379 protein-coding genes and 3 pseudogenes (1 of these 382 cut by a window edge) are annotated in these 461,373 nt (G+C 42.5%); 203 read left to right on the top strand and 179 right to left on the bottom strand.

Going from position 1 to position 461,373, the window contains the following annotated elements; translation table 11 throughout:
- Positions 1-32: 32 nt before the first annotated feature.
- From EXT47_RS19220 to EXT47_RS19235, 4 genes are read right to left on the bottom strand one after another with little or no spacing between them, the layout of a single operon-like run.
- Entirely contained in the window at positions 33-1,016 is a 984-nt protein-coding gene (locus EXT47_RS19220) for a hypothetical protein (protein ID WP_240701634.1), read from the bottom strand.
- A 25-nt stretch (positions 1,017-1,041) separates the two neighbouring features.
- On the bottom strand, positions 1,042-1,614 hold the full coding sequence (locus EXT47_RS19225; RefSeq protein ID WP_010377775.1) for a hypothetical protein: 573 nt from the start codon (positions 1,612-1,614) through the stop codon (positions 1,042-1,044).
- 1 nt (position 1,615) lies between these two features.
- On the bottom strand, positions 1,616-2,944 hold the full coding sequence (locus EXT47_RS19230; protein ID WP_130127339.1) for a hypothetical protein: 1,329 nt from the start codon (positions 2,942-2,944) through the stop codon (positions 1,616-1,618).
- A complete protein-coding gene (locus EXT47_RS19235; RefSeq protein ID WP_130127340.1) occupies positions 2,934-6,896 on the bottom strand; it encodes a TOMM system kinase/cyclase fusion protein in 3,963 nt (1,320 codons plus the stop codon). The genes EXT47_RS19230 and EXT47_RS19235 overlap by 11 nt, the downstream gene beginning before the upstream one ends.
- Positions 6,897-7,152: 256 nt before the next feature.
- On the opposite strand from EXT47_RS19235, the gene EXT47_RS19240 reads away from it, so the two are divergent.
- The 10 genes from EXT47_RS19240 (at position 7,153) to EXT47_RS19285 (ending at position 26,060) form a co-directional block, all read left to right on the top strand.
- Complete coding sequence (locus EXT47_RS19240; protein WP_130127341.1) at positions 7,153-7,884, top strand: hypothetical protein; 732 nt, start codon at positions 7,153-7,155, stop codon at positions 7,882-7,884.
- Positions 7,885-7,981: 97 nt separating this feature from the next.
- Positions 7,982-8,599, top strand: a complete 618-nt coding sequence (locus EXT47_RS19245; RefSeq protein ID WP_130127342.1) for an aspartyl/asparaginyl beta-hydroxylase domain-containing protein — start codon at positions 7,982-7,984, stop codon at positions 8,597-8,599.
- Between the two features lie 58 nt (positions 8,600-8,657).
- The gene (locus EXT47_RS19250) at positions 8,658-9,965 is read left to right on the top strand and encodes a class I SAM-dependent methyltransferase (RefSeq protein ID WP_130127343.1); all 1,308 of its coding nucleotides are present in this window, start codon (positions 8,658-8,660) and stop codon (positions 9,963-9,965) included.
- A gap of 18 nt (positions 9,966-9,983) precedes the next feature.
- Entirely contained in the window at positions 9,984-10,493 is a 510-nt protein-coding gene (locus EXT47_RS19255) for a GNAT family N-acetyltransferase (protein ID WP_039494928.1), read from the top strand.
- Positions 10,494-10,612: 119 nt separating this feature from the next.
- Positions 10,613-10,906, top strand: coding sequence for a hypothetical protein (locus EXT47_RS19260; protein ID WP_223192109.1), 294 nt, complete (start codon positions 10,613-10,615; stop codon positions 10,904-10,906).
- A 12-nt stretch (positions 10,907-10,918) separates the two neighbouring features.
- Positions 10,919-11,440: a phage tail protein gene (locus tag EXT47_RS19265; protein ID WP_039494929.1), complete on the top strand. Its 522-nt coding sequence runs from the start codon at positions 10,919-10,921 to the stop codon at positions 11,438-11,440.
- Positions 11,441-11,450: 10 nt separating this feature from the next.
- Complete coding sequence (locus tag EXT47_RS19270) at positions 11,451-11,975, top strand: phage tail protein (RefSeq protein WP_039494930.1); 525 nt, start codon at positions 11,451-11,453, stop codon at positions 11,973-11,975.
- Between the two features lie 11 nt (positions 11,976-11,986).
- The gene (locus EXT47_RS19275; RefSeq protein WP_039494931.1) at positions 11,987-12,520 is read left to right on the top strand and encodes a phage tail protein; all 534 of its coding nucleotides are present in this window, start codon (positions 11,987-11,989) and stop codon (positions 12,518-12,520) included.
- A gap of 139 nt (positions 12,521-12,659) precedes the next feature.
- Positions 12,660-13,991 carry a S8 family serine peptidase gene (locus tag EXT47_RS19280; RefSeq protein ID WP_039494932.1) on the top strand — a complete coding sequence of 444 codons (1,332 nt, stop codon included), beginning with the start codon at positions 12,660-12,662 and terminating at the stop codon, positions 13,989-13,991.
- 93 nt (positions 13,992-14,084) lie between these two features.
- Positions 14,085-26,060, top strand: coding sequence for an Ig-like domain-containing protein (locus EXT47_RS19285; RefSeq protein ID WP_130127344.1), 11,976 nt, complete (start codon positions 14,085-14,087; stop codon positions 26,058-26,060).
- A 300-nt stretch (positions 26,061-26,360) separates the two neighbouring features.
- On the opposite strand, the gene EXT47_RS19290 is transcribed toward EXT47_RS19285, so the two are convergent.
- The 7 genes from EXT47_RS19290 to EXT47_RS19320 form a co-directional block, all read right to left on the bottom strand.
- Positions 26,361-27,116, bottom strand: coding sequence for a hypothetical protein (locus EXT47_RS19290; RefSeq protein ID WP_130127345.1), 756 nt, complete (start codon positions 27,114-27,116; stop codon positions 26,361-26,363).
- Positions 27,117-27,314: 198 nt separating this feature from the next.
- Positions 27,315-28,394 (bottom strand): alkaline phosphatase D family protein, encoded by a 1,080-nt coding sequence (locus EXT47_RS19295; RefSeq protein WP_130127346.1) that lies wholly within the window; start codon positions 28,392-28,394, stop codon positions 27,315-27,317.
- Positions 28,391-29,518: an alkaline phosphatase family protein gene (locus EXT47_RS19300; protein ID WP_130127347.1), complete on the bottom strand. Its 1,128-nt coding sequence runs from the start codon at positions 29,516-29,518 to the stop codon at positions 28,391-28,393. The genes EXT47_RS19295 and EXT47_RS19300 overlap by 4 nt, the downstream gene beginning before the upstream one ends.
- A gap of 76 nt (positions 29,519-29,594) precedes the next feature.
- Entirely contained in the window at positions 29,595-31,931 is a 2,337-nt protein-coding gene (locus EXT47_RS19305) for a TonB-dependent receptor (RefSeq protein WP_130127348.1), read from the bottom strand.
- A 245-nt stretch (positions 31,932-32,176) separates the two neighbouring features.
- Positions 32,177-32,527, bottom strand: coding sequence for a gamma-glutamylcyclotransferase family protein (locus tag EXT47_RS19310; protein ID WP_188249525.1), 351 nt, complete (start codon positions 32,525-32,527; stop codon positions 32,177-32,179).
- 62 nt (positions 32,528-32,589) lie between these two features.
- On the bottom strand, positions 32,590-34,740 hold the full coding sequence (locus EXT47_RS19315) for a DUF6351 family protein (RefSeq protein WP_130127349.1): 2,151 nt from the start codon (positions 34,738-34,740) through the stop codon (positions 32,590-32,592).
- 115 nt (positions 34,741-34,855) lie between these two features.
- Positions 34,856-35,605 carry an ABC transporter substrate-binding protein gene (locus EXT47_RS19320; protein ID WP_130127350.1) on the bottom strand — a complete coding sequence of 250 codons (750 nt, stop codon included), beginning with the start codon at positions 35,603-35,605 and terminating at the stop codon, positions 34,856-34,858.
- A 524-nt stretch (positions 35,606-36,129) separates the two neighbouring features.
- Here EXT47_RS19320 and EXT47_RS19325 point away from each other — a divergent pair.
- From EXT47_RS19325 to EXT47_RS19340, 4 genes are all read left to right on the top strand, one after another.
- Positions 36,130-36,381: a hypothetical protein gene (locus EXT47_RS19325; protein ID WP_232288027.1), complete on the top strand. Its 252-nt coding sequence runs from the start codon at positions 36,130-36,132 to the stop codon at positions 36,379-36,381.
- Positions 36,378-36,698, top strand: coding sequence for a hypothetical protein (locus tag EXT47_RS19330; RefSeq protein WP_010377819.1), 321 nt, complete (start codon positions 36,378-36,380; stop codon positions 36,696-36,698). The genes EXT47_RS19325 and EXT47_RS19330 overlap by 4 nt, the downstream gene beginning before the upstream one ends.
- Entirely contained in the window at positions 36,695-38,308 is a 1,614-nt protein-coding gene (locus EXT47_RS19335; protein WP_130127351.1) for a PepSY domain-containing protein, read from the top strand. Before EXT47_RS19330 ends, EXT47_RS19335 begins: the two co-directional genes overlap by 4 nt.
- Before the next feature lie 104 nt (positions 38,309-38,412).
- Positions 38,413-39,033 carry a LysE family translocator gene (locus EXT47_RS19340; protein WP_130127352.1) on the top strand — a complete coding sequence of 207 codons (621 nt, stop codon included), beginning with the start codon at positions 38,413-38,415 and terminating at the stop codon, positions 39,031-39,033.
- A 58-nt stretch (positions 39,034-39,091) separates the two neighbouring features.
- On the opposite strand, the gene EXT47_RS19345 is transcribed toward EXT47_RS19340, so the two are convergent.
- On the bottom strand, positions 39,092-39,700 hold the full coding sequence (locus EXT47_RS19345) for a hypothetical protein (RefSeq protein WP_130127353.1): 609 nt from the start codon (positions 39,698-39,700) through the stop codon (positions 39,092-39,094).
- A gap of 331 nt (positions 39,701-40,031) precedes the next feature.
- Between EXT47_RS19345 and EXT47_RS19350 the strand changes: the two genes are divergently transcribed.
- Positions 40,032-40,730, top strand: coding sequence for a hypothetical protein (locus EXT47_RS19350; protein WP_130127354.1), 699 nt, complete (start codon positions 40,032-40,034; stop codon positions 40,728-40,730).
- Between the two features lie 204 nt (positions 40,731-40,934).
- Here the strand turns inward: EXT47_RS19350 and EXT47_RS19355 are convergent, their stop codons facing one another.
- Entirely contained in the window at positions 40,935-41,906 is a 972-nt protein-coding gene (locus EXT47_RS19355) for an integron integrase (RefSeq protein WP_130127355.1), read from the bottom strand.
- Positions 41,907-42,147: 241 nt separating this feature from the next.
- On the opposite strand from EXT47_RS19355, the gene EXT47_RS19360 reads away from it, so the two are divergent.
- Positions 42,148-42,492, top strand: coding sequence for a hypothetical protein (locus EXT47_RS19360; RefSeq protein ID WP_130127356.1), 345 nt, complete (start codon positions 42,148-42,150; stop codon positions 42,490-42,492).
- 192 nt (positions 42,493-42,684) lie between these two features.
- On the top strand, positions 42,685-44,598 hold the full coding sequence (locus tag EXT47_RS19365) for an ATP-dependent endonuclease (protein WP_165383830.1): 1,914 nt from the start codon (positions 42,685-42,687) through the stop codon (positions 44,596-44,598).
- 508 nt (positions 44,599-45,106) lie between these two features.
- Here the strand turns inward: EXT47_RS19365 and EXT47_RS24080 are convergent.
- Together EXT47_RS24080 and EXT47_RS19385 are read right to left on the bottom strand one after the other, a co-directional pair.
- Positions 45,107-45,208, bottom strand: a pseudogene (locus EXT47_RS24080) (transposase); the annotation flags it as partial.
- A 353-nt stretch (positions 45,209-45,561) separates the two neighbouring features.
- Entirely contained in the window at positions 45,562-46,533 is a 972-nt protein-coding gene (locus EXT47_RS19385) for a transposase (RefSeq protein ID WP_130127358.1), read from the bottom strand.
- 94 nt (positions 46,534-46,627) lie between these two features.
- Between EXT47_RS19385 and EXT47_RS19390 the strand changes: the two genes are divergently transcribed.
- Positions 46,628-47,359, top strand: coding sequence for an alpha/beta hydrolase (locus EXT47_RS19390; RefSeq protein WP_276319746.1), 732 nt, complete (start codon positions 46,628-46,630; stop codon positions 47,357-47,359).
- Between the two features lie 139 nt (positions 47,360-47,498).
- Positions 47,499-47,888 carry a hypothetical protein gene (locus EXT47_RS19395; protein ID WP_130127360.1) on the top strand — a complete coding sequence of 130 codons (390 nt, stop codon included), beginning with the start codon at positions 47,499-47,501 and terminating at the stop codon, positions 47,886-47,888.
- 401 nt (positions 47,889-48,289) lie between these two features.
- Here the strand turns inward: EXT47_RS19395 and EXT47_RS24085 are convergent.
- A pseudogene (locus tag EXT47_RS24085) lies at positions 48,290-48,406 on the bottom strand (transposase); the annotation flags it as partial.
- 116 nt (positions 48,407-48,522) lie between these two features.
- On the opposite strand from EXT47_RS24085, the gene EXT47_RS19410 reads away from it, so the two are divergent.
- From EXT47_RS19410 to EXT47_RS19435, 6 genes are read left to right on the top strand one after another with little or no spacing between them, the layout of a single operon-like run.
- Entirely contained in the window at positions 48,523-49,557 is a 1,035-nt protein-coding gene (locus tag EXT47_RS19410) for an ATP-binding protein (protein ID WP_130127361.1), read from the top strand.
- A complete protein-coding gene (locus EXT47_RS19415) occupies positions 49,557-50,258 on the top strand; it encodes a response regulator (RefSeq protein ID WP_010373790.1) in 702 nt (233 codons plus the stop codon). The genes EXT47_RS19410 and EXT47_RS19415 overlap by 1 nt, the downstream gene beginning before the upstream one ends.
- A gap of 20 nt (positions 50,259-50,278) precedes the next feature.
- Complete coding sequence (locus tag EXT47_RS19420; protein WP_039494977.1) at positions 50,279-50,935, top strand: TrkA family potassium uptake protein; 657 nt, start codon at positions 50,279-50,281, stop codon at positions 50,933-50,935.
- Complete coding sequence (locus tag EXT47_RS19425; RefSeq protein WP_205991271.1) at positions 50,935-52,305, top strand: TrkH family potassium uptake protein; 1,371 nt, start codon at positions 50,935-50,937, stop codon at positions 52,303-52,305. The genes EXT47_RS19420 and EXT47_RS19425 overlap by 1 nt, the downstream gene beginning before the upstream one ends.
- 20 nt (positions 52,306-52,325) lie before the next feature.
- Entirely contained in the window at positions 52,326-53,357 is a 1,032-nt protein-coding gene (locus EXT47_RS19430; protein ID WP_240701635.1) for a S66 peptidase family protein, read from the top strand.
- Positions 53,354-53,797 (top strand): GNAT family N-acetyltransferase, encoded by a 444-nt coding sequence (locus EXT47_RS19435; RefSeq protein WP_130127362.1) that lies wholly within the window; start codon positions 53,354-53,356, stop codon positions 53,795-53,797. The genes EXT47_RS19430 and EXT47_RS19435 overlap by 4 nt, the downstream gene beginning before the upstream one ends.
- Positions 53,798-53,806: 9 nt before the next feature.
- Here EXT47_RS19435 and EXT47_RS19440 read toward each other — a convergent pair whose 3' ends face one another.
- Positions 53,807-54,751: a bile acid:sodium symporter family protein gene (locus EXT47_RS19440; protein WP_130127363.1), complete on the bottom strand. Its 945-nt coding sequence runs from the start codon at positions 54,749-54,751 to the stop codon at positions 53,807-53,809.
- Between the two features lie 258 nt (positions 54,752-55,009).
- On the opposite strand from EXT47_RS19440, the gene EXT47_RS19445 reads away from it, so the two are divergent.
- Positions 55,010-55,372 (top strand): DUF6176 family protein, encoded by a 363-nt coding sequence (locus tag EXT47_RS19445; protein WP_130127364.1) that lies wholly within the window; start codon positions 55,010-55,012, stop codon positions 55,370-55,372.
- A gap of 11 nt (positions 55,373-55,383) precedes the next feature.
- Here EXT47_RS19445 and EXT47_RS19450 read toward each other — a convergent pair whose 3' ends face one another.
- Positions 55,384-56,229: an EamA family transporter gene (locus EXT47_RS19450; protein ID WP_130127365.1), complete on the bottom strand. Its 846-nt coding sequence runs from the start codon at positions 56,227-56,229 to the stop codon at positions 55,384-55,386.
- Positions 56,230-56,638: 409 nt separating this feature from the next.
- Here EXT47_RS19450 and EXT47_RS19455 point away from each other — a divergent pair, with 409 nt between their 5' ends.
- Both EXT47_RS19455 and EXT47_RS19460 read left to right on the top strand, forming a co-directional pair.
- The gene (locus EXT47_RS19455; protein ID WP_099028569.1) at positions 56,639-57,007 is read left to right on the top strand and encodes a hypothetical protein; all 369 of its coding nucleotides are present in this window, start codon (positions 56,639-56,641) and stop codon (positions 57,005-57,007) included.
- A gap of 37 nt (positions 57,008-57,044) precedes the next feature.
- Positions 57,045-57,416, top strand: coding sequence for a hypothetical protein (locus EXT47_RS19460; protein ID WP_039494990.1), 372 nt, complete (start codon positions 57,045-57,047; stop codon positions 57,414-57,416).
- Between the two features lie 51 nt (positions 57,417-57,467).
- Here EXT47_RS19460 and EXT47_RS19465 read toward each other — a convergent pair whose 3' ends face one another.
- From EXT47_RS19465 to EXT47_RS19475, 3 genes are all read right to left on the bottom strand, one after another.
- Positions 57,468-58,439, bottom strand: a complete 972-nt coding sequence (locus EXT47_RS19465; RefSeq protein WP_130127366.1) for a carbohydrate kinase — start codon at positions 58,437-58,439, stop codon at positions 57,468-57,470.
- A gap of 15 nt (positions 58,440-58,454) precedes the next feature.
- Positions 58,455-60,845: a TonB-dependent receptor gene (locus tag EXT47_RS19470; protein WP_130127524.1), complete on the bottom strand. Its 2,391-nt coding sequence runs from the start codon at positions 60,843-60,845 to the stop codon at positions 58,455-58,457.
- Positions 60,846-61,028: 183 nt separating this feature from the next.
- Entirely contained in the window at positions 61,029-62,255 is a 1,227-nt protein-coding gene (locus EXT47_RS19475; RefSeq protein ID WP_130127367.1) for a sugar MFS transporter, read from the bottom strand.
- Between the two features lie 186 nt (positions 62,256-62,441).
- On the opposite strand from EXT47_RS19475, the gene gtfA reads away from it, so the two are divergent.
- The 4 genes from gtfA to arsJ all read left to right on the top strand — a co-directional run bounded on the left by gtfA (position 62,442) and on the right by arsJ (position 67,098).
- Positions 62,442-63,911, top strand: coding sequence for a sucrose phosphorylase (gene gtfA, locus EXT47_RS19480; protein ID WP_130127368.1), 1,470 nt, complete (start codon positions 62,442-62,444; stop codon positions 63,909-63,911).
- Positions 63,912-64,093: 182 nt separating this feature from the next.
- The gene (locus EXT47_RS19485; protein ID WP_226899309.1) at positions 64,094-64,855 is read left to right on the top strand and encodes a metalloregulator ArsR/SmtB family transcription factor; all 762 of its coding nucleotides are present in this window, start codon (positions 64,094-64,096) and stop codon (positions 64,853-64,855) included.
- A 20-nt stretch (positions 64,856-64,875) separates the two neighbouring features.
- Positions 64,876-65,886, top strand: a complete 1,011-nt coding sequence (locus EXT47_RS19490; RefSeq protein WP_130127369.1) for an ArsJ-associated glyceraldehyde-3-phosphate dehydrogenase — start codon at positions 64,876-64,878, stop codon at positions 65,884-65,886.
- Between the two features lie 6 nt (positions 65,887-65,892).
- Positions 65,893-67,098: an organoarsenical effux MFS transporter ArsJ gene (gene arsJ, locus EXT47_RS19495; RefSeq protein WP_130127370.1), complete on the top strand. Its 1,206-nt coding sequence runs from the start codon at positions 65,893-65,895 to the stop codon at positions 67,096-67,098.
- Positions 67,099-67,112: 14 nt separating this feature from the next.
- Here arsJ and EXT47_RS19500 read toward each other — a convergent pair whose 3' ends face one another.
- Positions 67,113-68,144, bottom strand: a complete 1,032-nt coding sequence (locus tag EXT47_RS19500) for a LacI family DNA-binding transcriptional regulator (protein ID WP_039495005.1) — start codon at positions 68,142-68,144, stop codon at positions 67,113-67,115.
- A 170-nt stretch (positions 68,145-68,314) separates the two neighbouring features.
- Here EXT47_RS19500 and EXT47_RS19505 point away from each other — a divergent pair, with 170 nt between their 5' ends.
- The 7 genes from EXT47_RS19505 to EXT47_RS19535 all read left to right on the top strand — a co-directional run bounded on the left by EXT47_RS19505 (position 68,315) and on the right by EXT47_RS19535 (position 75,782).
- Entirely contained in the window at positions 68,315-68,542 is a 228-nt protein-coding gene (locus EXT47_RS19505) for a FeoA family protein (protein WP_039495007.1), read from the top strand.
- A gap of 18 nt (positions 68,543-68,560) precedes the next feature.
- Positions 68,561-70,645: a ferrous iron transport protein B gene (gene feoB, locus EXT47_RS19510; protein WP_039495009.1), complete on the top strand. Its 2,085-nt coding sequence runs from the start codon at positions 68,561-68,563 to the stop codon at positions 70,643-70,645.
- Positions 70,646-70,912: 267 nt separating this feature from the next.
- Positions 70,913-71,341, top strand: coding sequence for a GNAT family N-acetyltransferase (locus EXT47_RS19515; protein WP_039495011.1), 429 nt, complete (start codon positions 70,913-70,915; stop codon positions 71,339-71,341).
- A 105-nt stretch (positions 71,342-71,446) separates the two neighbouring features.
- Positions 71,447-73,300: a monovalent cation:proton antiporter-2 (CPA2) family protein gene (locus EXT47_RS19520; RefSeq protein WP_039495014.1), complete on the top strand. Its 1,854-nt coding sequence runs from the start codon at positions 71,447-71,449 to the stop codon at positions 73,298-73,300.
- Positions 73,301-73,325: 25 nt separating this feature from the next.
- Positions 73,326-74,225, top strand: a complete 900-nt coding sequence (locus EXT47_RS19525; protein ID WP_039495016.1) for a LysR family transcriptional regulator — start codon at positions 73,326-73,328, stop codon at positions 74,223-74,225.
- Positions 74,226-74,308: 83 nt separating this feature from the next.
- Positions 74,309-74,998, top strand: a complete 690-nt coding sequence (locus EXT47_RS19530) for a pirin-like bicupin family protein (protein WP_039495017.1) — start codon at positions 74,309-74,311, stop codon at positions 74,996-74,998.
- Between the two features lie 46 nt (positions 74,999-75,044).
- The gene (locus tag EXT47_RS19535; protein WP_039495019.1) at positions 75,045-75,782 is read left to right on the top strand and encodes a sulfite exporter TauE/SafE family protein; all 738 of its coding nucleotides are present in this window, start codon (positions 75,045-75,047) and stop codon (positions 75,780-75,782) included.
- A 62-nt stretch (positions 75,783-75,844) separates the two neighbouring features.
- On the opposite strand, the gene EXT47_RS19540 is transcribed toward EXT47_RS19535, so the two are convergent.
- Both EXT47_RS19540 and EXT47_RS19545 read right to left on the bottom strand, forming a co-directional pair.
- Complete coding sequence (locus EXT47_RS19540) at positions 75,845-76,279, bottom strand: hemerythrin domain-containing protein (RefSeq protein WP_039495021.1); 435 nt, start codon at positions 76,277-76,279, stop codon at positions 75,845-75,847.
- Between the two features lie 16 nt (positions 76,280-76,295).
- On the bottom strand, positions 76,296-76,823 hold the full coding sequence (locus EXT47_RS19545) for a hypothetical protein (protein ID WP_039495024.1): 528 nt from the start codon (positions 76,821-76,823) through the stop codon (positions 76,296-76,298).
- A 537-nt stretch (positions 76,824-77,360) separates the two neighbouring features.
- On the opposite strand from EXT47_RS19545, the gene EXT47_RS19550 reads away from it, so the two are divergent.
- The 8 genes from EXT47_RS19550 (at position 77,361) to EXT47_RS19585 (ending at position 89,428) form a co-directional block, all read left to right on the top strand.
- A complete protein-coding gene (locus tag EXT47_RS19550) occupies positions 77,361-79,544 on the top strand; it encodes a M4 family metallopeptidase (RefSeq protein WP_130127371.1) in 2,184 nt (727 codons plus the stop codon).
- Between the two features lie 140 nt (positions 79,545-79,684).
- Positions 79,685-81,514, top strand: coding sequence for a M28 family metallopeptidase (locus EXT47_RS19555; protein ID WP_130127372.1), 1,830 nt, complete (start codon positions 79,685-79,687; stop codon positions 81,512-81,514).
- Between the two features lie 140 nt (positions 81,515-81,654).
- Complete coding sequence (locus EXT47_RS19560) at positions 81,655-83,376, top strand: ATP-binding protein (RefSeq protein WP_130127373.1); 1,722 nt, start codon at positions 81,655-81,657, stop codon at positions 83,374-83,376.
- Positions 83,369-84,727, top strand: a complete 1,359-nt coding sequence (locus EXT47_RS19565; protein WP_039495030.1) for a sigma-54 dependent transcriptional regulator — start codon at positions 83,369-83,371, stop codon at positions 84,725-84,727. The genes EXT47_RS19560 and EXT47_RS19565 overlap by 8 nt, the downstream gene beginning before the upstream one ends.
- Before the next feature lie 161 nt (positions 84,728-84,888).
- Positions 84,889-85,839: a porin gene (locus EXT47_RS19570; RefSeq protein ID WP_039495032.1), complete on the top strand. Its 951-nt coding sequence runs from the start codon at positions 84,889-84,891 to the stop codon at positions 85,837-85,839.
- Positions 85,840-85,851: 12 nt separating this feature from the next.
- Complete coding sequence (locus EXT47_RS19575) at positions 85,852-87,300, top strand: SLC13 family permease (RefSeq protein WP_039495034.1); 1,449 nt, start codon at positions 85,852-85,854, stop codon at positions 87,298-87,300.
- Positions 87,301-87,444: 144 nt separating this feature from the next.
- Positions 87,445-88,848, top strand: a complete 1,404-nt coding sequence (locus EXT47_RS19580; RefSeq protein ID WP_130127374.1) for a coniferyl aldehyde dehydrogenase — start codon at positions 87,445-87,447, stop codon at positions 88,846-88,848.
- Positions 88,849-89,053: 205 nt separating this feature from the next.
- On the top strand, positions 89,054-89,428 hold the full coding sequence (locus EXT47_RS19585) for a glyoxalase/bleomycin resistance/dioxygenase family protein (RefSeq protein WP_039495037.1): 375 nt from the start codon (positions 89,054-89,056) through the stop codon (positions 89,426-89,428).
- 178 nt (positions 89,429-89,606) lie between these two features.
- Here EXT47_RS19585 and EXT47_RS19590 read toward each other — a convergent pair whose 3' ends face one another.
- Together EXT47_RS19590 and EXT47_RS19595 are read right to left on the bottom strand one after the other, a co-directional pair.
- Positions 89,607-89,774, bottom strand: a complete 168-nt coding sequence (locus EXT47_RS19590; RefSeq protein ID WP_084204271.1) for a DUF2986 domain-containing protein — start codon at positions 89,772-89,774, stop codon at positions 89,607-89,609.
- Between the two features lie 199 nt (positions 89,775-89,973).
- Positions 89,974-90,699: a tetratricopeptide repeat protein gene (locus EXT47_RS19595; protein ID WP_039495039.1), complete on the bottom strand. Its 726-nt coding sequence runs from the start codon at positions 90,697-90,699 to the stop codon at positions 89,974-89,976.
- A gap of 140 nt (positions 90,700-90,839) precedes the next feature.
- On the opposite strand from EXT47_RS19595, the gene EXT47_RS19600 reads away from it, so the two are divergent.
- The gene (locus tag EXT47_RS19600) at positions 90,840-91,625 is read left to right on the top strand and encodes a DUF6279 family lipoprotein (RefSeq protein WP_130127375.1); all 786 of its coding nucleotides are present in this window, start codon (positions 90,840-90,842) and stop codon (positions 91,623-91,625) included.
- Positions 91,626-91,631: 6 nt separating this feature from the next.
- On the opposite strand, the gene EXT47_RS19605 is transcribed toward EXT47_RS19600, so the two are convergent.
- From EXT47_RS19605 to EXT47_RS19615, 3 genes are read right to left on the bottom strand one after another with little or no spacing between them, the layout of a single operon-like run.
- Entirely contained in the window at positions 91,632-92,273 is a 642-nt protein-coding gene (locus EXT47_RS19605) for a flavin reductase family protein (RefSeq protein ID WP_130127376.1), read from the bottom strand.
- 7 nt (positions 92,274-92,280) lie between these two features.
- Complete coding sequence (locus tag EXT47_RS19610) at positions 92,281-93,006, bottom strand: SDR family NAD(P)-dependent oxidoreductase (RefSeq protein ID WP_130127377.1); 726 nt, start codon at positions 93,004-93,006, stop codon at positions 92,281-92,283.
- Positions 92,999-93,388 carry a thiol-disulfide oxidoreductase DCC family protein gene (locus EXT47_RS19615; RefSeq protein ID WP_083229841.1) on the bottom strand — a complete coding sequence of 130 codons (390 nt, stop codon included), beginning with the start codon at positions 93,386-93,388 and terminating at the stop codon, positions 92,999-93,001. Before EXT47_RS19615 ends, EXT47_RS19610 begins: the two co-directional genes overlap by 8 nt.
- Positions 93,389-93,513: 125 nt before the next feature.
- Here EXT47_RS19615 and ppc point away from each other — a divergent pair, with 125 nt between their 5' ends.
- The 3 genes from ppc to cdd all read left to right on the top strand — a co-directional run bounded on the left by ppc (position 93,514) and on the right by cdd (position 97,641).
- On the top strand, positions 93,514-96,147 hold the full coding sequence (ppc, locus tag EXT47_RS19620) for a phosphoenolpyruvate carboxylase (RefSeq protein WP_039495047.1): 2,634 nt from the start codon (positions 93,514-93,516) through the stop codon (positions 96,145-96,147).
- 266 nt (positions 96,148-96,413) lie between these two features.
- A complete protein-coding gene (locus tag EXT47_RS19625; RefSeq protein WP_240701636.1) occupies positions 96,414-96,731 on the top strand; it encodes a hypothetical protein in 318 nt (105 codons plus the stop codon).
- A gap of 43 nt (positions 96,732-96,774) precedes the next feature.
- The gene (gene cdd, locus EXT47_RS19630) at positions 96,775-97,641 is read left to right on the top strand and encodes a cytidine deaminase (protein ID WP_039495049.1); all 867 of its coding nucleotides are present in this window, start codon (positions 96,775-96,777) and stop codon (positions 97,639-97,641) included.
- 26 nt (positions 97,642-97,667) lie between these two features.
- Here the strand turns inward: cdd and udp are convergent, their stop codons facing one another.
- Complete coding sequence (udp, locus tag EXT47_RS19635; RefSeq protein WP_130127379.1) at positions 97,668-98,426, bottom strand: uridine phosphorylase; 759 nt, start codon at positions 98,424-98,426, stop codon at positions 97,668-97,670.
- A 390-nt stretch (positions 98,427-98,816) separates the two neighbouring features.
- Between udp and EXT47_RS19640 the strand changes: the two genes are divergently transcribed.
- The 3 genes from EXT47_RS19640 (at position 98,817) to EXT47_RS19650 (ending at position 101,882) form a co-directional block, all read left to right on the top strand.
- Positions 98,817-99,596: a DUF2189 domain-containing protein gene (locus EXT47_RS19640; protein WP_039495051.1), complete on the top strand. Its 780-nt coding sequence runs from the start codon at positions 98,817-98,819 to the stop codon at positions 99,594-99,596.
- 296 nt (positions 99,597-99,892) lie between these two features.
- Complete coding sequence (locus tag EXT47_RS19645) at positions 99,893-101,005, top strand: arginase family protein (RefSeq protein WP_039495053.1); 1,113 nt, start codon at positions 99,893-99,895, stop codon at positions 101,003-101,005.
- Between the two features lie 166 nt (positions 101,006-101,171).
- A complete protein-coding gene (locus EXT47_RS19650; protein ID WP_039495054.1) occupies positions 101,172-101,882 on the top strand; it encodes a transporter substrate-binding domain-containing protein in 711 nt (236 codons plus the stop codon).
- A gap of 16 nt (positions 101,883-101,898) precedes the next feature.
- On the opposite strand, the gene EXT47_RS19655 is transcribed toward EXT47_RS19650, so the two are convergent.
- Positions 101,899-102,141, bottom strand: coding sequence for a VF530 family DNA-binding protein (locus EXT47_RS19655; protein WP_017216709.1), 243 nt, complete (start codon positions 102,139-102,141; stop codon positions 101,899-101,901).
- 32 nt (positions 102,142-102,173) lie between these two features.
- Complete coding sequence (locus tag EXT47_RS19660) at positions 102,174-102,455, bottom strand: DUF1496 domain-containing protein (RefSeq protein WP_010605335.1); 282 nt, start codon at positions 102,453-102,455, stop codon at positions 102,174-102,176.
- A gap of 60 nt (positions 102,456-102,515) precedes the next feature.
- Here EXT47_RS19660 and EXT47_RS19665 point away from each other — a divergent pair, with 60 nt between their 5' ends.
- On the top strand, positions 102,516-102,746 hold the full coding sequence (locus EXT47_RS19665; RefSeq protein ID WP_010373121.1) for a TIGR02647 family protein: 231 nt from the start codon (positions 102,516-102,518) through the stop codon (positions 102,744-102,746).
- Positions 102,747-102,820: 74 nt separating this feature from the next.
- On the opposite strand, the gene maiA is transcribed toward EXT47_RS19665, so the two are convergent.
- Positions 102,821-103,447 (bottom strand): maleylacetoacetate isomerase, encoded by a 627-nt coding sequence (gene maiA / locus EXT47_RS19670; RefSeq protein ID WP_188249453.1) that lies wholly within the window; start codon positions 103,445-103,447, stop codon positions 102,821-102,823.
- 8 nt (positions 103,448-103,455) lie between these two features.
- Positions 103,456-104,751: a homogentisate 1,2-dioxygenase gene (gene hmgA / locus EXT47_RS19675; protein WP_039495056.1), complete on the bottom strand. Its 1,296-nt coding sequence runs from the start codon at positions 104,749-104,751 to the stop codon at positions 103,456-103,458.
- A gap of 112 nt (positions 104,752-104,863) precedes the next feature.
- Here hmgA and EXT47_RS19680 point away from each other — a divergent pair, with 112 nt between their 5' ends.
- Positions 104,864-105,310, top strand: a complete 447-nt coding sequence (locus tag EXT47_RS19680; protein ID WP_130127380.1) for a MarR family winged helix-turn-helix transcriptional regulator — start codon at positions 104,864-104,866, stop codon at positions 105,308-105,310.
- A gap of 148 nt (positions 105,311-105,458) precedes the next feature.
- Here EXT47_RS19680 and EXT47_RS19685 read toward each other — a convergent pair whose 3' ends face one another.
- From EXT47_RS19685 to EXT47_RS19700, 4 genes are read right to left on the bottom strand one after another with little or no spacing between them, the layout of a single operon-like run.
- Positions 105,459-106,019 carry a hypothetical protein gene (locus EXT47_RS19685; RefSeq protein WP_130127381.1) on the bottom strand — a complete coding sequence of 187 codons (561 nt, stop codon included), beginning with the start codon at positions 106,017-106,019 and terminating at the stop codon, positions 105,459-105,461.
- Positions 106,020-106,061: 42 nt separating this feature from the next.
- A complete protein-coding gene (locus EXT47_RS19690; protein WP_130127382.1) occupies positions 106,062-106,310 on the bottom strand; it encodes a hypothetical protein in 249 nt (82 codons plus the stop codon).
- Positions 106,311-106,368: 58 nt separating this feature from the next.
- Positions 106,369-109,545: a TonB-dependent receptor gene (locus tag EXT47_RS19695; protein WP_130127383.1), complete on the bottom strand. Its 3,177-nt coding sequence runs from the start codon at positions 109,543-109,545 to the stop codon at positions 106,369-106,371.
- 34 nt (positions 109,546-109,579) lie between these two features.
- Entirely contained in the window at positions 109,580-110,440 is an 861-nt protein-coding gene (locus EXT47_RS19700) for a S1/P1 nuclease (RefSeq protein ID WP_130127384.1), read from the bottom strand.
- Between the two features lie 378 nt (positions 110,441-110,818).
- Between EXT47_RS19700 and EXT47_RS19705 the strand changes: the two genes are divergently transcribed.
- On the top strand, positions 110,819-111,556 hold the full coding sequence (locus tag EXT47_RS19705; RefSeq protein WP_240701637.1) for a PhnD/SsuA/transferrin family substrate-binding protein: 738 nt from the start codon (positions 110,819-110,821) through the stop codon (positions 111,554-111,556).
- On the top strand, positions 111,546-112,472 hold the full coding sequence (locus tag EXT47_RS19710) for a hypothetical protein (RefSeq protein WP_130127385.1): 927 nt from the start codon (positions 111,546-111,548) through the stop codon (positions 112,470-112,472). Before EXT47_RS19705 ends, EXT47_RS19710 begins: the two co-directional genes overlap by 11 nt.
- 50 nt (positions 112,473-112,522) lie before the next feature.
- Here EXT47_RS19710 and ushA read toward each other — a convergent pair whose 3' ends face one another.
- From ushA to EXT47_RS19725, 3 genes are all read right to left on the bottom strand, one after another.
- Positions 112,523-114,112, bottom strand: coding sequence for a bifunctional UDP-sugar hydrolase/5'-nucleotidase UshA (gene ushA / locus EXT47_RS19715; RefSeq protein WP_130127386.1), 1,590 nt, complete (start codon positions 114,110-114,112; stop codon positions 112,523-112,525).
- A gap of 63 nt (positions 114,113-114,175) precedes the next feature.
- Positions 114,176-114,367: a hypothetical protein gene (locus tag EXT47_RS19720; protein WP_010605345.1), complete on the bottom strand. Its 192-nt coding sequence runs from the start codon at positions 114,365-114,367 to the stop codon at positions 114,176-114,178.
- 102 nt (positions 114,368-114,469) lie between these two features.
- Entirely contained in the window at positions 114,470-114,892 is a 423-nt protein-coding gene (locus EXT47_RS19725; RefSeq protein ID WP_130127387.1) for an MAPEG family protein, read from the bottom strand.
- Between the two features lie 117 nt (positions 114,893-115,009).
- Here EXT47_RS19725 and EXT47_RS19730 point away from each other — a divergent pair, with 117 nt between their 5' ends.
- Together EXT47_RS19730 and EXT47_RS19735 are read left to right on the top strand one after the other, a co-directional pair.
- Positions 115,010-117,895, top strand: a complete 2,886-nt coding sequence (locus EXT47_RS19730; RefSeq protein ID WP_130127388.1) for an insulinase family protein — start codon at positions 115,010-115,012, stop codon at positions 117,893-117,895.
- 118 nt (positions 117,896-118,013) lie between these two features.
- Positions 118,014-118,523 carry a GNAT family N-acetyltransferase gene (locus tag EXT47_RS19735; protein WP_039495068.1) on the top strand — a complete coding sequence of 170 codons (510 nt, stop codon included), beginning with the start codon at positions 118,014-118,016 and terminating at the stop codon, positions 118,521-118,523.
- On the opposite strand, the gene EXT47_RS19740 is transcribed toward EXT47_RS19735, so the two are convergent.
- The 4 genes from EXT47_RS19740 to EXT47_RS19755 are packed head-to-tail and all read right to left on the bottom strand — an operon-like array spanning position 118,518 to position 122,797.
- Positions 118,518-119,096, bottom strand: coding sequence for a membrane integrity-associated transporter subunit PqiC (locus EXT47_RS19740; protein WP_039495070.1), 579 nt, complete (start codon positions 119,094-119,096; stop codon positions 118,518-118,520). The genes EXT47_RS19735 and EXT47_RS19740 overlap by 6 nt on opposite strands.
- The gene (gene pqiB / locus EXT47_RS19745; RefSeq protein ID WP_039495072.1) at positions 119,097-120,752 is read right to left on the bottom strand and encodes an intermembrane transport protein PqiB; all 1,656 of its coding nucleotides are present in this window, start codon (positions 120,750-120,752) and stop codon (positions 119,097-119,099) included. It abuts the gene before it with no gap.
- The gene (locus EXT47_RS19750) at positions 120,749-121,942 is read right to left on the bottom strand and encodes a PqiA/YebS family transporter subunit (protein ID WP_039495075.1); all 1,194 of its coding nucleotides are present in this window, start codon (positions 121,940-121,942) and stop codon (positions 120,749-120,751) included. Before EXT47_RS19750 ends, pqiB begins: the two co-directional genes overlap by 4 nt.
- 60 nt (positions 121,943-122,002) lie before the next feature.
- Positions 122,003-122,797 carry an acyl-CoA thioesterase II gene (locus tag EXT47_RS19755; RefSeq protein WP_039495076.1) on the bottom strand — a complete coding sequence of 265 codons (795 nt, stop codon included), beginning with the start codon at positions 122,795-122,797 and terminating at the stop codon, positions 122,003-122,005.
- Positions 122,798-123,059: 262 nt separating this feature from the next.
- Between EXT47_RS19755 and dnaK the strand changes: the two genes are divergently transcribed.
- The 6 genes from dnaK to EXT47_RS19785 all read left to right on the top strand — a co-directional run bounded on the left by dnaK (position 123,060) and on the right by EXT47_RS19785 (position 131,613).
- Positions 123,060-124,982: a molecular chaperone DnaK gene (gene dnaK / locus EXT47_RS19760; RefSeq protein WP_039495078.1), complete on the top strand. Its 1,923-nt coding sequence runs from the start codon at positions 123,060-123,062 to the stop codon at positions 124,980-124,982.
- A 153-nt stretch (positions 124,983-125,135) separates the two neighbouring features.
- On the top strand, positions 125,136-126,272 hold the full coding sequence (dnaJ, locus tag EXT47_RS19765) for a molecular chaperone DnaJ (protein WP_017216728.1): 1,137 nt from the start codon (positions 125,136-125,138) through the stop codon (positions 126,270-126,272).
- 138 nt (positions 126,273-126,410) lie between these two features.
- Complete coding sequence (gene ybaK, locus EXT47_RS19770; RefSeq protein ID WP_039495081.1) at positions 126,411-126,869, top strand: Cys-tRNA(Pro) deacylase; 459 nt, start codon at positions 126,411-126,413, stop codon at positions 126,867-126,869.
- A gap of 278 nt (positions 126,870-127,147) precedes the next feature.
- Positions 127,148-129,403, top strand: coding sequence for an acyl-CoA dehydrogenase (locus tag EXT47_RS19775; RefSeq protein ID WP_039495083.1), 2,256 nt, complete (start codon positions 127,148-127,150; stop codon positions 129,401-129,403).
- A 437-nt stretch (positions 129,404-129,840) separates the two neighbouring features.
- Complete coding sequence (locus tag EXT47_RS19780; RefSeq protein WP_130127389.1) at positions 129,841-130,779, top strand: phosphotransferase; 939 nt, start codon at positions 129,841-129,843, stop codon at positions 130,777-130,779.
- A 3-nt stretch (positions 130,780-130,782) separates the two neighbouring features.
- Positions 130,783-131,613, top strand: a complete 831-nt coding sequence (locus tag EXT47_RS19785) for an EamA family transporter (protein ID WP_039495087.1) — start codon at positions 130,783-130,785, stop codon at positions 131,611-131,613.
- A 26-nt stretch (positions 131,614-131,639) separates the two neighbouring features.
- On the opposite strand, the gene EXT47_RS19790 is transcribed toward EXT47_RS19785, so the two are convergent.
- Both EXT47_RS19790 and EXT47_RS19795 read right to left on the bottom strand, forming a co-directional pair.
- A complete protein-coding gene (locus EXT47_RS19790) occupies positions 131,640-133,283 on the bottom strand; it encodes a S8 family serine peptidase (protein WP_039495088.1) in 1,644 nt (547 codons plus the stop codon).
- 142 nt (positions 133,284-133,425) lie between these two features.
- Positions 133,426-134,487, bottom strand: coding sequence for an ABC transporter substrate-binding protein (locus EXT47_RS19795; RefSeq protein ID WP_130127390.1), 1,062 nt, complete (start codon positions 134,485-134,487; stop codon positions 133,426-133,428).
- A gap of 190 nt (positions 134,488-134,677) precedes the next feature.
- On the opposite strand from EXT47_RS19795, the gene EXT47_RS19800 reads away from it, so the two are divergent.
- The 4 genes from EXT47_RS19800 to EXT47_RS19815 all read left to right on the top strand — a co-directional run bounded on the left by EXT47_RS19800 (position 134,678) and on the right by EXT47_RS19815 (position 141,911).
- Positions 134,678-135,070 (top strand): cytochrome b562, encoded by a 393-nt coding sequence (locus EXT47_RS19800; RefSeq protein ID WP_039495091.1) that lies wholly within the window; start codon positions 134,678-134,680, stop codon positions 135,068-135,070.
- Between the two features lie 285 nt (positions 135,071-135,355).
- Complete coding sequence (locus EXT47_RS19805) at positions 135,356-136,804, top strand: basic secretory protein-like protein (RefSeq protein ID WP_039495092.1); 1,449 nt, start codon at positions 135,356-135,358, stop codon at positions 136,802-136,804.
- Positions 136,805-137,001: 197 nt separating this feature from the next.
- On the top strand, positions 137,002-139,818 hold the full coding sequence (locus EXT47_RS19810; protein ID WP_130127391.1) for a TonB-dependent receptor: 2,817 nt from the start codon (positions 137,002-137,004) through the stop codon (positions 139,816-139,818).
- A gap of 17 nt (positions 139,819-139,835) precedes the next feature.
- On the top strand, positions 139,836-141,911 hold the full coding sequence (locus EXT47_RS19815) for a basic secretory protein-like protein (protein WP_130127392.1): 2,076 nt from the start codon (positions 139,836-139,838) through the stop codon (positions 141,909-141,911).
- A gap of 302 nt (positions 141,912-142,213) precedes the next feature.
- Here EXT47_RS19815 and ykgO read toward each other — a convergent pair whose 3' ends face one another.
- Positions 142,214-142,354, bottom strand: a complete 141-nt coding sequence (ykgO, locus tag EXT47_RS19820) for a type B 50S ribosomal protein L36 (RefSeq protein ID WP_010373066.1) — start codon at positions 142,352-142,354, stop codon at positions 142,214-142,216.
- A 5-nt stretch (positions 142,355-142,359) separates the two neighbouring features.
- Positions 142,360-142,617: a type B 50S ribosomal protein L31 gene (locus tag EXT47_RS19825; protein WP_130127393.1), complete on the bottom strand. Its 258-nt coding sequence runs from the start codon at positions 142,615-142,617 to the stop codon at positions 142,360-142,362.
- Between the two features lie 457 nt (positions 142,618-143,074).
- Here EXT47_RS19825 and EXT47_RS19830 point away from each other — a divergent pair, with 457 nt between their 5' ends.
- A complete protein-coding gene (locus EXT47_RS19830) occupies positions 143,075-143,329 on the top strand; it encodes a hypothetical protein (protein WP_010373062.1) in 255 nt (84 codons plus the stop codon).
- A 46-nt stretch (positions 143,330-143,375) separates the two neighbouring features.
- Here EXT47_RS19830 and EXT47_RS19835 read toward each other — a convergent pair whose 3' ends face one another.
- Entirely contained in the window at positions 143,376-144,029 is a 654-nt protein-coding gene (locus EXT47_RS19835) for a DUF6058 family natural product biosynthesis protein (RefSeq protein ID WP_130127394.1), read from the bottom strand.
- Positions 144,030-144,203: 174 nt separating this feature from the next.
- On the opposite strand from EXT47_RS19835, the gene EXT47_RS19840 reads away from it, so the two are divergent.
- From EXT47_RS19840 to EXT47_RS19860, 5 genes are all read left to right on the top strand, one after another.
- On the top strand, positions 144,204-145,118 hold the full coding sequence (locus EXT47_RS19840; protein WP_039495100.1) for a dihydrodipicolinate synthase family protein: 915 nt from the start codon (positions 144,204-144,206) through the stop codon (positions 145,116-145,118).
- 55 nt (positions 145,119-145,173) lie between these two features.
- Positions 145,174-146,457: a DEAD/DEAH box helicase gene (locus tag EXT47_RS19845; protein WP_017216738.1), complete on the top strand. Its 1,284-nt coding sequence runs from the start codon at positions 145,174-145,176 to the stop codon at positions 146,455-146,457.
- A 244-nt stretch (positions 146,458-146,701) separates the two neighbouring features.
- Positions 146,702-147,598 carry an AraC family transcriptional regulator gene (locus tag EXT47_RS19850; protein ID WP_130127395.1) on the top strand — a complete coding sequence of 299 codons (897 nt, stop codon included), beginning with the start codon at positions 146,702-146,704 and terminating at the stop codon, positions 147,596-147,598.
- A gap of 131 nt (positions 147,599-147,729) precedes the next feature.
- Positions 147,730-149,517, top strand: coding sequence for a hypothetical protein (locus tag EXT47_RS19855; RefSeq protein ID WP_223193525.1), 1,788 nt, complete (start codon positions 147,730-147,732; stop codon positions 149,515-149,517).
- 251 nt (positions 149,518-149,768) lie between these two features.
- Complete coding sequence (locus EXT47_RS19860; RefSeq protein ID WP_039495105.1) at positions 149,769-150,965, top strand: alpha/beta hydrolase-fold protein; 1,197 nt, start codon at positions 149,769-149,771, stop codon at positions 150,963-150,965.
- A 68-nt stretch (positions 150,966-151,033) separates the two neighbouring features.
- Here the strand turns inward: EXT47_RS19860 and EXT47_RS24090 are convergent, their stop codons facing one another.
- Positions 151,034-151,372, bottom strand: coding sequence for a hypothetical protein (locus EXT47_RS24090; RefSeq protein ID WP_223193526.1), 339 nt, complete (start codon positions 151,370-151,372; stop codon positions 151,034-151,036).
- Between the two features lie 612 nt (positions 151,373-151,984).
- Between EXT47_RS24090 and EXT47_RS19870 the strand changes: the two genes are divergently transcribed.
- Positions 151,985-152,854, top strand: a complete 870-nt coding sequence (locus tag EXT47_RS19870; RefSeq protein ID WP_039495108.1) for a toll/interleukin-1 receptor domain-containing protein — start codon at positions 151,985-151,987, stop codon at positions 152,852-152,854.
- Positions 152,855-152,985: 131 nt separating this feature from the next.
- Here the strand turns inward: EXT47_RS19870 and zapE are convergent, their stop codons facing one another.
- Positions 152,986-154,074, bottom strand: a complete 1,089-nt coding sequence (gene zapE, locus EXT47_RS19875; RefSeq protein ID WP_039495110.1) for a cell division protein ZapE — start codon at positions 154,072-154,074, stop codon at positions 152,986-152,988.
- Positions 154,075-154,127: 53 nt separating this feature from the next.
- On the opposite strand from zapE, the gene EXT47_RS19880 reads away from it, so the two are divergent.
- From EXT47_RS19880 to EXT47_RS19890, 3 genes are read left to right on the top strand one after another with little or no spacing between them, the layout of a single operon-like run.
- Positions 154,128-154,727 carry a Crp/Fnr family transcriptional regulator gene (locus tag EXT47_RS19880; protein WP_039495113.1) on the top strand — a complete coding sequence of 200 codons (600 nt, stop codon included), beginning with the start codon at positions 154,128-154,130 and terminating at the stop codon, positions 154,725-154,727.
- A 60-nt stretch (positions 154,728-154,787) separates the two neighbouring features.
- Positions 154,788-155,423, top strand: coding sequence for a nitroreductase family protein (locus EXT47_RS19885; RefSeq protein WP_039495115.1), 636 nt, complete (start codon positions 154,788-154,790; stop codon positions 155,421-155,423).
- 2 nt (positions 155,424-155,425) lie between these two features.
- Entirely contained in the window at positions 155,426-155,875 is a 450-nt protein-coding gene (locus EXT47_RS19890) for a DMT family transporter (protein ID WP_017216748.1), read from the top strand.
- Here the strand turns inward: EXT47_RS19890 and EXT47_RS19895 are convergent.
- The 6 genes from EXT47_RS19895 to EXT47_RS19920 form a co-directional block, all read right to left on the bottom strand.
- Positions 155,872-156,489, bottom strand: a complete 618-nt coding sequence (locus tag EXT47_RS19895) for a glutathione S-transferase family protein (RefSeq protein ID WP_130127396.1) — start codon at positions 156,487-156,489, stop codon at positions 155,872-155,874. The genes EXT47_RS19890 and EXT47_RS19895 overlap by 4 nt on opposite strands.
- 222 nt (positions 156,490-156,711) lie before the next feature.
- Entirely contained in the window at positions 156,712-158,316 is a 1,605-nt protein-coding gene (locus EXT47_RS19900; protein ID WP_175401246.1) for an AbgT family transporter, read from the bottom strand.
- Positions 158,317-158,440: 124 nt separating this feature from the next.
- Entirely contained in the window at positions 158,441-159,919 is a 1,479-nt protein-coding gene (locus tag EXT47_RS19905; protein ID WP_039495120.1) for a deoxyribodipyrimidine photo-lyase, read from the bottom strand.
- Positions 159,912-160,241: a hypothetical protein gene (locus tag EXT47_RS19910; protein ID WP_039495121.1), complete on the bottom strand. Its 330-nt coding sequence runs from the start codon at positions 160,239-160,241 to the stop codon at positions 159,912-159,914. Before EXT47_RS19910 ends, EXT47_RS19905 begins: the two co-directional genes overlap by 8 nt.
- Positions 160,234-160,497 carry a DUF3081 domain-containing protein gene (locus EXT47_RS19915; RefSeq protein WP_039495123.1) on the bottom strand — a complete coding sequence of 88 codons (264 nt, stop codon included), beginning with the start codon at positions 160,495-160,497 and terminating at the stop codon, positions 160,234-160,236. The genes EXT47_RS19910 and EXT47_RS19915 overlap by 8 nt, the downstream gene beginning before the upstream one ends.
- A 44-nt stretch (positions 160,498-160,541) precedes the next feature.
- Entirely contained in the window at positions 160,542-161,081 is a 540-nt protein-coding gene (locus EXT47_RS19920) for an isochorismatase family protein (protein ID WP_226899315.1), read from the bottom strand.
- 103 nt (positions 161,082-161,184) lie between these two features.
- Here EXT47_RS19920 and EXT47_RS19925 point away from each other — a divergent pair, with 103 nt between their 5' ends.
- Positions 161,185-162,138 (top strand): ribonuclease Z, encoded by a 954-nt coding sequence (locus tag EXT47_RS19925; protein WP_193522269.1) that lies wholly within the window; start codon positions 161,185-161,187, stop codon positions 162,136-162,138.
- Here the strand turns inward: EXT47_RS19925 and EXT47_RS19930 are convergent.
- Entirely contained in the window at positions 162,135-163,448 is a 1,314-nt protein-coding gene (locus tag EXT47_RS19930; protein WP_130127397.1) for a DUF2252 family protein, read from the bottom strand. The genes EXT47_RS19925 and EXT47_RS19930 overlap by 4 nt on opposite strands.
- A 3-nt stretch (positions 163,449-163,451) precedes the next feature.
- A complete protein-coding gene (locus tag EXT47_RS19935) occupies positions 163,452-164,282 on the bottom strand; it encodes a polyphosphate kinase 2 family protein (RefSeq protein WP_045989312.1) in 831 nt (276 codons plus the stop codon).
- A gap of 370 nt (positions 164,283-164,652) precedes the next feature.
- On the opposite strand from EXT47_RS19935, the gene EXT47_RS19940 reads away from it, so the two are divergent.
- Positions 164,653-167,556, top strand: coding sequence for a hypothetical protein (locus EXT47_RS19940; protein WP_130127398.1), 2,904 nt, complete (start codon positions 164,653-164,655; stop codon positions 167,554-167,556).
- 24 nt (positions 167,557-167,580) lie between these two features.
- On the opposite strand, the gene EXT47_RS19945 is transcribed toward EXT47_RS19940, so the two are convergent.
- Together EXT47_RS19945 and EXT47_RS19950 are read right to left on the bottom strand one after the other, a co-directional pair.
- A complete protein-coding gene (locus tag EXT47_RS19945; RefSeq protein ID WP_130127399.1) occupies positions 167,581-168,522 on the bottom strand; it encodes an SUMF1/EgtB/PvdO family nonheme iron enzyme in 942 nt (313 codons plus the stop codon).
- A 145-nt stretch (positions 168,523-168,667) separates the two neighbouring features.
- On the bottom strand, positions 168,668-169,555 hold the full coding sequence (locus EXT47_RS19950) for an SUMF1/EgtB/PvdO family nonheme iron enzyme (protein WP_130127400.1): 888 nt from the start codon (positions 169,553-169,555) through the stop codon (positions 168,668-168,670).
- 228 nt (positions 169,556-169,783) lie between these two features.
- Here EXT47_RS19950 and EXT47_RS19955 point away from each other — a divergent pair, with 228 nt between their 5' ends.
- Entirely contained in the window at positions 169,784-170,326 is a 543-nt protein-coding gene (locus tag EXT47_RS19955) for a cysteine hydrolase family protein (RefSeq protein ID WP_130127401.1), read from the top strand.
- A gap of 161 nt (positions 170,327-170,487) precedes the next feature.
- Here the strand turns inward: EXT47_RS19955 and EXT47_RS19960 are convergent, their stop codons facing one another.
- Positions 170,488-170,847, bottom strand: a complete 360-nt coding sequence (locus EXT47_RS19960; RefSeq protein WP_045989307.1) for a hypothetical protein — start codon at positions 170,845-170,847, stop codon at positions 170,488-170,490.
- Between the two features lie 226 nt (positions 170,848-171,073).
- Here EXT47_RS19960 and EXT47_RS19965 point away from each other — a divergent pair, with 226 nt between their 5' ends.
- Positions 171,074-171,964 (top strand): hypothetical protein, encoded by an 891-nt coding sequence (locus EXT47_RS19965; protein ID WP_130127402.1) that lies wholly within the window; start codon positions 171,074-171,076, stop codon positions 171,962-171,964.
- 79 nt (positions 171,965-172,043) lie between these two features.
- On the opposite strand, the gene EXT47_RS19970 is transcribed toward EXT47_RS19965, so the two are convergent.
- The 3 genes from EXT47_RS19970 to EXT47_RS19980 all read right to left on the bottom strand — a co-directional run bounded on the left by EXT47_RS19970 (position 172,044) and on the right by EXT47_RS19980 (position 175,185).
- The gene (locus EXT47_RS19970; protein WP_130127403.1) at positions 172,044-172,847 is read right to left on the bottom strand and encodes a DUF1338 domain-containing protein; all 804 of its coding nucleotides are present in this window, start codon (positions 172,845-172,847) and stop codon (positions 172,044-172,046) included.
- Positions 172,848-172,923: 76 nt separating this feature from the next.
- Positions 172,924-173,949 carry an arginine N-succinyltransferase gene (gene astA, locus EXT47_RS19975; protein WP_039495145.1) on the bottom strand — a complete coding sequence of 342 codons (1,026 nt, stop codon included), beginning with the start codon at positions 173,947-173,949 and terminating at the stop codon, positions 172,924-172,926.
- Positions 173,950-173,979: 30 nt separating this feature from the next.
- Positions 173,980-175,185, bottom strand: a complete 1,206-nt coding sequence (locus EXT47_RS19980; RefSeq protein ID WP_039495146.1) for an aspartate aminotransferase family protein — start codon at positions 175,183-175,185, stop codon at positions 173,980-173,982.
- 184 nt (positions 175,186-175,369) lie between these two features.
- Here EXT47_RS19980 and EXT47_RS19985 point away from each other — a divergent pair, with 184 nt between their 5' ends.
- Complete coding sequence (locus EXT47_RS19985) at positions 175,370-175,798, top strand: Lrp/AsnC family transcriptional regulator (protein WP_099641158.1); 429 nt, start codon at positions 175,370-175,372, stop codon at positions 175,796-175,798.
- A gap of 135 nt (positions 175,799-175,933) precedes the next feature.
- Here the strand turns inward: EXT47_RS19985 and EXT47_RS19990 are convergent, their stop codons facing one another.
- Positions 175,934-177,835, bottom strand: a complete 1,902-nt coding sequence (locus EXT47_RS19990; protein WP_130127404.1) for a bifunctional diguanylate cyclase/phosphodiesterase — start codon at positions 177,833-177,835, stop codon at positions 175,934-175,936.
- A gap of 580 nt (positions 177,836-178,415) precedes the next feature.
- Between EXT47_RS19990 and EXT47_RS19995 the strand changes: the two genes are divergently transcribed.
- From EXT47_RS19995 to rluF, 11 genes are all read left to right on the top strand, one after another.
- A complete protein-coding gene (locus tag EXT47_RS19995) occupies positions 178,416-178,715 on the top strand; it encodes an isoamylase early set domain-containing protein (RefSeq protein WP_010372991.1) in 300 nt (99 codons plus the stop codon).
- An 8-nt stretch (positions 178,716-178,723) separates the two neighbouring features.
- Positions 178,724-180,703: a 4-alpha-glucanotransferase gene (gene malQ, locus EXT47_RS20000; RefSeq protein WP_130127405.1), complete on the top strand. Its 1,980-nt coding sequence runs from the start codon at positions 178,724-178,726 to the stop codon at positions 180,701-180,703.
- Complete coding sequence (gene glgB / locus EXT47_RS20005; RefSeq protein WP_130127406.1) at positions 180,704-182,944, top strand: 1,4-alpha-glucan branching protein GlgB; 2,241 nt, start codon at positions 180,704-180,706, stop codon at positions 182,942-182,944.
- Positions 182,938-184,989 carry a glycogen debranching protein GlgX gene (gene glgX, locus EXT47_RS20010; RefSeq protein ID WP_130127407.1) on the top strand — a complete coding sequence of 684 codons (2,052 nt, stop codon included), beginning with the start codon at positions 182,938-182,940 and terminating at the stop codon, positions 184,987-184,989. The genes glgB and glgX overlap by 7 nt, the downstream gene beginning before the upstream one ends.
- On the top strand, positions 184,982-187,465 hold the full coding sequence (locus tag EXT47_RS20015; protein WP_039495153.1) for a glycogen/starch/alpha-glucan phosphorylase: 2,484 nt from the start codon (positions 184,982-184,984) through the stop codon (positions 187,463-187,465). The genes glgX and EXT47_RS20015 overlap by 8 nt, the downstream gene beginning before the upstream one ends.
- Before the next feature lie 31 nt (positions 187,466-187,496).
- Positions 187,497-188,771 carry a glucose-1-phosphate adenylyltransferase gene (gene glgC, locus EXT47_RS20020; RefSeq protein WP_010372983.1) on the top strand — a complete coding sequence of 425 codons (1,275 nt, stop codon included), beginning with the start codon at positions 187,497-187,499 and terminating at the stop codon, positions 188,769-188,771.
- A gap of 16 nt (positions 188,772-188,787) precedes the next feature.
- Complete coding sequence (locus EXT47_RS20025; RefSeq protein WP_039495157.1) at positions 188,788-190,323, top strand: glycogen synthase; 1,536 nt, start codon at positions 188,788-188,790, stop codon at positions 190,321-190,323.
- Between the two features lie 258 nt (positions 190,324-190,581).
- Positions 190,582-191,799, top strand: a complete 1,218-nt coding sequence (locus EXT47_RS20030; protein WP_010605397.1) for an EAL and HDOD domain-containing protein — start codon at positions 190,582-190,584, stop codon at positions 191,797-191,799.
- Positions 191,799-192,896 (top strand): DUF418 domain-containing protein, encoded by a 1,098-nt coding sequence (locus tag EXT47_RS20035; protein ID WP_240701638.1) that lies wholly within the window; start codon positions 191,799-191,801, stop codon positions 192,894-192,896. Before EXT47_RS20030 ends, EXT47_RS20035 begins: the two co-directional genes overlap by 1 nt.
- Positions 192,889-193,962 (top strand): ABC transporter substrate-binding protein, encoded by a 1,074-nt coding sequence (locus EXT47_RS20040; RefSeq protein WP_130127408.1) that lies wholly within the window; start codon positions 192,889-192,891, stop codon positions 193,960-193,962. The genes EXT47_RS20035 and EXT47_RS20040 overlap by 8 nt, the downstream gene beginning before the upstream one ends.
- 65 nt (positions 193,963-194,027) lie before the next feature.
- Positions 194,028-195,014 carry a 23S rRNA pseudouridine(2604) synthase RluF gene (gene rluF / locus EXT47_RS20045; RefSeq protein WP_130127409.1) on the top strand — a complete coding sequence of 329 codons (987 nt, stop codon included), beginning with the start codon at positions 194,028-194,030 and terminating at the stop codon, positions 195,012-195,014.
- A 125-nt stretch (positions 195,015-195,139) separates the two neighbouring features.
- Here rluF and minE read toward each other — a convergent pair whose 3' ends face one another.
- From minE to minC, 3 genes are read right to left on the bottom strand one after another with little or no spacing between them, the layout of a single operon-like run.
- Entirely contained in the window at positions 195,140-195,400 is a 261-nt protein-coding gene (minE, locus tag EXT47_RS20050; RefSeq protein WP_010372964.1) for a cell division topological specificity factor MinE, read from the bottom strand.
- A 1-nt stretch (position 195,401) separates the two neighbouring features.
- Positions 195,402-196,211, bottom strand: coding sequence for a septum site-determining protein MinD (gene minD / locus EXT47_RS20055; RefSeq protein ID WP_010372960.1), 810 nt, complete (start codon positions 196,209-196,211; stop codon positions 195,402-195,404).
- A gap of 5 nt (positions 196,212-196,216) precedes the next feature.
- Positions 196,217-196,921 (bottom strand): septum site-determining protein MinC, encoded by a 705-nt coding sequence (gene minC / locus EXT47_RS20060; RefSeq protein WP_130127410.1) that lies wholly within the window; start codon positions 196,919-196,921, stop codon positions 196,217-196,219.
- Positions 196,922-197,056: 135 nt separating this feature from the next.
- Here minC and EXT47_RS20065 point away from each other — a divergent pair, with 135 nt between their 5' ends.
- Entirely contained in the window at positions 197,057-197,338 is a 282-nt protein-coding gene (locus tag EXT47_RS20065) for a YcgL domain-containing protein (protein ID WP_010372955.1), read from the top strand.
- The gene (locus tag EXT47_RS20070) at positions 197,335-198,351 is read left to right on the top strand and encodes a lytic transglycosylase domain-containing protein (protein ID WP_039495165.1); all 1,017 of its coding nucleotides are present in this window, start codon (positions 197,335-197,337) and stop codon (positions 198,349-198,351) included. The genes EXT47_RS20065 and EXT47_RS20070 overlap by 4 nt, the downstream gene beginning before the upstream one ends.
- Positions 198,352-198,546: 195 nt before the next feature.
- On the opposite strand, the gene EXT47_RS20075 is transcribed toward EXT47_RS20070, so the two are convergent.
- The 3 genes from EXT47_RS20075 to EXT47_RS20085 are packed head-to-tail and all read right to left on the bottom strand — an operon-like array spanning position 198,547 to position 201,445.
- Positions 198,547-199,545, bottom strand: coding sequence for a cytochrome d ubiquinol oxidase subunit II (locus EXT47_RS20075; RefSeq protein ID WP_010372949.1), 999 nt, complete (start codon positions 199,543-199,545; stop codon positions 198,547-198,549).
- On the bottom strand, positions 199,538-200,884 hold the full coding sequence (locus EXT47_RS20080) for a cytochrome ubiquinol oxidase subunit I (protein WP_039495168.1): 1,347 nt from the start codon (positions 200,882-200,884) through the stop codon (positions 199,538-199,540). Before EXT47_RS20080 ends, EXT47_RS20075 begins: the two co-directional genes overlap by 8 nt.
- A 15-nt stretch (positions 200,885-200,899) precedes the next feature.
- Positions 200,900-201,445, bottom strand: a complete 546-nt coding sequence (locus EXT47_RS20085) for a GbsR/MarR family transcriptional regulator (protein ID WP_010605404.1) — start codon at positions 201,443-201,445, stop codon at positions 200,900-200,902.
- A gap of 249 nt (positions 201,446-201,694) precedes the next feature.
- On the opposite strand from EXT47_RS20085, the gene EXT47_RS20090 reads away from it, so the two are divergent.
- From EXT47_RS20090 to EXT47_RS20110, 4 genes are all read left to right on the top strand, one after another.
- The gene (locus EXT47_RS20090) at positions 201,695-202,879 is read left to right on the top strand and encodes an ectonucleotide pyrophosphatase/phosphodiesterase (protein ID WP_130127411.1); all 1,185 of its coding nucleotides are present in this window, start codon (positions 201,695-201,697) and stop codon (positions 202,877-202,879) included.
- Between the two features lie 475 nt (positions 202,880-203,354).
- Complete coding sequence (locus EXT47_RS20100; RefSeq protein ID WP_039495172.1) at positions 203,355-204,944, top strand: sensor domain-containing diguanylate cyclase; 1,590 nt, start codon at positions 203,355-203,357, stop codon at positions 204,942-204,944.
- Positions 204,945-205,038: 94 nt separating this feature from the next.
- The gene (locus EXT47_RS20105) at positions 205,039-206,442 is read left to right on the top strand and encodes a YfcC family protein (RefSeq protein ID WP_039495174.1); all 1,404 of its coding nucleotides are present in this window, start codon (positions 205,039-205,041) and stop codon (positions 206,440-206,442) included.
- Positions 206,443-206,616: 174 nt separating this feature from the next.
- Positions 206,617-209,169 (top strand): bifunctional diguanylate cyclase/phosphodiesterase, encoded by a 2,553-nt coding sequence (locus tag EXT47_RS20110; protein WP_039495175.1) that lies wholly within the window; start codon positions 206,617-206,619, stop codon positions 209,167-209,169.
- 56 nt (positions 209,170-209,225) lie between these two features.
- On the opposite strand, the gene hemH is transcribed toward EXT47_RS20110, so the two are convergent.
- Positions 209,226-210,245: a ferrochelatase gene (hemH, locus tag EXT47_RS20115; protein ID WP_039495176.1), complete on the bottom strand. Its 1,020-nt coding sequence runs from the start codon at positions 210,243-210,245 to the stop codon at positions 209,226-209,228.
- 236 nt (positions 210,246-210,481) lie between these two features.
- Between hemH and EXT47_RS20120 the strand changes: the two genes are divergently transcribed.
- Positions 210,482-212,035: a PAS domain-containing methyl-accepting chemotaxis protein gene (locus EXT47_RS20120; protein WP_039495177.1), complete on the top strand. Its 1,554-nt coding sequence runs from the start codon at positions 210,482-210,484 to the stop codon at positions 212,033-212,035.
- Between the two features lie 100 nt (positions 212,036-212,135).
- Here the strand turns inward: EXT47_RS20120 and EXT47_RS20125 are convergent, their stop codons facing one another.
- The 4 genes from EXT47_RS20125 to EXT47_RS20140 all read right to left on the bottom strand — a co-directional run bounded on the left by EXT47_RS20125 (position 212,136) and on the right by EXT47_RS20140 (position 216,893).
- On the bottom strand, positions 212,136-213,602 hold the full coding sequence (locus EXT47_RS20125; protein WP_084204275.1) for a S41 family peptidase: 1,467 nt from the start codon (positions 213,600-213,602) through the stop codon (positions 212,136-212,138).
- 85 nt (positions 213,603-213,687) lie between these two features.
- Positions 213,688-214,947 carry a cell wall metabolism sensor histidine kinase WalK gene (locus EXT47_RS20130; protein ID WP_039495178.1) on the bottom strand — a complete coding sequence of 420 codons (1,260 nt, stop codon included), beginning with the start codon at positions 214,945-214,947 and terminating at the stop codon, positions 213,688-213,690.
- A complete protein-coding gene (locus EXT47_RS20135) occupies positions 214,944-215,648 on the bottom strand; it encodes a response regulator transcription factor (RefSeq protein WP_039495179.1) in 705 nt (234 codons plus the stop codon). The genes EXT47_RS20130 and EXT47_RS20135 overlap by 4 nt, the downstream gene beginning before the upstream one ends.
- Before the next feature lie 36 nt (positions 215,649-215,684).
- On the bottom strand, positions 215,685-216,893 hold the full coding sequence (locus EXT47_RS20140) for a site-specific integrase (protein WP_039495180.1): 1,209 nt from the start codon (positions 216,891-216,893) through the stop codon (positions 215,685-215,687).
- Between the two features lie 614 nt (positions 216,894-217,507).
- Between EXT47_RS20140 and EXT47_RS20145 the strand changes: the two genes are divergently transcribed.
- Together EXT47_RS20145 and EXT47_RS20150 are read left to right on the top strand one after the other, a co-directional pair.
- Complete coding sequence (locus EXT47_RS20145; protein ID WP_039495181.1) at positions 217,508-218,035, top strand: hypothetical protein; 528 nt, start codon at positions 217,508-217,510, stop codon at positions 218,033-218,035.
- Positions 218,036-218,086: 51 nt separating this feature from the next.
- Positions 218,087-220,783 (top strand): ATP-binding protein, encoded by a 2,697-nt coding sequence (locus EXT47_RS20150; protein WP_130127412.1) that lies wholly within the window; start codon positions 218,087-218,089, stop codon positions 220,781-220,783.
- Between the two features lie 166 nt (positions 220,784-220,949).
- Here the strand turns inward: EXT47_RS20150 and EXT47_RS20155 are convergent, their stop codons facing one another.
- From EXT47_RS20155 to EXT47_RS20165, 3 genes are all read right to left on the bottom strand, one after another.
- Complete coding sequence (locus tag EXT47_RS20155; RefSeq protein WP_130127413.1) at positions 220,950-222,182, bottom strand: DUF642 domain-containing protein; 1,233 nt, start codon at positions 222,180-222,182, stop codon at positions 220,950-220,952.
- 253 nt (positions 222,183-222,435) lie between these two features.
- On the bottom strand, positions 222,436-223,392 hold the full coding sequence (locus EXT47_RS20160; protein WP_240701639.1) for a substrate-binding domain-containing protein: 957 nt from the start codon (positions 223,390-223,392) through the stop codon (positions 222,436-222,438).
- Positions 223,393-223,548: 156 nt separating this feature from the next.
- Complete coding sequence (locus EXT47_RS20165) at positions 223,549-224,436, bottom strand: LysR family transcriptional regulator (protein WP_039495187.1); 888 nt, start codon at positions 224,434-224,436, stop codon at positions 223,549-223,551.
- 760 nt (positions 224,437-225,196) lie between these two features.
- Here EXT47_RS20165 and EXT47_RS20170 point away from each other — a divergent pair.
- Together EXT47_RS20170 and EXT47_RS20175 are read left to right on the top strand one after the other, a co-directional pair.
- The gene (locus EXT47_RS20170; RefSeq protein ID WP_039495188.1) at positions 225,197-226,420 is read left to right on the top strand and encodes an alpha-xenorhabdolysin family binary toxin subunit A; all 1,224 of its coding nucleotides are present in this window, start codon (positions 225,197-225,199) and stop codon (positions 226,418-226,420) included.
- A 108-nt stretch (positions 226,421-226,528) separates the two neighbouring features.
- On the top strand, positions 226,529-228,877 hold the full coding sequence (locus EXT47_RS20175) for a hypothetical protein (RefSeq protein ID WP_130127414.1): 2,349 nt from the start codon (positions 226,529-226,531) through the stop codon (positions 228,875-228,877).
- Between the two features lie 386 nt (positions 228,878-229,263).
- Here the strand turns inward: EXT47_RS20175 and EXT47_RS20180 are convergent, their stop codons facing one another.
- The gene (locus EXT47_RS20180) at positions 229,264-230,448 is read right to left on the bottom strand and encodes an MFS transporter (RefSeq protein WP_130127415.1); all 1,185 of its coding nucleotides are present in this window, start codon (positions 230,446-230,448) and stop codon (positions 229,264-229,266) included.
- Positions 230,449-230,562: 114 nt separating this feature from the next.
- Between EXT47_RS20180 and EXT47_RS20185 the strand changes: the two genes are divergently transcribed.
- The 4 genes from EXT47_RS20185 (at position 230,563) to EXT47_RS20200 (ending at position 235,823) form a co-directional block, all read left to right on the top strand.
- Positions 230,563-231,450 (top strand): LysR substrate-binding domain-containing protein, encoded by an 888-nt coding sequence (locus tag EXT47_RS20185; RefSeq protein ID WP_130127416.1) that lies wholly within the window; start codon positions 230,563-230,565, stop codon positions 231,448-231,450.
- 100 nt (positions 231,451-231,550) lie between these two features.
- Positions 231,551-232,657 (top strand): alkene reductase, encoded by a 1,107-nt coding sequence (locus EXT47_RS20190; RefSeq protein ID WP_130127417.1) that lies wholly within the window; start codon positions 231,551-231,553, stop codon positions 232,655-232,657.
- A 321-nt stretch (positions 232,658-232,978) separates the two neighbouring features.
- Complete coding sequence (locus EXT47_RS20195; RefSeq protein ID WP_240701640.1) at positions 232,979-234,781, top strand: S9 family peptidase; 1,803 nt, start codon at positions 232,979-232,981, stop codon at positions 234,779-234,781.
- A 97-nt stretch (positions 234,782-234,878) separates the two neighbouring features.
- Positions 234,879-235,823 carry a hypothetical protein gene (locus EXT47_RS20200; RefSeq protein ID WP_130127419.1) on the top strand — a complete coding sequence of 315 codons (945 nt, stop codon included), beginning with the start codon at positions 234,879-234,881 and terminating at the stop codon, positions 235,821-235,823.
- A 62-nt stretch (positions 235,824-235,885) separates the two neighbouring features.
- Here EXT47_RS20200 and EXT47_RS20205 read toward each other — a convergent pair whose 3' ends face one another.
- Positions 235,886-237,592 carry an alkaline phosphatase gene (locus EXT47_RS20205; protein WP_130127420.1) on the bottom strand — a complete coding sequence of 569 codons (1,707 nt, stop codon included), beginning with the start codon at positions 237,590-237,592 and terminating at the stop codon, positions 235,886-235,888.
- A gap of 106 nt (positions 237,593-237,698) precedes the next feature.
- On the bottom strand, positions 237,699-238,622 hold the full coding sequence (locus tag EXT47_RS20210) for a sensor domain-containing diguanylate cyclase (RefSeq protein ID WP_130127421.1): 924 nt from the start codon (positions 238,620-238,622) through the stop codon (positions 237,699-237,701).
- 203 nt (positions 238,623-238,825) lie between these two features.
- Between EXT47_RS20210 and EXT47_RS20215 the strand changes: the two genes are divergently transcribed.
- The 3 genes from EXT47_RS20215 (at position 238,826) to EXT47_RS20225 (ending at position 243,694) form a co-directional block, all read left to right on the top strand.
- Positions 238,826-240,001 (top strand): efflux RND transporter periplasmic adaptor subunit, encoded by a 1,176-nt coding sequence (locus EXT47_RS20215; protein WP_039495201.1) that lies wholly within the window; start codon positions 238,826-238,828, stop codon positions 239,999-240,001.
- A 2-nt stretch (positions 240,002-240,003) separates the two neighbouring features.
- Positions 240,004-243,186, top strand: coding sequence for an efflux RND transporter permease subunit (locus EXT47_RS20220; protein WP_039495202.1), 3,183 nt, complete (start codon positions 240,004-240,006; stop codon positions 243,184-243,186).
- Positions 243,187-243,325: 139 nt separating this feature from the next.
- Positions 243,326-243,694, top strand: a complete 369-nt coding sequence (locus EXT47_RS20225) for an MliC family protein (protein WP_039495203.1) — start codon at positions 243,326-243,328, stop codon at positions 243,692-243,694.
- A gap of 52 nt (positions 243,695-243,746) precedes the next feature.
- On the opposite strand, the gene EXT47_RS20230 is transcribed toward EXT47_RS20225, so the two are convergent.
- The 18 genes from EXT47_RS20230 to EXT47_RS20315 form a co-directional block, all read right to left on the bottom strand.
- Positions 243,747-244,175: a hypothetical protein gene (locus EXT47_RS20230; RefSeq protein ID WP_039495205.1), complete on the bottom strand. Its 429-nt coding sequence runs from the start codon at positions 244,173-244,175 to the stop codon at positions 243,747-243,749.
- Between the two features lie 101 nt (positions 244,176-244,276).
- Entirely contained in the window at positions 244,277-245,188 is a 912-nt protein-coding gene (gene secF, locus EXT47_RS20235) for a protein translocase subunit SecF (RefSeq protein WP_130127422.1), read from the bottom strand.
- Between the two features lies 1 nt (position 245,189).
- On the bottom strand, positions 245,190-247,022 hold the full coding sequence (gene secD, locus EXT47_RS20240) for a protein translocase subunit SecD (RefSeq protein WP_130127423.1): 1,833 nt from the start codon (positions 247,020-247,022) through the stop codon (positions 245,190-245,192).
- Positions 247,023-247,139: 117 nt separating this feature from the next.
- Positions 247,140-247,616 carry a hypothetical protein gene (locus EXT47_RS20245; RefSeq protein ID WP_130127424.1) on the bottom strand — a complete coding sequence of 159 codons (477 nt, stop codon included), beginning with the start codon at positions 247,614-247,616 and terminating at the stop codon, positions 247,140-247,142.
- A gap of 144 nt (positions 247,617-247,760) precedes the next feature.
- Entirely contained in the window at positions 247,761-248,036 is a 276-nt protein-coding gene (locus EXT47_RS20250) for an HU family DNA-binding protein (RefSeq protein WP_010377204.1), read from the bottom strand.
- A 154-nt stretch (positions 248,037-248,190) separates the two neighbouring features.
- Positions 248,191-248,715, bottom strand: coding sequence for a DUF2878 domain-containing protein (locus tag EXT47_RS20255; RefSeq protein ID WP_130127425.1), 525 nt, complete (start codon positions 248,713-248,715; stop codon positions 248,191-248,193).
- On the bottom strand, positions 248,687-249,949 hold the full coding sequence (locus tag EXT47_RS20260; protein ID WP_130127426.1) for a cyclopropane-fatty-acyl-phospholipid synthase family protein: 1,263 nt from the start codon (positions 249,947-249,949) through the stop codon (positions 248,687-248,689). Before EXT47_RS20260 ends, EXT47_RS20255 begins: the two co-directional genes overlap by 29 nt.
- 1 nt (position 249,950) lies before the next feature.
- The gene (locus tag EXT47_RS20265) at positions 249,951-250,682 is read right to left on the bottom strand and encodes a DUF1365 domain-containing protein (protein ID WP_084204276.1); all 732 of its coding nucleotides are present in this window, start codon (positions 250,680-250,682) and stop codon (positions 249,951-249,953) included.
- On the bottom strand, positions 250,679-251,932 hold the full coding sequence (locus tag EXT47_RS20270; protein ID WP_039495222.1) for an NAD(P)/FAD-dependent oxidoreductase: 1,254 nt from the start codon (positions 251,930-251,932) through the stop codon (positions 250,679-250,681). Before EXT47_RS20270 ends, EXT47_RS20265 begins: the two co-directional genes overlap by 4 nt.
- The gene (locus EXT47_RS20275; RefSeq protein ID WP_130127427.1) at positions 251,925-252,641 is read right to left on the bottom strand and encodes an SDR family NAD(P)-dependent oxidoreductase; all 717 of its coding nucleotides are present in this window, start codon (positions 252,639-252,641) and stop codon (positions 251,925-251,927) included. The genes EXT47_RS20270 and EXT47_RS20275 overlap by 8 nt, the downstream gene beginning before the upstream one ends.
- Positions 252,638-253,063, bottom strand: a complete 426-nt coding sequence (locus EXT47_RS20280) for a nuclear transport factor 2 family protein (protein ID WP_039495225.1) — start codon at positions 253,061-253,063, stop codon at positions 252,638-252,640. Before EXT47_RS20280 ends, EXT47_RS20275 begins: the two co-directional genes overlap by 4 nt.
- Positions 253,064-253,069: 6 nt before the next feature.
- Positions 253,070-254,449: a deoxyribodipyrimidine photo-lyase gene (gene phrB, locus EXT47_RS20285; RefSeq protein WP_130127428.1), complete on the bottom strand. Its 1,380-nt coding sequence runs from the start codon at positions 254,447-254,449 to the stop codon at positions 253,070-253,072.
- Positions 254,450-254,451: 2 nt separating this feature from the next.
- On the bottom strand, positions 254,452-255,411 hold the full coding sequence (locus EXT47_RS20290; protein ID WP_130127429.1) for a DUF523 and DUF1722 domain-containing protein: 960 nt from the start codon (positions 255,409-255,411) through the stop codon (positions 254,452-254,454).
- A gap of 15 nt (positions 255,412-255,426) precedes the next feature.
- On the bottom strand, positions 255,427-256,077 hold the full coding sequence (locus EXT47_RS20295) for a ChrR family anti-sigma-E factor (RefSeq protein WP_039495231.1): 651 nt from the start codon (positions 256,075-256,077) through the stop codon (positions 255,427-255,429).
- Positions 256,074-256,694, bottom strand: coding sequence for a sigma-70 family RNA polymerase sigma factor (locus tag EXT47_RS20300; protein WP_039495233.1), 621 nt, complete (start codon positions 256,692-256,694; stop codon positions 256,074-256,076). The genes EXT47_RS20295 and EXT47_RS20300 overlap by 4 nt, the downstream gene beginning before the upstream one ends.
- Before the next feature lie 60 nt (positions 256,695-256,754).
- On the bottom strand, positions 256,755-257,327 hold the full coding sequence (locus EXT47_RS20305; RefSeq protein ID WP_039495235.1) for an LON peptidase substrate-binding domain-containing protein: 573 nt from the start codon (positions 257,325-257,327) through the stop codon (positions 256,755-256,757).
- Positions 257,328-257,407: 80 nt separating this feature from the next.
- On the bottom strand, positions 257,408-257,728 hold the full coding sequence (locus tag EXT47_RS20310; RefSeq protein WP_039495238.1) for an MGMT family protein: 321 nt from the start codon (positions 257,726-257,728) through the stop codon (positions 257,408-257,410).
- A complete protein-coding gene (locus tag EXT47_RS20315) occupies positions 257,694-258,608 on the bottom strand; it encodes a LysR family transcriptional regulator (protein WP_010605459.1) in 915 nt (304 codons plus the stop codon). Before EXT47_RS20315 ends, EXT47_RS20310 begins: the two co-directional genes overlap by 35 nt.
- 100 nt (positions 258,609-258,708) lie before the next feature.
- Here EXT47_RS20315 and EXT47_RS20320 point away from each other — a divergent pair, with 100 nt between their 5' ends.
- Both EXT47_RS20320 and EXT47_RS20325 read left to right on the top strand, forming a co-directional pair.
- Positions 258,709-259,788: an efflux RND transporter periplasmic adaptor subunit gene (locus EXT47_RS20320; RefSeq protein WP_039495241.1), complete on the top strand. Its 1,080-nt coding sequence runs from the start codon at positions 258,709-258,711 to the stop codon at positions 259,786-259,788.
- Between the two features lies 1 nt (position 259,789).
- Positions 259,790-262,855 carry an efflux RND transporter permease subunit gene (locus tag EXT47_RS20325; RefSeq protein WP_039495242.1) on the top strand — a complete coding sequence of 1,022 codons (3,066 nt, stop codon included), beginning with the start codon at positions 259,790-259,792 and terminating at the stop codon, positions 262,853-262,855.
- Positions 262,856-262,938: 83 nt separating this feature from the next.
- Here EXT47_RS20325 and rnd read toward each other — a convergent pair whose 3' ends face one another.
- The 3 genes from rnd to EXT47_RS20340 form a co-directional block, all read right to left on the bottom strand.
- Positions 262,939-264,069 carry a ribonuclease D gene (rnd, locus tag EXT47_RS20330; RefSeq protein ID WP_039495244.1) on the bottom strand — a complete coding sequence of 377 codons (1,131 nt, stop codon included), beginning with the start codon at positions 264,067-264,069 and terminating at the stop codon, positions 262,939-262,941.
- A gap of 77 nt (positions 264,070-264,146) precedes the next feature.
- The gene (fadD, locus tag EXT47_RS20335) at positions 264,147-265,799 is read right to left on the bottom strand and encodes a long-chain-fatty-acid--CoA ligase FadD (RefSeq protein ID WP_039495246.1); all 1,653 of its coding nucleotides are present in this window, start codon (positions 265,797-265,799) and stop codon (positions 264,147-264,149) included.
- A 192-nt stretch (positions 265,800-265,991) separates the two neighbouring features.
- Positions 265,992-266,864: an alpha/beta fold hydrolase gene (locus EXT47_RS20340; RefSeq protein WP_039495248.1), complete on the bottom strand. Its 873-nt coding sequence runs from the start codon at positions 266,862-266,864 to the stop codon at positions 265,992-265,994.
- Between the two features lie 188 nt (positions 266,865-267,052).
- Here EXT47_RS20340 and EXT47_RS20345 point away from each other — a divergent pair, with 188 nt between their 5' ends.
- Positions 267,053-268,345: an alkaline phosphatase gene (locus EXT47_RS20345; RefSeq protein WP_039495251.1), complete on the top strand. Its 1,293-nt coding sequence runs from the start codon at positions 267,053-267,055 to the stop codon at positions 268,343-268,345.
- 287 nt (positions 268,346-268,632) lie between these two features.
- Here the strand turns inward: EXT47_RS20345 and EXT47_RS20350 are convergent, their stop codons facing one another.
- The 4 genes from EXT47_RS20350 to EXT47_RS20365 form a co-directional block, all read right to left on the bottom strand.
- A complete protein-coding gene (locus EXT47_RS20350) occupies positions 268,633-268,929 on the bottom strand; it encodes a hypothetical protein (RefSeq protein WP_039495253.1) in 297 nt (98 codons plus the stop codon).
- 44 nt (positions 268,930-268,973) lie between these two features.
- On the bottom strand, positions 268,974-269,660 hold the full coding sequence (tsaB, locus tag EXT47_RS20355; RefSeq protein WP_130127430.1) for a tRNA (adenosine(37)-N6)-threonylcarbamoyltransferase complex dimerization subunit type 1 TsaB: 687 nt from the start codon (positions 269,658-269,660) through the stop codon (positions 268,974-268,976).
- Positions 269,650-271,488, bottom strand: a complete 1,839-nt coding sequence (locus tag EXT47_RS20360) for an ATP-dependent DNA helicase (RefSeq protein ID WP_039495257.1) — start codon at positions 271,486-271,488, stop codon at positions 269,650-269,652. Before EXT47_RS20360 ends, tsaB begins: the two co-directional genes overlap by 11 nt.
- A 334-nt stretch (positions 271,489-271,822) precedes the next feature.
- Positions 271,823-272,167, bottom strand: coding sequence for a hypothetical protein (locus EXT47_RS20365; protein WP_039495260.1), 345 nt, complete (start codon positions 272,165-272,167; stop codon positions 271,823-271,825).
- Positions 272,168-272,445: 278 nt separating this feature from the next.
- Here EXT47_RS20365 and EXT47_RS20370 point away from each other — a divergent pair, with 278 nt between their 5' ends.
- Complete coding sequence (locus EXT47_RS20370) at positions 272,446-273,450, top strand: lipopolysaccharide assembly protein LapB (RefSeq protein WP_130127431.1); 1,005 nt, start codon at positions 272,446-272,448, stop codon at positions 273,448-273,450.
- Positions 273,451-273,542: 92 nt separating this feature from the next.
- Here the strand turns inward: EXT47_RS20370 and EXT47_RS20375 are convergent, their stop codons facing one another.
- The gene (locus EXT47_RS20375; RefSeq protein ID WP_010605471.1) at positions 273,543-273,788 is read right to left on the bottom strand and encodes a hypothetical protein; all 246 of its coding nucleotides are present in this window, start codon (positions 273,786-273,788) and stop codon (positions 273,543-273,545) included.
- A gap of 336 nt (positions 273,789-274,124) precedes the next feature.
- Between EXT47_RS20375 and hisG the strand changes: the two genes are divergently transcribed.
- The 12 genes from hisG to EXT47_RS20435 all read left to right on the top strand — a co-directional run bounded on the left by hisG (position 274,125) and on the right by EXT47_RS20435 (position 284,660).
- The gene (gene hisG, locus EXT47_RS20380) at positions 274,125-275,024 is read left to right on the top strand and encodes an ATP phosphoribosyltransferase (protein ID WP_039495263.1); all 900 of its coding nucleotides are present in this window, start codon (positions 274,125-274,127) and stop codon (positions 275,022-275,024) included.
- 4 nt (positions 275,025-275,028) lie between these two features.
- Complete coding sequence (gene hisD, locus EXT47_RS20385; RefSeq protein ID WP_039495265.1) at positions 275,029-276,324, top strand: histidinol dehydrogenase; 1,296 nt, start codon at positions 275,029-275,031, stop codon at positions 276,322-276,324.
- Entirely contained in the window at positions 276,317-277,384 is a 1,068-nt protein-coding gene (gene hisC, locus EXT47_RS20390) for a histidinol-phosphate transaminase (protein ID WP_130127432.1), read from the top strand. The genes hisD and hisC overlap by 8 nt, the downstream gene beginning before the upstream one ends.
- Positions 277,381-278,442 (top strand): bifunctional histidinol-phosphatase/imidazoleglycerol-phosphate dehydratase HisB, encoded by a 1,062-nt coding sequence (gene hisB, locus EXT47_RS20395; RefSeq protein ID WP_130127433.1) that lies wholly within the window; start codon positions 277,381-277,383, stop codon positions 278,440-278,442. Before hisC ends, hisB begins: the two co-directional genes overlap by 4 nt.
- The gene (gene hisH / locus EXT47_RS20400; RefSeq protein ID WP_039495270.1) at positions 278,439-279,029 is read left to right on the top strand and encodes an imidazole glycerol phosphate synthase subunit HisH; all 591 of its coding nucleotides are present in this window, start codon (positions 278,439-278,441) and stop codon (positions 279,027-279,029) included. The genes hisB and hisH overlap by 4 nt, the downstream gene beginning before the upstream one ends.
- Before the next feature lie 11 nt (positions 279,030-279,040).
- On the top strand, positions 279,041-279,775 hold the full coding sequence (locus tag EXT47_RS20405) for a 1-(5-phosphoribosyl)-5-[(5-phosphoribosylamino)methylideneamino] imidazole-4-carboxamide isomerase (protein WP_039495271.1): 735 nt from the start codon (positions 279,041-279,043) through the stop codon (positions 279,773-279,775).
- Positions 279,757-280,530: an imidazole glycerol phosphate synthase subunit HisF gene (hisF, locus tag EXT47_RS20410; protein WP_010377140.1), complete on the top strand. Its 774-nt coding sequence runs from the start codon at positions 279,757-279,759 to the stop codon at positions 280,528-280,530. The genes EXT47_RS20405 and hisF overlap by 19 nt, the downstream gene beginning before the upstream one ends.
- Positions 280,527-281,138 (top strand): bifunctional phosphoribosyl-AMP cyclohydrolase/phosphoribosyl-ATP diphosphatase HisIE, encoded by a 612-nt coding sequence (gene hisIE / locus EXT47_RS20415; protein WP_039495273.1) that lies wholly within the window; start codon positions 280,527-280,529, stop codon positions 281,136-281,138. Before hisF ends, hisIE begins: the two co-directional genes overlap by 4 nt.
- A gap of 219 nt (positions 281,139-281,357) precedes the next feature.
- Positions 281,358-281,858 (top strand): hypothetical protein, encoded by a 501-nt coding sequence (locus EXT47_RS20420; RefSeq protein ID WP_039495275.1) that lies wholly within the window; start codon positions 281,358-281,360, stop codon positions 281,856-281,858.
- A gap of 391 nt (positions 281,859-282,249) precedes the next feature.
- Entirely contained in the window at positions 282,250-283,041 is a 792-nt protein-coding gene (locus EXT47_RS20425) for a dermatopontin-like protein (RefSeq protein ID WP_039495277.1), read from the top strand.
- 115 nt (positions 283,042-283,156) lie between these two features.
- The gene (locus tag EXT47_RS20430) at positions 283,157-283,918 is read left to right on the top strand and encodes a glycosyltransferase family 25 protein (protein ID WP_130127434.1); all 762 of its coding nucleotides are present in this window, start codon (positions 283,157-283,159) and stop codon (positions 283,916-283,918) included.
- Positions 283,919-284,111: 193 nt separating this feature from the next.
- Positions 284,112-284,660, top strand: coding sequence for a YkvA family protein (locus EXT47_RS20435; RefSeq protein ID WP_130127435.1), 549 nt, complete (start codon positions 284,112-284,114; stop codon positions 284,658-284,660).
- A 91-nt stretch (positions 284,661-284,751) separates the two neighbouring features.
- On the opposite strand, the gene EXT47_RS20440 is transcribed toward EXT47_RS20435, so the two are convergent.
- Entirely contained in the window at positions 284,752-286,530 is a 1,779-nt protein-coding gene (locus EXT47_RS20440; RefSeq protein WP_130127436.1) for a M61 family metallopeptidase, read from the bottom strand.
- A gap of 178 nt (positions 286,531-286,708) precedes the next feature.
- On the opposite strand from EXT47_RS20440, the gene EXT47_RS20445 reads away from it, so the two are divergent.
- The 6 genes from EXT47_RS20445 to EXT47_RS20470 all read left to right on the top strand — a co-directional run bounded on the left by EXT47_RS20445 (position 286,709) and on the right by EXT47_RS20470 (position 294,050).
- Complete coding sequence (locus EXT47_RS20445) at positions 286,709-288,241, top strand: GGDEF domain-containing protein (protein WP_130127437.1); 1,533 nt, start codon at positions 286,709-286,711, stop codon at positions 288,239-288,241.
- 103 nt (positions 288,242-288,344) lie between these two features.
- Positions 288,345-289,688, top strand: coding sequence for a nucleotide 5'-monophosphate nucleosidase PpnN (ppnN, locus tag EXT47_RS20450; RefSeq protein WP_130127438.1), 1,344 nt, complete (start codon positions 288,345-288,347; stop codon positions 289,686-289,688).
- 5 nt (positions 289,689-289,693) lie between these two features.
- Positions 289,694-290,464, top strand: coding sequence for a flap endonuclease Xni (gene xni / locus EXT47_RS20455; RefSeq protein WP_039495286.1), 771 nt, complete (start codon positions 289,694-289,696; stop codon positions 290,462-290,464).
- A 139-nt stretch (positions 290,465-290,603) separates the two neighbouring features.
- Positions 290,604-290,987, top strand: a complete 384-nt coding sequence (locus EXT47_RS20460) for a DUF3192 domain-containing protein (RefSeq protein WP_010377120.1) — start codon at positions 290,604-290,606, stop codon at positions 290,985-290,987.
- A 167-nt stretch (positions 290,988-291,154) separates the two neighbouring features.
- Positions 291,155-292,846 (top strand): hypothetical protein, encoded by a 1,692-nt coding sequence (locus EXT47_RS20465; RefSeq protein ID WP_130127439.1) that lies wholly within the window; start codon positions 291,155-291,157, stop codon positions 292,844-292,846.
- 196 nt (positions 292,847-293,042) lie between these two features.
- The gene (locus EXT47_RS20470; RefSeq protein WP_010377116.1) at positions 293,043-294,050 is read left to right on the top strand and encodes an isocitrate dehydrogenase; all 1,008 of its coding nucleotides are present in this window, start codon (positions 293,043-293,045) and stop codon (positions 294,048-294,050) included.
- Between the two features lie 34 nt (positions 294,051-294,084).
- On the opposite strand, the gene EXT47_RS20475 is transcribed toward EXT47_RS20470, so the two are convergent.
- A complete protein-coding gene (locus EXT47_RS20475; protein WP_130127440.1) occupies positions 294,085-297,057 on the bottom strand; it encodes an immune inhibitor A domain-containing protein in 2,973 nt (990 codons plus the stop codon).
- A gap of 366 nt (positions 297,058-297,423) precedes the next feature.
- Between EXT47_RS20475 and EXT47_RS20480 the strand changes: the two genes are divergently transcribed.
- From EXT47_RS20480 to EXT47_RS20495, 4 genes are all read left to right on the top strand, one after another.
- Positions 297,424-299,145 (top strand): acetolactate synthase 3 large subunit, encoded by a 1,722-nt coding sequence (locus EXT47_RS20480; RefSeq protein WP_130127441.1) that lies wholly within the window; start codon positions 297,424-297,426, stop codon positions 299,143-299,145.
- Entirely contained in the window at positions 299,145-299,642 is a 498-nt protein-coding gene (gene ilvN, locus EXT47_RS20485) for an acetolactate synthase small subunit (protein ID WP_010377111.1), read from the top strand. The genes EXT47_RS20480 and ilvN overlap by 1 nt, the downstream gene beginning before the upstream one ends.
- Before the next feature lie 154 nt (positions 299,643-299,796).
- Positions 299,797-300,297, top strand: coding sequence for a DUF4240 domain-containing protein (locus EXT47_RS20490; RefSeq protein WP_039495293.1), 501 nt, complete (start codon positions 299,797-299,799; stop codon positions 300,295-300,297).
- A gap of 204 nt (positions 300,298-300,501) precedes the next feature.
- Positions 300,502-301,734, top strand: a complete 1,233-nt coding sequence (locus EXT47_RS20495) for an FG-GAP repeat protein (RefSeq protein ID WP_240701641.1) — start codon at positions 300,502-300,504, stop codon at positions 301,732-301,734.
- Between the two features lie 394 nt (positions 301,735-302,128).
- On the opposite strand, the gene EXT47_RS20500 is transcribed toward EXT47_RS20495, so the two are convergent.
- Entirely contained in the window at positions 302,129-302,578 is a 450-nt protein-coding gene (locus tag EXT47_RS20500; RefSeq protein ID WP_130127442.1) for a GNAT family N-acetyltransferase, read from the bottom strand.
- A gap of 6 nt (positions 302,579-302,584) precedes the next feature.
- Positions 302,585-304,579 (bottom strand): methyl-accepting chemotaxis protein, encoded by a 1,995-nt coding sequence (locus EXT47_RS20505; RefSeq protein ID WP_130127443.1) that lies wholly within the window; start codon positions 304,577-304,579, stop codon positions 302,585-302,587.
- 233 nt (positions 304,580-304,812) lie between these two features.
- Here EXT47_RS20505 and EXT47_RS20510 point away from each other — a divergent pair, with 233 nt between their 5' ends.
- Positions 304,813-305,157: a hypothetical protein gene (locus EXT47_RS20510; protein WP_017216849.1), complete on the top strand. Its 345-nt coding sequence runs from the start codon at positions 304,813-304,815 to the stop codon at positions 305,155-305,157.
- A 33-nt stretch (positions 305,158-305,190) separates the two neighbouring features.
- Here the strand turns inward: EXT47_RS20510 and asd are convergent, their stop codons facing one another.
- The 13 genes from asd to EXT47_RS20575 all read right to left on the bottom strand — a co-directional run bounded on the left by asd (position 305,191) and on the right by EXT47_RS20575 (position 323,292).
- Positions 305,191-306,306, bottom strand: coding sequence for an aspartate-semialdehyde dehydrogenase (gene asd / locus EXT47_RS20515; RefSeq protein WP_039495302.1), 1,116 nt, complete (start codon positions 306,304-306,306; stop codon positions 305,191-305,193).
- Positions 306,307-306,748: 442 nt separating this feature from the next.
- Positions 306,749-309,433: a TonB-dependent receptor gene (locus tag EXT47_RS20520; protein ID WP_130127444.1), complete on the bottom strand. Its 2,685-nt coding sequence runs from the start codon at positions 309,431-309,433 to the stop codon at positions 306,749-306,751.
- A gap of 77 nt (positions 309,434-309,510) precedes the next feature.
- Positions 309,511-311,181: a hypothetical protein gene (locus EXT47_RS20525; protein ID WP_039495305.1), complete on the bottom strand. Its 1,671-nt coding sequence runs from the start codon at positions 311,179-311,181 to the stop codon at positions 309,511-309,513.
- Between the two features lie 191 nt (positions 311,182-311,372).
- On the bottom strand, positions 311,373-312,683 hold the full coding sequence (locus EXT47_RS20530; RefSeq protein WP_069019192.1) for a lipopolysaccharide assembly protein LapB: 1,311 nt from the start codon (positions 312,681-312,683) through the stop codon (positions 311,373-311,375).
- Positions 312,684-312,704: 21 nt separating this feature from the next.
- Positions 312,705-313,310 carry an energy transducer TonB gene (locus tag EXT47_RS20535; RefSeq protein ID WP_010378710.1) on the bottom strand — a complete coding sequence of 202 codons (606 nt, stop codon included), beginning with the start codon at positions 313,308-313,310 and terminating at the stop codon, positions 312,705-312,707.
- A 9-nt stretch (positions 313,311-313,319) separates the two neighbouring features.
- Complete coding sequence (locus EXT47_RS20540) at positions 313,320-313,730, bottom strand: biopolymer transporter ExbD (protein ID WP_010378708.1); 411 nt, start codon at positions 313,728-313,730, stop codon at positions 313,320-313,322.
- Between the two features lie 22 nt (positions 313,731-313,752).
- Complete coding sequence (locus EXT47_RS20545) at positions 313,753-314,280, bottom strand: MotA/TolQ/ExbB proton channel family protein (protein ID WP_010378705.1); 528 nt, start codon at positions 314,278-314,280, stop codon at positions 313,753-313,755.
- 2 nt (positions 314,281-314,282) lie between these two features.
- Complete coding sequence (locus tag EXT47_RS20550; RefSeq protein WP_130127445.1) at positions 314,283-315,650, bottom strand: MotA/TolQ/ExbB proton channel family protein; 1,368 nt, start codon at positions 315,648-315,650, stop codon at positions 314,283-314,285.
- 14 nt (positions 315,651-315,664) lie between these two features.
- Positions 315,665-316,414, bottom strand: coding sequence for a DUF3450 domain-containing protein (locus tag EXT47_RS20555; protein WP_130127446.1), 750 nt, complete (start codon positions 316,412-316,414; stop codon positions 315,665-315,667).
- Positions 316,415-316,663: 249 nt separating this feature from the next.
- Entirely contained in the window at positions 316,664-318,553 is a 1,890-nt protein-coding gene (locus EXT47_RS20560) for a methyl-accepting chemotaxis protein (protein ID WP_130127531.1), read from the bottom strand.
- Positions 318,554-318,750: 197 nt separating this feature from the next.
- Complete coding sequence (locus EXT47_RS20565) at positions 318,751-319,518, bottom strand: basic secretory protein-like protein (RefSeq protein WP_130127447.1); 768 nt, start codon at positions 319,516-319,518, stop codon at positions 318,751-318,753.
- Positions 319,518-321,872 (bottom strand): GH92 family glycosyl hydrolase, encoded by a 2,355-nt coding sequence (locus EXT47_RS20570; RefSeq protein ID WP_130127448.1) that lies wholly within the window; start codon positions 321,870-321,872, stop codon positions 319,518-319,520. The genes EXT47_RS20565 and EXT47_RS20570 overlap by 1 nt, the downstream gene beginning before the upstream one ends.
- A 145-nt stretch (positions 321,873-322,017) precedes the next feature.
- Positions 322,018-323,292 (bottom strand): sugar MFS transporter, encoded by a 1,275-nt coding sequence (locus EXT47_RS20575; RefSeq protein ID WP_130127449.1) that lies wholly within the window; start codon positions 323,290-323,292, stop codon positions 322,018-322,020.
- A 131-nt stretch (positions 323,293-323,423) separates the two neighbouring features.
- On the opposite strand from EXT47_RS20575, the gene EXT47_RS20580 reads away from it, so the two are divergent.
- Together EXT47_RS20580 and EXT47_RS20585 are read left to right on the top strand one after the other, a co-directional pair.
- Positions 323,424-324,605, top strand: a complete 1,182-nt coding sequence (locus EXT47_RS20580) for an AGE family epimerase/isomerase (RefSeq protein WP_130127450.1) — start codon at positions 323,424-323,426, stop codon at positions 324,603-324,605.
- A 1-nt stretch (position 324,606) separates the two neighbouring features.
- A complete protein-coding gene (locus EXT47_RS20585) occupies positions 324,607-325,560 on the top strand; it encodes a carbohydrate kinase (RefSeq protein ID WP_039495317.1) in 954 nt (317 codons plus the stop codon).
- A 63-nt stretch (positions 325,561-325,623) separates the two neighbouring features.
- Here the strand turns inward: EXT47_RS20585 and EXT47_RS20590 are convergent, their stop codons facing one another.
- On the bottom strand, positions 325,624-326,118 hold the full coding sequence (locus EXT47_RS20590; RefSeq protein ID WP_130127451.1) for a YcgN family cysteine cluster protein: 495 nt from the start codon (positions 326,116-326,118) through the stop codon (positions 325,624-325,626).
- A gap of 299 nt (positions 326,119-326,417) precedes the next feature.
- Between EXT47_RS20590 and EXT47_RS20595 the strand changes: the two genes are divergently transcribed.
- Positions 326,418-328,097 (top strand): diguanylate cyclase, encoded by a 1,680-nt coding sequence (locus EXT47_RS20595; RefSeq protein ID WP_240701642.1) that lies wholly within the window; start codon positions 326,418-326,420, stop codon positions 328,095-328,097.
- A 247-nt stretch (positions 328,098-328,344) separates the two neighbouring features.
- Here the strand turns inward: EXT47_RS20595 and EXT47_RS20600 are convergent, their stop codons facing one another.
- A complete protein-coding gene (locus tag EXT47_RS20600; RefSeq protein ID WP_240701643.1) occupies positions 328,345-330,267 on the bottom strand; it encodes a sensor histidine kinase in 1,923 nt (640 codons plus the stop codon).
- 316 nt (positions 330,268-330,583) lie between these two features.
- On the opposite strand from EXT47_RS20600, the gene EXT47_RS20605 reads away from it, so the two are divergent.
- Positions 330,584-331,723 (top strand): Na/Pi symporter, encoded by a 1,140-nt coding sequence (locus EXT47_RS20605; RefSeq protein ID WP_130127453.1) that lies wholly within the window; start codon positions 330,584-330,586, stop codon positions 331,721-331,723.
- A gap of 136 nt (positions 331,724-331,859) precedes the next feature.
- Positions 331,860-332,339 carry a hypothetical protein gene (locus EXT47_RS20610; RefSeq protein WP_130127454.1) on the top strand — a complete coding sequence of 160 codons (480 nt, stop codon included), beginning with the start codon at positions 331,860-331,862 and terminating at the stop codon, positions 332,337-332,339.
- Between the two features lie 3 nt (positions 332,340-332,342).
- On the opposite strand, the gene EXT47_RS20615 is transcribed toward EXT47_RS20610, so the two are convergent.
- From EXT47_RS20615 to EXT47_RS20640, 6 genes are all read right to left on the bottom strand, one after another.
- A complete protein-coding gene (locus EXT47_RS20615; protein ID WP_130127455.1) occupies positions 332,343-333,506 on the bottom strand; it encodes an anhydro-N-acetylmuramic acid kinase in 1,164 nt (387 codons plus the stop codon).
- Complete coding sequence (locus EXT47_RS20620) at positions 333,507-335,441, bottom strand: ATP-dependent DNA helicase RecQ (RefSeq protein WP_130127456.1); 1,935 nt, start codon at positions 335,439-335,441, stop codon at positions 333,507-333,509. It abuts the gene before it with no gap.
- Positions 335,438-336,199, bottom strand: a complete 762-nt coding sequence (locus tag EXT47_RS20625) for an ABC transporter substrate-binding protein (RefSeq protein ID WP_039495328.1) — start codon at positions 336,197-336,199, stop codon at positions 335,438-335,440. The genes EXT47_RS20620 and EXT47_RS20625 overlap by 4 nt, the downstream gene beginning before the upstream one ends.
- Positions 336,200-336,365: 166 nt before the next feature.
- Positions 336,366-338,834 (bottom strand): glycosyl hydrolase family 18 protein, encoded by a 2,469-nt coding sequence (locus EXT47_RS20630; protein WP_130127457.1) that lies wholly within the window; start codon positions 338,832-338,834, stop codon positions 336,366-336,368.
- Positions 338,835-338,886: 52 nt separating this feature from the next.
- Positions 338,887-340,314, bottom strand: coding sequence for a lytic polysaccharide monooxygenase (locus EXT47_RS20635; protein ID WP_130127458.1), 1,428 nt, complete (start codon positions 340,312-340,314; stop codon positions 338,887-338,889).
- Positions 340,315-340,360: 46 nt separating this feature from the next.
- A complete protein-coding gene (locus EXT47_RS20640; protein WP_130127459.1) occupies positions 340,361-343,474 on the bottom strand; it encodes a glycosyl hydrolase family 18 protein in 3,114 nt (1,037 codons plus the stop codon).
- A gap of 405 nt (positions 343,475-343,879) precedes the next feature.
- Here EXT47_RS20640 and EXT47_RS20645 point away from each other — a divergent pair, with 405 nt between their 5' ends.
- Positions 343,880-345,202 carry an HD domain-containing phosphohydrolase gene (locus EXT47_RS20645; protein WP_130127460.1) on the top strand — a complete coding sequence of 441 codons (1,323 nt, stop codon included), beginning with the start codon at positions 343,880-343,882 and terminating at the stop codon, positions 345,200-345,202.
- A gap of 265 nt (positions 345,203-345,467) precedes the next feature.
- Here the strand turns inward: EXT47_RS20645 and EXT47_RS20650 are convergent, their stop codons facing one another.
- Positions 345,468-348,506 carry an FAD-binding and (Fe-S)-binding domain-containing protein gene (locus EXT47_RS20650; RefSeq protein WP_130127461.1) on the bottom strand — a complete coding sequence of 1,013 codons (3,039 nt, stop codon included), beginning with the start codon at positions 348,504-348,506 and terminating at the stop codon, positions 345,468-345,470.
- A 139-nt stretch (positions 348,507-348,645) separates the two neighbouring features.
- Here EXT47_RS20650 and EXT47_RS20655 point away from each other — a divergent pair, with 139 nt between their 5' ends.
- A complete protein-coding gene (locus EXT47_RS20655; protein WP_130127462.1) occupies positions 348,646-348,852 on the top strand; it encodes a PGPGW domain-containing protein in 207 nt (68 codons plus the stop codon).
- Between the two features lie 34 nt (positions 348,853-348,886).
- On the opposite strand, the gene ppsA is transcribed toward EXT47_RS20655, so the two are convergent.
- Positions 348,887-351,262 carry a phosphoenolpyruvate synthase gene (ppsA, locus tag EXT47_RS20660; protein WP_069019173.1) on the bottom strand — a complete coding sequence of 792 codons (2,376 nt, stop codon included), beginning with the start codon at positions 351,260-351,262 and terminating at the stop codon, positions 348,887-348,889.
- Positions 351,263-351,405: 143 nt separating this feature from the next.
- Between ppsA and EXT47_RS20665 the strand changes: the two genes are divergently transcribed.
- Positions 351,406-352,215 carry a pyruvate, water dikinase regulatory protein gene (locus EXT47_RS20665; RefSeq protein WP_039495336.1) on the top strand — a complete coding sequence of 270 codons (810 nt, stop codon included), beginning with the start codon at positions 351,406-351,408 and terminating at the stop codon, positions 352,213-352,215.
- Positions 352,216-352,246: 31 nt separating this feature from the next.
- Here EXT47_RS20665 and EXT47_RS20670 read toward each other — a convergent pair whose 3' ends face one another.
- Positions 352,247-353,602 (bottom strand): class II 3-deoxy-7-phosphoheptulonate synthase, encoded by a 1,356-nt coding sequence (locus EXT47_RS20670; protein WP_069019171.1) that lies wholly within the window; start codon positions 353,600-353,602, stop codon positions 352,247-352,249.
- Positions 353,603-356,125: 2,523 nt separating this feature from the next.
- Between EXT47_RS20670 and EXT47_RS20675 the strand changes: the two genes are divergently transcribed.
- Positions 356,126-356,992 (top strand): DNA replication terminus site-binding protein, encoded by an 867-nt coding sequence (locus EXT47_RS20675; RefSeq protein ID WP_130127463.1) that lies wholly within the window; start codon positions 356,126-356,128, stop codon positions 356,990-356,992.
- 593 nt (positions 356,993-357,585) lie between these two features.
- Here EXT47_RS20675 and EXT47_RS20680 read toward each other — a convergent pair.
- Positions 357,586-358,800, bottom strand: a complete 1,215-nt coding sequence (locus tag EXT47_RS20680) for a hypothetical protein (RefSeq protein ID WP_039495338.1) — start codon at positions 358,798-358,800, stop codon at positions 357,586-357,588.
- A gap of 702 nt (positions 358,801-359,502) precedes the next feature.
- Between EXT47_RS20680 and EXT47_RS20685 the strand changes: the two genes are divergently transcribed.
- From EXT47_RS20685 to rmuC, 6 genes are all read left to right on the top strand, one after another.
- On the top strand, positions 359,503-360,735 hold the full coding sequence (locus EXT47_RS20685) for an AAA family ATPase (protein WP_017216876.1): 1,233 nt from the start codon (positions 359,503-359,505) through the stop codon (positions 360,733-360,735).
- Positions 360,736-360,748: 13 nt separating this feature from the next.
- Positions 360,749-361,711, top strand: coding sequence for a ParB N-terminal domain-containing protein (locus EXT47_RS20690; protein ID WP_039495339.1), 963 nt, complete (start codon positions 360,749-360,751; stop codon positions 361,709-361,711).
- A 170-nt stretch (positions 361,712-361,881) separates the two neighbouring features.
- The gene (locus EXT47_RS20695) at positions 361,882-364,974 is read left to right on the top strand and encodes a DEAD/DEAH box helicase (RefSeq protein WP_039495340.1); all 3,093 of its coding nucleotides are present in this window, start codon (positions 361,882-361,884) and stop codon (positions 364,972-364,974) included.
- Positions 364,975-365,213: 239 nt separating this feature from the next.
- Complete coding sequence (locus EXT47_RS20700; RefSeq protein WP_010376203.1) at positions 365,214-365,417, top strand: hypothetical protein; 204 nt, start codon at positions 365,214-365,216, stop codon at positions 365,415-365,417.
- Between the two features lie 5 nt (positions 365,418-365,422).
- Positions 365,423-366,109, top strand: coding sequence for a response regulator (locus tag EXT47_RS20705; protein WP_039495341.1), 687 nt, complete (start codon positions 365,423-365,425; stop codon positions 366,107-366,109).
- Between the two features lie 62 nt (positions 366,110-366,171).
- A complete protein-coding gene (gene rmuC, locus EXT47_RS20710; RefSeq protein ID WP_010376201.1) occupies positions 366,172-367,653 on the top strand; it encodes a DNA recombination protein RmuC in 1,482 nt (493 codons plus the stop codon).
- Between the two features lie 73 nt (positions 367,654-367,726).
- On the opposite strand, the gene EXT47_RS20715 is transcribed toward rmuC, so the two are convergent.
- A complete protein-coding gene (locus EXT47_RS20715) occupies positions 367,727-368,212 on the bottom strand; it encodes a hypothetical protein (protein WP_039495343.1) in 486 nt (161 codons plus the stop codon).
- Positions 368,213-368,570: 358 nt separating this feature from the next.
- Between EXT47_RS20715 and EXT47_RS20720 the strand changes: the two genes are divergently transcribed.
- Positions 368,571-371,114 carry a TonB-dependent siderophore receptor gene (locus EXT47_RS20720; RefSeq protein WP_130127464.1) on the top strand — a complete coding sequence of 848 codons (2,544 nt, stop codon included), beginning with the start codon at positions 368,571-368,573 and terminating at the stop codon, positions 371,112-371,114.
- Between the two features lie 88 nt (positions 371,115-371,202).
- On the opposite strand, the gene EXT47_RS20725 is transcribed toward EXT47_RS20720, so the two are convergent.
- Both EXT47_RS20725 and EXT47_RS20730 read right to left on the bottom strand, forming a co-directional pair.
- On the bottom strand, positions 371,203-373,251 hold the full coding sequence (locus EXT47_RS20725; RefSeq protein ID WP_130127465.1) for an ATP-binding protein: 2,049 nt from the start codon (positions 373,249-373,251) through the stop codon (positions 371,203-371,205).
- A 488-nt stretch (positions 373,252-373,739) separates the two neighbouring features.
- Positions 373,740-375,344 (bottom strand): isocitrate lyase, encoded by a 1,605-nt coding sequence (locus EXT47_RS20730; RefSeq protein WP_039495346.1) that lies wholly within the window; start codon positions 375,342-375,344, stop codon positions 373,740-373,742.
- A 247-nt stretch (positions 375,345-375,591) separates the two neighbouring features.
- Here EXT47_RS20730 and EXT47_RS20735 point away from each other — a divergent pair, with 247 nt between their 5' ends.
- The gene (locus EXT47_RS20735) at positions 375,592-377,760 is read left to right on the top strand and encodes a malate synthase G (protein WP_039495347.1); all 2,169 of its coding nucleotides are present in this window, start codon (positions 375,592-375,594) and stop codon (positions 377,758-377,760) included.
- Between the two features lie 139 nt (positions 377,761-377,899).
- Here EXT47_RS20735 and EXT47_RS20740 read toward each other — a convergent pair whose 3' ends face one another.
- Positions 377,900-378,415 carry a cysteine hydrolase family protein gene (locus EXT47_RS20740; RefSeq protein ID WP_130127466.1) on the bottom strand — a complete coding sequence of 172 codons (516 nt, stop codon included), beginning with the start codon at positions 378,413-378,415 and terminating at the stop codon, positions 377,900-377,902.
- A 102-nt stretch (positions 378,416-378,517) separates the two neighbouring features.
- On the opposite strand from EXT47_RS20740, the gene EXT47_RS20745 reads away from it, so the two are divergent.
- The 11 genes from EXT47_RS20745 (at position 378,518) to EXT47_RS20795 (ending at position 388,510) form a co-directional block, all read left to right on the top strand.
- The gene (locus EXT47_RS20745; RefSeq protein WP_039495349.1) at positions 378,518-379,429 is read left to right on the top strand and encodes a GlxA family transcriptional regulator; all 912 of its coding nucleotides are present in this window, start codon (positions 378,518-378,520) and stop codon (positions 379,427-379,429) included.
- A 103-nt stretch (positions 379,430-379,532) separates the two neighbouring features.
- Positions 379,533-380,033 carry a hypothetical protein gene (locus EXT47_RS20750; RefSeq protein WP_039495350.1) on the top strand — a complete coding sequence of 167 codons (501 nt, stop codon included), beginning with the start codon at positions 379,533-379,535 and terminating at the stop codon, positions 380,031-380,033.
- Complete coding sequence (locus EXT47_RS20755) at positions 380,026-380,238, top strand: helix-turn-helix transcriptional regulator (protein WP_039495351.1); 213 nt, start codon at positions 380,026-380,028, stop codon at positions 380,236-380,238. The genes EXT47_RS20750 and EXT47_RS20755 overlap by 8 nt, the downstream gene beginning before the upstream one ends.
- Positions 380,239-380,452: 214 nt before the next feature.
- Positions 380,453-381,304 carry an ABC transporter substrate-binding protein gene (locus tag EXT47_RS20760; RefSeq protein ID WP_039495352.1) on the top strand — a complete coding sequence of 284 codons (852 nt, stop codon included), beginning with the start codon at positions 380,453-380,455 and terminating at the stop codon, positions 381,302-381,304.
- Positions 381,305-381,603: 299 nt separating this feature from the next.
- Complete coding sequence (gene betI, locus EXT47_RS20765; RefSeq protein ID WP_039495355.1) at positions 381,604-382,194, top strand: transcriptional regulator BetI; 591 nt, start codon at positions 381,604-381,606, stop codon at positions 382,192-382,194.
- 1 nt (position 382,195) lies between these two features.
- On the top strand, positions 382,196-383,659 hold the full coding sequence (betB, locus tag EXT47_RS20770) for a betaine-aldehyde dehydrogenase (RefSeq protein ID WP_039495358.1): 1,464 nt from the start codon (positions 382,196-382,198) through the stop codon (positions 383,657-383,659).
- Between the two features lie 9 nt (positions 383,660-383,668).
- Positions 383,669-385,336: a choline dehydrogenase gene (gene betA, locus EXT47_RS20775; RefSeq protein ID WP_193522017.1), complete on the top strand. Its 1,668-nt coding sequence runs from the start codon at positions 383,669-383,671 to the stop codon at positions 385,334-385,336.
- Positions 385,337-385,487: 151 nt separating this feature from the next.
- Entirely contained in the window at positions 385,488-386,705 is a 1,218-nt protein-coding gene (locus EXT47_RS20780; RefSeq protein WP_039495361.1) for a choline transporter, read from the top strand.
- Positions 386,706-386,717: 12 nt separating this feature from the next.
- Positions 386,718-387,419: a TorF family putative porin gene (locus tag EXT47_RS20785; RefSeq protein WP_039495363.1), complete on the top strand. Its 702-nt coding sequence runs from the start codon at positions 386,718-386,720 to the stop codon at positions 387,417-387,419.
- A gap of 101 nt (positions 387,420-387,520) precedes the next feature.
- Positions 387,521-387,904, top strand: a complete 384-nt coding sequence (locus tag EXT47_RS20790) for a VOC family protein (RefSeq protein ID WP_130127468.1) — start codon at positions 387,521-387,523, stop codon at positions 387,902-387,904.
- A gap of 297 nt (positions 387,905-388,201) precedes the next feature.
- Positions 388,202-388,510 carry a cupin domain-containing protein gene (locus EXT47_RS20795; RefSeq protein WP_039495367.1) on the top strand — a complete coding sequence of 103 codons (309 nt, stop codon included), beginning with the start codon at positions 388,202-388,204 and terminating at the stop codon, positions 388,508-388,510.
- 266 nt (positions 388,511-388,776) lie between these two features.
- Here EXT47_RS20795 and EXT47_RS20800 read toward each other — a convergent pair whose 3' ends face one another.
- Entirely contained in the window at positions 388,777-389,712 is a 936-nt protein-coding gene (locus EXT47_RS20800; protein WP_039495368.1) for a LysR family transcriptional regulator, read from the bottom strand.
- 122 nt (positions 389,713-389,834) lie between these two features.
- Here EXT47_RS20800 and EXT47_RS20805 point away from each other — a divergent pair, with 122 nt between their 5' ends.
- Genes EXT47_RS20805 through EXT47_RS20815 form a run of 3 tightly spaced genes read left to right on the top strand, consistent with a single transcriptional unit; the run spans position 389,835 to position 393,750 of the window.
- Positions 389,835-391,829 carry a ligand-gated channel protein gene (locus EXT47_RS20805; protein ID WP_130127469.1) on the top strand — a complete coding sequence of 665 codons (1,995 nt, stop codon included), beginning with the start codon at positions 389,835-389,837 and terminating at the stop codon, positions 391,827-391,829.
- The gene (locus tag EXT47_RS20810; RefSeq protein ID WP_039495370.1) at positions 391,829-392,920 is read left to right on the top strand and encodes a PepSY-associated TM helix domain-containing protein; all 1,092 of its coding nucleotides are present in this window, start codon (positions 391,829-391,831) and stop codon (positions 392,918-392,920) included. The genes EXT47_RS20805 and EXT47_RS20810 overlap by 1 nt, the downstream gene beginning before the upstream one ends.
- 2 nt (positions 392,921-392,922) lie before the next feature.
- Positions 392,923-393,750, top strand: coding sequence for a DUF4198 domain-containing protein (locus EXT47_RS20815; protein WP_039495372.1), 828 nt, complete (start codon positions 392,923-392,925; stop codon positions 393,748-393,750).
- A gap of 132 nt (positions 393,751-393,882) precedes the next feature.
- Here the strand turns inward: EXT47_RS20815 and EXT47_RS20820 are convergent, their stop codons facing one another.
- The 5 genes from EXT47_RS20820 to EXT47_RS20840 all read right to left on the bottom strand — a co-directional run bounded on the left by EXT47_RS20820 (position 393,883) and on the right by EXT47_RS20840 (position 399,072).
- A complete protein-coding gene (locus tag EXT47_RS20820; protein ID WP_130127470.1) occupies positions 393,883-395,412 on the bottom strand; it encodes an ATP-binding cassette domain-containing protein in 1,530 nt (509 codons plus the stop codon).
- A 301-nt stretch (positions 395,413-395,713) separates the two neighbouring features.
- A complete protein-coding gene (locus tag EXT47_RS20825) occupies positions 395,714-396,469 on the bottom strand; it encodes a DUF3307 domain-containing protein (RefSeq protein WP_039495376.1) in 756 nt (251 codons plus the stop codon).
- 38 nt (positions 396,470-396,507) lie between these two features.
- Complete coding sequence (locus tag EXT47_RS20830; protein WP_039495378.1) at positions 396,508-397,116, bottom strand: hypothetical protein; 609 nt, start codon at positions 397,114-397,116, stop codon at positions 396,508-396,510.
- A gap of 229 nt (positions 397,117-397,345) precedes the next feature.
- Positions 397,346-398,239, bottom strand: a complete 894-nt coding sequence (locus EXT47_RS20835) for a PD40 domain-containing protein (protein WP_130127471.1) — start codon at positions 398,237-398,239, stop codon at positions 397,346-397,348.
- The gene (locus EXT47_RS20840; protein WP_130127472.1) at positions 398,236-399,072 is read right to left on the bottom strand and encodes an alpha/beta hydrolase; all 837 of its coding nucleotides are present in this window, start codon (positions 399,070-399,072) and stop codon (positions 398,236-398,238) included. The genes EXT47_RS20835 and EXT47_RS20840 overlap by 4 nt, the downstream gene beginning before the upstream one ends.
- A gap of 246 nt (positions 399,073-399,318) precedes the next feature.
- Between EXT47_RS20840 and EXT47_RS20845 the strand changes: the two genes are divergently transcribed.
- Both EXT47_RS20845 and EXT47_RS20850 read left to right on the top strand, forming a co-directional pair.
- Positions 399,319-401,454 carry a winged helix-turn-helix domain-containing protein gene (locus EXT47_RS20845; protein WP_130127473.1) on the top strand — a complete coding sequence of 712 codons (2,136 nt, stop codon included), beginning with the start codon at positions 399,319-399,321 and terminating at the stop codon, positions 401,452-401,454.
- 12 nt (positions 401,455-401,466) lie between these two features.
- The gene (locus EXT47_RS20850) at positions 401,467-401,694 is read left to right on the top strand and encodes a hypothetical protein (RefSeq protein WP_010376146.1); all 228 of its coding nucleotides are present in this window, start codon (positions 401,467-401,469) and stop codon (positions 401,692-401,694) included.
- 117 nt (positions 401,695-401,811) lie between these two features.
- On the opposite strand, the gene EXT47_RS20855 is transcribed toward EXT47_RS20850, so the two are convergent.
- Positions 401,812-403,644 carry a S41 family peptidase gene (locus EXT47_RS20855; protein ID WP_039495386.1) on the bottom strand — a complete coding sequence of 611 codons (1,833 nt, stop codon included), beginning with the start codon at positions 403,642-403,644 and terminating at the stop codon, positions 401,812-401,814.
- Positions 403,645-403,938: 294 nt separating this feature from the next.
- Between EXT47_RS20855 and EXT47_RS20860 the strand changes: the two genes are divergently transcribed.
- From EXT47_RS20860 to EXT47_RS20865, 3 genes are read left to right on the top strand one after another with little or no spacing between them, the layout of a single operon-like run.
- Positions 403,939-404,499, top strand: a complete 561-nt coding sequence (locus EXT47_RS20860) for a hypothetical protein (RefSeq protein ID WP_039495388.1) — start codon at positions 403,939-403,941, stop codon at positions 404,497-404,499.
- An 11-nt stretch (positions 404,500-404,510) separates the two neighbouring features.
- Entirely contained in the window at positions 404,511-404,633 is a 123-nt protein-coding gene (locus EXT47_RS24210) for a hypothetical protein (RefSeq protein ID WP_017216907.1), read from the top strand.
- Between the two features lie 46 nt (positions 404,634-404,679).
- Entirely contained in the window at positions 404,680-405,039 is a 360-nt protein-coding gene (locus tag EXT47_RS20865) for a nuclear transport factor 2 family protein (RefSeq protein ID WP_039495390.1), read from the top strand.
- Positions 405,040-405,134: 95 nt separating this feature from the next.
- On the opposite strand, the gene EXT47_RS20870 is transcribed toward EXT47_RS20865, so the two are convergent.
- The 3 genes from EXT47_RS20870 to EXT47_RS20880 form a co-directional block, all read right to left on the bottom strand.
- The gene (locus EXT47_RS20870) at positions 405,135-405,509 is read right to left on the bottom strand and encodes a PH domain-containing protein (RefSeq protein WP_039495392.1); all 375 of its coding nucleotides are present in this window, start codon (positions 405,507-405,509) and stop codon (positions 405,135-405,137) included.
- 147 nt (positions 405,510-405,656) lie between these two features.
- Positions 405,657-406,025, bottom strand: a complete 369-nt coding sequence (locus EXT47_RS20875; RefSeq protein WP_010605566.1) for a nuclear transport factor 2 family protein — start codon at positions 406,023-406,025, stop codon at positions 405,657-405,659.
- A 25-nt stretch (positions 406,026-406,050) separates the two neighbouring features.
- Complete coding sequence (locus EXT47_RS20880; protein WP_130127474.1) at positions 406,051-406,686, bottom strand: glutathione S-transferase family protein; 636 nt, start codon at positions 406,684-406,686, stop codon at positions 406,051-406,053.
- A gap of 113 nt (positions 406,687-406,799) precedes the next feature.
- Here EXT47_RS20880 and EXT47_RS20885 point away from each other — a divergent pair, with 113 nt between their 5' ends.
- The 4 genes from EXT47_RS20885 to EXT47_RS20900 all read left to right on the top strand — a co-directional run bounded on the left by EXT47_RS20885 (position 406,800) and on the right by EXT47_RS20900 (position 412,223).
- Entirely contained in the window at positions 406,800-407,159 is a 360-nt protein-coding gene (locus tag EXT47_RS20885; protein ID WP_130127475.1) for a MerR family transcriptional regulator, read from the top strand.
- Between the two features lie 280 nt (positions 407,160-407,439).
- Positions 407,440-408,012 carry an NAD(P)H-dependent oxidoreductase gene (locus EXT47_RS20890; protein ID WP_130127476.1) on the top strand — a complete coding sequence of 191 codons (573 nt, stop codon included), beginning with the start codon at positions 407,440-407,442 and terminating at the stop codon, positions 408,010-408,012.
- 102 nt (positions 408,013-408,114) lie between these two features.
- Entirely contained in the window at positions 408,115-409,065 is a 951-nt protein-coding gene (locus EXT47_RS20895; RefSeq protein WP_130127477.1) for a cytochrome-c peroxidase, read from the top strand.
- Positions 409,062-412,223 carry an EAL domain-containing protein gene (locus EXT47_RS20900; RefSeq protein ID WP_130127478.1) on the top strand — a complete coding sequence of 1,054 codons (3,162 nt, stop codon included), beginning with the start codon at positions 409,062-409,064 and terminating at the stop codon, positions 412,221-412,223. Before EXT47_RS20895 ends, EXT47_RS20900 begins: the two co-directional genes overlap by 4 nt.
- A 136-nt stretch (positions 412,224-412,359) precedes the next feature.
- Here EXT47_RS20900 and EXT47_RS20905 read toward each other — a convergent pair whose 3' ends face one another.
- Both EXT47_RS20905 and EXT47_RS20910 read right to left on the bottom strand, forming a co-directional pair.
- On the bottom strand, positions 412,360-412,647 hold the full coding sequence (locus EXT47_RS20905) for a hypothetical protein (RefSeq protein WP_019647463.1): 288 nt from the start codon (positions 412,645-412,647) through the stop codon (positions 412,360-412,362).
- 27 nt (positions 412,648-412,674) lie between these two features.
- Positions 412,675-413,292, bottom strand: coding sequence for an HAD-IA family hydrolase (locus tag EXT47_RS20910; RefSeq protein ID WP_223193534.1), 618 nt, complete (start codon positions 413,290-413,292; stop codon positions 412,675-412,677).
- Positions 413,293-413,436: 144 nt separating this feature from the next.
- Between EXT47_RS20910 and EXT47_RS20915 the strand changes: the two genes are divergently transcribed.
- Complete coding sequence (locus tag EXT47_RS20915) at positions 413,437-414,192, top strand: DeoR/GlpR family DNA-binding transcription regulator (RefSeq protein ID WP_039495499.1); 756 nt, start codon at positions 413,437-413,439, stop codon at positions 414,190-414,192.
- Between the two features lie 84 nt (positions 414,193-414,276).
- Here the strand turns inward: EXT47_RS20915 and EXT47_RS20920 are convergent, their stop codons facing one another.
- Positions 414,277-414,768 (bottom strand): GNAT family N-acetyltransferase, encoded by a 492-nt coding sequence (locus tag EXT47_RS20920; protein ID WP_039495500.1) that lies wholly within the window; start codon positions 414,766-414,768, stop codon positions 414,277-414,279.
- 511 nt (positions 414,769-415,279) lie between these two features.
- On the opposite strand from EXT47_RS20920, the gene EXT47_RS20925 reads away from it, so the two are divergent.
- On the top strand, positions 415,280-415,699 hold the full coding sequence (locus EXT47_RS20925) for a nuclear transport factor 2 family protein (RefSeq protein WP_045988622.1): 420 nt from the start codon (positions 415,280-415,282) through the stop codon (positions 415,697-415,699).
- Positions 415,700-415,736: 37 nt separating this feature from the next.
- Complete coding sequence (locus EXT47_RS20930; protein ID WP_039495403.1) at positions 415,737-415,973, top strand: helix-hairpin-helix domain-containing protein; 237 nt, start codon at positions 415,737-415,739, stop codon at positions 415,971-415,973.
- A 243-nt stretch (positions 415,974-416,216) separates the two neighbouring features.
- Here the strand turns inward: EXT47_RS20930 and EXT47_RS20935 are convergent, their stop codons facing one another.
- The 3 genes from EXT47_RS20935 to EXT47_RS20945 all read right to left on the bottom strand — a co-directional run bounded on the left by EXT47_RS20935 (position 416,217) and on the right by EXT47_RS20945 (position 418,223).
- A complete protein-coding gene (locus EXT47_RS20935; protein WP_045988624.1) occupies positions 416,217-416,570 on the bottom strand; it encodes a VOC family protein in 354 nt (117 codons plus the stop codon).
- A 54-nt stretch (positions 416,571-416,624) separates the two neighbouring features.
- A complete protein-coding gene (locus EXT47_RS20940) occupies positions 416,625-417,137 on the bottom strand; it encodes a hypothetical protein (RefSeq protein ID WP_130127479.1) in 513 nt (170 codons plus the stop codon).
- Positions 417,138-417,350: 213 nt separating this feature from the next.
- On the bottom strand, positions 417,351-418,223 hold the full coding sequence (locus EXT47_RS20945; protein WP_130127480.1) for a LysR family transcriptional regulator: 873 nt from the start codon (positions 418,221-418,223) through the stop codon (positions 417,351-417,353).
- 94 nt (positions 418,224-418,317) lie between these two features.
- Here EXT47_RS20945 and EXT47_RS20950 point away from each other — a divergent pair, with 94 nt between their 5' ends.
- Positions 418,318-419,691 carry an MATE family efflux transporter gene (locus EXT47_RS20950; protein WP_130127481.1) on the top strand — a complete coding sequence of 458 codons (1,374 nt, stop codon included), beginning with the start codon at positions 418,318-418,320 and terminating at the stop codon, positions 419,689-419,691.
- Between the two features lie 40 nt (positions 419,692-419,731).
- On the opposite strand, the gene EXT47_RS20955 is transcribed toward EXT47_RS20950, so the two are convergent.
- Positions 419,732-420,265, bottom strand: coding sequence for a dihydrofolate reductase family protein (locus EXT47_RS20955; protein WP_130127482.1), 534 nt, complete (start codon positions 420,263-420,265; stop codon positions 419,732-419,734).
- A gap of 86 nt (positions 420,266-420,351) precedes the next feature.
- On the opposite strand from EXT47_RS20955, the gene EXT47_RS20960 reads away from it, so the two are divergent.
- On the top strand, positions 420,352-420,909 hold the full coding sequence (locus tag EXT47_RS20960) for a TetR/AcrR family transcriptional regulator (protein WP_130127483.1): 558 nt from the start codon (positions 420,352-420,354) through the stop codon (positions 420,907-420,909).
- A 59-nt stretch (positions 420,910-420,968) separates the two neighbouring features.
- Here EXT47_RS20960 and EXT47_RS20965 read toward each other — a convergent pair whose 3' ends face one another.
- Positions 420,969-421,763, bottom strand: coding sequence for an AraC family transcriptional regulator (locus EXT47_RS20965; RefSeq protein ID WP_240701644.1), 795 nt, complete (start codon positions 421,761-421,763; stop codon positions 420,969-420,971).
- Positions 421,764-421,907: 144 nt separating this feature from the next.
- On the opposite strand from EXT47_RS20965, the gene EXT47_RS20970 reads away from it, so the two are divergent.
- Positions 421,908-422,288: a DUF3224 domain-containing protein gene (locus tag EXT47_RS20970; RefSeq protein ID WP_130127485.1), complete on the top strand. Its 381-nt coding sequence runs from the start codon at positions 421,908-421,910 to the stop codon at positions 422,286-422,288.
- Positions 422,289-422,307: 19 nt separating this feature from the next.
- Here the strand turns inward: EXT47_RS20970 and EXT47_RS20975 are convergent, their stop codons facing one another.
- The 3 genes from EXT47_RS20975 to EXT47_RS20985 all read right to left on the bottom strand — a co-directional run bounded on the left by EXT47_RS20975 (position 422,308) and on the right by EXT47_RS20985 (position 426,289).
- Entirely contained in the window at positions 422,308-422,925 is a 618-nt protein-coding gene (locus EXT47_RS20975) for an HAD family hydrolase (RefSeq protein WP_069021016.1), read from the bottom strand.
- A gap of 159 nt (positions 422,926-423,084) precedes the next feature.
- A complete protein-coding gene (locus EXT47_RS20980; RefSeq protein WP_130127486.1) occupies positions 423,085-425,586 on the bottom strand; it encodes an ABC transporter permease in 2,502 nt (833 codons plus the stop codon).
- Positions 425,576-426,289, bottom strand: a complete 714-nt coding sequence (locus tag EXT47_RS20985; protein ID WP_130127487.1) for an ABC transporter ATP-binding protein — start codon at positions 426,287-426,289, stop codon at positions 425,576-425,578. Before EXT47_RS20985 ends, EXT47_RS20980 begins: the two co-directional genes overlap by 11 nt.
- On the opposite strand from EXT47_RS20985, the gene EXT47_RS20990 reads away from it, so the two are divergent.
- Positions 426,288-426,908, top strand: a complete 621-nt coding sequence (locus EXT47_RS20990) for an arylesterase (protein WP_130127488.1) — start codon at positions 426,288-426,290, stop codon at positions 426,906-426,908. The genes EXT47_RS20985 and EXT47_RS20990 overlap by 2 nt on opposite strands.
- Before the next feature lie 68 nt (positions 426,909-426,976).
- Here EXT47_RS20990 and EXT47_RS20995 read toward each other — a convergent pair whose 3' ends face one another.
- From EXT47_RS20995 to EXT47_RS21020, 6 genes are all read right to left on the bottom strand, one after another.
- Positions 426,977-427,717: a reprolysin-like metallopeptidase gene (locus EXT47_RS20995; RefSeq protein WP_039495419.1), complete on the bottom strand. Its 741-nt coding sequence runs from the start codon at positions 427,715-427,717 to the stop codon at positions 426,977-426,979.
- Between the two features lie 15 nt (positions 427,718-427,732).
- Positions 427,733-428,434, bottom strand: coding sequence for a hypothetical protein (locus EXT47_RS21000; RefSeq protein WP_130127489.1), 702 nt, complete (start codon positions 428,432-428,434; stop codon positions 427,733-427,735).
- 334 nt (positions 428,435-428,768) lie between these two features.
- Positions 428,769-429,362 carry a 1-acyl-sn-glycerol-3-phosphate acyltransferase gene (locus EXT47_RS21005; RefSeq protein ID WP_039495423.1) on the bottom strand — a complete coding sequence of 198 codons (594 nt, stop codon included), beginning with the start codon at positions 429,360-429,362 and terminating at the stop codon, positions 428,769-428,771.
- Positions 429,363-429,652: 290 nt separating this feature from the next.
- Positions 429,653-430,540 (bottom strand): hypothetical protein, encoded by an 888-nt coding sequence (locus EXT47_RS21010; protein ID WP_039495424.1) that lies wholly within the window; start codon positions 430,538-430,540, stop codon positions 429,653-429,655.
- Between the two features lie 195 nt (positions 430,541-430,735).
- Complete coding sequence (locus EXT47_RS21015) at positions 430,736-431,224, bottom strand: DUF6702 family protein (RefSeq protein ID WP_039495427.1); 489 nt, start codon at positions 431,222-431,224, stop codon at positions 430,736-430,738.
- Positions 431,224-433,647 carry a M1 family metallopeptidase gene (locus EXT47_RS21020; protein WP_069021009.1) on the bottom strand — a complete coding sequence of 808 codons (2,424 nt, stop codon included), beginning with the start codon at positions 433,645-433,647 and terminating at the stop codon, positions 431,224-431,226. Before EXT47_RS21020 ends, EXT47_RS21015 begins: the two co-directional genes overlap by 1 nt.
- Positions 433,648-434,107: 460 nt before the next feature.
- On the opposite strand from EXT47_RS21020, the gene EXT47_RS21025 reads away from it, so the two are divergent.
- The 4 genes from EXT47_RS21025 (at position 434,108) to EXT47_RS21040 (ending at position 439,968) form a co-directional block, all read left to right on the top strand.
- A complete protein-coding gene (locus tag EXT47_RS21025; protein WP_010376069.1) occupies positions 434,108-434,347 on the top strand; it encodes a hypothetical protein in 240 nt (79 codons plus the stop codon).
- Positions 434,348-434,428: 81 nt separating this feature from the next.
- Positions 434,429-435,628 carry an exonuclease SbcCD subunit D gene (locus EXT47_RS21030; protein WP_130127490.1) on the top strand — a complete coding sequence of 400 codons (1,200 nt, stop codon included), beginning with the start codon at positions 434,429-434,431 and terminating at the stop codon, positions 435,626-435,628.
- A gap of 4 nt (positions 435,629-435,632) precedes the next feature.
- The gene (locus EXT47_RS21035) at positions 435,633-439,292 is read left to right on the top strand and encodes an AAA family ATPase (RefSeq protein WP_130127491.1); all 3,660 of its coding nucleotides are present in this window, start codon (positions 435,633-435,635) and stop codon (positions 439,290-439,292) included.
- Between the two features lie 10 nt (positions 439,293-439,302).
- Positions 439,303-439,968 carry a class I SAM-dependent methyltransferase gene (locus EXT47_RS21040; RefSeq protein ID WP_039495434.1) on the top strand — a complete coding sequence of 222 codons (666 nt, stop codon included), beginning with the start codon at positions 439,303-439,305 and terminating at the stop codon, positions 439,966-439,968.
- A 301-nt stretch (positions 439,969-440,269) separates the two neighbouring features.
- Here EXT47_RS21040 and EXT47_RS21045 read toward each other — a convergent pair whose 3' ends face one another.
- On the bottom strand, positions 440,270-440,812 hold the full coding sequence (locus EXT47_RS21045; RefSeq protein WP_130127533.1) for a hypothetical protein: 543 nt from the start codon (positions 440,810-440,812) through the stop codon (positions 440,270-440,272).
- Positions 440,813-440,985: 173 nt separating this feature from the next.
- Here EXT47_RS21045 and EXT47_RS21050 point away from each other — a divergent pair, with 173 nt between their 5' ends.
- From EXT47_RS21050 to EXT47_RS21065, 4 genes are all read left to right on the top strand, one after another.
- Entirely contained in the window at positions 440,986-441,522 is a 537-nt protein-coding gene (locus EXT47_RS21050; protein ID WP_130127492.1) for a lipocalin family protein, read from the top strand.
- A gap of 196 nt (positions 441,523-441,718) precedes the next feature.
- The gene (locus tag EXT47_RS21055; protein ID WP_039495438.1) at positions 441,719-443,638 is read left to right on the top strand and encodes an alkaline phosphatase PhoX; all 1,920 of its coding nucleotides are present in this window, start codon (positions 441,719-441,721) and stop codon (positions 443,636-443,638) included.
- Positions 443,639-443,704: 66 nt separating this feature from the next.
- The gene (locus EXT47_RS21060; RefSeq protein ID WP_130127493.1) at positions 443,705-445,360 is read left to right on the top strand and encodes a hypothetical protein; all 1,656 of its coding nucleotides are present in this window, start codon (positions 443,705-443,707) and stop codon (positions 445,358-445,360) included.
- Positions 445,361-445,589: 229 nt separating this feature from the next.
- Entirely contained in the window at positions 445,590-446,408 is an 819-nt protein-coding gene (locus EXT47_RS21065) for a hypothetical protein (protein ID WP_130127494.1), read from the top strand.
- A 348-nt stretch (positions 446,409-446,756) separates the two neighbouring features.
- On the opposite strand, the gene EXT47_RS21070 is transcribed toward EXT47_RS21065, so the two are convergent.
- From EXT47_RS21070 to EXT47_RS21080, 3 genes are read right to left on the bottom strand one after another with little or no spacing between them, the layout of a single operon-like run.
- Positions 446,757-447,089: a DUF3325 domain-containing protein gene (locus EXT47_RS21070; protein WP_045990636.1), complete on the bottom strand. Its 333-nt coding sequence runs from the start codon at positions 447,087-447,089 to the stop codon at positions 446,757-446,759.
- On the bottom strand, positions 447,089-448,672 hold the full coding sequence (locus tag EXT47_RS21075) for a PepSY domain-containing protein (RefSeq protein ID WP_130127495.1): 1,584 nt from the start codon (positions 448,670-448,672) through the stop codon (positions 447,089-447,091). The genes EXT47_RS21070 and EXT47_RS21075 overlap by 1 nt, the downstream gene beginning before the upstream one ends.
- Positions 448,669-448,923 (bottom strand): hypothetical protein, encoded by a 255-nt coding sequence (locus EXT47_RS21080; protein ID WP_240701645.1) that lies wholly within the window; start codon positions 448,921-448,923, stop codon positions 448,669-448,671. The genes EXT47_RS21075 and EXT47_RS21080 overlap by 4 nt, the downstream gene beginning before the upstream one ends.
- Positions 448,924-449,166: 243 nt before the next feature.
- Between EXT47_RS21080 and EXT47_RS21085 the strand changes: the two genes are divergently transcribed.
- Both EXT47_RS21085 and EXT47_RS21090 read left to right on the top strand, forming a co-directional pair.
- Positions 449,167-449,733, top strand: a complete 567-nt coding sequence (locus EXT47_RS21085) for a uracil-DNA glycosylase family protein (protein ID WP_130127496.1) — start codon at positions 449,167-449,169, stop codon at positions 449,731-449,733.
- Positions 449,734-449,932: 199 nt separating this feature from the next.
- A complete protein-coding gene (locus tag EXT47_RS21090) occupies positions 449,933-450,289 on the top strand; it encodes a hypothetical protein (RefSeq protein WP_010605604.1) in 357 nt (118 codons plus the stop codon).
- A gap of 51 nt (positions 450,290-450,340) precedes the next feature.
- Here the strand turns inward: EXT47_RS21090 and EXT47_RS21095 are convergent.
- Positions 450,341-451,186, bottom strand: a pseudogene (locus EXT47_RS21095) (SDR family oxidoreductase).
- Positions 451,187-451,289: 103 nt separating this feature from the next.
- Between EXT47_RS21095 and EXT47_RS21100 the strand changes: the two are divergent.
- The gene (locus EXT47_RS21100) at positions 451,290-452,186 is read left to right on the top strand and encodes a LysR family transcriptional regulator (protein ID WP_130127497.1); all 897 of its coding nucleotides are present in this window, start codon (positions 451,290-451,292) and stop codon (positions 452,184-452,186) included.
- Positions 452,187-452,321: 135 nt separating this feature from the next.
- On the top strand, positions 452,322-452,741 hold the full coding sequence (locus EXT47_RS21105) for a DoxX family protein (RefSeq protein WP_084204279.1): 420 nt from the start codon (positions 452,322-452,324) through the stop codon (positions 452,739-452,741).
- Between the two features lie 251 nt (positions 452,742-452,992).
- On the opposite strand, the gene EXT47_RS21110 is transcribed toward EXT47_RS21105, so the two are convergent.
- The 3 genes from EXT47_RS21110 to EXT47_RS21120 form a co-directional block, all read right to left on the bottom strand.
- Positions 452,993-453,718 carry an ABC transporter permease gene (locus EXT47_RS21110; protein ID WP_039495447.1) on the bottom strand — a complete coding sequence of 242 codons (726 nt, stop codon included), beginning with the start codon at positions 453,716-453,718 and terminating at the stop codon, positions 452,993-452,995.
- Between the two features lie 2 nt (positions 453,719-453,720).
- Positions 453,721-454,608 carry an ABC transporter ATP-binding protein gene (locus EXT47_RS21115; protein ID WP_130127498.1) on the bottom strand — a complete coding sequence of 296 codons (888 nt, stop codon included), beginning with the start codon at positions 454,606-454,608 and terminating at the stop codon, positions 453,721-453,723.
- 147 nt (positions 454,609-454,755) lie between these two features.
- Entirely contained in the window at positions 454,756-455,265 is a 510-nt protein-coding gene (locus tag EXT47_RS21120) for a DUF2141 domain-containing protein (RefSeq protein ID WP_010376030.1), read from the bottom strand.
- Positions 455,266-455,535: 270 nt separating this feature from the next.
- On the opposite strand from EXT47_RS21120, the gene EXT47_RS21125 reads away from it, so the two are divergent.
- The 3 genes from EXT47_RS21125 (at position 455,536) to EXT47_RS21135 (ending at position 460,909) form a co-directional block, all read left to right on the top strand.
- Positions 455,536-456,363 carry a pirin family protein gene (locus EXT47_RS21125; RefSeq protein ID WP_039495503.1) on the top strand — a complete coding sequence of 276 codons (828 nt, stop codon included), beginning with the start codon at positions 455,536-455,538 and terminating at the stop codon, positions 456,361-456,363.
- A 9-nt stretch (positions 456,364-456,372) separates the two neighbouring features.
- On the top strand, positions 456,373-457,356 hold the full coding sequence (locus EXT47_RS21130) for a glutathione S-transferase family protein (protein ID WP_039495449.1): 984 nt from the start codon (positions 456,373-456,375) through the stop codon (positions 457,354-457,356).
- 154 nt (positions 457,357-457,510) lie between these two features.
- Positions 457,511-460,909: an ATP-binding protein gene (locus EXT47_RS21135; protein WP_130127499.1), complete on the top strand. Its 3,399-nt coding sequence runs from the start codon at positions 457,511-457,513 to the stop codon at positions 460,907-460,909.
- Positions 460,910-460,955: 46 nt separating this feature from the next.
- Here the strand turns inward: EXT47_RS21135 and EXT47_RS21140 are convergent, their stop codons facing one another.
- A protein-coding gene (locus tag EXT47_RS21140) for a DJ-1/PfpI family protein (RefSeq protein ID WP_017216953.1) crosses the window boundary here: on the bottom strand, positions 460,956-461,373 show its 3' portion. Its footprint extends 158 nt past the window's final position; only the last 418 of its 576 coding nucleotides appear in the window; its start codon lies beyond the right edge, outside the window; the stop codon is at positions 460,956-460,958.

The raw sequence follows: 461,373 nt of genomic DNA on the forward strand, positions 1-461,373 counted from the left end.
TGAATGTTGTAGATTAGGGCGCATAGCGCGCTCTAATTTACACATGATTGCAGGCCTAAGTAAGCTTTTGAATAAACAGCTCTATTCGGTTCTTTAACCAGCTTAAAATCTACCCAAGTCCAAGCTAATTCAAATTTTGACGATGACCATTGTTGTATCAGTGACGACTTCTGTTGAGTAATTAGTCCCGATGAAGCGAGTTTCTTACATAGTTTATTTGATAATTCGGCCTTATTCTCTAGGAATGAAAACTTGTTGTTGAGCTCATCAAAATATACGGGGGAGCTGACCAATGCGAAATGGTCAAACAGTGTATCTCCAACAGCTAAGTCAAAAAATAAGTAAGGGCTATCATTTATATCACGCCAAAACAGTAGCATCTTCTCGACTTCCTTTACATCTCCGGGAAAATGCACTTTTTCCAAGTATTTTATAACCTCATCCTGATGCATAGAAATATATAGTTTTGTTGTGGCGGGCTTACGTTGCTGCATAAATGAGATATGTATGATGTGACCCGAAAGCGGTAAGTGTTTGAATAGTCTAGATAGCGTTAAACTCGCTTCTGAGTGATATTGTTGGCACAGACCCATAGAAAAAACATATGGTTTATAGTGGCTAAGCTGTGCCTTTTTCTCTGCGAGTTGTTCCGGATAACCAGGCTCTAGACAGTAATGCACACCGGGAGCTGCGATGGTTTCTGGTTTGTTTACCAAAATATTATCAAATTCAAGCCATAAAAACGGAGTAAATTCGTCAAGGGATTTCAATTTAGCGTAGGTGCTTCGTAAATTTTCTATTAAAGGAAGCCAACGATTATCGATAAAGTTTGTACGTTTTCTAGGGGATTGGTGATCGATAGCGCAGAGTAAATCCAATCGACTTAATTCATGGCTAGCTAGATCTCTTATTTCTAAATAGTAGGATGAAAACAGCTGAGGAAAAAGGCTTGCAATTTCTTGCAAGCCTTCAGTTGTTTTTTTACCTAACAATTCGTGGAGAGATTCATCTAACACTCTGTTAAGTATAGTATTCACCGTATTACCAAATAATATTTGCGTTATCAGCTAAATTTTGCGAGATAATTTTAAGAGAGAATAATTCACGTACAAATTTCTCCTCATTACCTTTTATATCTCCAAACTGAGAGACCAACGAAAGTAGTTCATCTTTTACGTCTGCAGAAAGCTCCGCTTTGGTGTTGTTATACTCTACGCTAAAGTTTGATATATAGTCACTTGGAGATTGAATAAATTCACTGTGAGACGTTTCTTCATATGCTATCGAACGTAAGAAATTAAGTAATGCTACGACTTCAACTCCCTCGGTGATAGAAGCTTTACTGCTTGTTTTCTCACCCTCGAAGTGAGAAAGGTAGTCACTGATAAAATCTTCGTTGTTTAGTGCAGCAGAAAAGTTGCTTTTGATAAGTTGATTTTCTTCAGGTTGTTTGCAAAGTTTACTATTACCACCAATAGTTAAGCACTCTTCGGTGATATCTTTGTTGTCTACATAACCATTCAATGATTTTATTGGGTTGTCCTGACTATTTAATCTGAAGTCTAAATCAATATTTAATCTGTTTAGATAGTCTATGAATGCATTGTTAGCCATTTTACTTTTCCTTAGGGTTTAATGTTATTTCTTTCATTGGTATACCAGGTATTCCACTGTTTATTAAAGTGAAATCTTTGAATCTTTCTGTCCATTTTATTTTATTTTCATTGTAATAATAATTTAGATTGTTATGGCAGCTCGCGCAATCAGACCCTTTATTTCTGATACTTTCAGAGACGGTCCACTGTGACTTAGGAATTTCACATTTGCTATTCACCTGAGCTAGAAAAGGCTCAAAAACCACACTTCTAACATTTTTGTCAAAGCGCTGGTATGACCCCGCGTTATCAATATGTGGAAATTGTGAGCCAATCAGCTGGTAATGTTGTAATACTGAGTTTTGTTTTTTGAGCTTAGAGCGATACTGATCATTATATGTTGCAGCTAGAGTGGGGATCGGCTCATCTCGAATAAGAGGTGTCGGTCTATTGGCTGTATATATATTGGAACAGCTATATTCATCCTGAGCAATGAAGCTATATTGAATTGTTTTTGGGGTTTCACTTTCAAGCGTATCAACCTGCTCAAATGTCAACCAAGTCCAAGTCGGTTTATCACCTACTAATAGGTTTGAACTGGTACCGACCCCAACGTGCATGGCAACGAGACCGAGTGTTTGTTTTACTGCAAAACCATGTAACTTAATGTTTTCCATGGTGATGTATCTCAGTTTATCATCTTTGTTTGTGAGTATGCGCCAACCCAGTTTTAACGCAATCTGAGGTTGTTTAGCGGATGTGTTACCTTGCCCACAACTGCCCCACCTAAATGCGAAACCCGCAAGGTCTTTGAGAGAAGGATTGTTATCAATTTCGTTCAGGTTTTCTTTGGTATCCCATAGCGCTTCCATCCATTTATCATTTACACGCTTTTCAAAAAATACAGGGTTGTTATTTTTATCTCTCAGGCCTAGCATTTTGATTTCGTCGCCATCTAGCTTTAACGACATATCTAAGTCTAAACAACCAGAGTCACATTGCCAGCTATCTGCTGTGGTAATATTTTTTCGAGTATCTTTGCCTTCAACAGAAACGGGCGTGTTGAACTCCTTTAAATAGCCATTTGTGTAGTTGACTTCAGCAAGTGTTGCGGTATTAATCCAGTCAGCCCAAGCGGGTAGTGAAAGCTTGCCGAATTGTTTTTGTTGGTTAATCGCAATAAAAGTTTGCCATGAGTATTCGTATAAATGCTCAGGTGTAAGCGTAAAATTGGCAATCGCATTGTTCGTGGCCAAATCACATGAAACGTCCGCAGGAAGCAAAGTTGTTGATGCACTCGCAGCCCCTGAACAACCCAATGCTAACAGTAAGCATGTTCTAGTTATCATTCTTAATTTCCTCTTTTAAATACTTGTTGATATATCCAAGTGCCCCTTGCAATTCAGCGACTTCTTTAGCACTTTTTAATTGTTCTTTACGAGCGGATTCTGTAGTACACAGCATACTTTTAAGTCGATAAGCTTCTGGTAAGTAAAACGTATCAAGTTTTTCATTTGCAATATTGATAGCAATATCTAACTGTTCTAAAGCCTCTTGGGTATCTTCTGCAAGCAGTAAGCATTCACCATACATTGTTCGTAGCCAAGCAACATGACCGATAGAGTCCGTTAACAGGTATGCATCTAAACCAGAACGAACGAGAGGAAGACCTTCAGATACATTGTGATCAAGACACATCAGCCAGCCTTTTATTACGTTGCCAATGGATAACCAAAGCGCGAATCCATGCTTCTCAGAAAGTGAAAGGACCTTTTCAGCGTAATACTCGGCTAGGTCGCGTCTTCTGGATATTACTCCAATGTAGGCATGACGGGCGTAAACGTGAACTTGATATGCGGGAATATCATCTAATTCTGTCAGTCTATCAGCTTTAATTCGCTGTTGATCAGAACGTTCGTAATCACCCATGAGCCAAGAAACACCGGCATGAATTGGCAGTGAGGATATTGCACAGTCAAATGGAAATGGGTAGCTTTTGAAGTATTCGTGGTGCTCATCATAGTTATAAAGTGCCAATGCCTGAGTAAAGGTCTTGTCAGCCAATAGCAGATCACCTTTAGCCCATTCGATCCCGCCTTTTAAATGAAGAGCTGCTATTTCCAATGCTGCAGAATTTTGCTGCTTAGCCATTTCAAGTAGTTGCTGTATCGTGTTCAATCCTTCGATATGCTCGGCTTTAACGACTTGAATTAATGCAATACTCCAAAAAGCAGAATACAGCTCAGGGGGGTTGTTGAGCTCGCTACACAGTGCTCGGGAACGGTCAATATGTGGTGTGATACTGCTGTTTGCATATCCCAATGTGGTAGCCAAGTGCAGTGCTAGTGCATTTCTTATTAGAATTTCTGTGAGCTTGTTTTCGTAACTGCCTGTACATTGCGTGAGAGTATTAAGTGCGCAGGTATAATGTTGTATTGCAGAATTTATATCTGCCAACTGTGTACTTTTTTCTGCAGCTAGTTTCCAAAGCACTGTTGCATCAGTGTATTCAAGCGCTTTTTCATGATGAGTTGCTCTTAATGTGTAATCCTCACTTTTGTATGAGTTTAGTGTTTGAGCAACCACTGAATGTAACAAACGTATGCTGGTTTGATTAACACTTTCATAAGCCGCGTCCCTCACTAGCGCATGCTTAAAGATATAGCTATCGTTATCAACGCGGCGCTGGTGCACGATAAGGTCGTTTGCTATCAGCTCATTTAAGTCGTTTTGGATCTGGTTTTCGCTTAAAGAAGATGCCGCAACGAGTAAATCATATTCAAACTCTCGGCCTATCGTTGCCGCAAGTTGCGCTGTTTCTTTGGCGTGACTAAGGCTATCTAGTTTTTGTTGTAATGACTCTCTTAAACTCGTAGGTACTTGGTCAAGTTTATCTGGTGCGAGGAAGTCAATCTCTCCGCCTTTATCTCCAACTAATGCCTTTTGCTTAAGCATGTTGACGAGTTCTTCAATAAATAGTGGGATCCCATCTGTGCGACTGGTAAGTAATTTGAGAACTCGCTCTGACACTCGGCGGCCATCAAACAAGTTAATGATAAAATCTTCGGTGGCCTTCTCGGTTAGTTTTCTCAGGCAAACATCCACTAAGGTAAGGTCTTTTAACTGAGTTGGCACCGCTTGTCTTGAAGTGCTTAGTAAAACATCGCCTGAAGCTAGCGCACCGACAAAGTGATGTAAAAACTCTAAGGTGGTGCTATCTGCCCAATGAATGTCTTCAATAATGTAAAGTTTAAACTTACTGAGCCCGTGACGGTTTGACAGTAACAATGCGCAAAGCCCTTTAAACAACACTTGCTTCTGCTCATCGGGAGAAAGTGTAGAAGGCGTAATTTCATCATCAAGTGAGATATTGAGCCAAACTAGCAACACAGGGATAGCTTGCACTAAATCGAGCTTACTATCCACGTTTGATAATACATAACTAAACACGGTATTGGCTGAATGAGCGTCAAGCTGTTCGGTGTTAAAGAGGTATTTGACCAACGTTAAAATTGGATACAAAGCATTATTTTGGTGCTCTGGTAAACACTGGGCGACTAAATGCTGATATTGCGGTGCATTAGCACGAATTTCTTGCAGCAGCCGAGATTTACCTATGCCAGCTTCACCATGAATGTGGGCGATGCGTGTTGCACCTTCGACTTCGTTATTAATGAGTGAAAGTGTCTGTTCAAGCTCAAGGTGACGACCTACAAGTTCATGATGGTTCTTTGTACCACGCATAAAGCCAAATGCTTCGATGCGACGTTCTCCTTGCAAGTTATAAACCGGCGTTAGTTCAAATAACGGGCCTATTTGAACTTGACCGTACAGATTGAATTCTGAAAAAGCATCAAGGAGTGAACGTGACTCTGCACTACATAAGACTTGGCGCTCGCCGGCTTCACGGGAGAGTGCTGCTGCAATATTTGCGTGATGACCTTCAGGTACGGCATTGGCGTAGGTAATAAATACACCAGTATGAATACCAATGTGAGCATTAAGGGCGACTCTGTGGGCTTCTTGCATTAGTGCGTTACGTTTGCCAAGTTCGCTTATCATTTCAAGTGCGGTACGGGCAGATAACCGCGCATCGTTATCGCTGCTAACAGGGTAGCCAAAATAAAACAAGCTGGTATCGGCGAGGTTACCCACGTGATAAGCGCCGTAACGAGTCGCGATATCAATAAAGTGATTGCGTTGAGATTTATAAACGGTGTCGATGACATCGAAGTCTTTATCTTGATTGTCGAGTGCTTTAACACTTAACCTTACCGCAAGAACGGTGAGCTGTTTGCGCTCAGTAAGCGCCGTATATTCTTGAATGGCACGATGGTTAGGATCGTCATCACGGATCATTACTGTGGTTTCGTCGTAACCATGTTGAGCTTTAACATCATTTAGCACACCAACAAGGTTCGATACGTTCATTCGTGCCAGTTCAGAGAATGCCTCGGTTGCGGTGATCACGCGCTCCAACGCGCTTTTATTGAGTACGCGTCTGAGAAGCCCTGCAAGAGGGTGGCCAAGTAGTGCGCTTGGAATTGGAATATGTACATCGCTTAATTGCTTGTGATAAATCGATGCGACGCTAGTACCCGTGACCGCAGGCACGCCAGCTAAACATTCTAAAAATACCAAACCCCAGACATAGAGATCCGATTTGGCCGAGGCTGGCTCACCACGTAATTGTTCTGGTGCGCTGTAAGAAGGTGTGCCTAATGTTTCTTGCGTTAGTGTGATTGTTTCAAAGTCATGCTGGCGGGTTTCTTGTGCCAGTGTACCAATACCAAAATCAAGTATTTTGGCATAAGTTTTTGCACCAGACTGGCTAAGCATGATATTGGTTGGCTTTATGTCTCTGTGGATAATGCCCTGTTGATGAGCGTGAATGAGCGCGTCTAACACCTGCAACATGATGTCGGTTGCATACACTGAATCAATTGCACCATTTTGACTTAGATAGTCCCGTAGTGTTTGCCCTTCCACATACTCGAATACCCCGAACATTAAATTTTCATTTAATTGTCCTTTATCTAATAATCGTACGATATTTGGGTGATTTAATTGACTACAAAGTAAGGTTTCGCGATTGAAACGTTCCGCATATCTGTGTTTTTTCGTCGCTTCCAGTTGTGGTTCTAACGCCAAAAATTTTAGTGCAACGATTTGCCCAGTGTTTATTTGGCGTGCTTTGAAAACTTTACCGAATCCACCTTCTCCAATTTTTTCAAGTAGTTGGTATTTGTCAGACTGGAAAACATCGACAATATGGCTATCCGAAAACTGTGTCAGAGACATATGATTACTAATTCTTATTTTTTGTTAATGGTATAGGGTAATTGGAATGTAAATACTTGTCTAGCATGAGAATTTTAATTGTTTTTTAAAATTGGATAATTAACAGGCGGGGTTGACAGTGTGTTTTTGTAAGTAGTTGAAAATATTTTGTTTTTGTTTGAGTGTGTTTTTTGGAATATTGCTTGTAATGGAGTGTAATTCCTTCTGCTCGAAAAAGTTGGCATACTTTACTTATAAGAATAAAAAGGAAAAATGAATGAAACGCCGAACATTTATGTTTGCTGGTGCAGCACTCACGGTTGCATCAGTCTTACCTCCTGTTAGCTTTGCTAGACAAAGCTTCACTGCTTCTGGAGTATCAAAAGATACAACGGAAAGGCTTCCTGAAAACCTATTAAATGAACTCGGTATTCAAGTACCTATCAGGGATGCTCTGAGCCCCTCAGGGGAACGAGTTTCTTTCCAAAAAAGGGCAAATATAATTAGGCGTTACGGAGATTCTCTCTACGTTTACTTCGAACATGAAAGAGTGATCAGGGTTTTTGATACCCAGGGTAACCCTGCTTCCAATGAATTGCCTTTACCTAAATACATTAGTGATCTTAAAGATTTTGCTGTAGACCCGACACTACAACAGCTTTATTTATTGCAACCTGGAAAGCATCACATAGTGTTAGCTGATTTCGGCGGTGAAATAGTGAGCACTTTTGGTGAGTTCGGGATTGAGCAAGACTATCAACTTAATGGTCCCAAGAGCATCACCATAGGTAAGTCTAATCAGTTATTTGTTTTAAATTCTGGTAGTTCTAGTATCAAAGTTTTTGACAGCAACGGAGTATTTTTAAAAAACTATACACTGAGTCAAAAGCAAAAACGCACAGTTACAAGTATCGATGGCTCTAATCAGATTATTATCAATGGTGGGAAGTTTTCAGATCGCCAATGGAAATTAGATCAAAATATTCGCAATTTTATCGAGGTGGACTAAGCTGAGTAAGGGCTTGATCGGATTTTACTTTTTGCCACTTAAGCAGTTTGGAGCTTGAGTTACGTTAGGTTAGTTATCTGTGAACTTAAGGATGGTTATGCCATATAGTAAGGAACGGTTAGCTTATTTTAAGCTTCCAATTTTTCTTGAACATCAACAAGTACTCGACGAGCTAGGGACACTGAATGAGCTAGCTTGGACTGACCATGTAAATAAAGCAAATTACGAAGGCGGCTGGGACGTAGTTGCGTTGCGTTGTTTGTCAGAGCATTTATCTGCTCACCCGATCTTACAAAACTTTGCGATTGAGTCAGGCACTCACTGGCAAAACTTACCTATATTAGAAGAAAAGCCGCTACTTAAATCATTTGTTGATAATTTCCCTTGTGAAGTTCTCTCCGTAAGAATCATGCGATTGAAAGCCGGTGCTTTTATAAAACCTCACAGAGATGGCGGCCTTTGTATCGAAAATGGTGAAGCAAGACTTCATATACCTTTGGTCATTGACACTGCTCTTGAGTTTGTTGTTGATGGTATGCAAGTACCAATGAAAGAGGGAGAGGTGTGGTACATAAATGCGGACAAAATACACAGTGTAGCTAACCGAGGAAACCTTGATAGAGTCAATATCGTTATTGATTGTAAAGTAAATGATTGGTTAATAGATTGCCAGTCAGGCTCAATGGACGTCCCTTGTGAAAATTATACAAGTTAAAAAATGCAGTGTGTTTCGTTGGTAAGTGATTTAAAAATAATAGGTTGAAGGATCTGTAATGACGTCTGGTAGCATGTACCAAGTAAAAAAATTGCTAGAGCACTCTCAAGCTTTGCTCCTAAATGAGGTTGATGCTGGGCTAAATAGACCTCACGCAGTATCTATGTCTGAGGCTCTAGCTGAACTAACAGGCGTATCCACTGACTTCGATATGAATGATTGGTCTGATATAAACACCGACAAAGGGGTCGCGATTTCACCTGTTCAGGCAGCGAAATGTTTACTAGAAACGCTACGTAGTCAGATATTTATGCAGGGCGTTGCGAGCGCGATACGAGACAGAATCAATCAGCAAGATAATATAAACATCCTGTATGCAGGGACCGGGCCATATGGTGTATTACTATTACCTTTTCTCGCGCTTCACAAAACGAGTCCAGTCTCCGTGACACTTTTAGATATTCATCCTGAAAATACGCAAGCAATACATGAGCTGGTAACTAAACTAGATATCGTTCATATGGTGAAACGTATAGTACACGCAGACGCAACAACTTGGCTACCTGAAGAACCAATAGAATTTGATCTCATTATTTCCGAGACCATGAATACCTTATTACGCAGAGAGCCTCAAGTATGGATTTTTAGTCACCTTCAACAGTTTTTAAAGCCAGATGGAGAGCTCATACCTCAAGAAATTGAGCTTACTGCTTGGCTATGCAATCCAAGTTCTCTGACGAAAAGTGAGCAAAGAGTCAACCCAGCTGAGCTTGGTTCGTTTTTCCGTCTCGATAAAAACACAGCCAGCGCACTCAATGAGAATAACCTAGATGTTTTATCTGGTTCGTTTGAGGTACCGGATTGCGGGAAAGTTTATCATACACTGGAATTGAAAACGGAAATCAAAGTCTATAGGGAGCATAGACTCACCGAAAATCAATGCAGCTTGAATTTACCAATTAAGTACCAAGATAAAAATCTAAAGGCCGGTGATCGGATCACGTTTGAGTATATTAACGATCCAATACCTGAGTTCATCTTTAGCTTCCCTGATGAAAGTTTACCAAATCTTCCCGCTTATCATGAGGTGGGTGAGTCTGGAATTTTCCAAATTAAACGTATCTTCGTTAAATGCCAATTAAATAAAGTAAATAAGCTTGATATTAACAACCATGAATGTGAGTGGTCTTTGGATACGCAAATATGGGGTGAACTTGAGTTAAGTTTAGAATTGGTTTTAGAAGCCTTGTATCGGTTTAGGTTGTTTGAGGAATTTGAGTTTTGGCTGCTTGATAAAATTGGTAATCGACTTGATGATAAATTAGTTGGTGCTATTAATCGAAAAGTAGTCGGTTTTTATAGTTAAAATATAAAGGTAAGAGTGATGAAGTTTACGCCTCCAGATGGTTTATATGTTAGACCGTCAAAACCAGAAGATAAAGGCTTTCTGGAAAGCTTACACCATAGCACTCGGCAAGATTTGCAGTTGATTGATGGAGATAAGGATTTTATAGAGTCAATTATTGAAATGCAGTTTAAAGCGCAAAGTAATGGCTATGGAGATCAATTTCCAAACGCTATGTATTTCATTATTGAAAAACACCATGAGCGAATAGGCAAGGCGACAATTGACTTTGGTAATAATGAAGTGAGATTAATAGAAATTGCTTTAATACCTCAAGCTCGTGGATTAGGGCTTGGTGCAGCAGTTGTTCAATCTTTCCAGCAAGCTGCTGCTCAATCCGGCGTGCCGATGACTCTGTCGGTATTGCAAAATAATTACGATGCAAAGCGTTTATATCAGAAGCTAGGCTTTAAAATTGAATCAATTAAGGCTCCTTATGAGTTACTAATTTGGTATCCGCCAGCGTTGAGGAATATAGTTTTAGGTTAATTTAAAAAGAGGGGTAATAAACGAAAGGTAATAAAGCGCCTCGCTTGATCATTGGTATTAATAACTGTTTTTTAGTTAACAAGAGCGAGTCTAACTTAATGAGCAAAGGAGCAAGTGTTGTGAAACTAACTAGTAGTTTATTTGAAGACTTAATCGGTCAGGATGTTGAAGTTTTTACGGCCGATGGCAAGCATAAGCTAAACGAGTTGCAAGTTGATGCTATTGATGAGTGCAAGCTAAACAGTAATGAATTTGAAGGATTTTCTGTAACGTTAACCGCCAAATCAAATTTTCCGCTTACTGATGATACGTATACATTAAAGCATCAAAAGCTGGGTGAAATGCCACTGTTTTTATCTGCATACGAAAAAGACAAGTATCAAATAATTATCAGTATAAAAAAAGAAGCATAAAGGAGTTTAATAATGTCAGAACCCTATATTGGACAGGTTACCCTCTATGGCTACAATTGGGCACCTAAAAATTGGTCTTTATGTAATGGTCAGCTAATTCAAATTAGCCAAAATCCAGCGCTTTATTCTCTTACCGGCACCGCGTATGGTGGTGATGGTAGAACAACCTTTGGTCTACCAGACTTTCGTGGCAGAGTGCCGGTGGGGCTTGGTAACTTAGGAAACGCTAGTTACGATAGAGGCAATGCTGGTGGCGCTGAAAACGTAACGTTAACCTTAGCAAATATTGCACACACCCACACCATGCAAGCAAGTACGAAAACGGCTGACTTTCCATATGCAAATTTTCCCACATCAAACCAAATGGCGACGCAGACGGCAGTGCCTATATATGCCGCAGCATCGAATTTGGTAAATACCTCTGACTCCACGGTATCAAGCATTGGCGGCGGTCAGAGCCACAATAATATGCAACCCAGCTTATCTCTTAACTTTGCCATCGCACTAACTGGCATTTATCCAAGCCGAAACTAAGGAGGTCGTAATGGAAGGGTTTATTGGACAGATAACGATGTTTGCCGGCAATTACTCGCCATTTAAATGGGCGTTTTGTTATGGGCAGATCACTGCAATTACAGGGAATGAAGCGTTATTCTCTTTGCTTGGAAATACTTATGGTGGTGATGGAAGAAGTAGTTTTGGGTTTCCTGATATGCGAGGTCGATTACCTATGGGATTTGGCAATGGTACCGGATTAACGCCAACACTGATAGGAACAATGAAAGGAGTAGAAACGGTCACCTTAGATATCAGTCAAATACCATCGCATAGCCATAATTTTCAGGTAAGTAACAACACCGCAACGGGTACAAGCCCTGGTGGGCAAGTGTTGGGTAAAGCTGATATGTACTGTGAACCAGCAACGGCCCAGTATAATGATGGTCCTTCAGCTATGTATGACGGCATCATTGCCTCTAAGGGAAGCAATAATGCTCATGAAAACAAAATGCCTAGCCTCGGGGTTAATTTTATCATATGCCTAAATGGCATATATCCACCTAGAAATTAAGGAGAAGAATAATGGCTGATTGTTTTTTAGGTGAAGTTCGAATGTTTGTTTGCAATTTTACACCAGAGTGGTGGACCAGTTGTGGAGGACAGCTACTACCTATATCGCAAAATTCAGCACTTTTTGCGGTAATAGGCTGTAACTTTGGTGGTGATTGTCGCACCACCATGGGGGTGCCAAATTTACAATGTAGAGTACCGATGGGGACGGGGACAGGCCCAGGCCTGACACCAAATATGTTAACTGAAAAGCAAGGCGAAAATGAAGTTGTGCTATATGAGTCGAACTTACCTGCTCATACCCATACTTTTTATGGAACGACTTCATTAGGCGGAACGGTTGATTCGGGGCAGGGGAATCTACTCGCACAATCTCCAGGCGGTAACGTTTATGATAAAACTCCTAATGCGCAAGAGCAGATAGAGATGGATTATGCTGCGCTTGGTACTAATGGCATGGCAAATGCTGGGCATGAAAACCGCCAACCATTTTTGGCGATTCAGTTTGCATTGGCACTAGATGGTACATTTCCACCAAGGAACTAGCTTATTAAAGCGCAAAGTATTGGTAAGAGATTGGCTTGGTGCTGGTCCTTACTAATACTTATATTTTACGGCGGTAATTGAGTGTTATTATCGGCTTTAAATTAGTAACTTACTGTGGTGTTTGTAAGAGTGGTAACCAATGTGTAAAAAAGAGGTATGTCAGCTTTTTTATCTAACAAGATTAAAGCTGGTGCTGTGCTTTATATTTGTTGTTTTATCTATTGGTACGACGAATGCACAGGGAATTGAGTTTGTTAATTTTGGCAACAAGATAAAGCTTGAACAGAGCAACGCTGAACCTAAGAGTGTGTATAAGTTTGCTAATTCAGAACATTTGGTAGAGCTGAGTAACAGAATAATCATAAAAATAAAGGCTGGGATGGGCGGTGGCGTTACAAACGCCTTAAAACAAAAAATAGAGGTGGGCCAGCTAGCCATCTTTGGGCCCTTTGCAGAGCACGAGTTTATGGTGGTATCGCTAAAAGACGCGTCCGCAAAGCGCTTGACTGGTGCACTAGCGATTGCCAGTGGTTTGGAGGGGGTAATATATGCCCAACCAGATATTTTACAAATAAAAAGTAAGCTCGAAGTTGAAAATCATAACGCTGCGCAATGGTTAACAAAAACCTTGTCGCAATCAGGTTCTATGAAAAGCTTACCCTTTCGTTTATTTCAGTTAGAGAAATGGCAAAAACAACTACAACAATTGACTCAAGGTGAGGGAGTAAAAATAGTTGTTATCGATGATGGCTTTGATTTAAAACATGAGGCCTTAAGTAAAACTAAGGTATTACTCACCTACGATATTGAAAGAAGAGTCAAGGACGTACAGCCGCAAAGCCGCTTTGATAAACATGGTACTAAGGTAGTCGGAGTGATCTTTGCCAGAGCAAATGACGCTTTGCCAGCTGAAATGGCGGGCCTTGCAATCGACGCAGGGCTTATTGCAATAAGGCAAACAAAAAGCTGGACAAGCCATACATTGGAGTCGTTACATATTGCGCAACTGGCGCAAGCCGATGTTGTTAACATGAGTTGGCGAACACAGTTACTACTGGAACCAATAAAAGATGCCATTGATGGCCTAGCACAAACCGGCCGAGGCGGTAAAGGAAGCTTAATGGTATTAGCCGCTGGAAACAGCGGGAAGATGATTAAAGCAAACAGCACAGAGGCGAGTATTGCATCTGCGGTGGTGGTGGGCGCAATGAATAGCAGCGGTATGCCGGCAAGTTTTAGCAACTTTGGTAAATCGGTTAGTGCTTGGATGCCAGGTTATAGTGCTAGGGGTATTGCAAGAAATAATGCATACAGTGGTTTTGGTGGTACTTCTTACGCAGCGGCATATTGCACGGGCATGATTGCACTGCTGTTGGCCGCTGAACCCGGACTAACGGCAAGTAAAGTCAAACAAAAGCTGGCTCAAGTGTCTGGTTTAGCGTTGGACAACCAGAGTAAGCAAAGTAATTAAACGGCTGTGTTAGCTACTGATAACACAACAAGTTGGATAAAGGTCGTTCCTACCTTGGAAGTGAGCTTCTGGGTATAAAATGTGGATAAAACTATGGATACAGAATATAACAGCGCAATGGTATTTACGCACGGTAAACTACAAACCCATATTAAGGCCGCATTGCTATGCAGTGCTGCTATTCAGTTGCCTGTGGCAGTGGCTTCATCAACGCTAGCAAATGCAGAGGCGCTACAAGGCGTAGCGGCTGATACAACGGTCAATCAGCAAGCGCTAGATTACGTGCAGTCAAGGTTGACTAGCAAAGCCATTACAGTCACGCGTGATCCAAATTGGGGGCGGCTTGAGTTTTTACAGTGTACAGGGGCTCCTGAATGTAGTGCTTTAGATAACCAGAGCGATTGCGAAGCGCTAACTCCACTTTGTAGTTGGGATCCAGGAACGCCTAGTAATAATTCTCCATCTTTTAACAGCAGTGCATCGGCTAACTTTGCAGAAAATGGCACGGGCACAGTTCTGGATGTTAATGCTGACAATGGTGATGGCGGTAGCAATGACTCAGGGATCACTTACTCCTTATCTGGTACAGACGCTTCGCTGTTCAATATTAACTCAAGCTCTGGTGTCATCACGTTTAAGACTGCACCGGATTATGAATCGCCGGGAGACAACGGCGGCGACAATATTTACAATATTACGGTTACTGCCAATGACGGTGGAAGTAGCAACAATACAGCGACACAAAATATTACCATTACGGTTACAGATATCGATGAGGTTGCACCTACGTTCGATGGTGGAAACTCAACACCGAATGACAATGGGACAGGGGTATCGGGAAGTAGTAATATTACTATTGACTTCAACGAAAATATAGCCCTTGGAACTGGTAACATTACTATTCGTGACGTCAGTGGTAGCAGTGATTTTGAAGTGTTTGATGTCGCGACAGAAAGCGACGGTACGACGACTAGCCCAAGTGCAGGTCGTATTGGCATTACAAATGATAAAATTTATATAAACCCTACTAATGACCTAACAGGTAATCGCGACTACGCTATTCGTATTGATGCAACTGCTGTTGATGACTCTGCGGGAAACAGTTTTGCGGGGATCAGTGACGATACTACCTTTAATTTCTCGACGGCCAACACCGCACCTGCAGTTGATTTAGATTCAACGAGTGGCAGCGATGATAGTAGTGCTTCATTTTCTGAAGGTGGTGGTGCGGTCAATATCGCCGCGAATGCTGCTGTGACGGAAGCTGATGGCGACACAATTACCACCATAACAGTAAGTCTTACTAACGATCAAGACGGTGCATCTGAAGGCCTGAATGTCAGTGCATCCGCTCAAGATGCATTGACGGGAATTTCGGGTTCTTCTGATATTTCGCTACAAGATACAATTTCTATCACTGGTGCAACTGCTTCAGCGTCAGAAGTGCAAACGTTCCTACAGGCGATCACTTACAACAATACCTCCGGTACTCCCAACGAAACCGCAAGAACTGTAACTGTTGTTATAAATGATGGCACAGATAATAGCACTTCTCGTACAGCTACTATTTCCGTAAGTAATGTTACTGCTGCGAGCAGTGTCGCAGCCGGTTTTAATACAACAAACGGCGCAAACTTATCTCCAGCAATCACCTTTACTGGTGACGATGAAACACTGACTATTGCTGATACTAGCCACATTGCTGGTTCAACTGCGGATGGGGGCGGAGGTACCGATACACTATTTGTAGTAACTGGCTCTAATCTAGCTAACTTTACGTCGCTAGCTAATTTTGAAACATTAACCCCAGACAATGACGGTTCTTTAACGCTGACCGAAGCGCAGCATGATGCGTTTACTACCATCAACGGTTCAGGTACAAACCAATTTACAATATCTAGCGCTGATGGAGATCAAACCCTAACCGGTGATAGCGATATTGAAACCTATGTGTTAGGCGCTGCAATGAACTTTACCTTGGGGGGCGCGGCACAAAAAGTAACGGGTAGCAGCGGGGATGACACGGTTAATGTAACCGGGTTTACGCCGTCAGGTATACTCGCAGCTGGCGCAGGCACAGATACTCTACAAGCAGATAATGGTGCAAATATCAGTGGTGCTACGCTCAGCGGTTTCGAATCACTGACCTTAAGTGATAATGCGTCAGTCACTATGACGGAAGCTCAGCATGACAGCTTCTCAACAATCACAGCAGCGGCAACCGAGACGATTACAATCAGTGATGTGAGTGATGGTTTAACGGGTAACAGTGCAATTGAAACTTACATACTTTCAGCGGCTAATACCTTTACGCTTGGCGCTGCTGGGCAAAGTGTTACAGGCAGCAGTGGTGACGACACCGTAAATGTTGGTACATTCACAGCTACTGGCACGCTAGCAGGAGGCAGTGGTACAGATACGCTTTCAATTAGTGATGGCGGAAGTATCGCAGGCGCGTCAGTAAGCGGTTTTGAGAACCTTTCTGTAGCAACTGGTGGCTCTGCAACAGTTTCAGTATCTCAGTTGTCATCGTTTACTGGTACGGTTTCAGGCGATGGCACTAATTCTCTAACTGTTTCTGGCAATGGCGATATTACAACGGTTTCTGCGCTTGAAAATTATACCTTATCCGATGATTCAACCAACTCAAGAACGGTGACCGTGAGCAGTGCGGGTCATTCTGTTACTGGTACTTCAACTTCAGATGCAATTACCTTCGATTTAGGTTCGCTTACCTATACTGGAACAATTACAGGCGAAAATACCACTGCCGATACTTTGTCGTTAAGTTCTGGTGCTGATATTACGGCAGCAAGTATAAACGCGGTCAGTAATTTAACGATAGCCTCTGGTGCGTCTGTTTCCATGACAGTAGCTCAACATGAAAGTTTTACTGGTAATATTTCAGCTGCTGGATCAGAAACTATCAATATTTCTGGTGATGGGGATATCACCACTTTCTCTTCAGTTGAAGTGTATAGTGTTGGTGACGATTCTAGCAATACTAGGACTATTACCATCAGTAACGGTACCACTGATGTTTCAGCAACGTCGAACGATGATGCTGTAACGTTTAATATCGGTGGTAGCTCCTACACTGGCGATTTAACTGGCGACACGAACGTAGCAGATCTTGTTTTAGCGTCAGATGGTGCGGATGTAACTGGAGGTGGATTCTTCAATATAGGAAACCTTAGTCTATCAAGTGGTGCAACTGTTGCGATTGATACGGCCAATCTGAGTGATTTTGCAACAGCGATTTCAGGGGCGGCGGGCAGTGAGACATTAAAACTCATGGATGGTGGAGCATTCGACTTCTCGACCACCTCGGTTTCCGCTGTTGAAGGCATTTCAATTGGCACAAATAGCGCTACAACGATCACACTTACAGACAACTTTAATGCTGACGGTCAAACGGTGTCGGTTGCAAATGCCAGCGGCAGTGCAATCACGTCTGACCTAGTCATAGATGCTTCTGCCTTTTCTAGTGATGTGCTAGAAATAACGGCAACAGATTTGGATGGTTCTGATACGATCACAGGTGGTAGTGGTGCAGACACTATACGTCCTGGCGGCGGTACAGATACCATGACAGGTAACGATGGTAATGATAATTTTGTCGGAGCGCAAAGTGACTTAAATGGTGACACAATAGCCGATCTTAGCATCGGAGATAAGATAACAATTACAGGCGTAACAGGATTATCAACCAACAATATTCGCTTTAATGGTACTAGTACGCTGGAAGTGGACACCAACGCTACTACTTTTGTTAACCCAGAAATAAGTATTTCGCTCACGAATGCCGCAGGGAACGATCTTGCGTTTACGGTCGCTGACTCTGGCAGTGATACAGTGATCACCTTTGAAGTTGCAAATAATGAGCCTATCTTTAGTAATTTAAATGGTGGTAATACCTTTACTGAAAATGGAACTTCGATTGCGATAGACAGTGATGTAACCATTGCAGATACTGAGCTTGACGCACTGAGTGGCGGAAATGGTAACTATGATGGTGCGTCGCTAACAATCTCACGCTCAGGTGGCGCTAACAGTCAAGATGTATTTAGTAACACAGGGTTGCTTGGTACGCTGACTCAGGGAGGCACGTTAAGTTACGATAGCACTGAGATCGGTACAGTAACAACTAACTCTGCAGGCACACTGGTACTCACTTTCAACAGCAGTGCTACTTCGGCGCTAGTGGATAATGTATTGCAATCAATTGGCTATGGTAACAGCTCTGAGGATCCAAGCTCATCTGTAACACTAAACTATACCTTTAATGATGGTACGGCAGACAGTACTGGTACAAATCAGGCCGCAGTGACTATTACTCCTGTAAATGATGCCCCTACCGATATTACATTGACAGCAACAAGCATAGACCAATCGAATACCGGAACTGCTGCGACCGTGGCGACAGCCAGCACCACAGATGTGGAAAGTGGTGACAGTCATACCTATAGCTTGGTTACGGCTGGCAGTAGCGATGGTGGTACATGTAGCGCAAATACGGGTAACGGCAGTTTCCAATTTTCAGGAGCTACGTTACAAACGCAAGCATCAACATCTCCGGGTGACTATGTTATTTGTATTCAAACGAGTGATGGAACCGCAAGTTATCAAGAGTCATTCACGATAACAGTCAACGATGACGTGGCCCCAAATGCGCCATCGACACCAGACTTGGATGCGGCTTCAGACTCTGGGGCTTCAAGCTCAGACAACATTACCAATGACACCACACCAACCTTCAGTGGTACTGCTGAGAGCGGGGCGACGGTTAAATTATATAGTGATCAGGTAGGCGGAGGTACCACGGTCATTGGTACTGGCACAGCAACGGGTGGTAATTGGCAAATTACAACGGATCCGTTGACTGCTGGGTTATCACATGCGATTTTTGCGACCGCCACGGATGCGAGCACGAACGTAAGTAGCAGCTCTAGTTCTTTAAGCGTAACGATCGATAATACAGCCCCTACCGCGCCAAGCACGCCAGATCTGACCGCTGGGAGTGATACCGGCTCCTCAAATGCAGATAACATTACTAATGATACAACGCCCACATTCACAGGAAGTGCATCTACGGGCGACACAGTGACACTAATTTCTGATCTTGATGGCGTTGTTGGTTCAGCCACAGCTGCGGGAGGTGCATGGACTATTACTCCTAGTTCGGCGATGACCAGTGGTACGCACGTAATCACAGCGCGATCAACGGACACCGCCGGTAATATTACCAATAGTAATAGCTTATCAATGGTCATTGATACGAGTGTTTCAGTGCCTAGTATTACGACTCCAATTGAGGGAGATGGTCAAATTAATGCCGCTGAAGACAATGATGTCTTGATTGCTGGCTCTGGTGCCGATGCTAACGTGACTGTTAGCGTGAGTATTACTGACGGTTCAGCAACGCTGAATCAAAATGTAACTTCCGATGGTAGCGGAAACTGGACTATCAGTGGCAGTGAGTTCAATGTTAGTGGATTTAGTAATGGCGAATTAACTGTATCGGCGACGCAAACAGATTCAGCAGGGAATATCTCTGGTGCAGCAAGTACGACTGTTACACTCGATAATACAGCACCTTTTGCACCGACAATTACGACACCAATTGAAGGTGATGGCCGAGTCAATGCGGCGGAAGATAATGATGTGTTGATTGTAGGAACGGGCGCTGAAGCGGGTAATAGTGTAACCGTTACTATTCATGACGGTGCAAATAGTTTTAATCGAACGGTCACTGCGGACGGCTCAGGGGCCTGGAATATAAGTGGCTCGGAATTTGATGTCAGTACGTTTAACAATGGCACATTGACGGTCTCAGCTACTCAAAGTGACGCAGCAGGTAATACCTCAAGTGCAGCTAGCACCACGATCACTTTGGATAACTCAGCACCTTCAGCACCTGCGATCACAACGCCTATAGAAGGCGATGGTTTAATAAATGCATCAGAAGATGATGATGTTTTGATAGTAGGAACGGGAGCGGAAGCTGGAAATAGCGTAGTTGTCACTATCAATGATGGTGCGAATAGTTTGGATCGTACTGTCACTGCTGATAGTTCCGGCGAATGGACAATAAGTGGCTCAGAATTTGATGTTAGCACGTTTAACAATGGCACATTGACGGTAACAGCATCGCAAAGTGATGCTGCTGGCAATACCTCAAGCGCAGCGAGCACGACAGTCACGCTAGATAACTCAGCACCAAGTGGGATTTCAGCTGCGATTGACCAAGATTTGATCAATGCAGGTAATGAAACTGCATTTAGCTTCACATTAACGGGTTTGGAATCAGCGGGTAGTTTTACCTATGAAATCTCAGACGGCAGCAGTTCTGTAACGAGCTCAAGTGCAATATCTATAACGGGTACCACCCACCAAGAGACCGGAATTAATGTCACTTCATTAAACGAAGGAACGTTGACATTATCTGTTACTGTAACTGATAACGCTGGGAATGAATCGAGTGCGGTAACTGACACTGTCACCAAAAAGTATAACGTTGCGCCGGTGCTTTCTGGCACACCGGCAACGAGCGTCAATGAAGACAGTGAATACGATTTTACGCCGACCTTGACTGATTCTGACACAGCCGATACTCATACCTTTAGCATTACGAATAAGCCAAGTTGGGCAACGTTTGATACGCAAACTGGTAAACTTTCAGGCACGCCAAATGACTCTCATGTTGGCACGACTTCTAATATTGAAATTTCGGTGAGCGATGGTACGGATAGCGATACACTCACCGCATTTAATATTGAAGTAGTTAATACCAATGATGCGCCAACGGGGCAAAGCACTAGCTTCACTATAGATGAAGGCGCAACATTAACGCGGGACTTCAACAATGGCTTACTGTCGCTTGCGAGTGACGATGATCTTGACTCCAACGACAGTCTAACGATAGTGAAAGACACAGATCCGCAATACGGTACGTTAACCCTCAACACCGACGGTAGCTTTAGCTATGTTCATGGGGGGAGTGAGAATCATACCGATAGCTTTACCTATCATGTTGAAGACAGCGCTAATGCCAGCTCGCCGGTGTACACCGTAACAATCAATATGAATGCAATTGAAGATGCACCAACGGCTGTGAACGATACGCTGACTACGCTTGAAGATGCTTCTAACTCGGTGAATGTGCTGACCAATGATAGTGACCCTGAAAACAATATGGTTGCTTCATCGGTTACGATTAAAACTCAGCCGACTAAGGGGCAGTTAAGCGTTAATAATGGAGTAGTAACCTTTACACCTACTGCCAATGCCAATGGTTCGGATTCATTTACCTATACGGTTAAAGATTCGACTCAGGCTGAATCAAATGAGGCAACGGTTAGTATTACTATAACGCCGGTAAATGACCTACCAGTCGCGGCTAACTTTACACCGAATATCGATGAAGACACGCCAACTTCAGCATTAGCGATTAGAGCAAGTGCAACGGATGTCGAAGATACCAACCCAACTGGTACTATTGCGCTTGAGTCGCAGCCAAGTAAAGGCCAAGCGGCAATAGACTTGAATAATGGCACCATTACTTATACGCCAAATGCTAATGAGACGGGGAGTGATAGCTTTACTTACTCGATTCTTGACAGTGAAGGTGGTAAGTCAAATATTGCCACGATTTCCGTTAATATTGGTGCTGTAAACGACCGACCTGTGGCAGGAAATGACACGGTAACAACAAACGAAGATACTGCAACAACATTGGCAATTCTTGCAAATGACTCTGATGTTGAAGATCAAGGTTTTGATGGTTCGGATGTGGCGCTTGAAGATAAAGGCGATGGTGCAGGAAACTACGACCTTGCTACTGTTACGGTTGGTTCGGATGGGGTGCTCGCGATCACACCGAAACAAGACCAAAATGGTACATTGACTTTCACTTACACCATCGAAGATAGTGAAGGGCTGCGCTCTGATCCTGCAACAGTTACAGTCAATATCACAGCCGTTAATGATGCGCCAGTTGCTGTTAACAACACCGCTCAATTACTTGAGGATGGCAACATTGAAATCAACGTATTGGGTAATGACACGGACGTAGATAGTCAGCTCAATGCCGCAAGTGTTGCAATTGTTAGTCAGCCTCAAGGCGGTTCACTGCAAATACTAACGACAGGTAATATTGTTTATACGCCGAATGCTAATTTCTTCGGAAATGACAGCTTTACTTATACGGTACAAGATGCCGAAGGTTTAGTGTCGAATGCAGCAACAGTCAATATTACAGTGACATCAGTAAATGATGCGCCGTTTATTTCTGGAGTTCCAGCGACGTCTGTCAATGAAGATGTTGCATACAGCTTTACACCGACGGCATTGGATACAGATGGTGATAGTTTAACATTCAGTGTGGCGAACCTGCCAGGTTGGGCGAATTTCAACGATTTAACAGGCGCGATTACTGGCACGCCAAGTGAAGGGCAAGACGGTACTTATAGCGGCATTGTGATTACGGTGTCGGATGGTCAAGCTGACGCATCCTTGCCTGCGTTTAGCATAGTGGTGAATGCTGTGAATGACGCACCAGTTATCTCAGGTACACCATCAACAACTGTGAAACAAGACGAAGCATACAGCTTTACGCCAACAGCATCCGATGTGGACTCTCAAACATTGACGTTCTCTGTAACCAATTTACCAGCTTGGGCAAGCTTCGATACGGCCTCAGGTAATTTGGCGGGGACACCGACTAGAGATGATGTGGGCACTTACAGTAATATCATCGTGAGTGTTAGTGATGGAGCATTACAAGCAAGCTTACCGGCATTTGAAATCAATGTTGAGCCGGTTAATGCTGCGCCGGTAGCAAACAACATGCAAAGAACGGTGCTTGAAGATGGTACTACGAGCTTCTCGGCAGAGGTTAGTGATGCCGACGGTGATGCATTAACAATGGAATTAGTGTCGCAGCCACAAAATGGTGTAGTTCAAATTCAAGGTACTGTGTTTAGCTATACACCATTACCGAACTTTAATGGTTCTGATGTATTTACTTACACAGTGTCAGACGGTGAGTTTAAGTCAAATACGGCTTCAGTCGCGATGACAGTAACTTCCGTAAATGATGCACCTATTGCCGTTGATGACAGCTTCACCTTCGATGCTGTGGCTTCCAATCAGTATGTGCTTCCTGTCTTAAATAATGATACTGACCCAGATGGCGGAACGCTCAGAATTATCGGCGCTAAAGCCTCAATTGGTTCTGCGTTCATAGCCAATAACATCTTGACTTACCAAGCTGTGCAAAACTCACAAGTACCAATAGTCGTTACTTATTTGATTGAAGATGATAGTAAAGCGAGGGCAAAGGCAAATGCTAGTATCACGATTAATGGTACGGGCACGGGCAATGCGCCATCAATTACTGCTCCGAGTGACTTAACCGTGAACGCAACAGGTTTATTCACCAAAGTGGATCTTGGTACTGCGGTCGCATCAGATAGCTCAGGGAATCCGCTACCGGTATCTTTAGTCAGAGGAATTCCTATCTTTGCGCCTGGTAAACACATTGTTTATTGGCAGGCAACGGATAATCAAGGACAACAAGCCACTGCGAGCCAGAATCTTAACGTCAACCCTCTGGTGTCACTGCAAAAAGATAGTAGAGTTGCAGAAGATCGTAGTCACTCGATTAAGGTGTATCTAAATGGCCCTGCACCAAGTTACCCTGTAACCGTACCTTATACCGTTTCGGGTTCAGCGGATAGCAGTGATCATGACTTACAGTCGGGTGAAGTGGTAATAAGCTCAGGCACTAGTGCTAGCATCAGCTTTAATATATTTGCTGATGGTATAAGTGAAGATAACGAAACCATTGTGATCTCCCTGAGTGACTCAGTAAACAGAGGGGCTAAATCTACTTCAACAGTAACAATTGTTGAGCAGAATGTGGCACCAAGTTTATCGGCAGTTGTGCAGCAAAATGGCGAAGAGCGTAGCCTAATTACCGCCTCTAATGAAGTGGTTACCATAGAAGCTATAGTCGCTGATCCTAACCCGAATGATCTAGTGAGTGTCAGCTGGCAGCCGGATGCGGCGTTAGTCAATACATCGAATGATCCATTTATCTTTGAGTTTAACCCAGCCAATGTCGCTGCGGGTATTTATAAAGTAAGGGTTACGGCTGAAGATAATGCGACGCCAAGTCTGTCAACATCTCGCAATGTCTTTGTAGAAATTGTTGATTCTCTAGCACCGTTGACCGGAGAGGATAGTGACGGTGATTTAATTCCGGATGATCAAGAAGGCTATGCCGATGAGGACGAAGACGGTATTCCTGATTTCATGGATGCGATCACTGATTGTAATGTGGTGCAAGAACAAGCGTTAGAATCTAGCCAGTTCTTGGTTGAAGGTGACCCAGGTGTATGTTTACGTAAAGGCGCTACTGTGCCACAAAATAATACGGGTGGTCTACAGTTGTTGGAGTCAGAGCTGCCTGCAGATCCCAATGCCAATAATGCAGGTGGTTTGTTCGACTTTATTGCGACGGGGTTACCACAACCCGGTGATGTATATAGTATCGTTTTACCACAACGCAAACCTATCCCACTTAATGCGGTTTATCGCAAATTAATTGGCGGTGAGTGGCAAGACTTTGTGATTGGAGAAGGTAACGAGTTACTCTCAACTCAAGGTGAGCCAGGTTTCTGTCCTCCTCCAGGAAGCAACGAATGGACCGCAGGCCTTAGCGATGGTGATTGGTGTGTGCAACTACGTATTGTTGATGGGGGTCCAAATGATGATGATGGTATTGCCAATGGCAGTATTGTCGACCCAGGTGGCATTGCAGTACCAATCTCAAATAACGCACAACCTGTCGCTAATGCTGATAGTGTGACAATTGTCTCTGGTCAAACAATTATAATTGATGTGCTCGAAAACGATACGGATGGTGACAATGATACACTTTCCATAACGGGTGCGAGTGTCGATTTCGGTGTTGTTAGTATCGAAAATAATCAATTGAACTATACGCCACCAGCGGCATTTATAGGCAATGCGACTATTCAATATAGTGTGACTGATGGACAGGGCGGGTCGAGTAATAGTACTGCGACTGTTTCTATTATTGCTAATCAACCACCGCAAGTTGCGAATGACACCGCAACCTCAAATGGGGCGCAAATCGTTATCGATGTACTTGCAAATGATAGTGACCCTGAAGGTGGAATGTTAAGCATTGTTTCTGCAACTGCAAGCCAAGGTACAGTGGCCATTAATATTGACGGTACGCTCAGTTACACACCAAAAGCAGGGTTTGAAGGTGTTGATACAATTAACTATGTTGTTAAAGATGAGTTTGGCGCAACGGCTGAGGGCCAAGTAAGCGTTACGGTATCAGTCAAACAAGTTACATCCATAACTAATAAGTCCTCAGGGACTATGGGAGGCATGTTGTTACTATTAATCAGCGCGCTGGTACTGCGCCGTAAAAAATCACTTTTACCCGCTTTTGCATTGGTGAGTACGAGTTGTTTATTAAGCACACAAGTACAGGCGAGCAATTGGCAAGTGGAGGCAACGTTCGGACAATCTACAGCAGATAGTGAAATTAACGCTTCAGACTTAAATATCGTCAACTTAGATGAAGAGAGCAGTAGTTGGTCAATAGGGGCGTTTTATGAATTAGTCCCTAATTGGCAGGTAGGACTTCGCTATATTGACCTTGGTCAAGGAAGCGTGGAATTTACTGGCTTGAGTGCGGATCCTGAGCAAAGCCAAATGGCTTTGGCGCGAGTTGCCCCGGTTTTGCCTGAAGGTCTTGCTTTACAATTCAACTACTCAAAATCATTTGCAGATAAGTTTGTTGGTAAAATGTTCTTGGGTGCGTTTAATTGGGATTACAAGATTAACAGCGTTCGGGATGGTCGATTTTCCACTCGTTACGAAGACAGCGGTACCAGCGGTTACATAGGCGGTGGTGTTCATTATCAACTCAGTGAAGCTTTGACATTAGGAGTAGATTTTAGCCACTATTTCATTTCTGCAAATGATGTAAACGACTTAGCACTGAATTTGAGCTATCGTTTTTAAGTTTAACTACAAGTTTTAGCATTAAAAAGGCCTCAACTACATGTTGAGGCCTTTTTATATTGGACGCCACCCAGTGCCAGTGTGTTTCATGATGGAGACATTTTGATGCGAGGCAAGCTTCTTCAATAACTTATTGGAAATCTTCATCTGCTTTTAATCGGAAAGTACAATTGGAAAGTACATATGAGGGATGGATAAACATTAAAGAAAAAGCTCTCTTGCGAGAGCTTTGGGCTATGTTTACTCTTAATTAGTTTTTTAAAATAACTTTTAGAAGAGGGGGAAAGTTATTGAAATTAACTAGTTAAGAGTAATTTGGAACTTTTCAGATTGTTTTTCCTGAATGGCATTTATTCGACTGCCGGATTTAAATTTGGAATCGATAGCGCCTTTTCGGGTACGGAACAATGTTACAGTCGTGTCGCATGGCTTTGTTTTATCCAGTGTGTCATCATCAAAGCCTGTTAATTCACTCAATAAAATTTTATATTGCCCACCAGACTCTAGTATTTCAGATTCGAAGCTTATAAGGCTTGAGTCGCCAGTCGTCTTTGTACAAAACGATTTAAATTCGAGAAAAAGCTTGGTATTGATGTCGCTTTCCTCTCTCCACTCGACCAAAATGTCATCATTACGGTTAAATTGCTCAGAAACTGGAGCGTAAAGTTTTATTGGTGCAGGAAGTTTCACTCTAGAGGTTAATTTTTCATTCTCTTTATCACGAATGAACTCAAGTGTTAGCTCAGAATTTTTTGCAGTTGCTGTAAAGTAACCTTGATAATCGACATCGAATAGGTCGTGATCTTTTACCAATATCTTCCTTTCATTACCGAGTGTTGCTCTAACACTATCACCATCAGAAAGAATGACGTTCGCACCAGAACTACTGTTTAAATTGAACTCAGTAACAACTCGGGAGCCTTCATCATTTGAAGTAACACGAATATCCGCCCAGATTCCTTCTGTTTTTACGACATCTGATTGTGTTGATTCAGTTGAACAACCAATTAGTAATGCTAAAGCAATGCAGCTCGATAAAACGCTGGCTCGTTTCACGAATATTTCCTTTTCTTCAATATGTGCAAAAAGAGTGTAGCGCTATTTTAATGTTTCTAGAATAGGGTTTAACAATTTATAACAATTTGTGGTGATGCAAAGTAGAAAGGGAACCTCCATGTTCCTAGATAAAAACGCTGTCATATTATTGCGTAAATATGAAGAAACAATGGAGGTATCTGATTTAACTGGCGGTGTTTATTGAATATCGGATAGCTTAAGGATATTTGACATCACTTCTTTACCTTCCACATCTTTTAAGCCGATTGTGATTGTGGGATCTGATTGAGACCAATCAATGTCGATGAACCCATAGTTCACATCATGAGTAAACCCAGATACTCGGTGTTGATTTGGGCTGACTTGTTTCCACTCTTCTGTAAGCCCCGAGCTGGTGACTTCCCAAAAAGGGTAGCCTTGATGTACTACCTTCGAAATTTCACCCCAGTGTGTATCACCGCTAATCATGATAACACCACCAAGTTTTTCGCGCGTGATGAAGTTCATAAGGCGTGCTCTATCAGCTGGGTAGTTGGCCCAAGCTTCCCAGCCCGTAAACTCGGGTAATAATTGCAAACTAGAGGCGATAATTCGAATGGCGGCAGGTTTTTTTAACTCAGACTGAAGCCATTGCCACTGCTGCTCACCGAGCATACTCGCGTTTAGAACTCGGCTATATGGTCCTCTATTTTCTGGCTTACGTTTGTTGTCGTACTCTGATTTTGATACTGACGTTAACGCCGGACGGTTCCATCTCAAGTCGGGCATAATGACACGAATGAGCTGATTTCCTTGGCCATATTCATACGAAGTATAAATTCCTGAGTCTCTAGTGCGTCGCAAAGAGTTTGCAGGCTCATGCCAAAAGTCTAACATGATCTTTCGTGAGGCTTCTTTTTGAGAATATTCCAAACCTGCGTCATTTTCACCGTAGTCATGGTCATCCCAAATGGCGATAACTTGAGATTGTTGCCGTAATTCCTGTATACCCGCGTTTGCGTCAAGCTTTTCATATTTCTTCTTAAGCACATCCATATCCGTGGTGTCACCATAGATGTTGTCTCCGAGAAAGATAAATAGCTCAGGGTTCTCTTTATTAATTGCCGCTAATATGGGCATAGGTTTATCTTGATGAGAACATGAACCAAAGCGAATAGTTGACAAAGAAGATTGCTCATTGGCATACACGTTCATTGCAACAAACGCCATTAAAGGAAATAGTATTAGGCGAGTGAAACGCTTGCGCTCAGAGAGTTTAGGTCGTTTTAGTTTGATCATTGCGCTATGCCTTCAAGCGGTGGTGCTATCTTGGGGTTAAAGGTAGAAGGGTTTTGTCCGAGTAATTGAAGCGCAGTCGCGGTAACTTGCGACAAGGTTTGCTCTTGCTTTGGGATCACTAATCCTTTAGCTTTTATTTTGGGTCCGATTGCTGCAAACCAAACTTGCTCAGAACCTACGATCCCCTCAGGCTGCTTCTCAAGCATGCTTGGGTAGTTCTTTTCAATCGCTGCTTTTGATGAGTGGTGTCTCCAATCCTCACGATCCATACCTCGGCCGTGATCGGTAGTAATGAGCAGGTAGGTGTTGTTTTTGTATTGCGGAATTGCTTGTAAGGTTTGCCATAAGTCGGCCAATATTTTATCAGCACGGTGAATACCTTTGATGTACTCGTCGTAGTTTCCACCATGCGCATAATCATCTGGCTCGCCAAGTGCTAGCATCATCACTCTTGGTTTTTGGGTTTGAAGATAGGCTTTTGCATATTGATACGTAAAGGCATCTAACCGCACTGAGGACCAGGGGCTCGGAACTTGCTCTTGTAATTCATTTAAAAATTGTAGCTTGGGATTAGTTGTGTGTTTTGCAATTTCAAATCCAGCGTTTATGTGCAATTTGCTCCTTTCACGATTAAAAATCGCAGGGAACACGTCCCAGCTACCAAACACGGCAAGGTTTGGCTCGAAACTAGGTTGAGATTGCAGCCATTCTAGAAACGATATATTTGGGTTCGGGTTTTTGTCATTAGAGTCAATATTGGGATCGGCAATACCAGTAATTACTTCGTTGTAACCCGGGTATGAAAAATACCATGGATTGGAAACTCGCATTGTTGAGTTTTGTTTTCTATCGCCGAGAATGACGCCGTTTTCGACCACGTATTGCCATAAGAATGGCATTAGCTTTTCACGGCTTTGTTGAGCGTTGTGCCCTTGAAAAAGTGCATTTAGCGCTTTTGGATCGCTTGTTGATTCTTTATCGGTAACTAACTGATTATCCAATCCGTAGAACACTTCTTGCCATCTAACACCATCTATTGTGACCAGAATAAGGTTCGGATCACTTTGCTTTGCTTGAGTAAATACACTAAAAGTGAGTATGAATAACCACATTGCACGCTTCATTTTATCTCCCAATCCACATTAGGGCGTATCGGTGTAAAAAGGGCACCGAAGTGCCCTTATTTACTTGGTTTTACTATTAAAAAGTGAGCTTAAAGTTCACAGCAGCGGTGCGTGGAGCACCTATCCATGCAGATTGACCAGCAATACCACCCAAATAACTTTCATCGGTTAGGTTATTGATAGTTAATCTTAGCTCCATATTTTCAACACCAGATAGCGGTGAATCAATCGCAACACCGGCATAAAAATCTGAAGTCATATAGCTATCGACTCTTTGAGTATTCTTCGCATCCATGTAACGTTCGCCCACCCATTTCGTTGAAAGACCTGCGAAATATGGTCCCTCAGCCCAATCAATAGAAATAACGGCTAAATCTTCTGCGGAGCCAAATACTGTGTTACCCGCCGGGAAGTCATTCAAACCACCCGTGTAGGTGGAGTCGTTATATGTATATGATGCATAAATCCCCCAGCTGTTGGTTACATACCAAGTTACAGAAGATTCAAAACCGCTCGACTCGATACCGCCAACATTCACATATGAACCATTAGTGCCAATCAGATAATCAATACCATCTGGTGAATCTGGAGCAATAAAACTAATTCGGTTATCAAACGTTACATCATAGTAGGTCAGGCTGGCATTAAATTCGGTAGATGAATACCTAAAACCTAAATCAATGTTTTCAGCAGTTTCAGGCTCGATTTGTTCAAGTGCAGAGGCTTCGCGTTCTAGTACGTTGTCTTTTATAGCTGCAAAGTTTTCGGCATAACCTGCAAATAGTTCTAGGCCTTCGATTGGCATTGGGGCGACGATCCCTGCGCTTAGTAATGCGTCAGAGTCTGAGTCTAGTGCCACTTTTTGACCGCTAAACTTGTCGACACCTTCTAACTCGACCAAGAATTTCTTGGCACCAACACGCAATCGAGCCAGGCCAAAGTCTAATTCATCCTCAATGTAGAGCATGGTTGTATCGACATTAAACTCACGGCTATATTGGATCCAATATGGCGTATGATCAAAATTAGCAGAGACTCGAGCATCAATACGCTTGTGCCAATCTCGCCATTCTTCACGTTGGTAGTCTTCATACCAAAACCCTGCGCGAATGGTGTTATCCATATCGGCAATTTTACCGTAGAAAGTAAAATCAGCATTGATCCCGAGACGGTCTTTACCGTAGTGCGTATGTCGATAAGAGCCTACCGGAATCGCGCCTGCACTATAACATGCCGGATCATACTCTTCGTCAGCACCACCGTATGGGAAAGTCAGGCTTGAGGTACATTTTGCATTTGGTTTTAGTGCTTTACCTTCGCTATCAACGAAGTAAATGCGTCCGATAGGACTACCGCCAGTATAAGGCGCAGTACCTGTTACTTCTGAATGAGGCTGATTTAATCCGTCGTTGTTGATATCAACTAAATAGGGAGGAACCCAATCACCACGACCTTCATTGGTGTGATAATAGACATTACTCGTTAGTGCCCAATTAGTTTGTTCATAGGTCGCTTCTATGTAGCCGAAAATGTTTTCGCGGTGCGTACGCCAACCATTGCGGTATACTTGGTCTATATGTGGAATGCCGGTGATAGTATCCGTTAGTCTATCCCATGCTGGATCTGCTTCAAATTGTTCTTGGCTGACACGTAGGTAGTTTGCTTCAACCACATCGTCATAAGATGCATAAGCTTTTACCGTTAGCGGGCCTTTTTGGTGTTTTATTTTAGCGGCTAAATGGTCGCGTTCATTATTCGCGACTTGTTGGATCCAGTCTGAGTTACTTGAGCTAGAAACGCTGATCCAAGCATAGGTATTCTCAATTATTTCACCGGTTTCATAACGAGCGAAGTACTTTTGCGCTTCAAAGTCACCACTGGTGATAGAGAGCGTTAAGCCTTGTTTTTCAGTGGGGTCGATGGTTGTGAAGTTAAGTGTACCACCCAATGCCTCATTGGAGCGTGAGGCAATATCAGCGGTACCTTGAGATACTTGCACTGCACCCAAGTTTTCAGTATCAATGTAACGGTTTGCTTTCGCACCACCACCATAGTTTGAATTACCATTGGCAATGCCATCAACCGTAATACCGATTTGCTGCTCGTCTAAACTCAGCTGAAAGCCACGAATAGAAACGGTGGTTGACCAGTCGTCAGAACCAAATGTATCCCCTTCGTTGATGAGTACACCAGGTAAATTATCGATAACAGCCAAAGCTGATGTCATAGCAGACTGCTGCTTGCTCATTTCGTCACTTGTTGCGTTATTTGCAAAGGAAACACTTTGTCCAACAACCGTAACTTCTTCAATGACTTTATCGTCTTTAGTCTTGTCATCGTTAGCGTAGGCGTTAATTGCTAGGGTGGATAATAGTGCGGTAGTGATCAGGTTTAGCTTGCGTTGCGTTTTCATAATTGTTCCAACTTCTAGGTTAATTGTGATCGCTGAAAGAGTCGGCGCAAGTATGGGGAGCTTTTATGACAATTCAGGCCATTTTTATTGAACGTTCAATTAATAAAAGTTTAAAGAATTAAGACACAGGGCATACTTGTATTTTATTCGTGAGACGTAAGATCTACATTTGAGAGTGACTCTGAATAGCAATCAAAGAAAAAGCGGAGTTATTCACAACGAATAACTCGAGGATTAGTTGGGCACTAAATTAATTGGGCATTGGGAGCTGCCGAGTAAATCCAGCAGATTTTTCCCGAGCTTAGTGTTGCTGAAATACGTTGATAGTCATCCACTTCGTACTCATCTGCATGAGCTAATTCAGCTTCAGTGATTAAAAATACAGTGCCCTCGACTTCATCCTCTACATTACCTGTTGCGATTAGAATGGGATGAATATCCTTTTGACTACTGATGATAACAGCAGGATCCGTTATTTTAACTTGGCCTACTTTAAATCTACAAAGTACCGCTTTCTCGCCTTCTAAGCGTCTGCCGAACGTATCTAGTTGCACTTGCTCCTGTTGCAATGTGCCGTATGAAAATAATGCTTGCATCACTTAATTCTAATCCGTTGCTCTCCCGTTAGGTCTAAGTCTAAGCTGCGACATTTTCATGGTCAATCAAGATCTTGCGGTCTACCCATATCGGACTGGCTATAATCGCATACGCCTTGTGGATAAATTTGTTTAAGTGTGGTGAGTTGTGTTGAGATATCTACATCCCCGTAAACCCCTTTGGCAAGCGCCTGTTCAATCGATATTTTATGACACTTAAATATATCACCAGCCCAGTTTGCACCGGCTTGAATTCTGCTGGTAGAAAACATCGGATATCTGGCGGTACAGGTTCCTTGTGGATGATTATTCCAGATACCATTAAACACCGCTTTGCCGCTGTCGATGACTTGACCTTGTTCGTCGAAACACGTATCAGCAAGTGTCTTCGGTTTTGCGTCTGTAACGGATAAATTTGGCTGTGCTTTGAGGTTGAGTAACCATTCATCCATTTTTTCAAATGCGAGTTGAGTTGGATTAAACGCTTGATGTGCGACCCAAATCACTTGATTCTCTGGGTTTGAATCTGCGGCGGACATTCTCAATCGAGTATAAAATGAAGCAGACATATGGTGCATATCTAGCTCATTCTCAAGATAATGTCTGGCGTCAATGATGGGAATATCAACTTTGCCAATAAATACCTGTCCAGAGCGATACGCTTTTTCGATCGCCGCAAGGCTGCCGCTGTGCCTTGGTGCTATACCATTATCATCTGGCGTGGTGATATTATGATTACCCCAAAGAGTGAGCCAAATAGGTACTTTGTGGCCAAACGGTAATACAATTTCTTCTTGTTGCATTTGGTTTTGGGGCTTCCATCCGCCTATTTTTTTGTTGAGATCAATAAATTCAGCCATCGTGATCTGCTGAGCTTTTAATGCTTCGAGCCCGTATTGAACGCCTTCGTTATCCCAAGTGCTTAATCCTAAGCCTGATTGGTCTGTGCCAAATACGTTGGCCATGTCCTGCCAGTAACTCCAGTTTGTTCTCTCTACTACCTCATCCTCAAAAAAGGCTCTTAAAAACCCTTGCCTCGGGTTATTAATAAAAGTAGATAATCCAAAGTAGCCATTAATACATTCACTATTGCCATCAGGAAAGGAGGGCACAAATCCTGACATTAATTGGTTGAGTGGTTGCAAAAAACCAGCCCTTTGCGGAAAGTCGTTAATTGCATTCATGCCTTCAATATGACGGCGGCGGGTCCAATCACGCCATGCTTTTCTGTCATTAGCTCTAAAAGTAAAGTAGTTATTTAGTAAATCACAATCTAACGCGTAAGTGGTTTGGGTGATCATATCAGGGTAACTATAAAGTGGAATAAGGCCATCTAAGATCCCTTGGCTATTTTGTGCAATCAAATATTGTGCGAGTCCACCGCCAGAGCCGCCAATTCCGACCGTATAGAGCGGCTCTCCGTACAAACTCGTGAATTGCTTTTTCACCCGTCTTGCGGTGTCTTCGGCCAGTAACATGTTGTAGGTGTAGCTGGTTTTATTGCCACTAGAGCTTATAACTGCGTAGCCAAGCTTTAACTGCTCAAGCTGTCTATCTATCACACGCTCCGGTTTTTGCCTGCCTTGTCTAAAGCCAATCCCAGAACCACCATTAAATTGGTAGATAAGTCGGTTATTCCATTGAGACTTTGCCTGTCTATCACCCATTTCGTCAACTGTGATTGGCATTACTATGGTGTAAATAAAGCGATTTATGGTGCCTTGCTCAACGCGCAACAGTAAGTTTGTGTCTATCGCTTTATTTCTTTCGTCTAGCGGCTTGATTTGATTGTCAGAGGTTATTTCAAAGTAGCGTAACCGCGTTTTTGCCATACAATCTTTACTAAAACCAAGTACTTGGTTTGATTGCTCATCCATCACCGGCACACCGAGTCCCGCGTGGTTATCTATCTCTGGTTGACCAAGGCCAGAGTCCAGAGTCATACAGTAAAAAGGATATTGGTTAGGGCCAGAGTATAGGTTGGTATCAGGACCAATACTTCCTATCGCAATTGGAAATACGAAGGTATCGACGGGCCTTGTAACTTTTGAAATATGCGGATAAAACTCAAGAATAAGGTTACCTTCGCTGTTTGCTATTTTTTCTACGCTGTATATTTCTTCTTGCTCACTCGTTAGCCAAAACCAATAACCACAAGCGCCAAGAACAATCAAGGATAATAATGCGATGAGCCAAGAAAATAAGGATTTCATATGAGCTCCTTCGAGTGCTAGGCAAATGGATAAACGGATATTATAAGTGTAGGACTAGATCATCCTAGTGTGGTTATTTGTTTGTTATTTGAACATGAAATTATTGCGTTAGGAATTAAAAATCATCGCCTAAGTATTTAATCTCAATAGCTTTAATTCTTTTTTCCGGAATTTTTTCTAAGAGCGCCTCGATACGCTTCGCCATCGCTTGGTTAGCGATGTTGTACCCCATAAATTGCTGCTCAGCATGAAATGGACGTGGTAGAAAAGTGACTTCAAGTTGATGGCGGCGGATCATCTCTAAAGCCCACACTTTATCGACTAAAATTGCATCAACTCTGTTGTTATTGAGTACGCTAAAAAACTTTTTGCCGTCATCATGATTTTGCTCATAAAAGGAACGTCTTACAATGGCTGCGTTGATTTTTTTCAGCCCTTGTACTGCCGCTTCCGGGTAGCTGTAATCCTCTGAGATCATGACTCTTGGGGCGGCAAGTTGATAAAAGTCATCAGGGCTGCTGAAGCGACCTTGTTTTACCGCAAGAGAAAGCAGCCAGGTGGTGAATGACACATCAATAATTGGAAAACCATCGGCCTCATCTACATGTAAGGTAAAATCAAATGTACCATCGGCAACGCCTGCTAAACAGCGACGATAAGGAAGTTCATGAAATGTCACTCGATAGGGAGTGCCAATAAGTGCTGATTTAATTATATCAACCTCTATGCCTCGAACTTGTTTTTGCTCGTTAACAAAGCTATAAGGCCACCACCGTTCAAAGCAAATATGTACCGCACGACTATCCGTTTTTGCCAGCGCGTTGGTACCAAGTAGGGCGAGTAGCAATAAGAGAACAATGTGCATCGGTGCGTTTATCCTAAATTACCTTCTCTAAGCGTAATGATAGATTGGAAAAAGCGCAACAAAAGAACATATTATGGGCGTTTCTAAGATAATTAGGCGCTTAATTTAGTGAGCTATTTTGAGGCGAGAAAATCTTGTCGATTACACCGCTACCACATGCTCACGCCAAGGTATCGACGTCCATGTCGGTAAGGCGAAGAATTTTTCTATTTAGTTGTTATAAAAGAAATTTCTAATGCCGCTAGTGTCAGATTTGTACTTTCAAAATTGAGCTGGTATTAAGACAAATTGTTATTAATACTTGTATATTTTTATGTAACCGTAACTCCGAAGTTAAGAAGCATCAATGATTGGCTTGCCAGATCATTGTCATTACCTAAGAAAGCAATTCAAATAATCTTTCTAATAGAAATGATTATCATATGAGTTATTTTTTGTGTTGCTGAAATTTCAACGTTCGTTATAATCTTAACCAGCCCTTAATTTTATATTTTTATGTGAAACGGAGTTTTACTTTGCTAAGTGTGTCTTTTGTTGTTCTTTTAAGTGTTGCAATTATTCTGATTTATAGCACCAATAAAAATCAGCGCTTGCTGAAGCAACGTTTGCCGAATAGTGCCAGAATCGGCGGATATGTTTTATTAGCGAGCGGCGTGATTTTAGCATTGCAGCTTTTTTCAGGTGCAGCGGTCGTATTTAGTTGGCTTATCGGTGTCATGGTGCTTACCGCGCTTATTCCCTTCACCATTTTAATACTTTTTAGGAAATCACAATGAGTCGGTTGTCACAAGCCGAAAAGGTTCAACCCGATTGGTTAGGTAAAACGCTAGCAGGCATTATTTTAGGCCTAGCGTTGAGTTTTGGTCTAGTTGGCCTTTTCGCTTGGCTTGGTAGCGACGGCCTAACTCAAACTATAAGTGTCGAGAAGCACAGTTGGCGCACCCAGTTCAATATGTGGATGGTTTCACCTATTTGGTTGTTAATTTTAAGCTTTGTATTTATGTTTAAAAATTATAAACAAGCAGTACTTTGGTTGGGTGGGGCGAATATCGTTGTGTATGTATTATTGTATTTTGTAAGAGGGATGGCATGAAGATCCGCGCTGATATTTTAAGGATTTACCAGAGCGTTCATACTTGGACGGGGATCACCACAGGATTGCTGCTGTTTATCGGATTCTTTGCCGGTGCTATTACGATGTTTGCGAGCAGTATCGATAAATGGGCGACTCCCCCATCTCATCAATTGTCGCAAGTAGAAACTACCCAGTACGATGAGTTGCTCCGACGTGCTTTTGTGCAATATCCAGAGTCACAAAATGGGATTAGAGTCAGTTTTGAGGAAGGACAATCTCCCATTACGTGGTACCAGCAAGGTAATGCGAGAGGGTTAAGCTTAGATAAGCAGCTATGGCATGGCACCTTGAATGAGTCCGGTGAGCTTGAAGCCCATACCAGCTATATCAATGAGCTGTCGTCATTGGTTGATTACCTTCACCGCAGCGCAGGTATTGTAGGTGAAATCGGTCACGACCAAGCTGGAGTTTATGTACTTGGAATAGCTGCAATCTTGTATTTCGTAGCATTGGTATCAGGGGTGATCTTCTTATTGCCAACCCTAGTGAAGAGCTTCTTTGCATTAAGAGACAAAAAAGGGGCTAGCCGTTTTTGGTTAGACACGCATAACTTAATTGGGATCACCAGCCTACCGTTTCATATTATTATCGCGATTACAGTGATCGTATTCGCATTTCATGATTTCTTATACGATGGTCTAGGCAAACTTTACGGTGATAAACCACTATTTGGGCGTGAAGCGCCGTCAGCGGTTGAGTTTAAAGTTGATAACTTACCCAGCATTGAAGAAATCATGGAAAAGGCACGTGCTTATGCACCTGAACATCAAATTAAAGAAATTACCCTCAGTCGCTTAAATAGCAAAGGACCTTCAGCTTCTATACAACTCGTAAGCGATGAGCACTTAATGCGCGGACCTAAAACTGACTTCTTGTTTATGAATCCTTATACGTTTGAGATTTCTACAAGCAGTGTCATGAATGGCGATCAAGGTATCTGGGGTGCGGTAGTGACTACATTATTCGGTCTTCACTTTGGGAGTTACGGCGGTGAGTTTGGTCGTTGGGCTTATTTTATTATGGGTATTTTAGGCGCTGTGTTGTTTTATACGGGTAACTTATTGTGGCTTGAGAAGCGCCGTAAGCAAAAACAACCAGAGCAATCAAAATCAAGCCGAGTGATGGGTAAATTGACTATTGGCGTGGCAATGGGCTCATTATTGGGGGTAGCCGCGGCGTTTGCCCTAACAAAATGGACTGCGTTGACCACAATGAACATCAATGTTGTGTATATGTGGGTCTATTATCTGTGTTTTGGATTTACCTTGATTGCGGCATTCGTTATCGGCATGAGTAAAACTGCAATTTGGTCACAAAGGGCGATTGCCATTTTGTGCTTCTCGTTGCCACTGACTTCAATCATTGCGTTTGCAATCCCAAGTCTTGGCATTTGGCCAGCGACAGCTTGGTCTTCTATTGGTTTGGAGTTAACCGCCATGATCTTAGGTGTTATTTTTTGGCGAATGGCAGATAAGACAAAGTATAGGGCTTACAATGGCGAAGCCAATAGCATTTGGTTTATTGGTCAGCATAAAACAGAATGTGAATTACAAACGCAGTCTGTATAAAAAACACGTAGAAAGGGGCTGGTAGCTCCTTTTTACTTACAAAGTGTCATCTATTTTTTCAAATCTGTTATCCTACTCGTTTTGCAATTCTCTACGGAAAAATTATGGAGCTTACAGCCTGGTTAAGTCTTGCTGCTATTTGTGCTTTTGGTGCGATGTCGCCAGGCCCAAGTTTAGCGGTTGTCTTGCGTTATAGCCTATTTCATAGTGCCAAACACGGTATTGTCGCAAGCCTTGCGCATGGTTTGGGAGTTGGAATTTATGCCAGCCTAGCAATCTTAGGGTTGTCAGGGCTTATTCATCAATTTCCGATTGTATACCAATTTTTGGTTTACGGTGGTGCTGCTTACTTGGCATGGATGGGGATAAAAATCTTAATGAGTAAGAGCCAAGGGTTAGCGGTATCACAGTCTCAAGTGGCAACGTCGTATGTCAAAGCAGCGCAGGATGGTTTTGCAATTGCATTTTTGAATCCGAAGTTAGCTATTTTCTTCGTTGCGCTCTTTTCGCAGTTTATCGACCCAGAAAAGATGACTTTAACGGTAGGTTTTATCATGTGTATCACCGTGCTAACGATAGATGCGTTGTGGTATTTTATTGTCTCAATTTTGAGTGCTTCAGCAAGAGATAAATTCGATTTAACGGCTAAGCGAGCTGTGATTGATAAAATACTGGGCTGCGCCTTTTTACTGCTCGCCATGCGAGTGATTTACCAATCCTTGTAGCCATTGTAAGCACTTCTTGGTCGGCGCTCTATCTTTGCGCCCATCAAGCTGAACTAATCTAGCCTAACCCCTTGCGCTGTATGTAGTTATGAAGAATAAATGCTTTGAGTTTTTCGTTATCGGTTTTATTCATTGCAAAGGATACGGCGAGCTCCAGCGGGCTTGCCACTTTTATCGAATGGACGTTTGCGAACAGTGGAATAGGGTCGGCAAGATATAATTTAGCGATCCGACTGATCACATTAATTTGGATTGCATTTGCTTGGTAGGGAAAAGTATTAATCAGTCCACCTGATTGGGATATGGAGACCATGTTAAACGGCATCATTTGAGGGGACAATCTAAATCTGACCGGCGTTGATGGGCAGGTACGCCAGCTTCGCGGTGCACTAGAGTTAGCGGCTTCCACGATATTAGGTGCTTCTAAGTTGTTGTCTAAAATCTCCATCAATGCTGATAGGTCGCTAAGTGGAAATTCGACCTGCTCGTTGGCATTTTTGGCAACGAGACTAAACTGAGAACTATTTGAAATACTCGCAAGTAACTTTTTAATCTCACTGTGAGTTTGCTGTTTTTGATCCCTAGCTTCCGGCAATAGCGAGCCTGTAACGCGATTACCGGCTAGGGTTCGGTTAATGAATTGTAATTCTTCCTTCGTCAATTTCATGATTAAGTACATCCATTGAGTGGTTGATATTTATACAGCAAGGTTTATACCAAATTCCGCTTTTGTTGCTATTGCGGCGTTTCTTTTTTAAGTACGGGCTTGGCAATTTGTTCAGCAGTAGACTTGTTGCCATTTAGCCTTCAAATAGGGCAACCTAACGTACCTAAGCGGCAATGAATTGCCCATGAAGCTGTATGAGTTATTTAAGAAAATGAAATATTTCCGTGTTCAGTGGCTATTGATATAAATTCATCGGCTGATTGTTGAAAATATTTATTTGGAATAATGCTTGCAAAGGTCTAGCACCGAGATTGTTTTTTAGACTTGCCCAATGCCAACGTTTTTAACTGGACATCAAGTATCGCTGATTGAGCCTACTTCGCTGAACTTTTCACCTGTAGAGCGAGAGAAATTAGTGATCCCGAGCGCTCATAATCAGCTTACAGCAAATGATAATCACCTTGCTGCTGGCGGCGGTCGTGCTCACACCTTTAAACAAAACTTTATGAATGCCATGAGTAGTGGCTCGGCTAGCGAAACGTCGCAACATGACAAAAGTGAAGCGTTACTGCAGTTCCAATTTGTGGATCATGAAGTACTATTCGACCTTACAAGCATCGCGTCTCAAGATGAAGCAGCTTACGAAAAGCTCCGAGCGTTGCTGGCTGATATGATGACAAGGCCTGTAAAGGTTGATATCAGTAGTAAAGACCAAGCGCAGCAATTACTGTTTAAAAATCTAGAGTTAGATTTTTTAGCGTACAAGGAGCTCTCGGAGCGGCTGGAAATGTTAGCAAAGCTTGACCATGAAACTGAAAGTCAAAAAGCATTGGCGCAGCAAGATAGAAATCGCATTCGTGCGGTAATTGCAAGTTTACATGCACGCCTCGAGAAGGGCCAAGAGGCGTTACTTGGTGGAACAACATTAAAAGCGTTGGATGTAAATCGCAAAGATTTTGAGCTTGAATTAGATAGCCTATTTACCAGTGTTGGCTTTGATTCGGATATGCCAGTAACTGGCGCGACTTGATTGCCGTGATCATTATTGTTTGCTGGGATTTGCACTTTTTACCAAGTATAAAATGTAGTAGCCCATACCCGAACCTCACCGTTTAAAAAGAACGGGGTTAGACTGTTCCTGAAAAGCGTTTTGAGCGAACAAAAGACGGTCGTCAACGTTACTTTTGTTCTACAAAACGCACGTTCCACTAACTCATGTATGCCCCAAAACAAGCTAGAAAATTTTGCTCAAAGGGCTAACAACACCGTTTGCGCCTTGCTGTAAAACATGGGTATATATTTGCGTTGTCTTCACATCGGAATGACCAAGTTGAGCTTGCACGGTTCTAATATCTGCACCACTTTGTAACAGGTGTGTAGCAAAAGAGTGGCGAAAAGTGTGGGGCGTTAAAAGCTTAGTAATATTTGTCTGCTTAAGCGCATTTTTCACCGCCTTTCTAACACAAGTATGATGAAAATGATGGCGCCGGATCTCGCCAGTCTCAGGGTCGGCGCTTAATTTATAAGACGGGAATAAATATTGCCAAGCCAGTGACTTGTTAGCCGATGGATATTTACGAGCCAACGCGTTTGGCATCCAAACACCTGCATATCGCTCATTCTGTAAATCTAACTTTAGATACTCTTCCACCTGAAGTATTTGGTTCCTAAGTAATGGGAGCAACTCAGTAGCCAATGTAACAATTCGATGCTTGTTGCCTTTTCCATTCCATACTTGAATACATTTATAGTCAAAATCAATGTCCTTTGTCCTAAGTTGCACAGCTTCCATAACCCGCAAACCACTACCGTACATTAACCCTGCAAATAGGTAATACCGTTTGGACAGGTGACTCATCAGTTGTTTTACTTCATCTGGCGTCATCACCACGGGTAATTTGGGTTGTTTTTTAGAGCGAACGAAATTCAAGTTTAGAGAAAGCTCATTCTTAATGATGTGTTTGTATAGAAAGACTAATGCATTTAATGCAGTTGCTTGAGTTCGAGACGCTACATTACCTTTGAGCACGATATGATCCAAGTAAGTTGTTACCTCATTATCTCCCATTGAAGCTGGGTGACGCTTATCATGAAAATGAATATAAGAACTTATCCATTTTAAATAAGTTTCAATGGTCCTAAGTGAGTAATGGCGGCTTAACATGTAATCAGCAATTGAGTTCAAAAATGGCGAACGTGTTTTCATAAAGACTCTCTTTGAGTGCTGTTTTTATATACAGTTATAGTGAAATTTCCCCCATATTCAAGAAAATGAGCAATTTGCGCATTTTTTGCCTTAGATCAGTTTATTAACCAGCAAATATTTTTATAGCTAGCAAAAGGTTAGTAAGTTTGATACAAACGTAATAGTCAGAAAAGTGAGCCATTGCGTGGTAGGAAAATGCGCGATTTTCGCACTATTAAATTGTTATGTACAAGGAAAGATTATGAGTATTATCCGAGGCTATCCAGATGTTAGCTGGACTTTTTACTGGAAAGAATACGCACTTTTAACATTGTCGATCGGTATATCCATTGCCACATATTTTATCTTTGGCCTTGGGCCTAGGTTTTCTCAATTTGGAAGCCTTTCGCTATTCTTCTGTGCAGTTTCTGAATTTTTAATACTGGCCAAAGCAAACCAAAAGCACCTAAATAATGCGGCTAGAGCTGTTGAGGAAGGTGTAATATGTATTTTTTCAAAGCAAGACAAATACATCAGTATTGCAGCCCTAATTATTGGTTTAATCTCAACTATTATTTGGGGCTTCGGTGCGCCAATAAGTACATAACAAAGTGCTTCAGCTGAACACCTACACTCCGCTCGCCTTGTGATGTACGATACGCTATCACAAGGCGGCTCCATTCCGGCGTCGGCTGAGCACGGCGTTAGCACCCAAATATAAGAGTATTTAAAGTTGACTGATAACAAGATTTCTTTCAATAGTGTTCATAAATCGATAACTGGACTAGCGGAAACCACTTTGCCGAAATTAGTCGTTCTAACAGGGCGTAACGGCTCGGGTAAGACGCATTTATTGGAGGCTATAAATGAAGGAAATGTTCGGTCTACTTTAGCGCCAAATTTTCAGTCAGATGTATTGCTGTTCGATTGGAATAGTATTATTCCCAAAGATACTGGAGTGTTCCATCCGTCTCAGCATCAAACGCAGCGCTCTAATTGGTTTCAACAAATTAGAATGCAACAAGAGAACAGCCTTAAGCAAATCCAGCAACAAGCGATTTCATGGGGGATTCCTGCGGAGCACTGTACAACCCTCACTAAGATAAAGTCGCTTGATGAGCAAAAGTTACAGAGTTTACTATCTGATTCACAGCAAGCCCCTTCTGTATATAAAAATTTAAAGAATTTGCTTAATCAAAATGCTCAAAATATCTACTCTCAAACCCAGCGTAATATTGGTGATGAGCAATGGAAAAAAGCAGCCCCAAAGATTTTCCAAGAAACCCCTGATATTTTTTTGGAAACCTCAGAATCAATATTCTTTAGTAACAGGAAGCTTTTGTGGGGTGAGGTCGATGCATTTCAACAAGCTTTTGGCCGACTATTTTCAACATACAGAGACCTAATTCATCTGAATGATAGACTCGAAAAATACCCTCCCAAAAATGACGAAGATCTAAAGCATTTAAATCAAGAGCAGTTTGTTGAAAAACACGGAGAGCCACCATGGGACTTTGTAAATAGAATACTGGAAGTTTGCAACCTTGATTTCCGTGTAGAGCCGCCACCTCTACATGAAGTTTCATCATATGAGCCAAAACTGAATAAGCTTTCAAAAGATGTGGAAATGAGGTTTCAAGACTTATCTTCGGGTGAAAAGGTATTAATGTCTTTCGCATTGTGCCTTTACAATGCTAGCGATGAACGTCAAGAAAAGCATTTCCCTAAATTACTACTGCTGGATGAAGTTGATGCGCCACTTCATCCGTCTATGGTGCTTTCTTTACTAAAAACTATCCAAGATGTACTGGTTGACGGTAAAGGGGTGTCCGTAATACTAACCACTCATAGCCCTTCTACTGTCGCTCTTGCTCCAGAAGAAACGTTATATGAGATGAATCCTTCCGGACCTTTAGTAGAGAAAATTTCTCGATCTAGAGCATTGTCTATTTTAACTTCCGGCGTTCCAACACTTTCCGTATCATTCGATGGTCGCAGACAGGTATTTGTTGAAAGTAAAACAGATGCATTTATCTATGAAAAGCTCTATCAAGCTTATAAACAAAGGTTAAATACAGAACGGTCTCTTACGTTTATTGAAGTTGGAAGAACTGATTCAACAGGAGTTGAGAAGAACTCTGGTTGCGCTCAAGTAGAACGTATTGTTAACGCTTTAGTTGAAAATGGTAATTCTAGTGTTTTTGGTCTGGTAGATTGGGATGGTGAGAGAGAATCAAGCGATAGGATTCATGTTTTATCTCCCAGAATTAGGGATGGTGTCGAAACGCTGGTTCTTGACCCTGTGTTGCTTGCAGCTACCGTTATAAAAGAAAACCACCAGTTTTGCGTCGATAAGGAAATAATTAACGCAGACGACCGTTATACTCATATGGGGAATTGGGATCAGTCTAAATGGCAATCCATTATTAACAACATTCAGAAGATAATTCTTGAACGTGAGCAACCAGCCGATTCCGAGAATATTTCGTACCTTAGCGGTATGAGTTTGAATGTTAATAAAGAATATCTACACATGGATGACCATGCACTGGAAGAACGCGTGATATCAAAATTTGGTTTTCTACAACCTAAAAATAATCATGCAGGAGGATTAATGAAGCATATAGTGACGTCTGTATTAGGGGATTATCCTGATTTATTACCTCGAGACCTAATTACGACATTTTCTACCATCTTAGATGCAGATGTTTAAAGTGCTAACAAGGCGCTGCTGTCGGATAAATTTTCCGCCTTGCTCCAAGTTTACCGGTGAGCACGGCGTTATGCAACATGGAGGAAGCTTAAGATGAGTAATACATATAAAGGTTCTTGTTTGTGCGGAGGCATTCGGTTTTCTGTGAGTGGTTTTAGTGAAAAAGCCGCAAACCGTGGAACAATACAGACACCCAAAGTTATCTATTCGCCATAGTTACGGCAGTTTCGACTTGGAATTACAAACAAGTGTTCATCACTCATATCAAAAGTGTTTCTAAAATAAGCTAGTTATTGGCGTTTACGTATTTCTCGACGTCAAAATCAGCTTATCGCGCACTGCATGGGGGAGGCTACGGTTAGCGCAGCTTGAGGAGTTATTGCTAAAGCCTTTATTTGGTCCAGCCAACAAACGTTCACAATTTACTAGGTTTGTGCGCCGTCGTTTTTTGAGTGTTTTACAATAAGTGGTCAGTACTCGCTCTCGGCCATTCTTCAATGAATTTCTAAGTTACCCAGTTGCTTTTAAACAGCTTGTGCCAGCGTATCACAATGGCTTTATCAGATATGCGCTTAGCTTTTTTATCATCAACATGCAAAAACAAACTTGATAAATAAACAGGCTCTTGTGCTAAATAGCCTAAAGTTAAGTAAATTTTACGCAAATTATACGGCAACGGAATTTCGACAAGGATAGAATAAAGACATAGCGCAAGTTGGAGTCACAAATCATTGATGACACCCAACACAAATCATTGATGACACCCAACGTTATTTGTATCTAAGCTGACAAAGTGAGATTAAAACGTGCGGAAACACTTAAAGAATATGGACAAAAAGCGTTCTTAGATAGGGTGACCTTTGGCGGATAAGCGTATCGCTACACTAAAATTGGATTATCGCGCACGGCAAAGCGCTGCAAATACAGCAGTAAGAAATTCTAGCGTTGAGAATGTGAGTTTTGCTAAGCCAACAAGCGCTCGCAGTTTGTTAGGTTTGTCCGTCGTCGTTTTTGAAGTGTTTCGCAGTAAGCGGTTATTGTTCGCTCTCGACCAACAGCACCGTGGAATACCCGAGAAAATTGCGTAGTGAGTTTTATCCAGTTCTCCGGTTCAATATTTAATCGAGTAAGAATGGGTTGAGACTCAAAGATATAGCCACGTTTGTCGACTCGAATACATTGGCCGGTGAGTTCAACTAATTCAATATAGGATTTGAGTTCAAAAGGCAGTCCTTTTGGCATATGTTTTCGTGGGCTGCCAGCAAAGCGTAGTAGGCTTTTTGGTTGCTTGCCCAGCTTTGCATGGTCGATGCGTTTTTTGATGCTGGTGTAGTCTGAGGTTTCAGGCGTTGCGGCAATTTTGGCTCTAATTGGGTTTAGGTCTACGTAAGCTAGACAAGCAGCCAGTGCTGCCTCGTCCAGTAATGCTTGGGATTTGAATCGTCCTTCCCAAAACCGACCTGTGCAATTATCTTCTTTATTTGCTCGGCGGGCGATATCTTCGTTAAGTACCCGCATAAACCAGCTAATATCTGCGAGCCTTTCTCTGTATTTGGCGACATGCTCATTGAGTATCAACTGCTCCGACTCATTGAGTGGCTCACCTTCAGTAAACTTTTGGCTTATCCAATTGCCCTTAAACAACTTGTGCCATCGTATTACAATCGCTTTATCCGACAGGCGCTTAGCTTTTTTATCATCAACATATAAAACAATGTGAGTGTGATTACTCATCACCGCATAAGCACAGATATCAATACAAAACACAGACCCCAACATCAATAGCTTTTCTTCAACCCAATCACGACGGTGTTCGTATGATTTTCCGGTAAATTTATCTTCACCACACAGAAACGCGCGCCTTACGCAACGGGAGATACAGTGGTAGTATTTGGTGTCGGTTAAACTGATTTGCTTTTTACGGGCTGTAGCCATAGTTTGTTTTCCTCAATCCTTTGAGTGCAGAATTAAAGCGTAGGCGGTATATTAGGAAGGTGCAAATTAGTGGTGGGTGTCAGCGATTTAATATATTGAAGAAGAAAGGCCTTATATGGTCTATCTCCCTCCGTCTTACAACACTAATTCAAAATCATATCCTGTCATTTATCTATTGGACGGAGATGTACATCGATTTAAAGGTTTCGTTGGTGTATTGGAATCATTAAGCACTGAGACTTTAGGGAACCAGGTACAAGAAGCCATTGTTATTGCTATTCCAAATACAAATAGATCGAGAGATTTAACTCCGTCGAGGCTTAACGAATGGACATTCAAAGGACGTGTTTTAGATTCATTTTCACAAACTGGAAACGCATCACAATTTCAAGATTTTCTGGAAAAAGAACTTATCCCACAAATCGACCAAACTTACAGGGCTACTAGCAAACGATTATTGGTAGGTGAATCTTTTGGCGGCTTGTTCGCAGCAAACGCACTTCTTAGTTCTTCCTCGTTGTTTACAGATTATCTAATCATCGATCCTACGGCACTCTGGGACAATGACTATCTAAATCGCACCTATAGTAATAATAAGCCTCAGAAGTATGGTTTTAATGTGTATTTTGCTTTTGCGAATAATTCGCACCTTGGAGAAATTGGACTCACAAACTATAAGTGGGGAACGTCCTTTGCCTCTTCTGTTATCAACAATATTCAGGAAAAAATAGGTAAACAACAATATTTTGAAAACGAAACTCATGGAACAGTTGCATTCTTAGCATGGTATGAAGGTTTAAAGATCCTCTTACCAACCACCGAGTAGTGATGTGTATAACAAGGCGCGTAACACGTTCTTTTCGGTCACTGGGATAAAAGCACAATGCCATGCTTCGCATAGTGTGGCATCATGTTTTTTGCCCGTTAGCTTAAAGTTAGCTACCCAGTATAGAATGGAGTATTAAATGACTAGATTTGAAGAACTAACATTAACATTTTCGGCAATAACTATAGCGATTACTGTGGCTGCATCGGTTTACTTTATTGGTAGTTTAAATGAACGAGTCAATATTTTAGTAAAAGAAAAAGAAGATTTCGATCAACAAAAAATTGAGTTGATTTCTCAAATTAATAACTTGATTAATGAGAAATTAGGCGTTGTTTCAGAATATGAAACTCGTATTGCTTTGTTGGAAAATGTAGCTAATGAAGAACTTCCTGAAGTTAGAAAGGATTTGGTCTTTTTAGTTCAACAGACTCGCGGTACTAATGGCCACAAGACTATGGTGTGTATGGAAGAAAAGTATTTTGTGCCAAAAGTTAATTATAAGAAAAGTTGTCGTGTTGGTAGCTAACAAGGCAATTATAAATGGGACGTCTAAAGCTTGGCTGGCGCTCATTCTTCGCTAATTTTAGCCAAGCTTAATACGCTCCATGAAGAAACAATACAGACACCCACTGTTATCTATTCACCATAGTTACGGCAGTTTCGACTTAGAATTACAAAAAAGTGTTCATCACTCATATCAAAAGTGTTTCTAAAATAAACTAGTTATTGGCGTTTATGTATTTCTCGACGTCAAAATCAGCTTATCGCGCACGGCATGGGGGGAGGCTACGGTTAGCGCTGTTTGAGGCGTTATTGCTAAAGCCTTTATTTGGTCCAGCCAGCAAACGTTCACAATTTGCTAGGTTTGTGCGCCGTCGTTTTTTGAGTGTTTTACAATAAGTGGTCAGTACTCGCTCTCGGCCATTCTTCAATGAATTTCTGAGTTACCCAGTTGCTTTTAAACAGCTTGTGCCAGCGTATCACAATGGCTTTATCAGATATGCGCTTAGCCTTTTTATCATCAACATGCAAAAACAAACTTGATAGATAAACAGGCTCTTGTGCTAAATAGCCTAAAGTTAAGTAAATTTTACGCAAATTATACGGCAACGAAATTTCGACAAGGATAGAATAAAGACATAGCGCAAGTTGGAGTCACTATGTTTTCCGAGAATGGATTTATTGCCAAGAACGAGTATCTCGTTAGTTTTCTGGTTTTGCTGTTAACCAGTGCCTTTGCCGTTGCCTTAGACTCGCTGTTCCATTCGGCGATCAGTGTATTGTTGGTATTGCAGTTGGGGGTTGTTGTTGTTTCGCTCATCGCAAAACGTTGGATGGCACTGGGCGTGGCGATTGTTAGCAGTCTAGTGTTCAACTTTTTTATCACAGAGCCCAGATACACGCTTCATATGAATAATACCGAAGATGTGGTCAATTTAGTGGTATTTATCGCGGTGGCATTAGCTACTAGCTATTTATCGAGCTATATCAAAGAGCAAAAGCAGCAGCTTTTAGTTGCGAACGTGCGCTCTAATATCTTATTGTCGGTTTCTCATGATCTACGCACACCGCTCGCTGCGGTGATGGGCGCGCTCGAAACGCTAGAAACCTATCGTGATAAGTTAGACCAAGACGAGCAAAATGAGCTGTTGGGGTCGGCACGATCAGAAAGCCACCGTTTGTTTCGCTATATCGAAAATATCTTGCAAGCCACCAAGTTACAGCATCAAGGGGATGAGCTTTCGCTGTTGAAGCAACCTACGTCTATTGATGTCTTGATCGATAACGTGATTTTGCGGCTAGGCGCGCCATGCGTCTCGAGAATGCCACAGAATATGAGTCCAATTCTCACGATACAAGCTGCACTCATTGAACAAGCCCTGTTTAACTTAATTGAAAATGCAGTCACCTTTAGTCCCGATGGAGAGCGGGTTGAGATTTCCTTAGGAGAAACGCAGCAAGCGTTGTTGATATTTATTCAGGATAACGGCCCTGGGATCCCCGTTGCTCGGCAAAAGGAAGTCTTTACCGCCTTTAGCTCGTTTCGACAAAGCGCCAGCAAAGACGGTGGCAGTGGCTTAGGGCTGAGTGTGGCGAGAGGTATCATTCGTGCGCACGGCGGAGATATTCGCATTTTACCGACGACGCAAGGCTGCACAATGGAAGTTAGTTTGCCAAAAGAGGAGGCGCATTGATGACTCACACCATTTTATTGATTGACGATGAAGAAGAGATCCGTCGTTTTATCCGCTTAGCATTAAAAGCTGAAGGGCTGAATTATGTGGAAGCCAGTACCGGAAAGGAAGCCATGTCGGTGCTAAAAGGTGAGCTGCCAGACTTGGTGATCTTAGATCTTGGGCTGCCAGATTTTGATGGATATAGCATTTTGAAGAAGATCCGAGAAACCAGCAAGCTACCTGTATTGATCTTAACTGCACGAGATCAAGAGGCTGAGAAGATTAAACTTCTGGAGGGCGGCGCAAACGACTACCTGACGAAGCCTTTTAGCATCAAAGAGCTGGTGGTACGCGTCAAAGTGCTATTAAGAGATTTAGTACCGAACAAACGCTTGCTCGCCATTGACTACGGCAAGTTGATGATAGATTTACAAAAGCATCAAGTCATTATGGATAACGCACCATTAGCACTATCGAAAAAGGAATTTGCACTACTTAGTATGCTTGCACAAAGAGCACAAGAATTAGTCAGTCAGCAAACCTTATTAAAGCAAATTTGGGGCGAAAGCCATGTGGAAGATAGTCACTATTTACGGATTGTGGTCAGCCAGTTACGTAAGAAACTCAGTGATGATGCTGCTACACCAAAAATCATAGAAACTGAGCCCGGGGTTGGTTATCGGTTTTTACTTTTACCGCTCAATAAGCATTTCTCATAACGGAGTATATAGAGGTTGTTATGGCACAATTTGTAGTAATTGGTTTAGGTCGATTTGGTTTTGCGGCTTGTTTGGAATTAAAGCGGCTTGGAAACAAAGTGATAGGGGTAGATAGTCGCGAACGTGTGGTGAACCAAGTTGTTGAGCATATTGATTATGCCACCTCTTTGGATGCGACCGATGAAACGGCATTACGCCAACTAGATATTACGAGAAGCAAAGCGGTACTGGTCGCCATTGGTGAAAACTTAGAAGCGAGCATTTTATGTGTACTGTCGCTAAAAAACTTAGGCGTTGAGCAAATTTGGGTTAAGGCCAGCTCAGAAGCGCATCATACAATTTTATCTCGTTTAGGCGTAACACGTGTGATCCACCCTGAAGAAGAAATGGGGATCAAGGTTGCACAAACACTGAATTACCCTATGGTCAATCAATATATGCAGTTGGGGCATGGCTTTTACATGGTGGAAGTCATCGTGAATAAATTAAGCTGCGGACAGTCTTTGGCGACGCTATTAAAGCGTGCAAAGGGCGAAATCAAGGCTGTGTTAGTGCAGCGCGGCAAAGCGTGTTATACCAATCCGGCTGAGTCATTTTTGATAAACGAAGATGATAAAGTTATCCTCAACGGTCAGTTAAAAGCGTTAAATTCTATCGCGTTAAAACTGGGGGCGTAATGAAAACATGGAGTCCCCACTATTACCCCTATCCAAATAGCAAGCCCAAAGCCCACAAAAAGCCGCTGAGGTTAAGCCCCCCTGCAGTTCTGTTTATTGGGTTTTGCGGGCTGATAGCTTTAGGTACTATTTTGTTGTTGCTACCGATAGCACACACCCAAGACATCAAAGTGATGCAAGCGTTATTTACTGCAACTTCCGCGGTAACGGTGACAGGACTTGCGGTATTGAGTACGCCAAATGATTTTACGACCTTTGGCCATCTCGTTATTGCCAGTCTTATTCAAATCGGTGGACTGGGGTTTATGACCATTACGGTTGTGGTGCTGCGGGGGATGGGGCAGCAAATGGACATTAGCAAACAACTGATCGCAAAAGAAAGCTTTGGCATAGCTCGATTTGATCAGTTGGTTGATACAGCCAAATGCGTGTTAGTTTATGCACTGATCATCGAATCGATAGGGTTTACCATTTTGCTTGCCCATTGGTATCAAACGCTACCACTTGGTGATGCGATAATGCAAAGCTTCTTCTACACCATTTCGGCTTTTAACAATGCGGGATTTGCATTGCATGATGACAGCCTCACCAGTTTTCGTGGCGATTGGGTCGTTAATCTTGTGATATCAGGGTTATTTGTGATTGGCGGACTTGGATTTGTGGTGTTGATGGATATAGTAAAACGACGCCGTTGGAGCCGGTTTGGATCTGCCACTAAGCTAGTCTTGATAGCAACAGCGGTGTTGAATGTGCTGGCATTTAGCTTATTTTGGCTTTTTGAAGCAAATAACCCAGAGACCCTTGGAAATTTGTCGTTGTCTGAGCAAGTGATCACCGCCTGGATGCAAGCGGTAACGCCACGGACAGCGGGCTTTAACAGTATCGACTTTGCGCTGGTGAATGACGAAAGTACCGTGCTGACCATTTGGTTAATGATAATAGGGGGCGGCTCTATGAGTACCGCCAGTGGTCTTAAAATAACCACAGTGGTGGTGCTATTAATGGCAACTTACGCTTATCTGAGACGCAGAGATCAAGTCGCTATCGGACACAGACAGATCTCGCCTGAAACGGTATTTAAGGCGCTTAGTCTCACCGTGGTGTACTTTTTTACCGTGATGCTCGCAACCCTTATTTTAACGATTACCGAGCAGGCAAATTTAACGGATATCACGTTTGAAGCTGTGTCGGCATTAGGCACGGTTGGCTTATCTCGAGGGATCACTGGCTCATTGTCTGAACCCGGTGAAGCGGTAATCATATTTTTAATGCTGATTGGACGCTTGGGGCCGTTAACCTTTCTATACTTGATCGCTCGCCCGAAACGGGAGAATTTAAAGTATGCAAAAGCGGAAATTCAGGTAGGATAAGCAAAAAAATAACGGAAATCATGATGAAGTATCCCAAACCGTTGAAAGCGGGCAGTAAAATTGCGATCACGGCATTCTCAGCGGGCGTACCTGCTGCTATGCACGCGAGATTAGACAACGCTTTGGATTATCTCGCGCAACAAGGTTTTGAACTCGTGGTTGGTGAATGCCTGCGAGATAACCACAACTACGTTAGCGCAGATGTCAAAACCCGTGCTAATGAACTTATGGGATACTTACTCGATGACACAATAGACGCGATTATGCCGCCATGGGGCGGTGCAATTGCAATGGATTTACTGACATTACTTGATTGGGAAAAGTTGGCGCATGCTCCGCCAAAATGGCTCATTGGTTTCTCTGATGTCAGCACTTTGCTGAGCGCAGTGACTTGCAAACTAGGCTGGGCAAGCGTGCATGCAACTAACCTTATGCAATTAAATGTCCATCAACAAGACGCATTAACGGTTGGACTTTTTAACCATTTGAGGCGCGCGCCTAATGACTCTTTTACGCAGTTTCCCTCGACACATTTTGAAGCTGAGCCACTCAATTTTGTTGACTTTCCCGATGCTGGATTTAACTTATCCGCGAGCACTCAATGGCGTATTTTGGCCAATGGCAATCATCGTCAGCAGTTTGCTGGTCGATTATTAGGCGGCTGTTTGGATATTCATATGTTATTGGCTGGTACGGAATATTTTGATCTGGACGCTTTTTCACAGTCGCACCCTGATGAGTTGATTATCTTATATTTTGAAAATGGCGAAATGCCGCCAGCGGCATACTATCGTGCGCTGCAAAGTATTGAATTACGAGGTTGGTTTTCGAAAGTCGCTGGAGTTTTAATTGGTCGAAATCCAGAGCCGCTGGCAAAAGATAGTGACTGGACGCACCTAGATGCATTGCAAAAAGTCTTTACTGGTTGCGATTTCCCCGTGCTATACGATGTGGATATAGGCCATCAAGCGCCGAATTTAACGCTGATTAACGGCGCATATGCCGAAGTGACTGTTGGCGATACCTTTTCAATTACACAGACATTAATATGAATCTAGAATATAAAGTCGGCTCGATAGATGACCTCCTTACAATAGAAAACCAAATTCCGGAGTTTGCCACGCCAAGAAAGGGTGAGGAAGTTGTAGACAAACTGCGAGATAGACAACATTTATTGCTGGTGGCGTACGCGCAAGGCCAGCCTGTAGGATATAAACTGGGCCACGAACTGCCGAATAACGAGTTTTATAGCTGGTTAGGCGCGGTCATCCCCGAATATCGCGGTAAGGGTATTGCCAAGCAGTTGTTGGTGATGCAAGAAACTTGGTGCAAAGCGCAAGGCTATAGCGCTATCAGAGTAAAGTCGAGAAACCTATTCAAAAACATGCTATTGATGTTAATAAGCCGCGATTACCAGATTGTAAAATGTGAACAAATCAACGGTTCATCGGATTGCAAAATTCACTTTTATAAGCAATTACAAAAAGCCTAACCTTTGATATTAGGCTTTATTGTTATCAGATGAGCTGGTGGCGCTTCGTCGCCATATTCCTGCTAATATTGAGCCGCTGACATTATGCCAAATAGAAAATAGGGTACCTGCTACGGCCGCTGTAGGAGTAAAAAACTTCATGGCAAGCGCAACAGCAAGCCCCGAGTTTTGCATACCCACCTCAAAGGCCATGGTGCGACATACCTTCTCGTCAAAACCGAGCCGTTTCGGAATGAAATAGCCCAAAAGTAGCCCTGTAGTATTGTGCAGGATCACGGCAACCAGCATAACGAGCCCGATGCTTTGAAGTTTAGGTTGATTAAGAGCAACGATCACTGCAATGATAAAAACGATTGAGAGCATTGAAAGTAACGGCAGTATCGGAGTTGTTTTGATAACAGAATGCGCCAGTGGTTTGGCAAACAAGGTATTGAAAGCAACGCCCACAGCCACCGGAAGTAGCACAATTTTTAGCAGGCTCGTCAACATATCAGAAAACTGAATATCAACCACCTGGCCTATCATCAATGTGGTTAGTAGTGGCGTTAAGAATACGCCGAGTAAAGTACTAATCGCGGTCATAGAAATCGATAACGCGACATCTCCTTTGGCGAGATAACACAAAACGTTACTTGCCGTGCCGCCAGCAACCGTGCCAACTAAAATCATACCAATTAGTAGGTCGGTTTCTAGGTTCATGGTGGTTGCAATTAAGTAGGCAACACTCGGCATCACAGTAAATTGAAGCAGCACGCTAACGCAAATGGCTTTTTGGTTGTCGAGCACGCGTAAAAAGTCTTTTGTAGTGAGGGTTAAGCCCATTGTCAGCATGATCAACATTAATAACGGAATAATACTGCCTTTAAACGCGCTAAATAGAGTCGGAAAAAGATAAGCGGTTACTGAGCAAATAATGGCCCAAAGAGGGAATAGTTGTACGATTCTTGTCATCATATTTTTACTTTATTTTTCTTTAGATGTTAACGAAATTTTCGTCAAACACCTAACTCCAGAGATCTGGCTCATGGGCGTTAATGGTTATCTTAGGCAAAACAGCTTGTTACATTTTACTAATTTTATAGTTGGGCCCGTTTGAGGGAATTAGGTATAGTCGTTACTACGAAAATGATAAGTGGGAAATAGGAATAAAAAATGAAGGAAGGTATGCTCAGTACCAAAATGGTTAAAGGTTGGAGGAGTTAATCTTATTTCATGGAAACAAAACTGCTAAAGATAAAATTAAACTTGAATGCTCGTCCTCAAGCGGATGAATTACTTGCTTATATGCAGGATAATATCGCGTTTCCGAGAGAAGAGATGCGACAGAAAGGCTACTTTTGGGATTCCGTATTTTTTGCTGAAGAAGGCGGAAGAGAGTATCCCTATATTGTAATAAAGTCTGAAGACTTTAGCTGTATTATGATGGATGAATCTGAGCTAATTTGTACACCTTTTCGTGAAGTGTATGAGCGTTTTAGAAAAGCATGTTGGTCAACAGAGCCATATCAAGATATCGAAGCGTTGGCGTGTTTCAATTCACAAATGGAGTTTGACTCTGTCGAACTCGGTAAATAAGTTAAAAAGGGTTATACTTTTGCACCGCTTTTACTATAGAGCAACGCCACAAAAATAATGACACTGCCAATACCAAGGCGAACGAGGTCAGCTTCTCGGTTCCAAATCAGCAAATTGACAATGATCCCAGCTGGGATCAACACATTGTTCATTACCGCGAGTTCACCCACCGAGACGCGGGTCAGTCCTAAGTTCCAGACGTAATATCCTACGCCTGAAGCAATCAAGCCTAAATAAATCAGTATTCCCCATTGCAGATTAGTACTTGGGAGTTGCTGGGGATTGCCGAATAACATAAATCCGATGGCGAGCACGAGGGACGCACCAATAAAGAAAAAACCGAAACTTTGGTGGTGTACCAGCTGGTAATGGTTACTTAAGCGTTTGTAACTTACTTGGCCTATTGCAAAGCAAAGGTTTGCCCCTTGCACTAGTAGCAAGCCAAAAAGGTAGTCGCTAGTAAGCTCAGTAAATCTAATGGTGATTGCACCAATGATAGCTATGAGCGCAGACAGCAAAAAAGTGGCATTGAATGAGCGGTTTAGTAAGTCATTGAGTGCAGTAATATAGATGGGTGTCATCACTGTGAATAGCAACACTTCAGGTACGCTTAGGTATAAAAAAGAATGATAGTAAAAGCCATACATCAGGCCAATCTGTACTGCACCGATTGCCATCAACTTGATTATCAACTCCTTATTCACTGAACTCAATTTCAAAAATGGAATAAACACAATTGCTGCTAGCAAGGTTCTAGATAAAGCGCTAAACCAAGCATCGACTTGGCCTGCCAAATAGACACCAATCAAAGAGAACGAGAACGCCCAAAGTAAAGTAACAATCCAAAGTAATGGCATAGTTAATTAGTTGTAATTTTTAATCCAGCAATTGTATCACGAGTACCGCAGAAAATTGACTATTCGAAAAAAGCGATGATATCAATCTTTATAATGTGATTTTAATTTATGATAGTTCACATACAATGGTCGCGTATTCACACTACATCCCTACATTGTTTTACCCATGATGTGTTTGGCCGCCGCTGCGGCCTTTTTTTATTTAGTCTATTATTTCGATACTCTCTATAGCTTGTCTCTTCACCGTTTATACCAATTTCCATGAACTTGCTCGATTTAATGTCACCTGAATTTTTGTGAAATTTATGTTTTATTGGTTAAAGTAATTGAATTTTTTATTTTTATTGTGTAGTTTTATTTTTAACCAAGGTTTCTTGGTTGTTAATATAATAAATATAAGGATAGCAAGGTGAAACAAAAAATAACTAAGATACTTGCAGCTATTGCATTAGTTGGTACCTGCAGCGCTGGCGCAACTGAGTTGAATTGCGACCTACAAGTGAAAAGAGGTGGTAACGTCATCGGTAACGGACAAACCTGCTTTGGTATGGACTTCTCATTTGGCAATTCAACAACAGGTAAGTTTTACTTAACGAATATCAGCAAACCGATTAATAAAGTGATTTGGAATGGTGATGCTAGCTGTTCTGGTGGTGTTGAATGTGCACTCACGGTTTATGCGTATCAAACACATACAGCAACGGCGACTATCTTATACAAAGATGGCACATACGAAGAAACGAATGTATCACGTATCTCGTATGAAACTGGTCACTAAAAATTACTTAACTCATTCTTAATTAAAGGAAATAATAATGAAATCAACATTAATTGCTTCAGTATTGGTTGTACTAGGTGGTCTGTCTTTTAGTTCGCAAGCGGCAGATTTAAAATGCTCTTTGAACGTGAAATCAGGCGGTAATGTGTGGGGTAACAATACTAGCTTTTGTTCAGGAATTGATTTTTCTTTCGGTAATTCAACTTCTGGTAAATTCTATATCGCAAATGCCACTAAAGCGATTAGTAAAGTAATTTGGAATGGTGATGCGAGCTGCAGCGGTGGTACTACGTGTAACATGACCATTCGTGCTTATCGTCAGTACAATGCGACTGCAACTATTCTTTATACTGATGGTACATACGAGACGACAAACTCTGCTCATATTGACTATGAAACAGGGTTTTAAGCCTCGACTTTTATAATAAAATAGCGGGAAAGCCTTTTCCCGCTTTAGGTATTAACCTAACAAAGCCTCAGGGTTGAAGGAAGAAAACCGTTCAGACACATCTATACGCGTTGGCATAAAGGGCATGACACCTTTGTGTTCACAAGTAAACGCACCGCATTTCACAGCAAAGCTAAGTGCCTTTTTTACGGTTGGGAAGTTTTGCACTAGTGTATCTTTTGAGATCCCGTGTTGGCTGAGTTGAAATAGAAACCCTGCCATTAAGCTATCCCCAGCGCCGGTTGTATCAACCGCATCAATAGTAGGAGAGGCGACGGAATAAAAGTCTTTAGCTGTTAATACACTGCAAGGATTTGGCCCATCGCTTGAGATCACCGCTTGTACGCCGACACTAAGTAACCAATCTAAATAGCTAGCTTCTCTCATGTTCTTTTCTTCAGCGAGATATCTCAGCTCATCTTTACTCATTTTTAATATGTCGACATAGGGGTAGCAAGCCTCTATACGTTCGGATAAGCAAGATAAGTCCAGCCATAGATTCAAGCGCAGGTTAACATCAAATGAAATTAATTGATTATGAGCCGCAGCAGACTTTAATAACGCCATGGTGGTACTTGTAACTTCTGCATCGGTAAGCGTGTTTGAGCAAAAATGAAATATCCCGTGATCTGGCCATTGCAAATGCTCTAAGTCTTTTGGGCGGATTGCGATATCAGCGGTATTGTCGCGGTAAAACGAAAAGCTTCGTTCTCCTTGAGCGTCTAGGTGGACGATGGCCAAGGCGGTTTGCGCTCCACTTATGGATACACAATATTCTGTTCCAACAGCATATAACGCCAAGGTTGATTTTAATTGCAGCGAAAAGGGATCTTCAGCGAAGCCTCCCACAAACCGAGCACTGCCACCAAGTTTAGCAAAGCCTACCGCCACATTCGCTGGAGCACCGCCAGCAATAGGGTTAAGGCTACCGTCGCCGGTAGGTAACAAATCGATAAGCATCTCGCCAAAACATGTTAATTGCATAACTACTACCCCCAATTAGAAACGGTATTTTAAAGTGACAGACGTAGTTCTGCCGTTAATACTGCGAGCGCGAATAATATTGTTAGTTGGAATTACGCCTTCCTCGGCTTCTGTTAATCCAGTGGTATCAAAGAGATTGTTTACGTTTAACGCGATATTGAAGCGTTCAGTCAGATCATAGCTTGCAAACGCGTTGACCTGAGTGTAACCGTCAAATTTTAACTCGTTGTTGTCTTGTGCGTACGCGTCAGTGGTGCCGATTAGGCTTAAACCTATAGCACCTTGATCGAAGTTATATTTACCCAATAAGGAATAAACAAAGTCAGCTTGCCGTCTTGGCGTGTTACCCTCGACTTCGGGAGTGAGTGCATCTTTTGCGATTTCAGCATCGGTCCAAGTTAAGCTACCTCGTAAGTCGAAGGAGCCAATAAAATAGACACCTTCAAGTTCAATACCTTGTGCTTCGTATTGCCTGTCAAAGAACTTTTGGCTGGTTGCCTCAAAGTTTTGCTCTTCTGTTTCGGCGTAAAATAAAGTTGCAAATAGACGACCTTGTTCAAACTTTTGTTTGATACCAAATTCATATTGTGTCACTTTATCCACAGCATCTTCATCAGCAACACTGCCATCAATATTCACTTTACCGAACAATAGTCTGTCTGCATTTGCACGACCGCCCTCACTGAATCTGCCGAATATGGCGCTGCTTGAGGTCATTTGGTAGTTTGCGCCGACAGAGTAACTTGTGTAGCTCCAATCGTAATTAACTACATTGGGGTTAGCGAGATCGATGGCTGCAACTTGCTCCTCTGGCTTTGATATAGTGCCATCACGGTTGATATCTACACGAGATGTTACAGCACCTGCAAATGTACCTGTCGCTTTACCTGAATCATGACGCACACTCGCATCAACTGAAATATCGCCGAGCTTTGTTGAAAAGGCGATATATGGGGCACGAGTATCGTATTCAGTATCGTAGTTGCGCTGGCAGCAATTTCCCCAATAGGGCGTACCGTAGGCATATAATCCGTTTTCAGAATATGCTGTGCCATCCGCAGCTGCCACGTTGACAAGCGCTGCGTTATCTCCTTTAACCTCGAGCAAGTATGAATTCCATAACCAAGACATATTGATATTTTGCGATGACATGAAGTAGCCGAAGGTGAGTGACGTGTCAGTACCAAATGACTTGCTGAGCTTTAGGTCATTTATGATGTTGTCGAAATCATTCATTTCCACTTCGAAGGTATGAACGCGCATTAGTAGTGCTTGATTGAACGCTTGATCTGCTTTTGGTCCGTTGGCAAAGGTGAGTGTCGCACCTGTACCGGCTATGCTCTCGGCAATTGCTTGGCTATTAGCGACCTCGGCAGGGAAAGGCGACATAAATGTGCCTGAGATACTCGACTTTCTGGACCTGTTTTCGATTTGCCAGTCATTACCTAGTTTGAAATTTGCTTCAAAGCCGATACTATCAACAACAGGGTGCATTCCGTCTCGCATATCCCCTCGACGAATTTGATTGTTACCACCTAAGCCTTGCGTGGCGGTGAAATAAACAGAGTGGGGTGTATCTGACAGTACATCAAAGCCGCTGATGGAGTCGCCATTAGAATACATAGGCATAGGAAGGTAGCCTGCTGTTTTATCATCAAGGTGTTTTACATACAAACGAACGTAGCCACTTTCAAATTCCTTGGTGATATTGGCTTTGAGTTGGCCGCCTTTATTTGCGGTATAGCCGGTGTCACGTGGGCCTTCACCTTGGCGCACAAAGCCACCAATATGAAATTTTATGTCGTCAGTTAAATAACTCCCATACTCAAAATCAGTTCTAAACTCGTCATAATCTAAACCAAACGTGGTGGCAACACTGCCTGACTCATTTTCACCCGTTTTTGAAATCAAGTTAATAATGCCTCCGGGAGCGTCGCTGGCGGCAGTCGAAGCCGAGCCACCACGAATAGACTCAATTGACTCCACGGTATTATCAAGGCGCATGAAAATATCGGCGTTACCAAAAGCAATGTCACCAAACTGCAAAATAGGCAAGCCATCTTCTTGTAGCTGCAAAAATTTGGCGCCACCGGATGCGACAGGAAGACCACGTACAGCGATATTTGCATTACCTTCACCACCGGTTGATTCTGACCTTACACCAGGAATTAGTTTGAATGCTTCAGCGGTAGTTCTGGGGGTTGCAACAGAGATTTGCTCCAGCCCTATGCTGCTAACAGAAACACTCGATTCCATAATGGTTGTTCGCTTTGGAACACCCGTTACGACTATTTTCTCGAAGCCTTCGGCAGGTTTTGTGTGTGCTTTTCCTTCAGCGGCCGCCGAGTGAGAGATTGCAAGCGTGAGTGCGCTGAGTGTAAATAGGGTGGTTTTGATTGTTGTCATCATTTGCCTCTTGTTATCGTTGTCAAACTCGTGCGGTCTATTAAAAATAAACTTAATCGATTAAGTTTGTTTTTAGCACAATTTAATTTGGTTGCAATTAAAAATTAATCAATAATTCAAACAAAATTTTAATGCTTTGGTTTTTATGAATTTTAACCCGTGAAAAATTTGTGGTTGGAGGGGTTACACTCGCTGCAACTTAGCGTTTTTGCTCAATGGTAAGCGGGCAGGGTCCTTTAACCAGTTGTACAACATGGCCGCAAAGAGTAAAAATGCAAACCCAGTCGCAAGTACAAAGCCATAGCTAACATGGCCAAAGTAATCGCTCACCATGCCCATCAGAAGTGGTGCTAGCGCAGCAGAAAGCGCGGTGAAGAACAACATCACACCAGCAACAGAGCCATGCTGAGCCTTGTCAAAACAAGAGATCCCTTTTGAGTTTAATGTTGGGTAAATCATAGACATAAATAAACCACTTAGCGGGAGCGTATAGATAGCGGCATTAACACCATAAAGATAAGTTAAAAAATAGCATACAAATATAGCAAAGCTCAGCGTTAGCATTACGCTTTGCCAACGATACTTAGCGAGTAACCATACAGCCATAAAGCGACCTATTGCACGTAAAATAAAAAAGATGGTGAGCGCATAAGTTGCAAGCCAAGTTAAATCACCTTGGTAATCCTGTAATAAAGTGGGCATCCAGACATAAATTGCGACTTCAGTTGCAACGTAGAGTGCTATGGCGAGGGAAAAGCCAAGTGCATATTTGTTCTTGAGCATGGCTGCTGTATGAGATAGGCCTGCATTGTTTTGTGCATGAGCGGTATTAAACTTGGGAAAGTCAGTGCTTAAAGTCACGATACTGAGTATTAAGCATAGCCCACCAGCAAGCACATAAAGATAGGTCCAACTCACCCCCTGTATCAATAGATAACTGACAATTGCAGGGCCAATTATCGCGCCGATGGCAAAGAAGCCTTCGACTTTATTCATGGTTTGAGTATGTTCTGGTGCGCCGTCAGAAATGTCGCCTAGAAGGGCGAGAGCCCCTGTTTTAAATAGGCCAATGGCTAATCCAATGACACATAAAAGCATTAAAAACATGGTGAAAGTTTCACCCAGTGCGAACAGAAAACATGCGGATGAAAATAGTATGAGGCCAATTAACACCGTGAGCTTACGGCCTATTTTATCTGCCAGAAATCCTAAACATAAGCCGCTAAAGGCAATTAAAATCATTGGCGCATAGTGAAAGGCGCTGGCCTGGGTCATGCTAAGTTGATATTCGCTGATCAGTGTTGGAATGATCACGCCAACGGCGTCTGATGTCATCGCAAACATCAAAAACATCATATAAGTTAACCAGCGCAACGTGTTGAGCTGAGTGTGATTTGACTTGCTGCTCATTGTTCACCTCTTGAAGGGCTTTGTTATGTAGCTGGTCTACTTCTTTACATAAGACTGAGTGTAATACTAATCTGCATTAAGCGAATTATTTTTAGTAGAACGCTACGATAAAACTTGATTATTGTTTGTTCATGATTAAAGATATAGCTTAATCGATTAAGTCTCAACTTTTTTAATGAGTAAATTATGAAAAACCAAGTTCAGTTGATCGCGTATGCTGATCGCCTGTCTGGCGGCGGCCTTGCACAATTAAATACGTTACTAACGGGCCCGTTAGCTGGACTATTTGGTGGTGTCCACATTTTGCCTTTTTACTATCCAATTGATGGTAGTGACGCAGGTTTCGACCCGATTGACCATGCCAAAGTCGACGAACGATTGGGCGATTGGCAACATATTAAGTTGATTGCCGAGCACTGTGAGGTAATGGCAGATCTTATCGTTAACCATGTATCAGGAGAGTCAGCAGAATTTGCAGATGTGCTGGCTCATGGCCAAGAGTCACAGTTTTGGTCGATGTTTTTAAAAGAAGAAGATGTCTTTCCTAATGGCATTACGCAAGCACAAGCGCAAGCAATTTATCGTCCAAGGCCTGGAAGTTGCTTTTCTAAAAAGGCGTTAGCGAGTGGCGAAGTTGTGGATTTTTGGACCACTTTTACTGATAACCAAATTGATATTAATGTTGAGTCAGAAGCGGGACGCGCTTATTTAGAAAAAGTTTTAACATTGTTTGCAGACAGTGGAGTGAAAATTATTCGACTAGATGCCGCAGGATATGCAATCAAACGCGCAAATACCAGCTGTTTTATGACTGATGAGGCCTTTGCTTTTATTAATCAATTATCTAAGCGCGCCAATGAGCTTGGCATGGAAACCATTGCCGAAATTCACAGTTATTACAAAACTCAAGTAGAGGTTGCCAGCAAAGTCGACCGTGTTTATGACTTTGCGCTCCCTCCGCTTATTTTACACAGTTTATTCAATAAAGATTTCTCGGCTTTAGCCAAGTGGTTGGACATTGCGCCACGTAATTGTCTAACCGTGCTGGATACTCATGACGGAATCGGCATTATTGACGCGGGGCCTGAAGGGGATAAACCAGGGTTACTCGATGCCAATCAAATTGATGCTTTGGTTGAGCAGATCCATAGCAACAGTAAAGGCCAAAGTCGCAAGGCAACCGGCGCTGCAGCGAGCAATGTCGACTTGTATCAAGTCAATTGCAGTTATTATGAAGCCTTAGGGAAGCATGATTTTTATTATTTGGTAGCAAGAGCAGTTCAGTTCTTTTGCCCTGGAGTACCACAAGTTTATTACGGTGGTCTATTGGCGATGGAAAATGACATGGTGCTCCTAGAAAAAAGTAATGTTGGACGCGATATCAACCGCCCTTATTTGGATGTAGCGATGGTGGAAGCCGCACTCGATAAACCTGTCGTGAAGGGTCTGAAAACACTAATTAAACTGCGTAATACTTGTTGCGCATTTGATGGCAATTTTGCATTAACATGCCAAGGCTCAGATCTGGTTATAACTTGGGAGGGCTATAATGCCAAAGCGGAGTTGCGAGTTGATCTCGCAAAAGATGAAGCCATGATTAAAACTTCTGAAAACGCCACGGAGCAGAGCTATAACATTCAATCGCTGCTTTCCTAACCATAGCTAGGAGCCAAAGTTGCGCGTAGAAAGCGCGCTTTAAGTACCTCAACATCGATTATCCTTGGTAGCGGCTCGCAATCTTAGGCGAGCTGCTATGTATAGATAAATATCAACAAAGCGTAATTGACATAGTGGATTATCTATATAACAATAAAGTTATATAATTAATTTGTTATGCGATGATGAAGCTACTTTTTCTTTGTTCTGGAAACTCAACGCGGTCAATTTTAGCACAGGCGCTAGCTAACTTTCATGGCGGTTCGGATGTTCATGCCTATAGTGCAGGCACTAAGCCAAGCACGGTGAATGCGACTACGCTTTCAATGCTACGCCGTTTAGGGATTAATACGGACAATCTGTACAGTAAACACCTCAATGAGTATAAGGACGAACACTTTGATGTGGTGGTAACTTTATGCTCTGAAGTGCAATCTGAATGCGAAGGTAAACTGCAAGGAGAACATGTCCTTGCGTGGGATATTGCGAGTCCAGCTGAGCGAAGTTGCAATAACGCTTATGAGCAAACCTTGTTTGACATCAATGAACAAGTTATTTCCCTACTACGCGAAGGTAAGTCACAACATACGCTACTTACACCCTTGCAATTTTATAAATCCCTAGCGGATGAGATCCGCTTAAAAACGCTTGCCATGTTGACGGTGGAAGGTGAGCTATGTGTTTGCGAGCTAATGGCTGCGCTTGAACAAGATAGCCAACCCAAGGTGTCACGGCATTTAGCGCAGCTGAAGAAGGCTGGAATTCTATGTGATCGCAAGCAAAAACAATGGGTATTTTATTCTATAAACCCAACGCTACCGCTATGGATGAAGGCGGTGATAAACGCCACGGTTATGCATCAACCAGATTATATAAAAGCTGAGTTAGTGAGGCTAAATGCGATGGGCGAACGGCCAACACGCATGGCAACTTGCTGTAACTAATAATTAGATTTGGAGTTCTTATGACGATTAAAGTAGGGATCAATGGTTTTGGTCGAATGGGGCGTTTGGCGCTTCGCGCTAGCTTTGACTGGCCTGAAATCGAGTTTGTACAAATTAACGATCCTGCGGGCAATGCAGAAACCCTAGCACACTTGCTAGAGTTTGATTCTGTCCATGGTAAATGGCATCACAGTGTGTCTTTTCAAGGTGAACAGATCCAAGTAGGTGAAACTGTGTTGTCGGTGACTCAAAACAAAGAGATTGCGCAAACTGACTGGTCTCAATGTGACGTCGTGATCGAAGCATCCGGCAAAATGAAAACCAAAGCTTTACTGCAACAGTATTTAGATCAAGGCGTTAAGCGCGTTGTTGTTACGGCACCGGTAAAAGAAGAAGGGGTATTAAATATTGTGATGGGAGTGAATGACCATCTATACGACGACATTCCCCACCAAATCGTTACGGCCGCTTCTTGTACCACAAATTGCTTAGCGCCAGTCGTAAAAGTATTGCAACAAAACATTGGCATAAAGCACGGTTCGATGACGACTATTCATGACATCACCAACACGCAAACCATTTTGGATGCGCCACATAAGGATTTACGCCGCGCGCGGGCCTGTGGCATGAGTTTAATTCCGACAACAACAGGTTCAGCGACTGCTATTACCCATATCTTTCCAGAATTAAAAGGTAAGCTAAATGGTCACGCTGTTCGTGTTCCGTTGGCGAATGCTTCATTAACAGACTGCGTGTTCGAGGTCGAGCGGCCAACTACAGTGGAAGAGATTAACCACTGGATGGCGCAAGCTGCTGCTACTGAGCTTAACGGAATTTTAGGTTATGAATCAAGACCACTAGTTTCTATTGACTATAAAACGGATCCTCGCTCTAGTATCGTCGATGCGTTATCTACAATGGTAGTTAATGGTACTCAGGTTAAGTTGTACGTGTGGTATGACAACGAGTGGGGCTATGCAAATCGTACCGCGGAATTAGTACGTAAAGTGGGATTGTCGTTAGGCGAATAAGATATCATGCAGCTGCGTAATATACCTCAAGATATCAAGCAGTACCTCATTGTGACAGGCAACTATTGGGCGTTTACCTTAACGGATGGTGCGCTCAGAATGTTGGTGGTGCTTTACTTTCATCAATTGGGTTATAACCCGCTTGAAATTGCCATGCTATTTCTCTTCTATGAAATTTTTGGTGTTGTCACCAATTTAATTGGAGGATGGCTTGGCGCACGCATTGGCTTAAACCGCACCATGAATATTGGCTTAGGCATACAAATAGTGGCATTATTGATGTTGGTTGTACCAGCGCACTTGCTCACCGTGCCTTATGTTATGGCAGCACAGGCGCTCTCAGGTATTGCCAAAGATCTCAATAAAATGAGTGCCAAAAGTGCGATAAAGGCCATCGTAAAATCGGGTGAAGAAGGGACCTTGTTTAAGTGGGTGGCAATACTTACCGGCTCAAAGAATGCGCTAAAAGGCGTCGGATTTTTTCTTGGCGGGTTGTTGCTTACCTTACTTGGCTTTACTGGTGCGATGTGGTTGATGGCAATCATGTTGCTATTAGTGTGGTTGTTTAGCCTTATTAGCTTAAAAAGCGATTTAGGCAAGGCTAAAAGCAAACCCAAATTTAGCGATGTATTTTCAAAAAGCCGAGCAATTAATATGCTGTCAGCCGCGCGATTGTTTTTATTTGCCGCACGGGATGTTTGGTTTGTGGTTGCGCTTCCTGTCTTTTTATCGCAGCAGTTCGGTTGGGATCATTGGTGGGTTGGTGGTTTTATGGCTACTTGGGTTATCGGTTATGGCATCGTGCAATCAAGAACACCTAGATTTATTCGTCGTGATACGTTTGCATCAACACCAAGTAAAGTCAGCGGATGGGCGTTGTATTTAGCGGTTATTCCGCTGTTGATTGCTATCTCACTTCAAGCGCAGCTCTGGACAAGCTTAGCCGTAGTAGGTGGACTTTTGCTCTTTGGTATTGTGTTTGCTATCAATTCATCTCTTCACAGCTATCTTATTGTGAGTTTGGCCGATAGTGATGGAGTGTCACTTGATGTGGGCTTCTATTATATGGCGAACGCTATCGGGCGATTACTCGGTACTGTGCTATCAGGTTGGATCTTTTTGGAGTATGGTTTGGTGGCTTGTTTAGTGGTATCAAGTGTGATGTTGTTGTTGGCAGGGATCATTTCCTGCCGATTACCCAGGCGAGTCTAATTGATAGGGGGCAATTAACAGCTCTGCCCCATTTTTAAGGTATAGCCAAGCATAACTTTATCATCGCTTTTATCTAAGAAGAGTTTGGCTGCTTCTCGGCCTTTTTCTTCACTATTTTGATGAATGGTAGTTAGGCTAGGGCTAAAGCGTAGCGCTTCATCAACGCCATCAAAACCAACGACTTTAAGCTCCTGTGGTATCTTTACACCAAGTTTTTTGGCTTCTCTTAACAGCGGTAGTGCAATTAAATCACTCATACACAGTACGGTATTAGGCCTTGGTGAGAGGTTAAGTAGTTCTTTTGCGGCGATATTTGCAAACCTTTCGCTGCTTTCAGGAATATTCCACACTCTGTCTTCACCAAGTGTTAATCCACGCTCTCCAATAGCTTTGAGATATCCGCTATAACGCTGATGTGCAATAGAGGTCTGTATGTCTGTTAGGTTTTGCTCGTATACACGGCATAGCAAATCAGTGTCTAATAATCTCAAACCAAAAATAGCAACATCACTATCGTCGTTCAGTGCTTTACTCGCTACATCAAAGGCGGCTTGTTGGTTGTCGATATTAATACTGGCATGCGCGGGCAAATCAAAGTCAACCGTCACAACCTGTTTGCTAACATTCGCAAGATGCTCAATTAACTTGGGATTACGCGGGCGGCCATAACAAATTAAGCCGTCGACGAAATCGACAATGTCTCCGACATTATCTGCGGTGCCTGAGAACAAGAGTAGGTTAATATGCTGAGCTTCTAAAACGCTTGCTACTCCTCGCATAAAGCTACTCGCAACGGGATCTGATACCATATATTCAACGCTATCGGGTAGTACCAGCGCGACAATGTTAAACGAGCCCTTACGCAGCGATTGGGCTGCCTTGTTAGGCCCAAAATAACCCAATTCTTTACAGGCTTTTAAAATTTCTTCTCGTTTGGATTTAGAGAGTTGATCTGGTCTGTTAAAAGCATTCGATACAGTTGCATTTGACACGCCTAATTCCGCCGCAATGCTTTTGAGCGTCCATTTTTTTTTGTCGTTACTCATTGGCAGGACCCCTTAATACAGTCAGGCATATGGCAATGGTTTAGTTCATCTTAACTAGTAAACACCTTAAATAACAAGCAATAATAGATTATTGTCGCAATCTAGTTTAAAGAAAATAGTCAATGAGGTATGATGCGCCATACTTTTATTGCAAATTGTTCTCATAATCAATGACATTAGATAAACTTTCCAAAAATAACGCAGCGACCATCACTTCTCTTACCCATCCAGATACTGCGTTACTGAGTCGAATAATGGCACTTGGAATTATTCCTGGTGAGCAAATAGAAGTCATTAACGTCGCCCCACTTGGATGCCCGATGCAAGTGAAAATTGGTGACACCTTTGTGAGTGTGCGTAAGGCCGACGCACAGTTCGTTGAAATTGAAGTTTTATAAGTTATTAAGGGCTCACGTATGAAAATTGCGTTAGTGGGCAACCCGAACTGCGGGAAAACCACATTATTTAACCGCCTGACCGGCTCTAAACAAAAAGTAGGGAATTGGCCAGGGGTAACTGTCGAGAAAAAATTCGGCTATTTTGCTTTAGAAAACACAAACGTAGAATTGGTAGATTTGCCCGGGCTCTATAGCATGGAACAAATTGAGCCAAGCCAAGATGAGCAAATCGCGTGTGACTTCCTAAAGCAAAATGAAGCCGATGTCATCATTAACATCGTGGATGCCGCTAACTTACAGCGAAACCTCGTATTAACTTCCCAGCTGAAAGAATTAGGTAAGCCTATTCTTGTTGTTGCAAATATGGTTGATGTCGCAACACAGCGTGGGAGAACGTTAGATTTAAAAAGACTCTCTGAACAGTTAGGGTTACCTGTAGTGCCATTCCACGGTGCTAAAGGTACAGGGCAAGAAGCGTTGTTGGAACAACTCGCACAGATCACTCGTTTTCCAAAAGCACCTGTGACGGCAAACACCGAAAGTGCCGGCAGCGATCCCCTCGAAAAAGCGGTTGCTCGTCACCAAGCAGTGAAAAAATTGGCTGATGGCGTAAGTATCATTACGCCAAAACGTGCAGATACAACAGAAACGCTTGATAAAATCGTGCTCAACCGCTGGCTTGGCGTGCCTATTTTCTTAGCCATGATGTATTTAATGTTTACCATTGCGGTGAATGTTGGTGCTGTATTTATCGACTTTTTTGACATCGCCGTGGGCGCCTTACTCATCGATGGTGTAAAAATCTTGCTAGCAGATATTGGCGCACCTCAATGGCTGGGTGTGTTATTGGCTGATGGTTTTGGTGCGGGTATTCAATTAGTGGCGACCTTCATCCCTGTTATTGCGGTGCTGTATCTGTGCTTATCCATTTTGGAAGATAGTGGTTATCTTTCTCGGGCCGCGTTTGTTATTGACCGTTTGATGTCATCCATTGGTCTACCGGGCAATGCTTTTGTACCTTTGATCGTTGGATTCGGCTGTAATGTGCCTGCGGTTATGGCGTCAAGAACGATGGGTCGAGAGTCCGATAGATTACTGACGATTATTATGGCGCCATTTATGTCCTGCGGTGCACGTTTGACGGTATATGCGTTATTTGCAGCGGCTTTCTTTCCAACGAACGGAGCCAATGTTGTTTTTGGTCTGTATTTGCTTGGCATATTGGTTGCGGTAGGTTCTGGCTTTTTATTTAGAAAGCAAGTATTCAAAACGCAAAAATTACCCTCATTTACCGAGATGCCAGCGTATCATATGCCAATTTGGCGCAATATACTCATTACCACTTGGCAGCGTCTGAGCGGCTTTATCAAACGTGCTGGCAAAACAATTGTTATGGTAGTTATTTTACTCAGTGCATTAAACTCGATTGGTACCGACGGTTCGTTTGGCAATGAGAATACAGATAAGTCACTTTTGGCGAAGGCTGCACAAGTGGTCACGCCAATCTTTGAGCCAATAGGGTTAAAAGAGGAAAACTGGCCTGCTACGGTTGGTGTTGTGACTGGTATGTTTGCCAAAGAAGCCATCGTCGGTACTTTAGATGCGCTTTATACCGGTGCCGAAGAAGAAGGTGGAGAGTTTTCATTGTTGGCTTCGTTAAAAGAAGCGTTGATGACCATAGTAGACAATAGTAAAGATCTTATCGCAAACCTTGGTGATCCATTAGGACTTAATGAATTAGAGTCAGGCGCTGAAAGTGGCACTGTGCTACTTACTGCAATGGCCGCGAAATTTAATGGTCAAATCGGTGCATTTAGTTATCTTGTCTTTATCTTACTTTACACACCTTGTGTAGCGGTATTAGGTGCAATTAAACGTGAATCTGGCGGTAAGTGGATGTGGCTTGTTATTGGCTGGACGACCTCAATTGCTTATATCATGGCGACTTTAGTTTACCAAGCTAGTCAGTTAAGCACCTCGCCAACGAGTGCTTCGCTTTGGATTATAGCGATGTTGTTGTTTGGATTTGCATGGTGGAAAGGATTATCCAGACTGGGTAATAAACTTAACCAACCACCAACCTATCAGATAAATTTAGGTTAGTTATTCAAAAGCTTGGTTAATTGAGCGGCGCTTAGAGCGCCGTTTTTTATGTTTTGGTATCAAGCAAAAAAAAGCAGTGTTAACTGAGTCAACACTGCCAACAACTCTAAATCAATCAAGGGGAGTCTTCGTAAAGGAGGTTACACCGCTTTATTGACGGAAGGGTGACGCAATAATGAAAGATTTATGACTGTGAAAATTTCACTTTGCTTCTTGCTAAAAATCGCTTAATTTTTAGCTCTATTCTTGCCGTTAACTGGGACAATAATGATAACCACTGATACTCCTCTAATTTTACGCCACCTTGATACTATCCATGCGCTGATCTCTAATTCTTATTGGGCAAAACAAATGCCTAAAGTATTGCTGGAAAAGGCCATTCAAAATAGCCTGAGCTTCATGTATTTGGACGATGAAGGTGAGTTTCAGGGTTTTTGTCGCGTGATAACTGACTATGCCACCTTTGCCTATCTTGCCGACGTGATAGTTGAGGAAAGTGCCAGAGGTAAAGGGGTAGGCAAAGCGATTGTTCAAGCCGTGGTTGAACATCCAGAGCTACAAGGCTTAAGGCGCTTTATGCTGGCAACTTTTGATGCGCATACTCTATATGAAAAATTCGGCTTTGCAGCGGTGCCAGATCCAAGTATTTTGATGCAGATCTGCCATCCTACAATATATTCGGATTTACAAGATTAATTGCTGGATTTTAGTCACTTATATTTTGTTTTTTAGAACGAAGACTGGATAAATGCACTTACCCTGAACATAATAAAGACGATAACAACAACAGGTGTCTTTATTATGTTACTGCTTGCGACTATCTATTTGGCTGCTGCGATATTGGCGGTGCCAATCGCTAAACGGCTAGGGCTTGGCTCTGTGCTTGGATATTTATTGGCAGGGATCCTAATTGGTCCTCATCTTCTTCATCTTGTGGGGGAGCAAACTGACGTCATGCACTTTGCCGAGTTTGGTGTGGTGATGATGCTATTCTTAGTCGGGCTTGAGTTACAACCCAAAAGGCTCTGGACGATGCGCCGCTCTATAGTTGGTCTCGGTGGCTTACAAGTGGTTATAACAACGGCTGTACTCTATTTCGCGATTGATTTAGCGCTTGGCTTTTTGTGGCAGCAATCATTAGCCATCGCGTTAATGTTGGCACTGTCTTCTACCGCCATTGCACTGCAAACCTTAAATGAAAAAGGCTTGATTAAACAATCTGGCGGTCAAAATGCGTTTTCGGTGTTGTTATTTCAAGATATAGCCGTGATCCCCATTCTCGCGATTATGCCGTTGTTAGCATTTAGTGATTTGGCTGTGAGTGATGGTCACAGCAACTTGTTACACGCTTTTCCGACTTATCTCCAAGTGGCTATTTCTGTTTTTGTGATTTTGGCTATTATCGCTGCTGGGCATTATGTTGCCGCGCCGTTATTTAGGTATATTGCCAGCACTCGAATGCGCGAACTATTTACCGTAGTGGCGCTATTTATCGTTATCGCAACCGCGTTATTGATGCAAAGCATTGGTTTATCCCCAGCGCTTGGAACATTTCTCGCGGGTGTTGTTCTCGCGGAAAGTGAATTTCGCCATGAATTAGAAGCCGATATTGAACCGTTTAAAGGGTTACTTCTTGGCCTCTTTTTCATGACAGTCGGCGCATCAATCGACTTTTCCTTATTGGCACAAAAATGGTTATTTATTTTAGCGTCAGTGGTGCTATTAATGGGGTTAAAGGCGGTTATTTTATATTTGTTGGCAACGGCGTTTTCACTGCATAAGCGAGCGATATGGTTATTTACCGCAGCCCTGTGTCAAGGCGGAGAGTTCGCGTTTGTACTACTTTCTGTTACTGGCAGTTTAGCAATCTTAACTCCAGATCAAGTCGCGTTAGTCACACTGGTTGTTGCGGTATCTATGCTCGGATCGCCCCTTATTTTTATTCTTTACGAAAAAATAGTTGAACGTCAGGCCAATACTACTCAAGAACAAGATAGCTTAGAGACGATGGAAGCGACACAAAACGTTATTGTGGTCGGCTACGGGCGTTTTGGCCAAGTGATAGGGCGCTTGCTCCATGCTCAGGGTTATCATTTATCGATCTTGGATCACAGCCCAAGCCAAATTGAATTACTCCGTCGCTTTGGCAATCAAGTATTTTATGGCGATGGTGCACGATTAGATTTGCTCGAAGCCGCAGGGGCTCACGAAGCGCAAATGCTGGTCGTAGCGATTGATGAACCAGATAAAACCCTCGAAATCGTCAGGTTAGCGCAGCAACACTTTCCGGATCTAAAACTTGTAGTTCGTGCGACCGACCGTCGCCATGCCTACCAACTGATAAAATTGGGTGTCACTGCGTTTGAGCGAGAAACTTTTGTCTCTGCTGTGAAGCTAGGTGAGCAGGCGCTTAAGTTATTGGGCCATAGTGAAGAAGATGTTGCACGAGCGGGCTACCTCTTTACTAAACACGATGTTGAATCTATGCACATGCTTGCTGATGTGTGGGGAGACGATGAAAGCTATGGTATTGCGATTCGTCAGCGTATGGCTGACCTCAAACAGGTACTTCAGGCGGACGAAAAAGCGCAAGAAGATCTTAATACCTGCCATGGTGAAAATTGTGAAGATAAACCACCAGCCATTGAACAATAACGTATAAATATTAGGTTAAATTAGTATGTTGAGAGTAACACTAGAGCAGTGGCGAATGTTTAGAGCCGTTGTTGAATATGGTGGTTTTAATCAAGCTGCTAAAGAAGTACATAAAAGCCAGTCAAGTATCCACACTGCGGTCCATAAAATTGAGGAAGGCCTTGGTGTTAAGCTTTTTAGAGTCGAAGGGCGAAGAACCCTGTTAACCGAAGCGGGTGAAATGATGCTGCGCCGTGCCAATTATCTCTTGGAAGAAGCGGCGAAAGTGGAAGCGGTAGGGCAGACGCTGGGCGAGGGAGTTGAGAGTCAACTGCGCATAGCGGTCGATGAAATTTTCCCACAGCAGGTACTCTATAAGGTGCTAGAAAATACATCTGCGCAATACCCTTTATTGCGTGTCGAGTTGGTTGAGTCAGTATTAACAGGCGCATCTGAACTTTTGCAAAATACCGACGTAGATATCGCTATTTCTCCGGTTACTTTACAAGACGGGTTCAGTGAAGAGTTGTGCCAAATCGAGTTTGTTGCAGTGGCAAATCCCAATCACGCATTACATCAATTTGGTCGCGCGCTTACATTCGAAGACTTAAAATCCCATCGTCAAATCGTAGTGAGAGACTCTGCAATCTCGCGTAAAAAAGATGAAGGTTGGTTGGGGGCGCATCAACGTTGGACGGTGAGCCATATGACAACCTCGATAGATATGATAGCGCAAGGCTTAGGATTTGCTTGGTTACCTATTCCGGCTATCAAAACACAACTAGACTCTGGCGTCTTGAAACCACTACCACTAGCGCAACATAGTCAACGTAAAGCACAGCTTCATCTTATTTTTAAAGATGGTGACAGGCTTGGGCCCGCCGCGCGCGCTTTTATTGGTGAGTTAAGATATCAGTGCATGCAGCTAGAAGATTCTGTTGAGTAGAATGGTTGATGTTAAATTATCAAATTTTATTCGTTTCAAACAGGCAATAGACTAAGGTCATCAACATGCGTTTGGAGCGAAACATGCGATATATTCGAAAAGCACAAGATAGAGGTAAAGCAGATTTTGGCTGGTTGCAAAGCCAACATAGTTTCTCATTTGGTCGATATTATGATCCCGCCCACATGGGATTTGGTAATCTTAGGGTGATCAATGATGACTCCGTACTTGGTGGTCATGGCTTTGATACTCATGGTCACCGAGATATGGAAATTATTTCCTATGTCATTGACGGTGAATTAGCACATCAAGATAGTATGGGTAATCAGTTTACTGTGGCGGCAGGTGAAGTTCAGAGAATGAGCGCCGGTAGTGGCATTCTTCATTCAGAATATAATGCTTCAAAGACAGCGCCTGCCCATTTTTTACAAATTTGGATAGAGCCAAAGCTTAAAGGCATAACGCCGAGTTATGAACAAATTCAAATTAAACAAAGTAGTGCACTTACGCCGATTGTTACGCCTACAGGCGTGGGGGGCACTCTGAGTATCAATGCAGAAGCTGAAATACACCGCTTGCAGCTTCATCAAGGTCAACAGATTGAGCTTAATGCGCACGCGCAAAAAGCCTATTTGCACATTGTTGGCGGCGAAGCGACGCTTGATGGTGAGGCATTTCAGCAAGGAGATGGCATCGGTCTGATTGCTGGTGACAACATGCAGGTTACGGCAGTAACAGATGTTGAAGCGCTGTGGTTTTTATTACTTAACTAAGCAAATTGGTATTAAATTCAGCGCCTAAAATTAAAGGAATTGACGAATGACAGAACCAATACAACTTGCAGTAATTGCCCTTGTCGTTCTGCTAAGTGGTATTTCAAAGTCTGGCTTTGCAGGCGCGTTAGGGGCGTTTTCTGTTCCAATTTTGATGATGGTGTTGAACCCAAGGGACGCCATTGCGTTGATGCTTCCGCTACTTATCGTCGCGGACGTTTTTAGCCTGAAGAGCTATTGGCGCTTATGGAATTTGCCAGAATTAAAGCGGTTATTGCCAGGTACACTAGTCGGGATAGCCTTAGCAACGCTTTTTCTTCAAGGCGTCAGTGAGTTTTGGCTGACGGTTGTGATTGCAGCGATGAGCATAATATTTGCGCTTAAAAGCTTACTGATCAAAAATACACCTGAAAGTGTTGGGCACTTAAGGTTACTGGCCGCGAGCACCTCTACCGCAGCTGGTATCTCCACGACCTTAATTCATGCAGGCGGCCCACCACTCATGGTGTATTTTAATGCTCGAAAATTAGAGCCAACGGCTTATATCGCGACAGTTGCGGTACTATTTGCACTGATGAATGTGATTAAGTTGGCGACCTTCTCTGCAACTGGGTTGTTACAGTGGCAACATGTGCTGCTTGCTATCTGTTTTACTCCTTTAGCGTTGCTTGGTAATAGACTCGGTGTGCACCTTGCAAAACGCTTACCTAAAAAGCAATTTTTGCTGGTGATGAATGGACTTCTGCTCATGCTTGGACTGGTATTAATTGGTAAATTGTTGTGATGGTATCGGGTTACCAACATCCAGCAAAGTAAATGCCCACAACATGGTGTGGGCATAGAAAACTATAACTGCTCTTCCATCTCTTTTTGATACTCATCTGCAAGTTGCGACTTTTCACTTTTATCAAGTACCTTACCCGCACGCTGGAAAAACGCTTGCTCTTCGTCGGCCAAGTGATGCTCAACTTTGTCTTTGAGTTTTTTCAATTTAGTTAGCCAACTAGGGTCGGAAAACTCCGTATTATCCAGTACCTCAATTAGCTCATCAATCTCATGATGCTCCGCGATACCGTGGCGAGAGTCTTCGATTGTCATATCGCTTTCCATTAATGGGGCGTAAAAGTACCTTTCTTCTGCGATGGCATGCGCTTCTAGCGCGTCCTTCAACTCTTTATAGTACTTTTCGCGGACCTTTGAATCACCAGACGTTTCTGCCAACATATTCAATAGGGCGCGTTGATGATCATGATCTTGCTTTATTGCATTAAAAATTTCCATGTAGATTACCTCTTATCTAGCTTAAAACGTCTGCTTTGCTGTTGTTTTTAAAAAACGACATGAGTTTGCCACGATGCGCCTCATTATTCGTTTTAATGATAAGCAGCCACTTGCCCTCTGCGATTTTATTCATCACCGCCTGATTAAACGCATCTTTGTCTGGACGCAAAGAAATAAGGCCTGAAGCAAATAGCCCTAAAAATAAGCCGGGGCTTAATAAAGCGATAAACGTTAAGTAAGGATTAGCTTGTGTGAAAGCCGGTCCATAACTTACCAATAGCCCTGCGATGAGAAAGCCTAATATCACCCCCATGCTGCCAAGGTATAAATGCCAATTAAGCATGTTTCTGGCAAGACGATTTTCGCTTTTAGGTTCAAGTCTTTTGTCGGCATCTTTGTCATACGGATTAACCAGTTGTAGATGCTCATGTTGAACAAGGTGGCTATTTAACAATTCATTTTGCAATTCTTCTGCGGCTGCTTTCCCTGTTAGAACGGCCCCAACTCTATGATCTGCGTAGGATAATATTTCAAAAGTATCCATTACTCCTCCTAATTTCGTTGCAGCTTGTAATTATTCAAACTGCAAGTGTTATACCGAGAGTGTAAGATTTCTAATATATTGAATTTTATTAATAATTTTAGACTCTAGGTGTTGTGGGGTTGAACAAATGAAGCACAAACAAGAAAGAATTACCGAGTAGTTACTACATGTTTTGATACAACATAATGATTGTAAAGTTAGTTTAGGGAAGAAATTGGCATATTTACTCATATCGTATCAAAAAATTTACAAAGATGTGTTTTGTTACTTAATTCAAGATATTAAGTCTGGGTCTATTTTTTAAACAAATGCATGAAAGCATTGCATAAATATTTAAGGTAAATTAAATATTATTAAAATGTTAACTTTGGGGTTTATTTATTTGATTTGCTGCCTAGTCTAATAAGGCGTGGCAAGTGCTAATAGGCTTGCCATGTCTTCTGCAGTTGAAGGAGAAAACAGTCACATTTCATCCAATGCTTCTTGTGAGGCAATGATGAAAAGGACAATAAAACAACAATACTAGGAGTGTAATTCGTGAAATTATCTACAGTAACTATGGCTACGGCGTGTGCGATTGCGTTTACTTCGCTCAGTGCTCAAGCTGCAACAAAACAATACCTAAACCAGCAAGCCGACATTAATACTATGCTTAAATCAGCTTCTCAAACTGTGTTGAGTACACAGCCAGAAGTGCTGATTGGCTTAGAAAATGCGAGCCAACTAAAGGAGCTTAAAAGCTTCAATAGTAAAAAAGGTGAAGTAACTAAGCGTTTTCAACAAATGTACCAAGGATTACCAGTGATTGGGGATTCGGTCATTTTAACGTTTGACGATGCCGGTGCGCTTAAAAAAGCTCACGGTGCGGCGGTTTATAACATCGCGGCTGACATCGGTTCGGTAAAACCCAAGCTCAATGCCAAAATGGCATTGAGTCAGTTTGAAAAGCAGTCGCTTAGTGCAGACAAAAAGCTTAAAAAACATAACGAGAAATCTCGTCTTGCGATCTGGCTTGATGGCAATTCAACGGCACGTTTAGTGTATGAAGTCACTTTTGTTACTTATGGTGATGAGCCTAAGCGTCCATATTTGATCATTGATGCAAACACAGGCGAAGTGTTAGAAAGCTTCAATAACTTGCAGCATGCAGATGCGATAGGCCCTGGTGGTAACCAAAAGACTGGTCGTTACCAATATGGTACTGATTATGGTCATCTAGACGTAGCGCAGTCGGGCAATACTTGTACCATGACGAATGCGAACGTTAAGACAATTAACTTAAATCACGGTAGTAGCGGTTCGACTGCACATAGCTTTACATGCCCAGAAAATACCGTTAAAGAAATTAACGGTGCATACTCACCGCTGAACGACGCCCATTATTTTGGCAATGTAGTATTTAATATGTACAACGATTGGCTCGGCACAGCGCCGTTGTCGTTCCAGCTTAAAATGCGTGTGCACTATAGTAGCAACTACGAAAACGCGTTTTGGGATGGCAGTGCGATGACATTTGGTGATGGTGCAAATACATTCTATCCGTTGGTAAGTCTTGATGTATCTGCTCACGAAGTAAGCCATGGTTTCACTGAGCAAAACTCAGGTTTGGTATACCGTTATAAATCAGGTGGCTTGAACGAAGCGTTTTCTGATATGGCAGGTGAAGCTGCTGAATTTTATATGAAAGGCAGCAATGACTGGTTAGTTGGACAAGACATTTTCAAAGGGAGTGGTGCATTGCGTTATATGAATGATCCAACGCAAGACGGTCGCTCAATCGATCATCAGTCTAACTATACGTCTAGCATGGATGTTCATCACACTTCAGGGGTGTTCAACAAAGCCTTCTACAATCTGGCAACTACGGCAGGTTGGGATACGAAAAAAGCCTTTATCGTAATGGCAAAAGCTAACCAAATGTATTGGACCGCTAATACTGACTGGGACTTAGCTGGTAATGGCGTGATGGATGCGGCATGTGACCTAGGTTATGAACCTGGTGATGTACAAGCTGCGTTAGCAGCGGTTGGCGTTAACTCTAACTTAAGCACAGGTAGTAGCTGTGACACCAACCCACCACCTCCTCCTGGTGGCGATGAAGAGTTAACGAACGGTCAGCCTCGTACTGGGATCAGTGGCGCGGCAAAAGAGCAAATGTTTTTTACCCTTGATGTGCCAGCTGATGCGACTAGCCTAAACTTCACCACTTCTGGTGGTAGCGGTGATGCGGACCTTTATGTCAAGTATGGCTCTCGTCCGACACTAAACACTTATGACTGCAATAGCACAACGTCTACAAGCAACGAAAGCTGCGATATTAGTAACATTCAAGCTGGTAAGTACTACGTGATGGTCGAAGCGTGGAATCAGATTTCGGGCGTAACTTTGACTGGTACATACAGCTCAACAGGTGGAACTCAACCAATTGACCGCACTGAGTCAAATATCAGTGTTGCATCTGGCAGCTGGACACGTTTCACGCAAGATCTAAATGCTAGCTACAGCAGCCTTGAAGTAAGCATTTCAGGTGGTTCAGGTGATGCGGACCTATATGTAAACTTTGGTTCTCAATCAACAACGTCGAGCTATCAGTGTCGTCCTTATAAAAACGGTAACAACGAGACTTGTACGATTGCAAACCCACAACAAGGTACTTGGTATATTGATTTACGTGGCTATAGCGCAGCTAGCGGTGTAACACTGAATATTAAAGCGAACTAAGTAACAGTTTATAGGGAGCGCAAGCTCCCTTTCTTTATTAGGGCCTGAATAAGGTCATAAATTTACCTCATTTGAATAATCCTTTTATTTTGCTCAGCGCTTAAATCATGTTGTTATTCAAATGAGTTGAGGATACAACAATGAAATTAACTACACCTATGCTACTGAGCATTGCCTGTTTGAGTAGCTTTTCTGAAGCGTCTGAAGAGGTTTGGGTGACGATGGATGCGAAGTCTAGTCAGCATTTCCAAGTTCATAATTCTATTCGCGGTACTCACTTCGAACAGCTTTCTTTACCAAACAGCGAAGTTAAAGCGTTAAAAGTACCTGCAAACTTACATTCACACCTGAGTGCATTTATGCACGACGAATATCACCGCTGTGGTGGTTTTGTCGCCCACGACTCCTTAGAGCAGGCGCAAAGCTATCTTGCACAGTTAGAAAGCGTAAACCCAAGTGCGACGCTGGTTAACTACAGCATTGATAACCCCACACGGGTTAACAGCTTAATCTCAAAAGTCAGTACAGTGAACTTGGACAGCAGCGTCAACTCGCTAACCAGTTTTTATAACCGCTATTATACCTCGCAAACAGGCATTGATGCTGCTGCATGGGTCAAGCAAACATGGAGTGATATTGCAGCAAGTCGCTCAGATATTAGTGTTGAATATTTTAGCCATTCTTGGGCTCAATCTTCAGTAATTGTCACCATTCCTGGTAGTGAACTGAGTGATGAAATCGTTATTATCGGCGGGCACCTTGATTCAATTAACCAATCTAACTCGAGTGGACTTGCGCCGGGTGCGGATGATAATGCCTCTGGGATAGCTGTGCTTACCGAAGCGCTAAGCGCTATTGTTGAAGATGGTTATCAGCCTCAGCGGACAATCCAAATCATGGGCTTTGCGGCAGAAGAAGTTGGGCTTCGAGGTTCTAAAGCTATCGCGCAGTCGTACAGCTCTCAGGGAAAAAACGTAGTCGGTATGACACAATTTGATATGACTGGCCGCAATGGCAGTAGTGCGGATATTGTGATGATGACAGACTATACAAACAGCGCACAGAATCAGTTCTTAGGCCAATTAATTGAAACTTATTTGCCAAACCTAAGCTATGCCTATGACCAATGCGGTTATGGTTGCTCCGATCATGCATCTTGGTATCAACAAGGGTTCCCAGCTTCTATGCCATTTGAATCAAGAATGTCAGAGATCAACAGAAAAATTCATACCACCAACGATACTGAATTTGATTCAACACATGCACAAAAATTTGCAAAACTCGCGCTGGCATTTGTTGCTGAGCTTGGTAAAAATGCGGGTGATACACCTCCGCCACCGCCAAACAATGAGCTTGAAAATGGCGTGGCTAAAACGGGCATTTCTGGCGCTTCTAAAAGCCAACAGTTTTTCACCATGGAAGTACCACAAGGTGCGACTAACTTAAGTTTTACCACTTCAGGTGGCACTGGTGACGCCGATCTCTACGTTCGCTATGGCTCCAAACCTACTTTGGATACTCATGACTGCAAGAGCACTAACTCGTCTAGTAACGAGCAATGCAATATTTCCGCTGTGCAAACTGGCACGTATTACGTGATGGTAGAGGCATGGAACGCGATTTCGGGGGTCAGTTTGGTAGGACAATACGATACCTCAAGTGGCAATACGCCTATTGACGAAACTATCAATAATATTTCAGTCGCCAGCGGACAGTGGCAGTATTTTAGTCAAGCACTAACCGCGGGATATCAAACCCTGACAATTACGACGTCGGGAGGCACGGGAGATGCGGATCTTTATGTTAATTTTGGCACGCAACCAAATACCAGTACCTACCAATGTCGGCCGTACAAAAATGGCAATAATGAGGTATGTACAATCTCCAATCCTCAAGCAGGCACTTGGCATATTGGCCTACAAGGCTACCAAGCAGCGAGCAATGTAACGCTAAATATTAGCGCGAATTAATACGCATTTAAAATTAAGACCGGAGATAAAACCTTGTTTATCTCTGGTCTTAGCGCTTAGTGATACATTGATTTAAAGAGATTTGATTTAATTGATATTCTGCTTCTGATAGACTCAATGAGTTCAATTAGGAGTTGCGTGTGTCACATAAGTTCTCAGTTAAGATATTAATTTATCTTTTATTATTATTTTGTGGGCTGTGGGCAAGCTATTTGTTCAATGTGGCACAGGATGAGGAAAGCGTCCTTGTTCAGACTAAAACCAATCTAGAAAAGCTCAATAGTTATATCCAGACTGAATTTACTCGTTATCAAGCTATCCAAATGCAATTGAGCTTAAGCAATTTGGTGCAATCAGGCTTACAGCAAGCAACCGCTAAAAACTCCAATGAACTGGACAGATATCTACAGGACATTCAAATATCCAGTGGTGCGTCAGACGTTTACCTGCTAGACCTCAGTGGAACTGTGATTGCAAGTAGCAACTGGTATTTGCCGCATAGCTATAAAGGCAGCAATTTTGCCTTTCGCCCCTATTTTTACGAAACAATCGAGGGCAATGAGCATGTCTCTTTTGCGCTCGGTTTACGTTCCAAAACCCGTGGCTTCTATTTTGCTAAATCTGTCTACAAAGATGGATCGCTCGTGGGCGTGGTGGTGATGAAGGTTAACGCCAGTAAATTTGAATCAGACAAAGCCCAGCTTGATACGGGAACTGATAGCCATTTCTTAATTGTGGACGATAATCATATTGTGCTGGCATCTGATGTTGAGCAGTGGCGGTTAGCCTCGTTAGGGCAATTATCCCCCACAAAGCGTAAAGAAATTGAATCCTCAAGGCAGTTTGAAAACGAATCTTTGTTTCCGATTGATTGGCGCGTGCTTTCACCAACCAGAGTGAAAACTTCATCACATGGCAGCGATGCGCTGATGCAAAAGAGGCCGCTTAACAAGCAATACACACTTTATTTGCTACATGAAGTTGCACCTATCAAAGCGGCACAGTGGCCGCGGCTTGGGGTAACCGCACTGGTATTGATTTTACTCTTTGTTGTTGTTGAGTACACGTTGAGTAAACTGACAGGATACAGACAACTGCTTTTCAGCCAACGGAGTCTCGAGGCTGAGGTTGCCAGCCGCAAGCAAGCGCTCGAGCAGGCGCAAGATGCACTTATTCGCGCTGCCAAGTTGGCAACCATAGGGCAGCTCAGCGCCAGCATTAACCATGAAATCAATCAACCACTTAGTGCCATGAGTGCGTATGTTGCCAGCGCCAAACGATTGGCTCAAAAGGGAGAAGTGAGCAAAGTAGTCGAAAACATGGTCCTGATCCAATCTTTGATCACTAGAGTGCATAAAATTGTGGCGCAGCTAAAGTCATTTAGTCAGCATCATGATAATAAGATGCTGGTGGCCAACCTTAAACACTCAGTAGATAACGCCTTAGTTATAGTTGGGCCTGAACTCAAACGCTACGGTGTAGCAATTCAAAGTGAGGGGCTTGTGTGCAATATCTGGGTCGATCCATTTAAGTTTGAGCAAGTACTGGTGAATATTATTAGCAATGCGTGCCAAGCCATTGTTGAGCAAGATAATAAATGTATTTATATTCGCGCCGTGGAGCATGAAGGCAAGATCCAGCTGTCGATTATTGACTCGGGCGAAGGGATAAAACAGCACGCTTTATCTAACATATTTGAACCGTTTTACACCACTAAGTCAGGTAATGGCTTGGGCTTAGGGTTATCCATTTCAAAGCAGATCATTGAATCGTTTCATGGCAAACTCAGTGCCCATAATCATCCGCAAGGTGGTGCCGAGTTTTTAATTAGTTTACACACAAAGAATCCGCAACATGACTGAAGAGAAAACCCTGTTAATCATCGATGATGAACAAAGTATACGAGATGCACTAAAGCAACTATTTGAAATAGAAGGGTACTCTGTGCAGTGTTTTTCCAGTGCGACGCCTGCATTAAAAAAGCTTTCTCGTCAGTTTAGCGGAGTTGTGCTTTGTGATATCAATATGCCCGAGGTTAATGGTATTCAATTTTTAGATCAGGTAATGCAGTTTGATTCTGAGTTACCTGTGGTATTTCTAACCGGCTTTGCGGATGTTGAAGTGGCGGTAAAAGCTATCCAAAAAGGGGCTTACGACTTTTTTGAAAAGCCTGTGTCAGAGCCGCTACTTGACTGCATAGAAAGGGCGCTTGATAAACGCCGGTTGGTGATGGAAAACCGAGAGCTAAAAGCGCAAGTTAAGAAAAAGTCTGCGCCGGGCGTGCGGATCTTAGGTGAGACAAAACAAATGCAGCAAATGCTGCATTTGCTTGATGCTGTGATTGATACCCCTGCTGACGTATTGATTGAAGGTGAAACCGGTACAGGAAAGGAATTGGTGGCTCGATACTTACATGACCATAGCGAGCGTTCAAACCATAACTTTGTTGCTATCAATTGCGGCGCAATTCCAGAAGAGCTGATTGAAAGTGAATTATTTGGTGCCAAAAGTGGTGCGTTTACGGGTGCTAAAGAGTCTCGCGAGGGAAAATTTTCTTTTGCGCAAGGTGGTACGGTTTTTTTGGATGAAATCGAAGCCATGTCTGCGGCTTTACAAGTGAAGCTGCTGCGCGTTTTAGAAGAAAGAAGTGTGACGCCTGTTGGCAGCAACACTGCGATAGCACTGGACATTAGAGTGGTTGCAGCGACCAAAGTGGATTTACAAACCTTAGTCGCACAAGGTAAATTCCGTTCGGATTTATTTTATCGACTTAACCTCGTCAAAGTGATGATCCCATCACTTCGTTCCAGAAAAGCTGATATTCCGCTGCTATATAAACACTTTAGCTCCATTGCAGCTACTCGCTTTCATAAACCTATGCAGCCAATTAGTCCTGAATTAGAGGCGCAGCTGCTAGCGCAAGACTGGCCTGGGAACGTGCGAGAGCTGAGAAACCACGCCGAGCGCCATATTTTACTCGGTGGTGCGATGACTGCGAGTAACAACATGCAAAGCAATTTGTCTGATGAAACGTTGAGTTTGGCTGAGAAGGTGAGCTACTACGAACAATCGTTAATTGAAGAAGCACTGGCACAAAGCCAAGGTAGTATAAAAGATGCGATGAATTTATTAAAAGTGCCGAGAAAAACCTTGTACGACAAGATGAGCAAGTATGGTTTAAATCGCACTATGTTCACCAATGATGATGGGTGAATTTAGTGACACAGTATAGATTTAAGTGTGTGGAAATCCGCACATTTTAGCTGCCATTAGCCTTTTATTTTGATTTATCCATCTGATTTATATTAAAAAATAAACTCTGGTCTCAGAATTGCGTTGTCTTAAGCGACAATAATCAAAAAATGAGACAAGTTATGACAGCAAGTAAATCTTTAGCGGCGTTGGCAGTTGCCAGTGCAACGTTATCAGCCTCTGCGTTAGCCGCAGACTACAGCATTTATGGTAAAGCAGAAGTTCAAATTGCCAACACAGACAAAGGTGTGATGCGTTATACCAAAGAGGGCACACAAATTGACGCACCATTTTCAAGAATTGGTGTAAAAGGCACTCACGGCTTATCAAGCGATCTAAAACTCGTCTACAAATATGAAGTACAAGTTAAAGGTTTTGAACACGACGATACCACCGAGCCATTTTCAGCAAGAAACACCTATGTTGGCCTTGAAGGTAAATTTGGTACGGTTTTAGTGGGCAGAAACGACACGCGTTTTAAATTCAGTGAAGGTAAAATCGATCAATTTAACGAAACCCAAAGTGATATTGCCCAAGTGCTAGCAGGCCAAGACAGAGTTGGTGATTCAATTACCTATTCTTCACCTAAATGGAACGACTTTTCTTTTTCTCTGACCTACACACCTAAAGACGACGCGAGCAACGACGAAACTGGGTTTGCAGCTACCGCAATTTATGGTGACCGAGCATTAAAAAATAAAGATTACTATGTTGCTCTGAGTCATACCGACAGTATTGGTAATTTGGTTGCTACGCGTATCGCGTTGGCTTACAAGTGGCAAAAGCTACAACTTGGTGCCATCATCCAAGACAGTGAAAATCTAGCGAAAGACAAATCAGGTAATGGCTATGTGCTAAGCGCAAGTTACCAACTCGATGATAATTGGCGTCCGAAGTTACAGTTTGCCAAAGACTCAAGCGGATTACGCCACAGTGAAGGTGCGACTCAGTGGACGCTAGGTACAGACTATATTTTTGATAAACAAACTAACTTGTATGTGATGGCAACGCAGCTCGACCTTGAAACACAAGACGATACTAGCATCGCTGTTGGCTTAAAATATAAGTTTTAAAGGTTCAAGATAATGACAGAAGAGAATAAAAAAACGATAAAAACGCAGCTGTTTCTGTGGCTTGGTCCCTTGGTAATGTTACTGATCTGTTTGGTTGAACCTCCATCGGGCATGTCGGTTGAGGCTTGGAGAACCGCAGGCTTAGCGTTTTGGCTAGCTTCTTGGTGGATAACCGAAGCTGTGCCTATTCCGGCGGCTTCGTTATTACCCTTGGTTATTTCGCCTCTAGTCGGGATTGCATCTATTAAAGCCGTCGCTGCACCGTTTGCGCATCCTTTGATTTATCTATTTCTGGGTGGATTTTTGCTCTCAATCGCCATGGAAAGGTGGGGGCTGCATAAACGCATCGCGCTGAATACCATGTTGTTCGCAGGCACTAAACCGAGTATACAGATCTTAGCGATGATGGGCGTGACAGCATTTTTATCTATGTGGATGTCAAACACGGCAACGGCGGTCATGATGTTACCGATTGCACTTTCGGTTATTCACTTGGTAAAAGAGCAAGGTGGAGATAGCCAAAGCTTTGCTAAAGCGCTATTACTTTCTATCGCTTATGGAGCCAGCATTGGAGGTATTGCAACTTTAATTGGTACGCCACCAAATGCGTTAATGGCTGCATACTTATCCGACAGTTATCAAATTGAGATTGGTTTTGCCACTTGGATGATGATTGGTGTGCCTTTGTCTTTGGTAATGCTGACATTTGCTTGGTTCTGGTTGACCAAAGTGACTTACAAGGTCGATAAAGAAGAAATTAATGTTGATACTAAGTCGTTATTTACTTCCCAATTAAAAGCACTCGGTGAAATGTCTCGTGCGGAGAAAGGGGTTTTTGCGGTATTTATTTTAGCGGCAGTATGCTGGATCTTTAGACCGCTAATTGGCGATGTTACGGGTCTTAAATTGTCAGATACTGGCATTGCAATTGCCGCTGCACTGTTACTATTTGTTCTTCCAGCCAAGTCGGGAAGTGACGAACGTATTTTAGATTGGGAAAGCGCAGCTAAGGTGCCTTGGGGTATTTTGCTATTATTTGGCGGTGGTTTATCACTAGCGGCACAGATCAAATCTTCAGGACTTGCCGATTACATCGCTAACTTACTTGCAGGGGCGGATGCCATGGGTTTAGTGCTTGGAGTACTAGTTGTTGCTGCGCTTATTACGTTCTTAACGGAAATTACCAGCAATACCGCAACGGCTGCAGGCTTTTTACCTTTACTTGGTCCTGTTGCTGAATCAATCACGGGTTCTCCTTTAGCTTGGGTTATTCCTGCTGCAATCGCGGCCAGTTGCGCCTTTATGATGCCTGTTGCAACACCACCAAATGCCATCGTATTTGGCTCGGGTGAGATCAAAATTAAAGACATGATCCGAGCAGGATTTGTTTTGAACATAGTCGCGATAGGGTTAATTACAATTGTTACCTTGACTTTGGCAAGGAGCATACTAGGGTTTTAAAGTTGCCATTCTCCACAGGCTGTGTCCATCGAAAGGCAACTCGGTCATACGCAGCCTGCCTCCATAGTAATACCTAGTTTTTTGAAGATAGACCCGTTGTTTTTTCCTTGCTATATTCAAATTAGACATTAGCAGGACCTGATAATGATTGAAGATAATACCAGTACCCTAATAGCCACATTTACTCAGTTAAAAAGTCGCTTTAACCAAGATCCTTACCCCGCGCTTGAAAAGCGTTTACGTCTATTAACTGAAATAAAATCACGTATGTTGCAGCGGCAAGATCAATTAGTTGAGGCGGCAAATCAGGATTTTGGTACTCGGAGTCGATTCGATACCGTGATTGCAGACATCATGCCTTGCATCAATTCAATTGATTATATCGCGAAGCACCTGCGCAAATGGAGCAAAGTGCAGCATCGTTCACCCGGTGCGCAGTGGCTACCGTCTAAAGCAAAAATTGAGATTGTGCCAAAAGGAGTCGTGGGCGTGATAGCCCCGTGGAATTATCCAATTCAGCTGGCGATTGTTCCCGTGATTACAGCCCTCGCTGCTGGAAACAAAGTTATGCTCAAGCTGAGTGAGTTCACTCCCAAGGTGAATGCGGTGATAAGAGCCATTTTTAAAGGATTGGACAATGAAGTGTGCGTCATTGAAGGTGGACCTGATATTGCCGCGACTTTTACTGAACAGCCATTTGATCACTTGCTATTTACAGGTTCAACAGCAGTTGGCAAAAAGGTGATGGCGGCTGCGGCTAAAAATCTCACACCGGTCACCTTAGAGTTAGGGGGGAAATCACCTGTTATAGTGCTTGATGACGCTGATATCAGCGCCGCTGCGATGAGTGTGTTAATGGGTAAGCTCTCTAATTCAGGTCAAATCTGTGTTGCACCAGATTATGTGTTAGTGCACGAAGAAAAATACGACGCATTTATTGCTGAGCTGAAACAGCACTACGAAAAAACATATAAAACAAAAGTAGGTGTAAAAAACCAAACTTCAATTATTAACGACAGACAATTTCAGCGCTTAAACGACATTATTATTGATGCCAAAAGTAAAGGCGCGAATGTGTGGCAAGCTGAGCCAGCACGCGACAATCGTCAGCTTCCTCTGCATATCATCACCCAGGTCAACAAAAGCATGAGGGTGATGCAAGAGGAGTTATTCGGAACGATTTTGCCTATCCTAAAAATTTCCAACTTAAATGATGCGATTAGCTATATTAGGGAGGACACCACACCGCTTGCGAGTTATTTGTTTACACAGTCTCAAGTTTCCATGAATAAAGTGTCAAAGGAGCTCGCAACGGGGACTTTAGCGATCAATGAAACCATAGTGCACGTGGTTGTTGAGTCTTTACCCTTTGGTGGCCTAGGTCACTCTGGTATGGGTCAATATCATGGCGAAGAGGGCTTTTATACCTTTAGCCATAAAAAGCCCATTCTCCAATCCAATAATACTAAATGGCGTAATAAGATGCTGCTTAGCCATTCGAAGCTGCTTACAAAGCCTTTAGAGTGGCTCTTTTTGAGGAAAAAGTAGCGTTAATGTGTTGAGCAAAGCGCTATTACATATAGAGATCCAATATACTTAAAGATAAGACTTAGCTTGAAATATCAGTGGTTATTTTTATGGGACTTCACTATATCAACAGATAAAAAAGCTGATGCTAGAGAGTGTGCTGGCTCAGCCCAATATTCAGGCTAACACGATACAGGATTACAGTTTCAGTCAGGAAGGAGTTCACATGAATACTAAGGTTAAGTTCACAGCTGGTCGTAATATCGCCATGAAGCTGCCGCCTCATCAGTACGACGCAACACTTCAGTTCTACAGAGATGTCATCGGCCTCAAAGAAATAACAGAGCATGCTCCATCAGTTGGTTTTGAGTTTGGCTCCAATAATCTCTGGCTCGACAGCGTACCTGGTATCAGCCAAGCCGAAACATGGCTCGAGATTGTTACCAATGATATTGCGGCAGCGTCAGAGCACCTCAAAACTGCTGGCGTCGTACGCTGCGATGAAATCGAACCGTTACCTGAAGGATTTCAGGCATTCTGGGTGTCAAGCCCTGCATCGATTATCCACCTTGTTTGCAAAGACTCAGAGTCATGGGAGTAGTAACACCGAACACGTGTGAATTTTCACTGTTCAAACCAGCAAATCAATTTTAATTTGAGAGCAGAAATCCTCATCTAACGTTGGAAGATTGATTGAAGTCGGCAGCAATGCAGAATCATAGTTAAAATGTGATTGAAATTAAAGCGGTTAATGACGAGCAGACACAAAACTCGGGCAATTAATGTTCATTGTTTTCGCTATTTAACTCCTCACTGTCTTGCTGGGCTGCGATTTTTTCACGCTCTGCTTTTGAGATGTAGCGCGGTTTGTTGCTTTTGTGGAGTTTAGCATTAGCACGCTTGTCTTTTTTCTTTAAGGTTTCGTAAATTTTCTTTTTGCGGTTCATTTTCACAGCTCATTATGGATGAAGTGCTAGTTTACCTTAGTGTTAGCGAGTTCAACAATGTAAAAAGATTGCCGCAGTTAACAATGAGCATGACTGTTACCTAGGTGTGATGATACTGACCCAATCTTAATAAGGAAAAATAATAAAGGCCTCGCAGGAGACCTCTATTGTTTAACACTTTTCTTAATCTAAGCTTAGATTATTTAGTACGTGTTTCTGCTACGTATTTACCGGCTTGAATTCGCTCGTAAATACTATTAGCGAGTTCTTTTGCTTGTTCGATTTGTGAAGGAGAAAGCTGTTTCTCGTCGAGCACTCGGCTCTTTGTGGCTTCAGCATAACCATTAAACTCCGCTAACGTATTCCATACGTACGAGCGTTCAATACTTTTCTCGACTCCTAAGCCCTGAAAATACATGAGTGCTAAATTAAACATGGCTAAGGTGTAGTTGTTTGCGGCGGCTTTTTCATACCAGTTAAGTGCGTGGCGGTAACTTTGCGGTACACCGTCACCGTTTGCATACATCAGCGCTACGTTAAATTGCGCAGCTGGCATGTTTTTGTTTGCCGCTCTGGTCATTAGCTCAACGTATTTAAAGCGATCTTTTTTAACGCCGCGACCTTCGTCATACATGACTGCTAGCGCAAACATTGCGTCGGCTTCACCAAGTTTAACGGCTTGTTGAAATAACTCTGCCGCTTTACGTGGATTTTTGACGACACCGTAGCCGCCTTCATACATTACACCGAGTTGATAAATGCCCGGGGCGTAGTTCATTTCAGCTAAATAATTGAATTCTTGTAGTGCTTCTTCGAACCTGCCAGCATTGAGTGCATCTATGCCTTCTTCCAATCCCGCTGTTGCCAAAGGTGCTTGGCTTAATAGTGCAATGGCGATACATGCTTTTGAAATTCTGCCTAACATCATAGACCTCCTTAAGGTAGCTATGCTAACTATGTTGTTAGTTATTCTAATGCCAGAAACACAGATTTACAAAATACAAATCTAAAATGGCAGATACTGCGTTAATATATGACGATAACAACAAAAATTGAGGCAATGGGATGAATAAACTAATAGCACTGGCATTATGTTTACTGTGTTTGGCTGGATGTAGTCAAAGGCTAGCCTACAACAACCTAGGATGGTTAGCGAGTTACTATATTTCCGATTATGTTGAGTTGACGGATGAGCAAGAGGAAAAGCTGGAGTCTGATGTAGAATCTTTGGTTGCGTGGCATCGACAGTCAGAGCTACCAAAATACAAATCTCACATCCAATCACTGTTGAAGCACTGGCAAACCATGACAGAGCGTGACATGGTGCATATGGTGTATACCACACGAAACTATTGGTATTCCGTCGTTGAAGCCGTATATCCTAAGTTAGAAACACACCTAAATTCGCTTAACCGTGAACAGCGAGAAATGCTGATAGCCAACATAGAAAAAGAAATGTTGGACGATGATTGGGAGGAGGGAGACCAATTTAACCGCTATGAGCGTTGGCTTGGTGATTTGAGTGATAAACAAAAGGAGCTTGTTAACGAATATTATGAGCAAGGCGAGTTTTCGCGTCAGGTTTGGCGTGCACATGAACAAAGACGATTTAGCCAGTTTAAACAAGCTATGTTACTGAGCGGCACTGAGCAAGTTTCACCTGAGCTGTTGCAGCAAGCGATAGTGACTACGCCCACAGCGCTGCCTGAGCGCATCCTAGATATTCAAGCAAGGCGAATAAAAGAGTATGCAAGTCTCGCAGTTAAACTTAAAGACACCATGAGCGACAAACAAAAGAAGCACTTTAAAGAAGAGCTCGAAGAATTACTTGAGCTCTTGGAATCCTTGTAAAGGGGCTCAGGCAAGTAGCTTAATTCTGGTTGGTTGGTTTGGTTTAGCATACTCCAAACGATTAATACGTTTGGTGCTGTGGTAACCATCTAAACTGGAAATTGCAATACTATCGAGTGCCTCGATATCAATATAGCCGTCTTCGAGCAAAGCACTTTCTTCAACGTGAAGCGTCTCAATTTCGCCTATTACCAGCTCGGTATCGTTGAGCTTGATGGTTTGGTGATCTTTGAGTGTAAGTCCGTATTTTAGTCTGCTTTCCTTGACGAAAGGAGCTGGAAAAGCATGTAAATATTCGGCGGTTAACCCTGTTTCCTCAAATTCTGATTGGTGCTTTTCATATCTGGCTGAGGTTTGATGGGCTGCCATATAAATTTGAACATTGACTTGATTAATGGTGTATTTTTCAGTCGCTAAGATGTTTTCCAGTGTGTGTCTAGGTACGCTATGAGGCCTAAAAATCACACCTACGAGTGCCGGGTTGGCACCGAGGTGGAAAACGGAGCTGACGATAGACAAGTTTTCTTGACCTGTTTCATCAACTGTTCCAATTAAGTTAGCGCTTTTGAAACCCGACAGTGAATTTATCATCAATGCGCGATAACGCTCGTCTAAGGTTTTAATATCGTCACTTGAGAAGTATTTCATGATGTGTTCACCATTCTATTAATTTATTTTGCCAGTCAACATAGCTCACCGTGCCATCTGGGTGGCTATTTGCGATGATGCCGCTAAGTTGATGTGCCACAAATTCCGGCGTAAAGAGTTTTTCATCCGGGACATTGGCTTGAAAGGGTTTTGAAAGTGGCGTGTCAGTCGTGCCTGGATGGAACAAAATGAGCTTAATATTTTTTGCCCGACGCGCAAGCTCGACAGCCGCGGATTTAAACATCATATTAAGTGCAGTCTTTGAACTGCGATAGCTGTACCAGCCGCCCATCCGGTTGTCACTGATACTTCCAATCCGAGCAGAGAGAGCCGTAACTACGCATGGCTGCTTACTTTTTAAGGCTGGCAGTAAAGCTTGTAACCAAAGCATGGGGATCATGGTATTGATATTAAACAGCGCCATGCTGTATTCAAGATCAATGTCCTCAAGCTTTTTCTCTGGGAATGCATCAAACTCGTCATGGAGTATGCCATTAAAAATGGTGACGCTTTTAATCGTTAACTCTTGCCCGAGAATACGGCTCGCAACTTGTTGAATTTGTTTTTTAGAATAATCACACTGAAAATGCAGGTTATTGGCATGTAGAGCCGTTTTAGCTTGCCTAGACACCGTGATGATTTTTACGTCGGGGTTTTGTTCGGTTTGCGCTTTTATAAAGGCATCAGCGATCGCTGAACTTGCACCAATCACTATGATGGCGACGTTAGTCACGATTGCAATCTCCACTATTTTGTATACTGCACTGATTTGGGGCCAGAAGTTTAGAAATTTTCATTCTGTGCCTTGCAAAAAACAAGTAAACGCCGTCTGCAATTGTTCGGATGATGGGTAATCTCAGTAATTTTATCCAGCGATGTTTGCCAACTTGACCCCAAGCCGCTGCGGTAACATCTAGTCCTACAATGAGCTTGCCTTGGCTATCATAACCGTGGAGTTTAGCCATAGCCGCTTTATGCTCTATCTCAGGAAACTCGGTAGAGAAGCGATTATCGTGAATGTTCACTAAATCAATTTTATTGTGTTGATCGAAACGTTTAAGTTCATTCATTTCCCCTACACACAGCGGACAGTTACCATCGTAAAATACAATCATTCGCTCACTCGAATAATACTTATCTTTGTCATGTTATTACGTTAACGTCTTGAAAATAGATCGTTCGCAAATCAATTTATTCTCGGTATAGTGGAGTTCGAGTATCTTTTCATCAAGGAGATTGTATGACTGAGCAATACGCAAGCCTACGTAGTAATGTGAGCCTTTTGGGGCAAATGTTGGGGCAAATTATTCAACAAGCGCAGGGTCAAGAGACGCTAGACAAAGTTGAAGAAATTAGACACCTAGCAAAATCCTCGCGGAGCGGTAATGATTCAGATAGGCAAGCGCTGATTGACACATTACGTAGCCTAAGTGATGAAGCGCTACTTCCCGTTGCTCGCTCATTTAATCATTTCTTAAACCTTGCGAATGTCGCAGAACAATTCCACACCATTTCAAAGTCAGGCTCTCCAGACGGCGTGATGATCGAAGTCGATAAGGCGCTAGATGAATTGCAAAGTAAAGTTGATGCTGGCGCGCTGACACTCAACGAAGTAGCAGATGTAATAAGCAAACTAAAAATCGATTTGGTGCTAACCGCTCACCCAACGGAAGTAACACGCAGAACCATCATCAATAAACACGTCGAGCTGAGCGAATGTTTGAAAGTGCTTGAGGTGACCTCAGGTGAGGACCCAGTCTACGATGAGGTCATTGACCGTATCGAGCAGTTGATCTCACAAGCGTGGCACACAAGCGATATTAGAGAAAAGCGACCTACGCCTCTGGATGAAGCAAAGTGGGGGTTCGCGGTTATCGAAAATAGTCTTTGGGAAGCCGTGCCTAAATTTGTTCGGTATTTCAACGCCCAAGTGAAAACGCGATTAAACTTACAACTACCCGCCAATTTTAGTCCTATCCAGCTCACTTCTTGGATGGGTGGCGATAGAGACGGCAACCCGTTTGTTACTTCTCATGTGACGCAATCTGTGCTTGATCACGGCCGCTGGATGGCGCTTGACTTATATCGTCGTGATCTAGAAATCTTGGGGGCAGAACTTTCTATGAGTAATGCATCCGCAAGCTTTATAGCGCGAGCGGACGGCAGCAATGAACCTTATCGTCATGTGCTAAAGCAAGTACGCGCTGAGGTAGAAGAAACCATTGCAGCATTGGAATATAAAATCAAAGGCACGCCTTCTCATTATCAGGACAAGATTAAACAGGTCTCACAGATAAGAGAGCCACTAGAGGCGTGTTATCGCTCGTTGGTTGATTGTCGCATGGCTAATATTGCCGATGGTTTATTGTTGGATGTATTAAGACGAATTGACTGCTTTGGCGTGTCTTTATGTAAGTTAGATATTCGTCAAGATTCCGCCAGACATACCGAAGTGTTTTCTGAATTAACACGCTATTTGGGTCTTGGCGATTATGCCCAGTGGCAAGAAGCAGACAAGCAAGCTTTCTTATTAACCGAACTAAGCTCGAGACGACCGTTACTGCCGCGTCATTGGCAACCTTCTTCCAATGTTCAAGAGGTGCTAGAGACATTTACAACGATTGCGGATCAAGACCAAAATGCACTTGGCATTTACATTATCTCAATGGCGCAAAGTGCCTCAGATATTCTCGCCGTACATTTATTACTCCAAGAAAGTGGATGTAAATTCAACTTACCGGTAGCCCCGCTATTTGAAACGCTGGATGATTTAAATAACGCACAATCAGTGATCAGCGGGTTATTTGAGAACACTTGGTATAAAGGCACGATTGGTGCCAAGCAATATGTCATGATCGGCTATTCCGACTCTGCAAAAGACGCAGGAATGATGGCGGCAGGATGGGCGCAGTATGATGCAATGGAAAAGCTGGTTAACCTTGCTGATGCGAAGGGCATCGAGCTGGTGCTTTTCCATGGCCGCGGAGGCACGATTGGTCGTGGAGGTGCGCCTGCAGCACAAGCGCTGAGATCTCAGCCTCCTGGGTCGCTAAAAAGTGGCTTGCGAGTAACCGAGCAAGGCGAAATGATCCGCTTTAAATTTGGTTTACCTAAAGTCGCGATGCAAAGTCTATCTATTTATACCAGTGCGATTTTACAAAGTAATTTGTTGCCGCCCCCTAGACCCGAACCGAAATGGGTAGAGGTAATGGAGGCGATTAGTGAAGCTTCCTGTAAAAAGTATCGCAGTATTGTTCGAGAGAATCCTGAGTTTGTTCCTTACTTTAGAATGGCAACGCCAGAACAAGAGCTGTCTAAATTACCGCTAGGCTCGAGGCCTTCTAAACGTAATCCAAACGGCGGAGTAGAGAGTTTGAGGGCTATTCCATGGATTTTCGCATGGAGTCAAAATCGCTTGATGTTGCCTGCTTGGCTGGGGGCAAAAGAAGGTCTTGAAGCTGCCGTAGAAACGTTTGGTAAAGACATGCTGCAAGAAATGAGCGCAAAGTGGCCATTTTTTAGAACCCGTTTAGAAATGCTCGAAATGGTATTCTGTAAAGCCGACCTTTGGCTCAGCGAGATGTATGATGCAAGTTTAGTTAGTGACGAGTATATAGGCCTAGGGGATGAGTTAAGAGACAACTTGCAACAGGCCATCGAGCTTATTCGCGGCCTTGCGCCAGAGTCATCGTTGTTGTCACAGCAACCTTGGATCAAAGAATCAATTGGGCTGAGAAACCCGTATACCGATCCTCTAAACTTGTTACAAATAGAACTGTTAAAGCGTGTGCGTGAAGAAACCAATCACGATTTGGAACTGGCACTTATGATCACGATGACAGGGATCGCGGCGGGAATGCGCAACACGGGTTAGTGCAACAATTTGAATAATCTATTTTTGTAAAATTTTACATTTATAAGCATAACAGCTACAAAACCAATCCCAATGGATTGGTTTTTTTATTTTGATTGGTTTTTTATTAGTATATTTATTGACAGTAATTCTCATTGATTTAAAATGCGCGGCTGGTTTAACCAGTCGTTTTATTTGTTTTATTCAAGAATTGTCGGTTGATGGGTCTACGATACATGCACAAAATTTCTACTAGCGTCACATTTGATGAGTGTAATGATCTGATTATGATGAAGATCAGAGGCATTGCGAATGCAAACGATGTGGTCTCGACATACGAGAAAGCCAATCTATATGCAATAAAGCATAATAGTAGCAAAGTATTAGTGGATGTGAGTGAACTTGAACACCGCTTTGCGGCGATTGATATTGTGAACATAATGCCAAAAGTTGCGCATAATATTGGCAATCTACACATCGCGCGCGTCGTTGGTTTTGAAGGTTATATGCATGACCTTTTTCTACAAAAAATTAAGCGTTTTAATATCAGCGCTGAAAACTTTGAGTGTTTTAAATCTGCAAGAGAATGGTTGAGTCGGCTGTAACTCTTGCGTAAACTATCCTGCCATAGATAAACATGACAACAATATGGCAAAGATAGAACCATCAATAAAAAGTGCGTTAACGCAATACGCCATTGCCCATCGTGGAATATTTAGTTATTCCCAGCTAGTACAATATCAAAACCGCTTTCACTTATCTCGATCTGAGCTTGAGGCTGCTTTACTTGAAGTTGCGGCTGAGTTTGCAACGCCTCCGATTTCACAATTTTATGTTGGTGCCATTGCTTGGGATGATAAATCTCAACAAGCGTTTTTAGGCGCTAATTTAGAATTTTCGCATCAAGCGCTTTCTTTGGTTGTTCATGCCGAGCAAGCGGCAATTAACAATGCGTGGTTAAATGGTGCCACGGAAATATCTAAAATGACGATCAATGCCGCGCCTTGCGGATTTTGTCGCCAATTTATGAATGAGCTAAGCACCGCTAAGGAGCTTGAAATTTTATTGCCGACAGGCAAAACCTCGTTGTGTGATTTGCTGCCGACTTCGTTTGGTCCGGACGATCTGGGCAACAGTGAAAAACTCTTTTCTCAAGTGCAACATCTTGCTGCGAATGAAACATCGCCAGCATCAATCAGTGCGGCGCTTTATCAGCATTATCTGCACGCTTATTGCCCCTACACACACAATCAAAGTGCGGTGGAAATTAAACTAGACACTGGCGAGTGCTTTTATGGGCGTTATGCTGAAAATGCGGCTTATAACCCAAGCTTATCGCCATTACAAAGTGCACTAAGTCAATTAGCGATGTCGGGTAAAGTATTATCTGAGGTAAATGTAGTAGGGATCACTTTGCTAGAAAAGCAGGGCTGTGCTAACCAGTTGCAAGTAAGCTTAGCAGTATTAAAGGCATACAATGCCGAGCATTTGCTTACACATATAGAGATTGAGTAGTCACTCAATCTCTACGCTTAGCGCTATTATTTCGAAAGTAACAGTTCAGCTGCTTTTAATACTGCAGTGACGGCTTTCTTTTCAACAGCTTGATGGTCGACATTTGGGATTTCTTGGCGTGTTCTATTCACCAAAACGCCCGCAAGACAAGCTGCTTTCAATCCAAGTGCTGCACACATGGTAAACAACGTCGCAGACTCCATCTCATAGTTCATCACATTAAGCTTTTGCCATTCTGCACACGAACCTTGATACGCTTTTCTTACGTAGCCTGAATATGTGTCGTAGCGTTCTTGCCCTGGGTAGAAAGTATCGCTAGACGCAGTGACCCCAACGTGATGAGTAATGCCCAACGATTCACAAGCTTGTACCATTGCCGAAGTGGTGTGGAAATCAGAAACCGCAGGAAACTCGATAGGCGCAAAGTGCTGGCTAGCGCCATCTAAACGCACTGATGCCGTGCTCACCAAAATATCACCTTCATTGATATGTGGTTGGATAGCGCCAGTTGTACCTATGCGTAAAAAGGTAGTGATACCAAGCTGTGCTAGTTCTTCAACTGCGATTGACGTTGATGGGCCGCCTATACCTGTTGAACAAATTACCACAGGACTTTCATTTAAAAAGCCAAGGTAAATATGAAATTCGCGAGTTTGTGCTAAGCAGACAGGAGAATCGAGATATTCGGAGATGCGTTTTGAGCGCTCGGGATCACCCGGAACAATTGCCAGTGAAGCGCCTTGTAGGTCGGCTTTCGTAAGACCTAAGTGAAATACCTTTTCCATAGTAAACCTTAGTTATAATTAAAGCGTAATGTTTATAGTTAATGCCTATCAAGTACAGGACAGATGTCCTATTTAAGCGTGACGTGTTTAAATTATAGCAACCGAAGTAAGTAAATTATTTTTAAGTGGGGAAGTTGCATTTGTAGTACCGCTCTTGCGTGCTGCTACCGCTAATCAATCACAACATAAGGTACCTAAATCCATATAGGCAAGGCAAAAATTTTGCTATTTAGTTGTTCTTAATGAGAAATTTTTAACGAAGCTTATATGATATTTTGCCCTTCAAATTGGTTAGAGAATTAATGTAGTTGCTATTATAGCTCGGGATAGCTTGCAGGATTGTCGATGTTCCACTAAACCTTAACATGAGAGCAACAATGAGGAATGGTTATGCCTGCTACACATTCTATAAATAAAGATAACGAATTTGCGCGTTGCTTTGAGTGCAACAAAGTTCCAACCATGGCGCCGTTTCACTGGCTCGCATTAGCGTTTAAAGATATTGCGAATGCGCCATTACTTAGCCTAGTGTATGGACTTATTTTTACCCTTATACCTGCTTTTATCATGTGGTTAGTGTACCAATCAGGTACTCACTTGGTAATTCTGCCTGCCGCTGTCGCCTTTGCGCTTATTGGGCCTGCTTTCGCTGCAGGCTTGTATGATGTCGCGTGGGAGTTGGAAAAGGGCCATAAACCAACATTATCACACAGCCTTAAGTCAATGTTCCGTAATCCGGCCGGCGAGTGGGGGTTTGCGGTGTTACTGATGGTCATTATGATTGTTTGGATGCGCCTAGCTGCGCTTATCCATGCATTATATCCAAATGTTCCGAATCCAACGTTTGAACAACTTTCGGCATTTTTAGCACTCGGCTCTATAGTGGGGGGCATTTTATTGGTGTGTGTATTTGCGATCTCAGCGTTTACCCCGCAAATAATGATGGAGCGCCGAGTGGATATTATGACTGCTGTAATAAGCTCAATGCATGCGGTGAAGGAAAATGTCGGCGCTATGGTGGTGTGGTGTGGGATCTTAGTGTTCATGGTGATGCTTGGGTTTGCAACTGGAACGGCTGGGTTTATCGTTATTATGCCGCTGCTAGCGTACGCAAGTTGGCATGGCTATATCGCTGTAATTAAAACAAAAGTGCCACGCCACTACGAATAACTAAACACCCTCTATGAATAAACAACCGCAGCCTCAACGCGCATTGTTGGTACTGCGGTTGACTTCCTATTTGAACCTGTTATATGTGCTGCAACAACGACCTAGTGAGCAGTCAATGTCTTCCGAAAGCGAACTTAGAAATTAATAACCCCTTTTGATTTATAAGGTTTTTTATTTTTAATTTATCGTTTTTACTCATTTCAAGCCAATCGTATTTTGTGTGTGAAGCAAAATATAAAGCGCAATAGGGAAGATTTTTCTGGGTCGCATGATTATGCATATAAGAGGGGATAGCGATGTCTGAGAGCAAAAAACAATTCCATAAAAAACTTGAGCACTGTTTATGCCCACCGGGTGATGGTGTGTTTACAGTAAACACAGCGAAAGAAAGAAAAGACGCGCTAAGACAAAAGCTATATGGACAAACAGAAGGTGTTGATACTTTATGGAAAGCGTCACTGGAAAAATTGGGCGAAAGTGAACATAAAGCGGCAATTCTTGGGATCAGTTCGGATTGTGGCGGTGGTATTTTACGCGGCGCTAACTGGGGTCCACTATTTTTGCGTTCGACATTAATTGAGCAACAGCCGCAAACGAGCGCGTTTGACCTTGGCGATGTGCGTGTTATTCCACATTTACTACACGACAAATATTTAAACGAGAGCACGATCAGTAATTGTCAAAAGGCACTTTATGCTGACCCTGAAAGTGAGTATTACGTCTCACCATTATCTATTACAGAAGATGTGTGTGATGGCTTTTACGAAAATTACCCAGATAAAGGCGTGTTTGGCATTGGTGGGGATCACTCAATCAGCTACCCGTTAACAAAAGCGTATCTTAAAGCAAAGCGTGCTCGTGGTGTAAAAACAGCGATTATCCATTTTGATGCTCACACGGATTTACTTGTTGAGCGCTTAGGTATCGATTTATGCTTCGGCTCTTGGTGTACGCATATTCTAGAGTTTTTACCTGGACCCCATCACTTAGTGCAATTTGGGATCCGCTCGAGTGGCAAACCTAAGTCTCATTGGGAGTCTACATTCGGTGTTAAGCAGCATTGGGCTCATGAGATCAGAGAGCGTGGTGCACAAGCGATTGTAGATGAAGTTATTGCACAGCTAAAGGCTGACGGTGTTGAAGAGCTTTATGTTAGCTTTGACATTGACGCACTTGATGAAGAGTTTGCTTCTGCAACGGGTACTCCAGAGGCAGGCGGTATGACTCCAGACGAAGCGATGTTAATTCTACAAGCGCTGCGTGGTGAGTTTAAAATCACAGGTGCAGACATGATGGAAATTGCCCCATTTACCGATAGCTCTCTTGTTGGACAAACGAGCTCAGAAACCACGCTTAAAGAAGGTGCTAAGCTGAGTGCATTTTTGATTGATGCTATCAACAATAGCTAAAGTAATTATGTAGCTCTGTGATAGGCAGGGGCATCCTTGCCTATCACTCATTCACTTCGATAAGTTACCCATAACTCCCATCTACAAGAAGCCATTCTATCTCTTTAAAAATTGCTCAACCTTTAAGTTAAGACTATATTATTCAAGTAGCTATGGGGAGAGTTTCATGAAGGGTGCACGCTCTTTTGGTCTTTGTATTTTGCTGATGAGTTTCAGTGCGCTTGCCTACACGCTAAATATAGTCACTGAGAACTTTCCTGACTTCCAATACCTTAATGAAAAAGGAGAACTAATTGGGCGTTCAGCGGATAAAGTCAGGGCGGTGCTTGATGACTCTGGCATTGATTACACCATCAACGTACTTTCATGGCCTGCAGCCTATAATGCTGCATTAAGAAAAGAAGATACCTGTGTGTTTTCAACAGCCAGAAATACCATCCGCGAAAATGAGTTTACTTGGGTATTTCCCATTGACACTTTTACCACCTCTTTTTATGCGCTACGTGAAAGCAAAATCAAGCTGAATAAACTAGAAGATGCGCAAGCTTATCGAACAGCGGTGATCCGAGACAATTTTAGCCACCAATTTTTAATGGAACATGGTTTTCAAGAAGGGAAGCAGCTGATCCTGATTAATTCTTTTGATAAGGTTTTTGAGCTACTCAAGACGCGCAAAGACTTTGTTGATTTGGTGATATTAAGCGATGCCCAGTTTAGGTTTCGAAGTGCAAAAGAGCAAACGGCTCAATTACTTGAGCCGGTATATACATTAGATCAGTTTAATACGTCTCTTTATCTAGCCTGTAATAAAAATGTTCCCAAGCACATTCTTGATAAGCTTCAGGAAACTTACAACGTGCTTTATGTAGCCAAATAAACTTAGAGAAAACAGGTTATTTTTTTATATCTGGCCACTGAAAACCGTGGAAGGTATCTAGATACAGTTGCTCCACTTTGGTTCTTGCCCAAGGTGTGCGGCGCAAAAACTTGAGACTAGATTTAACGCTTGGATTATCTTTGAAGCAGTTGATATCTACGGCGGCTGCCATTTCTTTCCAGCCTAGCTGCTGTTCAAGTTTTACAATAATTTCTTCTAACTTGATACCGTGAAGGGGGTTATTTGCTTGGGTTGTCATCTTCTACTTCTATATAACTTTAGATATTACGCCTAGTTTACCCTAATTTTATCCGAAATTTCAGGTCTAATTGGTGCACCAGACGCATCAGCCTTTACCCACACAAGTTTGCCATTGTCTTCGTTGTATTTTTTCGTTGCACAGACAAACAGCATGTCAAACTGTAGCAATAGTGCGCCTTCGCTATATGACTTTCCTTCATACCAACAGACTTGCTTTGGTATTTCTCCATATAACCTCAAATCAGCGGGCGTTGTCGCCAAAACAGGCAGTGAGATCAAATTAACAGTGATTAAACAAATTAAAAACTTCATCAAATTTGGTTTTTTGAACTAGAGTGTTAGATGACTATAGAAGAATAAGGAAAAATGACAATGGCATTAGACCAAAAATTGTTGGATGAGTTGACCTTACTAGCTAGATTTCCAAGACATAGTTTGCATCAGGGGATAAAAATTCATAGCAGCGCGCCTGAAGGTATACAAGGTGCCGCGATGCGGCTATTTGAAAAAGGGGTCATTGACAGCCCCGATGGAGGTTATTTGACTGATCTTGGTCACGACCTTATTGGCCATTTTGATCATGTCTATAGCGCGTTGAAATAGCAAACGTTCGTTTGATTGAAAGAGTGATATGCTTAACATGTCACTCTTTTTAATTGGCTTATCGTTTACTAGCCTTATTGTGCGTCTAATTGATTTTCAGGCGCCGCATCAGAAAACGCACTAAGCATATTACAATATTCGTACACTCGACTGATCTTAGGAAACTCAGTCATATCTACTTTAAAGCGCAGGGCATTAAACACTTGTGGTACTAAACAAACATCCGCAAGTGTGGGCTCCGTGCCAAAGCAAAATTGACCGTCGCCTATCATAGGTTCTAGCTTTTTAAAGCCTTCGATAACCCAGTGGCGATACCACTCATTTTTTTGCTCATCAGATGCACCTAGCTGACTTGAGAGATATTTAAGCACACGCAGGTTATCAATAGGGTGGATATCACAGGCTATGGCGTAGCAAAAGTTTCTTACCTGCGCTTTTTGCCAAGGATCTTGTGGTAGCAATGCTTGGCCTGTTTGGGTTTCTTCTAGCCACTCCAATATTGCTAAAGATTGTGCAAGAACGCCATGCTCAGTTTCAAGAGCCGGTAGTAACCCTTGACCGTTTTTACTTAAATATGCCTCGCCGCTTTGCTCCGATTTAAGCAGGTTTACTGGGACTAACTCGTGGTCTAATCCTTTAAGATTTAAAGCAATACGCACACGATAGGCTGCAGATGAGCGAAAATAAGTATAGAGTTTCAACATAATCTTTATGCTCCTTTAAAGTACTTTTTAATGCCTTTCCAGCAATCAGCATAGTTAGGCTGACGCGCTTTGCCTTCTAAAGCATACTTAGTTGGAGAGATAATGTAACGTGACTCAAACATAAACGCGAGTGTGTTTTCATAGCGCTGTGGTGCAAGCTCTGCATTACTCGCCTTTTCAAATACATCCGCTTCTGGTCCATGTGGAGACATACAGTTGTGTAGACTCATGCCACCGGGCACAAAACCATGTTCTTTGGCGTCGTATACCCCTTCAATTAAGCCCATAAACTCACTCATGATATTACGGTGATAATAAGGCGGACGGAATGTATTTTCTGCCACCATCCAGCGCGGTGGGAAGATCACAAAGTCTACGTTTGCAACACCTGGTGTGCCTGATGGAGAAGTCAGTACAGTAAAGATTGACGGATCTGGATGATCAAAGCTTACGGTGTTCATTACGTTAAATCGTGCTAAATCATATTTGTATGGGGCGCTATTACCTGTCCATGCAACCACATCAAGCGGTGAGTGGCCAATCTCACAGCGGAACAAATTACCATTAAACTTTGCAACGAGTTCAAAATCGCCTTCTTTGTCTTCAAAGGCGGCAACGGGGTATTGAAAGTCACGTTCGTTGGTATAGCCATTCGCACCAACGGGGCCTCGTTCAGGCAATATGTAAGGGTGTCCGTAGTTTTCACAAATATAACCACGCACCGTATCGCTTAAAAGCTCTACACTGAATTTGATACCACGAGGGATAACGGCAATCTCACCTGGTTTAATTGCGAGTTTTCCACACTCAGTGTGTAAAATGAGTTCACCTTGCTGCGGGACGAACAACAACTCGCCATCCGCATTATAGAAATAACGACCTTCCATTGATGCGTTAGCAACGTAAACATGAATACCAATCCCGCTTTGGCCATTGGCACTGCCGTTAGCTGCCATCGTCACTAAGCCATCGATAAAATCTGTTTTTTCTTGTGGTATATCGATAGGGTTCCAGCGCAACATGGAAGGGGGAGTAACGGCTTCAGTTATTGGTGCCGTGCGCAATAGGCCATTATCCTTCGCTTCATATTCACCTTGTAAAACAGAAGGGCGAATACGGTAGAACCAATTTCGACGATTATCAGCACGAGGCGCTGTAAAAGCGGTGGTGTTATATTGCTCTGCATAAAGATCGTATTTTACTTTTTGCGGTGAAAATTGACCAATAGGTAAAGCGCCCGGCAGTGCTTCACTTTCAAATTGATTACCAAATCCAGTTAAATATTGAAGTTCTTGGCTCATGTGTCTCGACTCCTTTGTGTTTTATAGTAAGATACTCTCATGTGAGAGTATTTTCAATATTTGTCATCTAGTCGCTCTGTAAAGTTATAGTGACAGTTGGGAGTGTAAAATAATGTCTAAAAATAATGAAAAGCTGCTGAATATAAATGAATTTTTGCCGTATCAGCTCGTTTCACTGTCAACAAAAGTGAGCAATGACTTTGCACACGTCTATGAACAAAAGGGAGAGTTAACGCAGCCACAATGGCGGGTGTTATCACACGCAATACAGAAGGAGGGGATCACCGCTAAGCACATTTGCGAACTGGCAAGCATGGATAAATCAACCGTTTCAAGAGCAATTAAGCAGTTACAAGACCGAGAGTTGATTGAGATGTTAGTGAGTCCAAGTGATAAACGTGCAAAAACTATTGCAGTGACAGAACAAGGAAGAGTGCTTTATCAAATGTTAACGCCGCTTGCATTGGCATGGGAAACTGAGCTACTTAGTTGTTTTAGCGATGAGCAGAAAGAGAATTTTATTGGGCTGTTAATGACGCTTCAAAGTAAGGTTGAATGAAACGTTAGTTTTCTGGCTTTATAGTTTGCTTTCTGCATATTCCTGTTGCTGTGTGCAGCTATAGCTTTACTGTAAAAAAGGTCAACTAGTGTTGACCAATGAGATATTAACTAATTAAGTGCAAATATTTGATGCTTTAAAAGTAAAACTAATTATTTTCTACTCTATCTAACGTGGCAAGTACACTTCGCGCTTCGCCCACAATATTTGAGATATAATACTCTCTCTTGTTATCGATTCTATCATATAATTCTTCTAAGCCTTCTCGGCTAGGTGGAACAGAAATATAATCTGGTTGCGAACTTTCAAATAGGTCATAAATGACAGCTCGTGATTCAAAACCATCATCTGGGACTAAATTTCCATAAACTTTAGAATGGACATGAGAAGTCGCTTCATTAACTAAAACTTGTAATTTTTTCTTATACTGGCCTGCATAGCTCTTTAAGGTACTTTGACTGATCCGACCTTTGAGGTATAGCTCCGTTTTTATTGCCATCGCGAGAGTTATAACGGTTGCGTAACTTCCTGTTAATAAGAAGAAGTCTTCGTTGCCAGCCTGTTTGAAAATATATTCATTTATCAAGTCTCTTGCCTCGTTATCTAGGCCTGTCAAGTAATAGAAGTCTTCGCTACCACTTGTAAGTAGAGAGTTGTAAAAAGTTATACCATCATCAAGAGAATCAAGATCCGCAAGAGCACGTTTCACATCGGCTTCTAAAATTGAGCTATTTACTATATTCTCAATCTGTTACAGTGACTCTTGAGATAAGGTGGCATAATTTGGACCTGAGCTACCAAAGATTGCATTCAGCAAGAGGGATGCTATTTTCTTTTTTGCACCTTTTTCAATTTTGTCTAGTATATTGTCCATGAATTGCGCTTGATTAGTCGATTGAATATTAATCGTTTTTTCTCCGACATATTCAGTTTCGTATCCAGCTGCGTTTGCTAATGAAGAAGTTGCTAGAATTGCAAGGGAGATTAACTTAAGTTTCATTTCAAATTTTCCTTTTATAAAAAGAGGGGAAGAACCATTCTTCCCCTCGTGTCAAAACTTAGAAGTTGTAGCGTACGCCGATCTTGATGCGGTAAGTTGAGTCTTCTGCCTCAAATTTACTCTTATCAAGAGAAGTTTCACCTATAATGTACTTACCTGTAGCTTGGTCAATATCCATTTCAATAACACGGTTAGTACCAAAATCTTGAACATGTACCTTACCTGCTGAAGAGTCAATCAGATTAAGTAAATTATTAACTACAAAGTAGACTTCACCTTTATGATCTTTTGTAAAGCCCGGAAGCTCCTGAGAAACATACAGATCCATCGTCGTAGTCCAAGGTGATTTTCCTGCACTGCGGTCAACAAAGCCGCCAGCGTAACCCGATAAGCCAAGTTCTTTGTAGTGAGCTAGTACTTCTGCTTCGGTAACACCTTCATAACGAAGTACATTAGGATCGTTAGCTGTTGGAACATAAGCTAGGTAATTCCCGCCTCGCGCTGCACCATATCCTGTAGGCTGAATAAGGTCTTCATTGAAATATCTCTCATCTGTCAGACTTGTCCATCTCGCAATGTGGCTATACGGCGAACCTGAACGACGTTCAAAGAATAGATTGAAATTCGTTTTATAGTTTTCAATGAACTCTGTTGAGTAGCCAAGATTTAGTACAAAGCGGTGTTCAGTTTCATATGTCGAAGTACCAATTTGTGTTTCTTGATGATCTAAAAAGTGACCATAACGGTAGTTACTACGTGCTGTAGAAGAACCACCAGGGTTACCTTCGGTGATATCTTGATGAGTATAAGACATGTCAAACTTAATGCCATTGTCCCACTCTTTAGAAAGACCTGTACTTAATATAATTGAACGGCCATTCTCGTCTGCATTAGTGAGCATAATATCCAGTTCTTTTGTGTTATAGAACGGAAGCTCCCCATCAATTGTAGAGTTCACTTCAGCATCTAGACGATTTGCACCATTAAGAAGTCGAGCATTCACCCACTCTGCAGTATTTTCTTTATCAGTGAAGATTGCTGTCGTTGTCCAAGCGAATCCGTCACCAAGACCTGGGATATCAAGTGTTACATCTGCATTTAGCATATATGTCCACTGTGATGGAATATCGAAGTTAGGATCGATAAAGTTTGAAACTGAACCGTTATTAGCTTGGTTTATACCATCAACTGCTTCAGGCAAAATATTGTTTAGGATGTTACTCGGTGCTACAAAATCCTTTTTACCGAAGTCTTGTCGGCTTATACCGTCATTCGAATATGAGTTAGATATCCAAACGTTAGGGTTACCACCAGCATAACGACCTACGCTACCACGGATAGTGACGTCTTCGTTCATGTAATAAGTGAAACCTGCACGAGGCAACCAAATGTCAGCGCCGTCTAGGTTATAAGTGTTGTCATAACCTGTACTTTCAAATAACTCCTCGTTGAAAGCAGGTTTGTCGTCAGAGCCTAAACGCTCGTAACGAAGACCAAAGCTAAATGCTAGTTCATCGCTGAAATCCCAACGGTCGTTAATGTATAAAGCTAGGTCTTTACGTTTGAACGCAGCTGCGACTCTACTTGGATCATTACCTACACCATTCGAGTATGAATAATCTTTTACTTGGCGTCCTGCAAAGTCTTCAAGACTGTCAAACTCGACAACACCTTTAGAACCATCTAAATAAAGATTTTCAACGTCTAGAATGTCATACTTAATACCGAACTCTAGTGTATGTTCGTCAAGCAGGTAAGTACCGTCAAACTTGAATGTTGTTAGGTCGTTTTCTAGTGAATTTGAATGACGGCTTTCATCTGAACCAAAGCTAATATCACCTTTTGTTCCATCTCCGTCCACATCTATATTAGATATTTTAATATCACCTAGACCTAAAGCGCTATCAAGTGAAACCTGGCCAGTTTCAACAGACTTGCTTGTGAGACTGATTTGTGTTGAGAAATCATCCGTCCAGTCCGAGTATAGTGTTGAGCTGAAGTTATTTAGTTTCTCTGATTTATTGTACCAATGAGTACTCAAGCGTAGCTCGTTTGAGCTTTGAGTCATGTTGTTTGTGCGGTTACCTTCATTGAACATATATACGAAGTTTGCACGGTGATAGTCGTTGATGTTCCAATCTAGTTTGATGATGTATTTTTCATCTTCCAGTTGTGGTTGTGTGTCTGCACCACCGATGGTATCAACACCATATACTTCAGAAGCAATTTTGCGTACAGCTGCTAAATCGTTTTGTGTGATGTTAGTTTCGTTAGCGCCGATACCTGAACCTGCTGGACCCCACTCAATTGACTGAGGAGATTCATACTTTTCGTAAGCACCGAAGAAGAACAGTTTGTTTTCAATAAGAGGCGCACCGACTGAGAAGCCGTAGTTCTCTTCTTCAAACTCTAATGGAACTTCTTTACCTTCGTTTTTAGGCGTACCAGCCCAGCTGTCAGTCATTTTCTCATAGAAAACGCTACCAGTAATTTCGTTAGTACCAGACTTAAATACCGCGTCAACGTTACCACCAGTAAAGCCACTTGATTTAGCATTTGTTGGTGCTACTTGAACTGTTACTTGGTCAAGCGCGTCTAGAGGGAAGGGGTTACGCTGTGTAGGGTAACCACCAGAGTTAAGACCGAAGTCATCGTTTAGCGGAATACCATCAACAGTAATAGAGTTTGTACGCGGGTTTGAGCCTGCGATTGTCATCGCACTGTCATTACCAGGTTGGATAACAACTAGCGGGTTATTTCTTACTACATCTTTAATATCACGGTTGATACTTGGCGTGCTCTTAATTGCATCTGCACCGTAATAAGTGTCGTTTGCAGATGAGTTAAATAGTACTGGAGTACCAGTAACTACGATAGACTCCATTTGCAATTCGCTTAGCTGCTGGTCAATCTTTTGTGCTTCACCTAGTGATAGGTAAACGTTACGCAGCTCAGCGTCACGGAATTTGTTTGAGTCGATAGTGATGGTATATGGACCACCAACGCGAAGACCTGATGCGTTGTACGTACCAGTGTCATTCGTTGTAACAACGCGGCGTGTACCTGTCGGTTCGTGAACGATGATAATCTTAGTGTCTGCAGCTGGATTACCTTGAGGTCCTACAATCTGTCCTTTAATAGACGAAGATGTATCTGCCGCAACCGCCATGCCACTCATGCCTAAACTTGCAGCGATAGCAAGCGTAAGTGCATTTTTGCGAAGTTGGATTTTCATTATGTTGTTTCCCGTGTTAGTAGGTTATTTTAAACTAATGGTTAACTGTTATTTTATTTGCTGACTTCAATGATGAAACCAGCGGTTTAGAATTAGGATCATAAATTTGGTTTAATAGGCCAGCTAATCTAATGCCACCTTGTTGCAGCCTAAATTTAACTGTTGGCATATATTTATAAATGTAACCGTAACTTATTTCAGTTTCATTGCTGTTATAAACTTTTTCAGCAATATTATTTGACTCAAGCAACCAATCCGCTGGCGAGCTGTCTAAGTATTCAGCAATTATTTCATTATTTGTGGTTTGAATAAAACGTGTGAATTCTGTAAATGAAAGGTTTTCATTTTCGATTAATTTGGTGTCCCAAGTGCTGTGTAAGTTTGAATCACTGCCAAAAAACTTTACTTTAATCATGTTACCACCACGGTCTTTACCGCGACCTGCGTGAAATGGTTGGTGGCTGTCACCTACAAGATGAACTAGGAAACGGAATGCAAAACGCTTTTCATCGATTGACTTAGATTTTGATTTTAGTGTATTGATGGAGTAGTAGATACCGTCTAGGATGTGTTTTACTTTTTCTTTGTCATTCAAATCGGCATGAACATGCTCGTGCATTGCCTTTGGGTTGTCGATATTGATGTAATGCCACTTTGAAGATTGTTTACGCCAAAATGTGCTTGGATCCGAACGCATCTCATCTGCCCACGTTGAAATCTCAGCCAGAGAGTCACCTTCTAATAAAGGTTGAATCGCAACGCGAGTCTGCTCGGTTAAATGTGCCTCAGCCAATTCGCCAATGATCCTATGACCATTTTGACCCCAGGCGTGTGCACTTGACGTCGTTATAGTCATCCCTACAGCGAAAAGTAATGACAAGCTTTTACGTAACATTTGTATCTCTTGTAGAAAAGGGAACGATCTTCCCAACCGAAAAGTGAGGCCAATTGTCCGTATTTTTCAACAAAATAAAAGGACTCAATAAGATTCATAATTTCTTGTCAATAAAGTAATAAATTCATATATTTACGAGTTATTGGTAAAATTACCTATTGCAATGAGTAAAGAAAATTGATCTAATAGCGGTCAAGAAAGGATAGGTTATTCTAATTAGTGATATATAGTAACATTTTGACTGGTAAATCAACAATTGTATCTTTGTTGTTTATAAGCGCATTATTGTGCTGGATTTTAGGGGCTCGGTTAATATCGGCAAAGCCTCTAGCTCTTGATCCCGTCGTCCAGTATTCAAATACCTGCAAAACACGTTCAGTGTCTAATATCAACACGTTAAAAATACATGTTCCGATTAAAAGTCTCGCGTTAGACGTATTAGTTAGAGCGTGTGAAGATGAAGTGGTCACTAGGCAATATGGGCAGGTGAAAGTGTATTGGGGAGGAAGTCTCGCTGAGCAAATAGAGTTCCTTGCTAAGGGGATCGCCGATCTTATTTTAACGAAAGACAATATCATGTCGGCTTTGATGGCTGAATCAACGCATAGTTATAAGCCTGTTATCGGTTATCCGGCTTATTCCGCCTTTTTTATCTCAAACACAGAAAAACCTAAATTATCTAAATCGTATTTCTTAGATAAAAAAATAGGTTTGCTTGACTATCCAACAAGCCGCTCTGGCCACATATTACCAAAAAGTGCATTTAAAGAGTTAGATATCGATATCAATGCACTCGATATTACCTATTTAAGCTCGCATCAAGCGCTCCGGGATCGGTTAGCTGCTGGCGAAGTTGATATTATAGCTTCTTATTGGTCCGAAGAAGATGAGCAGCGGTTTTCAAAGAATTACATTACGCCAATTGCAAATAATGTTAGTGGCAGTAAATGGTATTTAAAAATGAACAACAATAACACTGATTTGGCTTGTGCAATGCAGGGAATTATTAACCAGGTGGCTCAATTAAGAACATCTAGTTACTTTGATAAGGTAGATAGATACTGGCAATGTGAAGCCTTACCTTATGGCTTTATCGGAGAAGAAGATGGAAATTAGCCAGCGCAATATATCCGTTTTTATTGCTTTGGCGTTATTGTTTAGCGGTATTTTCTACATTTCTCAAAGTATTGAAACTAAACGGGTTTTGAAGCAACAAAAAGAAGCGGTTGCGCTTCGTGTTGCTATTGATATGAATCGTTTACCTGTCGCAGATCCTTTTTTACATTACGCAGGTAATGAAACTGAGTTAAGAGAATATATAAACTCACTCAATACTGTGTTAGACGCTCAAGATGCCCGTTTAACTGTTCTTGATATTAATACGTCTGGAGCAGGACAGGGTGAAAAAAGTGAAGTGCTAACATTGTCTGCGCCGCACAGAAACTTCTATATTGCGGTCTCATTAGATGATACCAAACCAAAATCAGCCTATATTTTTCCACTGATTATGGCGTTTATCGGCGTTGCAGTGTTCAACTGGGTGAGAAGAAAAGGTATTGAGGCAAAGGTAAGTTCAAATCAAACACTAGAGAAGTTGCCGGAATTTAAGCTTGTTATTGATTTGTACTCAAAAACAGTAACAACGAATAGAAACAAATTAGTCAGTGTTCAATTAGCCAATAAACCATTATGCTTTTATTTGGCACTTGTTGAGTTTTGCGAGGTAAACCCTGACACTATTCTCAACCAAAACAAAGAGATGCCAAAAGAGTTATTGGATCTCGCGGATAAATACTTTTATCGTTTAGTTGAGCTTGGTCATACTATAAGAAAACGGCCAAACTTCACCAATAGTTTAGAAAAAACACTAAGTGAAATTAGAGCTGCACTAGACGAAGTATTAGACGCATTCCCAGAAAAAAAGGTGTTGTTTTATCCGCCAAAAGCACACGGAGAAGGGTCTCGTTCCAAATTACATAGTTATGGACTGAGCGGAGTGAAAAAGTCTGATGTTGATATTATTGGTAAATAGAGCAGGTGTCAGTAAAGCGGCGAGTCACACCGCTTTACTGGATTGTCTTTCTATAAATCGATAGCTTTTATTGGACTATTCTTTTGGAAGTAATCTTTTAGAACCTGTGCATCAGTTAGATCTGTAGCAGTATATTCAGGAAGATGATTAATCTTTGGATAGCCATCACCACCAGATGCATTATAGCTATTCACACTCATACGATAGGTCTTATCGTTGGTTAATGGCTCGCCCGCAATGCTAATATTGGTTACCTTATCATTCTTGATATCAAACTTAATATGGTGGAACTGTAAGTAAGCACCAGAGTCAGGCGGGAATTTAGCAACAATGTTTAAGTAATTAATAAGATCTCTGGCCTTCCAGTCTATGTAAGTAATACGATTTTTAAAAGGGTGAACTTTCAGTACATCTTTGTAGCTGACATCACCTTGTTCTATGCTATCTCGGATCCCGCCGCCGCTGATAATGCCAAAGTCAGCTTCGACAGCTGCCATTTGCGCATTAATGATAAGATCTGCGAGGTTGCTTTGCTTAAATCTCACTGTACTGCGACGACCATCTAAAAAACTATCAACGTATCCTACTGCACCAGCAATTTGAGCTTGTCCTTTTTCTTGAAAAGGCTTCAAAAAAGCAAGCATTTGCGGATCTTCTTGAATCGTTTCACCAATCACAGAGCCAGCTTTATCTTTTAAGTTTACAGGGATTAAGTTATAGCTAATCAAGGTTTTTGTATCACCATCAATTCTAAATACGGCTTTACCCACATACTTACCCCACTCATGTGCTTGCATAATCCAAACACCATTTTGATTATCTGGTTTACATGTTTTGCCAGGAGCGAATGACGTATCCTCGTTACCATTGTCGTCGACACAGACAGGTTCTTGAGAATGTCCACCGACTATCAAATCAAGCATACCTTTAGGAAGTCGGCGCGCAAGTGTTACATCACCGGGCGCATTGATACCATGATTAGCACCGTGATAGTGGCCCATATGTGTGACAGCAATCATCACATCTGGGTGGTATTTGGCTTTGATCTTAGGAACCCAGTTTTCTGTGGCTGCTAAAGGCTCAATAAAAGTAAGGCCATGAACATGTTTTGGATTGGCAATTTTAACAGTATCAATTGTCGTAAGTCCAAGGACAGCAATGGTCAATCCTGCACGTTCAATAATTGTGTAAGGCTCGTACGCTGGCATTTGATTTGTATTATCAAGAATATTTGCTGACAGTACTGGGAAGCTTGCCCACTCAATTTGTTTGGCTAGTACATCTCGAGTGTTATCAAATTCATGGTTACCAATTGCCATGGCATCGTAACCGAGTTTACTCATTCCCTTAAAATCAGGTTCGGCAAACTGTAAATCAGATTCTGGTACACCCGTGTTTATATCGCCTCCAGAAAGCAATATAACGGCATGTCCAGCTTTCTCTGCATCACTCTTTAATTGGTCAATTAAGGTTTTTCTGGCTGCCATACCATATTCACCTTTTTCATTTTGCCAAAAACGACCATGATTATCGTTGGTGTGTAATACGGTTAGGTATTCTGCTTGTTGCGACTGCTTAGGAGAGGAAAAATGGCATGCTGATAATAGCAAAGCCGTTGAAAGAATAAGTAAGTTGCGCATAATTTAGAAGCTATTTGATAAATTATGCGCGTATTCTAGATCATTATAATTATTTTAATAGTGCTAACACTCAAAATTGCTATATTTTCTGGCGTTTTGTGCCACCGCAGATACTCTTCTGTCCAGTTCAAACTTTGCTAACTCGCATTTTGCATGGTCTGTTTCTATCATCCAGTTTAAAAAGCTAGCTGGCAGCGTGGAATATGGTTCTCCAGCATGAAGTCCAAAATCGCAGATATCATTATCCTGTTTCATCTATGTGCCCCTGTTGTTCTTTTTGCCATCGCCATGCTAACAAATTGGCTCAGAGATTAAAGAACAATTAGCTAAAACGGATGGCATTTTTATTATTTTTAGTTATATAAGTGTTAAAAGTAATGTGATCCACTGCAACACAATGAAGGCACACCCTGCAAGGTAGAGGCGAAAACGTGTTCGAATATGATTACTACCGATATGAACATAGGCATGTGCAATACGACTAATTACAAACAGTAGGGCGAAGATGCTGAAGCACAACGTAACAAGTTTCATTGCGAGTGCGGCAAGAGAAACCACAAAAAACAACACGGGAATTTCGAACTGATTAGTAAAGTTTCTAGATGCCAGAATGACTTCCTCAGGCGCGTTGTCGAGCGCCATGGTTTTGAACTGATCAAACTGGATCTGTTTCTCTCGTGCAGCTTTAAATCGACGTTTCCCCATAATGACCATAATGAATAAGGTCAGTAGAGTTTGTAAAAATAGCGCGGCGAGCAGTAAATAAATGGATGTCGGCATAGGTTCCTCAGTTTACGAAGTGTTACAAAACAAAAAATTTCTATATTGCAAAAGCTTAGTCGAATGACGATGATAGTCTGGTTCCAAAAAGTAATTATCACAATAATGGATTGTTTTATGAAAAAGCTATTCGCAATTAGCACACTTACCTTAGCAGTTTTGACTGGATGTGGTACAACTTCTTCACTCAATCATTCAGACACGACTGAGAATCTTCTTTCAGAGCAACTGGTTGTAAGTCCTAATGATGATAGACAATATCAAACGTTAACCTTGGAAAATGGCATTGAAGTCATTTTGGTATCAGATCCTTCTGTATCGAAGTCAGCGGCAGCGCTGAGTGTTGGCGTTGGTCTACTACACGATCCTATGTCTCAGCAAGGGATGGCGCACTATCTTGAACATATGCTATTCCTTGGTACAGAAAAATATCCGGATAGCAAAGGTTATTCTGAGTTCATGACCAAAAACGGTGGGGCACACAATGCTTACACTTGGCTGGATATTACTAATTATATGTTCAAAGTGAACAACGATGCCTATGATGAGGCGTTAGACAGATTCTCCGACTTCTTTAAATCTCCAAAGCTTTACCCTGAGTACACAGAAAAAGAAAAGAATGCAGTAAACGCAGAATGGTCTATGCGTCGTGAAATGGACTTTTTTGGCCAATTTAAACTAGCACGAAACATGATGGGAGAGCATCCCGCTAATCGCTTTCTTATTGGTAACCTAGAAACGTTAGGTGATAAAGAAGGTAGCAAACTACATCAAGAGACCGTTGCTTTCTATGATAAGTACTACTCTGCGAATATCATGAAGTTAGCCATGATTTCTAACGAGCCGATTGAGCAGATGGTGGCCAAAGCGAAAAAGCACTTCACGACAATTAAGAATAAAAACATCGAGAAGCCAGAGGTTAAGCAATCGCTTAACTTCGATAACGTTGGGCAGAAGTTGGTCCACTACAAACCAAATGAAGACGTAAAGACGCTACAGCTTGATTTCACTATCAAAAACAACGCAAGCGCGTTTGCGGTTAAACCGAACTATTTCATTACATACCTTCTAAGTAATGAAATGGCGGGTAGCCCAGCTCAAGTACTAAAAGATAAAGGCTTAATCTCATCGTTAAGTGCATTCGCGACACCAAATAGTTATGGCAACTATGGAACATTGCAGATTGATATTCAGTTAACCGATGAGGGCTTAAAGCAACGCGAGTTAATTACAGGTACGGTACTTGATTATATCGATATGATCCGTGAAAAAGGAGTCGATAGCCGTTACTTCAAGGAAATCCAAACGTCGCTAAATAATCAATTTAGGTTTTTAGAAAAAGGCGATGAGTTTGGTTACGTCAGTAACCTTGCGGATAGCATGCAGCATTACCCAATGAACCACGCTATCAATGCGAGCTACTACTATGCGCAGTTTGATGCTGATGCTGTTAATGCCGTCTTGAAGCAATTAACGCCTGAGCAAATGCGGGTATGGTATATCAGTAAAGATGAACCTACTGATGCAAAACTACACTTCTATGATGGTGAATATCAGATTGTAGACTTAAAGCGTAGCGATTTTGATAAATGGAAAGAAGAGGCAAATTTCGATTTAGCACTTCCTAGTGTAAATACCTTGCTACCTGAAAACTTCGCACTGAAAACATCTGCGGATGATGCGAAAAAGGGCGTTCAGAAGGTTATTGATGCTGATGGGGTAACGGTTTGGCATGCTGCGAGTGAGCGTTTCTACCAACAGCCTAAAGGGAGTCTGAAAATCTACGTCAATAACCCAAGTGCATTAAAAGACATCAAAACTGAGGTTGCACTGTCGATTTGGGCTGATTTATACCGCTTGGATAAAGCAAAGTTAATGACTGAAGCGAGCATAGCGGGTATGCATCTTGGTCTGACTCCTGCAAATGGGATAATGCTGGATATTTCAGGTTTTACAGATAAGCAAGCTTTGTTAATAAAGGATGCGCTCTCTGGTGTTCGTGTAGAAACGAATAAACGCGCATTTGACCAAGCCATTGATCGTTACGTACGTGGCATTAAAAATCAAGAGAAAGAATTCCCATTCAGACAAGCTTTCGGTGTTTATCAAAAACTTATCCGTTCAGGAAGTTATGATGATTCTGCATTGATATCAGCAGCTAAATCTTTGACTCTGGCCGACTTAGATAAAGTGCAAAATCAAATTCTGACGAATAACCAAGTTCGTGTTTTTGCCTATGGCAACTACGATAAAGCCGATTTGCAAACAGTAAAAGAGACGCTTGATAATGCGCTGCCTAAACGCCAAAAAGTGACCAAGTACGCACGTGCTAAATATTGGCAACCAGAGCAAAAGCAGACACTGGTATGGCAGCAAGACATTGATGTTGCTGATGTTGCTGTAATCGATTTTGCAGTGCACCCAATCAAAGGCTATGCGCAAAAGGCGGCGGCGATGGTGCTTCAAGGGCACTTAAGGACGGCGGCGTTTGAACGTCTGAGAACCGAAGAGCAGCTAGCGTATGCGGTTGGCGCAACGAGTGTCGCTATTGACGAATATTCAGCGCTAGGCTTCTATATTCAAACACCGGTAAAAGATGCTAAAAGCATGCAAGCTCGCTTTGACGCGTATAAAGATGAATACGCTAAAGACTTAGCCACGTTAGATGGGGCAACGTTTGAGCAGTTAAAAAATGCAGTGTTAGTCTCATTAACCGAAGAGCCAAAAAACCTTTCTGAAGAACTACAACCATTAATAGGCGATTGGTTCAAAGAAAATATGGCGTTTGATTCCGAAGCTAAGTTAATCGCTGCAGTTAAAGCGGTCACATTAGAAGATATTAAAGCGTACTATCAGCAAACTGTAATGAACACCGATGCTGCTAGATTAAATATTCAATTACGCGGTGCTAAGTTCCAAGCTGAGCCGTTTGCAGATTTACCGAAGCAAACTAAACTAGACTCAGTTGAGCAAATGTATAAAAACGTGAAATTCCAACAGTAACCAGTCGGTATTTCAGTAGTAATGAAAAGCTGGGCAAATTCGTTTCCCAGCTTTTTTATTCGCTTATGTAAATGCTAAAGTTCCCATGGAAGTTAATTATGATATTTTTGGAGGCAGAATGACGATAGCGACGGGAGAACGGATCTTTTTAAGGAAAGCAACTTTAAATGATGCCGGCTTCTTACTCAGGCTTTTGAATCAAAAAAGCTTTATCGATAACATCCGCGATAAAGGCATAAAAACGCAACAACAAGCTGAGGAGCATATCGAGCAAGCTTACCTTATTCCCTATCAAATTGGTAAGCCAGCAGCTTACATTGTTGTAGAAGCAAGCAGCAATACTAGTATTGGGTTGTGTGGCTTATATCAAAGGCCTTTTTTTAATATTCCAGACTTAGGTTATGCGCTTTTAGATGAGTTTACCGGAAAAGGCTATGCGGCTGAGGCTGTTAGGTTACTTATGGAATATGCTAAATTAGAACAAAGCCACACCAAGTTAGGTGCTATTACATTAGAAAGTAACCGTAACAGCATTAACCTACTTAGCAAAGTGGGATTTAGTCGTATTGGTAAAATAATAATTGATAATGACTTAACACCTGTAGTGGTGTTTGAGTGCCAACTATAAATGCAGACTTATTTGTGCAGTTAGTTGGTTAAAGTTTTTTTGATGTGCAGATACAAGAGCACTAAAGCCATCCTGCTCAAGCGTTGTTTCAAATTGGAATGGTTGCACTTGAGTTAGTTGATAGCTCCCTTCTTTGTATTGGTAAAGATACCAAGTCCCACTCATCACAGCGCCTTTTTCAAAGTGCCCTGCAAACTCGTTAATTTCTACAACGAGGCGTTGATGTTCTTGCGTGTTGCGATAAAACTTATCGCTTTTAATTGCAGTGGTTTTATTGGTTGCATTTAACGCGTTTACTAAATTCCAAGTCAGCATATCGGAAGGTGGCTGAGCCCAAAAATGAAAATTAGCGATATTTACTTTGTTCTCTGGTTGATATTGCACTAAAGCTTGCTGATCAAACAATTCAATCAACTGCACTTTATCAACCAAGAGAACGTGATTGAGCTCAACTTGCTTTTCGTCAGCGACACTCTTTGCTTCTAACTGATAATAACTAACCGGCTGCGATGGATTCGTTATACAGCCCGTTAAACAAAATAAAAACAAAAATGTCGCTAAGCCAGTCTTCATCTATTTTTTCCTTGGGAGTGGATCTGTACCGCTCTCTTTATTGAAAATAAGCATATTCGGTTGCTCATTCAACCCTTTAGAAATAGGCTTTAAGCGATTTGACAAACTTTCAAGTTCTTCAAGGGTATTGCTAAGTTGATCCATAACACCTGAACCTTTTTGGTACTGAGTCATGGTTTGCTCAAATTGCTTCAAGCTTGATGTGAGCTGGCTTAACGTATCTTTTAAGCTCGTTAAATTACCGCCAACCTTGTCTGTTATATTGTTATTATTGATAGACTCTACGAGTTGATTCATTTCCATTGCTAGTAACCTGTGTTGCTGAAGGGCACCTTCTAGTTCCTTAACAGTTGTTTCAAGAGGTAACCCATTTAACTTGTTCAGTAAGCTTGTGACTTGTTCAGAAAGTGCTGTAATACCGCTCGGAACGCTAGGTAATACTGGATAAATAGTCGTTTTGTTTGAACTAACGACTTCTGCACTTGGATAAAAGTCTAACTCTATATATACCGCACCTGTTAACAAATTGCCACTTTTTAGTGACGCTCTAAGGCCGCTGCTAATCCATTTGTCTATATTTTCTGACCAATATGTTTGTGCAAGCTGTGCATCTTCGTAAATTCGGCCGTACTCAATTTTAACCAATACAGGCACAGAAGTGTTATTTTGTTGAAAGTATAAAGGTCTATCGTCGCTAACACCAGTCGCAGGAACTTGCTCTATCGTACCAATTCGCATACCTCTATATTCAATTGGTGCGCCAGCTCGAAGTCCTCGAATTGATTGCTCAAACTCAATGAGATAGTAATCAAAGTGATCAAAACGTTGCTCTAAAGCCATTGCAAAGTTTTTGTGTAAGGCGTAGGTTTTGTTTTCGAGCGCCGCAGTGCCGCTTGGCATAGTTGGTGGATAGTCAACAGAAATCCCGCCCTTGATCATCTTTGCTAGCGATCCTGTCGACACTTCAACGCCTTCCGTTGATAGTTTAAAATCAATGCCGGAACTAATCCAGAAAATAGCGTTGTCTGTGATAAGGGTATCGTATGGCGAATAGATGAAAATACCATATTCCATTTTTAAGCTTTCGACACTAAAGTGCGCAGACTCAACCTGACCCACTTTATAATTGCGGAAAAAAATACTGGAGCCAACGTCTAATACTTCAGCATCTGAAGCCACGAGTTGGTAGCGCTTTCCTTGCACCTCTGAGCCAATTAATGCAGGTTCATCCATTAAGGTGAATATGCTCGAACGTGTTTTTGCATCACCAGGGGAGAGCTCTATATATACTCCAGAGAGTAGCGTATTCATGCCTGAGATGCCGGATTCATCAATTCTAGGTTTTACTACCCAAAAAGAAGAGTCTTCAGCCAATAAATCACGGTAGGGCTGTAAAATCCTAACTTTTGCAATCACTGCATTTTGCGCTAACTCAAGCTTTAATGACTCGACTAACCCGACCTTAACGCTTTTTACTCTCACTTCAGTTTTGCCGGCAATAATGCCATCTGCGTCAGTCATTTTTATAAAAATAGTGTGGCCTTTATTTGCCTGATGTTGATATAACATCCAGCCTGTGATGAGCAACGCGATAATTGGAATAATCCATATCACTGAAAACTTTGGTTTGTCTTCTATATCAGCTTGAGTAGTCATTGATTATTTTTATCCCACAATAATCTTGGATCAAAACTATTAACGGCTGCGATTTGGCAAAGCACCATCAAAGTAAAAAACACGATACCAATTTCCGGTTCGACATTTAGCACCGTACCGAGCTGCACCAGAGACACTAAGATGATCACGACAAACACATCAATCATGGACCAACGGCCAATGAATTCGAGCAAGCGGTACACTTTTGTTGCTGTGATTGGGTCTTTGGGTTTTTTAACTCGTACAAGTAAGTAACTCAATAGTAACGCTTTTGCGATAGGAATACATATACTTGCGAGAAAAATAAGTGTTGCTACGGGATAAGAACCGGCTTCCCAAAGCACTTGAACGCCTGAAAAAATCGTCGCAGGCGTATGGAGCCCGAGACTAATGGTATCCATGATGGGTAGAAAATTAGCAGGTACAAGTAGCACGACGCTGGTGAGCATCCAAGCTAAGCTTTTTTGCGTTGATTGAGACTTTCGGTATTTTAGTTTGGCGTAGCAACGCTGACACTTTTCACCTTCACCCAAAAAGCCACAAACCTTGCAACGTTTTAGCGTGGAAGATAAATTCTGTGGCTCCATTAGGTGACGATTACATTGAGTCTGATTACGCCACATGTACTCGTGATCGAAAAGTGAGAGCGCTTCAATAAAACACAAAACGAACAGAATATAGGCCCAAAACCCAAGGCCCATCTCCAATTCAGCGAAAGACATTAATTTAAAAGCGCTCACGAGCACGGCGACTAAAAATATATCTGTGAGATTAAGCGGTTTTAGTGCTGAAAGTAATTTGGCTAAATGCCGGGCATTGTGCGCATTGATGATTTGCCAATACTCGGTGTGTGCAAGTAGTAGCAACGAGCATACGGCAACAGGCATAACTAAAATAGTGAAGGCAAATAACCCAGCTAGAAAATAGCTGTAATGTTCAGCTAACAATATGAGCGCTTGCCAGAGGCTTACAACTTGAGTGATACCGTGTTGCGTGTAGGAGATAAAATCTGGAAATAAGCTTGCGAATAAAAATAGTAACGCAGAAAAGCTGAAGGCTTGTACTAATTGGTTTTGGTGTCCTTGTACATGACACAACACGCATCGACAGTTTGGGCACACCGCACGCTTTTGGGACTCGATAGCGTCTATTTCAACAAGCGTATCGCATTCAGGGCAAGCTGTAATCACACAAAAATCCGTTGATTTCCTTTTATGCTAGTTTGCTTGATGCGCCCAAATTTATCAATGTTAATCAAATACTGCGACGGTTTGGCGGCTTAGGGCGAGCAGCTTGCCATCTTGTGACCAAATTTTAGCATCTTCAATACCATAACCATTTTGGCTATGGTGGGTCACGGCTTCAAAGCCCAGCCAAGAGTCTGAGTTGAGTGAAATATCACACAAAAATTCTATGTACCAAGACATACTGCTGGCGGGGCTTGGCGCTTTACACATCTGGAGTAAGGTTGGCGGCCATGAATCAGCAAGGGCTAGTGTATGTAGTTCATTTACCGATGTAGTTTGTGCTTTAAATCGCATCCAACCACCTAGATTTGAAGATGGTGCACCTGTAAATGGTAAAGCCCCTTGCTGGGCATTGAGCGCGACATGCTGGAAAAATGCAGGCATCACACCTTCTTGGTATGGAAGCACTGCCTTTGGATTAACATCTGAAAGAGTGGGGCTATCGACATTTGTAACTTGGATAGCGGATGCTCTATCCTTACCAAAGCACCCGATAGCAATAAGACAAACCTCGCCTGATTGGATCAGTTGAGTTTGCATTTGGGTTGCATTTTTTCCGCTACGCAAAATCGTTGTTGCAACGGTAAATGGTGCGCCTTCTAGCAGTGGTCCGACAAAATTTACGCTCACAGAGAGCAGTCGACGAGGCTCTGTCAGTTGATGCTTCATGCTTTGCACTGCTATTGCTGCAGACAATCCGCCAAACGCAGTGCGGCCTTGACACCAACTTGCAGGAAACGTCATTTGTGTTTGCGCTCGCTGTAAATGCTCCGACTGAATAATTTCATCAAATGTCATGTTGTCATTTCTCATTATTTATTATGTTGCATTTAGCATAACTGGTCTAACCAGGTAATCAAGCGTCAAATACATCGTATTTTCTTCTTCACTTGTTTCAAAATAAGCAATTAAGGGTGTTTTTTTGACCGAAACGTTCGAAAAGCAAAAAAATTTCAATTTTTTTCATTTTTTTTTAGTTGTGACGCTTGAATTACAAATTGGTGACCTTATTTATCAAATCAACTAACTGAACAACGAATTTTGAAGTCGGAGATGATTCATGGGTAAAATTATTGGAATCGATTTAGGTACTACTAACTCTTGCGTAGCGGTACTTGATGGTGACAAGCCGCGCGTTATTGAAAATGCTGAGGGCGACCGCACAACTCCTTCTGTTATTGCATTTACAGATGATGGTGAAACACTAGTAGGTCAGCCAGCAAAACGCCAGGCAGTGACTAACCCTAAAAATACACTTTACGCGATCAAGCGTCTAATTGGTCGTCGTTTTGAAGATGAAGAAGTACAGCGTGACCTTAGCATCATGCCTTTCAACATCGTAAAAGCGGACAACGGCGACGCTTGGGTTGAAGTACGTGGTGAGAAAAGAGCTGCACCTCAGATCTCAGCTGAAGTTCTTAAGAAAATGAAGAAAACAGCTGAAGACTTTCTTGGTGAGCCAGTAACAGAAGCTGTTATCACAGTTCCTGCATATTTCAACGATTCACAGCGTCAAGCAACTAAAGATGCTGGTCGTATCGCAGGTCTTGAAGTTAAGCGTATTATCAATGAGCCAACAGCAGCAGCACTTGCTTACGGCATGGATAAGAAGCAAGGCGACAACGTTGTTGCAGTATACGACTTAGGTGGTGGTACATTCGATATTTCAATCATCGAGATTGATGAAGTTGAAGGCGAGCACACGTTTGAAGTACTAGCAACTAACGGTGATACTCACCTAGGTGGTGAAGACTTTGATAACCGCGTTATCAACTACCTAGTTGCTGAATTTAAGAAAGACCAAGGCATCGACCTGAAAACTGACCCGCTAGCGATGCAGCGTGTTAAAGAAGCGGCTGAGAAAGCGAAGATTGAACTGTCTTCAGCACAGCAAACTGAGGTAAATCTACCTTACGTTACTGCTGATGCAACAGGTCCTAAGCACATGAACGTTAAGCTAACTCGTGCAAAACTTGAGTCACTAGTTGAAGACTTAGTTGCGCAATCAATCGAGCCGCTAAAACGTGCACTAGCTGATGCAGACCTTTCTGTAAGCGACGTAAATGACATCATCCTAGTTGGTGGTCAAACACGTATGCCACTGGTACAGAAAACAGTAGCTGAATTCTTTGGCAAAGAGCCTCGTAAAGACGTAAACCCTGATGAAGCGGTAGCAGTTGGTGCTGCGGTTCAAGGTGGTGTACTTGCGGGTGACGTGAAAGACGTACTACTACTTGACGTTTGTCCTCTGTCTCTAGGTATTGAGACTATGGGTCAAGTAATGACTGCGTTAATCGAGAAAAACACGACTATCCCTACTAAGAAGTCGCAAACTTTCTCAACAGCAGAAGACAATCAGTCTGCAGTAACAATTCACGTACTACAGGGTGAGCGTAAGCGTTCAAGTGATAACAAGTCTCTAGGTCAATTCAACCTAGAAGGTATTCGCCCAGCGCAGCGCGGTGTGCCACAAATCGAAGTTACTTTTGATGTGGATGCTGATGGTATCTTACACGTGTCTGCGAAAGACAAAGATACAGGTAAAGAGCAGAAGATCACAATCCAGGCTTCTTCAGGTCTAAGTGACGATGAAGTAGAAAAAATGGTACGTGATGCGGAAGCAAACGCAGAAGAAGATAAAAAGTTTGAAGAGCTAGTTGGCGCTCGTAACCAAGCTGATGCACTTGTTCATGCTACACGCAAGCAAGTTGAAGAAGCGGGTGACGACCTTCCAGCTGACGACAAGACAGCAATTGAAGCTGCGCTTGGCGAGCTAGAAACAGCAATCAAGGGCGATAGCAAAGACGAAATCGATGCTAAGACTCAAGCACTAGCAGAGAAATCGCAAAAGCTAATGGAAATCGCTCAAGCAAAAGCGCAAGCTCAACAAGCTGGCGGAGATGCAGGTGCCCAACAAGGTTCAGCGAAAAAAGACGACGACGTAGTTGACGCTGAATTTGAAGAAGTTAAAGACGACAAGTAATTGTAGGTCTTGAATGAGGGCGCGCTGGCTGTATGGCTTGTCGCGCCCTACGTGTTTATAAATTAGACTGTTGTCTGGCATTAATTTGCGAGCGACAGGGCTCGGCAGAGTTTGCAACGATGTAAGTTGCCAAGAAAGAGTAGTGTGATAAAAATGTCTAAACCTGACTATTATGAAGTATTAGGTGTTGCGAGAGACGCCAGTGAACGTGACATTAAAAAGGCGTATAAACGCCTTGCAATGAAATATCACCCAGATCGTACTGCAGGTAACACCGAACTCGAAGCGAAATTCAAAGAAGTAAAAGAAGCTTACGAGATATTGACTGATAGTCAAAAACGTCAGATGTATGATCAATACGGCCATGCAGCTTTCGAACAAGGTGGTGGTGCTGGTCATGGTGGATTTGGCGGCGCTGGCGACTTCGGTGATATTTTTGGGGACGTATTCGGTGATATCTTTGGTGGCGGTGGTGGCCGTCGTCAATCAAGACAACAGCGTGGCGCGGATTTAAGATATAACTTAGAGTTAAGTCTTGAAGAAGCGGTACGTGGTAAGCAGGTTGATATCCAAGTACCAACTTGGGTGAGCTGTAAACCATGTGATGGTAGTGGTGCGAAAGCAGGTTCTAAGCCTAAAACTTGTACAACCTGTCATGGTGCAGGTCAAGTACAAATGCGCCAAGGCTTCTTTGCGGTACAGCAAACTTGTCCAACTTGTCAGGGCACAGGTCAGATCATTTCAGACCCGTGTAATAGCTGTCACGGACAAGGCCGTGTGGAGAAAACGAAGACACTTAACGTTAAGATCCCAGCAGGGGTTGATACGGGTGATAGAGTACGTTTGTCTGGCGAAGGTGAAGCGGGGGCACATGGTGCTCCAGCCGGCGACTTGTACGTACAAGTGAGTGTAAAAGAGCACCCAATCTTCGTACGTGACGGCAACAATTTGTACTGTGAAGTGCCAATTAGCTTCACAACGGCAGCACTCGGTGGTGAGATTGAAGTGCCGACCCTAGATGGCCGCGCAAAACTGAAGATCCCATCGGAAAGTCAAACAGGCAAAATGTTCCGTATGCGTGGTAAAGGCGTGAAATCTGTGCGTAGCGGTGCGGTAGGCGACTTAATTTGTAAAGTTGTCCTTGAGACGCCAGTAAACTTAAACGAGCGCCAAAAAGAGCTTCTGCAAGAGTTTGAAGAGTCTATGGGTGAAAACAACGGTAAGAACCGTCCTAAGGCACAAGGCTTTTTTGACGGCGTTAAGAAGTTCTTTGATGACTTAACTAAGTAACTTAAGCTTGTTGAAAATGCCCGCTGCGATAGCGGGCATTTTTGTTTTGACGGATGATGGGTCTCATCGTAAGGCGATAGCATAAGCGTTTGTTTCTTGGTATAACAGAAATCAACATCTGCTTAAAAGGAGTTTTTAATGACACCGGCAATTAACCTACTTAAAAAGGCGAAAGTGGCGTTCCAAGTGCTGCAATTTGAGCATGATCCTAACGATCACGACTTTGCTAATGAAGCAGCGAAAAAGCTCAACCTAGACCGAGAAAAAGTATTTAAAACCCTGCTGATTGACGTTGATGGTAAACTGTATGTAGCTGTTTCTCCCGCCACGCAACAAGTGGATTTAAAAGCCTTTGCTAAAGCTTGTAAGGGGAAAAAAGCACAGCTTGCAGATCAACAAAACGCGCAAAAGGTAACTGGTTATTTAATTGGCGGTATAAGCCCGTTTGCGCAGAAAAAGCAGCTGCCCACGTTACTTCACGAGAGTGCTTTAGCATTTGAGCAAATTTATGTTAGTGCGGGCAAGCGGGGAGTTGAAGTCGTTGTTTCACCTGCTACTATAAAGCAGTTATGCAAAGCAAAAATCGCACTGTTTTAATGGCAGTGCTCAGCGTAAAAAACCATCTTGATTACAGATAAAATGCCAGTCTAGAACTGCTCAGGCTGTCAAAGCTTCTCGTTCACTCCTATTTTTCCCCTAAGAACAGTAATTTACTTTTCTCAACTTACAGCTGTAAGCCATTAATTTAGCAGTCATTTATATTAATCACTCGATAACTCAGTAAAAAAGCCGTTAAAAAATTAAGTAGAGTAATTGATCTAAACGAATTTTTATGCCGTAATGTAGGTATATCTATCTGGTCGGATGAGTTAATTATGAGCCTAAGAACGAATTTAAGAAAGATCCTCCCAAGCATTTCAATCACAGAACAAGAAGCATTAGATGCCGGTGATGTTTGGTTAGAAGGGTCAATTTATCAAGGTAAGCCTGACTTTTCGGCGCTTCGTGCTGTACCTGAAGCTAAGCTAAGTGTAGAAGAGCAAGCGTTTTTAGAAGGTCCAGTTAAAGAATTAATGGGTATGATCGATGACTCGGAAATTCAAAATGGCAAACACTTGCCAGAGCATGTGCTTGAATTTTTGAAAAAAGAGAGATTTTTCTCTTTGATCATTCCAAAAGAATACGGTGGTCTAGAGTTTAGCCCTTACGCAAACTCAACGATTGTAGGTACGATTGCGACTAAATCCTCTGCGGTAGCGGTAACGGTGATGGTTCCTAATTCACTAGGTCCGGGTGAGTTATTGCTTCATTATGGTACTAAAGAGCAGCAAGCGCACTACCTTCCTCGCTTAGCAAACGGTCGTGATATTCCGTGTTTCGCGCTGACAAGCCCTGAAGCTGGTTCCGATGCCGGTGGCATTCCGGACCAAGGTATTGTTAAAAAGGGCATGCATAACGGTGAAGAAGTACTCGGTCTTGAAGTAACATGGGACAAACGCTATATCACACTTGCGCCAATTGCGACGGTACTCGGTTTAGCCTTTAAAGTATTGGATCCTGAGGGATTACTAGGCGGTAAGAAAGAACTAGGGATCACTTGCGCGTTAATTCCACATGACCATCCAGGTGTGCAACTTGGTAACCGTCATGACCCGATGGGGATACGCTTCTATAACGGTACGACACGTGGTGAAAAAGTATTTATTCCAATGGACTTTATTATCGGTGGCCAGAAGAATATCGGTCGCGGTTGGCAGATGTTGGTAAGCTGCTTAGGTGCTGGACGTGGTATTTCTTTACCAGCGCTAGGTGTTTCAACTAGCCAAGTCGCATTGAAATCAGCATCAGAATACGCTGCGGTACGTGAGCAGTTTGGTCTTTCGATCGGCCAGTTTGAAGGTATTCAAGAAAAGCTTGCTGATATTGCAGGCAAAGCATACATGCAAGAGGCAATGCGGGTATTAACAACAGAAGGTTTAGGTATGGGTCTTAAGCCATCTGTAGTAACAGCAATTGCAAAATACCACATGACTGAAACTGGTCGTGACGTATTGGACTCTGCAATGGATATTCTTGCAGGTAAGGCTATTCAAAACGGTCCTCAGAATACTCTTGCAAGCGGTTATGTTGCCCAGCCAATAGCGATTACCGTAGAAGGTGCAAACATTCTAACGCGTAACTTGATGATCTTTGGTCAAGGTGTGATGCGCTGTCACCCCTATTTGCAGTCAATGGTTGAATCTATTCACAGCGAAGAGAAAGACGCCGACAGTAAATTCCGTGGTATTTTGACAAAAACAGTTAGCTATAGTGTTGCCAACAGCTTACGTGCTTTCAAATATGGTCTTATGCCGTTCACTGCTGATGCAAAGTCACCATTACCTGAAGTGCGTGCGTATGAAAAAGCCGCGCATAGATTAGCAGCTAAGCTTGCGGTATACGCAGACTTTTCATTGCTCGTATTAGGTGGAAAACTGAAACAAGCAGAAATGCTGTCAGCACGCCTTGGTGATGTAATGAGTCACTTGTATGCAGCGATGGCTTCAATCAAATACTATGAGCAAAAAGTAGCGGTAGCAGAGCGTGAGCAAGCAGCACCTTATTTCCATTATGCGACAAGGCATGCACTTATCAGTGCAGAAGAAGCGCTACATAAATTCTTAGATAACTTCCCGGCAAGTGGTACTCGTAAATTTATGCGTGTGATCACGATGCAGTTTAGTGGTAAACAAATGCCTAAAATTAATGATGATATGATCAGAGAGTTGGCCGCCGCGGCGCAAATGGATACGCCAATCAAAGCGCAGCTTACTCATCTTGTGAAGCCTACCGCAGGTGATGGTCATGATATCAATGAGCAAGCATATAAAGCTAAGATGGGTTGCCTTGACCTGCTTGCCAAAGTTAAAAAGGCAGTTCGCAAGCGCGAGATCCAACCAGGTGTTCGTTTCGAGCAAACATTAGATAATGCACTCGTTGGTAACCTTATCAATGAAGAAGAGTACGCAAAACTGGTTGATTACAATCGCAAGCGTGAAAAAGCAATCCGAGTGGATGAGTTTGACTTCGATTTAAACTTGTTAGATGAACAAAGTGCGAAAGAAACAGTCAAGCAAGCCGTGAATGAGTAAGTTAAACAAATAACTTTTTTGTAAAAGTAAAAGCCCTTAACCAATTGGTTAAGGGCTTTTTCATGTTGGGTAAAGATAATAACACCAGCTATAATTATCAAGCACTGTAAAACGGTTTGCTTATTTATACCAATTTGTCTTAATACTAGCTCAATTTGAAGGAACATATCTGACGTTAACAGCGTTAAAAATTTTTTATTTAGAATAACTAGATAACAAAATTTTTGACTTGTCTATATGGATGTAGGTACCTTGGCGGTAGCGGAGTTATCGACAAGATTATCTCGCCTCAAAATAGGTAGCTTAATTAAGAGAATTGGCATTCGTAATAGTAAGTAAAGGGTTGTACTGTGTTTAAGTAACCTGAGTTATACAATAAAGAAGTTTGGCTGTTTATTGAACGACTCTCAGGTTAAATAACAAAAAGGTGTAACACAGTGAAAATAAGTATTCCAAGCGATGTAATTTCTGCGCCTATGTCAACACAGCAAGAGCAACAATTATGGAGCGGTTGTGGTGATATGTTATTTATCAATCATGATGCTGGGAAGCTTGCAATTAAACGCACTAAAGTGCCTAGTGACATTGCACATCGGCGAATTGAACAATCTTCAGTAGCGCTTGCGCGTAAAGCTAAGTCTTATCAAGTAGAACGTCACTTTTACAAGCATCATGCATGCGAGTTACTCTCACCCTGCAATACGCCTAGTTATTTAGGTGAAGGGGTAAGTGAAGGGATGGACTACATCGTCTTTCGAGACTTCTCAACTCAAGGTTTTTCGCAAACTGCTAATCCATCCGAGTCACAAATATTAGCAGTGATAGGGTGGTTAGCTAAATTCCATGCTCACTTTTTACAAAGCCCAGCAGAGCATGTGTGGGAACAAGGAAACTATTGGCACCTAGATACACGACCGGATGAGCTTGAGCGAATGCAGCACAGTAGCATTAAACAAGCGGCGCCACGATTACGAGATCGTATCAAAAATAGCCATTGGCATACTTGGATCCATGGCGACGCCAAGCTTGCTAACTTTGCCTTTAATGGCGACCAAGCGCTAGGATTCGATTTTCAGTATGTCGGAAAGGGTATTGGTGTGTCAGACTTAATGCTGTTTATTACGTCGGTATTAGACGAAAAGGAACAGCTCCTGCATGCTGATGAGTATCTCAAGTTGTATTTAGATATGTTGAGAATAGAATTATTAGGCAAAGCAGCCTCTATTGATATCGCTCAGATCCTTTCTGAGTGGGAGTCGTTGTGGCCTGTGGTGTGGGCTGACTTTTATCGCTTTCTATTGGGTTGGAAACCGGACCATGTAAAAATCAATGATTACATGAAATTTCAAACGGAAATTGCATTACAACAGGGATAATAAATGGTCATAGCCTTATTCAGTGCGTTAAATTGGGCTGTATTTGATTTTTTACGAAAAAGGCTAGCGAGCCATTATTCAGCCGCGCAAATGTCGGTGATATTTAGCCTGCTAGTCTTACCTGCATACATTGGCTATTGGTTGGTTGTTGACAAGCAGCTCCCAAGCTCTGCTTATATAGCGCCTGCGATAGCTAGCGGAATTTTGGCGGCAATTGGTAGCGTAAACTTTATTCAGGCGCTTTCGCTTGGGCGAATGGCGGTTATCCTGCCTCTGTTATCCATCACTCCAGCACTTGCAGGTGTATTTGCTTGGTTGCTACTAGGAGAACCTTTAACCACACTGCAGTCAATACTAATCGCTGCGATTGTTCTTGCTTCGTTTTTATTGCAAGGAGGCAGATTCTCTTTTCAAGAGCCAGGTGCAAAACAAGTTGCAATCACCTCTTTTTGCTGGGGGCTTTGCATCGTGTTCGATAAACAGGCTTTGCAATACAGCTCGCTCTCTTTTCATGCTGGGTTTCTAACCTTTATGGTATTTTTTGTTAATCTAATCTTGTTACGACCACAGTTTAAAAATCAAAATTTCCGCGCACATTGGTTGCTCTGGACTATTTCTTCGGTGGTATTCGCTGTCGCTGTTATTTTTCAAATGCAGGCGTTAACCGAAATTCAGCCGGGGCTTGTTGAAGGATTGAAAAGAGCCATTGGCATAGTCAGCGCGAGTATGCTTGGAATGTGGTTTTTTAAAGAGGCAATATCAACAAAAGAATGGCTTATGATCTCTGTTATTCTGTGTTGTAGTGCAATGTTAGCATTAAACAGTGGCGCTTAAGCGCCACTTAAAATTACTAATTGGTATTACTTACACTGCGCGACTTTAGTCCAAACGTTTGAGTAGATCTCTGGGCTTGCGCCTTGTGACCAGTACGTAGCACGGTATTCAAAGCCTTTGAATGAAACCCGGTCGCCCGTATTGTAGAACTTAGTTGCATTCCATTCTTGGATACCATTACACCCAGCTGGTGCATCACTAACGGTAACTGCCAGTGTTTTAGAAGCAGTTCTGTTATTTGAAGCTGTCACAGTGAGTGTCACTTGATATGTACCTGCACTCGCGTAGGTGTGTGATGGGTTAGTTTGTGAGCTTGTTGCGCCGTCACCAAATTCCCACTGATAACTACCTGCTGTTGATTGGTTGTTAAATGTCGCAGTGAGGCCGGACACGCTGAAGTTAAAGTTTGCATTGACTGCACCTGAAGTATCACAACCATTATTTGTTAGATAATCAACCGCAGCTTTTGCTTGCACAATACCATAGCCGTAAGAAGTATCACGACCTGCTTGGCCTTTGTCTTTTGCAGTTGTATTAAGCACTTGGCGAATTTGCTGAGCGGTACATTGCGGGAAGTGGCTCCACACTAATGCTGCGACACCAGAAACATGCGGTGTTGCCATTGAAGTCCCACTAATACTGCGATACGCGCCATTATTCCATGTTGAGTTTACACCAACCCCCGGGCCTGCAATTTCTACTTGGCTGTTGTATTGAGAGAAAGAGGCTTTTGACTCAGAGCTATCGACCGCTGCCACAGATACAACTGCATTATACGATGCTGGGTAGCTCAGCGAGCTATTACCCGCGTTGCCAGCGGCTGCGATATGTAGCATGCCACGCTGATAACTCTGCTCAAATGCGCTTCGTTCTGCCGTAGAGCTGCCGCTGCCACCTAAACTCATGCTAGTTACGTTGGCGCCAGCCTGCTCACACTGCTCAATTGCTTTAATGAGGTCGGAACCGTATGCCCAGTTACCTTGGTCGTTAAACACTTTAACAATATGAAGACCTAGTTGCCCTGATGGATTCACCCCGACCACACCTGTGCCATTACCACCTAAAGCGGCGATTGTGCCGGCTACGTGTGTTCCGTGGCCGTTACCATCGTTACTCCACACACCTGTGTCGTAGTTACCGTAGCCGTCATTACCTGTAATGCCTGTGCTAGGTAAATCTTGGTGACCTAGCGTATAACCAGTATCCATAATACAGACTTTACGGTTGCCGCTGTAGCCGTCAGATACTTGGTTAGCCTGCACCATATTAATGCCGTAAGGTGTTGTTTCAGCGAGTAAATCAATTGCTGAAGTTTTTACACTTGGCAAATAGCGTTTAGGGTCAACTTCTACGTGTGCAATATTACCGCTTGCTTGTAGTTGTTGCATTTGCGCTGAAGAAACTTCGGCAACATATGCATTAATGCTTGGCAATGTGTTGACTGCAGCAGTACCCAAGGTGGAGTAGGCAGCTTCAGACAAAGCCTGCGCTTTAAACTGCGCCGTTTCTGCTTGACTTAAGCGCACAGGCAGAACATTTGGTGTTGCGCTGTCTTTTAACGTGACAATAACGCGCTGTGTATCTGCGTGAGCAACTGAAAGGCTTGCACAAACGCAGGCACTAAGGGTCGAAAGCTTAAGAAGTTTTACTACTGTATTACTGTTTTTCATATTTCACCTGTTTTACATGTTGTTTACGTTTGTTACTAAAACAGGTGTTGACATCGCTGTCAATGCGTAAATATTAGACAGGTTTAAATTGCATTATCTTTCTGGATTTTGTTTAATGCATTAATTAATCGTTCTTAAATTCTCAATTCTTCACATTATTATTGTGGTTATTTTTATTAAGTGAGTGAGTTAGTTCTGTAATGGTAAATTGCGCTGGATCGTTAATGTAACGTAAAAAGTCCAGGTGTTCAGGAAAGTTTCCATGTATGGCATGATACAAAGGTACATGAGCGTCATCCAGCGATTCGAAAATAGATAAGGTTACGCTGTCTATCGGTGTGAAGTCTCTATGATATTGTGCTAGTCGAGCTAAGGTATAGGCCCCAAGCAACACATGCCCTCCAATCGAAACATCTAACTTAGGCGCAATATCTTCATCCCAATTAATCCCACCTATGACGATCTTACGGTTTAACTCTTTAGCAGCGAGTAATGCGCCATAAGCAATAGGATCATTGGCAGCCCAAACGGTTGTAATTGCGGAGTCTCGCTGTAACCACGCTTTAGTGAGGCGATAAGCTTCATTCTGAGACCATTGACAATTTGCCTCTGCGATTAATTCTAGCTCCGTATGGTGCTCAATATATGCGCGCATGCCTTTTTGTCGGTCTAATGCCGCAGTCGTCGCCACGTCACCTAGTAAAGCTAATACATGTTGCGATGGATTTGAGGACCTAAGCGCTTTTCGCGCAAGTTGATGCATTAATTTAAAACCGGCTTGGAAATTGTCTGGCTCAATGGTGCCAATAATTTGGTGTCCTGCCTTTAACAAAGCCACTTCCTCTGTTTTGGTCGGTCCGTTGAGCAAGAAAATAATCTTAATGTTGGTGGCTTTAGTGTTTAACAAATAGGGAACGACACTCGACTTTTCGTTTACCAGCACAAGGTAATCAGCATCACTTTTCAAGGCTTGCTCTACGAGCGATTTCATCAAAATATGGTTGCGCTTCGCATAACTAATTTTGAGGGAAATATTCATGTTAGTAGCGGCCGCAGTCATCACGTTGCTGACGTTATACCAAAAATCCCCTGTAGGATTTTTTGTTGCAAAGCCAGGGTTTACAAATTGAACGTTGAATCGTTGTGCAGATAGCACGGCCATCGGCGATAAGAGTAAAAAGATGAACAACAATTTTCGGATCATAAGTCTCTACATTTTTGATATTCAAAAAGTGTGCTGCTAAATACGCTACAAGTATAGCTTACGCTAGAATCGTTGCGCTATCTGCCTGTTTTTTTGAATGCTATTCGGAACCCGCATATTTTTCATAGCATTGAATTTAGCTCATACGTTAATTGCTTTATACTAGCGCGCAAAGAGTAAGGGGACTTTGATGAGAAAAATCGTATTTATATTCGTGTTGTTATTTTCGATGTCAGGGGTTGCGCATGAGTCAAGCGAACTGAATAAAACCATGAAGGAAATGGGTCATATTTATAAGCAGGCTATGAAAGCGCAATCTGCTCAAGAAATGCAGGCGCACTTAGCCGAGCTGACTACACTCGTTAATGAAAGTAAGCAATTTCAGTTTAAGCAAGAGGTGTCTGCCGAGTCAGTTGCGGGCTTGAATAAAGTACTCGAAACTATTACTAAAGCGAGCCAAGAAATAGACTCGGGAAGAATTGAGAAAGCCCGTGAAATGCTTTTAAAAATTGATGAGCTGAGAAAGCAATACCACAAACTACACGAGCCACCGAGCTTTTGGGAATTACTGTTTGGTAGTTAAGCTGAGATTCGAATAGTTAACTTATCTAATCGCTGTGGTTATTTCTTGTTCTATCGCAGCGGCTTTGCTCATCTGTCTTAGCTTTAGTTTAGGATGACAAAATACTAGCGAGTGGTAGTTTGATTTTTCAGGCTCGCTCGTTAGTTCTCTATAAAATCCAAAAAGCGGTGAAATAGCGTTATCCTTTTCTGCACTTATTAAAAATTACGTAAAAATCTACTCAAAATAAGTTGCATTATTAATTGGAACGATCCAGTATGTTTGTTTTTAATCTGGGAAATTTCAATGAAAACCTCCTCATTAGCCAGTCTAATTTTACTTTCATTTTGTGGCTCCTCATTAGCAAGTGCCAATGCGCTCTACGACATCACCGAACGCGATGCATTCTCTGTAACGAGTGACGTAAAGGAGCAAATCCAAGGTGAGGGGATAGAGCAATTAGTTGATAGGTCGCTAAAAAGCAAATTCTTATCTAAGCAATCCAGCGCTGAGATTGTATTTGATCTGAAAGACGTAAAAGCGCTCAGACAATATAGTCTCACCTCAGCCCAAGATGCTCCCGCCCGAGACCCAAAGCATTGGACTGTAGCCGTATCTACAGATGGCAAGGCTTGGCAAGAGGCTGATAAACGCAACAATATGGTATTTTCAAGGCGAGGTGAAACACTCGCTTTTGACCTACCCAAAACAACGGATGCGAGGTACGTGCGCTTTACTGTAGCACAAGAAGGTAAAACGCAGTGGGGCGACCGCTTTTTGCAAATCGCTGATCTGGCACTCTATGCAGAAACAAACTTACCACTGGCGAACTTTACTGCAGACAAAACCGTTGCCAAGCTTAATGAGCCAATTTCTCTGCAGTCGATATCTGCAAACTCACCAACAGAGCTGAGTTGGAAGGCTGAGGGCAAAACGAAGCTGCCAACCACAAAAAGTGTTGAAGTAGTTTATGACAAGCCTGGTAACTACGATGTTACTCTAATGACTAAAAATGCGCATGGCTCCGACCTTAAAACCCGTGCGAACTATTTAAAAATATACGATCCAAATCAACCATGGAAAGGCTTTGAGCCGCCAAAGGTCAAAGTGGTTATCGAAGATACTGAGTCGGCAGGGTCGAAACGCCTGCAAGCGCTATTTCCTGATATAGCCAGTACGGTAGATGACGTAACTCGCCAACTGGCCCCTAGGTTGTACAAACACTTTGCAGAGCTGCCAGAGTTTGAGCAAGTTACATTTAGGCTAAAGTGGATGGACACAATAGCGTATCGCTCTGGAGACGAAACAAACATGGAAATCGTGTTTAGTTCAAAGTACATCACCGAAAAACTCGCTGGGCAGCCAGATGAGCAAGTGGAATACGAACTCCTTGGTGTGCTCTGGCACGAACTTACCCATGGATATCAGCTATTTCCAAAAGAGAGAAGTTATTCTGAGCCCGATGTACATGCATTTATTGAAGGAATGGCGGATCTCATTCGCATTCAAGCGGGATACCATAAAACCCGTTCGCCTAAGCCGTCAGATTCTTGGGTTGGTGGATACACAAACACTGGGTTCTTTCTCGCATGGCTCGCTGAGTCTCATCCTGATTTTGCCTATCGTTTTAATCAAACTGCGGTAGAAATAGAAAATTGGTCATTTGAAGATGCAATAAAATCAGTTACTGGAGAGTCCCTTGATAAGCTTTGGTCTCGTTATCAAAGTGGGCTAAATACCAAGAAATTGCAATGAACTAGCAAGAACTAGGTGATTACAATTTGTCGGTGTTGTGCTGTAAATGTACATAATTTGTTGACAGGTTTGTTTTATTGCTCATAATTGGAACGTTCCCTTTTTTGATTTCTGCCTGATGCTTTGTTGGTTTTGCTAATGGTGAAATAAAATTTTTATAATAAATTGGAACGTTCCTTTTGAATTGTGGGGGTCTTATGACAACAATAATGTATAAACATAGCCTGATCGCCGCTGCTGTTCTTGCAGCGGTAGCAACTAACTCAGTAACAGCCGCAACAGAAGAAATAGAACGTGTTGAGGTGACAGGATCTCGTATTAAACGTATCGCCATTGAGGGTGTGACCAATGTCCAAAGTCTCTCTTCCGCTGATATGGTCAGAAGTGGTTTTAACACAGTTTATGACGCACTGAGTAGTATTTCCGCTGCTAGTGGTGCCGTTCTCGGTGAAGTAGAAACTGGCTCCTATACGCCTGGCGCCAAGGAGTTAAACCTGTTAGGTGTTGGACCTGAGTACACACTTATTCTAGTTAATGGCAAGCGCTTGGCTTATTACCCAATGCCTTACGGTGGCCAAACCAATTTTGTTAATCTCGATATGTTGCCTACGGCGATGGTTGAGCGCATCGATATTCAATCCGGCGGTGGCTCTGCAATCTACGGTTCAGACGCAATGGCTGGGGTAGTCAATATTATCACCAAAAAAGGTATGGACGAGCACGTCGTCGAAGCATTCTACGGCCAGGATACCTATGGTACGGGTGATAAAAAAGGCTTGTCGTTTGTTGGTGGTTTTGAGCAAGACGATTTTACGTTTGACTACTCACTGGAGTACAAGACGGAAGAGGCGCTAACTGGTGCCGACAGACCTTTTCATGACAGTGTTTGGGATAATCCAGATCCAACAAACAAGCGAGAGCTCAATCGTTCAATTACCGTATGGGCTGAGAATACCGAGTTCAAAAATCAATACTCAGCGCAGTACTGCAACACAGATGACAATCCACACCCGACTGCGGTTCAGCACTTTATAAGCCGCAATGATTACGGCCTAAGCTGTGGGTGGGATGAAACCGGCAACAATTTGCTCCGTAACCAAGTTGAAACCATGAGTTTGTATATCAACTCGGTGTACAGCATCAACGACGAACACAGTTTTTTTGTTAACGGATTTTATATCGATCAAGAAAAGAAAGGGGCACGAAATCCATTCTTCTTTGCTCATGCAGAGTCAATTCACGGATCCATGTTTTGGGATCCTGATATCAAAAATAAAGCTGGTGGCTATGGCGCTCCAGTTAAGTATATGTGGCGGATAGTGAATGATTCAGAATATACAAATGATGGCTTAGGTCGAGTATACGATGATAAATCTTATTCATTTAGTTTTGGTCTTGAAGGGGAGATAGCAGATTACTATTACTCCGTTGGCTTCAGCCGTTCACAATACGATTTCTCTGATAGGTACTTGCACCACACGGTTGAAGGAAATAACTGGCTAAAAGGACCAAAGTTGGGTGAGGTTGATGGCATGCCAATCTACCGTCCAAATTACCAAGCTTTTTTTGCGCCTCTGACCCAAGACAATATGTATAACATGGCTGATTGGGCAACCTACGATGGCTTGTCGTTTAATGAAACTCTAACAGCAGATCTGTCCGGGGATTTATTTGAATTGCCAGCAGGATTTGTGTCTTTTGCCGCATATATTGAGCTGATGAAAGAAGGGACGAGAGCGACGCCCGATAGCAGAATACTAAATAAAGAGTTTGTTGGTCTGACTGGTGTTATCACCGATGGTGAACGTAACCGTTATGCTGCGGCGACAGAATTTATGATCCCTATTACTGAACAGATCTCTAGTGAAATAGCACTGCGTTATGACCACTATGATGATATTTCTGATGTTGGTGGGGCATTCACTTATCAAGTCGGTTTTAAGTATTCTCCTACTGACGCGCTGATGCTAAGAAGTGCGTATGGCACAACGTTCCGTGGTCCTAGCATGAGCTCAGTATATCAAGGGTTTGCTGGTAACTTTGGACGAGGCTCGGACAGAGTGATTGCAGATGCATGTCTACGTTTTCAAACCACAGGGGATCCCGCTCAATATAATGCTGATGCCTTAACTATCAGCTGCGCAGACTTAGACACAACAAATAGCAATGAGCCAAAGCTAGATGCCGACTTTGAGACAATCTCGGCAGGCGATCCAACTTTAAAAGAAGAGTCTGGTCATTCATTAACCTTTGGTCTTGTGTATGAGTACTCCCCTGAGCTGTCATTCAATGTTGATGTTTATGACATTGTCTTAAAAGACAAAATTACTCGACTTGGGTCTGGCGAAATTCTTGATAATGTCTGGAAGTGTGAAAACGGCTTAATTGACTCGTCCTCTGCTAAATGCGCCAATATGCAAGGCAGAGTACAGCGTTTTGACCAAGACGGTCTGGCAACCGACTGGTTAGGGAACACGAAAAAAGGATTACCGTACACCGCAGCAATTATCAGAGAAGGTTATATAAACGCCGCAGAAAGGCAGCATGGCGGCGTCAATTTTGGTGTGAAAGGCACGTTTGAGTCAGAGCTTGGCGAGTTTATTTATAAGCTTGATTACAGCCATGTTTTAAAGAAAAAAGAAAAGCTTCGTCCTGAAGATCCGCTTGAAGATGTGTTAGACAGTCAAGATAACTATAACTTCAAAGATATGGCATCGTTTAACCTGACTTGGCAGTTGGAAAAGACCGCAATTTCATGGCAGGTAAATTATAAAGGAAAAAATTGGAACGGTGCTGATTTTGGTCAAAGAGAAAAGTTACCTGCATGGATAAAGCATAATCTAACCATTGGTCATTATATCAATGACAATACGCGAGTGATGTTTACGGTTCAAAACTTATTAAATGCGATGCCGCCTCAAGACGACTCGTTTAGAAGTTACCCATTCTATAAAGCGGGTAATTACGACACGAACGGGCGCGAGTTCTTACTAAAAGTTAACTACCAATTTTAATAATAAAGGGTAACGAAATGAGAAAATTAATGCTATCAGCGGTGGCAATGGCCGTTGCTGCAACACTAATAGGCTGTAATGATGGGTCTGAATTTGTTGAACGTGATAAGCCTGAACAAACTCAATCATCCGGGCAGCCAGACTCTGGCGCATTGCGTAATATCACCTCAGATACTGGAGTTGAGATTGAGGCTGTTTTAGCGGATGGTGTACAAGCCTCGCCCGCAGGTGAAAGTGTCGACAAACTTATCGACGCTAACACGAGTACAAAATTCCTCGCTTTTGCGCCAAACGTCACTGTAGTGTTTAAAGCCGCGACAGAGATTGAACTTAGGGAATATAGCTTTACGTCAGCAAACGATGAAGCGAATCGAGATCCAAAACAGTGGGTCGTATATGGCTCAAATGATAAATCAGATTGGATTGAACTGGACTCAAGAGCGGGAGAAGTATTCTCTGCTCGAGGACTGACTCGCAATTTTGAATTGGCCGAAAGCGGCGAAAAGTATCGCTACTTCAAATTTGATTTAGTACATGGTGGCACGGATAGCTATGGTGCTGATATTACGCAACTAGCGGAACTTGAAATCAAAACGGTATCGGATATTCCTATCGTCGCATTTAATGCGACAAACACGACTCCAGAAGTCTCTGAGTATATTGTTTTTAGAGATGAGTCGTTAGTTAATCCGACTCACTGGCAGTGGACGTTTGAAGGTGGTATTCCTGCGACAAGTACAGAGCAAAGCCCATTGGTTAAGTTTGAAGCTTTAGGGGCAAAAACCATTACACTAGTTGCGAGTAATGACAAAGGGGAAGCGACATTAGTTCAGCAAGACTTTATCCGTGTGTGGGATCCAGTCTCGCCATGGGCAGGGTTTCCAGAGCCTGCAATTGAAGTGAAAAAGGAACTACCAGAGCACCCAGGACAGCTGGCGCTTGAACGTGCGGTACCAGATCTAAATGCCCTTATTCATGAGATCTCTTTGAATATTGCCAAGCGCTTATTTAATAATGTAACCGAAATAAACGTTTTTGAGCACGTTACTTTTATCACTGGAGACTTTGACGCGCCTGCTTCAAAGGCTGGTGAAGGCAAATTTATGGAGCTTAGGTTTGATGTTAAGCACATCGCCAATCTAGAGGGTCTTGGAGATGAGGCTATCCGTAACGAAGTCATTGGCGTGCTGTGGCATGAGCTGACTCATGGCTACAATAATGTTCCGGCTGAAGGTGAATATCGTCCGGGCACGGATTATCATACCTACTTAGAAGCGCTGGCTAACTTTATTCGAATAGATGCTGGTTACTTAGAGCATAGACGCGGTGGAGTTCGCTGGATGGAACACTACAATGTTGATGCCTACGATCAAACAGCATTCTTCTTTGAGTGGGTAGAAAACAGTCACCGTAACACCGATTTTATCCGCAAGTTTAATGCGGCAGCAAAAACGCTTGATACGTGGAGTTTAGACACCGCTTTTAAATCTATATTTGGTGAACAACGTGGGATTGATGCGGTATTTGAAGAGTATCAAGTCTACCTTGCAAGCGTCGGTAAGTTACCACCAGTACCACTTGGCTATCAGAACTTTGCACCCACTAGCACTCAGGTAACAACAAACGGTACTGCACTTGTGCCTTTTAATGAGGGAGCAGATAAGCTAAATGATAGAAATATTACCTCTAAATTTAATGTGGTGTTGGAAGCCCCTGCTTGGCTTGCACAATATGCGCCTGACTTGTTGCCGATAAAACAGGTTGATAAGGCCCAAGTTAACTATGTGTTTGACAGCGCTAAAACAGCAAAATATTACTCATTAGCGACAGCAGGAGACAACCCTCATCGCTTCCCTAATGCGTGGCAGCTACAGGGCTCAAATGACGGTACGAATTGGATTACGCTAGATACTCAACAGTTCAACGAACTACCTAATACGATGGAATACTACAGCTTTGCTATCGAGAGTCCAAATGCGTATACCCAGTATCGTTTGGAACTTGAGCATACCCGCGAGGGCGATGGAATTGGCGGTGCTAGCGGACGCCTAATTCAACTAGGCGAATTCTCATTGTGGGAAGCAAAAGACTAGCTTTTTAGTTAAAAGGTGGGCAATGCCCACCTTTAAAACGTACTTAACCTGAGGTTTGGATAAGGAATGTTCCAACTCATTGTTGCTAAAGCACAACTTAGTTTTCTCCTTGTCTAGCCAGAGAGTTTTAGGGAAAACACCGCTTCCGCGTCCTGCTCTCGCTAAGGTACCTACATCCTGTAGACAAGGCGAATGTACGCACCAATAGCTGGCTATTGGAAGTGAATTCAACGCAGTTAGTGCTAAAACTGGCTGCTGGAAAGTCATTAATTATCAGTAGTTTAGGTTTCTTATTTTGACCTTTAACGTTTCTTCTTCTTTTTACCTTGAACCGCTTTAAATCGCGGATTAGATTTACAAATTACGTAAACCCGACCGCGTCTTTTTACGACTTGGCACCCCGGTCTATTTTTAGCGCTTTTGAGTGAGCTCAGTACTTTCATTTGGTTTATCCTTTTTTAGTCGCAAGGTTTTTAAAGCGACGGTTAAATTGTGCAACTCGACCATCACTTGCCAGCAACTTCTGTTTACCTGTGTAGAAAGGGTGAGACGCACTAGAGACGTCAATTGGGAAGTAAGGGTAAGTCTTACCATCTAGTTCAACGGTTCTGTCTGATTTAATGGTTGAACCGACAATAAAGTACTTATCAACCGATGTATCATGGAAGGCAACAAGTTGATAATCAGGGTGGATATTGGGTTTCACGACAACGACTCCTAAATAATGTGTTGTTATATTGTATCAATATAAATCAAATAAAAACTATTCTCAACAACTAATTTGTTATTGCCGCTATTTAGTGCGATACGCTTAATTTGTCGACGCATGCGGAACTAAACTGAATGCATCTTGAGCAGTTGATTAAAAGGGGCTTACTTTCCTTAAAATTGCCTGATATAACTAGTTCTAGATAGTTTCTCAAGTAGTCATATTGGTGTTGACACCTAACCGGAATAGTAGCGAATAGACTTTTTTGGAATATAGCTATCGATGTAAGCCTGTTGGTTTGATAGATATGAGATAAAAGAGTGAGATCCAATTGAGGCTGGCTTAACGGTTAACAACCTTCACTAAATGAGAGAGGCCTAGCAAATAATTAAAACCTAGTACGTTCGCGAAGGTACTTTGTTCGCCAACGCAATACAGATATAGAGCATTTATTATGGATAAACATGCTGAGTTAGATAACTCAATTTTAGCTAAGCTTCACAGCAGCGATGACAGCGCGTTACAGCAAGAATTAGATACACTTTCTTGCACACATAGTGACATAGTGACACTACTGGCACAGTATCAAACGCTCAGTGAGCAAGATGATGAACTGTTCGATGCTTGGTACGACAGTTTATGTAAAGATCAGTTAAAGGTCTTAAAAGCATTTGAGATAATTCGTGCGCACATAGAACAGCAAATATAAATACGCATAGATTGTCTGGCGAAACGGTTGTGCGCCAGACGGCAGATTATTTGATTGATAAGTCGTACTTACTAATCAATTGGTCAATGTATCGAGAGCGTAGCGACTCTGTTTGCTCCGCTTGAGTATTGGCCGCTAGTGCTTTGTTCAGTAGCTTCATGGCGCTGTGTACTTGACTACGTTGCTCTGGGGCAATGCTGCTGGCGGTTCTTGCTTCTGTGATGTCGTCGATAATCGCGCGGCCTAGGTCAATATAAAGCGCTTCCTCTACGAGACCATTTTGGCTGATCACTCCATACTTGCCACATAAAAACTGTTGCCAAACTTGTTGTACATGCTCTGTAAGGTCATCACTAAAGCTTGGATCTTCGGTGTAAAAGCCTTTTTCAATACATTTCGCAAGTGCTTCACAGTAACGCTGTTGAAATAACTCAAATGCACTACTTGATTGATCTACTTTATGTTTAAGTAAAAGTTGCCCCCAATTGAGTAGGCCTCGGGCATAAAAATCAGTATATTCTTCACATTCGTACAGGCCAAAGTACGAACTGCACTTAATTTGATTTTGAATACTATAACTCGGATTTGGGAATAGGCTCATTTGTTGCCATTCTAAGAGCTGTTCTTCAGGTATCTTTAAGCTGCTGCTCAGCTCCAAAGTGGTATAAAAGTGCGTATTTAGAAAATGTGTCAGTCCCATAAAATTAAACTGGATAAATATACAGTGTTTTTGATTTTGCTGGATCTTTACGCAAATAACAAGCACTAAAGTTAAATTTCATTAGATTTAACCGATTTACTCAGGTTTATGGGTCGGATCTCAGTCAGATTTATGGTAAAAATGGCTGTCAACTGGAAGAGTAATAGAAAGACCATGCATCAGATCCAATCAATAAAAAAAGCAAGCTTAATTACCGCTATTAAAACCCCTTACACAATGGCGGGTGAAATTGACTTAGATACTTACGACAAGCTAGTCGAAGCGCAAATTGCAGGCGGTGTCGATGGTATTGTTGTCGGTGGCACTACAGGTGAAGGCCAACTGATGAATTGGGAAGAGCACTTAATGCTCATTGCCCATTCTGCGAATAAGTTTGGCGATAAATTGCTCATTGTTGGTAATACCGGCAGCAATAACACCAGAGAAGCAAAAAAAGCGACTGAATATGGGTTTGCATCAGGTATGCACTGTGCACTACAAATAAACCCGTATTATGGTAAAACCTCAATTGCGGGTGTGAAGGCTCACCTGAAAGAAGTATTAGAAATCGGCCCTGGTTTTATTTACAACGTGCCTGGCAGAACGGGACAAGATATTACGCCTGATATTATAGAGCCGCTGGCCAGCCACAAGCATTTTGTTGGTATGAAAGAATGTGCGGGTGATGAGCGTATCGCACACTATGAAGCGAAAGGCATTGCGTGTTGGTCGGGTAACGATGATCAAGCCCACGATAGCCGTCATAACAGCCAATCTCACGGCGTTATTTCTGTTGCTTCAAATATCATTCCGGGCTTATTCAGACAATTGATGGACACGCCTAACCAAGCGCTTAATCAGTCATTGCAACCGTTAATGAACTGGCTCTTCTGTGAACCAAATCCAATTGCTATCAATTCGGCTTTGATTATGACTGGCGCAGTCAAACCGGTATTTAGATTACCTTATGTGCCACTGTCGCAAACACAGCAAAAAGAGGGGATTGAACTCCTTTCTCAGTTAAAAGAAAGTGACTTTGTTGGCTCGACACCAAAATTAATTGACGAAACCTTGCTTAAGTTTTGTTAAAAGTCGGTTTGTCATTTATAATCTGCGACCGTTTTTGACTCGGTCGTAGGTTATTATGGCAACGTTTTCTTCATTTAGTTTCGCACAGCCTCTTTTAGATGCGCTGCAAGACATCAATTTTCATACATTAACGCCAATTCAACAGGCGGCTATCCCAGCTGTCCGTCAAGGTAGTGATGTGCTCGCAACAGCGCAAACTGGAACAGGGAAAACCGCAGCTTTTGCATTGCCTATCATCCAAAAATTGCTTGAGGCTGAAGCGCAGTCGACGCCAAGAGCGTTGATTTTGGCGCCAACGCGTGAGCTTGCCGAGCAGATCGCTAATAACTGTGCGACATTTGCAAAGTACACAGACTTAAAAGTGCAGGCACTGTTTGGCGGGGTTAACGCCAATGGCCAAGCTGAGCGCTTAAAGCAGGGCGTGGATATTTTAGTGGCAACCCCTGGACGCTTGTTAGATCATATCCGCCTAGGTAATGTCACGTTAAGTAACGTTAAACACTTAGTGTTAGATGAAGCTGACCGCATGTTAGACATGGGCTTTATCACCGACATGCAAAAAATCATTGAGCTGGTGGATAAGCAAAAGCAGCTATTGTTGTTTTCTGCAACTTTCCCGTCGGCAATGAAGCAGTTCGCGAAACAAGTGTTGGATCACCCTAAGTTAATCCAAGCGACGCCAGAAAATAGTACAGCCGACACGGTTCGCCACGTTGTTTATCCAGTTAAAGAAGAACGTAAGCGCGAGTTACTATCTGAACTGATCGGGACCAAAAATTGGCAACAAGTGCTAGTGTTCGTCAATATGAAAGAAACCGCAGACAAGCTAGTTGAAGAGCTAAAGCTTGATGGTATAGATGCAAATGTATGCCATGGCGACAAAACTCAAGGCGCTCGTCGTCGCGCTTTAAGAGAGTTCACCGAAGGCAAAGTACGCGTTATGGTTGCAACTGAAGTCGCAGCTCGCGGATTGGATATCGTTGGCCTGCCACGCGTGGTTAACTACGATGTGCCTTATCTTGCCGAAGATTATGTTCATCGCATTGGAAGAACTGGTCGTGCAGGTCAGTTTGGTTATGCGATCACCTTTGTAAGCCGTGAAGAAGAGTCAGATCTTATTCATATTGAACAGTTAATCGAGCAGCAAATTTCACGCTATTATCTGCCTGGCTACGAAGTGGCAAATCGTGAAAGACTGGTTGAAACTATCCAGAAGAAACCAGCGCATCAACGTCGTAAGGCGCGGGTGAATAAGCCTTCGAATCAAGCAAGTGCAGAAGCAAGATTAAAAAACCGCTCTCGTATTGCAAATGTACGTAAGCAGCAAAAGAAGAAGTAAAATTGTTTTTTGCTATATTTACAACGCCAGCTAGCACGCTGGCGTTGTTGTTTTTAGCCAATGTGGCGTACAATAGCAAAAAATAATTATAAAAATACGGCTTGTGCTTCAGTCATTTCACATTGTTCCAGTTAATCTAATCCAACTCGTCTCTCTTGGGGCTTATCTCCTCGCAATGTTAATTTTTGCCAATCAACCACGCGCACGAATGCTCGTCATTTATTTGTTATTTCAATGTGTGCTGATGGCAACCAACTTTGCTGAAGAAGCGTTAGGGGTTAGAAGTTATTTACTTATCACGCCTGTATTTACCCTAGCTACTGGGCCTTTAGTCTATTTTCTGTTTAAAAATTTACTGCATGCCAATCAACATAAGCAAGAGCGAAGGTTAGTCCATTTCTTACCTGTTTTGCTGGCGCTTCCATTTACTGAATACACCCAGCTTATGATTGCGTTTGGTACTGTCAGTCAGTTGATTTATTTTGCTTTTACGGTGCAACTTGTTGGCCTTTACCAGCAAGCATCCGCGGAGATCAGAGCGGACGTCAACACGCGCGATTTACAGTGGATAAGAACAACGGTTGTCTTGTTTGTGATCTTTGCTCTGGTGGATTTGGTTAGACTCAATATGCAAACATACAATGACATCAGCACTAAAGCACTCTGGTATTTTATTGACTTAGTTTGGTTACTCGTAATTAATCTTTACCTAGTTGTCAAAGTACACAATCAACCACACCTCGAAGATTCCATAACGCAAGCTCAAGAAATAACGTTCAATGAGGTGGATAAACAGGCAGAAGATCCAACCGAGATATTCAATGCAATTCATAACACGATTATGCTGCACTATTTATATCGCCAGCCACGCCTGACTATTCACGATGTTGCTGAGGTTATTGGACTTGGGGTAAAGGATATCTCTTGGGCCATCAATACTTGTGGTGGTTACAACTTTAATGAGTATATCAATAGCCTGCGGGTCGATGAGGTAAAACAGCAACTACAGTGCGAAAAGCAAACAACGCCCAACTTGTTAGCGCTCGCAATGAATGCTGGGTTTAACTCAAAATCCTCGTTTAACAGTGTTTTTAAAAAGCAAACGGGTTACACTCCAAGTCAATTTTCAAAATTAATATAAGTATATTAAACAATTGCTTAGATTTAATTTCGAGTGTTTTTTAAAAGTCGTAGAAGTACAAAGTCCTTATATTGCACGCCATAGAAAGTTGTTATAGGTAACCTAGAGTTAAATCGATAACAAGGATAAAGATGATGTATTCAAGTTTTCTCACTCACGTGGCCACTTGCCTGACTTTTTGCAGTTTGTTTATCGCGCAGCCTGCAAAGGCTGAACCTATTCGGGCGCTGACATCAACGAGCGAACAAGCGCATGTTGCACAGCAGCTAAATGTTAAATCCCCAGTGGATTACCTAAATACACGGATCAACGCACTAGCGCTGGTACGTAGCAAAAACTGGCAGCAGGCGTTACCACAACTACAAAAGCTCACTAAGTCGTATCAAGATGACGGAGACACTTGGTATCTATTGGGATTAACGCAAATACAATTAGCGCAGTATGAGCAAGCTATCATTTCACTAAAAAAGGCGTTGTCACTGGGCGTAAACCTAACCAATGTACCTACTGGTTCGCGCCCCTCAAATGACATTATGATAAAGATTGCAGGCGCGTATGCCGCGCTAAGTAAAGTGGATGAAGCTAATGAGTGGCTGAGTAAGTCTTTGTCAGCGCGGTACGACGAACGCAGTAGCTTAGCAAATAAAAGTGTTTTCGACTCCATCAAAGATAACCAGCAATTTCAGCGTCTTACAGGTAACTATAAAGACACTTCGCTCACTCGGGATCAGCAGTGGAATGCGGATTTAGATTTCTTACTCTCAGAAATTAAGCGATTGCATGTTAACGAACAGGCAAGTAACAACCCGGATTTAATTACGTTGGCAAATAATTTGCGCTCAGATATACCCAAGTTAACTGATCAGCAAATTGTCTTCGGTATGATGCAAATGATAGGCAGGCTTGGTAACGGGCATAACTTTATCGTACCGACCTTCGGAGAAAAAGGGAATTTCACTCGTTTGCCAGTGCAGTTTTATGCCTTTATCGATGGCCTTTACATTGTTGATGCTGAAGCTGAGTTTAGTGATTTAATCGGCTATAAAGTCACAGCCTTTGGACAAACACCAACCGCAGAAGCAATGGCGAAAGTTGCTGAGATTAATCCGCGAGATAATGAAATGCAGCAGCTGTGGCTTGCGCCTTATTATCTCGCCATGCCCGAAGTACTCGCTGGACTAGAGTTGAGCGATGCGTCAAATGAGGTGTCTATCACGTTGGAAAATGCACAGAGCGCGCAAAAGACCATTCGCCTTAGTGGTCGAACATTTGAATTTCACGGCTTTCCGACTTTGCCAGAAAATCATCAAAAAAGCCCACAATATCTGCAAAACGTCACTAAACCTTATTGGTACGAAGTGGATAAAAGCAATGGGATTTTGTACGTACAGTTTAATGCCGTTGCACAGATGAAAACGCAGTCGCTAGCGCAATTTAGTGCTGAGTTGATAGAGAAAATAAAACACGGTGAAGTAAGCCACTTGGTGCTGGATTTACGACACAATAGTGGTGGCAATGGCTCCATCTTACCACCATTACTAAAGGCACTTATTTATTTTGAAGCGGCAAAGCCAGAAGGCAAGTTATTTGTAGTGATGGGACGTAATACCTTTTCAGCAGCGCAAAACCTCTTAACCAATATTGATAGCTTTACCAATGCTATATTGGTTGGAGAGCCAAGTGGTTCTCGACCAAATCATATTGGTGAAGCTGGAAGGTTCCGTTTACCGTTCAGTGGGGTGTTTGGACTCGTTTCGTCGCAGTTTCATCAAACTTCTCGCTCAGAAGACCACCGTATTTGGATTGCACCACATATGCCGGTATTGCCAGACTCTACGAGCTACTTCAATGGTGTCGATCCCGCCATGAAAGCCATTTATAGTGTATTGGATAACAACGTCGATGGTTTAGTTAAGTAAGCCGCGCATTAGTTGAGCGCATTTTTTAGGTAAAATCATAAAATGGAAGTGGCATAAATGATAATTGCAGCAGTGTTGTTTTTGATTGGGTGGTTTTCTTTGCGATTGCCGCTTTGCTGTATTTCTCTGTTTAAGAGTACGCGCTGACTATCTTATAAGTAAGCTAGCAAAAAGAGGGACATGGGGTGCTATCAATTCCTGAACCATTATGCTAGCTTTGTTAGTGAAATCAACTAAATGGAATAATAATAATGAGAATTGGTAAGGCTGTTCAGTGCTTGTTCGCTGTGACGTTAGCGGCTTTCTTTTCGGGATCAGCAATGGCAGAGTCCGAAGAAAAGACAAAACAAGAATATGAACAACAAACAAAAACCTTGATGTCAAAAGTGCTTGATGAAAAGAGAACTTTTACCATTCAACTACCCAAAAGTTATCACACCAACCCCAATAAAAAATACCCTGTTATTTATCGCCTTGATGGTAAAGGCAACCTTCCGTTGATGACCGCTGTACTTGAGCGCTTGCAAGAAGCAAACGTTTCTGCGGCACCTGAAGTTATTATTGTTGCAATCGAAAATACAGACAGGTTAAGAGATCTTTATCCAACTAAGAATAAAGAGCCGGCAGGACCTATGGATATTGGCGGCGGGGCACCCAAGTTTTTAGAGTTTATCGAGACTGAACTTATTCCTTATGTGAACCAGACCTACCGCACTCATGATTTTAAAGTCATTGCAGGTGCTTCAGCAGCGGGTACTTTTGCTCTTTATGCTTTGCAGGCCAAGCCCGAGCTATTTCAAGCGCATATTGCTTATAGTCCAGCGGTATGGTGGAACTTTGGCGCGACAGCAAAGAGTACTAAAGCGTTTATTTCCAAAACGAAGCAGTTAGATAACTTTCTATATATCACAATTGGTGAGGAAGGCGGCGTGATGCGCGAAAGGTACGACGATATGGCGAGCTTTCTAGCAGCAAATCAACCACATGATTTGCGCTTTTTCAGTGAGGCCTACGACAATGTTCCGCATGGACTTGTGTCTGCAGCTGGTATTTTTAGCGCGTATCAAAAACTGTTTTTGCCAACCCGAATGCCTGCGCGTGCTTATACTGGTGAATTGAGCTCTATTACTAAGTATTATCAACAACTGTCTGCTCAATATGGCGAGGCTTTTGAGCCACAGGAAGCCGTGATCAGAGAGCTTGGCTATTACCACGTAAGCATGGGTAACGTGAAAGAAGCAATTAAGTTGTTTAAGTTTGGCGTTTCACGCTATCCAAATAATGCAGATGCCTACAACGGCTTAGCATATGGCTATGAAACCGACAAACAATACCAAGCATCTTTAGAGCAAGTAAATAAAGCGCTGGCATTGTCATCAAAGGGTGATGGTGGCTACGATGTCTTTGTTGCTCGTAAAGAGCGGTTAACTAAATTACTTGGTGAGTGATAATCAAAATGCGTAAATAGGCCACTTAGGTAATCGATGTGGTCTATTTTTTGAGTATTTATTGCCACTTAAAAATAGTGGCGAATACGCTTTATTTTTTCGCCGCTAAACTCAAACAGTGTCATAAGCTTTTGCTTATTTTCTTTTTCATCCGTGTTACCTTGCTGATCAACGCAAGGATGTAGATACTCAACGGTCACCGCATTAAGTCCTTCAATGATGTTTGTGACTTCGATATCGCATTTTCCGTATTGGCCTAGATAGCTGAGTAAACAAGTAGAACAAGAGACAGCAAGTAGAGAAACAGGACTGCCACCCTTAATGCTTGGTGTGTTGGGCCTGTTGTCCTCGTGACGGGTTTCTGCGCCCGTCCATGGGCGCCGACATACTTTTCTTTGCTTGCCCAAAGAAAAGTATGCAAAAGAAAAGGCACTCCCAGCATCACACCAGGAGCCTCAAGTCATCAGCCAATTTTAACATTACCAGCATAAAAGGACCGTCCTTGGCCCTGTTATGCTTTTTCACGCTTCCCTGCGCGAAATAAGTTAATTGGTTGATGTCTTGAGGGTGTGACGAGGGAGCAAGTGTCGCTGTTAGATCATAGCTTTTAGTCTACATTTATATTGCTGCTATGATGTTCTACGGACAGAGAGCAAAGCTGCGCGAACGGTTAGCTGCTAGGTTTACTTTTTAAATCAACCAGTTAATTTTCTTAATTGTTCTGAGCGGGGTATGAGGTGTGTAAAAAATGTCGCAGTTTATCTGGCTAAATTAGGTGTAATGGAGGCATAATAAACACTGAGCAATGCAGAGGCAGCTTGATTAATAATAGATTAGCCGATCAAACTAGCTATGAGCGCTAAAGCCTCTGAAAAGTCTATTTTTTCTAAATTAAGTCATAGCATAAGCAACATCAACTCTGACACACCGAGCAGGTAGAGGTTCAGTCCAACAAGCGAATATGCACCATAAACTGTGTGTCGCATAAATACTAAATGTTATACCAATTAGGAGGGGATATGGGCACGAGCGTATTTCTCAGTCACAACCATAAGGATAAGGATTTTGTTAGGCGTCTCGCCATTGATATAGAAAGCCATGGCATAAGAGTTTGGTTAGATGAAGCAGAAATGAAAATCGGTGATTCCCTTGTACAAAAAATTAGAGAGGGAATTGATAACGTAGACTATTTTGCTGTAATCCTATCATGTAACTCAGTTAAAGCCCCTTGGGTCGTAAGTGAGCTTGATGTGGCTATGAATTATCAGATCGCAGGAAAGATAAAAATTCTACCAATAATTCTTGAAGATGTTGACTTGCCAAGTTTTCTTGTAGGAAAGCTGTACAGTAATTTTTCGAACATTGATTCATACGATGATGAGTTGAAAAGACTAGTTACCAGTATGGGAGTAGTCTTTAATAATAATGTTGTTGCTCCACGGACGGCATCAAACTTAGGCCAATCTTTAGATTCTGCAAACATGATAGGCCTACCGATTATGTCCGCTCCATTTCATCGGCCCTATCAGTATCTTGGCATGGTGTTGAGCGACGTGGAAAAGATAGTTGGTGTGCAAGCAAATGAAGCTCGAAATATAATTGTTGAGAATGAACTCTGTAAAATGGTGTTATGGGGAGAAGGAAATTTTGTGAGTTTTGTGGAAGTAGATTTGCTCCAAACAGAACCACATTCACAAAGTGAAGACTTCAACAGTGAAGCTTTATTAGGAGCTTTAAGTATCGGCATTCACGAACTAGAGCTCGTCAGGAAAAGAACTGATTTCCATACATATTATGATCACAAAAAGCGAATGAAAGTTACCGCAAGTTGTTTATATGATGGAGCTCCGCTATCTGTGAGCTTTGGAACAAAGTACTACAATATGTAAATTGGTATAACAAGTGCAGTCAGCGGATTCTTTACACTCGCCGCTTCTGTAAGCGTTACCACCGTCGGCTCATAGCACATATGCGACTGTCAGATTATATGCAGTAGGGTAGCGCTAGGTATAACATGTACCTAAAGGCCTTCAGGTTTAAGAGGCCAACTTTGCATTTCTGTCACTCGACTAATGCAGCGAGCGAAAGCAAATGCCAGTTGTTCTCCTTGGTAAATTTGCTCAATCGGCGCATCTGCCAAAAAAACAACCAGTACTTTGGCTTCGTAACACTCATCGATAAGCGCAATCAGTCGTCTGGCCTCATCGTCGCCAATCCTAGGTTGCATTGAGTTATTTGGGCGGATATAGCCTTCCTCAGTTCCTTGTGCTACATCTTTATTCTCTGGAGTAACACCGAGTAGCGGTAACTCAGAGATAAAAATACAGCTAAATTGCTGTGCAAGCTCAATATAGTCATTGGTAGCGCGAGGGCTTGAGCAGATCTCCATAAAATCAAAACATACGACGCTTTCATTTGCGCCAAGCACGTTAATTAGACGATGATTAATCTCCAGGACGCCCGGTTTGAATATGCCACCGGCATTAGTAAAGGCGTCCCAAAACGCTTGTTTATCGTTGACGAAGTAGTGGTTTGCCGTTGTACCTTTGCTAAATCGATGATCTGTCTCACCACATACAGATATGACATCGCAGTGACTTATAAGCAGTGCTATCGTTGGCTCAAAGCGGTCTCTATGTAATCCATCTTTGTATAACTCGGTTGGATGACAATTAGAGGTTGCAACTAAGGTCACGCCAGCTTCAAAAAGCGTTTCAAACAATCTCGCCATAATGATGGCATCACCGATATCAGTGACAAAAAATTCATCAAAGCACAGTACAGAAGTTTGCTCAGCCCAGTTTTGGGCGATCCGCTTTAAAGGATCTCTCACACCTTGAATTTGATTGAGTTCTTTATGTACCTGTTGCATAAAGTGATGAAAGTGTAGGCGGGTTTTATCTGTGACGTCAGTGAATTCATAAAACCAATCCATCAGCATCGTCTTGCCACGACCAACTGGGCCATAAAAATAGATGCCTTTATTCGAGTGACCACAAGCGAGTGATTGAGAAAGGGCATCTAAAGCTGAAATTGCAGCTCGCTGCGCTGCATCAGGAGTAAGATTTCCACATTCAATTTGTGCTTGGTAATGGCTAGAGATTGACATAGACACTGCAAATAGGAATAGTTAATCCGAATAATATCATAAAGCTAGAACTCATGGATGCACTAACAAGATTAAAACAAGCGGTAGACGCCTATTACCCGCTTTCTCAAGAAACCTGGTCCGCTATTGCTGCGATCACCAACATCAAATTACTCGCGAAAGATGAGTGGCTTTACAAAGAAGGAGAATATCTGACTACTTTTGCATTTTTACATCAAGGGTTAGTTAGATTAGTTAACACCAATGCTGCTGGGCAGGAATACAATAAGCGTTTTTTTGTGGCGGGGGAATTTCCTGGTGTAATGCACGCTTTGCACCGTGCAGAACCCGCTAATCAGGGGATCCAAGCCTTAGAACCGACTGAGGTTGTGCTAATTAATTTTAAGAAATTTAGAGCACTGCTGATGGATAATCCGGAATTAATGCGATTTCAAATACTGTATCTTGAAAAGAACTGGTTGTTAGAAAAGGATAAGCGAGAGCTTTATATGGTGCAGTTAGATGCCACGGAGCGCTATCTTGCATTTTTAAAAGAGCAGCCAGAACTTGCTGAGCGTGTACCGCAATACCATTTGGCGTCACACCTTGGGATCACTCCTACACAGTTAAGCCGAATTAGAAAATCGTTAAAAAATTCTGGCTCGTTTACATAGGTAAATGAGTCAAGCTCTTCACCTTGTTAAAGTTGCCTTACACATAATGGAGAGCAACTTATGAATACATCACAACTAGAATCGTTATTGAATTGGCGTTACGCCGTCCGCAAATTTTCTGAGCAAACCATTGCGCAAGACAAAGTCGATAAGTTAATCGAACTAACGGGGTTGAGTGCTTCAGCATTTGGCTTACAGCCTTATAAGATTATTCAAATATCCAAGCAATCGATAAAAAAAGCATTACTACCGCATTCGTATGGACAACAAAAAGTGCTTGATAATAGTCATCTATTAGTTTTTGCTGCGGATATGTCACCTATTGATAGTCAAGTAGAGCGCTACATTCAAGACTTTAAGGCGAATCGAAATCTTGATGAGCTTATCTATGCACAGATGGAATCGGGTATGAAAGACGCGCTACACACCATGGACTGTGTGTCTCAATATAGCTGGTGTTCTGAGCAGGCTCACTTGGCCCTCGGTACATTACTGCTGGTAGCCGCCAGTATGGAAATTGATGTTTGCCCAATGACCGGTATCGATAAGGTTGCCTACGATGACGTATTGGGTCTTTCATCCTTAAACTTACGCACGGTATTAATTGCGCCAATTGGCATTCGTGACAGTACGGATGTGAACGCGAATACAAGCAAAGTAAGGAAATCGAGAGACTTGCTGCATATTGAGGTGTGACGATGATTTTTGCCATATTAGCTGTTTTTGCAGGCGGTGCAATCGCGGTGCAGGCAAGCATGAACGCACAGCTTGGCGGTTTATTAAAAAGTCCGATATTAGCAGCAGGAGTGGCGTTTACTGTCAGCGCATTTTATGCCTTTATTGCCTTTCGGGTATCTGATAACGTGCTGCCAGCAACCTCAGAGCTAAAAGCGGTGCCTTGGTACTTGTGGTGTTTAGGTGGGGTGCTAAGTGCAACAGGGGTGGGACTCTGTTATTTTTTAATTCCTAAAATGGGTATAGGTAACCTAATGGCTTATTACTTGTGTGGTCAAATGGTGGTAGCTATGGTGATCGGTCAGCTTGGTCTCTTTGGTGTACCCTATACGCCTATTAACCTGCAAAAAGTCGTGGGCGTGATCGCTGTGCTGACCGGTATTGTACTTATTAACGTTAATCGTTCAGGCTAGAACTCAGCCATTTCTAAGGCTTTGCTAATAGCTGGTGTTGCCGAAATTTGACGATAATAGCGGCGTAAATTCTTAAGCGAAGGCGTTTTTTCTAAAAATGTCTTCGCACGCTCACAAAGCATAAATAAATAGCTGTCGCACAGCGTAAATTGATTTGCAAACAGGTAATGATTGTCTGCAAGTAAGGTATCAATAATACCAAACCCTTCTTCTAGTCGACCTTGCTGCGAGCGAATAAGGTCGTCATACATCAAAGCACTTTGTGTGTGTCGTTCTGGGTAGGTATACATCAATAAGTCGCTGTGAATAGAAGCGCTCATAAAATGCATCCATTGCAGGCACTGTGATTTTAGTTTTAGCTCAGTTGGGATAAGTTGCTTGTCGATGTGCTTTTCAGCAAGGTACTGAGAGATTGCAGCGCTTTCAAATAAGGTAAAGTCATCATCAACGAGGGTAGGTACTTGTCCGGCTGGGCTTAGTGTTAAGTATTGTGTACTACGGTTGGCGTTTTTTTTGATATCCACCAGTTCAAGTTGATAAGGCTCACCAATGAGTTCTAATAAAATATGAGGCGCAAGGCTCGCACTTTGTGGATAGTAAAAGAGTGTATACATAATTCACCTAATGTTAGCTCACGTGTATCACTCAGGAACAGGGCATAAAATAACAGTGATCACGTGAAGTTAGTTTAATACCAATGTAATAATTGCAAGGTTATTGGTATCCAAAATCGGCTCCTTCTTCGCTGTCTCCTATTCAACCTTAGGTGAGGGTTGAGGTTTTCACAAATAAAAATGCCAGCAAATGCTGGCATTTAGATAATTTTAAAATATTAGCTACGGATTGTAGTAGATAGGAGAGTTAGGTCCAACTGGTAGACCAAAGCCAAATACCCACACGTAGAATAGTGCTACCCAGCCGATAAAGAAGAACATGCTGTACGGCAACATTGTGGCCACTAGTGTACCTATACCCATGTCTTTTTTGTATTTCGTCGCAACCGCTAATATCAAACCAAAGTAACTCATCATCGGGGTGATAAGGTTAGTAACTGAATCACCAATACGGTACGCTGCTTGAATGGTTTCTGGCGCATAGCCGATAAGCATTAGCATTGGAACAAATATCGGTGCAGTGACAGCCCATTGAGCTGATGATGAACCAAGGCTTAGGTTCACGAGTGCACACATGAATATAAACAGTACGAATACTTCAGGGCCAGTTAGGTTTAGCGCCTGTAACAGTGCTGCACCATTTATCGCAAGGATAGTACCTAGGTTTGTCCATTTAAAGAATGCAACAAACTGAGCAGCAAAGAATACCAACACGATATACATGCCCATAGAGCTCATGCTTTTACTCATTGCATCAATAATATCGCGGTCATTTTTCATGGTGCCAACCACACGGCCATACACAAAGCCCGGAATTGCAAAGGTTACAAAGATAAATACCACGATCCCTTTTAAAAATGGTGAGCCTGCTACTTCGCCTGTTACCGGATGACGTAAAATGCCATCTTCAGGCACTATGGTTAAGGCAAGTAGAATGCTTACTACGAGTAGTGATACGCCCGCCCATTTGAGGCCTGATTTTTCTTTTGCAGAAAGTTTCTCGATATTGTTTTCACTTAAATCAACGCTGGCTTCTTTAGGGTCGTATTTCCCTAAACGTGGCTCTACGATTTTCTCAGTGACTAAGGTTCCCACGATGGCTATTAGGAATACTGAAATCATCATAAAGTACCAGTTCGCTTCAGGTCCTACTTGGTAAGTTGGGTCAATCATCTGCGCAGCTGGCGTCGTAATCCCCGCTAATAGCGGATCTATGGTGCCAAGTAACAGGTTTGCGCTGTAGCCACCAGATACGCCAGCAAATGCAGCGGCTAAGCCGGCAAGTGGGTGTCTACCAAGGCTATGGAAAATCATTGCGGCAAGCGGAATAAGTACAACGTAGCCAAGTTCTGATGCGGTATTAGACAAGATAGCAGCAAATACAATCATAAAGGTAACAAGGCGTTTTGAAGCCCCCATTACCATGCCGCGCATTGCAGCTGATAGCATGCCAGAGTGTTCTGCAACACTAACCCCTAGTAATGCAACAAGTACAGTGCCAAGTGGTGCAAAACCAGTAAAGTTAGTTACAAGACCTGTCACAATGCGTTGCAAACCCTCTGCACTCATTAAGCTTACTACTTCAATGACACCATCGGGGTCGCGGCCTGCGGAGCCTTCTGGGCGAGGATCGATGGCAGATAGCCCCATCCAATCGGCAATACCACTAAATAACACGATGGCGATACAAAACATTGCAAACAAAGTAATAGGGTGGGGAAGCATATTCCCTAAGAACTCAACAGTTGCCAAGAAGCGATTAAATAATCCCCCTTTTTGCCCCTGTTGGTCCTGACTATCAGCTTGCGTCTCTACAGCATTTGACATAGCTAAATTCTCAGTTCCAAAAAATGGCGCAACCTTAGCATTTTTTTTACATGAGGTCATGCTTAAGCGGCTATTTGTCCTCTTTCTGGGTTGAAAGGCGGAACATTGTGCAAAAACAAATCAGTTAGAATAGTTTTAACTGATTTTTATCAGAACTTGCTTGTTTTTTGCGCCCACGACTTGAGCGACGCCTTGAAGCGTGAGTGTGAAGCACTCTACCTGTTTCATCTTTATCTAGATGTTGTTTATAAAATGCAGAGATTTTTTCACGGGCAATTTTTGCTGCGTCATCGGGTAATATGGCAGGGCGCTGATATTGGTCTTCTTTTAAGCCAGTATAAAGCCAAGGCGTATGCAAGTAATGCGTTGGAACGTGATTGAGCTCAGGAATGTAGCGGCGAATAAAGTGACCTTCTGGATCATATTTTTGCCCCTGCGTTATGGGGTTATAGATGCGAAACGGATTTATCCCAGTAGTGCCTGACTGCATTTGTACCTGAGGATAGTGGATCCCAGGTTCATAATCGATAAATAGAGTGGCAAGTCTTGCTGCTGGTTGTTGCCAATCAAGCCACAGATGATAGCTTGAAAACGCCATCAACATGGCGCGCATGCGAAAGTTTATCCAGCCTGTGGTGATCAGCATTCGCATACAGGCATCAATAAAGGGGACTCCCGTGTTACCGTGAGCCCAAAGTTCATGACGTTGGTGACTAAATTCACTCGCACGCATAGCAATTAGGGATGCATGCACTGCACGCTCAGCATAAAGCGGTTCTGATTCGAGCTTTTGCACAAAGTGGCTATGCCAGTAAAGCCGTGATAAAAAACTGCTCTTATTGCGTTTTGAGTCAACATTTAAAGCAAGGGTTTGTTGTAAAACATCCCTGAGGCTTAGCACGCCATAGGCCAAATACGGACTGAGTCTGGAGCTACTGTTCACAGCTTTTACCGGGCTTGAGATACCAAATAAATAGTTGTCTATCCTATGATTAAAAAAGCTATTCAAGGTTTGCTGTGCGGCTTTGAGTCCACCTAATTGTGGCTTTGGCGCTGAGTTGCTGTCATTCCCAAGGTAATCATTTAAGAGTGCAATACCACTATGCTGTTGCAGCAGAGGATTAATTTTTGAAGGGGTTGGTAGACAGTCGCTTTGCAGCCAGTCTTCGGCTTGCTGTTGCCACTTATCACGATTCACTTTTCCCCTGAATACGGCTTGTTGGCGATATTCTTCATACGTTACGTGTCTTTCTTTGCACCAGGCAATAACACGCAAATCGCGCTCAAATGTCCATGTATTCCCCGTTTCTTGATGGCAATAAAGGGTAGCTATCGCGATGTGTTGATGGATCTTTTCTAATATTTCAATGATATCGCCCTGGCGAATCGTCAGCGTGCCACCTAAAAGCTGCAGCTGCTCAGCAAGGCTTAGCAGCGACTCTTTTACAAATTGAAATTGTCTTTCGCTGGTATCGGGGAGTTGCCAATATTCGGGCTCAACAACATACAATATTAGGGTTGGTCTGCCATTATTACACGCTTCGTAAAGTGGTCTATGGTCGAACACTCTTAAGTCACGTTTGAGCCAAACGAGATTAATCATCTAACACCCCCTTAAACAATAAAGGGTAACGGCGTAGGCGTTTGCCGATGTAGTCGTCGGCGAGGAGCTGCTGGCATATTCGCTCTACGTCATCGTCCACTGCAAACACCCAATCAAAGCGTTCGATGGCGAGCAAAAAGCCACGTTTTAAATAGCGTTGCTGGCGAAATTCATCGCAGTTCTGTTTGATTATCTTGAGTTTATTTGGATTTTCCCTGAGCGCTTCGACGACCTTACTTACATATGCGCGGGTTTGTTTGCTTTCAGGGTGGGGACGTCTAACGCGACGTCCTCGGTTGGTATTTGGATATAAGCTACTCATTCGCCTCTTTAAAAATGTAATCTAGCTTCTTAATGAAATCGTCTTTGTGCTTATCTTGTTCATAATCCAAGTGATAAGTATTATGAAACCCAGAGCGCAGTAACACGCCACTGCCTTGCAGGTATATGGTGTAACCATCTGGATCTGAATAGGCCACTATGCCCTCATAGCGTTTACCTTCTTCGGTTACTTCACCGTGATTTTGAATATGCTCGAACACCGTTAACAAGAACTTGCTATCTAATTCATTTTTCATTGTTCACCTCGATACTTGGAATACGCTTTCACTGTGATAGCCGATCACTTAACTAACGCTGAAATTGCCTTAAATTGCTCATTCTTGGCCGATTTTAGCCACTGAAATAAAATAGACTCTAAAGCCAAAAAGCGTGCGCCATCTGCTTGCATCTGCATTAGCGCCCAATCTGTGTGTTTTGGATTGCGTGAGCAAATACCATCGGCAACTATTACAACGTTGAAATTGTCCGCCAGCAGGTCATTGACGGTTTGTTGTACACAGATATGACTTTCGAGGCCAACCACGACGATGGTGTCGCGTTTATATTCTTGAATAGCTTGTTTGCATGATTCAACGTGGTAGGCACTAAACGCGGTTTTTTCGATAACCGGGAGATTAAATTCAAGTAAACTCGGTGCTGTATGGCCAAGCCCTTTGGGATATTGCTCAAAAATCAGTGCGGGAACAGTCAAATGTTCTGCAGCTTGTAGTAGGGTGGTTACTTGGCGCTCGATATCGCCAAATACCTCAATATGAGGACGAAATTTTTCTTGAATATCGATCACTAAGATCATGCTGTCCGAAGGTATCAAATTCATCATCTTCTCCTTAGAGATTACGTTGCAAGGCGAGCACGCGCGCTTCGCTAATACGTTATTTATTCGTTACAATGGAATACCCACTTAAAAAGTAAACGGTTTTGGCGTGAAAGTACATTTTCTTGGCACTTCTTCAGGTAGCCCATCTAAACAACGTAATATGTCGGCAGCGGCAGTAAGCTTTGAAAATACCAAAGCCTGGGTACTAATTGACTGCGCCGAAGCGACCCAGCATGCGCTGCTGCACAGTGAGTTAACCCTATATCATCTCGAAGCAATTTGTATTACCCATCTTCATGGGGATCATTGCTATGGATTACCCGGACTCATTTCATCCATGGCTTTAAACTCTCGCAAAGCGCCGCTAAAATTAATTGCGCCGAGGGCCGTTATTCAGTTTGTGCAAAGCTGTTTTACACTGACAGAGGTGAGACTAAGTTTTGACTTAATCACCATCGCCCTTGAAGAAATAAACGATAAACTACCGCTTGAAAGTTGCGATATCGAAACCATAGCGCTACAACACAGAGTGCCCAGTGCTGGCTATAAGCTCACGGAAAAGTGCATTCCTCGCAAGTTAAAAATAGACAAACTTCAGCAAGGTGGCATTGCGTCTGGCGGCCACTACAACCTGTTGCAAAAGGGCCAAGACGTAGAATACCAAGGCCGACTTTTAATCTCAGATGACTACAGTTTTTATAGTTGGCAACCTCGAGTTGCAATAATTTGTGGTGATAACGAAAAGCCCGGCTTGCTATCGCAGATGATAATAGGGGTCGATTTGCTTGTTCATGAAGCTACCTTTACCGCTGCAGATCTTCATAAAGTGGGCTTTCATACAGGGCATAGCGATGCCAAGCGCATCGCTCAATTTGCACAACTACATCAAGTACCCATGCTCGTGCTCACTCACTTTAGCGTGCGTTATCATGGTGAGGGCATGCTGCAGCCTCTTATTGAAGAGGCCAAGTTGCACTTTAGCAATGCACTCATCATTGCAGAGGATGGCCTAATTGTAGACATTCCAAAGCAAAAGCAAGTTGAGTGCGCAACTGCTTAGCTCTGGGATTGCTTGCAAAACCAACGCCAATCGGCTACGACTTGCTCGCTGTAATGACTGGCCGATTTGACCAATTCATCGATGAGACTAGGCAAAATGGCTACGGCATCCTCTTGAAATTGTAAGGATCGTCTATCTGCTCGCATATGTGAAAGGGCAAGGGCTTCACCGCAAGCTTCTGCATATTGGCTAAAGCCCGACTTAGTCGCTGCACGCTTACCAATGGTGATGTCTTCTGGGTCTATACCAACGCGAGCATGATGGCGCGAGCGTACCAGCCAGTGACTGCCTTGCCACAGTGCATTATCTAAAATGAGATCGGTACGGCGCTGCATTTTTCTTTGACTGTTGACGGTTAAGTGTGCGGGATCTAAACGATTCACTGGGCTTAAATTTGCAAAGTAAGCGAGAGGCGAAGCGAGTTGCTGTTGTTTTACCTCCACAATGTGGCATAGCGGCAAAATATCTTTAGTGGGCTTTTGTACGTTTGGGCCAACCAACAAATAATATCTGCTAAGATGCAATGAGCCTGTGCCTTGGTCGATACGCTCAACACAATCTAAAATTTCGTCATCAACATAGGGCGCAAAGTGATGAATAAGGTTTTCTTTTAAATCGGGGTCAAGTTGCTTAAACTTCAGTTTATCTTCGCGAAAATGTAGCGGCTTAATGCTAAGGTCGATTTCCTTTGCGAGCGTGCTTTTTATCGTAAACGCGGCACCACCCGCCATTCTTTGTAACCCTTTTTGCCATCGTTTATGCAGTATATGATTATTATCAAATTCGGTTAAGCCTGTGTTGCTATCGACCTTATGTTCCAGCGACAACTGACAGGCTTTTAGGTAGCTGTGTAAAAAGTCCAATTGTGCTTGGGCAACCAGCTCTTTACTTACCAAAGGTTTACTTCTGTCTTTAATATCCTGAGCTTGCTCTTGAATACGCCCACCTTCTAGTTGGGTAAGCGGTAAACTCACTAAAAAGCGAAACAGGTCCCACACTGCGTGTCCGACACAGGCATCATCGAAGTCATTAGGTTCAAAAATTAAGGTGTCGCCGTGGCTGCCTTCTTCACTATGAAAGCCAAAATTGCCCGTATGACAATCGCCCATTACGTAGGTGAGTGGCAGGCTGGTGGCCGCTTCAGGTAACTGCAGTTGTTGCTCCAGTAAGTCCTTATACATAAGCGCGGCACTACCACGGAAGAACCGAAATGGACTGAGTCTCATTTTGTCGAATTTACTGCACTCATTGCTTATGTGAATGCCTTCACGCTCATTAAAGTAAGATGCAAGATAGTCGTGACGATTCATGGATTAGTCCTCCCTTTGAACAATACCCAATTGAGATTTTGCCAGTTTTACAACGGCTTTATCGATAGGTGGGGGACTAATATCAACCCCCTTGCTTAACGCTTCGACAATGGTTTTCATCACTTGTACGCGGGCATACCATTTATGTTCCGCGAGGATCAAATGCCAATCCGCTAAATTTGTATCGGTTTTAGCAAACATATCATCAATTGCTTGCTCATAATCTTGTCGCTTTTGGCGGTTGCGAATATCTTCTTCCGTTAGTTTCCAGCGCTTATACGGATTATTTAAACGCTCTGTAAAGCGTTTGAGCTGTTCGTCTTCGCTAATGTGTAAAAATAGCTTAACAATGCGGACATTATCATCTGTCAGCAAACGCTCAAATTCATTGATTTCTTGATAGGCGCGGCGCCACTCTTGCTCACTAGCAAATGCTTCAACCCGTTCTACCAACACTCGGCCGTAATATGAACGGTCAAAAATAGTCATAGTACCCCGAGGAGGTAACTTTGTTTGAAACCGATACAGGTAATGCCGGCCTTGTTCCTCAGGCGTTGGTTTTGCGATTGGGTAGACCTTAACGCCGCGCGGATCGAGCTTTTCTGTCATGCGGCGAATCGCGCCTCCTTTACCAGCCGCATCCCAGCCTTCAAACACTAAAATAGCGCGCTTTCCTTGATGAAAATAGGCTTGTTGCACATGTAATAGTTGGGTTTGCCAGTACTTTAACTCGCTTTTGTAGTGTTTTTTTGAATCAATAGCAGGATGTGTCATGGGTGGCTTAACACTTAGCCCGCGATTTAGCGCCTTTATTTCTGATACATAACTGGTCATGCTAACTCCTTTAATCGCCTTTGGTTAAGTTGGCCCTGTTGTTGTCAAAGCGCTGTTCAACGCGAAAATATTACCGCACCAACTAACTTTTGAGCGTGTTAGAGTAACCTAGATTAAACTCTACAGGGACTTTTTGACAATGATATGTCATACCATTTTGTCTTACACTTCCTTAATTTGAGGGAGCTAATCAGGCGCTAACAGCGTTAAAAATTTCTCATCATTTAGAACAGGTAAATAGCAAAATTTTCCTTGATTGAATAACTGACTCCATCAGTATAAAATCTACCCCGAATACTATCTCGCGCTCATTGATGAGTAGCAAATTGCATTGATGAGGAACAACCGGAATAAACAAGGAAGGATTGGCATGAAGCCTTTTGACAAATGGCCTGCGCTTATGCAAGACGCACAGCAAGGTACATTCGATGATTCACTTTTTCAGTCAGATTCAGACGTAAAAAATTCGGCACAACCAACCAGATTGCCGATGGCTAAAGTGCCCACCATCATTCTTAAAGCACTTAACCCCCATCACACTGACTATATTCGTATTGACCCAAAAGAAGCTCGTTACTGGCATGGTGGACTTTATCACCATGACGATAGACAACTACTTGTTATTTCAAATAACCAAGCACAACGTCTCAAAACGGTTTCTCAAGGCAATATAAAGGAGATCTTTGCGTTTATTAAAAAGTCAGCGCTTGAGGCTAAAGTGGAAGGTCAGTTCAGTTCTGGTGGCAGTAAAGGCTTCTCGGGTGGGGCGGGAGAGTTAAGCCAAAACGGAGTACATTTAGGTGCTGCAGCTAAATATGCTGCTACAAGCGATTACTCAAAAAATGATGGTGTGGGCTTCAATAGTAGCCAAGGAGCAGGTACAACGCGACCGTCAATGGGTAAGAGTAACGCTGGCATTAAAAAAACACCCACTAAGCTAGAAAGTACAGCACAACCCATAGATACTATTGCGCCATCTGTCATTATTGGTCAACCTAATCCAAAGCAAATCGTAAAACTAGAGCAAAACCAAGCCACTAAAAGACGTTTTGCAAATCATGTATTAGGGCCGGGAGAAACGGCCGCGAGTGTTGTCGAGCAGTATACTGGCACACCAAATGAAAGCCGTATATATGGCTTCAACCATCCTCAGTTTACTATAAAAAACCCTCCCAAAGCGGGTGATAAAGTCAGGGTGAATACCGGCTTTGACGTATTAGTTAAAGGACAATTTTATAACAGCAACAGCGTTAACTTAATCTGGAAAGGGCCAACGTCAGGTTCAAAATCAGCCATATTGGAGCAAGTGAATGGCAACTACATACCAGACAGAGGTTATGATTGGGAGTTGGCGCTACCGCTTGTGGCGGGGGAATACACATTAACCGCTGAAGCCGGAGGTGCGACGCACTCCGTGAGTTTTTCAGTTGAAGAGTCCCAAGACCAACTGGAAATTATTGATTTTATATATATTCCAGAAGATAACAACTTTATAGCAGTCACCCAGTCACTTGCCGATATTTTAGAGCAAGAAATGGAAGTACTTAACCCTCCCATGGAGCAGCTAAAGCAAGCGCTGGCTGGACAACAAGACCTCTCGAAACAAGATGATAAAGTAATTGACGCAAAAAAGGCGTTAAACGAGACCCTAAAACCACTTGTTTCAGGCCCTACTGCTAATAAAATTACCGAAGTCATTGGCTTTAAAGGCCGAAAGTATACCTATGTGCGTAGTGATAAAATGGCCAACCACTTTAGACGCTATAAAATTGATACGGACATTCGAAACGGTCGTCGTTTTAGCGATGCGAATGGCAACTTAGACCGTAACAAACTGAACAAAGCGCTTAAAAATGATTTGAGCAAGCTAAAGGTCAATTTTAAGTATGATAAGAAGCTTGTCGACACGTATACAACCATATGGGGCGAATGGGCTAGGGAGCTTAATAAAGATCTAAATATAAAAAGGTTTGAAAAAAGCGACTATTTTGATGCCAGTGCAGAGGCACGATTAATGCGCTACACCCATGGTGCGGGCATTGCGGCAAACTTTAGCCCAAAGGATGGTGTCTTTTCATTTCAAGCTGATGGCAAAGTCGATTTTGCAGTTGGTGAAGCAAAAGCTGCAATGAGTGGTTACTACCCTAATAAAAATGGGTATGAATTTAAGTTTATGATGCCACTTAAAAATACGACCAAAGAGCGTGAGATAAACTTAGGCGCGATCCGATTAAATGCGACCATTGCCCTTTTTGGCTATGCAGGAGCAAAATTACAAGCGGCGGCAAATGTAGGCTGTACAGTAAAGCAAGGTAAAATGATGCTTGAGGGATTAACCCCTGAACAAGTAAAAGCACTTAGCCGCGCCGATCGCAAGTTTGAACCTGTAAAAGGCGAGCTCAGTGCATTTGCTGGGGTATCCGCAGGCTGTGAGTTAACAGGTGCTTTGCAATGGGATAACCCAGAAAAATCCGGTAAATCTAGCTTTTGTGATTTAGCTAAATTAGGTGGAAAGGCAGAAGGCGCATTTGGCGCCGGTGCACATGCCGGGTGTTTTATTGGTTATGAAGACGGAAGGTTTATACTTCGCGCGAAATTGGGACTTATCTGGGGCGTAGGTGCTGGCGGAGAGTTAGTCTGTGAGATAGGTGTCGATGAAATCGTCACGCTTGCCCAATTTGTTTATCACCAGCTTAAAAATAATGATTATGATTATCTCGAGTTTATACAGCCATTGGCATTTAACGTGCTTTATAAAGCAGTAGCCATGCATATAGCAACAGGTAAAGATATTACTGAGTTTGTTGGTGGAACTGCTAAAGACATAGATGAATGGTGGCGAACTAAAGTAATAATTCATGAACAAGCCAAGGCTATCATGCAAAGAGTTGAACAAGCACCCGAAATGTTGAAGTTTACGGTACCTGAGTCCAAGGGGGCATTTCTAAACTTATTAGCGAACCCTAACCTCGCTAGCCTTATCGACTCAGATACCTACAGCTGGCAGGGCTTAAATGAGCAGCGTGAAAATACGATTATTATCATACTCAAGCATATACTTTGCACAGAGGAATTAGACGAGGTGTTGCAGCATATGGGTAAAGGAGGAACTAAGTGTAGCCAAGAAGAGGGCTTATCTCAGCTTAATAGTATTTTAGAAGGTGCTCAGCAGCGAGAGTTTGATGCATGGCGACGCAAACTACCAAGCCGAGCTCGCTCCGGTTCGGTTGCTGTCGCGATGCTTAATATCAGTCCATTTGTAGCACTGGCATAACAGCGTATGAGCAACCAAAGTTAGCTACTTTGGTTGCTCATTTAAAGGCATAGACTGATTGAGCACGCAGCGAAATCCAGTTGCCCTGTATGCCTTTTTTAGTTTCTCAGATTCTTGCCGTGTATATACATTACTGCCACGGGGAGACTCTAAAAACATCCCGCCACGCATGACCTTTTTTGTGCCTTCTTTTGGCCCTTTAGGATCCTGTTCTGGGGAGTGTTGATAGTAATCCTCAGCCCACCAGTCATTGACCCATTCAATCATATTGCCGCTTAAGTCATAAAACCCCAATGGGTTAGGTGGATAGGTGCCACTAATATGCGGTTCAGGCTCTTCGGCGAGAGAGTAATTTACACCGAGTTCAAGCATACCAGTATTGGTGGCAAACAAAATGTTTTCACCACGGTTTCGTGCTGCAAATTCCCACTGTGCTTCGGTTGGTAAATCAATTGGGAGTTGTGTGAGTTTTGCCAGCCATAAGCAATAGTTCTTGGCATCATACCAGTTCACCCCCGCAGAGAATTCAGGTGCACGCCAAATTTCGTCTTTATCCCATTTTGTCCACATGGTTCTTGGTAGGTCGTTTACCGCGGTATATAAATCAAAATCGCCATAGCTTACCTCATAAGCGCCCATCGAATAGCTGGTAAGGGTCACCTTATGAGCGGGTTTATTATCGCGGGCTATGGTCCAAGGTAAGTTATTTGGACCACCGCCATCGCCCATCATAAAGCTGCCGCCTTCGACAAACACCATTTGGGCTTTAGTGCGCTCAATCAGTGCTTGCACTTGTTTGTCTTGCTCGCCAGTAAGCGCGTCTATTTGTTGGCCAAGGTCTTCGCACCCAGTCATTACCACACACAGTACTGCGAGGCAGGGAACGGTTGTGTATTGATTAGCGAGAATATTGCGCCGGTTAATGTTGGCTAAGTGGGGGAATGAATGTATCCGTTTATTGTCCATATGGTGACTTTCCGTATGTTACTTATTTATCCTTAGTGCAGCTCAAGCATACCAAGCGTACAGGCGAAATCAAAATTGCTACAGCATAAAGTTAGTAGTTTGAATAAACGCTGACTTTTACGGTGATAAATGCGATGGCAATGAGCTAGTTAATTGATTGAACAGGAATTGGCTTCGCTTGATTTAGAGCACAACGAAAACCTTTAGCACGATACGCTTCATCAAGCTCATCTGACTCTTGCCGTGTATATACATTGCTACCGCGAGGAGACTCTAAAAATCTTCCTCCTCGCATAACCTTTTTTGTGCCTTCTTTTGGCCCTTTAGGATCCAGTTCTGGTGAGTGTTGATAGTAATCCTCAGCCCACCAGTCATTAACCCATTCAATCATATTGCCACTTAAATCATAAAACCCCAAGGGATTAGGGGGATATGTGCCAGAAGGTTCCGCATAATCAGTGTTTAGTTCATAATTACGACCTTCTTCTATCCACCCGTTATCTGTGGCAAACAAAATATTTTCGCCACGGTTTCGTGCTGCAAATTCCCATTGTGCTTCGGTTGGTAAATCAATTGAGAGCTGTGTGAGTTTTGCCAGCCATAAGCAATAGTTCTTAGCGCCATACCAACTCACTCCCGCAGGGAATTCAGATGCACGCCAAATTTCATTTTTATCCCATTTTGTCCACATGGTTTTTGGTAGGTCATTTACTGCGGTATATAAATCAAAATCGGCATAGCTTACCTCATAAGCGCCCATCGAATAGCTGGTAAGGGTCACCTTATGAGCGGGTTTATTGTCACGGGCTATGGTCCAAGGCAAGTTATTTGGACCACCGCCATCGCCCATCATAAAGCTGCCGCCTTCAACAAACACCATTTGGGCTTTAGTGCGCTCAATCAGTGCTTGCACTTGTTTGTCTTGCTCGCCAGTAAGCGCGTCTATTTGTTGGCCAAGGTCGTCACACCCGCTTATGACCAAGCATAGTAATGTCGCTAAAGGGGTTAATATCTGATGATCAATCTTGTCCATAAGTGTGCTATCCACAAGGTCTTTGCATACATATTTATCATAACTTGTTTAGCTGTATTGAGACATAGCTAATGTGGCAGTAAGACCAATGTATAAATATTAAAATGACAATATAACGCTTGTGATTTATATTGCTTGGGCACTAAAACCTTTGAAAGAATGAATGCTGTTCAAGATGTTGGCGGCTTTTGAATTTATAAGCAAGATTATGCCCAAAAAGAGTATGCTATGAAATCTGCAGTATTGGTAATTGATGTACAGAGTCTTTTATTCGACCCAGAGCCCAAACCGTATGCAAGTGAAGAGGTGTTAAGCCAAATTAACTTAGTGACAGATTGGGCTCGAAAGCAAGGCATGCCAGTGATCTATATTCAACATGAGCAAAACGGTACTGCGATTGAGTATGGTAGTGAAGGTTGGCAATTACAATCAGTACTTCAAGTTGACGCCAATGATCAGTTCGTGCGTAAAACTACCCCAGACTCATTTTTAAACACAAATCTGTCTAACATACTTGAAGAACATGGAGCTCAACATATTTATGTTTGTGGTTATGCTACAGAATTTTGTGTTGATACAACGAGTCGGCGAGCCGCGGGTTTGGGTTATGCAGTTACATTAGTGGCGGATGCCCATACCACACATTGCAAAAAGCACATGTCAGGTGAACAAATAAGAATACATCATAATGCCACACTGCCAAGTATCTCCAGTTTTGGAGTGAAAATATCCGCGGTGTCTACTACCAAAATTATTGCTTTAGGTGACTGATACAGTCTAGTTTTGTTGAGGGATTACCATTTCCTGTCACTGTTTTCACTTACTCGTCCTAATAACCGGCTGTTAAGGGTTATACATGTTATTACACAAGTGTGAAGCAAACCGAAAACGGTCCTCCTATAAGTTTTAATCTAAGCCTTTGAACCAAAGGACTATTCAATCCACATCCATGCAATTAAAGGCGGGGTAGTCGCGTTTTTAAATGTGATCTTGATTATAATATCGTCTTGCGTGTTCTCGTATTTCGCTGCAAATATCAGCATTGGATCCTGACCTCTTCGAAGAGACGCTAACAAGGTTTTAGATTTTAAGCGGCCAAGCTGCGGCGCGATTTCGCGGTATGCCCGCAAAAATCCCTCCTCAGAAACCTTTTTGGCTAAGTCGGTGGTTATTAAAGATAAATATGCTTGATAGTTTCCTCTCTCATGCGCTTTCAAAGCGCTGTCGACAACAGGCATAAGAAGGCGAAGTGCCTCTTCTTCTGTTGAACCAAACGTTCCAAAATAATTCATAACTATTATCCTTGTCTAATCCTACTGATTTTTCACCTACAGGTAATGAATATAAGCAATATTTTTAAGTGTCTCAAACACTGTAAAAGTCTAAGTACCTATTTCAATTGTGGGGTTAATACTTTTATACTAGGGTCTGTTGTTCTTTGCTGCTGCAAAAACAAACTTGAAAGATAAACAGGCCCTAACTTACGAGAAAGCAACGTTATTTAATAAGGAGATAGTAATGAATGCTTATAATATCGAGATATTGAAACAATCCATTGATGATAAAGCGCGCTTTGATGGTTGGGTATTTGGTTTGCCCCCCGGAATTAAAGCCAATCAATGGCCGCTTGACCCACATACCGGCTACCCGCTAAAACACAGCTTTACACTAAGATTGCCAGAGGGCTATCGCACTGATGAGAATGCATTTGCGGTTAGCTTTTTTGCAATCGCGGTTGATCACAATGATGGCGGGCCCGAATATATTGAAGGGTTAGAAGAGGCGTTATTTGCTGAGCAGTCGCCAGATGAACCGCTATTCAAACCCTTTTGGCAGGCGATGCAAACGGTTCATCCTAGCTGTAAGTTTGCAGCGGATACGCTAGATTGTTATTACGCAACGCTCCTGCTTAGTGAAGCTGAGTTTTACGGCGAGCTCTGTTCACCGCCAACTATTATTGAACGACATTTTGAAGATGATGTTTGCGTCCCTGAATGGCTAGTCGAGGGTGGGGCGAGTTGCTTTTGGAAAATGAACTATTCCCAGTACCTCAGTTTGCCAGCTGAAGAGTACCAAATATATCGCGAGCTTGGTGGAATTCCCCCAGAAGCAGTGAGTTTTAACCGTGCAATTGCGCTTGTTGCCAACCCTAGTGATCCTAATGCGGGTAAGACGCCCAGCGAATATGAAGATACAGGTTATATTGACCCGTATGAAGGCGACCCTGAGTGGTTAGAGAGTGTTTCGCCAAACCATTTAGGCGGGACGAGTTTAAACGGTCAAGGGATCCCAGATTTTCTTACACCTTACTACATCGAATTCGAAGAGATCTTAGGTGGGCATAACTTTGGCGGAGGGATAGGTATGCTTGATTTGGTAAACCGCGAGTTTGATTGGAGTTGTGGCTAATATTAACTAAAAAAGCAGCCATAAAGGCTGCTTTACAATTTGGGCAGAGTGCTTAGGCAAGCACTGATTTTAAACGCGATTATCTTGCGTTAGTACTTTCAAAGATTTTGTCAGCAGAAGCTGCAACAAAACCGGTATAGATCTCGCCGTCAGGCTTGGCATAACGCAGAGCAAACTCATAGAAGCAGCTTGGAATGCTAAATTCACCGTCATTAAATTGTACGTTTTGGTGATCAGCAAGCGTTGAAGATTGTTCTAGTAACACTTCTGGAGAGCCTTTGATCTCGCCACCTGATGTGTTTAGTTCAAAACCGTTGTCTTTGAGCGCTTGGTTTACAGCTTCAATTGTGGTGAAGTTCTTCAGGTAGTTGATGCTTACCGTGAAATGGTTTGCACGGTAGCCCCATGCAGACATCCATGCGGCATACTCGCTCTCAGCGAGTAGCTTTTTGTATGTCTCGTGAGAAACGCGCCAGTGGGTGCCAGAGTACAGGAAGTTTTCAGCTGTTACTGCTGCCTCGTCGATTTGCTCAACCATGTCTTTAACGATAGCTTGTAGTTCTTCTGAACATTTTTCAACGAGCAGCTCAGAGATAAACACCTTTGGTTTCGTTGGATCTTGGTGTTCATAGTGCTTGGCATATAGCTTTTTCGCTTCAAAGTGGTATTCGCCACATTCTGTGTAACCTACTGCTTTAAAATGTGCAGCGAGCTTTTCTAGACCTACTTTTTCAATATTAAAGGTACGCAATGCGATGTGGTCATTGATCACGTCGTCTTTTTGCGTTGAGCCGAGAAGTTCATGAACTTTAACTGCTGAAGGTGTTACTTCTAGGTAGTTGTCCCACAGGTGTTCAAATAGTGTATCTACGTTGTTGTGCATAATGGTTTCCTAATTTTTTGTCTTGGTGACAGCTTGTTAAACTTTATACCAATTGGTATCAGCACGACATTGAAATCTATAGTTTAAATGCGTTTATCAGTTCACCTTGAGTGACATCAAGCGCATTGGCTACCTCTGCGGTCAGCTGAATTTTTTCTTCTGCTTCGCACAGATAAGCCTGATCGGTAAACGTGGCTTTAAACGCGTCTAATCGACCATTTGAAATAGCAAGACTAGGGAGCTTGTCAGGTAGTGAAGCGACTATTTCAACCTCACCTTTAAACGACTCTCTAACCGTTCTAATGTTGTCGAGTTTGGCTTCTACCGTTGGACCTGCGTCGAACAAGTCAACATAGCCACGGTGTTCAAACCCTTCTTTTTGTAATAAACGCAAAGCAGGCTTGGTTTTCTCGTGCACTTTACCTATCACAGTTTGTGCTTCTGGACTTAGTAGGTTTGCATAGATGGGATACTTGGGCATAAGTTCACAAATAAAAACTTTGTCCCCGAGACCGACCAAGTGATCTGCTTGCGGAAATTCAATGCTAAAAAAGTGTTCTTGCAGCCACTGCCAAAATGGCGAATGGCCATGTTCGTCACTTACACCACGCATTTCTGCAATAACGGTATCGCTAAAGCGCTCGGCATGTTCTGCCATAAATAAGAAACGGCTTCTTGAAAGAAAGCGACCAGCTAACCCTTGGCGATGACCTTCACGTAAAAATAGCGTGCAGATCTCAGAGCTTCCGGTGTAGTCGTTACACATCGACAGAATATCAACGGTATTATAGACACCCAAAGTTCTTGAGTGATGTACTGTTTTGCCAAGATGATAGTGATATAAAGGCACAGACATACCTACCGCAGCTTCAATCGCAGTGGTGCCTATAATTTCGCCCGTTTGTGTGTCTTCAAGGACGAACAAATAGCCTTCGTCGTATGGTTTTGACACTGACTTTGCAAAGCTTTCAACTGAGCGGTTAATTTTATTAGACAACAATTCGTCATCTACTGGCAGTGAGGTAAACCCATGGCCAGATTCAACCGCAATGGTTTTTAGCGCGTCGAAGTCAGTTTTTTGTATTGGTCTTAATACTAACATGAGAAAGAGGAGACCGAGGTCCCCAGCTCCTTAGCCGTTTACTACTGCAGCAACCGCTTGTTCAAAGCGTGCTAGACCTTCTTGGATCTCTTCATCAGTGATCACAAGAGAAGGCGTAAAACGAACTACGTTAGTGCCAGCAACTAACGACATTAAACCGTGCTCTGCACTTGCTACCAGGAAGTCGCGTGCACGGCCTTCAAATTTATCATTGAGTACTGCGCCAAGAAGAAGACCTTTACCGCGCACTTCAGAAAATACATTGTATTTGTCGTTGATAGCATTTAGGCCATCTCTGAATAGTTGTTCTTTGGCTTTTACGCCAGCTAACACCGATTCTGTATTTACTGTGTCAAATGCAGCTTCCGCTACCGCGCAGGCTAGTGGATTACCACCATAAGTTGAGCCATGGGTGCCGACTTTAAGGTGAGCTGCAATTTCAGTGGTGGTAAGCATCGCGCCAATCGGGAAACCGCCACCTAGTGCTTTTGCGCTAGTAAGGATATCAGGTGTTACACCCAGTCCTTGATAAGCATATAGATCACCAGTTCGGCCAACACCCGTTTGTACTTCATCAAAAATAAGTAGCGCGTTGTGTTTATCACATAGTTCGCGCACAGCTTGGACAAACTCAGCATTTGGAGAAATGATCCCGCCTTCACCTTGAAGCGGTTCCATCATGACTGCGCAAGTGTTGTCTGAGATTGTTTTTTCAAATGCAGCTAAATCGTTATAGTCGATATGAGTGATATCAGCAGGTTTTGGACCAAAGCCATCTGAATAGGCTGCTTGACCACCTACCGTTACCGTGAAGAAAGTACGACCATGGAAGCCTTTGTTGAATGCGATAATTTGCGTTTTTTCTGCACCAAATTTATCCAGTGCCCAACGACGCGCAAGTTTAAGTGCCGCTTCGTTTGCTTCAGCGCCTGAGTTTGCGAAATAGACTTTTTCTGCGAACGTTGCATCAGTTAACTTTTTGGCAAGGCGAAGCGCCGGCTCGTTGGTCATCACATTTGATAAGTGCCAAATTTTTTCGCCTTGCTCTTTAAGTGCAGAGACGAGCGCAGGGTGACAATGGCCTAGACAGTTTACGGCGATACCGCCTGCAAAATCGATGAACTCTTTACCTGTCTGATCCCATACGCGAGAGCCTTGGCCTTTAACAGGAATAACGGCTGACGGGTTGTAGTTTGGAACCATGACTTCATCGAATAATTCGCGATTTGCTTGCATGACGCTTTCTCCTATATTGTTATCATTGTGCGGTATTACTGTCGGGCAGAAGCTGATTACTTGTTGTTCTGCTCACAGCCAACTTGCTATTTCTTCATTATTACGCGCTTTTGTAATAATTTGCAGTGCAATAATTCACATATTTGCTATCATTTATGTCAAATTAACATGGTTAAATTGCAAAATGATTAGTTTACAAGATGAAAAGCTTATTGCACTGTTGCGTAACAATGCACGAGAGAGCATCTCTGAGTTGGCACGTAAGTTAGACCTTTCCAGAACCACAGTACAAAATCGTATCGCAAAATTAGAGCAAAATGGTGTAATTAAAGGCTATCGCGTAGAGTTTGCTGAGCAGTATATGGATGATTTAGTATCTGCACACGTTTCTATCAAGGTAAAACAAAAACTTACTACAAAGGCGAATTTAGCATTACAGCAGTTGCCAAATGTTTCTGCGCTTTATGCCATTAGTGGGGAATATGATTTGATTGCTATTGTTGAAGCACAGAGTTTGGAGCAGTTGAGTCATCTGCTAGATGAAATCGGTAATTTAGAAGGGATTGAGCGTACCAATTCGTCGGTTATCCTAGAAACCAAATTTAAGCGATAAATAACCTTACCTTGTCTGGATAAATACTGTGGGCGTTCATCACGATCCGCCAAGCACCCACTTTTAGCATAATAGGTTGCCTAGCGTGGAAAGTGCAGTATATAGCTCGCTTTTTCGCTTAACTATTAACAGCAGCTACCCAACTTGCTCTGGTAACCAAATGCTGGTGCCGGTGGCTGCGATGTGATTCACATTGCCATTTAACACTTTGCTACCCACATTATTTGAGCTTTCAGGCCGGCTAACTAAATACCCCTGTACACAGCTAATTCCTAAGTTTTTAACTAGTTCAAATTGTTCGGTTTGTTCAACGCCCTCGGCAACAATCTTTAATTCTAACTGTTGTCCAAGTTCGCTGATGGAATTGAGGATCTTACGATACTTAGGGTTGCTATTGGCTTGAGTGATAAACAGTTTATCGATTTTTATCACATCTATCGGTAAATCGGCGAGGGTGCTTAGTGAGCTAAAACCTGTGCCAAAGTCGTCTATTGCGACACTTATTCCTGCATCTCGGCATTGTTGCAATTGTGAAATCGTTTCATTGCTGGCCTTGATAAGAGTGGACTCCGTGATCTCCAACATCAAAGCGGTGGCTGGTAAGCCGGTTTTTTCTAGGGCAGCATTTACCCATTCAAAGACTTTTCTGTGCTTTAATTGTATTCCAGAAACATTAACCGAGATTTTTACCTTTTTCATCCCTGCATTATGCCATGCACACATTTGCCTACACGACTCAAGTAGGATCCAATCACCAAGCTCTAGAATCAAATTAGACTCCTCTGCAATTGGAATAAATTCGGCTGGTGGAATTTGCCCTTCTATCGGGTGGTTCCAACGAATAAGCGCCTCAAAATAGTCGATAGCACAATCTTCAACATGCACTATTGGTTGGAATGACAGATAAAAGCTTTGCGCAGAGATAGCGAGTCGTAACTCTTCTAAGAGGTAGTGATAACGTCGCATTTTCGACCCCATTTCGGGGGAATAAACTTTAAAAATCCCACGACCATCCGTTTTTGCTCTATACATGGCAACATCAGCCATCTGCAGTAATGAGTTTGGTGTTGCTGCACTATCTGGATATACCGCGATACCGATACTTGCCCCAATTTTGACAAGCTTATTGCCAAGCAAGAAATCACGCTCTATATCACTAAGAATGGACTGAGCAATTTCTGTACACAAACTTGGATTGTTTAATTCGGGGATAAATAGCGAAAATTCATCGCCGCCGAGTCTTGAAAGGTTTTGTTCAAGGCCATGAATAGGGTGGCAATCTTCTAAACCATATTGGCGAACTACTTTTGAGAGCCGAGCGGCAACTTGGATCAGAATTTCGTCGCCAAAACTGTGGCCAAATGAATCATTAACTTGTTTAAAGCCGTCCAAATCAATAAATAGCAGGCCACATTTTTGTTGCGCCAACTCAGCTTGCTTTAACTTTGCCTCAATATGGTCAATATATGCATGTCTATCTATAAGCTTTGTGAGCTTGTCTTGAAAAATTTGAGACTCTGAATGGCGCTTTACCCGTGTAAGATGGCTAGACAAGTCGTGGATCGCATGGCTGAGCTTGGCTAGAGAAGACTTATGATGTAGTGGCGCACTGTCGACCTCTAAACGCGTCAATATTCCTCCAACGTCCTTATTCACCTCGCTGATATCTTCATCTTGATTACGGTAGCGGCGCTCTGATTTAAAAAGATACGCAACAATCGCGAGTAAAGTTGCAATTGAAATGAGAGTGATTGGAGAAGTAAATACGGCATACCAAACTGTACTTACATCCAGATATCTGGGGATTCCGAGTGTTGACTCTACCGCAACATAAGTGTGGTTTCCGCTTGCTGCAAAGTTCAAACCGTGCAGTAGTGGGGAATACCAAGGTGATATCATTGATACAGTAAGGTGTTCATTTGACGGGGTTGTAGCGATCAGCTCAAGCACATGGGCCTTAAAAGACAGGTGCAGCAATATGACAACAAATAATGTGCCCAGAAGTAGGGTACTTGTTAGTCTTATCGCGTTTGGCATGAATAGGCTTTCCTTAGTAATTCAGACTCTTGCATATTACGGAGTAATTGTATGCAGATGCGATCTTCATCGCAAAAAATGTAATCTGAAATTATAGTTGCTAACCTAGTTTTTTACACACTTTAGCATTCAGTTGCAAACTTCATCGTGCAAAAGTACTAAAAATTTCACTTTGCAGACTGCTTTATATGAGCGGGATCAATTATTAGTTAAATTCACTTTACATGATAACCATTCTTAACTAGCTTTCTTGTTGACTCTTAATGTGATTGGCTCAGTGATTGCAAGGAACTCATAGCAAACTGAAATCACTGCTTATCTGATTTAGATTGCGCCAAAGCGGTGCGAAATTGCACCAAATTTGTACTGTCATACAAACTCAATATTTGTTTGCTGTACTTAGGGCTGTTGATTTTTAAAGCGAACGGTGAGTTGCCAGCTAATTAAAATTTAATTTTGCAATTTAATTTCACTTAAATCTCAATATGCTCGACATAAATCGTACACAGTTACCAGTCGTTTGCAGTATTAGCGTACGTCACTGTGAAATAAGGACTCACAAAAGGTAAACGGGGGTTATATGCTCACTAAACGGTTTTTCAAAACAAAAGACGAAGCAGAAATTACATTTTCATTTTCACACCCAGAAGCGAAAACGGTGGAACTTGCTGGTGATTTTAATGATTGGCAACCTGAGCCGATGAAATTCATCAAAAAAGACAGTGCGTTTAAGCTCAAACACCGTTTACCAACCGACAAAGATTACCACTTCAGATATTTGATTGATGGTGAAGTCTGGGACAACGATCATCAAGCAGATGATTATGTGCCCAACGGCTTTGGAGAAGACAACAGTGTTGTGTCCACAGCGAGAGCGTAACATTATAAATGGACAACATTGCCCAGCTTCTTTATCTCTATGGTATTGGTTATGAGTACCATAAATACACGGGTGATCATGTGGTATTTGATCACCAAACTCGCCTACAGGCATTGCAGGAGTGCGGTGTTGATGTCAGCAATCTAGATGAAATAAATACACTCAATTTTGAGCTGGATATTGCTAAGTGGTTAACGCCAGTTGAAGCCATTACTTTGGTTTGCAAGGAGACGCCAACTATTACGATAAGAGTGGATGCTGGCCTGCAAATTAACGAATTAACTGTGTCGATCCCCGCATTGGGTTATTGCTGTGTTTGCGATCCAAACAAGCAAGTAGCGATTGGGGATTACCGCTATCAAGATACACGTTATGTTCAACTTGAAGTGCCAATAAACGCGATTGAAGTGGGTTATTATAGTGCTGAGGTAATGTTAAATGGTGCGCGGTTTGAGACAGAGCTTTGGGTGACGCCTAGACAGTGCTATGACCCGATTGAACAACATAAAAAGCTCCTTGGGTTGTCTATTCAGCTATATTCGTTAAAGCCTGCTGGCAGCAAGCTAAGTGCGGATTTTTATGAGCTAAAGCAATTAGTTGAGGCTAGCGCAGCTGAAGGGGTTGACTACATTTTGTTAAACCCACTGCATTTGTTGTTTGTTGATGAACCAGAAAAAGCGAGCCCGTACAGCCCAAATGACCGCCGCCTACTGCACCCTTTTTACATTTCTATAGAGCTTTTGTGTGAACAATTTGGCTTAGATGTGAGTGTGTTCGCCGACTATTTAGACGTCTCAAAGAGTAACTTGAACGCGACATACCTTGATATGACTCGTTGTATGGAAAGTAAGCTTAACGCGTTACGTTTTGCGTGGCAGTTATTGTGTGAACAAACTGGAGCGTGGCGTGCAGACTTTACTCGATTTTGCCAGGCTAAGCAGCAAGAGCTTAAGGCATTTGAGGACGATGACTTCGCTAAATTTTTACAATGGCTTGCGTTTGAACAATTAACGCAATGCCAGTCTTCGGCACTGAATGCCGGTATGGCTGTAGGTTTAATCAATGATTTAGCCGTTGGTTGTGCTGACGGCTCAAGTGAATACAACAGCAATAAAAATTTGTATGCCAAACATGCTCGCGTGGGCGCGCCTCCAGACCCTTGGGCAGAGCTCGGTCAAAACTGGGGGTTACCAGCGTTAAACCCCGTTAAGTTAAAAGCGCAGCGCTTTGCATTTTTTAAACAGCTGATCCAAGCGAACATCACCGGTGTTGGGGCATTAAGAATTGATCATGTGATGGGCCTAAGAAGGTTGTGGTGGTGCTTTTATCAAGATCAGCAGCAAACAGGTTGCTATGTATATTATCCATTTGAGTACCTTTTAGCGATCCTCAAAATTGAGTCTGTCAAACATCAAGTAATGATCATTGGTGAAGACTTAGGGGTTGTTCCAATCGAAATCAAAGAAGCAATGTCTGAGTCTCATATATACAGCAATATTCTTTTTTACTTCGAGAAGGATTATCACGGTCAGTTTTTAGCACCCACGCACTATAAGCACAATGCGTTACTCATGGTTGCTAACCATGACGTCCCGCCATTTTTTGGCTGGTGGAGCCATGATGACCTTAGGTTGAAACGTGAATATCAGCTATTGAGCGAACCCCAGCTAACAAAAGCGGATGAAGAGCGAACATCCGAGCGAGAGAAGCTTTGTCATTGGCTTAGTCGCTATGGTGAAGTGAGTGTCACCCTTGCGAGCGAAGCCCGTGATGTGTATCAGTTGCTTATCAATGTGCTCGCCAAGTCGCCTGCAAAAATGCTGACAATTCAGTTTGATGACCTCGACGAACAGAAGTTACCAGTGAATATTCCTGGTACTGACCAAGAGTATCCAAACTGGAGAAGGCGACTTAATCAGACATCAGCGGAAATTATTGCAAGTTCTCGGCCGCTGATCCGAGATGCGGTAACCAGCAGGAAAGAATAGATGAATACAAGAGCAAAAATAGAAGACGCCCAAGTAGATGACTACATCAGTCAATTAGCCGCTTTGGAAGCCGGTAAGTGTCGCGACCCATTTGCCTTCTTAGGGCTACACCAGCTAGATGCGAAGCGCTCAGTCGTGCGCTGTTTTATTCCAGGTGCGACAGAAGTTAAGGTGCTTACCAACAATAGCAGCTATGGGCTTGAACGGTTTCGCAAAAGTGCGCTATTCACATTAGATTTTAAAGCGGATGACATCAGCAAAGATTACCTGCTTGAAGTGCACTACCCAGAACAAACCGTCACTGCGAGGGATGTATATAGTTTTGATAGTTGCTTGGCTGATGATGCCTTGTACTTATTTAATGAAGGAACACAAGCTCAAGCTTATTTGCATTTAGGTGCACATCAAGTTGAGATAGAGGGAGTAATTGGGTTTCGATTTGGTGTTTGGGCGCCAAATGCGTTGTCTGTTTCTGTGATAGGTGAGTTTAACCATTGGCAGGCCGTGCAGCATCCAATGCGATTACATCCAGCCAGTGGTGTATGGGAGCTTTTTATTCCGGCTCTGGAGGTTGACTGCTGCTATAAATTTGCAATCACCACATTTGAGGGGGAGCGCATAGAAAAGGCCGACCCCTTTGCATTTAAAATGGAACAAGCTCCGGGCACGGCGAGTATAACTCAGGCTCGACCAGCCGCTTTCACATTGAGCCAAGCAGATCATGATAAAAAGGCGCTGCGTAATAAAATCAATGCACCCATTAGTATTTATGAGGTGCATTTGGGCTCTTGGAAACGCCGAGAGGAAGAAGGCAATCGCTATCTTACGTATCGAGAGTTAGCGGACGACCTTATCCCCTATGTAAAGGCACTGGGGTTTACTCATTTGCAACTGATGCCTATCAGTGAATATCCTTTTGATGGCTCCTGGGGTTACCAACCGGTGGGGTTATTCTCGCCAACCAGTCGCTTTGGTGGCGTTGAGGATTTTGCTTACTTCGTTGAGTGCTGTCATCGTGAAGAGCTCGGATTACTTATCGACTGGGTACCGGGACATTTCCCATCAGATCCCCATGGTTTACATAAATTTGATGGCACACACCTATTCGAACATGCTGATAAGCGGCAAGGGTTTCATCCAGATTGGAACACCTATATTTTTAACTACGACCGCGCTGAAGTAAAAAGCTTTTTGTTGTCGAATGCGATGTATTGGATAAAAGAATACGCCATCGATGGCTTAAGGGTGGATGCTGTGGCATCGATGCTTTATTTGGATTACAGCCGTAAGCATGGGGAATGGGTGCCAAATCAATATGGCGGCCGTGAAAACCTAGGTGCAATAGAATGCCTCAAATCAGTCAATACCAAATGTTATGGCGTTGATGAAGGTATAATGATGGTCGCTGAAGAATCCACAGCTTGGCCCGGTGTTACCCGCAGTGTTGAACACGATGGTTTGGGTTTTGGTTATAAGTGGAATATGGGGTGGATGAATGACACGCTAAACTATATGTCCAAAGACCCAATTCATCGCAAGTACCATCACCATGAAATGACCTTTTCGATGGTGTATGCCTATTCTGAAAATTACATCTTGCCATTAAGTCACGATGAAGTGGTACATGGCAAAGGTGCGCTACTGAGCAAAATGCCAGGAGACGATTGGCAGCAATTCGCTAATTTACGTGCCTACTATGGCTTTATGTTTGCCCACCCAGGTAAAAAGTTGCTGTTTATGGGCGCTGAACTTGCCCCCCGAGAGGAGTGGGATCATAACCAACAACTCAACTGGAAGTTGCTTGAAAGTGAAGCGCACCAAGGCGTGTATGAGTGTGTCAAAGCGCTCAATACGACCTATAAATCAACGCCGCAATTATTCGAGTGCGATAACAAATCAACAGGATTTAATTGGATTGATGGTGGGAATGCGGAGCAAAGCATATTTAGTTTTGTACGCTATGGACGAGATGGTGTTACACCGCTGGTGGTGATCGCAAACTTTACGCCACAAACCCATTTTCAATTCCGCTTAGGCGTGCCGTCAGCGGGTGTGTATCAAGTTGTCTTAAACACGGATGACAAAGAATTTTGGGGGAGCGGCGTTGGGGTCGTTGCACATAAACAACAACTCATTGAATCGAAAAGCATAGCAAGCCATGGCTTTGAGCAAAGTATCGATATAACCGTTCCGCCTTTGGCAACCGTGTATTTGCAGCTGATCTCTGGTGGCACATGTTAACCAGTTATCGCGGCGATCATCAATTATTGGGTACAACGGCCAGTGATAAAGGCGTTAACTTTTGTGTTTATGCACCGAAAGCAAAACGCGTAACCCTGTGCCTGTTTGACAAAAGCGGCCATAGCGAAGTGAATCGGATAGGGATGTTTCTGCATGAGGGCGGGAATTGGTCACTGTTTATCGAGGGAGCACAAGTCGGAGACTTATATGGCTATCGTGTAGACGGAGAGTATAGCGCGGAAAAAGGGCTGCTTTTCAATGCCAATAAGTTACTCTTAGACCCATATTGCCGCGACTTTTTTGGTGAGTTTACTTGGAGTGAACGACATTTTTGCCATTTGCCAGTAGGCCATATAAACCCATCTGATAACGCCTGTGATATGCCAAAGAGTAAAGTGACGGCGATTGAGAAGTATCAAGGGAAGCGACCTAAGACTCCGTGGAGTAAAACGGTGATCTATGAATGTCATGTTAAAGGGGCAACTGTTAGGCATCCAGATATTCCAAGTAAACACCAAGGAAAATACTTAGGGATTGCAGAACAAACTTTTATCGATCACCTCAAGCATATTGGTGTTACTGCGATTGAGCTGCTACCTGTGCATGCGTTTATCAATGAGCAATTTCTTACGACCAAAGGACTAAAAAATTACTGGGGATATAACAGCCTCAACTTTTTTACGCCACACAAAAGTTATCTCGTTAACGACGACATCAACGAATTTAAGATAATGGTAGAGCGGCTCCATCAAGCCGGTATTGAGGTTATTTTGGATGTGGTGTTTAACCATACTGCGGAAGGTGGCTTGGATGGCCCGACAATTAGCTTTAAAGGGTTTGATAACCTGACTTATTACAGCACCTTGCCGAGTAAGCCCAATGTCTACATTAATGACACGGGTTGTGGAAACACAATGAATATCTCGAACCCTGTGGTATTAAGACTTGTCTTGGACAGCTTGCGCTATTGGGTGGAATACATGGGGGTGGACGGTTTTCGCTTTGATTTGGCGACGATCCTTGCTCGTCAAGCCTCGGGATTTTCAAATCAACATGCATTTTTGCAAGCGATCCATCAAGACCCAGTGCTTAGCAAAGTAAAACTGATTGCCGAGCCTTGGGATATTGGTCCTGGTGGGTATCAACTTGGACAATTTCCTTCTCCGTGGCGTGAGTGGAATGATAAATATCGAGATACAGTTAGGCGCTTCTGGCGTGGTGATGAGGGAGTATTGCCAGAGCTTGCGATGCGTATTCATGGCTCCAGTGACCTATTTGAACATAACTTACGGGGCCCTTTGAACTCCATAAATTTTCTTACCAGTCATGACGGCTTCTCATTGTTTGATTGGACGGCTTACGAGCATAAACACAATGAAGCAAACGGTGAGGCAAATAGAGACGGCCACAGTGAAAACTTTTCATTTAATTGTGGGGTAGAAGGGTTCAGTGCGGATCCTCAAATCAATGAATTGCGTCTCAGTATGCAGAAAAATGCATTACTCACTTTGTTTTTGTCCAAAGGGATCCCGATGATTTGCGCGGGAACCGAAATGGCACATACGCAAAGTGGCAACAATAATGCTTACTGCCAAGACAACTGCACTAGCTGGCTGGCATGGAAAAACCACCAGCAACACCACACGTTAACTTTTTTTATCCAAGATTTACTTGCCCTTCGAAGGCAATTTGCCGCGTTTTCTCACTCATTTTATGTCCATGACAGTGACAGTCGTTTTGCGGTGAATTGGTTTAATGAACAAGCAAAGCCGTTATCGCCTGAACAATGGCGAGAGCCGAGCCGCAAATGGTTGAGTTACACCATTACCGATCAGCAGTTAGGGCAAAGCTTATTGATAATATTGAACGCCAGTGAAAGTGCATTGCAAATAAAGCTGCCATTTAGTGCATTTTCATCTCATTGGCAGCAAGCAATCACCACTGCGGTTGAGCCGCATCGACCAGAGTTAGATTCTTATTTACAGGTTCCAGCTAAGTCAGCATGGATATTTACATCAATCAAAGGGGATGAAAAGCATGGCTAATAAAAGTGCGCCAGTATGCGTGGTAAAACATTGGCAAGATGCACCAAAGATAGATGAAAACACCTTGAGTGATGATTTGACTCGTCACTTTTACTACACCTTAGGTCGAGACAAAGTAGGAGAGTCGCGACTGTATTTGTACCATGCATTAGCCTTGACTATTCGTGACCGATTAGTCGCCCGTTGCCGGGCAACCAAAGAGCACATTAAGAGTAAAAAGACACGTAAAGCAGCCTATCTCTCGTTGGAATTTTTAATGGGTAGAGCACTGTCTAATGCGGTGTTAAATCTAGACTTAGAAGAACAAGTTCAAGCGGCATTACAAGAATACTGTACTGAGCTTGAAGAGGTCGCGCAGGCTGAACATGATGCAGGTCTTGGTAATGGTGGTTTAGGCCGTCTTGCAGCTTGTTTTTTGGATAGCTGTGCTTCATTAGCCCTTCCTGTTGTTGGTTACGGTTTGCGTTACGAATTTGGGATGTTTAACCAAACCTGTGAACAGGGTCATCAAGTAGAACAGCCAGATAACTGGCTCCGTGAAGGTCATCCATGGGAGCTTGCCGCACCAGAACAAGCCCGGAGAGTTAAGTTTTTTGGTCATGTTGAAGTACATACCGACAAAAATGGTAGGCAGCATCGTGAGTGGCTTGATACGCAAGATATTCTCGCCGTGCCTTACGACGTTCCTGTGCCTGGATATCGTAATGAGGTGGTAAACACATTAAGACTATGGAAATCAGAGGCAACCGATGAGTTTGACCTCAACGAATTTAACGCCGGCAGTTATTCAGAAGCGGTGGCTAAAAAGAATCTCGCTGAGCAGATAACGATGGTGCTGTACCCCAATGATGCCAGTGAAAATGGTAAAGAGCTGAGACTAAGGCAGCAGTACTTTTTATCCAGCGCGAGCTTGCAAGACGTGATTGCAACTTGGGTTGAGCAATACGGCGATGATTTCAGTGATTTTGCGGACTATCACGTATTCCAACTCAATGATACCCATCCAAGTATTGCCGTAGCTGAACTAATGCGTATTTTATTAGACGATTACGAGCTGGAGTGGGATGCCGCGTGGAAGATAACGACATCAACCATGGCATATACCAATCATACTTTATTGCCTGAAGCATTAGAGCGCTGGTCTGTGAGTTTATTTGAGCGCTTGTTACCAAGGTTGCTAGAAATTATCTATGAGATCAATGCCCGCTTTTTGTCGGAAGTTGCACTGAAATGGCCCGGTGATATCGAAAAGCAGCGCGCGCTGTCACTCATTGAGGAGTCTAGCCATCCTCAAATTCGCATGGCGTATCTTGCGATCGTAGGCAGTTATTCTGTCAATGGTGTTGCTGCGCTTCATACCGAGCTATTAAAAGCTGGCTTGTTTAACGATTTTTATCAACTGTGCCCAGAGAAGTTTAATAATAAAACGAATGGGGTGACGCCAAGACGCTGGTTATCGCACTGTAATCCAGAACTGGCGCAATTGATTAGCGATAAAATAGGCGACGGCTGGCAAGCTGATTTTTCTAAAATTAGTGAACTACGTCGTTTTTACGATAACCACGCCTTCCAAAAGCAGTGGCTAACAGTCAAACAAAACAACAAACAACGTCTTGCTGAGCTAATTGCCCATGAATGTCAGGTAGAGTTTGATCCAACTATGATGTTTGATGTTCAAGTCAAGCGTATTCATGAATACAAGCGTCAGCTACTTAACGTATTGCACGTTATCCATCTTTACGATCGGATCTGTCGTGGTGATGTGGCAGAGCTCGTTCCTCGTTGCGTACTGTTTGGAGGTAAGGCTGCACCCGGTTATTACATGGCGAAGAAGATCATTAAATTAATCAACAATGTTGCCAATGTTATCAACAATGACCCCGCGGCGAGGCCCTATCTTCGAGTGGCTTTCATGCCCAATTACAATGTCTCAAAAATGGAAGTGATTTGTCCTGCAACAGACTTATCAGAGCAAATTTCAACCGCAGGAAAAGAAGCGTCTGGCACAGGCAACATGAAGTTTATGATGAATGGTGCAATCACCATAGGCACCTTAGATGGTGCCAATATTGAAATACGAGAATGCGTTGGTGCAGACAACTTTTACTTATTTGGTGTAACTGCTGAACAAGCACAGCAAGTGCGCCAAAATTATCAGCCCCTTAAGATAATAGAAAGCAACAATGACCTTAAACGTGTTATGGCTTTGCTCGAAAGTGGGCACTTTAACCTATTTGAGCCTAATATCTTTGATGACGTAATTAACTCAATTAAGAGTAGTACCGATCCTTGGTTAGTGGCACAAGATTTTCCTTCCTATGTTGAGAGCCAGGAGCATGCGGCTCAAGCATACAAAGACAAGGAACATTGGCTGCGCATGAGTATTCTCAATACCGCAGCAAGTGGAAAATTTTCTAGCGATAGAACAATTCAAGATTACAGCGATGATATTTGGCGCTTGAGCCCAATGCAGTAGTCACCGCAAAAAGTTATGGAGAGAAGAAATAATGCCTAATTATGCGAATCGTTATATTAGTACCCTCACTCGAGAAACATATGCTTTAATACTTGCGGGTGGAAGAGGTTCGCGCCTTCACGAGCTCACCAATTGGCGAGCGAAACCCGCTGTTTATTTTGGCGGCAAACATCGAATTATCGATTTTCCACTGTCTAACTGCATTAACTCAGGGATCCGTCGGGTTGGTATTGCCACGCAGTATAAGTCGCACTCGCTTATTCGCCATGTTAATCGCGCATGGGGACACTTTAAAAAGGAGCTGGGAGAATCTGTAGAGATATTGCCAGCATCACAGCGATATGGTGATGAATGGTACTGCGGCACAGCAGACGCAGTTTTCCAGAATATGGATATTATTCGTCATGAACTTCCCAAGTACGTTATGATCTTATCGGGTGATCATGTCTACAGAATGGATTACGGTGGCTTGCTTGCAAAGCACGTTGAGACAGGTGCAGATATGACCGTATGTTGTATTGAAGTGCCTTGTGAAGAAGCAGCAAAAACGTTTGGTGTCATGACGGTAGATGAAAGCAACCGTGTGCGTCGCTTTGATGAAAAACCGGTAGATCCGACGTCAATCCCTGGAAAGCCAGGTGTATGTTTGGCGTCTATGGGGAACTATGTGTTTAACACTGAGTTTTTATTCGAGCAGTTGAAAAAGGATGCGGAACGAGAAGGGTCTGGCCGTGACTTTGGTCATGATATTATCCCATCCATCATAGAAGAGCATAATGTGTATGCGTATCCATTTTGCGACCCATCACATGAAGGGCAGCCATATTGGCGAGATGTAGGGACGCTTGATTCATTCTGGGAAGCAAATATGGAGTTGGTTTCTCCTGAACCACAACTTGATCTCTATGATCCTCATTGGCCAATTTGGACTTATCAGGAACAGTTACCACCAGCTAAATTTATATTTGATGATGATGATAGACGCGGTATGGCCGTAGACTCAACGGTTTCTGGTGGCTGTATTATTTCTGGCTCTAAGGTTAAGCGTTCATTGCTGTTTTCCAATGTGCATGTTCACTCGTATTGTGAAATTGAAGGAGCCGTTGTGTTGCCTGGTGCCAAAATCGGGCGTAACTGCAAAATCAAAAACGCAATCATTGACCGCAGTTGTCAAATACCAGAGGGGATGACAATTGGTTACGATACTGACTTAGACAAAGAGAATGGCTTTAGAGTGTCGAATAAGGGGATCGTATTGGTGACCCGAGATATGCTCGCAGAGCTTGCGGAAAAAAATAATAAATGATCCATGTAGAGGTACTATGCATGTAATTTTAGTGGCAGCCGAAAACGATCGGTTGCCAAATTGTAAGGTAGGGGGCGTCGCAGATGTAATACGTGACGTGCCTTATGCATTGGCGCAGCTTGGCATTAAAGTATCGGTGGTGACACCTGATTATGGCCAAGCTGCTTTAAATCGAAACTTAGTCGCTGATATTGCCGTCCCTTTTCGTCAACACCTAGAAACGGCGACTCTTTGGTCTGTTGAAGAAAGTGACAATGTCACTCAGTATGTCATTTCACACTCATTGTTTAGTGAGCATCACGGCGCTATTTACTGTAATGATCCTCACCAGCCCTTTGCCACGGATGCAAATCGATTTGCGTTTTTTAGTGCGGCAGTTGCTGAACTTATTGAACATGAGTTGATAGCAGAGGTAGATGTTGTACACCTACATGACTGGCATGCTGCTGTCGTTGCGGTACTTCGTCAGTTTAGTCCAAGATTCAAACGCTTAAAGACGCTGAGGACAGTCTATACTGTGCATAACCTTGCACTTCAAGGGATCCGGCCTTTTAATCATGACTTTTCCAGCCTTGAGTCTTGGTTTCCGACACTCACCTATGATGGGCTCAGTATTTGCGATCCTAAATACCCTCACTGCTTTAACCCAATGCGAGCGGCTATTAATCTTTCAGACAAAGTGCATGTTGTTTCTCCTAATTACGCCAAAGAAGTGATGATCCCAAGCCATCCTGAGCTTGGTTTTTTTGGTGGCGAAGGGTTAGAAAGCGACATGCAGCATGCGTCTCATGAAGGACGGTTAGCTGGTATTTTAAACGGTTGTGTGTATGATGAGTCAGGTGACGAAGAGAATCTAACTTTTGCTGACTATTTGGCGCTTGCTGAGCAGCATGTGTTTCAATGGATGGCAAAATCAAGCCAAGTATTATCTCGGTTTTACATTGCTCATCAACGCATACTCGCTTGGCGCGGTGAAGCCTTTAGTGGCAAGCTAATTACAAGTGTCGGTCGTCTCACCGATCAAAAAGCACTTATTTTAAGACAGCCTACCCAATCAGGCATTGTGCTCGATGACATCGCAAAAATAGCCAAGCACCAAGGAGCACGTATTGTGATTGTTGGCTCTGGTGACCCCAGTCTTGAGCAGCTATTTACCGAAGTAATGGCACGCCATAACAATGTCTTGTTTTTAAATGGTTATGGTAAAGCACTCGGCGAACAGCTGTACCCGTTAGGTGATTTGTTTTTAATGCCAAGCTCCTTTGAGCCTTGTGGTATCAGCCAAATGCTTGCGATGCGCGCTGGACAACCTTGTATCGTACATAAAGTGGGTGGACTATATGATACGGTAAAACACAATGAAACAGGCTATTGCTTTGAAGGAGAAACACTCGCTGAGCAAGGTAGTCAGTTTATTGCGATTTTTGAATTAGCGCTTGCAGATCTGATGAACGATAGCGAAAAATATCAACAACTCAGGCTGCAAGCTCGTATGCAGCGCTTTGACTGGTCTGATGTTGCACAAAAATACTGCGAACAATTATATAGATAGCGAAAATGTAGATAAAAAAATTTTCGCATCTGTGTTAAGTATTTAGCAATTGGCTCAGTTGCTAAACAAAAAACTAGGTCAAAGGTATCAAAAGATAGCTTTGGCCTTTCTTTTTTATCATTTTGCATTATCTTTTAAGCTATTATTTTGATTCTTAATAGCTTAGGTTGATTTTCTTTATCATCATAAAGGGTTAAAATCTAAAAATTGCTAAACCAAAAGTGTGATTGTTCACTTTAGGTACAAAGGAGTTTTTGTTTGAAGGTTTTTGTGGCCCGCCAAGCCATATTTAATCGTAAAAAACAAGTTGTTGCATACGAATTGTTGTTTCGCGATGGTGTAAAAAATAGCTTTCCAAATATTGCAGATGATGCAGCGACAGCCAAGCTGATAATGAATAATCAACTTAACCTCGGCATGCGATATCTCACTTCGGGAAAGAAAGCGCTAATTAATATTGGTCCAGACTCGTTACGTCAGGAGCTGTGTGAGTTTCTCCCAGCAAATGATGTGATCTTGGAGCTATTGGAGACTATTCCGCCAACAAAACAAAATTATGAGCGGATAAGAGGCTTATTTCACAGCAACTTTAGACTCGCGTTGGACGATTTTGAATACTCAAAAGAATGGGAACCTTTCTTAAAGCTCGTTAGGTTGATTAAGTTCGACGTCATGGAAAATCCGCTGGATACTATAGTGCCAGTAATTGACATGATCAAAGAGCGAAAGAACATCAAACTACTAGCGGAAAAAGTCGAAACCGAAGAAGAATTCGAGCAAGCTAAAAAGATGGGGTTTCAGTTCTTTCAAGGCTACTTCTTTGCAAAACCAAAGATGATTGAGCAAAAAGACATTACTATTAATTATGTGATTGTCATGCTCATTTATGAAGAAGCACTTAAACCGAATATGAGTATTACGCGATTAGCCGAGTTGTTTGCTCAGGACACTGCGCTTGCGTACAAACTGCTAAGGCTAATTAATTCCGGCGTATTTCCAATCAAAAGTCGTATCGAATCTTTAAAGCAAGCCTTGGTATATTTAGGAAACGAGCGTGTAAAAAAGTTTGTAAACTTAATTATGACAGCCCACGTAGCCGAGGGAAAACCGACAGAATTAACACGCCTTTCTATCGTTCGTTCGCGATTTTGTGAGCTTATCGCACAGCAAATTTCGCCAGGACTTGCCAATATGAGCTTTATGACAGGGTTATTTTCTCTGCTTGATGCCATTCTTGACAGGCCAATGGAGCAGGTTGTAAACAAGCTACCTTTTCCTGAGCAGCTTCATGATGCTTTGATAGGTAAACCCAACACGCTATATTATATTTTAAATATCGTTAGAGCCTATGAGTCTGGAAGCTGGTGGACTCTGCAGGATGCGTGCAGTTATCTAAACTACAAAGACGAAAACCTTCCTGATTTTCATGCTGCTGCGATAAACTGGGCTGATATGTATAAAAACCGTGTGTATTGATGAATAGAATTATTGCGATGGATGCGATCCGAGGGTTCGCGCTGCTTGGCTTGCTTTCCATGAATATGGTACATATGGCCAATTTTGAGTTGGGCTATGTACCAGCCCAAACAGCCCACAATCTTGATCCGTTCTTCGCAATGGTTAATAGTATTTTCTTTGATGGTCGATTCAGAACCTTATTTGCAATGTTATTTGGAGCGGCATTATGTATTCAGGTAGCAAAGACGAATGATCAGAGCCTTGCAAGGCATCGACTAACATGGCTAATGGTCTTTGGCGTGTTACACGGCGTGTTGATTTGGCCTGGAGATATTTTATTCAATTATGCGTTGAGTGGATTGGTTGCACTTAAATTTATTGATGCGAGCGACCAAAAGTTAAACCGCTATGCAATAGGATTGATTTTAGTCCCTTCTATTGCTATCAGCTTATTGCTGTTAATTGATCCAGAACCACAAATAAATAGAACTTCTGAAGTCTACCTCGAGTTTTTGCAGCAAATTCCAGAAAACTACCTAGAACTGCTCACCCTTAATGGTCTTTACTTTATCATTATCAGTTTACTTATCCCGGTTATTACTTTGTGGTATACCGCAGGGTTAATGCTACTTGGTATGCGTTTATATCGAAGTGGAATGTTTGATTTAGAGCGTACTGAACCTGTTCATAAAATTAACTTGTTTGCCGTGATAGCCATTATTTTGTCATTTGTCGGTTTTGTACTTGAACGTAAGCTAGGCGTGGAGTTTTTTGAAGGAATAGATTGGATCCTTGCAGTACCCGTTGCGTTGTTTTATGTCGTCGTAATCAAGGCTGCAATGCGAGGTACAAAACATCAACTTTGGAGTCTCCAATGTGTTGGGCGTCTAGCGCTTTCGCTTTATCTTCTCCAGTCAATGGTGTTTGTAAGCTATTTTTACTTTATAAACCCGAGCGCTATCAGCATTTGGGAGCGGGTGGATTATTTCGCGGCATTTGTAATTGCGTCTATAATTCAATTAGCCCTTGCGGTGGTATATTGTAAGCTGTTTAAGCAAGGTCCATTTGAGAAGTTATTGAAGGTATTAGTGCTACGAAGAGCCCGCTATGATTAAAAAAGTACTTATTGGGTTAGTGCTATGGATGGTGTGTTTTAGTGTTGATGCTAAACAGTCTTTAAATGTCCTGTTTGTTAATCCTTCTGTGCCTGGTGAACCATTTTGGCAGCGCGTCCAAGGCATTACAGAAGCGGCAGCGGATCAATTCGATATAAGATTAGATGTGATCTATGGAGAAGGAAATCGAATTATACAGCTCGCTGAGCTTAAAAAATATTTGAGTTATCGTGCTACTCCCGATTATGTCATCCTCATTAATTATCCTGGTGGTGCCGAAGAGAGCCTAAAGCTTTTAGAAAAATATGGGATCAATCATATTACTTTAGAAGAAACGATTTCTGGCCCTGAAAGGCTCGCGATAGGCAATCCAAAAGAACACTATAAGTATTGGCTTGGGGAAGTGCATCATGATAATGACCAAGCTGGTTACGATCTGGCAAAGAAACTATACCAACAAGCTAAAACTAACGGTCATGAGACAATTTATCCTATTGCTATCAATGGTCACTATGGTACAGAGTCAGATATTAGAAGCAACGGTGCAAAGCGCTTTTTTGATGAAGTTGGCGTGGTGGTTCAGCAAACTGTCTACGCTGGGTGGTCAAAAGAGCAAGCGCTTGATAAGACTAAGAAATTGTTGCACCGCTATCCAAAAACAAACCTTATTTGGTGTGCGTCAGATTTGATGGCGATGGGAGCTATCACCGCAGCTGCATCAAGCACCTCACAAATAGTGTTTGGCGGATTTGATTGGTTGTCGGATACTTTTGAGCTTATTGAACATAATGAGATGCATGCATCCGTTGGCGGGCACTTTATGATGGGGGCTTGGGCGTTGATTTCGGTGTACGATCATTATTATGGGCACCCCTTTTGGAAGGATAACGCTGAACTTGCGTTTGACTTAAGCGTAATCACCAAGGAAAATCTAGCGGACTATTACTGGATAAAGTCAGCGAAAAACTGGCAATCTATTGATTACAAGGCAATGAGCCTTAGAGGAAAACCTAAAGAGCAGTATCATTTTTCTCCTGAGCTATTAAGAAAAAGTTTGCAAAAGTAGAAATGCAGTAGTGTAAAGCGGTTGAAGCGATTACAATACGGGTTTTTACTCAAAGTGGTTGTATCGTGACAGAGCAAAAGCGCCTCAATAAATACATCAGTGAAACTGGATTCTGCAGTCGTCGAGAAGCTGATGACTTAATCGCCTCAGGCCGTGTCAAAGTAAATGGAATTCTACCAGAAATGGGCACTAAAGTGTCTGATGCTGACACTATCATCATTGATGGTAAGCCTCTGAAAGCAAAGCCAAAGGCTGTATTTATTGCTTATAATAAACCTGTTGGTGTAACTTGTACCACCGAGCGTAAAATCAGAAGTAATATTGTCAGTGCAATTAACTATCCTGAGCGTATTTTCCCTATTGGTCGCTTAGACCGTCCATCCGAAGGATTAATTTTCTTGACCAACCAAGGCGATATGGTCAATAAAATCCTTCGCGCCGGCAATAACCATGAAAAAGAGTATGAGGTTGTGGTCGATAGGCCTATTGATGAGCGCTTTGTAAAACGTATGTCCTCAGGTGTTCCAATCCTTGGCACTGTCACAAAGCCTTGTAAAGTTCGTAAAACCGGGGCTAAGTCATTTACCATTGTATTGACGCAAGGCTTAAATCGTCAAATTCGCAGAATGTGTGAATATCTAGGATTTGAAGTAACACACCTTAAACGTATTCGGATAATGAATATCGATCTAACCGGCCTTAGCTCTGGTAAGTGGCGTCACCTTAACGAAAACGAAATGCGAGCGATTAATCACGCAACAGAATCATCGAGTAAAACACAAGAGGCATCAGCGGGTGCTGGTGCGGGAAAACAGCATGATAAGCCTAGAAGTGAAGTTAGTGATGTCGGTCGTCCAAAGCAAGATAGGCGAGCGCATAACAGCAAAGATCGAACAACTGAACTCGACAAGCAAAATAGCGTTAAGCCTAAGCCAAAAACGCGAAATGGTGAACAAAATCACATTCACAACAAACGTAAGTCAAGCCCAAAGCCCAATGCTAAGCCTGCAAAAAGGGTCAAAGGTACTTTGTCCTTAAATAAGAATAAGTGACCTGAAGTTCGGATAATTAAGCAAAGAGTAGGGCAATGTAAAGCCCCTTGACAGCTTAATTAGAATGGGCAAAACGAAATTAATAAGGGCTATAGAAATAGCCCTTATTACATTTATTCAAACTGTTACTTTTCATCATCAGGTAGAGTGACGTTCAATTCTAATACTGCTAAATCATCCTCGTTTTGTTCAAACTGGACGTTGACGGCATCTGAATCTACTTTTACGTATTTGCGAATAACATCGAGGATGTCTTGCTTAAGTTGTGGTAAGTAGTCAGGTGTACCACGCTTTGAGCGTTCATGTGCAACGATGATCTGCAATCGCTCTTTTGCAAGCGACGCACTGTTTTTTTTCTCAGAGCGAAAATAATCTAGTAATGACACCTTACCCTCCAAAGATCCGTTTGAAGATACCTTTCTTCTCAACCTGTAAGAAGCGGAAATCGACGACTTCACCTAGTAAGCGGTTAATTGCATCGCTATATGCTTGGCCTGCATCAGACTCTTGGTCTAAGATAACCGGTTGCCCTGAGTTAGACGCATTAAGTACTGCTTTTGATTCAGGTATTACACCTAGTAAGTCGATCGCTAGAATTTCTTTAACATCGTCTACCGACAACATTTCACCGCTATCTACACGCTCTGGGTTATAACGTGTAAGCAATAGGTGTTCCTTAACCGGCTCTAGGCCCATTTCAGCGCGCTTCGACTTGCTTTGTAGAATACCTAAAATACGGTCTGAATCACGAACGGATGAAACTTCAGGGTTAGTTGCTACCACGGCTTCATCAGCGAAGTACAATGCCATCATTGCGCCTGCTTCAATACCCGCTGGTGAGTCGCAAATGATGAAATCAAATTCTTCTTTCATTTCATTTAGCACACGCTCAACCCCTTCTCGAGTGAGGGCGTCTTTATCGCGAGTCTGAGAAGCTGGAAGAATATAAAGTTTTTCAACGCGCTTATCTTTAATCAATGCTTGATTTAGATTTGCTTCACCGTTGATAACGTTGACAAAATCATAAACAACGCGACGCTCGCATCCCATGATTAAGTCGAGGTTTCTAAGACCAATATCAAAATCGACAATGGCTGTTTTATAACCCTTTAGCGCTAAGCCAGTACCAATTGCTGCACTTGACGTTGTCTTACCAACACCGCCTTTACCTGAAGTTACGACAATAATTTTTGCCATCTGATTTATCCTTTGACCAAAGCTGTAATTTTTAATGATTCGTCTTGTTGTGTTATTTGAGCAGCTTGACCCCAGTGTTCACCTTGCAGCGAATCACTGATCCAATAACTCCCGTTTATAGACACCAGCTCAGCTTCTAAGCGCTGACAGAATATACTCGTGTCTTCTTGGCCTTGCGCACCTGCGATTGCACGACCACGTAAGGTACCGTAAATGTGCACGTTACCATCGGCGATAACTTCTGCACCATGACTTACAGCACCTAGCACGATCAGATCACGGTCTTTAGCATAAATTTGCTGACCACTACGTACCGTTCCGTTCACAATTTGAGCAGGAAGATAAACTTGTTTTTCTACTACTTCTGCTGCTTGAGATTGTAATGGGGTACTCGGTTGCACATCCCTTGAATAGTTTAGTACAGAAAACCCGGCTTCTTTGGCTAAGTCGTGCTGACTTTGAGTACCGCTACACACACCCACTGGATTGAGCTGTAAATCGACCAGTGTTTGCTTTAACTCTTTGAATTCTACAGTTTGCTCCTGAACATCAGCTAAATTAACCACAATTGGTGCACCTTGAAAAAATTTAGGCGCTTGCGAAATTTTGCTATCAAGATCTTGCCTTAACTTGGTCAGATCTAAAGAAAACAACTGCAGCACAGAGAGTGTAAATAGATTTCCTTTTAGTTCGAATGTTTGATTTGCCATATGTACTCAAATTTTTGTTACAACCGCCGCTAAAGCCTTATCTAGCTGACTTTAGCGCGTAGTAAAACTTTCCACAACTTACTAATAGCATGGTATAGTGACCGCCCATGATTAGCAAGAATTTATAGGCTTATAATGCTCACTGCCATATACAAAAGTCCAAAAAAAGCGGATACCTATCTTTTTGTAACTAAAAGAGATGATTTTTCCAATGTCCCTGCACCGTTAATGGAAACTTTCGGCACTCCTATCTATGTCATGATCATTGACCTTGCGAGAAGAACAAAATTGGGAATTGCTGATCTTGAAACGGTTAAGCAAAAATTAACTGACGATGGGTTTTACTTGCAACTTCCACCGCATACAGAAAGCTTGCTTGATGAATTTAGAAAGCAAAACGGAGTAACAGATTCGTGATAAAAAAAATTTCCCTACTAGTAGCCTCAGTTTGCTTGTCCACATCAGTCTTTGCTAACACTCAAGCGAAGTTTGATGAATACCTCAAAAACTTAAAACAAGAAGCGGTTGACAAGGGCTATACACAACAATTAGTTGATGAGGCTTTTGCAACAGCAGTATTTAAGGAAAAGGTGATTAAGGCTGATAAGTCCCAGCCAGAAATTGTCGAAACACTAGAAACTTATTTACCCAAGCGCGTCCCTGAATGGAAAATCCAACAGGCCCGCAAACTCTACAAAGAACACCAAGAATCTTTAGAAAAAATAGCAAAAGAATATGGCGTACAGGCACGGTTTATTGTCGCCCTGTGGGGCCTTGAAAGTAACTTTGGTCGTATTCAAGGCGGTTATCCAGTCATTAGTGCGTTAGTGACGCTTGCTTTTGATGGTCGTCGAGAAGCTTTGTATAAAAGACAGTTGTGGGCTGCGCTGGATATTTTAAGAGATGGTCACATCGGTCTGGATGATTTCAAAGGATCGTGGGCAGGAGCAATGGGTCAAACTCAGTTTATGCCAACTTCATTTACGTCTTATGCCGTTGACTATAATAAAGATGGCCGCAAGGACATTTGGACGACGCAAGAGGATGCTTTTGCGTCAATAGCCAATTACCTGAAAAGTGTGGGCTGGAACGACGATCTCACTTGGGGTCGCCAAGTTAAGCTACCTGAAGGTTTTGACAATAGCTACATTTTAAAGCGTGGTACTAAAACGCACAGCGAATGGTTAAAAGAGTGGAGTAAATCAGAGCGTTCATTGCAGGAGTGGCAAGCGCTTGGTGTTCGTAGAATGGACGGCACTGACTTGCCACAAGTGAATATCACAGCAGCATTAGTAATGCCAGATGACGCTAATGGCCGCATGTATCTAGCTTATGATAATTACAAGGCCTTGATGAACTGGAATAGATCTTATTATTTTGCCTCAAGCGTTGGGTATTTATCTGACAGAATAGGTTACCCAAAGATTTAGCCACGAAGTCAGACTTAGCCCGCTCGAATAGCGGGCTTTTTTATGCCTATTTATTGGAGGATAAAGCTTGCTTCGCAGGCATTAGATTTGCAGTAAACAAAAAAGACATATAGCAGAGGCGAGTATTATTCTTAATGCAATAAAAAAGGCAGCGTCCAACTCGCTGCCTTTTGGTTGGGCTAATGTATGCAAGTGTCAATAGTAGGACAAAGGTTGAACCTTGCCCCAAAAGACTCGGTACGAAAATAACGTATATGCAATTAAGGTCGGCACCACAATGACTACGCCATATAATAAGAAAGTAAGAGCTGACGCGTCAGCGACCGCTTCGAAGATGGTTAGCTTGCCAGGCACTACAAATGGGTAAAAGCTATAAACTAAGCCGAAGAAGCAAAGCACAAAGATAAATGCTGAAATCAGGAACGGTAACCAAGCTCCATTATCTGGTGACTTTGGTAGTTTCTGTAACACAAGTTCTAAAATTACAAAGAGCGACAAGCAAATAATCGGGGCTGGTAATACGACTAAGGCCATCGGGAGGTCAAACCAACGCTCATAGATCCACTCATTAATCGCTGGGTTGATGATAGAAACGAGCAACACCCCAACAAAGGCTACTCTCGCAAATTTTTTGCACCAGCTAATCGCATCTTGCTGCAATTGCCCTTCACACTTCATAATTAGCCATGCTGAACCAATCAAGCCATACGCGCAGACAACGCCAATTCCACTAAAGACCGCAAATGCATGGGCAAGAGGGGTATTTTCAAAGCCTATGACATAAAGCCCCAGCATATACCCTTGCGCAAACGAGGTGAGTAGCGACCCAAATTTAAATACTTTGTCCCACCGCCTTTGGCGTTTAACTCTCGCTTTTGCTCTGAAATCAAAAGCGACACCACGCATAATTAAGCCAAAGAGTAAAAACACAACAGGAATGTAGAGCGCCTGCAAGATCATACTATGGGCTTGAGGAAATGCGATAAATGCAAGGCCAACAGCTAAAACTAACCACGTTTCATTAGCATCCCAAAATGGACCGATAGAGGCTATCATTGTGTCTGCGGTTTCTTTATCGTCCAGCGGGATCATCATGCCAACGCCAAGGTCGTAACCATCTAATATTGCATAAACAAGCACAGCGAGTGCCATCAAACCGGCATAGATGAGAGATAGATATTCCGGATTAAACACGAGTCACCTCCTCAGCAAATTCCTTCATGTCGTATTCTTCCACTTCTACAGACTTGCTAGCAGTGTGGAACAAAGTGCGAATATAAGCGTACAGTAAGATTGCATATATCGTCAGATAGCCAATGAGTGTAAATAAGACGTTTTCTGAGGCAATTGTTGTGACTGCATCTTCAACTCTTAAGATACCACTGACGATATAAGGTTGGCGGCCAATTTCTGTGACATACCAGCCTGCGAGGGTAGCCACCCAGCCTGAGAAAGTCATCGCAACAAGCGTTTTCAGTTGCCACTTAGGTAACTCGCCCTTTTTCCATAATGTAAAACGAGTGACAAACGCAACTAAGATCATCAGCATGCCCATCCCAACCATGATTCTAAAACCGAAAAAGACGGGCTTAACAGGTGGGTGTTCACCTTTAAATTCATTAAGCCCTTTAATTTCACCGTTAACGTCGTGGGTAAGAATAAAACTTGCCATATTAGGAATACCAAGCGCGAAGTCGTTACGTCTTTCTTCCTCATTCGGTATTGCGAATAGTAATAGTGGTGCACCTTTCTCTGTTTCCCACACCCCCTCCATTGCCGCAATTTTTTGCGGTTGATGTTTTAGTGTATTTAGGCCGTGTAAATCGCCGACAAAAGCCTGTAATGGGGTAAGCAGAGCCGCAACTGTTAACGCAACGGTTAGCGCTTTTTTGGGAGCATGTTTTTCATCATTTTTCAGCATCCGATACGCACTGACACCAGCTATCAAAAATGAAGCCGTCAGTGCACTAGCTAATAACATATGGAAGAAGCGATAACCGAATGAAGGATTGAAAATAACTTCAAACCAGTCCGTGGGATATACGATACCGTCTCTAAGTTCAAAGCCAGTCGGGGTTTGCATCCAACTATTCAAAGACAGGATCCAAAATGCGGAAAGCGTTGTACCTATGGCGACGATAAAAGTGGCTAAAGTATGTATTTTAGGTGGTACGCGCTTCATGCCAAACAACATGATCCCTAAAAATGTTGCTTCCATAAAAAATGCTGTTAATACTTCATAACCGAGCAAGGGACCTGCAATATTGCCGACTTTCTCCATAAAGCCGGGCCAGTTTGTACCAAACTGGAACGACATGGTAATGCCGCTTACGACACCGAGTGCAAAGGTTAATGCAAAAATTTTGACCCAAAAGCGATAAGCTCTTAACCAAACCGGGTGTTCGGTTAGGTCATACTTGAGTTTAAAAAACGCCAGAAACCAGGCTAACGCGATGGTTATCGTGGGAAAGAGAATATGAAAACTAATATTTGCTGCGAATTGTATTCGCGACAACAACAACGTATCAAGCATGACGCACCTCGCACTTTAAGACTTACGTAATAATTTATCCTTTAAATCTATTACTTTACTCACAGAAGAACCGAGCTTCATCAACGATTGCAATTGCTCTGGTGATAGGCGTTGAAGTTCCGCTGACCACTTAGTGACGGTTTCAAGTAGGTCATGAATGGATTGCATTTGCTGCTGTGCATACACTTCTTCAGGTGAGTTGGCGCTATCTAGGATTTGGTCACGAAGTAGAGTGAGTGTTGGGTCGATTTCCCTTTTTCTTCTCTCTTCAAATACGCGGTTAGCGAGATCCCAAATAGAGCCGTTTGGAGAGTAGTATTCTTTACGGTCGCCGGGAATATGATGCACCTTAACTAGTTGCCAAGATTGCAATTCTTTTATTCCCATACTCACGTTACCGCGTGAAATTTTTAACGCATCGGCGATTTCGTTCGCTGTTAATGGTTTTTCATTAATAACCAACAAACCAACCATTTGTCCTATAGTTCTGTTGAAACCCCAACGGCTTCCCATTTCGCCGCAATGAAGTACAAAATTTTCTATTTTTGGTGATAAGTTCATTGTTCTAAACTTTCAGTAATTATTGAAACTTTAATATAAAGGTCACTTTGACTTAGATCAAGCATTAATTAAGCTCAACTACAACATAGTGAAAGTTAACCCTCCCCGAATATCTATAATTGCCATCCACTGACCGCAAATCAATATAAATTTCAAATCATTGTGATTTAATGCGGCCGCAATCACACGGATTATGCTGCACAGCCTCTTACTTTTGCAGCGGTACTCACATGACACGGGAATTTATACATGCTAAGAATCCTCCTTTTCACCTTATCTATCTTTAGTTGCACTGCCTTTGCTGAGCGCGCGACAACCATATTGATCTCCATCGATGGATTTAGATGGGACTACATTGAAAAACACGATGCAAAGAATATTGCAAATCTTGCGAAGCAGGGCGTCCGAGCGACTAAGCTATGGCCTCAATATCCGACTAAGACATTTCCAAATCACCTGTCTATTGTTACGGGTTTAAAACCAATCAATCATGGTATCGTCGATAATTACTTTTGCGATAAGAAGCGTGATGAGTGTTATAAGATGGGGATGGGTAAAGTGGATAGCTCTTGGATAAGTGGTATTCCCTTATGGAATCTTGTAAAAATGCATGGATATAAATCTGCCGCTTATTTTTGGCCAGAATCAGACGCTAGAATCAATGGTATGACGCCTGACTATTACTATCATTATTCAAAGAAAGCCGATTACAAGAATCGTCTTAATGAAATACACAATTGGCTAAAATTACCAAAAAGCGAAAAACCATTGTTTGTCGCCAGCTACTTTTCTCTAGTGGATTCTATGGGTCATGGATACGGACCAGACCATGAAAAAACGAGAGAAGCAGTACAATTTGTTGATGGCTTAATCGGAGATTTTGTCGCTGCTTTGAAAAAGGACAAAATTAAAGTGAACCTAGTACTCGTTTCTGATCATGGTATGGCAAGTATAGAGCCAGACAAAGCTGTGATCCTCGAAGAGCTAGATATACCTAAAGAATGGACTATCAAAAACAGTGGAACGAGAGTGTCGTTTTATGCGCTAGGCGAAGAAAAACTTGAAGCAAAAGCACTTATACAGCAGTTACGTGAAAAAGCAGAGGGTCGTTATGAGGTGTTGAGTAGTAAGCGAAAACAGCAACTTAATGGCGGTGAGTCTTCTCGTATCGGTGACATTATCCTGCAAGCAAAAGCACCTATTGTCTTTATGCAGAAAGGCAAGCAAGGCTATTATGGTACACATGGGTATGAGGTAACAGCTGATATGGCCGCATTTTTTGTCGCAAGTGGCCCCGCCTTTAAATCGGGTGTAACGATAGAGCAAGCTAGCAATTTAGAAGTTTACCCAACACTTACACACATTATGGGGCTTAAGCCACTTAATGAGCTTGATAGTAGGGGAGAAAATCTATTAAAGCTGGTTAGGCAGTAAAACAAACTATTTATGATGTTCAGGGCTAATGCGTAACTTAGCTCTGAACTAGGTGAGTAGAGTAAGTTACTTTTTATTGGAAGATTTCATCAACCGTTTTGCTAAAGCAAATACAATATAGACAAGAACCAAGGAATTAAGGACAAGCAATGCATCTTTATCAGATACGAACATCCATATCGCCGCAAGCGCAAGGCAAGCAAGTGTAAAGTGGCCAACTAGTGGATTGGTAGTCTTTTTCTTCATTAAGAACTTCGCTGTATTTATGTTCAGATTATTTTACACCTGATAGCTGAGACAATACCAATAATCCGTTCAAAAAACTAAATATTTTTAACCATGTGGTTATAATACGGGCACACAGAATGCGGACGTTCTAATTCGTTATTGGTCTGACCAGAGTTTGATATAGATTAACTGTTTCAACCAAACGAATAGCTAAAATGTCATGGAAGTACATTAAAGAGAATTTTTAGTGGTACAAATAAATAAAGCAAAACATTGGTTAGACCTTAAAAAGCTGATACTCATTCTTGCCACATTATGCGTATTTACATCGTTACTAAACGCATTGTTTTCGAGCTACCAAGTGCAAAAACAGGTGATGGTAAAAGATACGTTAGAGGCAAATCGTGCCTATGCAACTAAGTTAGCAGATGTTACCGATCTCTTCTTGCAATCAGTATTGATGCAACTAAAAGCGTCGAGCGAAACCATTGCGACGCAGCTAGATAACCCTGAGGTGGTTAATAAAGAGTTGAGTCAAATGCTTACAAGGACACATAGTTTTGACTCTATCGTGTTAGTAAACGCAAAAGGTGAAATTATCGGTGCCCAACCAAGTTCACTTGGTGTGATAGGAGCTACACTCAAAAATGAAGTCGAAACTTTGCCACTTCGTGAAAAAGCCCCTTTTATTGTAGGTCCATTTGTTTCGCCGGCTGGGAATTTGATGGTGAGCCCAACTCATCCAATGTTTGACCAAGAAGGAATATTCGTAGGTTTTATCGCAGCCGGGATTTATCTTAAAGGTGACAATATCTTAGGCCGATTATTAGCAAACCATCATCACCAAGACAAAACCTATATTTATGTTACCGGCCCCAACGGTAAACTCATTTATCATCATGATGATCATCGTATTGGGCAAGACGTCACAAAAAATGAGGTCGTTGAATCATTACTCAGCAAAACTTCAGGTTCCGCCCAAATCGTCAATACCCAAGGGGTAGCAATGCTAGCTGGGTATGCTTCAGTACCGACGAGTGGTTGGGGGGTCGTGGCACAACGGCCATTAGAGGTCACGATGTCACAATTAGCGAACACCATGCGTCACGTCTTAAAAACGACCATTCCGTTTACCGTATTCTTGCTGATTTGTGTGCTTGGACTCGGAACCTTAATAGCAAAGCCCCTATGGCGATTAGCTAAGTTATCAGAGCAAGTGGAAGATGGCAGAAACATCGATTTTCCACATGTATCCACATGGTATTATGAAGCCGCGTGGCTTTATCAGGCAATGCATAGTAGTGTTAAGAACTTAGGAGCACAGATCCAGCGCTTTGACGACGAAAGAAAGCAAGATCAGCTGACTCATTTATTCAATAGACGAGGAATGGAAAAGTGGCTAGAGACTGCCTATGAGCAGCAAACTCCGTTTAGCATTATTGCGCTCGATATCGATCACTTCAAACACGTGAATGATACTTACGGCCACGATGTTGGTGATGTGGTAATCAGAAAACTCGCAGAGCTGATGCGCACTAATGCACGTGAACAAGATCACCTATGTCGTAGTGGTGGTGAAGAGTTTTTGATGTTTCTACCGCATGTAGATATAGACAAAGCAGATAGGATCGCTGAGCGTCTGCGCGCATGTACCGCTGAAACTGAGTTTGGCGAGGCGGGACATATCACGATTTCTCTTGGGATCTCTCATTGGCCGCTATGCTCTGAGGATTTGCATCACGCACTTAAACTAGCGGACCGTAGTTTATATCAAGCGAAGGCTAACGGTAGAAACCGCGTAGAGCATGCCGTTTTAGCTAATCATAATGTAGCATAATTGGAAATTCGATATTAAAAAGTGAAATCTGCTCCGAATATCGGTAAGATGCGTTGCAATTTTTACCGTTACCTAATTTGGAGCTGTACTTTCCATGGCAAAAACATTGAAAGTTCCTCATACACTAGTCTTATTGCTAGGTATGATGCTAATTGCATTGCTGTCGACCTGGATTATTCCACAAGGCTTTTTTGATACTGCAACCACTGACACTGGCAGACAAGTTGTACTTGCCGGCACCTACCACGTTGCAGAAGAATCTGTTCAACTTACTCCTTGGGATCTGTTAAAAGCTATTCCTCGTGCTTTTGCTGCTGCGCAAGACGTTATTTTCTTTGTGATGATAGTGGGTGGTGTACTCGCAATTGCACGTGCAACAGGCACTGTTGATGCGTTGATTGGGCGCTTACTTGAGAAAAATGGCGATAAACCACAAAAGCTGATTTTTATGGTAGTGTTCTGTTTTGCAATCGCGTCAAGTGCGATAGGTACTGCAGGTGAATACATTCCGTTTGTGCTGATTTTAGTTGCGCTCTGTAAGGCAATGAAGCTGGATGCCATGACTGCCGTTGGCATGATCATCGCAGGCTACGGTATTGGATACGGTGTGTCAGCATTCAACCCATTTACGGTATTAATTGCCCAGCAAATTGCTGAAGTACCAGTATATTCGGGCATATGGTTAAGATTTGCTATTTTTGTTCCCTTTGTACTGATTGGCTTTCATCATGTATGGAGCTACACCAAAAAGGTACAGCAAAATCCTGAACACTCGATGATGAAAGATGTGCCTTGCCCACTGGCGGGTCAGGCCGCACCTAGCTATCCGCAGCTTAACGGTCGTCATAGAACCATTTTGCTTACTTTTATTGTGACACTTGTTTGTGCAGTTTGGGGAATTGCCACTCAGGGGTGGTATTTATACGAGCTAGGTGGTTTATTTATCGCATGGGGTGTCGTGATTTCAATTCTTGGTAAACTTTCAGCAGACGAAGCTGCAAACCGTTTTATTGAAGGGGTTTCAGACTTGGTCACTACTGCCGTGCTTATTGGCGTAGCTCGTGGTATTGCCCTTATTCTTGAAGATGGTCAAATCCTTCACACGATTGTGCATGGACTTTCAACTCCTCTTTCTTATGTCGCTGCAGAAGTTTCGGCTGTTGGCATGTTACTTATCCAAACGCTTTTAAATATGTTCATACCTTCGGGCTCAGGTCAGGCATATGTGACTATGCCACTGATGGTGCCGGTAGGCGACTTAGTTGGTGTACCAAGACAGGTTGCGGTACTTGCGTATCAGTTTGGTGACGGCTTCTCAAATATGATAGTGCCAACAAATGCGGTATTAATGGGGATACTCGGCATGGCTGGCGTCCCTTACACACATTGGTTTAGATTCTGTATGCCATTGATGGCTAAACTCATGGTCGCTGCGGCAACTGTACTGGTACTCGCTGTGATGTTTGGTTATGGTTTGGACGTACAACCGCAACTGTAGATAAACAAATTTTCTTCTTAGATAGCGCCAATCGGCGCTATCTAACCTTCACTAGACTCAATTTCTCATCACAAAGCAAATTTATTGATCTGTATTTATATTCTATGTAGTTTATTAAGCTATTATTATTTATTAAACAAAAATCTTGGTCGGGAATGAGCCATACAGACTTCTATGAATTTAACGTTTAGCCATTTTTACAATTTAACATCCACTAATCAGCGATATCAATTTGCATTGAAACAGTTGTATGAACGATTTGATGCGGATCATTGTTTTGTGGGTAAATTTATCGATAACGATAAGCGTGTAAAGACCGTGATGTACCTCGCGGATGGTGAAGAAGTCGATAATATTATTTATGACCTTGAAGGGACACCTTGTTTTGATGCTAAAGCAAGCAATGATGTATGTTGCGTCACAAGTGGTTTACAGCAACTTTATGAAGAGGATGAGATCCTTCGCGTTTTAAGCATAGAGGGTTATCTTGGTTTAACTTTGCGAGCATTAGATCATACACCCATAGGAATAATGGTCTGTTTGTTTAATAAAGAAAAACAAGTCAGCCTAGAAGAAAAACTATGGTTTCAAGAATTAGGACACCTGATCTCAACGGAGCTTAGCCACAATTTAGAATTGACCAAACAAGGAATTTTGCTCAAACAACTTGCAAAAGGCGAGCAAATAGCGGACTTATGCACTTGGACGTGGCAACTTAAACAGAACAAACACTACTTTTCCTCTCATCTTAATCATCTACTTAAGACAAAAACTGATTCTCTATCTCTATCTCTATCATTATTACTCGATAAACTCACAATAGAAGATAGTGAACGACTGCGGATAGCTTTAGAGAAAGTCAAACTAGGTGGAACTCGGCATGTTGATTTACAAGTTTCGTTGACCTCTCGCACCGAACACTACGGGTTATTAAGAATTATTGGTCAAGTAGAGTCTGATGAGCAACATAGCGATGAGCTTGTATTCACTGCGACTATTCAAGATATTAGCTATATTTCATCGCTAAATAAACAGCTCGAACTCACTAATGTTGTGTTCGAGCATGCTACAGAAGCCATTATGATCACCAACAATGAAAATAAAATCATTATGGTAAATCGTGCATTTGAGCGACTAACGGGTTATACCGGCTACGAATTATTAGGCCAAGACCCTGCGGTGCTATCATCTGGTAAGCAAGATAAATCATTCTATGAAGCCATGTGGGCGTCGTTGAGCACTGTTGGTCACTGGAAAGGAGAGATCCACAACCGTCGCAAAAACGGTCAGATTTATCCTGAGGAATTAACACTGAGCGTGGTGAAGGATGAGCAAGGTAAAGTCGCTAACTACGTCGGCATCTTTAGAGATATTACTGAATGGAAGCGTAATGAATCTCAACTTACCTTCTACGCTAATCATGAACCATTAACCGCGCTATTAAATCGCCGTAGTTTTATGCAGCGCTTAGAAGAGCAGATCTCAGCTTCTAGAAGTAACAATACCAGTTGCTCACTGCTTTTTATCGGCTTGGATAGGTTTAAAGAAGTCAATGATGTTTTTGGTCCGGAGATTGGCGATAAGGTACTTATTTCTGTAGCTAAACGATTGAAAAATGCAGTTCGCCAAAATGATGTTATCGCAAGATACGGTGGTGACGAGTTTGCGTTATTACTTACTCACAGCGATGTAGAAAGCGCGCTTAAAATTGCGCAAAAGCTTTCACAGAAGCTCTCTCAGCCATATGTATTTAATGAAATTACCATAGAAGTCACTTGCTCTACAGGTATTGCACAGCTTGAGGCAGGCTCTCGGATCACCGCAGCAAATTTACTCAGAAATGCAGCGCATGCACTTAACAGCGTGAAAAAGACCGAGCGCGGACAAGTCGCCTTACACAATGCGGCTATTCAAAACGCCTATTTAAATAAAATAAAGCTCAAAGACAAGTTGAAACAGGCACTGAAAGAAGGAGCGCTTACCGTATATTATCAGCCGATTGTTAATGCAGATACCAACCATATTACAAAGTTTGAAGCGCTAGTGCGATGGTTTGACGATGAGTATGGTATGGTTTCGCCTGGCACTTTTATTCCTATCGCCGAAGAATTTGGTCTCATTCATTTAGTTGGACAATTCGTGCTTGAGCGCAGCTGCCAAGACTTAGCAAAGATCCACCAAGCTGGTTTTACAGAGGTTGGGATCTCTATTAATCGCTCTGTTAGCGAGTTTAAAGCCAGTATTAATCAGGTGAAGCTAATCACGTCTGCCATTGAAAAAGCCAAGATCCCGTATGAAGCAATTACCATTGAAGTTACTGAATCGCTTGCTACAAATCGCTACACTTGGAAAACACTTAACCAACTCAGAGAACATGGTGTCAAAGTTTCACTTGATGATTTTTGCACTGGTTATTCATCATTGAGTAACTTAATAGAAAACCAGGTCGATTACCTAAAAATAGACAAGAGTTTTGTCGACAGCTTAATGTCTGACTACAACAAACAAGTAATGATAGACTGCCTTATTAAACTTAGTGATAAGTTGGGAATTGGTGTGATAGCCGAAGGGGTAGAGCAGTTTACTCAACTTGAAAAGTTACGAGAGCTCGGTTGTCATCACATTCAAGGATTCTTTTACAGCCCCGCAAAACCAATAGATGCCTGCCTTGAGTTACTCACCACAGACGCTTTTGCTGAACAAACACAAAGTGCATTAGAAAAATAAAGGTGTGATATTTTGATATCACACCTCAGAAATAGCAGATTGCTTCTGCGTCTTTATTACAACAGTGGTTTTATCAACGCAGTGATAGCTTTAATGTGATCATCACGGTCGTTTAGCGCAGGAATATAACGATACTTTTCGCCGCCAGCAGACTCAAATACCTCACGGTTTTCAACTTCTAACTCTTCGAGTGTTTCTAAGCAATCGGCACTAAAAGCGGGGCTTAAAATAGCGACATTTTTAATACCTTGACTTGGAAAACTCTCAAGTGTTTTGTCCGTATAAGGTTGCAACCATTCAGCTTTACCAAAACGACTTTGGAAGGTCGTTATCACTTTTTCTTTATCAAGATTAAGTTTTTCAACGACTAAGCGAGTCGTTTGTTGGCAAAAACAATGATACGGGTCGCCTCTATCTAAAAATAACTTTGGTGTTCCATGATATGAAAAAACCAATTTATCTGGCTCTCCATTCGCCTCAAGATCTTCTCTAATGGAATTAGCTAAAGATTCGATATAGAGCGGATGTTTGTGATAGCCATTAATAAAATGCAGTTCTGGTACCCAGCGCCAACCTCTTAGCACCTTTGAGATCTGATCAAAGGTTGAACCTGTTGTCGCGCTGGAATATTGAGGATATAGCGGCACAATGATAATTCGTGTGATGCCTTTTTCTCTTAACTTCTCAAGCCCTGATTCAATTGACGGGTTGCCATAGCGCATGGCAAGCTCAACTTCGATGCCTTCAAAACCTTCACTGCGTAATTGCTTTTCTATTTTATCAGTTTGCGCTCGACTAATGGTTATCAAAGGTGAGCCTTCATCAGTCCAAATTGACTGATAGGCGTGTGCAGATTTTTTAGGGCGAACACGTAAAATTATGCCATGCAAAATCATTAACCAAATTAGTCTTGGAATTTCGACAATACGGGGATCGGAAAGAAACTCAGCGAGATAAACTCTAAGTGCTTTAGCCGTTGGTGCATCTGGGCTACCTAAATTTGTAATAAGAATACCCGTTTTGGAATTAAATCGGCCTTCATGGGGGTTATCTGTTATGGCTGAAAAGCGAGACACCTAACGCTCCTTAGATTATCATTTTAATAGGATTATTTTACAAGAAAGGCTATACGGGAGTAAGCCTAATTTCGATCTAAACTGGCATAAATCAATTTGCGCCTAAAATTAACTCACACTATAGTTGTAATTATCGTTAATTAATCCCTTCTCTATTGCTATTCATGGATTGAGGGCGTATTTTCCTGCAAATCTTTAAGGGAAAATCAATTTTTTGTTAGTTTTGGACATGTCTAATGAGAACCAACCACCCAGTAACCCAAAGAGAAAAAACCTTTTCTCGCGATGTAAAACTCATCTCCGTCACTGATCTGAAAGGTAATATTGTTGACTGCAATCAAGCGTTTATTGATGTTAGTGGATTTTCCCGTGATGAGTTAGTTGGACAACCTCATAATATAGTACGACATCCAGATATGCCACCTGTGGCGTTTCAAACCATGTGGGCGCAGCTTAAAACAGGTAAGCCATGGATGGGGATCGTAAAAAACCGCTGTAAAAATGGTGATCACTACTGGGTCGATGCCTATGTAACCCCAATAACAGAAAATGGCAAAATCATAGGCTATGAGTCGGTTAGAAGCTGCCCAGATAGGGCGACGGTTGAACGGGCAAGTCAACTTTATACAAACGTAAATACTAATAAAGGAAGCAGTTTCAGTCTTCCCAAATTACGTGTTGTTTGGCCAGTATTTAACATCGTCTCGTCACTGGCACTTTGGTATTTTGCTTCAGAATCTGCAGGATTTTTTTGGTTAATGGCCAATATGTTAGCATATTCAGCTTATGCAACTTGGCGCGATAAAGAACAGCTGAGACGACTAGAATCTGAGTTGGCGCACAGTTTTTGCGATGAGATATCTGAGCAAGTTTATTCGACTTGGGATGGCACCATGGCATCAATCCAAGTACGCTTAAAGAGTGAAAGGGCACACCTAGATACAATTCTTACGCGTGTTGAACATGCGGCGCAAAACGTATCAAAAGGAGCGCATACGGCGAGTAAAGAAGCGCGAGCAACTTATGCCGATTTACAAAAGCAGCAAACTGAGACTGAGCTTGTTGCTACTGCCATGAATGAAATGACAACAACCATCAACGATGTCTCTAACAGCGTGCAATTGAGTGCTAAAGATGCTCAAAACTCCCTTGATTTGACCTCTCAAACGGAACAGATCGCTAATAAAACTAAAATTGCTTTTGGTGATTTAAGTAATACCATTGCTGACATCCGCAATTCTGTTGAAGGTGTCTCTAAACAAACTGATAAAATTGCGGCAGCCGCACAAATTATCGAACAAATCGCTGAGCAAACTAATTTGCTAGCACTAAATGCAGCAATTGAAGCTGCGCGAGCTGGTGAGCAAGGTAGGGGCTTTGCAGTAGTTGCTGATGAAGTTAGACATCTAGCACAGCGCACACAAGAGTCGACGAAAGAGATCCATGCAATTATTGAAGAACTAACCAGCAGCACACAAGCGTCAGTAGACATTGCTCAGCAAGGCCAAGAAGAATCGCTTCACGGTATTGATCAGCTGAATCAAAGCACCAATATGCTACAACAAATCACCCAAGCGGTTATCCAAATTAGTGATATGTCGATGCAAATTGCAACTTCGGTTGAGCAACAAGCGGCCGTGTCTGATGACATTAATCAGCAAGTCGTAAACATTGCACAGCTTGCAAACAACAGCCTAGATAGCGCGGACAAAGTGCATCAAGAGAGTAAAGACCTAGAATCGACTGCTAAAGAAATGCACGAGTTGATTGTTCGTTTTAAGCGTAAGTGATGCTATTTAGTTGAGTTAAATGTAGTAGTTCAATCCATCGCTTTTTTGCTAAAACACTTAAATGATAAAAAGGACATCAGTGGATGTCCTTTTTTCATAGCTAAGGCTCATAGCTTAGTAGTGACAATACTTTTTCAATCGCCGCATCTTTGTTCTCTTTTCTAAATGTGATGTCGAAGGGATCGACGTCAACGTCAACAGGAACACCTAGCACTTCCACATTCAAATCCAAACTATTTTCATAGTACTCATTACTCAGCTCATAAATCCAACCATTAGGCAGCATCCGTGGAAAAGTATCAGAGGTAGCACCAGCTGTAGCGCGTCCTACCAGTGTTACTTGAGGGAGCGCAGACATAGCTAACGCAAAGGTTTCGCCAGCACTGAAAGTACCGTTTGAGGTTAGGAGATAAATATCTTTAAGATAATATGGCCTGTCATTATCAGGCTCTGCATAAACCGATGTCAGCTGATGTAACGCCCCAGCATAAAATGTACTAATATCCCAAACAAGCGTATTTTGTGAGATAAAGCGCTTGATTAATTCTAGTGCTTGTATGTCATGGCCACCTTCATTATCGCGAATATCAATAATCAGCTGATTAGTACGGGATAAGTCTGTGAAAATTTCATCCAGTAAATCGTTGAAAGCCGCATTGGCATAACTAATATCTTGACGCTCAATACCTGCTACATCAATAAAGTTTTGAAAATGATAGAGTTTCAAATAACCAATATGTTGACCACCAGTGTTAATCACTCCCCAATTAGGGCCATTTGGACTTTGCTGCTTACGCATTATAAAGTCTTGCTTTGTCTCTTGATCCAGGTATTGTGCAATCGTCATTTGTAGTTGATTCGTTTGCGTTTCAATATATTTTTCAGCAAGTTCACCACTCAAGTTTAGAGCAACCGCTTCTCGTTCTAACCTTTTGGATAGGGTAGGTTTAGCTTCAAAATTTATCGGTTCTTCTTCAAGGCTAAAATAAAGCCTGGTGTGACCATCATTTAGTAGCTCAAGTATTTCACGAAATACGCCTAGTAGTTTTGTCTCATTGGCATCACTTAGCTGCCCAGCATACTGGTTATAAACAGCGTCCCAATCTATATTACGCTCAGAGAAAAATGCATAGTGATTTTTCATATCCAGCCAAAAAAGTTCAAAGATTGCCTGTGCGTCAAAGGTATAGTCACTTTTATCTGAGGTAGATATAAATCCGTCTTTACAGACTTCATCGAGACTGGATATTTCAGTGTATTTTACAGGGCCAGAATCGTAGGGTCGTTTATAGGTAAGCAAGCCTGCACTTTTGGCGCTAAACGCATCAAATAACGGAAGAGGGTCTAATGTCAGAATTGGATAGCAAGAGGAGCCTGTTACTTGCCAGGTCACTAGACGCTCATCAACTATTTGTTTTATTTCACCATAATGTTCCGAATACCAAAGCTCATTTCTTTGCGTTTGTTGAACAACCTCTACGCTGCTTTTATTTTCGTCAAAGTGGCAACCAGCAAGTCCGATACACAAGATTAAAGTGATCGGCCTTAAGTTGAATTTTTTCATCATAACTTCCTATCGATTAAAATATGAAGTTATTTTAAAGTGTAAGTAGTAATTTGATTGTCGCGGATTTGTCAGGGGTTTGTCATAGTTAATAGATCAATATTGAGGACAAATTGATAGTTAGACATGCGCCACCGAGTTCACTTCTGCTTACCGAGACCTCAGCGTCATAGTTCAATAAAATTTCTTTTACGATGGTCAAGCCAAGGCCTGCACCTCGTCTTTTTCCTGAGCGACTTTCATCTACCGTAAAAAAGGCTTGGAAGACTAACTCATGTTTATCTTCAGCAATGCCAATGCCATCATCTTCCACAGTTAAGAGAAGTTGAGCGTTACATAAACTTAGTGAAACACGGATCTGCTCGACTGCAAATTTATCAGCATTAACAATTAAGTTATGAAGCACGCGTTTAACATCTGTTTGGCAGGCTCTTATCCATAATGAGTTTGGACAATTTATAATTATAGGGTGATTACAGTACTTTTCTAAATTGACGATGTATTCATTAATTAGAGTACGCAAATCAAAATTGGAAACGCTGGTCTTCGCGGAAAACTGTTCTACTTTACTGAACTCCAAAATTTCATGCACCAGCATTTCAAGCTCTTCACATTCCTCAAATAACTCTCGAACCAGATTTTTGTTCTTTGGTGGAACATCAAGCAACTCAAGCTTGAGCTGAAGTCGGAATAATGGCGTTTTGAGCTCGTGAGATACGGCTCTGATCATATTCCTTTGCTGTGCAAAGGCACACTCTAATTTTTCAGCCATTTGATTAAAGGCGTAATTGACACGTCCGACTGCTAAAAGTCCGGTATCAGCACGTTTAGATAACAATCCTTGTGCAATTAATTTACTAGCATGTTCTAACCTAGAAAGTCGAAATTGCAACCAAAGTGAGTGCAACAAAAATAGGACTAAGATTAGTCCTAAGGGTAAACCATACTGAATAAAATTGAGGATTGCCCCAGCAGAGCCTTGCACTCCAAGCGCAGAAAACGCTATTAACTCTTTACCTTGTATTTTTGCGATTACGGTTTGTAATTCCTCATCATAAACGTTTTCGATGACTAACTTAGTCGTTTGCTCAAATGCAGGTTTATCTAGTGTCTGTACTTTTAGATTACTTTTTTCAGAGATCTGGGCAAGTAAAGCTTGCCACTGAGCATCATCCAAGCCAGGACGAGCTGCATCTAAAGCATAAACATAGGCTAGATAATCTAGCTCTACATCCTTTTTCAGCTCTTTTGAGAAATAACTTGTAGCTAGAGAAGTCAAAAGGGGGTTTATCACTAAAAACACACTAACAAAGAGTAAGCTTGCAAATGCAAAACGTATGCTTGTCATTCAGTTTCCTTGCTATTTACAAAAATATATCCTTTCCCTCTTACAGTGATGAGGTGTTGATAGGGCATTTCATCACCGATAACCTTTCTTATCTTCATTATTTTATTGTCAACTGTACGATCGAAACCATCAAATGAGCGGCCGTACAGCTGAGTTGAAATCTGGTCGCGACTTAGAATAGAGTCAACATTAGACGCCAAAAAATGGAATAATGTGTATTCACTGTCTGAGAGACCAAGCGGTATACCATCTTGGCTTGCTTGCCTTGTCGATGAGTTAAATGAGAAGGGGCCAACACGGATCACGTGCCCATTTTGCTGTTTATTCTCACTTTCTTCTGCTAAGCGAACTAGTTTTCGAAATCTCGCTAGGATAATTCGTGGGTTGACTGGCTTATGAATAAAGTCATCAGCCCCCATTTCTAATAGCGTAATTTCGTCTATATCATCGTGACTCGCGGTTAACACAATCAATTTACCATTGTACCTGTTTTGTAGTGACCTACAGATCTCGAAACCATCTTTATTTGGCAACATCAAATCAAGCAATACAAAATCTGGCTGAAGTTGCAGGACATGCGCCAATCCGCTCACTCCATCATTTTGGATACTCACGATAAAACCATGTTTTTCAAAGAAGCGCCTAAGCAGTTCCGCAAGGCCTAAGTCATCTTCAATTATTACCAATGATCTTGAGCTCATATATACTCCTTAAAATCCAGACCGAACGCTCAGAGCCTAAATCTTCCGTTTCAAACCCGATTTGGCGCGTTCTTTAATATTGGTTTGAATATAAATTTGATCTGTTGTTGCGATTTTAGCGTGACCTAAATCTTCAGATAGATGCTTTAGCGGTCGGTGTTGCGCATCATGCGTTGCACCTGTATGTCTTAGCCAGTGTGAAGTTGCGGCTTCGAGTTGCTCTGACTCTTCTGTAAAGCCATCTTCCTTTAGTTTAGCCACTGCTAAGTCAAAACTTTGCTGAACAATACGGCGTAATTGACGAACGTTCATACCGCCTTGGCCCCTTAGTTTATGAACAATTGGGTAGGGCTCATCAACGCGAGGTAGGGCGCTTAACCCCCGGTACTGCCGGTAACGCTTTAAATAACTGATAAAGTCTTCGCTAAGCGTTACATCCCTTAGCTTATTGCCTTTACCCATAATTCTTAGGTACCAAAAGTCATCTTGATCTTGCCAAAAGTGGCTCATTACTGGTGACCAATGAGGGCGGTCAGATAGCTCTGAAATGCGTAAATACAAGCCTTTTAAGCAAGCTAATACGAAAAGATTTCGTTCTAGGTCCGGCTGCTGTTCACTTAAATCACGTGTTACACCAAAAACATATTCCCATTGCAAATCACTCAGCGTATCAGGAAGATTGATTTGCGATTGAACCACTAAATACGGGCTATTTTTCTTAACCACTGGAACAAAGTTAGCAAATGATTTTTCTTCTAAAATGGCAAACTTGTAAAACACATTGAGCGCGGTAAACATTGCTGCCAACGTTTGCTGGCTAGCGCCGTTTTCTTTGAGAACAAATGGCCGCCAATTTTCGTTAACCTGACGGATACCTTGGTTTTGCTTATAACGCCACTGCACAGAAGTTTGTGTCCATGCGTTATCTGGCTCTACCACAAAATCCACATATGCCTCGATGTCTTCGCGTTTTAGCTCAAACACTGACTTCTCAGCAACCAGCCACGACCATAAATAAAAGCGCTCAAGCTCATTACGAAAGCGGTTAAAAGTTGCTTCAGACTTACGACCGTAAACATACAAAAACTGAAATAAGAACTGTAGCTCGCTATGTACCGGTAGTGATTTACCATGACGAGCCAAGAATTTTTCCAGCTCTGGATATTCATGCCCAAGCGTATCATCTTCAAGATGGGCGATTTGATACCTAAGCTGCTTTAAAGTGTCGACCAGTGGTAAAATCATGATAAGTCCGATATTGGTTAGTATTGGACATATTATAGTAATTCAGATATGTATTATGCAATACTGTATAAATAATCCCATAATTTATATTATGTTAAATTTGTTGTGTGGCGTTTTTGACCGTCATCTGAGACCCCTATTCTAATTTCTTTCGTCGCATTACAACAGCAACTTTAGATTCATATCATCAATCATGCAGTTATCCAAAGCACAATTTAAGTTGTATCTCCATAAGCTATTAACGTCTTTAGCTGTTGTACTAATTATTAGCAAAGGCATCGTCTACTTTGGGTCGGAATTATAAAATAAAAAATTAGCTCTTAACTAAGTGTTTACAGTTGGTGCTCTACAGATCAACAATAGTAGAGAGAAGATCTTTAAAGATTAAGCTCACAGTACTTTTGTAGTTGAAGATATTTTAGCTGCAAATAAGATGGTAGATGTGGTCTTGCAAATTATGTTTTCATGCGAGATCTGCATACCGTAGCGTGGCCTTCTAACACTTAAACAATCCATGTCATTGTTGTAGGAGAAATTCTCTAGATACGACTCAATAACGTATTGATTGAAACTGTTGATGAAGGGACGCATTTTATGACTAAAAGGAAATCTCTATGTTTAAAAAGATACTACTTCCAATCGCTGCAACTATGTTTTGTATTAGTGCGGCTAACGCCCTAACTCCACTAGAGGACCGTGCTCGAGTTTCTAGGATGAATGCCGATTTGCTGTTGCCTGATGGTTCTACATTAAATGTAGACGTGTCATTCGATTGTGGTAGCGACTATAAAAATACGGCGCTTATGGTGATGAGTGATTCTGGAGCTCAGCTATTAGCGGCAGCCTACACACATTTATATGGTGTTGAAGCCGGTGAAGCGGTAATGCATTCTTGGAATAATAAAAAGAATGAATCTGATCCTCGTAAACCGACCTATTTGTTTGTACTTGCTGAGCGTGAAAAGCAATTTGATTGGGAAAAATCAAAAGGTGACAATCAAAAACTTAACAAAGGCTTAAAGAGTGTTACAATGGAGCGTAATATAGTTGATAAAACGGCATCTGGAGAAACTAAGAACGATTTGCCTATCGTCGTAGCGGGTTGTGGTGTAAGAGATCACAATGCGTACGAGGTCAACTAGGAAGTAAGGCCAGCTCTTGTGGTTGGCCGCATTTAATGAATGGATTGTTTCATGCGTATCTTCGTATTTTTATTTCTTACTGCCCTTTCATTGCAGTTACAAGCGTTCCAATTTGAACATCTAAATGGCGTCGTTCATGACTCAAACGATAACTTTTATTTGTCCTCGCACAATGGAGTATATAGATACGATGGTCGTCATTTTCTTCCTTTAAGTAAAGCTGCTGGATTACCAAGCGGTTTAGTTCGTGATATTAAACTGCAACATAAAACTTTGTTTTCTTTGTACTCTAATGGTGACGTTTGGCTCACCGATCTAACAAGTCTAGAATCGAAAAAAATAGCGTCTGTGGAAGCGACAAAACTTGCCTTAACAAACTCATCGCTTTTCACTTTAGGAAAATATGATGTTAAAAGGATTGATCTTGATTCTGGAGTAGTTAGTACAATATACAGCAGTTCAAGCCGAGTTTTAGACATTGACGCGTTTGCAAACTTAGCCTACCTAATGACCAGAGATGGTGTGTTTATAGTACAAGATGGTGTGATTAAAACTGTTGAAGCACTAAGCATTGATAACGGAAATTTAGCGGCAACACCACATGGCGTTGTTTATTTCGTTAATAATAGGATGAGTTACTACTCTACCCTACAGCAGCAGCTTATCTCTAATATGGAAATACACAATGCTGATAATATCGTGTTTGCTTCCCCCTATTTTATCTACTTTACAGATAACGAAAGTGTCAATGAAATCACACTCACAGACCTAAATATTACGAGAACCGGTATTAATACTAAGAAGAAAAACTACAGCAAGTTACATGTAGATGGTAAAAATCGGGTGTGGGGTTTAAGTCTAAACACATTCGAACCTATCGAAGTTGGTCTTAAGTCTTCTGAGTTGTCGTTAGGGTCTAAATACAACGTACTTGAAGGCGTTGCTGGAGAATTGTGGGTTGGCACTACAAAAGGCATTTTTCAAAAGGCCGACAGAAATCATTTTGAGCCATTAACTTGGTTAAATAATCAAATATCTGCACAGGCATTTGAGGTCACGGCCTTTCAACTATTCAATCGCGGTCTCGCGATAGGAACCAATGTGGGTACCTATTTTGTGGATTTAGCGAGTAAGAAAATAACAAAAGTTCATGATGATTATGTACTAAATTTTTCAGTGATCGATAATAATTTGCATATCGCAACAAATGGTTATGGGGTTGTGGAAGTTGATTCACACTTAGAATTGATAGTAGATAAAAAGCTTAGACAATTGCTTCCTAGTTTAGAAGTTTTAGACATTAATCATAGTGGGAACTATATCTATGCAAGCACCAAACAAGGGTTGTTGGTTGTTGATACACAAGAGTGGACGCACCGTCTATTTGAAGACGGTGTAGTTGTCACTGACAGTTTTGTTACAGAGGAAGGCCTATTTGCAGCGACTTATGGAAAAGGTGTCTGGTTTAAACCCAATAGTGGAGTTTGGCAAAAGTTAAGCTCACCAAATTTTGTTAAGGAGTTTGTGGAGTTTAATGACAATTTGTATTTAGCGACCAACAATGGTGTCCACATTATAGAAAGAGGCGCGGATCATACAAAATTGGTACCTGGAACAAAAGCGCACTCTTTTACGATAGGAAGTCTTAAGGTTCTGGGCGACAAGCTTTATGCTGCCAGTTCAGATTTTATATTTGAGCTGACAACGGCACCTTCAGTCGATCTTTATGCTCCAAAGGTAACAAGTGTCACTCTGGATGGTAAAACCTATTTGGAGTTTTCTGAACTGGTTAGTCAGCATCCAGCTATTGAAATAACGATTAGTGACTACAATTTTGTAGATCAGCATGTCAACTCGTTTGAAGCAAACATAAACGATACTGGATGGCAAAAATTGTTAGCTGCAGGAATCCAACTTAGCAATCTAAAGCCAGGAGGATACGATATTTTATTTAGGGTTGAGAATAAGGGACGCTTCAGTGATGTTACGGCGCTGACTTTTAACGTGGCTGCGCCATGGTATTCAACACCTTTAGCTATTTCAATGTATGCTGCTTTGGTCTTTATCCTAGTAATTGCGATTTCTGTGTATATATATATTTGGGTGCAGAGTTTTCATAAAGTTTTCAGGAATAATCAACGCCAATACCAAAAAGAAGACTTGAGTGATGCTGTCCTTAAAGTTGCCGAGGCTAAAAAGTTGTGTAGCGGCAATGACATTATGATTTCAGGAGGTTTAGACAAACTCGACCAAGCACTTTTGAAGCTCGAACCACTGGCACGAGGTCATGCGGCACTTGGAAAAGAAAAACTGAGCGTTGCTATCGGTATGTTGCAGGCTCATTGCTCATATATGAGTGATATGGAGCTTAATTTCAATATTTCTATTGGTGAGACACAACTTAAAAAACAGTTGGAAAAAGATATTTACAGTGTAACCTACCATTGTGTTGATAATGCGCTTAAACACTCAAAAGCAACGCAACTCAGCCTGTCCATTAGTAAACAACAAGATCAAATTCACGTAATTATTTCTGATAATGGCAAGGGAATGGCGCTTTATTCACGACTTCATTTCGGATTAGGGATATATACCATAAAACAAATTGCGAAAAGCTATAAAGCCAAGTTGAGTATTAAAAGCTCAAAAAAAGGAACTGCTATTCGCTTTGTGTTTCCTCTTTTAGAAATTGGCAGGCCGAGCAAAGAAGAAATTCAAAAAGAGGTTTTAGAGAGAATGAAGGATTAGACACGCTAACCAGTCTTTTTATCTTACAGATTTTATATGTCTTGGAAGTATCAAAGCGGCTTCGCTAAGGTCTTTACAAACTTAATCTTCTAATATAAAACAATCAACTACTTTAGCTATAAACAAAAAAGCGAGGATTCCCCTCGCCTTGCTTAATTAGATAGACCTATTCGCAGTAATTCGCTACATACGTTAAATCGTTGATGTGCTCCGGACCATCCATAACAAAGGTCGCTTGTGCCGTATTTGGATTCAATGTGTAGATCTTCGCATCTTCACCTGAATTACGACCAGACACGTATAATGTGCCGTCAGAGCTTACTGCTAAACCTGAAGCCCAATTTACACCATGCTCGCCAACAAGATCTAAAGTCATGTCGCCTTTATCTAGCGTGTAAAGTGCTTTACCTGTTAGTACGTAAATCACGTTTGTATCTGCTGAATAGGCGATATCACCATGTGAGAAATCATCACCTGCATAGCTTAGTTTACCAAGTACTGTTTTTGCACCTGTTTGCATGTCAAACTCATATAGATAAGTTTTGCTGCTTGCAAGTAATTTAGTACCGTCTGGCGTTACTGCTGAACGGTATAATGGCCATGAAACCGCATTAGCAGCTAGAGTCTGTTCTGCACTATCTAGTGAAACTTTCCAAAGTGATGAAGCTTTAGATGCACTGTCGTTTTGTTCCATAAAGTAAAGTGCGCCATTGTGCGCAGCAATATTTGAGGCTGTGTTAGCGACGCCGTCAACGTATGCATAGGTACCATTTACCATGTCAAATTTATAAACATAGCTATTGCTGTTTTCACCAAAGTTATTGATGCCATACACGCCTAATTTACAAGTTACTGGCGGCTCTGGAGGTGTAACTTCCTCCTCTTCTGTCACGACGATGTTGTCTAATAACGCACCATATGAGTCAGAAGTACCTAAACCCTGAAAACGTAACTGTGTCGAACTACCTGTTGCTTCAACAGTATACTCGTACTTTGTCCAGCCACGAGTCGTTGCATTCATCGTCACTAGTGTATTATCGCCAAACCATGCACGTGCGCGATTAGTTGAATCATTGTTTATCACTCGAGGTGAGTAATAAAAACTCACTTTATACTTCTTACCAGCCGTTGTTGGGATATTCTGGTAGATTGTATAATTTGCAGTCGAGTCAAGCTCTAGATATTGATTGCCATCTTGAGGCACGGCAATACCAAGGCTTTGCTTTTGAATTTCGAATTTGGCACCTTCTCTGCTCCAACCTTGGAGATTGTCAAATAACGCCCAATCACCAGAAATATTGCCTGATGTTTCAAATGAGCCGTTAACGACTAAATTGTCGGCAGCACTTGCTGTACCAATAACTGACATTAACGCCAAGGTTGCAAAGTTAAGTTTCATAGCCACTCCAATAAAATAGAGTTAATGTAAATTTTTTGTTTACATTAACGTCACTCAATATACTACCATTGTCGTATTTTTTAAGTTGGCGGTCAATGAATAACCGAAAAACCAGATTTTATGATGTTTTACGTCTCTAAACAGGTTTTTAAATTGATACTTTAGTATTGTTTTTGTAGCGTGAAAAATAGGTGTTGAAACCTATCCATTATTTTGACTGAAGCTTAGGTTACGTATAACAAGGTCATTAAAGCTAGTGGTTAATGGTACATCTAAGAATGTTTGTTTGATTGCAGTAATGAAAGTCTAAGTAGTAGCTATCCTCGGAGGGCGCCTGGCCAAGCGCTATCGTATTATAAAGCAATTCCGCTCCTTTTCGGCCCATTTCATAGGGGTTTTGGCCAATATTGATTGTTGAAAGTCCCTTTTCCAAAGCTTTAAGTTGCATCTCTTCTGTATCTGCGGAAATGATCACTGCATTGTTATTTTTGATCTTCTCTTTGTATGGCAATACGCGTTCAATATAATTAGAGTGAAATTGGGCGAAGCCTGCTACAGCAATAAAAATCGGGGGGGCTTCATAACTTAGCAAGGTCAATAGTTGGCTTATCGCATCTTCTCGTTTACCCATAGTATAAAGTGGGCATCGTTCGTACTCTTGCCACCCCTGTTTGAGATCATTTTCTGTTTTTGTAAGATTGTCTATTGTATGTGTAGAAAGAGCATATCTAACGCCTTTAATTCTTTTATCTAAATTAGGTGTTGAGTGATGACCTGTTTGAATACAAAACGATTGAAGCGCCGCCTTTTTATAAGGCTTGGCGGCTTCTCCTAGTGCAACACCAAATGCAAAGTTATCGGTTCCTACATAGGCGAGACGGTAATCTTTATGCTCTGTTAAAAGGTCAGAGTCAAAAGTGATCACTGGGATCTTCAATTGCTTCGCCTTTTTGAGTGAACGTGACACGAGATAGTTTGAATCGGTAGTTGATATTAATAAACCGTCTACCTTTTCATTCAATAGTTCGTTAATAATAAGGCTTTGCGTTCTAAAATCTTGATAGTCGTCTGCACCATCGTAGATACATTCTACATTTGGATGTTGTTTGGCAAAGTCTACACACCCTTTATACGATTGTTCATAAAAGGTGTCATTTTTAGTTTTGCCTACAACCGCAATGGTTATTTTCGCTTGTGTACTTTGACTCACTATCGCAAACAATATTAGTCCAAATACCAAGGCACAACGGGAGAATAGATTTTCCTTTAACTTCATGTTTAGAGTGAAATAATTTTCTTAAACTACTGCAAGCATAACGTAGATTCTTAGTAACGCAAATGAGGACAACATTCCATCTGACGCTCACTAGTGCATCGCAGCATTTTTCAATACAAATTGATGAGCATCCATATAGCTTTTAATAGCACTTTGCGCAATTCGTATCGTCGCGGGTACATCAGTACTACCTTTATGAATACAAAATACTTCCACTTTTTCCAGCTCGAATTCGGGATCTACTCGCTCCAGGTTATGATTATTAAATGCGATGATTTCTGGCACTAACCCGATACCCAAACCGCTTTCAATGAGCCCTATTGTATCGCTAACGGAATTGGTTTTGTGATGTGCTTTGAATGAAAGCGGTTTAACGATATTTTGTGTGGTATGGATAAATTCATAATTTGTGACTTTACCTTCCCAAGAGTTTGCAATGTAAGGAGCGGTTGTGTCGTTAAATTCACTGTCCTTTGCTTTATACAGCACGTCTCTAAATGAACCAATATATTGCTGTGATTGCTCCACATCTGCGCTTTTTCCCACTCTAACAGCAAGATCTATCCCCCGCTCTACTAGATTGAGAGGGCGATCTTCATTAATTAAATTCAAGCGGATCTTAGGATGCGTTTTAATCAGCTTACATAGTGCAGGTGCAACGATGGTTTGCATCAAAGCATAGGATGTTGTCACTGTTAACTGTCCTGCAAGTACTAATTGCTTAGATCTTGCTTTTTCCCAAGCTAACTCTGATAAATGGCTGATTTCAAGGCAATACGCATAGAAGTCTTTACCAACGTTGGTCAATGATTGGCTTCGTGTGTTTCTGTATAATAGTGGTGTTCCTATCTCTTCTTCTAGTTTCTTGAGATGTTGGCTGATCACTGATTTAGACAAAGATAACTTCTCCGCGGCTTTGGTCAGTGATCCTGACTCTACCACCCCCTTAAATATCATCATTCTTCTTAGTTTGTTCATTTTGACTTCTCTTTTCACGTTACTTTATAAGATAAAGACCGCCACACCTAAATAAAATTACATAAATATTACATAAATTAAACATGTATTTTTAATAGTTATAAATGAAATGTACTTTATGGTCTATACCAAATTCAGCGTCACTTTCCCAACCTAGCTAAAAGTGGTTATTGATAATTTCCTTAATCGTTTTAGATGTAATCTTGTTTGAATTTTTAAGTCATTTAGATAACTTTAAGTGGTTGTGCTAACGGGCAGTTAATTTAATTTTTCTGACTAAGATCAGATGGTTGATAATAGATTGAATTTATTTTTTCAACAAAGAATGTGCGTCTCATTTACAGCGGTAGAAACATTGAGTTCGATTTTATGAAACAATTTAATTGAGATTGAATTTTGAGCGAAAGTAGCTGTAAAAATAAACTGTTAACTATCTGTCTGTAACAAAACCCTCTACATCTATAGCTATGGATGGCTAGGTTGTAGCTCGTTTTTGTTAACTTTCATTTACTTAATTTGTTATTTTGTAGATTGTATTCCATGTTATTTAGTGTTATTGAAAATGCAACTAAATCCCTCAATTTGTTAGAAAGTGTAGAAGTTCTTCCATTCTTATTGTCCCTATATCAATAATATTAAAAGTACATTTGGTTAACATTTTAACTACATGCACTTTTATCTTCAGTTGCATCTTTAGAGACCAAAAGAGGTCTAGTGCAACTTAACAGTTAGAACACCGATTGATTAAGGAATATGAAAGATGAAATCAATTAAGTTAAAGAAAAGCGCAATCGCTATCGTAACATCACTACAGCTATTTGGGCTTAGTCAGCTTGCTACGGCGAATACCAACGTCCCAGAAATTTCACCAATTATGTACGATACACTTCAAGGCGATATCGAAGGTTCACCGCTGTTTATAGATGTTGGGTCGAATGACTTCCTACTTACTCAGGAGCAATGGCATACAATTCAAGTTTTTGCTGAGTCAGCTGTTAGTTTACCTAATAACGAAGCTGCCTTTAGAAGTGCGACGCGATATCCAGTAGATACGCCTCTAAATAACGACTACATTGCACTGATGACAACCTTTGAATCAATCAATGCGTCGGGTCAGAATTGGAATCATAAGCTTTATCCAAGCATCATTGATCTTGCGACAAAATTAGCGAATTACTCCGATACCCATGTATTGCTAATTCAACCATTTATTGATGAACTAACAAAGCTACATAACGCGTCGCTAAGCGGAGATTTGCAAGCTGCTGAGCAAAGCAGACAAGTAGCGATTTCATTTCTAAACACCTTCATGAATTTTGTTGATGGTAATCTAACAAAAACCCAAACAGTGGTAGATCAACTTGTTTCCTTTCAAGGAGATTTAACTACACACTCTGGACAATTAAATACACTAGAAGGCACTTTTGAGGACATTTTAAACAAAGACCAGCCAGCTAATATACGTGACCGAATTAGCACATTACAACGACGACTTAACGATCTGAATGATGAAAAGAGTGATTTAAAAACCGGTATTGGCTTAAGTAGTCTTGGCGGCATACTTGGGCTAATCATTGGCGGTAGTATCCAAGGTGCTCAGTTAGAGGAAGTAAAGAGCGAGATTAATAAAGTAGAATCTCAAATTGAGACGGCGAATAAGGAACTCGCTCACGCGATGAGTCTAGCGGCCTCTTATCAAATTGCCAAAGGTCAAGTGGAAGGCATGAACGAAAAAATTGAAACTGCGCTAATTAATGTACGCAAAGTTCAAGTGCACTGGCAGTCTTTGTATGGAGATATGAAGTCTCTTCGAGATGTATTGACTCAATTAGACAGTGAAAATGCTTTACGTAATGCCAACGTGATTGTTGCAGGGATCGTTTCTTCACCTCTTGCTAGCAATGCCAGCAACTCATGGAAAGACATTGCAGACAAAGCAAGGACGTTTCTACAAAACGCCTACCTGCCTACATCACAGCAGTAAACATCAATAAGTTTAAATTTTTAGCATCATAAATCAACAGCTATTGAGCGATCTACTCTCATAGAGCGCTCAATAGGTTGGTGTTTTATGTTGCAACAAGGAGTTACTATGAAACCAACTTTACTCAGCCTGTTGATTGGCTGCGCTTTTTCGAGCCAAGCTGCGACTTGGAATGAGCTATATAATCTTGAGCTAAGTCAAAACCTACCGAGCGTTACGACTTCAAATCAACAACAGATAGACACACAAAATTATTTGGTCTCGGCCTTACATGTCAATTTGAATGACGTGCTTACTAGTGCAAGAGATCATAATACTATCGTCATTGCTGCTGACACGGTAGAAATCGACCGAAACATGATTTTCGATGCGCCAAACAAACGAATTTTTATCGTCGCACGTAAAATAATGGGTAATGGTACGGTGAGTATCAATTTAGATACCCAAAATGCGCAAGCATCAACATTGGTATTTATGGCTGATAAAGTTGAGGCTAATATCAATATAATCACAGCTCATTCGCCAAGCGATGGTGAAATTGAACGCTTTAGTATTGCTCCAGACTCATTTGGTACGCTATATCAAGTTATACAAGGCAATAAGTTCGCAACGCCTATTTCGCCAGCGTTAACGTCGCTCATCTCTGTGCATAAAGAGTACTTTTTAGATGCATTTGAAAAGTCATTCGATATGGCGGCTTCTATCTATGATCAAAATCCAGCGTTAAGTATTGAGATGTTGAGCTGGCCTGAAGCTATTTTAAACGCAGCTCATGATGTTAGAGAATCTTCCGTTCAAGCAAAGAATTTTTACTTGCAGCTTGCTAACTTTAAACAGTTTTTGTCGTACGCAACACTTAACAAAAACTATGTGCCTAGCCTATCCCGCGACTTTTATGAGTTAACGATTAAAGCATATATTGACGCGATGGAAGCATATCAGGATAGCTACGATAATTTTCAGAAACAAGGCCGAAGTTTAGAAAACAAGCGCCAAGATCTCACTTTGATGCAGGATAACCTATTCGACGTTGCATCTGCTGAGCAACGAATTATCTCTCGCTCTGTAGAGCAACTGACGAGCTTGGTAAAAACACTTGATCAACAAAAAGCATCATTCAGCGGACAAGAAAATAATGTCTTCTATTCAGGGGTCGAGTTTCAACAAGGAATTTTGGACTACAAACTAGATAAAATCACTGAAATTGGGCTTAAAGTACTTGAAACCGTAATTAGTGCGGGCACTGCATTTGCCGGTGCTGCGGGGGGAGATACCAGTGGCTTGAAAGACTTAGTTGCGAGCTTGCCCGCCACAATCCAAGAGATCAATGAGTTAAAAACCAAAATTGATGATATCGCGTCATTAATGGATAAAGTACAAACGGTTAGCGGCCAGTTAAACGTGTTATCACAAAAAACCGCTGATCCGTTTTCTAGTAGTGAGCTTGCACAAGAGTTCAATCGCCTTAATTCACTCATTCCGACCAAAGAAGAGGCAAATCGAATTTGGGACGAATTTTTAATAACTGCTAAGGCACAAATGAAAAAGGCCATAGATGAAGACATTGATGGTGCAAGTGACTACCTTGTTGCTATCGAAAAGTTGATTAATCATGGTAAGGCAATAGTTGCTGTAGAGATTGATATTGCCCAGGAGCAATCTAGACAGATAGATTTGCGCATCACCGCTGATGCAAAACTTAAACAGATCAATCGTATAGATGCATTTTTACAAAATAATCAAAACAGTCTAGATGAAATTCAGGACATGGAGGAACAGCTATTCCGGACTTTGAATAATCTAAAACGGCCGATATTTGTTGCACTAACAAACTATCAGGCGGCATTTAGCTACTGGTCTCTTGATGACACCATAGTGACACCAAGCCTTAATCAAAGTTATCAAGAATACCGTCACGACTTAGCTTTACTACGTGAACAAGAGGCTGCGTCATTATTGCGTTTTAACCCTCGACCTCAAGATTTTATGCTCACCATAGAAGAGTTAGATGCGCCGCAGCAATTGCTGGATTTTGCGCAAGACGGTGAAATGAGTTTTACGCTGTCGTTGGAAGATATTGATTTTTCCCAGTTTGATCGAGTTAGATTAGACGAGGTCAATGTTGTACTAGAAGGTTCGGGGTTAAATGAGAACCAGCGCTATGATATCGAAGTAAGATCTAGTGGTTCATATCAAGATAGGTTTAAAGGGCAATCCTATCAATTTAGTGCAGAGTCGTTATACCGATTGGTAAGTTACGAGCTGTTAGATAGTGAAACGACGCGCATAGATCCAATCACCAGTGGTGCAATCGCAAACGATTATGCGATTAATTACTTTAAACCAACTCCGTTTACCACTTGGTCAATTAAGCTGAAAAATCCACAGCTTTATGACTTAAGTAAAGTGACGAATATCAAAGTGTCGTTTAAAGGAAATGCGATCCCCAAACAATAGTGTAGCACTTGCACTTTAGCTTAGTAGGAGCCACTTCAGGTGGCAATCTTTAATAAAAGCTCGCAGGATTAACCTGCTCCTATTTTAGTGTGGCTTGAATATTTTCTAAACAAGATTGCCTTTCGTAGGAGCCACTTCACGTGGCGATCTTTTAACAAAAGCTCGCAGGATTAACCTGCTCCTACTCTGGTGAGGCTTGAATATTTGCTAAATAAGATTGCCTTTCGTAGGAGCCACTTCAGGTGGCGATCTTTAACAAAAGCTCGCAGGATTAACCTGCTCCTATTTTAGTGTGGCTTGAATATTTGCTAAACCAGATTGCTTTTTTCGTAGGAGCCACTTCACGTGGCGATCTTTTAGCAAAATTCCTCCGGATGAGCCGCCACCTACTCTACAACTTGAGCCTTCAATAAAGATCTGTTATCTAGATAGCCACTAAAACGGGTTGCTAATAAGGCTGCAGCGCTGATAAGTGCCCCTACCCAAGCAGTGTCCTGCAGCGACATATTTTCAACAATTTGGCCACCTAAGACAGAACCGAGCGCAATGCCAACGTTGAAGGCTGCGATATTCAACCCTGATGCGACATCCACCGTATTTGGAGTAAACTTTTCGGCTAGCTGTACAACATAGACCTGAAGACCAGGTACATTTCCAAAAGCAAATGCTCCCCACACTAGTACTGTGATCACCACGCCTATTTTCGACTGCATGGTAAATGTCAACACAGCCAAAATGACCGAAAGTAACACAAAGATGATGGTCAGAGCGCTTATCGGCCCTTTTTTATCGGCTAATTTTCCGCCATAGATATTGCCAACAGCAACGGATACACCATAAACCAGCATAATAATACTGACTGTAGCGGCGTTAAAACCAGCTTCCTGTTGTAAAATTGGCGCAAGATAGGTGAATGCCGTAAAGGTTCCACCATAGCCGAGTATGGTCATAAGATAGACGAGCAGTAATCTGGGTTGCAATAATACCTTTGCCTGCTCAGATAGACTGGCAGATGCGCTATGCTTAAGGTTCTTTGGTATTAATAATGCACTTCCCAATAGAGCGATAACACCTAAAGCAGAAACTACTAGAAAAGTGGCTCGCCAGCCAAACTGTTGGCCAATCCAAGTACCCAAAGGGACACCTGTTACGAGCGCAACGGTCAGTCCCGTGAACATAATGGCGATGGCACTTGCCTCTTTGTCTTTTGAGACCAAGCTAGTTGCAATCGTAGAGCCAATCGAGAAGAACACACCATGAGCGAGTCCTGTCATGATCCTCGCTAAAATGAGGCTTTCATAACTTGGCGCTTGCCACGCAAGCAGATTGCCAAAGACAAATAGTGCCATCAAACTAAGTAATACAGATTTCCTATTCCATCGCCCTGTCAGTGCGGTTAAAACGGGCGCACCAACAGCAACGCCAATGGCATATAAACTCACCAGTAAACCTGCACTTGGCAGCGAAACTGATAAATCGGAAGCAATGGTCGGTACTAAACCAACAATGACAAATTCGGTGGTACCAATGGCAAATGCGCTTAATGTCAGCGCCAGTAATGCAAGCGGCATAAATAACCTTTTTAACGTGATAAGCAATAAGTTGGTGTAGTGTGAAAGCTTTTTTATTTGCAAAAAACAGCAAAAATGACAAAATACTTTTGTAGAAAATGAAAAGGAACACACGTGGCCGTTAGCTCAAAAACCGAAGATCTAGAAGCTTTTATCTGTGTTGTCGATACTGGGAGTTTTTCCGCTGCAGCAAATCTGATGGACGAACAAGTTGCAAAGGTTTCAAGAGCAGTAACTCGACTGGAAAAGTCCCTGTGTGTAACGCTATTCAATCGAACGACTCGACGGATAGAGTTAACCGAAGAAGGCGAGCTATTTTTACGCTATGCGCGGCAGGCACTCAATACCATTGAGCAAGGTGAAGAGGCGTTAAAGCTGTTACGATTTTCGCCAGCTGGTAAATTAAGAGTGGATGCTGCAAGTCCTTTCGTTTTTCACCAGCTTGCGCCTATATTAAAAGGTTTTAATGAGGCCTTTCCCGATATTACTTTGGAAATAACGAGTCATGACAGTATCATCGATTTGCTAGAGCATAAAACCGATATCGCAATACGAATTGGTGACTTGGCAGACTCTAATCTTCATGCTCGTTTGTTAGGTCGCAGTAAACTTCATCTTGTAGCAAGCCCTGATTACTTAAATAAATTTGCAGGTCATGAACCACGGATTGATCTTCCATATCATAACTTGATAGGTTTTACCGATGCCCCACACCTCAACGTCTGGCCTTTACAAAGTCCGCAACAGCTCAAGTTTTCCATTAGCGCATCCAGTGGTGAGACCGTGAGGCAATTGTGTATTGCAGGCCATGGCATTGCACTGTTATCTAACTTTATGGTGAGGCAAGATATAAAAGCCGGAAGACTTGTTGAAGTTTTTACCGAGCAAATTATTTCGCCAAATCGCAGAGAAGCGGTACAAGCCGTGTATTATCAAAATAGTGGTGTATCTTCTCGGATTTCGGCATTTTTAGACTACATTGCGCCTAGGCTCACGCTATAGTTTTTTCATTTTTAACAAATATATTTTGTATTTATTGCAGTTAATGAAAATATTTTAAATCGTTAAACTTCTCATAGTGAAAAAACGTTGAGGAGGCCAAATGGCTGATTTATTTGAGTCAATTAATTTAGCAGGTAAAACACTGAGCAATCGCATAGTGATGCCGCCAATGACCCGCTCACGGGCAAGTCAACCTGGGGATACCCCTAACAATTTGATGGCAACCTATTACGCACAGCGTGCGACGGCTGGTTTAATTATTAGTGAAGGGACACAAATATCGCAACTCGGTAAGGGGTATGCTTGGACACCGGGGATCTATTCAGGCGCCCAAGCTGCTGGCTGGAAACAAGTCACAAAACAAGTGCATGATGCAGGCGGTGTTATGTTTGCGCAGCTTTGGCATGTTGGGCGAGTATCTCACCAAAGTAATACCGGTGGGCTTCAGCCGATTTCAGCTTCGGCAATTCAAGCTCAGGGTGTGAAAGTTTTCATCGATGAAAATGATTCCCCTAATTTTATTCAAGCACAAACACCTAGAGCAATGACCCAAGCAGATATCAATAATGTTATTAACGAATATCGACACGCTGCACGCAACGCGATGCAAGCAGGGTTTGATGGAATTGAACTGCATGCAGCGAATGGTTATTTGATTAATCAATTTTTAGACTCTCACTCAAATCAAAGGACTGATGGCTATGGTGGCTCTGTTGATAACCGCATTCGCTTTTTGCGTGAAGTCGTAACGGCGGTGAGTGAAGAAATAGGCAGTGGCAAAGTGGGCGTTAGACTTGCGCCGCTTACTACCTTAAATGGTACAGTAGATGAAAACCCTGAGCAGACATACCTCGCGGCAATTAAACAGCTAACTGCGCTCAACGTATGCTACGTACACATCGCAGAAGCGGATTGGGAAGACGCGCCAGATATGCCTTTGAAATTTAAATACGCAATTAGAGAGGCATTTAATGGCGTGTTAATTTATGCCGGAAAGTATACGAAAGCGCGCGCCCAACAAGCTCTTAATGAAGGTTGGGCTGATATGATTGGGTTTGGTCGTCCTTTTATCTCAAACCCTGATTTGCCCTACAGGCTGGCAAATGACTTGTACTTAAACGAACATCAGCCTGAGACATTATTTGGTGGTAGCGAACAAGGTTATACCGATTACCAAATTCACGCCTCAAATCCAATAAACGTATAGTAGACTAAAAGTTAGTTTCAATCTGCGTACGCATAAACTGGTGTGTACGCAGCTCTAATTTCAACGGTTTTAAGGTGAGAGCAATGTAGCGAACTTTTGCTCTCACTTTTCCGAAGTTTTCGCTAATGATAGTGTATGCCAAAGCATATAGGTTGGAGTTTAGCCTCAAAATAGGGAATAATGTCGCCAAATTAAAGACACATAAAACATTCTACATCTTATCTAAAAATGAAAAATATAATTCTATTTACTATTGCACTTTTATGCACTAGCTCTGCTAACGCTCAGTTACCTATTGAAAGTTACGCGCAACTCCCTAATATGAGTAAAGTTTCGCTCTCTCCCAGTGGTAAAGCAGTTGCGTATTTACAAAATTATGAAGGAAATCTAGTACTTACTGTTCATGACCTAAAAACGCATAAAAAAAACTATATATTGCAAACTGATAATAAAACGATAGCACTTGGTTGGTACGATTGGGCCAGTGATGACATGCTCTTATTTGGTGCTAATTACACCAAAGTGCAGCGAGGCGTAAAGTACACAACATCTCGTTTATTTAAATTTGATTTAAAAAACCCTACGGATGAATTGGTTCAAATCAATCGTGCTTATCGCAATGAAATTCCTGCCCAATTTCAAGACGGTGTCATTAGCATACTGCCAGAACAACCAAACAAGATATTGGTACAAACTGACTTCGATATGGCAAACAAGCCGAGCGTTTATATCTTAGACATAGCTAAAGATAGACGCGAGAAAGTTGTTCGCGCAAGAAGAAAAATATCTAGCTGGATAGCCGATCAACAAGGCAATGTAAGAATGGGTTATGGGTTTGAAGGGATCACTGCCTATTATATGCTCTATGATAATGAGACGAAGGATTTAACCGATTTCTATACCTTTCAGGCTCGTGGTCCGGAAGCTATCCATATTCTTGGATTTGATAAAGACCCAAATATTATTTACCTCACCGCACTTCATAATGGTAAAAATGCGCTGTTTAAAGCAGACATTACTAAGCGCCCGCTTTTACCTCAGCTTATTTTCTCCGATCCAGACTATGATTTTGATGGCAGTCTCCTTTATTCACACGACGGTAGAGCCATAGGCTTCAGCCATTCCAACCTTGATAACTCGAGAGTCTATTGGGACGAAGACCGCAAACTCCTACAACGCTCACTCAAGGCGGCATTACCAAGCTACGACACCGTTGTAATAAGTATGAGCGCGGATAATAAAAAATACATTGCGTACGGCGATTCTGACCAAGACTCTGGTACGTACCTGATTGGTGACAGAGAAACCAGCTCTTTAGCGGGGTTAGGACGTTTATATCCAGATATTACTGGTGACAATTATCTGGGCAAACAAAGGGTATCGTTTAAAGCGCGTGACGGCCTTGAAATTGAGGGTTACTTAACCCTACCTAAAGCATTCGATGCGGCTGCTCCCACAATCATCTTTCCACACGGTGGACCATACTCTCGCGACTACGCTGGCTTTGATTACTGGTCTGAACTATTGGCAAGCCGAGGCTTTGTGGTTTTCCAACCTAACTTTAGAGGCTCTTTTGGTTATGGCTTTGACTTCTTTAATGAAGCAAATCAAGGTTGGGGAGGAAAGATGCAAGATGACTTACAAGATGCGGCAAACTGGTTGATTGCAGAAAAGTATGCACTCAAAAGTAAAATTTGTATAGGTGGTGCGAGTTACGGCGGCTATGCGGCACTAATGGCTGTGGTAAAACATCCTGAAACGTTTCAATGTGCAGCAAGTTTTGCCGGTGTTACAGACTTAGAATCGATAGTTAGTCGTGCGCGCTTTTTCACAAACAAAGAGCTTGTTCGTGACCAATTTGGACAAGATACTGATAAACTTGAGGCACAATCTCCTGTTAACTACGCTAAGCAGATTAACCGCCCCGTGTTACTTATTCATGGTGATGACGATAAAGTCGTGCCTGTGAATCATAGTCGTGACATGGCAGATGAACTTGAAGATCATAACAAGAAGTTCAAATACATAGAGCTCGAGGATGGGAATCATCATCTGAGTTATCAAGCACATAGAGTGAAGACGCTCACTGAGTTTTTAGCTTTTTTCGAAAAACATCTTAAGTAGCAAAGCGCCGCAATTAGCGGCGCTTTTTATTGAGAGAGCAACTTCTTCTGTCACAGAGTTGATGTATGATAGAGGGGTAACATAAAGGAGAATTATTGTGCAGCTCGTTAAATTATTCGCCATGGCATTGATGCCTATGCTCAGTGTATTTCAGGCCTCGGCAACGTCGTTTTTAGTCTTTGGTGATATGCCTTATACGGAGATAGACAGAGGCATGCTGATGCCAAATGGTGCTCTGCAGGAAAAGGTAAATGATATACAGCATGATTTTATGGTGCACGTAGGTGATATGAAATCCGGTGCTGAGCCCTGTACAGATCAACTGCTTAAAGATAATTATGCCCTGATCTCAAATGTGAGTAGCCAACCTTTTATATTCACGCCCGGCGACAATGATTGGACTGACTGTGACCGCGAAACTCTGAACCCTAGGTTTGATGAGTTAGAAAGATTGGATTTCATCCGTAAACACTTTGCGGTGCAAATACCTAACCTTCCAAAGTTTAAACGTCAGCAAACAGTACCTGAAAATCAATCTTGGATAGTGGATGATGTGCAGTTTTTAACTTTGCATGTGCCAGGCACCAACAATGGTCGCAGACAAATCTTATTATCCGATAAAAAAGTAGTGCACGAAGAGTCTCATCGTCGTGATGTAGAGAATATTAAGTGGTTGGATAACTTGCTGACGCCAAGCCATAAAGCTGCGGTGATATTTCTACAAGCTGACCTGTATCAAAAAGAGAAGCACTCAGGACGTTGTGATAAAAACTCAAAAGCTAAATGCGATGGTTATCAGTTATATCGAGAAGCACTCGCAGAATATGCGGCTCAACTCAGTTATCCGTTGCTGTTGATACATGGAGATACAGGAGAGTTTTGCTTTTCTGAACAGTCAAAGAATTTATGGCGTCTTAACGCCCCTGGAGACTTTCAATATTTAGATATTGCAAAGGTTAAAGTTAAAGGGGATAAAAAGAAGCCGTTCAAGGTAACACCGCTTCTTTCGCAAGATAAAATAGCTAAATGCAAGGGGCTGTAAAGCCCCTTTACACGCTTTTTACGCAGTTTTACAAGATGCGTAGCGCGAATTGCTTGCCGTACCTACAGTATAAACTCGCGCTGTTTATTATGACTTTCAAACTGCTCTTGCTTAACTGTATTGACAAAATGCCACTCACTTTCCACCTTCTCTTTTGTGAAATTAAGCGTTAAATAACCACGCTGATGAATATTGGCATATTCAAGATCATCGACTAGTAATTGCAATACCTCAGCGAATTGTAGCGCCTGCTCATCGCCTAATTGCAAGTAATACTCAAGCCCCGGAGAGCTGACAGAAGCTGTCGCATATTCTTGACCACAAATGACTCCGTTTGCATCGCAGAGCTTACCAGACCACGCGTTGTGTGTATCTCCTGCAACGACTACTAAATTTTTATTGGCCGCTTTTGCTGTTTGTAAAATTACTTCACGTTCAACCGGGTAGCCGTCCCATGCATCCAAATTATAAGGTGCGGTAAACGTGACTCGCGCTTTTTCTTGCTCTGACAACGTTGAGTCACCAGCAAGCATTCTCCCCTTTATTTGAGCAAGCTCTGTTAATTGCGTCGACATTTGTGCAGAAGGGTTGGCAAGAGACATGAGCAGCTCAGCTGGGATCATCATTTTGGTCATCAATACCTGTTGCCCTAAGACTTGCCATTTCGCTGCAGATGTCTTTAAGTTATCTGTGAGCCAAGTCAATTGGTTTACGCCTAAAAGCTGTTGCGAAGGCGCAGTGAGATCCGCCTGAAATCTGGCAAAATCCACTTGTCCTGTTGTAGGGTCAATATAATCTTGATAGTCGAGTGCTTTAGCGCGGCTCTCGTGACGAGTATCTAGCATATAAAGTGATAACAAGTCGCCAAATTCAAATTTACGATAGAGGCTTTCGAGTTGGTCCTTAACCATCGGACGCACAGGCATCCATTCATAGTAAGCTTGCAGCGCAGCAAGTTTGCGGGCAGCGTACTCCCCTTCTCCCTCGTTATGGTTCTCAGCGCCATCCATGTATGAGTCATTGCATACTTCATGGTCGTCCCATACCGCAATAAATGGCGTACTGGCGTGGAGAGCTTGCAGACCAAGGTCCGTACGATATTTTGCATAGCGACGACGATAATCATTTAATGAAATAATCTCGTTCGCATTATCTGCATCCAGCCCTCGCCCCATGGCGTCGGCATTTTCAGTGGCATACCCACCCATACCATATTCGTATATGTAATCACCTAAATGCAACACCGCGTCTAAATCGCTGCGTTTTGCAGCCTCTGCGTAAACATGAAAGTAACCTGCCGGATAATTTGCACAAGACATGACGGCAAGTTTTACCTGAGTTACATCGTTAACGGGTAAGGTTTTGCATTTACCTATGGGTGAATGCGTTTCCTTCGTGACGAAGCGATAAAAGTAGCGGCTATTTGCAGTCAGGCCATTAAGATCTACTTTAACGGTGTAATCGTTTTTTGCTAATGCGGCCAGCTGGTGGCTTTGTAGTAAGACACCAAAATCTTCAGATTCTGATACTTGTAGAGTGACATCCACACTGTTAGGTGTACCCTCAGGAGTGACTCGCGTCCATAATATCATGCTATCAGCTAAAGGATCGCCACTCGCGACACCATGGTTAAATGCGACAGCAAAATCGTTGCTTGCAACCGCTTTACTATCACTGCTGCCGCAACCTACTAACGAGACGCTAATTGTCGCTGCGCCAACGCCCATTAATGCACTTTTAATAAAATCTCGACGGGTAAAACTTGCCATTATTATTGTTCCTTAACTGCAAAATGCGCCATATTGGGCGCACTTATCTACTACTTGAAGGAACTAGCTTAGTTAAGCATTATTACAATTTAACGATTGGTCTTAATTAGTGCGGATTTGGAACAACTCGATTTCTGCCACTGCTTTTGGCCTCTAGTAACATCGTATCTGCACGACGAATAATGCTTTCAACGCCAGACTCACCTGCGCCAAATTCTGCAACCCCAAATGAACTGGTAATATCGACCTCTTCACCGACCGCAATTTGAAATGATGCCTGCTCTATCATAATGCGTGCCCGCTCGGCGACTAAGATTGCCCCCTCTAAGCCGGTATTAGGGAGTACCAGGGCAAATTCCTCTCCACCTAGCCGAGCTATTAAATCCGTGTCTCGTAACATGTCAGAGAGTAACGAGCTCACGTGAACCAGCACTATGTCTCCCGCTTCATGGCCAAATCGCTCGTTGATTGCACGGAAATTATCGAGGTCGGTCAGTATCACACTAAATGGTGTTCTGTAACGTTCATACAACCTAATTTGACTGTCAATTTTATCGCTTAGCTGCCTACGACTGGCGACGCCCGTTAATGGATCAGTTTTGGTAATAAAATCAAGCTCTTTACGTAAGTGATCGAGTTCGCTATGTATTGCTTTTGTTGTGGTAATGTTGTCTCCGTAGATAACAAAGGCATCATCTTGCAGCGAAAAACATCGTAATCTGAAGAACTCACCGCTTAAGGTATCAATTTCAATTTCTGGATAGTCTAATTCACAGCCGTTGCTTAAGCCTAAAAACCATTCCGTGAGTTCATCCCCGTCGATTCTGTCATCAAACGTATCGTCTGTTTGGGGGTCGAAAATATTACTCAGTGTGCGTCCTGTTATGTGAGACGAGGGTTGTCCAATTAGCTTCGCCATTGCTTTATTGCAAAATTCAAGAACCGACTTGTTGCTAACAATAGCAACTGCATCGTCACTTTTATTGAGCACGCCACTCAGTAGGGATTGTAAACGGTTAGCGTTAGACATAATTCAATTCCGTTAGGCTTTTTGTTATTTTAAATCAATCGGGAAGAATTATCTTAGATCTCGCGCAAATCACACGAAAAAGACATTTTGATTTGGTTATCTACATCGATTGATTCTAATTTGGCATCAATTATATTCCATTTCACTTATGTTTAATGCAACAAATGAAACGTATAGTTACCTCCATACACAAAGGAGGAACTATGTTAAAACCAACGCAACTCGCAACGATTATTTCAGCTTTGCTACTGCTAAGTGCATGTGGCGAAGCTGAGCAGGCAAGCAGTCAAACTCCGCCTCTTCAACCAATTGATGTAGCAGCAACACCGCAAATTAGCATTGCTGATTGGCACACCTATACAACACGCCTTTCTTCTCCAAACGAAGTCGCACTTCGCGCTCGTGTCACGGGAGTGATCGGCTCGGTAAACTTCAAAGAGGGAGATACGGTGAACCAAGGCGATGTTCTATTTGAGCTGGACGATAGAACTTTCTTGGCTGAGGTTGCCAGCCTTGCCGCACAAGTGAAACGTGCCGAAGCTGCCCTTTCGCAAGCAAAAAGTGAGTCAGCGCGTGCGCTTCGTTTAAGTAAGCAAAAAGCGATTTCAACTGAAGAAGTCGATGCCCGTGTTTCGCTTACCGCACAGCGTGAAGCCGAACTAGATGCGCTTAGAGCTTCATTTAAAGCAGCTCAGTTAAACTTAGAGTTTAGCAAGATCACAGCACCAATCAGCGGCAAAATTTCATTTGCTGAGGTCACTCAAGGTAACACCATTAGAGCAAACGACACTTTGCTTACTACGATAGTCGCAACCGATAAGATGTATGCGTACTTTGATATCGACGAGCGCACTTGGAATAGCCAGTTTGCATCAGTGACGGAAGGTGAGCCGCTACCTGTGAAATTACAGCTATTGGGCCGTGAGTCACAGCCAGTCATGGGTGAGCTAGACTTTATTGACAACGCCATTGATGACCACTCCGGAACCCTAAAAGTACGCGCTTCTTTTGATAATCTCAGTGGACAGTTACGACCTGGCTCGTTTGCGCGAGTGAGTCTTTCATCCGGCGAGCAAAACGATCGAGTATTAATTCCAGACCGCGCAGTGGGTACAGATCTTAAAAATCGTTTTGTTCTTGTCGTCAACGACGCTAATACACTTGAATATCGTCTAATCACACTCGGTAATCGCTATGGCGAATTTCGTGCTGTTGAGTCGGGTTTAGCAGCTGGAGAGCGTATCGCGGTGAATGGTCCAGCGCGTGTAGGCCCAGGTATGCCGATAAGCCCAAACTCCGTGACGCTTACCTTGCCAGATAACATTGCCACAGAAGTGGTTGCGATGACGCCAAGCGATTCTTCACAAGGATTAAACTAATAATGAAATTTTCCCATTTTTTCATTAAGCGCCCTATTTTTGCGGCGATGATGTCGCTTGTGATATTAATCGCAGGGGCCATTTCCCTTTTTCAGCTTCCCGTGAGTGAGTATCCAGAGGTGGTACCACCGACGGTTGTGGTATCTGCAACATACCCCGGTGCAAACCCAAAAGTCATTGCTGAGACCGTTGCAACACCACTTGAGCAAGAGATCAATGGTGTTGAGAACATGCTGTATATGTTTTCTCAAGCAACCAGTGATGGTCGCTTAACGCTTACCGTGACTTTTGCACTTGGTACTGACCTGGACCGTGCCCAAGTTCAAGTACAAAACCGTGTAAATAGCGCTATTCCAAGGTTACCGCAAGAAGTACAACGTTTAGGGGTTGTGGCTGAGAAGGCGTCACCAGATCTCACTATGGTGGTGCATTTGGTATCGCCAAGTGGCTCGCATGATACAAGCTACCTCTCAAACTATGCCGATATTTATGTCAAAGATCAGATAGCGCGCTTGCCGGGAGTTGGTGATGTAAAACTATTCGGCGGCGGTAAATACGCGTTGCGGATATGGCTAAACCCCGAGCAATTGGCTGAAAGAAACTTAACCGCAAGTGATGTGGTCCGAGCAGTCCAACAACAAAACCGCCAAGTAGCAGCTGGCTCTTTGGGTGCTCAACCCACAACCAATGAAAATCAATTCCAAATTCTGTTAAACGTTAAAGGCCGTTTGGCAGATACCAGCGAATTTGACAATATTATTGTTAGCGTATCGAGCGATGGCGCGATCACTAGACTCAAAGACATTGGCCGAGTTGAGCTTGGACAAGATAACTACGCGTTAAGAGCTTTGCTAGATGGAAACGAAGCGGTGGCAATGCCGATTTTCCAGCGTCCTGGTTCTAATGCGATAGAGCTGTCAGATCAGGTGCGTGAAACCATGAAAGAGCTATCGACACGTTTTCCTGAAGGGGTTGAATACGATATCGTTTACGATCCGACAATCTTTGTTCGCGGCTCAATCGATGCGGTAATTTCGACATTATTAGAAGCCATCGTACTTGTGGTATTAGTCGTTATCTTATTCTTGCAAACATGGCGCGCTTCGATTATTCCGCTGGTAGCGGTGCCTGTATCGTTAGTTGGTACCTTTGCTGCAATGCAGTGGCTTGGTGTTTCTATCAATACGTTGTCGTTGTTTGGTTTGGTACTCGCAATCGGTATCGTGGTTGATGATGCCATCGTCGTGGTTGAAAACGTTGAGCGTAATATTGAGAACGGCCTTGCGCCCTTCGAGGCCACTAAACAAGCTATGTCAGAGGTGACAGGCCCTATTATAGCGATTGCATTGGTGCTTTGTGCGGTGTTTATTCCAACTGCTTTTATTACCGGCTTGTCAGGCCAGTTTTACAAACAGTTTGCCCTCACGATCACAATTTCGACGCTGATCTCGGCATTTAACTCATTAACATTATCTCCAGCGCTAGCTGCACTACTATTAAAGCCGCACGGTGCTAAACCAGACAAACTCACAGTAGTGTTAGATAAATTGTTTGGTCAGTGGCTATTCAAACCGTTTAATCGCTTTTTTGATAAGGCAGCTCACGGCTATGTCGGACTGGTAAAAAAACTTATTAGACTGAGCACCATTGTTTTAGTGGTTTATTTAGGGTTAATTTTTGCTACTACTAAGTTGTTTAGCACCATCCCTGGCGGCTTTATTCCGCAGCAGGACAAACAGTATCTTGTTGCGATTGCCCAACTGCCAGACGCTGCGAGTTTGGATAGAACAGAAGCCGTTGTACGTGAGATGGAACAAATTGCGCTTCAGACTCCAGGTGTTTTACATTCCGTGTCTTTCCCTGGGCTTTCAGTAAATGGTTTTACAAACAGCCCAAATAGCGGGATTGTATTTGTTGCCCTAGATAAATTTGAAAATCGTACGTCACCAGAGTTGTATGCGTCGTCAATCGCTGCGCAGCTTAATCAGAAGTTTGCCATCATAGATGAAGCGTTTGTCGCGGTTTTCCCACCGCCACCAATACAAGGATTAGGCACCACAGGTGGTTTTAAACTGCAAATTGAAGATAGAGCAAACCTTGGCTTTGAGAAGCTATTCTCTGACTTACAGGCAGTGATCGCAAAAGCGCAGCAGCAACCGGAGCTAATGGGACTGTACTCAAGCTTTAGGATCCAAGTACCACAAATGGACATTGATATCGACCGTGAGCAAGCAATGGTACAAGGCGTACCGCTCGAGGAAGTGTTTAATGCATTACAGATCTATTTAGGTTCAATGTACGTCAATGACTTTAACTTATTTGGTCGCACTTATCAGGTTACCGCTCAGGCTGACGCTAATTTTCGGGCAGATCCTGCGCAAATTTTGTCTTACAAAGTAAGAAACAACTACGGTCAAATGGTGCCACTTGGCGCGGTACTCAAAGTCACGCCGACAACGGGACCTGATCGCGTTATGCACTATAACGGGTATCCTACTGCCGAGTTAAATGGCAGCCCCGCGCCCGGATATTCTTCGGATCAAGCGCAAATGGCAATTGAAGCGGTGCTAAACGAAACGCTTAGCGAAGGCATGGCATTTGAGTGGACTGAAGTCACCTATCAGCAGATCCTCGCGGGTAATGTGATGGTGTATATCTTCCCACTGGTTGTACTCTTGGTGTTTATGGTTTTGGCATCGCAATACGAAAGCCTAAAGCTACCATTTGCAATCATCCTCATTGTGCCAATGACCATACTGTCAGCATTGGTTGGGGTGTGGCTAACAGGCGGCGATAATAATATCTTTACCCAGATTGCTCTTATCGTTTTGGTTGCTTTAGCGTGTAAAAACGCAATCCTAATGGTGGAATTTGCAAAAGAAGAGTACGAGCAAGGCAAGACTAATTTGGAGTCAATTATTGAGGCATGTAAACTACGTTTACGTCCTATTTTGATGACGTCAATTGCCTTTACCGCAGGGGTTGTACCTCTGGTACTTGCAACCGGTGCGGGTGCTGAAATGCGCGAAACCATGGGGATTGCAGTATTTTCAGGAATGATAGGGGTTACTTTATTTGGTCTATTGTTTACGCCTATTTTCTTTATGGCGATGACGAAGCGATTATACACGCCAAAAATACGTGAAGCGCAGAGTATCTCTAATGCTATTCCAGTAAAGGATTAATAACTTGTAATCATGTTTAAAGGCCCGTTGGGCCTTTTTTATGCTGCTTTTTATTGCCTTGTAACTACACTATTCACCTTAACTTCATCCGTTTACGCTAAATTATCAGATACCGTCTTTTTCTCGCCGGAGTCTGTTTATGAAATCTCAAATTGCCTTTGCTGTTTTAATTAGCGCTGTTCTCAGTGCATGTGGCGAGGACATCTCGAATCGTAAAATTGAGCTTAGTGAAACACTTAGCCGCTATCAATGTGATAATGATTCGGTGATAAAGGTTGACTACAACGACAGTGATAAGGCAACTGTCCATTTTAACGAACAAGTGGTTAGGATGAAGATTGCTCGTTCAGCCAGCGGTGCAAAATATCAAGGTGATGGGTTTGTGTGGTGGACAAAAAATGACGAAGGTATGTTGCTTAGACAGGAAGAAGATAAAAACAACCGCATCATCGCACGTTGCGAGATGCGGCCCAATGAAGCCTTAACAGTGAAGGCGCAATCAAACTGATTATAAATGCTCGTCCCAACAGGCAACGTCACTTATATAGAATTAGGATGTCTTATACCGACAACTTTTCAGGTGTAGCTAAAGTACTTTTTACAAACTCAATGGCAGCGCTTACATCAGCAAATAAAACTTGATCTAATGGCTCTGGCATGCCAATTTCTTTGCGCATTTTTTCAATCTGGCTTTTCGCAATTGCCGACTTCAACACATACGCAGCACTAACACAGCCTAACTGCAAACAGCGCTTTGCTGTATTTACCAGTAACTTATAGGCTTCTGGTGTCGCAGCTATGGCCTTTTCGGAATAACTCACGTAACCCCATGTCGAAGAATGGATCTCAGCTCGACATTGCTCTAATGCCCTAGAAAAATAATGGATCATAGACTCATTAATATTTCCTTCGAAACAGGCAAAGAGGATATTTTGCTCGGCCCAGAGGGTTACTTTCCCGCACCGAGTTTGATAACTATATTTTGACATTAATCCTTATCCGGCTCCTTTCGAAGTGCGAATTATACATCAGCACGACAAGGTTAAAAAAGAGCAATTGCTACTTTTTTAACCTAAATCGCATATTACGCTTATGGCTCAGCGAGTTGCTGTTTCGCTGCCTCAGATTCTTCTTTTAGGTAGTTGTTAAACGACAAGCCTAAAAACTGCGGTAACGTTGCGCTAATTGCCAAGGAAGACAAAGTACCAATGAGAATGCCACAACACAACGCCATGGCGAAACTATTAAGTCCTGCGCCGCCTAACCACCATATCGCTAACACCGTTGTGAGCGTCGTTAATGAGGTGATAAGCGTGCGGCTCATTGAATCCTTTATCGCTTGGTCTATGGTATTGCCCACGGGACTGTTTTTCCACTGCTCTTCGAACAAAAGCTCTCTAACTCTGTCACCAATCACAATCGAATCGTTGAGTGAGTAACCAATAATCGCCAGCAGCGCTGCAAGCACGGTTAAGTCAAACTCTACTTGCGTTATTGCAAACAAACCTAGCGTCACAATCACATCATGAAAAAGCGCGATACTTGCGGAGACCGCTAAGCGCCACTCAAATCTAAACGCCAAGTAAATCAATACACTAAGTAATGCGAATATACCTGCAAGGCCACCTTGTTCGACTAACTCATTACCCACCTGCGCACCAAGATAACTGGCGTCTAATACGCTTGCTTGCCATTGTGTTTCAAGTCCTTCTATCCACTGTTTGACGTGTGTTTCATCGGTTGACTGAGGGGTTTGGAAAACTCGCCAGCTACCATCGTTTAGTAGAGAGATTCGCGCATCTTGCACACCAAGCTCAGCAAGCTTGTTTTGCATTTCTGTTTGGCTCTTTTGCTTGGGTAAGTCGATAACCGTAACGTAACCGCCGGTAAAGTCTTGGCCTAATACAATGCCTTTTTGGGTGATGGCTATGAGACTTGCAAGGACAAGTAACAATCCAGAAATTAGCCCGACGAATCTTGCCTTTTGCGTTTTACTTGTCATTTTACTTTGCGCCTTTACGTGATTTTGAATAAAGAGACTCTGATAACATACCGGAGACGACCACACCGGCGAAAATACTGGTTACTATGCCCAGCGCTAAGGTGATCGCGAACCCTTTTACTGGTCCATAACCGATACCAAGTAGGATAAGAGCAGTTATCATTGTGGTTAAGTTAGCATCGATAATACTCGACATGGCTTGTTGATAACCTTGCTTTAATGCAGTGACCATCGCAATGCCTTTACGCCTTAATTCGCGAACTCGTTCAAAAATAATCACATTGGTGTCGACCGCCATACCGATAGTCAAAACTAGGCCTGCAATACCGGGTAAGGTAAGTACAACACCAGGAAGCAGCGACATTAATCCAACCAGGCAAACTAAGTTTACCAGTAATGAGGTAATGGCCACTGCGCCTAGCTTGCGATACCATACTGCCATAAACAGCAAAGTTAGGCTTAGCCCTAACGCCAAAGCTTTAAAGCCGCTTTCAATATTCTTTTCGCCCAATGAAGGACCAATGGTTTGCTCTTTCACAATGGTGATTGGTGCGTCAAGAGAACCCGCCCGCAACAATAATGCTAACTCCTGCGCGCGTTCCATTGACTGCATATTGGTAATACTGAATCGGGTATTTAATACTTGTTGAATAGTGGCTACTGAAATCACTTCCGTTTTGCGCTTAATCTCTCCTTTTGGATCCGCGTAATATTCGCTGAATACAGTAGCCATTGGCTTACCTACATTGTTTCTAGAAAATCGGTTTATCTTTTCACCGCCTTGAGAAGATAAGAATAGTTGCACTAAAGGCTTTCCGTATTCATCTCTTCCTGCTGTTGCGGACTCTATTTCATCCCCGCCAAAAATGGCCACTGGGTCGACTGAAACCAAAGCGCCAGATTTATCCTTTAATTTTTGACCCCCCATTTCTTGTAATGCATGAAATGAAAGCTTGGCTGTTGCGCCGATAATACGCTTGGCTTGTTCTGGGTCTTGCACGCCAGGTAATTCGATTCGTATATAATTAGTGCCTTGACGTTGCGTAACCGCTTCTGTGATCCCGAGTTCCTCAATACGCGAACGTAAAGTAGACAGCGCTTGGGTCATTAACTGCTTATCGAACTCTGCTTTTTTCGCTTCGGCAAAACGGAAGTTCACTTTCGCTAAACTGCCTTGTTTATGAGTTGTACTGGTAAATTGTGGATAGAGTTCGCGCAGTGTCGCAGTAAGCGCAACGAGTTCATTTTGCCCTTGCGCTTTCGCTATGACCTCAACCTGCTCACCACTGATAACTTGAGGAATAGATAGGTTACGATAACGATTTTTGATCCGTAGGCTATTGGCTTCGTCTGCGAGTGACTGCAGTTTATTTTGCGCCGCTTGTTCTGTGTCAACCTTGAGTACGAACAACACACCGCCGTCCAAGTCGAGTCCGAGCTTGATAGGTTTGAGTCCAGTGCTTTCTAACCACTGTGGCATCGTTGAAGCACTAACAACCTTAACACTTAGCTTTGAGTGAGACTCAGCCATATAAGCACGCGCTTCGGCGGTTAGCGTGCGGTTTTCAAGTTCAACTAAATAGCCACCTTGATGAGACTCGATTTGCTTGACTTTGAATCCCTCTCCTTCTAGCTGAGATTTAAGCTCAGGCAGCGACAGAGACACAACCTCGTTACTACTTGCTTGAATTTGAATTAAATTCTTATTGGGATACACGTTTGGTAGTGCACAAAGGATCAACAAGAACACAATAAGCGCAGTAAAAAAACGTTTTGCACGCGCGGTGGCTCCACGAGAGGTTGATGCCCTCGTTGGCGAGTTTATATCTTTCATATTTTTCTCATTATCTATCTGAGCGATACCGATTTGCTAACGAATACTGGTCATACAGACGTTAGGTGCTGGTATCAAAAACTACTATTTGGGTGCTTTATTGGTAGTCGATAATGATTAAGAGGCGAAGTTGAGACTGCCTTTGAAGGTTAAGTTTGCCGGCTTACAGTTGTCGATAAAGCCATTATTTGGCCGAGTATCACACATATACCAAGGTACAGGTTTAGGTCTATTGATGTCATAGACTGAGGCCGGTATATATTTTTCTGCTGCAAGCTCAAATACAAGCGCATATTCGGCTTGTTGTTTAGGATGCAGAAAATAACTAGGGTGGCTAGTACGCTCACGTTCCGGCAATAAGCCCTTTTCGTGATGCGTGGTTTCACCACTGAGCTTTATTGGACTCGCAGGACTTGGTTTACTGGGTAACTGATTGGCGTCAGCGAGGCCCTTTTGGGTGATGTTTTCGAAGCTTGTGCTGTGCGTATCGGGAGTATGGGATAAGTGAGTATCAGGCGTTCCTGTCGCGCACGCAGCAGCTACCCATAACAACATGAGTAATGACATAACGGCGAAAAGGTTAAAACGCTTCATGAAAACTGATTAAACAACTTATTAGATAAAAATACGAGATTGGGGCGATAGTAGCAAATTCAAGATAGCGCTATCAATTATAATGAATATGAGAGGCATAAAAAAACCTCCAACTTGGGAGGTTTTTCTTGTCCAGCGAGTGGATTAAGGATTTACTTGGTCTTTTAGGCCTTTACCTGCTTTGAACGAAGGAATGTTCGCAGCTGGGATTTGGATTTCAGCGCCAGTTTGTGGGTTACGACCAGTACGCGCAGCGCGCTCTTTTACTGAGAATGTGCCAAAACCAACTAAAGCAACAGAACCGCCATCTTTTAGTGTGTTAGTTACTGCGCCAGTAAACGCTTCTAAAGCACGAGTTGCCGCTGCTTTTGAAATCTCTGCGTCTGCCGCCATCTTTTCAACTAGTTGAGCTTTATTCATTATTAGATTCCTATAACTTTATAATTTGCCTAAGCAAAACCTATGTTTATGCATTTTGCGTTTATGTGCAACCCCAAAATTGCGAAATTCGACGAAATATTTATTATTTTATTGCGTTTCGCCCCGGATCCTGTGGGTTTGTAATCAAACGCTATCAATTTGCTGGCAACTGCGCAAGCTTTGTACCCCATAAAATGCGATTAAAACTCACTATCAGGTAGAACCCCACACTCCACAGCGCGCCAAATGCTGGCCAAAAAATGTACCAAGGTGTTGAGATAGAAACTACGTCAAAGTTAGCTGCACCAAGATAGCTAGGTGGCGCGCAGACCAAAAATACCACTAATAATATCGGCGCCTTGAGCGTTAATAGTTTGGAAAGTGCATTATTTATTGTCAGCACCAATGCTATCCACAAAACCCAAAGCCAAAGCGGAACTAATTCGCTACCTTGGTAATTGATGAGCTGAGTTTTGACCGCAATCAATTCAATGCTCATTCCTATGGCGGAACCTACGAGTGCAAGCACCAAATTGAGGCGCTTATTTTGGTGTCCTGCGAGCATAACGAGACAGCCTAGCAACATCAACCAAAGCGCGTCTGCTTGGAAAAATAATGCAGCAAACCAAATACTTTGGAAGAGTAGCGCGTTAGTAATCCAATGTTTGAGTACAGGCATTTGACTGGTATCTTGGTTTTCTGGCGACTAAATGCACGGCACTGGTTGCTCTTTGTTTAAACGCCCCTTCGCAGTAGCATAAATAAAATTGCCAAAGGCGATAAAAGCGCTCATCGAAACGTTTACTATCAAGTGAAGGCCATGCTTTTTCAAACCGAACACGCCAATCGTATAGCGTTCTGGCATAGTGCAGACCGATATCATGGAGTTCGTGGACAACCATATCGGTGGAATTTACGATTTGCTTGCTCATTTCACTCACGGAAGGAAGACAACCGCCAGGAAAAATGTACTGCTGAATGAAATCCGATTGTTTGAGGTAATGTTGATAACGCTGGCAGGCGATGGTAATGGCCTGAATCAGCATTGCGCCTGTCGGTTTTAGCAAGTCGTTGCATTTGGTAAAAAAGCCAGATAAATACGCGTGTCCAACCGCTTCAATCATTTCGATAGACACCAGCTTGTCGTACTGGCCGTCCAATTCGCGGTAATCTTGTTTTAGTAGTGTGATGTGCTGCTGCAGCCCTTCTTTTTCAATCAGTGCTTTTACGTACGCATGCTGCTCTTCTGAAATAGTTGTCGTGGTTATATGACAGCCGTAGTGTTTTGCAGCATAAACTGCAAATGCGCCCCACCCGGTGCCAATCTCAACAACTTTGTCGGTTGGCTGAAGATCCAAGCGCTCACAGATTGCGGCTAACTTATGTTGCTGCGCTTCTTCAAGCGATGCATCCTTTGAGGGATATACTGCGCTAGAGTACAGCATTTCTTCACTTAAAAATGATTCATAAAGGTCGTTACCAAGGTCATAGTGGGCGACAATGTTACGCTTTGAGCCTTGTTTTGAGTTTTTGTTTTTAAGATGCTTTATCTTATTCGCAATGCCGGAGAAAAATGCAAACTTATTTTCAAAGGCATCCAGCTGATCTTGGTTTAGGACGAAGATCTCAATCAGTTTGGTTAAATCTGAACAACTCCAGTGACCAAGAATGTAGGATTCGCCTGCTCCGACACTGCCGCCAAGTGCAAATAGCTTATACATTTGCACTGAATGAACTTGAATATCAACGCTTAGGCTTGTTTCTGACTCACCAAAACAGTATTTTTGGTCGCCTTCGACAAGTACCACTTTTCCGGTTTCTAAGGTGTTCAACGCGCCAAAGACGAGCTTTTTATACAATCTATCGAATGTAGAAAGCGAAATTGATGAGGATATTGTCGTGGTATTTTCCATCTTATACTCTTCCGGGGTGCCCAACAAAAGGCACTTTTTTTAAAAATAACTTCAACGCTTGCCAGTAGATACCTTTAGCTATGCTCCATGTCATTGCAGGAAACTGCTTAAGCAATTGATTAATATTTGCTTCATTGAGCTCCTGCTTTTTGAGCGTCATCGTGGCATCAAATAGCAATTCGTCACTTTTTCTGTTTTCAATATGGATTAGCGTATTGCTACCGGGTGGCTTCACTTTCCAATGGTAGTGCATATCCAAATTCATAAAAGGTGATACGTGAAATTGCTTTTTAAAGTTCACTTCTTTATTTAATTCAACTAAATAAAAATGACGCTCGTTCCAAGGCGTATTACTTACTTCAGCGAGCATATGGCTAAAACCTGCACCCTTCTCGTCTTCAAAAAAGTAGAAATTAACCGGACTGAAGTAAAAGCCTAAACAGCGTATTTGCGCCATTAAATATACTTTGGTCTGTGATGAAACGGGTTTGCCTAGCGCATTTGATTTAGCACGTGCGCGCTCAACTAAGCTTTCGCCTTCTGTGAGGATATAGTCAGCTTGATTGAATTTAAGCAGTTTTAAGCCGGATGTACCAAACTTTGACGAAATACTATTGAGTGCGTCAAGCTCACTTAAATCTAGCCACATCATATACATGGGGTAAGAAAATGCATGCTCGGCATGAGCGAATCGCCGATGCCGAACTTTGCCCACCAGAATTGCACTATTCAAAATGAGATACCCAATTGCTCGGCCACATCTACCGCACTTCTCACCCCATCTTCATGAAAACCGTTGAACCAGTACGCACCACAAAAATAACTATGGTATTTACCATCAATATCGGCTTTACGTTTTTGAGCCGCAATGCTGGTGGTATTGAAAACCGGATGATGATAGACAAAGCGACGGATCACTTTGTCTTCAGCTATCCCTTCATCGTGATTTAACGTGACACAGTATTGATGTTTAGCGTCAAACCCTTGCAGTATGTTCATTTGATAGGTGACGACAGCGGCTTTGTCCGTCGCTTCGTTTAACAAATAGTTCCAACTGGCCCACGCTAGCGGACGTTTTGGCAATAAACGGGTGTCAGTGTGTAGCACTACAGAGTTCGCAGTATAAGGTATCGCACCAAGTATCGCTTGCTCATCACTCGATGGGGTATTTAGTAATGCTAAAGCCTGATCGCTATGACATGCAAAGACGACTTTATCGAAGTACTCATTGCTGCCATCTTTGAAGACGATGGTCACGCCAGAGTCATCACGAACCACTGTTTCGATGTCGGCATTCAGCACAATATTGTCTTTAAATTCTGCCACTAATGGTTGAATGTATTCCCTAGAACCACCTGGGATAACATACCATTGAGGGCGATTTGTGATGTCCAAGAGCCCATGGTTGAAGAAAAACTGAACAAAGAATTTAGCTTCAAAGTCGAGCATTTCTTTGATACTGGTTGACCAGATCGCGGCGCCCATCGGCAAGATGTAATGCAGCTTAAAAAATTCATTAAATTGGTGTTGCTGTAGTAGCTTGCCAAGCGTTTCAACACCTCGATAGTCGTCTTTTTCATACAACGACTTACAAAGGCCATTAAAACGCACAATATCCTTTAGTAATCGCCAGAAGGTTGGCCTCAGTAGGTTACGTTTTTGTGCGAATAACGTGCGAAGTGAATGGCCATTGTACTCAAACTTGGATTGACTATTGTGAACACTGAAGCTCATTTCAGTTTCTTGGCGACTAACACCAATTTCAGCCAGCAATTTTTCAAACTTTGGATAAGTTCTGTCGTTAAATACGATAAAGCCGGTATCAATTGCGAGCTTTTCATCTTGGTATTCAACATCAATAGTTGCCGTATGTCCGCCAATATAATCATTTTTTTCAAAGACTTTCACGTCATGTTGACGACTTAACAGGTATGCTGCGGTCATACCTGAAATACCGCTTCCAATTATTGCAATCTTAGCCACGGGCTATCCTTTTTGCGAGAGGTAACCACAACGAAAACGGCAGTAACCTGAGAAGTTTTAAAAATAGAGTAAATCTTTTTGGGAAATGTATTTCCTTGCTGCGCTTTTCTATTCCTTTGCTAATGTAACCCACGGCCTCATCGACACTTACAATAAATGGCATCGGAAAGTCGTTTTTATCTGTCAACGGCGTCTCTACAAAGCCAGGGTGAACCAAGGTGACATCAATGTCTTTTAATGTTGCTGTTAGAGTGCGAGCTACATAGCTGACAGCCGCTTTCGACGCACCGTACGCTTCGGCGCGAGGCAAAGGTAAAAATGCACTGCTGGAACTTACGATGCAAAGTTGCCCGCCTGATTTCATTTTTGGCAGTAAAACGTCTAGGCAGTGGCCGATTGAGATGACGTTGATATGCATTACTCGCTCAAACAAATGGCCGTCAAATTGGTTGGGATTATCGATATACTCACAACCACCTGCGTTGAGGATCACAAGATCCAAGCCGTCAATATCTTTGAAGTTATCTTCTATCTCTTCGCGGTTTGTTAAATCAAATGCTTTGCTCTTTGCACCTACGCTGCTTTCTAATTCGTCTAACACTTTTTGGTTGCGGCCACAAGCAGTTACTTGATGTGACTGTTTTGCATAAAATTCCGTAAGACCTTTACCTATCCCTGATGTTGCGCCAGTAATTAAGATGTTGCTCATGCCGTGATCCTTTTATCTAAAAGCCGAATAACACCACCGAGTAATGGAACTTGGCGATACAGCATTTGCGCACTGTCAAAGTAATCCCGATGTTGCGCCACTTTTTCACCAATAAAACTCAAGCGGCTATGACCATCGACTTCTATAAGCTTACCGCCGTTTAGCTTGGGATGTTGGTAGGACATGGTCCAGTAGATAAAGCTGACGTCATCAACTTGATAGGCGTTCGTAACAAGAAATTCGATTTCAGAGACATTTTCATATAACCCTTGAAAATAACTCGTTAGCGCATCAAGTCCTTGAATTTTATGTAAAGGATCTACGAAACTGATGTCCTCAGTGTAAATTGAAGCCAATTTACCGAGACAGTATTTGTCTATTTCATTATAAATTGCCACGAATCGCTGCGTTCTGTGATCCATACCTATTTAAACCTTAAATGCGTCAAGTGCTCTTGCCCTTGCTTCTTTATGATCAACCAGCGGCTCTACATAGTCTTCCTTTCCGCCAAATGCCGCTAAATAGTCATGGGGAAAATGAATATGCTTTGCTGGAACATTTTTTAATTCAGGCACATATGTACGAATAAAGGAACCATCGGGATCAAACTTTTCGCTCTGCGTGATGGGATTAAAAATACGAAAATAAGGCTGCGCGTCACACCCCGTGCTTGCAGCCCACTGCCAGCCACCATTATTACTGGCAAGGTCGCCATCTATTAACTTTGACATAAAATAGGCTTCGCCTTCACGCCAGTCGATGAGCAAGTGTTTGGTTAAAAAGCTGGCAACAATCATACGTAGCCGATTGTGCATCCAGCCAGTTTTATTGAGCTGACGCATTGCCGCATCGACAATCGGATAGCCAGTTTGACCATTACACCATAGCTCAAACGCTTGGCTGTCGTCACGCCACCTAACCGCGTTATATTTATCGTTGAAATTAAAACCTTTACATAAACGCGGAAAAGCGACGATAAGATGGCGATAAAATTCACGCCAAATGAGTTCGTTCACCCAACAAAACTCTGGCTTACTTGGGTTTTCAAGCACTTCAGGGTAATGAAGTTGGATCTGTGCGATGAGCTGCTTGGGTGACACAATGCCTAATGCCAAGTATGGACTGAGCCCCGAAGTTCCTTTGATTGCAGGGAAATCACGGTCATCTTGGTAGTCTGCTAGTTTGTCCTTAATAAAACGATTTACAATCGTGACAATGGCATTATCATCCACTGGCCACTTTTCAGATTCATTGGTCATCTCGAAGAAAGTTGGCTTTTTGAAGTTTGCCTCATGTTGTTTGTCCAGTGGCCAGCTAGAGAAGTGAAATTGCTGCCCCACAAAACATTTTAACCATGCTTTTTTAAAGGGGGTAAACACCTTGAACATCTCACCGGAGCCCGTAAGCACTGAGCCCGGTTTGGCAACGAGATCGCCATCGAATAATTTTAACGAGATCACAGTTTCACACGCTTCATCGCGCGCCACTTCATTTACTTCATATTCTTTATTTGCATATAAGCAATCAATGCCTTTATCGTCACAAACAACTTGAAGCTGCGCCGGCAGCTCAGCGAATGTGCTCGCTTCAATGATATGTAGCCTAATGCCAAATTCACTAAGCTGACTGCCAAGCTCAAGTAATCTGCGCTCAAGTAGGTCGAGCTGAATACTGGCCACGTTGTGTGACTGCCACTGTGGCTTGCAATAAAAAAAGAGCGCATCGCGTGCGCCCTCATTCACGGCTTCAATCAAAGCCTCGTTGCCGTAAATCCTGAGATCACGGCGAAACCAAAAAGCTGTTTTCATTATTAAATTCCGAATCTTAAACGCAGTTCGTTGGGGTATGGGTCAAAGTACACTTGGCTTTGCAAATACGCTTTAGGATGCACGGTGAGATGATGCTTGAGCAAAGTCAACGGTACATATAAAGGTACAATACCTTTGCGATATTGATCTATTGCGCCGCACATCTCTTGCTTCTCGATACTGGAAAGCTCGTTCTTAAAATATCCCTGTAGATGCGTTAACGTGTTTGCTTGATTTTTGCGATTGGCAGGCTTGCTCAGTGCTGACATCAAACCACTGATATATTTATGTTTCAGCGTCTCTCTATCCAATTGTTTGCCATCACCGAGTAGACGCCCTAAATCTTTATAGGCTTGGTAATTATGGCTCATCAACAGATATTTGTGCTTGGCGTGAAAATTCGTCAGCTCGTGTAGACCGATGTTTTCCGATTGAGTTAGTTCCTGCCAGTTTTTATAAACAAATACCCGCATTACGAAGTTTTCTCTGAGATGCATGTCATTCAATCTGCCATTTTCCTCGCAAGGTAAAAGCGGATTGTGTTTTATGATTTGCTCAGCAAAAATACCAATACCTTCAGATGTATTACCTGTTCCTGCTTCGTTATAAACCTTAACACGCTCCATTCCGCAGCTTGGGCTTTTGGCGCAAAACACAAAGCCGGAAAGGCTTCGTGTCTGTGAGGTTGCAACCTTTTCGCCAAACTCCTTAAGCTTTGGTGCGACATCTTCTTTACCGTCGGGGCGACTAACTTTGATAATGTCGCCTACACGGATCTGTCTGATGGTTGGTCTTGGAATTGGCATGCCTATCGTAACTTCCGGGCAAAAGCGCACATACTCAACATGTTCGGCGAATTCATCCATACAAAAGTTTGAACGCTTGTGGCCTGAGTCAAATCGTACTTTGTCTCCGGCCAAACACGCGCTAATGCCAATTTTTATTGGTGATGAAAATTTCATTTCGCAACTATTCCTTTAATAAATCAACTTACCAATTGGGTTTAACAGCTTACTTAACCCTTTATTAAAGTGTAGTGCACTGCTTACCACGGTAAAGCAAAGGCAGCCTTCTTTTGTGCGCGGAGAATGATTGTGTTTGCCATCTTGCCAAATAAAGTCGCCCGGTACGTATTCCCCAGCTTCATCTGCAAAATCGCCGTCAAGTAACAAGGTGATTTCAAAGCCCGTGTGGGTGTGCTCTGGAATTTCCCCTTCCGCACCAATTTGTAGAAGACTTGAGCGTAAGTCGCCATCTTCTAGCAATAACCGAGATCGAGCGATTTTGCCTACACCTGAAAATTTGGTGCGATCGATATTCGCAATAGCCCTAGGTAATTGAACATCCCTACCCTGATAGTTAAAAGTGGGTTGGATATATTCTTTAACTTCGTCTATTTCGTCATCCAGTGTTATCGCTTGCATCATCGCCTCAAAATCACAGCTTAGTGAAGATTCGCAGCCTCCTCCAAGCTGAACATTCGCTTCTTGCGCTTCAAGCTGTTGGGTCTTTTTCTGACAACATGGGCACATTTCGACATGTGCTGCAATTGCGACACTGATACTTGCAGGCAAATTACCTTCAACAAATTGGCTTAATAATGAATCATTAGGGTGATGCTTAATCATGCTTGATCTCCCATTTCTGCGCGAAGTTTTTGTAAAGCAAGTCGTAAACGTGACTTAACTGTCCCGACAGGTATATTAAGATGCTCTGCCAATTGTTCTTGAGACATTTCTTGAAAGTACACGCCTTTGACTATGTCTCGTTGTGCTGGCGGCAACTTATTGATGTATTTTTGAATTTGCGCCGTTTGCAAGTGATCTTGAAAACCGTCGTCGTCAGCCTGCGAGTCTTGAATTATCGGCCAGATGTCTTCACTGATGTGTTCTTCTTTATTACTCTTCATCTTACGCAGTGCATCGAACGACGCGTTACGCATTACGGTATAGATCCACGTTGTGGCTGCGCCTTTGTCATGATGATAAAGATGTGCTTTACGCCACACTGACGTCATCGTGTCTTGTACGAGCTCCATCGCTTGGGCGTCATTACCAAATTGTTTCACACCAAAGCGCCTGATTTTTGGCGCAAAGTACTCAAACAAGAACGCAAAAGCTTTGCGATCTCGTTTTTCTGCAACCTTAACTAAAGCGTCTGATAACGCTTGAGAGGGAGTTTCTTGCACTGCTTTGCGAGTTCCTGACTGAACGTTGCAATCGATAGATTGCTGTTGGCCTAACATAGCTCACCTTCCAATTTATAATTATAAGCTGTAATACGCTGTAAAACTTGGCATGGATCACTATTTTTCATCTAATACAGTATGTAAGAACTCTGCCACCTGTTCAAATGTTTGTGCTTGTTTTATTTTCAGTTTTTGGGTCATCGAGATAGGTAAGATTTCTAGCCAACGATAAGCAACCCAAAGAGGTTGAGTAAAATGCTTGTCGCGGTACAAATCATCAAGGATTGGATTGGCGATAAAAACACTCTGAAGCTTATCAACAAGGGTTTCGTCAACTAGACTCAATGCTTCCTCGCTACATTGCCATGGCGACCCATCAATAATGTCACAATCGCCATAACGTAAAGATTGTGAGTCTACTTCCACATTACTGATCGCGACGCGCGATAGTGCCTCAACATCAATGAGCAGCTGACCATCATCATCTTGTGAAAAGTCGACGATTTTAACGTGCACGCCTTCTTTTGACACATTGTTCGGCGTATCCGCGAGGTATGGGCATAACACAAAACCTTGCTCTGTTTTCGCGGCCTCTTTTACCATATATAAATAGCGCTGCTCAAAGATCCGCAAGCGGGTGAACCCGCCTGGAAGCAAGAATATTGGCAATGGAAATAAAGCGAGTTTCATAATTCCCGTTCAAATATACAAAAACTAACGATAATTACGACTGCCCTATTTATCTGGATCAGTTGACGCTAAATTTATGACTATTCCCAAACACAGTGTTTAGCTATCACGTTACTATTTGAGAATGTGACGCCCTCAGCTTGCAAGCGCGATTTTTGCTCTTGAAATTTACTACTGTCTTGAGGAAATGAAATACGCCGTTGGCTATTTACTACTCTGTACCATGGTAACGTTGAACCTTGCGGTAGGTTTTTTAATAACTGGCCTACTTTTCTGGCATGTTTTGGGGAGCCAGCTAATCTCGCTATTTGCCCATACGACGCAACTTTTCCAAATGGGATACCGCCGATTACGGTGAAGACTTTTTCAGCGAGTTCTTGCTGAGGATTGCTGCTTTTCATATTGAATATTTAACTCTTTTAATTTATCCCAAAAATATCTTGCTACTGGCCCATGGTGGGAAATATGCAAACGATACGCGTGGATCTCGGCTTCAAACTCATCCTTTCTATCAAACACCCTCACTTGTTGCAAAACACCAGACTCTAATTCTTCTCTACAAAGGTCTAGGCCGATTAGGGCATAGCCCATACCTTGCAATAAGTATCTTTTTATTGCCAGTGCGTCATCGAGTTTCATGACATTGTTACTGTTTCTGTATGCCAAGCGCTCACTGTCAAACTTGAATTTACTTTCTTTCATTGCAAGAGATGGGTATTGCGCAAGCTCCGAAAAACTGAGCTCTGGTGGCATATAGCCCGTTAATGAGACTAAGCCTAATTTTACGTGTCCAATCGGCATTGATTCTAAATCGCCAGTTGAATGAAAAAGATCAAACCAAGGGCCAATGCCAAGGTTTGCAATCCCCTGTGTGACTTGCTCAAGCGCAAAAAAACGTTTACCACTTGAGATGTTCATTTCAGTTGCGGGAAACTTAATGAAGGCATTGCCTAATACTTGATCAATCTGGTTTTGATATACGATCGGTTCGTAACAGATGTTAAAGCTTGGTTCATTACCCGCCGCGAATTCAGTCGCGAGTAATGACAAATCTCTATGATGATTAAGCAATTTTTCGGCTTCAAAATAAAATCGACGACCTTGCTCTGTTAACACATTGCGATATTTCTCACGCTCAAAAAGGGCAAATCCCAAAGATTGTTCTAATCTTTTAATTGATTGAGAGACCGCAGGCTGTGTCTTATGAAGCTTATTTGCTGCTTCGGTAAGGCTAGGCGCTTCAACAACGGTGCAAAACGCTGCTAAGTCCGAAATCTTCATAAATAAATCTTATGCAGTATAGAATGTTTTATAATTTTTATTTTATATGTAATTCCATTATTCTGCACGCATTAAAATTGACGTTGTCATGGAGAACAATATGTTAAGAGTGTTTTCTGGAATTGTGCTGGCTACCCTATTAGTGGGCTGCCAAGAGCAAGCAGAACAAGCCCCAACAGAAGCCCCTAACCGACCAGTTAAAATTCATACGGTTTCGGATCCTAATAGCAGCACGCTTCGTAGTTTCCCTGCTGAAGTGGTGGCAAACCAAGGCTCCTACCTAGCCTTTCGTGTGAATGGTGAACTTATCGAGTTTCCAGTTCTCGCAGGCCAAGATGTACAAAAAGGGCAATTGCTTGCAAAGCTTGATCCTGAAGATTTCAACCTGCAATATGAACAACGTAAAGCCCAATTTGAACTGGCTAAATCGCAGTTATCGAGAATTGAACCGTTATTTGAAAAAGGCATAGCGACTAAAGCTGAGTTTGATAAAGCAAATGCAGACAAGCAAGTTGCGGAGTCTGCATTTAAAATTGCTAAAACAAACCTCGAATATAGCGAACTTAGAGCGCCGTTTAGTGGTACGGTTGCCAAGGTATTTGTCAAAAATTACGAAAACGTCGTAGCAAAGCAAAATATTCTTCGCCTTGAAACACGCGATATGATGGATGTGGTTATTCAAGTTCCTGAGCGCATCGTTGCACGTGTTGATAAAGATTCTGATTACAAACCGACCGTTGTTTTTGATGGCTACCCAAGTAAGTCTTACCCGCTTACGATTAAGGAATGGGATACGCAGGCAGACCCTGCAACCTTAACCTACAAAGTCGTATTTAGTCTTCCAATCCCCGAGGACTTTAATTTGTTCGCAGGTATGACAGGCCATGTTTACGTCGATCCAAGCAAAATTACGAACCGTGAAAATACGGCAATTATCGTACCTAACCAAGCAGTATTCTCTGATAAAAAGCAAGGCACAGAGGGAAATAGTTACGTATGGGTATATCAAGGTGATAATCAGACGGTAACAAAACGCGAAGTCACCGTTGGCCAACTGAATCATACCGGTATTGAGGTATTGTCGGGTCTTGAACCTGGTGAAGAAATTGTTGCTGCGGGCGTGCATTACTTGCAAGAAGGCGCAAAAGTGAGACCTTGGACTAAAGAAAGAGGTCTGTAATATGAGTTTAGCCAAATGGTCAATTGAGAATAAGGTAATCAGTTGGATGTTTGCCTTGCTCCTGCTTATTGCTGGGGCGGTATCCTATTTGGGCTTAGGCCAACTAGAAGATCCTGAATTCACACTAAAAAAAGCCATGGTCGTGACCATGTATCCTGGTGCATCACCACAACAAGTGGAAGAGGAAGTCACCTTCCCGATTGAAAATGCAATTCAGTCTCTGCCGTATGTTGATTATGTTACTTCCATTTCTTCTCCTGGTAAGTCGCAGATCACTGTAGAGATGAAGAGTAAGTACCGTAAGAAAGACTTACAACAGATCTGGGATGAGCTGCGCCGTAAAGTAAATGATCTCTCGCCGAAGCTACCGCCAGGTGTTAGGCCGCCAAGCGTTATCGATGATTTTGCTGATGTTTACGGTGAACTCTACGCGATCACTGGCGAAGGCTATTCGTATGATGAGCTAAAAGACTACGTTGATTTTTTAAAGCGCGAATTAGTGCTAGTTGAAGGTGTGAGTAAGGTCACTGTTGCGGGTGAGCAGCAAGCACAAGTGATCGTCGAAATATCAACACAAAAACTGTCACAACTTGGCATTGCGCCTAGCTACATTTTCTCGTTGCTACAAGCTCAAAATACGGTATCTAATGCGGGTAAAATACGAGTTGGAGACGAGTCTATTCGCCTGCACCCTACTGGTGAGTTTACAGACGTTGCTGAGCTAGAGGGGTTACTTATCTCAAAGCCCGGTGCCAAAGAACTTATTTATTTGGGTGACGTGGCAAAAGTGACACGCGAGTATGCGGAAGTGCCGAATCATATTACACGTTTTGATCAAAAGCGTGCCTTGCTGGTTGGGGTTTCTTTTACTTCTGGTGTAAATGTTGTTGAGGTGGGCAAAGAAATCGAACATCACTTACAGCAACTAGAATATCAGCGCCCATACGGTATTACGATCAACACGGTTTACAATCAACCAACAGAAGTAGAAACCTCGGTTGATGGTTTCATCGTTAGCCTTTTAGAGGCCGTTGCGATTGTAATTATCGTTTTGCTTATTTTTATGGGTGTAAAGAGTGGTATTTTAATCGGCGGTATTTTGCTTATTACCGTGCTGGGTACCTTTATCTTTATGAAGATATTCGCCATTGATTTACAGCGTATTTCATTAGGTGCTTTGATCATTGCACTGGGGATGCTAGTCGATAATGCCATTGTTGTGACTGAAGGCATTTTGATTAATATTAAACGGGGTCAATCTAAAGTAAAAGCTGCTGTGAACATTGTTGAACAGACAAAATGGCCACTTCTTGGCGCAACCGTTATTGGGATCACAGCTTTCGCGCCGATTGGTTTAAGCTCAGATGCCAGTGGTGAATTTGCTGGTTCTTTATTTTGGGTGTTGTTAATTTCATTGCTACTAAGCTGGGTAACGGCAATCACCCTGACACCATTTTTTGCCAATATGATGTTTAAAGGACCGAAGGAAAAGTCATCAGATACCAGCGAAGAAGACGATCCCTATAAAGGTGTGATCTTCACCGTGTATAAATCCATGCTTACCTTCTGCCTTAAAAATCGCGCTATTACCATTATTTCTATGGTACTGCTATTAGTCGCTGCAGTTGTTGGCTTTAAATCGGTTAAGCAGTCCTTCTTCCCGGCTTCAAATACACCGATGTTCTATGTGGATTATTGGCATTATCAAGGTGCAGATATACGCAGCACGGCGAAAAATGTTGAGAAAATTGAATCCTTTTTACTGGCTGATCCTATGGTTAACGAAGTAACGGCAACGATTGGTCAAGGTGCGCCTCGTTTTATGTTGACCTATTCGCCTGAAAAACAATATGACGCTTATGGTCAGTTAATTGTACGTGTAAAAGACCGAGAAGCTGTAGTGGCTATGATTGCTAAGCTTCGCGATTATGAGCTTGAAAATGAGCTAGACGGACGTCTCAAAATAAAGCGCATGGAAATTGGTCCTTCAACCGACGCAAAAATCGAGGCTAGGTTCTCGGGACCAGATCCTGTTGTGTTACGCCAACTAGCTGAAGAAGCCAAAGGTATTATCAGCCAAGACGATAAAGCGTTTAATATTCGCGATAACTGGCGACAAAGAACCAAGTTGATCCGCCCACAGTTTAATGAATTGAAGGCGCGTCGTTTGGGGATCAGTAAATCTGATTTAGATCAGTTGCTACTGACTTCGGTGTCAGGTAACAAGGTAGGGTTATATCGAGATGGTACGCAACTGTTACCTATCATTGCACGTTCTCCTGAGGAAGAGAGGCTCAATGTTGAAAATCTTGGTGACTTACAAATATTCAGCCCTGTCCTTAGCGTTTACGTGCCAGTTTCACAAATCGTGGATGATTTTAGTGTCACTTGGGAAGATAGCCTGATCATGCGCCGCGACCGAAAACGTACCATCACGGTAATGGCTGATCATGACGTGATAGGAGATGAAACTCCAGCGAAGTTATTTGCAAGAGTGAAGGCGGATATCGAAGCCATTGAACTACCCCAAGGGTACGAGATGCAATGGGGCGGCGAGTATGAGTCGTCAAGCAAAGCGAAGAAAGCTATTTTTGGCTCATTACCAATCGGTTATTTAGCGATGTTTATGATCACTGTATTGCTCTTTAACTCTGTGAAAAAGCCATTAGTGATCTGGTCTACAGTGCCGCTTGCTATTATTGGGGTAACGGCAGGCCTTGTATTACTACAAGCACCATTTAGCTTTATGGCGCTGCTAGGCTTGCTAAGTTTATCCGGCATGTTGATTAAAAATGGTATTGTACTGATGGATCAAATAAACATCGAAATTGACTCTGGTAAGTCCCCTTACCAAGCGGTATTTGATTCTGGTGTGAGTCGTGTAAGGCCGGTGTCTATGGCTGCTATCACAACCATATTGGGTATGATCCCGCTATTATTTGACGTGTTCTTCCAATCCATGGCGGTCACCATTATGTTCGGTCTTGGTTTTGCGACCATACTGACGTTGATTGTATTACCTGTGTTACATTGCGTGTACTTTGGTATCGAACAACCAAAAGACTAGTTGAGTATCATCCACCTTCTTCGGAAGGTGGATGTTATTATCGCTTTCGCTGTTTATCTTTCACCTTTAAATCGACAGGAGTGCTACTGCCACCAACTGTCTAACTTATCTGCAACAAGCTCAGCCCTCCAGCCTAACGCAAGATCGGGTTTCATCAGCAATTGCTTTTCTTCCGGTGACTTTTTCCACGACCAGCTGATCACCTGGTTGATTTGTTTTTTCGAAGCAAACACATCAACCGGAATATCGTTAGTTTTGGCGACTTCGGCGATAACCTGTTTAATATCCTTGCACGCTGCTTTGTAACCTTTAAAGTCGATAAGCCTTCTCACGCGTTGTGGACAATCTTGTTCACTTACTTCTTTTGCTTTTTCTATACAGGCGAGAATTTCTTTACCAGAGCGATTAACTTCCATTGGCTCAACACCTGGAACATTACGTAAACTGCCCAGTGAGCTTGGACGACGTTTGGCGATTTCGACCATGTTATGTTCTTTAAGCACAAAATTTAGCGCTAAGTTCTTTTTCTCTGCCTTGGCTCTGCGCCACGCTGCAAGCTCTTTTAGAGTAGCAAGATCTCTAGGCTTAAGCTGCCACACGTTTTTGACATCAAGATAAAGTACTTCATCTGGTTGACGGAAGCTTCTCTTTTGGGCGAGCAACTCACTCTCTTGAAGCACTATGTTAAATAGCTGCTTTTCATTTACTCGCGCTTGAATAGTCTCAAAACATGGCAGTAAATGATATACATCGGAGGCGGCGTAATCTAATTGGCTTTGAGTTAAAGGGCGGCGTAACCAATCTGTTCTGGATTCACTTTTGTCAATGTCTACGTCTCTAAGTTGCTTCACCATATTAGCAAAACCAATACAACTACCCTCACCTAACAACTGTAAAGCAAACTGGGTATCGAATATTGGTGACGGGATAAAGCCTGCAAACTTTAGAAATACTTCGATATCTTCTGATGGAGAATGAAGTACTTTTAAAACACTAGTATCTGAAAACAGTGTCCACAGCCTACTAAAATCCATATCGGCTAGTGGATCGATAAGGGCAAGGTGGTTACCATCAAAGATCTGTAACAGAGCAATTTCTGGGTATAGGGTGCGACGACGCATGAATTCGGTGTCGACGGCGAGCACTTTGGCTTTCGAAATAGACAATACAAATTCATCTAGTGCTGTTTGGCTTTCAATAACTTGATACTGCACTGTTACTCCCATGCAATTTACATAACTAGCGATATCACGCTAGTTATAAAAAAGCCGGCTAGTGCCGGCTCTATTTGTTATTCTTTTAACGCTCTACGCAGTATTTTACCAACGTTAGTCTTTGGCAGTTCATCTCTAAACTCAACTAGCTTTGGTACTTTATAGTTCGTTAGATTATCTCGGCAATGTGCAATTATATCTTTTTCTGTTAAAGATGGGTCTTTTTTAACAATAAAAACTTTAACTTGCTCACCACTAACCTCATGTGGCACGCCAACTGCTGCAACTTCTAACACGCCTTCGTGCATAGCAACGACTTCTTCGATTTCATTAGGGAAAACGTTAAAGCCAGACACTAAGATCATGTCTTTTTTACGATCAACGATGTAGAAGAAACCGTCATCATCATAAGTAGCGATATCACCCGTTGCAAACCAGCCGTCTTTTAAACATTCGGCGGTTGCGTCTGGACGGTTGTAGTAACCAGCCATCACCTGTGGCCCTTTAACACACAGCTCACCGGGCTCACCTTTAGGTGTTTCATTGCCGTTGTCATCAACTATCTTAATGTCAGTGCTTGGTGCAGGTAAACCAATAGAACCGTTGTAGGCTTCAAGATCATGTGGGCAAATAGTAACTAGCGGCGCACATTCTGTAAGGCCATAACCTTCCATCAGCTTCGACTTTGTCACCTTCTGCCAGCGCTCAGCGACAGGGCGTTGCACGGCCATACCACCACCTAAAGACATTTTCAGGGTTGAAAAGTCTAGGTCGGCAAACCCTGGTGTGTTCAACAAGCCATTAAATAACGTGTTAACACCAGTGATAGCGGTAAATGGCACCTTTGCCAGCTCTTTTACAAACGCAGGCATGTCACGCGGGTTGGTGATCAAGATATTGTGACCGCCGTACTTCATAAAGGTCAAACAGTTCGCTGTTAATGCAAAGATATGGTAAAGCGGTAGCGCCGTGATAACGACCTCTTTTCCTTTAACTAATACTGTATCTAAACAGCCTGAAACTTGCTCTAGATTTGCTACCATGTTGCCATGAGTAAGCATCGCGCCTTTAGATACGCCAGTTGTACCGCCAGTGTATTGCAAAAAGGCAAGGTCACTTAGCGTCACATCAGGTTTCTGATATTTTGTAGGATCTGCTGCAATTACTTCTTTGAAAGGAATGGTATTTGGCAGGCTAAAGTCAGGCACCATTTTTTTGAAGTGCTTAACAACAAAGTTCACCAAGTGCTTTTTGAAGCCACCTAACATGTCACCAATTTCTGTCAGCACTACGTGCTTCACACTGGTTTTTGGTAAGGCCTGCTCCAGTGTATGGGCAAAGTTTGCAAGAATAAAGATAGCTTTTGACTCGGAGTCATTTAGCTGATGCTCTAATTCGCGCACGGTGTAAAGCGGATTGACGTTTACAACGGTACAACCAGCACGTAGTACACCTAAAATGGTAACTGGGGTTTGCAACAAGTTTGGCATCATGACCGCAACTTTATCGCCACGGCCAAGTTTCAATTCATTTTGTATATAACTAGCAACTGCTTTGGTTTTTTCATCAACTTGCTGATAAGTCAGTGTCTTACCCATATTGGTGTAGGCTGGATACTGAGCATAATCTGCAAAACTTTTTTCAAATAATTCAAGCAATGAGTTGTAATGCTCTGGGTCGATAGTTTCAGGCATACCTTCTGGGTAGCGCTTAAGCCAGATTTTTTCCACTCTTAGCTCCTGTGTTCTCGTTATTTTTATATTCACCCTAAACCATAAACGATGTAAGGCACTTTAACAATTGAGCAAATACTCTAAAAACGCCATATTCCCACAATATCTGAGGATTTACAATCTAGATGCTGTTGAAACGTGGGCTTTAGCGCTCTTTGTGAACTTTTCTTTCCTTGATTAGTTTATTCTTTACGCTCCTTCAGTTGTAAACGCTGTTTTGTCGCGGTTCTGGTGTACTTCAATTAGCTTATAGCAAATTTCCGGGTTTTCCATATGGCAATGGTGGCCGCCAGGTATTTTCTCAAGCCTGAGTGAGTCGAAACAGCCCTTAAATTGACTATATTGTCTGACAATCATGTCATAGCCTTGTTCCGCTAACACCAATAAGGTTGGAATGGATATCCCATTAAGCGCCGATTTTGCTTGAGAGATGGAATACCTAAATCCAGAGTGATGCTTTAGTCGGGGATCCAATCTAAGTTGCACGCCATCAGGATGCGGCTGGGTATTTCTTGTCACAAGCAGCGCTGCTATTTCTACAGAAACATCACTGATTTTACTGCGCAGTTGCGCAAGTGTATTTATATCAGGATAAACCCGTGGTTCAGATTGTTTTAATTTATCTCGGGAATTAAACGCATTAATGAGCTGGGTTTTGGTATCACTCTCTGAAGTACTCACAATCCCTATTCCCTCGATTAGTACCAACGATAAACAACGTGTTGGATAGCAGCTTGCAAACAAGTTAGCGATCATCGCCCCCATAGAATGACCAACAATATGGCATGTTTTGATCTGTGCTAAATCTAAAAAGCACTTTAAGTCATAGACATAATCGATAAAGTAATAAAAGGCGTCGGCACTTTTCCAATCTGAGTGTCCATGACCTGCGAAGTCAAGCGCGATATGTGTGTATTGTGTATTGCAAAATGGCGCAAACGGTACAAAACTGTTGCTGTTGTCTTGCCAACCATGAAGGTAGATAACGGTTTGCTTTCCCTCTCCCCAGCTTTGGTAGGAGAATGGCCCGATTTTTTGTTCTTTTATCGCATATAGAGACATCGACGAATTCTTTTAGTGTTCATTGTACCATCATTGATTTATCATCTTACCGTGACATATTTGAACTTACTATTTTGATTTGTTGAAAATATTTTTATCGAACATCCATTCTAATATGAATGTGTTTTAAATCGATCAAATAGTAGAGAATCACATACCTCTATCACAATAAGTACACGGGAATAACAATGAATTTCAAAACTAGCCTTTTGGCCTCATTTGTTGGATTAGTATTTGCGGCTCCGACATTGGCTGCTCCAAAAAACATTATTTATATGATTGGCGACGGTATGGGGCCGGCTTACACTACGGGCTACCGTTATTTTAAAGATGACCCTTCAACGAAAGTGGTTGACCCAACGGTTTTTGACGCTATTTTGGTAGGTATGGCGCATACCTACCCAGACGACGACACGGTTGTAACAGACAGTGCTGCGGGCGCAACCGCCTTAAGTACAGGAACTAAAAGCTATAATGGCGCAATTGCGGTAGATACCCATAAAGAACATTTGGAAACAATGCTTGAAGTGGCGAAAAGAAAAGGTAAAACAACCGCGCTTGTTGCCACATCGCAAATCAACCACGCAACACCTGCAAGTTTCGCGTCTCATAATGAATCGCGTCGTAACTATGACGACATTGCCAATGATTACATCGACAATAAAATCGCAGGAAAATTACCTGTAGATCTTATGCTTGGTGGTGGCACTAAATACTTCATTCGTGAAGATAGAAACCTAGTTAATGAATTTAAAGACGCAGGTTATCAATACGTCGATGCTTTATCTAAGCTTGATACGCTAAATAAAATTCCTGCGATGGGTCTGTTCGCAGAAGTAGGTCTGCCATTCGCAATTGATGAAGAGCCGCAGCGCCTAACTAAAATGACTAAAACGGCTTTATCATTATTGGAAAACCAGAATGATAAAGGCTTCTTCTTAATGATTGAAGGTAGTCAGATTGACTGGTGTGGACATGCCAATGATATCGCTTGTGCTATGCATGAAATGGACGACTTTGCAGAGTCAATTAAGCTGGCAAAGGCTTTTGTTGATAACAACCCAGACACTATCTTGGTGATCACAGCAGATCACTCTACCGGTGGATTAACGCTTGGTGCGAATGGTCAGTATCGCTGGGAGCGTGATGTGATCGCTAAAGTGAAAGGTTCAGCGGGCGAGATAGCAAAAGCACTTGCAAAGACAAAAGACGTTAAAGCAACATGGCAAGATCTCACAGGTCTTGAGTATGATAGTGTGACTGAGCTAAAAGTAAAAGAAGCACGTTCACAAGGTCCGAAGGCGCTTAGTGTTGTCGTAAAAGAGGCAATTAGTGATGCATCTTTCACCGGTTGGACAACGGGTGGTCACACCGCTATCGATGTACAAGTGTTTGCCCATGGTAAAGGTAAAGAAGCGTTCATTGGCTCGCAAAACAATACCGCAATTGCTGATAAACTGATTGGATTTATTAAAAAGTAAAAATCTTCATCTACTATTCCAAACAAAAAAGGTCAGCATTTGCTGACCTTTATGTTATCGAGTCTTGGAAGAGATAATATACCAATTAGCCTTAATACTTGCTCAATTTGAAGGAGCAAATCTGACGCTAACGGCGTTAAAAATTTCTCATTTAGAACAACTAAATAGCAAAATTTTTGTCTTGCCTACATGGATGCAGGTACCTTAGCGATAGCAGGACGCGGTAGCGGTGTTATCGACAAGATTTTCTCGCCTCAAAATAGACCACTTAATTAAGCGAATTGGTATTACGCGTAAACAGAAACGCCAATCATACTTTTGATCTCATCTCGTCTTGCTTCCGTTGCAATTGCTTTGTATTCACTAATTGCTTGTCCAGTACGAAAGTTAGGGCGGTCGTAGATAGTCGAACGTTGCTGCGATTGGAACTGCTCAACCAACGCAATGCCCTTTTCACTGGTTTTAATCTGAGCGGTATTGAGCTTAGCCGTATTTCCTTCATCAATAGCAGTGCTCACCGCCTTTTTAGGCTGTGGCTTTACTTGATATGTACCTGCTTGTTGAATGATTGAATTTAGTTTCACGGTTTAGCTCAATAAATACGATATGCTTGTATAAAAATACGCCTTTATTCTCGACCTGGCAACTTTTTCCACGTCACAGTATCTCTTACATATTGCGGCTGGGCGTCAGCTGCATCCACAGATAAGCCTTGTGTGAAACTATCGTCGGCTATAAACAGCATGTAATAAGCATCCGGTAACGTGATATTGTCAATGATTTCGCATTCAAGCTGTGTGGCAAGCTCTGAGAATGCTTGCCATCCTGTACCAACACCGGCCGCGCCAGTTGATGTAAAGTCGATATTTTCAGGTTTAATAACTGTTTCTTCGGTGCTTGGTTGAATAACACCACGAGTTTCGCCATTGTATTGGCATAAGTAGATCTCACCCATACGTGCATCTATTGCCGACACTACGCTGGACTTGCCTGCTTCCATGTATGCCTGTTGCGCCATCGCCTGCAAAGTTGAAACACCAACTAACGTAAGACCTGAAGAATATGCTAAGCCTTGCGCAACCGCTGTACTTATTCTCACCCCAGTGAAGCTGCCAGGCCCACGTCCAAATACAATGCCATCAAGCTCACTAAGGGTGATATCGGCTTCGCGTAAAATACGTTCAACTAAGGGAAGTATCTTTTGGCTATGCTGCTGTGGGCAAACCTCGAAGTGGCGAATAAACTTGCCTTCATAGTGCAATGCAATACTGAGTGCTTCGGTGGAGGCGTCTATGGCCAACAGGTTATTTTTCATTTTTATCAATATTCTCTAAAAATCGAATTGCCTTATTTATGTCTCTCGTGCGAGACATATCAGGCAAACTACTTAAAAACGTCTGGCCGTATTTTCTCGTAACTAAGCGATTATCGCAAATAATCAGTACACCTTTATCGGTAGCATCACGAATTAATCGCCCAACCCCCTGTTTCAACGCGATAACAGCTTGGGGGAGTTGTATTGCATCAAAGGGTTCTAATCCACGCATTTCAGCGTCTCGCATGCGCGCTTGCAGCAAAGGATCATCTGGTGAAGCAAATGGTAGCTTATCAATGACAACACAACTCAAAGTGTCACCTCTCACATCCACGCCTTCCCAAAAAGAAGCTGTACCAAGTAGTACGGCGTTACCGTGTCGAATAAATTGCTCTAAAATTATCCGTTTCGATGCTTGACCCTGCATAAATATGGGATATTGCAGTGCCGTATTAAGCCCTTCGTACACTAAATGCATCGCGCGATAACTGGTAAAGAGTAAAAATGTACGCCCTTTTGCAGCTTCAATCACCTGTTTTGCAAGCTTTACCAGCGCATGTGGCATTAAGTCGTCACGGGTTTCTGGCAAATAGCGTGGCAGGCATAGTAAAGCTTGCTGCTTATAGTCAAATGGACTATCAACAATAAATTGTGAGGTCGGTTTGAGTCCTAAGCTACGACTAAAGTGCTCTAGGGAGTTATCAACGGATAAGGTGGCTGAGGTAAATACAAAGCTTGCCTCAGTGGTTTTGACAATTTGTGCAAACTTACTTGATACATCAAGCGGCGTGATATGAATAGATAAAAAGCGTCTTGTGGTTTCGAACCAGTAACTAAATCCAGTTTGACTGGTATCAAAGGCACGTTCAAACTGATTTTTAAAGGTCATGACCTTTTCAAATGGGTGTTCTATTTTTTCGCTTCTATCCAGACAAAGTTTGAGCACTTTATAGAGAAAGTCTAAGTTAGCTATCACTCGATGCATGGCATCGCAAATCGGTTTATTCGCCAGCGCTTCACGCCAATCACCACGGGCACCATCGCCACCAAATACCAAACGCAAATCGGCGACGCTGGTTTCCAATTTATTGAGTGTTTTGCCAAGTTGCAACATATCTGGAATATCAGAACGGTAGATCACCCTTAAATCGTTAATAAGTGCCTGCAAAGCTTTAGTGCTGATAGTCTCACCAAAATAGTCACTGGCTATTTCTGGTAATTGATGTGCTTCATCGAAGATATAGCTATCCGCGGTTGGCATGAGCTCCGCAAAGCCTAAATCTTTTACGGCCATATCGGCAAAAAATAAATGATGATTGATCACCACAACATCGGCATCGACTGCCTTTAATCTTGCCTTTCGGATATAACAGTCTTCGTAGTCTGGGCACTCTTTCCCTAAACAGTTATCTGCAGTTGAGGTAACGTAGGGTAATACCTTTGCGTCTTCTTCGATACCCACACAGTCGGCTAAGTCTCCACTGTGTGTTTCAGAAGCGAACTTTGCAACCATGGCAAGTTGGTGCATAACATCTGGGTCGTCGGTTGGCACATGGCTCAAATGCTGTGATAAACGATAAGGGCAAAGGTAATTGGCCCTACCCTTTAGCAAAGTGACTTTTTTCCCACTGCCAAGCACCTTTTTTAGGGTCGGCACGTCACGATGGAATAATTGCTCTTGCAAGGCCTTAGAGCCGGTTGAGACGATGACTTTACCTTTAGACTGAAAGGCAGGAATAAGATAGGCAAACGTTTTCCCCGTTCCTGTTCCTGCTTCGGCGATGCATTGTCCACCATTTTGTATGGTTTCTTCTACCGCAATAGCCATATCAATTTGGGGCTGTCTTGGTTGATAGCCCGGGAAATGCTGGGCTAAAGGCCCCGTAGAAGAGAAAGTCGTAGATACAGCCAAAGTAATGTAGTTTACAAACAGACAGGTCGCGAAATTGTATGTGGCTAAGCATCAAATCGCAACCGCTGTTTGGCAATAACTGAGTGTGGATACCAATTGAATTAATTCTCTAATCAATTTGAAGGGTGAAATAGCATATTAGCTTCGTTAAAAACTTCTCATTTAGAACAACTAAATAGCAAAATTTTTGCCTAGCTACTAAAGCTATTTCCCCGCTTCGAAATAGATCATTTACTTAATACAACTGATATTACCTGTTAAGTTGTCGTTTAACCTTAATCATACCTACCCCACAAATAATGAAATACACGAGATACAAAGCGATGCGGTTAAGCCAAGTAGGTTCTGGCGAAGGCATGATAACACGCAAGTAATCGTTCAAAACCAGCATACCGACACCGACAATGATTGCTGTCAATTGAAAGTGGCGGTGATTGGCTGAAGAAATGGTAAACAAGGAAACTAGGAGCAGTACAAGGCTTAAGTAAAATGCTAAAACAGCCATGCTACCAGGCACAACACTGGGGGCTAACGCTAGCGCAGACAGACCTACAACGAGCCAACCTACGAGATTTTTTACTGATTTATACGACATGTTATTTCTCCTTAAATAAATGGTCGTTAATTTATGCAACCTTGTTTGATGTATTGAATACAAACAGAACTATCAAATGTATCGGTATCGAAACAGAACATGGCGAGTGTATCGATAATGGCACGCAAAATACAGTAAGAGTAAAGCGATAACAGCCTACATCATATTGATTGTATGAATAAAAATATAAAAAGTAAAAGCTGGTATCAAAACTGCAAATTAAGCTTACGTTAGAAAACACACAATAGTGATAATGGACACACTAAAAAGGACACAACATGTTTATTAAGTCGCTTATATATACCTCTTGCACGGTTATTATTTTGTATAGTGCTTTAACATATGCACAGCAACCCAATTCTCAAATAACAATGCTGGAGTCTGCTTTTTATCATCGTCAGTATCAGCAAGTCACTAAAATGCTTAACACGCTAAACGATAAAGAGCTTGATGCTGAAATAATGGCCGTGTCAGTTTCGGTTGCGCAAAATGATGATAATAAAGAAACACTGTTAAACACCTTAATTAAGCGCCATATAGACAATGCAAAGGTGCATTTTACTGCGGGTAATTTATGGTATCAAATTAAACAGCAGTCAAACCTTTTTAATAAACTTAGCTTAGTTGAAAAGTCTAACAAGCACTTTATAAGAGCCGCAGAATTGGCGCCAAATAATCCTGAGTACTTAGTATCTGCAGCGAAAGCATTAGCTATAGAAAGTGGCTTTTGGGATTCTGAAAAAAAAGCATCAAAAGCGATAGTTGATAGGCTAAAAGCAATGGATGACCGTTACTATAACTTGGCTTTGATGGATTACTTACAAAACACACAAAATGAAGAGTTAGCCCTAAAAACGGTAGCTTCTGTGGGTCAACATTATGCACAAGATATCGTTTTGATCCATCGAGCTGCTAACTTATTGTGGACTTTTTCAGCGAAAGACGCAGCGCAGCGTTTATTCACTAACGGGTGCCTGATTGAGCATATCGCATTAAGCCAACTACCAACGTGGAGAGATGCTTGTATTTCATCGGCTTATTTAGCGCTTCAGCAACACGGTGATAAGCGTAGGGCTGTTGACGCTATGGAACACTTATTGGAAAAAGAGCGAGTACAGGATGAGCAGCATATAGAGTATTTAATGCTTCAGGCTGAGTTGTACCGGGAGCTCAAACAAAGCGAAAAGGCTAGAAGTGCCTACCTTCAGGCATTGAATCTCACCAAAGAGCGTTCAATTGAGCGAGATGTTCACCGGGCTCTCGCTGGACTAGACGATACATAAGCTGGGTTCGAAAAAGCGGGTGGGATATGTTGGGGAATAGATATACCCTGGTATCGAAAGATGTTCAACAGGTTATTTTATGCAAAATAAATCTACGCCCATGTATCTAGATTCTCACCCTTATGTTCTTCGTGAGATTTTTCCTCCTCATCCTCTTCATCTTCGCTTTCTTTAATTTTTTCATGCTCAGCAGCTTGGCGTTTAAGTTCGATCTCGGTTTTTAGATCTTTCTTAACTTTTTCAATCTTATAGTGCTGCACACCAGCTACATGAAATGCAGACTTATGAGTTACATCTAGCCGTACGATTGGGCCTAAAAAAGGTTTGAATGCATCCATCTGTTCCCCCACTAACCTACTGTTGGTCTTACTTATTATCGGCTGTTATAAGCTATTCTTTAATTTGCGTTAAAAAATGATTGCCAAGTAGAACAAAATTATGTTTATCTATAAATGAACTTTTTGAACAGCAGATATATTACAAAGGTAACATCATGCTAATGACACTGACAGCAATTCATCATCACCATCATCATACGGGATAACCTGTCAGTTATTTCGCTGGTGGGTTATTCCTTAAAGGAACCTCCGGCGAAGCAAAAAGTATAGTCAAAGTTTATTTCGCCCCGAGGTTCCGCCTCGGGGTTTTTCGTTTAAAGAATTAGGAAATAAATAATGAGCAACAGCAACCGTTTAAGAATCGCAATCCAAAAATCAGGCCGTCTTTCAAAGGATTGCCAAGCCCTACTCAAACAACTTGGTGTAAAACTAAACCTACGTGAACAGCGTTTAATCGCCCACTCCACTAACATGCCTATTGACGTACTTAGAGTGCGTGATGACGATATTCCAGGCCTTGTAATGGACGGCGTTTGTGATTTAGGCATTGTTGGCGAAAACGTGTTAGAAGAAGTTCAAGCTGAGCGTGTTCGCAACGAGCAGTTCGCTGAAGTCACTAAGCTTTCAAAACTGGACTTTGGTTTTTGCCGCCTAGCGCTGGCGTGGCCACAAGAGCTAGGTCAACAGGAAAAAGCGTGGTTTAACGGCAAACGCATCGCAACCACCTACCCTGAGATTTTAAAGCAATATCTAAAACGTGAGAACATCGATGCTAGCGTGGTCATGTTAACGGGCTCGGTAGAAGTAGCACCTCGAGCAGGCCTTGCTGACGCGATTTGTGACTTAGTATCAACCGGTGCAACGCTTGAGGCTAATGGCCTTATGCAAGGCGATACCATCTTAGAATCTAACGCTTGCCTCATTCAAAATGCAGCATTGACTGACCAAAGTAAGCTTGCACTGATCGATAAGCTAATGCCACGCCTTAAAGGGGTGAAACAAGCAAAAGAAAGCAAGTACATCATGATGCATGCACCAAAGAATAAGCTAGATGAAGTATGTGCGTTACTTCCAGGCACAGGCCAACCAACTTTACTTGCACTTGCTGGCAGCGATGAATATGTTGCACTTCACATGGTCAGCTCCGAAACCCTATTTTGGGAGACGATGGAAGAGTTAAAAGCGCTTGGTGCTAACTCGATTCTCGTCATGCCAATAGAAAAGATGATGGAGTAACAGCATGTTTGATTGGCAGCAAGCCACCAGCGAGCAACGCAGCGAATGCTTGAGCCGTCCTGCGGTCAAAGTGGGTGATAAGGTAAAAGCGGCAGTTGAAAAGATAATTGATAACGTCGCTCGCAATGGTGACACCGCGTTACTAAGTTATGCCGAGCAGTTTGACGCCCGTGTTAGCCCAAGAATACGGGTAACAGGAACAGAACTTATTGAAAGCGAATTTGCGTTAGCACCTGAACTTAAAAGTGCTATTGACCAAGCGTATAGCAACATTAAAAAGTTTCACCAGTTGCAGTTACCACAAAGCAAGAAAATAGAGACTCAGTCAGGTGTGACCTGCGAGCTCAGATATCAAGCGATAGAAGCCGTGGGTTTGTATGTACCTGGTGGTAGCGCGCCACTGCCTTCTTCTGTCTTGATGCAAGGGGTGTGTGCGCAGCTAAGTGGTGCAAAAACAATAGTGTTGGCGACGCCAGTCAAAGGTGATTGCCAAATACATCCTGCGATTTTGTATGCGGCTAAATTGTGTGGTGTTACCGATGTGATTGAATGTGGTGGTGCAGGTGCAATTGCTGCCATGGCGCTAGGTACTAACAGCGTACCAAAAGTGAACAAAATTTTTGGCCCAGGCAATAGCTTTGTCACAATGGCAAAACAGCTGCTTTCTCAGTCAGTGCCGGGACTTGCGATTGATATGCCGGCAGGCCCTTCGGAGGTGTTAGTGATTGCAGATAAGGGCGCTAACCCAGAATTTATCGCCGCCGATCTACTTTCTCAAGCGGAGCATGGGGAAGACTCGCAAGTCATATTATTGGCGTCTGACAGTCAACTAATCGAAGAAACTGAAGCTGCAATCGAGCGTCAACTAAGCAAGCTTAGTCGCGCTGATATTGCCAGAGCTGCGCTTAAAAACAGCACGCTGATTTTAGTTGAGAGCATAGAGCAAGCATTTGAGATCTCAGCAGAGTATGGGCCAGAGCACCTTATTTTACAGATAAGAGATGCAGAGCGTTTCCTGCCGCTAGTAAAAAACGCGGGCTCAGTATTTGTTGGTGACTATACGCCAGAATCAGCAGGTGACTATGCGTCAGGCACCAACCATGTATTGCCGACCTATGGTTATTCAAAAACCTATTCAAGTTTAAATCTGATGGATTTTTATAAGGCTTACACCGTGCAAAGCATTACTAAAGAAGGGTTGAGTAAGTTAAGCACAGCGATTTTACCTTTGGCACAAGCTGAGGGCCTAGATGCACACGCGAACGCCGTTAAAGTGAGGTTGGAGAATAATAATGACTAATATTGCGCTACCAAATAACATTGAAAAGCTTAAGGCCTACAGTTCTGCGAAAAGTGCAAAGCTAACAGGCACCACGTGGCTCAATGCCAATGAAAGTCCATACGCTCGTGTGCTTGAAATGCGCTTTGATAACTTAAACCGTTATCCAGATCCGCAGCCACAAGCGGTAATTGATGCCTATGCAGGCTACGCAAAGGTCGATCAAACAAATGTACTGATGACACGTGGTGCCGATGAAGGCATTGAGTTATTAGTACGCACATATTGTGAACCGGCCAAAGATAGCATTGCAATCTTTATCCCTACTTATGGTATGTACAAAGTTACGGCAGACACCCACAACATCGCTATTAATGAATTAAGCCAAGATCAGCTTGCCGATGACGATGTGGATACACTAACCGCTGCAATTGGCGACGCTAAACTTGTCTTCGTTTGTAATCCAAATAACCCAACCGGTGCAATGCAACCTGCCAGCAAAGTCGCTGCACTTGCCGATAAGCTTAAAGGCCGTGCAATCGTGGTCGTTGATGAAGCTTATATTGAGTTCTGTGAAGAAAAAACCTGTGTTGAGCTTATCAAAGAATTCTCGAACGTTGTTGTGCTGCGTACGCTATCTAAAGCGTTTGCACTGGCAGGTCTTCGCGTTGGCTTTATGTTAGCGAGTGAAGTGCTATTGGCACCGGTGAGAAAAGTAATTGCGCCCTATCCTGTTTCTACAGTCGTGGCACAAATAGCAGCAACAGCGTTAACGTCAGATGCGATAACGCAGATGCGCCGGCAAGTCTCTATTTTGAACCTAGCAAAAAAGAAGCTTATACAATGGCTACAAGACAGCGAGTTCGTAAGCGCAATATTATGCGGCGAAGGCAACTTTGTTACTTTACAGCTAACCGACAAACAGTTTGTGGAGCAAGCGATGCGCCAGGGGTTAATCATGCGGCCATTTGTGCTGTTTGGCGAGGACAACTGGTTGCGGATCTCTATCGGCAACGAGCAGGAATTAAAACAAGTAGAAAACTGGCTGACACAATGCCAAGTGACTGAGGAAGTATCATGAGCGCCCCCTATTTATTCATCGACCGCGATGGCACTATTATCGAAGAGCCAATAACCGATAAGCAAGTGGATAGCCTAGAGAAGTTGGCACTATTACCCAATGTGATCCCAGCGTTATTACAACTGCAGTCGTTTGGTTACAAGCTAGTGATGGTATCTAATCAAGATGGTCTCGGTACAGATAGCTTCCCTCAAGCTGATTTTGATGCGCCTCAAGATAAAATGATGCAAATCTTAACAAGCCAAGGGATCCGTTTTGATGAAGTTCTGATCTGTCCTCACTTTGACGAAGACAACTGCCAATGTCGCAAACCTAAAACAGGATTACTCACAGAACTGATGCGTTCTGGTAAAGTGAATCTTAGCAAATCATTTGTTATTGGCGATAGGCAAACCGATATTCAGCTTGCAGAAAACCTCTGCATTGAAGGTATTCTCTACGAAGATAACTGGCCTGCTATTGTGACGCAGTTAACCACCTTAAATCGCAGTGCACAAATTGCTAGAAATACCAAAGAAACACAGATTTCGGTAGCGATAAATCTGGACCAACAAGCCAATGGAGAGATTTCAACAGGGCTTGGTTTTTTTGACCATATGCTAGATCAGATCAGAACTCACGCTAACCTTGGCCTGAATATTCAGGCGAAAGGTGACTTACATATAGACGAGCACCACCTTGTAGAAGATATCGGGATTGCCCTTGGTCAGGCTTTTAAGATCGCGCTTGGTACAAAATCACAAATCGCACGTTATGGCTTTGCGTTGCCTATGGACGAATGTAAAGCAGAATGTCAGTTGGATTTATCTGGACGCGCGTCTTTTGTACTTAATGCTGACTTTACACGAGATAAAGTGGGTGACTTGGATGTTCAAATGGTTGAGCATTTCTTTAAATCCTTCGCGGATAATGCGGCAGTGAGTTTAATTTTGAGCGTAAGCGAAGGTAATGCCCACCACCAAGTTGAAGGCTTATTCAAAGCATTTTCTCGTGCTATTCGTATGGCAATTGCAGCGGATGCGTCACAGCAAATGGCAAGTTCTAAGGGGTGTTTATGATTGCAATTATTAATACTGGTTGTGCCAATATTAACTCAGTGCGTTTTGCATTTGAGCGCCTTGGTGTCACGCCTGAAGTGATCACTGCACCTGAGAAATTAGTCCGCTTTGAACGAGCCATTTTACCCGGCGTCGGCCACGCCAATGTGGCAATGAAGCGCTTAAATGAGCAAGGCTGGGCAGAGGCAATAGCCGACTATCAACGGCCTTTGATGGGGATTTGTTTAGGGATGCAGCTGCTTTGTGAATCGACTGAAGAAGGGGATATTCCGTGCTTAGGTCGCATTCCGGGTAAGGTTGAGTTATTAGAGACTAACGAGTTAACTGCACCGCACATGGGCTGGAATAATCTTCGTGTGGTGAAGCCTCATGCGCTCACTACAGGGCTTAGTGAACAAGACCAAGTGTACTTTGTACACAGTTTTGCGCATACCATCAATCAATCGACACTGGTGTCGGGTGAGTACGGTCAAGCGTTTTCTGCGATTGTTGCAAACGACAATTATGCCGGCATGCAATTTCACCCTGAGCGCAGCGGCAAGGTTGGCGCGCAGCTTTTACAAAACTTTATTAATTGGCAGCTATAAAAGGACGAACAATGATTATTCCCGCTTTAGATGTATTAGAGAACAATATTGTTCGTTTGTATCAAGGCAAGTACGAAACCGCACAGTTTTACCCATTTAATTTAGCCGAGCGTTTACTTGAATACCAAAACGCAGGCGCAGCCAAGCTACATTTGGTGGATTTAGAAGGCGCTCGTGACCCGAGCAAAAAGCAATGGCGCACTATCCAAGCGGCGACTAAGGCTTTATCTGTTCCCTTTCAGGTAGGCGGTGGTATTCGCAGTATTGACGATGTAAAGCAATGGTTAGATGCCGGAGCCGCCCAAGTGGTGATAGGCTCTATGGCGGTAGATAAAAAACAAGAAGTTGCTGCGTGGATTAAAGCATGTGGCGCCGATAAATTTGTGATAGCACTTGATGTGAACAAAACCGAGAGCGGCTGGTCTCCAGCCACTCACGGCTGGCTAAATGATGCGAAAAGCGATCTATTCGAGCTATTAGATTTTTATGTTGAGCAAGGTGTAAGTGATTTTTTATGCACGGACATCAGTAAGGATGGCACGATGACAGGTCCATCGTTTTCCTTATACGAAGACATCACTAAGCATAACAGTGCAATTAAAGTACAAGCATCTGGCGGCGTGAGCTCTCTTGACGATATTGCACGGCTTGCAAAGCAACAAGTAGGTGGAGTGATACTTGGCAAGTCGCTACTTGAAGGTGTATTTAGCGTTGAGGAGGCTTTAGCATGTTATCAAAACGTATAATTCCTTGTTTAGACGTAAAAGACGGTCAGGTGGTCAAAGGTGTTAAATTTCAAGGCCATGAAGTCGTCGGTGATATTCTTGATCTCGCCCAGCGTTATAGCGAGGCAGGTGCTGATGAACTGGTGTTTTATGAGATCAGTGCTAGCGTCGAAAAGCGTTTGCTCGATGTCAATTGGGTCGCTGAAATTGCCAGACATATCGATATACCATTTTGTGTAGCTGGTGGGATTAAATCGGTGGCTGATGCGGCTCGAGTGCTTGAGCAAGGCGCGGATAAGATCTCCATTAACAGCCCTGCCATTGCAAGGCCTGAACTCATTAAAGAGTTACATGACGAATTTGGCAAGCAATGTGTGGTTGTAGGCGTAGACAGCTTTTATGATAAGCAAACTCAAGAATATTTAGTATACCAGTTAACTGGCGATCCGAATGCGGCAAGTCGTACTCGATACAAAACGCAAGAATGGGTCAAACGAGTTCAAGATCTTGGTGCTGGAGAGATTGTACTTAATTGTATGAATCAAGATGGCGTGCGTAATGGCTATGACATAGCGCAGCTCAGCGCGATTAGAGCGCTGTGTAAAGTGCCACTTATCGCCTCTGGCGGCGCAGGCAGTATGCAAGACTTTGTTGATGTATTTAAACAAACTAATGTAGATGGTGCTTTGGCTGCAAGTGTGTTCCATAAAGGTGTAATTGACATTCCAAAGCTCAAGCAGTTCTTAATAAATAATGATGTGGCGGCACGACAATGATAATTAATAAACAAAACATAGCAGAAGTAGATTTTGATAAATCAGCACTCATTCCCGCTATCGTACAAGACGTATTAACCGGGGTAGTGTTGATGCAAGGCTTTATGAACAGAGAAGCCCTTGAAGTGACGCTAGAAAAGCAGCTCGTCACTTTTTATTCGCGTTCAAAATCGCGTCTTTGGACCAAAGGTGAAACCTCAAACAATGTTTTAACCTTGGTGGAAGTACATACCGATTGTGATAAAGACAGCTTGCTGATTTATGCAAAGCCGCAAGGTCCAACTTGCCACCTCGGCAGCGAAAGCTGCTTTGCGGACACCATGCCAGAGCTTGCATTTTTAGGAAAGCTTGAGCGAGTGATTGCCCAGAGGAAAAATGCATCTCCTGAAAGCAGTTATACCGCCTCTTTATTTGCTAAAGACTTAAGTCGTAGTTGTCAAAAAGTGGGAGAAGAAGGGGTTGAAGTGGCGCTGGCGGCGATGAAAAACGACAACGAAGAGTTGCTCAATGAGTCCGCAGACTTACTGTATCATCTTATTGTCTTATTACAGCGACAAGGGCTTACACTCAGTGAGGTGGTCAGTACGCTCAAAGATAGGCATAAGTAATTTGCGCTTTGGGTAAGTAATCCTTTCGCCTATCCCTTCGGTGGCTTGTTCCAGACATCGTGCAGTAACAAGCCAACCTACCACAATCGGGATAAATCTGTAATTAGATCAACCCCTGTTCATATAAATAAGGTAAACTTCTCATAGTCTTACAACTATGCAGTGGCAAAATATTAGTCTAACTTTAATGGTGCGATTGCGAACAGTATGGAACGGTTTATGAAAACAAGATTACTTGGTCTAATGCTGGCAGGGTTGACAGCTGCCGGATGTTCAACATTGACCCCTGAGCAACAAGAGAAGCTCGATGATATGTCTAATTGCGAGAAACTTAATGCACTTCTAAGTGCATCACCCAATGGGTTTTCTGCGCTTAAAGGTGCTGAAGTCGGCGCAAAGTTAATCAACTCTTGGCAGGCCAAGGCACATCTAGTTGGCAATAAATGCCAAATCATAGAAAGCGCTTCTGGAAAATCAAAATATACCTGTTCTGAGCAGTTCAAGGAATACGAAAACGCGGTAAAAATCCATAACTATGCGCAGAGTCTCGCAAAGCAATGTTTAGATCACTCTTGGGTTGGTGATAGCCAAAAGAGTGGCCAGCTAATGCGCACGGAAATTATGTCACCGAGCTCTACTAGCAAAATTGCAATTGAACTAGGCAAAGGCCTCGACAAAGTCACGCCATGGATCGTTACGTTTAATGTGACTGAAAAATAAGATGTAAAATATGGAGAAGCGTTGTGCTTCTCCTACCCTGTCCCCTAGCATTCCTCCTTTGCAATCCACTTCACTTTGTCTGTTTAAGCGTTAATAAATTTTTAATTGTTGCTTTACTCGATTCTAATGTCGCTTCGTGTGGCGTCTTTTATATGAAAATATTGAATAGTAATTGTGGTGTAACGCGATAAAAATTTAGAAAAAATAAGCAGTATATATTTTGAGTGGAGTTGGGATCTGCAACAGTCTATATTTAATTGATGCTTATTATGCATTTCTTTTGTTTTGATGTGTTAATAAAAAGCTTGTTTATTAAAAAAAAGTAGCATTTAATTCAGCTGCTATTTTTGTTGTTAGCGCTAAATTAACTACTATTTTTAAAGGAATTAAGATGAACACATTGATAAAGTTGTCTGCTCTATCCCTCTCTCTTGCTATGTTTTGTAACCCAGCTTCGGCTAATGAACAAGCTAAGCCATTTGAGTATACAGTAAATGGCAGTGTATATGAGATCCCCGCTTCTCAAGCTAAGAATCTAGATGAGATAATTGCGCTAATAGAAACTAATAACGATGTTTCAGGTTATGACGTTACTGAGACTAAGTTAGCAAAAACTGAGCGCACAGAAATTGCCAGTGATTTTTCAACGCTAGCTGGTGGTAACTTACGTGTTTATAGTGAACTCAATACGGGGTATTTAAATGATTTTGACCAAGCATTTACTTACACTTGTCCAAGTAATATGTTTATAAAATCAATTTCAAGCTACCATCAAGATAAACAAGAAGACAGACGTTTTAGCTTAGTCTGTGCAAAATTTACAACGGATAGCGGCAGTCGCATTTATCGTAAAACGACAAAGTGGAGCGGTTACGTAAATTCATACGACCAAGCGTTTAACTTTGTTTGTCCTAATGGTCAATTCTTTGTCGGAATGTCAAGTCGTCACGATAATGGCACAGAAGACCGTTTGTTTAACTTTAATTGCGCATCTATGGCAACCTCGAGCACAGGCGCTGCACTATTCGCTGAATCATGTATTACAACACAATACACAGGCTACGACCAACCTTGGACATTAGGTGGTAATGGTGCAATCATCGGTATGTCAAGTCGCCATGATAACAGAACGGAAGACCGTCAGACTGCAGTGAGTTATTGCTCAGCTGCGAGTGACTGGTAATACTTTCTTATAGAGTAGGGTTAATACCCTACTCTATGTCAGAGTTTCGTCATTTCACTGTCATACAAAAGTCGCACACTCAAAATGTAATTAGTTAGCGGATTTAAGACTCATTGTGACCAAACCGAATATTTTTCTCATCAATTTAGATTCTTGTACTGATAGACTCAAGGAATCTACTCTTCAGTTTGATAAGTACTCTCTACCCTTTAAAAGGATAAGCGCTGTAAAAGGTGCAGAGCTGAGCGCAGACGTTTTAGATACGAGTTATTGTAAGTTAAAAAACGCTAAGCAATATTTCCGGCCTTTAACATTAGGAGAGATAGGTTGTTATTTAAGTCATATAAAAGTACTGAGCAAAATTGTTGAGTTAGAACTGCCCTATGCTTTTATTTTTGAAGATGATTTCCAACTACACGACGACTTAGCACAGATTGACCAACTGATCGCTTCATTGCCATTTGATTGGGATATGATCAAGCTATTTCAATCTCAAAAGAACAAACGCACTCCGATCGCAAGCTTTCCGCTGAATAAATCACTATCGTTATTTATGCAAAATAAGGTACCAGCCGGAACCGTTGCCCAGCTTGTAAGTCTCAAAGGGGCAAAGAAAATATTATCCAAATCAATTCCTTTTGGCAGACCGATTGATATTGATTATCAACATTTTTGGGAAAAAGATCTGAGTGTATTCGTAATGAGTCCTTGTCCTGTTAGCCATGGCGAAAAGTTTGCAAGTACCATAGATAGAGCACCAAGCGCGACAGGAGCAAAGTGGTATTTTTGGCGCAAACAATTGCTACAGATAAATAAGTTTATAAAAAACAAGTTTTATCGCGGGCTGGTTCTCAAACGCTATCAGCGACACTTCTAGTTATGTGCTGGAAACCGCTGTACGCCTTTTGAACAACGGGTTTTACACTTGTACATAATAGAGAAAAATTCGTGTTAAAAGTGTAATTTATGGGAAGACTTCTGAAAAAGATGTGCTAGTATCTAAGATTATTGCAATAAGTTTAACTTTTTGCTTAAACCATTAATAATAACAACGTTGAGGGAGCACAGACGTGTCTATAGAAATCAACTTTGAACTCTCTGATTCAGATCTTGAACACTTCCGTGGAATGATGAAAGCTGCCATTGAAAAAAATGGTAATATTGGTGATGCTGAGATTATCGCTAAAGCGCGTGATTTAGTGGCAACGATGGAAAAATCCAACCTTCCTGAATTTGTAAGCACTCGTCTAATTTCATTACAAACGCTAATTGATGCGGTGTTGGATGAAGAATGGCAAATGCCTGAAGATGAAAAGCGCGAGATCATGGCTGCACTCGCCTACTTTAGTGAGCCAGAAGATATCGTCCCTGATCATATCCCTGTATTGGGCTATGTTGATGATGCGATTATGATTGAACTTGTGTTACAAGAACTGTCGCTAGACTTAAAAGCATACCGTGAATTCTGTGGCTTTAGAGCTACTGAAGAAGCAAGACGTGGTGATAACGCTAAAGTTGACCGTGAAAGCTGGCTTGCGGGTACACGCTCTCAGATCCGCTCTTCTATGCGTAGAAGTCGCTCTAAAAACCGTTCACGCTTCTTCTCTCGCATTATGTAAGTTAAGTTGCCCTAAGTTAAGCTGATTGCGATTAATCTTAGGACTTTGAAACAAAAAGGGCTGATAGTGATCAGCCCTTTTTAATTGCACATTATTTTATTTCATTTGGGTGAGAAACCCCCATCCACGCTCTATAAAGTAACGCTTGCTCGCTTGATGGGTTAGGCGTAAATGTTATTTTTTTAGGCTTATCATGGTCGCGGTCAAGCTTGATTTTCGTATTCATCAACTTATCACGACGGATAAAATCTACCGTGATTGTTTGACCTGGCTTGAAGTTTTCTAAGCTCGCTTTTAAATCTTTACGAACATGGTGCTTATCAAATGCAACGATAAGGTCGCCTGCTGTTAGCCCCGCTTGCCATGCATTTCCATCTCGAGCTACATGGGTCAGCTCCAGTAATTCCCCCTTTTGTCTTGCCATACCATCTAAGCCTGCAATCACTTTTGCCGATTCTGGATAATCATAAACAAGCCCAACTTTGCCGAATAACTTGTCAAAATCTATGTTCGCTGGTGTATCAACATATTCATTCCACCAAGTATTGTAGTCTTGACCAGTAAGCGCTTTTAGGATGTGTTTAACATCTTCACTGGTGAAGCTATTTGGCAATTTATGCTGTTGGTAAAGTGCTTTATGCACGTCACGGTAGCTAATTTTTCCGTTTGATTTTTCGAGTAAGTCGATATCAAGTGCCATGGACACCAACGCACCTTCTGAATAGATATTGGTGCTGTAATTTGTCCCATGGTCACCGCCTTGATTGATCCATTTATCAAGGCTCGTTGCTGCTACTGACTGAACTTGACGACCAGGAGTTTTCAAATGACGATTAACACGCTTAGTCAGCATTTTAAGATATTCGTCATTGGTGGTGATCCCTGCACTTAGCAGCAAGTAATCCTCAAAGTAGCTGGTTGAGCCTTCAGCTAGCCACAACAAATCCGTGTAATTTGGTGCGACGTAATCATAAGGAACCATGCCCGCTGGGCGATAGTTTTTGACATTCCACGTGTGGATGAATTCATGTGCTGCTGTAGAGATAAAACCAATGTAATCATCTCTTTCTTTAAAACTGTCTCTATGTCTTTGAATAATCGTCGAGTTTAAGTGCTCTGTTGCCCCGCGCGCGCCACTGGTTGCATGCACCATAAAGACATAACGGTCATAAGGATAATCGTGCCAAATGAGCGTGCCGGTTTGAACGAGTTTTTTAAGATCCGCGAGCATTTGGTCAACGTCATAGTTGCCCTCGCCCCAAATAACTAATTCATATTTGCGGCCATCTACGTCAAATTTATGCAGCTGATTAATACCAGTTTCAATAGGGGAATCTAACAATATGTCGTAGTTATCGGCTTTGAAGCTGTGTTTTGAATCGGCAAAGTCCATACCAGAGACTGAGCGCCAGCCTTTAGGTACATTGAGTTCAACAGAAACAGGCTCAGATCTGAAAGATTCACTAAACATCAAAAAGCCAGATGCATCGATAAACGCGTGGGTGTCATCTATGTGTCTGGCTCGTAGACCTAACTCATTGGCATAAACCTGATATTTAACCGTCAGCTCGGTAGGTTCGCTAAGGTGTACGCGCCATGTGTTTTTATCAATTTTTTCCCATTTTTGTGCTTGCCCGTTGTGAGATTTCGCATCAAAAAAGCGTACGCCGTTGGCTAAATCCAATATCTCATAGCGACCTGTACGCCAATCTGGAAGTTGCACATCAATGCTTGTTTGTGAGGATTTTGGAAATTTAACTTCTACTTCTGCAAGGTGATGCTGCGGTTGTGTAATTGAAATATGGTAGTCAACGTCAGCATAAACACTAAATGTTGCTGCACACGCTAAGGCAATGAGACTTTTCTTCATTATTTTTGTTTCGGTAATTCGAGATAAAATCAATTTATCAAATCAGCGACTTACACGCGAAGTAATATCGATGAGTAAACAGCAAACTCCGATACTTTACCGTGCTAAATTTCTGCGCATAACAGCGTAATTTGTTGTAGACTTAGTAACTAAGAGATTATTTTATGATTGGAAATCTGTGACTGACAATGCCGTAATGCTCGAGCAGAAATTAAAGCAAGCCATAGAGGCTAGAAAAACGCTTGAGGATGCAAGAAAACAACAAGTTGAACTCCTTACTCAGTTTGCTGCAAAGTTATCCTTAGCTTGCAAAGGGCAAGATGTTTCACTTGATAATCAGTTAGCTAAATTTCGTATTGCACTTAATAAAGGCGTCGATTTTGAGCTGCTTGCGCCTTTTATTGACGCAATTTCCGAGCCGCTAAAGTCACAAGAAGTGACCAATTCAAATAATCAAAAAGCTTTGCAAACAGCAATTCAGCAAAGCGGAAAGTTACTACAGAAGCTGAAGGGATTACCAGATGAGTCGCGTAGAAAGTTGCGTCACTTATTGGACGTAGAACTTGAAGATATCAACTCTACTAACGCTTATATCCCCGCGTTGGAGTCTTTGGTTTCTATCTACCATACAGTTTTACAATCAAAAGTAGAAATTACTGAAGAAACATCTCATAGCCACCACCCAGAACTAGCTGCTGAGCTTCAAGCTTTGATCAACGAATTAATTTTCGAAGATGAAGTAATTGAAAAGGTTAAAGAGATCCGCGCAAGCGTTGCGGAAAACAACAGTTTAGATAATTTATATTCAGCAGCGACAGAAATCATTAAAATTATTGCGCAAACGATTGCCAAAGAGCGCCAATCCGCACAAGGTTTTTTGGTTTCACTGAATCAAACACTGGAAGAGCTACATCGCTCTATTGTTGAAACAACGGCGCGTTCAAAATCAACATCTAAAGAACTTCAGTCGTTAAACAATAAAATAGAATTAAAAATTCAAAACTTAAATCAGCAAACCCAAAACGCCAACTCAATAACTGAGCTTAAAGCCTTGGTCGACAATGAGTTGAAATTATTGAGTGCTGATTTGATAGAGCGTGAAAAGCTTGAAAAACATGAACGAGAGGCGCTGCTTGACTCGTTTGATGCAATTAATAATCGTATTAACACCTTAGAGTCTAAAGTTTCAAATTATAAAAAGCGACTCAGCGAACAAAAGTTCAAAAGCCTATTGGATAGCTTAACTAAGTTACCAAATAGAGCAGCTTTTGATGAGCGTCTAACCCATGAAATGCACCTATTTGAGATAAACGACTCAGATGTAACGCTGGTTGTTATCGACGTCGATCACTTTAAATCTATCAACGACCGTTATGGTCATAGTGCGGGCGACAAAACATTGCAAGTGATCGCACGAGCTCTTAAAAAGTCTATTAGGAAAAGCGATTTTATCGCACGCTACGGCGGCGAGGAGTTTGTTTTGCTAATGCCGGGTATGCCGCTGAATCATGCGCAAAAACCGCTTGAAAAAGTAAGGCAAGTCATTAAATCTATACCATTCAAATTTAAAGAAAAAGAAGTCGAAATTACGATTTCTCTCGGCGCTACTCAGTTTGTCAAAGGGGACACTGCATTGAGTGCCTTTGACCGAGCTGATGCAGCGCTTTATGAAGCGAAAAACAGCGGGCGAGATAGATTGTGTTTTAAGTAAATAGAGTTAACTTGGGCAAAGGCTGAGCGGTGAGACATTATACTCGTCCCCGCTTTGCTCAGTTATACCAATTCGCTGCGCATTACAAACAAGGAGTAAGCCTATGCAAGTAGAGCTAAACCCAACTGGGGTTCTTAACTTATTATCGAGATTGGAAGTCGATTTACTTCAGCAGTCAACCACAAGTGAGAGATATAGGCTTTTTAGAAATTGTGCATTGGCGGTATTGAATGTAGGTAGTCATACTGATTCCAGCTCTGAAATCTACGATAAATATGAAGATTTTGATATCCAGCTACTCGCACGCGAGCGAGGAATAAAAATTGCGTTAAGCAATCCCCCCGAGTCAGCTTTTGTCGATGGTCAAATAATCACCGGTATTCATGAGCACATATTCTCTGTGATCCGCGACATACTTTTTATTTGTCAAAAATACCATGGTGAAAACAAATCGCCGGTAGAAATTACCCATATGGTTTTTGACATGCTGCGTAACGCTGATGCGCTTGAAGTGAATAAAGACCCTAACATGATTGTCTGTTGGGGCGGTCATTCAATCAATGAAGTTGAATACAAGTACACCAAGGAAGTAGGTTATCAACTTGGTCTTCGCGGCCTAAATATTTGTACCGGTTGTGGACCGGGCGCAATGAAAGGCCCGATGAAAGGAGCAACAATTGGTCATGCTAAGCAACGGATCTCGAATAACCGTTATTTAGGCCTTACCGAACCCAGTATTATTGCTGCTGAACCGCCTAACCCTATTGTTAATGAATTAGTGATTTTGCCTGATATTGAAAAGCGTCTCGAGGCGTTTGTACGCATTGCGCATGGCATCATTATTTTCCCAGGTGGTGCTGGAACAGCTGAAGAGCTGCTTTATTTACTGGGGATTTTGTTACATCCAGAAAACGAAAAGCAATGTTTGCCTGTGATCTTAACAGGCCCTAAAGAGTCAGCTGCATATTTTGAAGAACTCAGTGCCTTTGTTGAAAAAACACTCGGGAAAGAAGCTCTGTCTAAGTTTGAGATTATCGTAGACAATCCAGAGCTAGTAGCCAAAAAGCTCAAACAATCGATGGCAACGGTGCGCGAGTATCGTAAGTCCGAAGGTGATGCTTATTACTTTAATTGGACATTAAAGATTGAAAATGATTTTCAGCATCCATTTGCACCTACCCATGAAAATATGTCGGGCTTAGACTTACACCTAGAGCAACCAAAACAATTACTGGCCGCTAACTTAAGACGTGCTTTTTCTGGTATTGTTGCCGGTAACGTGAAAGATGAAGGTATTACAGCAATTAAGCAGCATGGTCCGTATGAACTAAGTGGTGATAAATCACTGATGGCCGATATGGATAAGCTGCTAGGTGCATTTGTGGCTCAGGGGCGAATGAAGCTACCTGGGAGCAAATATATACCGTGTTATAAAATTAAAGCTTAGAGTGAATGAATAATTTGTTGTTAATAGATGCGCTTAACCTTATCAGGCGCATCTATGCTGTTAACGAACCAAAAGGTAATAAAGAACAAGAGGCCCATATAAAGGCCTCTTGTCTTCGTGTAGAACAAGCTACTCGTAGCTTGTTACGTAAAACAGGGGCGACACACGCCGTTGCGGTCTTTGATGGTGATAAGAGTTGGCGTTATCACTTCTACCCAAAATATAAAATAAGCCGCCAACCAATGCCCGAATTCCTAAATCAGAACCTCGATAAGTTTTCAGAAGCGTTCGCAAATGTCGGTGTTAAATCATTTAATCCCGAACATGATGAAGCTGACGATGTCATCGCGACGCTTGCTTGTAAAGCCGCTGCCGCCAATGTCAACTGCACGATAGTATCGACTGATAAAGGCTTCTTACCCCTAATAAATGATGCTATCTCTGTGTACGACTATTTCAAAAAGTCGATAATTTCTATTGAAGATATCAAAAGTCGATTTTCTGTCACCCAAAGCAAGCTCGAAATGTTTTGGGCATTAAGTGGCGACAAGACGAACGATATTCCTGGTGTTACAGGGGTTGGGGTAAAGACGGCGCAAGAGCTACTGGCAAAACATGACGACTTTGAAAGTATGCTAAAAGATGAGACCGTAAAGCCTGCTGCAAAAGCAAAATTAGAGGCCGGAGCAAGCGACTATGTTACCAGCCTTGCACTGGTGACACTAAGAAGAGATATTGAAATTGGCTTTAGTTTGAAGGATATACGAGTGGTTTGAAGGGACTTTTGATTGGCAATGTATCACATCGTCGCTAAGCGCTAGGCGAATGTAGATGACTTTGATATATTGCATACAAGCGTATCTCAGTTTTTGCAGATACAAGGTCCGTTTTACCCATTCTTTATTGAGCAGTTAGATGATTAGGAAAATACTACAGTACATATTTCTTGGCCTTGCGGTTTACGTTACTGTGGTGTTTCTCGTGATCAATTATTATAAAGATGACCCGCAAGCGATGATTTGGCAGGACCGAGAAGCGTTTAACAATCGTTTCATTCGTAATCTTAGCCTTGAAAAGCCGACTGAGTTAGACACTGTGTTAGATACCTTGGGTAGCCCGGATCTAACGTATGTAAAGAAGAAACAAGACAATACGATTGTACAAATTGTGTTTTATCGCACTCAGCTTGTAAAACCAGATGGTATTACTACGGAAGATGAATGCACCGGGTTATTGTTTGAAAATGGCATATTAAAGCTTTGGGGACCTGGTGCTCGGGTCACATTTGATAAAGTGTGATACCAATTAAATTAATCTTCCAACCAATTTGAAGGGTAAAATACCATATTAGCTTCGTTAACAACGCCTCATTTAGAACAACTAAATAGCAATGGTTTTGCCTTGCTAACAAAGCTATTTTACCGTTTTAAAATAGACCGTTTACTTAATAAAATTGGTAAAGATAGATGGATGCAAGGATAGTTACTAGTAAAACGCTGTTCGCGATAGCCCAAGGTACACACAAAGTATTACGTCTTTATTATCACAAAGAGAAGTGGTCTTCTATCTACCCTACCTTAGTTAAACTTGCACAGCTTTATATGGACTGTTATGAGTCCTCGCCTAGTAGCATGCATGGACAACTTGGACTGTATTCACAAAACTTGGGTTACAACACTAATCTGGTCATGAATCAAAATGTGTTGGTTTGTATGGCTTGTCATCACTTAAAGTTTTCTCGTGCAGTAACCGAAGAGCTATTGCTTGCAAGCTTTGCGGACTATTTATGCGTAGCGAGAGAAAGCGATCAACTTGCAGCAGGTAAAAAGTTAGATGCACAGCAAGATAAGCTTTGGAAAGTTCGCCATCAATTGGCTGTACAAATACTGAGTGATGGGCAAACACCTAACTTGCAATGTTTGCGAATTTTATCTCGCCTTTCAAACTACGACAGCAAGCTAGTGGCTTCTACCCCTCAGCGCTTTAATGACCATGCTTCTTTGATTGTGGCAATCGCTCACCGATTAGCAAGCTTAATAACGCCAACACACAAGCAAAATTGCGTGGCTTTAGACAGAGCGATTAAGCTTCTTTATAGCAAGCTCAGTTATGCTTTTGCATTAAAAGTGCTGAGTGCAATTGCTGGGGCATTTGTTAAACATCCTGCGGGGTTGCTGTGCGAGATTAAAGGCGAAGTGGGCTTTTTGGTGATACAAAGCAATAGTGAAAAAATAATTGCTGTTGTCGAACAAGGGCAAACCAAAAAGCTGGCGAAGGCCAACCGTAAATTCCAGTTTCACTGTGGTTTAACTGCAACGACAGATGCAAAGCTACTTTACAATATCTGGGACCGAGCTGCTGAACCGGCAGCACTTCCATTTGGTTCTGAACATTTACATCTACTAGAAACAGTAAAAGCCTTATCTCACAGTCAATTTCAAAGTATTCGTGCACTTGAAAAGCTGATTTGCGAGTTCGATTCGGTGTCAAGTGCATTGCAGATAGCAGCAAAGCAGTATAACCGTGAAAATCTAAAAGCCGCATCGGTTAGGCACTCTCTCGCCATGGTAGGACTTGATGCAGCTGGATTACTGGCGCAGCGAGTATTGCTTGAGCAGATCATAGCCAATCATAAGCTTCCTTTCACAGAAGATATCGTGCATAAATATGGCGTAATTAGTCAAATCATCGCCTTATATGTTGGTGAAAGTTATGGTGAACAATTTGAGCGTTTATTGTCGCCATTTGCAGCGGTTATTGTATTTTTAGTGACTAAACAAGGGGTAGAGATCCAACATGCCACTGCACTCCATTCTCGTGAGTATTCAGAAGAACTAGTATCCATTGCTAACCTATTTGGGATCCGCGCAATAGCAAAAGATAAATACCTAGACTTTAATCAGCAGTATTTTAAAAAAAGCATTCTTCATAAGGCAATGCTAGATAGCGAAACGTTAAAAAAATCTCAGACCAACACACAGTGTAAACTGTTCATTTTTATTAAACTGATTGCACTTAAAGTGATATCACCCACTTTTGTGTTAACTGCATGGCAAAAACAATTAGTCGATGACGTATTAGCTGAAAGTCGTTTTGTTACCGCACAAAAGTTTGATGTAGCGCTACTAGAGGCCGGATTTTACTCATCTATTGCCTGATATTTATTCTATAAATACTATCAATAACAAGCATAAATCATATGTATGTCATTTTTTCATTCCATACTGGAATAAGACCTAATTAATTGCTATAAAACGCGGCTTAAACAAGCGAACGTACACCTTTGTTAATTTCTACTAAACTTAGTCTGCAATTCTTCTCGGGTGTATTCCAACTTTTGATAAAGGAAAAAACATGGCACAGCAAACCATCACAGTTATCCGTGGCGACGGCATTGGCCCTAGCATCATCGATTCAGCAATCGAGATCTTAAAAGCCGTAGGTTGCGACTATGAATACGAGTACGTAGACGCAGGTTTGGCTGCTTTAGAAAAAACAGGTGAATTACTTCCAGCAGCAACGCTAGAAGCAATTGAGCGTAACAAAATCACGCTAAAGGGCCCATTAACTACACCTGTTGGCGAAGGTTTCACTTCAATCAACGTGACATTGCGTAAGCATTTTGGCCTTTACGCAAACGTTCGTCCAGTTAAGTCATTTGAAGGTACTAAAGCACGTTACGATGATATTGATATCATTACCGTACGTGAAAACACGCAAGGTATGTACTCAGGTCTTGGTCAAGTTGTCTCTGAAGATGGCAACGAAGCGGAAGCAATGTCAAAGATCACTCGCGAAGGTGCTGAAAAGATCGTAACTTTCGCTTATGAGTTAGCGCAGCGTGAAGGTCGTAAGAAAGTAACAGCGGTTCACAAAGCGAACATCCTAAAATCAACTTCAGGTCTATTCCTTAAAGTTGCTCGTGAAGTGGGTGAGCGTTACCCTGAAATTGAATCAGCAGAAATGATCGTTGATGCTACTTGTATGAAACTTGTAATGACACCTGAAGAGTTTGATGTGATCGTCACAACAAACCTTTTCGGTGATATCCTTTCTGATCTTTGTGCGGGTCTTGTTGGTGGTCTTGGTATGGCGCCAGGTGCAAACATTGGTACTGATGCTGCAATCTTTGAAGCGGTTCACGGTAGCGCACCAGATATCGCAGGCAAAAACCTTGCAAACCCAACTTCTGTTATTCTAGCTTCAATTCAAATGCTTGAGTACTTAGGCGAAGCTGATAAAGCGGAAAAAATCCGCAGTGCAGTAGCTGACGTTATCAAGAGCGGTGACCGTACAACGCGCGATCTTGGTGGTAGCCACGGCACTACCGATTTCACACAGGCGGTAATTGAGCGCCTTTAATTCTTAACGCTCAATTTAATCCTTGGGTGGTGCGTTAGCACCACCTTCTTCTTAATCCCACTAGTACTCCACCAATTAACGCAAACCATCCGATACTGCCGCCAGACGATCCGCTATCACCAGAATCTATCGGCGTTGTTGTTGGTGCCGTTACTGTGATCTCAACAGTGCCTTTCGCGCTTTGATCTGCACCATCCGATAGCGTTAACACGACATCATATGTACCCGCTTGAGCGTAACTATGCGTTGTAGTTAAACCAGAATCTTGTGTGCCATCACCGAAATCCCAATTAGCTTGATAGTTACCATCACCACCAACAGCAGTTGCGACAAAGCTTGCCTGTAAGTTCGATGTGGTCGCTGTGGCTTCAATGCTTAGAGGTACTACGACTGTCACTGAGGTTGATTTAGTTACCGCTTCACCTCCGGCGTCTTTCACATTAAGCGTTACCGTGTATGTGCCGCTCAGCTCATAGATATGTTCAATTGAGTTTGATGTTGATGTTGCTCCATCACCAAAGTTCCACTCAAGCTCATAAGGCGCTTTACCACCATTGATCTCGGCATTGAAGACAAAGCCTTGCCCTACTGCGGTCGCCTTGATATCACCGACTGTAAGCGGGATTGGCTCGACGTTGCCAACGCTAACATTTGAACTCAGCGCTGAACTGCTCCCGTCAGCTTTGGTTCGTGTGAACATTACCGTATAGTTGCCAATATCTTGATAGCTGTGAACAGGTGAAAGCGCGTTACTTGTTTGACCATCACCAAAGCTCCACAAAAAACTATCTGATTCGTTTAATGCTAAGCCTTTGACATTAAACTTAACGGTGTTTTGAGATTGTACTTGAGTGATTTTAGGGTCGCTGAGATAAATTACACCGACTTGCGCGCTGCTTGCATCTTCTTCTATGGTATTCAATCTAAGTTGAACACCAAAACTTGGCAAACTAACACCTGACTCCTTTTGGATTGAGAAAGTGTAATCCTGAGTATCATCAAACGTACTGATTGGCGTGAGATGTTGATCGCCAAGACCTGCTTTTTGAGTATCTAAACGCAGTGTTGCATCTTTGACTTGAATAATACTCGTTGCGGGTGTCGTACCGTCGGCTTTGAAAATTGGGTTTTGGTCTTGGTCAATCACCAACATATCGCCTGAGCCGGGGTGTAACGAAGTGGAGTTATTGCTTTGCCCATCGTTGCTGTACCACATCAACACACCAGAATTGTAACCAGACAAAGACAAACCCGCATCCAACCCTCTAAATGAGCGTAAATGCGCGTAGTAAGCGTTACCAGATTTAGCTCTATAGCCGGAAATCTTACGAAAACCGTTGTAGACTAAGTCGTTTGTTGGCTCTGCGGTATTGGTATAAATTTGCGTACCATCCGCTGTCACTGAGATGTTATCTAGTAATACCCCTTTAAGTGTTTCAAAATCGTCAGTTTGATAAACGAATGTTACGGTGACAGTTTGTCCTCGGTACGCTGAGATATCAAAATCTAGCGTAATTGGGTTAGCCCCAAAAGAAGATGACTCGCCATCCATGTAGTGAGTGACATTGGCATAATTTGGATGGTTTGATTTTGTTGTATTGCCAGCTATTGGCTGCCCATTTACCGCCACTTGGAAAATATCGTAGTTAAGCTCGATACTATAATTTGCAAGCATGGATAATGAAATTTGGCTTGCGTTAGGCAAGCTTACGGTAAAACTTGCTTGGTTATTGAGTTTGTCGTCTTGTCCGGAGTAATAGTGATAATTTCCATCAAGTGGCGCTACAAATTCCTCTAGTTCCGCAGGCAAATTTATCTTTATTTGATTCGTAGTACCATTGTTCACCCCAATATCTGTGAGTGTTACCGTTTGTTCTGTACTCAAATCATCAAACGTGTACTCGGTTTGGGTTAACCAATTACCTGCGTAATTTTGTTGCAAAAACTCAAGGCTTTTAGGGGAGAACTGGGTGGGTTGCGAGCCACTTAATTGACCTAAGTAACTGCCTGAAGACATGACTGACCACAGCGCAACAGGTTCACCTATGTCATTGGAATTTAAGTCGTATTCGTCCGGTAATCCGAGGTCATGACCAAATTCATGGACAACCACACCGATTGCAGCATCAATAGGATTAATAGTGTAGTTATAAACCTTGTAATTGGTATCTGGAATTGTCTTTGGCTGGTTGTTTTCATCAAATACGAAGAAGCGATGTGACCAAATTGCGTCAGTATCTAATACGCCGCCACCTGCTTCTTGACCGATACTTGAATGAAATAACATGACATGGTCAATAATGCCGTCAGGCTCAAGGCGGTTGCCATCACCATCTATGTCATTCAAATCTGTTTTATCGTACTCAGATAAGTCGATATTAAATTGCGTTACAGCTTTGCTTACAGCTTCAAACACCAACTCTTCCGGTCTTAAGTCTCGGGTATCGCCTTCTTGTTCACCATAGTAGGCTGCATTTTGAGCGGCTCTTACCCAGCCAAATGCATTGCCAGATACCTTGAAGCTTCCGCCTGAGGCCGCTTGATAAAACTGGGTAGCGGATTGCAACGATTCGTTGTTAGGCCCGTTATAGCCACTATCCGAATACAATAATGATTGGTAGTGAGACGCGGGGTAGCTTGGGTAGTACATATCAGTATCACCCGGGTTTAGTCGGTTTTGGTCGTTAGGCAAATCCGGGAAATCGACCAGAATAGCAAGGATTTTGGCTTCATTAAGTGTTTGCGCCGTGCCCACCGCAAATTGTTTGCCCAACTTAGTATTGCCAAGGTGCACATTTTTAATTGCATAAGGTGTTTTTATTTGGCTGGCAATGGGCTTTGTTTTGGTGAATTGCTCAATTGCAATTTTCCGCTCGTATTCACTCAGTGTGCGGCCGAGCTTTTTCTCCTGCCAGTAGATAACCTGATCTTTGTAGAGCACCTGCGCTGACGCAGCACTTGATAGCAGCGTGACCGATGACAATATGCTTAGTTTAAAAATATTCATCTAAGAGACCCCAGTACAATTGAGTTTTAAGTTTAGCATTTTTATCGCTTTGTTCCCGTATAAGTGCTACTAAATAAAAAATCTAATTGGTGGTGAATTTTAAATTGAAATGTAATATTTCAACATTTGAAAGGTGGAAAGGTGGAATTTATATCTAATACTGTGTAGGCTAACTTTGAAATCAACTTAAAGGCAAAATAATGACTAATTTCTTTCAACTAATCGTTCTCGTGGTGGTACTGGTCTCTTCATAGAGTTCAGCGGGGAGCTATTACTTGAAAGAAATACTCAAACCCCGCAACCAGCGGGGTTTTTTTTTGATTTTAGAAATATAACAGGCACGCACAGTCAACGAGGAATGAGGTAATGGCAGAGCAATACAACGGCTCCGAGCTAGTAGTAAAAGCATTGAGCGCATTAAAAGTAAAATACATATTTGGCTATCCCGGCGGATCGGTTCTTGATCTTTATGATGCCTTGTTTCAGCAATCAGATATTGAGCATATCTTGGTTAGACATGAGCAAGCAGCAACCCACATGGCAGACGGTTATGCCAGAGCTACGGGAGATGTCGGTGTCGTCCTTGCGACCAGTGGCCCTGGTGCCACTAACTGCATTACAGGGATCGCGACGGCTTATATGGATTCAATCCCAATGGTTGTACTCTCAGGGCAAGTACCTTCAAACCTAATCGGCGATGATGCGTTTCAAGAAACGGATATAGTTGGTTGCTCTCGTCCTATCGTTAAACACAGTTTTAACTGCCGCGATGCGACAAAAATCCCAGAAGTATTAGCTAAAGCATTTTATCTAGCAAACTCTGGTAGACCGGGACCGGTTGTGGTTGAGCTGCCAAAAGATATTTTAAACCCCGCGCTTAAATTCGATTATCAGATGCCTGAACAGATTGATATGCGTACTTACAACCCGAGTGTAAAGGGGCATTCCAAGCAGATCCGCAAAGCGGTTGAAGCCATTATTGAAGCGAAGCGTTTGGTTATCTATTCTGGTGGCGGCATTATTCTTTCGAATACCTCAGAAAAACTAACTGAGCTGGTTGAGAAACTAAACGCGCCTATCACCAATACCCTAATGGGTCTTGGCGGGATCAGTGGCACACACCCTAACTTTATTGGCATGTTAGGGATGCACGGTAGTCTTGAAGCGAATAAGGCGATGGCGAATGCCGATGTTATCTTAGCGTTAGGGGCGCGTTTTGATGACCGTGTGACCAATAACGTTAAGAAGTTTTGTCCGGATGCCAAAATTGTCCACGTTGATGTGGATCCAACTTCAATTTCTAAGACCATTCAAGCGCATATTCCAGTTGTGGGCTGCTTAGATACGGTGATGGAGCAATTGCTACGCGGTATCGAAAAAAGCGAGAAGCGCATCGACCGCGCCGCACAAGAAGATTGGTGGCAAGCAATTACCACATGGCGCGCTCAGAAGTGTTTGTCGTTTACAGCGGGTGTTGAAAAAATCAAGCCGCAAACGGTTATCGAAAAGCTATACCAAATGACCAGCGGTGACGCGTATATTTGCTCAGACGTAGGACAACACCAGATGTTTGCAGCGCAGTACTACCCGTTTAAATCACCTCGTCAATGGATCAATTCAGGCGGTCTTGGCACCATGGGGTTTGGCTTACCCGCTGCGATGGGCGTAAAAATGGCATTCCCGCAAAGTGAAGTATTATGCGTAACTGGGGATGGTTCTATCCAAATGAATATTCAGGAGCTTTCAACCTGTTTGCAATACGGCCTTGCTGTCAAGGTCATCTCGTTAAACAATCGCTCGCTTGGTATGGTGCGCCAATGGCAAGACATGATGTATGAGGGACGTCACGCAAGCTCTTATATGGAATCACTGCCTGATTTTGTTGCGCTTGCCGAGAGTTATGGTCATGTCGGTATTCGGGTTGATAAACCTGAGCAACTTGATGCGGCGCTGGAAAAAGCAATGTCGATTAAAGACCGACTTGTATTTTTAGATATTTTGGTTGATGAGTCTGAACATGTGTATCCGATGCAAATTAAGCAAGGTGCGATAGACGAGATGTGGTTGAAAAAAGGAGTAAAAGCATAATGAGAAGAATACTATCGATTTTATTAGAGAATGAACCTGGCTCTCTTTCTCGTATTGTGGGTTTATTTTCTCAACGTGCGTACAACATTGACAGCTTAACAGTGGGTACAACTGCAGACAAAACGCTATCTCGTATCACCATCACGACCCAAGGCGATGACCGCATTGTTGAACAAATCACCAAGCAAGTTAACAAGCTGGTGGATGTGCTTAAGGTTATAGATTTAACTGATATGCAGCACATTGAAAGAGAGCTGCTACTGGTAAAAGTCTATGCCAGAGATGAAGTAACACGAGCTGCTATCAATCGTGTTGCTGAGGTGTTCCAAGCCAGCATTATAGATATGGGCAAGCAAAGTTATATATTACAGATGGTAAGCTCAGCCGACCGTCTTGAGTCTTTCTTGGATCTATTACGTCACGAAAGCGACATTATTGAACTTGTGCGTTCTGGCGCGGTAGGTATTGGCCGTGGTGACAAAGCACTGAAAGGATAAAATTACTTACCTTTTAGCTATCACTGTTATCTTTTGGGCGGGTGAGTACATTGTATCATGTACAACCCGCTGCAGTTACTTTGCATGGCGGCTTCGATTTACTCTCATTAGGTTACTGGCTATAATCTCGTTTTTATCAAGTTAGATTACGCACATGGAACTCGAACGCTTCTGGCAGCTTGTCACCGCTCCCGATCATTCAAACGATAATGAATATTTAAAAACGCGTTTATCACCGCTAAGTTCAGAAGAAATTGCTCAGTTCGATGCATTATATACCAAAGAACTAAGAGCACTGTGGCATTGGGATAACTGGAAAGTGGCCTACGTGATTGCAGGCTGTAATAGCGAATATGACTTCTTAGATTTTTGTAATTGGATCATTAGTCGCGGCCCTGAAGCGGTAAGCGTACTCACTGCGGAACCAGACGAATTAGCTAATAAGTTTGCTATTCCGAATAAAGACGACCTGCCCTACCCGTTTATTGACGAATTAGATTTAGTTGCAGGGTTGCTTTTTGAAGAAAAAAATCAAGACGAACTCCCATATCACAGTGTCGTGAACTTTCCGCCGCAAGGTAAAAAATTTAAAAATAAACCAAAACAGTTAAAGGCTGAACTACCTCTACTTTTTGGTCAATATTGGCTTGGATAAGGTTTAGTTTATTGTTTTATATGATGGGTTTTGGTTGTTCTAGAATTAGATGCTGAAACTCATTATTACCATCGCAAAATGTCACTGCTCCAGACGCTTATCAATCCTTCTCGCCAACAAAAAAAACTTAAGAACACATCCTCTTGTTAAGTCGTAAGCAGTGGAATACTATGTTGATTCCCTATATCGAAAACAAAAAGAATAATGATGAAAGCCCCCTCCTCCTCTATTTTAAAATACTTCCCTAGTTTGGCGTTAGTGATAGCCTGTCAAAGTATGGCTGTGCAGCAAAAGTTGTTAGCCGATGACGGTAAAGCAGAAGATCAGTTTGGTTATAGCGTAGCGATAGACGGCACAACTGCATTAGTTGGTGCCCATAAAGTGGATGCAAATACGAGTCAGGATATTGGTGCGGCTTACCTATACACGCTAGGTGCGTCTGGCTGGCAGCAACAAGCAAAGCTCATCGCGCAGCCTGCCAATGCAGGCGACACGCTTGGCGGCAATGTTGCCCTTAAGAATAATATTGCCATGCTTGGTGCTATAAATCGGGACGATAGAGGAGAAAATGCCGGTGCGGTGTTTGCTTTTGAGCGCACAGAAAATAGCTGGGTACAAAAACAAATTTTAACCGCCAACGATGCAAAAGCGGGTGATGCCTTTGGACAAAGCATTGCCCTCACCGAGCAATTTTTAGTGATCGGTGCACCACATAGCGATGCGCCACACAAAGACTCAGGTTCAGCGTATGTATACGAGAGAGAAAACAATAGCTGGCATTTTCAGTCAAAGTTGACGGCAAGGGATGGCGCTGATGGAGACTTATTCGGAATTAGCGTAGCAATAGATGGCGATACCATTTTAGTCGGCGCAGATTTGAATGATGAAAAAGCAGAAAAAGCTGGTGCGGTTTATGTTTATCAATTCGATGGTAAAAAGTGGAATTCGCAAGCAAAACTGATGGCAAATGATGGTGGGAACACCGATATTTTTGGTGTTCGCGTGGCTATTTTTGGAGATACAGCCCTTATTTCTGCCAGAAGAGATGATATCGATGGGATAGGTAAAGATGCCGGCTCTGCTTATCTGTTTGAGAGAACAAATGATAAATGGACACAAACTCAAAAATTAGTGGCTCCAGATGCCAAAGCGGATGATAGATTTGCACGCGGTGTTGCGTTAAGTAAGGACATGGCGTTTATCACCGCCATGCACCATGATGAAAAAGGTAATAACGCGGGGGCACTTTATCTATACAAAAAACAACAAGGCCAATGGCAATATGCGTCTAAGGTATTTGCCAATGATGCAGCGCCAGAAGATAGGTTTGGTTGGAATATTGCGGTTTCAAATAACACCGCCATCATCGCAACTCCCCACTGCGATGACAAAGGAGAAGGCTCAGGTGCCGCCTATATTCTGGATTTGGGGGAATAATAGCGATTGGTAATGTCTGAGCTTGGTTCGTTAAGCTCAGACTTTGGCTGTCAGGGTATATTGATAGACTCTTATAACTGTTGGTTTGATGCCATTCTGAATCGTTCAAGCAACTAGAAAGACTTTAAAGAAGACATTCGGTATCGGTTAAATAAACGACGCCCGTTTTTTACGCGTTGCTTGACCGATAGAGAACTTATTTCATGTGTTTATTATATATATGACCTTATAGGTTTAACTCGCCTTCGAATTTAAGCTTTGATAACTTGTTCGCTCTGCCTTGCGTATATTTACCCGCGCGACCTTCAGCGCTAACTTTCGTTTGCGACACGTATTAGCTGAAAACGCCAAAGTACACGTTCGAGCTATCTGAAGTTCATATTACTTCGTCTTACTAGTACTGCCCTTTTATGCGAACCATTTCATTCGCATACACTGACTCGCCATTATATTCAGTGAGAAATTCATCAGACACTTCGAATCCGTATGCCTTGTATAACTCCTTAGCAGGCTCATTTGTCTTGGCGACAAAAAGGTTCGCCTTGCCGCATATTTGTGACAAAAGGAATTCAAGTATTTTTCTTCCGATTCCGTTTCCTCTAGCACTAGGGCAAACAAATAGTGCTCTAATCTCTGACCCAAATATTGCTCCAAAACCAAGAATATTCCCATCATCAAAAACGTATATCTTTGATTCCTTTAGTGCAGATAGTCTCTTTTCATCATCTTCTAGAGGTAAGAGCTTAAATGTCTTTTTCTCAAAACGAAGCTCATCCAGCTTAGATTTTGAATAGATCTCCAAAACTCTTGGATAATCGTTCTCGCTGAACTCTCGAATATTCATCGGGTGCTAGCTCTTATCAATTTTAAATATATCCATTGTGCGTTGTAGCGTATCGCTATTTAGTTTCATATCTTTAAACAATTCATTTAACGCTTTCGATGTATCTAATTCATGGTTTGCGGCTTCAAGCACTGCGGAGGTGTTTTGTGATATATCGGCGGCGACTTCTGATTGTTCGCAGGCTGCGGTGGCAACTGAGGTCGTTAGCTTTTCAACATGCGAACTGTGTTCGTTTACTCTGAGCGATACTTTACGCGTTTCTTCTACTTCGTTCATGGTATTTTGTGTGAGCAGTGTGTTTTCTCTGATTGATTTAACAACGCTTTGGCTTATTTCTGACAAGCTAAGTAACAGTGTGGAAATTTGCTCTGAAGATTGTTTACTGTTGTTTGCAAGTCCACGCACTTCATCGGCTACAACTGCAAAGCCACGACCGTGCTCGCCTGCGCGGGCTGCTTCTATTGCGGCATTGAGTGCAAGCAAGTTAGTTTGCTCGGCAACACTGCGAATGGAGTCCAAGATAGTATTTATCTCAGAAACCTGCTTTTCCATACTCGCGGCCATCTCGTCGACGGCGTTCATACTCGTCGAGAGGGTTTTCATAGTGTCTAAGTTCTTTTGGTTGTCTGCAAGTAACTGTTGTGATTCGATGTTAAGTTGGTCGCTGGCATCCAGTGTATCTTGCGCGAGTTTTGCGATTTCTTGGCTGGTTGCGGCCATTTCTTCTATTGCAACCGCAATAGAAGATGCCATGCCTTGGGTTTTTTGTGCATCCTCATTGACGTTAGAGGCTGCTAAATGCATTTTTTCGCCAAGCCTTGTACCTACCTGCACCGACTTGGCTAAGCCAACCATTAAATCTTTAAACGCATAAATCGTATTGTAAATTGACTCGGAGATTTGCCCAAGTTCGTCGCGCGTGTTTAAGCGCATATCTAAAGTTAAGTCGCCCTCTTCAGCTACGCGTTTTAATATGCTCGTTAATTGTGAAAGCTCCGAGCGTAATGAGCGAATGAGGTGAAAGTTGACGAGCGCGATAAAGCTGAGAACGACGACAAAAAGCACAAACATTAAGATACTTTCAAATGCGATATCTGATTTGTGCTTTTGGCTATCTTTAATTGTTATTTCCCATACGGAATCGAGTTTGGTCTTGAACTTACCGATTAAACTTGTCGCAGCAGAAAACCACTCGGCACTTGAAGGTAAGCGACTAAAGTCAACTTCCCCTTGGCTTTCAAGAGTATCAAGAATTTGATTGAACGCTTTTGCCTCGCTTGAAGATAAAATAGTTTGTACGTTGCTTTGGCCTGTACCTTCGAGTGCGGTTTCTAATTGATGTAATGACATCTCTAGCTGTTGGCGATAGTACTTGATATCGTCTTTGAGGGTGTATGACATTGCTTTTTTCGCAAGCACGCCATTCACTTTGCCACGGATCTGTCCAAGGCGCTCTTTACTTTGGGCAATAAGGAAAGCAATAGAAAGTTCAGAAGATAGGGTTCTATCTGATACGTAGGCTTGAATTTTTGCTGCTGTGTTTAATGAAACTTGATTAAGTTTGCTGTAGTAAGCAAAGGCATTACTGCTATTCTTCCTGTCAACCTCACCTCTTACGCGGTTCTTATCGGCTTCCACTTCAAAAATATAAGGTAACCATTTTCGCACATTTTTATCTTTAAGAAACAGTGAAGAGTGAATACTCTTAAGCGTTGATATTGTTTGGTCGGCAATTTCACGTTGCGCGTCGACCTTTCGTTTGTTATCACTACTTGGATTACCAAGGAACCCTGCCGTTAAGCCGCGCTCTACCGCATGGTGATGCGCTACTTTCTCAATGGCGTCGAGTAAAACGACATAGTTGATATCTTGATCGGCCGCATTGTACTGTCTCCAGTTATTCAAAACGTTTTTGCCAACTAAAAATAGTAAAAATGCAAGCAGTGAGAAAGAACTTATCATCGTGAGCTGCATAATCGAAAATCTTTTCAAAATACCCATTCGTCTCTCCGTAGCGCGAGCGTAGATTATTGTTTAATCAAGGTAACTATAGTCCAACAAAATTAAGGTGAGATATTTTGTAACAAACATCGTAATTGAATTAGCGTTTTGAGGCAGTAAGGATATGATAAATGTTACTTGAAGTAATTTTTCTGAAAACAAATGGTAATGCAGTGTTGCTACCTTCTTGTTGCTAATAATGGTATTGGCGTCAAAATTAAATAGAGGAATGTATGAAAGGATTTATCAAACTAATGTTAGTGAGCCTTGCGCTTATCTCATTAAAGTCATATGCGGTCATATTTACGTGTAAAGGCATCGTGTACGACCTTTACTCAAAAGGTGACAACCGTTATGAAGTAAGGTTTGAGCGTGAGTCTGGTTTCGACCTTGAGCCTGTTGTGATCTATCCAGAACAGCACTATCTGTTAGGGCCTGTACTGGATGCTATCCGTGAAGGTGAAAAGTATCGTACTGTGTATAGCCTTGTTATTGAAAACAGAGATGGCGGGAACATTAAATGCCACGATGGTGAGAGTGAAAATGCCTTAATCGGTCTTACAAAAGTCATCGATTAAAAAAACAAAAGGCGCCAACGGCGCCTTTAGAAATTAACCTGTAATGATCCTTAACATTCTACGAAGTGGCTCTGCCGCCCCCCATAAAAGTTGATCACCAACAGTAAATGCACTGATATATTTTTCACCCATTGTGAGCTTTCTTATCCTGCCTACAGGAATACTCAGTGTGCCAGTAACATTTACCGGAGTTAGCTCTTTTGCCGTAATATCACGCTCATTTGGAATGACGCGAACCCATTCATTATGCGCCGCTAGAATTTCCTCTATTTCTTCGACGCTTCGATTTTCACGTAACTTGATGGTGAGCGCTTGTGAATGACAGCGCATCGCGCCAATTCGTACGCACAACCCGTCGATAGGAATAGGCTGTTTTGACGAGCCAAGGATTTTGTTTGCTTCTACTTGTGCTTTCCATTCTTCTTTACTTTGACCAGACGGCATTGGAACGTCAATCCATGGAATTAAGCTGCCGGCTAACGGCACACCAAATTGATCTTGTGGTAAAGATTCATCTTTGATTTTTTCTGCCACTAGCTTATCGATTTCTAAGATGGCTGAACTTGGGTCGTCAAGTTGTGCTTTAACCGAGCTGTGGATCTCACCCATTTGATTGATGAGTTCACGCATATTTCTTGCGCCTGCACCTGATGCCGCTTGATAGGTCATCGGGCTCACCCACTCTATTAAGTCTTGCTCGAATAAACCACCAAGCGCAAGTAGCATAAGAGAAACCGTGCAATTACCACCGACAAAGGTTTTTACACCTTGTTCAAGACCTTGTTGAATGACATCTTTGTTGACAGGGTCAAGCACAATAATACTGTCTTTTTCCATTCTCAGTGCTGAGGCTGCATCTATCCAATAGCCTTCCCAGCCCTGTTCACGCAATGAAGGATATACAGATTTGGTATAATCTCCGCCTTGGCAGGAGATGATAATATCCATTTCGCTAAGCGATTGAATATCGCTTGCGTCTTGAAGCGGCTTTGGCTCACCACCGCCTTCAACAACGGGGCCGAGTTGACCTGCTTGTGAGGTAGTAAAGAAGTGTGGATCAATGACATCAAAGTCATTTTCTTGCTGCATACGCTCCATTAGCACGGAGCCAACCATTCCACGCCAGCCGACGAGTCCTACTTTTTTCATGTTATGTGCCTTAATTCTTGATTATACGGATCATTGCGTGAGTCGTATGTCTAGATGGCTACCATAGCAAAAGAATACGCGGTGGACTAGCTAGAAATTAGGAATTTAATAAATAAAAAACCCCGCATGGCGGGGTTTGGATACAACATGTAAAGGTTGTCCTAATTAAACGCATTTGCGTCAACAAGAACTCGGTACGAAACGAGCTATGGTTTTGTTTTTAAAGCTCTTAAATAATGTTACTGGTTCAATATGACAAGTATATTAACAACCTAGTAACCTACTGAAGTATTTGGATATATTTTTATATAGACCAACTATACACAAAGTTACAGAACTTAGTCCATGGAATAATGAATTAATGGGAAAAAATATCTCGAAGATTGATAAAGATCAAAAAAGCCAAGGCTGACCTTGGCTTTGGTTAAAGCTTAGTTGTTCTTTAGAACTCGTAGCTGTAGCTCAGGCTAACAGAGGTACCGACATCTTTTTGTCGCACCACTACGTCAGATTGAGTTACTTCTTGATCTTCATTTAGCAAGTTCTTGACTTTAAATTTAACTTTAGAGTTAAAGTCAGGATACCAAGTATATACTAGGTCAAGTGAGTGGAATGGTTGCTCATAAGCATCATCTCTACCGCCGATCCCTGAAGCCAAAATACGCTCACCAAAGACGTTATACACTAATGAACCACTGTGTTGACCATCAGCCGAGTCATAGTTTAATTGCATATTAACTACATACTCTGAGTGACCCGTCATACGCTTCGTTGGGTTGGTTAAGTTACCAGCACGAGCAGGATCTATCGATACTTCAGAATCACTCAGGGTGATGTTACCTGACGTAAAGAAGCCACTCGCAAGGCCCGATAAGTCGTATAACCATTCGGCTTCGATACCGTATACTTCACCTTCCTCACCGTTTACGAAGGTTGCTGTATAGTCTTCATCACCAACGCGCAAGATAGTTTCTATTGGCGCCGTAATATCTTTATAGAATGCCGCAACTGAGAAGTTATCGCCATTATCCATATAGTATTCAAAGCGCGCGTCATAGTTTTTCAGGTCGCTACTCTTAAGGCCAGCTACACCGAAGGTGCGAATATCGGTTAATGGATCATAGTAGGCAACCGGTACTAACTCACGTAAGTCTGGACGTACAGTGGTTTCACCATAACCAAAACGTACTTGATAGTTACCGTCTGAAAGATACGTTAGCGATAGTGCGTTAAAGAAGTTATCTTCGTTAACGGTACCAGCTAAAATGCGCTCTTCGTCGTAAATCGTTTCCATTGTTACGCGGTCGAAGATCAGACTCGATGTCGCAAGTGACACCTGTTTAAAGTCTTCGTAACGAATACCACCACTAATACGCCAGGTATTATCAAAGAAGATATCAAACTCACCATAGCCCGCATCAATCTTTTGAGCCGCGATATAATCGTCGGCCGCTGGTGCCTGAGGTTCGTTGAAGGTCAACAAGAAAGTGTTGTTGTTCAAAAACTCATCGTCAAGATAACCCGATAATCCATAGATCTCTGATTCATCAAAGTTTACTGGGATGGATATGCCACTTTTGTTATTTACAACGAAGTTACTGGTATTGTAAACACGCGCTCTATCCATAAAGTCGTAACCACCTTTAAGGGTAATTTCTATGCCCTCGAAGGTTAACGGTAAGGTGACATTGCCGCTGTAAGACTTTACGTTGTCTTCCATGTCTGTAAAGGCGTACGTTATACGGTTATCATCACCGGTAACGATAGAGTTTTTATAAGAACCGTCTTCGTCATAGTTATCAATAAACTTAAAGTCGATTTCTGTTGGAATATCGGTTTGCGCTTTTGACTCTGTATACTGCCAGTCAAAGCCTATCCCCCAGTAATCGAGGAACGTGTGTTGACCAATCACTTGGTCGATATCCAATGTGCGTTCTTCGTAATCAAACTGATGTGAACGCTGTGCCGCACCTGTTCCCGCTATAGTTCTAACGGTACTACCGTTAGGGCTTTGTAACACGGAAAACTCTGATTCGGTTTCGTTATCTTCGAGATAAATCTTAGAATAAGTAATGCTATGCTGATCTAAGCGGTAACCGATATTGAATACACCATTTAGGCGTTCAGTCTCAGTCGTTACTTTAGATTCTTTAAGTGTCACATAACAGGAATTGGCTGTGTCTTCTGCGGTTTCTAGTTTTGAAGTACAGTTTTCAGCTAATGTGTCGTCAATAACGCCTGTTGTGCGGTCGCTGTAATTCCAATCGTTGTCATAGGAACCCGCAAGCATAAAGCCTATCGTGCCGCCTAACCAATCTTCTTGGAAACTATTGCCAATGTTGGCTTTTACATCAAAGTTTGGATCTAGGGACTCTTCTTTGACTTGAATATCGCGAGGAAGTGATGACACAAAACCTTTGATCACGTCAATTGCTTGATCCGCACGTGTTAGCCCGTCTTTATCTTTGAAACCGTTTTTGTCTACAACTTCACCGATGTCAAAGTTACCACGATATCTTACAACTGCATCTTGTAGTACTTGAGGTATACCTTCCGCGGTTCCGCTGTAGGTAAAGCCTTTATCAGAATTAAAGTTTTGGCCAATACCTACCTCAATACCCGCGGTGAACTCCGATGGTACAGACTTAGTACGGATATCGATGTTACCACCACCGAATGCAGCAGGCATTGACGGAGAATAAGCTTTTTGTACCGCTAGACTTTCAATAATGCTCGCTGGAAAAATATCGAGTGGAATAACGTTTCGGGTTAAGTCCGGGCTCGGTACTGCGGCACCATTCAGGCGAGCACTTGAGTAACGCTCACCTAGACCACGAACATAGATAAACTTGCCGTCAACTAACGTAAGACCGGTAACACGACGTAGCGCGGATGCTGCATCACTATCACCTGTTCTAGATAGCTGCTCTGCGCCTAAGATATCCGCAACGAAGGCTTGGTTTTTACGTTCTTCAATTACCGCCGCAGCACTACCTTGCAAACGAGTACCTACCGCAACAACTTCTTCGATTGCCTGTTCTTCTGCAACGCTTGGTAGAGAAGTTGCGACTGTGAGTGCCGTACTGATGGCTAAAGCAACTTTTTTAAATTTCATTTGAGTATCCATATGCAATCCTGCCAAAAATCATAAAAAAGGCGCAATGACTGCGCCTTAATTGTAATAACTAAGGTCATTACGGATAATTAGTCAGCGTTTGAAACCTCAATTGCTTTCTTAACCCACTGATACCATTCAGAAGATGTATCTTTATCAGATACCGCACCAATGTAATCAACAGTCGTGAAGAAGTTATCATTTAGGCTGCTTAGGTCGTTTGCTTCTACAGTGATAGCGGTAGAGCTTGAATTTGTTGAGAAGCCGTCTGCTGCAAGTACGTCAGCTGCACCGTTTAGAATTTGGTTAGAACCTGCGTTAACAAACCAATCTTCTTTACCTTCACCTGCAGGTAATGGCTCAGAACCATTTTTAAAGTTCGCTGCACAAGCAAGTACAGAGCTTACATAATTAAGCGTATCAGCTTCAGCGTTTGCAGCTGCATCTGGGTCTTTGAATTCTAGACATTCAGTGCCATTTGAAGCTTCAGCTTTTACGATTAGCGTGTTGTAGTACATACCACGGATAGCATCATCAAACTTCATGCCTTGTGATGCACCATTGTCGCGAATAGAGTTACCATCAGTTGTTAATACAGTTACGTTAGCAAAGTTAAGCGTAGATGCCGGTGCTTGACTATAATCAGGACCTGCTGCTTTTTCACCATCGGTTTCAAAACCGTTATTACCCATGAAGCCTTCTGTACCTGCAGGGATTAGTACCGCGTCGCCTTTATCATCAGCATAAGTAACGTCACGTTTAGTTTTAATCGTACCGTGCTTAACAACAATAAACTGACCTTTACCTTGCCAGCCCGCATCAACGTCGATACCATCATCTTGAGTATCTGTTACTACGATATTTTTGATGTTTGCAGCACCACCGAAGAATTCGATACCATCGTCAAAACCTTGGTGAATGTGAAGGAATTCGAAGCTTGAACCAGAACCCACAGCATTCAGTGTTAGTGAGTTTAAGTCGTCCCCAGGGCCGCCATCACGAGGACCAGAACCTGCATACCAAATGTGTGCATATTTGATTTGACCGCTGCTATCTGCGTTGTTTTTACCGCCATAGTAGCTTGTTACACCTTCAGAATCAGCATTACAAAGGTCGCCATCACGCTCTGCATCAGTACATTCGTTTGTGATACCAAAACCGTTAACCATGATACCACCCCAGTCAGCAAACTGTGGACCGATACCTGCTAGGTTAAATGCGTCAAATTCCGCTGCTGAAGTGAAACGAATTGGCTCAGCTGCAGTACCAACTGCGTTGATTTTCGCACCACGCGCGATACGAACCACTGACTCACCAGAAGTGAATGCCATTACTGCACCTGGCTCTACAGTTAGTGTTGGGCCGTTCGCTTCGATTGTACAACCTGTTGACGTGTTACAATCTTTACCGATTAAAAGTGCACCTTTGAATACGTGAGCGCCACCATTCTCAAGCTTTTTGAATGTCACATCAGCTTGTACTTCTAGTGATTTAGAAGCAAAGTCAGTGCCGTATACACAGTGTGGTGCTTGGAACGTACCTTGAACTTCAGTGCTTCCTACAGCGCGAGTTGTACAAGGGTTAGTTGTGCCAGTATCGCCACCTGTATCACCGCCTGAATCGCCATTGTTTGTTGTATTGTTTGAATTGTTAGTGCTGTTATCGTTTACAGTAGGTGTAACTTCGATGTCACCACCACAACCAGTAAGTGCCATAGCAGCGACGATTGCAGAGACTCTGAAGAGGTTTTTTAGTTCCATTGCTAACTCCAATAGTAGACTTTTAAAAAATTATTTTTTTACTGTGTTTAAATGATGTGACTAAATTAATGGGGTTTTATTACACGAAGATTACACAAAATGATTGTAATTAAATCTTCATAATAAAAATTGGAACTTTTAAAAATAAAAAAACCGCCCGAAGGCGGCTTTGGTGTTGCGATTATAAAATATTATAATAAAGCTTGTTTTAATGTTTCAGCATGAACTTTTTCTCGCTTCACATATTTAATCCATTGTTTAGCGAGGTTTGCTGATTTTTTGTGCTTTTCAGCTTGTTCGAATGCCAATATAGAAGCATCAAAGTTTTGCAGGTTAAACTGTGCCATTCCAAGTGCAACATAGGCGTTAGACTCAAACGTTAAATCGCCTTTATTGAGAGCAAGTCGGGCGTGATCTGCGGCTTCATCATACTTTTCAAGATTTAAGTAGATCTCTGCAAGTCTCTGATCTAAATTACCATGTTCAACTTTTTCAGTTGCTGCTAGGAAGAAAGGTAGTGACTTTTTATCTTCTCTTGCTTGAACGAAAGCTTCTGCGATAAAAGTTAAGTTTTTGGCGCTGTCTTCAACGACACCTGCTTTTATTCCGTTATCGAGTGCTTCCGCTGCTTTAAAAGGCAAGGCGTTCATTAAATAGACTTGAGCAAGTTGCATATAATCAGATTTTGATTTTATAAAGCCCCTTTGCTTCGCAGTTTCAAATGTTGCAAGCTGTTTTTTCTCGGCACCTATCTCACCGTACATACCACCAAGCTGGACCCAGTATTGTGGTTTGTCATAAAGGGTAACCATTTTCTCTAAAACATCCGCTACTTTTTTCGGCTGATTTAATGAGTAATATATCGCACGTTGAAGAACTAACCAGTTTTCTTTTGGTAGTTCACCGTCGGCTTCAACTAAATCAATCGCAGTATTTATATTGTTTATCGCATCATTATATTTTTTTAGTTGATATTGTGCTTGCGCCTTTAAAATATAAAAGTTACTTTTTGGAGCCTGCGTATTAACTTCTTTCCACTGATCAAGGAATGATAATGTGCTTTCAAAATCATTGTTTGCCATGGCCAATTGAGCCAAACTAAATGTCGTAGAAAGACGCAGGGACTCAGGAATAGATTCTTCCGCAATAACTGCTTTGAAAGATTCGATTGCCTTGTCGAGCTTGTTTTCGTTGTAATAAATAAAGCCATAGAAGTTATACATCATTGCCACTTCGTAGCTATTCATACTCGAAACGCGTTCTTTCACCGAATCTAATGCGGCGAGGCCTTCTGCTACTTGCCCATCGTCTGCAAGTTTTTGCGCGCGGGCCAGTTGACTATACACTTTTTCACGTAGCGCGGGCACACGCTTGGTTTTAGTTTCTGAGTCAGCATAAGCCGTTGCCAAATTAACATTTGGTATGACCGAAATGAGACTCGGCGCTATTAAACCTGTGCTAAATAACGCACTTATTAACGTAATTTTTTTAAACATTTTCATAATCGCAATCCTTAATGACGGTTAGCCATTAATTTGAAATGAAATCTTATTTTGAACACCCGCAACTTCAACCGGTTCACCGTTTACTACGCGAGGTTTGTATTTAAATTTCAATGCCGCATCAAGCGCTGCTTGGTCGAAGATTGATTCCGGTTCGGCGCTTACTACAACAGGGTTTCTCACAGTGCCTTGTTTAGTTACAATGAACTCAACAATCACATACCCCTCAATTCCGCGTGATAACGCACGTCTTGGATATACCGGTGCAACTTTAACGATTGGCAGATATTCACCATCACTGGACTCAAGTGCTAAACCACCCGCCAAATCTACGTCAGCGTCCACATTGGCACTGAAATCAAAGTTGCCGCCTGTTGCGTCAAGATTGTTGTTCTGTGTCTGTGGTGCATCCATTGGTGGAGGCGGCTCTTTAGGTGTTGGTGGCTTTTGTGGCTTACGCTCTTTTTTCTCCACCGTCTCTTCTTTTTTAAGACGGACGAAATCTAGTACTTGTCCTTTTACAGGATCTGTCATTGCTCCTTCCCCTCCTTGGATAAGCGCTTGCATACCCAAGAAAAGGAAAAAGGTAACTATGCCTGCAATTACTAAAGCAATTAAGTAACGCATGGTATGTTCCTATGACTCCTGTGCTGCAATCGAAACATCAAATGCGCCAGCTGCGCGTGATGCATCCATTACTTTAATTAGCGTGTCAGTAGTTGCCTTTTTATCAGCTTGAATAACCACACTACCCTGCGGATTCTCCGCTTTAAGACGCTCGATGTTTGCTTGAACTGCACGGATGTCTACTTGGCGTTTGTTAATCCAAATTTCACCAGTATCTGAAATTGCAACCAGGATATTGGCTCTTTGCTTTTTCACCGCAGTAGCCGCTTCAGGGCGGTTAACATCAATACCCGCTTCTTTAACGAAAGAGGCCGTTACAATAAAGAAGATAAGCATGATAAATACAACGTCCAGCATTGGCGTCATGTTGATTTCTTCTGCTTCTTCTTCTTGGAATACTTTTGCAAGTGGTGCTCTCATAATTCTTTCCTCACACGACCGATTAATGGTCTAGTAGCATTTTATCTTCTAACAACTCAACTTCACGCTTGGCTTTACGCTGAAGGTAGGTCGATGCAAATACACCCGAAAGCGCGCCAACCATGCCTGCCATTGTTGGGATAGTTGCTTTTGATACCCCAGATGCCATCGAACGTGCACTGCCTGACCCGGTGATCGCCATTACATCAAATACTTCAATCATGCCGGTTACCGTACCTAGGAGTCCTAGTAAAGGACACAGTGCCACCATGACATTGATATATGGTAAGTTGGCGTTGAGTTTGATCCCCACGCGAGAGATAGTTGCTTGTCTTATCTGCTCTGCGTTCCAACTGTTACGCTCATTTCGAGAGTTCCAAGCTTGTAGGACTTCGTTTTTGTAGCCTCTGTATTTACCGAACACAAACATGAAGCGCTCGAGAATAAGTAGCCACATGGCGAAGGTTACGAAGCCGATGACCAGGAGAACCTGGCCACCTGTATCAAGGAATTCACGTAAAGCGTTAATTGCATCAAGCAATAAAACCACGATTACGCTCCTTTCTCGCTACGCTCTGCAATGATCCCCGCGCTCTGCTCTTGAAGAATAAGGAGCAAGTTACGAGAACGTGTGTTTAGTAGTGTGTAAAGGAATACGGTTGGGATAGCGACAACCAGACCAAGTACGGTTGTTACAAGGGCCTGAGAAATACCACCAGCCATGAGTTTAGGGTCGCCCGTACCAAACAAGGTAATTGCTTGGAAGGTGTTGATCATACCGGTCACTGTACCTAGTAGACCAAGTAGCGGTGCTACGACTGAAATAATTTTGATTAAAGTTAGGTTACGAGTGATCTTTGGCATCTCACGAAGGATTGCTTCGCTTAACTTAAGTTCTAGCGTATCGTAAGCCACATCTGGGTATTGCTCTTTCACTTTCATCACACGACCTAGCGGGTTGTCGTCACGGGCAACACTATCTTTAAGCTGACGGTTGATTTTAGAACCCATCAACATGAGTGATACAAAACGCTCAATTGCAATAAGCAGTGCAAGTAAACCAACACCTAGGATCACATAACCTACCGCGCCACCTTGGTGTACTTGTTCTTCGGTATTTGGCGCTTGTACTAGTAGACCGAGAATTGAGCCGCCTGTTGGGTCAAGGGCAAAATCAACAGAACCTGTCTTCGCATTTTGTAATTCACCCGCTGTTGAGGTGAAACGAGACGCTGGCTGACGAGTCAGTTCAGAAAGTGTTTGTGTATCGTTGTTGTAAGTCAGGTATTTACCATCAGCGATTAAGTTAAATGCACCAACGCGAAGCACTTCTTTATTTTGCTTGGCACCACCGGCTACGATAACTTCGGTATTAAAGCGCGATACTTTACCTTGTTCTGTCATTTCACGTTGCATCTCAAACCAGACTTTTTCAATGTCTTCGATTGATGCTAGACGCGATGTTGAGCCCATCTTTTTCGCAAGCTCAGTCATGTAATCATCACGACCTTTAATTTCAGCTGATACAACTGAAGTTGCGAACTTATTTGAACTATCGCCAGCTACTTGTTGAAGCACACCGAATAGTTCTTTTAATGTCCCCATCCGCTTGCTAAGGGTGTCACTTAGGTTGGCCAGTTTAATTTCGTTTTCTTCGAAATTGGTTTCTAGACGTTCAGATTTAGCCAAAGCTTGGTTACGTTCACCCGTTAATGCATTCAACATTTGGATTTGGTTGTTTTGCAGCGCTTTGAACTCGGCTTCACGTTGTTTGTTTTGCGCTGTTTGTGCCGTTTGACCTTGCTCTAAGGTTTTAAGTAGTGAATCTAAATCTAATGCTTGTTCAGCATGCGCAGATGCGGTTAACGCAAGTGTTGTTGCGAAAATAGCGTGTTTAGTGAATTTTTGTACGAATTTCATAGTGGTCTCACCTATTACTCTGCAGCCTGAACTGGAAGCGTTAACATGTCAGGTGCTAACTGCTTACGTGCGATGCGAATGCCTTTATTGATTTGGCTGATGTTGGTATCTGGTAATGCGTCAAAAGCGTTACTGTCTTTGTTCCAAAAACCAGCTTGGCTGCCATCTTTTGTGACATAAAGCAGCTCAAGACGACCAATTCGTAGGAAATCTACTTCACGTTCTTGTCCATTCACGTCAAGTAATGAGGTGTAAGCTTCGATAGTACGTCCGTAGTCCACTTCAACTTGGTAAGCTTCAAGTACGCGGCGGAACTTTTCGCTTGATGAAATATCAGCACGGTCCATCAAGTTAGTTAACTGAGTAATACGCTCAGCACGCTCTTTAGGAAGGAAAGGCACGTCTAATTCAACGAACTGTTTCAGGCCTGTGATCATGCGTATCATGAGAGGTGTGATTTGACGCTCGATCACCGAAACCTGGTCCATAGAGGTGTTAATTGCCGCCATTTCTTCAAGTTGGTTTTTGATTTGTTTTTCTAATTGAGCGTTGTAAACAGATAGGCCGTCGATTTCTTTGTTCAACGTCTTGAACTTTTGCAAACGAGACTGCATATCGTCTGCAATACCATCGATTTTCCCTTGAGACTTTAATGCAGATTCATTGATAGCTGCACTTTTGTCCATCGCTTGATTTAATTCTGTTGCTCCGGCTGAGGCCGTTGCTAGCATACCTGCTATAAGCAAGTGGTTAACGCACTTCATCGCATACACCTTATAAATTATTGCTAGTTGCTAAAAAACTGGGTGCAGTCTAATTACGAAAAATGACAACCATGTTGCGCAACTAATACACAAATGTGACAGCTGTCATTGAAATTACATTAATCAATTAACTTATTGGTTTTAATGGGATTTTGTTGGTTAATAAGATGTTGCAGGTGTTTTGTGTCATAAAAGGATCACAAAAAAGCCGCTTTTGTTAAGCGGCTTTTAAGCATTATTGGAATGGCGTTAGACTCTAAACTTGAGCACCATTTGTTCTAATTCGTCGAACTGTAGTTTCAATGACTTACACTCTTCAAGGGTTGCGGTTAGGTTATTACTGCCTTGCAGGCTGAGGTCACTAATATGATGAATGTCGCTATCTAATGTTTGGATAACGGTGTTTTGCTGGTGTGTGGCGCTGGCAACTGCATGGTTAACGCCGTCTATGGCATCAATTGAATTGCTCACTTCTTGCATTTTAGTACCTGAAGCATTGGCTCTATCGGCGCTTCTCGCTGAGTCTTCTAAACTCGCTTTCATTACGGCCACAGCTGAAGCCGAGCCTTGTTGTAGTTGAGCAATAGTGCTTTCGATTTCTTGCGTTGACTCTTGCGTGCGCTGTGCCAATTGCCTTACTTCATCGGCAACGACAGCGAATCCACGCCCAGCCTCACCTGCCCTAGCGGCTTCAATGGCTGCATTTAATGCCAGTAAGTTGGTTTGTTCGCTAACTCCCTTAATTACTTCAAGCACTTGCCCTATGCTGCCTGAGAGTTTATCCAATCCATCCAGCGTGTCTTGTGCTTGAGACATTTTTTGTGTCAGTGAAGCGATTTCTTCGATATTTTGAGTGAGTGAATGTTGGCTTTCAACAGAAAGCTTGTTGGCGTTACTGGCAAGTTCTGAAGCATGGGTTGCATTGTTTGAGATCTCTTGTGCACTTGAAGAAAGCTCGTTGATGGCTGTCGCGACGCTATCGGTGCGCTTGGACTGATCTGTATACATAGATAAGGTATCTTGCGTTTGCGCAACCAAACTATTCACGACGTTTTCAAGTGTCACCGTGGTATTTTTTACCTGTGTAATTGAGGCATGAATTTTGTCGATAAACTGGTTGAAATAATCGGATAACTCGCCAAATTCATCTTGATTCTCTACGACTAATCTACGAGTAAGGTCACCTTCACCTTGGGCGATGTCTTTGATGGCTACGTTGAGATTGTACATTGGGCGCATCAGATACTTGAGCAATAGTTGTAGCATCACCACAATAGCAATCACGCCAAGTAGCATATAGATAGCAGCCATATTTCTAAAAGAAGATACGGACGAATAGGCAATTTCTTTATTAATGACAACGCCAAGATACCAGTCGACATTTTTAATGCCTTTCATTTTTACAAATGAAACGAGCTTTTCTGTGCCATCAATTTCAAGCTCCGTGAAATCCCGGTTTAATGACAGGCGTTTACCAAACAGCTCTGACATCGGCTTGTCATTCAGTTTAGTATCTGGATGACTGAGTATTTTACCGCTTTCATCAAGTAAAAAACCGTAACCAAACCCTAAAAAGTCAATTTCGTTGATAATTTCTGTGATGGTTGACATGTCTATGTCCCCCCCAGCCACACCTGCAAATCGGCCTCCTTGTTTTACCGGTACGACGGCAGAAATAGTGAATTCGTTGGTGGTAACGTCGATATAAGGTGCGGTAAATGCGGTATCTTGTTTTTGCTCAGCGAGCTTATACCAAGGGCGGCTAGTCGCATCAAAATCAGCAGGAAGTTGGATACTTGGATCGTCCAACACAAATGTACCATCTGGCGTGCCAATGAAAACGTTTTTGAAATCCCCTGCAGTGTCAGCGGTTTTTAACCGTCTTCTTATTTGTTCAGTGGAGTCATCAGCTCTATGTCCATCAGCAATCGAGACCACGATTTCAAGTCTGTCATTGAGCCAATTGGCGATATTCTGTGAAACCGAGCTTGAAATCTCTTGTAAAACCAAGGTAAGTCGAGCTTGAGTTTGGTCTCGCATAACAAGAAAGTTGTTTACGGTAAATAAGCCGAGCACAATCACTAACACAAGGGAGGCTGCTACGGTTACTTTGGTGGTGAACTTTAGCGCTTTAAACATCATGATCCTGTTGAACTTGTTCTTTTCTTCAGCCAAACAAAAAACTCGTTGGCCGATTGTTATTAATAGATTTAGGAATTGGATTCCTTTGTAACTATTTTTATCAAAAACTCAAAGGTTTGTCTTTGATTATCGGCAGGAAATGAGAGAGGTTTAGAGTGAATGTTAAATAAAGGTGAGACTTCGCTCACCTTGCGTTACAGTAACGACGCTTGATAATGTCGCCAAGCAGTATCTAATTTAACACCTGCTGATTGCTCAAAGTATTGCCAGTCCCACTTTATGTCGTCATGTGGGTCCAATTGAGCATTGATCTCCTGAAGTAGGTCTCGGTTACTTTGCTTCGATAACCAATCGATAAAGAATGCTGTATTTTTATAGCCGTCTTTATAGTTGCCACCAGGCTTTTGGATGTCATCAGGAATATACCCAGCTTTTAGTCTAACAACATCTGCTATTCCCTCAATGATAGGCCCTATTTCCTTGTAATTATGATCATCTAGCTGATAAGCATGGGCAATTTCATGATAGAGAATACCGATAAGTTCGTCGACTGATTCTGTTTCACTGTGCGATGTAGAAAAGTTTTCCATGTAGTTTGCGCTGATATGGATTGTTGCGCCGTTAAAATCGCCCTCTTTATATGCAACCCCTTTTAGGTCTTCAAAGACGATATGGAGGGTTGGTAGCTTAGGCGCGCTAGTCATATCTTTATAAAGTAATCTAGCCACGTTATAACTTATCTGCTCTATTACTTTGTTATCAATTTCTTGCCATGCGAAATGGTTAATTTTAGTTGCTTTGCTGAGCGAGACGACTGGTAGAGGAAATTGACGCCATGCTAAGTCTGACTGAAACGCGATCGGTTTTAATTGCGCTGCGGCATTATCGATGTCATTTGCAAGTGCGAACGGCGCACTTGCAAATGTGGTCATAGCCGCAAGAAATATTCCTGCTTTAACCATTACTTATACTCCGACAATGAAGGCGGTCTCTGCGTCTTGGATTGACCCCATGCTTTATTCGGCTTGCTAGACATTTGATACTCCAATGTACCGCCATTCATGATGTCGTTATGTGTGATGTAGCTGCGATTAAGCGGTTTACCATTTAATTTAATGGACTTGATATATTTGTTTTTGTCACTGAAATCTTTCGCAACGGTTCTAAATGCTTTGCCGTTTGCAAGTTTCAACGTAACTTCTGGCACCTGAGGTGCACCAATCGCATAGCTTAGGTCGCCTGGCGCTACGGGATAAAAGCCCATCGCTGAGAATATATACCAAGCAGACATCTGACCTACATCGTCATTACCTGCAAGGCCATCCGGTTTGTCTGAGCTTAAGGTATCCATGATCTGACGAATACGCTCTTGGGTTCTCCACGGTTTACCCGCGTAGTTATATAAATAGGCAATATGATGGCTTGGTTCATTACCATGGGCATAGTTACCAATCAGGCCTGCAATATCTTCGTGCTCTTTGATCATCTCTTCAGAAAGGTGGGTATCAAACAGTGCATCTAGACGTGCTTCAAATGCATCGTCACCACCCATTAATTCAATCAGGCCAGCTACATCATGCGGTACATAGAAGCTATATTGCTTAGCGTTACCTTCGGTGTATGGGCCCATGTATTTTGCTTCAAACGGGTCAAATTCGGAATCCCAGTTTCCTTTTGAATCTAACCCTTGCATGTAACCGGTTTCTTTATTGAACACATTTTTATAGCTCATTGCACGTTGGTAATAGTCTTTTGCTTTGCTGGTATTGCCCATCGCTTCATACATTCTTGCAATGGCAAAATCATCGTAAGCATATTCAAGTGTGATAGAAATAGACTCTGGAAGTACGTCCATTGGTACATAGCCAAATTTCTTGTATTCAGGGATGGCATCGTACACTGGGTTGTTAGCCGTGTTTTCAATTGCTTCTACTGCTAAATTAATATCGTAATCTCTGATCCCCTTTAGATATGCATCGGCAATGACTGAAACCGCATGATAACCAATCATGGTCCATGTCTCGTGAGCATGGAACGACCAAATAGGTAACATTTTTTCGTAGCTTTGCTGATAATGTACCAGCATTGATTGGATCATGCCGGATACGCGGTCTGGGTCGATATAAGTGAGTAAAGGATGTAATGCACGATAGGTATCCCACAACGAGAATAAGGTATAGTGCTCGAAACCTTTGCCGTCATGAATTTCACCGTCAACGCCTCGATACTGTCCGTTGACATCTTGGTAGATATTCGGCGCTTGTAGTGCATGGTAAAGCGCAGTGTAGAACTGACGTTTTTGCGCTTTGGTGCCTTCCACGTCGACTTTATCTAAATAATTTGTCCACTGAGACTTGGCATTTGCGCGAACGTTATCAAAATCCCAACTTGGCACTTCAGTTTTAAGATTCTCTAATGCGTTTTTGCGGCTAACTGCAGAAAGTCCGACCTTCACCAACAGCGGCGTTTCGTCTAGATTATCAAAGCTTGCAACAAACTTAACGGCTTTACCTGCTGTCATTTTTACTGCGGTATTCTCAATCGTAGAGTGTTTGCTGTCTTTTCCTAAGCAATTCATACAACGATAACGGTTGTTGTCTAGATTATAAAACTGATAGTCAGTGATAGGTTTTGAAAACTCGATGGCAAAATACATTTGGCGGTTACGCGCCCAGCCATTAGTTGCACGGTAAGCAACCAATGTGGTGTCGTTTATTTTGCGGATGTCGCTCCAAATCACTTTGTTTTCAAAGTTATAGATTGCTGAGGTCAAATCAAGCAATACATGGCCTTGTTTTGCTTTATTGAAGCTGTATTTATGCATACCCACTCGCGTGGTTGTGGTGACTTCGGCTTTCACACCATAGTCGAGTAAGTCAACGCCATAATAGCCAGGCTCAGACCATTCTTGGTCATGAGAAAAGCGTGAGCGATACCCTATGTCTGGATTTTCAGCGGTACCAGCATCGAGTTTTACTTCGCCTGTCATTGGCATGATCAGCAAGTCGCCAAGATCTGAGTGACCAGTGCCAGAGAAATGCGTGTGGGAGAAACCAACAATAGTATGGTCGTCATAGTGGTAACCGGCGCAGCGCTTGTAGATTTCTGGTTGAGGGGAAACACCGCGCATAGGGTTATCTGTATCTGGGCTTAATTGAACCATACCAAATGGGACGACAGCGCCTGGGAAGGTGTGGCCATCACCGCCAGTACCAATGAAGGTATCGACCCACTGTGTATTTGATTCAGTGGCGTGAACTGTTGCGCTTAACAACACACTTTGTGTGATTGCCAACGCCCAAGTTTTAGCTCGCATTACTCTCTCCTAGTTTTTGTTTTGAATTGGAGCGTTCCAATTTTGTTTTATAATACCCTTTATGAATACGTATTCAATACTCTGCGACGAAAAAATTATGCAATAAAAAAGGCGAGCTATGCTCGCCTTGTAAACTTTCGTTAACTTAATTCAGTTTTGCTTGCCACTTTTGCGACAGCTTAACCACGTTTAATCCGTACCATGCGATGTAGACATAACAAAGCAATGGCACAATAAAGCTGATCTGAATATGGAATTTATCCGCAACCACACCTTGAATGAGCGGCACAATAGCACCACCGACAATGGCTAAACACAGCCAGCCAGAACCTTTACTGGTTAGTGAGCTCAAGCCTTCAATTGCCATTGAGAAGATTGTCGGGAACATAATAGAGTTAAACAAGCCAATCGCGAGTACGGCAATCATCGCAATGTTATCACTGGTGCTCATGGTCAATGCCAGTAATAAAATAATAACGACAGCGTTAAAAGCCACTGCTTTTGAAGGTGCAATGGTTTTTAAGGCAGCAGAGCCGATAAAGCGCCCTACCATAGCACCACCCCAGTAGTAACCGATAAGTTTTGCCGCGGCATGCTCTTCAAGTCCTGCGATTTCAGGTTCTGCGAAGTAATTTACAAGGAAACTCCCAATCGCAACCTCTGCACCGACATAGCAGAAAATAGCTACTACCCCCATTACTAAGTGTGGGGCTTCAATTAGGTTATGGTGTTTTGCTTTACAATCGACGGCTTCAGTATGCTCAGCAATGACAGGTAACTTTAAAAACGCGAATACAACGGCGATTGTTAGTAGCGCAGCTGCCAAAATAAGATAAGGTACCTTTACCCCCTCTGCGCTTGCCGCAGCTTCAACGGTTAGCGTACCGGCTGAACCAAACAATAAAAAGCCACCCACGATAGGACCAATAGTGGTACCCAGTGAATTAAGCGCTTGCGCAAGGTTTAAACGACTTGATGCGGTGCGAGGATGCCCGAGTGCTGCTACATAAGGATTCGCTGATACTTGCAAAACAGTGATGCCAGATGCAAGCACAAAAAGCGCTGAGAGAAAAATCCAATATTCGTGAACAACAACGGCAGGATAAAACATGATGCAGCCAATGGATGCCACGATTAAGCCCGTTAGTACGCCATTTTTATAGCCAAAGCGTTTAACTAAATACCCAGCAGGTAAAGAAATAATAAAGTAGGCACTAAAAAAGCAAAACTGGATCAGCATTGCTTCGGTGTAGTTAAGGTCAAATACGCCTTTTAGACGTGGGATGAGGACATCGTTTAAAACAGTGATAAACCCCCAAAGGAAAAAAAGTGTTGTCATTGCAATAAGCGGAAGTCGATAATTATTATTCTCGGTATTCCCGCTTGTGACGAAGGTTTGATTTGTATTTATTTCGCTCACAAGTGATACTCCAATCTGTTTTCACCTAGATTCTACACACTGTTACATGAAAATCACAAATGTTTTGTTGGATCGTTCCATGTTTTATCTGCTAAAGTAATGGAAATGTTCAGCAGTAGGTTAAAAGTTAGATGAATTTTAGAACAACGCAATTTTTAGAAGCACACATAAAAAAGACGCTCAGCTTTTACGCACCAAATTGCGTGGATGAACGTGGTGGCTTTAATCACTTCTTCAAGGATAATGGCGAGATTTATGATGCGAATACGCGTCACTTGGTATCAAGTACCCGCTTTGTCTTTAACTATGCTATGGCCTATGACTATTTTAAAGAGCCAACTGACTTAGACAAGGTTAAGCATGGTATCAATTATTTAGAAACTGTCCATAGACAAGAAAATGGCGGCTATGCGTGGCTGCTTGAAGGCGAAAATGTTATCGATGGCACTAACCATTGTTATGGCCTTGCCTTTGTTTTATTGGCTCATGCCTGCGCGCTTAAGGTTGGTTTATCGGACAGCAAGTCTGCAATCGAGCGAGTATGGCAGCTGTTAGAAGAGAAGTACTTTGAGCCTGAGTTTGGACTCTATAAAGATGAATTCGATGCAGACTTTAATCAGGCAGATAAGTACCGTGGTCAAAATGCCAATATGCATACCTGCGAAGCGCTAATTGCTTGCTTTGAAGCAACACAGGATGAAAAGTTTTTACAGCGTGCATATTTGCTTGCCGACAATATGGTAAATCGTCAAGCGGCTAAGGCAGAAGGGCTGATTTGGGAGCACTATGATAGTCTATGGCAAATCGACCTTGAGTATAACAAAGACGATCCCAAACACTTATTCAGACCTTGGGGATTTCAGCCAGGCCATCAAACTGAGTGGTCAAAATTATTATTGTTGATTAACCGCTACATGCCAAAGTCATGGCTTGTGGAAAAAGCCGTGCACTTGTTTGATGAGTCATTAAAAGCTGCTTGGGATAGTGAATTCGGCGGAATTTGCTACGGTTTTGCGCCGGATAAGTCTATTTGCGATGATGATAAGTACTTTTGGGTTCAGGCGGAGTCATTCGCTGCGGCTGCGCTACTAGCACTTGAAACTGGTGATGAAAAATATTGGCGGTGGTACGACAGAATTTGGCAATATGCTTGGGATAACTTCGTCGACCATGAATACGGTGCTTGGTATCGTATTTTGAATAACAAGAACGAAAAGTACAGTGATGAAAAAAGCCCGGCGGGCAAGACCGATTATCACACCATGGGCGCGTGTTACGAAGTCCTGCGTTCAATGAAGTTAAAAGGCGAATAACATGGCACTTGTTTGTTTTGGTGAGGCGTTGATTGATTTTTTATCGGATGGCAAAACACCAGAATCTTTTACTAAATATGCAGGCGGCGCGCCTGCAAACGTGGCAGTAGCCGCGGCAAAGCAAGGCGTTGATGCGTATTTTTGCGGCATGTTAGGCAATGACATGTTCGGCCAGTTTTTAGCTGAAGAGCTACAGGCTAATGGCGTAAATACTCGTTACCTCGAGTATACAGATAAAGCCAAAACGGCATTGGCATTTGTTTCTCTTGATAAACAAGGTGAAAGAAGCTTTAGTTTTTATCGGCCACCAGCGGCGGATTTGTTGTTCAGGCAAACCCATTTTTCTGAGGATATGTTTACAGAGCATTCTGTCTTACATATATGCAGTAACAGTCTTACTGAAGAGAATATCTACAAAACCACGGTTTATGCGCTCGAGTATGCGCGTTCAAACAACATGCTTGTTAGTTTTGATATGAACCTCAGGTTGAACCTGTGGAGTTCGACTACGCATATTCTTGATAGAATTTGGCATTGTATCGCGCTAAGTGATGTCGTTAAACTCTCACGCGAAGAATTGGAATACCTGAACGCGAATAGTCATTCGGGTAAAACCGAAGCGCAAACCATAGCCGCAATTATGGATAAGCAAACTCAATTATTATTGATAACCGACGGTGCAAACCCCGTTGAGATTTATCTACCAAATGATCGTGCTAAAGTCGCTGCGCCAAATGTTGTCGCAGTGGATACCACTGCTGCGGGAGATGCGTTTGTAGGGGGGTTACTTGCTGAGATCATTCGAAAGTTTAAACCTACCCGAGATATTGAGTTTGCCATCTCACTAGATGAGGCAAAAGGCTTAGTCGCATATGCTGCAAAATGTGGTGCGTTCGCCGTTCAACGCTACGGTGCATTTGCCGCGTTGCCGTCTAAAGCTGATATTGGCGAATAGTAGCCTTTTTTCTAGGATAGATGCATGCTCTACCGCAAAGCATTTATCCTAGTCCTTGTTTCTTTAGTCGCAGTCTTTGTGAGGCCACTCTACTATATGCGCTTCAAAATCAGACTCTAAGTCTACCTCCAGCTCTGAGGTTGCCTTACCAAAAATACTGATCCCCGCATCTATCATGGCTTGTTTGGAACCATTATTTCTAAGAGGATGCCAGCTTGCCAGTCCCCTGCCCTCATGAAGTCGTCGATAACTACAACTGTTTGGCATAAAAAAGATATCTTTGAGGTTTTCTTTGGTTAGCTGTACGCAAGACGGAACTAGAACTTGCCTTTCGCTGTAGCGGCTACAACTACAGCTATTTTTATCGTTATATTGGCAAACAACATCAGTGTAGAGTAACTCTTCACCTTCGCGTAAAAAGTCGGTGCTTTCAAATGATTCATCTTCCTCATCGCTGTCGATAAAAGAGTGTAAACAGCATTTACCACAGCCATCACAAATCGCTTCCCACTCATCTCTAGTCATTTCTTCGAGTGTTTTTTCTTGCCAAAAGCTCATTACTTTGCCCCTTCATTACGCTTTTTTGCATCATATTTGATTTGTGACGTTGGAATCGATCACATCAAACAAGCGGCGCATTCTATAGGATAGTTGAACGTAATTCAAAATTGGCGAACTATTTATGGCTGACTATGATTAAAGTACTATTTTTATTTCATAATCTTCGGCGAGAGCGCTATTTGTCTGTGATTATGGGACGTAGCGAGGGTGGGTGATTGAGGCAAAGGTACGTCTTTTTATTGTGTGTACTCCTGTTGTCTCTGTGTAGTCAAGTGGTAGCTGCTGGCAAAGAGACGTTGCAACTAGAGTACGTGGCTTCAAATGCTAAAATTGTCGACGTCATAAATAACCCAAGTATCCATTGGCAAACTACTGATGATAAAGTGTTGAACTTAGGTTATTCCAACCTAAGTTACTGGGTACGTACGTCGTTAAATATTGATGAAAAAGAAGGGCCTTATTTACTTGAGATAGCCTATCCGGTGCTGGATCAGCTTGATGTTTACATGCTACAAGAAGGCAATATATTTGTTCATCAGCAATTAGGAGATAAACAACCTTTCATTGACCGCCCTTTTGCGCATGAGCATTTTATTATACCGCTCCCAAACAGCACGCATGGTAAGGTAGCACTATACATTAAAGTACGCTCATCCAGTGCGCTGCAACTTCCTGTGGTACTTTGGACAAACCATGACTTTTTGATAAATGACCAAGTTTTCCGTATCGTGATGGGGATCTACTTTGGTTTGATGGGGATAATGGCAGCCTATAATGTGCTCCTCTATTTTACCATTCGCGAATCCACGTTATTTTACTATGTTTTATACGTTATTTGTTTAGCGCTATTTTCCGCTTGTTTATCAGGTTTTGCCTTTCGATATCTTTGGCCAAATAGTCTTTGGTGGAACGATCAAGCAATCTTGTTTTTTCTTATCAGCTCGGTGTTAACCGGCACTTACTTTGTTATGACATTGCTCGAGATTGGTATTTCTGACAAGTGGCTTTACCTAGGTTGTCGCTTAATCTTGGGATTAGGGTTGGTACTCTTATTTTCTTCCGTGTTTTTTAACTATGCAGTGATGATAAAACTTACCATAGCGTATGCCGTATCAGCTTGTATCTGGGGCGTTTTCTGCCGTATTTTACGTTTGGCTGGGAAAAGCCGCTTAGCGACATACTATTCGATTGCTTGGAGCTCAGTGCTTATTGGCGGGATCATTCTTGCGCTAAATAAATTAGATTTAATCAGCCAAACTTGGTTTACCGAAAATGCGCTATTGATAGGTACAGCCATTGAGGTGGCCTGTTTGTCGATAGCAATAGGTGAAAAGCTCAATACCGAGAAAAACAAGCGCTTTCAGGCGCAATTAACAGCGTTCAATGAAATCCAAAAAGTAAATTCTCAATTAGAAAAGACTGTCGCCATCCGAACTCGAGCGCTACAGGAAGCTAACGATAGACTGGAGCTTGCGAGTCGCACCGATGCGCTGACTGGCGTTGCCAATAGGCGAGCGCTAGACGAAGCCTTGAATAGTGAGTGCTCAAGAGCAAAGCGTTTTGAACACGCTCTTAGTGTTATTATGATCGATATCGACTTTTTTAAGCAGGTTAACGATACCTATGGTCACGAAGCGGGAGACGATTGTCTGATTCACATCGGAAGTATACTTTCCAATTGTGCTACGAGAGCGGGAGACTTTGTCGCACGGTATGGCGGCGAAGAGTTTTGTATTGTACTTGCGCAAACAGATGGTTCGCAGGCTTTTGACCTTGCAGAGAAGATCAGAATGACATGTGAGGCTAGCCCATTGATAAGCAAAAGCTATAGTATAGAGATGACATTAAGCGCAGGATTACATACTCAGACTAAGCCACCTTACATCGGTAAAGAATTGCTCGCCTCGGCAGATCAGGCGCTTTATTTTGCCAAGCGTAATGGTCGTAACCAAGTGGCAATTTCAGGAGAGTTGTAAAGTTGGTATTCGGCTGTAAATGAATTAGCTAAGTCACCATAGAAAAGGGATATAAGATGAAGACACTTCACAGAATCGCTATTTTATTGGCTCTCCTCATTGGTGCAGTAGCTGCTTATAGCTATAGCAGCCACACTGGGATGTTTATTTTTGTGATATTGGGTGTGGCACTTGAAATTGCATTTTGGTTTAAGCTAATACCGCGACGAAATAATAAAACGTGAGCGCGAAAACACACTGTTGTATATCAGTTAAAAGCAGGCACTTTAGTTAACGGAAGCTTGATCTCCATGTTCAATCCGCCTAATAGACTATTAAAGGATTCAATTTGTCCACAGTGAGCTTCTACCACTTTTTTGCACATCGCAAGGCCCATCCCCTTGGATTTTCCCGAATTGGTCCTCGCAGATTGTGATTTGTAAAGCGGGTCAAATAGCTGTTGGTGCGCCTCATAGGATAGCGGAGTGCCTGAGTCTTCAATGCGAATGATTAGATTGCTGTCTACGCTAAAGAAACTCATCTTTACTTGGACCTTATCTCCTCCATGCTTAATCGCATTACCTAAGATCTCGAGAACGCAGTTAGTTATCGCGTCTAGGTCGATGGTTATCTTTTCTGTACCAGATATTTGATAGTTAACCTCTAATTGCTCCTTATTATCCTTAAATAAACCCGCGGCCTGAGTATGTACTTGATTTACAAGCTTGCAGATCGTGAAGTCTCTTAGATTAAGCATTGTTGCTAACTTTTCATTGTCAGTGACTAGCATCAATTGATTAATAAAGTGATTTAGCTCGTCAATTTTATCCATGAGCTTGCCGTAGCTTTCCTGAACATTCTCTACAATATTGTATTGTAGAGATTCAACTTGTACTTTCATCACCGTTAAGGGGGTGCGCAGCTCATGAGAGAGATCGGTAAATAAACGTTGCTCTTTCTTTTCTAACGCCTGCTGGTTTTGACGGTTGAACTGCTTTTCTGTTTGTACTGTATTCGAGAGTGCATTCACCTGAGTTTGTAGCGTTGATAGCAGATTATTTTGGGCTGACTTATTTTGTTGCGCAAGTGCCAGCGTAAATAACATGACCTCTATTAAGTAGCCAAACTTAATCGCGCTTGATATATGATAAACATTGATAAAACCCGCATACATTGTCCCACCGATAGCAATGAAATTTACAAAGATGACATGGTTTAGCAGGCTGAGGGAAAAAGTGATAGAACCAGGAGCACTCTGTTTCAAAGACCAATAGCTGGTATAAAGAAATAGCGGGATGATACTCAAGCTTAATACTAAGTTGTAGTGAACCGATTTTGAATAGATTGCTACTGGGATAAGCATTAGGTAAGCCGCTAAAAATCCATTATATAAAAGGTGTAAGGTTTTATTTCTATGCTTTAATTGCAGAAATTGTTTGATGAAAAGAAGATGAAACACAGGTACAAAAGTCATCAAACAAGCTGAAAATAAGGTGGCAAATTTGCCTTGTGAAGGCCAAAAATATTGAAATGTGAGCCCTGACATATCCAACACAATAAGCAAAAACAATAGCGTCCAAATACAATAATAAGCGTTGGTCGCGTTGGCATTAAAGTAGAAGTTAACCAATACAATAACAAATACGGCTGCTATGATCCCGCTAAGTGCAGCATTGGTAACCGTACTGGTAAGAACATTACTGTTTAGCTCATTATCATTTATTAACCTAAGGTCAGCGGGGGCATTCGCAAAAGTCTGATAGCGGACAATAAGACTTGCCCCTCCTAAGTGTTCTTTTGATATTGGTAGATATAATTGCGGTGCTTCTACTTCCCTAATATTAAACGCGGTATTCAGGGTGTGCTGCGTTAAAAATGAGACCTCGCTGTTGTTAACCAAAGCAACACTTAGCCAAGGCAATCTAGCAAAACCAAATGCGATGTAATTTCTGCCCTTGGATATAAGCATATTTGGGGTGATCAACGCCCACTGATAAGACTCATTCTTTAGCTCAGGTGCTTGGCTTGAAAGTATCTCTGCAATAGATTGGCTTTCGCGCTCATTTATCCCGAGCGTTGAAGATAATTGCGCAGCATCGACTTCTCCAAAATGGATTGTTAATGGTTCACTTACTCTATGCTCGGCACTAGGCGTAAAGTCAACTGCACCAGCCGCCATAGAAAAAAGCATAAAAATTAACGAGAAAAGTCTTAACATAGTGATATAAGGCACAATAATTATAGTTAAATCCTACTTTTAAATAGTGAAGCAAATGTGGATCAAATTTGGAGAGGTAAACAAATGTAAATGCATCACATAACTAATAATCAGTAAAAACAGCATATTACTACTATTAGTTACCACTGTTTCAAAAAATGCGATGAGAAAATGAGCATACGTGTCGAGTTACATAAAACTGAAATATAACTGTAACAATTGGGTGGTTAAATGCGCGGCTGAAATAAAAGTGTAATGAATGAACATTACTTACTCTAAGAGCGAAACTATGGTTAATCAATCTCAGACTTCAGCATCAGCTAAGCTTTTTAACTGGCTGTCAATCGTATTACTTGTTTACTTAGTCTTAGTCGCAGTTGGCACTGTGAGTGGCGGTTTTAAATTGGCCTCAGGTGGAAGTGAAGGCGCGAAGGAAATCTTCGCATTTGCAACCAATCCAATCGTCGCCCTACTCTTAGGGGCTTTAGCAACTGCATTGGTGCAGTCCTCTTCAACGGTGACTTCTGTTATTGTTGGCCTCGTTGCTGGTGGATTACCTATTAGTATCGCAATTCCTATGGTGATGGGCGCAAATATTGGTACGACTATTACCAACACGCTCGTTTCTATCGGCCACATTCGTAGTAAAGAAGAGTTTAGAAGAGCGTTTGCCGCATCCACCGTACATGACTTCTTTAACTTATTAGCCGTTGCTATTTTCCTTCCTTTGGAAATCATGTTTGGCATTTTAGAGAAACTTGCGTCAGGACTAGCCCATGTATTTGTTGGTGATGCTGACTTATCGTTAAAAAGTTACAACTTTATCAAACCACTAGTGAAACCAGCGGTTAGCGTGGTAAAAGATGGTGTTAGCTTCTTAGATTCTACGGCAGCAGGTATTGCCATGGTTGTTATCGGTATCATGATGATCCTGTTCGCTGTTACCTACTTAGGTAAATTACTCAAAAAGGCGTTAGTAGGTAAAGCGAAAGAATTATTACATAGTGCGATAGGCCGAGGCCCTGTTGTAGGTATAAGCTCAGGCGCGTTAGTTACGGTAATGGTACAATCGTCTTCGACAACAACAAGCTTGATGATCCCACTTGCTGGCAGCGGCGTATTTACCACTCGTCAGATATATCCGTTCACTTTAGGTGCAAATATCGGCACTACAATTACCGCTTTGTTAGCGGCAACATCTATTACAGGTCCGGCAGCAGAAGTCGCATTAACGATTGCACTTGTACATGTTATGTTTAACGTTTTTGCGGTAGCACTTATTTACGGGTTACCACTGCTGAGAGAAATCCCACTTCGTCTAGCTGAGAAGTTAGCTGAGATTGGTGCGCAGAATAAACCAGCAGCTTTGGCTTACGTATTAGGTTCGTTCTTTGTATTTCCGGGACTCATTATGCTCGCAGTACGATAAATAAAACGAACAAAGAATGCATTTAAAGCTCGGTATTGCCGAGCTTTAACTTTTTTAGCCTTAGGGCGATAAGTCATAATTCTGTAATCTAGCTTTGAGATAATTAACATTGTCTTGTAAATAACGAAAGAAAGTAATGAGTAGCAAACCTGGTATTTTTAGTTTTAATGCAGCACAGATCACAAGTTCTATGAGGGGACAGTACCGTGCTGTTCAACCCTATGAGAAACTTAGTCTGCAACCAGGTGAGCAAGGACTTTCTTTGGTGATAGAGTTGCCAATGGATGCGCGTATTGATGACCGAGTTAACGTTGTACTAACAAAGCACGGCGAGCGAAATGCGAAGTGCGAGGTCTGTTTGGTGGTTGATCCGGAGTCTTATCTCACTAAGATTGTAGAAATCAAAGTAAAGCAATCGCTTGATGCAGGTCCTTACTTTATGCAATTGAATCTAGTGGGACTCCACGATTACCTAAAGAATGCGGCTGAGTTTGATATCATTTTGAATGAACGAATTATCGTAAGCGAGCCTGTATCTGAAGCGGTTACAACTCAGACTACGGGCTTTAAACGTATTTTTAACTCGGCGGTCAGCGCTGTATTATCCGTTTTTTAGCGACTATGTTGGTAATGAAATCTTACCCATAGAAAAAGGCAGCGCATCGCTACCACCTGATACGGTTTCATTCGCAAGTAGGGCAAATAAAGCAGCCTCTTTGGCATCAGGGTTGATACCTAGTTGTGAGAAATCCTTGATTAAAACACGGTTATTCAAATGGCTTTCAATTCGCGCCATTAAAAACACATTATGAATTCCACCTCCGCTAACATATAGCTCTAATTCAGTTGTACCAAGCTCGTTCACCGCATTTGCGACTGTGATAGCTGTGAATTCGGTCAGTGTCGTGATGATATCTTCATGATTATAATCTTTTCCGTCCAATGCATGATGCACGAAGGTTTGATTGAATAACTCTTGTCCAGTTGATTTTGGAAGTGGCATATCAAAGAATTCGTGTGACAGTAAGGCTTCAAGAAATGGCAATTGAATTTTTCCACTTGACGCAATCTCACCATTTTCATCAAACGGCAGCCCTAATACGTGGCGACAATATTGGTCTACTAATGTGTTTCCTGGACCGAGGTCACTACTCATACTCTGCGTAAGTGTACAGTTTTTTGGCAAATAAGTAAGGTTTGAAATACCGCCAATATTGAGTAAAACCCTATCGATACTTGTGTGCGAATATAGCAAATAGTCACCATATTGCACGAGAGGGGCTCCCTCATATCCTTTGGCGATATGCTTTTGTCTAAAGTCTGCGATGGTGATGATGTTCGTTTTTGCCGCAATAATATCGCCGTCAACGATCTGCAATGTGCTATTTAATTTTTCAACGTCTGCAAAGGCTTGTTTTGGACAATGGTAAAGTGTTTGTCCATGACTCGCTATTAAATCAACAGTGTCTGCTGCGACTTGCCATTCTTTCAAAGCATTATTGATTAGACTTGCGTACAACTCGCCGAGCCACGCATTTAATTGACATAATGTTTTAAGATTTACCTGAGATTTAGACGCATGCTCACCGAGAAGCTGCTTTTGCGAAGGGTTGTATTCTATCGTGGTAAATTGTTCGACCGTTAGCTGTGTACTTTTCCCGGCACCTTCAATTTTACATAACGCAATATCTAATCCATCCAATGACGTACCGCTCATTAGTCCGACTATATATTTGGTCTTTTTTTCCGCGATCGTGGCGAGTTTAATAATATCTGTTTTCATTTATAATGCGCGCTCCATGATCACTGCTTTTACCTGTTCATACTTTACACCGGACAAGCTGCCAAATCCTTCAAGTTGTCTGAATTTATATTTAGTAAAATAGGGGCAATTTAAGCCTAGCAAAAACAACGTTTTGAGGTGAGTAGAAAAATTTACGCCGCGTTGCGATGCAAACTGCGAAGCGTCTCTTAAAATATTTCGTGTTGTTTCAATATCTAATTCGTGGCTCTCTTGTGCATTGACGATCAAATGCTTACCGCCGCAGACCCCGCAGTGGCCGCATTGTTCTGGTGCGTGCATATCGCCGAAGTAGCTGGCAAGCGCTTTGTGATAGCATGAAGTTAGCTGGAAAAATTTGAGTAAATGTCTAAGCCGTGCAAGTTCGCCTTGCTCTTTAATTTGTGATTGCTGGTAGAAAGACTCAACTAGTTCATTAATGTTAACTTGTTGGATAGGCTTTGAATAAACCGACGTATATTTAGCGACTTTTACGTCAATCAGTTGTTGGTTTTGCAAATACTCAACGACTTCTTGGGCTTTAGCTTGTGGGATGTTTTGCTCGCTTAATGCTTGATGTGAAAGTAATCCCCATTTCTTTTTGAATTCAAAACACGAGAATAGCTGAGTCAAAAACAGTTGCCGCTCAGGCGAGTACTTGGCTAATATTTTATCTTTGTCTTGGCTGAATGCGATGCTTAGTTCCGCAAAATAGCTGTAGTTTACTTGTAAGTAACCTTGCAGTTCGAGCTGGACAATAAGTGTTTTTAGTACCAATTGATTAATATTGGTTTTATAGGCGAGATCGTATTCATTGAGGTGATAATCTGTAGCTGGATCACCGAAAAGTTCATTAAAAAGCAGCGTTAATGACTCTCGCTCTAATGCACTGGCATAAACGAAGTTCTCTAATGTGGCAATTTTTTCATTATTAATTAAAGCAACGCAATGTGCATTCTCGCCATCTCTGCCTGCCCTACCCACCTCTTGGCTATATCCCTCAATAGATTTTGGCATATCATAATGTAGTACCCAGCGAACATCGGGTTTGTCTACACCCATACCAAATGCAATGGTAGCTACAACGATAAGATTAGCTTTCGCTAGAAAATCTGCTTGAATTTGGGCCTTTTTCTCGCTCTGCAATGATGCATGAAAAGCTTCTGCAGGAAAGCCACAAGCAGTTATCATTTTTGCTACTTCTTCTGCTTGCTTTTGCTGCGTGACATAAACGATACCAGCGCCTTTTGCCTTTTTTAAAAAGGCGAGTAAATATTCGTCTTTTTGAGATTCGCTAATATGCGCCGCACTTAAGAATAGATTCTTCCTGTAAAATCCCGTTCTAATGATATTTTGATCGGATACATCGAATTTACCCGCCATATCGCGTGCAACTTTATTTGTTGCTGTCGCGGTGAGTAATAGCACTTGGTTGATACCAAGTTCATGGCGATATTTGGCCACTTTTAGGTAATCTGGCCTGAAATTATGTCCCCACTCAGAAATACAATGCGCCTCATCAATGACAAGAAAAGAGATATTGCTTTGTGATAACAAGGTACGTGCTTTTTGGCTATTAAGCCGCTCGACTGATATAAAGAGGACTTTAAGTGCATTGTCTCGCACCGCATTTTCTATGCGCAACGTTTCCTCTTTGCTTTGAGTACTGTCAAGACAAGCAGTCGCAACGCCTTTACTTTGTAGGTAATCTCGTTGCTCGTGCATTAGTGCTAATAGTGGTGAAACGACTAAGCACATCCCTTGCTTCAATATTGCTGGTAACTGATAACACAACGACTTGCCTGCACCAGTTGCAAAAATAGCGATTGCACTTTGGCCTTGAAGTATAGATTCAATGACTTCCGATTGCCCCGAGCGAAGTGTCGTATGTCCAAATGTACTTTGTAGTGTTTGAAAGAGTTGCTGCTGTTGAGTCATCCTGAATCTTTTCTATATTTTTCTGAGATATTCGCTATTGTGCCATTTAAATTGGTGATTGCTTCATTAACGCGCTCAATGTCACTACGCTTAAATGCATGACGTCCAAGCATAAAATGTATAGCGTTATCGTTAACTACATAAGGGTGTAGCTGAATGCTTTGGTAGCCTAGCTTGTTGATATAGTAGTAGCCTGCGTCCTCATCTTCAATCAGAAAATCGACGCGGTTTTTAGCCACCATTTCTATTCGTCTGTCTAAGCTCGCGATTTCAAACAACCGCCGGTCGTACCAATCGATTTTTTTTATTTGTTTCACTTCCTCACCGTAGTAGGCTCCAGGATTGGCCGTGAATGTATAGCCTGCAGAAAACAACTCGATTAAGTTGCTATCGAGATCTATTTCCTTGTTAGCAAACAAGCGCATTTTTTCACGCCGATATGGCGAGGAGAAGTAAGCGATTTTTGCTCTATCAACGCTAAAACTTGCGGATGGCAGGACATCAATTAAGCCCTTTTCTAGCTCAGTGATCCCACGAGCCGATGAAGGAAGCTGAATGAACTCGATACAAAACCCTGCTCGTTCAAAAACTGCTCTAGTGATATCTACGTCTATGCCGTAAGGACGAGTGCCATACATAACAAAAGGCGGCCAGCTAGAGCCAATGCCGATTTTTAGGGATGGCTGATCCGCGCAGTCGGACGCGTAGCTTTTTGGAAAAACTAAAACGAATAATAAAACGGATAGACGAATAAGCACTGCCAGAACTTATGACTCTTTTATGAAGTTCATTATGTCATTATGAAAGACCAAGCAGAAAAAGAAAGAAGAAATTGGTGATAAAAGCCAGATAATGGGTAACTTTATGTTTATGTGAATAAAAAATGAGCTTGACTGGCAAGCTCATTAATTGGGGATGGTTAGATTAGTTAGTTACTGCCTTCCATACATCAGCGGTTCCAGGTTCTTCACCTTGAGTCCACCATTTTGCTTCAAAGACATTGCCGTTATGAATTACTCGGTCGCCACCGACATATACTGTAGAGCGATCCCAAGTCGGGTATTGGGCGCCACCGTCTTTAATCGTAACATTAAATGTTGTATCAACAGCGTTCACCCCGTCTGATACGGTAACAGTTACTGGGACGGTTGTGTCGACAGTGACATTTGCAGCAGTAATAGTCGCTGAGCTACCATTTGCTACTACGCTCAGCTCGGCTGGTGCACTCCAGCTATAGCTAAGCGCTGCGCCTTCAGGGTCAGTTGCTGACACATTGACAGTAGCCGAGGCCCCTTCATTAACCGAAATATCTGAAACCGGTGTAACGACAGGCGCTGCATTTGCACCTTCTGGGTTTACAACAACAACGATTGTTTTGGTTGTTGATAACACGCCATCATTGACCGTTACAGTCAAGTCGTAGCTTGTCTGTTGATTGACTGAAGGCGCGGTTACAGCGACAGCTGCGGTGTTGTTAGCAGATAAAGCCAAACCAGGCGCAGCAACCCATGAATAGGTTAATGGATCATTGTCTAAATCGCTTGCTTGCGCATCGACATTCACAACCTGACCTGAGGTCACATTGATTGGTCCAGAAACTCCGATAGAAGGTGCACGATTAGGGATCTCACCTGCTGTAAGGCCATCATACATTGCATTGAGAATGTCGCCATTATCAGCGTCAATTTCCCAACCAAATAAACCAGCCAGTTGATGAGTGTTTGCATACTGACCTTTTGCGATAACGCTGCGTGGGCTATCGTAAGTGATGAGTTTACCGTTACTTCTGTTCCAAACATATGCTGCTTGTGCTTGCTCATCGTAGCCTACTTCATAACCATTAACACCTGAACCACCTTGGCCTACAGCGTTCGCTGCAATTGCTTTATAATCCATAATGCCTGGTTCCCACACGCCTTCAGAGGTGGAACCTGTCAATGGGCCATTGCCCGGCGCCGTCATCGGATTACCAGGAATGGTTGCATTTGCATCTAGCACACCTTCCCAGCCGCGGCCGTACATTGCAACGCCCATAACGAGCTTAGAGGGCTGCACACCTTGTTGAAGTAGCAATTGAATTGCATGGTCGCCAGTATATGCCGGGCCTTTGCGTGGCACACCATTGCCGTCAACGCCTGTCCCGTTACATTCATCAGTACTGAGATGAGAGCCACAGTAGATACCGGTTTGATGACCCGTTTCATTGTTCCAAGCGCCATAGAAGTCATAGGTCATCGCAAAGATATAGTCCATATACTGCTGAGCAGCTTGGTAATCTACATCTTCAATCTTGTCATAACCTGCACCTATTGCAGAAGTGAGCTCATATTGACGGCCGGTTTCAGCTTCTAATTCATCTAGCATTGCGCGAAGCTCTTGCATTAGCGCCACATAGGCTGGACCGTCGTTAATTGGATCGCCTAAGTCTGGATTTGGACCATCACCACCTGGGAATTCCCAGTCGATATCTACACCGTCATAAAATTTCCACGTTTTAAGGAATTGTTTTACAGACGCAACGAAAGTGTCGCGGTTTGCTTTATTTGTAAAGCCATGGAACGGATCAGATAGCGTCCAACCACCCACTGAAGGCAGAATTTTAAGGTCTGGATAACGTTGTTTTAGCGCCATTAATTGAGAATATACACCGCGAATAGGATCTTTTGCATCCACCCCTGGCATAGACTTTTGCACTGCAGCCCAAGGGTCGTGAATGACGACTTCATAATCTTGAGAGTCAGCACATGCAGTTTGAAGCGCTCTCCAACTATTACCATTTTCGATGGATTTTAGCGACTCGTTAGGTCCGCAAATCGGAATAAAGCCATATAAAATGTGCGATAGGTTATGAGCTGGGATCTTAGTTACGTCGTAATTACGGCCATAAATGCCCCATTCAACGAAATAAGCACCCGTTACACGGCCTGGTATTGTACCGTTATTACGGTTGTTCGGATCTACATTCATAGGAAGTGGCGCTAGATGTGCACCGTCAGTGTCGGCAATGACGATTTCTTTCCCTGCGCTTCTTGCACATACGGTACCTTCACACAGTTCTAAATAAAGCTGATGGCGACCCGATTTAGTGTAGGGGAATTGTACTACTCCGCTTTTAGTACCAGCTGCAAGCGTACCTTGGTTTACGAGTAGATCATCAAAATATACTTTATAGTTATCACCGCCAGAGCCACTCCAAGCATTCCATTTGATGCTAATATCGACAACATCTTTGGCTTTTACCAGTTGCTTGTATGAGCCAAGCCCATCCACGTTAACTTCTACGAACGAATACTGTTGTGGCTGCCAATCTAATGTTGGTGTAGAAGGGGCTGCAAGTGCCCCGCCACTCAGTAAGGCAAGTCCTATATAGCTGGTTATTTTATTAAGTTTCATATCTTCAACCTTATTGTAGTTACATGTTGTACCCAATTAATTTGGGTTTTCTTTAAATTGCTTTCCAAACATCGGATGCGCCGGGCTCTTCTCCCTGAGTCCACCACTTGGCCTCATACACCTTCTGTTGATGCGTTACTCTGTCGCCTGCGACATAGGTAGTTGTACTATTCCAAGCTGGGTATTGATTATTGGTGCTATCTTGAACGGTAATTGAGAAACTTACGGTCGTGCTTGCTTTGCCATCGGTGACATTAAGTTCAGCCTGAAAGGTTTGATCAGCCGTCACTTCAGGTGTTGAGATGGAAATCGTGTCACCTTCGCCACTAAAGCTAAGCGGTGCAGGAATACTCCAAATGAATGTCAGCGGGTCATTTTGGTCGTCAAACGCATGAGCATGCACTGTCGCTTGGCTATTTTCTGCGATGCTTTGGTTAGAAATTGGATTCACCGTAGGAGCGGTGTTGTCACCCCCTTTTACAACGCTAAGATTGCTGGTGTAAGCGGCATGCGGCAAAAATACTTCGTTTGCTAATAAGGCGTTTGCATCAAACGCAATTGAACCGTCCGATTGCTTAACACCAATGTTGACCTTATTTCCGTAATTGCTATTAAGATAAAGAGCTAACTCAGCTTGCCATGTTGATGCATTAGTGGAGGTTACATTCAAGTTATGGCTAATTAATTCATTTCCAGATTGATCAAACGTCCTAAACCACACGCTATCACCGGCTTTAGCATCTTGCCCTTGCTTTAAGAAATAGCCGCTGCTCACCCATTCTGGAGGCGTGCCTGTTGAGGTTATTGTGATATCAGAGCAATTGTAAAATCCCTCTCCTGCGACATCAAATCGCTGCCAACGGGTATATAAAACTGCATTGCCCTCACGGCCTTGCGGTATATCTATTTCCATTTTATAGAAGCGTTTACCTTCAGGATCCACAACGAAATCAATATTGCCAAATTCATTAATAAGCTCTAAATCACTCCAAGTCAGAGGAGATGTATCGCCATCGTAGTTTGGCTTTGACAGGAAAAACTGCCAAAAACTGGGATTATGAGGTGTTGTCGCCCTAAAGCTAATGGCAAGTTTATTTTGAGCGTTTGGCTCTACAACTGTACGCTGCCAGTGTGGTGAAACAACACTCATGCCACTTTTGTTTGAGTCACCAGCTGAGCAAAGCGTACCATCGGGGATATTCGCTTTTACTGCCTCTAGGTTATTGTAGTCAGCGGTATTGGTCGAAAATTCATGCTCTTGCACAAACTGAAAATGGCCTGAGTCTAGAAAAGCTGCTCGACACGCTAAATTTGGGATATTTGAGCCATCATCCGGCCACCAATAACCTCCTTGCGCTTGGCAGATCGCTTGCCTTGCTTTGGGAAAGTCCATAAAGCCATGAGCTGAAACTGCGCTTGAAAGCAAAGCTGAGGTTGCGCCAAAAAGACCAAGCGCATATTTACGGTGTAAACTATTCATGCTTATTCGCCTTTTATAAAGGGGAGCAAAGCTCCCCATTTATTATTTACAAGTTGCAAACCTTGGTATAGTCGCTACTGACTGATGGTTGCTTATTGCTCCACCATTTCGCTTCATACACCGCGTTTCCTTCAACAATTAAATCACCTTGAGCTGCATGTGTGCCCTGTGGCAAGTTCGGGTAAACCACAATTTGACTGATAGGTGTACCTTTACAGCTAGTTACCGGATCTGTAGGCCCTGTACCAGGTGTTGCGATTGGTAGGTCGTTATATTCGCTGGTAAATGCGTAGCGATTACCGTCTTTCTCAACCACAAAGTTAACAGGACCAGAAATCGGCATGTAGTACATGACTTGGGCATTGATGGTTTCACCAGGAGCAAAAGACTTAGGCGTTCCACCCCACTCGTTCACAAGCGTGATTGAGAATCGGTGGAATTCGTTTTCGAAGCCGCCAATATTATTACCCGCAGCATTTGAGCCATTTACGTCCACTGCCATACCAAGCTTTTCTTGTGCATTCCAGTTAGATTTGAAAATTGCCGATGTTGCAACAGGAACATCAAACGAAATTTTTGCGCCACTCAAATCTATCGCTGAGTTGTTGGTAAAGGCAAAAGTTGGTGCAATTGGATAGTTAGCATCTCCGGCTGGGAAATCTTTAGCAACGAATGTGACATCAACTGCAGAAGCTGGTTTTACAAAGGTCTTATTTCCTTGTTTAACAGAGTATGGTGTGCCACTTTGGTTAAACTTGTTGTAGGCTAAGCTTGTTAGCGATGAACCCATGAAATATTCATTTTTGCTTACATCATAATCGAAGTCACCAGCAAGCTCCCAGAACATGATTCCGCCTAGTTCTTGGTTGATGACATAGTCGACTTTCGCAGCCATTGACTCTTCATCTTCAATGGATAAGAAAACATTCTTACTGGCATTCCAGAGCCAAGGAGCAACCGCTACTGAATCATAATGGCGGGCATAGGTACCGCTAATCTGATGCTCTGGGTTGTTAACTGGATCTAGTCCATAATCACTTAGGTAACTTCCTAACACGCCATTTTGAAGGTTTTTAACATGCCAAAGCGGATTAGAACCTGCGGGTACTTCTAAGCCAACATCGTTCTTGTCGTGCCACAAGTTATCGATACCCACAGCACCATTACCACACTTGTTCTTTTCACCGCTGCCAGTCCCCGGAGGACAATCAGCTTGGTTAGGTAATGCAGCTTGCCCCCAAAGGCCATTTGTACCACCCGTTACATCTCTAAAACCACGAGTATAATAAGGGATACCGATGTTGATGCGCCCAGCAGAGACAGAGCCTCTAAAATATTTGACCGCCCAATCAGTGTTTAGGTAACCAATACCTTCAAACTCTTTAGTGCCGTAAACATTCCACTGTTTTAGCTCGGAATCTTCGCCGGTGTCGAATAGCGATGCGTTATGACCAACGTGCTGGTTCCACGCTCCATGTAAGTCATAAGACATGATATTGACGTAGTCTAGATACTTGGTGACTTGGAATGTCTCCATACCACGTAGAAGGTAACCAGAAGACGGTGATGCGATCGTCAATAGATAGTGTGTATTGTCTTGCTGACCTGCTTGATCTAATGCTTCTCTTAGCTTTTTCATTAACACTTGATAAGAAGCATTCAATGCTGCTCGACGCGGGTTTGATATCGCAAAATCATCCGGGTGACCAGAGTCATTCATAGAAGATGGATATTCATAGTCGATATCGACACCATCAAAGTTGTATTTACGGATAAATTCAACTGAACTTGCTACAAACGCGTCAATACCAGCGTGATTCACGCTGCCATCTGCATTGGTCGTCATCGTATAGAAGCCGCCGCTGGCAACTCGCTTACCTGTTTCGTCAAAGTAGCCACCGGTTTCTGCCCAACCGCCGACTGAGATCAAGGTTTTAACATCAGGATGCTGTTTCTTAAATTTGTTCAGCAAGTTAAAGTGACCGGTATAGGGAAGAGATGGATCCATCTCTGCACCAGCAACCCCCGGCCAAGTCATATTCGTCGCTGCATTGTTAGGAGCTGTTGGATTACCTATTGAAACCTTGTTATTGGCATCAACGTGCGCGAAAGCGTAATTGATATGGGTGATCTTATCCCATGGAATATCATCAACTAAATAGCTCGGTTGACCATTCTTACCTGTCCTCCAACTGGTGAAGTAACCGATGACGCGTCTTGGGTGATCGGTGCCCATTTTTTCTCGACCGCTTTCATCATAAATATCACAGTAATTAGGCGATGTATTTGGAGTCTGATAAAGACCATGCGGAACACAGCTGTTTACAACTGGCGGTGTTTCAACCACATTTGCGTTGAGTATGCTCTCTGCTGTCGCACCGGTATTATCTTCAACAACAAGCTTTAATGTTACTGTGCCCAGTTGCGTTGGTGTCCAAGTGTGCTGTGCCGGTGCTGTTGTGCTCTCAAATGCGACTTGGTCGTTGATAAGCAGTGTTAGTTTTGCGATTGAGCCGTCTGGATCTGAACCATCAAGAACGATGTCTACAGGTTGATTAATAACCAGGTTATTACCTCCGCCTAACGAAAGATTTGCTGTAGGTAACTGATTTCCTGTCGTATTAACGATAACATTAGTTATTAATGTGTTGGACACAGCTTGCTTGTCATCTGTTGCAACAACTGAAATTGCGTGTGTTCCAGCGGTTGCTGACCAGTTAAATGAAAAATTATCACCTGTCGCTGTGGTATCAATACCAACAGACGTGCCATCTACAAAAAACTCTACCTGCGTTACTTGGCCATCGCTATCTGTTGCATTTACAGAAATGGCAACGCTGTCATTTTCGTTAAAAGCGCTGCCGTCAGCTGGGAGTAAGCTTTGTACTGTAGGTGGTGTGTTGGTGACAACGCTGTCACAGTCGCCCAATTTTTTCCAATCATCCCATTGTCCGGAATGGGTAACAGGATCAGCCTGAGTCCACCACTTTGCTTCAAAAGCTTGTTGCGATTTTTGTACTTGAGCACCACCATTATATGCCGAATTTTGTGACCATTCAGGTAAACCATCACAATTATAAGCGTATGAGTTAGCGCAGAAAATGGCTCCGAGGATCGAAGCCATTTGCGATAATTTAAGGGTCTTTACATGTTGTTTCATAGTTTGGTTCTCCAACCATTTATTGTATTTGGTTAACAATAACAACATAAACCTAACACATAAAATCAATATGGCAACAACATTTTTCTCTAGCTGGTAACGTTAACGTAAGCGTAAATTGAGCCATGTTTTTCATCAAAATGTAACACTAAATTATTGATTCATATGCTTAGTTTTGATTCACTGACACATGGAAATGAAACTGTAATTATTTAATATTAAGCGATAGTTACTAGCCTAGTTCTCTAAAGTTTATACAGTTACTAGTTTGTTTCTTAAGCATATATTAAAAAGTTATTAATCAGGTTGAAGGGTAATATTAGACTTAAGGCGTATTTTATCGGTTTCTTGTCGTGGTTTGCTTTTTGAACTAAGTTTAAATTAATTCATTTAGGAGATAGAACTTTGGAATTTGGCGAGCAATCAACGACTTCAAATGAAGCGATACGAGTGCTTTGTCTCGATGATGAGACGAATGTGATACGGTCGTTAAATCGCTTATTCCGTCAAAATGGAATACACGCTGAGCTCTGTAGCGATCCACAGCAAGCCTTGGCGCTGATCCGAGACTCCTCTTTTGAAGTTGTTATTAGTGATATGCGGATGCCTGAAATGGATGGCGCCACATTTTTGCATGAAGTAAAGCGTATTTGCCCAGATACACAACGGATATTACTGACAGGATACTCTGATCTTGCTTCAACAATTAAAGCCATTAATGAAAGTGGGATCCATGCATATATTCAAAAGCCTTGGGATAACGATATACTCGTACATACCGTGAGAGAATGTTCAGAGAAATACAGGTTAAAAAGCGTAAATAAGAGACTAAATGAAGAAATAGTACAAAAAAATACGCAACTAACAGAATTAAATGAAAACCTTGAAGGACTTGTACAAAAACGTACTGCACAGATCCGCAAAGTATTAAGTCAATTAGAGCAAGCTAATCAAAAAGAACGTAAAGAACATCGGGCTACCGTCGAGTTACTTTATAATTTTCTGAATGCAAATCCATTTATCGATGGTAAAAAAGCGAAGAGCATAGCCAAATTATGTAAAATTATAGCTAACAAGCTAGAACTTTCTAGTGAAGTAGCTGAAACAGCTATGATGTCAGGGTATTTAGCGGAAGTAGGTTTACTTGCTATGGACCCAGAAATTTATAAATCGCCACCTAGAAAACTAAGCGAAGCACAAAAGAAAATTTATTATACGCATCCTTCCATTGCACAGCTTATGTTGATGCCAGCGCAGCACTTATCTGACGTATCCGAGGCGATTTATCATCAGTTTGAAAAATTTAATGGTCAAGGGATCCCTAAAGGTCTTAAAGGCAAAGAAATTCCTTTGGGCTCACAGATACTTGCGGTCGCCCGAGATTATTATGACAATTTATACAGCGCTAACGGTTCTGATAAAGAGAAAGCCGATTTAGCCCTAGACCTTATCCGAACCTATAGAGGAAATTTCTACTCCCCAGAAGTTGTTGATATTTTAGAGCAAGCTGTAAGTAACAATGAGCTAGGCCAAGAGCAAGTCGGTTCGGTTGATATATTGACAACTGAAAAGCTCAAGCCAGGCATGATATTGGGTTTAGCGCTTCACAGTAATCAAGGAATTTTATTGCTACCAAAAGGCCATACCTTTACCGATAAGTCGATAGATAAACTTAAGCAGCTGGAAACACAACGCCCAATCCCCTTTAGAATTATGGTCAAGCAATAATAATAGCTTATTGACTTATCAGCGACTGCACTATCGAATACTCGTTTACTGGTGTTGTATAGATGATGGTAAATATAGCTTTTAAGTCTTTAATTGGATCAATGTTATTGAGCCGTCAATTATAGTAGTTCAAGAATAAGGGACTTGTGTTCGCGCAGTATGCCCAAAGAACACATCATACTATAAAGTGAATTTACTCAGTTTGTCTTCGGCTAAAACTATTAATAAAAAAAGCCCAGTAAACTGGGCTCGTTTAACTACTATACTAATCTAGTAGTTTATTAAGTGCTTGAAGCGGGTGTTTTGGTTTTTCTCCACTAAAGCGCTTAACCTGACATCGACAAGAGAAGCCGGTCACTAATACTTCACCTTGAGCCGCGTTATCAATATGATGCTGCCATGAGGATTCGTAGAGGGCTCTTGAATTTTCTTGATTTTGCGCTTCGTGGCCATAAGTTCCCGCCATGCCACAACAGCCCGTATTAACCGTTTCTAAATTAGAGTTCAACTTATTAAAAATACCTTGCCAAACACTTTTAGATTCAGGCATTGCTGTTGTTTCAGTACAGTGATTTATCAACGTAAATTTTGATGGACTGATTGTCGCAGCCGTTGGGATATCGATAGTGGCAAGCCATTCATGCGCTAGTTGTACCTGAAAGTCTCCCCTGTTCTCTTTGAGAATATCATTATATTCATCGCGATAGCACATCACCAAAGAGGCATCGAGCCCAACTAAAGGCCTGTTATATTCACTGATTGTATTTAAAAACTGTGCGGCAGTCTTCGCAGTCGATTTAAATTCCTTTAAAAAGCCTTTGACGTGTTGTGGCTTACCGTTTGGTTTGAATGGTAATACAAGTGGATAAAACCCAAGTTTTGATATAACTTGCACAAAGTCCGATACTAATTCTGCTTCATAGAAACTAGTAAAAGGATCTTGAACAACAAATACCACGCTTTTTTGTTCTTCATCGCTTAACTTTTCAAAACTGCGCTCTGAATAGAAATATTTGTTCGGCACTAACTTGCTAAGCTGCACCTTACTTAGCGCTGGCGAGTCGATATAGCCAATCAGCCGTTCAACGAAAAAGTTTGATATGCGATTACTTTGTAGAGCGTTAACCAAATTTGGAAACTTAGCCATGGTAGGTAGTGCACGCTCTATATTCGCAACTAAGTAGTCTTTAAGTGGACGATTATAACGGCTGTAGTAAAAGTTTAAAAACTTAGCTCGAAACGTAGGAACATCCACTTTTATTGGGCATGCCGTTGTGCACGCTTTACAGGCTAAACATTCATCCATTGATGCTTTAACTTCATGGGAAAAGTCATATTCGTTTTTCTTTCGGGTATTGAGAAAGCGCTCCCACCAAGTAGTATCATTTTCATGATTGATTAATTGCTTTTCTGCAGCAATCAAATCGATCCCTTTATTGCTTTGTAGTCGTAACCACTCTTTAAATAACCCAGCGCGTCCTTTTGGAGAGTTTCTACGATCTTTGGTTACCTTATACGATGGGCACATTGCTGAGTTGTCATCATAGTTAAAGCAAAGTCCGTTACCATTACAATTGATAGGTGCTTCGTAGTTTACTTTTACTTCAGTTGGGATTGTACGATCAAACCAAGCTCTCTTCTGTGCATCGACCGACACTAATTGGTCACTTGAATCCAGTGGTGTACAAATTTTTCCAGGATTTAGGCGATTGTTTTTATCAAACAAACTTTTAATTTTACGAAGTTCATTAAAGAGTTGCTCACCGAAAAACTCTGGTCCATATTCACTTCGGTAACCTTTTCCATGCTCTCCCCACATTAGTCCTCGGTATTTTGCAGTTAACGCCACTACTTTATCGGAGATCACACGTAGTAATTTTTCCTGTTCGGGGTCGCACATATCAAGTGCAGGGCGCACATGTAAAACTCCGGCATCAACATGACCAAACATACCATAATCTAATTGGTAACTATCAAGTAACTCTCTAAATTCAATGATAAAATCAGCAAGGTTTTCAGGCGAAACGGCTGTATCTTCGGCAAAAGCAAGTGGCTTTTTATTACCTTTTGCGTTACCCAATAAGCCAACTGATTTTTTACGCATCGCATAGATCTTAAGGATATCCGTTTTATCGTTGGTAAGCTGATAACCAATAACACCCGCCTCTTTATTCGCAATAAGCTGATCTAGTCGTTGACATAAACTATCGACTTTAGACGAAATTTCATCTTCGGATTCACCATTAAACTCAACCATGTTAAGACCTTGCATCTCAACACCTGGTACATCTTGAATTAAGTCCGATACCGAATGCCAGATGATGTCTTCTTTGGCAAGACCTAGAACTTTACTATCTACAGTTTCGACCGATGTAGCATTAGCGGAAACCAAGAAAGGGCTGTTTCTAAGCGCTGATTCAAATGAGTCATATTTGATATTGATTAGGGTTTTATATGGCTGAATTGGCGTTAAATTAAGTTTTGCTTCGGTTACAACACCAAGCGAACCTTCAGAACCCGTAATAATTCGAGACAAATCAAAAGTAGTTAGTGAATCGTCGAATACATTTTCGAGGTCATAACCGGTTAAAAAGCGGTTTAGTCTTGGAAATTTTTCAAGTATAAGTGCTCGATTGCTTCGACAGATCTCGATGACATTTGCATAAATGTGCGAAGTCTTTGAATTTTGCTCAGCTAGTAGCTCGGCTTTATCAATTGCTAACTTCGAGGTATTTAACTCTGTTCCGTCCACTAAAAAGGTTTTAAGCCCAAGAACATGATCGCTTGTTTTGCCATAAACGAGTGAACCTTGGCCCGACGCATCAGTATTTACCATACCACCTATTGTTGCTCGGTTGCTGGTGGAAAGATCTGGAGAAAAGAAATAGCCGTAAGGTCTTAGAAAGTCATTAAGCTGATCTTTGATCACACCCGCCTGAACTCTAACCCAGCCTTCTTGTTCATTGATCTCAAGAATTTCTCTCATGTGTCTCGATAGATCAATCACAATACCGGGTGTAAGTGATTGACCATTCGTACCAGTTCCCCCGCCTCTAGGGCCAAAAGTGAGAGACAAAAATGGGTCTTGTTGGGCGATTTCAAGTGCAAGTTGTACGTCTCGATTTGTTCTAGGAAATAATACTGCTTGAGGGATTTCCTGATAGATACTATTGTCGGTTGACGTAACAAGACGAGTTGCATAACTCGTATCAATGTCCCCACTAAAACCTGCATCAGTTAGTTTACTTTGATAGAGGTTGATAAGTTCGTTTGCAGAATCCTGCTGACTAATATTTGCGATCATGACGGTATATTTTACTTGCTTTGAATTAATTGTATCACGAAGGATTAATGATCAACTTGAGAATTTTATGGTTTGTTACAATTGGAAATAGTTTATTTTACCACACACCTTATACTCATATTGTATAGGAGGAAATAACATGAAAATTACTTACGACCTTGTTGGTATTGTGTTTTGTATTCTAGCATTGATCTTCTTTGTTGTGCCCGGTCCGTCGGTTATCTTTTTACTTGCGGCCTTGGTGTGTTTCTCAATGAATCATGAAGGCGCAAAGAAGCATTTAAAAATTGTGCAGCGTTTGTTTAAGCTTGGCTGCGAAAAGTTAGATAGGACATTTCAGAAATGAAATGGCCCCAATGTGTTGCATTGGGGCCATTAAATTATTTAGTAAACTTTTCGGCTAGATAAAGCCAAGTTTCGAGTACTGTATCTGGGTTAAGTGAAACCGAGTCAATCCCCTCTTCAACTAACCAAGCTGCAAAATCTTCATGATCCGATGGACCTTGACCACAAATACCTACATATTTGCCTTTTGCTTTAGCAGTTTGAATTGCCATTGAAAGTAGTTTCTTGATAGCTGGATTTCGCTCATCAAATAGATGCGCGATAAGACCAGAATCGCGGTCCAGACCGAGTGTTAGCTGGGTAAGGTCATTTGAACCAATCGAGAAGCCATCAAAATATTCTAAAAACTCTTCGGCAAGCAGGCAGTTTGATGGAAGTTCACACATCATAATGACTTTTAGACCATTCTCGCCACGTTTTAGACCATGAGCTTCAAGGATTTCAATAACTTGAGCTGCTTCTTCTAGGGTACGAACGAATGGGATCATGATTTCAACGTTGGTTAGATCCATCTCATTTCGAACACGTTTAATGGCTTCACACTCTAATGCAAAACACTCTCTAAAGTCTTCAGAAATGTAACGAGATGCGCCGCGGAAACCTATCATTGGGTTTTCTTCTTCCGGCTCATACTGCTGGCCGCCAACCAAGTTTGCATACTCGTTTGACTTAAAGTCAGACATACGAACGATTACACGCTCTGGAGCAAATGCTGCACCTAGCGTAGAAATTCCTTCAACTAGCTTGCTGATATAAAACTCTACTGGTGATTCATATCCTGCGATTAGCTCATTAATTTCAGCCTGTAGCTCTGCATCTTGCTTATCAAAATGAAGTAGTGCTTTAGGGTGAATACCAATCATACGGTTGATGATAAATTCAAGACGCGCAAGACCGATACCTGCATGTGGTAACTTCGCAAAATCAAACGCGCGATCTGGGTTACCTACGTTCATCATTATCTTCATCGGAATAGCTGGCATTGAATCGATGCGAGAAGAAATAACATCGAATTCAAGCTCACCTTTGTAGATATAACCTGTATCGCCTTCGGCACATGATACTGTTACCGTGTCGCCATTGGTGATCAAATCGGTTGCATTACCACATCCAACCACAGCTGGGATCCCCAGCTCACGTGCAATGATTGCAGCGTGACAAGTACGTCCACCACGATTCGTTACGATAGCAGAGGCACGCTTCATGATAGGTTCCCAATCAGGATCCGTCATATCAGTAACAAGTACATCGCCTTGCTTTACCGAGTCCATTTGATCAATTGAAGACAGGACTTTAACTACGCCTGAGCCAATCTTATGACCGATTGCACGACCTTCAACAATAACTTCAGACTTTGATTTTAGCTGGAAGCGCTCCATTACGTTCGCATCTTCATTTGAACGAACGGTTTCTGGACGGGCTTGTACGATATAAAGCTTGCCGTCATTACCATCTTTTGCCCATTCGATATCCATTGGACGACCGTAGTGCTTTTCGATAATAACAGCTTGTTTTGCTAATTCTTCTACCTCTGCGTCTGTAATCGAGAATTGGTTAGATAGTGCGGAGTCTACATCAACAATCTCTACTTGCTTGCCGTGAGACTCATCACTTGAGTAGATCATTTGGATTGCTTTTGAGCCAATATTTCTCTTAAGAACAGCAGGTTTTTCTTTTGCAAGCGTTTGCTTATGAACATAAAATTCATCTGGGTTTACTGCGCCCTGAACTACCATCTCGCCCAAACCATAGCTAGAAGTAACGAAGACAACGTCTTCAAAGCCTGATTCAGTATCGATTGAGAACATAACACCAGACGATGCTTTGTCTGAACGCACCATACGCTGAATACCAGCAGAAAGCGCCACGCCTCTGTGATCATAGCCTTGGTGTACACGATAAGAAATTGCACGGTCATTGAATAGCGAAGCAAAAACATGCTTGATAGCGACCATTACGGCATCAATACCACGAACATTTAGGAAAGTTTCTTGTTGGCCAGCAAAGGAGGCGTCTGGCATATCTTCTGCTGTTGCTGATGAACGAACAGCAAAGGAGACATCTTGGCTTGCGTCACCGTGTAACTGGCTATATGCCTCACGGATTGCTTTATCTAATTCTGGTTGGAATGGTGTATCGATAACCCATTGTCTAATCTGGGTGCCGACTTTGGCTAATTCGTTGACATCGTCAACATCGAGAGTATCTAGGATTGAGTGGATTTTTTCATTGAGGCCTGATTGCTCAAGAAATTCATTAAACGCATCAGCAGTTGTTGCGAATCCACCAGGTACTTGTACACCAGCGTTAGCAAGGTTAGATATCATTTCACCTAGAGAAGCGTTTTTACCACCAACTCGAGGTACATCTTGCATACCCAACTCTTGATACCAGAGAACGTAGTCTTGCACGGAACTGTCTCCAAAACAAATTGTATTAAATGTGAGAGATTAATTGACCTTTCCACTTGGTCAAGGGCATTCTACAACGGTAAGGCAGTCTTCGTAAACCGCGATGGCTTATTTTCAACAATTTCTGAATGAATAATAGCAAAATGAGAACAGCATTTTATATTTCCGATGGTACCGCTATCACCTCTGAAGTGTTTGGTCACGCAACGCTTTCAATGTTCCCTGTAGAATTTAATCACCAAACGATACCATTTGTAGAAACAGTAAAAAAAGCAAATGAAATCAAAAAATTAATAGACTCGGTTGCTGAGACTTCAGGTGAAAAACCATTGGTGTTTTTTACATTCGTTAATCCAGAATTGTCCGATATTATTTTATCGTCGCAAGGGGTTTGTTACGACTTTTTATCTTATGCGAGCGAAATAGTAAAAAGAGAGCTAAAAGTTCAGCCGGTGCCAAAAATGCACCGCACGCATAGCATTCACGAATCTTCTTATGATTTTAGAATAGATGCCGTTAACTACGCACTTGCAAATGATGACGGCGCAAATATTAAAGATTATGACGAGGCAGACATCATATTGGTTGGTGTCAGCCGCAGCGGTAAAACGCCGACAAGCTTATATTTAGCATTGCAATATGGGATAAAAGCCGCGAATTATCCGATGACAGAGGATGATTTAGAAAGTGGAAAACTACCCAAATGTCTGGATAAATACAAAGGTAAGCTCTTTGGCTTAACCATAGATCCCGAAAGACTAGCCGCAATAAGGCAAGAGAGAATGGCAAACTCCAAGTACGCATCAATCAGACAATGCCGTATTGAAGTCAAAGAAGTCGAGATGCTATTTAAAAAGAATAGAACGCCTTACTTGAACAGTACACGTTATTCCGTTGAGGAAATATCAGCAAAGATTATTTCTGAAACTGGGTTAAAGCGCCATAAATACTAAAAAGGCCGCAATGCGGCCCTTTGTTTGTTGTTTATACTGTTTTACGAGCGTCTTTTAGTAGATCAGCAACTAAAAATCCTAGCTCTAAAACTTGGTCTGCGTTTAGACGCGGATCACACTGGGTGCGGTAACGCTGAGATAAGTCTTCGTCTGATAGACCATAGGCACCACCAACACACTCAGTGACGTGTTGCCCTGTCATTTCTAAGTGCACACCGCCAGGATAGCTACCCTCCGCTTTATGCACTGCGAAGAACTGACTGATTTCTCTTAGGATATTGTTAAAGCTACGTGTCTTATATCCAGTCGTCGCTTTTTCAGTGTTTCCGTGCATCGGATCCGAAGTCCAAATAACTTTGCGGCCTTCTTCTTGAATTCTGCGAACTAATTTAGGGAGTTTTTCCGGCAACACATCTGCACCCATGCGAGTGATAAGTGTTAGACGACCAGGAATATCATCAGGGTTAAGCGCATCGACAAGCTTAATTAACTCATCTTCTTGCATCCCTGGGCCAACTTTTACGCCAATTGGATTTTTAATACCACGGAAAAATTCGATATGTGCGTGATCTAATTGACGCGTACGTTCACCAATCCAAACAAAGTGAGCAGAACAATCGTACCAATCCCCCGATAAGTGGTCTCGTCTAGTTAACGCTTCTTCATAACCTAACAATAGCGCTTCGTGTGAGGTATAAAGCGGAGTTTCCTTCAGGCTTGGTGCTACTGTTGAATCGATGCCACAAACTTCCATAAACTCAAGTGCTTCTTGAATACGCTCTGCGAGTTGTTGAAATTTGTCTTTTAACGGATTTGCAGCTACGAAACTCATATTCCAGCGATTTACCTGATGCAGATCAGCAAGGCCACCCTGCGCAAACGCGCGAAGTAGGTTAAGTGTTGCTGCTGACTGATGATATGCTTTCATCAATCTATCAGGATCTGGGATACGCGCTTCTTCCGTAAACTCAAAACTATTAACGATATCACCACGGTATGAAGGTAAAGAAACACCATCAATAGTCTCAAAATCTGAAGAACGGGGCTTAGCATACTGCCCTGCCATTCTAGCAATTTTTACTACCGGGCATTTACCGCCATATGTTAATACGACAGCCATTTGCAAAAGTGTCTTGAACGTATCACGAATATTAGCGGCACTAAAATCTGAAAACGATTCTGCGCAATCACCACCTTGCAATATAAAAGCTTTACCTTCGCAAACATCTGCTAGGCTTTTATACAAGCTTCGCGTCTCTTCTGCAAAAACGAGCGGTGGTGCTGAATTTAGTTCTTTTTCAACTGATTTTAACTTCTCTGAATTTGGGTATTCAGGTTGCTGCAAGATAGGTTTATCTCTCCAGCTATTTGGGCTCCAATTAGCCATTGTATTTTCCTCATTCCAATATGTGTTACCACCATTGAACAGTACCCCAAGCCCCCTTATTCATCAAGGAAAAACTTTAGTTTGTTTTCACTAAAGAACACATCATACATAATGTAATTTCAAAACTTGAAACATTCGATAAAACTATTTAAGAAATTAATCACAATATCAAACTCATTAAGATATGATGTTTTTTAATACATCTTTCCAGCGAGCACAAAACGGGACTTAAAGTTGACGAGTATCGGACTTTTATATTCTAGTCTTTAAGTCGCTATAATGAGTACGATCACTCATTTTAGAGTGAATTGAAGACCCTGGAACCTATACCAATATCAAACATAATCTTGTCGACGTCTTGTTTTTCACTTTGAGTACCTTGATTAGTAGCGCTGACGAATAGAAGTCAATTCAAGAATTTGTGATCAAGCGGAATCCCCCACCCTACCTCTTCAGCAAATCGTCTGATAAAGCATTTATATACAAAGATGACACACTGACTTTAGCTGGAGCGTTATGTTAAATTGGAGGTTTATTTAAGTTCAGACTAGTAATCTAACTCAGTTACAAGTCATTGGATAACAACTCGTCGTATTTTATGAGTAGGAAGGAAGCAAGAAAAAATGAGTCTATAGTGATAGCTATGAGTACGAATCACATATGGTATATAGTTTTTGAAAGTAGTGACGCGTAAAGATACTTCCAACAGGCCTATCCTCCAATGAGAACTCAACACTGAAAAGATTTTTCTTCAATGCTCTGGGTTATTTAAATAAAATAAATTTTCTTGATTAAGCTATCTTATTGAAACAACGAAATCTCGCTGGGCAACGTAGTAACGCAGTGCTTATCTCTATAATCAGATAAAAATAAGTAAAGTATTCTACTGTCAAGAAGGTAGTATTGATAACAAGAGTACTACTGAGTTTGCTATTGACCCTCACTCTTTTCTTTATGTCTAACACAACGACTTTTTTATTCTTACAGTATCAAGGGATAGTCACTTTGCCTAAAATAATTAGGTATAAAGTTACTCGCTCAATAGCTTAATGCTATTTTCCTTTCCAAAAATCTCACTATTTTCGGGACAGTTAATTTCAGAAATATTTTCCCATTAACAGTTAGCACATCTAGCTTGACTCGCTCTCAAGCAAGTTGTTCAGACGCTTGAAAAGATCTCTGTCGACTTTGCTCGTTGACGATCAGACCATGAATTCAGGTGTAAAAACTATATGATATTTAAATAATAAAAGCACAGGAGTAGTGTCTTCTATCAACTCCTGTTTTTCCATTATTTTAACTTCGCTACAAATCGAGTACGGCATTGACATTAGTATTTATTCCGGCGAAGTTTGAATAATAGTAAGCAATCACTGAAGTAGCTGGTTTAGTTACTATAAAGTTAGTACTAGCGTTGCAACTCCGAACTGAACATATGCATGAAGCAAAAGAAACTTATACTATAACCGTCTTCGTGTTTTAGTCAGGTACGACTACAAAAGTGCGGATGTTACTCGAAGATTCATAGCCAAGAAAAAGAAATGGTAAGGTTGTTCTCTTTGAAAGTGCAAAATTAAACTCAGTATTCTACTCTATAATTTAGCCAATCCCATTAAAGGATCCAAAATAATGACTATTTCATAGTGAGTATACACTTACTAACAATCTATCATCTTCCCTTTCCGGCCTAACTAGAATTTATTAAACCTTCATGCCTACGAAAAAGTGCTCGGTCGAAACAAAATAAGTGAACACTTACTATTGTTTTTCACGACTAAAGAAGAAGACTCTGTCAGTATCAAAAGTTGACTTTAATTTATAAAAAAGAGTATTATCGCGAGGAGCCACAAGGAACACATCATACATTTTTGATAATTTATAAAAATCATTACCAAATTTAAAAATTAATCAAAGAACTGATAAGTAGCGTTGTCATCCTGAGTGATTACTAGCCACCGCTTTTAAATAACTATTGCCCGTTAAGAACTCCTATAAAATTTATCAAAATCCAATTTTATAGGAGAAATCCAAAAAAATTTGATATAATTATGTCCTACCCATAAAGAACACATCATACATGGATAAGTGAAACAATCTCAGTTCCACAAAACTAATTAGCCGTTTCAACAAGACAACATAAAATCATTTTCCTATTTTAAAATTCACTAGCTAATATTTTATTTCTCAAAAAACCTAGACACTCCGGAATAAAAGCTTAATAAGTGAAGATAAATATGAGCTATCAGAGTATTTTTGATATAATTTGTATACATCTATTGGAACACATCATACTTTTATAAGTAATAAGCATTTACCTCATCACTAAAATATTCGCAAATAATTGATCAGATACCTAGCTTCTCAAACTGATATTCTAATAAGGTATCCAACTTAATTCAGAAAATGGAGGTCTAGTGCAAATGATGTTGTTAGTTTGTTCCATTAGATACTCATAATAAAATCGCTTAGCGAGATTCCATTCTTTTTGGTATAATATAAGAAATAACAAGAACACATCATACAATGAATAAATTTAATATACGCTCAACCTTCGATATTCTTAACGAACATATTAATCAGCTATGCCATGAACTGACTGAAGCCGATATAAAAAAGGCAACTTTTTATGAACTGCCTGATATAAAAAAGCAAGATGAAGAAACCGCTCCAACAAATATAGCAGTTGCAAAAATAGAAGGTGAAAAAGCACTCTCTAAATGTTTAGATGCTTATCGCGATCTCTATTTGAACGACCGCGAAAGCGGAAAGTTGTTGCAAAGGTTCCCAGGTCTTTTGTTAGTCAATGACCCTAAAGAAGTTATCAAGTCTAGGGTGAATGCAGTGAATCTTGCCAAAGAAAATTTTAAAAATGCTATTCTGGAAATTTCTAACAATGATGCCAGATTCGAAGCTGTTCATAGTGCAGTTCCTAACTTAATGACTTTGGCTGCCTATCGAAAAATACATAGCGAATCCACAGCTCCCTATTCCGTTCGATTTACCTGGATGAAAAAACATGCAACCAGAGTTTTGAGTAAAGAACTTGCTATGGAGATGTTGAATCGCTCTTCACTTTATTCAAATCCGAGGATGATAGATCAGGAAAAGTGGCAACAGCTAGTAGAACAAGAAAAATATAGAGTTTCTAGTCTATCAGAAAATGCAAAGCTCAGAATTAGAAGGCCAACCAGAGTAACACCTGAGGTGAATGTGAGATATACAGCTCAAAATCGCTATCATGTAAGTGCCGCACTTCCATTTATACTCTTTAACCCACATCCAGACACTAAACTTGGAGAGTTAAGTCATTTTACACAAAAAGATGATCATCCAAGAAAGCGAGAGTACAACTTTCTAGTCGATAGAATTTATTTAGAAAGATTTGAATAATAATAAGGTTAATTCCACACAGAATTTAATGATGTGACACAATTTAACATAATCTTGATAGATAAGCATAGTCCATACAACTACTGACTGTACTTGTCCTCTTTATAGTATGATGTGTTCTATACCACTTTAAAACTTATAGGCTAAGATGAAATCGTTATCTTCACAGATTAAGTACTAAATTTCTTCAGGTTAAATTTTGATTTATCATTAAATTTTAAGCTCTGAAATAGCTTATCGATCACGGGCTAGTATCTAGAAATCACTAATAAATCAACGACTATCGGATAAAAAATTTTTTCTATTTGATTGTTCTAAATAGGAAAATATGAATTATTGATATGCTTGTTCTCTCCTAAAGATTAAGAATTAATTTGATCCGCTGATGTAGTTTCAAGATTTATTGATGCCAGTATTTTTACATCGCAGAAAATTTTTAAGAAGGCTTTTAGCTCTTTAGACTGCATCGTTTTGAAGAATTAGATAGTGATAAATTTCGGTCGGAAAATATCCTTAGTTGGGATAGAAATTAGCTTTGATATCAAAGTTCTTTATTTTGGCTAGAAATACCATTCTAGCCAAAATAAGAAATCTTATTTTTTGACGATTTCTTCTAATGTATCTTCATCAATTACTTCTACATTTTCAACGATACGTTTTCCACCTTGAATTTCGATACGTTTATGGTGTTTATTGAGAGCCAATATCTCGTCACAGAATTGAGCAGATGGGTGCATTTCGTACACATAATCAACGATTTTTCCGGACTTTTCATCCTTAACATTTGAAATATTGTATTCGGATATCGCCCCTTTCTCGATCAAATCTTTCATTGTTGTGGTCATATCACGACGAAGTGCCTTCAATTTATTCTCTGTAATTTCATCATCAGAATAAATTGAGCCGTATTTTTCCATAATTGAAATTAGGCGAAAATGATAAGTTTTACCTGGAGCTGCGTAACGCCATAGATGATACAAACGTAGCATCATCCAACGAGATAAACCACGTTTTAACTCTTGAGCACTGTTGAAGTAATAACCTTTATACTCCAAGTTATCGATCATGTTATGAACAAATGCATTTAAACATGCAACACATTTTATGTTCCCGCCCTGTCCTTTTTTGCCACTAAAGTGTAATGACGACAGAAAGTTCATGTTTGATTCGTAAAATGAATCATCAATATTTGGGTTTTTAGTATCTGTAGCCGTATATTTGAACGAAAGTTTAGAACCTTGAAGGGCTTCCAAAGATTCCTTAATTTGTGGATAAGGCATTGATTGACCAACAGCTTTTAATTCTTGAGCAAGCTCGTTCATCGAAAAAATAACTGCGTATTGAATACCGGACTTAAAATTTATTTTAACAATCTTGCCTTTAGAAGCCAGACGGATCAGCGCGCGCTCAACCTTTTCTTCTCGGTCAGATGGCCAAACTAAAAATTCTTCGTCATCACCATCTTTTTTAGTACTAACAACAGCAGGCGTAATTTTTATCTCACCTTCGTATAGAATACCATCTACTTTTTCAGATATTTTCCTCGTTACGATTGTTTTTTTAGGCGCTTCTTCTAACGGTAATTTTTTATGTCCCGAACGAACAAAGCGTCCCCATAAATCGTAATGATTAAAGGTATTAGAATAAGCTCTTAACCCATGGGCAGCATTTTCTAAAGATACTCGAACATCTTTATTATCCGTAAACAATGCCAAACTTTCGTTATCGATTGCACTTTCTACACCATGGATCTGTCCACGAAGTGAATCGGGCAAATTGTCAACAGAGATGTTCACCTTCCGGCTCATTGTTTTACTTCCAAATTTTCATGACGTCTAATAACAACATATTCGACAGAAAAAGTTAATGATTAAAGTTAGTAAAAAAGTGATCCGAAGTAACTTTTTTTGTTAGGATCATTTTTTTACTAACTAGGGGCTATTTTCAGATCAAGCTTTTACTAACAGAGGTGAAATTAACGCTGAAAAACCTTTGTTTAAGGCCTGTTTAGCGGAATTACAACGACAAACCAGACGTCCTTGTGGAAAACTCTACCATTAATTAGTAAAGATCTGATCTATGCTAGGTAGAGATCAGATCTATACATACCTTAAAGCACTTGATCTTATACCATCTGTGCATAACTATTTGATCTTACTTAGTAAAAAATTGATCTACACCACAACACCTGTGAACAACTCTGTGCATAAGCTGTTTGTATATATCTTTTTGAAATAGTAGTTAGTAAAATTTCGATCTCGGAGTTATAAGAGATCTGATCTTAACCTAGTAAAAAGTAGATCTATAAAAATTAAAAAAAATGATGTAAAACAGTTGGATAGGTCATAGTTTCTTTGCCTTAGCCTTTAATACCTATATATTTAACCATATCTAAACTTTCTTATTTATACTTAGATGTAAATCAAAATTACAAATGTCTTTGTTTTTTTGTGTTTACAGCAAAATATATGGACATTATAATAATCGTTATCAAATAAAGGATAATGTGTATGTCTATAAATAACAATGCGCTATCAACGTACCGGCTCTTAAAAGCTACAGCAGAAGTAGCAGAACAATCACTTGCTGGTCGTATTCAACATTATAGAGCTCATCTTAAAACTGAAGAAAAAGAGCTTAGAACTTACACGCAAAAAGCTGCTGCAGATCTACTTGGTGTAAATAATAGAACACTCAAAAGACGTCATGACCAAGGTGACTTTGATACCATCAATATAAAGAAAGGCGCAAACGGTCATTATGCATACACATTAGCAAATATCTTTGCGATGGCAGATGTTCTGGGTGTAAATGCTGATCAACGAAAGTCTAGCGATAAATTACAAGTCATTGTGATTAATAGTTTGAAAGGTGGTTGTGGTAAAACAACAAGTTTGGTGAATATTGCAGCTGCACTAGCTACAACCAATATTAAGCGCTATCGCATCGGGATCATTGATCTTGATCCACAAGGATCGTCATCAAGCTTTTTTCCATCTAATGATCATGAACCGATCACTGTTGGCGATCTGATGAGAGATTGCATTGAATTAGATGAAGGTGAAACATGGAAAGATCTGGTCTCTAATTCATTCCAAGAAACCCACATTCCAAATATTCGCGTATTACCTTCTGGTATGGATGACTTTTACTTTGAGCACGAAACAGCAACAGAGTTAAAAGAAAGTTCAAGCTACGAAAAGACACGTCATTACCATAAGCTTAAAGAGAAGGTTATAGAGCCTGTACAAGACGAGTTTGATATTATCCTAGTAGATACCGCGCCTTCACTTAATTTTATGTTCTACAACGCATTGATGGCGTCTACGGCTATGTTAATACCTGTACACCCAGAGGCCGTAGACTTCGACGCTAATAATAAATACCTGAAGCGTCTTGGTGAGATATACCATACTGTTGCAGCTCTTGGTCATGAAGGCTGGGACTTTATGCAATTCTTGGTCACTAATTATGTTAAAGGCAACCATTCTCAGCGCGATATAGTTAAAGATGTACGTAGTGCTTTTGGCCGTCAAGTAATGAGTTACCCAATCAATCACAGCTCTGCAATTACAGCGAGCTCTTCATCGTTTAACACTATTTTTGACCAAAAGACTTCAGATAGTTTGGCAAGTCGTGAAGCATTGCTAAAAGCGCAAGAAAATATCAAAGACGTGGTTGATGAATTAGAGATGCTGATCCGCTCAAATTGGCCTTCAACACAATCCTCGCTAGCAGAATAAAAAGGTATTAATAATGGCTAGAAAACGTAAAAATGACACACGAATAGATCCTTTTGCTACTGCGGTTGAAGGCAGTAGCCTCGATGATCTTTTAGATCAGGCTAAAGTAGGCGATGTGGTTACTATGCCTGCGCCAAGCGATCCGACAAAAACCATAGTACTAACCTGTGAAGTAGTGCCGTTTAGCGAAATTGAGAGTAAAACCACAGTTTATGGGCAGAATCGCCGCGAACAATCCTTATTAAGCGAAAAAGCGGTCGCAGATATATTACCTGCCATTAAAAAAGATAAGCGAAATCTCCACCCTGCCCTATGCTGGCAACACAATGGCAAACTTCACGTTTTATCAGGCTCAAGACGCCGTAAAGCCTGTTTGCTGGCCGAAGCAGATTACGTGGTGTTGAGCTCGAAAGACTTTAGTGACGAAGATGCAAAAACATTAGCGGTATCTTCCGATCAATATATTGCCCCGAGCCTTTGGGAATTGGGTAAAGCCTATTTTGATACTAAGCGTAACTTGATCGAACAAGGCCAAAAAGGATCGTATCGAGAAATCGCTGCCGTGGAAGGTGTTTCTCACACAGCTATCGCAGACGCATTGAAAGCTTATGAAAGCATTCCGGTCGAAGTATTGCAGTTGTATCCAACGGCGAATCATTTGGGCCGTGAAGCGGCTAAAAAGCTCATCACTGCAAAACAAGAACAACCTGAGCAGTTTTCAGAGCAAATTGCTGCACTTAAAGCGCAAGATTTTATGACTGAAGAGATGTCAGATGAGAAACGTGCTGTTCAGATCACTAAATTCTTGACTACTTTCGGAAGTAGCGATTCACGCGTGGAATCCATGCTAGAGAACGACTACATTCGAGTACAAAGAAATCTTAAAAGCGGTGATGTTACCGTGAAAATAGATAATCGAGTATTGACTGATAAGCGTTTGGAACAACTGCAAAAATTACTTAGCAGTTATAATTAAGGTTTGTTCAAAAATTGCCGCGTTGGTTGAATTATCAAGCAACTCGGCGCTTTTTCTAGTCAGTTGACCTCCAACCAGTCCTTTTTTAGCGAATTTCTCGCATTTCTCTCTTTAGCTCAAATCACTAATTTCATATACTGGCTTTTTATTTTAATTTTGACGTGCACTTAATGTCTTCGCAGTTATCTAAAGAGCAACTTTTCGCCTTATTTGAAGAAATCAAACAGGAGCAGGCTAATCAATTTCCTTTGTCTGAACGTTTTCTTCGTCAGTACTTCAATTCAGCTTTACTTGCGAAAGCTAAGGAGTATTTGAAAGACGAACAAGTCTGCTACCTTCAACACAGCGAAAACTTTGCGCAAATCGATGCGCAGGTATTGGGAAATTACGGCAATACCTTCACTCAGCACATCAAAATAAACCAATCACAAGGTACCGTTTCGGTCGAAGCAAACTGCTCTTGTTCAAATAATCCTAAATGTCGGCACATTGCCGCGGTATTGCTCAAACTTAAAATCGAACATTCTGGTGGCTTTGGTGAGGCTTATTTGGTTAATGACTGGTTTAATGAACTCGGGCAGTTGCAGCAGGTCGATAAAGCAGACGCGGAAAACGTCTTACTCTTTGTGTTAGAGCCTCGAGCAAACGAAGTCCTTGTAAGTCCTAAGGTATCGCCAAATCGGCCCGATGGTGTTTACCCCTTAGGTCGAGTGTTAACCGAGCAGCAGCTTAACAGTCAGGTCGCTCCTGCTGGTTTATTAGAAAACGATTTTCGCTTATTTAGCTGGATCCGCTCGCAAAATACACCGGGTCATTTTGAGCTATTTGGCGCCTGGGGCTTTAATGCACTCACACAACTTGTACATACCCATCGCTGTTTTTATCGCAATCAGCGCCAACCTTTGGAGCTTGGGCATAAGCAAACGCTAGATTTTTACTGGCATCAAGAAGGCAATGAATACCAACTTAAAAGCCGCCTAGCGAATGTTGAACACTGGCGTTTGATTAAAACCGAACCTCCGGTGTATCTAGATACTGAAAACTTGGTCGTCGGCCGAATTGAGTCAGAGCTTACCGCGCAGGAAATCGCCCACCTTCATACCATGCCTACCATCACGGCTGAAAAGCTAGAGCAGGTTATGGCACGTTTCCAAGATATCTTTACGGATGATGTCATTGCGCCTCCTGCTGGGTTTTCGCAGTTAGCGAGTAAGCAATCTAATGTTGCTAAGCTTATAAAACTAGATAGGCCAAATAAAATTCGCTTTGCAATTGAACCACTTGGAAAAGGCGCGACGAAAAAGCAGTTAGCAAGGCTGGAGCAGGTACTCACAGGTCTGGGCTTTGTCCATGAGGGCGACGAGTTTTTATTACCAACTGAGGATGGCGTTGAAGTCCATTGGTTTAACCGGGAGATCAGGCCGCTTTTACAAGGTAAACGTTGGATTGTTGACGAGCTGCCAAGCAATGGCCTTGTTGTTACACCAAAAGTGCTGTTAAGCCTTAAACGAGATAAGCAACATCATGTGCTCGGAAAGGTGATGTTAGATGACAAACCCGTTACGCTCAACTGGGATAAGCATCCTGTTCATGAGCTTAACAACCTCGCCCATGAATATCGCTACGTCGAAATAGGCGAGCAGTTCTATGCCATTAGCAAATCCATATTTGATGAATTGCTGGAGCTGAAATCCCGTTTTAGTTATTACCTTTCGAGCTCACAATTTAAATTTCCGTTGTCGTATGCCAAAAAGCTGTTTGAACTGACTCATATTCATGCCGACTCAGATGATCAAAAGCTACTTGATTACCTCGCTGAGCTAGATAAACCGATAGAAAATCTTGACGTGATCCCTGCCAGCGAAGGACAGAGCTTCACCCTACGAGATTATCAAGTGCAAGGTGTTAACTGGCTTAAATTCCTTAATCGTCATCAGCTAGGTGGCATTCTGGCCGATGATATGGGCCTTGGAAAAACGCTTCAGGTTATTGCTTACTTTATTTCTCAGCACAATACGCTAGTGACACAACCAAGTTTAATTGTCTGTCCGACGAGTTTAGTGGGGAACTGGCGTGACGAATTTAAACGTTTCGCACCGCACCTACCTCTCACTATTATTCATGGATCAAATAGAGAGGAAGCACTCACTAACTTGTCTGGTGCACGATTTATTCTAACGACGTATCCGCTACTTAAGCGTGATGTGGCGTATTATAAAGGGCTTGATTTTGATTCGATTGTGTTGGATGAGGCGCAATATATTAAAAACGAAAGCGCACAAATCTCTAAATGCGTAAAGAGCCTATCCGCGCGTTTCAAACTTTGTTTAAGTGGCACACCGGTAGAGAACAATTTACTCGAGCTTAAATCGCTGCTCGATTTTGTCATGCCTGATGTGCTGGGTACTAAGCAGCAGTTTAAGCAACACTTCCAGATCCCAATTGAAAAAGAACAAGATCGTCCTAGAGCTCGAGAACTCAGATCGCTGATCGCACCTTTTATTCTTCGTCGTACAAAAGCTGAGGTTGTGAAAGAGCTACCCAATAAGACAGAACTCATCAAAGAATTAGAGTTCTCTGATGAACAACATAAGTTATATCAGGGTGTTCAGCACCAAGTAGAAAGCAAATTGCTCAATCTATTTCAGGAGCAAGGCGTTGAAAGAAGTAAGCTTGCATTCCTCGATGCCTTGTTAAAGTTACGTCAGATCTGCTGTCACCCACAATTGGTTGATAAATCACTGACCGATCAACATGGCGCTAAATTTGAGTGGCTTGCACAACACCTGCCTGTGCTACTCAGTGAGGGCCGTAAGATAATTATCTTCAGCCAATTTACCAGCGTGTTAGATCTCATTGCTGAGCAGTGCCAACAGCAACAGTTGAAATACACCATGCTGACAGGGCAGACAAGGCAACGGGATAAAGCCATTGAGGCGTTTACTCAAGGCAAGTGCAATGTCTTTTTGATAAGCCTAAAAGCTGGGGGAACTGGTTTAAATTTGACTCAAGCAGATACGGTTATCCATTTCGACCCTTGGTGGAATCCTGCGGTAGAAAATCAAGCAACAGATCGCGCCTATCGTATCGGACAAGATAAGCCGGTATTCGTGTACAAATTGATTATGGCGAATTCTATCGAAGAGAAAGTGTTTAAGATGCAGCGCGATAAACAAGCCCTTGTTGACGCCCTATTTGCTGAGTCTGGTGTCAATCTTGGTCAGTTTGATGAGTCGCAAATGCTAGCGCTTATAAAAAATTAAAAATAATTTGGAACTAATCATCAAAGGTGAAGGTCTATGATAGTGCTTGTTGTGACATTGTTGAAACAGTAGGCATATGTTGATTTTCCCCCTTTGTTACTGATTGTAATAAGCCAGCTTAATTAAGTTGGCTTTTCTTTTTTCTGGCTCTAAAACATCTTTCACTCCATTTTTATTCCATAATCTCGCGCTTTAATAGCTACAACGGAGAAACGCCATAGACTAATTAGGATAACGTTATGCTTTGCTACGATGCGACAATTTCACACTTAAACTTTATTGAGACACAATCAGAATCAGACTATGATCTACTTAATGAAGTGGCGAGTTCAGAAGACTTGTCTAGTATACTAACCATGTTACTGTTCGATGACACGCTTTCAGACAAGTTAAAGCGTCAAGTTAGACAACAATTGAAAAAGTTAAAAGCAAAGAGTAAATAAATCCTATGTCTACCCCATCAAGAATTTTGCTCGTCGAAGACGACCAAGATATTGCAGAGCAGGTGCTGTTGTTTTTTAGAGCATCCGGTTTTGAAATGTTTCATATTGCAGACGGTGCAGAAGTTGTACCTTGGGTAAAGTTAAACCAACCTGATGCAATCTTGATGGATATCATGTTGCCGAACCAAGATGGCGTAGAGTGTATGCGTCAAATTCGAGCGTTTTCTGAAGTACCTATTGTGATGCTGACTGCCAAAGTGGCAGAAGCAGACCGTTTAAAGGGCTTAGAAGTCGGCGCAGATGATTATGTATGTAAACCTTTTAGCGCCGCTGAATTAGTGATGCGCATGAAAGCGATCTTACGTCGTTGTGTAAATACCAATGCGTATCAAAAGCCTATCGAAGTAAATCGCGAAGAATTAACGGTTAAACTGAATGGCAGTACATTAGGCTTAACCAAAGTTGAGTTTGACGTCTTTGCGCTTTTATATGATGCACCAAACCGTGTCTTTTCAAGACAGCAAATTCTTGATTATATTCAACCGGATAACTTTGATATTTCGGATCGCGTAATCGACAGCCACATTAAAAATATCAGAAAGAAAATCAAAGGATTAGATTTATCTCCGAAAATTGTAGAGTCGGTATATGGCGCCGGGTATCGCTACAATGGTCAACAGATCACTGAATGACTAAGTGATTGAAATTTATATCTAAGGTATTATCAAAGTAGAAGAACCGATGAGATCTCAATATGCTTTGGTCAATGCTCTCCAATACGCCTGCATGGTTTAGTCTTGCGCTATTTGCAGGCGGTGCGGCTACCCTGCTCCCCGTTGTTTGGGTCATACGCAGCACTTTCAAAAATCAACTCAATACTCAACTCGCCTCAGAGCAAGCACTTAGGTCGCAACTAAGCCAAGCCGAGCAACTCGCTGAGCAATTAAGAGCGCAGCAACTACAAAGTCATGGCCAACAGCAGCAATTGCAAGCGAGATTAGCTGAGCGTCAACGGCAAGCTGCTGAATATCAGCAGCTATGGCAGCGAGAGCTAGATGCCAAGGAAGAAATTCAAGTACATGCTCATGAGTTAGAGGTTGAAATGGCCAACTTGCAAACCTTGCTGGAGCAAAAGCAACTAAGCTTTGAGCAACAGCTTGCGCAGCTTGAACAAGCGAAAGTCCAGCTTAAAGAAGAGTTTCACAATCTCGCGAATCAAATATTTGATGAGAAAAGCGAGCGCTTTAGTCACCAAAGTAAAGAAAAAATCCAGCAGTTGCTGCAGCCAGTACAAGGTGAGTTAAAGGGCTTTAGAGATAAAATGGAAGCCATTCATAGTGAAGAGCTGAAGCAACGGGCGTCATTAAAAACTGAATTGCTGCACTTACAAGCCAACAATAAAGCCATGACTGAGCAAGCAGATCGTTTGACCACTGCGTTACAGGGGCAAAAGAAAGCACAAGGTAACTGGGGTGAACTCATGCTTGAAAATGTGCTTGATAGCGCTGGGCTACGTCCGGGTTACGACTATCAGCGAGAAGTAAACTTTAATACCGACGAAGGCAAGTTTCGCCCTGACGTCGTGGTTTACTTACCGCAATCCCGTCACCTGGTAATTGATGCTAAAACCTCATTGAATGCCTATACAAGGTATATTAATGCCACAACCGATAGTGAAGCGAATCAAGCCATTGTGGCACACACCGAAGCCATCACAGCACGGATCAAAGAGTTAGGTAGTAAATCTTATGAGCGCTTACCAGGTCTTAACTCCCCAGAGGTGGTCATCATGTTTATCCCTGTGGAATCTGCATTTGTTGAGGCGGTTAAGCATAAACCAACGCTTTATCAGGAGGCTTTACAAAACAATGTATTGGTGGCAACGCCAACAACGCTTTTAACCAGTCTTAATATCGTTAAACAGTTATGGCGTTTTGAGGAGCAAAGCAAGCATACCAGAGAGCTGGCGCTTCGAGCTGAGAAGTTTTATAACAAGCTCAATAGCTTCCTACATAGTATGGAAGGGGTGGGTAAACAGCTTGATAAAGCAAAAGAGAGCTACGAGCGAGCGTTTTCTCAGTTATATATGGGTAAAGGCAACTTAATTAAGCAAGCTTCTGAATTTAAAGAACTAGGCGTTGCCGTAGTCAAGGAGCTACCCGAAGAACTCGAAGAAAAAGCTAAACTTGAGCTTGAGCCGGTAAGTCAGCTTGGCAACCACGATAGCTCGAAATAACCCTTGAAATCCAAAAACAAAAAAGGCCCATTGGGCCTTTGAACGAAAGATAAAAGAATTTAACTTGAAATGATTAAGGTGCCTTGCATTTGGCATAGTCACTGTGGCGTGGCGTATCCGAATACAAGTGCATATAAAGCGCAAATTGGCTGACATCACGCCAAACATTGCTACTGGCCGGTGGGCATAGTGACTGCTCGATATAACCCTTAAGTGCCTGTCCCGTTAATGCTAATTTAGTCGGGATACGGATAAACACATTGATGTCATCTTTACTGGTTTTTAAATGTGAGAACTGCCAGCTACCAACCATATACTGTTTGGTAAAGTAGCGGTTGATACGCATTTGGGATTCTTTACTAAGCTGCTGAGTGGGTGCCTCAGGCGTTTCGGTAACAAATGCCCATGCACTTACCAGTGAAATAATAGTGGCTAGTACAAAAGTCCAAATCACAGCAGGTGATAGTTTATTTTTTGGCTTTATTTGAAGTTGCTGCTGGCTCGCTCTAGATTCAACAATTTTCAACCATTCAGCATGTTTTAGCGTCCGTTGTGTCATTGGTACTCTCCGTTTCTGCATACTGGTATTTAAGCGTTTCAATGTGGAGTAAAGATGGAGTGGGCAAACATCAGACCAGTGCCCTTATGAGGTATAAGGTAGATCAAAAAATTCTTTATTATTGATGAAAGAATAATTCTAAAATCCGCGTCTTTTCTTATGATAGTGACCTAATTTTAGGCTGGTATTGAATTAGTAAGTACCAACATTTTGGTCATAAGTCGAATGGGTATCGTACCGCATTTTGTGTTATTTACTTGGGTACCTTATTCAGTCTTGATTTATCTTCATATTGACTAAATTAAGTAGTAATCGGTCTTTTACAGACTCTGCGTTCAACATATTCACGGGACAAACTATGCAATTTATTAATAACAAGCTGGAAAACGCTGTTCGCAAGCCAATCTCGTTGGCTGTCGGTGCCGCGCTTCTTTCAACTATTTCAATTCATGCGCAAGCCGAAAGTAACAACACTGAAGCCAAAGAAAGTGTTGAAGTTATCGAAATCACTGGTACGCGAAGAAGTCTTCGTAGTGTCGCCGAGAGCACGGTGCCGGTAGATGTGATTTCTTTAGAAGATATGCAAAGTACAGGTCAGCTGGAGCTAAGCCAAGTACTAACAACTCTAGTGCCTAGTTTTAACTTCCCAAATTCAACGCTGGCGGATGGCACGGATCACGCCCGTCCGGCAGTACTTAGAGGTTTAGCACCGGATCACACCTTAGTGCTGGTAAATGGTAAACGTCGTCATGCCGGCGCATTATTGAATTTAAATGGTACCGTTGGTCGTGGTTCAACGGCGGTTGATTTAAATACCATTCCAGCTGCCGCGATTAAGCGTATAGAAGTACTGCGTGATGGCGCTGCTGCTCAATACGGCTCAGATGCCATTGCTGGCGTTATTAATATTGTGCTTAAAGATGCAGAAGAAGGCGGCAGTATTAGTGTGACCTATGGTGAGCACGATACACAGATGGCAGGTGTCCCTGACTTATTACAAACCCGTGCAAACGCTGCGGGCGATTTAGACTTTGTATTAGGAGATGACCGCAAGCGTAATGATGGTGGTACTACAACAATTGGTGCCAACGTTGGTTTTGCTTTAGGTAATGATGGTTTTATTAATCTGTCTGCCGAATATAGAGATAAAAAACCAACTAATCGTTCAGGCTTCGATCCAAGAGAGCAATATGCTCGTGATGAAAATGGTCAACTTGACTCAAGAGAGTTTTCATTCGATCGCTACAACCACCGTTTTGGTAAAGCCGAAGTGGAAGACTTTGCACTATTTTACAATGCGGGTTACAACCTAGATGCTGAAACCGAGCTTTATTCATTTGGTAGCTACTCGACACGTGAAGGTAACTCCGGTGGTTTCTATCGTCGCGCAAATGACAGCCGCAACTTAACTGCGGTATACCCAGATGGTTTCTTACCTCAAATCGTCAGCGATGTAGATGATTACTCTTTTGCGGTTGGTGTAAAAGGCACTCAAGGTGAGTGGGATTACGATATCAGTACAAACTATGGTGTGAATGACTTCGCTTTGGGGGTCGTAAATAGTTTGAATACTTCGATGGGGGTAACAAGCCCGACTGAGTTTAATAACGGCGCTTTAGTTTATTCACAGTGGCTTGTGAATGCTGATGCTAAAACGGCATTGGATTTGGGCTTACCGGATGACGTATTTTTCACGATTGGTGCAGAATATCGCCGCGAAACCTATGAAATAGAAGTCGGTGAAGAAGCTTCTTACCTCACAGTGCTTGATGCTGAAGGCAATCCCGTTGCAGCTGGTGGTGCGCAGGTGCTCGCTGGTTTCTCACCAGCAAGTGCTGTCGATGAATCTCGTCATAACATCGCTTTATTCGCAGAGTTTGATACCTACTTAACGCAGGACTGGAATGTCGTCTTGGCGGGTCGCTTTGAAGATTATAGTGATTTTGGTAGCACTTTCACCAGTAAACTGGCATCGCGCTATGTGGTGTCGGATAACTTTTCACTACGTGGTGCAGTAAGCACAGGTTTTAGAGCGCCTTCATTGGCTCAAACGTCCTATAAATCAATTGCTACGGTATTTGAAAATGGCGTACCGAGTGAAGTTGGCCACTTCCCTGTTGATACGGCAGCTGCAAAAGCGCTGGGGGCTCGAGAGCTTGAACCGGAAGAGTCGGTCAATATGACGGCGGGCTTTGTCTATACACTAGACGCGTTCTCATTTACTGTGGATGCCTATCGAATTGACATCGACGATCGCATCGTCCTTTCTGAGAACTTAGGTGGTCCTGAGGTCATTAATATTTTGCAGCAAGCGGGTGAGCTCAATACGCAAAGTGTAAGGTACTTCACTAATGCTATCGACTCGCGTACTCAAGGTGTGGATATCGTGGCAACGTACAGTTTTGATCTTGCCGACTACGGTGATCTGCGTTTAAGTGCCGCGGTAAACATCAATGACACTGAAGTGACGCATGTAAAAGCAAACCCTGCTGAGCTTGAAGCCCTTGGTGACAGCTATGAGTACTTTGCTCGTCGTGAAATTGCACGATTTGAAGATGGGACACCAAAAGACAAATGGAACCTAGCTGCAATTTGGCAATTTGGCGATTGGCAGACGACATTACGTGCCACACGCTATGGTGAAACGGTAGATTCTTCGAGCGCAGTAGAGGACGATGAAGTATTAGACGCTAAATGGATCACTGATTTAGAAGTGGCTTATAACCTAGGTGACAACTGGAAGTTTGCTGTAGGCGCTAACAATCTATTTGATCAATATCCACAAGATACTGTTAGTAATATTGGTTATACAACGTTTAACCAGATCTTTCCTTACTCTGCATTCTCGGCATATAACACCGATGGTCGTTTTGTGTATGGCAACATCAGCTACCGATTCTAAGCAAGCTTAGAAAGACGAAAGGCCAAGCATCTGCTTGGCCTTTTGTACTTTACTTACTTAATATCAACTCACATTTTATGCGGGTACTTTATGCTGGTACATCTATCGCATGAGGTAAGTTTATCTGAATACACAAACCGCCATACTTCCCGGACTTCACTGTGATTTTTCCATTCATCGCTTCAATTAAGCTCTTACAAATAGATAAACCAAGACCTGAGCCTCCTGTTGCACGACTTCTCGATGCTTCGACACGGTACAAGCGTTCAAACAGTTTGTTCTGCTCGGCCTCCGATACGCCTGGTGAGCTATCATCTACTTGTAGGAATAGTCCTTGTTTATTGACCACAGCTTTAAACCTTACCTTGCCGGGTTTATCTGTGTATAAACATGCATTCTTAGCAAGATTATCGATAACCCTATCTAGCTTTGGTTTATCAATGTAAATACTCATATCATCGACGTGAATGTCGGCGATAAATTGCAGCAGATTACTAGTTACTAGTCTTTCAATATCGTACACATAGCTTTGGATAACCGTTTTCGCGCCATGCTGCTGGGGATGGATCACAAGCGCGTCATGATCAGCTTGAGACAATTGATATACGTTCGAGATCAATTCATTCAGCTGATTTATCTTGTTGTTGATCTTGGCATATGCAATTGTGCTGTCATCAATAAGATTGTGTTCCATCGCTTCGATATGGAGTTTTAAGACACTAAGTGGCGTACGTAACTCGTGGGAAATATCGGCCAGCATTTTATCTTTATGTTCAATATTCAATTGATACATTTTTGCTTTTAGCGCCGCATTTCTATGTTTGACGACAAAAAATCCGACTAGAAATAATCCGGCTAAAAAGGTCGAGATTGCAGTGAACACCCACATTTGTGTGGATAGCTTGGCATTTTGTAAGTTAACCTCGGTTATGGCTTGTGCAGAGCGTGCTTGCTCCAGTTGTTGAGATTGAATAAGCGCGTCAATACTGGCTTTATAGGTACTTACTTGTTTTTCTAGTAATGTTTCATGAAGTTGAGTCTGTAGCTCTGAAGTCGACTTCATAAATTGAAAAGCTTGGGCGTATTCATGATGTGCAGCAAGCGTTATCGCTTTAAGGCGATGATATTTTTCGAGCAGTACCTCTGCCGTTTCAATTTCGGTTAGGGCGTCCAGCTTGGTGAGTAGTGTTTTTGCTTTGGCTAATTCTTTGCGTTTTAGCCTAACTTCTAACTCCGTCAGGTAGGCGTAAAATTGTTGCAGTGTTGAACTGGTTTGAGTGGCATATTCAATGCCTGCAAGTGCATCCGACAGGGCATTGTCTAAGTCTGCCTTGGCTATATGGATTAATGCGGAGTTTCGATATGCCCTAGCGAGTGAAACCCTAGCATTGAGTTCTTTTAGAAATTCAATGGCCTCTTTTGTTTGCGCTAATGCTTCGTCCGTTTTACCGTTCTTAAACTTCAGCTCTCCCAAGCGAAGGGCCGTGCCTGCGACGTTGCGTAATTCTTTTGAAGCTTTATCTGCAACGAGAGCTTGTTGGAAGAAATACTCAGCATTTTCCTCATCCCCCATACGCACAGAAATATCACCAAGATTGTAAAAATTAGCCCCTTGCTTTTCGTACTGATCAGTTCCTTTTAACAGTTCATAGGCTTTTAAGTGGTATTGCATAGATTGCGCAAGCAAATTTCTGTGGTCGGCAACAACACCTAGATTATTATAGGTTTGCGCCACTAAACTTGACTTGTTCATCGCTTCGGCTGAAGCGAGCGCTTTTAAGTAAAAAGACTCGGCCTGCTCAAGCTGGCTTAAGTTACGATAGTTAATGCCTATCTCTCTGTATAAATCATACTTGCGCGCTTCGGTAAGGAAAAACTGCTTTTCGATATAGCTAAGGGTAGATATTGATTTCTCATATAAGTCTTGCTTTCGATAAATCATGGCCTGCAAATAAATCGCTTGATATCGCGTTTCTTCTTCTTCACTGACGCTGGCCGTTTCAATTTTAACTAAGGCTTCGGTGTATTTGCCTGCCTTTTCTAAATCTTCTATTTCCTTGATAACTGTATTCCCGGCCTGGCAATGCATCGCTGTAAGCAGTGCTACTGCTTTTATTAAGTTCTTAATGGGGGTCATGTATCAACTTTAAGGTACTGTAATTAGTTTTATAGTTTTACATGGAAAAGTGGGGTAAATATGGAAAGTGTAAAGGGGGTTTACAGCAGAATGAAGTGCTTATAAATCTGAGGTTAGTCATATTTTGATTTTTAGTCAAAATAAACTCAGAACAAAATTTTACTAAGTAAGTTAGTAAAAATGTGACCTGTCGCTGGTTTAGTTAGTAAAATTTTGGTTTGTGAAAGTGAAAAAAGTCACAAATGCACTCTTTTTTGTCTGGATCTTGGATCTTTAATGTAAAGATCGGGATCGTTAGGTGTTGAGTTAATAAAATTCTGATCTCAAATAAGTCTAGGTTAGTAAAAATATGATCTGAATAACTGACGTTGGTAAATACGTGATCTCAGTTACCTGTGGCTAGTAAAAATCTGATCCACAATAGATAAAAGGGCCTGACGGCCCTTGCTGATTAGGGAACTATATAAGTCGTTATCTAAATCGAGTATTTAGAACTGGTTCATGGTGTTGGCTTCACCGCCAGCTTTGAGTGCGTTCTCACCAGAGAAATACTCTTTGTGCGTGTCACCGATATTAGAGCCTGCCAAGTCTTGGTGTTTAACTGATGCTTGTTCGCGACGGATTTCTTGTCGTTGCACATCGCGCACATAGGCAAGCATACCCGCGTCACCAAAATAGCCTTCAGCCAGAATATCAGTGCTGAGTGCTGCTGTATGATAAGTTGGCAGTGTAATAAGGTGATGGAAAATTCCCGCTTCTCTTGCCGAGTCTCGCTGGAAGTTTTGCACCAGTAGATCGGCTTCGGTTGCCAACTCGGTTGCGTCTAACTCTGGCGCCATCAATACTTTTGCATCCGCGCTTGGATTTGGGTATGCCGATAAGTCTTTACCTTGCTCCTGCCACTGCTGGTATACCTGTTCACGGAATTTTAATGTCCAGTTGAACGATGGCGAGTTGTTGTACACAAGCTTAGCGTTAGGCACCTGTTCGCGAACTCGGTTAACTAGCTCGGCAATTTGCTCGATATTTGGCTTTTCGGTTTCAATCCACAATAGATCTGCGCCTGATTGAAGACTGGTTACACAGTCTAGTACCACACGATCTTTTTCTGTGCCTGCTCTGAATTGGTATAAACCGTTGTCTAAGCGAACTGGCTTTTGCAGTTCGCCACCCAATTTAATTGCCATCTCACCTTCTTGTAAGTCAGCGGCCGAGGTAACTGGCGTGGTGTCTAAATAGCTAGTGTATTGGCTCGCAAGGTCGCCCTGCGCTTTTGATACTGGCACTTTTTGCGTCAAACTTGCACCCAATGAGTCAGTGCGTGCGACGATAACGCCATCTTCAACACCAAGCTCAAGGAAAGCATATCGTACAGCGTTAATCTTAGCTAAAAAGTCCTCATGGGGAACCGTTACTTTACCTGCTTGGTGGCCACACTGTTTTGCGTCCGATACTTGGTTTTCGATTTGAATTGCACAAGCACCCGCTTCAATCATTTGTTTAGCTAATAGGTAGGTTGCTTCTTCGTTACCAAAACCGGCATCAATATCAGCAATGATAGGCACTACATGGGTTTCGAAGTTATCGATTTTGCTAAGGATCTCTGTTGTATCTTGGCCTTTTGCTCTCGCTGCATCAAGATCTTTGTAGAGATGATCTAGCTCTCGCGCATCGGCTTGCTTGAGGAAGGTGTAGATCTCTTCAATCAAAGCTGGAACCGCTGTTTTTTCATGCATACTTTGGTCAGGTAGTGGGCCAAACTCTGAGCGCAGTGCAGCAACCATCCAGCCACTTAGGTATACGTAAGAGCGTTTTGTGGTTTTATTGTGACGCTTTACTGCCATCATCATTTGTTGCGCGGTAAAACCGTGCCAACAACCAAGCGATTGTGTGTATTGGCTGCTATCTGCGTCGTACGCTGCCATGTCTTCACGCATCACTTTTGCCGTGTATTTTGCAATGTCCAAACCGGTTTTAAAACGGTTTTGTAGGTGCATACGGCTGGCATACTCAGGACTGATAGATTGCCAAGTTTTTCCTTGGCTTTGGCATAGACTAGAGAAATGATCTAACTGAGTTTGATACTGAGACATAATTAGCTTCCTTTGAACGGGTACTATAAATCAAATTAAATTCTGGTTGTTTGTTACACGAAACCAACCGGTGTGAGAGTGGTTGGCTGCGGGCTTAATTAAACACTAGGCCGATAAATTAGATTTTTTAAATTTATAGTTATTATTACGAGTATATTTTTTGTGAATGGGAAAAGGGGTTCGTTTTTCCAAAAATTGTTTTATGTTTGACCTATCCCGTTCAAAAAATGTTAATCAAGGACTCTCCATGAGCAAGTATGTCACTCATTCAGGCTTCCAAATTGCGACTCCACTGGCGCAGTTTGTTGAGCAATCTTTACTTCCCGGTACGGGGATCGCGGTCAATCAATTTTGGCAAGGCGTAGTGGATATTTTTTCGGAACTTGGGAAGCAAAACCAAGCGTTACTCAACAAACGCGATACCCTGCAACAGCAAATTGACGATTACCACCTCTCTCATCCTGATTGGCAATCTGCAGAATATCGGACATTTCTTGAATCTATTGGTTATTTGCAGCCTGAGCCCGAAGATTTTGCCATCGAAACCGAGCATGTGGAGCCTGAAATTGCGAGCGCAGCCGGTCCTCAGTTAGTGGTGCCTGTCAGTAACGCAAGGTTTGCGCTCAATGCGGCTAATGCGCGTTGGGGCTCCTTGTATGACGCGCTCTATGGAACGGATGTTCTTGGCGAAGAGGATGGTGCTGAGCGTACTCAAGCCTATAATCCGAATCGTGGGTTTAAAGTCATGGCTTATGCTAGGCAATTCCTCGATAAAGCGCTGCCGTTGGCAGAAGGTTCTCACATAGAAAGTACGAACTACGCGATTCTAGACGGCAATTTAGTGATTACACTCAACGACAGCACCCAAGTTGCACTGCAAAAGCCTGATCAGCTAGTGGGTTATCAGGGGGAGGCACAAAATCCAAGCGCGGTATTGTTGCGCCACCATGATCTGCATATTGAGATCCAAATTGATCCACACCATCCGATAGGACAGGCAGACAAAGCCGGGATCAAAGATGTCGTCCTTGAGGCTGCACTTACGACAATCATGGATTGTGAAGACTCAGTTGCGGCGGTGGATGCACAAGACAAAGTATTGGTATACCAAAATTGGTTAGGCTTGATGAAAGGGAGCTTGAGTGAGACTTTCGAAAAGTCAGGTCAATCGCTGACTCGGACGCTAAATGCCGACCGAAGTTACGTAGATACACAAGGCCAGCGTATGACACTAAAAGGTCGCTCTATGATGTTTGTGCGCAATGTTGGCCACCTAATGACAACGCCAGCGATACTGGATGCAGAAGGAAACGAGCAGTTCGAAGGGATTTTAGATGCCATCATGACAAGCACGGCTGCGCTGCATGATTTACAAGGCAATAGTCCGTTTAAAAACTCGACGGCAGCAAGTATCAATATCGTGAAGCCAAAGATGCACGGGCCTGAAGAAGTCGCTTTCACTGATACCCTATTTAGCCGAGTTGAAGCGCTGCTCTCGCTACCCAAAAATACCATTAAAATGGGGATTATGGATGAAGAGCGCCGTACTTCGGTAAACTTAAAAGCGTGTATTGCTGCTGCTAAGCAGCGTGTAGTATTTATCAATACGGGCTTTTTGGATAGAACAGGCGATGAAATTCATACCTCAATGCTGGCGGGCCCTGTATTGCCCAAAGTGGCAATTAAAGGACAATCTTGGATAGCGGCCTATGAAGATCAAAACGTGGATATTGGCCTTAAAACCGGTTTTAGGAAAAAGGCACAAATAGGCAAAGGAATGTGGCCAATGCCAGATAAAATGGCGCTGATGATGGAGCAAAAGCAAGGCCATCCTGAGTCCGGTGCTAATACTGCATGGGTGCCCTCTCCTACCGCAGCAACGCTCCATGCGATGCACTATCACTATGTGGATGTGTTTGCACGTCAACTTGAGATAAAAACACGTCAGCAAGCATCGCTCGATAACTTACTCACGCCCCCGCTGATGTTAGAAAACGATTTGTCTGCGGAGGATATTCAAGCCGAATTAGACAATAATGCGCAGGGCATTTTGGGCTACGTGGTGCGCTGGGTAGACCAAGGCGTAGGTTGCTCAAAAGTGCCTGATATCAATCACGTTGGATTAATGGAAGACAGAGCAACGCTTAGGATCTCAAGCCAGCATATCGCTAACTGGTTATATCATGGCATTTGTAGCGAAGAGCAAGTGGAAAAAACTTTTAGGCGCATGGCGGCTGTAGTAGATGGTCAAAACGAAGGTGACAGCCTCTACCAACCAATGCTCAATGACCATAAACCGCTTAGTGAAAACCTCGCCTATAAAGCGGCGTTATCTTTGGTATTTGAAGGCCGAGTACAACCCAATGGTTACACCGAGCCGCTACTTCACGCCTATCGACAAGCCTATAAGCAGTAGGCTAATTAGCACCTTTTCATTTCGATGTCACTCAAATCAAGGCTGGTCAATCCAGCCTTTTTGGTTTTTCTGCTTGTGTCGAGGTAAACCTCGACCTACGTTGGATTTGTAGGTCGTGATTTATCACGACGAGCATGGGTTACATTTGCGACACGGCAATCAAAGGTACTCGTGTTGAAACACCGTTGAGTGCAATTTTGTGGATCATTTCATCTACGGTAGTGCAGCAATCACTGAGAATGTAGACATTGTACTGCTCCGCCGATTTCGATAGCGCGGTATGGGTTACACAGTTTTGCGTCATCATGCCGCAGATATATAAAGTGTCGATATCTTTAGATTGGAGCAAATCGTTTAAGGAGGTTTGCTCAAAGCTGTCGGCATAGGACTTTACGATATGGTGGCCGTTTTCTCGCGCTTGGCGTAGGCCATTATGAAGATCTACACCGCTTGTGTCGGCATTGAAAAATGGTGTTTTTCCTTGCTCTGGATTAGCTATGTGCTGGACATAAATGACTTCCATATTTTGCTCTGCTGCTTTTTTGATAGCTGAATTGATGTTTGCTAGTGTATTTTTGGTATTCCATAGCGGGAAAAGCCCTCTAGGAAAGTAATCATTTTGAATGTCGATCACCAATAGTGCGCTGTTGTTCATTTTTTTACCTCGTTAGTTAATTTGCAGAGGTATTGTGCTGGAGTTGTAACTTTGACTGGAGTGTCTAAAATGACATTTTTGAGTTCAAATTCGACAACGTAGATGAAACCAATCAAAGTGGCGATTTGTCACTATCCTTATGCGATGAAGTCGGCTGTGTATGGTCTAGAAGAGCTGTTTTTTCTAGCAGATAGAATTTGTATCGAAGAGTCACAGGATACCCGCTTTACAACACATGTTGTCACCTTCAGTGGTGCTGTAAAGGGGGATTACAATATTGTGTTATTGCCGCCGAGTGTTAGTTCTGATTATTACCTCAAACCTGAACCTCAATTACTTGCTTGGTTAACCGAGCAGCACCAACAAGGTGCAGTTATCGCTTCTGCTTGTGCGGGGGCTTTTATACTTGCGGCCTCGGGGCTAAGTCATCAGCGCTTACTTACCACGCATTGGGGGTTAACTGAGGCATTTAAACGGCACTTTCCTAACCAGCCTATCGATACGCGGAAAATTTTAATTGATCACAATGATATTATGTCGGCTGGCGGCATGATGTCATGGCTTGATCTTGGATTAGAGCTAGTCAAAAAATATAGCGGTCACTTAGTCATGCGCAAGTTAGGCAAAACGCTTGTCGTAGATACGGCTCAGCGGGAGCAGAGCTACTATCATCAATTTCAGCCAAACTTTCAACATGGTGATGATGCTGTGCTGCGCGCTCAGCAATACATTAACACCCATTATGGTCGCAATATTTCAATTACAGAACTGGCTGATATCGCTCTACTTACGCAAAGAACCTTACAGCGACGTTTTGCTAAGGTGCTCGGACTCAATCCAAATCAATATCTGCAGCGGTTTCGGGTGCAGAAAATGTGTGATTTATTAGAAAGCACGAGCAAGCCATTTGATTGGATTGCGCACCAGGTAGGGTACGAGGATACGACAGCCTGCCGTAAGGTGTTTAATAAGTGTATGGGCTTAACACCAAGCGAGTTTCGAAAACGTTTCTAGTTATTTAAACTTTACTTAAAGTAAAAAATGTTTGACTTGTGGTTGAGCAAAGTTTACGCTTTTAATGTAAAGAATACTTAACCTTGAGTAAAGTGAGGGTAACATGGAAAGCAACAATAAGATTAAAGCGTTTTTAGACTCGTTGAGTTTCCGTGACTTAACGATTGCGATAGAGTTTTTGGTAACAGGTTATATCTTGTATTTTTATTTAGGCGAAATAACAGCGGCTACAGAGCAGTTACGTCAAGATCCGAGTTGGGTATCAGGATTGTTGCTCAAGGTGATTGTTATTTCTATCGTGACATCTATTGCAGGTCAGCTGCTACTGAGCTTTGTTAGTGATAAAGATATGGATAAGCCGTTAGATGAACGTGAAAAATTGATTGCGCTATCTGGGTGCAAACCTGCCTACTGGGTGCTTCAGGTTGGTGTGTGTATCTCTATTTTCCAGTATTCTGCCGAAGCGCAAAATTGGTCGCAAGCGCTTCTTTTTGAACTACCATTTGCACCACTTCATATTTTAGTGATTGCATTTTTGCTGGCTGAATTGGTCGGTTATGGAACTCAGCTCGTCAAAGCTCGTTTGGGAGCTGTGTATGGCTGATTTACCAATAAAAAACAAAATCAGAATGCTGCGTTTTATGAGCGGTGAAATGACACAAAAAGAGCTTGCTGAGCGAGTGGGTGTTACGAGACAAACGATTATGGCGATCGAGGCTGCAAAATACTCACCTTCGCTCGAAGTAGCATTCAAGATAGCATATGTATTTAATGTCTCTATTGAAGAAGTATTCGAATATCAGCCATAAAGTGCCAAAACAAGCGTGATGTAAAGGGGGTTTACGTCACGCTTTTTTGTTTCTGTGAGCACCGATACGTTTTTTGACTTAAATAGTTTAATAATTAGGCATTGTAATCTAGGCTTTAGGTAAATATATTGTTACTACTAAAGATAGTGCCTATGCAATGAACAGAGTCGTCATGTTATAAGGCCGATTGTCATAGACTTGCTCACGAGGTGTCATGGTTAAGCAGTACATATCAGTGAATAACTTGATTGGCACGATTATTTTGGTGTGGGGCTTGGTAATTCCCCCTGCCAGTGCAAGTGAATGCAGTAAAACGGTGAATATCGGCGTTGTTGCCGATTGGCCGCCATTAACTGTATTTGATGAGCTTGGACCTTGGGGCCTAGACGTAGACATTGCCGAAATGGTGTTCCAGCATGTTGCCGTGTGTACCACCTATATTCGCCTCCCTTCCAGCGCTCGCACTTTTGAAGAGATGTCAAAAGGAGTGATAGATGTCGCGGTAATGGTTAGCTACACTAAAGATAGAGAAGCATACGGAGATTTCTCTCTGCCCTACCGTTTTGAACGTATGCGATTATTCTCGTTATCACCTCCCACAGCGCTTGGCGATCTCGCTTCATTACTAAAGCAATCGAAAACCATAGGGTTAAGCATCGGATCTTACTATGGAGAGGAACTTAATAAGCTTAAACAAGATCCCCGCTATAAAGATCAATTTGTGAGTATTGCCAGTGCGCAGCGGCGGGTTGAAATGCTAATGAAAGCGCGCGTTGATTTTATTGTGGATGATATGATCACGGGGAACTATTTTATCAAAGAGCGAGGACTTGACGCTGCACAGGCCTGGCCTTATGTGGTACATGATAACCAAGTACACTTTTTGCTGCGTAAAAATGTTTTTAGTGCGAGGCTGAAAAGCAAAATTGATGAGGCGATCTTAGCGCTTAAACCTAAGATTGAATTGTTAGTGGCGAGTTATCAGTCAAACGCGTCTTTTGGGGTTTCAACTGTCTCAAATAGGTTTCCTAGTTATCAACCGTTACCGCTTTCAAATCTTAACTAGCAAGGATGTTTAGTCTTATTCAATTCCATCATTTGATTCGGTTTTGGTTGTTTTACAGTCAAACAAAACTTAATCAAATTGTCACATCAAAACGGTAAATTATCGCAAATACCTGCAAAATCTCAGATTTTTTTAAATTTCTTAAGATTTTTTGTAATCCTTTAAAACCCCTTAGCTATCATGGGATTAACCTAGGTACAAACGTCAAAAATTTGGCTTTTTACAAAAAGTCAACCTTGAAGTCTCATCTTTATCACCCTAAGATTTATTTTAATTGAACGGTCAATTAATAAAAAGCTATGCCAAAAGTCGGAATGGAACCTGTTCGTCGTCAGCAGCTAATTGACGCCACTTTAGAGTCAGTTGCCGAGTTAGGATTACAAGCAACCACGATTAATAGTATCAGTAAAAGAGCCGGTCTCTCATCAGGGATCATCAGCCACTATTTTGGTGGTAAACAAGGCTTGATTGAAGCAACCGTGCGCTATCTATTAAACAACTTGAAATACAGTTTGTTGGACAAGACCTACGGAGGTTGTGGTGCCGAGCAGCGACTCATGTATATCGTAGAAGCTAACTTTGCCATGGTGCAGCAGCAGTCAAATACGACGCGCACTTGGTTGAGTTTCTGGGCGCAGTCCATGCACGATGACGAGCTACACCGACTACAGCGTGTTAACAGTTGCCGTCTGCAGAGTAACCTAGCGACTTCGTTTGCTGCTTTTATGCCGCGAGCACAGGCAAAAGAAGCGGCTGAGCTTGCCGCCGGTATGATTGACGGACTCTGGTTAAGAGCTGTGCTAAGCAAAGCTGACCATCATGCGTTTCATCACAGTGAAACGCTCGCAAAACGCTACATTCAATCACTTATTAAGCAGTTTGGAGGATAATGTGACAGTCCCTGTATATCAAAATTTTATTCATGGCCAGTTCTTGGCAAACCACTCAGGCGAAAAGTTTGCAGTAAAAAATCCAGCAACGGATGAAGTGATCTATGAGGTAGAGGTTGCTGACAGTCATGTTCAGCAAGCTGCGATTGAAAGTGCTAAAGCGGGCTTTGCATTATGGTCAGCGATGGCGCCAATTGAGCGTAGTCGTGTTTTACATAAAGCGGTATCTCTGTTGCGCGAGCGCAATAATGAGCTTGCTAAGATTGAAGTGTTAGATACAGGTAAACCTTGGCAAGAGGCTGAATGTGTAGACATTCAAACTGGCGCTGATGTGATTGAATATTTTGCAGGGTTGGCTCCCGCTCAAGTTGGCACTCAGCAGCCAGTGGGAGGGGACTTTTTCTATACTCGTAAAGAGCCCTTGGGGATTTGTGCAGGCATTGGCGCGTGGAATTATCCACTGCAAATTGCGTGTTGGAAATCAGGCCCTGCACTTGCCGCTGGTAACGCCCTCATTTTCAAGCCATCGGAAGAAACACCACTAGGCGCGATTAAGCTGGCCGAAATCTTTATTGAAGCCGGTGTCCCTGCGGGCGTATTCAATGTGGTGCAAGGTGCCGCTGAGGTGGGCCAATGGCTTACTACCAGCCCTGATATTGAAAAAGTATCGTTCACCGGTGAAGTGGGTACTGGCAAAAAAGTAATGCAAAGTGCGGCAAGCAATTTAAAAGAAGTGACGATGGAGCTAGGCGGCAAATCACCGCTTATCGTTTTTGAAGATGCTGATATCTCTCAAGCGATAAGTGCCGCGATGTTGGGCAACTTCTACACCCAAGGTGAAGTGTGTACCAACTGCACACGCGTATTTGTTCAGCGTAAGGTTTACGACGCCTTTTTAGCTGAGTTAAAGCAGCGTACCGAACAAAATATCATCGCGGGCGATCCGCTCGATCCAAACGTAAATCTTGGCGCTCTAATCTCAAAGCAGCATCACACACTGGTGATGGATTACATTGCAAAAGGCAAAGCTGAAGGCGCAACCGTACTGACCGGTGGTGAGGCACTTAGTCCTGAAACGGCACCAAACGGCTACTTTGTCGCACCGACCGTATTTATCGACTGTCATGATGATATGACCATAGTGAAAGAAGAGATCTTTGGTCCAGTGATGTCGGTATTGGTATTCGATGACGAGGAAGAAGTCATTCAACGTGCAAACAACACCCACTTAGGTTTGGCTGCAGGTGTATTTAGTAAAGATATTCAACGTGCACACCGTGTCATCCACCAGCTAGAAGCAGGTATTTGTTGGATCAATAGTTATGGCAACTCACCCGCCGAAATGCCCGTTGGAGGCTATAAGCAGTCGGGCATTGGCCGCGAAAATGGTATCGAGACGCTAGATCAATATACTCAGACTAAGTCCGTGTATGTTGGTATGAGCGATATTGAAAGTCCATTTTAATCGAGGAGTATGATGACTGATTTTGATTATATTATTGTAGGTGCAGGTTCTGCAGGCTGTGTGCTTGCAAACCGCCTATCGGAAAATCCAGCGCACAAAGTACTATTACTCGAAACTGGCGGTAGTGATAAGAGTATTTTTATTCAGATGCCAACCGCGCTATCTATTCCAATGAATACCGATAAATATGCTTGGCAGTTCCATACCGAGCCCGAGCCGCACTTAGACAATCGCGTTATGCATTGTCCTCGCGGCAAGGTACTTGGTGGTTCATCGTCAATCAATGGCATGGTGTACGTTCGAGGTCATGCTAAAGACTTTGACGAGTGGCAAGACAGTGGTGCACAAGGTTGGGATTATCAGTCTTGTTTGCCTTACTTCAAGCGCGCTGAATCTTGGTATTTAGGAGGCGACGAGTACCGTGGTGAGCAAGGTCCGCTTGGCACCAATAATGGTAATGAAATGGCAAACCCGCTCTATCGTGCGTTTATTAGCGCTGGTGAGCAAGCGGGTTATGCGTTTACTAAAGACTATAACGGTGAGCAGCAAGAAGGCTTTGGGCCGATGCATATGACCGTAAAAGGTGGTAAACGTTGCTCGTCTAGCCGAGCCTATTTAGACCCCATTAAACATCGCAGTAACCTCACCATAGTCACGGGTGCCTTGGTACAAAAAGTACTGTTAGATGGCAAAACCGCTACAGGCGTTGAGTACAGTGTGAAAGGAAACCTGAAAAAAGCGAATGCAGCGAAGGAAGTGATCCTAAGTGCAGGTTCAATCGGTTCACCGCACTTATTACAATTATCTGGCATTGGCGATAAAGAAGCGTTGACTGCCGCAGGCGTTGAAGTAAAACACCATTTACCCGGAGTGGGCAAAAACCTTCAAGATCACTTGGAGTTTTATTTCCAATATAAGTGTAAGCAGCCTATCACCTTAAACGGCAAGCTGGGGTTAATTTCTAAAGGTTTGATCGGTGCAAGATGGTTGCTTGATAAATCAGGTCTTGGCGCGACCAATCACTTTGAATCTTGTGCCTTTATTCGTTCGAAAGCAGGCGTTGAGTGGCCAGATCTTCAGTACCACTTTTTACCTGCGGCCATTCGCTACGATGGTAAAAGTGCCTTTGATGGTCATGGGTTCCAAGTTCATGTCGGCCACAATAAACCAAAGAGCCGTGGTGAAGTAACGATTAAGTCAGCAGATCCAACGGTGGCGCCTAAAATACAGTTTAATTACCTAGCTGAACAAGAAGACATCGAAGGGTTTAGAGCTTGTGTGCGACTCACGCGTGAAATCATCGAGCAGAGTGCGTTTGATGACTTTCGGGAGAGCGAGATCCAACCTGGCGAGCAAGTGCAAACCGATGAAGAAATTGATGCCTTTGTGCGTCAAGCGGTAGAAAGTGCTTATCATCCTTCTTGTTCATGCAAAATGGGTGAGGATGAAATGGCGGTTGTAGACTCGCAAACCCGTGTGCACGGTGTAAAGGGGCTACGCGTTGTGGATTCATCTATTTTCCCGACCATTCCAAACGGCAACCTCAATGCGCCGACTATTATGGTCGCGGAAAAAGCAGCGGATATGATTTTAGGCAATTCGCCACTTGCCGCTGAGGGAGTAAACGTTGCTATGACACAAAACTGGCAACAGGTTCAACGTAGTTCGGAGATCTAGTTTCGCCACTCGTATGGGAAAGTTCGTGCCCCATATGAGACCTGCAGTGGCATGCAGTGCAAATCGTTTGCACTGCATTAATGCGGGAATAATGTAAATAAAAACAACGGAGAAAAAATGAGTTACTTCTATCAATTTTGGGAGGGTGACAATGACAGTATGGCTTAGTGCAGGCATCATTTTCACCCTATTGGCAATTGCCTTTATTTTATTGAAGTGGGGGAATTTACAGTGCGTTGGTGTTACACCGGTTAAAACGTTCACTTTTATTGCAATCTTATTTACTTCTGGCCTAGATGTTGGCCTGATCATGTTTCCGCTTACGGAGTTTGCGGGTTACGCAGACATAAAAGCAAGCCCAGAGTATGCATTTACTAATCCGCTGGCCATAGAGTTTGGCTTTTGGGGATTTTTAATCTGGGGGTTCTACTTTCTTACGTGCTTTTATTTCTGCGTAATAGAGCCCAAAGTGAAATTCTTTGAAATTCCTTGGGTTAAATTCATTAATAACCTAGTTATTATCGGTACTTGTGCGTTTACCGCATTCTTACTGTTGTCTAATCTACCTTGGTATTTACCAAGCTTAGGTGACGGTGAGTCGGTTATTCCTAGTTTCTATTTGATAGTGTTTGCGGCGATTGCTTTTGCGGTTTATTCAAGCACCAGTCTGAAGTACGTGCGCTTTTTAAGCATTACGACGACTTGGGTCTTTATCGGTTTAATCGCCTTTATGTGGGCGTCAGCGTTTGTCTTTGGCGACAGTGCAATGTCGAGTTATACCAACAACTTGGCGCTGATCAGTGGCTATTTTACTAATTTAGATCAGTTTGTGCTGCCACTGAATGACTATCACGAGTTTTATCTGTTTTGGTGGTTTGCGTGGAGCATCATGATAGGGCAATTCACATCGCGTTTTGTCGGTGGTTTGAAAACCTATCAAGTGCTAGCGGCGATGCTGGTTTTCCCGTCTATTCCAATCGCAGCGTGGTTTAGTGTGCTTTATCACTACCATGAGGCTGGGATCCCAACTGCGGGTATTAAAAACTTTGCAATGGTCTTTGTTGGCGTGGTGTTTGTAATTAATTCACTCGACTCTTTGATCCGCCTATATACAGACAACCTAAACCTCACGGTTAGCCGTTTGGGAAAAAGAAACTATATTTTATTTAATATCGTGGCGTTATCACTGCTTACGCTGTTATTTAAACTAAACTTTTTACAGATCCAATGGGTTGGTGCGTTAGTTATAGGCTTGTTCTTCTCATGTTTTGGTTACATTGCTTATAGCAAATACAAAACCGTGAGCAAGATTGATAGCTCGCCAAAAGACAACCTTATCGACTTTAGCAAAATTGAATCAGTAAACTAGGGATACAACTACATGATAACTTTAAAGAAAACACTTTGTGCACTCCCACTTGTACTCGCGTCTAACTATGCGGCGGCAGACTGGTCTGCAACGCTTACAGGTGCATCTGACTATACCTTTAACGGTGTGAGTCAAACGCAAAATGATCCAGCTCTACAAGGCAGCATCGATAAAGCCTTTGCTAATGGCGTGTATGCTGGGAGCTGGGCGTCTAACGTCGATTTTGGTGATGACACGGATCTAGAGTGGGACTTTTATGTTGGCCGCTTTATCGAGCTGAACCAAAGTTGGAGCCTTGACTATGGTATTGCTTACTATTCTTATCATGGTGGTGACAACTCAAGCGATGGTAACTACCCAGAGATCTATACTAAGTTTGGTTACGCGAGTGAGTTTGGCCAAACTGAGTTTAATTTTTGGTATAGCTGGGACTATTTCGGAACCGAAGCGGGTCACACTATTGCGATGGTAGCACATACTTTTGAAATTGCAGAAGGTCATGCACTGCGAGCAAGCTTTGATATCTCCAATTCATTGGATGGTGATAAATATACGTGGGATGGTAACGATAAATCTTACAATCACTATCGCCTTGCTTACCAAACTGCATTTAAAGGGTTTGATATTGAAGTGGCGGCTGAAAACACGAGCTTAGATTGGGATACGGCTGATGAACGTATCGTACTTTCTGTGTCGAGAACATTTGATTTATAACTCGCATTAAGATGTGATGATTGTAATACCAGCCTAACCTAGGCTGGTATTTTTTTGCCTACAAGGCACAATGATTCAGTATTGTTATAAGGATGATGATTATGGATCTTAACCAAGTTACCCTGCCCGTTGATAATATGGATGCAGCTTGTCAATTCTATCGAACGCTAGGCTTTACTCAAATTGTTGATACACCTCACTATGCTCGATTTGAATGCCCTGAAGGTAATGCAACCTTCTCGTTATCTTTAGAAACGCCTCCCATCAACAATGGTGCAGTTATTTACTTTGAGCATGAACAGTTAGATGAGTGGGTCACTGAGCTTGAGGCCCGGGGTATCGTATTTGAGCAACTGCCTACAGAGCAGCGCTATCTGTGGCGAGAAGCCATACTGTTTGACCCCGCAGGGAACAAGATCAAATTGTACTGGGCTGGTGAAAATCGACTGGATCCTCCTTGGCGTGTGGAACTTAAAGGATTTTAGTAAGTTCATTCTTGTTTATTTAATGTTAAAATTTGTTTTACAAACATTGTTAAATTGTGTAACTTTAATGGTGACTGTACAACTGGGTAAGAAGTCCGAGTGGAGTCGCTTAAGTTAGGGGATTTTTCACCAATCGCCTGATGGATTGTTTTGAAAGATTGAGAACGACGTATTGAACATTTCTACAGATCAAGTTGTACCATTCTCCCAATTTGCCGTTACCAGATAAACGGATGTGCTGTTGCGGCAAATTATTTCTCTATCCTTGACTAATTGCTAGGCCCAAGTTTCAAACTTATGAACTTTCTAAAAGATATTCCAGCTGATGTAACCGAAGAAATTTTTGAAACGGTGCTGTCTCATCCAAATATTCGTATTGAACGGATAGTATCAAACGGTCATACCTCTCCAAGCTCTGGATATTACGACCAAGACGAAAACGAATGGGTACTGGTATTAAAGGGCTGTGGTGAGTTGACTTTTGATGATGGTAAAATAGTAACCTTAAAGGCGGGTGATAGTCTTAATATTCCCGCACATCAAAAGCATAAAGTAAGTTATACAGACACTTCTGAGCCAACTATATGGCTCGCAATTTTTTATTAACTAACCTGAGGTTTGGATAAGTAATGTTCCAACTCATTGTTGCTAAAGTACAACTTAGTTTTTTCCTTGTCTAGCCAGAGAGTTTTAGGGAAAACACCGCGTCCTGCTCTCGCTAAGGTACCTACATCCTGTAGGCAAGGCGAATTTACGCACCAATAGCTGGCTATTGGAAGTGAATTCAACGCAGTTAGCGCTAAAACTAGCTGCTAGAAAGGCATTAATTATCCACAGCTCAGGTTAACTACCAAAGTTCAACTGAGCGAAGCTTAGATAAAACTAAAGTCGCCAACAAACACTTGGTTGTCGTTGGAAACTTGGGTAAACCACTCTTTTAGGCTTTCAATGGCAGCGGTTGTTTTTGCCGCAACGGTATCGCGATGCGGCGTCACGGCGTAAACGCTATATTTTTGTAATGACCACTCTGAACATAGCCGTTTTAGCCTCCCTGATGAAAGGTGGTGCCTAATTTCTGGTTCAGGTAATACCCCATAGCCAATGCCATCTAGGGTGAGCTGAATACAAGCCTGCATATTATTCACCATAAAGCGCGCTGCCGGCAGCGCTATTTGCTGGTGGGTTTGTTGGTGGCTCAAATGGTAAGGGTTTTGTTTACTACTCGAATGACCAATCAAGGCGTGAGGCGCTAAGCTGTCTGGGTGCGATATATTGAGTTGTGCCAGTGGATGATGGCAACTGACACAGGGGATTAGTTGCCAGTCAGCAAGGTGACGGGCAATAAGGTTTGAGTCCTGTAAAGGGCCTATACAGATAGCTAAGTCAACTCCTTCAGTAATGATGTCAATGGGTTCGTCTGTTAAGATCAAATCGACTTTTATTTGTGGAAACTGCTCACTCAAGTAGCGCAGTGGCTTACTGAGTAGCCCTCCTCCAAACCCGATGGGGGCAGAGATCTTCAATATGCCAGAAGGCGTATGTTGTAATAACTCGAGTTCATGCTCCGCTTGCTCTGCGGTTTGCAGTATTTGTATCGCGGATTTGTAATAGATAGAGCCCGCTTCTGTGAGCGTGAGGTTACGAGTATTTCGATTAAATAAACTTAGGCCTATGTCTTGCTCTAATTTGCTGATCTGCTGGCTGACAGCCGAGGTGGTCATATGCAATAAGTCAGCGGCTTTACTCATACTGCCAGCTTCTACTGTTTTTGCGAACACTTTAAGTCCGCGAGTCAATTTCTGATTCATTGTTAAGACCTGCTTAAAATACCTTTAAGAAAAACCGCATTGCTCCAAAATACGCAATCATCATACCATTACAAATGAAAATAATTGTTATTTATCTTGTATTCTATCATGGAGGTTTCTCGATGTTGATGGCCTGTCGTAGTTTGGCGCCACTCTCTTTAGCTGTTGCTGCAGCCCTGCCTTTTTCCTCACTTGCACAAAGTGATGCAAAATCAGAAATAAAAGAAGAGGTGGAAGTGATCGTCGTATCCGCTTCTGGATTTGAGCAACTGCTAAAAAATGCGCCGGCGTCTGTTAGCGTTATCAATCAAGGAGAGCTACAGCAGCGCTTTTATCGAGACCTTACCGATGCCATGACAGATGTTCCCGGAGTTGTAGTAACTGGAGGCGGAGACAGGGAAGATATTAGCCTTCGCGGCATGGGCAGTCAGTACACGCTTATCTTAGTCGACGGGCAAAGACAAAGTTCGCGTGAGACTCGGCCAAATAGTGACGGCCCTGGTGTTGAAGGTGCATGGACGCCTCCTGTTGCTGCCATCGAACGTATCGAAGTTGTGCGCGGGCCTATGTCTTCGCTGTATGGCTCTGATGCAATTGGTGGTGTAATTAACATTATCACTAAAAAAACGCCTGACGAGTGGCATGGAGAAGTCAGAGTTGACGCAACCAGCCAAGAAAACAGTCGCTCAGGTGATATTTATCAGGCTAATTTCTTTGCTGCCGGCTCGCTAATCAAAGATACCTTAGGGGTACAAATTTACGGCCAAACTACGCACAGAGACGAAGACGAAATCGTGTCTGGCTTTAGAGGTCGCGATGCCGACACGCTGAAGGTAAAACTGGCCTATACACCATCAGATGAACACGAATGGTTATTGGATTATGGTATTGCTTCACAAACGCTTGATGCCACGCTAGGTAAAACGGTGGCAACGCTTGCGCCAGGTGAGCCGTGTGGCCGCAGAGGCTGTCCTGAGTCCACTACAACCGAATACGATAGTGAGTCAATCTCTTTGACGCATAACGGTTACTGGTCATTTGGTAGCTCTCGTAGTTACTTAAAACATGAAGAGTTTGACAATAAATCCCGTGAGATGACGGTCAAAAACGTAGATTTCCAGTCTCTTTGGACGTTACCGCTTGGCGAGTCTCATACTAGCTCAATCGGTGTTGCTTATCTCAATGAAGACTTGACCGACAAAACCAGTAACCGCATTAGTGATTTGCAGCAAGTCGACAACGATCAGTGGTCGGTATTTGCTGAGGATGAGTGGCGCATCGTTGAGCCATTTGCCCTGACTATGGGCCTACGCTACGACAAAGACGGTAACTTTGGCGGCCATGTTAGCCCGCGCTTATACGGTGTTTATACTGCATCAGATGCGGTGACCGTTAAAGGTGGGATCTCAACCGGCTTTAGAGCGCCGAACTTGCGTCAAAGCACGGCGGCGTGGGGCCAAGTGAGTCGTGGTGGTAATATTTATGGTAATCCAGACTTAAGCCCTGAAACCTCAATTAATTACGAGGTAGGCGTATACGTCGAGCTTGCTAAAGGGATCAGCACCTCAGCAACGGTATTCTATAACGAGTTTGACGATAAAATTTCACGGGTTTCATGCCCACTAACTCAATGTACGGACGGCCCTAACGAGTTTGGCTCGTTGCCGACAACTTATGTCAACGTTGATGAAGCCGTAACCCAAGGGGGTGAAATTAGCTTCTCGGGTCAATTGACTGAAAAACTGAAGCTTAGCGCAAACTATACCTACACAGATTCGGAGCAAAAAACCGGAGTATATGCTGGTAGTCCATTAAACCAGTTACCTAAACATTTGTTCCAAACGTCGCTTAATTATCAGTATTCGGATGAGCTAAACACGTGGTTACGTTTCCATTATCGTGGTGAAGAAAGCCAGCCTGTAACAGGGCCTTCGCAAAGTAGCTTAGTCGCACCTTCGTATAACCTAACTGATTTAGGTGCAAATTATCAGCTAAACGAAGCAATCAAGCTTGGATTTGGGATTTACAACCTCTTCGATGAAGAAATTACCGAAGCAGAATACGGCTACTTTGAAGATGGTCGTCGCTATTGGGCTTCATTGGCGTGGAGCTTTTAATGACACGAGCTCGCTCAGCGGCTAAGTCGTCGAATCGGCGACTTAAAAAGCTGTTTGATTGGCGTACTTGGCATTGGATGAGCTCTGCTGTGTGTTTGGTGGGAATGCTGCTGTTTGCCGTGACTGGGATCACCTTAAATCACGCAAGCCAGATAGAAGCTGCACCTACTACATATGCTAAAGAAGCTGTGCTGCCAAGTGCTCTGTTGACCCAGCTTAACGCGGCGGCAGAGCAGACAGCGCTGCCACACAGCTTTCAATCTTGGTATCAGTCACACACAGGCGCGGCGTTACCTGCACTACAGCAAGTGCAGTGGAGCGAGTACGAATTGTATGTTGCGCTGCCAAGAGCTGGTGGCGATGGTTGGTTTAGCATCGCCCTTGATAGCGGTGAGTTTTATCAAGAGATCACGGATCGTGGTTGGGTATCATACCTTAACGATCTTCACAAAGGACGTAATACAGGATTTGCATGGCGTATGTTTATTGATGTGTTTTCAGTAGCTTGTGTAGTGTTTTCACTCACAGGGTTATGGCTTTTATACAAGCATTCTCGAGGAAGAAAGTCGACCTGGCCGCTCGTCGCAGCAGGCTTTGTATTACCTGTTTTAGTGCTGATGGTACCCGCGCATGCTAAAGCTGATGAGGTTGAAATCACGATCCCGCGTTTAAACGTTGCGGAATATCACCCTCCTTATGTCGCAGTATGGCTGGCAGACAGCAAACAACAGCGAGTTGCCGATATTGCCGTTTGGTATGACGTTAATATGGCGGATAAAGAAGGTGAAAAGTGGCTAAAAGACTTACGTCTTTGGTGGCGTAGAAGCGGCCGTAGCCTATCCATGCCTGTAGACGGCGTGACTGGTGCGACAAGGCGTCCAGGTACAGCAAAGATTGATTTAACCCCTTGGCGCGATGAATTTAAAGCTTTACCTGCGGGTGAATACACGCTGTTTGTGGAGGCTGCTCGTGAGCTTGGAGGTCGTGAAGTATTGAAACTGCCAGTGACCTTACCTATCACTGCGCCTGTCACTGTGATTGCAGAAGGTAAATCTGAACTCGCTACAACAATTTTAACAATGGAGCCTTAATCGTGAAAATTTCAACGTTAGTTTCTGGTGTCTTAGTTGCCTTAGCTGCATATAGCCCGTTAAGTGAAGCACACCGAGTATGGATAAAGCCAAGTACCACCGTGGTGTCTGGTGACAGCGAATGGATCACGTTTGATGCTGCCATCGCCAATGGGATCTTTAACCCAGATCATTATGCTTATCCACTAGAACGTTTATCTGCACTGTCCCCTTCTGGTAGCAAGGTCGAGCTTAAGAACGCCGCAAAACTTAAGTATCGTAGTGTGTTTGACATTGAGCTCAATCAGCAAGGCACTTACAAAGTGTTTAACCAAAGTCGCTCACTGGTGGCGCGCTGGACTGATGAAAACGGTGAAAAGCATTACTGGCCAGGACGCGGAAAAATTGGCTCAGTAGAAGCCTTTAACAAAGAAGTGCCAAAAACGGCAAAAGATTTAAGTGTGACCGACGTTGCAAGACGATTAGAAGTATTTGTAACTTTGGGCGCACCAAATAACACTGCGCTTAAGCCAACCGGCAAAGGGCTAGAGCTAAACTCGGTTACTCACCCTAATGATTTGTACACCGGTGAACCAATTACCCTGCAGTATACGATGGATGGTGAGCCTGCGAAGGGTGCAGAAATGATTGTGGTACGTCAAGATGAAAAGTACCGTGACAACAGTCAACCAAACAAATATACAACGAATGCCAAAGGTGAAGTGACGCTAACGCTATCTGAGCCAGGCATGTATTGGTTTGAAGTGGAATATGAAGACGACAAAGCACAAGCACCCGCCACAAAACGTGCCGGCAGCTATGTCACGACCCTCGAGGTATTACCGCTTTAACCCATCGTCCCCATGTGGTTTGAGACGTGCAGTCGTCTCAGCCCATTTAATTTAGTGGTCATAACAGAGACGCCACTAAGTGCCCAAAGGGGGAGGCGTTCCTTCCTCCCCCTTTTCTTCCTTCTATGACTATTAATCACGCAGCGGTAGAACTTTTATGTTGGTAAGCTGACTGCAAAAATACTCATTGTGAGAGACCAGTATAAATCCACAAGGAAGCTGATTAAGCATGGCAGCAAGTTCTTCTTGTGCTTCAAGGTCGAGGTGATTATCAGGCTCGTCAAGCAGTAAAAAGCCTTGCATTTGCACGGCCAGCACGATGGCCGCTTTCATTCTCTCGCCACCACTGAGACTCGTGATAGGTCCTGAAATCTTATCTAGACTCAGACCAACGCTTGCAAAGCTGGTGATTAAATTATGATGTGGCGTGTCAAGTGAGCGCTCGGCAATATCTAAAACGCAAGGGCCCTGCTCAAGCCAAGCGCAATGCTGATCTAAGTAAACACATGTTATTGGGCGCTGAATTTCTCCGCGCTTTAACTCTAGCTTACCCGCAAGGGTTTTAAGCAAGGTCGATTTTCCGATGCCATTTTCTCCAATTACCCTGAGCTTTTGTGTTGTATCCGCAAAAAGGTTCAGTGTCTTTTCCGGTCCAAAGCACAGTTCGGCTTCACATAAGCGGATCTTTTCTTTTGCTCGAAAAGTTGAGTTAAAATGAAACTGCTGTTTGTCTTCTCGATAGTAAACTGCATTTTTCTTAACCCTATCTTGAGCTTGCTGAATTTTATGGGTTTGTCCGGCATGACGCTTACTCCCTCTGTCTGACTTAAAGTCAGTAACTAGTTTACTTTGGCTACCAGCGCGCACTTGTGCTTTTCCTTTACTGGCCTGCCTTTGATGTTGCAGATCCGCTGCAATCATGGCTTGTTTAAGCGCTTTTTGTGCTGCGCGATTTGCCAAATGTTGTTGTTTTTGTCGAGCTTGAGTTTGAAGTAGTGTCTCTCTAAAGGCGTCAAATCCAAGCGAGTGATGAGTTAGCTCCCCTTGTTTTATGTGCAGTATATGGTCGGCTGCGTCCAATAAAATAGGATCGTGTGTGACGGCAACCACACCATGCTTGTGATGCTTTAGTCGCTCAGCTAGCCAGTGCTTATTGACGCTGTCCATATGGTTACTCGGCTCATCCAGTAATAGGGTTGCAGGCTGAGATTGTAGTATCTCAATATAAACTCGCATTCGCTCTCCTGGACTAAGCCTTGTAAAGGGGGTTTCCAAAGTGAGTTCTAGCGGTGCAAGTGTTGCTTGCCAAGTTGATTCTAACTGCCAATCATCTGAGATTAAGTCAAAGTCGTGCTCAGAGGCTACCCCCTGATGGGCTCGCTGCAGTGCTACTAGCTTCTCTTCAAGTCCGAGTAGTTCAGAAACGGTGGTAAAGCGGTTAGTCGCATCTTGTGGGAGATAAAAGCATTTCCCATGACTTTGGCGCTCGCCCGAAGTTAGAGGCTGCTCACCGGATAGGGCTTTGAGTAAGTGTGATTTTCCTGCCCCATTAGGGCCCGTTATCGCAATAAATTGCCGCTCTATTGTTAGGTCGACATCGCAAAATAAACATTGACCATTTGCAAGCGTCAAGCTTGCTTGCTTTACCTGTATCCAAGGCATAATTACTGCTCCTAGTCGCAGCAGTGCAAAAGGCTAAAGGCACAAAGACTCGTAAAAGCCATAAACAGTAAAATAGAAAATGAGAATCTATAGAGTGGTCTGAGAAGCCTCAACGATAACCATAAGCTTTGCACTGGAAATTAATAATAAGTTCGTCAGTTACAAAGGGCTTAGTTATTCATTGTGATGGCAACTCCTAATGAGGAAATAAAACGAATAGAGGCAAATAATTAGCGATAGATCGTGCCTACGTTTATTTTGCAGGCACTAGATTAAATGTCAAGGCGCGGAATTGATTAAATTACAATTGAATGGGCATAAATGGTTTGATTAAGACACCGACCACAAGGGCCAGCAACACACTGACAAGCGTGCCCAACATCACGTATTCGGTGAGCTTTCTATCTTGGCTTTGGGTTAGATCGCCAAAGCGAAATACCGATTTAGCGGCGAGAATAAAGCCGATAGCAGCCCAGCTATCTAGTAACACGCAGCTCAGTAGTAATACACGTTCAAGTTGACCAATTAAACTTCCTGCTTGCGGCAGGCTATCAAGAGCTGAATTATTGAGTTGCCAACGTTCAAGCAGCATGCTGGTGAATACCGATGCAGGATGCAATACCATTAAATAGCCCACAACCAATATTAGCAGCTGGACATTGGCAAAAGGCTTTGTAAAGGCACTGAGGGCAATCTCAGGCTCAGCAATGTGCCAAGTGACGGCCACTAATATAATGATATGTGCACATTGGTCTAGCACAAAAGGAATAACGCCTTTGCTAGAATAGGATTTAGCTAAGTCGATACAATAGTGGCTAATACCTACCGCTAGCGCAAAGAGCAGCGCATTCCATTGTGCTCCCCAAAACAAAGTCGACTGCCAAAGTAAGATGATTGCAAGTGCAACCCCGCCATGCGCGACACTATGCCACAACAACTTGATGGACTTATAGTGACGGGTATTCCTGTCATGCACCCAGCTCATGGGTTGGAGGTAAAAGTCAGTGATTGTGTGGCCTATTACTAACCACAATAACAATACTTGCCATTCGTTCATTAAGTCCACCTCGTGATATGTAAGTGTTGAGCATTCGACTATTGGTGCGAGCGTGCAATTGCTAAAAATTGATTTAATAAAGTGTAGTGTGCGCTATTGAGTAACTTAGTCACGTTCACCCGACTGGTGTTGAGTTGTTTTGCAATATCGGCATGGCTCAACTTAGGGTGTGAAATATGAATAAAAGCGGCCTCTGCTTGTTTTTGGGTTAAGTTCGAAAGTAATAAATCCACAAATGCCAGATTTAGTGCAAAGTGGGCATTGCTGTCATTGTTATACTTGAGTCTTGCTTGTCCTATTGTGTCCAACCCTCGGCCCGCTAGTACCAGCGCAGTACCCGTTGAGGTTGATAAATCTGCTGCTGTGATATTAACTTCACCGATCGCGAGGCTGAGTCTGGCATCGCTATGTCGGCTAATTAAAAACAACCGTAGCTGTAATGCCACATTGAACAGTTTCGTCGCATCTGGCAACACAAGCTGAAAACCGTCGCCGCGGTAAAAACTATAATAGCCCTGCTCCGCAGTCGCGATTTCAGCTAAGTAATCCTTTAACTCGCTTTGCAGTCTTGTAAGTTGTAGTTGTGACAGCGATTGTGAGCCGACGATGTCTGCTGTGATCACCGCACCTTGAGGTATTGATGTCATAAAGGTAACTTAATTTGGTTACATTTGAGTAAGTAACTAATATTGGTTACATTTATTCTGGTCTGAAGCTGGATAAAAAGCAAGCAGTCGGTAAGGTTTGTTCGCTTTGGCAGTATTTTACCAAAGCGAACGCAGGTATGGAGGCAGACAAAGCTTCCGTATATGTGAGAAATAGGCATTTATCACATACGCTAAGGATTACATTGCTGAAATATTTAAGATTTTGTTTTTATTGGTTTTTGTTTTTAATCTCATCAATGATTTTAGCGTCCACCCAATAGATGTCGACGTTGTTATTTGCTTTATCCACAGCACGGTTGAACAGTAGGTATTTGCCATCTGAGGTGACCGTTGCATAAGCATCCCACTTATCTGAATTAACGTTTTCCCCCATATTTATTGCAGGTCCCCATATTCCATCAGGTTGCTTAAAGCTGATATACAGATCGGAGTCACCAAAACCATCCTCACGTTCACTATCCCAAATTAAATAGCTTTCGTCTGGCGCTATGAAAGGGTGTGCTGATTTTTTCCCTGAGTTAATTTCACTGCTCAAGAGTACTGGCTCTTGGCGCATACCATCTTTTACTGTTGAAATTCTAACCGTATTCATTTGCTTAAAATTATCAAATACATAGGTTCCAGTTGCGGAAGCGGACAATCGCATTATCCCCCATTCAGGGCGGTCAAACATGACTCCCAAGCTGGTAAGTTCAGACCAATTATCACCTGCTCTGTCTTTGTATTTTTTTGCCATGTGCATGCGTTTACCATCTGGTGAAAAGCTTACCTCTCCGGCACGAGGAAACTCAGTGTATTTCACCCACTTATTATTGATTAGTCGAAAACCAATGACAGTTGGACGAAATCCAGTTTTATTTTCGGTGGTGTATACACCACGGTCTAAGGTGAAATAGAACTCTTTCATGTTTGGAGCAAATACGCCTTCTAACTCCCATCCCGACTTAGAGATAATTCCAGGTGCGAAAGGTTCTGCTTTTAATCCAGGAGGGTTTTGTCCCATTAAAGGACCTTCCAGTATAGGGAATTCGTCTTGTGCCGAAGCCCGATGACTGAGAGAAGCAACAATCGTTAGTAAAAGAAACATCGGTGCTAACTTCATTGTTGACTACTCCCATAAATAGACTTTAGCCAATTGATACTACGGATTACGGTTTCAGGGAAAGCGGTTTGATGTGTGCCATCGGGCATTGTCTTGTGCAGTGATAAGCTGTCACTTTGCTTGCTTTTTAGATAGTCGATAAATGCGTCGATTTGCGGTGCTAACTTATGTTCGTCTGTACCAACAGAGATAAACACTTTCCCTTTTAGTGGTTGTTTGGAGCTAGAGAGTGTTTTTAGCGCATCCAGTTGTCTAACAGATGGACTGCCTAACATATAGTTGTCAAAGGTATTTGGCTGGGTGAGCAGTATATAGGCGCCAAATAGTCCACCGAGAGAATAGCCAAAATAACTGCGACTATTGGACTTTACCGAGTAATTGCTTTCAACATACTTAATAACTTGATTGCGAATAAAGGCCGCGTGGGCATTGGCTTGGCCAAATTGGTACTTGTGCTGTTGTTCACTGTTTTTTGACTTTGTAAAAGAATAATCAGCGTAACGGCTAACAAAAGGGCCTTCTTCTTGAAGCTGTGTGGTGTTGATATTTTTCCGCCAAGAGATACCAACAAGGATCACTTCATCGAACAAAAAGAAGGTTGCCGAAGACAATGCTTCGATATGCCATACCGCATCGGTAAAGTAGAGTACAGGATAGCTTTTATCTTTTGAGTATTCCTCAGGCAGCTTGATATAAAGTTCATATTGATGGCCGGTAGTGATATCTTTTAGTGGCACAACTTGTGTTCCGGGCATCGCATATTGCGGTACTTCACTGGCATGTAGCAAGCTACAGAATAGGAGTAATATCAGCATAAACAGCAAACGTTTCATCACACATTTCCTTCTTTCATGTTATTTTTAGACTAGTGAATAAGTATCTCGTACTGGCAACTTAGCAGCTGAGAACAAAAATGCATGACGTTTACATGATGTTGTGCTGAATTGTGACTTTTAAATAAAAAACTATTTCTATCAAGTGGTTATGTTGTTGAGTTTCGATTGCTTCAAGTTTATCCTTATACTGATAATTATAATAATTGGCGTGGTTAGTGCGTGCGCTAGGCACATTGGGGATTTATGGTAGAACAATATTGGGTTGGTGATTTTTTTGTAGATTTATCACGTAACCAGATTTCACACCAAGGTGAATGTCAAACGCTTGCACCAAAGGCCCTGGCAGTACTCACTTGCTTGGCTCAGAATCAAGGCAAAGTGATGAGCCTTGATACCTTGCTCGATACAGTATGGCCAGATACGGTGGTCTCTCCTAATACTTTGCAGCGCAGTATCGCGCAATTGAGAAAGGCGCTTGGGGATGATGGTAAGGTGCAAGGTTACATCCAAACGCATGCTAAAAAAGGGTATAGCTTAGAGTGTGAAGTACGTTGGGAAGGGCAAACGAACGAGCGGACGAATACTGAGCCGCAACTTGAGGTGATGCCAATCCCTGAACCTGAAATGCAACAAGATAAACACCTCAATCAAAGTCAGAATAAAAACAATCTCAGTCCTTATGTGTTTGTTTTACTTGCCTTCACTATTTTGCTTGGGGCTATCGGTTATCAATATTTTTCCATCAAAAAACCTTCACCACTGTTCTTTGATACTTTGCGCTCATTGACCGCAACTGACGATAAAGAATTTGATGCAAGCTATTCCCCAGATGGTCAATACATCGTTTTTCACCGCTATTTAGATAAGTTTTGCGATAATAAGATATGGGCAAAAAAGGGGGATACCCAGCAAGAGATCCTGCTTACAGAGCGCTTTGGAGCATACGGCAGGCATAGTTTCTCAAAAGATGGTGAGCAGTTACTGTTTTTGGCCACCGACGCTTGTAGCGAGCCCGTTACACAAAAGCGCTGCTACGACCTTGTAACACTCGATTTTACTAAAGCATTGAAAAGCCCTCAGCAGCCAAAAGTTATTCTCCAGTGTAAAAACTCAGTGGTTGATAAGCCTATCTGGCTGAACGATGGCAATGTGGTATTGAAGCAAAAACAAGGCGAGCGCTGGAAGCTGATCAATTACTCCATTGATGACGACAGCGGTGTCGATCTTTATACCGTAGAAGACGGGACGTTGATTGATTACGCTTATTCCCCTCAAGATGATTTAATCGCGGTCAGTAGTATTCATGCCGATGGCCTACATTATATTGATATGCTAAAACCCGACGGTGAGTTGATCTCTAGCCATCAGATCCAGCTGCCGCCGGAAATTACTAAATTTCACGATATCTACCCAAGTTTTGACCCACTTAACCAGCAATTGATTTTCAGTACCGGACGTCAGCTATTTAGTCTGACTTATGAAGGACTTGTGAGTAAAATTCAATTGCCGTTTTCAGATCGAATGAGACAGCCTGAATTTCGTCCTGATGGCAAAAGTGTACTGATGATCAAAGGGCCTTACGACAGCGATATCGTCAAATTACCGCTGACACAGTTAGCACAAGGCGCTCAAACATACACCAGCTTTGCGCGAACCAACCTTGGTGAAGATTATGCTGTCTTTCAGCCAGATGGAGATTTAGTGGCATTTTGGTCAGAGCGCTCTGGTACTGAACAGGTGTGGTTAAGCGATGGCAATAACACGCGACAACTGACTAACTTCCCCTTAGATACTTTTGTTCGCGGGATCCACTGGGCTGAGGATGGCCAAAGCATATTAATCAGTGCCAGTGGTGTACTGACGCGAATTGCTTTAGATGGCAGCTTGACATCTTACCCGCACGCCTACCCTGTTTTACGCTTATATCAATGGAAAAGTGCAAAACAACGTGCGCTAACACAGATTCGGGTAAAGGGAGAAATGAAGTTAGCTGCTTATGACTTTGCTCAACAATCGTTTGAAATACTGACGCAGCAACCTGTGCTGTGGGCACTTGAAAGTGAACACGGTAAAATTGTGTATAAGGATAGACTTGATCAGTTTTGGCAAATCGGCGCTGTTGAACCTCAGCGGATCAGTGCACTAAACAATCAAGGCGGCAGAGGAAAATCTTTTGTAATGCGCGGCAATGGGATATATGGCGTCAATGAAGATAATCAACTTTGGTCCTATGATCTGGACAAGACGTCGTTTACTATACTCGGTGAAGTGCCTACCAGTGTTGACTATCTCACCGATATTAACGATAACGATGTACTATTGATAAATCGAATATCGGCCAAGAAAGAAGTGGTAGAGCTTACGGTTGCGAATCAATAACTGGAGTATAAAATGAGCCAATTAGCTCAATATCAGCGTTTTAGGCAAGAACTGGGGCAATTGCTCGCACAATACAAAGGCTATGGGTTTGTACTCGGTTTTTTGCTAAATCTGAGTATTTGGCATATTGCATCTCAGTTTGTTGCTGATCCCTTTGTCTCTAACTTTTGGAATCAAGTGTTTGTTTCCTTGCTCTTTTCTGCGGTTTTTTATCTGCGCTCAGAGCGTACGGTAAGTTGATGTGGCGCTAACTCCCCCGTTCTGAGTTAGTTCATAAAGTTTGGGTCCACTTAAAAGCTAATTACTTGTTGTCATAGCTTTTAACTGGACCATTCAATTAAGTGAGCTGTTATAAGACTAAAGCTCTGATTTTAGAATATCAATGGCACGTTCTACTTGATTATCAGTACCATTGATAATGCTCTCTCTAGTTCTTGGCACTAAATAATCTGGCGCAATACCTGCGTTGATCAGAGGGTCACCATTATAGCGGCTTGATAGAGTATTGGTGTAATGAAGTTCAACACCTAAATTCCCCTCTCCTACTCCCCCGAAAAAAGGGATCCCAAATACTGTTCCGTTAATTCCTGATGTGTGTTCTCCTAATATGGGCAAGCCGCCACTGCGTGCAAATATTAACGCATGTTCCCCTTGGCTTTGGCTTCTCCTAGAGGAAAGTACAATGGCGGGTATCGAGAGTGGGTTGGCATCTCTATGAATTATTTGCTGAAATGACTGAGCCTTTTTATCTGCTTGATTTGGTGCTCCTTGCCATAGCACAGACAAAGTATCATTAATCGCATCTTGTTTGATAAACCAACTTAATACGCTTCGCCATCCGTCCCAGCTTTGTGGGTAATGGCGAAAGTCGATCACGACGGCTTGTGCATTTTTTAACGTTTCTTTTATCGCGTTCAGGTCATCTGGTGTAACGTTATAGATATTGAGTTTATATATATTGTCACCCAGATATTCAATGTTTGATGGTGAGTGAGGCACGTAGGGTGAGCTAACAAGAGGTTTTATTTCACTGGGTTCTATTGGCGTTATAGTTGCTTGATAAGTAGTGCCCGTTGACTTTTTAAGGGTAAAACTAAGCGGGATCTTTTCTGTAAAAAAGAACTGCTGTCTCGCAGTATGACTCAATCTTTGTAATTCACTTTTCAAAGAGTAAAGCGCTTTCCTTGAAAGGTACTCAATAATATCTTCACCATTGACGGTAAGTAGCTCATCTCCAACCTCAACGCCATTTGGATCATCTTGTTGAGCGCTTGTAACAATCGCTTTGCCTTCTACTATCTCGTAATAAAAAGTACCATAATATGTATTGTTATTCGTAAGCATATTAGTCGTTTTGATTATGATGTGGTTGTCATTCAATTTTGTGAACTCGGTATTAATTAGTTGCAGCCTTTTATTTGGCTCTTCAATTAAGCATGCGGCTAGTAGTGGATTCAAACTTGCTGGCCAGTCGACATCAATCTGTTCAAAGTAAGGCCAGAAATGTTGAATGTTGGCCCACATTCCTGACACAGTAGCCATACATGTTTCAATATGCGCGAAGTTAGGTTCAACTTGCCATCGTCCTAACTCTGTATATGTGCCACCTGTGAGCTCTGTTTTAACTGGTAGGTAGAGTGGTAAGTAGAGGGAACTCTGATAAAAGTTGAGGGTTACAAACAGTTCGTTGGGCGCGAATTCTCTCTCTTGAAGCTCGTTAAACGAGCCTGCGGTAAGCAAACTCGTATAAGCACTTACGTTTGCCGGCGCATTTTGTATCCAAGTATATGTTTGCGCATTGGGTAACAATTTTGGAATGTGATTTTGTTGTGTAACCAAGTAAGGCGCAATTTGTCTTAAGAGTTCAATCCCTTTTTCTCTGCGATTTGTACTCGATGTTTGGTTTAATTCGACAATGCTTTCTGCGATGAAAAGTGACCAATCTGAGCCTCTCACCTCGGCAGAAGGATAAAAATACTGAACAGCATGCGCTAATTTAACAAACTCAGAAACATCATCAATAAAGCTTTGGTCAAAGCTCATATTAGGAAGAGGTGTGGGTGATGATGGTAAAGGCGTATTTGTTGGAGGCTTGTTAGAGGTTATATCTGTTGGAGTTGTATCACTTGTGTCACTGCCACATGCTGTCAGTACAAAACATAAAATTATGCTAGTAAGCTGCTTTATCATTTTTATATCCTTACGCAATGTTTTAGGTACAAGTTAGCTGTTATTTGAACAGCTGTAAACTTTAAGGAGCAAATGGGCAAGTTTGAATTGGCAAACGTGTAGCTAGATTGCCTAATTTTACTGTTATTAATTCAATTCATTTGCTGTGTTTAAATTCATTAATGCCAGTTGAAATTCGGTAGCAGGAGCATGTTTATTGTTTCATGCGAGTAACCAATTAGGGGAAGAATCACTTTGACTAATTAAAGTGAGACGTATACCTTAAGGCTGTTGCTGAGATGGAGACGGGATTTAATGCAAGCAATTGAGGGTAAGGAAAATGCGGTTGATTTCATTGAAAACTATAAGTTTGACGAAGCTGTACTGGAGTGGTTTGACTGGTATATAGAAACGCACTTGGAATATAAATTATCTGATGATGAGATCCAGGTGGTCGTTGAGGGTCTAAAAGACTATCTAATATTTGTGGTTATTTCACCACAAGCAGTTGCTGCAGCAAGCAAGTTAGTTGATGAGTTATTCCATGCATTTATTTTGCATACAGAACTATACCAAGCATTTTGCAAAGGTGTTGGGCAGTTTATACACCATTATCCAATTAGAAAAAAAGTGGTTCTCGGGAATGACACTCCACTAGAAAATATTGAATATAATGATCATTACCAATCTATAATAAGAACATACTGTCTGGCTTGTCAGGCATCAGATCTCGATCCGCTAACCACTAATCAAGTTCCCTACCTATTTAAAGTCGATTCAATATTGCCTGAAAAACACGCCGCCTTATTCGACATCAAGTTTTTTCAATCTGTACTGCCTAAGTTAGGTGTACATAACTTTATAATTCAAGAGTAAAGGAGATAGTCATGTCATATTTAAAAAATCGTGCTAAGCGTAATGAAGCTGCCCATTCACAAGTTGAGATTGAGCTGACGAAACCCAAAAAGTTTGTAGATGTATGCTTAGCAGGTGTTTGGCCTCGCAAGTAAGTAGCGCAGAAGCAAAGCCGGTTTATGCTGGCTTTTTGGAAAGAGTATGCTGGATAAAATTGAAGCCTTAGAGCGAGCGTTACATTCGCCAGAGCTACGAAAAAATATTAATCTGATCTCGGACTACATCCATGATGAGTTTTCAGAAAGTGGACTATTTTGTGATGGTATGACGAAAGATGACATTATTGAAGGCTTGAAAAGTGAAGATCTCAGCGAGCATAAAATAATTAGCGAGGATTATAAGTTAGTTGAGCTGAGTCCCAATAAGGTTGTGATTGAGTACGTCTCCGCACTGGAAAATACCTTGGGTGAGAGGTCATATGACGCACTAAGGCAGTCTATTTGGTATTTATGTAGCGATGAAAAATGGCGGTTGATAGGTCACTCTGCAAATTTGTTATAGCGCCAAGCCTGCAATCTATTGATAAAAGAGTGGACAAAGAAGTGCGAGGTAAAAGCACGCATCCTGCGTGCCTATTCAAAGTTAACTGGGCGTGGCTATAAGCAATATTGTGAGATGATCTTATACACTTGGTTGATATTGTCGCCTGCTTTAAATTCTTTACTAATCGGCGTTGGATCTGAGCCAATCCAGATTTTTAATTCCGCATCAAGGTCGAAGTGACCCGCAGATTCTTTGCTGTATTTTGTTATTTTGCTATACGGAATGCTGAGCATTTCTACTTTGCTGCCCGTCATGCCTTGCTTGTCGATTAAAATTAGGCGTTTGTTGGTAAAAATAAACAAGTCGCGGATCACCTTGTAAGCTTGTGCAACTTCTTCCCCTTGAATTAGCGTATCTGCTAATAACTTATCTACTTCGCTACTGTCTACTTCGCTTGCATTACCGAGTAGACCACTTAATAGTCCCATTGTTATTCTCCGTTTTATTTCAATTCGTCTTAGGCTGATCGCAAGATAGTGCTTAGGTCGAAATGAATTAATGATGAAAGTGACAAAACCAGCATAGAAAAGCGCGCTGATTTTGCCAAATAAATAACCTGAGTTTGGAGTAAGGAGTTAGCTTATATCTCTTATCAAACAAATTTTGCCATCGCGAAATGCAAACTCTGAGCGGCCTTGCAAGGAGATGCTTTGTCCTGCTTTCATGCCATTGGCTAAGTCTTGGGCTAATTTAGCTTTGTAGGTCACATGAACAATAAACAGATCATTGTCTTGCGTGGCAGCGGTTAAAGATTGATTGCGTTCGGAAAATAACTTAGCGGACTGATTTGCTAATTCTGCAAATTCCATTTTACTGGTTGTACGCGTTGTAATTTCACCATTGGCGAGATTCTCAAACACGACATCATCCGTGAGCTGAGCTAGCATTCCCGGAATATCAAAATGATTGTAGGCAGAGATATAGTTTTTCACTAAGGTTTCCATTTTTTCCTCCTTGGTGTAATGGATGCTAATAAAAACTTAGATCGGTTTGTTCAATTTCGCACACTCTTTTTACCACTTTTTGCTGTGCCATCATTCGCATAAATCGGCCCAAATGTGCATAGCTTTTTGGCGCAGTATTAAACCCACTTGCCCAATGGGCTAGCATAAACAAATAATAGTCACAAAGCGTGAGCTGCTCACCAACTAAGTAGGTGTGTGTTGCTAACTGTTTGTCGATAAGTGCAAACATGTCGCCGACTCGTTGCTCAGCGGCTTGAGACATGGTCTTGCTGCTCTCTGGTGACAGCTGATATTTTTCAGGATAGAAATACAGCATGAGTTCTGGCTGAACCGTCGTGGTTAAATAAAAAAGCCACTGATTAAACGTGGCTCTCTGTGGGGTTGCTGGCGCTGGGATAAGCTGTCCTTCAGGGTGCTTTTCGCATAAATGCAAACAAATTGCTGCACTCTCGAAGATGATTTGGTCACCGTCGACCAATGTCGGGATCCGTCCTGTTGGATTGAGTTCTAAATAGGTCGCAGACTTTTGTTGTTGTGTTTTTCTATCGACCAAGAGCAGTTCTTTTTCTAGTTGTAGGTGCTCAAGTACGAGATGCGGTGCCCAACTGGCATTACGAGGGTAGTAAAATAACTGATACATCTTTTTGCTATTCCTTGACGATACTTTTTGTTAGCGTGCAATTGGTATTAGATGGTTGCAACTTTTACGGAGGCTGTAAACCGTTATTTTGCTTATAGCAGGGAGAATCAAAAATGTATATTGGCAAGCTGTCAAAGCAAACTGGGCTGTCAGTCAAGGCCATTCGCTTTTATGAAGAGAAAGGGCTTATTCCTACCCCGGAGCGTGTTGGTAAGTATCGCGTCTATTCTCAAGTAGATGTCGATCTGCTGTTATTAATAAAAGAAGCAAAATCGCTCGGCGTGTCGATTAAGCAATTACAGCAGGTGATTGAAATTAAAGGGCGGCAAGTCAACTGGGTAGAAATCAACACATTTTTAGTCGAACTCAAAGTATCTTTCATAGAGCAAGTTGCGCAGCTTCAGCAAAAAATACGGCGTATTGAACATTGCATCGCATCGCTTGATGAATGTCCACAGATAAAACTATCCTAACCTGAGGTTTGGATAAGAAATGTTCCAACTCATTGTTGCTAAAGCACAACTTAGTTTTTTCCTTGTCTAGCCAGCAAGATTTAGGGAAAACAAGGCGAATTTACGCACCAATAGCTGGCTATTGGAAGTGAATTCAACGCAGTTAGCGCTAAAACTGGCTGCTAGAAAGGCATTAATTATCCGCAGCTCAGGTTATCCTAGTCTCAGGTAGAGTAACTTGACTCTCCCGTTAAGGGGAGGCAGTACACTCGTTTCTCAGTCATGTAATAAGGAAACGACGATGAAAAAAATACTGCTACTAAACGGTAACCCCAAAACCAAAAGCTTGTGCCACGCTATCACCACAAGCTATGAGCAAGCTGCAAGCACCCAACATCAAGTACGCAGAATGGATCTTAGTGAAATGCACTTTGAAATCAATTTGATGTATGGTTATGAAGCGAGCCAACCATTAGAGCCATGCCTCAAGCAATTCCAAGAGAACTTACTGTGGGCGCAGCACATTGTGATAGTAAGCCCAATTTGGTGGTTGGCGTTACCAGCCAAGCTCAAAGGGCTAATAGATAGAGCATTACTTCCAGGCTTTGCTTTTAAATACAGTGAGGCCGGCACTGAAATTGAAAAGCTTCTACCGCATAAAACCGCAAGAGTCATTCTCACCTCAGACACGCCGCAAACTTATTTGCAAGAAGTTGCTGCTGGGCTTATGGCTCAGCTAGAACATGGGACATTGGGATTTTGTGGTATAGAGCCAACTCAACATACGCTATTTGGCCCTGCGCACTTAGCAACGCCTGAGGTAATTGATAACTGGCTGAGTGAAGTGACAAGCCTAGCCGTGCGGGGTGAGTGAATAAAAACACATAACTTCTATTGCTAAGCTTATTTTAAATCAAAATTTGCAATGCCGAATGTTGCTATCTTTTACACCAAGATGGCAACTTGGGCGGAGTGTATGCGAATTTGGAGTTTATTACTTTTTGCGTTTCCATTATTGGGAGCTGCAAATGAGCCAATTCTGCCACTCGAGCCTGAAATAGGGCTTGATGCCGATAAAGTCAGCTTGGGCAGATCACTTTTTTTTGATAAGCGGCTTTCCCGAGGAAACCAAGTTAGCTGTGCGTCATGTCACCAATTACCCAGTCATGGCGCGGATGTAAAGCCCCTTTCCAGTGGTGTTAATGGCGCACTCGGTGAGCTAAAAACTCCAACTGTTTACAATGCGGCTTTAAATATTCGTCAAGCGTGGGATGGCCGTGCGCAAGCGCTTTATGATCAAATCGACTCACCCATCTTAAACCCAAAAGAGCATGATATGACGTGGCCAGAAGTCGTTGCCAAGTTAAATCAAGATAAAACGCTGGTCGCGCAATTTACTAGAGTGTACTCGCAGGGAGTAACGCAGCACACGATAAAAGACGCAATAGCGACTTTTGAAGGGTCGTTAATTACGCTTAATGCGCCGTTCGATTTATGGCTTAAAGATAAAAGCGTAAAACTGCCTAGGTCGGCTATTGCCGGTTATGAGTTATTTAAACGGTATGGTTGCATTAGCTGTCATCAAGGGCGCAATGTCGGTGGTAATATGTTTGCCAAAATGGGCACCTTTGGTGATTATTTTGGCGATAGAAATACACCAATCCAAAAAGCGGATTATGGCCGTTTTAACGTTACCGGCAACGAGCAAGATCGCTTTGTGTTCAAAGTACCGAGCTTGCGACTTGCTAGCAAACAAGCATACTTTTTTCACGATGCTAGTCATAGCAGCCTAGAATCCGCCGTTGCGACCATGGCCAAATACCAACTTGGTCGCAATATATCAGACTCCGATATAAACAAGCTAGTTGCCTTTATTGACAGTCTAGCAGGACATCACCACGAAATGGATTTGGAAAACCACGAATGAAGAATAAGGCTTTCATTGGTGTGCAAGCGTTACTGCTGTGCGCGCCAATTGCGCTGTTTGCGTATTTTTACTCGCAGCAAGAGCTCAGCAGTCAAACACACCAAGCACGAGTTACCCTGCTCTTTGAAGCCAAAAGTATTGATGCCAAACTGGATGCCGCGGTGTTACAAATGCTTAGTGCACAGCTCAATCAATATGATGAGTTAGCGCAATTAGCACATGCAATCGACGCTTTGAATACACCACAGCGAGATGCATTATTTGCAGAAGCCACGCCCGACATTCGACAGCAATTTGATGCCTATCGTCAGCTACTCAGCAATAAAGTATTGCAAGTCGAATCCATTAAAACAGCGGCAGCAAATATTAAAAACAGCCTGCTTTATCTCCCCGAGTTGCTAATCGAGCTGGAGCAGAGTGAGCCCGAACTGGCAACCCACGCCAATAGAATGCTTGCTAATTTAATGTTGGGTCAGCTCTATGAATTTGTCGCAGAGCCTTTAATGACCATCAACTCTGAAAGTAGCTTAGAGCAGCTTATCTATCAGCATTTTAACGTTGCGCTTGCTAACAGTGCAGAATTAAAAAAGGCAAAACAACGCTTTTTGTCTTTGCCGAGTGACCAAGCTTTTTCAGCCCTTTACGCGGCATATAGCCAGCACCACAGTGAAACCATAGAAAAAACCAAGCATCAAAGTGAATTGCTTTTACTGCTGACCATTGTGCTATTTTTGCTCTTGATTGTGTTTGCAAATCGACTTTATGTGGCCAAAAATAAAATTCTGAGCACCAGCCAAACTTTGTCCGATGCCGTTGCGCGTTTAACCGAAGGCTTTGCTCTTTTTAGTCGCAGCGGCAATTTGCTGCTCTGTAACAGTGCTTGGCGTAATCATTTCGCAATTGCCGATAGCGAAAAAATGCCACGCAAACTAGAAGAGTGGCAGCAGCAGTTTGGAGAAATTTTTAACTCCGACGCCAATTTGCATCAAACCGAATCTGGCGCTTGGTTACAGGTAAAACAAACGAACACACACAATAATGGCCAAGTGTTTGTGAGTGTTAATGTCTCCCTTTTTAAACAAGCGGAAGAAGAGCTTCGCAAGTGGGGCCATGCCATTGAGCAAAGCCCCTCTTCTATTGTGATCACCGATCCTCGTGCTCGCATTGAATACGTTAACCCTAAGTTTGAACAAGTTACTGGGTATTCACTTGAGGATGTGAAAGGACAAACACCCAAAGTACTCGGCTCCAAACAAGGATTTACCGACTACAAAGCGCTGTGGCAAACCATCAAACAAGGCAAAGTCTGGCGTGGTGAGTTTTACAATCGCCGTAAGTCTGGAGATTACTATTGGGAGTATGCGTCTATTTCCCCGATTAAAAACCAGCAAGGGGAAATCATTAACTTTATTGCGATCAAAGAAGATATCACTGCACAAAAAAGCGCAAGTGCACAGCTTAAAACCGCAGCGGCGGTATTTAATGCAACGCAAGAAGGGATCATGACCACCAACGCAAAACTTGAGATCACCGCGGTCAATCCTGCTTTCACCAAAATTACTGGATACGAAGAACATGAAGTGCTCGGCCAACGACCTAATATTTTAAGTTCAGGTAAGCATGACAAACATTTTTATGAGCAGATGTGGAGCACCCTCAACTCGCACGGACAGTGGGCAAGTGAGATCTGGAACAAGCGTAAAGACGGTACTTTATATCCAGAGTGGCTAGCAATTAGTGTCGTGCATGATGACAAAGGGCTTGTGCAGCAATACGTTGCCATATTGTCTGATATGACCGAGCGCAAAGCGCAAGAAGAACAGATTGAATATCAAGCCTATTACGATGTGTTGACCGGACTGCCGAATAGAACGTTATTACTTGAGCGCATTGAGCAAGATATTAAACGCATGAGCCGCACTCATCATCAAAGTGCAGTGTTATTTATTGATTTAGATAGGTTTAAGCGTGTCAATGACACCATGGGTCACGAGGCCGGAGATGCCTTACTTATATCCGTAGCCAAGCGCTTAAACGGCCTGCTGCGTAAAAGCGATACCTTGAGCCGCTTTGGTGGAGATGAATTTGTATTGTTATTGAGCCAAATTGCGCATCCGGATCATGCAGCTCAAGTAGCCGATAAAATTGTCAAAGCACTGAGTGAACCATTTGTGATCAACGGCTTTGAGGTATTTACCGGGGCAAGCATCGGGATCGCGATTTTACCAAGTGATGCAAAAGATCAAAAAGAGCTATTACGACTTGCCGATTTAGCCATGTATAAAGCAAAAGAGGCGGGGCGCAATCAGTATCACTTTTTTGCGCAAGAAATGCAGCAACAGGTGAATCGTCGAGTTGAGCTGGAGCAGCTGCTCCGAGCTGCGCTTGAACATCAGCGCTTAACCGTACACTACCAACCGATTGTCGATACGGTGTCGGGTAAATTATATGGTGTCGAGGCGCTCATGCGCTGGCCAACTGATTTCGGCCAGTATATTTCCCCTGCTGAGTTTATTCCAGTCGCTGAAGAAAGCGGCCTAATTGCTCCTCTTGGTGAGTGGTTACTTGCTAAGGCATGTAATGATATTCGCAGATTAAATAAAGCGCTCGGTATGAATTGTTATTTGACGGTAAATGTCTCGAGTCAGCAGTATCGACTCGGCTTTAACGCCACTATCATTAAACAAATCATGCAGCAATCAGGCTTTCTTCCAGAGAACTTAACGCTTGAAATCACAGAAAGCATCTTACTTGAAGATGATAAAGCCGTAACCGCTTGGCTGCAAAGCTTAAGGGCAACGGGGGTCAACTTAGCAATCGACGATTTTGGCACTGGCTACTCTTCGCTTAGCTACCTGAAACGCTTCCCCATCAATATATTAAAGATAGACCGAGGTTTTATTCAAGATATAGATCAAAACCAAGATGCTGCCGTTTTGGTCAACGCGATTTTGTCGATGGCAGAGAGTTTATCGCTCAAAGTGATAGCTGAGGGCGTAGAACAACAAGGACAACTAGATTGCTTAAAAGGCTTGGGCTGTCAGTATGTACAAGGATACTTTTATGCCAAACCAATGGCGATTGAGGGATTAATTGATTGGGTTGAGCAATTTGCCATTGCATCGGAGCGAGCATCTCCTAAGTTGTGGTTGGATTGAAGTGTGTGGCTGTTAAATTGCAATATGGAGTGTTGTGATCCAATTAGAGCTGATATCTGGGTCCGTGAATAGGTTCCCAATCAAATGGCAACCCGTTCTAAATAGGTTGGCAAAGCTGTTTAGCTTTGCCAACTACTCAACGCAAAATGGCAGTTAGTAAAATTAAGATCTGTAAAAGTAGGCAAAGTACATTAGTAACAATGATTGCCATTCGCTGAAATCTCAGCCCATACATCAGCCAAAAACTAAACACCAACACATACCCGATTAAAAACGTAAAGGACAAGTTGGTTGGGCCTTGGCGCTCAAGTTCGCTAAGTAGCTGGCCGAATAATGCGATAAAACCGATACCGCCGAAGAACACACCGGCGAAATCCCAGTAGGTATCTTTCGTTTGATAAAAGCCTGTCAGCCATGTTTTCATTCGCTTACTTCCTCTGATAAGTAGATATCACTGATAGTGATTGATACGGGCAACAATATGGTCATGGTGAATAGTGCAAAAACGGTTAACTACGATTACGTCACAGCCAGCGCTAAGTGCAGATCTTACCCCTTGATCTGAGTCTTCAAATGCAAGACATTTAGAGGTTGCCACTCCCAGTCGTTTGGCCGCCAATAAAAATGGCTCAGGGTGAGGCTTACCTTGCCCAACATCATCTGCGGTAATTAATATTTCAGGAATAGGTAAACCTGCTGTGGTGAGTCGTGCAACTGCATTGTGACGATTTGCAGAAGTTGCAACGGCCCACTTGCGTTGCTGTGCTTTTATTTCGCTCAAAAACGATTTAGCTCCAGGAATGGCTGTGACGGTATGGGCAAGGTCGGCTTCTGCTTGTTCCAACAGCTCGACTTCATGCTGGCAATCTAAATGCGGAGTAAATTGTTCTATAAAGTCTTTGAAACGTGCACCTCTGCCCGTAGTTAATACCATTTCTAAATCGACATGATGTTTCTCACACCAAGGCGCGACGGCCTGTCGTACTGCAACTTCAGAATCAACAAGTGTGCCATCCATATCGAATATCAATCCCTGATAATGGTTCAGGTTGAGTGAATTAAGTGCCATTTTTACTCCTTATGATAATGTTTCATGCATAAACAAGCGTTTGTTGATATTAAACCGGCTTTACCATGCATGTTCATGCAAATAATACGCTTGTATCTCGATCTTTTTCAAGTAAAATTACGCAAAAACATGCAGGAACATGCAATGCTATTGGCAGAACGTCATCAATTCATTCTCGATCAGCTTAATTTACAAGGGCGGATCACCTCAGTGTCCTTGGCGCAAACGCTTGATGTGAGCGAAGACACAATCCGTCGGGATTTAAACAAACTGGCTGAGTTTAAGCTCCTGCGGCGTGTTCATGGTGGCGCTTTAGCGCTGCAGGATAATACTCCTGACTATATCGAGCGTTTAGATAAACCCGATACCAGTAAAATTCGTTATATTGAACCTGCCTTAGCGATGCTCGTGCCTGGACAAACGATAGTGATTGATTCTGGCGAGACGTGCCGTTATTTGGCACAACACTTACCTAAAAATATGCCGTTGACTGTGGTTACGGGTTGTCCACTGATCGCCAAAGAGTTGGCCTATCATTCGCTGGTGGATGTGATTTTACTGGGCGGCCCTATGTTTAAACCAGCAATGCGGGTGGTAGGCATGACGGCGATCGAAATGGTGAAACGGATCCGTTTTGATATTGTTTTTATGGGGATTTGCTCGTTCCATATTCATCACGGTTTTAGTGCAAGCTATATCGAAGAAGCGGAGATCCTCTCTGCGACTATTCGTCAAAGCGATCACACTGTGATTATGGGACCGAGTAATAAACTAGATAAAGTCGCTACTTATCAGATTGTTACAGCTAACGAAATTGACACAATTATTACCGATGAAGAAATCAATCCAAGCTTAAAAAAGCAGATTGAGTCGCTAGAGATAGCGCTGACTTTGGTCTAGGTTAATAATGAAGCCAACAAATTAATATGGATCTACTTAGCAACTAGGGTCGCCGACTGACTATTGAGCTAAGCAGCTGCATACCTAAGGCTTTAATAAGGCAAAAATGTGATTGTTATAGAAACGCTCATTTTTGAATATAGCGCGTTTTAACACCGCTTCTTGCTCAAAACCTGACTTCTCTAGTAGCTTCATTGATGCATGATTGTCGTCAAATACTGCGGCAAAGATCCGTTCAATATTAGTCTCGTTAAATACCTCTGAGGTAATGTGCAAAATGGCTTTATGAGTAATTCCTTTACGCCAATGGCTTTTTGCGAGCCAATAGCCTATTTCACCAGAGCGCTCATATTCAAACTCGCCAGGATTAACACCTATACAGCCGATAAGCTGCTGACCATCGCAAATCGCCCGAACATAGCTGTGTTTACTACCTTCATTTACCCACCACATGGCATCTTGCTCGGTGTAAGGTTGTGGAATTTTTGTTGATAAATACCGAACGACATCGGGATCGTTCAAAATCACGACCATGTTGGCAACATCATTGGCTTGGAACGGTCTTAGCTTGAACATTGAGCTCTCTTTCAATAAATTTAAACGTAAATTCATCAATAAGTTACCATTCCTTTTCGGGGTATACAATGCGTGCTTTGTGCAGAGAAAAGCAAGCTGGGGTTGATTGTCGTCATCTGACTTTATTTTGCGTATTCTGATTGCATTAAATAAGGTTAATTATTTTATGGACGAGGAATCTACAGTGCTCACTTTAAACCTTGCATCGCAAATTCTTCAATTGAGATTACCTAACCTTAACTCGGAATAAGAAGTTAGTTAAGCTACTAAAATACCTAAGTTCAAAAGCGTAATATCACTCTAGCCAGAAGTTACTTCGTAATACAAGGCAAATTTGTGCGTCAATAGCTAGCCTATTGCAAGCAAATTTAATGCAGTAGTAAGGGATAACAGCTGCTAGAGAACAAGTTGTTATCCCGAGTTCAGGTTACCTATATTGTTTTTATTGTGTTTGCCCTAATTAAGAGAGTGGGATTACAAATTAATTGCAAAGGACTAGGAAGAAAAAACGATGGATAAAAATACCTTAATTGAATTGGTGACTGAGTACTTTAAAAAGATTGATGCTGGAGATTCAAGCTATTTAGACTTATTTCATGATGAAGTGACTTTCTTTTTTCCAAAGTTTGGTGACGCTGTTGGTAAGCAAGCATTACTTGAGTTTGGCGATAAAATTGGCAGCTCACTCAACAGTATTTGGCACGATATTGCGCATTTTAACTTCATTGTGTCTGGAAAAACTGTTGTTGTTGAAGGGCGCGAAGGCGGTGTGATGCGTGATGGTACGCACTGGCCTGATAATCAAATTTCATCTGGCCGTTTTTGTAGTGTGTTCGAATTCTCTGATAACTTGATCACAAGAATGCATATTTATGTTGATCCAGACTTCTCAAGCCAAGATAGTGATAGAATTTCAATATTATCGCGCTAATGTTGAGCGTTTTGATAAAGAAAAGGATAGCTGAATTATGGTTTTCTCTGAAAGTGAAAAAAACACCTTACTCGCACTCAAGGGAGTTGGCCCTACGGTAATAAAGCGTTTTGAAGAAATCGGTATTTGCAGTTTGAGCGAACTTGCGACTTATGAAGTTGAAGAAATTGCTGAGCGGGTCGCTTCTATGTTGCGAACAACTTGTTGGAAAAACAGCCCACAGGCCAAAGCTGCGATCCAAGCTGCTATTACCAAAGCCAAAGAAGTAAGTTAACTGACTGGTTTATGGTGGTGTGATGTAAAGCCCCTTTACATTTAGTGGGTTAGATTTATGGGCTTGACCGCTCTATCATCCGCAAGTGAGAGTATGAGTCAACCGTCTTACATCGGGTTGCAACTTAAACTACAGGTTTTTTAAATCAGGGCTCCTTTGGAGCAATGAATAAGGGAGTGTTTGCAAGAAAGCTCCCTTATTATTTGTTGCTACGAATAATCAATCTGCTGCGATAAAAGTAGCTTACTTTTCGTGTTGCAGCACATTCACTAAGTAGCCAAATGGATCCCGAACATAAAAGCGGCGCACACCCCAGGGCTCCGACACGGGTCCATACTCAATCTGTATTTGCTCCGCAACAACTCTATTCAAAGCGGTGTCAAGGTCGTCGACTTCTATGGATAATTGAGGCACAGGCGTTCCTGATCCCCCTTCAGATGCCACACTAATTTGTGCGATCATTTCTTCACCTGAACTAAAAGTTTTAATCCAGCCATGGTCCATGACAAGCTCAAGACCAAAGACACGTTCATAGAATACTGCGGCATCCTCAGGGTTGGGGGTGTTAATATTTGAAATAATCCGTTTTACTTTCATTAGACTAAGCTCCAAATATGTCTAAGCGTGCGCTTAAAACGTTGTCTCACCGCCCTACTGAGAAGCGGCTGCTATAAAGTTGAGATCAAAACGTCCGTCCGGATCTTCTACTTTGATAAGCTCGTTAAGCGGTTTGTTTTTTAACGCCTTATTTTCAGCAAAGATGTCTAGTAATAGTGGTTTTACTTCGTTTCCGCATAGTGCCTCGGCGAGCGCTTCATGAGATAGCTTGAACAACATATCCATATTCTCGTCCTCGTCTTCAACGAGTTCTATATCTTCCCAGCTTTCGAAAATGTCTCTCAGTTTACTGACTTCTGGACAATCATCTTCAAAATCAGACAAGATGATAAACTCGTCTGAAGCAACGTTTTTATGCTGCTCGAAACGGCTGTCGGGCAGGCTGTAGATATTCCAATTTACATCGTAATGCCAAAATTCAACAGATAACGACATATGAGAATAAGTACTTTGATTTACATAAAACTTTAACTCGTTGATACGCTTTTTAATGAGCGTAATTAAAACGTTTTCGTAGGCTTCAATAAGCGTATTTTTATCAAACATAATGTATCCTAACTGCAGTCTTAAACAATAAAACTACGTGCTCCTAAATTGGTTCTCAGTATTATTTCCACTCTACTATGTAAATGTGAACTTTTGTTACTGGTGTTTGCTAAAAGGAAATTTATCCAAAACAGATCAATTTAACCATCAGTGTAGAAAAAATACCAGCCTATGCAGAGCCTGTGTGGCTTTAATTTGACAGTATAGGTTTACTCAGAATAAGTTAGCTGTTTCGTTATAAAGCCACTGCACAATAGGGCCTTTGCTTTGATCTCTGCGTTGCACTATGCCCATTTCGACGACTAGAGGGTTAGGGATATGTTCGGTTGATAGCTCGAACAGTTCTCCCATGTACCACGGCGTATTGACAACATGTTCAGGTACTAATGCCCAACCAACGCCTCTAATGACTAAACCCATGATGTAATAGTAACTGTCAATGTGCCAGTGACTTGTGGATATGGCTTGTGACTGAGTATTACCAATGCGGTCGCGTATTACGAGCTGCCGATGTCGATTTAGCTCTTCAATACTCGGGGCCGAATGTTGTGCAAGCGGGTGGTGAGGGGAGCAAATCAAGATTTGTTTAAAGCTGTTTATCGAAGTGAAATCCAGCGATTTTGGCAATGGTTTTTGGTGAAATAAAATGCCTATTTCTGCCCTTTTTGCGCTTACCCATTGTGCAATATCGTCTTGGGAGCCATTAATAATGGCTAATTTTAATAGCGGAAATTGCTGAGCTAATCGTTCAAACAATGATTCAAATGCGATGATGGGCACTGCTTCATCCATGGCAACGGTGAGAGACACCTCTTCGCCACTATTAAGAGAATTGGCTCTTGATTGCAGTCGCTGACATTGCATGAGCACCGCTTCGGCTTCTTTAAACAGATCGAGACCAGCTTGATTTAACACAGGCAGCCTGGCGGAGCGGTCAAAAAGTGCAAAGCCTAGATCGGCTTCCAGATTGGCAATTGCGGTGCTGACCCGAGATTGTGCCTTTCCCAAGTATCTTGCCGCAGCTGAAAATGACCCCAACCTGACGGCGGTGACAAAGGCTTCAAGTTGATCGAGTGTCCAATGCATAATGATTAACCTATCCGAATTTCGGATGGATACTAACTTTGACCAATCTCAATTACAAGGATAATAACGGTTTTTCTTGCTTAAGGATTTCATCATGCTGTTAGATTCAGCGAGCAAAACTCCCACAAAAGACGCTAACGTTACCCGCACTTTTTGGCGTTATACTATCCCTGCCGTTGTCGCAATGGTGGTCAACGGATTGTACCAAATCGTCGATGGTATTTTTATTGGTCACTACCTTGGTGCTCAGGGGTTGGCCGCTGTAAACCTTGCTTGGCCCATTATCGGGATAATTATTGGTTTTGGCGTTTTAGTCGGGATAGGATCTGGCAGTTTGCTGTCGATTTATCGTGGCGCTGGCGACAATACAGGTGTGCCGCAGCTGATGAGCACCAGCTTTTGGCTCATCGCTATCTTGACTGTGGTTGCAATGATTGTCCTTGTATTATTCGGACCGAGTTTGCTCGAGCTTCAAGGTGCATCGGGCGGGCTTTTACATTCCAGTTTGGCCTACTTACAGGTATTGAATTGGGGTGCTGGGGTTACCATTGCGGCAGGTGCACTGCCGTTACTACTAAGAAACAACGGTAAACCAGAAATGGCAACAGCGTTGCTAATTATAGGGGCGCTCAGCAATATAGTGCTCGATTATTTTATGATTGTGAAAATGCAATGGCAACTGCCCGGTGCTGCATTTGCTACGCTGATTTCACAAGGGATAGTCGCACTTGCGGCGCTCTACTTTTTGCTCACTTCTAGTGACGAAAGTAAACCCAAAGGCGCGTTTAATCAGCCACTAGCTCTGGAAATACTAAAGCTAGGCGCTGCAGGGTTGGTGATGTTTTTATATTTTGGCTTTATCGTTGCGTTACACAACAAGCAGTTGCTGATATTTGCCAGTGAAGTTGAGGTGGCAGCTTTCGCTGTGGTTGGTTACCTTGGCGTTATTTACTATTTTATCGCAGAAGGCGTAGCGAATGGTGTCCAGCCGCCCATCAGTTATTATTATGGAGCAGGCCTTTACCAGCGCATTCACACTATGTTTAAGCTGGCACTCAAAGTGAGCTTGGGTGTTGGTGTGATGATGGTAACGATGTTTTATCTGTTTCCGAAGGATGTACTTGGGCTCTTCAGTGAGGATTTGGCTTTGCTCAACGCGGCCGAGCGTGGTTTGCAGCTGCATCTATCCACGTTATTCTTGGATGGCTTTATATTTCTTACCTCGATGTACTTTGTTGCGGTAGGCAAAGGCGGTAAAGCGTTGGCTATTTCGCTTGGAAACATGCTGGTGCAATTGCCGTTTTTATATTTATTGCCCTTCTGGTTTGGTGTTGATGGGGTGTGGCTTGCGGTACCTATCTCAAACATCACGTTAACCGTTATTATCATCCCTCTGCTTTGGCGTGATTTATATCAGTTAAAGCATGCAGATATGGAAGCTACGTCAGGTGATAAGCCGTGCGCTTAGTTGCATACTGTAGGCGCTTACTTTAAGCGCCTTCTTAGGGTTATCTTTGGCGTATGTAGTAATTTTTTACCACGCAATCTAAATATCTCACAGCATTCACATGTCTAAATTTAAGCGGTTCGTTTAATTCTCCGAATAAAGGTATTCCGCCACCTAAAATAGTTGGAATGGTCGTGATAATTAGCTCATCAATGAGATCTTGTTGAAGAAAGCTTTGTATGGTTTTTCCGCCATCAATGTAAAGGTTTTTAAAGCCCTGCTGAGCCAGTTGTTCGGCGATATCTGTCAGTTCACCTCGCACAAGCGATACCTTATCTGAAAAAACTTTTGGTACTTCTTTAAGCGTATTACTTAATACAAAAACAGGTTTATTGTATGGCCATTCGCAATCAAATCCTTGGATTGTCTCAAAGGTATTACGTCCCATGATGATGGCATCTACGCGGGCCATAAAATCGGCGAACCCCAAGTCTGAACCTTCAGGGTTGGGTAAATCGTGTAGCCAGTCTAAGCAGTTGTTTTTATCCGCGATAAAGCCGTCTAGGCTTGCCCCGATATAGACGATGTTTGCCATTTTATACTCCAATTGAACCCTAAACCATTTCAAGATAAAATAAATTCTGCAATGTAGAATTTATTTTATCTTAGCGAGAGTAAACAATGAGTGTCAAGGAGAAGAAGCGTGGCCGACCGTTAGCGGAAGGTGAAGCACTAAGTCAGGAGCGGATCATACAAGCAGCCAAATTGCAGATGAAGGAAAGCAGAAAAGTGCCTAGTATTCGAGCGTTGGCGAGCAACCTAAATGTCGATGCGATGGCAATGTATCACTACTTTAAAAACAAACAGGCTTTGCTCGAAGCTTTGACCTGCTCTTTAGTCGATGAAATATATGAACCTAGCTGCGATGAACCGTGGCAAATAGAACTACAAAAGCTCAGTGCAAGTTATTTACAGCTACTCGATGACTATCCAGGGTTGTTAACTGTGCTGCTGTCAATGGACTCAGTAGGTCCAGCTCAAGTATTTCAAACTCGATTTGAAGAAGTGACCCAATCGCTTAAATTAAAAGGACAGGCACAACAAGATGCGATTAACTTACTGGTTGATTATTTACATGGGGTAGCACTCGCTATGGAGTGTAACCCAGATAGAGAAGCGTTAAATGTCTCGATGACAAGCGGTGCAATTGCACTAATTTGTAAAGCGATTGAGGCTTAAGTGTCATTGCGTTGTGGCGTTGTAAAGGGGCATTACAACACATAGAGGCGAAGTACCTGTTAGGGGCGCTTGAGATAACGGTTTGGAGTGGTGCCGATTATTTCTTTAAAATCTCTTATAAGGTGGGACTGATCGGTATAGTCCAACTGAGCAACAATATCTGCCATCGTAGTCACATTGGATTCAAGCAGTGCAAGTGCTTGGTGCAGGCGATACTTTCGAATTAGCCATTTAGGACTAAAACCGATGTAGTGTTGGCAAAGCCTTTGTATTTTTCGTATTGGCATGTCGCAGTGTTTAGCAAGTTGCTCAACCGTAAAAATATCGCTGTGATCTTGCAAGGTGTTGAGAATATATTCAGCCATAGCAGCACCTGTGCTTTGAGGGAGTGTAAACGACATTAAAAATTGTGATAGCACTTTTACCCGCTCTGCATCATCACTTGCCATGGTTAATGAAGAAACCAGCGGACTCGATGGCACATCGCAAAGATGCTCCCAAGAAAAGGTTTTATCGACACATGCCAAAGGGGTGATATTAAATTGCTCCACTAGGGCACCGACCCTAAATTTAACCCCCAAGAGCAGCCCTTTTCCACGCATTGTGTAATCGTATACTTTGCTTACAGGGCCAATAATTTTTATTTCATCGGTACTTTGCAGCAAATGAAAGTTGGGATCTGGTAAGTTTCTTTGTATATGAGTTTTATTATCCGGCAAACACCAGTCGACAAACCAAAATTGCTCGACAAGATCTTTTAACTCTGTACATGGGAAATACCGTCTAAGCTGGTAGTTTGGCGCGCTTTGTTGTTGGTGAAGTACGCCGTTGATTGGGCTAAGGTTAGATTTCATCGCTGCCTTGTTATGGATAGAGCTTATTGTTTGATGTCGTGTTTTTACAATACCAATTTTAAATTGCGTGCTAGATTTAAAACAAGCTGCATGAAACTGCAGAGCAAGGTCAAACTCTTCTACTATAAAATTAAGGGAAATGCGATGCAACTAACAGGTGTGTACGAAATTATCAATTGGCAAGAAACCACAGAAAAACAATTTGATGATGGTGCTAAACTCTCCAAAGCCGTGGTGAGCCTCAGTTATGAAGGCGAAATTGAAGGCAGTGGCGAAGTTTATTATCAGCTTCACTATACCGAAGAAGGAGATGTTGAGTTTAATGGCTTTGAAGCAGTAACCGGGGGCTTTTCTGGGCAACAAGGTAAGGTTGTATTGATGCACGATGGTCGTTTTAAGCACGGTAAAGCACATAGTAATTTTACGGTGGTACAGAGCGATGTTGACGCGATTGCGGTGGGTGACAAAGGGTCATTTGAGTCGACTGAGGGAAAAAAGGCAAACTACCAAATAACACATAACTGATAGCTTCAATGTTATTGCGCTAGGCTAAGTAGCGGTGTCTTCTCATGTCTAGCGTGTACAGCGCATCAACTAACTCAGCAAAGTGACTAATGACGACATCTGCTTGCTCTGCGTAGTGAGGTTTGTCATTGGGGGCAAACAAGCATGACGGCATATTGGCGTTATGTGCTGCCTCTATATCGTAGAGGTAATCGCCAACATAAACACATTGATAAGGTGGCACTTGCCAGGTCTGAGCAACTTGCAGCAGTGCGGCTGGGTCTGGTTTGGCTGGCGCGTCGTCTCTCGTTAAAATCAATGGAATTGGCAATCCCGCTGTTTTAAGCTTCAATCGCGCCGCTTTTGCAAAGTTTCTGGTCACAACGGCAAGCGGGACACCCATTCTCGAAAGGTGCGCAACAGACTCCTTAACCCCAGGAATAACTTCGCAGTGCTGTGCGTCACATAATTCATGTTGGTGGACGATGTTCATGGCCTCTTCACGCATGTAAGGTGAAGGCAATGTACTGATAAAACTGAGTAAGTCTTGCCCTACCGGACAGCCAATTTGTGCCCGAATAAGTGAGAAGTCGAGTTCAGATGTCACTAGTGTGCCATCTAGGTCAAAAATGATGCCTTTAACCGGTATCCTATCCATTTTTAATATCCTTTGGTTTCGCATGTGTACTGCGTAGCCCTAATTAAAGGTAGGTACGTAATTGAAGTTTGTAAAGATCAAGACGATGGAGTTTTGCTTTTGCGAGATGAGTGGCTCACTGATGGTAACGGTGAGCCACTTTTTAGACTTTTCGAAGTTCTATGCGAGTTTGCGTAGTAGCCCTTGCGTGTTTTGTTTCATAGTGTTCGCCACCATAAAGTAACCAATCACAGCGACGAACGTTGCGCCAGTTGCAGGCCCTAATAGCCAAATATAGGGGTGCAAGCGGCCATCTACATCGAATGTTTGGACTTGGATCACCAAAAGTGCAATGTCACTGACCACGGCAGCTACCAGCCCTGCTAATCCGCCAAGTAATAAAAACTCATAAAGCGTGGCGAGTTTTATCAAACGACCTTTGGCACCGAGTGTGCGCAAGATAACGATTTCTTGCATACGTTCGGCAAGGCTCGCCTGAACCTGAGAAATGAGCACCAAAGAACCGCTGATAAGCACGATACTAAGTACAAAGCTAATCGCCAGTGAGACTTGAGAAATCATCGACTGCGCCTGTTTGAGTTGGCTTTGAATATCTATCATGCTAATTGTTGGATACGCTTTCAAAAACTGACTAATAACCTTAGTGTCTGCTATTTCAAGCTTGGCGGCAGTAAAGTAAGTCACTGGGAATTGGCCGGCGATTTTATCGTTAAATATCATCACAAAGTTAGGTTTCAGCGAGCCCCAATTGACACTACGTAAACTCGTCACTTTGGCTTCAATTGTTTGGCTATTGATTAGGAAGCTAAGCGTGTCCCCCACTTTTATCCCTACCCGCTCGGCAAGCCCCTGGGCGACGGAAACTTGAAGCGCATCAGAGTCGTCAAACCACTCGCCATCGACTACTTCATTGCCCGCTGGCAATTCATCTAGCCAGGTAAGGTTGAGCTCTCGCCCTACCCCTTCTCGTGCATCTTCGTCTTTTTCTTCACCTTCTTGTAGTGAGACCCGGCGCGCAAATTCTTCGCCATTCAGCGCATTTACACGGCCCAAAAAGACGGGATAAAAATGTTCATGCTTGATGCCACTTTCATCGAGTTTGCTTTGCATTGGCTGAATTTCTTGTTCCATGATATTGATAAAAAACGCATTGGGTGCGTCTTCTGGAACTTGCATCTGCCAATCTGAGATCATGTCATTTTTCAGCACCACTAAAAACAACATTAATTTGATAGCCAGAGCAAAGCTAATTAGCTGTACCGCATTTGCATTGGCACGTTTTTGCAGTGTGGCAATGGCTAAAGACCAACTTGAGCCCGGGCTCAACCCTAGTTTTCTGCCCGCTGAAAATAATAGTCGTGAGATCACGTATAGTACGGCCATGAGTAGCAAGGTTGCGCCGAATAAAATCGCGGTGATCTTAATATCGCGACTAAATAGCCACATTAACCCAAAAATAGTTAACACTGAAAGCGCCATATGAATTCGGCTAATCGCGATGGTGTCTCCAAGGTTGCGTCTTAGGACGCGCAGCGGCGGGATATCAAATAAATCTAATAGTGGTTTTAATGAAAACATCATTGCGCATACCACACCCACGGCAATGCTCAACAGCCAAGGCCTAAACCCTGCTTCAGGCAGGGCCGTATCCATAAAGTTAATCAGATAAGCGGCTCCTATACTTTGCAGTCCGTAACCGATAGCAAGACCGGCTACAACGGAAAAAAAGGTCACTAAAGAAAGGTGTAAAAGATAAATACGGCGGATGGTTTTGCGACTACCACCGAGCGTTTTCATCATGGCGACGGGATCATATTGGCGCTCACAATAGCGCTTTGCAGAAACCGCCATCGCTACGGCAGCGAGCATGATCCCAAATAGTCCAGCAAGGAGCAAAAAGCTCTCTGAGCGAGCTAAGTTTTCACCCAAAGGTGATTGCCTGTCTTTTATTCCCTGCCAAGATTGGTTGCTCTTGAGTTGTGGCTTGAGCCAAGTGTAGTACTCTCCCAGCTGCTGCTCTGAGCCCGAAAATAGTAGGCGGTAGAATACTCGGCTCCCGGGTTGAATGGCTTTAGTCACTGCAATATCATCATGATTAATAAGGACGCGTTTGTTCCCCGCCAGCGAGAAGAAAGGGGCATCAGGCTCGCTAATAAGCACCTTACTCACGGTAAACTGCCCTGCCCCTATTTCTACCACGTCACCAATTTTAAGGCCAAGGGAATAAAACAAGCCTTCGCTGAGCCATACATTGCCCTTTTTCGGAGCGGCTTGAACTTGGTAATTCTCACCATTAAGGCTATCTCTTAAAGTAAGCTTACCTCTAAGTGGATATGTCTCTGTCACTGCTTTTAGCGCGCCAAGTATTAACTCATCGTTGGCAAATAACATCGAGTCAAAATATACTTGCTTGGCGGTATTTAAGCCAAACTCTCGTGCTGTGGTTAGTACTCTGTCGTCGAAATCATGATTGCTTGAAAGCCGCCTGTCAGCAGCAATAAAATCTGCGGATTTTTGTTCTAGATTCAAACGGATCCGCTCGGTAATGGAAGACAAGCTAAACACTGTCAATACTGCAAGCGCAATTGCAGCTAGAATGATGGTGAGCTCGCCTCGCCTAAATTCCCTAGAGAATAAAGTAAGTGCTAACTTAAACCACATTGACGGCCGCTCCTTGTTTTATTACTTCTAGTTTTCCAGCTTCAATATGAATAATGCGATCACACTGTTGAGCGAGTTGCTCATCATGGGTAACAAGCACCAAAGTGGTGCCATTTTCTTTGTTTAGGTCAAACAGTAAACGCTCGATAAGATGGCCGTTTTTACTGTCTAAATTGGCCGATGGCTCGTCGGCGAATAAGATTTTGGGTTTGCCAACAAAGGCTCTGGCGATGGCCACTCGTTGCTGTTCGCCACCCGAAAGTTGTGAGGGGTAGTGCGTTAGACGATGAGACAAGCCAACCTTTTCTAATAACTCTGTCGCTTGATTTTTTGCATCTTTGTCCCCAGCTAATTCAGCAGGAAGCATCACATTTTCAAGCGCCGTTAGGCTTTGCACTAGCATAAATGACTGAAATACGAAGCCGACTTTTTCTGCTCGCAGTTGAGCTCGAGCTTCTTCATCCATTTTTTGTAATGATTCGCCATCTAAATGAACTTCTCCTTTGGATGCGATATCTAAGCCGGCAAGCAAACTAAGTAAGGTTGACTTACCAGAGCCTGAAGCGCCAACGATTGCCACGGACTCACCTGACTTGACAGTGAAATCGATATCACTAAGGATAGTAAGATTACCTTCGACGGTAGAGACCTGTTTAGTAAGGCCTTTTACTTGGATCATATTTAACTGAGAAAGCACTGACATGAAGTACTATTTCCTAAAGTTGTTGTTCATACTTGTTATTGTAATGACGCCGTTAAGCGCAAATGCCAAGCAAAAACTCATGATAGTTGGTGATAGCTTAAGCGCCGCTTATGGCCTGAAACAAGATGATGGTTGGGTTAAATTGTTACAAAATAAATACGAAACAGAACAAAATCCGATCGAAATTATCAATGTTAGCGTTAGCGGTCAAACAACAGGTAATGCTGTGGCAAAAATAAATCAGCAATTGAAAACGATTTCGCCTACTCATGTATTAATCGAGTTGGGCGGTAATGATGGCTTGCGCGGTTTCCCTGTGAAAAGGTTAAAGGCAAATCTCACACAGCTGGTGCAATCTAGTCAACAAGCAGGCGCCAACGTTGCCGTAATGGAAATCCAAATACCTCCTAACTTAGGTCCACGTTATACCAGTATGTTTACCGAAAGCTACCAACAAGTGACAGAGCAAACCGGTAGCTACCTAATGCCCTACTTTATGTTAGAAGTGGCGGACAAACCGGAGTTAATGCAAAACGATAACCTACACCCAAACAAAGAAGCACAACCTCTAATCCGCGACTTTATGTATCAAGAAATAAATCAATGGCTGGCAAAGTAAGCACGAAAAAAACCCGCTAAGAGCGCGGGTTTGGGTGTGTTTTAGTTTGAAATTTGAACGTAAAGCGATTACTTGAAGTTTGCGATGCTCGTTTTAGTCGCATCTACCGTTTTCCAAGCATATGATTGACCAACTACACCATAAGGTACACCGCCAAGAGACCAGTTCGGGTTAGCGAAGTAGTCGTACTGTGTTGCATTACCAAATACATGTGGATAAGCCATGATACTAGCGAAGTTGTCTTGTACGCCGTGGCCCATGCCATCAACGTATACACCACCGCTGGTGTCACCTTGTTTGCGTGAATGCGCTAGACCTTGGTTGTGACCAAGCTCATGAACAAATGTTGTTGCACCACAATCGATACCTGTAATGCTGAACATACGGTTGCTCATGCTTGAATATAGGTTGCCATTGCTACCTTGACCTACCCAAGCTAGACCACATGTGATGTAGTTACCATTGCGCTCACCTGTACCAAGTACTGCAACCATATCTGCACGCCAAGTATTACGTAGGTTAGCTACATAGCTGCTGTTAGTCACAGAATCTAACCAAGCACTCGTTGGTGTGATGTTGTAGTTACCTAAGTTTTGCGTACCTGCAAGGCGTAGTTGCAGATCGATACCATTTTGGCTGTAAACTTGGTTTGTAAACGCAATCAACTGATTGATTTTAGTATTAATGTTTGATGTAGCAGCCGCTGACTGATCAGTATAAAGAATGCCGATATCAACGGTGACTGCTGATGCGCTTGCAGATAGAGCGAGTGCTGTTGCCAGCGATGCTGCCTTTACTGTTGTATTCATTGTTTTTCCTTTCTTTTAGTTAACGTTACTTTTGGGTTGAAAAATATCTTCCTTCACAGAAACTGAGTTATGTTCTGTTTCGTCATGACTATCATGCGGATGCAGTTCTTCTTCTTTGTGAGAACGATATAAGTCTCGCTTGGCTGCGATCCAGCCAAATTGGTCTTTTGACTCGAATACATAGTTGCCGCTTGGTGCGGTGAGTTGACCATATACGGCGTCTTTGCCTACCGTCAAAACGGTGGTATGGAAACGACCATCAGCACCAGTGACCTTACCAAAGACGCTTTTATCGCCGTTTTCTGCTAAGGATATGCCGGTCACTTCTGCTACAAATGACTCTTGTGTTTGCGGAATAAGCAATTCAAAGTTATCGCCGCCTTCTAATTTTCTGAGTGTAGGTAAGTCAAACTCAATATAAGCTTCATTGTTTAAGTCTTGTGGTAAAACCTTTGCGGCTGACAGCACGGCTTTTGCTTTATTCGATACCTTATTCACCGCATAAAAGTCGCTACTTTTTTGTATTGGCGCTGTTGTGGTGATGGCTTGCTTAGAACCTTGTTCAAGCGTGTCAAGCTCTAGGGTCGCCTTCGACTCACCTTCTGTGTTGTTCGAAACTTGAATTACATTTGCATGTGAAAGTTGAGCTTCAGGCATCATTTTCCAAAAAGCAATTCCAATAAAACCAACAAGTAATGCAACAATGAGCAATCGCATAATCCACCACGAATACGTTAATAAGTGGTGAAATACTATTCATTTTGAGGGTTTGTGATCAACTTTAAATTTACCAAACGTTTTCATTTGTATTCATTAAAATTAAATATCTTCATGATATATATGTATAAATCTCATTAACAAATCTTTACAATGTGGTGTGGTTAAATGTGTTAAGCAGTGGGGTTGTCAAACTAATGTAACTAAAGTGTGTCTTTTTAAAGTGATTGATTAAATTGACTTTATTTTTTCAATTAGTGGCATTATTTATCTGTTAGTCTCTATCTAGTTGATTTGTATATTTAAAGTTTTCAGCTTTAGTTGACGCTTTTATTCATAGTCCTGATGCGTGTTCAGGGTATTTTGCCATTTGTTTTGAAAACTGTTGTTTGACTTGGTGAAGTAACTGATCTGGAGTGAGCTCTGTAGTATTGTTAATCGCCGGCATAACAACAAAAGTTTTACTACGGTAGTCTATTGCCATAGGCACAATGGGGACTTTGGCGGATTGTGCGATGTAGATAAAACCTTTTTTCCATTCTGAGGTGTATTTACGAGTCCCTTCTGGGGCTAAGCCCAAAATTAATTTGTCGTTGGCATTGAAGATATCGCGAACCTGCGTGACCATACCATGAGGTGTATCTCGCCTAACCGGAATACCGCCCCATTTGCGTAATAGCCAGCCAAATGGTGGGATAAAAATGGTGTGCTTGCCTAAAAAACGAATTTCAACATCAAGTGCAAGCTTGACAGCAATGCCAATAAAGAAATCCCAGTTTGATGTATGCGGCGCGACGGCTGCTACGAATTTGTCTTCACATGGGAAAGTGCCAGCTATCCTCCATCCCATCATCTTAAGCATCAAGTTTCCAAGCTTTCGACCAATAGGGCTGTTCGAGCGTGGGATATTAGGTGGAATATTGATCAAGGTAATGGCCTTCTTTGTTTTTGTTATTTATTGGTGGTGAATTTATTTTAGTAGACAGTTTTGGGGCTTGTTGACCTTTGCTGCAAAAACAAAATTGAAAGATAAGCAGGCCATAAGTACCAAACGCAGGTGTGCGATGCCATCATATAAAATGAACTACTGATTAGGCAGAGAAATCTACAAAAGCATCATTGAACTAATATAGATCCCTTACTGCTGTATCCCAGCCCCAGATTAATTAACCAAAGCCGATAATTCAAGTTTCAATAGCTTGTCGCTCTGAGCTAGGTTTAGTTGGGGGATATGCACTGGTGGATAGGTTGCCAAGTATATTTGGGGTTAAACAGGATATCCCTTGTGTGGCCACTCAAGTTTGGGTTTTGCAGTTTTAATGCTTTTCTCTCTTCAAATTTAGCCTTTGCAATGGCTTCACGAGTAATTGGATGATTGAAAAACAGTTTATCAAACGAGCCGTCTTCTATTGCTTTGTTGAGGCCATAGGTAAGGCGCTCCTTGAGTCGGCGATTGTTTTTATTAACGAAAAAATACATGGCGGCGGGATAACAAAACGCGAACTTGGACTCCACCACTGCACTATTCATACTTTGTAACTCCGTCCATGGTTCGTGAAGCGCGCGAGGGAAGAGCTCAAAGCGCTTTTCTTCTAGCATTTTAGGTAATAGGGCAGCCATGCTAGTAACCACAACAAAGCCATTTTTTTCGTAGATTGAGGTATCAGGCCAATCGATACCACTGCCAAGCGTAAAGCTCATTAATTGGGCGGGTGAATTAAGTAAGGAGAGTCTTTCTTCGCTATCTTTATGGATCAGAAATAAACGCGCGCCCATCATTCCTTTTAGTAGAGGCACATATACCGTCGCTAAACTTTTTTCCCTTTGGATTGACGTCATGCTCCAGTGAACATCTAAAAGCTTCCCTTGCTCCAAAATTTCTAAGGTGCGTCCTTGGGGAGTGTGATCGAAAGAGTTTTCACTGAGTTGGTAGGCACCGTATTTATCGCGGCTCTTATTTAGAGCCAGTCTTAATAACGCGATATAGTAGTCTTGCTTGGGATCGGCAAATTCTTTAGAGATGTTATAGCGCACAAGATCGCTTGCACAGATGCTATATGACGTTAGTAATATGAAGGTTAAAACCAGCTTTATTGAGGCTATCATTCCTTTTCCTCGTCGCGCGTTCACAATGTATGCTTTAACTTTAGCGCAGAACATGAGTTGATAAAGTAAAAAAGCACCGAAGTGCCTTTTCCTCGTCGCGCGTTCACAATGTATGCTTTAACTTTAGCGCAGAACGTGAGTTGATAAAGTAAAAAAGACACCGAAGTGCCTTTTTACTTTAGCGAGTTAGATAACCTAAAACGTGACGCTTAGCCAATCATCATTGCCATCAAAGTGCAGCGACCTGACTTTTCCTTTGCCTTCGAAGTTTACTAAATTGACTTGTTCTGACCACACATCTCTGAGTGCATTGTGACGCATTTTAAGCTCTGTTATTGGTGAGAACAGCGGGGTTTCTTGATATACCCAAAAGAATTGGCCATCGATTTCCGCACCAACCAAATTTAAAGGCAGAACTTTCCCTGCGCCTGTTTTTATTTCAACGTGCTTACTGACATAATCCGCAAAGCTTGCTCTATCTGCAGCATTGTTAAAGATGTCGGCATTGTGACTCAGTAGGCTCTCTATCGCATGCTCAGTATCATGGAGATAAAATCTGTGCATGATCTCGATATTGCCACTGCGTTCGTTAAATAAAACAGTGGTGATCGCTGCTTTTAATTGGTGCGCCTGACAAAGCGGCGAAATCAGCACAAATAAACAGGCTAAGCGCCAGGTTTTCATTAGTTATCCTTTTTCTCTTCGAATGGTTTTAGCTCGGCTTTCACGTCTTGCATGATATCGCGATACACTTTACCTTCACGCTCTTTCTTTTTATAGAGTTCGAGGCGGGATTCTATAATGCGCCTTGGGTAATGATTATTCTCGATATCAACGTCAGCAGTTTCCCATCGCGGATCAACAGTCACGGATGCAAGCGGCTTATCTTTATCTGTAATAATTAGCTTGCTGACGTTACGGGCATTGCGACGCCAAATCTCGGCAGGGATAGTTCGCTCTTCTTTGCTACCATCTTGGTACGTGAGCTCAAGTAAGATTGGCATCACGAGTCCACCGACATTACTAAACTTAAGCACATAATAGTTTTTGTCTTCTTTTACCGCGCGCTCAAGGGTACGTTTTTCCCAAGGTTTGAGCTCAGATAAAAACTCACGATACTCATTTCGTTCTTCATTGGTTACCGTAAACTGGTCATTACTATCGTAAAAGTCTGTTATGTCTTGGTTTTTATCAATCCAAAGTGCGCGCCCTTGTTCTTGATTGCGTTTGACGAATAACGACATTGGTTTGTTCTTTTCAAACTCACGTAGGCGGCCAAAATCGATGTCTGGGTTTTTGGTATCTAACCGCAATTGATAGATTTTATCTAATGAGATATCGACATGATCAGTGCTGTAAAACCAGCCGCGCCAGAACCAATCTAAATCGACCCCAGAAGCTTCCTCCATCGTTCTAAAGAAGTCGGCGGGCGTTGGGCGCTTATACTTCCAGCGTAAGGCATATTCTTTAAATGCAAAATCGAATAGCTCACGACCTAAAATCACCTCGCGCAGAATATTAAGCGCTGCAGCAGGTTTCGTGTAGGCATTTGGGCCTAAGTGCAATACGCTGTCTGATTGTGTCATGATGGGAGACTGATCTTCAGATTTCATGTAGGCAGCAACATCTCTTGGCTCTACGCCCCAAGGAATGGTGGGATCCCATTCGCGGCCGGCAACGCCATCTAAAAAGCTATTGAGGCCTTCGTCCATCCATGTCCATTGGCGCTCGTCTGAGTTGACTATCATGGGGAAGTAGATATGCCCCACTTCGTGAATGACAACGCCGATTAAAAAACGTTTCTCGGCCAGTGAATAGGTGCGAGAGCCATCATCTTGCAATTTCGTACGAGGACCATTGAAAGTGATCATCGGATATTCCATCCCACCGACAGGACCATTTACCGACTGCGCGGTTGGATAGGGGTAATCAAACGAGAAACGTGAATAGACTTCCATGGTATGAATAACGGCTTCGGTGGAGTATTTTTTCCACAAGTCCCCCCCCTCTTTGGGGAAAAATGACATGGCCATCACGAGAGGCTGCTCGTCACCACCTTGCTGATAGCCTTTAGCATCCCACATAAATTTACGTGATGAAGCCCACGCAAAATCGCGCACATTCTTGGCCTTAAAGCGCCACGTTTTTGTGTCATCTGTGCCGGCTTTTTCGTTTTCTAGCGCTTCTTCTTCAGTAACGACAAATACCGGGCGTTTTGCTGTTTTTGCTTGCGCTAGTCTGTCACGCTGGGTTTTGCTCAGAACTTGCTTTGGGTTATCTAACTCACCGGTTGCAGAAACGATATGATCGGCTGGCACCGTGATTTCAACGTCGTAGTCACCAAATTCGAGCGTGAACTCACCACTGCCAAGAAACGCCTTATTGGTCCAAGCTTCATAATCTGTATACGCCGTTAGACGAGGGAACCATTGCGCGAGCAAAAAGATGTCATTACCATCTTTTTCAAAGTGCTCATAACCCGAACGTGCGCCAACCGCATCTTCTTCAACAATATTAAAGGCGAAGTCCATGCTAAATTGCAGATCTTTACCTGATTTGAGCGGTTCGTTTAGGTCAACACGCATCATGGTATCAACAATCGTGACCTTGAGCGGTTTACCGCGACCATCCTTGACATTATTGATGACAAAACCAAGCTCAGTGTCATCCATAAACTGCTGGCGTCTGAGTTGATTTAGTGAAATTTTTGCATGTTTTGTAACCGGATTACTCTGTAATTCGTTCCCAAAAGTTGCAGTTCGTTCAGCGATTGAATCGTTTTTGAAGATATTTTGGTCTAATTGTAGCCATAAATATTTGAGGGTGTGAGGAGAGTTATTTTTGTAATTTATGGTCTGCGTAGCGGTTAATCTTTTGGCTTTCTCGTCCAAATTTACATCAATATCATAATCCACCTTTTGTTGCCAATAACGCTCTCCGGGCTCACCGGCTGCGCTGCGGTAGATATTTGGGGTCGGTAAAGTCTCGTCTAATTGGCGAAACTTATCTTCAAAATGCCCTTTGGTTTGTGAAATGGCGCTGGCGTGTGCGACACCGGATAGCGCGAGTGCAACCAATAAAGGCATAGCTGGTGTTGATTTTTTCATTGTTATTTCCCGTTTTATCATGCCAAGGCATTGACCGATAAACATTTTTATTTCAGTTTTTTGCTCTGAGTGAGTAGAGGGGATTTACATGGTGACAAAGGAAGACAAATAAAACCTTCTACGTGTCAATAAACTGACAAATAAAAACACATAAATCAAAGTTTTGAGATAAAGTAACAAGATTTGGACACGACTGAAATGAGACTGTTTTGAGTGTTTTTTAATCTGTTGTTTTTGATAGAAAAAAGACAGTGGTCTAAAAAATTAATTTGTATGCCAGAAAGGTATTTTGCTGGGTTATTGTGTACATTTTATAAATAAATAAAGAAAACAAAATTAGTTGTTGATATTGACCCAAGTTTGTCTTTAAAATCGCGCACTTTACAATCTCTGGGTAAAACTGGCGTTAGTTTTGCTCTGTACTAAATACCCGTTTAGCGAATCGAATGTGGTGGGCAGTATGGATTTCTACATACTAAAAAAACAAGAGAAGTTTGTTGCAATTCCTGCAGACGAACAAAACTGTAAAGATTATTTAGATGACGGCTATTTTTATGTTGATAAAGTAGCTGCCTGTAACGAGAAATCGGCGATTAAACGCGTGCAAGATAAGCATAGTCGTGTTTTCAAGTTACCTGCTAAATTCTTTTTACTAGCATTACCTATAATCATTTTTGCTTGGTGGCAGTTGACTCACTAAGCTGTTAAAGCGTCAATATTCACAAGACGAATATTGCTCGACGATGCTATATTAGCGTTTCTATAGGAAAAGGAACGCTAAATGAAGGTTTTACACACGTCTGACTGGCACTTAGGGCAATCGTTTTACGAGCATGATCGCAGTGAAGAGCATCAGCTGTTTTTAGACTGGCTATGCGATGCGCTGGTTGAACAGCAAGTCGATGTACTGTTGATCAGCGGTGATATTTTTCATACCGCAACACCGCCCGCCAGTGCTGAAAAGCAACTGTATACCTTTATCCAAAAAGCATCTCAACTGTGCCCTCAGCTGCACATTATTCTGATTGCAGGCAACCACGATTCCGCTAATCGCATTGAAACCGCAAAACCACTCTTAACCTTATTCAACACCCATGTTATTGGACGCTTTAACAAACAAGCGCCTGAACAAGTTGTTATCGATTTACCCATCGCCGCGCAGCATATGCATGTTGTGGCAATGCCATTTTTGCGCAGTGCTGATTTACCAAAACCGCTAGCTGACGAGTTTGACTATCAAACCGGGGTACAATTAGCTTATCAGCATGCGCTAAGCACGATAGAAGAAGTGAAAGGTCCTATTGTGCTAATGGGGCATCTGCACGCCAAGGGGGGAACGATTTCTGAAGATTCTGAGCGTAACCTCAACATTGGCGGTTTTGATGCGGTATCTGCAGGCGTGTTTGGCGAGCAGTTTGACTATGTTGCGTTAGGTCATTTACATAAAGCGCAAACCGTCGCTAAGCAAAGTGCTATCAGATACTGCGGCACACCTTTGCCAATGTCATTTTCCGAACGCAATTATAAGCATCAGGTATTGCTCGCTGAATTTAACGAGCAAGGTCTGGTCGATGTAAACCCCCTTTACGTTCCCCGTTTTAAAGATGTGTTATATATCCCTGAAAATGGTGCAAAGCGCTTGACTGAATTATGCGAAGCTATCACGGCGCAGGATTTTAGCAAGTTCGATAGCGCTCCCTATATTCGCTTAAAATTATCTGCAGCGGAAACCAATAGCCGCTTTCGAGCCGAGATTGATGAAGCGCTAAAAGGAAAGGATATAAAATTTTGTGGTATTGAGCGGGTGTCTATAGGCGCAGCTGCCAGTGAGTGGTTGTTTGAAGATTTGGGCAAAGTTGAATCCTTATCGCCCAATACCTTGTTGGATATTGCCTATCGCGAAATTGAACCTGAGCAGGAAAAAGCACCCGCGACATTGCATGAAAAGTTAGCTGAAGTGATCGCGAGCATGGAGGAGTAGGGCGATGAAACTTGAAAAAATATTAATCACCAACCTTGCCTCTATAGAAAGTGCTGAAGTCGACTTTACTGCGGCACCACTGAAAGACACAGGTCTTTATGCCATTACTGGTGATACTGGGGCGGGAAAAAGCACTTTACTGGATGCGGTTTGCCTTGCATTTTATGGCAAAACCGCACGGTTAAAATCGGACGACAAAGAGAAAGTTGCCTTTAATGGCGATAATATTAAGTTAAACGACCCGCGAAACCTATTGCGTCGGGGCTGTGTTGCGGCATCTGCTAGCGTGGTTTTTATTGCTCAAGATAGCAAACGTTATCAAGCTATTTGGTCGGTAGAGCGCGCTAGAAAAAGCCCTAAAGGTAATTTAAAAACCGCCACTATTGAGTTGTTCAGCCTACCTGATATGACCCTAGTCTGTGAGAAGAAAAAAGAAACAGAACAAAAAATCGAACAGCTAGTCGGGCTTAACTTTGAACAGTTTACTCGTGCTGTGCTGCTTGCTCAGCACGAGTTCTCCGCGTTTTTAAAGGCTGGGGGAGATGAACGGGCCCAGTTACTAGAATGCCTTACGGGTACCGAAAAGTTCAGCAATATCGGTAAAGCGGTTTTTGAAGCGCACAAACAAAAGAAAATCGAGCTGCAATCTCAGCAAGATAGGCTAGGTCAAATTGTGCTCTTGTCACCAGAGCAGCTTACCGAGCTTGAAGCACAAAAGTTGGGATTGCTTGATACAAGAAATCGACAACAAGAAATAAGCACAAAGCTGCAAGCTCAGCTGCAATGGCTCGCGGATGTCGAGCTAAGAAAGCAAAAAATAGCTGAGGTGGAACACACGCTAAAAACGCTTGAGCAGCAAATAGCAGAGGGAAAGCCACAGCAGGAATATGCGCAGCAAGTCTTAAAAGCCAATGAGATGCGTGATAACCGTGAGCAGCATGAGCTGGCGGATAAACGCGTTGCGCAGCTATCTCAAGAGCAGCTAGCACTGCAGCAACAAGATTTTGCATCCGCTATTGCAACGCTAAAAGCAAAACAGCAGCAACTTGAACAGCAGCTTATTACGCAGCAAGCCAATTTTGTAAAGTTAGAACCAAGCTTTAATACCATTCGTCTATTGGATGAAAAGCTGAGCCTACACAAAGCGCAAGAACGAGAAACTAGGCCCTATCTCGACAAGCACGCCAATCTTATTGCGCAACATGAAGCTGCGATACAGAAGTATCAAGTGCAACAAGGCGAGATCGCTACTGAATTACAGCAGCTAGAGCAGGAGCAAGCGAACTTGCACTCAGTTAGCAATATTGCCGGGCAATGGAGCGTGGTTCAGCCTCAATTCGATGATCTGCAAAAGTACCAACAACAACGTAACGATCATGAAACCCAGTTGCAAAAATTACCGAGCGAACAGCAAGCGCTAGGTACACAATTGAGCAAACATGAGGCTGAGGTACAGCATCTACAAAAGGTTTACGACACCGAAGCCAGCGCGCTCTCAGCGTTAAAAGAAGCACTCGCACCTTTGACTCAACAAGACCTAAATTTGGCATTGCAAAACTGGTCTCTATGCGTGCAGGCCTATCGCAGTATCGAAGAAGGGGATGCCTTGCTGCATCAGTTACGATCGCAACAAACTCAACATCATATTGGCTTGGAAAGGCTTGAGATACTGATCCGAGATACCAAGCAGCAAGACGAGTTGTCTAAGCAGCGCCTAGCCCTAACTCGTGATAACTTGGAGCAAGTGCAGTTACGCGCAAGTGAGCGGATCAGCGATTTACGCTCTCAACTGCGGGCAGGGCAAGAATGCATGGTGTGTGGCTCAAAAGAACATCCTTATGGTGTGGAGCACATCGATGCCCACTGGGAACAGCTACTATCGGATTTTCGGTCTCAGTATCAAGCTGCTGAGCAAGCTCGTGAACAAGTGTTGCAGCGTTATAATCAACAAGTCGGTGAAAAGGAGCGTGAGAATGCGCTATGGCAGTCAGTCACTCAGGAAATTGCTCACTGCACTAAGCAAATAAATGAGAATCGGGCTCGACTAGACGCGTTGAGCGATGAGTATAAAGTTGGCAGCGCTGAGCAAGCTGAATTGCAACTCGTGAGTATTCAGTCACGGCTAAATGAACTATCCAAGTTACGCAATAATATCGACCGCCAGTGGCAATCGGTTCAGCAGGCACAACAACACCTCGAGCAGGCTAAACATAAAGGACAGGCACTTCAGCAGCAGCACCATGATTTAGGTAATCATATTGCCTTTTTGCGAACCGAATATGATCAGCTATCACAAACAGTGGATGCCTTACGCAATCGGCTTGAAGCGTTAATTTCCGATAAGTCGTGGTGGCAAAACTTTGATTCATCTCCTCAAGCTGCCATTAGCCAACTTAAAACGGGGGTGCAAACTTGGCTAAAAACCACCGAGCGTACAGATGCGTTAACGGCGAAAAAAGTTCAGCTTGAGCATCAATTACATCTTGCCAGTCAACAAAAACAAGACGAGGCGCAGCGGCTTGAAGAATTAGAACATACGCTTTTACAACATCAGCAGAATATTGAACGCCTCAATCGCGAACGTGCTGAATACTTACCACAGCAGCACACCAGATTGGATGATTGGATTGCAGAGCTGAAGCAGCAAGAACAGCAAAGCCGAGAGCAGATCACACAAACCCAGTTGGCGCTAAGCCAAACCGAAGCACAGCGTGAAAAGACCCAACACAGTCTGACGCAGCTAGAAAAGCAAATTGCCGAGCAAACATCGCGGTTGCAGCAGCTCAGTGCGCGCTTTGAACAATGGCTGCTCGACCAGCAAGGGCAGCTAAACAAAGTAAAAGTATTAGCGTTACTTGAGGTTTCGTTAGATGAAGCTCGAGCGAATTTAGAAAAGTGTGCGCAAGTTCAGCAAACCTTTCAAAACACTAAGCTGCAGCTTAGTCATCAGCGTGAAGAACTCAGCCAACTTGAAAATAAGTACCCTGATGGAGTTGACAGTGCACAAGTTAAACTAAGTCATGCCGAGACGACGCAAGCACTTGAGCAAACTCAAAATCAGTTGCTACAAGTGCAAAGTGCATTAGAGGTTGATGCTCAGAATAAACAACAATTCTCTTTGCAAGCGGCAAATCTCGCTCAGTTGCAACAAGACTACGAGCAATGGCATTTGCTAGACAAGTTATTAGGCGACGCAACAGGCAAAAAGTTGCGTAATTGGGCGCAAACACAAACGTTAAAAATCTTATTGCAGTATGCTAACCAGCAATTGCATACGCTTTCTAGACGTTATCTGCTTACCAATATTGAGCAATCTTTGGAAATTGCGGTTATAGATAAAGATATGGCTGACGAACAACGTAGCGTCAACACCTTATCTGGAGGAGAGTCCTTCTTGGTATCTTTATCTTTAGCACTTGGACTTGCTGCGCTTTCATCAAATAAAGTGCAAATACATTCATTATTTATTGATGAAGGGTTTGGTACGTTAGACCCCGAGATGCTGGGTGTCGCAATTGATGCACTGGACGCGTTGCAATCACAAGGACGCAAGGTTGGAGTGATCTCGCATGTTGCTCAGATGAGCGAGCGGATCGCCACCCGTATTCATGTGAATAAACAGCCGGGAGGCTACTCATCTTTAAATTTAGTACCACAAACATAAGGAAATTTGGATGCCGACTTTTACGGGCGAAGAAGCCCAAAACTACGACTCTAGGATCACAAAACTGGTGCCAGGTTATGCGTTAATTCACCAACTTACCGGGGCGCAACTGTTAGCACTTTACCCAGATAGCGCAACCATTTTGGTTGTGGGTGCAGGGACAGGCAAAGAAATTGTAGAGCTTGCTCAGCTAAACCCGAGTTGGCGGTTTATAGCGCAAGATGTATCTGCTGATATGTTGGCAATTGCAGATCAGCATTTTACTAAGTTAGGCCTACAAGAGCGCGTGCAGATCCATCATGGTGCGATTTCACCACAGGCCTACCAAGCGGATGCAGTACTATGCTTGTTGGTGATGCACTTTGTAAAAGATAACGGCGATAAAGCAAGCTTGTTTAAACAAATGAGTGAGCAGCTAAAGTCGGATGGGCATCTTTTTATTGCCGACTTAGAAAAACCTGCGACAAGCTTTGAACGTGAAGCGCAGTTAATCGTGTGCAAACAACTTGGGCTGACTGATGTTGGCGAGCAACGTATGAGGGTAAATTTAGAGCATGAGTTTTACCCCGTGGATAAAATGCGCCTTGCTGAACTGCTAGACACCGCAGGTTTTGGCATTGCTAAACCTTTCTTCAAAGCCCTTGGGTTTGCTGGCTTTGTGGTAGATAAACAGTAGTTTTTATCTAAATAACCTGAGCTTCGGATAAATAAGCCAGACCATATTCGGGTGTGGCTTTTCCTTTCTTACTCTTTCAAAGTAGCTTGTATTAAGTTAGTAAAATAATGATCTATCCAAACCAATTGCTGCTCCGCTACTGACGTCACCGCGCTTCATCTAAACCTCATGTCATTTACTTCTAAAAAGTTAGTAAAACTCTGATCTCAATGATGAAGATACAGGAAGTAGATCAGTATTTTACTTAGTAAAAATTTGATCTCTTCACAACTTGGCATACAGTTTAGTTGCCGCCTAATATCTAACCTTGTCTTATTATTTCCACTAACTTATTGATTTTTATATTACTAAGTTGGCGATAATCCAAAAATGGCGAAATAATAAGACGCAAGTTATAGTCAACGGCGAACTCATCATCCAGCCAAGTTAGATTGTTAGTAAAAACCTGATCTCTGAGTAATGATTTCGCGTAGGTGCGTCCTGCAATAATATGCCAATCGTATGTTTTTGCTGAAAAATCAGGCGTTGAGAAGAGCAGGGCTTCTTGACTTGAAGCTTGAAGTAATGCGCTATCACGATATGACTGCCAAGTTGAGTAGTTAGTAATATCGTGATCTGGCAGTCTTGCAGCAAATAAAAACTTGGCAAAAACATTGAAGATTTTCCGCCAACCATTGCCACAATGCGCATTAATATGTTCGATCTCCCCACTCGCTAACGCACTGACTTGTATTAAATTATTATAAGGTTCTATGCGTGGTGGATGTTCAATATAAAACGCAACTTTACCCGTTGCTACACCCAAACCATGAGTTAGTATTTTTTTGCTCTGTGCTGTATTCATCATACTTTGCTGCGATCTATTCATTTACACGTAAGTTTAAAATAAATAAGGTGAAATTGGCATGGTAAGGGTTTGAATTAAATTTTGCTTTTACTAGGTAAAAATCGAACCTATCGTTAATCTTAGTGCTTGGTTACTACGTATGACATCAAGATGGAATATGGAGAACTTATATGAAAGTACCACAGTTATTTTTCACGGTGATTTTAGTGCTTGTAATTTCAGCATGCACAGGACTGCCTGAGGGCATTAAACCAGTTAAAGACTTTAATGTTGAGCGCTATACGGGCACTTGGTATGAAATCGCGCGATTAGATCATTCATTTGAAAGGGGAATGCAGAACGTCACGGCAACGTATAGCCAAAATCCTGATGGTTCAATTAAAGTCGTAAATAGGGGATATGTAACAGAGGAAGGAGAGTGGAAAGAAGCGGTTGGCAAAGCTAAGTTTGTTGCAAATGATGAAATAGCGCATTTGAAAGTGTCATTTTTTGGTCCGTTTTATGGCAGTTATGTGGTATTCGAGTTAGATGAAGATTATCAGTATGCATTTGTTACCAGCTACAACCGTGATTACCTTTGGTTGCTTTCTATAGCACCTAAAGTGCCCGATACCGTAATGAATAAGTTTAAAACCATGTCAGAACAATATGGTTTTAACACCAATGAACTTATCTATATGAGACACGAACCCGTTCAAAAAGAATAGTGTAAACCCCCTTTACACTAAAGTTCCTTTTATGGGTATTTTAACTTACTAACAGAAGGGAGGCTGTATGTGAGTTGAGTCTAAGTGTCTTATTCCTGTAGGAAATGGTTAATAAATCATTCAGTCAACTGTAACAGGAACACTTCACACTGTTGCACGCTTTACAAAAAATAATACTTAGGAACTGGAGTAACTCATGAAGCGTGTAGCATATTCTCTTATTGCAGCGGCAGTTGCAATGGCACTTACAGCCTGTGATGGTGACGACGGAGCACAAGGTCCTGCGGGTCCTCAAGGTGAGCAGGGCACTGCTGGCCAAGATGGTGCAAACGGTACTAATGGCTCAAATGGTACAAACGGCACAAATGGACAAAATGGTACTGACGGACAGGACGGTCAAAATGGACAAGACGGCCAAAATGGTCGCGATGGTAGTTACAGCGTACCAGGCCTTGTTCGCATCGCAACCGTCCCTGCTGGTGCTGAAGTAACTGGTCTATTTCTCTCTGAAGGGGGTGACTTGTTCTTCAATGTTCAGCACCCAAATGATACCAACACAGCTACTGATAAGTTCAATAGCAAGCCATTCAATACGGGTACTGTCGGTGTACTAACCGGTGTGAACTTTAATAATTTACCTGCAAATATCCCAAGCGCACCAGTTCCTGCTTCGACCATGGAACAACAAACCGTGATTTCTGCAATTGGTCAATATCAAATCCTAGGCCAAACAGGTGATACATTCGCAAACCTTGGCACTAAGGGGTTAGCGGGTGGTTTGGGTGTACATTACAGCATCTCAACTGGTGAAGAAATCATTAAAAATGATAACCCTGACTTCAATGGTTATATTCCAGTCGATGCAAACACAGGTTACCTATTTACAAACTGGGAAGCGTACCCAGGTGGTGTCAGTCGTTTGAAAATGAGTAAAGCAACAACGGGTAAATGGTCAATCGAAGAAGCCATGATGGTAGACTTCGACGGTGTTAAAGGCACAGCAGCCAACTGCTTTGGTTCAGTATCACCTTGGGGCACACCGCTGACTTCGGAAGAATGGATTGTCTGGTCTGAAGTTGATTCAACACAAGATCCACAGTGGAATAACCCTGCTGAAACAGGTAATGACACAATGGAAGCGTTAATGGCACCTGATTTCCCTAACCCTTATCGCTACGGTTACATTGCAGAAATCAAAAATCCTACAACCGAAACACCTGATGTTGTAAAACACTTTACAATCGGTCGTTATGAGCATGAAAACTCAGTTGTAATGCCTGACCGTCGTACTGTTTATTCATCACAAGATGATACCGGTGGCGTACTATTTAAATTTGTTGCAGATCAACCAGAAGACTTAAGTGCAGGTACCCTATACGCAGCAAAGCTAACTCAAGATGCAGGCCTTACCGATCCGGCTGTAACTGGCTTTGACATTAGCTGGGTTGAGCTTGGTAGCGGCAGTAATGCACAGATTGAAACTTGGGTGGCCGAATACGACGGCATCAATGAGACTGACTATGTTGAAGGTCAAACAAGCTATCTGTCTGTTGCTGATGTAAAAGCGTGGGCAGAAGGCGCTGCAACTTATCCAACTGTTGCAAACGGTGGCGGTAAAGTAACGGCAGGTAAAGCGATGGACAACCGTGCTATCTTCCTTGAGTCTCGTCAGGCTGCACGCCAAAAAGGCGCTACGGCTGAATGGCGTAAACTTGAAGGCTTAAGCATCAACCATAACCGCGTACTTGAGGCGGTAACTGGTCAAGATGTTGTTGCCGGTGAGGTGGTAGATAAAGCCTATATGTATATCGGTATCTCGGATATCGACAACACCATGATTGATGGCGAAGGTGACATGCAGCTTTCTGCGCGTGTTAAAGATTGTGGCGGTGTATACCGTGCTCATATCGATAACAACTATAACTTAACTCGCATTGAACCGGTTGTCATGGGTGCAACTTACCGCTCGTCATTAACTGGCGCTGAGCGTTGTGACGTTAATCAGCTTTCGCAGCCTGATAACGTAATCGTAATGGAAGATGGTCGCATCATCATTGGTGAAGATGGCTTCCAAGAAAACAATACGCTTTGGCTTTATGACCCTAAAGCAAAATAATTAAGCAAGTAGCAGTGCAACGAATGGTGCGCTGCTTTTTTTTAGCAAAATTTTGGAGTCATAAAAATGAAATACGTTAGCCTAACTCTAGTGGCATTGACGAGCGTAGCCTTGTTTGGTTGTAATGATGAACAGACTCAAGGGCTAACCAATACCGCACTTATGTCGGCGCAAACTACAGCACCTTATAAACAGGGTGATGATATTCCTGCGGCCGCATTTATGCAGCACAATGAAGTCTATAACCCTGAATCAGTGATCCCACCTCAGTGTTACACCAAAACGGATGGCGTGAATAACCCTTGCTATGCCTGCCATCAATCATATGATGAAAAAAACCGACCAAACATGATGCGCGATGCCAATTTACAAGGCGCCTATGAGTTTTCCGATCTTGGATTTAAAAACCATTGGAAAAATCTGTTTAAAGATCGTTCTGAGCTTATCAAAGGTATCTCAGATCAAGATATTACTAACTGGGTCAACCAAGATAATTACAGCCCCTTTATCGAAAAACTAAAAAATAACCCTGACTGGAAAGGTGAGATTACCCCGCTTAACAACTTGGCATATCCGGAAAAAGCCTTCGATGAGCTTGGTATAGCAAAAGACGGCAGTGGCTGGGTGGCATTCAATTATAAACCTTTCCCTAGTACTTTCTGGCCAACCAATGGCTCTACAGGGGATGTCATGATCCGCCTTGCTGACGCCTTCAGAGAAAAGGGCGAAACGTATAATCAGGACGTTTACCTTGCCAACTTAAGTCTGGTTGAAATGGCTGTAAAGGGGCTTGACGAAATATCAACGCCAGTGATTTCTGAATCGCGAGTTGGCGTAGATTTGAATGGTGATGGCAAACTCACACAAATCACCAGCATGCTGCGCAGTGAACGTTACCTTGGTGATGCCAATACTATCGAGCTTGCTCATCAGTTATACCCACAAGACACTGAGTTTTTACACACCGTTCGGTATATTGGGGTAGATGATAACGGCCAAGTATTTAATGCGCCAAGAATGAAAGAAGTGCGCTACATGAAGAAGCACAACTTTAAATCCAAACAATCACTCGGTGCTGCCTACTACAGAGAAGCGAAAGAAAAGTCATTCGAAAATTACCCACAAACGCTTTATTTGGGCGACCAAGGGATCAATAACAACTTCGGTTGGACGATTAACGGTTATATTGAAGACAAAAATGGTGCTCTTCGTCCGCAACATGAGCAAGAACTTGCATTTTGTAATGGCTGTCACAAAACCATTGGCTCAACCTATGACCAAACCTTCTCGTTTGCGCGTAAGGTTGAAGGCAAACTGGGTTGGGGTTATATCAATTTAAAAGAGATGCAAGACGTACCTAATAAAGGCGAAGAGCAGGGCGAATTCTTGACTTATATGATGCGTGTTGGCGGCGGTGATGAGTTTAGGCAAAACCAAGAGATGCTTATGCGCTGGTTTAACGAAGATGGTACGGTAAACAGCAAAAAAGTGCAGTCTGCGAAAAACCTTTATGAATTGATCACACCATCAAAACCACGTGCGCTGGCACTGAATAAAGCCTACTTGACCATTGTTAAAGAGCAAAGTTACCTATTCGGTCGTGACGCCACCATAGTAAAAGCGCGTAATGTGCTTGAACAAGTCGATGATTCTCAACAGCCTCTAGAGCCAGAGCACCGATATGTGTGGGATATGCAGCTGGATTGGAATAAAGCCGAGTAAAGTATATTCAGGGTAGGACACTTCCTGCTCTGAGTTGATAAAGGCGCAAAGATAGGGGACTGGCACTGATAAGAGGTAGTTTCAAATTGAAATTGCACGCTAATCTTTTGGTAGCGGATAAGTGCATGTCTTTTCATTATTTCTGAAACTCCAAAAGCAAGTTTCTGAGGGCAATTCATTGTTTTTATTACTGCTTTAAAGTTACACTTGTTTTAAGACAGGAGTGGGTTTGAAATACGTGAAGAAGTTGCTGGTTTTTATTATTGTTACGGGGTTAGTCGTTATAACATGGTTATTTACACAAGATAACAGCATTCAGCTTACTCCGTTCGTGGGTGAAAATTCAAACTTAATCAAGGTATTACCTCAAGAAGAGCGCCTTGTTGATAAGTCAAATGCTCAACAACCGCTTTTGCTTCATGCTCACGAGAGTTCTGATGAGCTCTACGAGCAAGCAAACAAAATAAGAATATGCAGAAGAGTGCCTAAAACGCAGAGTGAACTCGACACTTGGGCTGAACGAGCGCATGCTAATGATGAGTACTATGAAATCATAGATAGTATGCATAGAAAATTTAAAATGTGCTTAGGCATCGTAGATCGCGATGGCCCTTATGTTGACATGTTGATAGAAGCTGCTGGAAAGGGCTCAGATAAAGCGGTGTCTTTGCTTTGGCTACTAGGCGACGTTGAGCTGGTTGATGAGCTGAAGTTAAAAGATGTCCCAAGAGATGAACAAGTTTCGCGTCGACAAGCATTTATCACGACTAAGTATCGCTTAGCGCACAAGGTCGCACTTCAAGGTGGTGAGAATTCGATGCTAAAGCTTATCTCTGGCTTTCAACACTTAGATCCACAGACTGGTGGGCAGGATTATGTTAAGTCTCTCGCTTTTGCTTACTTTTTTGTAGAAGTGGTGAGTAACAGTGACGTATTTGGCAGAGTTGAGTGGACAATCAGAGATCTCGAGGGAAAAATGTCATCAGAAGAAATTACTCAAGCCAACGAACTGACTCGTGACTTTTTAGCGCAGCATAGAGCGCTATAGACCTTGAAGGTAAGATAAAACTTAAGCTCGGAGCAGAGCTGAGTTACTCTTCTCGCTTTTTGGATCAGAATTTAACTAACCAATAGTATTCCTTTAGCGCTTAGATCAGGATTTTACTAAGCTAGCCCGAAAACAAGACTATCAGATCATATTTTTACCAACTGATTAAGCTAATTGGGCTCATTAGATCACGATTTTACTAACCTACCTTAGTTTGAGTTAGTAAATTTGCGGTGTATATCGCCACTATTGCTGATATTTTATGCTAAATGATGTGGTTTCAAAGAGTTAACAAAGGAATGTTAGTAAAATTGTGATCTAAAAAAGGCGCCGTTAGTGGCGCCTTAGTTAAAATATGATCCAATACAGCGTACTGAGCAGCATAGCGATAATGACTAGGTAAAATAGTGATCTGAAGTAACTAGGTTTGGTCGCAAAGATAGCGATAAGTAGTAATACTGCCAAGGTCATATAACCAATAAACTCTAAGCTACCGTAGGCCCCCTGAGTTTTAAGAGCAAGTGCCAAGCTGCCGCCGAGGCAGAGCCAGCCGGCAATGGTTAATTGACTTGTTACGTTACCTTTTGGACGTGTACCAAATACTTCTTTATAGTGATTGGGTTTTGCTACTGCAAAACCCATAAACGCTAGCAGGCAAAGTAAAAACGTTAGCCATTCCATTAGGCGTTTACCTCATGCTTTGCTTGGCGACGTGGTGTCGCTGGCGCTGCTTTGGTACTGCCGAGCTTTTTGGCTTGAACCAAGAAACCGAACGCGATACCAATAGGCATCACATCAAAACCAAATAATACCCACTGACCATTAATGAAATAGCTCACAATGCTGCCATCAATGGTTAGCATGTTTACGACAGGCAGTAAGCCCCACACGATAGCATTTACTTTCGCAGAGAGCAGCCACGCTAGCCTATCCGACTTAAATAGAGCAGCCAGAGTGAATACTCCCCACGTAACAAAGAACACCAGAACTTCTTTGTCTGCACGTCCCGCTAATTCCATTGGAAGCAATCGGTTTGCATAAAAGAACATCGCCGTTGCGGCTGGCAGACCCATAATGGTGCCTAAATTGAGCGACTCCACAAGCCTAAGGCCTACACCCGGCTTGTCATCACCTTTGAGCTTTTGGCGCAGTCTTTTTGCCCACATAACCTCACCAGTAGCAATCATGGCACATCCCGCTAATCCAGCAACAAAGTATAACCAACGCAAAAGCGGCTCTGCTAAACGGCCCGTGTGCAGTGCTATCATTCCGCCGTAGAGATTTTCAGCGCCAGACAGTGTCACATTGTGTGTTTTTAACAACTCACCTGATCCCGCGCTATACATCCAGCTTGGTGGATCATCCTGAACAGCACGTTGAGCATTGGCATAAAGCTTAATTGTTGCACTTGTATCCCCTGGTGATGAGATCACAATGCGGCGAAGCGGTGCGTCACCAGAGTTAGTAAAATAATGATCTAACGCTGTATTTAATGCGAGCTCCTTCAATGGTTGTCCTGTTTCAGGGATCGCAGCAAGAAAGGGGTAGCGTTCGGCTCGGAGCGTTTTTGTATCTTCAAAGCGCTGCTCAGCAGGTTGTGGCAGCAACATAAAAATAAGCGTCACTAAGCCGGTATAAGTGATCATAATATGAAACGGTAATGCCACCACGGAAGAGAGATTGTGGGCATCTAGCCAACTTCTCAGTCCTTTCCCGTTTCTAAATTGGAATAGATCTTTGAAAATGCGTTTATGGATCACCACGCCAGAAATAAGCGCAATCAGCATAAACAGAGTCGCAAAACAGACAATCCAGCGCGCGGTGATTGCGTTCATGTAGTGCAAGTCAAAATGTAGGCGGTAGAAAAAGTTACCACCTTTAGTCTCTCTAAACTCAGGAAGTGCCTCCAGCGTTACTGGGTCAAGATACTCAGAGTGACGTTTTCCACGTCTTTCCCCTTCGGCTGGCTTTTCGGAGTACATCAATAGCAGGCTTGGGCGACGCTCCGTTGGCATTTCAATACGCCAAGACTCTGCGTTTGGTGCTATATCTTGAAACCGTTCGATACTCTTTTTAACGGTTTCATTTTGTTGAGCGCTATCGTAATGAGGTAGATGATGTGTCGCAGGTTGTGCCCACAGACTGATCTCATGTCTGAAAAAACTCGCTGTACCGGCAAAAAAGATTAAAAACAGCAACCAACAAACGAGTAAACCAACCCAAGTGTGTAGCCAAGTCATACTGCGGAAAAATGACTCTCTCACAGGGAGCCTCCAAAATGCGTCAGTGCGCCGTAGAGAATACAAAGTAGTCCGATCATGCCAAGAAATACTTTTCTAAAAGAGCGGCATCCAAACACCCAAATAAAAACGATGGCGTAAAAGACGATGCCGGTTGTTAATGCATATAAAAGCGCATCTAGGCGCGGAGTAGGTAAAGTTAAAGCTAACAAAGATGAAGCCAAAACGGTCACGTAATAGCCGCCGAAAATAGCGATGAAAAAGCGTGCTAGCACTTCAGCTCTGTACAAAATAGCCTTATTGTTTGTGTTATCCCGACTAGGCATAGCACCTCTTAAAAAGACAGAAAACGTAATAGAATATTATCCAATAACTTGCATCTAAATGATAGTGATTCGTACTTGTTTTAAGTTGAGTGGAGGCGTTTTAACGACTAAGTGCTTTTGGTTCAATGGGGTTTTGAATGTGGCTATGCCATAATGACCCTTGGTGTCATTGGGTAAAATAAGTAAGGAAAGATGGATATTTTTGAACGTGTTAGGCAGTGCAAGCTGTGTGATAAAGCGCTTCCCATGGGCGCAAAACCTATCATCCAAGGCAGTTATAACGCTAAAGTCTTAATTATAGGCCAAGCGCCGGGGTTAAAAGCACATCAAACCTGTCAGCCGTTTAATGACCCAAGTGGAGATAGATTGCGCGACTGGCTGGGTGTAAGTCGAATACAGTTTTATAATCCTGAACTCTTTGCCATTATGCCAATGGCATTTTGTTACCCTGGTAAAGGGAAATCTGGAGATTTACCACCACCTAAAATCTGCGCGCCCACGTGGCATTCTCAGGTGCTAGCTACACTCAGCCACGTATCGCTGACACTACTTATTGGGCAATATGCGCAAAAATGCTACTTAACGCAATATTCATCAGTAACTGAGATGGTAAAAAATGCTGACTTTTCCAGTCAAAGTCATTTGCCATTACCTCATCCTAGCCCCCGTAATCAGATCTGGTTAAAAAAGCACGACAGGTTTGAAAAAGACAGTGTACCGCAGTTAAAGACAAGAGTTTCAGCTGCGCTATCATCTTGATAATGCGTTAATTAAATTTTCACTTAATGCTTTAGGGTTAGGTTTAAAATCAAAGGCAATCTGATAGGTTTAAAACTAAGGAATAAAGGTCATATCAGCTAATATTTATCACCATTTAGTTGCGTAATTACGAGTATTACCTCATACTCCAGCCTGTTTACATAACAAACACTTTTTAACATTTTCAAAGGACTTGATAATGATATACAAAACTACCGGTTGGGCTGCTGTACTCCTTTCTCTCGTCGCATTTTATCCTAGTATGCAACCTGGTGCGTTTTCCGTTATAGGCTTCTACTTATGCCTGTTTTCCCTCATTATCGCAGCATTTGCGAGCCATATGGATAAACCGATTTATTTTCGCAGCGTGATCACACTGTCTCTTGTTAACATCTTGTTAGTGAATGATGGTACTCGTGCAAGCCTTTGGTTTGGCCAAAGCGACTGGGTCTATATCGGCTCTATGTACGGTATCTTTTTAGTCGTGGTGAGTATTTGTGGTTTTCTAGTGAGCCGAGACTTATTGATATCAACCTTAGAAGGTAAGGTTGAGTAAAAAATAAGTGCACAAGCAAAGCCTGTGCACTATATCAGCGGTAAAATATGCTTAACTCTTTGCGAGCGACTGGGCCACCGTTGTGGTCGGGCGACCAATCAACTGGCTGAGCGCATTACTCTGGGTTGCCAAATATCCTTGCTGTGCTTGTGCCTCGGCGTCAACCAATAACGCAGCAAACGCTGCTGGCACGCCAAGAGCAACCAAGTAGGCCAAGTATTCTTCTTCAGATACAAACTTTGCTTTTACTTCAACTTGAGTATGCTTTGACACCGCTTGTGCCAAACCTTCAATTGTAAATGCGTTATCGCCAGCCAGCTCATAGACTGAATTATCATGGCCAGAACTACTTAATACGGTTGCAGCAGCCAGTGCGTAGTCTGCACGAGCAGCGCTATTGATCTGAGCTTTCGGCGCGATTGAGGTAATGGCATGATTTGCTGTAAATACAGGTACTAAATCAGTGTAGTTCTCGTTATACCATCCATTTCTCAGCATGCTATAAGCCACGCCGCTTGCTCTCAAATACGCTTCTGTTTCTTTGTGCTCTTTAGCCAGCTTTAGTGGTGAATTGTCCACATTCAAAATACTGGTATAGGCGATTAAGCGCACTTGGTTTTTCACTGCGGCGTCAATAACTGCTTTGTGTTGAGGTGTGCGGCTTCCGATCTGATTGCCTGAGATCAGCAGCAGCTTTTCAACACCTGCAAGTGCTGCATCAAGTGTATGCGGTTTGTCATAATCAGCTTACCTTACGGTGATCCCTAAATTGGTGAGTGCCTTTCCTTTATCGAGATCTCTGACAAGAGCCACGATGTGCTTGGCTGGGATCTTTTGTGTCAAAAACTCGATAACTAATTGACCTAATTTGCCTGTTGCGCCTGTGATTGCGATCATGATGTATACCTCTTTTTAAAATGAGAATGTATTGGATGTCGCTATTATGCGTGGTAATTTTTGTTATCATAAGTGAGTTAATTCGATATGGTGAGTTCTGAAATTGAGTACAATAGACTTAAATGCACTAAAACTCTTAGCGATATTTGCAACGGTTGTGGATGTGGGAAGCTTTGCTCAAGCTGCGCGAAAGCTGGCTACTAGCCGTTCTAGAGTGAGTGAACAAGTGTCCCAGTTAGAGACCATGCTAGGCGTTCGACTACTGCAGCGTAGCACGAGGCAACTCACGCTAACGCGAGAGGGGCGTGACATTTTGGCTCAAGCGCATTCATTGCACGCTATTTTGGATGATGTTGAGGTATTGCTCGATAACAAAGAGCCTCATGGTATGGTCTCAATAACCATGACACACGACACCGCACATAAGTTTCTGTTACCAAAACTTCCTGAACTCACGGCGCGATATCCGAAAATCCAATTAAATATCATCGTTGATGATGACAAGCGCGATATAATTAACGACCAAATAGATCTCGCCATCAGGGTTGGCTTTCCTAAAGATAGCGCATTGGTTGCAAGGCAATTACATCAAGAATGTTTTAAGCTCTATGCAAGTCCTAAACTGATAGCATTGCATGGTTTACCAAGCAAAGACACACAGCTAAATCAGTTACCTTGGTTACTGTTAGAGCAGGCTAAATCAACGGGGATGACACAGTTTTATCGTGGCGGTGAAGCCGTAAACTTTACACCAACTCAAGTACATTGGTGCAATTCCCCCATGCTGTTACAACAAATGACAGTGGCAGGATTAGGAGTTGCGCAGTTATTGCCTTCTACTGTGAAGCAAGAAGTTGAGCGTGGGGAGTTACAAATGCTCTGTCCAGAGTTAAGTAGCGAGCAACTGGTGTTTTCTCTCATTTATCCATCGCGTAAACAAATTCCACCTAGGACACGGGCGGTTATTGACTACCTATTGGAAGCGAATCTGTTTGGATAGCTTTAATTCTTTTTAACAGAATGATGTGTGATATTTTTACTAATTTAATTATTCTAAAGCGAACGTATACTTTCTTCCAACGGCTCATCACCTAGAGCCAATCCAATACCGTCTATATTTATCGAGGAAAGTATCATGAACCTAATTAACATCATTAAACCGAACAGTACAATGGCATCAGTATTATCTTTATTTGGCCGAGTAGGGCTATCAGCCATTTTTATACTGGCTGCGATTAATAAAATCCAATACTTCGAAGGTAATGCTGCATACATGGCTTCAAGTGGATTACCAAGCGAGCTGCTGCCATTGGTTATAGCCTTTGAATTGATAGGAGGGCTTTTCATTCTTGCGGGAGCATTTACTCAGCTGACAGCAATTGCATTTGCAGGATTTAGTATTGTCAGTGCGTTGCTGTTTCACTTTGATCTGGCCGACCAAATGCAGTTCTTAATGTTTTTTAAAAATATTGCAATGGCTGGTGGCTTTCTCGCACTTGCCGTGTCAGGTGCTGGTAAATTCAGTATCGACAGTAAGCTCGTAGAGAGTAAGTAACCTGAGCTGCGGATAATTAATGCCTTTCTAGCAGCCAGTTTTAGCGCTAACTGCGTTGAATTCACTTCCAATAGCCAGCTATTGGTGCGTAAATTCGCCTTGTTTTCCCTAAAACTCTCTGGCTAGACAAGGAAAAAACTAAGTTGTGCTTTAGCAACAATGAGTTGGAACATTCCTTATCCAAACCTCAGGTTAAGTAATTACAAAATAAAAGCGCACAGGGTTGGGACCGTGCGCTTTTGGTAGTCCTGTTAAGCCTTTTTAAATTTAATTTGTGCGACAAAAAATAATGCTAGCGTTTGTGTAATTAGGACGGCCGCATGGAGGTAAACTGGAAAACCCAAGGTGGCATCAATGGTCGAAAGCGCCAACTGGGAAATATGGAAAGTTGGCAACAGCCAAGCAAACCATTGCATTGCTTCAGGAAATAGCGTGATAGGTAGCCACAGGCCAGAAAGCAATGAGAGTGGTAGGTAAACTAAATTAACCACTGCAGGTGCCGCTTTTGCTGACACTGACAGCCCAACTAACAGCCCTAACATACACAAAGGCAAGGTGCCGAGCAGGGCAATGGCAATCACGAGTAACCATTGAGCTAAACTTAAAGACACGCCAGAAAATAATGCCAGCAAGCTCATTAAGCAGGCTACGAGCAATGAAAAAGCCGTCGCACTTACACATTTTGCGAGCAGATACTGATAGGGAGAAACGGGAGAGAGCTGCTTGAGTATCAGCCAACCATTTTGCTTTTCAAGGGCGACGTTAACGCCAAAGGAAAATAGCGCAGGTCCTATCATGCCAAAAATCAAATAATTGATATACATATAGTTATGGGAGTCATGATGACTGAACACCACGCCGAAGAAAAGATAAAACAAGCAAGGAAATAGGGTGGCTGGGATCACAAAACCCTTACTTCTAAATGTGCTCAAAAGCTCAGTTTTGCTCTCTAGTATAAAGGATGCTGTGTTTATCATGGTTAAGCGCTCCTAGCATTCATTAGGGATAAATAAGCTTCTTCGAGGCTCATTGGGGCTACATATAAATTGCGGATAGAAAATTTCTCTAATAACTGCTGCAAAATATGGTTTGGCTCGTCCGTCAAGATAGTGAACTGATCGCCTTTAACATTCAGATCTATCATGGGAAGTGCGTTAACCAGTGCCGCTGCAGACAGGTCGCTGGTGAACTTGATTTGTGAGCGACGATAGGTGTTAGCAAGCTCAGGTATGTCGTTAAGCTTGGTACATTTTCCTTCTTTTAAAACTAACAATTCATCCGCTAATGCTTCTGCCTCGTGAAGATAGTGTGTGGTAAGGAGTACCGTTTTATTTTGTTGTTTTAACGTCCGTACGGCCTGCCACAGTTGCTGTCTTGACTCTACATCCATACCAACACTAGGTTCATCCAAAAAAACAATGTCGGGATTGCCTGCTAGTGCAATTGCCATAAACAGTCGTTGCTTTTGGCCTCCAGATAACGTGTCGAAAGTTTGTTCTAAAAATGGTGCTAATTGGCAGAGGGAAATTAACCGCTCCAATGGAATTGGGGTTTGATGGTAACTTGCAAATAACGCCAGAAACTCATCCACCTTGGTTTGCAGAGGTAGTCCGCCTAACTGCATCATGGCACCCACGCGCTGGCGGCAAAAATCAGACTCAGGCTGATGGCCAAGAACGGAAACTCGTCCTGAAGTGGGTCTTAGTCTGCCAAGCATTATATTGATCAGGGTGGTTTTTCCCGCGCCATTTGGACCAAGAATGGAATATACCTTACCCTGTTCAAGCGTAAGGTTTAGGTCTGCTAATATTGGCTTAGTATTGTTGTATGCAAAACTGATATTTGATAACTCAATGGCATTGCTCACCGTCTTCGCTCCTACTGAACTGTACGATTTGCAGTATGCGCTGCTGTAAGATGAAGCGTGAGTGAGGGTTGTCAGAAAATAAAATGACAAATGTCAGAACTTAAAAAGAGAACTCACAGGCATTGCAACACCTGTGAGTATTCAGCATTACAGCCCTGTCATTTTTGATAAATGCGTAGAGAGGGCAAGTTGGATCTTAGTGTCAGGGGCCTTTACAGTAAACAAAGCCTCTTCAAAATCTCCTTTTGAAAAGCTATCGTGAATGTTATTCGACAGCGCATAAGGCTCACTTGGCATGCCGGTAAATGGGAAGATCATCCGATCCATGCCGCCATCACCATCTTCGTCATGGATCACGTGGATCGCATACTGGCCTGCAGGCACGCCTTCAAAAGTGACCGTCGTGGTAGGAGTTTGCGGTGTGACAATCAGCTTGCGAAAAAAGTGAGCGTCTGGATCATTCACATTTTTATCGCTGTGGTAGTCAGCGCTGTTGTCAAATAGCAGTACTAGCATTTGACCATCGGTATTGGTCACATCAGTGATCTCAACCGTAAGATTCGTTGGGGGACCTGCAACCGTATTTACGCTTACCGGACTTGTTGAACTACACGCCGCAAGTAGTGCCAGCGCAAACAATAAACTTAGGGACCTCATCCTTTGCTCCTATTAAGGGTTAAATTGTAGCTCCACAAGCTTGTCAGATAATTGTGTAAATACTGTTAAAAATTGTTAGATGCGAGCAATGTTAAAGACTGTTCTGACCAGTATGACCGCGCGCTGTAATAGATGGGAATAATCATTCGATGTAATAGAACGAAATAGCCAAATTTGACTAATTTTATTCTCGCGTAGGTTTGGTAGGCTAACCATTAAATAATGGCGCTGAACTTATTCTCTCAAGTTCAGATTAACCCGAGAGTTATTATGAAAATTATCCGAACTAACAAAGCACAGGCGACACAAGATGGTGCTGGTGTAAATATTAACCGCATCGCTGGATTTGACGGCAAGAGTTTAGATCCTTATCTCATGATTGATGAATTGAAATCAGATAATCGCAGTGACTTTATGGCTGGCTTCCCACCGCACCCACACCGAGGCATTGAAACCTTTACTTATATTCGCAAAGGCGGCTTTGAGCATAGAGATCAAATGGGTAATGTCAAAGCCATTCGCAGCGGTGATGTGCAGTGGATGAGCACCGGGCGTGGTGTGGTGCATTCAGAAATGCCGCTAAGTGACGCACAAGGCATGCATGGCTTTCAAATTTGGCTAAATATGCCAGCAAAAGACAAAATGCGAGCGCCTAGATATCAAGATACAACTGAGCACCCTGCACCACAAAAAGCGATAGCAAAAGCTGGTCATTTCAAAGCACTGGCGGGCACATGGCAAGTGGCGGGCGAAGTGCTTACATCGTCATTACAGTCTCTTGCAGGGGAAGGAGCACTTGCAGATGTGACCTTAACTGCGGGAAGTCAATTGCACCTTGAACTGGCTCAGTTTGGCAAGGTGATGATCTACATTCATTCGGGCAGATTTGAAAACTATGGGGAGCAAACGCTGCTTGAGCTTGACCCCAGCCAAAACCTTGATCTCTTAGCTACGGATGATGTTGGCTTTTTGATCCTCGCAGGGCAGCCGATTAATGAAAAAATAGCGCATATGGGACCATTTGTGATGAATACCCAAGAGGAGCTTCATCAAGCGGTAAAAGATTATCAACAAGGACGCTTCGGCGATATTGTATAGGAGGTTTACATGGGATTATTAATTGACGGTCAATGGCACGATAAGTGGTATGACACAAAAAGTAGCCAAGGCAAGTTTGAGCGTGAGTCTGCAAAACTAAGAAATTGGGTAACAGCAGACGGCAGTACGGGGCCAACGGGTAAAGCGGGCTTTAAAGCCGAGTCCGGACGTTACCATTTGTATGTTTCCCTTGCGTGTCCTTGGGCTCATAGAACGCTTATTTTCAGACAGCTTAAACAATTAGAGGCGCATATTGATGTCTCGATTGTAGACCCAGATATGTTAGATCAAGGTTGGTGCTTTACCAGTCAGCGGCCAGAAGTCGGTGATAGCCTGTATCAGCTCAGTTTTATGCATCAGCTGTATACGAAAAACGACCCAAATTATTCGGGTCGAGTCACGGTGCCAGTCCTTTGGGATAAACAAACGGAGCAGATCGTGAGCAACGAATCGAGTGAAATCATTCGTATGTTTAATCGTGCGTTTAACCAGATAACGGGAAACGACACCGATTATTACCCAGAGGCGTTACAGCATGAAATCGATGAAATAAACGAATTTGTTTATCACAATATCAACAATGGCGTATATAAGGCCGGATTTGCGACAACCCAAGATGCTTATCACAATGCGGTAAGCGCGTTATTTAACGCGCTAGATAAGCTTGAAGCAAGACTCGCTGCGCAACGTTATCTTGTGAAAGGACAATTAACGGAAGCCGACTGGCGATTATTTACGACTCTCATCCGTTTCGATAGCGTGTACCATGGTCACTTCAAGTGCAACATTAAGCAAATCGAAGATTACCCCAATATTTCTGCCTATGTGCGTGACTTATATCAACATCAAGGTATTGCAGATACAGTTGATTTTTACCACATTAAAAGGCACTACTACTTTAGCCATACGATGATCAATCCAACCCAAGTAGTACCAGAAGGGCCAAGCATTGATTATCACCGTTTTCATAACCGTAAAGGCATCACGTTGTAAATAACCTCCGTGTGCAGGGTAAGTAATCTTTGTCTTTGTTTCTATTTGGACTAGATTTAATAATGCGTTTGCTTGTAGCTGCCCTTTGTGCTTAAGTGCAAACGCATTTTAGGTCTTTATGCCTAACAGTTAGGCCACTGTCCAAGGAGAAAATGTGTCTTCTTCCAATATTGCTAAGGGCGCTATTGTACTGCTGCTCGCCGTGATGGTGAGTGCCATCTTATATTTTGAAAACAGTATCCATCGTGACCTGAACGAGGGCTTTTATCAGCGCTTGGAGCAGGTACATTCGGCACAAAACAATATTTACTTGGGAGAGATCGACGATAACCGCCGGTTTCTTTATTTTCTGCTAGATACCCCGCCAATTCAGGGTATCGCCAGAGCGGAAAAAAACGATGGTATCGACCCTCAAGAAAACACGCCGCTTGATGTTTGGCGGGCACGACTAAGTACGATTTTTAGGTCAATGTTATATTCGTATGATGGCCTTAACCAAATCCGCCTACTTGACGCCCATACAGGCGTTGAGATGGTTAGGGTTGAACGGCAGCTAGGGCAGGTCATCGCTGTACCCGATAGCAAACTACAGGATAAGAGCGAAAGTGATTACTTTATCCAAGCACTGCAACTGCCAGAACGCACTATCTATTCCACAACAATCAACTTAAATCGCGAGCACGGACAGGTCGTCACGCCTTTTCAACCAACCAAACGCTTTACCTTACCGACCTACGATATAGATAACGAATTATTTGGTATATTGGTAATTAATACCAATGCTGAAAAGATGATAGACAGAATTGTCTCTCAAGTGCCTAGTATGCAAAAAGTGATGCTCTTAGGTGCAGATGACTCATTTATTTATCACCCTGAATTTTCGCTACGATACAGCAAAGATATAAACCCCGAAATCAACTTTCAAACATTATATCGCGTGACACCATGGTCCAATAAAATCCAACTGGTGGAAGAAAAGTCAACGGGAGAGCAGTTTCTTGCGCTCATTAGCAAGGTTGAAGGGGCTAACTTTAACAACTTAGAAGTTAAGCTCGTTAATCTTATCCCTTTTGCTGTTTATCAGCAAAGCCTCAATGAAAAACGATTAACCACCTATGTTTTACTCGCGATTGCCTGCGGTGTATTCGCTCTAGTCTTTTTTGCATTTTGGCAATATACCCATAGTTTACGTGCGCTCGATTCAACGCGAGCAGAGTTTAAGGCGATTTTAGATGGTGCCTCAGATGGTGTGCTTGGCTTTGATAGCAACTTAAAGCTCACCAGCTTTAATGAGTCGGCACAGCGTTTCTTTAAGCAGCTGAATAACAGTCGTTTAGGTAACAACCCACAGTTTTTGCCAGAGGCTGTGCATCAGTTTTTATTTCACTATGCCAATATGGTTTTACAGGGCGAAGTGGTGGAGTCTAAGTCATTACAACTAGACTTGAACGCCCATGAGAACATCTGGCTTTCACTTAGTTTATCTCCAATCTATGCAGGAAACGGGCGCATTCAGGGGGTCGCACTATTTGTTGAAGACATCACTGCGAAAAAAGAAGCGGAAGCACAGTTAGTTGGTGCAAATGAACGACTAGAGCAAGAGGTGAAGGAGCGCACCAAAGAGCTGGTGGACGCTCGGGATAAAGCAGCGAAAGCGTCGGAAGTGAAAAGTGCATTTATTTCCACTATCAGCCATGAAATGAGGACGCCTCTCAATGGTATTTTAGGATCACTAAACTTGGTGAGAAAAGAGCCCGTTACTAAGCACCAACATAAGTACCTAGAAATGATGGAAACGAGCTCGACTACGCTTTTGTCGTTAATTAACGATGTACTGGACTTGTCGAAGATAGAAGCGGGTAAGCTGGACATTGATAATGAGCCGTTCAACCCGCTCTCTGTCATTGAGCATGTCGCGCTATCTATGTCGGCGAAAGCCAAAGAACAGGGTATCACTTATATTTTGGACCAAACTGGTTTAGCGCATATTGAACTGTGCGGTGATGCGGCGCGCGTTAAACAAATAATTTATAACCTCCTCAGTAACGCAATTAAATTTACTAAAAAAGGTCATGTGAAATTGACCGTTACCACCGAACAGTTAGACGACACGGTATGGCTTAAAGTCACTGTGGAAGACACTGGAGTTGGAATTGAAAAAGCTAATCAAAACAAGCTATTTCAATCGTTTAGTCAAGAATCTGCTAATACCTCGAACGAGTTTGGAGGCACAGGCCTTGGACTCTCTATTTGTAAGCAGTTAGTCGAAAAGATGCTCGGCCATATTCACTTTGAGAGTGAAAAGTTTAAAGGCAGCAAGTTTTGGTTTGAATTACCCTTTTCTAGTGCGCAAACTAAGCCCATCAACGTGCCTGAAGTATTGGCCGATAAAACAGTCTCTGTGTTCAGCAAAACAAAACTGGAGTCAGACACTGTTGCTAAGCTTATCGCTCTATGTGCTGGTGAATACGTTGAGAAAGAGGCACAGAGTGATATATGCATCATTACCAATGAGCAAGATTATATTCAAGTGAAGTCAGCTCAAAATCATTTTGAGAAACTTATTTTAGTGGGGGATGAACTTCAGAATATTAACGATGCTGATAACATAGTGCATATCTCTTCACCTCTTAGAGTTGGAGAGTTTGTTGCGCTATTTGACTTAAACAAAGCAATCAGATTACAGCCTAGCCTGAAGAAATCAGGTGAGACAGTTGCATTAAGTGGTAACTTGGTCGCGGGCTGTCACTTCTTGGTAGTAGACGATAATCAAATCAACCGGATTGTGGCAAAAGGCATTTTGGAAGGACAAGGAGCTAAGGTGAGTTTTGCTGTTGATGGTCAAGATGCTGTGAATAAACTGCTGTTATTTGAGCATCAAGAGGTTGATTTTGATGCTATCTTTATGGACTGTAATATGCCAGGAATGGATGGGTATCAGGCCACAAGAGCGATCCGTCAAGGTCAAGGTGGTGATAAGTATAAAGATGCGATCATTATTGCGATGACTGCCAGCGCCCTTGCGGGTGAAAAAGAACGTTGTCTCAATGCAGGAATGGATGAGTTTGTGACTAAACCTGTGGTCGTCGAACAGTTATTTGACGTGCTAGATGCGCTAGGTGTGCATGCTAAGGATGATGATTCTGTGCTTATTCACCCGTTTGAAAGTGTGGCAGAAGAGCAAATAAGCCTGCCGATAAACGAAGCTGACGTGCTCGAGCGCCTCTCTGGGGACGAAGAATTACTTAAAAAGGTGTACACCTTATTCTTGAACGACTCTGAAAATCAAATGCAACAGCTTAGATTGAGTATCAAAAATAGTAATTGCGATGCATCGGCAAAATACAGCCATGCACTTAAAGGTCAAGCTGGTGATTTAGCCGCAGAAGCACTCTTTGATCTGCTTGATAAAATAGAGACTTATGCGCGTGAACACCAAGCTGGGCAGTGTAAATCACACTTGGAACAAGCGCAAAGTGAATACGATAAAGTCGTCGTATTTGCAAAAAAACGCGTGAGTGAGCTAGAGTTCGTAGATATCAACAGTGGCTAAAGTGAGTGAGGCCTTGGTTGAATAATGGTGAGGTTATTCACCATTATTAACTTCTAGGCCAGTCATAATCCATTTGGGTTGCGGTTTTTCTTGCAACAGATTGTCCGAAGCGTTTTTTCACCAGCTCTAAACTCATATCTATACCTGCCGAAATACCCGCTGAGCTAGTAAAATTCTGATCCATCATAAATCTTACGTCCTCAACGACTTCTAAAGAGGGATATTGCTCTCTCAAATCGTCGATATCCTGCCAGTGGGTGGTGACTCGCTTGCCATCAATAAGGCCTGCTTCGGCATATAAAAACACACCTGTACAAACAGATGCGCACTGAGAGGTATGATTCGCTGTTTCTGCAAGCCAATTAAGTACGTTGTGATCTCCGCAAATTTGGTGATGAAGTCCGCCTACTACGATGAGCAAATCAAACTTTGGATGCGAGTAAATACTGTAATGGGGGTTTACA

It is taken from the genome of Pseudoalteromonas sp. CO342X (assembly GCF_004208915.1).
Taxonomy (GTDB): Bacteria; Pseudomonadota; Gammaproteobacteria; order Enterobacterales; family Alteromonadaceae; genus Pseudoalteromonas; species Pseudoalteromonas maricaloris.

Coding starts and splice junctions, on each gene's coding strand:
- EXT47_RS20825 (WP_039495376.1), bottom strand. CDS start 396,469: ATGAACGAATGGCAAGTATTGTTATTGTGGTTAGTAATAGGCCACACA.
- EXT47_RS20230 (WP_039495205.1), bottom strand. CDS start 244,175: ATGTCAAAATATAGTTATCAAACTCGGTGCGGGAAAGTAACCCTCTGG.
- EXT47_RS20290 (WP_130127429.1), bottom strand. CDS start 255,411: ATGAAATTTTCATCACCAATAAAAATTGGCATTAGCGCGTGTTTGGCC.
- EXT47_RS20180 (WP_130127415.1), bottom strand. CDS start 230,448: ATGCCGCTTGCATTACTGGCGCTGACATTAAGCGCATTTGCCATTGGT.
- EXT47_RS21105 (WP_084204279.1), top strand. CDS start 452,322: ATGAACCTAATTAACATCATTAAACCGAACAGTACAATGGCATCAGTA.
- EXT47_RS19625 (WP_240701636.1), top strand. CDS start 96,414: ATGATGAAGATCAGAGGCATTGCGAATGCAAACGATGTGGTCTCGACA.
- EXT47_RS20580 (WP_130127450.1), top strand. CDS start 323,424: ATGAATTTTAGAACAACGCAATTTTTAGAAGCACACATAAAAAAGACG.
- EXT47_RS20220 (WP_039495202.1), top strand. CDS start 240,004: ATGAAATTTTCCCATTTTTTCATTAAGCGCCCTATTTTTGCGGCGATG.
- EXT47_RS19740 (WP_039495070.1), bottom strand. CDS start 119,096: ATGAAGACTGGCTTAGCGACATTTTTGTTTTTATTTTGTTTAACGGGC.
- EXT47_RS20280 (WP_039495225.1), bottom strand. CDS start 253,063: ATGGATCACAGAACGCAGCGATTCGTGGCAATTTATAATGAAATAGAC.
- EXT47_RS20675 (WP_130127463.1), top strand. CDS start 356,126: ATGAATAAATTTAATATACGCTCAACCTTCGATATTCTTAACGAACAT.
- EXT47_RS20995 (WP_039495419.1), bottom strand. CDS start 427,717: ATGAATACAACAGTAAAGGCAGCATCGCTGGCAACAGCACTCGCTCTA.
- EXT47_RS19615 (WP_083229841.1), bottom strand. CDS start 93,388: ATGATTGTATTTTACGATGGTAACTGTCCGCTGTGTGTAGGGGAAATG.
- secF (WP_130127422.1), bottom strand. CDS start 245,188: ATGACAAGTAAAACGCAAAAGGCAAGATTCGTCGGGCTAATTTCTGGA.
- EXT47_RS20935 (WP_045988624.1), bottom strand. CDS start 416,570: ATGAAAGTAAAACGGATTATTTCAAATATTAACACCCCCAACCCTGAG.
- EXT47_RS20965 (WP_240701644.1), bottom strand. CDS start 421,763: ATGAAATCTAACCTTAGCCCAATCAACGGCGTACTTCACCAACAACAA.
- EXT47_RS20750 (WP_039495350.1), top strand. CDS start 379,533: ATGGAAAGCAACAATAAGATTAAAGCGTTTTTAGACTCGTTGAGTTTC.
- hisF (WP_010377140.1), top strand. CDS start 279,757: ATGTTATCAAAACGTATAATTCCTTGTTTAGACGTAAAAGACGGTCAG.
- EXT47_RS19840 (WP_039495100.1), top strand. CDS start 144,204: ATGCATCAGATCCAATCAATAAAAAAAGCAAGCTTAATTACCGCTATT.
- EXT47_RS20035 (WP_240701638.1), top strand. CDS start 191,799: ATGAATAGAATTATTGCGATGGATGCGATCCGAGGGTTCGCGCTGCTT.
- EXT47_RS19645 (WP_039495053.1), top strand. CDS start 99,893: ATGTCTGAGAGCAAAAAACAATTCCATAAAAAACTTGAGCACTGTTTA.
- EXT47_RS19360 (WP_130127356.1), top strand. CDS start 42,148: ATGAGTATTATCCGAGGCTATCCAGATGTTAGCTGGACTTTTTACTGG.
- EXT47_RS20140 (WP_039495180.1), bottom strand. CDS start 216,893: ATGATTTTACCACTGGTCGACACTTTAAAGCAGCTTAGGTATCAAATC.
- xni (WP_039495286.1), top strand. CDS start 289,694: ATGAATAATTTGTTGTTAATAGATGCGCTTAACCTTATCAGGCGCATC.
- EXT47_RS20275 (WP_130127427.1), bottom strand. CDS start 252,641: ATGAGCAACATCTTAATTACTGGCGCAACATCAGGGATAGGTAAAGGT.
- EXT47_RS20925 (WP_045988622.1), top strand. CDS start 415,280: ATGGATAAAAATACCTTAATTGAATTGGTGACTGAGTACTTTAAAAAG.
- tsaB (WP_130127430.1), bottom strand. CDS start 269,660: ATGAAAAATAACCTGTTGGCCATAGACGCCTCCACCGAAGCACTCAGT.
- EXT47_RS20690 (WP_039495339.1), top strand. CDS start 360,749: ATGGCTAGAAAACGTAAAAATGACACACGAATAGATCCTTTTGCTACT.
- EXT47_RS20600 (WP_240701643.1), bottom strand. CDS start 330,267: ATGCTTTTTTCTATGGCGGCTGGTGCAGTTGACTTTACGCCTAGTGCC.
- EXT47_RS20040 (WP_130127408.1), top strand. CDS start 192,889: ATGATTAAAAAAGTACTTATTGGGTTAGTGCTATGGATGGTGTGTTTT.
- EXT47_RS20845 (WP_130127473.1), top strand. CDS start 399,319: ATGGTAGAACAATATTGGGTTGGTGATTTTTTTGTAGATTTATCACGT.
- EXT47_RS20585 (WP_039495317.1), top strand. CDS start 324,607: ATGGCACTTGTTTGTTTTGGTGAGGCGTTGATTGATTTTTTATCGGAT.
- EXT47_RS19465 (WP_130127366.1), bottom strand. CDS start 58,439: ATGCAATTAACATGTTTTGGCGAGATGCTTATCGATTTGTTACCTACC.
- EXT47_RS20905 (WP_019647463.1), bottom strand. CDS start 412,647: ATGAAAACATGGCTGACAGGCTTTTATCAAACGAAAGATACCTACTGG.
- EXT47_RS19235 (WP_130127340.1), bottom strand. CDS start 6,896: ATGTCTCTGACACAGTTTTCGGATAGCCATATTGTCGATGTTTTCCAG.
- astA (WP_039495145.1), bottom strand. CDS start 173,949: ATGTTAGTATTAAGACCAATACAAAAAACTGACTTCGACGCGCTAAAA.
- EXT47_RS19595 (WP_039495039.1), bottom strand. CDS start 90,699: ATGTTAGGCAGAATTTCAAAAGCATGTATCGCCATTGCACTATTAAGC.
- EXT47_RS20260 (WP_130127426.1), bottom strand. CDS start 249,949: ATGGAAAATACCACGACAATATCCTCATCAATTTCGCTTTCTACATTC.
- asd (WP_039495302.1), bottom strand. CDS start 306,306: ATGAAAAAAGTAGGACTCGTCGGCTGGCGTGGAATGGTTGGCTCCGTG.
- EXT47_RS19995 (WP_010372991.1), top strand. CDS start 178,416: ATGCTCACTAAACGGTTTTTCAAAACAAAAGACGAAGCAGAAATTACA.
- EXT47_RS19225 (WP_010377775.1), bottom strand. CDS start 1,614: ATGGCTAACAATGCATTCATAGACTATCTAAACAGATTAAATATTGAT.
- EXT47_RS20850 (WP_010376146.1), top strand. CDS start 401,467: ATGAGCCAATTAGCTCAATATCAGCGTTTTAGGCAAGAACTGGGGCAA.
- EXT47_RS21070 (WP_045990636.1), bottom strand. CDS start 447,089: ATGGAATGGCTAACGTTTTTACTTTGCCTGCTAGCGTTTATGGGTTTT.
- EXT47_RS19650 (WP_039495054.1), top strand. CDS start 101,172: ATGAAGGGTGCACGCTCTTTTGGTCTTTGTATTTTGCTGATGAGTTTC.
- EXT47_RS20175 (WP_130127414.1), top strand. CDS start 226,529: ATGAAACCAACTTTACTCAGCCTGTTGATTGGCTGCGCTTTTTCGAGC.
- EXT47_RS19915 (WP_039495123.1), bottom strand. CDS start 160,497: ATGAAAAATGAATTAGATAGCAAGTTCTTGTTAACGGTGTTCGAGCAT.
- EXT47_RS20210 (WP_130127421.1), bottom strand. CDS start 238,622: ATGTCTAACGCTAACCGTTTACAATCCCTACTGAGTGGCGTGCTCAAT.
- EXT47_RS19255 (WP_039494928.1), top strand. CDS start 9,984: ATGAAGTTTACGCCTCCAGATGGTTTATATGTTAGACCGTCAAAACCA.
- EXT47_RS19890 (WP_017216748.1), top strand. CDS start 155,426: ATGATTTTTGCCATATTAGCTGTTTTTGCAGGCGGTGCAATCGCGGTG.
- hisH (WP_039495270.1), top strand. CDS start 278,439: ATGATTGCAATTATTAATACTGGTTGTGCCAATATTAACTCAGTGCGT.
- EXT47_RS20650 (WP_130127461.1), bottom strand. CDS start 348,506: ATGATCGCAAATATTAGTCAGCAGGATTCTGCAAACGAACTTATCAAC.
- malQ (WP_130127405.1), top strand. CDS start 178,724: ATGGACAACATTGCCCAGCTTCTTTATCTCTATGGTATTGGTTATGAG.
- EXT47_RS20405 (WP_039495271.1), top strand. CDS start 279,041: ATGATTATTCCCGCTTTAGATGTATTAGAGAACAATATTGTTCGTTTG.
- EXT47_RS19570 (WP_039495032.1), top strand. CDS start 84,889: ATGACAGCAAGTAAATCTTTAGCGGCGTTGGCAGTTGCCAGTGCAACG.
- EXT47_RS20475 (WP_130127440.1), bottom strand. CDS start 297,057: ATGAATATTTTTAAACTAAGCATATTGTCATCGGTCACGCTGCTATCA.
- EXT47_RS19660 (WP_010605335.1), bottom strand. CDS start 102,455: ATGAAGTTTTTAATTTGTTTAATCACTGTTAATTTGATCTCACTGCCT.
- EXT47_RS21015 (WP_039495427.1), bottom strand. CDS start 431,224: ATGAAAACCTGGCGCTTAGCCTGTTTATTTGTGCTGATTTCGCCGCTT.
- EXT47_RS20740 (WP_130127466.1), bottom strand. CDS start 378,415: ATGAACAACAGCGCACTATTGGTGATCGACATTCAAAATGATTACTTT.
- EXT47_RS19520 (WP_039495014.1), top strand. CDS start 71,447: ATGTTACTGCTTGCGACTATCTATTTGGCTGCTGCGATATTGGCGGTG.
- EXT47_RS19940 (WP_130127398.1), top strand. CDS start 164,653: ATGAAGCCTTTTGACAAATGGCCTGCGCTTATGCAAGACGCACAGCAA.
- EXT47_RS20460 (WP_010377120.1), top strand. CDS start 290,604: ATGATTAGGAAAATACTACAGTACATATTTCTTGGCCTTGCGGTTTAC.
- ushA (WP_130127386.1), bottom strand. CDS start 114,112: ATGCGCAACTTACTTATTCTTTCAACGGCTTTGCTATTATCAGCATGC.
- EXT47_RS20630 (WP_130127457.1), bottom strand. CDS start 338,834: ATGAAACTTAATAAAATAACCAGCTATATAGGACTTGCCTTACTGAGT.
- EXT47_RS19640 (WP_039495051.1), top strand. CDS start 98,817: ATGCCTGCTACACATTCTATAAATAAAGATAACGAATTTGCGCGTTGC.
- ykgO (WP_010373066.1), bottom strand. CDS start 142,354: ATGAAAGTACTGAGCTCACTCAAAAGCGCTAAAAATAGACCGGGGTGC.
- EXT47_RS21055 (WP_039495438.1), top strand. CDS start 441,719: ATGAAGCGTGTAGCATATTCTCTTATTGCAGCGGCAGTTGCAATGGCA.
- EXT47_RS20165 (WP_039495187.1), bottom strand. CDS start 224,436: ATGAACAAACTAAGAAGAATGATGATATTTAAGGGGGTGGTAGAGTCA.
- dnaK (WP_039495078.1), top strand. CDS start 123,060: ATGGGTAAAATTATTGGAATCGATTTAGGTACTACTAACTCTTGCGTA.
- EXT47_RS19905 (WP_039495120.1), bottom strand. CDS start 159,919: ATGATTAATCTCGTTTGGCTCAAACGTGACTTAAGAGTGTTCGACCAT.
- EXT47_RS20310 (WP_039495238.1), bottom strand. CDS start 257,728: ATGAAAAGCAGCAATCCTCAGCAAGAACTCGCTGAAAAAGTCTTCACC.
- ppnN (WP_130127438.1), top strand. CDS start 288,345: ATGCAAGTAGAGCTAAACCCAACTGGGGTTCTTAACTTATTATCGAGA.
- EXT47_RS20145 (WP_039495181.1), top strand. CDS start 217,508: ATGTTTAAAAAGATACTACTTCCAATCGCTGCAACTATGTTTTGTATT.
- EXT47_RS20950 (WP_130127481.1), top strand. CDS start 418,318: ATGCTGTTAGATTCAGCGAGCAAAACTCCCACAAAAGACGCTAACGTT.
- EXT47_RS19735 (WP_039495068.1), top strand. CDS start 118,014: ATGACGATAGCGACGGGAGAACGGATCTTTTTAAGGAAAGCAACTTTA.
- feoB (WP_039495009.1), top strand. CDS start 68,561: ATGAAAATTGCGTTAGTGGGCAACCCGAACTGCGGGAAAACCACATTA.
- EXT47_RS21085 (WP_130127496.1), top strand. CDS start 449,167: ATGGATATTTTTGAACGTGTTAGGCAGTGCAAGCTGTGTGATAAAGCG.
- EXT47_RS21050 (WP_130127492.1), top strand. CDS start 440,986: ATGAAAGTACCACAGTTATTTTTCACGGTGATTTTAGTGCTTGTAATT.
- EXT47_RS19530 (WP_039495017.1), top strand. CDS start 74,309: ATGCGATATATTCGAAAAGCACAAGATAGAGGTAAAGCAGATTTTGGC.
- EXT47_RS20730 (WP_039495346.1), bottom strand. CDS start 375,344: ATGTCTCAGTATCAAACTCAGTTAGATCATTTCTCTAGTCTATGCCAA.
- EXT47_RS20250 (WP_010377204.1), bottom strand. CDS start 248,036: ATGAATAAAGCTCAACTAGTTGAAAAGATGGCGGCAGACGCAGAGATT.
- EXT47_RS21030 (WP_130127490.1), top strand. CDS start 434,429: ATGAAGGTTTTACACACGTCTGACTGGCACTTAGGGCAATCGTTTTAC.
- EXT47_RS20785 (WP_039495363.1), top strand. CDS start 386,718: ATGATAACTTTAAAGAAAACACTTTGTGCACTCCCACTTGTACTCGCG.
- EXT47_RS20135 (WP_039495179.1), bottom strand. CDS start 215,648: ATGAGCTCAAGATCATTGGTAATAATTGAAGATGACTTAGGCCTTGCG.
- EXT47_RS20340 (WP_039495248.1), bottom strand. CDS start 266,864: ATGTCTCTATATGCGATAAAAGAACAAAAAATCGGGCCATTCTCCTAC.
- EXT47_RS20760 (WP_039495352.1), top strand. CDS start 380,453: ATGGTTAAGCAGTACATATCAGTGAATAACTTGATTGGCACGATTATT.
- ppc (WP_039495047.1), top strand. CDS start 93,514: ATGACTGAGCAATACGCAAGCCTACGTAGTAATGTGAGCCTTTTGGGG.
- EXT47_RS21060 (WP_130127493.1), top strand. CDS start 443,705: ATGAAATACGTTAGCCTAACTCTAGTGGCATTGACGAGCGTAGCCTTG.
- EXT47_RS19555 (WP_130127372.1), top strand. CDS start 79,685: ATGAAATTAACTACACCTATGCTACTGAGCATTGCCTGTTTGAGTAGC.
- EXT47_RS20670 (WP_069019171.1), bottom strand. CDS start 353,602: ATGGCTAATTGGAGCCCAAATAGCTGGAGAGATAAACCTATCTTGCAG.
- EXT47_RS19350 (WP_130127354.1), top strand. CDS start 40,032: ATGCCAACGTTTTTAACTGGACATCAAGTATCGCTGATTGAGCCTACT.
- EXT47_RS19295 (WP_130127346.1), bottom strand. CDS start 28,394: ATGATCAAACTAAAACGACCTAAACTCTCTGAGCGCAAGCGTTTCACT.
- EXT47_RS20065 (WP_010372955.1), top strand. CDS start 197,057: ATGCTCACTGCCATATACAAAAGTCCAAAAAAAGCGGATACCTATCTT.
- EXT47_RS20655 (WP_130127462.1), top strand. CDS start 348,646: ATGAAAATTACTTACGACCTTGTTGGTATTGTGTTTTGTATTCTAGCA.
- hisC (WP_130127432.1), top strand. CDS start 276,317: ATGACTAATATTGCGCTACCAAATAACATTGAAAAGCTTAAGGCCTAC.
- EXT47_RS20915 (WP_039495499.1), top strand. CDS start 413,437: ATGCTATTGGCAGAACGTCATCAATTCATTCTCGATCAGCTTAATTTA.
- EXT47_RS21130 (WP_039495449.1), top strand. CDS start 456,373: ATGGGATTATTAATTGACGGTCAATGGCACGATAAGTGGTATGACACA.
- EXT47_RS19805 (WP_039495092.1), top strand. CDS start 135,356: ATGAAAACCTCCTCATTAGCCAGTCTAATTTTACTTTCATTTTGTGGC.
- pqiB (WP_039495072.1), bottom strand. CDS start 120,752: ATGACTACTCAAGCTGATATAGAAGACAAACCAAAGTTTTCAGTGATA.
- EXT47_RS20870 (WP_039495392.1), bottom strand. CDS start 405,509: ATGGGACTATTAAGTGGTCTACTCGGTAATGCAAGCGAAGTAGACAGT.
- minC (WP_130127410.1), bottom strand. CDS start 196,921: ATGGCAAATCAAACATTCGAACTAAAAGGAAATCTATTTACACTCTCT.
- EXT47_RS19415 (WP_010373790.1), top strand. CDS start 49,557: ATGACTCACACCATTTTATTGATTGACGATGAAGAAGAGATCCGTCGT.
- EXT47_RS19535 (WP_039495019.1), top strand. CDS start 75,045: ATGACAGAACCAATACAACTTGCAGTAATTGCCCTTGTCGTTCTGCTA.
- EXT47_RS19850 (WP_130127395.1), top strand. CDS start 146,702: ATGGCAACCAACTTTGCTGAAGAAGCGTTAGGGGTTAGAAGTTATTTA.
- EXT47_RS19950 (WP_130127400.1), bottom strand. CDS start 169,555: ATGGACAAGATTGATCATCAGATATTAACCCCTTTAGCGACATTACTA.
- EXT47_RS20425 (WP_039495277.1), top strand. CDS start 282,250: ATGAACACATTGATAAAGTTGTCTGCTCTATCCCTCTCTCTTGCTATG.
- EXT47_RS19335 (WP_130127351.1), top strand. CDS start 36,695: ATGAAGATCCGCGCTGATATTTTAAGGATTTACCAGAGCGTTCATACT.
- EXT47_RS19845 (WP_017216738.1), top strand. CDS start 145,174: ATGGCAACGTTTTCTTCATTTAGTTTCGCACAGCCTCTTTTAGATGCG.
- EXT47_RS19790 (WP_039495088.1), bottom strand. CDS start 133,283: ATGAAAAACAGTAATACAGTAGTAAAACTTCTTAAGCTTTCGACCCTT.
- EXT47_RS20970 (WP_130127485.1), top strand. CDS start 421,908: ATGCAACTAACAGGTGTGTACGAAATTATCAATTGGCAAGAAACCACA.
- EXT47_RS20470 (WP_010377116.1), top strand. CDS start 293,043: ATGGCACAGCAAACCATCACAGTTATCCGTGGCGACGGCATTGGCCCT.
- EXT47_RS19240 (WP_130127341.1), top strand. CDS start 7,153: ATGAAACGCCGAACATTTATGTTTGCTGGTGCAGCACTCACGGTTGCA.
- EXT47_RS20920 (WP_039495500.1), bottom strand. CDS start 414,768: ATGTTCAAGCTAAGACCGTTCCAAGCCAATGATGTTGCCAACATGGTC.
- EXT47_RS19955 (WP_130127401.1), top strand. CDS start 169,784: ATGAAATCTGCAGTATTGGTAATTGATGTACAGAGTCTTTTATTCGAC.
- EXT47_RS20930 (WP_039495403.1), top strand. CDS start 415,737: ATGGTTTTCTCTGAAAGTGAAAAAAACACCTTACTCGCACTCAAGGGA.
- EXT47_RS19795 (WP_130127390.1), bottom strand. CDS start 134,487: ATGATCCGAAAATTGTTGTTCATCTTTTTACTCTTATCGCCGATGGCC.
- EXT47_RS20360 (WP_039495257.1), bottom strand. CDS start 271,488: ATGGCTATTGCGGTAGAAGAAACCATACAAAATGGTGGACAATGCATC.
- EXT47_RS19565 (WP_039495030.1), top strand. CDS start 83,369: ATGACTGAAGAGAAAACCCTGTTAATCATCGATGATGAACAAAGTATA.
- EXT47_RS20955 (WP_130127482.1), bottom strand. CDS start 420,265: ATGGCAAACATCGTCTATATCGGGGCAAGCCTAGACGGCTTTATCGCG.
- EXT47_RS20370 (WP_130127431.1), top strand. CDS start 272,446: ATGTTTATTAAGTCGCTTATATATACCTCTTGCACGGTTATTATTTTG.
- EXT47_RS20525 (WP_039495305.1), bottom strand. CDS start 311,181: ATGGAACTAAAAAACCTCTTCAGAGTCTCTGCAATCGTCGCTGCTATG.
- EXT47_RS19785 (WP_039495087.1), top strand. CDS start 130,783: ATGGTCATAGCCTTATTCAGTGCGTTAAATTGGGCTGTATTTGATTTT.
- EXT47_RS21120 (WP_010376030.1), bottom strand. CDS start 455,265: ATGAGGTCCCTAAGTTTATTGTTTGCGCTGGCACTACTTGCGGCGTGT.
- EXT47_RS19930 (WP_130127397.1), bottom strand. CDS start 163,448: ATGAATCGTCACGACTATCTTGCATCTTACTTTAATGAGCGTGAAGGC.
- EXT47_RS20685 (WP_017216876.1), top strand. CDS start 359,503: ATGTCTATAAATAACAATGCGCTATCAACGTACCGGCTCTTAAAAGCT.
- EXT47_RS19965 (WP_130127402.1), top strand. CDS start 171,074: ATGAATGCTTATAATATCGAGATATTGAAACAATCCATTGATGATAAA.
- EXT47_RS20900 (WP_130127478.1), top strand. CDS start 409,062: ATGAAGAATAAGGCTTTCATTGGTGTGCAAGCGTTACTGCTGTGCGCG.
- EXT47_RS19310 (WP_188249525.1), bottom strand. CDS start 32,527: ATGCAAGCATTATTTTCATACGGCACATTGCAACAGGAGCAAGTGCAA.
- EXT47_RS20495 (WP_240701641.1), top strand. CDS start 300,502: ATGATGAAAGCCCCCTCCTCCTCTATTTTAAAATACTTCCCTAGTTTG.
- EXT47_RS19700 (WP_130127384.1), bottom strand. CDS start 110,440: ATGTTACGTAAAAGCTTGTCATTACTTTTCGCTGTAGGGATGACTATA.
- EXT47_RS19340 (WP_130127352.1), top strand. CDS start 38,413: ATGGAGCTTACAGCCTGGTTAAGTCTTGCTGCTATTTGTGCTTTTGGT.
- EXT47_RS19330 (WP_010377819.1), top strand. CDS start 36,378: ATGAGTCGGTTGTCACAAGCCGAAAAGGTTCAACCCGATTGGTTAGGT.
- glgB (WP_130127406.1), top strand. CDS start 180,704: ATGAATACAAGAGCAAAAATAGAAGACGCCCAAGTAGATGACTACATC.
- EXT47_RS19680 (WP_130127380.1), top strand. CDS start 104,864: ATGTCTAAAAATAATGAAAAGCTGCTGAATATAAATGAATTTTTGCCG.
- EXT47_RS19860 (WP_039495105.1), top strand. CDS start 149,769: ATGAGAATTGGTAAGGCTGTTCAGTGCTTGTTCGCTGTGACGTTAGCG.
- EXT47_RS19515 (WP_039495011.1), top strand. CDS start 70,913: ATGATAACCACTGATACTCCTCTAATTTTACGCCACCTTGATACTATC.
- hisD (WP_039495265.1), top strand. CDS start 275,029: ATGTTTGATTGGCAGCAAGCCACCAGCGAGCAACGCAGCGAATGCTTG.
- EXT47_RS21000 (WP_130127489.1), bottom strand. CDS start 428,434: ATGCGATTGCTCATTGTTGCATTACTTGTTGGTTTTATTGGAATTGCT.
- EXT47_RS20245 (WP_130127424.1), bottom strand. CDS start 247,616: ATGAAGCGTTTTAACCTTTTCGCCGTTATGTCATTACTCATGTTGTTA.
- EXT47_RS20490 (WP_039495293.1), top strand. CDS start 299,797: ATGGAACTCGAACGCTTCTGGCAGCTTGTCACCGCTCCCGATCATTCA.
- udp (WP_130127379.1), bottom strand. CDS start 98,426: ATGGAAAAGGTATTTCACTTAGGTCTTACGAAAGCCGACCTACAAGGC.
- EXT47_RS19775 (WP_039495083.1), top strand. CDS start 127,148: ATGAGCCTAAGAACGAATTTAAGAAAGATCCTCCCAAGCATTTCAATC.
- glgC (WP_010372983.1), top strand. CDS start 187,497: ATGCCTAATTATGCGAATCGTTATATTAGTACCCTCACTCGAGAAACA.
- hisG (WP_039495263.1), top strand. CDS start 274,125: ATGAGCAACAGCAACCGTTTAAGAATCGCAATCCAAAAATCAGGCCGT.
- ybaK (WP_039495081.1), top strand. CDS start 126,411: ATGACACCGGCAATTAACCTACTTAAAAAGGCGAAAGTGGCGTTCCAA.
- zapE (WP_039495110.1), bottom strand. CDS start 154,074: ATGTCAATCTCTAGCCATTACCAAGCACAAATTGAATGTGGAAATCTT.
- EXT47_RS20980 (WP_130127486.1), bottom strand. CDS start 425,586: ATGTGGTTTAAGTTAGCACTTACTTTATTCTCTAGGGAATTTAGGCGA.
- EXT47_RS20890 (WP_130127476.1), top strand. CDS start 407,440: ATGAAAAAAATACTGCTACTAAACGGTAACCCCAAAACCAAAAGCTTG.
- EXT47_RS19505 (WP_039495007.1), top strand. CDS start 68,315: ATGACATTAGATAAACTTTCCAAAAATAACGCAGCGACCATCACTTCT.
- EXT47_RS19440 (WP_130127363.1), bottom strand. CDS start 54,751: ATGATGACAAGAATCGTACAACTATTCCCTCTTTGGGCCATTATTTGC.
- EXT47_RS21010 (WP_039495424.1), bottom strand. CDS start 430,540: ATGATAGCCTCAATAAAGCTGGTTTTAACCTTCATATTACTAACGTCA.
- EXT47_RS20565 (WP_130127447.1), bottom strand. CDS start 319,518: ATGGTTAAAGCAGGAATATTTCTTGCGGCTATGACCACATTTGCAAGT.
- EXT47_RS20855 (WP_039495386.1), bottom strand. CDS start 403,644: ATGATAAAGCAGCTTACTAGCATAATTTTATGTTTTGTACTGACAGCA.
- EXT47_RS20755 (WP_039495351.1), top strand. CDS start 380,026: ATGGCTGATTTACCAATAAAAAACAAAATCAGAATGCTGCGTTTTATG.
- EXT47_RS19500 (WP_039495005.1), bottom strand. CDS start 68,144: ATGAGTAACGACAAAAAAAAATGGACGCTCAAAAGCATTGCGGCGGAA.
- EXT47_RS21045 (WP_130127533.1), bottom strand. CDS start 440,812: ATGAATACAGCACAGAGCAAAAAAATACTAACTCATGGTTTGGGTGTA.
- EXT47_RS20530 (WP_069019192.1), bottom strand. CDS start 312,683: ATGAAAATGTTTAAAAAAATTACGTTAATAAGTGCGTTATTTAGCACA.
- EXT47_RS20795 (WP_039495367.1), top strand. CDS start 388,202: ATGAACTTTCTAAAAGATATTCCAGCTGATGTAACCGAAGAAATTTTT.
- EXT47_RS20695 (WP_039495340.1), top strand. CDS start 361,882: ATGTCTTCGCAGTTATCTAAAGAGCAACTTTTCGCCTTATTTGAAGAA.
- EXT47_RS20615 (WP_130127455.1), bottom strand. CDS start 333,506: ATGAAAACAGATATTATTAAACTCGCCACGATCGCGGAAAAAAAGACC.
- EXT47_RS20420 (WP_039495275.1), top strand. CDS start 281,358: ATGAAAACAAGATTACTTGGTCTAATGCTGGCAGGGTTGACAGCTGCC.
- EXT47_RS19320 (WP_130127350.1), bottom strand. CDS start 35,605: ATGCACATTGTTCTCTTATTGCTACTCGCCCTACTTGGTACCAACGCG.
- EXT47_RS20540 (WP_010378708.1), bottom strand. CDS start 313,730: ATGAGAGCACCACTTGCAAAAGTATTCCAAGAAGAAGAAGCAGAAGAA.
- EXT47_RS19445 (WP_130127364.1), top strand. CDS start 55,010: ATGGAAACAAAACTGCTAAAGATAAAATTAAACTTGAATGCTCGTCCT.
- EXT47_RS20960 (WP_130127483.1), top strand. CDS start 420,352: ATGAGTGTCAAGGAGAAGAAGCGTGGCCGACCGTTAGCGGAAGGTGAA.
- EXT47_RS24210 (WP_017216907.1), top strand. CDS start 404,511: ATGTCATATTTAAAAAATCGTGCTAAGCGTAATGAAGCTGCCCATTCA.
- EXT47_RS20225 (WP_039495203.1), top strand. CDS start 243,326: ATGAAATCTCAAATTGCCTTTGCTGTTTTAATTAGCGCTGTTCTCAGT.
- EXT47_RS20945 (WP_130127480.1), bottom strand. CDS start 418,223: ATGCATTGGACACTCGATCAACTTGAAGCCTTTGTCACCGCCGTCAGG.
- betI (WP_039495355.1), top strand. CDS start 381,604: ATGCCAAAAGTCGGAATGGAACCTGTTCGTCGTCAGCAGCTAATTGAC.
- EXT47_RS19285 (WP_130127344.1), top strand. CDS start 14,085: ATGGATACAGAATATAACAGCGCAATGGTATTTACGCACGGTAAACTA.
- EXT47_RS20215 (WP_039495201.1), top strand. CDS start 238,826: ATGTTAAAACCAACGCAACTCGCAACGATTATTTCAGCTTTGCTACTG.
- EXT47_RS20735 (WP_039495347.1), top strand. CDS start 375,592: ATGAGCAAGTATGTCACTCATTCAGGCTTCCAAATTGCGACTCCACTG.
- hmgA (WP_039495056.1), bottom strand. CDS start 104,751: ATGAGCCAAGAACTTCAATATTTAACTGGATTTGGTAATCAATTTGAA.
- EXT47_RS20560 (WP_130127531.1), bottom strand. CDS start 318,553: ATGTTTAAAGCGCTAAAGTTCACCACCAAAGTAACCGTAGCAGCCTCC.
- phrB (WP_130127428.1), bottom strand. CDS start 254,449: ATGAAAACAGCTTTTTGGTTTCGCCGTGATCTCAGGATTTACGGCAAC.
- EXT47_RS19695 (WP_130127383.1), bottom strand. CDS start 109,545: ATGAAAATCCAACTTCGCAAAAATGCACTTACGCTTGCTATCGCTGCA.
- EXT47_RS20190 (WP_130127417.1), top strand. CDS start 231,551: ATGGCTGATTTATTTGAGTCAATTAATTTAGCAGGTAAAACACTGAGC.
- EXT47_RS19250 (WP_130127343.1), top strand. CDS start 8,658: ATGACGTCTGGTAGCATGTACCAAGTAAAAAAATTGCTAGAGCACTCT.
- EXT47_RS20680 (WP_039495338.1), bottom strand. CDS start 358,800: ATGAGCCGGAAGGTGAACATCTCTGTTGACAATTTGCCCGATTCACTT.
- EXT47_RS19305 (WP_130127348.1), bottom strand. CDS start 31,931: ATGAAAACGCAACGCAAGCTAAACCTGATCACTACCGCACTATTATCC.
- EXT47_RS20375 (WP_010605471.1), bottom strand. CDS start 273,788: ATGGATGCATTCAAACCTTTTTTAGGCCCAATCGTACGGCTAGATGTA.
- EXT47_RS20940 (WP_130127479.1), bottom strand. CDS start 417,137: ATGTTTGATAAAAATACGCTTATTGAAGCCTACGAAAACGTTTTAATT.
- EXT47_RS19720 (WP_010605345.1), bottom strand. CDS start 114,367: ATGAAACAGGATAATGATATCTGCGATTTTGGACTTCATGCTGGAGAA.
- EXT47_RS19230 (WP_130127339.1), bottom strand. CDS start 2,944: ATGATAACTAGAACATGCTTACTGTTAGCATTGGGTTGTTCAGGGGCT.
- EXT47_RS19990 (WP_130127404.1), bottom strand. CDS start 177,835: ATGCCAAACGCGATAAGACTAACAAGTACCCTACTTCTGGGCACATTA.
- EXT47_RS20510 (WP_017216849.1), top strand. CDS start 304,813: ATGAAAGGATTTATCAAACTAATGTTAGTGAGCCTTGCGCTTATCTCA.
- EXT47_RS21090 (WP_010605604.1), top strand. CDS start 449,933: ATGATATACAAAACTACCGGTTGGGCTGCTGTACTCCTTTCTCTCGTC.
- EXT47_RS20720 (WP_130127464.1), top strand. CDS start 368,571: ATGCAATTTATTAATAACAAGCTGGAAAACGCTGTTCGCAAGCCAATC.
- EXT47_RS20440 (WP_130127436.1), bottom strand. CDS start 286,530: ATGAAGAAAAGTCTCATTGCCTTAGCGTGTGCAGCAACATTTAGTGTT.
- hisB (WP_130127433.1), top strand. CDS start 277,381: ATGAGCGCCCCCTATTTATTCATCGACCGCGATGGCACTATTATCGAA.
- EXT47_RS20320 (WP_039495241.1), top strand. CDS start 258,709: ATGTTAAGAGTGTTTTCTGGAATTGTGCTGGCTACCCTATTAGTGGGC.
- EXT47_RS19800 (WP_039495091.1), top strand. CDS start 134,678: ATGAGAAAAATCGTATTTATATTCGTGTTGTTATTTTCGATGTCAGGG.
- EXT47_RS20255 (WP_130127425.1), bottom strand. CDS start 248,715: ATGCCTGTACTCAAACATTGGATTACTAACGCGCTACTCTTCCAAAGT.
- EXT47_RS19895 (WP_130127396.1), bottom strand. CDS start 156,489: ATGTATACACTCTTTTACTATCCACAAAGTGCGAGCCTTGCGCCTCAT.
- glgX (WP_130127407.1), top strand. CDS start 182,938: ATGTTAACCAGTTATCGCGGCGATCATCAATTATTGGGTACAACGGCC.
- EXT47_RS19450 (WP_130127365.1), bottom strand. CDS start 56,229: ATGCCATTACTTTGGATTGTTACTTTACTTTGGGCGTTCTCGTTCTCT.
- EXT47_RS20865 (WP_039495390.1), top strand. CDS start 404,680: ATGCTGGATAAAATTGAAGCCTTAGAGCGAGCGTTACATTCGCCAGAG.
- EXT47_RS20875 (WP_010605566.1), bottom strand. CDS start 406,025: ATGGAAACCTTAGTGAAAAACTATATCTCTGCCTACAATCATTTTGAT.
- EXT47_RS19815 (WP_130127392.1), top strand. CDS start 139,836: ATGAGAAAATTAATGCTATCAGCGGTGGCAATGGCCGTTGCTGCAACA.
- EXT47_RS19980 (WP_039495146.1), bottom strand. CDS start 175,185: ATGCAAGCAAATCGCGAATTATTCGATGAAGTCATGGTTCCAAACTAC.
- EXT47_RS20345 (WP_039495251.1), top strand. CDS start 267,053: ATGAATTTCAAAACTAGCCTTTTGGCCTCATTTGTTGGATTAGTATTT.
- EXT47_RS20025 (WP_039495157.1), top strand. CDS start 188,788: ATGCATGTAATTTTAGTGGCAGCCGAAAACGATCGGTTGCCAAATTGT.
- EXT47_RS19945 (WP_130127399.1), bottom strand. CDS start 168,522: ATGGACAATAAACGGATACATTCATTCCCCCACTTAGCCAACATTAAC.
- EXT47_RS19275 (WP_039494931.1), top strand. CDS start 11,987: ATGGCTGATTGTTTTTTAGGTGAAGTTCGAATGTTTGTTTGCAATTTT.
- EXT47_RS20015 (WP_039495153.1), top strand. CDS start 184,982: ATGGCTAATAAAAGTGCGCCAGTATGCGTGGTAAAACATTGGCAAGAT.
- EXT47_RS20170 (WP_039495188.1), top strand. CDS start 225,197: ATGAAATCAATTAAGTTAAAGAAAAGCGCAATCGCTATCGTAACATCA.
- hisIE (WP_039495273.1), top strand. CDS start 280,527: ATGATAATTAATAAACAAAACATAGCAGAAGTAGATTTTGATAAATCA.
- EXT47_RS19585 (WP_039495037.1), top strand. CDS start 89,054: ATGAATACTAAGGTTAAGTTCACAGCTGGTCGTAATATCGCCATGAAG.
- EXT47_RS19460 (WP_039494990.1), top strand. CDS start 57,045: ATGAAATCAACATTAATTGCTTCAGTATTGGTTGTACTAGGTGGTCTG.
- EXT47_RS20315 (WP_010605459.1), bottom strand. CDS start 258,608: ATGAAGATTTCGGACTTAGCAGCGTTTTGCACCGTTGTTGAAGCGCCT.
- EXT47_RS20610 (WP_130127454.1), top strand. CDS start 331,860: ATGAGTAGCAAACCTGGTATTTTTAGTTTTAATGCAGCACAGATCACA.
- cdd (WP_039495049.1), top strand. CDS start 96,775: ATGGCAAAGATAGAACCATCAATAAAAAGTGCGTTAACGCAATACGCC.
- EXT47_RS19490 (WP_130127369.1), top strand. CDS start 64,876: ATGACGATTAAAGTAGGGATCAATGGTTTTGGTCGAATGGGGCGTTTG.
- EXT47_RS19430 (WP_240701635.1), top strand. CDS start 52,326: ATGATGAAGTATCCCAAACCGTTGAAAGCGGGCAGTAAAATTGCGATC.
- EXT47_RS20505 (WP_130127443.1), bottom strand. CDS start 304,579: ATGGGTATTTTGAAAAGATTTTCGATTATGCAGCTCACGATGATAAGT.
- EXT47_RS20840 (WP_130127472.1), bottom strand. CDS start 399,072: ATGAAACGTTTGCTGTTTATGCTGATATTACTCCTATTCTGTAGCTTG.
- EXT47_RS20465 (WP_130127439.1), top strand. CDS start 291,155: ATGGATGCAAGGATAGTTACTAGTAAAACGCTGTTCGCGATAGCCCAA.
- EXT47_RS20830 (WP_039495378.1), bottom strand. CDS start 397,116: ATGACATCAATACCTCAAGGTGCGGTGATCACAGCAGACATCGTCGGC.
- EXT47_RS20105 (WP_039495174.1), top strand. CDS start 205,039: ATGGCAAAAACATTGAAAGTTCCTCATACACTAGTCTTATTGCTAGGT.
- EXT47_RS19970 (WP_130127403.1), bottom strand. CDS start 172,847: ATGCACAACAACGTAGATACACTATTTGAACACCTGTGGGACAACTAC.
- EXT47_RS21025 (WP_010376069.1), top strand. CDS start 434,108: ATGGATTTCTACATACTAAAAAAACAAGAGAAGTTTGTTGCAATTCCT.
- secD (WP_130127423.1), bottom strand. CDS start 247,022: ATGAAAGATATAAACTCGCCAACGAGGGCATCAACCTCTCGTGGAGCC.
- betA (WP_193522017.1), top strand. CDS start 383,669: ATGATGACTGATTTTGATTATATTATTGTAGGTGCAGGTTCTGCAGGC.
- EXT47_RS19910 (WP_039495121.1), bottom strand. CDS start 160,241: ATGAGTAGCTTATATCCAAATACCAACCGAGGACGTCGCGTTAGACGT.
- EXT47_RS20985 (WP_130127487.1), bottom strand. CDS start 426,289: ATGTCAGTGCTTTCTCAGTTAAATATGATCCAAGTAAAAGGCCTTACT.
- EXT47_RS20880 (WP_130127474.1), bottom strand. CDS start 406,686: ATGTATCAGTTATTTTACTACCCTCGTAATGCCAGTTGGGCACCGCAT.
- EXT47_RS20300 (WP_039495233.1), bottom strand. CDS start 256,694: ATGTTAGGCCAACAGCAATCTATCGATTGCAACGTTCAGTCAGGAACT.
- EXT47_RS19315 (WP_130127349.1), bottom strand. CDS start 34,740: ATGAAATCCTTATTTTCTTGGCTCATCGCATTATTATCCTTGATTGTT.
- EXT47_RS19475 (WP_130127367.1), bottom strand. CDS start 62,255: ATGAGCAGCAAGTCAAATCACACTCAGCTCAACACGTTGCGCTGGTTA.
- EXT47_RS20990 (WP_130127488.1), top strand. CDS start 426,288: ATGAAGTACTATTTCCTAAAGTTGTTGTTCATACTTGTTATTGTAATG.
- EXT47_RS20155 (WP_130127413.1), bottom strand. CDS start 222,182: ATGAAACTTAACTTTGCAACCTTGGCGTTAATGTCAGTTATTGGTACA.
- EXT47_RS19710 (WP_130127385.1), top strand. CDS start 111,546: ATGGAAATTAGCCAGCGCAATATATCCGTTTTTATTGCTTTGGCGTTA.
- EXT47_RS19605 (WP_130127376.1), bottom strand. CDS start 92,273: ATGAAATACTTCTCAAGTGACGATATTAAAACCTTAGACGAGCGTTAT.
- EXT47_RS19600 (WP_130127375.1), top strand. CDS start 90,840: ATGAATAAACTAATAGCACTGGCATTATGTTTACTGTGTTTGGCTGGA.
- EXT47_RS19525 (WP_039495016.1), top strand. CDS start 73,326: ATGTTGAGAGTAACACTAGAGCAGTGGCGAATGTTTAGAGCCGTTGTT.
- EXT47_RS19935 (WP_045989312.1), bottom strand. CDS start 164,282: ATGACCAGTTATGTATCAGAAATAAAGGCGCTAAATCGCGGGCTAAGT.
- EXT47_RS19835 (WP_130127394.1), bottom strand. CDS start 144,029: ATGGGACTGACACATTTTCTAAATACGCACTTTTATACCACTTTGGAG.
- EXT47_RS19960 (WP_045989307.1), bottom strand. CDS start 170,847: ATGAATTATTTTGGAACGTTTGGTTCAACAGAAGAAGAGGCACTTCGC.
- EXT47_RS20535 (WP_010378710.1), bottom strand. CDS start 313,310: ATGCGTTACTTAATTGCTTTAGTAATTGCAGGCATAGTTACCTTTTTC.
- EXT47_RS19665 (WP_010373121.1), top strand. CDS start 102,516: ATGGCATTAGACCAAAAATTGTTGGATGAGTTGACCTTACTAGCTAGA.
- EXT47_RS20605 (WP_130127453.1), top strand. CDS start 330,584: ATGGTTAATCAATCTCAGACTTCAGCATCAGCTAAGCTTTTTAACTGG.
- EXT47_RS20520 (WP_130127444.1), bottom strand. CDS start 309,433: ATGGATACTCAAATGAAATTTAAAAAAGTTGCTTTAGCCATCAGTACG.
- EXT47_RS19410 (WP_130127361.1), top strand. CDS start 48,523: ATGTTTTCCGAGAATGGATTTATTGCCAAGAACGAGTATCTCGTTAGT.
- EXT47_RS20725 (WP_130127465.1), bottom strand. CDS start 373,251: ATGACCCCCATTAAGAACTTAATAAAAGCAGTAGCACTGCTTACAGCG.
- EXT47_RS19435 (WP_130127362.1), top strand. CDS start 53,354: ATGAATCTAGAATATAAAGTCGGCTCGATAGATGACCTCCTTACAATA.
- EXT47_RS21125 (WP_039495503.1), top strand. CDS start 455,536: ATGAAAATTATCCGAACTAACAAAGCACAGGCGACACAAGATGGTGCT.
- EXT47_RS20110 (WP_039495175.1), top strand. CDS start 206,617: ATGAATTTAACGTTTAGCCATTTTTACAATTTAACATCCACTAATCAG.
- EXT47_RS20125 (WP_084204275.1), bottom strand. CDS start 213,602: ATGATGAAAAAATTCAACTTAAGGCCGATCACTTTAATCTTGTGTATC.
- dnaJ (WP_017216728.1), top strand. CDS start 125,136: ATGTCTAAACCTGACTATTATGAAGTATTAGGTGTTGCGAGAGACGCC.
- EXT47_RS19830 (WP_010373062.1), top strand. CDS start 143,075: ATGGATAAACATGCTGAGTTAGATAACTCAATTTTAGCTAAGCTTCAC.
- EXT47_RS20550 (WP_130127445.1), bottom strand. CDS start 315,650: ATGAAATTCGTACAAAAATTCACTAAACACGCTATTTTCGCAACAACA.
- EXT47_RS20195 (WP_240701640.1), top strand. CDS start 232,979: ATGAGTAAAGTTTCGCTCTCTCCCAGTGGTAAAGCAGTTGCGTATTTA.
- EXT47_RS19655 (WP_017216709.1), bottom strand. CDS start 102,141: ATGACAACCCAAGCAAATAACCCCCTTCACGGTATCAAGTTAGAAGAA.
- EXT47_RS20365 (WP_039495260.1), bottom strand. CDS start 272,167: ATGTCGTATAAATCAGTAAAAAATCTCGTAGGTTGGCTCGTTGTAGGT.
- EXT47_RS19810 (WP_130127391.1), top strand. CDS start 137,002: ATGACAACAATAATGTATAAACATAGCCTGATCGCCGCTGCTGTTCTT.
- arsJ (WP_130127370.1), top strand. CDS start 65,893: ATGCAGCTGCGTAATATACCTCAAGATATCAAGCAGTACCTCATTGTG.
- EXT47_RS19300 (WP_130127347.1), bottom strand. CDS start 29,518: ATGAAGCGTGCAATGTGGTTATTCATACTCACTTTTAGTGTATTTACT.
- EXT47_RS19540 (WP_039495021.1), bottom strand. CDS start 76,279: ATGGAAATTTTTAATGCAATAAAGCAAGATCATGATCATCAACGCGCC.
- EXT47_RS20780 (WP_039495361.1), top strand. CDS start 385,488: ATGACAGTATGGCTTAGTGCAGGCATCATTTTCACCCTATTGGCAATT.
- EXT47_RS20665 (WP_039495336.1), top strand. CDS start 351,406: ATGAGAACAGCATTTTATATTTCCGATGGTACCGCTATCACCTCTGAA.
- EXT47_RS20810 (WP_039495370.1), top strand. CDS start 391,829: ATGACACGAGCTCGCTCAGCGGCTAAGTCGTCGAATCGGCGACTTAAA.
- EXT47_RS20590 (WP_130127451.1), bottom strand. CDS start 326,118: ATGAGCTTTTGGCAAGAAAAAACACTCGAAGAAATGACTAGAGATGAG.
- EXT47_RS20500 (WP_130127442.1), bottom strand. CDS start 302,578: ATGAATATTCGAGAGTTCAGCGAGAACGATTATCCAAGAGTTTTGGAG.
- EXT47_RS20130 (WP_039495178.1), bottom strand. CDS start 214,947: ATGACAAGCATACGTTTTGCATTTGCAAGCTTACTCTTTGTTAGTGTG.
- EXT47_RS19385 (WP_130127358.1), bottom strand. CDS start 46,533: ATGGCTACAGCCCGTAAAAAGCAAATCAGTTTAACCGACACCAAATAC.
- gtfA (WP_130127368.1), top strand. CDS start 62,442: ATGAAAAACCAAGTTCAGTTGATCGCGTATGCTGATCGCCTGTCTGGC.
- EXT47_RS19395 (WP_130127360.1), top strand. CDS start 47,499: ATGACTAGATTTGAAGAACTAACATTAACATTTTCGGCAATAACTATA.
- EXT47_RS20555 (WP_130127446.1), bottom strand. CDS start 316,414: ATGAAGTGCGTTAACCACTTGCTTATAGCAGGTATGCTAGCAACGGCC.
- EXT47_RS20885 (WP_130127475.1), top strand. CDS start 406,800: ATGTATATTGGCAAGCTGTCAAAGCAAACTGGGCTGTCAGTCAAGGCC.
- EXT47_RS19580 (WP_130127374.1), top strand. CDS start 87,445: ATGATTGAAGATAATACCAGTACCCTAATAGCCACATTTACTCAGTTA.
- EXT47_RS19280 (WP_039494932.1), top strand. CDS start 12,660: ATGTGTAAAAAAGAGGTATGTCAGCTTTTTTATCTAACAAGATTAAAG.
- EXT47_RS19265 (WP_039494929.1), top strand. CDS start 10,919: ATGTCAGAACCCTATATTGGACAGGTTACCCTCTATGGCTACAATTGG.
- EXT47_RS19545 (WP_039495024.1), bottom strand. CDS start 76,823: ATGGATACTTTTGAAATATTATCCTACGCAGATCATAGAGTTGGGGCC.
- EXT47_RS20790 (WP_130127468.1), top strand. CDS start 387,521: ATGGATCTTAACCAAGTTACCCTGCCCGTTGATAATATGGATGCAGCT.
- EXT47_RS19885 (WP_039495115.1), top strand. CDS start 154,788: ATGAATACATCACAACTAGAATCGTTATTGAATTGGCGTTACGCCGTC.
- EXT47_RS19985 (WP_099641158.1), top strand. CDS start 175,370: ATGATTAGTTTACAAGATGAAAAGCTTATTGCACTGTTGCGTAACAAT.
- ilvN (WP_010377111.1), top strand. CDS start 299,145: ATGAGAAGAATACTATCGATTTTATTAGAGAATGAACCTGGCTCTCTT.
- EXT47_RS19870 (WP_039495108.1), top strand. CDS start 151,985: ATGGGCACGAGCGTATTTCTCAGTCACAACCATAAGGATAAGGATTTT.
- EXT47_RS21035 (WP_130127491.1), top strand. CDS start 435,633: ATGAAACTTGAAAAAATATTAATCACCAACCTTGCCTCTATAGAAAGT.
- EXT47_RS20085 (WP_010605404.1), bottom strand. CDS start 201,445: ATGAACTTATCACCAAAAATAGAAAATTTTGTACTTCATTGCGGCGAA.
- EXT47_RS20910 (WP_223193534.1), bottom strand. CDS start 413,292: ATGGCACTTAATTCACTCAACCTGAACCATTATCAGGGATTGATATTC.
- EXT47_RS20620 (WP_130127456.1), bottom strand. CDS start 335,441: ATGACTCAACAGCAGCAACTCTTTCAAACACTACAAAGTACATTTGGA.
- EXT47_RS20895 (WP_130127477.1), top strand. CDS start 408,115: ATGCGAATTTGGAGTTTATTACTTTTTGCGTTTCCATTATTGGGAGCT.
- EXT47_RS19245 (WP_130127342.1), top strand. CDS start 7,982: ATGCCATATAGTAAGGAACGGTTAGCTTATTTTAAGCTTCCAATTTTT.
- EXT47_RS19270 (WP_039494930.1), top strand. CDS start 11,451: ATGGAAGGGTTTATTGGACAGATAACGATGTTTGCCGGCAATTACTCG.
- EXT47_RS20805 (WP_130127469.1), top strand. CDS start 389,835: ATGTTGATGGCCTGTCGTAGTTTGGCGCCACTCTCTTTAGCTGTTGCT.
- EXT47_RS20295 (WP_039495231.1), bottom strand. CDS start 256,077: ATGATTAAGCATCACCCTAATGATTCATTATTAAGCCAATTTGTTGAA.
- EXT47_RS20745 (WP_039495349.1), top strand. CDS start 378,518: ATGAAACCAATCAAAGTGGCGATTTGTCACTATCCTTATGCGATGAAG.
- EXT47_RS20715 (WP_039495343.1), bottom strand. CDS start 368,212: ATGACACAACGGACGCTAAAACATGCTGAATGGTTGAAAATTGTTGAA.
- EXT47_RS19485 (WP_226899309.1), top strand. CDS start 64,094: ATGATGAAGCTACTTTTTCTTTGTTCTGGAAACTCAACGCGGTCAATT.
- EXT47_RS20975 (WP_069021016.1), bottom strand. CDS start 422,925: ATGGATAGGATACCGGTTAAAGGCATCATTTTTGACCTAGATGGCACA.
- EXT47_RS19920 (WP_226899315.1), bottom strand. CDS start 161,081: ATGATGAATTTGATACCTTCGGACAGCATGATCTTAGTGATCGATATT.
- EXT47_RS20480 (WP_130127441.1), top strand. CDS start 297,424: ATGGCAGAGCAATACAACGGCTCCGAGCTAGTAGTAAAAGCATTGAGC.
- EXT47_RS20820 (WP_130127470.1), bottom strand. CDS start 395,412: ATGCCTTGGATACAGGTAAAGCAAGCAAGCTTGACGCTTGCAAATGGT.
- EXT47_RS19355 (WP_130127355.1), bottom strand. CDS start 41,906: ATGAAAACACGTTCGCCATTTTTGAACTCAATTGCTGATTACATGTTA.
- EXT47_RS19590 (WP_084204271.1), bottom strand. CDS start 89,774: ATGAACCGCAAAAAGAAAATTTACGAAACCTTAAAGAAAAAAGACAAG.
- rmuC (WP_010376201.1), top strand. CDS start 366,172: ATGCTTTGGTCAATGCTCTCCAATACGCCTGCATGGTTTAGTCTTGCG.
- EXT47_RS19470 (WP_130127524.1), bottom strand. CDS start 60,845: ATGACAACAATCAAAACCACCCTATTTACACTCAGCGCACTCACGCTT.
- minD (WP_010372960.1), bottom strand. CDS start 196,211: ATGGCAAAAATTATTGTCGTAACTTCAGGTAAAGGCGGTGTTGGTAAG.
- EXT47_RS20835 (WP_130127471.1), bottom strand. CDS start 398,239: ATGAAGTTAGCACCGATGTTTCTTTTACTAACGATTGTTGCTTCTCTC.
- EXT47_RS20305 (WP_039495235.1), bottom strand. CDS start 257,327: ATGAAACTCGCTTTATTTCCATTGCCAATATTCTTGCTTCCAGGCGGG.
- EXT47_RS20705 (WP_039495341.1), top strand. CDS start 365,423: ATGTCTACCCCATCAAGAATTTTGCTCGTCGAAGACGACCAAGATATT.
- EXT47_RS19345 (WP_130127353.1), bottom strand. CDS start 39,700: ATGAAATTGACGAAGGAAGAATTACAATTCATTAACCGAACCCTAGCC.
- EXT47_RS21040 (WP_039495434.1), top strand. CDS start 439,303: ATGCCGACTTTTACGGGCGAAGAAGCCCAAAACTACGACTCTAGGATC.
- EXT47_RS20570 (WP_130127448.1), bottom strand. CDS start 321,872: ATGCGAGCTAAAACTTGGGCGTTGGCAATCACACAAAGTGTGTTGTTA.
- EXT47_RS20150 (WP_130127412.1), top strand. CDS start 218,087: ATGCGTATCTTCGTATTTTTATTTCTTACTGCCCTTTCATTGCAGTTA.
- EXT47_RS19575 (WP_039495034.1), top strand. CDS start 85,852: ATGACAGAAGAGAATAAAAAAACGATAAAAACGCAGCTGTTTCTGTGG.
- EXT47_RS19900 (WP_175401246.1), bottom strand. CDS start 158,316: ATGTCAAATGCTGTAGAGACGCAAGCTGATAGTCAGGACCAACAGGGG.
- EXT47_RS19420 (WP_039494977.1), top strand. CDS start 50,279: ATGGCACAATTTGTAGTAATTGGTTTAGGTCGATTTGGTTTTGCGGCT.
- EXT47_RS20700 (WP_010376203.1), top strand. CDS start 365,214: ATGCTTTGCTACGATGCGACAATTTCACACTTAAACTTTATTGAGACA.
- EXT47_RS19725 (WP_130127387.1), bottom strand. CDS start 114,892: ATGCCGACATCCATTTATTTACTGCTCGCCGCGCTATTTTTACAAACT.
- EXT47_RS19730 (WP_130127388.1), top strand. CDS start 115,010: ATGAAAAAGCTATTCGCAATTAGCACACTTACCTTAGCAGTTTTGACT.
- EXT47_RS20635 (WP_130127458.1), bottom strand. CDS start 340,314: ATGAATAGTTTACACCGTAAATATGCGCTTGGTCTTTTTGGCGCAACC.
- EXT47_RS20090 (WP_130127411.1), top strand. CDS start 201,695: ATGCTAAGAATCCTCCTTTTCACCTTATCTATCTTTAGTTGCACTGCC.
- EXT47_RS19425 (WP_205991271.1), top strand. CDS start 50,935: ATGAAAACATGGAGTCCCCACTATTACCCCTATCCAAATAGCAAGCCC.
- EXT47_RS19855 (WP_223193525.1), top strand. CDS start 147,730: ATGATGTATTCAAGTTTTCTCACTCACGTGGCCACTTGCCTGACTTTT.
- EXT47_RS20640 (WP_130127459.1), bottom strand. CDS start 343,474: ATGAAACAACATGTAAAGACCCTTAAATTATCGCAAATGGCTTCGATC.
- EXT47_RS21110 (WP_039495447.1), bottom strand. CDS start 453,718: ATGATAAACACAGCATCCTTTATACTAGAGAGCAAAACTGAGCTTTTG.
- EXT47_RS20800 (WP_039495368.1), bottom strand. CDS start 389,712: ATGAATCAGAAATTGACTCGCGGACTTAAAGTGTTCGCAAAAACAGTA.
- EXT47_RS20080 (WP_039495168.1), bottom strand. CDS start 200,884: ATGCTTGATACGTTGTTGTTGTCGCGAATACAATTCGCAGCAAATATT.
- EXT47_RS21020 (WP_069021009.1), bottom strand. CDS start 433,647: ATGAAAAAATCAACACCAGCTATGCCTTTATTGGTTGCACTCGCGCTA.
- EXT47_RS20205 (WP_130127420.1), bottom strand. CDS start 237,592: ATGGCAAGTTTTACCCGTCGAGATTTTATTAAAAGTGCATTAATGGGC.
- EXT47_RS19755 (WP_039495076.1), bottom strand. CDS start 122,797: ATGACATTTGATGAAATTATTCAGTCGGAGCATTTACAGCGAGCGCAA.
- EXT47_RS20120 (WP_039495177.1), top strand. CDS start 210,482: ATGAGAACCAACCACCCAGTAACCCAAAGAGAAAAAACCTTTTCTCGC.
- EXT47_RS20860 (WP_039495388.1), top strand. CDS start 403,939: ATGCAAGCAATTGAGGGTAAGGAAAATGCGGTTGATTTCATTGAAAAC.
- EXT47_RS20325 (WP_039495242.1), top strand. CDS start 259,790: ATGAGTTTAGCCAAATGGTCAATTGAGAATAAGGTAATCAGTTGGATG.
- EXT47_RS19880 (WP_039495113.1), top strand. CDS start 154,128: ATGGATGCACTAACAAGATTAAAACAAGCGGTAGACGCCTATTACCCG.
- EXT47_RS19690 (WP_130127382.1), bottom strand. CDS start 106,310: ATGAAACTTAAGTTAATCTCCCTTGCAATTCTAGCAACTTCTTCATTA.